At 68.4% G+C, this 444,265-nt stretch carries 452 protein-coding genes, 6 tRNA genes, 4 pseudogenes and 1 riboswitch (2 of these 463 running past the window's edge); of the genes and pseudogenes, 233 read left to right on the forward strand and 229 right to left on the reverse strand.

Annotated features, from left to right (window positions below; all coding sequences use genetic code 11):
• The 4 genes in view from CAP40_RS01250 to CAP40_RS01265 are tightly spaced (at most 6 nt apart) and all read left to right on the forward strand, a layout consistent with a single transcriptional unit that may run on beyond the window.
• A protein-coding gene (locus CAP40_RS01250; protein ID WP_256923959.1) for an efflux RND transporter periplasmic adaptor subunit crosses the window boundary here: on the forward strand, positions 1–1,160 show its 3' portion. The gene continues 91 nt to the left of window position 1, outside the view; 1,160 of the gene's 1,251 nt are visible here — the last part of the coding sequence; its start codon lies beyond the left edge, outside the window; it ends in the stop codon at positions 1,158–1,160.
• A 5-nt stretch (positions 1,161–1,165) separates the two neighbouring features.
• A complete protein-coding gene (locus CAP40_RS01255; RefSeq protein WP_086127546.1) occupies positions 1,166–4,306 on the forward strand; it encodes an efflux RND transporter permease subunit in 3,141 nt (1,046 codons plus the stop codon).
• The gene (locus tag CAP40_RS01260) at positions 4,303–5,751 is read left to right on the forward strand and encodes an efflux transporter outer membrane subunit (protein WP_256923960.1); all 1,449 of its coding nucleotides are present in this window, start codon (positions 4,303–4,305) and stop codon (positions 5,749–5,751) included. The genes CAP40_RS01255 and CAP40_RS01260 overlap by 4 nt, the downstream gene beginning before the upstream one ends.
• Positions 5,752–5,757: 6 nt before the next feature.
• Positions 5,758–6,504: a hypothetical protein gene (locus CAP40_RS01265; protein ID WP_086127548.1), complete on the forward strand. Its 747-nt coding sequence runs from the start codon at positions 5,758–5,760 to the stop codon at positions 6,502–6,504.
• Positions 6,505–6,518: 14 nt separating this feature from the next.
• On the opposite strand, the gene CAP40_RS01270 is transcribed toward CAP40_RS01265, so the two are convergent.
• The gene (locus CAP40_RS01270; protein WP_086127549.1) at positions 6,519–7,415 is read right to left on the reverse strand and encodes a LysR substrate-binding domain-containing protein; all 897 of its coding nucleotides are present in this window, start codon (positions 7,413–7,415) and stop codon (positions 6,519–6,521) included.
• A 104-nt stretch (positions 7,416–7,519) separates the two neighbouring features.
• On the opposite strand from CAP40_RS01270, the gene CAP40_RS01275 reads away from it, so the two are divergent.
• On the forward strand, positions 7,520–7,705 hold the full coding sequence (locus CAP40_RS01275) for a hypothetical protein (RefSeq protein ID WP_086127550.1): 186 nt from the start codon (positions 7,520–7,522) through the stop codon (positions 7,703–7,705).
• Positions 7,706–7,951: 246 nt separating this feature from the next.
• Here CAP40_RS01275 and CAP40_RS01280 read toward each other — a convergent pair.
• From CAP40_RS01280 to CAP40_RS01315, 8 genes are all read right to left on the reverse strand, one after another.
• Positions 7,952–8,027 (reverse strand) — tRNA-Val (locus tag CAP40_RS01280).
• 55 nt (positions 8,028–8,082) lie between these two features.
• A complete protein-coding gene (locus CAP40_RS01285) occupies positions 8,083–9,048 on the reverse strand; it encodes a hypothetical protein (RefSeq protein ID WP_086127551.1) in 966 nt (321 codons plus the stop codon).
• A gap of 127 nt (positions 9,049–9,175) precedes the next feature.
• Positions 9,176–10,108 carry a hypothetical protein gene (locus CAP40_RS01290; RefSeq protein ID WP_086127552.1) on the reverse strand — a complete coding sequence of 311 codons (933 nt, stop codon included), beginning with the start codon at positions 10,106–10,108 and terminating at the stop codon, positions 9,176–9,178.
• Between the two features lie 23 nt (positions 10,109–10,131).
• The gene (locus CAP40_RS01295; protein ID WP_086127553.1) at positions 10,132–11,544 is read right to left on the reverse strand and encodes an NAD(P)(+) transhydrogenase (Re/Si-specific) subunit beta; all 1,413 of its coding nucleotides are present in this window, start codon (positions 11,542–11,544) and stop codon (positions 10,132–10,134) included.
• A gap of 4 nt (positions 11,545–11,548) precedes the next feature.
• Entirely contained in the window at positions 11,549–11,827 is a 279-nt protein-coding gene (locus CAP40_RS01300) for an NAD(P) transhydrogenase subunit alpha (protein WP_086127554.1), read from the reverse strand.
• Positions 11,828–12,217, reverse strand: coding sequence for an endonuclease domain-containing protein (locus CAP40_RS01305; RefSeq protein ID WP_086127555.1), 390 nt, complete (start codon positions 12,215–12,217; stop codon positions 11,828–11,830).
• Positions 12,218–12,276: 59 nt separating this feature from the next.
• Complete coding sequence (locus tag CAP40_RS01310; protein ID WP_086127556.1) at positions 12,277–13,395, reverse strand: NAD(P) transhydrogenase subunit alpha; 1,119 nt, start codon at positions 13,393–13,395, stop codon at positions 12,277–12,279.
• The gene (locus CAP40_RS01315; protein ID WP_086127557.1) at positions 13,392–13,532 is read right to left on the reverse strand and encodes an aa3-type cytochrome c oxidase subunit IV; all 141 of its coding nucleotides are present in this window, start codon (positions 13,530–13,532) and stop codon (positions 13,392–13,394) included. Before CAP40_RS01315 ends, CAP40_RS01310 begins: the two co-directional genes overlap by 4 nt.
• A gap of 153 nt (positions 13,533–13,685) precedes the next feature.
• On the opposite strand from CAP40_RS01315, the gene CAP40_RS01320 reads away from it, so the two are divergent.
• Positions 13,686–15,113, forward strand: coding sequence for a sigma-54 dependent transcriptional regulator (locus tag CAP40_RS01320; RefSeq protein WP_086127558.1), 1,428 nt, complete (start codon positions 13,686–13,688; stop codon positions 15,111–15,113).
• A gap of 16 nt (positions 15,114–15,129) precedes the next feature.
• Positions 15,130–15,810: a DNA alkylation repair protein gene (locus tag CAP40_RS01325; RefSeq protein ID WP_086127559.1), complete on the forward strand. Its 681-nt coding sequence runs from the start codon at positions 15,130–15,132 to the stop codon at positions 15,808–15,810.
• Here CAP40_RS01325 and CAP40_RS01330 read toward each other — a convergent pair.
• Complete coding sequence (locus CAP40_RS01330) at positions 15,807–16,325, reverse strand: DUF2306 domain-containing protein (RefSeq protein ID WP_086127560.1); 519 nt, start codon at positions 16,323–16,325, stop codon at positions 15,807–15,809. The two genes, CAP40_RS01325 and CAP40_RS01330, sit on opposite strands and share 4 nt — an antisense overlap.
• A 156-nt stretch (positions 16,326–16,481) precedes the next feature.
• Here CAP40_RS01330 and CAP40_RS01335 point away from each other — a divergent pair, with 156 nt between their 5' ends.
• On the forward strand, positions 16,482–17,249 hold the full coding sequence (locus CAP40_RS01335; RefSeq protein WP_256923961.1) for a LytTR family DNA-binding domain-containing protein: 768 nt from the start codon (positions 16,482–16,484) through the stop codon (positions 17,247–17,249).
• Here CAP40_RS01335 and CAP40_RS01340 read toward each other — a convergent pair.
• The 9 genes from CAP40_RS01340 to glmM form a co-directional block, all read right to left on the reverse strand.
• Positions 17,246–17,698 (reverse strand): hypothetical protein, encoded by a 453-nt coding sequence (locus CAP40_RS01340; RefSeq protein WP_086127561.1) that lies wholly within the window; start codon positions 17,696–17,698, stop codon positions 17,246–17,248. The genes CAP40_RS01335 and CAP40_RS01340 overlap by 4 nt on opposite strands.
• A gap of 14 nt (positions 17,699–17,712) precedes the next feature.
• A complete protein-coding gene (gene folP, locus CAP40_RS01345; protein ID WP_086127562.1) occupies positions 17,713–18,801 on the reverse strand; it encodes a dihydropteroate synthase in 1,089 nt (362 codons plus the stop codon).
• A gap of 293 nt (positions 18,802–19,094) precedes the next feature.
• Complete coding sequence (locus CAP40_RS01350) at positions 19,095–20,222, reverse strand: site-specific DNA-methyltransferase (protein WP_086127563.1); 1,128 nt, start codon at positions 20,220–20,222, stop codon at positions 19,095–19,097.
• A gap of 187 nt (positions 20,223–20,409) precedes the next feature.
• Positions 20,410–20,811 carry a biopolymer transporter ExbD gene (locus CAP40_RS01355; RefSeq protein ID WP_086127564.1) on the reverse strand — a complete coding sequence of 134 codons (402 nt, stop codon included), beginning with the start codon at positions 20,809–20,811 and terminating at the stop codon, positions 20,410–20,412.
• Positions 20,808–21,449, reverse strand: coding sequence for a ribonuclease HII (locus CAP40_RS01360; protein WP_086127565.1), 642 nt, complete (start codon positions 21,447–21,449; stop codon positions 20,808–20,810). The genes CAP40_RS01355 and CAP40_RS01360 overlap by 4 nt, the downstream gene beginning before the upstream one ends.
• A complete protein-coding gene (thiD, locus tag CAP40_RS01365; RefSeq protein ID WP_086127566.1) occupies positions 21,442–22,599 on the reverse strand; it encodes a bifunctional hydroxymethylpyrimidine kinase/phosphomethylpyrimidine kinase in 1,158 nt (385 codons plus the stop codon). The genes CAP40_RS01360 and thiD overlap by 8 nt, the downstream gene beginning before the upstream one ends.
• 5 nt (positions 22,600–22,604) lie before the next feature.
• Entirely contained in the window at positions 22,605–22,829 is a 225-nt protein-coding gene (locus CAP40_RS01370) for a DUF1272 domain-containing protein (RefSeq protein WP_086127567.1), read from the reverse strand.
• Positions 22,822–23,016, reverse strand: a complete 195-nt coding sequence (locus tag CAP40_RS01375) for a hypothetical protein (protein WP_086127568.1) — start codon at positions 23,014–23,016, stop codon at positions 22,822–22,824. The genes CAP40_RS01370 and CAP40_RS01375 overlap by 8 nt, the downstream gene beginning before the upstream one ends.
• On the reverse strand, positions 23,013–24,353 hold the full coding sequence (gene glmM / locus CAP40_RS01380; RefSeq protein WP_086127569.1) for a phosphoglucosamine mutase: 1,341 nt from the start codon (positions 24,351–24,353) through the stop codon (positions 23,013–23,015). The genes CAP40_RS01375 and glmM overlap by 4 nt, the downstream gene beginning before the upstream one ends.
• 71 nt (positions 24,354–24,424) lie before the next feature.
• Here glmM and CAP40_RS01385 point away from each other — a divergent pair, with 71 nt between their 5' ends.
• Both CAP40_RS01385 and CAP40_RS01390 read left to right on the forward strand, forming a co-directional pair.
• A complete protein-coding gene (locus CAP40_RS01385; protein WP_086127570.1) occupies positions 24,425–25,693 on the forward strand; it encodes a dicarboxylate/amino acid:cation symporter in 1,269 nt (422 codons plus the stop codon).
• Positions 25,690–26,790 (forward strand): AbrB family transcriptional regulator, encoded by a 1,101-nt coding sequence (locus CAP40_RS01390; protein ID WP_086127571.1) that lies wholly within the window; start codon positions 25,690–25,692, stop codon positions 26,788–26,790. The genes CAP40_RS01385 and CAP40_RS01390 overlap by 4 nt, the downstream gene beginning before the upstream one ends.
• An 85-nt stretch (positions 26,791–26,875) precedes the next feature.
• Here the strand turns inward: CAP40_RS01390 and gorA are convergent, their stop codons facing one another.
• The 4 genes from gorA to pgi all read right to left on the reverse strand — a co-directional run bounded on the left by gorA (position 26,876) and on the right by pgi (position 30,859).
• Positions 26,876–28,222 (reverse strand): glutathione-disulfide reductase, encoded by a 1,347-nt coding sequence (gene gorA / locus CAP40_RS01395; protein ID WP_086128392.1) that lies wholly within the window; start codon positions 28,220–28,222, stop codon positions 26,876–26,878.
• 60 nt (positions 28,223–28,282) lie between these two features.
• On the reverse strand, positions 28,283–28,909 hold the full coding sequence (locus CAP40_RS01400) for a hypothetical protein (protein ID WP_144034191.1): 627 nt from the start codon (positions 28,907–28,909) through the stop codon (positions 28,283–28,285).
• A 154-nt stretch (positions 28,910–29,063) separates the two neighbouring features.
• The gene (locus tag CAP40_RS01405) at positions 29,064–29,369 is read right to left on the reverse strand and encodes an alkylphosphonate utilization protein (protein WP_086127573.1); all 306 of its coding nucleotides are present in this window, start codon (positions 29,367–29,369) and stop codon (positions 29,064–29,066) included.
• Positions 29,366–30,859 carry a glucose-6-phosphate isomerase gene (gene pgi / locus CAP40_RS01410; RefSeq protein WP_256923962.1) on the reverse strand — a complete coding sequence of 498 codons (1,494 nt, stop codon included), beginning with the start codon at positions 30,857–30,859 and terminating at the stop codon, positions 29,366–29,368. Before pgi ends, CAP40_RS01405 begins: the two co-directional genes overlap by 4 nt.
• A 105-nt stretch (positions 30,860–30,964) precedes the next feature.
• On the opposite strand from pgi, the gene lepB reads away from it, so the two are divergent.
• From lepB to CAP40_RS01435, 5 genes and pseudogenes are all read left to right on the forward strand, one after another.
• A complete protein-coding gene (gene lepB, locus CAP40_RS01415; RefSeq protein ID WP_086127575.1) occupies positions 30,965–31,822 on the forward strand; it encodes a signal peptidase I in 858 nt (285 codons plus the stop codon).
• Positions 31,819–32,490: a ribonuclease III gene (gene rnc, locus CAP40_RS01420; RefSeq protein WP_256923963.1), complete on the forward strand. Its 672-nt coding sequence runs from the start codon at positions 31,819–31,821 to the stop codon at positions 32,488–32,490. The genes lepB and rnc overlap by 4 nt, the downstream gene beginning before the upstream one ends.
• 85 nt (positions 32,491–32,575) lie before the next feature.
• Positions 32,576–32,892, forward strand: a pseudogene (locus CAP40_RS01425) (GIY-YIG nuclease family protein).
• Positions 32,889–33,806, forward strand: a complete 918-nt coding sequence (gene era / locus CAP40_RS01430; protein WP_086127576.1) for a GTPase Era — start codon at positions 32,889–32,891, stop codon at positions 33,804–33,806. Before CAP40_RS01425 ends, era begins: the two are co-directional and overlap by 4 nt.
• A complete protein-coding gene (locus CAP40_RS01435) occupies positions 33,803–34,762 on the forward strand; it encodes a nitrilase-related carbon-nitrogen hydrolase (protein ID WP_086127577.1) in 960 nt (319 codons plus the stop codon). Before era ends, CAP40_RS01435 begins: the two co-directional genes overlap by 4 nt.
• A 6-nt stretch (positions 34,763–34,768) precedes the next feature.
• On the opposite strand, the gene CAP40_RS01440 is transcribed toward CAP40_RS01435, so the two are convergent.
• Both CAP40_RS01440 and CAP40_RS01445 read right to left on the reverse strand, forming a co-directional pair.
• Positions 34,769–35,086, reverse strand: coding sequence for an antibiotic biosynthesis monooxygenase (locus CAP40_RS01440; RefSeq protein ID WP_086127578.1), 318 nt, complete (start codon positions 35,084–35,086; stop codon positions 34,769–34,771).
• 179 nt (positions 35,087–35,265) lie between these two features.
• Positions 35,266–35,982, reverse strand: coding sequence for an NAD-dependent deacylase (locus CAP40_RS01445; RefSeq protein WP_086127579.1), 717 nt, complete (start codon positions 35,980–35,982; stop codon positions 35,266–35,268).
• A 136-nt stretch (positions 35,983–36,118) separates the two neighbouring features.
• Here CAP40_RS01445 and dapB point away from each other — a divergent pair, with 136 nt between their 5' ends.
• The 4 genes from dapB to CAP40_RS01465 all read left to right on the forward strand — a co-directional run bounded on the left by dapB (position 36,119) and on the right by CAP40_RS01465 (position 38,911).
• Positions 36,119–36,847 carry a 4-hydroxy-tetrahydrodipicolinate reductase gene (gene dapB, locus CAP40_RS01450; RefSeq protein WP_086127580.1) on the forward strand — a complete coding sequence of 243 codons (729 nt, stop codon included), beginning with the start codon at positions 36,119–36,121 and terminating at the stop codon, positions 36,845–36,847.
• Positions 36,844–37,509, forward strand: coding sequence for an endonuclease III (nth, locus tag CAP40_RS01455; protein WP_086127581.1), 666 nt, complete (start codon positions 36,844–36,846; stop codon positions 37,507–37,509). Before dapB ends, nth (CAP40_RS01455) begins: the two co-directional genes overlap by 4 nt.
• A gap of 216 nt (positions 37,510–37,725) precedes the next feature.
• The gene (locus tag CAP40_RS01460; RefSeq protein ID WP_086127582.1) at positions 37,726–38,748 is read left to right on the forward strand and encodes a sensor histidine kinase; all 1,023 of its coding nucleotides are present in this window, start codon (positions 37,726–37,728) and stop codon (positions 38,746–38,748) included.
• 86 nt (positions 38,749–38,834) lie between these two features.
• Positions 38,835–38,911, forward strand: a tRNA-Arg gene (locus tag CAP40_RS01465).
• A gap of 490 nt (positions 38,912–39,401) precedes the next feature.
• Here the strand turns inward: CAP40_RS01465 and CAP40_RS01470 are convergent.
• Both CAP40_RS01470 and CAP40_RS01475 read right to left on the reverse strand, forming a co-directional pair.
• A pseudogene (locus CAP40_RS01470) lies at positions 39,402–40,478 on the reverse strand (recombinase family protein); the annotation flags it as partial.
• Complete coding sequence (locus CAP40_RS01475) at positions 40,475–40,744, reverse strand: hypothetical protein (RefSeq protein ID WP_086127583.1); 270 nt, start codon at positions 40,742–40,744, stop codon at positions 40,475–40,477. The gene CAP40_RS01475 and the pseudogene CAP40_RS01470, both read right to left, overlap by 4 nt.
• Positions 40,745–40,920: 176 nt before the next feature.
• On the opposite strand from CAP40_RS01475, the gene CAP40_RS01480 reads away from it, so the two are divergent.
• Positions 40,921–41,748 (forward strand): hypothetical protein, encoded by an 828-nt coding sequence (locus CAP40_RS01480; protein WP_218822098.1) that lies wholly within the window; start codon positions 40,921–40,923, stop codon positions 41,746–41,748.
• Here the strand turns inward: CAP40_RS01480 and CAP40_RS01485 are convergent.
• The gene (locus tag CAP40_RS01485; RefSeq protein ID WP_086127585.1) at positions 41,745–42,362 is read right to left on the reverse strand and encodes a hypothetical protein; all 618 of its coding nucleotides are present in this window, start codon (positions 42,360–42,362) and stop codon (positions 41,745–41,747) included. The genes CAP40_RS01480 and CAP40_RS01485 overlap by 4 nt on opposite strands.
• Positions 42,363–42,594: 232 nt before the next feature.
• Here CAP40_RS01485 and CAP40_RS01490 point away from each other — a divergent pair, with 232 nt between their 5' ends.
• The 4 genes from CAP40_RS01490 (at position 42,595) to CAP40_RS20090 (ending at position 44,198) form a co-directional block, all read left to right on the forward strand.
• Positions 42,595–43,146: a recombinase family protein gene (locus tag CAP40_RS01490; protein ID WP_086127586.1), complete on the forward strand. Its 552-nt coding sequence runs from the start codon at positions 42,595–42,597 to the stop codon at positions 43,144–43,146.
• 259 nt (positions 43,147–43,405) lie between these two features.
• Positions 43,406–43,606: a hypothetical protein gene (locus CAP40_RS01495; protein WP_086127587.1), complete on the forward strand. Its 201-nt coding sequence runs from the start codon at positions 43,406–43,408 to the stop codon at positions 43,604–43,606.
• Entirely contained in the window at positions 43,603–43,890 is a 288-nt protein-coding gene (locus CAP40_RS01500) for a hypothetical protein (protein ID WP_086127588.1), read from the forward strand. The genes CAP40_RS01495 and CAP40_RS01500 overlap by 4 nt, the downstream gene beginning before the upstream one ends.
• 83 nt (positions 43,891–43,973) lie before the next feature.
• Positions 43,974–44,198 carry a hypothetical protein gene (locus tag CAP40_RS20090; protein WP_144034193.1) on the forward strand — a complete coding sequence of 75 codons (225 nt, stop codon included), beginning with the start codon at positions 43,974–43,976 and terminating at the stop codon, positions 44,196–44,198.
• Positions 44,199–44,266: 68 nt separating this feature from the next.
• Here the strand turns inward: CAP40_RS20090 and CAP40_RS01505 are convergent, their stop codons facing one another.
• Complete coding sequence (locus CAP40_RS01505) at positions 44,267–44,635, reverse strand: hypothetical protein (RefSeq protein ID WP_086127589.1); 369 nt, start codon at positions 44,633–44,635, stop codon at positions 44,267–44,269.
• A gap of 227 nt (positions 44,636–44,862) precedes the next feature.
• On the opposite strand from CAP40_RS01505, the gene CAP40_RS20095 reads away from it, so the two are divergent.
• Together CAP40_RS20095 and CAP40_RS20100 are read left to right on the forward strand one after the other, a co-directional pair.
• Positions 44,863–45,186 (forward strand): hypothetical protein, encoded by a 324-nt coding sequence (locus CAP40_RS20095; RefSeq protein WP_144034194.1) that lies wholly within the window; start codon positions 44,863–44,865, stop codon positions 45,184–45,186.
• A gap of 46 nt (positions 45,187–45,232) precedes the next feature.
• Entirely contained in the window at positions 45,233–47,113 is a 1,881-nt protein-coding gene (locus tag CAP40_RS20100) for an ATP-binding protein (RefSeq protein WP_144034195.1), read from the forward strand.
• Here the strand turns inward: CAP40_RS20100 and CAP40_RS01520 are convergent.
• A complete protein-coding gene (locus CAP40_RS01520) occupies positions 47,087–48,826 on the reverse strand; it encodes a type IV secretory system conjugative DNA transfer family protein (RefSeq protein ID WP_086127592.1) in 1,740 nt (579 codons plus the stop codon). The two genes, CAP40_RS20100 and CAP40_RS01520, sit on opposite strands and share 27 nt — an antisense overlap.
• A gap of 78 nt (positions 48,827–48,904) precedes the next feature.
• Positions 48,905–49,663: a hypothetical protein gene (locus tag CAP40_RS01525; RefSeq protein WP_144034196.1), complete on the reverse strand. Its 759-nt coding sequence runs from the start codon at positions 49,661–49,663 to the stop codon at positions 48,905–48,907.
• Positions 49,664–49,875: 212 nt separating this feature from the next.
• On the opposite strand from CAP40_RS01525, the gene CAP40_RS01530 reads away from it, so the two are divergent.
• Positions 49,876–50,412: a hypothetical protein gene (locus CAP40_RS01530; protein ID WP_086127594.1), complete on the forward strand. Its 537-nt coding sequence runs from the start codon at positions 49,876–49,878 to the stop codon at positions 50,410–50,412.
• Positions 50,413–50,420: 8 nt separating this feature from the next.
• Positions 50,421–51,092 carry a hypothetical protein gene (locus CAP40_RS01535; RefSeq protein WP_144034197.1) on the forward strand — a complete coding sequence of 224 codons (672 nt, stop codon included), beginning with the start codon at positions 50,421–50,423 and terminating at the stop codon, positions 51,090–51,092.
• A gap of 368 nt (positions 51,093–51,460) precedes the next feature.
• Here the strand turns inward: CAP40_RS01535 and CAP40_RS01540 are convergent, their stop codons facing one another.
• The 12 genes and pseudogenes from CAP40_RS01540 to CAP40_RS01590 all read right to left on the reverse strand — a co-directional run bounded on the left by CAP40_RS01540 (position 51,461) and on the right by CAP40_RS01590 (position 67,891).
• Positions 51,461–52,435, reverse strand: a complete 975-nt coding sequence (locus CAP40_RS01540) for an O-methyltransferase (protein ID WP_144034198.1) — start codon at positions 52,433–52,435, stop codon at positions 51,461–51,463.
• Positions 52,435–53,820: an ATP-binding protein gene (locus tag CAP40_RS01545; protein ID WP_086127597.1), complete on the reverse strand. Its 1,386-nt coding sequence runs from the start codon at positions 53,818–53,820 to the stop codon at positions 52,435–52,437. The genes CAP40_RS01540 and CAP40_RS01545 overlap by 1 nt, the downstream gene beginning before the upstream one ends.
• Positions 53,821–53,867: 47 nt before the next feature.
• Complete coding sequence (locus tag CAP40_RS01550; protein WP_306298546.1) at positions 53,868–54,323, reverse strand: very short patch repair endonuclease; 456 nt, start codon at positions 54,321–54,323, stop codon at positions 53,868–53,870.
• Positions 54,289–55,413: a DNA cytosine methyltransferase gene (locus CAP40_RS01555; protein WP_256923964.1), complete on the reverse strand. Its 1,125-nt coding sequence runs from the start codon at positions 55,411–55,413 to the stop codon at positions 54,289–54,291. Before CAP40_RS01555 ends, CAP40_RS01550 begins: the two co-directional genes overlap by 35 nt.
• Before the next feature lie 251 nt (positions 55,414–55,664).
• Positions 55,665–56,771: pseudogene (locus CAP40_RS01560) on the reverse strand (relaxase/mobilization nuclease domain-containing protein); the annotation flags it as partial.
• Positions 56,772–56,804: 33 nt separating this feature from the next.
• Positions 56,805–56,945, reverse strand: coding sequence for a hypothetical protein (locus tag CAP40_RS20675; protein WP_256923966.1), 141 nt, complete (start codon positions 56,943–56,945; stop codon positions 56,805–56,807).
• Positions 56,942–57,346 (reverse strand): MobC family plasmid mobilization relaxosome protein, encoded by a 405-nt coding sequence (locus tag CAP40_RS01565; protein ID WP_256923967.1) that lies wholly within the window; start codon positions 57,344–57,346, stop codon positions 56,942–56,944. Before CAP40_RS01565 ends, CAP40_RS20675 begins: the two co-directional genes overlap by 4 nt.
• Before the next feature lie 410 nt (positions 57,347–57,756).
• Complete coding sequence (locus tag CAP40_RS01570) at positions 57,757–58,539, reverse strand: 2OG-Fe dioxygenase family protein (protein WP_256923968.1); 783 nt, start codon at positions 58,537–58,539, stop codon at positions 57,757–57,759.
• A 34-nt stretch (positions 58,540–58,573) separates the two neighbouring features.
• Positions 58,574–60,295, reverse strand: coding sequence for an N-acetylglucosamine-specific PTS transporter subunit IIBC (gene nagE / locus CAP40_RS01575; protein ID WP_086127599.1), 1,722 nt, complete (start codon positions 60,293–60,295; stop codon positions 58,574–58,576).
• Positions 60,292–62,751, reverse strand: a complete 2,460-nt coding sequence (ptsP, locus tag CAP40_RS01580) for a phosphoenolpyruvate--protein phosphotransferase (protein ID WP_256923969.1) — start codon at positions 62,749–62,751, stop codon at positions 60,292–60,294. Before ptsP (CAP40_RS01580) ends, nagE begins: the two co-directional genes overlap by 4 nt.
• Positions 62,748–65,015, reverse strand: coding sequence for a beta-N-acetylhexosaminidase (locus CAP40_RS01585; protein WP_086127600.1), 2,268 nt, complete (start codon positions 65,013–65,015; stop codon positions 62,748–62,750). Before CAP40_RS01585 ends, ptsP (CAP40_RS01580) begins: the two co-directional genes overlap by 4 nt.
• Before the next feature lie 161 nt (positions 65,016–65,176).
• Positions 65,177–67,891 carry a TonB-dependent receptor gene (locus CAP40_RS01590; protein WP_086127601.1) on the reverse strand — a complete coding sequence of 905 codons (2,715 nt, stop codon included), beginning with the start codon at positions 67,889–67,891 and terminating at the stop codon, positions 65,177–65,179.
• Positions 67,892–68,120: 229 nt separating this feature from the next.
• Between CAP40_RS01590 and CAP40_RS01595 the strand changes: the two genes are divergently transcribed.
• The 6 genes from CAP40_RS01595 to pdeM all read left to right on the forward strand — a co-directional run bounded on the left by CAP40_RS01595 (position 68,121) and on the right by pdeM (position 73,724).
• Positions 68,121–68,864 carry a GntR family transcriptional regulator gene (locus CAP40_RS01595; RefSeq protein ID WP_086127602.1) on the forward strand — a complete coding sequence of 248 codons (744 nt, stop codon included), beginning with the start codon at positions 68,121–68,123 and terminating at the stop codon, positions 68,862–68,864.
• A gap of 4 nt (positions 68,865–68,868) precedes the next feature.
• Complete coding sequence (locus CAP40_RS01600; RefSeq protein WP_086127603.1) at positions 68,869–69,900, forward strand: SIS domain-containing protein; 1,032 nt, start codon at positions 68,869–68,871, stop codon at positions 69,898–69,900.
• Positions 69,897–71,024, forward strand: coding sequence for an N-acetylglucosamine-6-phosphate deacetylase (gene nagA, locus CAP40_RS01605; protein WP_218822110.1), 1,128 nt, complete (start codon positions 69,897–69,899; stop codon positions 71,022–71,024). The genes CAP40_RS01600 and nagA overlap by 4 nt, the downstream gene beginning before the upstream one ends.
• 117 nt (positions 71,025–71,141) lie before the next feature.
• Positions 71,142–72,551 carry a M20/M25/M40 family metallo-hydrolase gene (locus CAP40_RS01610; protein ID WP_086127605.1) on the forward strand — a complete coding sequence of 470 codons (1,410 nt, stop codon included), beginning with the start codon at positions 71,142–71,144 and terminating at the stop codon, positions 72,549–72,551.
• A 41-nt stretch (positions 72,552–72,592) separates the two neighbouring features.
• Positions 72,593–73,030: a hypothetical protein gene (locus CAP40_RS01615; protein WP_144034199.1), complete on the forward strand. Its 438-nt coding sequence runs from the start codon at positions 72,593–72,595 to the stop codon at positions 73,028–73,030.
• Between the two features lie 31 nt (positions 73,031–73,061).
• Entirely contained in the window at positions 73,062–73,724 is a 663-nt protein-coding gene (gene pdeM, locus CAP40_RS01620; RefSeq protein WP_086127607.1) for a ligase-associated DNA damage response endonuclease PdeM, read from the forward strand.
• Positions 73,725–73,766: 42 nt separating this feature from the next.
• On the opposite strand, the gene CAP40_RS01625 is transcribed toward pdeM, so the two are convergent.
• The 3 genes from CAP40_RS01625 to CAP40_RS01635 all read right to left on the reverse strand — a co-directional run bounded on the left by CAP40_RS01625 (position 73,767) and on the right by CAP40_RS01635 (position 75,890).
• A complete protein-coding gene (locus CAP40_RS01625; RefSeq protein WP_086127608.1) occupies positions 73,767–74,471 on the reverse strand; it encodes a GIN domain-containing protein in 705 nt (234 codons plus the stop codon).
• Positions 74,472–74,508: 37 nt separating this feature from the next.
• The gene (locus tag CAP40_RS01630; protein ID WP_086127609.1) at positions 74,509–75,240 is read right to left on the reverse strand and encodes a head GIN domain-containing protein; all 732 of its coding nucleotides are present in this window, start codon (positions 75,238–75,240) and stop codon (positions 74,509–74,511) included.
• Between the two features lie 116 nt (positions 75,241–75,356).
• On the reverse strand, positions 75,357–75,890 hold the full coding sequence (locus CAP40_RS01635; protein WP_086127610.1) for a CarD family transcriptional regulator: 534 nt from the start codon (positions 75,888–75,890) through the stop codon (positions 75,357–75,359).
• 241 nt (positions 75,891–76,131) lie between these two features.
• Between CAP40_RS01635 and CAP40_RS01640 the strand changes: the two genes are divergently transcribed.
• Positions 76,132–77,001, forward strand: coding sequence for a tetratricopeptide repeat protein (locus CAP40_RS01640; RefSeq protein ID WP_086127611.1), 870 nt, complete (start codon positions 76,132–76,134; stop codon positions 76,999–77,001).
• A gap of 3 nt (positions 77,002–77,004) precedes the next feature.
• On the opposite strand, the gene fdxA is transcribed toward CAP40_RS01640, so the two are convergent.
• From fdxA to CAP40_RS01655, 3 genes are read right to left on the reverse strand one after another with little or no spacing between them, the layout of a single operon-like run.
• Positions 77,005–77,343 (reverse strand): ferredoxin FdxA, encoded by a 339-nt coding sequence (fdxA, locus tag CAP40_RS01645; protein ID WP_086127612.1) that lies wholly within the window; start codon positions 77,341–77,343, stop codon positions 77,005–77,007.
• A 60-nt stretch (positions 77,344–77,403) separates the two neighbouring features.
• Complete coding sequence (locus CAP40_RS01650; protein ID WP_086127613.1) at positions 77,404–77,706, reverse strand: RNA-binding S4 domain-containing protein; 303 nt, start codon at positions 77,704–77,706, stop codon at positions 77,404–77,406.
• Positions 77,699–80,176, reverse strand: a complete 2,478-nt coding sequence (locus CAP40_RS01655) for a helicase-related protein (protein WP_086127614.1) — start codon at positions 80,174–80,176, stop codon at positions 77,699–77,701. Before CAP40_RS01655 ends, CAP40_RS01650 begins: the two co-directional genes overlap by 8 nt.
• 252 nt (positions 80,177–80,428) lie before the next feature.
• Between CAP40_RS01655 and CAP40_RS01660 the strand changes: the two genes are divergently transcribed.
• From CAP40_RS01660 to CAP40_RS01680, 5 genes are all read left to right on the forward strand, one after another.
• Positions 80,429–81,910: a M23 family metallopeptidase gene (locus tag CAP40_RS01660; protein ID WP_086127615.1), complete on the forward strand. Its 1,482-nt coding sequence runs from the start codon at positions 80,429–80,431 to the stop codon at positions 81,908–81,910.
• A 128-nt stretch (positions 81,911–82,038) separates the two neighbouring features.
• A complete protein-coding gene (locus tag CAP40_RS01665) occupies positions 82,039–82,476 on the forward strand; it encodes a hypothetical protein (protein ID WP_086127616.1) in 438 nt (145 codons plus the stop codon).
• Between the two features lie 130 nt (positions 82,477–82,606).
• Positions 82,607–83,278: a glutathione S-transferase family protein gene (locus tag CAP40_RS01670; RefSeq protein ID WP_086127617.1), complete on the forward strand. Its 672-nt coding sequence runs from the start codon at positions 82,607–82,609 to the stop codon at positions 83,276–83,278.
• Entirely contained in the window at positions 83,278–83,697 is a 420-nt protein-coding gene (locus CAP40_RS01675) for a DUF4279 domain-containing protein (RefSeq protein WP_086127618.1), read from the forward strand. Before CAP40_RS01670 ends, CAP40_RS01675 begins: the two co-directional genes overlap by 1 nt.
• Before the next feature lie 72 nt (positions 83,698–83,769).
• Entirely contained in the window at positions 83,770–84,384 is a 615-nt protein-coding gene (locus CAP40_RS01680; protein ID WP_086127619.1) for a YbhB/YbcL family Raf kinase inhibitor-like protein, read from the forward strand.
• A gap of 685 nt (positions 84,385–85,069) precedes the next feature.
• Here the strand turns inward: CAP40_RS01680 and CAP40_RS01685 are convergent.
• From CAP40_RS01685 to CAP40_RS01695, 3 genes are all read right to left on the reverse strand, one after another.
• Positions 85,070–86,008: a GGDEF domain-containing protein gene (locus tag CAP40_RS01685; protein WP_306298538.1), complete on the reverse strand. Its 939-nt coding sequence runs from the start codon at positions 86,006–86,008 to the stop codon at positions 85,070–85,072.
• Positions 86,009–86,225: 217 nt separating this feature from the next.
• On the reverse strand, positions 86,226–86,771 hold the full coding sequence (locus tag CAP40_RS01690; RefSeq protein ID WP_086127621.1) for a peroxiredoxin: 546 nt from the start codon (positions 86,769–86,771) through the stop codon (positions 86,226–86,228).
• A gap of 30 nt (positions 86,772–86,801) precedes the next feature.
• A complete protein-coding gene (locus tag CAP40_RS01695; RefSeq protein WP_086127622.1) occupies positions 86,802–87,866 on the reverse strand; it encodes a phospholipase A in 1,065 nt (354 codons plus the stop codon).
• Between the two features lie 66 nt (positions 87,867–87,932).
• On the opposite strand from CAP40_RS01695, the gene hisN reads away from it, so the two are divergent.
• The 9 genes from hisN to CAP40_RS01740 all read left to right on the forward strand — a co-directional run bounded on the left by hisN (position 87,933) and on the right by CAP40_RS01740 (position 97,160).
• Complete coding sequence (gene hisN, locus CAP40_RS01700) at positions 87,933–88,727, forward strand: histidinol-phosphatase (RefSeq protein WP_086127623.1); 795 nt, start codon at positions 87,933–87,935, stop codon at positions 88,725–88,727.
• A gap of 191 nt (positions 88,728–88,918) precedes the next feature.
• Positions 88,919–89,122, forward strand: coding sequence for a 50S ribosomal protein L35 (gene rpmI / locus CAP40_RS01705; protein ID WP_078103280.1), 204 nt, complete (start codon positions 88,919–88,921; stop codon positions 89,120–89,122).
• Between the two features lie 14 nt (positions 89,123–89,136).
• Positions 89,137–89,502, forward strand: a complete 366-nt coding sequence (rplT, locus tag CAP40_RS01710; protein WP_086127624.1) for a 50S ribosomal protein L20 — start codon at positions 89,137–89,139, stop codon at positions 89,500–89,502.
• Between the two features lie 106 nt (positions 89,503–89,608).
• Positions 89,609–90,709 carry a phenylalanine--tRNA ligase subunit alpha gene (pheS, locus tag CAP40_RS01715; RefSeq protein WP_086127625.1) on the forward strand — a complete coding sequence of 367 codons (1,101 nt, stop codon included), beginning with the start codon at positions 89,609–89,611 and terminating at the stop codon, positions 90,707–90,709.
• On the forward strand, positions 90,706–93,129 hold the full coding sequence (pheT, locus tag CAP40_RS01720; protein WP_086127626.1) for a phenylalanine--tRNA ligase subunit beta: 2,424 nt from the start codon (positions 90,706–90,708) through the stop codon (positions 93,127–93,129). Before pheS ends, pheT begins: the two co-directional genes overlap by 4 nt.
• 71 nt (positions 93,130–93,200) lie before the next feature.
• Positions 93,201–93,824, forward strand: a complete 624-nt coding sequence (locus CAP40_RS01725; protein ID WP_086127627.1) for a M35 family metallo-endopeptidase — start codon at positions 93,201–93,203, stop codon at positions 93,822–93,824.
• 88 nt (positions 93,825–93,912) lie between these two features.
• Positions 93,913–94,647, forward strand: a complete 735-nt coding sequence (locus CAP40_RS01730; RefSeq protein WP_086127628.1) for an SDR family NAD(P)-dependent oxidoreductase — start codon at positions 93,913–93,915, stop codon at positions 94,645–94,647.
• Positions 94,644–95,510, forward strand: a complete 867-nt coding sequence (locus CAP40_RS01735) for an aldose 1-epimerase family protein (protein ID WP_086127629.1) — start codon at positions 94,644–94,646, stop codon at positions 95,508–95,510. Before CAP40_RS01730 ends, CAP40_RS01735 begins: the two co-directional genes overlap by 4 nt.
• 81 nt (positions 95,511–95,591) lie before the next feature.
• Positions 95,592–97,160, forward strand: coding sequence for a peptide chain release factor 3 (locus CAP40_RS01740; protein ID WP_086127630.1), 1,569 nt, complete (start codon positions 95,592–95,594; stop codon positions 97,158–97,160).
• A 391-nt stretch (positions 97,161–97,551) separates the two neighbouring features.
• On the opposite strand, the gene CAP40_RS01745 is transcribed toward CAP40_RS01740, so the two are convergent.
• Both CAP40_RS01745 and CAP40_RS01750 read right to left on the reverse strand, forming a co-directional pair.
• Positions 97,552–98,820, reverse strand: coding sequence for an MFS transporter (locus CAP40_RS01745; protein WP_086127631.1), 1,269 nt, complete (start codon positions 98,818–98,820; stop codon positions 97,552–97,554).
• Positions 98,821–98,895: 75 nt separating this feature from the next.
• The gene (locus CAP40_RS01750; protein ID WP_086127632.1) at positions 98,896–101,271 is read right to left on the reverse strand and encodes a TonB-dependent receptor; all 2,376 of its coding nucleotides are present in this window, start codon (positions 101,269–101,271) and stop codon (positions 98,896–98,898) included.
• Positions 101,272–101,407: 136 nt separating this feature from the next.
• Here CAP40_RS01750 and CAP40_RS01755 point away from each other — a divergent pair, with 136 nt between their 5' ends.
• Together CAP40_RS01755 and CAP40_RS01760 are read left to right on the forward strand one after the other, a co-directional pair.
• The gene (locus CAP40_RS01755) at positions 101,408–102,043 is read left to right on the forward strand and encodes a TetR/AcrR family transcriptional regulator (RefSeq protein ID WP_256923971.1); all 636 of its coding nucleotides are present in this window, start codon (positions 101,408–101,410) and stop codon (positions 102,041–102,043) included.
• Between the two features lie 44 nt (positions 102,044–102,087).
• Positions 102,088–102,567, forward strand: coding sequence for a hypothetical protein (locus CAP40_RS01760; protein WP_086127634.1), 480 nt, complete (start codon positions 102,088–102,090; stop codon positions 102,565–102,567).
• On the opposite strand, the gene CAP40_RS01765 is transcribed toward CAP40_RS01760, so the two are convergent.
• From CAP40_RS01765 to CAP40_RS01775, 3 genes are read right to left on the reverse strand one after another with little or no spacing between them, the layout of a single operon-like run.
• A complete protein-coding gene (locus CAP40_RS01765) occupies positions 102,564–103,082 on the reverse strand; it encodes an AAA family ATPase (RefSeq protein ID WP_086127635.1) in 519 nt (172 codons plus the stop codon). The genes CAP40_RS01760 and CAP40_RS01765 overlap by 4 nt on opposite strands.
• A 1-nt stretch (position 103,083) precedes the next feature.
• Positions 103,084–103,635 (reverse strand): DUF177 domain-containing protein, encoded by a 552-nt coding sequence (locus CAP40_RS01770; RefSeq protein ID WP_086127636.1) that lies wholly within the window; start codon positions 103,633–103,635, stop codon positions 103,084–103,086.
• A complete protein-coding gene (locus CAP40_RS01775; protein WP_086127637.1) occupies positions 103,632–104,141 on the reverse strand; it encodes a ubiquinol-cytochrome C chaperone family protein in 510 nt (169 codons plus the stop codon). Before CAP40_RS01775 ends, CAP40_RS01770 begins: the two co-directional genes overlap by 4 nt.
• Before the next feature lie 135 nt (positions 104,142–104,276).
• Here CAP40_RS01775 and CAP40_RS01780 point away from each other — a divergent pair, with 135 nt between their 5' ends.
• Entirely contained in the window at positions 104,277–104,762 is a 486-nt protein-coding gene (locus CAP40_RS01780; RefSeq protein WP_086127638.1) for an outer membrane protein assembly factor BamE, read from the forward strand.
• Positions 104,763–104,950: 188 nt separating this feature from the next.
• Here the strand turns inward: CAP40_RS01780 and pbpC are convergent, their stop codons facing one another.
• Both pbpC and CAP40_RS01790 read right to left on the reverse strand, forming a co-directional pair.
• Positions 104,951–107,032, reverse strand: coding sequence for a penicillin-binding protein 1C (gene pbpC, locus CAP40_RS01785; protein ID WP_086128397.1), 2,082 nt, complete (start codon positions 107,030–107,032; stop codon positions 104,951–104,953).
• A 167-nt stretch (positions 107,033–107,199) separates the two neighbouring features.
• On the reverse strand, positions 107,200–112,962 hold the full coding sequence (locus CAP40_RS01790) for an alpha-2-macroglobulin (RefSeq protein ID WP_086127639.1): 5,763 nt from the start codon (positions 112,960–112,962) through the stop codon (positions 107,200–107,202).
• Between the two features lie 155 nt (positions 112,963–113,117).
• Between CAP40_RS01790 and CAP40_RS01795 the strand changes: the two genes are divergently transcribed.
• A complete protein-coding gene (locus CAP40_RS01795) occupies positions 113,118–114,506 on the forward strand; it encodes a glycosyl transferase family protein (RefSeq protein ID WP_086127640.1) in 1,389 nt (462 codons plus the stop codon).
• Positions 114,506–115,510 (forward strand): hypothetical protein, encoded by a 1,005-nt coding sequence (locus tag CAP40_RS20680; RefSeq protein ID WP_256923972.1) that lies wholly within the window; start codon positions 114,506–114,508, stop codon positions 115,508–115,510. Before CAP40_RS01795 ends, CAP40_RS20680 begins: the two co-directional genes overlap by 1 nt.
• 24 nt (positions 115,511–115,534) lie before the next feature.
• On the opposite strand, the gene CAP40_RS01805 is transcribed toward CAP40_RS20680, so the two are convergent.
• The 11 genes from CAP40_RS01805 to putA all read right to left on the reverse strand — a co-directional run bounded on the left by CAP40_RS01805 (position 115,535) and on the right by putA (position 132,570).
• A complete protein-coding gene (locus CAP40_RS01805) occupies positions 115,535–117,202 on the reverse strand; it encodes an ATP-binding protein (protein ID WP_086127641.1) in 1,668 nt (555 codons plus the stop codon).
• Positions 117,203–117,270: 68 nt separating this feature from the next.
• Positions 117,271–117,993: a TIGR02186 family protein gene (locus tag CAP40_RS01810; RefSeq protein WP_086128399.1), complete on the reverse strand. Its 723-nt coding sequence runs from the start codon at positions 117,991–117,993 to the stop codon at positions 117,271–117,273.
• 35 nt (positions 117,994–118,028) lie between these two features.
• Complete coding sequence (locus CAP40_RS01815) at positions 118,029–118,943, reverse strand: sulfite exporter TauE/SafE family protein (RefSeq protein WP_086127642.1); 915 nt, start codon at positions 118,941–118,943, stop codon at positions 118,029–118,031.
• Between the two features lie 97 nt (positions 118,944–119,040).
• On the reverse strand, positions 119,041–119,496 hold the full coding sequence (locus tag CAP40_RS01820) for a hypothetical protein (RefSeq protein ID WP_086127643.1): 456 nt from the start codon (positions 119,494–119,496) through the stop codon (positions 119,041–119,043).
• A gap of 65 nt (positions 119,497–119,561) precedes the next feature.
• Positions 119,562–124,070: a glutamate synthase large subunit gene (gltB, locus tag CAP40_RS01825; protein ID WP_086127644.1), complete on the reverse strand. Its 4,509-nt coding sequence runs from the start codon at positions 124,068–124,070 to the stop codon at positions 119,562–119,564.
• Positions 124,071–124,075: 5 nt separating this feature from the next.
• A complete protein-coding gene (locus CAP40_RS01830) occupies positions 124,076–124,837 on the reverse strand; it encodes a hypothetical protein (RefSeq protein WP_086127645.1) in 762 nt (253 codons plus the stop codon).
• On the reverse strand, positions 124,837–125,529 hold the full coding sequence (locus tag CAP40_RS01835; RefSeq protein ID WP_179187847.1) for a DUF2059 domain-containing protein: 693 nt from the start codon (positions 125,527–125,529) through the stop codon (positions 124,837–124,839). Before CAP40_RS01835 ends, CAP40_RS01830 begins: the two co-directional genes overlap by 1 nt.
• Before the next feature lie 17 nt (positions 125,530–125,546).
• Positions 125,547–126,983 carry an NAD(P)-dependent oxidoreductase gene (locus CAP40_RS01840; protein WP_086127647.1) on the reverse strand — a complete coding sequence of 479 codons (1,437 nt, stop codon included), beginning with the start codon at positions 126,981–126,983 and terminating at the stop codon, positions 125,547–125,549.
• Between the two features lie 123 nt (positions 126,984–127,106).
• Positions 127,107–127,913 carry an undecaprenyl-diphosphate phosphatase gene (locus tag CAP40_RS01845; protein WP_086127648.1) on the reverse strand — a complete coding sequence of 269 codons (807 nt, stop codon included), beginning with the start codon at positions 127,911–127,913 and terminating at the stop codon, positions 127,107–127,109.
• Positions 127,914–127,954: 41 nt separating this feature from the next.
• Complete coding sequence (locus tag CAP40_RS01850; RefSeq protein ID WP_086127649.1) at positions 127,955–128,875, reverse strand: NAD-dependent epimerase/dehydratase family protein; 921 nt, start codon at positions 128,873–128,875, stop codon at positions 127,955–127,957.
• A gap of 107 nt (positions 128,876–128,982) precedes the next feature.
• Complete coding sequence (putA, locus tag CAP40_RS01855) at positions 128,983–132,570, reverse strand: trifunctional transcriptional regulator/proline dehydrogenase/L-glutamate gamma-semialdehyde dehydrogenase (protein WP_086127650.1); 3,588 nt, start codon at positions 132,568–132,570, stop codon at positions 128,983–128,985.
• Between the two features lie 98 nt (positions 132,571–132,668).
• On the opposite strand from putA, the gene CAP40_RS01860 reads away from it, so the two are divergent.
• Positions 132,669–133,130, forward strand: a complete 462-nt coding sequence (locus CAP40_RS01860) for an Lrp/AsnC family transcriptional regulator (RefSeq protein WP_086127651.1) — start codon at positions 132,669–132,671, stop codon at positions 133,128–133,130.
• A gap of 12 nt (positions 133,131–133,142) precedes the next feature.
• Here the strand turns inward: CAP40_RS01860 and CAP40_RS01865 are convergent, their stop codons facing one another.
• Entirely contained in the window at positions 133,143–134,312 is a 1,170-nt protein-coding gene (locus CAP40_RS01865; protein ID WP_086127652.1) for a phosphatidylserine/phosphatidylglycerophosphate/cardiolipin synthase family protein, read from the reverse strand.
• 208 nt (positions 134,313–134,520) lie between these two features.
• Here CAP40_RS01865 and rpoZ point away from each other — a divergent pair, with 208 nt between their 5' ends.
• Together rpoZ and CAP40_RS01875 are read left to right on the forward strand one after the other, a co-directional pair.
• The gene (rpoZ, locus tag CAP40_RS01870) at positions 134,521–134,865 is read left to right on the forward strand and encodes a DNA-directed RNA polymerase subunit omega (RefSeq protein ID WP_086127653.1); all 345 of its coding nucleotides are present in this window, start codon (positions 134,521–134,523) and stop codon (positions 134,863–134,865) included.
• A 143-nt stretch (positions 134,866–135,008) separates the two neighbouring features.
• A complete protein-coding gene (locus CAP40_RS01875; RefSeq protein WP_144034201.1) occupies positions 135,009–135,419 on the forward strand; it encodes a hypothetical protein in 411 nt (136 codons plus the stop codon).
• A 15-nt stretch (positions 135,420–135,434) separates the two neighbouring features.
• Here CAP40_RS01875 and CAP40_RS01880 read toward each other — a convergent pair whose 3' ends face one another.
• Together CAP40_RS01880 and CAP40_RS01885 are read right to left on the reverse strand one after the other, a co-directional pair.
• Positions 135,435–136,118, reverse strand: coding sequence for an RlmE family RNA methyltransferase (locus CAP40_RS01880; RefSeq protein ID WP_086127655.1), 684 nt, complete (start codon positions 136,116–136,118; stop codon positions 135,435–135,437).
• Entirely contained in the window at positions 136,115–137,146 is a 1,032-nt protein-coding gene (locus tag CAP40_RS01885) for a Ppx/GppA phosphatase family protein (RefSeq protein WP_373384846.1), read from the reverse strand. The genes CAP40_RS01880 and CAP40_RS01885 overlap by 4 nt, the downstream gene beginning before the upstream one ends.
• Positions 137,147–137,325: 179 nt before the next feature.
• Here CAP40_RS01885 and CAP40_RS01890 point away from each other — a divergent pair.
• A tRNA-Gln gene (locus tag CAP40_RS01890) sits at positions 137,326–137,399 on the forward strand.
• Between the two features lie 113 nt (positions 137,400–137,512).
• Here CAP40_RS01890 and CAP40_RS20865 read toward each other — a convergent pair.
• From CAP40_RS20865 to CAP40_RS01920, 6 genes are all read right to left on the reverse strand, one after another.
• Positions 137,513–138,112, reverse strand: coding sequence for an RcnB family protein (locus CAP40_RS20865; protein WP_086127657.1), 600 nt, complete (start codon positions 138,110–138,112; stop codon positions 137,513–137,515).
• An 87-nt stretch (positions 138,113–138,199) separates the two neighbouring features.
• Entirely contained in the window at positions 138,200–139,264 is a 1,065-nt protein-coding gene (gene rutA / locus CAP40_RS01900) for a pyrimidine utilization protein A (RefSeq protein WP_086127658.1), read from the reverse strand.
• Between the two features lie 3 nt (positions 139,265–139,267).
• Positions 139,268–140,050, reverse strand: a complete 783-nt coding sequence (gene rutD / locus CAP40_RS01905) for a pyrimidine utilization protein D (protein WP_086127659.1) — start codon at positions 140,048–140,050, stop codon at positions 139,268–139,270.
• Complete coding sequence (locus CAP40_RS01910) at positions 140,050–140,433, reverse strand: Rid family hydrolase (RefSeq protein WP_086127660.1); 384 nt, start codon at positions 140,431–140,433, stop codon at positions 140,050–140,052. Before CAP40_RS01910 ends, rutD begins: the two co-directional genes overlap by 1 nt.
• Before the next feature lie 4 nt (positions 140,434–140,437).
• The gene (gene rutB, locus CAP40_RS01915; protein WP_086127661.1) at positions 140,438–141,166 is read right to left on the reverse strand and encodes a pyrimidine utilization protein B; all 729 of its coding nucleotides are present in this window, start codon (positions 141,164–141,166) and stop codon (positions 140,438–140,440) included.
• Positions 141,163–141,636 (reverse strand): TlpA disulfide reductase family protein, encoded by a 474-nt coding sequence (locus CAP40_RS01920; RefSeq protein ID WP_275916530.1) that lies wholly within the window; start codon positions 141,634–141,636, stop codon positions 141,163–141,165. The genes rutB and CAP40_RS01920 overlap by 4 nt, the downstream gene beginning before the upstream one ends.
• A gap of 109 nt (positions 141,637–141,745) precedes the next feature.
• Here CAP40_RS01920 and argH point away from each other — a divergent pair, with 109 nt between their 5' ends.
• From argH to CAP40_RS01945, 5 genes are read left to right on the forward strand one after another with little or no spacing between them, the layout of a single operon-like run.
• Positions 141,746–143,125, forward strand: coding sequence for an argininosuccinate lyase (argH, locus tag CAP40_RS01925; protein ID WP_086127663.1), 1,380 nt, complete (start codon positions 141,746–141,748; stop codon positions 143,123–143,125).
• Complete coding sequence (locus CAP40_RS01930) at positions 143,122–143,370, forward strand: hypothetical protein (RefSeq protein WP_086127664.1); 249 nt, start codon at positions 143,122–143,124, stop codon at positions 143,368–143,370. Before argH ends, CAP40_RS01930 begins: the two co-directional genes overlap by 4 nt.
• Positions 143,371–143,389: 19 nt before the next feature.
• Entirely contained in the window at positions 143,390–144,652 is a 1,263-nt protein-coding gene (gene lysA, locus CAP40_RS01935) for a diaminopimelate decarboxylase (protein ID WP_086127665.1), read from the forward strand.
• Complete coding sequence (locus CAP40_RS01940) at positions 144,649–145,380, forward strand: bifunctional precorrin-2 dehydrogenase/sirohydrochlorin ferrochelatase (protein ID WP_179187849.1); 732 nt, start codon at positions 144,649–144,651, stop codon at positions 145,378–145,380. The genes lysA and CAP40_RS01940 overlap by 4 nt, the downstream gene beginning before the upstream one ends.
• Entirely contained in the window at positions 145,377–146,330 is a 954-nt protein-coding gene (locus tag CAP40_RS01945; RefSeq protein WP_086127666.1) for a CorA family divalent cation transporter, read from the forward strand. Before CAP40_RS01940 ends, CAP40_RS01945 begins: the two co-directional genes overlap by 4 nt.
• Positions 146,331–146,337: 7 nt before the next feature.
• On the opposite strand, the gene CAP40_RS01950 is transcribed toward CAP40_RS01945, so the two are convergent.
• Positions 146,338–146,886 carry a PleD family two-component system response regulator gene (locus tag CAP40_RS01950; RefSeq protein WP_086127667.1) on the reverse strand — a complete coding sequence of 183 codons (549 nt, stop codon included), beginning with the start codon at positions 146,884–146,886 and terminating at the stop codon, positions 146,338–146,340.
• A 139-nt stretch (positions 146,887–147,025) separates the two neighbouring features.
• Positions 147,026–147,571 (reverse strand): NADPH-dependent FMN reductase, encoded by a 546-nt coding sequence (locus CAP40_RS01955; RefSeq protein ID WP_086127668.1) that lies wholly within the window; start codon positions 147,569–147,571, stop codon positions 147,026–147,028.
• Positions 147,572–147,669: 98 nt separating this feature from the next.
• Between CAP40_RS01955 and CAP40_RS01960 the strand changes: the two genes are divergently transcribed.
• The 3 genes from CAP40_RS01960 (at position 147,670) to CAP40_RS01970 (ending at position 150,454) form a co-directional block, all read left to right on the forward strand.
• Complete coding sequence (locus CAP40_RS01960; RefSeq protein ID WP_086128401.1) at positions 147,670–148,749, forward strand: CaiB/BaiF CoA-transferase family protein; 1,080 nt, start codon at positions 147,670–147,672, stop codon at positions 148,747–148,749.
• Between the two features lie 194 nt (positions 148,750–148,943).
• Positions 148,944–149,480 carry a TetR/AcrR family transcriptional regulator gene (locus tag CAP40_RS01965; RefSeq protein ID WP_256923974.1) on the forward strand — a complete coding sequence of 179 codons (537 nt, stop codon included), beginning with the start codon at positions 148,944–148,946 and terminating at the stop codon, positions 149,478–149,480.
• A 53-nt stretch (positions 149,481–149,533) separates the two neighbouring features.
• A complete protein-coding gene (locus CAP40_RS01970; protein ID WP_086127670.1) occupies positions 149,534–150,454 on the forward strand; it encodes an oxidoreductase in 921 nt (306 codons plus the stop codon).
• A 48-nt stretch (positions 150,455–150,502) separates the two neighbouring features.
• Here the strand turns inward: CAP40_RS01970 and fliS are convergent, their stop codons facing one another.
• From fliS to CAP40_RS02060, 18 genes are all read right to left on the reverse strand, one after another.
• Positions 150,503–150,901: a flagellar export chaperone FliS gene (fliS, locus tag CAP40_RS01975; protein WP_086127671.1), complete on the reverse strand. Its 399-nt coding sequence runs from the start codon at positions 150,899–150,901 to the stop codon at positions 150,503–150,505.
• Positions 150,901–152,307, reverse strand: coding sequence for a flagellar filament capping protein FliD (fliD, locus tag CAP40_RS01980; RefSeq protein WP_086127672.1), 1,407 nt, complete (start codon positions 152,305–152,307; stop codon positions 150,901–150,903). The genes fliS and fliD overlap by 1 nt, the downstream gene beginning before the upstream one ends.
• A gap of 45 nt (positions 152,308–152,352) precedes the next feature.
• Positions 152,353–153,489, reverse strand: coding sequence for a flagellar biosynthesis protein FlhB (locus tag CAP40_RS01985; RefSeq protein WP_086127673.1), 1,137 nt, complete (start codon positions 153,487–153,489; stop codon positions 152,353–152,355).
• A complete protein-coding gene (gene fliR, locus CAP40_RS01990) occupies positions 153,489–154,262 on the reverse strand; it encodes a flagellar biosynthetic protein FliR (RefSeq protein WP_086127674.1) in 774 nt (257 codons plus the stop codon). Before fliR ends, CAP40_RS01985 begins: the two co-directional genes overlap by 1 nt.
• A gap of 103 nt (positions 154,263–154,365) precedes the next feature.
• The gene (gene fliQ / locus CAP40_RS01995; RefSeq protein WP_086127675.1) at positions 154,366–154,635 is read right to left on the reverse strand and encodes a flagellar biosynthesis protein FliQ; all 270 of its coding nucleotides are present in this window, start codon (positions 154,633–154,635) and stop codon (positions 154,366–154,368) included.
• Positions 154,636–154,640: 5 nt separating this feature from the next.
• Entirely contained in the window at positions 154,641–155,471 is an 831-nt protein-coding gene (fliP, locus tag CAP40_RS02000) for a flagellar type III secretion system pore protein FliP (protein WP_086127676.1), read from the reverse strand.
• The gene (locus CAP40_RS02005) at positions 155,468–155,716 is read right to left on the reverse strand and encodes a flagellar biosynthetic protein FliO (protein WP_086127677.1); all 249 of its coding nucleotides are present in this window, start codon (positions 155,714–155,716) and stop codon (positions 155,468–155,470) included. Before CAP40_RS02005 ends, fliP begins: the two co-directional genes overlap by 4 nt.
• Positions 155,717–155,720: 4 nt before the next feature.
• A complete protein-coding gene (gene fliN / locus CAP40_RS02010; protein WP_086127678.1) occupies positions 155,721–156,017 on the reverse strand; it encodes a flagellar motor switch protein FliN in 297 nt (98 codons plus the stop codon).
• A complete protein-coding gene (locus CAP40_RS02015) occupies positions 156,014–156,961 on the reverse strand; it encodes a flagellar motor switch protein FliM (RefSeq protein WP_086127679.1) in 948 nt (315 codons plus the stop codon). The genes fliN and CAP40_RS02015 overlap by 4 nt, the downstream gene beginning before the upstream one ends.
• 6 nt (positions 156,962–156,967) lie before the next feature.
• Complete coding sequence (gene fliL / locus CAP40_RS02020; RefSeq protein ID WP_086128402.1) at positions 156,968–157,591, reverse strand: flagellar basal body-associated protein FliL; 624 nt, start codon at positions 157,589–157,591, stop codon at positions 156,968–156,970.
• A gap of 18 nt (positions 157,592–157,609) precedes the next feature.
• Positions 157,610–159,115, reverse strand: a complete 1,506-nt coding sequence (locus CAP40_RS02025; RefSeq protein WP_086127680.1) for a flagellar hook-length control protein FliK — start codon at positions 159,113–159,115, stop codon at positions 157,610–157,612.
• A 35-nt stretch (positions 159,116–159,150) separates the two neighbouring features.
• Positions 159,151–159,576, reverse strand: a complete 426-nt coding sequence (locus CAP40_RS02030) for a hypothetical protein (protein ID WP_086127681.1) — start codon at positions 159,574–159,576, stop codon at positions 159,151–159,153.
• 23 nt (positions 159,577–159,599) lie between these two features.
• Positions 159,600–160,928: a FliI/YscN family ATPase gene (locus CAP40_RS02035; RefSeq protein WP_086127682.1), complete on the reverse strand. Its 1,329-nt coding sequence runs from the start codon at positions 160,926–160,928 to the stop codon at positions 159,600–159,602.
• Positions 160,922–161,653, reverse strand: coding sequence for a FliH/SctL family protein (locus CAP40_RS02040; RefSeq protein WP_086127683.1), 732 nt, complete (start codon positions 161,651–161,653; stop codon positions 160,922–160,924). The genes CAP40_RS02035 and CAP40_RS02040 overlap by 7 nt, the downstream gene beginning before the upstream one ends.
• Positions 161,646–162,662 (reverse strand): flagellar motor switch protein FliG, encoded by a 1,017-nt coding sequence (gene fliG, locus CAP40_RS02045; RefSeq protein WP_086127684.1) that lies wholly within the window; start codon positions 162,660–162,662, stop codon positions 161,646–161,648. Before fliG ends, CAP40_RS02040 begins: the two co-directional genes overlap by 8 nt.
• Entirely contained in the window at positions 162,659–164,341 is a 1,683-nt protein-coding gene (gene fliF, locus CAP40_RS02050) for a flagellar basal-body MS-ring/collar protein FliF (protein WP_086127685.1), read from the reverse strand. Before fliF ends, fliG begins: the two co-directional genes overlap by 4 nt.
• Positions 164,342–164,344: 3 nt before the next feature.
• Positions 164,345–164,713: a flagellar hook-basal body complex protein FliE gene (gene fliE / locus CAP40_RS02055; protein WP_086127686.1), complete on the reverse strand. Its 369-nt coding sequence runs from the start codon at positions 164,711–164,713 to the stop codon at positions 164,345–164,347.
• Positions 164,710–165,969: a sigma-54-dependent Fis family transcriptional regulator gene (locus tag CAP40_RS02060; RefSeq protein WP_086127687.1), complete on the reverse strand. Its 1,260-nt coding sequence runs from the start codon at positions 165,967–165,969 to the stop codon at positions 164,710–164,712. Before CAP40_RS02060 ends, fliE begins: the two co-directional genes overlap by 4 nt.
• A gap of 223 nt (positions 165,970–166,192) precedes the next feature.
• On the opposite strand from CAP40_RS02060, the gene CAP40_RS02065 reads away from it, so the two are divergent.
• Complete coding sequence (locus CAP40_RS02065) at positions 166,193–167,077, forward strand: flagellin (RefSeq protein WP_086127688.1); 885 nt, start codon at positions 166,193–166,195, stop codon at positions 167,075–167,077.
• A 153-nt stretch (positions 167,078–167,230) separates the two neighbouring features.
• Here the strand turns inward: CAP40_RS02065 and CAP40_RS02070 are convergent, their stop codons facing one another.
• From CAP40_RS02070 to CAP40_RS02110, 9 genes are all read right to left on the reverse strand, one after another.
• Positions 167,231–168,586, reverse strand: coding sequence for a M28 family metallopeptidase (locus CAP40_RS02070; RefSeq protein WP_086127689.1), 1,356 nt, complete (start codon positions 168,584–168,586; stop codon positions 167,231–167,233).
• Positions 168,587–168,656: 70 nt separating this feature from the next.
• Positions 168,657–169,421: a sigma-70 family RNA polymerase sigma factor gene (locus CAP40_RS02075; RefSeq protein WP_256923975.1), complete on the reverse strand. Its 765-nt coding sequence runs from the start codon at positions 169,419–169,421 to the stop codon at positions 168,657–168,659.
• Positions 169,418–171,499 (reverse strand): flagellar biosynthesis protein FlhA, encoded by a 2,082-nt coding sequence (gene flhA / locus CAP40_RS02080; RefSeq protein ID WP_086127691.1) that lies wholly within the window; start codon positions 171,497–171,499, stop codon positions 169,418–169,420. Before flhA ends, CAP40_RS02075 begins: the two co-directional genes overlap by 4 nt.
• A gap of 6 nt (positions 171,500–171,505) precedes the next feature.
• Entirely contained in the window at positions 171,506–172,390 is an 885-nt protein-coding gene (locus tag CAP40_RS02085; RefSeq protein ID WP_086127692.1) for a flagellar biosynthesis protein FlgJ, read from the reverse strand.
• 87 nt (positions 172,391–172,477) lie between these two features.
• A complete protein-coding gene (locus tag CAP40_RS02090; RefSeq protein ID WP_086127693.1) occupies positions 172,478–172,789 on the reverse strand; it encodes a flagellar protein FlgN in 312 nt (103 codons plus the stop codon).
• On the reverse strand, positions 172,776–173,069 hold the full coding sequence (locus CAP40_RS02095) for a flagellar biosynthesis anti-sigma factor FlgM (RefSeq protein ID WP_086127694.1): 294 nt from the start codon (positions 173,067–173,069) through the stop codon (positions 172,776–172,778). Before CAP40_RS02095 ends, CAP40_RS02090 begins: the two co-directional genes overlap by 14 nt.
• Positions 173,070–173,138: 69 nt before the next feature.
• Complete coding sequence (locus tag CAP40_RS02100; RefSeq protein WP_086127695.1) at positions 173,139–173,681, reverse strand: flagella basal body P-ring formation protein FlgA; 543 nt, start codon at positions 173,679–173,681, stop codon at positions 173,139–173,141.
• Positions 173,682–173,728: 47 nt separating this feature from the next.
• On the reverse strand, positions 173,729–174,226 hold the full coding sequence (locus CAP40_RS02105) for a flagellar motor protein MotB (protein ID WP_179187851.1): 498 nt from the start codon (positions 174,224–174,226) through the stop codon (positions 173,729–173,731).
• On the reverse strand, positions 174,223–174,885 hold the full coding sequence (locus CAP40_RS02110) for a motility protein A (protein ID WP_086128404.1): 663 nt from the start codon (positions 174,883–174,885) through the stop codon (positions 174,223–174,225). The genes CAP40_RS02105 and CAP40_RS02110 overlap by 4 nt, the downstream gene beginning before the upstream one ends.
• 216 nt (positions 174,886–175,101) lie before the next feature.
• Here CAP40_RS02110 and flgB point away from each other — a divergent pair, with 216 nt between their 5' ends.
• From flgB to CAP40_RS02175, 13 genes are all read left to right on the forward strand, one after another.
• On the forward strand, positions 175,102–175,455 hold the full coding sequence (flgB, locus tag CAP40_RS02115) for a flagellar basal body rod protein FlgB (protein WP_086127696.1): 354 nt from the start codon (positions 175,102–175,104) through the stop codon (positions 175,453–175,455).
• Between the two features lie 2 nt (positions 175,456–175,457).
• Positions 175,458–175,868, forward strand: a complete 411-nt coding sequence (gene flgC / locus CAP40_RS02120) for a flagellar basal body rod protein FlgC (protein ID WP_086127697.1) — start codon at positions 175,458–175,460, stop codon at positions 175,866–175,868.
• Positions 175,869–175,870: 2 nt separating this feature from the next.
• Positions 175,871–176,578 (forward strand): flagellar hook assembly protein FlgD, encoded by a 708-nt coding sequence (locus tag CAP40_RS02125; RefSeq protein WP_275916341.1) that lies wholly within the window; start codon positions 175,871–175,873, stop codon positions 176,576–176,578.
• Between the two features lie 28 nt (positions 176,579–176,606).
• Complete coding sequence (locus tag CAP40_RS02130) at positions 176,607–177,914, forward strand: flagellar hook protein FlgE (RefSeq protein ID WP_086127699.1); 1,308 nt, start codon at positions 176,607–176,609, stop codon at positions 177,912–177,914.
• Positions 177,915–177,940: 26 nt separating this feature from the next.
• Positions 177,941–178,684, forward strand: a complete 744-nt coding sequence (gene flgF / locus CAP40_RS02135) for a flagellar basal-body rod protein FlgF (protein ID WP_086127700.1) — start codon at positions 177,941–177,943, stop codon at positions 178,682–178,684.
• 15 nt (positions 178,685–178,699) lie between these two features.
• Positions 178,700–179,488 (forward strand): flagellar basal-body rod protein FlgG, encoded by a 789-nt coding sequence (gene flgG, locus CAP40_RS02140; protein WP_086127701.1) that lies wholly within the window; start codon positions 178,700–178,702, stop codon positions 179,486–179,488.
• A 10-nt stretch (positions 179,489–179,498) separates the two neighbouring features.
• Positions 179,499–180,194 (forward strand): flagellar basal body L-ring protein FlgH, encoded by a 696-nt coding sequence (locus tag CAP40_RS02145; protein WP_086127702.1) that lies wholly within the window; start codon positions 179,499–179,501, stop codon positions 180,192–180,194.
• 17 nt (positions 180,195–180,211) lie between these two features.
• A complete protein-coding gene (locus CAP40_RS02150) occupies positions 180,212–181,324 on the forward strand; it encodes a flagellar basal body P-ring protein FlgI (RefSeq protein ID WP_086127703.1) in 1,113 nt (370 codons plus the stop codon).
• Positions 181,321–181,677 (forward strand): rod-binding protein, encoded by a 357-nt coding sequence (locus tag CAP40_RS02155; protein ID WP_144034202.1) that lies wholly within the window; start codon positions 181,321–181,323, stop codon positions 181,675–181,677. Before CAP40_RS02150 ends, CAP40_RS02155 begins: the two co-directional genes overlap by 4 nt.
• Positions 181,674–183,017: a flagellar hook-associated protein FlgK gene (flgK, locus tag CAP40_RS02160; RefSeq protein ID WP_086127704.1), complete on the forward strand. Its 1,344-nt coding sequence runs from the start codon at positions 181,674–181,676 to the stop codon at positions 183,015–183,017. The genes CAP40_RS02155 and flgK overlap by 4 nt, the downstream gene beginning before the upstream one ends.
• A 6-nt stretch (positions 183,018–183,023) precedes the next feature.
• A complete protein-coding gene (locus CAP40_RS02165; protein WP_086127705.1) occupies positions 183,024–183,923 on the forward strand; it encodes a flagellin in 900 nt (299 codons plus the stop codon).
• 339 nt (positions 183,924–184,262) lie between these two features.
• Positions 184,263–185,126, forward strand: a complete 864-nt coding sequence (gene motA, locus CAP40_RS02170; RefSeq protein WP_086127706.1) for a flagellar motor stator protein MotA — start codon at positions 184,263–184,265, stop codon at positions 185,124–185,126.
• Between the two features lie 3 nt (positions 185,127–185,129).
• Complete coding sequence (locus CAP40_RS02175) at positions 185,130–186,101, forward strand: flagellar motor protein MotB (protein ID WP_086127707.1); 972 nt, start codon at positions 185,130–185,132, stop codon at positions 186,099–186,101.
• Positions 186,102–186,108: 7 nt separating this feature from the next.
• Here CAP40_RS02175 and CAP40_RS20325 read toward each other — a convergent pair whose 3' ends face one another.
• Positions 186,109–189,084: a hypothetical protein gene (locus CAP40_RS20325; RefSeq protein ID WP_086127708.1), complete on the reverse strand. Its 2,976-nt coding sequence runs from the start codon at positions 189,082–189,084 to the stop codon at positions 186,109–186,111.
• Positions 189,085–189,248: 164 nt separating this feature from the next.
• Positions 189,249–189,335: transfer RNA gene (locus CAP40_RS02185), tRNA-Leu, on the reverse strand.
• 129 nt (positions 189,336–189,464) lie between these two features.
• On the opposite strand from CAP40_RS02185, the gene CAP40_RS02190 reads away from it, so the two are divergent.
• Entirely contained in the window at positions 189,465–190,817 is a 1,353-nt protein-coding gene (locus CAP40_RS02190) for an MATE family efflux transporter (protein WP_086127709.1), read from the forward strand.
• Here CAP40_RS02190 and CAP40_RS02195 read toward each other — a convergent pair.
• Complete coding sequence (locus tag CAP40_RS02195) at positions 190,798–191,547, reverse strand: MJ0042-type zinc finger domain-containing protein (protein WP_086127710.1); 750 nt, start codon at positions 191,545–191,547, stop codon at positions 190,798–190,800. The two genes, CAP40_RS02190 and CAP40_RS02195, sit on opposite strands and share 20 nt — an antisense overlap.
• A 157-nt stretch (positions 191,548–191,704) precedes the next feature.
• Between CAP40_RS02195 and ftsE the strand changes: the two genes are divergently transcribed.
• Genes ftsE through CAP40_RS02215 form a run of 4 tightly spaced genes read left to right on the forward strand, consistent with a single transcriptional unit; the run spans position 191,705 to position 194,497 of the window.
• Positions 191,705–192,406: a cell division ATP-binding protein FtsE gene (gene ftsE, locus CAP40_RS02200; RefSeq protein ID WP_086128406.1), complete on the forward strand. Its 702-nt coding sequence runs from the start codon at positions 191,705–191,707 to the stop codon at positions 192,404–192,406.
• Complete coding sequence (locus tag CAP40_RS02205; RefSeq protein ID WP_086127711.1) at positions 192,403–193,287, forward strand: ABC transporter permease; 885 nt, start codon at positions 192,403–192,405, stop codon at positions 193,285–193,287. Before ftsE ends, CAP40_RS02205 begins: the two co-directional genes overlap by 4 nt.
• The gene (locus CAP40_RS02210; RefSeq protein ID WP_086127712.1) at positions 193,284–193,814 is read left to right on the forward strand and encodes a YdcF family protein; all 531 of its coding nucleotides are present in this window, start codon (positions 193,284–193,286) and stop codon (positions 193,812–193,814) included. The genes CAP40_RS02205 and CAP40_RS02210 overlap by 4 nt, the downstream gene beginning before the upstream one ends.
• Positions 193,814–194,497: a 1-acyl-sn-glycerol-3-phosphate acyltransferase gene (locus CAP40_RS02215; protein ID WP_086127713.1), complete on the forward strand. Its 684-nt coding sequence runs from the start codon at positions 193,814–193,816 to the stop codon at positions 194,495–194,497. Before CAP40_RS02210 ends, CAP40_RS02215 begins: the two co-directional genes overlap by 1 nt.
• A gap of 50 nt (positions 194,498–194,547) precedes the next feature.
• Here the strand turns inward: CAP40_RS02215 and CAP40_RS02220 are convergent, their stop codons facing one another.
• Both CAP40_RS02220 and hisC read right to left on the reverse strand, forming a co-directional pair.
• Positions 194,548–195,489, reverse strand: coding sequence for a prephenate/arogenate dehydrogenase family protein (locus tag CAP40_RS02220; protein ID WP_086127714.1), 942 nt, complete (start codon positions 195,487–195,489; stop codon positions 194,548–194,550).
• Positions 195,489–196,586: a histidinol-phosphate transaminase gene (gene hisC, locus CAP40_RS02225; RefSeq protein WP_086127715.1), complete on the reverse strand. Its 1,098-nt coding sequence runs from the start codon at positions 196,584–196,586 to the stop codon at positions 195,489–195,491. The genes CAP40_RS02220 and hisC overlap by 1 nt, the downstream gene beginning before the upstream one ends.
• 84 nt (positions 196,587–196,670) lie before the next feature.
• On the opposite strand from hisC, the gene CAP40_RS02230 reads away from it, so the two are divergent.
• Genes CAP40_RS02230 through CAP40_RS02250 form a run of 5 tightly spaced genes read left to right on the forward strand, consistent with a single transcriptional unit; the run spans position 196,671 to position 201,276 of the window.
• Positions 196,671–198,230: an NAD(P)/FAD-dependent oxidoreductase gene (locus CAP40_RS02230; RefSeq protein WP_086127716.1), complete on the forward strand. Its 1,560-nt coding sequence runs from the start codon at positions 196,671–196,673 to the stop codon at positions 198,228–198,230.
• Between the two features lie 32 nt (positions 198,231–198,262).
• The gene (locus tag CAP40_RS02235; protein ID WP_086127717.1) at positions 198,263–199,399 is read left to right on the forward strand and encodes a homoserine O-acetyltransferase; all 1,137 of its coding nucleotides are present in this window, start codon (positions 198,263–198,265) and stop codon (positions 199,397–199,399) included.
• The gene (locus CAP40_RS02240) at positions 199,396–199,833 is read left to right on the forward strand and encodes a GNAT family N-acetyltransferase (RefSeq protein WP_086127718.1); all 438 of its coding nucleotides are present in this window, start codon (positions 199,396–199,398) and stop codon (positions 199,831–199,833) included. The genes CAP40_RS02235 and CAP40_RS02240 overlap by 4 nt, the downstream gene beginning before the upstream one ends.
• Positions 199,830–200,417, forward strand: coding sequence for a methionine biosynthesis protein MetW (gene metW, locus CAP40_RS02245; protein WP_086127719.1), 588 nt, complete (start codon positions 199,830–199,832; stop codon positions 200,415–200,417). Before CAP40_RS02240 ends, metW begins: the two co-directional genes overlap by 4 nt.
• A gap of 4 nt (positions 200,418–200,421) precedes the next feature.
• Entirely contained in the window at positions 200,422–201,276 is an 855-nt protein-coding gene (locus CAP40_RS02250) for a pirin family protein (RefSeq protein ID WP_086127720.1), read from the forward strand.
• A gap of 10 nt (positions 201,277–201,286) precedes the next feature.
• Here CAP40_RS02250 and CAP40_RS02255 read toward each other — a convergent pair whose 3' ends face one another.
• Positions 201,287–201,721 carry a hypothetical protein gene (locus CAP40_RS02255; protein WP_144034203.1) on the reverse strand — a complete coding sequence of 145 codons (435 nt, stop codon included), beginning with the start codon at positions 201,719–201,721 and terminating at the stop codon, positions 201,287–201,289.
• A gap of 46 nt (positions 201,722–201,767) precedes the next feature.
• Positions 201,768–202,322: a single-stranded DNA-binding protein gene (gene ssb, locus CAP40_RS02260; protein ID WP_086127722.1), complete on the reverse strand. Its 555-nt coding sequence runs from the start codon at positions 202,320–202,322 to the stop codon at positions 201,768–201,770.
• Between the two features lie 41 nt (positions 202,323–202,363).
• Between ssb and CAP40_RS02265 the strand changes: the two genes are divergently transcribed.
• Positions 202,364–202,537 carry a DUF4169 family protein gene (locus CAP40_RS02265; protein WP_086127723.1) on the forward strand — a complete coding sequence of 58 codons (174 nt, stop codon included), beginning with the start codon at positions 202,364–202,366 and terminating at the stop codon, positions 202,535–202,537.
• On the opposite strand, the gene CAP40_RS02270 is transcribed toward CAP40_RS02265, so the two are convergent.
• The 4 genes from CAP40_RS02270 to CAP40_RS02285 form a co-directional block, all read right to left on the reverse strand.
• Positions 202,534–204,384: a ferrous iron transporter B gene (locus CAP40_RS02270; protein WP_086127724.1), complete on the reverse strand. Its 1,851-nt coding sequence runs from the start codon at positions 204,382–204,384 to the stop codon at positions 202,534–202,536. The genes CAP40_RS02265 and CAP40_RS02270 overlap by 4 nt on opposite strands.
• Positions 204,381–204,653 carry a FeoA family protein gene (locus tag CAP40_RS02275; protein WP_086127725.1) on the reverse strand — a complete coding sequence of 91 codons (273 nt, stop codon included), beginning with the start codon at positions 204,651–204,653 and terminating at the stop codon, positions 204,381–204,383. Before CAP40_RS02275 ends, CAP40_RS02270 begins: the two co-directional genes overlap by 4 nt.
• 63 nt (positions 204,654–204,716) lie before the next feature.
• Complete coding sequence (locus CAP40_RS02280) at positions 204,717–205,376, reverse strand: COQ9 family protein (RefSeq protein ID WP_275914635.1); 660 nt, start codon at positions 205,374–205,376, stop codon at positions 204,717–204,719.
• The gene (locus tag CAP40_RS02285) at positions 205,373–206,302 is read right to left on the reverse strand and encodes a DMT family transporter (protein ID WP_086127727.1); all 930 of its coding nucleotides are present in this window, start codon (positions 206,300–206,302) and stop codon (positions 205,373–205,375) included. Before CAP40_RS02285 ends, CAP40_RS02280 begins: the two co-directional genes overlap by 4 nt.
• A 56-nt stretch (positions 206,303–206,358) precedes the next feature.
• On the opposite strand from CAP40_RS02285, the gene CAP40_RS02290 reads away from it, so the two are divergent.
• Positions 206,359–207,453, forward strand: a complete 1,095-nt coding sequence (locus tag CAP40_RS02290; protein WP_086127728.1) for an alkene reductase — start codon at positions 206,359–206,361, stop codon at positions 207,451–207,453.
• Here the strand turns inward: CAP40_RS02290 and CAP40_RS02295 are convergent.
• The 9 genes from CAP40_RS02295 to CAP40_RS02335 all read right to left on the reverse strand — a co-directional run bounded on the left by CAP40_RS02295 (position 207,450) and on the right by CAP40_RS02335 (position 214,122).
• Entirely contained in the window at positions 207,450–207,893 is a 444-nt protein-coding gene (locus CAP40_RS02295; protein ID WP_144034204.1) for a hypothetical protein, read from the reverse strand. The genes CAP40_RS02290 and CAP40_RS02295 overlap by 4 nt on opposite strands.
• 5 nt (positions 207,894–207,898) lie before the next feature.
• Positions 207,899–208,318, reverse strand: a complete 420-nt coding sequence (gene ribH / locus CAP40_RS02300; RefSeq protein WP_086127730.1) for a 6,7-dimethyl-8-ribityllumazine synthase — start codon at positions 208,316–208,318, stop codon at positions 207,899–207,901.
• A gap of 1 nt (position 208,319) precedes the next feature.
• Positions 208,320–209,468: a 3,4-dihydroxy-2-butanone-4-phosphate synthase gene (ribB, locus tag CAP40_RS02305; protein WP_256923976.1), complete on the reverse strand. Its 1,149-nt coding sequence runs from the start codon at positions 209,466–209,468 to the stop codon at positions 208,320–208,322.
• Positions 209,455–210,078, reverse strand: coding sequence for a riboflavin synthase (locus tag CAP40_RS02310; RefSeq protein ID WP_086127731.1), 624 nt, complete (start codon positions 210,076–210,078; stop codon positions 209,455–209,457). The genes ribB and CAP40_RS02310 overlap by 14 nt, the downstream gene beginning before the upstream one ends.
• Complete coding sequence (gene ribD / locus CAP40_RS02315; protein ID WP_086127732.1) at positions 210,078–211,004, reverse strand: bifunctional diaminohydroxyphosphoribosylaminopyrimidine deaminase/5-amino-6-(5-phosphoribosylamino)uracil reductase RibD; 927 nt, start codon at positions 211,002–211,004, stop codon at positions 210,078–210,080. The genes CAP40_RS02310 and ribD overlap by 1 nt, the downstream gene beginning before the upstream one ends.
• A 14-nt stretch (positions 211,005–211,018) precedes the next feature.
• Positions 211,019–211,366: a hypothetical protein gene (locus tag CAP40_RS02320; RefSeq protein WP_086128408.1), complete on the reverse strand. Its 348-nt coding sequence runs from the start codon at positions 211,364–211,366 to the stop codon at positions 211,019–211,021.
• Between the two features lie 89 nt (positions 211,367–211,455).
• Positions 211,456–212,127 carry an energy transducer TonB gene (locus CAP40_RS02325; RefSeq protein ID WP_086128409.1) on the reverse strand — a complete coding sequence of 224 codons (672 nt, stop codon included), beginning with the start codon at positions 212,125–212,127 and terminating at the stop codon, positions 211,456–211,458.
• Between the two features lie 85 nt (positions 212,128–212,212).
• Complete coding sequence (gene gltX / locus CAP40_RS02330) at positions 212,213–213,538, reverse strand: glutamate--tRNA ligase (RefSeq protein WP_086127733.1); 1,326 nt, start codon at positions 213,536–213,538, stop codon at positions 212,213–212,215.
• A 41-nt stretch (positions 213,539–213,579) separates the two neighbouring features.
• A complete protein-coding gene (locus tag CAP40_RS02335; protein ID WP_086127734.1) occupies positions 213,580–214,122 on the reverse strand; it encodes a YcxB family protein in 543 nt (180 codons plus the stop codon).
• Positions 214,123–214,192: 70 nt separating this feature from the next.
• On the opposite strand from CAP40_RS02335, the gene CAP40_RS02340 reads away from it, so the two are divergent.
• Complete coding sequence (locus tag CAP40_RS02340) at positions 214,193–215,128, forward strand: ribose-phosphate pyrophosphokinase (RefSeq protein ID WP_086127735.1); 936 nt, start codon at positions 214,193–214,195, stop codon at positions 215,126–215,128.
• 1 nt (position 215,129) lies between these two features.
• Here the strand turns inward: CAP40_RS02340 and CAP40_RS02345 are convergent, their stop codons facing one another.
• The gene (locus tag CAP40_RS02345) at positions 215,130–215,879 is read right to left on the reverse strand and encodes a sulfite exporter TauE/SafE family protein (RefSeq protein WP_086127736.1); all 750 of its coding nucleotides are present in this window, start codon (positions 215,877–215,879) and stop codon (positions 215,130–215,132) included.
• A gap of 212 nt (positions 215,880–216,091) precedes the next feature.
• Here CAP40_RS02345 and CAP40_RS02350 point away from each other — a divergent pair, with 212 nt between their 5' ends.
• Genes CAP40_RS02350 through CAP40_RS02360 form a run of 3 tightly spaced genes read left to right on the forward strand, consistent with a single transcriptional unit; the run spans position 216,092 to position 218,045 of the window.
• Positions 216,092–216,415, forward strand: coding sequence for an antibiotic biosynthesis monooxygenase (locus tag CAP40_RS02350; protein WP_086127737.1), 324 nt, complete (start codon positions 216,092–216,094; stop codon positions 216,413–216,415).
• Positions 216,412–217,716 carry an MFS transporter gene (locus tag CAP40_RS02355; RefSeq protein WP_086127738.1) on the forward strand — a complete coding sequence of 435 codons (1,305 nt, stop codon included), beginning with the start codon at positions 216,412–216,414 and terminating at the stop codon, positions 217,714–217,716. The genes CAP40_RS02350 and CAP40_RS02355 overlap by 4 nt, the downstream gene beginning before the upstream one ends.
• Positions 217,713–218,045, forward strand: a complete 333-nt coding sequence (locus CAP40_RS02360) for a hypothetical protein (protein WP_086127739.1) — start codon at positions 217,713–217,715, stop codon at positions 218,043–218,045. The genes CAP40_RS02355 and CAP40_RS02360 overlap by 4 nt, the downstream gene beginning before the upstream one ends.
• Here the strand turns inward: CAP40_RS02360 and CAP40_RS02365 are convergent.
• The gene (locus CAP40_RS02365; protein WP_086127740.1) at positions 218,042–220,336 is read right to left on the reverse strand and encodes a CDC48 family AAA ATPase; all 2,295 of its coding nucleotides are present in this window, start codon (positions 220,334–220,336) and stop codon (positions 218,042–218,044) included. The genes CAP40_RS02360 and CAP40_RS02365 overlap by 4 nt on opposite strands.
• Positions 220,337–220,626: 290 nt before the next feature.
• Here CAP40_RS02365 and CAP40_RS02370 point away from each other — a divergent pair, with 290 nt between their 5' ends.
• Positions 220,627–221,526, forward strand: coding sequence for a LysR substrate-binding domain-containing protein (locus tag CAP40_RS02370; protein ID WP_086127741.1), 900 nt, complete (start codon positions 220,627–220,629; stop codon positions 221,524–221,526).
• Positions 221,527–221,571: 45 nt separating this feature from the next.
• Here the strand turns inward: CAP40_RS02370 and CAP40_RS02375 are convergent, their stop codons facing one another.
• Positions 221,572–222,003 (reverse strand): peptidylprolyl isomerase, encoded by a 432-nt coding sequence (locus CAP40_RS02375; RefSeq protein WP_373384847.1) that lies wholly within the window; start codon positions 222,001–222,003, stop codon positions 221,572–221,574.
• A 135-nt stretch (positions 222,004–222,138) separates the two neighbouring features.
• On the opposite strand from CAP40_RS02375, the gene mgtE reads away from it, so the two are divergent.
• Both mgtE and CAP40_RS02385 read left to right on the forward strand, forming a co-directional pair.
• Positions 222,139–223,542: a magnesium transporter gene (mgtE, locus tag CAP40_RS02380; RefSeq protein WP_086127743.1), complete on the forward strand. Its 1,404-nt coding sequence runs from the start codon at positions 222,139–222,141 to the stop codon at positions 223,540–223,542.
• A gap of 31 nt (positions 223,543–223,573) precedes the next feature.
• A complete protein-coding gene (locus CAP40_RS02385; protein WP_179187854.1) occupies positions 223,574–223,987 on the forward strand; it encodes a DUF1489 family protein in 414 nt (137 codons plus the stop codon).
• Between the two features lie 19 nt (positions 223,988–224,006).
• Here CAP40_RS02385 and msrA read toward each other — a convergent pair whose 3' ends face one another.
• Genes msrA through pabB form a run of 3 tightly spaced genes read right to left on the reverse strand, consistent with a single transcriptional unit; the run spans position 224,007 to position 227,694 of the window.
• Entirely contained in the window at positions 224,007–224,675 is a 669-nt protein-coding gene (gene msrA, locus CAP40_RS02390; RefSeq protein WP_086128411.1) for a peptide-methionine (S)-S-oxide reductase MsrA, read from the reverse strand.
• A 26-nt stretch (positions 224,676–224,701) separates the two neighbouring features.
• A complete protein-coding gene (locus tag CAP40_RS02395; protein WP_086127744.1) occupies positions 224,702–225,901 on the reverse strand; it encodes a pyridoxal phosphate-dependent aminotransferase in 1,200 nt (399 codons plus the stop codon).
• A 35-nt stretch (positions 225,902–225,936) separates the two neighbouring features.
• On the reverse strand, positions 225,937–227,694 hold the full coding sequence (gene pabB / locus CAP40_RS02400; protein WP_086127745.1) for an aminodeoxychorismate synthase component I: 1,758 nt from the start codon (positions 227,692–227,694) through the stop codon (positions 225,937–225,939).
• Between the two features lie 80 nt (positions 227,695–227,774).
• Between pabB and CAP40_RS02405 the strand changes: the two genes are divergently transcribed.
• Positions 227,775–228,437: an MBL fold metallo-hydrolase gene (locus tag CAP40_RS02405; RefSeq protein WP_086127746.1), complete on the forward strand. Its 663-nt coding sequence runs from the start codon at positions 227,775–227,777 to the stop codon at positions 228,435–228,437.
• Here the strand turns inward: CAP40_RS02405 and CAP40_RS02410 are convergent.
• Entirely contained in the window at positions 228,434–228,862 is a 429-nt protein-coding gene (locus CAP40_RS02410; protein ID WP_086127747.1) for an MAPEG family protein, read from the reverse strand. The two genes, CAP40_RS02405 and CAP40_RS02410, sit on opposite strands and share 4 nt — an antisense overlap.
• A 187-nt stretch (positions 228,863–229,049) precedes the next feature.
• Here CAP40_RS02410 and rpmF point away from each other — a divergent pair, with 187 nt between their 5' ends.
• The 5 genes from rpmF to CAP40_RS02435 all read left to right on the forward strand — a co-directional run bounded on the left by rpmF (position 229,050) and on the right by CAP40_RS02435 (position 232,074).
• The gene (gene rpmF, locus CAP40_RS02415; RefSeq protein WP_086127748.1) at positions 229,050–229,229 is read left to right on the forward strand and encodes a 50S ribosomal protein L32; all 180 of its coding nucleotides are present in this window, start codon (positions 229,050–229,052) and stop codon (positions 229,227–229,229) included.
• Between the two features lie 40 nt (positions 229,230–229,269).
• The gene (plsX, locus tag CAP40_RS02420; protein ID WP_086127749.1) at positions 229,270–230,301 is read left to right on the forward strand and encodes a phosphate acyltransferase PlsX; all 1,032 of its coding nucleotides are present in this window, start codon (positions 229,270–229,272) and stop codon (positions 230,299–230,301) included.
• Positions 230,302–230,311: 10 nt separating this feature from the next.
• Positions 230,312–231,283 carry a beta-ketoacyl-ACP synthase III gene (locus CAP40_RS02425; protein ID WP_086127750.1) on the forward strand — a complete coding sequence of 324 codons (972 nt, stop codon included), beginning with the start codon at positions 230,312–230,314 and terminating at the stop codon, positions 231,281–231,283.
• A 114-nt stretch (positions 231,284–231,397) separates the two neighbouring features.
• Entirely contained in the window at positions 231,398–231,697 is a 300-nt protein-coding gene (locus CAP40_RS02430) for an integration host factor subunit alpha (RefSeq protein ID WP_086127751.1), read from the forward strand.
• An 11-nt stretch (positions 231,698–231,708) separates the two neighbouring features.
• Positions 231,709–232,074: a MerR family transcriptional regulator gene (locus CAP40_RS02435; RefSeq protein ID WP_086127752.1), complete on the forward strand. Its 366-nt coding sequence runs from the start codon at positions 231,709–231,711 to the stop codon at positions 232,072–232,074.
• Between the two features lie 182 nt (positions 232,075–232,256).
• On the opposite strand, the gene CAP40_RS02440 is transcribed toward CAP40_RS02435, so the two are convergent.
• Together CAP40_RS02440 and CAP40_RS02445 are read right to left on the reverse strand one after the other, a co-directional pair.
• A complete protein-coding gene (locus CAP40_RS02440) occupies positions 232,257–232,790 on the reverse strand; it encodes a histidine phosphatase family protein (RefSeq protein WP_086127753.1) in 534 nt (177 codons plus the stop codon).
• 11 nt (positions 232,791–232,801) lie between these two features.
• A complete protein-coding gene (locus CAP40_RS02445; RefSeq protein ID WP_086127754.1) occupies positions 232,802–235,501 on the reverse strand; it encodes an ATP-dependent DNA helicase in 2,700 nt (899 codons plus the stop codon).
• 302 nt (positions 235,502–235,803) lie between these two features.
• Between CAP40_RS02445 and CAP40_RS02450 the strand changes: the two genes are divergently transcribed.
• On the forward strand, positions 235,804–236,484 hold the full coding sequence (locus CAP40_RS02450) for a hypothetical protein (protein WP_086127755.1): 681 nt from the start codon (positions 235,804–235,806) through the stop codon (positions 236,482–236,484).
• A gap of 89 nt (positions 236,485–236,573) precedes the next feature.
• Positions 236,574–238,151 (forward strand): lysine--tRNA ligase, encoded by a 1,578-nt coding sequence (locus tag CAP40_RS02455; RefSeq protein WP_086127756.1) that lies wholly within the window; start codon positions 236,574–236,576, stop codon positions 238,149–238,151.
• A 4-nt stretch (positions 238,152–238,155) separates the two neighbouring features.
• On the opposite strand, the gene CAP40_RS02460 is transcribed toward CAP40_RS02455, so the two are convergent.
• Positions 238,156–239,628 (reverse strand): DUF389 domain-containing protein, encoded by a 1,473-nt coding sequence (locus CAP40_RS02460; RefSeq protein WP_256923978.1) that lies wholly within the window; start codon positions 239,626–239,628, stop codon positions 238,156–238,158.
• 83 nt (positions 239,629–239,711) lie between these two features.
• Here CAP40_RS02460 and nhaA point away from each other — a divergent pair, with 83 nt between their 5' ends.
• Positions 239,712–240,998: a Na+/H+ antiporter NhaA gene (gene nhaA, locus CAP40_RS02465; protein ID WP_086127758.1), complete on the forward strand. Its 1,287-nt coding sequence runs from the start codon at positions 239,712–239,714 to the stop codon at positions 240,996–240,998.
• Here the strand turns inward: nhaA and CAP40_RS02470 are convergent.
• The gene (locus CAP40_RS02470; RefSeq protein ID WP_086127759.1) at positions 240,899–242,074 is read right to left on the reverse strand and encodes an MFS transporter; all 1,176 of its coding nucleotides are present in this window, start codon (positions 242,072–242,074) and stop codon (positions 240,899–240,901) included. The genes nhaA and CAP40_RS02470 overlap by 100 nt on opposite strands.
• A 70-nt stretch (positions 242,075–242,144) precedes the next feature.
• On the opposite strand from CAP40_RS02470, the gene CAP40_RS02475 reads away from it, so the two are divergent.
• Positions 242,145–242,726: a hypothetical protein gene (locus CAP40_RS02475; RefSeq protein ID WP_086127760.1), complete on the forward strand. Its 582-nt coding sequence runs from the start codon at positions 242,145–242,147 to the stop codon at positions 242,724–242,726.
• The gene (locus CAP40_RS02480) at positions 242,723–243,988 is read left to right on the forward strand and encodes an MFS transporter (protein WP_086127761.1); all 1,266 of its coding nucleotides are present in this window, start codon (positions 242,723–242,725) and stop codon (positions 243,986–243,988) included. The genes CAP40_RS02475 and CAP40_RS02480 overlap by 4 nt, the downstream gene beginning before the upstream one ends.
• Before the next feature lie 104 nt (positions 243,989–244,092).
• On the opposite strand, the gene CAP40_RS02485 is transcribed toward CAP40_RS02480, so the two are convergent.
• The 3 genes from CAP40_RS02485 to CAP40_RS02495 are packed head-to-tail and all read right to left on the reverse strand — an operon-like array spanning position 244,093 to position 246,421.
• Positions 244,093–244,740: a phytanoyl-CoA dioxygenase family protein gene (locus CAP40_RS02485; RefSeq protein ID WP_086127762.1), complete on the reverse strand. Its 648-nt coding sequence runs from the start codon at positions 244,738–244,740 to the stop codon at positions 244,093–244,095.
• 2 nt (positions 244,741–244,742) lie between these two features.
• The gene (locus tag CAP40_RS02490) at positions 244,743–245,672 is read right to left on the reverse strand and encodes an electron transfer flavoprotein subunit alpha/FixB family protein (protein ID WP_086127763.1); all 930 of its coding nucleotides are present in this window, start codon (positions 245,670–245,672) and stop codon (positions 244,743–244,745) included.
• The gene (locus tag CAP40_RS02495; RefSeq protein ID WP_086128412.1) at positions 245,669–246,421 is read right to left on the reverse strand and encodes an electron transfer flavoprotein subunit beta/FixA family protein; all 753 of its coding nucleotides are present in this window, start codon (positions 246,419–246,421) and stop codon (positions 245,669–245,671) included. Before CAP40_RS02495 ends, CAP40_RS02490 begins: the two co-directional genes overlap by 4 nt.
• Before the next feature lie 197 nt (positions 246,422–246,618).
• Here CAP40_RS02495 and CAP40_RS02500 point away from each other — a divergent pair, with 197 nt between their 5' ends.
• Entirely contained in the window at positions 246,619–246,999 is a 381-nt protein-coding gene (locus tag CAP40_RS02500; protein WP_086127764.1) for a hypothetical protein, read from the forward strand.
• A 43-nt stretch (positions 247,000–247,042) separates the two neighbouring features.
• Here CAP40_RS02500 and sucC read toward each other — a convergent pair whose 3' ends face one another.
• Complete coding sequence (sucC, locus tag CAP40_RS02505) at positions 247,043–248,245, reverse strand: ADP-forming succinate--CoA ligase subunit beta (RefSeq protein WP_086127765.1); 1,203 nt, start codon at positions 248,243–248,245, stop codon at positions 247,043–247,045.
• A 236-nt stretch (positions 248,246–248,481) separates the two neighbouring features.
• On the opposite strand from sucC, the gene CAP40_RS02510 reads away from it, so the two are divergent.
• From CAP40_RS02510 to CAP40_RS02520, 3 genes are read left to right on the forward strand one after another with little or no spacing between them, the layout of a single operon-like run.
• Entirely contained in the window at positions 248,482–248,982 is a 501-nt protein-coding gene (locus tag CAP40_RS02510; protein WP_086127766.1) for a sterol desaturase family protein, read from the forward strand.
• Positions 248,983–249,016: 34 nt separating this feature from the next.
• Entirely contained in the window at positions 249,017–249,451 is a 435-nt protein-coding gene (gene msrB, locus CAP40_RS02515) for a peptide-methionine (R)-S-oxide reductase MsrB (protein WP_086127767.1), read from the forward strand.
• 42 nt (positions 249,452–249,493) lie between these two features.
• Positions 249,494–251,638: a transglycosylase domain-containing protein gene (locus CAP40_RS02520; RefSeq protein ID WP_086127768.1), complete on the forward strand. Its 2,145-nt coding sequence runs from the start codon at positions 249,494–249,496 to the stop codon at positions 251,636–251,638.
• Positions 251,639–251,671: 33 nt separating this feature from the next.
• On the opposite strand, the gene CAP40_RS02525 is transcribed toward CAP40_RS02520, so the two are convergent.
• Genes CAP40_RS02525 through CAP40_RS02535 form a run of 3 tightly spaced genes read right to left on the reverse strand, consistent with a single transcriptional unit; the run spans position 251,672 to position 253,355 of the window.
• Positions 251,672–252,346: a M48 family metallopeptidase gene (locus CAP40_RS02525; RefSeq protein ID WP_256923979.1), complete on the reverse strand. Its 675-nt coding sequence runs from the start codon at positions 252,344–252,346 to the stop codon at positions 251,672–251,674.
• Positions 252,343–252,777, reverse strand: a complete 435-nt coding sequence (locus CAP40_RS02530) for a YcgN family cysteine cluster protein (RefSeq protein WP_179187856.1) — start codon at positions 252,775–252,777, stop codon at positions 252,343–252,345. The genes CAP40_RS02525 and CAP40_RS02530 overlap by 4 nt, the downstream gene beginning before the upstream one ends.
• On the reverse strand, positions 252,774–253,355 hold the full coding sequence (locus CAP40_RS02535; RefSeq protein ID WP_256923980.1) for an SCO family protein: 582 nt from the start codon (positions 253,353–253,355) through the stop codon (positions 252,774–252,776). The genes CAP40_RS02530 and CAP40_RS02535 overlap by 4 nt, the downstream gene beginning before the upstream one ends.
• A 68-nt stretch (positions 253,356–253,423) precedes the next feature.
• Between CAP40_RS02535 and CAP40_RS02540 the strand changes: the two genes are divergently transcribed.
• On the forward strand, positions 253,424–254,038 hold the full coding sequence (locus CAP40_RS02540) for an ankyrin repeat domain-containing protein (RefSeq protein ID WP_086127771.1): 615 nt from the start codon (positions 253,424–253,426) through the stop codon (positions 254,036–254,038).
• Here CAP40_RS02540 and CAP40_RS02545 read toward each other — a convergent pair.
• The 11 genes from CAP40_RS02545 to CAP40_RS02595 all read right to left on the reverse strand — a co-directional run bounded on the left by CAP40_RS02545 (position 254,035) and on the right by CAP40_RS02595 (position 260,880).
• Positions 254,035–254,532: an MmcB family DNA repair protein gene (locus CAP40_RS02545; protein ID WP_086127772.1), complete on the reverse strand. Its 498-nt coding sequence runs from the start codon at positions 254,530–254,532 to the stop codon at positions 254,035–254,037. The genes CAP40_RS02540 and CAP40_RS02545 overlap by 4 nt on opposite strands.
• 49 nt (positions 254,533–254,581) lie before the next feature.
• On the reverse strand, positions 254,582–255,193 hold the full coding sequence (locus CAP40_RS02550) for a cell wall hydrolase (protein WP_256923981.1): 612 nt from the start codon (positions 255,191–255,193) through the stop codon (positions 254,582–254,584).
• A 194-nt stretch (positions 255,194–255,387) separates the two neighbouring features.
• On the reverse strand, positions 255,388–255,726 hold the full coding sequence (locus tag CAP40_RS02555) for a DUF1491 family protein (protein WP_275914612.1): 339 nt from the start codon (positions 255,724–255,726) through the stop codon (positions 255,388–255,390).
• Positions 255,726–256,190 (reverse strand): PaaI family thioesterase, encoded by a 465-nt coding sequence (locus CAP40_RS02560; protein ID WP_256923982.1) that lies wholly within the window; start codon positions 256,188–256,190, stop codon positions 255,726–255,728. The genes CAP40_RS02555 and CAP40_RS02560 overlap by 1 nt, the downstream gene beginning before the upstream one ends.
• Positions 256,177–256,644 carry a PTS sugar transporter subunit IIA gene (locus CAP40_RS02565; RefSeq protein ID WP_086127776.1) on the reverse strand — a complete coding sequence of 156 codons (468 nt, stop codon included), beginning with the start codon at positions 256,642–256,644 and terminating at the stop codon, positions 256,177–256,179. The genes CAP40_RS02560 and CAP40_RS02565 overlap by 14 nt, the downstream gene beginning before the upstream one ends.
• Positions 256,645–256,689: 45 nt before the next feature.
• The gene (gene hpf / locus CAP40_RS02570) at positions 256,690–257,277 is read right to left on the reverse strand and encodes a ribosome hibernation-promoting factor, HPF/YfiA family (protein WP_086127777.1); all 588 of its coding nucleotides are present in this window, start codon (positions 257,275–257,277) and stop codon (positions 256,690–256,692) included.
• Positions 257,278–257,354: 77 nt separating this feature from the next.
• The gene (gene dnaQ / locus CAP40_RS02575; protein WP_086127778.1) at positions 257,355–258,047 is read right to left on the reverse strand and encodes a DNA polymerase III subunit epsilon; all 693 of its coding nucleotides are present in this window, start codon (positions 258,045–258,047) and stop codon (positions 257,355–257,357) included.
• 7 nt (positions 258,048–258,054) lie between these two features.
• Complete coding sequence (gene coaE, locus CAP40_RS02580) at positions 258,055–258,660, reverse strand: dephospho-CoA kinase (RefSeq protein WP_086127779.1); 606 nt, start codon at positions 258,658–258,660, stop codon at positions 258,055–258,057.
• Complete coding sequence (aroE, locus tag CAP40_RS02585; protein ID WP_086127780.1) at positions 258,657–259,469, reverse strand: shikimate dehydrogenase; 813 nt, start codon at positions 259,467–259,469, stop codon at positions 258,657–258,659. Before aroE ends, coaE begins: the two co-directional genes overlap by 4 nt.
• A complete protein-coding gene (locus CAP40_RS02590) occupies positions 259,466–260,062 on the reverse strand; it encodes a nucleoside triphosphate pyrophosphatase (RefSeq protein ID WP_086127781.1) in 597 nt (198 codons plus the stop codon). The genes aroE and CAP40_RS02590 overlap by 4 nt, the downstream gene beginning before the upstream one ends.
• Positions 260,059–260,880, reverse strand: coding sequence for a pyruvate, water dikinase regulatory protein (locus CAP40_RS02595; RefSeq protein ID WP_179187858.1), 822 nt, complete (start codon positions 260,878–260,880; stop codon positions 260,059–260,061). The genes CAP40_RS02590 and CAP40_RS02595 overlap by 4 nt, the downstream gene beginning before the upstream one ends.
• A gap of 265 nt (positions 260,881–261,145) precedes the next feature.
• Here CAP40_RS02595 and hemE point away from each other — a divergent pair, with 265 nt between their 5' ends.
• From hemE to CAP40_RS02615, 4 genes are all read left to right on the forward strand, one after another.
• On the forward strand, positions 261,146–262,210 hold the full coding sequence (gene hemE / locus CAP40_RS02600; RefSeq protein WP_373384848.1) for a uroporphyrinogen decarboxylase: 1,065 nt from the start codon (positions 261,146–261,148) through the stop codon (positions 262,208–262,210).
• Between the two features lie 25 nt (positions 262,211–262,235).
• Positions 262,236–262,688 (forward strand): CopD family protein, encoded by a 453-nt coding sequence (locus tag CAP40_RS02605; protein ID WP_086127783.1) that lies wholly within the window; start codon positions 262,236–262,238, stop codon positions 262,686–262,688.
• 228 nt (positions 262,689–262,916) lie between these two features.
• The gene (gene rho / locus CAP40_RS02610; protein ID WP_086127784.1) at positions 262,917–264,173 is read left to right on the forward strand and encodes a transcription termination factor Rho; all 1,257 of its coding nucleotides are present in this window, start codon (positions 262,917–262,919) and stop codon (positions 264,171–264,173) included.
• A 104-nt stretch (positions 264,174–264,277) separates the two neighbouring features.
• Positions 264,278–264,979: a TerC family protein gene (locus CAP40_RS02615; protein WP_086127785.1), complete on the forward strand. Its 702-nt coding sequence runs from the start codon at positions 264,278–264,280 to the stop codon at positions 264,977–264,979.
• Positions 264,980–265,183: 204 nt separating this feature from the next.
• Here CAP40_RS02615 and CAP40_RS02620 read toward each other — a convergent pair whose 3' ends face one another.
• Complete coding sequence (locus tag CAP40_RS02620; protein WP_086127786.1) at positions 265,184–265,885, reverse strand: dienelactone hydrolase family protein; 702 nt, start codon at positions 265,883–265,885, stop codon at positions 265,184–265,186.
• 192 nt (positions 265,886–266,077) lie between these two features.
• On the opposite strand from CAP40_RS02620, the gene CAP40_RS02625 reads away from it, so the two are divergent.
• The 6 genes from CAP40_RS02625 to CAP40_RS02650 are packed head-to-tail and all read left to right on the forward strand — an operon-like array spanning position 266,078 to position 271,761.
• Positions 266,078–266,311, forward strand: coding sequence for a DUF6489 family protein (locus CAP40_RS02625; protein ID WP_086127787.1), 234 nt, complete (start codon positions 266,078–266,080; stop codon positions 266,309–266,311).
• Positions 266,311–267,594, forward strand: coding sequence for a tRNA uridine-5-carboxymethylaminomethyl(34) synthesis GTPase MnmE (gene mnmE, locus CAP40_RS02630; RefSeq protein WP_086127788.1), 1,284 nt, complete (start codon positions 266,311–266,313; stop codon positions 267,592–267,594). The genes CAP40_RS02625 and mnmE overlap by 1 nt, the downstream gene beginning before the upstream one ends.
• Positions 267,595–267,651: 57 nt before the next feature.
• Positions 267,652–269,484, forward strand: a complete 1,833-nt coding sequence (gene mnmG, locus CAP40_RS02635; protein ID WP_086127789.1) for a tRNA uridine-5-carboxymethylaminomethyl(34) synthesis enzyme MnmG — start codon at positions 267,652–267,654, stop codon at positions 269,482–269,484.
• Positions 269,481–270,104, forward strand: a complete 624-nt coding sequence (gene rsmG, locus CAP40_RS02640; protein ID WP_086127790.1) for a 16S rRNA (guanine(527)-N(7))-methyltransferase RsmG — start codon at positions 269,481–269,483, stop codon at positions 270,102–270,104. The genes mnmG and rsmG overlap by 4 nt, the downstream gene beginning before the upstream one ends.
• Positions 270,101–270,883, forward strand: a complete 783-nt coding sequence (locus tag CAP40_RS02645; RefSeq protein WP_086127791.1) for a ParA family protein — start codon at positions 270,101–270,103, stop codon at positions 270,881–270,883. Before rsmG ends, CAP40_RS02645 begins: the two co-directional genes overlap by 4 nt.
• Positions 270,880–271,761, forward strand: a complete 882-nt coding sequence (locus CAP40_RS02650; RefSeq protein ID WP_086127792.1) for a ParB/RepB/Spo0J family partition protein — start codon at positions 270,880–270,882, stop codon at positions 271,759–271,761. Before CAP40_RS02645 ends, CAP40_RS02650 begins: the two co-directional genes overlap by 4 nt.
• A 39-nt stretch (positions 271,762–271,800) precedes the next feature.
• Here CAP40_RS02650 and CAP40_RS02655 read toward each other — a convergent pair whose 3' ends face one another.
• The 5 genes from CAP40_RS02655 to CAP40_RS02675 all read right to left on the reverse strand — a co-directional run bounded on the left by CAP40_RS02655 (position 271,801) and on the right by CAP40_RS02675 (position 276,892).
• Positions 271,801–272,322: a shikimate kinase gene (locus CAP40_RS02655; RefSeq protein WP_086127793.1), complete on the reverse strand. Its 522-nt coding sequence runs from the start codon at positions 272,320–272,322 to the stop codon at positions 271,801–271,803.
• Between the two features lie 4 nt (positions 272,323–272,326).
• Entirely contained in the window at positions 272,327–273,343 is a 1,017-nt protein-coding gene (gene holA, locus CAP40_RS02660) for a DNA polymerase III subunit delta (RefSeq protein WP_086127794.1), read from the reverse strand.
• Complete coding sequence (gene lptE / locus CAP40_RS02665; RefSeq protein WP_086127795.1) at positions 273,340–273,843, reverse strand: LPS assembly lipoprotein LptE; 504 nt, start codon at positions 273,841–273,843, stop codon at positions 273,340–273,342. The genes holA and lptE overlap by 4 nt, the downstream gene beginning before the upstream one ends.
• On the reverse strand, positions 273,840–276,377 hold the full coding sequence (gene leuS, locus CAP40_RS02670; protein ID WP_086127796.1) for a leucine--tRNA ligase: 2,538 nt from the start codon (positions 276,375–276,377) through the stop codon (positions 273,840–273,842). The genes lptE and leuS overlap by 4 nt, the downstream gene beginning before the upstream one ends.
• A gap of 77 nt (positions 276,378–276,454) precedes the next feature.
• Positions 276,455–276,892, reverse strand: a complete 438-nt coding sequence (locus CAP40_RS02675; protein WP_086127797.1) for a DUF3576 domain-containing protein — start codon at positions 276,890–276,892, stop codon at positions 276,455–276,457.
• A 227-nt stretch (positions 276,893–277,119) separates the two neighbouring features.
• On the opposite strand from CAP40_RS02675, the gene CAP40_RS02680 reads away from it, so the two are divergent.
• Complete coding sequence (locus CAP40_RS02680) at positions 277,120–277,854, forward strand: hypothetical protein (protein ID WP_086128415.1); 735 nt, start codon at positions 277,120–277,122, stop codon at positions 277,852–277,854.
• Between the two features lie 205 nt (positions 277,855–278,059).
• On the opposite strand, the gene CAP40_RS02685 is transcribed toward CAP40_RS02680, so the two are convergent.
• Entirely contained in the window at positions 278,060–278,551 is a 492-nt protein-coding gene (locus CAP40_RS02685; protein ID WP_256923983.1) for a thiamine phosphate synthase, read from the reverse strand.
• Positions 278,552–278,609: 58 nt separating this feature from the next.
• Here CAP40_RS02685 and CAP40_RS02690 point away from each other — a divergent pair, with 58 nt between their 5' ends.
• Complete coding sequence (locus tag CAP40_RS02690) at positions 278,610–279,278, forward strand: YggS family pyridoxal phosphate-dependent enzyme (RefSeq protein WP_086127799.1); 669 nt, start codon at positions 278,610–278,612, stop codon at positions 279,276–279,278.
• Positions 279,275–279,937, forward strand: coding sequence for an HAD family phosphatase (locus tag CAP40_RS02695; protein WP_086127800.1), 663 nt, complete (start codon positions 279,275–279,277; stop codon positions 279,935–279,937). The genes CAP40_RS02690 and CAP40_RS02695 overlap by 4 nt, the downstream gene beginning before the upstream one ends.
• Before the next feature lie 28 nt (positions 279,938–279,965).
• Here CAP40_RS02695 and CAP40_RS02700 read toward each other — a convergent pair whose 3' ends face one another.
• The 5 genes from CAP40_RS02700 to CAP40_RS02720 form a co-directional block, all read right to left on the reverse strand.
• Positions 279,966–280,280: a hypothetical protein gene (locus CAP40_RS02700; RefSeq protein ID WP_256923984.1), complete on the reverse strand. Its 315-nt coding sequence runs from the start codon at positions 280,278–280,280 to the stop codon at positions 279,966–279,968.
• A gap of 122 nt (positions 280,281–280,402) precedes the next feature.
• Positions 280,403–281,446 carry a GTP cyclohydrolase II gene (ribA, locus tag CAP40_RS02705; RefSeq protein WP_086127801.1) on the reverse strand — a complete coding sequence of 348 codons (1,044 nt, stop codon included), beginning with the start codon at positions 281,444–281,446 and terminating at the stop codon, positions 280,403–280,405.
• Positions 281,443–282,225: an exodeoxyribonuclease III gene (locus CAP40_RS02710; RefSeq protein WP_086127802.1), complete on the reverse strand. Its 783-nt coding sequence runs from the start codon at positions 282,223–282,225 to the stop codon at positions 281,443–281,445. Before CAP40_RS02710 ends, ribA begins: the two co-directional genes overlap by 4 nt.
• A gap of 224 nt (positions 282,226–282,449) precedes the next feature.
• Complete coding sequence (locus CAP40_RS02715; RefSeq protein WP_086127803.1) at positions 282,450–283,088, reverse strand: outer membrane lipoprotein carrier protein LolA; 639 nt, start codon at positions 283,086–283,088, stop codon at positions 282,450–282,452.
• An 88-nt stretch (positions 283,089–283,176) separates the two neighbouring features.
• Positions 283,177–285,498: a DNA translocase FtsK gene (locus CAP40_RS02720; protein WP_086127804.1), complete on the reverse strand. Its 2,322-nt coding sequence runs from the start codon at positions 285,496–285,498 to the stop codon at positions 283,177–283,179.
• A gap of 145 nt (positions 285,499–285,643) precedes the next feature.
• Between CAP40_RS02720 and CAP40_RS02725 the strand changes: the two genes are divergently transcribed.
• Both CAP40_RS02725 and CAP40_RS02730 read left to right on the forward strand, forming a co-directional pair.
• Complete coding sequence (locus tag CAP40_RS02725) at positions 285,644–286,861, forward strand: UbiH/UbiF/VisC/COQ6 family ubiquinone biosynthesis hydroxylase (protein ID WP_086127805.1); 1,218 nt, start codon at positions 285,644–285,646, stop codon at positions 286,859–286,861.
• 51 nt (positions 286,862–286,912) lie between these two features.
• Positions 286,913–287,209 (forward strand): GIY-YIG nuclease family protein, encoded by a 297-nt coding sequence (locus CAP40_RS02730; RefSeq protein WP_086127806.1) that lies wholly within the window; start codon positions 286,913–286,915, stop codon positions 287,207–287,209.
• 113 nt (positions 287,210–287,322) lie between these two features.
• Here the strand turns inward: CAP40_RS02730 and CAP40_RS02735 are convergent, their stop codons facing one another.
• Together CAP40_RS02735 and CAP40_RS02740 are read right to left on the reverse strand one after the other, a co-directional pair.
• Positions 287,323–287,943, reverse strand: coding sequence for an LON peptidase substrate-binding domain-containing protein (locus CAP40_RS02735; RefSeq protein ID WP_086127807.1), 621 nt, complete (start codon positions 287,941–287,943; stop codon positions 287,323–287,325).
• Positions 287,940–288,842, reverse strand: a complete 903-nt coding sequence (locus CAP40_RS02740; protein WP_086127808.1) for a tetratricopeptide repeat protein — start codon at positions 288,840–288,842, stop codon at positions 287,940–287,942. The genes CAP40_RS02735 and CAP40_RS02740 overlap by 4 nt, the downstream gene beginning before the upstream one ends.
• 175 nt (positions 288,843–289,017) lie before the next feature.
• Here CAP40_RS02740 and CAP40_RS02745 point away from each other — a divergent pair.
• The 4 genes from CAP40_RS02745 (at position 289,018) to CAP40_RS02760 (ending at position 293,811) form a co-directional block, all read left to right on the forward strand.
• Positions 289,018–289,092 (forward strand) — tRNA-Gly (locus tag CAP40_RS02745).
• 196 nt (positions 289,093–289,288) lie between these two features.
• Positions 289,289–289,714, forward strand: coding sequence for a DUF2147 domain-containing protein (locus tag CAP40_RS02750; RefSeq protein WP_086127809.1), 426 nt, complete (start codon positions 289,289–289,291; stop codon positions 289,712–289,714).
• Between the two features lie 60 nt (positions 289,715–289,774).
• Positions 289,775–290,581, forward strand: a complete 807-nt coding sequence (locus CAP40_RS02755; RefSeq protein WP_086127810.1) for a DUF72 domain-containing protein — start codon at positions 289,775–289,777, stop codon at positions 290,579–290,581.
• 275 nt (positions 290,582–290,856) lie between these two features.
• Positions 290,857–293,811 carry a TonB-dependent receptor domain-containing protein gene (locus CAP40_RS02760; protein ID WP_086127811.1) on the forward strand — a complete coding sequence of 985 codons (2,955 nt, stop codon included), beginning with the start codon at positions 290,857–290,859 and terminating at the stop codon, positions 293,809–293,811.
• Positions 293,812–293,886: 75 nt separating this feature from the next.
• Here the strand turns inward: CAP40_RS02760 and CAP40_RS02765 are convergent, their stop codons facing one another.
• The 6 genes from CAP40_RS02765 to hemC all read right to left on the reverse strand — a co-directional run bounded on the left by CAP40_RS02765 (position 293,887) and on the right by hemC (position 299,274).
• A complete protein-coding gene (locus CAP40_RS02765; RefSeq protein WP_086127812.1) occupies positions 293,887–294,993 on the reverse strand; it encodes a CaiB/BaiF CoA-transferase family protein in 1,107 nt (368 codons plus the stop codon).
• Positions 294,990–295,523 carry a GNAT family N-acetyltransferase gene (locus CAP40_RS02770; protein WP_086127813.1) on the reverse strand — a complete coding sequence of 178 codons (534 nt, stop codon included), beginning with the start codon at positions 295,521–295,523 and terminating at the stop codon, positions 294,990–294,992. The genes CAP40_RS02765 and CAP40_RS02770 overlap by 4 nt, the downstream gene beginning before the upstream one ends.
• Positions 295,523–296,707: an acyl-CoA dehydrogenase gene (locus tag CAP40_RS02775; protein WP_086127814.1), complete on the reverse strand. Its 1,185-nt coding sequence runs from the start codon at positions 296,705–296,707 to the stop codon at positions 295,523–295,525. The genes CAP40_RS02770 and CAP40_RS02775 overlap by 1 nt, the downstream gene beginning before the upstream one ends.
• Positions 296,708–296,826: 119 nt before the next feature.
• Positions 296,827–297,663: a hypothetical protein gene (locus CAP40_RS02780; protein ID WP_086127815.1), complete on the reverse strand. Its 837-nt coding sequence runs from the start codon at positions 297,661–297,663 to the stop codon at positions 296,827–296,829.
• A gap of 31 nt (positions 297,664–297,694) precedes the next feature.
• Positions 297,695–298,363, reverse strand: a complete 669-nt coding sequence (locus CAP40_RS02785) for a uroporphyrinogen-III synthase (RefSeq protein ID WP_086127816.1) — start codon at positions 298,361–298,363, stop codon at positions 297,695–297,697.
• Complete coding sequence (hemC, locus tag CAP40_RS02790) at positions 298,360–299,274, reverse strand: hydroxymethylbilane synthase (protein ID WP_086127817.1); 915 nt, start codon at positions 299,272–299,274, stop codon at positions 298,360–298,362. The genes CAP40_RS02785 and hemC overlap by 4 nt, the downstream gene beginning before the upstream one ends.
• Positions 299,275–299,478: 204 nt before the next feature.
• On the opposite strand from hemC, the gene tsaD reads away from it, so the two are divergent.
• The 3 genes from tsaD to CAP40_RS02805 are packed head-to-tail and all read left to right on the forward strand — an operon-like array spanning position 299,479 to position 302,011.
• Positions 299,479–300,504 (forward strand): tRNA (adenosine(37)-N6)-threonylcarbamoyltransferase complex transferase subunit TsaD, encoded by a 1,026-nt coding sequence (gene tsaD / locus CAP40_RS02795; RefSeq protein ID WP_086127818.1) that lies wholly within the window; start codon positions 299,479–299,481, stop codon positions 300,502–300,504.
• Positions 300,501–301,478: an NAD(P)H-dependent glycerol-3-phosphate dehydrogenase gene (locus CAP40_RS02800; RefSeq protein WP_086127819.1), complete on the forward strand. Its 978-nt coding sequence runs from the start codon at positions 300,501–300,503 to the stop codon at positions 301,476–301,478. The genes tsaD and CAP40_RS02800 overlap by 4 nt, the downstream gene beginning before the upstream one ends.
• Positions 301,475–302,011 (forward strand): DUF1697 domain-containing protein, encoded by a 537-nt coding sequence (locus tag CAP40_RS02805; protein WP_086127820.1) that lies wholly within the window; start codon positions 301,475–301,477, stop codon positions 302,009–302,011. The genes CAP40_RS02800 and CAP40_RS02805 overlap by 4 nt, the downstream gene beginning before the upstream one ends.
• Here the strand turns inward: CAP40_RS02805 and CAP40_RS02810 are convergent.
• Positions 302,008–302,166: a DUF1674 domain-containing protein gene (locus CAP40_RS02810; RefSeq protein ID WP_086127821.1), complete on the reverse strand. Its 159-nt coding sequence runs from the start codon at positions 302,164–302,166 to the stop codon at positions 302,008–302,010. The two genes, CAP40_RS02805 and CAP40_RS02810, sit on opposite strands and share 4 nt — an antisense overlap.
• 35 nt (positions 302,167–302,201) lie before the next feature.
• Here CAP40_RS02810 and CAP40_RS02815 point away from each other — a divergent pair, with 35 nt between their 5' ends.
• The 5 genes from CAP40_RS02815 (at position 302,202) to purH (ending at position 307,813) form a co-directional block, all read left to right on the forward strand.
• Positions 302,202–303,509 carry an RsmB/NOP family class I SAM-dependent RNA methyltransferase gene (locus CAP40_RS02815; RefSeq protein WP_086127822.1) on the forward strand — a complete coding sequence of 436 codons (1,308 nt, stop codon included), beginning with the start codon at positions 302,202–302,204 and terminating at the stop codon, positions 303,507–303,509.
• Between the two features lie 37 nt (positions 303,510–303,546).
• A complete protein-coding gene (rpe, locus tag CAP40_RS02820) occupies positions 303,547–304,203 on the forward strand; it encodes a ribulose-phosphate 3-epimerase (RefSeq protein WP_086127823.1) in 657 nt (218 codons plus the stop codon).
• On the forward strand, positions 304,200–305,933 hold the full coding sequence (locus tag CAP40_RS02825; RefSeq protein WP_086127824.1) for a heparinase II/III family protein: 1,734 nt from the start codon (positions 304,200–304,202) through the stop codon (positions 305,931–305,933). Before rpe ends, CAP40_RS02825 begins: the two co-directional genes overlap by 4 nt.
• 38 nt (positions 305,934–305,971) lie before the next feature.
• Positions 305,972–306,178 carry a hypothetical protein gene (locus CAP40_RS02830; RefSeq protein WP_086127825.1) on the forward strand — a complete coding sequence of 69 codons (207 nt, stop codon included), beginning with the start codon at positions 305,972–305,974 and terminating at the stop codon, positions 306,176–306,178.
• A 63-nt stretch (positions 306,179–306,241) separates the two neighbouring features.
• The gene (purH, locus tag CAP40_RS02835; protein ID WP_086127826.1) at positions 306,242–307,813 is read left to right on the forward strand and encodes a bifunctional phosphoribosylaminoimidazolecarboxamide formyltransferase/IMP cyclohydrolase; all 1,572 of its coding nucleotides are present in this window, start codon (positions 306,242–306,244) and stop codon (positions 307,811–307,813) included.
• 18 nt (positions 307,814–307,831) lie between these two features.
• On the opposite strand, the gene CAP40_RS02840 is transcribed toward purH, so the two are convergent.
• The 5 genes from CAP40_RS02840 to nadB all read right to left on the reverse strand — a co-directional run bounded on the left by CAP40_RS02840 (position 307,832) and on the right by nadB (position 316,626).
• Positions 307,832–309,358, reverse strand: a complete 1,527-nt coding sequence (locus tag CAP40_RS02840) for a lipopolysaccharide biosynthesis protein (RefSeq protein WP_086127827.1) — start codon at positions 309,356–309,358, stop codon at positions 307,832–307,834.
• The gene (gene polA, locus CAP40_RS02845) at positions 309,355–312,123 is read right to left on the reverse strand and encodes a DNA polymerase I (protein ID WP_086127828.1); all 2,769 of its coding nucleotides are present in this window, start codon (positions 312,121–312,123) and stop codon (positions 309,355–309,357) included. Before polA ends, CAP40_RS02840 begins: the two co-directional genes overlap by 4 nt.
• A gap of 183 nt (positions 312,124–312,306) precedes the next feature.
• A complete protein-coding gene (locus CAP40_RS02850) occupies positions 312,307–313,428 on the reverse strand; it encodes a serine hydrolase (RefSeq protein WP_256923985.1) in 1,122 nt (373 codons plus the stop codon).
• A gap of 163 nt (positions 313,429–313,591) precedes the next feature.
• Positions 313,592–315,025 carry a hypothetical protein gene (locus tag CAP40_RS02855; protein WP_256924035.1) on the reverse strand — a complete coding sequence of 478 codons (1,434 nt, stop codon included), beginning with the start codon at positions 315,023–315,025 and terminating at the stop codon, positions 313,592–313,594.
• Positions 315,022–316,626: an L-aspartate oxidase gene (nadB, locus tag CAP40_RS02860; RefSeq protein ID WP_086127830.1), complete on the reverse strand. Its 1,605-nt coding sequence runs from the start codon at positions 316,624–316,626 to the stop codon at positions 315,022–315,024. Before nadB ends, CAP40_RS02855 begins: the two co-directional genes overlap by 4 nt.
• A gap of 78 nt (positions 316,627–316,704) precedes the next feature.
• Between nadB and CAP40_RS02865 the strand changes: the two genes are divergently transcribed.
• Positions 316,705–317,610 carry a PHB depolymerase family esterase gene (locus CAP40_RS02865; protein ID WP_256923986.1) on the forward strand — a complete coding sequence of 302 codons (906 nt, stop codon included), beginning with the start codon at positions 316,705–316,707 and terminating at the stop codon, positions 317,608–317,610.
• Between the two features lie 12 nt (positions 317,611–317,622).
• Here CAP40_RS02865 and CAP40_RS02870 read toward each other — a convergent pair whose 3' ends face one another.
• Positions 317,623–318,546 (reverse strand): ABC transporter ATP-binding protein, encoded by a 924-nt coding sequence (locus CAP40_RS02870; RefSeq protein ID WP_086128418.1) that lies wholly within the window; start codon positions 318,544–318,546, stop codon positions 317,623–317,625.
• A 48-nt stretch (positions 318,547–318,594) separates the two neighbouring features.
• Complete coding sequence (locus CAP40_RS02875; RefSeq protein ID WP_086127832.1) at positions 318,595–319,689, reverse strand: sensor histidine kinase; 1,095 nt, start codon at positions 319,687–319,689, stop codon at positions 318,595–318,597.
• Between the two features lie 98 nt (positions 319,690–319,787).
• On the opposite strand from CAP40_RS02875, the gene CAP40_RS02880 reads away from it, so the two are divergent.
• Entirely contained in the window at positions 319,788–320,021 is a 234-nt protein-coding gene (locus CAP40_RS02880) for a zinc-finger domain-containing protein (RefSeq protein ID WP_086127833.1), read from the forward strand.
• On the opposite strand, the gene CAP40_RS02885 is transcribed toward CAP40_RS02880, so the two are convergent.
• A complete protein-coding gene (locus CAP40_RS02885; RefSeq protein ID WP_179187862.1) occupies positions 320,018–321,088 on the reverse strand; it encodes a sensor histidine kinase in 1,071 nt (356 codons plus the stop codon). The genes CAP40_RS02880 and CAP40_RS02885 overlap by 4 nt on opposite strands.
• An 80-nt stretch (positions 321,089–321,168) precedes the next feature.
• On the opposite strand from CAP40_RS02885, the gene tldD reads away from it, so the two are divergent.
• The 4 genes from tldD to CAP40_RS02900 all read left to right on the forward strand — a co-directional run bounded on the left by tldD (position 321,169) and on the right by CAP40_RS02900 (position 323,938).
• Positions 321,169–322,590, forward strand: coding sequence for a metalloprotease TldD (tldD, locus tag CAP40_RS02890; RefSeq protein ID WP_086127835.1), 1,422 nt, complete (start codon positions 321,169–321,171; stop codon positions 322,588–322,590).
• A gap of 63 nt (positions 322,591–322,653) precedes the next feature.
• Positions 322,654–323,586 (forward strand): DUF5996 family protein, encoded by a 933-nt coding sequence (locus tag CAP40_RS02895; RefSeq protein ID WP_086127836.1) that lies wholly within the window; start codon positions 322,654–322,656, stop codon positions 323,584–323,586.
• A gap of 8 nt (positions 323,587–323,594) precedes the next feature.
• A complete protein-coding gene (locus CAP40_RS20695; RefSeq protein ID WP_256923988.1) occupies positions 323,595–323,720 on the forward strand; it encodes a hypothetical protein in 126 nt (41 codons plus the stop codon).
• Complete coding sequence (locus tag CAP40_RS02900) at positions 323,720–323,938, forward strand: DUF2007 domain-containing protein (RefSeq protein WP_086127837.1); 219 nt, start codon at positions 323,720–323,722, stop codon at positions 323,936–323,938. The genes CAP40_RS20695 and CAP40_RS02900 overlap by 1 nt, the downstream gene beginning before the upstream one ends.
• Here the strand turns inward: CAP40_RS02900 and CAP40_RS02905 are convergent.
• Together CAP40_RS02905 and CAP40_RS02910 are read right to left on the reverse strand one after the other, a co-directional pair.
• A complete protein-coding gene (locus CAP40_RS02905) occupies positions 323,922–324,377 on the reverse strand; it encodes a hypothetical protein (protein ID WP_144034206.1) in 456 nt (151 codons plus the stop codon). The two genes, CAP40_RS02900 and CAP40_RS02905, sit on opposite strands and share 17 nt — an antisense overlap.
• A gap of 122 nt (positions 324,378–324,499) precedes the next feature.
• Complete coding sequence (locus CAP40_RS02910) at positions 324,500–325,138, reverse strand: TetR/AcrR family transcriptional regulator (RefSeq protein ID WP_179187864.1); 639 nt, start codon at positions 325,136–325,138, stop codon at positions 324,500–324,502.
• Positions 325,139–325,198: 60 nt separating this feature from the next.
• Here CAP40_RS02910 and CAP40_RS02915 point away from each other — a divergent pair, with 60 nt between their 5' ends.
• From CAP40_RS02915 to CAP40_RS02940, 7 genes are all read left to right on the forward strand, one after another.
• Positions 325,199–325,813, forward strand: coding sequence for a glutathione binding-like protein (locus CAP40_RS02915; protein WP_086127840.1), 615 nt, complete (start codon positions 325,199–325,201; stop codon positions 325,811–325,813).
• A 122-nt stretch (positions 325,814–325,935) separates the two neighbouring features.
• Positions 325,936–327,099: a lycopene beta-cyclase CrtY gene (crtY, locus tag CAP40_RS20110; RefSeq protein ID WP_144034207.1), complete on the forward strand. Its 1,164-nt coding sequence runs from the start codon at positions 325,936–325,938 to the stop codon at positions 327,097–327,099.
• Positions 327,096–328,574, forward strand: a complete 1,479-nt coding sequence (locus tag CAP40_RS02920) for a phytoene desaturase (RefSeq protein WP_179187866.1) — start codon at positions 327,096–327,098, stop codon at positions 328,572–328,574. The genes crtY and CAP40_RS02920 overlap by 4 nt, the downstream gene beginning before the upstream one ends.
• 64 nt (positions 328,575–328,638) lie before the next feature.
• Positions 328,639–329,220, forward strand: coding sequence for a TIGR00730 family Rossman fold protein (locus tag CAP40_RS02925; RefSeq protein WP_086127841.1), 582 nt, complete (start codon positions 328,639–328,641; stop codon positions 329,218–329,220).
• The gene (locus CAP40_RS02930; protein WP_086127842.1) at positions 329,217–330,161 is read left to right on the forward strand and encodes a phytoene/squalene synthase family protein; all 945 of its coding nucleotides are present in this window, start codon (positions 329,217–329,219) and stop codon (positions 330,159–330,161) included. The genes CAP40_RS02925 and CAP40_RS02930 overlap by 4 nt, the downstream gene beginning before the upstream one ends.
• A 123-nt stretch (positions 330,162–330,284) precedes the next feature.
• A complete protein-coding gene (locus tag CAP40_RS02935; protein WP_256923989.1) occupies positions 330,285–332,111 on the forward strand; it encodes an ABC transporter ATP-binding protein/permease in 1,827 nt (608 codons plus the stop codon).
• Positions 332,112–332,119: 8 nt separating this feature from the next.
• The gene (locus CAP40_RS02940) at positions 332,120–333,037 is read left to right on the forward strand and encodes an alpha/beta fold hydrolase (RefSeq protein WP_086127843.1); all 918 of its coding nucleotides are present in this window, start codon (positions 332,120–332,122) and stop codon (positions 333,035–333,037) included.
• Here the strand turns inward: CAP40_RS02940 and CAP40_RS02945 are convergent.
• Positions 333,034–334,494, reverse strand: coding sequence for an ATP-binding protein (locus tag CAP40_RS02945; protein WP_086127844.1), 1,461 nt, complete (start codon positions 334,492–334,494; stop codon positions 333,034–333,036). The genes CAP40_RS02940 and CAP40_RS02945 overlap by 4 nt on opposite strands.
• Positions 334,495–334,652: 158 nt before the next feature.
• Between CAP40_RS02945 and CAP40_RS02950 the strand changes: the two genes are divergently transcribed.
• From CAP40_RS02950 to CAP40_RS02980, 7 genes are all read left to right on the forward strand, one after another.
• Positions 334,653–335,192, forward strand: a complete 540-nt coding sequence (locus CAP40_RS02950; RefSeq protein WP_086127845.1) for a hypothetical protein — start codon at positions 334,653–334,655, stop codon at positions 335,190–335,192.
• A gap of 38 nt (positions 335,193–335,230) precedes the next feature.
• Positions 335,231–337,000, forward strand: coding sequence for a DNA helicase RecQ (gene recQ / locus CAP40_RS02955; protein WP_086127846.1), 1,770 nt, complete (start codon positions 335,231–335,233; stop codon positions 336,998–337,000).
• Positions 336,997–337,485, forward strand: coding sequence for a hypothetical protein (locus CAP40_RS02960; RefSeq protein WP_086127847.1), 489 nt, complete (start codon positions 336,997–336,999; stop codon positions 337,483–337,485). Before recQ ends, CAP40_RS02960 begins: the two co-directional genes overlap by 4 nt.
• A complete protein-coding gene (locus CAP40_RS02965) occupies positions 337,482–337,916 on the forward strand; it encodes a TIGR01244 family sulfur transferase (RefSeq protein WP_086127848.1) in 435 nt (144 codons plus the stop codon). The genes CAP40_RS02960 and CAP40_RS02965 overlap by 4 nt, the downstream gene beginning before the upstream one ends.
• On the forward strand, positions 337,913–338,272 hold the full coding sequence (locus tag CAP40_RS02970; RefSeq protein ID WP_256923990.1) for a hypothetical protein: 360 nt from the start codon (positions 337,913–337,915) through the stop codon (positions 338,270–338,272). Before CAP40_RS02965 ends, CAP40_RS02970 begins: the two co-directional genes overlap by 4 nt.
• A gap of 66 nt (positions 338,273–338,338) precedes the next feature.
• Entirely contained in the window at positions 338,339–339,310 is a 972-nt protein-coding gene (locus CAP40_RS02975) for a sterol desaturase family protein (RefSeq protein ID WP_086127849.1), read from the forward strand.
• Positions 339,244–340,824 (forward strand): GMC family oxidoreductase, encoded by a 1,581-nt coding sequence (locus CAP40_RS02980; protein ID WP_086127850.1) that lies wholly within the window; start codon positions 339,244–339,246, stop codon positions 340,822–340,824. Before CAP40_RS02975 ends, CAP40_RS02980 begins: the two co-directional genes overlap by 67 nt.
• A gap of 253 nt (positions 340,825–341,077) precedes the next feature.
• Here the strand turns inward: CAP40_RS02980 and CAP40_RS02985 are convergent, their stop codons facing one another.
• Positions 341,078–342,493 carry an ammonium transporter gene (locus CAP40_RS02985; protein WP_086128422.1) on the reverse strand — a complete coding sequence of 472 codons (1,416 nt, stop codon included), beginning with the start codon at positions 342,491–342,493 and terminating at the stop codon, positions 341,078–341,080.
• A gap of 14 nt (positions 342,494–342,507) precedes the next feature.
• Positions 342,508–342,846, reverse strand: coding sequence for a P-II family nitrogen regulator (locus CAP40_RS02990; RefSeq protein WP_086127851.1), 339 nt, complete (start codon positions 342,844–342,846; stop codon positions 342,508–342,510).
• Positions 342,847–343,069: 223 nt separating this feature from the next.
• On the opposite strand from CAP40_RS02990, the gene CAP40_RS02995 reads away from it, so the two are divergent.
• The 8 genes from CAP40_RS02995 (at position 343,070) to CAP40_RS03030 (ending at position 349,795) form a co-directional block, all read left to right on the forward strand.
• On the forward strand, positions 343,070–343,774 hold the full coding sequence (locus CAP40_RS02995) for a hypothetical protein (RefSeq protein ID WP_144034209.1): 705 nt from the start codon (positions 343,070–343,072) through the stop codon (positions 343,772–343,774).
• A 40-nt stretch (positions 343,775–343,814) separates the two neighbouring features.
• The gene (locus CAP40_RS03000; protein ID WP_086127853.1) at positions 343,815–344,552 is read left to right on the forward strand and encodes a sterol desaturase family protein; all 738 of its coding nucleotides are present in this window, start codon (positions 343,815–343,817) and stop codon (positions 344,550–344,552) included.
• Between the two features lie 73 nt (positions 344,553–344,625).
• Positions 344,626–345,492 carry a MipA/OmpV family protein gene (locus CAP40_RS03005; RefSeq protein WP_086127854.1) on the forward strand — a complete coding sequence of 289 codons (867 nt, stop codon included), beginning with the start codon at positions 344,626–344,628 and terminating at the stop codon, positions 345,490–345,492.
• A gap of 38 nt (positions 345,493–345,530) precedes the next feature.
• A riboswitch (TPP riboswitch) is annotated at positions 345,531–345,638 on the forward strand.
• Positions 345,639–345,671: 33 nt separating this feature from the next.
• Positions 345,672–347,531, forward strand: coding sequence for a phosphomethylpyrimidine synthase ThiC (thiC, locus tag CAP40_RS03010; protein ID WP_086127855.1), 1,860 nt, complete (start codon positions 345,672–345,674; stop codon positions 347,529–347,531).
• 10 nt (positions 347,532–347,541) lie between these two features.
• Positions 347,542–348,108, forward strand: coding sequence for a DUF2199 domain-containing protein (locus tag CAP40_RS03015; protein ID WP_086127856.1), 567 nt, complete (start codon positions 347,542–347,544; stop codon positions 348,106–348,108).
• 85 nt (positions 348,109–348,193) lie between these two features.
• Positions 348,194–348,673 (forward strand): DUF1579 domain-containing protein, encoded by a 480-nt coding sequence (locus tag CAP40_RS03020; RefSeq protein ID WP_086127857.1) that lies wholly within the window; start codon positions 348,194–348,196, stop codon positions 348,671–348,673.
• Positions 348,674–348,776: 103 nt separating this feature from the next.
• Positions 348,777–349,175, forward strand: coding sequence for a hypothetical protein (locus tag CAP40_RS03025; protein ID WP_086127858.1), 399 nt, complete (start codon positions 348,777–348,779; stop codon positions 349,173–349,175).
• Positions 349,176–349,285: 110 nt separating this feature from the next.
• Positions 349,286–349,795, forward strand: coding sequence for a Rid family hydrolase (locus tag CAP40_RS03030; protein WP_144034210.1), 510 nt, complete (start codon positions 349,286–349,288; stop codon positions 349,793–349,795).
• 20 nt (positions 349,796–349,815) lie between these two features.
• Here CAP40_RS03030 and CAP40_RS03035 read toward each other — a convergent pair whose 3' ends face one another.
• Together CAP40_RS03035 and CAP40_RS03040 are read right to left on the reverse strand one after the other, a co-directional pair.
• Positions 349,816–350,139 (reverse strand): hypothetical protein, encoded by a 324-nt coding sequence (locus tag CAP40_RS03035; RefSeq protein WP_086127860.1) that lies wholly within the window; start codon positions 350,137–350,139, stop codon positions 349,816–349,818.
• Positions 350,140–350,147: 8 nt separating this feature from the next.
• Positions 350,148–351,074 carry a hypothetical protein gene (locus tag CAP40_RS03040; RefSeq protein ID WP_144034211.1) on the reverse strand — a complete coding sequence of 309 codons (927 nt, stop codon included), beginning with the start codon at positions 351,072–351,074 and terminating at the stop codon, positions 350,148–350,150.
• A gap of 254 nt (positions 351,075–351,328) precedes the next feature.
• On the opposite strand from CAP40_RS03040, the gene CAP40_RS03045 reads away from it, so the two are divergent.
• Both CAP40_RS03045 and CAP40_RS03050 read left to right on the forward strand, forming a co-directional pair.
• A complete protein-coding gene (locus CAP40_RS03045) occupies positions 351,329–351,730 on the forward strand; it encodes a VOC family protein (RefSeq protein WP_086127862.1) in 402 nt (133 codons plus the stop codon).
• Between the two features lie 53 nt (positions 351,731–351,783).
• Positions 351,784–351,993: a hypothetical protein gene (locus tag CAP40_RS03050; RefSeq protein ID WP_086127863.1), complete on the forward strand. Its 210-nt coding sequence runs from the start codon at positions 351,784–351,786 to the stop codon at positions 351,991–351,993.
• A gap of 43 nt (positions 351,994–352,036) precedes the next feature.
• Here CAP40_RS03050 and CAP40_RS03055 read toward each other — a convergent pair whose 3' ends face one another.
• The 4 genes from CAP40_RS03055 to nth (CAP40_RS03070) form a co-directional block, all read right to left on the reverse strand.
• Positions 352,037–352,693 (reverse strand): hypothetical protein, encoded by a 657-nt coding sequence (locus CAP40_RS03055; RefSeq protein ID WP_086128423.1) that lies wholly within the window; start codon positions 352,691–352,693, stop codon positions 352,037–352,039.
• A gap of 75 nt (positions 352,694–352,768) precedes the next feature.
• Entirely contained in the window at positions 352,769–354,232 is a 1,464-nt protein-coding gene (locus CAP40_RS03060) for a S41 family peptidase (protein ID WP_086127864.1), read from the reverse strand.
• 68 nt (positions 354,233–354,300) lie between these two features.
• Entirely contained in the window at positions 354,301–355,002 is a 702-nt protein-coding gene (ung, locus tag CAP40_RS03065; RefSeq protein ID WP_086127865.1) for a uracil-DNA glycosylase, read from the reverse strand.
• A gap of 30 nt (positions 355,003–355,032) precedes the next feature.
• Positions 355,033–355,719 (reverse strand): endonuclease III, encoded by a 687-nt coding sequence (nth, locus tag CAP40_RS03070; RefSeq protein ID WP_179187868.1) that lies wholly within the window; start codon positions 355,717–355,719, stop codon positions 355,033–355,035.
• Between the two features lie 78 nt (positions 355,720–355,797).
• Between nth (CAP40_RS03070) and CAP40_RS03075 the strand changes: the two genes are divergently transcribed.
• The 4 genes from CAP40_RS03075 to CAP40_RS20700 all read left to right on the forward strand — a co-directional run bounded on the left by CAP40_RS03075 (position 355,798) and on the right by CAP40_RS20700 (position 357,522).
• Positions 355,798–356,145 (forward strand): GFA family protein, encoded by a 348-nt coding sequence (locus CAP40_RS03075; protein WP_086128424.1) that lies wholly within the window; start codon positions 355,798–355,800, stop codon positions 356,143–356,145.
• Positions 356,146–356,184: 39 nt separating this feature from the next.
• Positions 356,185–356,556 carry a tRNA-binding protein gene (locus tag CAP40_RS03080; RefSeq protein ID WP_086127867.1) on the forward strand — a complete coding sequence of 124 codons (372 nt, stop codon included), beginning with the start codon at positions 356,185–356,187 and terminating at the stop codon, positions 356,554–356,556.
• Positions 356,557–356,636: 80 nt separating this feature from the next.
• A complete protein-coding gene (locus CAP40_RS03085; RefSeq protein WP_144034213.1) occupies positions 356,637–357,221 on the forward strand; it encodes a hypothetical protein in 585 nt (194 codons plus the stop codon).
• Positions 357,222–357,309: 88 nt separating this feature from the next.
• Positions 357,310–357,522 (forward strand): DUF4287 domain-containing protein, encoded by a 213-nt coding sequence (locus CAP40_RS20700; protein WP_086127869.1) that lies wholly within the window; start codon positions 357,310–357,312, stop codon positions 357,520–357,522.
• Here the strand turns inward: CAP40_RS20700 and ubiG are convergent.
• Positions 357,519–358,250, reverse strand: a complete 732-nt coding sequence (ubiG, locus tag CAP40_RS03095; RefSeq protein ID WP_086127870.1) for a bifunctional 2-polyprenyl-6-hydroxyphenol methylase/3-demethylubiquinol 3-O-methyltransferase UbiG — start codon at positions 358,248–358,250, stop codon at positions 357,519–357,521. The two genes, CAP40_RS20700 and ubiG, sit on opposite strands and share 4 nt — an antisense overlap.
• An 85-nt stretch (positions 358,251–358,335) precedes the next feature.
• Here ubiG and CAP40_RS03100 point away from each other — a divergent pair, with 85 nt between their 5' ends.
• The 4 genes from CAP40_RS03100 (at position 358,336) to CAP40_RS03115 (ending at position 362,344) form a co-directional block, all read left to right on the forward strand.
• Positions 358,336–359,616: an aspartate kinase gene (locus tag CAP40_RS03100; protein WP_086127871.1), complete on the forward strand. Its 1,281-nt coding sequence runs from the start codon at positions 358,336–358,338 to the stop codon at positions 359,614–359,616.
• A gap of 103 nt (positions 359,617–359,719) precedes the next feature.
• Positions 359,720–360,499 carry a hypothetical protein gene (locus CAP40_RS03105; RefSeq protein ID WP_086127872.1) on the forward strand — a complete coding sequence of 260 codons (780 nt, stop codon included), beginning with the start codon at positions 359,720–359,722 and terminating at the stop codon, positions 360,497–360,499.
• Between the two features lie 78 nt (positions 360,500–360,577).
• Positions 360,578–361,564 carry a nitronate monooxygenase family protein gene (locus CAP40_RS03110; RefSeq protein WP_086127873.1) on the forward strand — a complete coding sequence of 329 codons (987 nt, stop codon included), beginning with the start codon at positions 360,578–360,580 and terminating at the stop codon, positions 361,562–361,564.
• A gap of 39 nt (positions 361,565–361,603) precedes the next feature.
• Positions 361,604–362,344, forward strand: a complete 741-nt coding sequence (locus CAP40_RS03115) for a TonB family protein (RefSeq protein ID WP_086127874.1) — start codon at positions 361,604–361,606, stop codon at positions 362,342–362,344.
• On the opposite strand, the gene CAP40_RS03120 is transcribed toward CAP40_RS03115, so the two are convergent.
• Both CAP40_RS03120 and CAP40_RS03125 read right to left on the reverse strand, forming a co-directional pair.
• Positions 362,341–363,300 (reverse strand): hypothetical protein, encoded by a 960-nt coding sequence (locus tag CAP40_RS03120; RefSeq protein WP_086127875.1) that lies wholly within the window; start codon positions 363,298–363,300, stop codon positions 362,341–362,343. The genes CAP40_RS03115 and CAP40_RS03120 overlap by 4 nt on opposite strands.
• Entirely contained in the window at positions 363,300–363,656 is a 357-nt protein-coding gene (locus tag CAP40_RS03125) for a PadR family transcriptional regulator (protein WP_218822100.1), read from the reverse strand. Before CAP40_RS03125 ends, CAP40_RS03120 begins: the two co-directional genes overlap by 1 nt.
• A 149-nt stretch (positions 363,657–363,805) precedes the next feature.
• On the opposite strand from CAP40_RS03125, the gene ptsP (CAP40_RS03130) reads away from it, so the two are divergent.
• The 5 genes from ptsP (CAP40_RS03130) to ftsH all read left to right on the forward strand — a co-directional run bounded on the left by ptsP (CAP40_RS03130) (position 363,806) and on the right by ftsH (position 371,176).
• Positions 363,806–366,085 (forward strand): phosphoenolpyruvate--protein phosphotransferase, encoded by a 2,280-nt coding sequence (gene ptsP / locus CAP40_RS03130; RefSeq protein ID WP_086127877.1) that lies wholly within the window; start codon positions 363,806–363,808, stop codon positions 366,083–366,085.
• A gap of 109 nt (positions 366,086–366,194) precedes the next feature.
• Entirely contained in the window at positions 366,195–367,121 is a 927-nt protein-coding gene (locus CAP40_RS03135; RefSeq protein ID WP_086127878.1) for a helix-turn-helix domain-containing protein, read from the forward strand.
• Between the two features lie 77 nt (positions 367,122–367,198).
• On the forward strand, positions 367,199–368,167 hold the full coding sequence (locus tag CAP40_RS03140; RefSeq protein ID WP_086127879.1) for a tol-pal system YbgF family protein: 969 nt from the start codon (positions 367,199–367,201) through the stop codon (positions 368,165–368,167).
• Entirely contained in the window at positions 368,145–369,146 is a 1,002-nt protein-coding gene (gene tilS, locus CAP40_RS03145; protein WP_086127880.1) for a tRNA lysidine(34) synthetase TilS, read from the forward strand. The genes CAP40_RS03140 and tilS overlap by 23 nt, the downstream gene beginning before the upstream one ends.
• A 68-nt stretch (positions 369,147–369,214) precedes the next feature.
• Entirely contained in the window at positions 369,215–371,176 is a 1,962-nt protein-coding gene (gene ftsH / locus CAP40_RS03150) for an ATP-dependent zinc metalloprotease FtsH (RefSeq protein WP_086127881.1), read from the forward strand.
• 70 nt (positions 371,177–371,246) lie between these two features.
• On the opposite strand, the gene CAP40_RS03155 is transcribed toward ftsH, so the two are convergent.
• Positions 371,247–371,471: a hypothetical protein gene (locus CAP40_RS03155; protein WP_086127882.1), complete on the reverse strand. Its 225-nt coding sequence runs from the start codon at positions 371,469–371,471 to the stop codon at positions 371,247–371,249.
• Positions 371,472–371,499: 28 nt separating this feature from the next.
• On the reverse strand, positions 371,500–372,576 hold the full coding sequence (locus CAP40_RS03160) for a DUF3667 domain-containing protein (protein WP_086127883.1): 1,077 nt from the start codon (positions 372,574–372,576) through the stop codon (positions 371,500–371,502).
• A gap of 50 nt (positions 372,577–372,626) precedes the next feature.
• Here CAP40_RS03160 and CAP40_RS03165 point away from each other — a divergent pair, with 50 nt between their 5' ends.
• The 11 genes from CAP40_RS03165 (at position 372,627) to CAP40_RS03215 (ending at position 380,030) form a co-directional block, all read left to right on the forward strand.
• Entirely contained in the window at positions 372,627–373,880 is a 1,254-nt protein-coding gene (locus CAP40_RS03165) for a glutamate-5-semialdehyde dehydrogenase (protein ID WP_086127884.1), read from the forward strand.
• Positions 373,881–373,911: 31 nt separating this feature from the next.
• Complete coding sequence (locus CAP40_RS03170) at positions 373,912–374,175, forward strand: CopG family ribbon-helix-helix protein (RefSeq protein WP_086127885.1); 264 nt, start codon at positions 373,912–373,914, stop codon at positions 374,173–374,175.
• Positions 374,163–374,450: a type II toxin-antitoxin system RelE/ParE family toxin gene (locus CAP40_RS03175; RefSeq protein ID WP_086127886.1), complete on the forward strand. Its 288-nt coding sequence runs from the start codon at positions 374,163–374,165 to the stop codon at positions 374,448–374,450. Before CAP40_RS03170 ends, CAP40_RS03175 begins: the two co-directional genes overlap by 13 nt.
• Positions 374,447–375,115, forward strand: a complete 669-nt coding sequence (locus CAP40_RS03180) for a nicotinate-nucleotide adenylyltransferase (protein WP_086127887.1) — start codon at positions 374,447–374,449, stop codon at positions 375,113–375,115. The genes CAP40_RS03175 and CAP40_RS03180 overlap by 4 nt, the downstream gene beginning before the upstream one ends.
• Positions 375,116–375,195: 80 nt before the next feature.
• Positions 375,196–375,504, forward strand: coding sequence for a ribosome silencing factor (rsfS, locus tag CAP40_RS03185; RefSeq protein ID WP_137861951.1), 309 nt, complete (start codon positions 375,196–375,198; stop codon positions 375,502–375,504).
• A 27-nt stretch (positions 375,505–375,531) separates the two neighbouring features.
• A complete protein-coding gene (locus CAP40_RS03190; RefSeq protein ID WP_086127888.1) occupies positions 375,532–375,954 on the forward strand; it encodes a 23S rRNA (pseudouridine(1915)-N(3))-methyltransferase RlmH in 423 nt (140 codons plus the stop codon).
• A gap of 4 nt (positions 375,955–375,958) precedes the next feature.
• Positions 375,959–377,131, forward strand: coding sequence for a murein hydrolase activator EnvC (locus tag CAP40_RS03195; protein WP_086127889.1), 1,173 nt, complete (start codon positions 375,959–375,961; stop codon positions 377,129–377,131).
• Positions 377,132–377,197: 66 nt separating this feature from the next.
• The gene (locus CAP40_RS03200; protein WP_086127890.1) at positions 377,198–378,550 is read left to right on the forward strand and encodes a S41 family peptidase; all 1,353 of its coding nucleotides are present in this window, start codon (positions 377,198–377,200) and stop codon (positions 378,548–378,550) included.
• Between the two features lie 3 nt (positions 378,551–378,553).
• The gene (locus CAP40_RS03205; RefSeq protein WP_086127891.1) at positions 378,554–379,039 is read left to right on the forward strand and encodes a disulfide bond formation protein B; all 486 of its coding nucleotides are present in this window, start codon (positions 378,554–378,556) and stop codon (positions 379,037–379,039) included.
• Complete coding sequence (locus CAP40_RS03210) at positions 379,036–379,569, forward strand: demethoxyubiquinone hydroxylase family protein (protein WP_086127892.1); 534 nt, start codon at positions 379,036–379,038, stop codon at positions 379,567–379,569. Before CAP40_RS03205 ends, CAP40_RS03210 begins: the two co-directional genes overlap by 4 nt.
• Positions 379,570–379,622: 53 nt before the next feature.
• Entirely contained in the window at positions 379,623–380,030 is a 408-nt protein-coding gene (locus CAP40_RS03215; protein WP_086127893.1) for a hypothetical protein, read from the forward strand.
• A 42-nt stretch (positions 380,031–380,072) separates the two neighbouring features.
• Here the strand turns inward: CAP40_RS03215 and CAP40_RS03220 are convergent, their stop codons facing one another.
• Complete coding sequence (locus CAP40_RS03220) at positions 380,073–381,284, reverse strand: DUF2029 domain-containing protein (protein ID WP_086127894.1); 1,212 nt, start codon at positions 381,282–381,284, stop codon at positions 380,073–380,075.
• 101 nt (positions 381,285–381,385) lie between these two features.
• On the opposite strand from CAP40_RS03220, the gene CAP40_RS03225 reads away from it, so the two are divergent.
• Positions 381,386–382,633, forward strand: a complete 1,248-nt coding sequence (locus tag CAP40_RS03225; protein WP_086127895.1) for a putative DNA modification/repair radical SAM protein — start codon at positions 381,386–381,388, stop codon at positions 382,631–382,633.
• 16 nt (positions 382,634–382,649) lie between these two features.
• Here the strand turns inward: CAP40_RS03225 and CAP40_RS03230 are convergent, their stop codons facing one another.
• Complete coding sequence (locus CAP40_RS03230; protein ID WP_086127896.1) at positions 382,650–383,123, reverse strand: Lrp/AsnC family transcriptional regulator; 474 nt, start codon at positions 383,121–383,123, stop codon at positions 382,650–382,652.
• A 108-nt stretch (positions 383,124–383,231) separates the two neighbouring features.
• Here CAP40_RS03230 and CAP40_RS03235 point away from each other — a divergent pair, with 108 nt between their 5' ends.
• The 11 genes from CAP40_RS03235 to CAP40_RS03280 all read left to right on the forward strand — a co-directional run bounded on the left by CAP40_RS03235 (position 383,232) and on the right by CAP40_RS03280 (position 394,685).
• Positions 383,232–383,591, forward strand: a complete 360-nt coding sequence (locus CAP40_RS03235) for a VOC family protein (protein WP_086127897.1) — start codon at positions 383,232–383,234, stop codon at positions 383,589–383,591.
• A 63-nt stretch (positions 383,592–383,654) separates the two neighbouring features.
• A complete protein-coding gene (locus CAP40_RS03240) occupies positions 383,655–384,845 on the forward strand; it encodes a parallel beta-helix domain-containing protein (RefSeq protein WP_086127898.1) in 1,191 nt (396 codons plus the stop codon).
• A complete protein-coding gene (locus CAP40_RS03245) occupies positions 384,842–385,861 on the forward strand; it encodes an SO2930 family diheme c-type cytochrome (RefSeq protein WP_086127899.1) in 1,020 nt (339 codons plus the stop codon). Before CAP40_RS03240 ends, CAP40_RS03245 begins: the two co-directional genes overlap by 4 nt.
• Before the next feature lie 22 nt (positions 385,862–385,883).
• Entirely contained in the window at positions 385,884–387,281 is a 1,398-nt protein-coding gene (locus CAP40_RS03250; protein ID WP_086127900.1) for a UdgX family uracil-DNA binding protein, read from the forward strand.
• A 66-nt stretch (positions 387,282–387,347) separates the two neighbouring features.
• Entirely contained in the window at positions 387,348–387,500 is a 153-nt protein-coding gene (locus tag CAP40_RS20330) for a hypothetical protein (RefSeq protein ID WP_179187870.1), read from the forward strand.
• A 108-nt stretch (positions 387,501–387,608) separates the two neighbouring features.
• On the forward strand, positions 387,609–388,232 hold the full coding sequence (locus CAP40_RS03255; protein ID WP_086127901.1) for a CerR family C-terminal domain-containing protein: 624 nt from the start codon (positions 387,609–387,611) through the stop codon (positions 388,230–388,232).
• The gene (locus CAP40_RS03260) at positions 388,229–389,236 is read left to right on the forward strand and encodes an HlyD family efflux transporter periplasmic adaptor subunit (RefSeq protein ID WP_086127902.1); all 1,008 of its coding nucleotides are present in this window, start codon (positions 388,229–388,231) and stop codon (positions 389,234–389,236) included. The genes CAP40_RS03255 and CAP40_RS03260 overlap by 4 nt, the downstream gene beginning before the upstream one ends.
• A 55-nt stretch (positions 389,237–389,291) precedes the next feature.
• The gene (locus CAP40_RS03265) at positions 389,292–391,019 is read left to right on the forward strand and encodes an ATP-binding cassette domain-containing protein (RefSeq protein WP_256923992.1); all 1,728 of its coding nucleotides are present in this window, start codon (positions 389,292–389,294) and stop codon (positions 391,017–391,019) included.
• Complete coding sequence (locus CAP40_RS03270) at positions 391,016–392,146, forward strand: ABC transporter permease (protein ID WP_086127904.1); 1,131 nt, start codon at positions 391,016–391,018, stop codon at positions 392,144–392,146. The genes CAP40_RS03265 and CAP40_RS03270 overlap by 4 nt, the downstream gene beginning before the upstream one ends.
• Positions 392,146–393,276, forward strand: a complete 1,131-nt coding sequence (locus CAP40_RS03275; protein WP_256923993.1) for an ABC transporter permease — start codon at positions 392,146–392,148, stop codon at positions 393,274–393,276. The genes CAP40_RS03270 and CAP40_RS03275 overlap by 1 nt, the downstream gene beginning before the upstream one ends.
• 5 nt (positions 393,277–393,281) lie before the next feature.
• The gene (locus tag CAP40_RS03280) at positions 393,282–394,685 is read left to right on the forward strand and encodes an efflux transporter outer membrane subunit (RefSeq protein ID WP_086128427.1); all 1,404 of its coding nucleotides are present in this window, start codon (positions 393,282–393,284) and stop codon (positions 394,683–394,685) included.
• Between the two features lie 7 nt (positions 394,686–394,692).
• Here CAP40_RS03280 and CAP40_RS03285 read toward each other — a convergent pair whose 3' ends face one another.
• From CAP40_RS03285 to CAP40_RS03295, 3 genes are read right to left on the reverse strand one after another with little or no spacing between them, the layout of a single operon-like run.
• A complete protein-coding gene (locus tag CAP40_RS03285) occupies positions 394,693–396,285 on the reverse strand; it encodes a HAMP domain-containing sensor histidine kinase (protein WP_256923994.1) in 1,593 nt (530 codons plus the stop codon).
• Complete coding sequence (locus CAP40_RS03290; protein ID WP_086127905.1) at positions 396,270–396,971, reverse strand: response regulator transcription factor; 702 nt, start codon at positions 396,969–396,971, stop codon at positions 396,270–396,272. The genes CAP40_RS03285 and CAP40_RS03290 overlap by 16 nt, the downstream gene beginning before the upstream one ends.
• An 11-nt stretch (positions 396,972–396,982) precedes the next feature.
• A complete protein-coding gene (locus CAP40_RS03295) occupies positions 396,983–398,590 on the reverse strand; it encodes a DUF4173 domain-containing protein (RefSeq protein WP_179187872.1) in 1,608 nt (535 codons plus the stop codon).
• Between the two features lie 112 nt (positions 398,591–398,702).
• On the opposite strand from CAP40_RS03295, the gene CAP40_RS03300 reads away from it, so the two are divergent.
• A complete protein-coding gene (locus CAP40_RS03300) occupies positions 398,703–399,992 on the forward strand; it encodes an Hsp70 family protein (protein ID WP_086127907.1) in 1,290 nt (429 codons plus the stop codon).
• A 7-nt stretch (positions 399,993–399,999) separates the two neighbouring features.
• Here CAP40_RS03300 and copD read toward each other — a convergent pair whose 3' ends face one another.
• Together copD and copC are read right to left on the reverse strand one after the other, a co-directional pair.
• The gene (copD, locus tag CAP40_RS03305) at positions 400,000–400,917 is read right to left on the reverse strand and encodes a copper homeostasis membrane protein CopD (RefSeq protein WP_086127908.1); all 918 of its coding nucleotides are present in this window, start codon (positions 400,915–400,917) and stop codon (positions 400,000–400,002) included.
• A 2-nt stretch (positions 400,918–400,919) separates the two neighbouring features.
• Positions 400,920–401,288, reverse strand: a complete 369-nt coding sequence (copC, locus tag CAP40_RS03310) for a copper homeostasis periplasmic binding protein CopC (protein WP_086127909.1) — start codon at positions 401,286–401,288, stop codon at positions 400,920–400,922.
• 177 nt (positions 401,289–401,465) lie between these two features.
• Here copC and CAP40_RS03315 point away from each other — a divergent pair, with 177 nt between their 5' ends.
• The 5 genes from CAP40_RS03315 to CAP40_RS03335 all read left to right on the forward strand — a co-directional run bounded on the left by CAP40_RS03315 (position 401,466) and on the right by CAP40_RS03335 (position 405,690).
• Positions 401,466–401,732, forward strand: a complete 267-nt coding sequence (locus CAP40_RS03315) for a hypothetical protein (protein ID WP_086127910.1) — start codon at positions 401,466–401,468, stop codon at positions 401,730–401,732.
• Positions 401,729–402,169, forward strand: a complete 441-nt coding sequence (locus CAP40_RS03320) for a periplasmic heavy metal sensor (RefSeq protein ID WP_086127911.1) — start codon at positions 401,729–401,731, stop codon at positions 402,167–402,169. The genes CAP40_RS03315 and CAP40_RS03320 overlap by 4 nt, the downstream gene beginning before the upstream one ends.
• Complete coding sequence (locus CAP40_RS03325) at positions 402,166–402,732, forward strand: RNA polymerase sigma factor (protein WP_086127912.1); 567 nt, start codon at positions 402,166–402,168, stop codon at positions 402,730–402,732. The genes CAP40_RS03320 and CAP40_RS03325 overlap by 4 nt, the downstream gene beginning before the upstream one ends.
• Before the next feature lie 76 nt (positions 402,733–402,808).
• Positions 402,809–404,707 (forward strand): copper resistance system multicopper oxidase, encoded by a 1,899-nt coding sequence (locus CAP40_RS03330; RefSeq protein ID WP_086128429.1) that lies wholly within the window; start codon positions 402,809–402,811, stop codon positions 404,705–404,707.
• Positions 404,704–405,690, forward strand: coding sequence for a copper resistance protein B (locus tag CAP40_RS03335; protein WP_086127913.1), 987 nt, complete (start codon positions 404,704–404,706; stop codon positions 405,688–405,690). Before CAP40_RS03330 ends, CAP40_RS03335 begins: the two co-directional genes overlap by 4 nt.
• Positions 405,691–405,732: 42 nt before the next feature.
• Here CAP40_RS03335 and CAP40_RS03340 read toward each other — a convergent pair whose 3' ends face one another.
• Positions 405,733–406,962, reverse strand: a complete 1,230-nt coding sequence (locus CAP40_RS03340; protein ID WP_086128430.1) for an MFS transporter — start codon at positions 406,960–406,962, stop codon at positions 405,733–405,735.
• A 77-nt stretch (positions 406,963–407,039) separates the two neighbouring features.
• Here CAP40_RS03340 and CAP40_RS03345 point away from each other — a divergent pair, with 77 nt between their 5' ends.
• The 3 genes from CAP40_RS03345 to CAP40_RS03355 all read left to right on the forward strand — a co-directional run bounded on the left by CAP40_RS03345 (position 407,040) and on the right by CAP40_RS03355 (position 409,350).
• A complete protein-coding gene (locus CAP40_RS03345) occupies positions 407,040–407,813 on the forward strand; it encodes a helix-turn-helix domain-containing protein (protein WP_086127914.1) in 774 nt (257 codons plus the stop codon).
• A gap of 91 nt (positions 407,814–407,904) precedes the next feature.
• A complete protein-coding gene (locus CAP40_RS03350; protein WP_179187874.1) occupies positions 407,905–408,999 on the forward strand; it encodes a membrane dipeptidase in 1,095 nt (364 codons plus the stop codon).
• Positions 409,000–409,086: 87 nt separating this feature from the next.
• Complete coding sequence (locus CAP40_RS03355) at positions 409,087–409,350, forward strand: hypothetical protein (RefSeq protein ID WP_086127916.1); 264 nt, start codon at positions 409,087–409,089, stop codon at positions 409,348–409,350.
• A gap of 100 nt (positions 409,351–409,450) precedes the next feature.
• On the opposite strand, the gene CAP40_RS03360 is transcribed toward CAP40_RS03355, so the two are convergent.
• Entirely contained in the window at positions 409,451–410,134 is a 684-nt protein-coding gene (locus tag CAP40_RS03360; RefSeq protein ID WP_218822101.1) for a class I SAM-dependent methyltransferase, read from the reverse strand.
• A 224-nt stretch (positions 410,135–410,358) separates the two neighbouring features.
• On the opposite strand from CAP40_RS03360, the gene CAP40_RS03365 reads away from it, so the two are divergent.
• The gene (locus tag CAP40_RS03365; RefSeq protein WP_086127918.1) at positions 410,359–411,543 is read left to right on the forward strand and encodes a sensor histidine kinase; all 1,185 of its coding nucleotides are present in this window, start codon (positions 410,359–410,361) and stop codon (positions 411,541–411,543) included.
• A complete protein-coding gene (locus CAP40_RS03370; RefSeq protein WP_086127919.1) occupies positions 411,533–412,273 on the forward strand; it encodes a LytTR family DNA-binding domain-containing protein in 741 nt (246 codons plus the stop codon). Before CAP40_RS03365 ends, CAP40_RS03370 begins: the two co-directional genes overlap by 11 nt.
• Before the next feature lie 43 nt (positions 412,274–412,316).
• Here CAP40_RS03370 and CAP40_RS20335 read toward each other — a convergent pair whose 3' ends face one another.
• Positions 412,317–412,667, reverse strand: coding sequence for a UrcA family protein (locus tag CAP40_RS20335; RefSeq protein ID WP_179187876.1), 351 nt, complete (start codon positions 412,665–412,667; stop codon positions 412,317–412,319).
• A gap of 312 nt (positions 412,668–412,979) precedes the next feature.
• Here CAP40_RS20335 and CAP40_RS03380 point away from each other — a divergent pair, with 312 nt between their 5' ends.
• Positions 412,980–414,854, forward strand: a complete 1,875-nt coding sequence (locus CAP40_RS03380) for a beta-propeller domain-containing protein (protein ID WP_179187878.1) — start codon at positions 412,980–412,982, stop codon at positions 414,852–414,854.
• Positions 414,855–415,004: 150 nt separating this feature from the next.
• On the opposite strand, the gene CAP40_RS03385 is transcribed toward CAP40_RS03380, so the two are convergent.
• Positions 415,005–415,095: transfer RNA gene (locus CAP40_RS03385), tRNA-Ser, on the reverse strand.
• A 78-nt stretch (positions 415,096–415,173) separates the two neighbouring features.
• Here CAP40_RS03385 and CAP40_RS03390 point away from each other — a divergent pair.
• Positions 415,174–416,049: a peptidylprolyl isomerase gene (locus tag CAP40_RS03390; RefSeq protein ID WP_086127922.1), complete on the forward strand. Its 876-nt coding sequence runs from the start codon at positions 415,174–415,176 to the stop codon at positions 416,047–416,049.
• 60 nt (positions 416,050–416,109) lie between these two features.
• Here the strand turns inward: CAP40_RS03390 and CAP40_RS03395 are convergent, their stop codons facing one another.
• Genes CAP40_RS03395 through CAP40_RS03410 form a run of 4 tightly spaced genes read right to left on the reverse strand, consistent with a single transcriptional unit; the run spans position 416,110 to position 419,613 of the window.
• Positions 416,110–416,709, reverse strand: coding sequence for an ABC-type transport auxiliary lipoprotein family protein (locus CAP40_RS03395; RefSeq protein ID WP_086127923.1), 600 nt, complete (start codon positions 416,707–416,709; stop codon positions 416,110–416,112).
• 8 nt (positions 416,710–416,717) lie between these two features.
• Positions 416,718–417,683, reverse strand: a complete 966-nt coding sequence (locus tag CAP40_RS03400; RefSeq protein ID WP_086127924.1) for an MlaD family protein — start codon at positions 417,681–417,683, stop codon at positions 416,718–416,720.
• Complete coding sequence (locus tag CAP40_RS03405; RefSeq protein WP_086127925.1) at positions 417,683–418,504, reverse strand: ABC transporter ATP-binding protein; 822 nt, start codon at positions 418,502–418,504, stop codon at positions 417,683–417,685. Before CAP40_RS03405 ends, CAP40_RS03400 begins: the two co-directional genes overlap by 1 nt.
• Positions 418,501–419,613, reverse strand: a complete 1,113-nt coding sequence (locus CAP40_RS03410) for an ABC transporter permease (RefSeq protein WP_086127926.1) — start codon at positions 419,611–419,613, stop codon at positions 418,501–418,503. Before CAP40_RS03410 ends, CAP40_RS03405 begins: the two co-directional genes overlap by 4 nt.
• 61 nt (positions 419,614–419,674) lie before the next feature.
• Here CAP40_RS03410 and CAP40_RS03415 point away from each other — a divergent pair, with 61 nt between their 5' ends.
• The gene (locus tag CAP40_RS03415; RefSeq protein WP_086127927.1) at positions 419,675–420,346 is read left to right on the forward strand and encodes an HAD family phosphatase; all 672 of its coding nucleotides are present in this window, start codon (positions 419,675–419,677) and stop codon (positions 420,344–420,346) included.
• A 59-nt stretch (positions 420,347–420,405) separates the two neighbouring features.
• On the opposite strand, the gene CAP40_RS03420 is transcribed toward CAP40_RS03415, so the two are convergent.
• From CAP40_RS03420 to CAP40_RS03430, 3 genes are all read right to left on the reverse strand, one after another.
• Complete coding sequence (locus tag CAP40_RS03420; protein ID WP_086127928.1) at positions 420,406–421,611, reverse strand: DUF445 domain-containing protein; 1,206 nt, start codon at positions 421,609–421,611, stop codon at positions 420,406–420,408.
• An 88-nt stretch (positions 421,612–421,699) separates the two neighbouring features.
• The gene (locus CAP40_RS03425) at positions 421,700–424,855 is read right to left on the reverse strand and encodes an efflux RND transporter permease subunit (protein WP_086127929.1); all 3,156 of its coding nucleotides are present in this window, start codon (positions 424,853–424,855) and stop codon (positions 421,700–421,702) included.
• Between the two features lie 12 nt (positions 424,856–424,867).
• On the reverse strand, positions 424,868–426,067 hold the full coding sequence (locus tag CAP40_RS03430; protein ID WP_086128431.1) for an efflux RND transporter periplasmic adaptor subunit: 1,200 nt from the start codon (positions 426,065–426,067) through the stop codon (positions 424,868–424,870).
• Positions 426,068–426,314: 247 nt separating this feature from the next.
• Here CAP40_RS03430 and CAP40_RS03435 point away from each other — a divergent pair, with 247 nt between their 5' ends.
• Together CAP40_RS03435 and CAP40_RS03440 are read left to right on the forward strand one after the other, a co-directional pair.
• Positions 426,315–426,575, forward strand: a complete 261-nt coding sequence (locus tag CAP40_RS03435; RefSeq protein ID WP_086127930.1) for a GlsB/YeaQ/YmgE family stress response membrane protein — start codon at positions 426,315–426,317, stop codon at positions 426,573–426,575.
• 80 nt (positions 426,576–426,655) lie between these two features.
• Positions 426,656–427,378, forward strand: a complete 723-nt coding sequence (locus CAP40_RS03440; protein WP_086127931.1) for an SIMPL domain-containing protein — start codon at positions 426,656–426,658, stop codon at positions 427,376–427,378.
• A gap of 61 nt (positions 427,379–427,439) precedes the next feature.
• Here the strand turns inward: CAP40_RS03440 and CAP40_RS03445 are convergent, their stop codons facing one another.
• The 3 genes from CAP40_RS03445 to CAP40_RS03455 form a co-directional block, all read right to left on the reverse strand.
• The gene (locus tag CAP40_RS03445) at positions 427,440–427,694 is read right to left on the reverse strand and encodes a GlsB/YeaQ/YmgE family stress response membrane protein (RefSeq protein ID WP_086128432.1); all 255 of its coding nucleotides are present in this window, start codon (positions 427,692–427,694) and stop codon (positions 427,440–427,442) included.
• A 181-nt stretch (positions 427,695–427,875) separates the two neighbouring features.
• Positions 427,876–428,175, reverse strand: a complete 300-nt coding sequence (locus CAP40_RS03450; protein WP_086127932.1) for a DUF1153 domain-containing protein — start codon at positions 428,173–428,175, stop codon at positions 427,876–427,878.
• Positions 428,176–428,278: 103 nt separating this feature from the next.
• Positions 428,279–428,473, reverse strand: a complete 195-nt coding sequence (locus CAP40_RS03455; RefSeq protein WP_306298540.1) for a hypothetical protein — start codon at positions 428,471–428,473, stop codon at positions 428,279–428,281.
• A gap of 190 nt (positions 428,474–428,663) precedes the next feature.
• On the opposite strand from CAP40_RS03455, the gene mnmA reads away from it, so the two are divergent.
• Entirely contained in the window at positions 428,664–429,773 is a 1,110-nt protein-coding gene (mnmA, locus tag CAP40_RS03460; RefSeq protein WP_086128434.1) for a tRNA 2-thiouridine(34) synthase MnmA, read from the forward strand.
• 57 nt (positions 429,774–429,830) lie between these two features.
• Here the strand turns inward: mnmA and CAP40_RS03465 are convergent, their stop codons facing one another.
• A complete protein-coding gene (locus CAP40_RS03465) occupies positions 429,831–430,721 on the reverse strand; it encodes an alpha/beta fold hydrolase (RefSeq protein ID WP_256923999.1) in 891 nt (296 codons plus the stop codon).
• A gap of 172 nt (positions 430,722–430,893) precedes the next feature.
• On the opposite strand from CAP40_RS03465, the gene CAP40_RS03470 reads away from it, so the two are divergent.
• Positions 430,894–431,376 (forward strand): nuclear transport factor 2 family protein, encoded by a 483-nt coding sequence (locus tag CAP40_RS03470; RefSeq protein ID WP_086127934.1) that lies wholly within the window; start codon positions 430,894–430,896, stop codon positions 431,374–431,376.
• 5 nt (positions 431,377–431,381) lie between these two features.
• On the opposite strand, the gene CAP40_RS03475 is transcribed toward CAP40_RS03470, so the two are convergent.
• The 4 genes from CAP40_RS03475 to pdxH are packed head-to-tail and all read right to left on the reverse strand — an operon-like array spanning position 431,382 to position 434,048.
• Positions 431,382–431,756 (reverse strand): hypothetical protein, encoded by a 375-nt coding sequence (locus CAP40_RS03475; RefSeq protein WP_086127935.1) that lies wholly within the window; start codon positions 431,754–431,756, stop codon positions 431,382–431,384.
• Entirely contained in the window at positions 431,753–432,550 is a 798-nt protein-coding gene (locus CAP40_RS03480) for a PhzF family phenazine biosynthesis protein (RefSeq protein WP_086127936.1), read from the reverse strand. The genes CAP40_RS03475 and CAP40_RS03480 overlap by 4 nt, the downstream gene beginning before the upstream one ends.
• Complete coding sequence (locus CAP40_RS03485) at positions 432,551–433,459, reverse strand: cation diffusion facilitator family transporter (protein ID WP_086127937.1); 909 nt, start codon at positions 433,457–433,459, stop codon at positions 432,551–432,553.
• Between the two features lie 10 nt (positions 433,460–433,469).
• On the reverse strand, positions 433,470–434,048 hold the full coding sequence (gene pdxH, locus CAP40_RS03490; RefSeq protein WP_373384814.1) for a pyridoxamine 5'-phosphate oxidase: 579 nt from the start codon (positions 434,046–434,048) through the stop codon (positions 433,470–433,472).
• Between the two features lie 143 nt (positions 434,049–434,191).
• Here pdxH and ligD point away from each other — a divergent pair.
• A pseudogene (gene ligD, locus CAP40_RS03495) lies at positions 434,192–435,046 on the forward strand (non-homologous end-joining DNA ligase); the annotation flags it as partial.
• An 80-nt stretch (positions 435,047–435,126) separates the two neighbouring features.
• Here ligD and CAP40_RS03500 read toward each other — a convergent pair.
• Positions 435,127–436,281, reverse strand: coding sequence for an acyltransferase (locus tag CAP40_RS03500; RefSeq protein WP_256924000.1), 1,155 nt, complete (start codon positions 436,279–436,281; stop codon positions 435,127–435,129).
• 180 nt (positions 436,282–436,461) lie between these two features.
• On the opposite strand from CAP40_RS03500, the gene CAP40_RS03505 reads away from it, so the two are divergent.
• From CAP40_RS03505 to CAP40_RS03530, 6 genes are all read left to right on the forward strand, one after another.
• Complete coding sequence (locus CAP40_RS03505; RefSeq protein WP_086127939.1) at positions 436,462–438,591, forward strand: TonB-dependent siderophore receptor; 2,130 nt, start codon at positions 436,462–436,464, stop codon at positions 438,589–438,591.
• 23 nt (positions 438,592–438,614) lie between these two features.
• Positions 438,615–439,241, forward strand: coding sequence for a hypothetical protein (locus CAP40_RS03510; protein ID WP_086127940.1), 627 nt, complete (start codon positions 438,615–438,617; stop codon positions 439,239–439,241).
• A gap of 106 nt (positions 439,242–439,347) precedes the next feature.
• Entirely contained in the window at positions 439,348–441,831 is a 2,484-nt protein-coding gene (locus CAP40_RS03515) for a circularly permuted type 2 ATP-grasp protein (RefSeq protein WP_086127941.1), read from the forward strand.
• A complete protein-coding gene (locus tag CAP40_RS03520; RefSeq protein WP_086127942.1) occupies positions 441,831–442,721 on the forward strand; it encodes a transglutaminase family protein in 891 nt (296 codons plus the stop codon). The genes CAP40_RS03515 and CAP40_RS03520 overlap by 1 nt, the downstream gene beginning before the upstream one ends.
• Before the next feature lie 75 nt (positions 442,722–442,796).
• Positions 442,797–443,750 (forward strand): DnaJ C-terminal domain-containing protein, encoded by a 954-nt coding sequence (locus CAP40_RS03525; protein ID WP_086127943.1) that lies wholly within the window; start codon positions 442,797–442,799, stop codon positions 443,748–443,750.
• 72 nt (positions 443,751–443,822) lie between these two features.
• Positions 443,823–444,265, forward strand: the 5' portion of a protein-coding gene (locus tag CAP40_RS03530) for a YihY/virulence factor BrkB family protein (RefSeq protein ID WP_256924001.1). 442 nt of this gene lie beyond the right edge of the window; only the first 443 of its 885 coding nucleotides appear in the window; it begins with the start codon at positions 443,823–443,825; its stop codon lies off the right edge, out of view.

Raw genomic sequence — 444,265 nt, forward strand, 5'->3', positions numbered from 1 at the left:
TGGCCGTGATCGTGCTGGCGTCGCTGCTGCACCGGCAGGATCCCGATCCGGCGGAGACACCGGGCGAACCCGGGATATTCCAGGCGACCCCGGATCAATATGCCGCCATGGAGATCCGCGCGGTGGGAACCGCGGCGGAGGGTTCGACTGTCCGCGCGACCGGCACCATCTCGGTCGACGAAGACCGTTCCACGCCGGTGCTGCCGCCGCTGACCGGGCAGGTGACGCGCGTGTTCGTCGAGGCCGGGCAACGCGTCGCGCGCGGCCAGCCCCTGTTCGAAATCCGCTCGACCGAGCGGGCGCAGGGCGCCAACAGTCTGGTCGCGGCGGCCGCCCAGCGCGACACTGCGCGCGCCCAGCTCGGCATCGCCCAGGGCAATGCCGCGCGCGCGGAACTGATCTACAAGAATGGCGGCGGCGCGCTGCGCGACTATCAGCAGGCCAAGGGCGAGCTGGTCGCCGCGCAGGCGGCGATGCGCACGGCCGATGCCGCCTATATCGTGGCGCGCAACCAGATCGCGATCCAGGGCGGCACATCGGGCGACATCGCGCGTATCGCCCGGGGCGGGCTGGCTGGAAATGCGATCGTGCGCGCGCCGATCGGCGGGATCGTCGCCAATCGCGCGATCAGCGCCGGCCAGTATCTCGGCGCCGCCACGGAAGGACCGGCGCTGGTGATCACCGATCCCGCCTCGGTATGGCTGGTGGCGCAGGTGGCCGAGAGCGATGCGAGCCGGGTCCGCGTCGGCGACCGAGTGACGGTGACCACCCCGGCCGCGCCGGGACGGAGCTTCACCGCGCAGGTGCGGATGGTGGGATCCGCGCTCGATCCGAATACCCATCGCCTGCCGGTGCGCGCTGTCATCGCCAATCCCGACGGCGTGCTCAAGCCCCAGATGTTCGCGAGCTTCGCGATCGCCGCGCCGGCAAAGGCCGCGCCCGGCACCGCGCTCGTCGTTCCCGCGGAAGCCGTCATCCGCGAAGGCGACAATGCCCGCGTCTGGGTCGCCCAGCCGGGCCGACGCCTCGTCGCCCGCAGCGTGGCCGTGGCGGAGGGCCCGGGCGACGGCACGATCCGGATCACCGCAGGGCTCCGCCCCGGCGAGCGGATCGTCACCAGGGGCGCCATCTTCGTCAACGAAGCCGGCATTCCGGGCTGATCGCGATGAACCGCCTGGTCGCCTTCGCGCTGCATCAGCGCGTGCTCATGGTCCTGCTGCTCGTCGCGATGATCGCCGCGGGCGGCTTCGCCTTCCTCAGGCTCAATATCGAAGCCTATCCCGATCCGGTGCCCCCGGCCGTGGAGATCGTCACGCAGAATCCCGGCATCTCGGGCGAGGAGATCGAGCGCAACATCACGATCCCGATCGAAGTGGCGATGGCGGGCATCCCGCACATCACTTCGGTCCGCACCATCTCGCTGTTCGGCCTGAGCGACGTGAAGATCCAGTTCAGCTACGACTATACGTTCGAGCAGGCGCAGCAGCAGGTGATCAACCGGCTGAACCAGATCGACGGGCTCCCGGCCGGGGTGCAGCCCGGCATCTCGCCGGTCAGCCCGATCGGCGAGATCTATCGATACCGCGTCGTCGGGCCGCCCGGCTATTCGGTGATGGACCTCAAGACGATCCAGGACTGGGTGGTCGAGCGCCGGATCAAGGCGGTGCCGGGCGTGATCGACGTGACCGGCTGGGGCGGCAAGACGCGCACCTATGAAGTCGTCATCGACAACGACCGGCTGGTCGCCGAGGGCGTCACCGCCGCCAACGTGATCGACGCGCTCGGCAAGAGCAATGCGAATGTCGGCGGGCAGACGGTCACCTTCGGGCCGCAGAACGCGATCGTGCGCGGCGTCGCGCTGATCCACTCGGTCGACGACATCAACCGGGTGCTGGTCGGCACGCATGGCAGCGCGCCGGTCAGGCTGGGCGACGTGGCGACCGTCAAGGTCGGCAACCAGCCACGGCTCGGGATCGCCGGGCAGGACCAGGACGACGACATCGTCCAGGGCACCGTGCTGATGTATCGCGGCGCCCAGTCGAGCCCGACGATCAAGGCTGTCGAGAACGCGGTCCAGGACATCAATGCGTCCAGGATCCTGCCGCCCGGCGTCAAGCTCGAGCGGATCTATGATCGTTCCGGCCTGATCGCGCTGACGACCAGCACCGTCATCCGCAACATGATCGAGGGCATCCTCCTCATCTTCTTCCTGCAATGGCTGTTCCTGGGGAATCTGCGCTCGGCGCTGATCGTGGCGACGACGATTCCCTTCGCGCTCTGCTTCGCGGTGCTGATCCTCACGATCCAGGGCGAGTCGGCGAACCTGTTGTCGGTCGGCGCGCTGGATTTCGGGCTGATCGTCGACGCGACCGTGATCATGGTCGAGAATATCTATCGCCACCTGGTCGAGCGGAGCCACGCCGTCGAGCGGGGCGCCGGGCATTATACGCCGGGCAACCGGCTCTCCGCGATCCTGAACGGCGCGGGCGAAGTCAATCGCGGCATCTTCTTCGCCGCCGCGATCATCATCGCCAGCTTCATCCCGCTGTTCACGCTTTCGGGGGTCGAGGGCCATATCTTCGGGCCGATGGCGAAGACCTATGCCTATGCCATCGCCGGCGGGCTTATCGCCACCTTCACCGTCTCGCCGGTGCTCGCCGCGCTGCTGCTCCCGGACCGGCTGAGCGAAGTCGAGACCTGGATCGTGCGCAAGCTGCGCGCCGTCTACGAGCCGGCGGTGCGCTTCGCGATCGCCAATCGGGTGCTGACGCTCGGCGGCGCGGGCGCACTGGTGCTCGCGGCGGGCGTCACCAGCTTCACGCTCGGCGTCGAGTTCCTCCCCAAGCTGGAGGAAGGCAATATGTGGATACGCGCCACCATGCCGGCCTCGGTCTCGCTCGAGGAAGGGCAGAAGGTGGTCAACGAGGCGCGCCGGATCATCCGCTCCTATCCGGAAGTGCAGACCGTGGTGTCCCAGCATGGCCGCCCCGACGACGGCACCGACGCGACCGGTTTCTTCAACGCCGAATTCTTCACGCCGCTGAAGCCGAGCGACCAATGGCCACGCGGGATGACCAAGGCGAAGCTGACCGCCGACATGCAGAAACGGCTGGCGGATCGCTTCCCCGGCGTCGAGTTCGCCTTCTCGCAATATATCCAGGACAATGTCGAGGAAGCCGCCTCGGGCGTGAAGGGCGCGAACTCGATCAAGCTGTTCGGCCCCGATCTGGCGACGCTGGAGAAGACCGGCAAGCAGATCGAGGCAGTGATGGCCAAGGTGCCCGGCATCGCCGATCTCGGCATGTTCGAGCTGCTCGGCCAGCCGACCGTCCAGGTGATCCCCGACCGCGACAGGGCGGCGCGCTACGGCCTCACGCCGGAGGATATCAACCAGGTGGTCCGCGCCGCGATCGGCGGCGAGGCGGCCGGCGACCTGTACGAGCGCGCCACCGACCGGCACTTCCCGATCGTCGTGCGCCTCCAGCCCGGGCAGCGCGACAGCCTGGAGAGCATCCGCCGGATCACCGTCGGCGCGCCGGGCGCCAATGGCGCGGTGGTGCAGGTGCCGCTCTCGGAAGTCGCCGAAGTGAAGCTGACCACCGGTCCCTCCTTCGTCTATCGCGAGCATCAGGAACGCTATGTCCCGATCAAGTTCGCGGTGCGCGGGCGCGATCTCGGCGGCGCGGTGAGCGAGGCGCAGCAGGCCGTGGCCCAGCAGGTCAAGCTCCCGCCCGGCTATCATCTCGAATGGGCCGGCGAGCTCGGCAATCTCGAGAATGCGGTGTCGCGGCTGAAGCTGGTGGTGCCGATCAGCCTCGGCCTCATCCTGCTGCTGCTCTTCCTGAACTTCGGCTCGGCGATCGACATGCTGCTCGCCGCCTCCGTGATGCCGATGGCGCTGATCGGCGGGGTGCTGGCCCTCGTGCTGACCGGCACCGCGTTCAGCATCTCTGCCGCGATCGGCTTCGTCGCGCTGCTCGGCGTCTCGGTGATGGACGGGATCATCGTCCTGACTGCCTTCAACCAGGCGATCGACGAAGGCATGGCCCGCGCCCAGGCGCTGGCGCGCGCATGCAGCCAGAGCCTGCGACCGGTGGTCATGACCTGCCTGGTCGCCGCGATCGGCCTGGTTCCGGCAGCGTTCTCCAGCGGCATCGGCAGCCAGGTGCAGAAGCCATTGGCAATCGTGGTGGTCGGCGGGATGATCCTCGCGCCGCTCCTGATCCTGCTGGTGCTGCCCGTGCTGGTCGACCTGTTCTCGCGGCACAAGCCCATCCTCGTCGCCGAAGGGGAGGCATCCGCGTGAAGCCGCATCCCGCAATGATGGCCGCCGCACTGCTGTCGGGCTGCACCGTCGGCCCGTCCTTCACGCCCCCCGCGGCGCCTTCCAGCTCGGCCTATACTCCCGTCGCGCCACCCGCGGAGATTCCCGCCACGGCAAGCACGCCCGGCGAGATGCTGGCGATGGGTGCGGAACTGCCGGCGCGCTGGTGGACGCAATTCGGCGATCCGGCGTTGAACCGCCTGGTCGACATCGCGCTCGCGGCGAACACCGATGTCGCGATCGCCGACGCCAACCTGCGCCAGGCGCGCGCGCAGGCGGCCGCGGCCGCGGGAAGCCGCTTGCCCGAGGCCGATATCGGCTATCAGGCGTCGCGTACCCGCGCGTCGGAATCGCTATCCGATCCGCTGTCGGAGCCCGGCGTCTTCCTCTACGGCCTCCACACCACGACGCTGAACATTTCCTATCCGCTCGACCTGTTCGGCGGAACCAGGCGGCGGATCGAATCCGCCCGCGCGACGGCGGACGCCACCGCCTTCCGGCTCGAAGCCGCCAGGGCGGCCGTGGCGGCCAACACCGTCCTCGCCGCGATCGAGGAAGCGGCGCTGCGCGAGAAGATCGCGGCCACCGAGGCGAGCATCAAGGCCAGTCGCGAAGTGCTGGCCCTGCTCCGCGTCCAGCAGGATGCCGGCGCCATCGGCAAGGCGGACGTCGCGGCCCAGGTCGCCGCGCTGGCCCAGGCCGAAGGGACCCTGCCTGCGCTGGTCAAGGCACTGGGCCATCAGCGCTCGGCGCTGTCGATCCTGCTTGGACGCGAGCCTGCCGAGCCGCTTCCGGCCACGCTCGATCTCGACACGCTGGCCCTGCCGGCGACGCTTCCCGTTTCCCTGCCTTCCACATTGGTTCGGCAGCGCCCCGATGTGCGCGCCGCCGAAGCGTCCCTGCACGCGGCAAGCGCCGATGTCGGCGTCGCCATCGCCGCGCGCCTGCCGTCGATCAGCCTGAGCGCGTCGGCGGGCGGCCAGGCGACGCGCTTCGGCGACATGTTCAAGGGCGGCAACCCGTTCTGGTCGCTGATCGGCGGCATCACCCAACCCCTCTTCCACGGCGGCGCGCTTCGGCAGCAGCAAAAGGCGGCCGAAGCCGCGCTCGACGGAGCAAAGGCGCAATATCGCGCCGCAGTGCTCGGCGCGTTCGGCGATGTCGCCGACGCCCTGACCGCGCTCCACGCCGACGCGGCTGCCCTGGCCGCGGCCGAGAAGGCGGACGGGGCAGCGGCGGAAAATCTGGGGTATCTCGAATATCAGCTCCGCCTTGGCCAGGTCGGCACGCTCGCTCTCCTCAACGCGACCGCGACCCGGAGCCAGACCGCCATCGCCCTTGTCGACGCCCGCGCCGCGCGGTTCAGCGACGTGGCGGCGCTATACCTCGCACTCGGTGGCAGCACGCAGGGCGCGCGACAGGAGTAGGATGCAATGGGCGGCGTGATCGGCGCAATAAGCGGAAAGTTCGTGATCGCGGCGACGGGATTGCTGGTCTCGGCCTCGATCGAGGGGCATCGGCTGCAAGCCAGGATCGACCCGCGTTCCGAAGCCTCGATCGTGAGCGAGCGCATCGCGGACCAGGTCGACAAGGGCAGCGCGCCCCATGATGCCGGCAGCCTGTTGCGGCGCGGCCGCCCGATGACGATCGCGATGTCGGGCGGGACCTTTCCCGTCGACGCCCTGGCCGTCGCGCCTTCGCGGGTGGAAGCGGGAAGCGATTTCCGCATCGGGCGGGACATTCTCGAAGGCCATGTCTTCGATCTGGATTTCCGTAGCCGCCAGATCAGGATGGTGCTGCCCTATGAATATGCGCGCGCGACCCGGCGCCTGATCGCGGTCGACTTGACGGCCGGCCCGGATGGAAGCTGGTCCTTCCCGGCCGGCGTCAACGGAAAGCCGGTTTCCGCGACGCTGCGACTGTCCGATCCGCGCGGGGCGACGATCGGGCTTCCATCGTTGGCGAACGGCGGCGCACCCCTTGCCATCGCCGTGGGGGCGGCGGCTCTCTCGGTCTCCGACGTGGTGCATGAGGCCTCGGCAGATGCGCGCGCGCCGCTCGCCCTTGGCCTCGGGGCCTTTGATGGCCGCCGCGTCATCCTCGATCTGCCCCATCGGCTATTGTGGATCGATCCGCGTGGCACCGGCAAACAGCGGGCGGTGCCGGCCGCCCGGGAATGACCGAACGGGCCGATCTAGAGCGAGTCGGCCGTAGCGCGAAACGCCGGAACGACCCAATCGCGGAAGCGAGCGACCTTGCGGGCATGCCGGCGGTTTTCCGCATAGGCGAGCCAATAGGCGGTGCCTTCTTCGGCCACATGGGTGAAGGGCCGCACGAGGCGGCCGCTCGCGAGCTCGGAACTCCACAGCATCGGGGTCATCAGCGCAAGTCCATGCCCGGCCATCGCCGCCTGGCCTTCGCTCGCCTGCGAGTCCATGCGGATCCCGCCGCGCCTGGAATCGCCCATGTCGTCCACCCCGGCGCTCCGGAACCATATCGGCCACCATCGATCCTGCGGGCTGATCCTCTGCATGTTGCGGGCCTCCCGGGCGTCCAGCGGCAAAGGGCGCCCCGCCACCAGAGCCGGACTGCACATCGGCGTGAAGAACACCGTGGCCAGATGCTCGGCCTTCAGGCCCGGCCAGTCCCCGCGGCCGGTGCGTATGGCGACATCGATGCGGGCTTCCGCAAGGTCGATCACCGCGCTGCCGACTTCGAGCTCGATCTCGATATCCGGATGCGCGGCTTGAAAGGAGCCGATGTTCCGCGCGAGCCAGTTGTTCGCGACACTCGCCGTCGTGGCGATGCGCAATACCGTCTCGCTCTCGCCGGTCAGCTCGTCGAACGCCATCTCGATCTCGTCGAAGGCGGTCGCCAGCCGCGCTGCGACGCGAGCGCCACCGGCGGTCAGCTCGGCGCGCCTTCCCCGCCGAAAGAAAAGCGGTTCGCCGACCCGCTCTTCGAGTATCTTGATCTGATAGCTGATGGCGGCCTGGGTCATCCCCAGCTCGGCCGCCGCCGCCGTGAAGGTGCCGTTACGCGCGGCCGCTTCAAACGCCCGGACTGCAGGAAGCGGTGGTAGCCGTCGCATGGCGCTTGATAAAGCCTCTTGATAAGGCGAGTCGATCCTTTTGTTGGAAGCAGCCGCCGAAGATCCGCATCTCCCTCCCAGTCGTTCGAAGCCAGGAGGCAGCAATGATCGATGAGATGTATGATCGCGCTTGGGTTGAGCATCGCGAACGCTTCAGCAAGGACGCGCGGGCCCTGCTTCGAAAGGCCGGGGGCGTGTTGAAGTTCATCCTCAAGCCCGGTCGGCCATCGGCGAGGCGGGATTTCGCTATCCCTGTCGATGGGCGGGAACGGGAAGAGGGGGCGCAATAGGCCGGCGGCTTTTGGGATCGCCGGTCAACGCCATTGCTGTAGCCCAAACCGGGGCTATGGCCATCGACGGGGTATCGAAGTCGATCTCGCCATTCGGAAGCCGCGCCCGTTCCTCCATGCGCCGCGACAAGGCGTGGCCGCCGCGCACGCCGCTTTCGAAGTTGGCGACTTTCACGAACCTCACCGAGGCAGCGTTATCGAGGGCCTTGAGGCACTTTTGCCCGTGCTCGACAATCCATCGGGAAATGGTGGGCGCTGACGGGCTCGAACCGCCGACCCTCTCGGTGTAAACGAGATGCTCTACCAACTGAGCTAAGCGCCCCGGACACGATGCCGGTCGCGATCCGATGCCAAAGCCGGAGCGCAGGAGCAAGCCCTCAAACGAGACTCAACCCCGCCCGGCGCACGGCGCCCACATAGCTGCGCATGCCTTGCTGCGCCTTCTCGCTCAGCACGATATAGGCGCGGCGCCGGTCGCCGGGATCGGCCTCGCGGCGAAACAGGCCGGCATCGTGCATCGTGCCGATCCAGCGCAATGCCGTGGTCGGCGGAACCGCCGCCGCGATGCACAGGCTGGATACCGATACGCGCCGCCGCTCGAGCCCGGCGGCGAACAGGTCCAGCAGCATGTCCCAGGCGGGATCGGCGAACAGGTCGGACGCGAAATACTGGGCGCGCAGCCGGCGCGCGCGGATGACCGCGCGAATCTCGGCGGCGGCGATCTCGGGCATGGGTTCGTCGGGCCCGCGATACTCCATGTCGGGCGCCCGGATGCCGGCACGGCGCTCGATCTCGTCTTCCTCCGCAAACTCGCCCCGGGTCAGGCGCGCGAGGATATCGGCGATGCGCGCGACTTCGTCGTTGAGCCGGCGCAGGCGAACGGCCTCGGAATCGCGGGTGACATCCGCCCAGGAAAGCCGCGCCGACGCCTCTCCCGCGGCGACGACACCCAACAGCGCGGCAAGCAGCTCGCCGGCTCCCGGATCACAGAGGAGTTGCGCGCGCGGCGTGCCGAGCAGCGCGCCGGCGAGATCGACCTGGTCGGCCGGGAAGATGGCGACCAGCGCCGGCCCGTCCGCCATGCCGCGCGCCGCAAGGCGATCGAACAGCGACGCCGGCACCGCCCCGTCGCCGGTACGGCCATCGAGCAGGACGAGATCGAGCCGCGCCGCGTCGAGCAACGGCGCCGCGGCCGCGAAACCGGCCTGATCACGCACCCGGATCCCGAGCGCGGCGAACGCCGCGACCACGTCCGCGCCCATCGCCTCCGCGATCAGCAACGCGTTGACGCCCAGGTCATAGGGCGCGCCGATCAGTTCGGGGGCCGCGGAAAGGTTCGTCATCGCCCTCTCGGAGTCGCTCCATGCGCCGGAGAGGCCCAACCTCCGAAACGGATGCTCTGTCCGCTCCATTCCGGTTCTGATGGCGCGGTGCGGACGGGCGCAGGATTCATTGCCCGTCCGTTCCGAATCAGTCCATGACTGATCCGTCGGATTCGGCTGCAAACACCGCGGCTTCGCTCTCGCCGCCAAGAAGCTCGCGGGTGGCGCTGGCGAGCAGACCCGGCCCCAGCGCCAGCCCCGCCGCGAAGAACACCGCCCCTGCCACGCCGAACAGGATCTTGGTGGCGAGCGGCATGGCGAATTGTCTGGCGGCGAACGCCGCCGCCGCCGCGCGCATCTCCTCCCGGTCGCCATTGGCCTGGATCAGCGCGGCGAAATAATCGCCCGCCACCGCCCACATCACGATGCCGGTGGCGACGGCGAAGATCAGCCCGATCAGGAAATAGCAGGCGAAGAGCAGCCAGAAACGGCCGCGCGTCAGCTCCCAGGCAGCGTCCAGGCTCATCCGGCGGCGATGGAAGCTCAGCGGGAAGACCAGCGAGATGCGGACCTCCACCCAGACCACGGCGCAGAGAAAAGCCAGGGCGAGCAGGGCCGAGATCGCGACGGCGACCGCCCCCGTTCCCAGCGCGAAGCCGATGATCGTGATCAGCAGCAGCAGCAGCAACTCGCCGACCAGCACTGCGGCGAAGACGCCGATGCAGACCAGGACCACCAGCCCGAGCATCCGGAACTCGTCCATGCCGAGCCGCATGAAGGCGAAGCCGCCCTCTTGCGGCCGCAGCATCGCGCGGAACACCGCGTTCATCAGCACCACGACGAGCAGCAGCAGGCAGAGATAGAGGAGCAGCACCAGGCTGAACATCGGGCCCGCCCAGACCGAGAGCGCCGCCCCGGCATCGGCGCCGGCCGGCATCGCCGCGCCGAACATCAGCAGGCCCATGACCAGCGAAATGATGAGCGAGCCGACACAATAAGTGACGGCCCAGATCGCCACCGCGCCCGGCCGCTCGCGCAACAGCCCGAACGCACCGCCCAGAATCGAACCCACGCTCGCCATCACGATCTCCCCGTTCGCCGCCGTCAGTCGAGGCTCTTCACGATCTCCTCGACCATCTTCTTCGCGTCCGCCAGCAGCATCATGGTGTTGTCGCGGTAGAACAGCTCGTTGTCGACACCCGCATAGCCCACGCCGCCCATCGAACGCTTGATGAAGAGCACCGTCTTGGCCTTTTCGACGTCGAGCACCGGCATGCCGTAGATCGGCGAGGACTTGTCGGTCTTCGCCGCCGGGTTGGTCACGTCGTTGGCGCCGATGACGAAGGCGACGTCGGTCTGGGCGAACTCCGAATTGATGTCCTCCAGCTCGAAGACTTCGTCATAGGGCACGTTCGCCTCGGCCAGCAGCACGTTCATATGGCCCGGCATGCGCCCCGCGACCGGATGGATCGCGTATTTCACGCGGACGCCATGCTCCTTGAGCTTGTCGGCCATCTCGCGCAGCGCGTGCTGCGCCTGGGCGACCGCCATGCCATAGCCGGGCACGATGATCACCTGCTCGGCCTGGCTCATCAGGAAGGCCGCGTCCTCCGCCGAGCCGCGCTTCCACGGCCGGTCGATCGCCTGGCCCGCCGCGCCGCCGCCATCGACCGCGCCGAAGCCGCCGGCGATCACGCTGATGAAGCTGCGGTTCATCGCGCGGCACATGATGTAGCTGAGGATCGCGCCCGAGCTGCCGACCAGCGCGCCGGTGATGATCATCGCGCTGTTGTGCAGCGTGAAGCCCATCGCCGCCGCCGCCCAGCCCGAATAGGAGTTGAGCATCGAGACGACCACCGGCATGTCCGCGCCGCCGATCGGCACGATCAGCAGGAAGCCGATGACGAAGCTGAGCGCGGTCACGGTCCAGAACACCCAGGGGCTCTGGTCGGTGACGAAATAGGCGATCAGGCCGAGGATGCCGGCGAGCACGCCCAGGTTGATGACGTGGCGGCCCGGCAGCAGGATCGGCTTGCCCGACATGTTGCCGTTGAGCTTGAGGAAGGCGATCACCGAGCCCGAAAAGGTGATCGCGCCGATCGCCACGCCCAGGCCCATCTCGATCCGGCTGACGCTGAGGATCTCGCCGTCCGCGCCCAGGATGCCGAAGGCGCCCGGATTGAGGAACGCCGCCGCGGCGACCAGCACCGCCGCCATGCCGACCAGCGAGTGGAAGGCGGCGACGAGCTGCGGCATCGCGGTCATCGCGATCCGCCGCGCGGTGACGAAGCCGATCACGCCGCCGATCGCGATCGCCGCGCCCAGTTCGATCGGGCTGGCGATCTCGTGCGTGATCAGCGTGGTGACGACGGCGATGGCCATGCCGAGCATGCCCAGCCGGTTGCCCCGCCGGCTGCTCGCCGGGCTGGAGAGCCCGCGCAGCGCCAGGATGAAGCAGATGCCCGCCACCAGATAGGCGAAGGCGACCCAGGGATTGATTGCTGCCCCCTCGTGCATCGGCTCAGCCCTTCTTCTTGTACATGGCGAGCATGCGCTCGGTGACGGCGAAGCCGCCGAAGATGTTCACGGATGCCAGCGCCACGGCGACGAGGCCGAGCCATTTGGCGATCTCCGCCCCCGATGCGGCCGAGGCGATCAGCGCGCCGACGATGATCACCGAGGAGATGGCGTTGGTCACCGCCATCAGCGGCGTGTGGAGCGCCGGCGTGACCGACCAGACCACATAATAGCCGACGAAGCACGCCAGCACGAAGATCGACAGGATCGAGATGAAGTCCAACTATTCCTCCCCGGAACGGGGAGGGGGACCATGCGAAGCATGGTGGAGGGGGAGTGCGGCAAGGGCGACGATCGAAGTAACGACCGCGTCCAGATCCCGCAGGACCTCTGCCGCATTCACCCGGGTCACCCTGTACCCGTTCTCTTCCAAAAACCGGTCCCGCAGCGAATCCCGCTGCGGCCGGTCGCCACGTTCATGCGCCTCGCCATCCACTTCAACGACGAGCGAGGCAGTTCGACAATAGAAATCCACCACATAGGGGCCCACCGGATGTTGCCGGCGAAACCTGACTCCTGTCTTCGCGCCACGAAGCGCCTGCCAAAGCAGGCCCTCCGGAAGCGACGTCTCCCGCCTCAACCTGCGAGCGGTGGAAACCTCGGGCCTCAGCATTTGCCGCACTCCCCCTCCACCGCCTTCGGCGGTCTCCCTACCCGTTCCGGGGAGGAATATTATAGCAGCCTCTCGTGCACCACCTTGCCGCCCTGGGTCAGGCGGATGGCGTTGCCGATCTCCTCGTCGAGGATCGGCTTGCCCTGCTCCTTGTCCCAGAAGGCGGAGAGGAAGTTGAACAGGTTGCGCGCGAACAGCGCCGAGGCATCGGCGGCGAGGCGCGAGGGCACGTTCCGGTGCCCGACGATCTTCACCCCGTGCCGCTCGACGATCTCGCCGGCGACCGCGCCCTCGACATTGCCGCCCGCCTCGACCGCGAGGTCGACGAGCACGCTGCCCGGCTTCATCGTCGCGATCTGCGCGTCGCTGATCAGCCGCGGCGCGGGGCGCCCCGGGATCAGCGCGGTGGTGATCACGATGTCCTGCTTGGCGATGTGCGACGAGACCAGCTCGGCCTGGGCGGCCTTGTATTCGTCGCTCATCTCGGTGGCATAGCCGCCGGTGCCTTCGCCCTCGATGCCCTGCACCGCTTCCACGAAGATCGGCTTGGCGCCGAGCGAGAGGATCTGCTCCTTGGTCGCCGCGCGCACGTCGGTCGCCGAGACCTGGGCGCCCAGGCGCCGCGCGGTCGCGATCGCCTGCAGCCCCGCCACGCCCACGCCCATCACGAAGACCTTGGCGGCCGAGACGGTGCCCGCCGCGGTCATCATCATCGGGAAGGCGCGGCCATATTCCGCCGCCGCGTCGAGCACCGCCTTGTAGCCCGACAGGTTCGACTGCGAGGACAATATGTCCATCGACTGGGCCCGGGTGATGCGCGGCATGAACTCCATCGCCAGCGCCTCGAACCCAGCGCTCGCATAGGCATCGACCCGCGCGCGCTCGCCAAAGGGATTGAGGCCGGCGACGATCCAGGCGCCCGGCTTCGCGCCCTTCAGGCTCGCCGGATCGGGACCTTGCACGCCGAGCACGATGTCGGCGTCCTTCAGCGTCGCCGCACGGTCGCCGATGGCGGCGGCCATATCGGCATAGGCCTGGTCGGCGATCGAGGCGGTGTCGCCGGCGCCCTGTTCCACCGCCACCTGCGCGCCCAGGGCGATGAATTTCTTCACCGTTTCCGGAGTCGCGGAGACGCGCCGCTCGCCGGCGGCGGCCTCCTTCAGGACCGCGATCTTCACTTGGCGGAGATCAGGAAGACGACGAGGGCAGCGATCAGGGCCACGCCGATCGTGCCCCAGAACATCATCGCCTTGAAACCATTCCAGGTCTGCTCGTGCGCCTTGAGCTGTTCGGCGCTGTCGATCGTATCGACCATTCGTCTCTCCCCTTGAAACGTGAATTGGCCTGACCTTAGCTCCGCCCCTCCACCCGCTCAACCCTCGTGCCGCTACGTCAGGCTTAAGCCCGCCTTTACCCATCCGTTCTATGAGTGACGCCCTGAAACGGGACATTGGGGACAGAAAGAGCGATGACGCGCAACGGCCAGCGCCTCCTGATGCTGATAGACGACGAGCCGGCGCAGCGCCGCCTCGTCGCGGCCATCGCCGCACGCCGCGGCTGGCGCACCATCTTCGCGAGCGAGGCCGAGACCGGCATCGCCACGCTGGGCACGCCCGACGGGATGGCGCTCGACGCGATCCTGCTCGACCATAGTTCGCCCGACGCCGATGCGGCGGGGCTGATCGGCGAACTGCGCACCCGCCGGCCGCAACTGCCCATCCTGATGCTCACCGCCAACGGATCGGTGGCCAATGCCGTGAACGCGATGCGCGCCGGCGCGACCGATTTCCTGGTAAAGCCGCTGGCCGCCGAGCGGCTGCTCGCCGCGCTCGAGGCCGCGGTGGGCGGCAAGACCGCGGGCGAACTGCGCCCGCTCACCGAGAAGCTCTCCGCGCCGCTCGCCTTTGACGAGATCGTGGGCAGCGCCCCGCTGTTCCGCGCCGCACTGGCGATCGCCGCCAAGGCCGCCCGCGCCCGGGTGCCCGTCCTGATCGAGGGCGAGAGCGGCGTCGGCAAGGAAGTGGTGGCCGAGGCGATCCACGCCGCTTCCCCGCGCAGCAAGAAGGACATGGTCTGCGTCAATTGCGGCGCGATCCCCGCCAACCTGGTGGAAAGCGAGCTGTTCGGGCACGAGAAGGGCGCGTTCACCGGCGCCTTCGAGCGCAAGATCGGCCGCTTCGCCGATGCCGATGGCGGCACGCTGTTCCTCGACGAAGTGGGCGAGATGCCGCTCGACGCGCAAGTGAAGCTGCTGCGCGTGCTGCAGTCGGGCGAGATCCAGCCGATCGGCGCGCGCCACGCCCGCGAAGTCGACGTCCGCGTGATCGCGGCTACCAACAAGACGCTGCAGGCCGAGGTGGAGGCCGGGCGTTTCCGCGAGGACCTTTATTACCGGCTGAACGTCGTCCAGGTGACGATCCCGCCCCTGCGCGAGCGCATCGGCGACATCCCGGCGCTCGCCCGCCACCTGCTCGCCCGCATCGCCGAGCAGCCGGGCCTGCGCCCGCTCGGCATCACCGACGACGCGCTGCAGCTGCTGGGCAGCTATGACTGGCCGGGCAATGTCCGCCAGCTCCAGAACGCGCTGTTCCGCGCCGCGGTGCTCTGCGACGGCGACGGGCTGGCCCGCGCCGATTTCCCGCAGATCGCCCAGCTCGCGGCCGGCCGGCCGGCGGCCAATGGCGCGCAGGTGCCGGGCACGGGCCATGCCGGCGTCACCCTGTTCCGCCCCGACGGCAATCTGCGCGCGCTCGACGAGATCGAGGCCGATGTGATCCGCCTCGCCATCGGCCACTACCGTGGCCGGATGACCGAGGTCGCCCGCCGCCTGGGGATCGGCCGCTCCACGCTCTACCGCAAGCTCGGCGAACTGGGGATCGACCAGAGCGCCGCCTGAGCCTAGGCTCGCCGCCATGCCGGCCGAAGCGCTCCGACTGCTCGAACAGGCCGCCGAACCCGGCGTGGCCGACGGGATGCCGCGCTTCGGCATCGCCACGGCGGACCGCGTCATCGGGATCAAGGTCGGCACCGTCCGCGGCATCGCCAAGAAGCTGGGCCGGGACCAGGCGCTTGCCGAGCGGCTATGGGATGCCGGCGTGTACGAGGCGCGGCTGCTCGCCTGTTTCGTCGGCGAGCCCAGGGCGCTGACGGCGGAGGGGATGGACCGCTGGGCCGCGGGGTTCGACAATTGGGCGACCTGCGACACGGCCTGTTTCGACCTGTTCGACAAGAGCCCGCTCGCCTGGGACGCCGTCCCCCGCTGGGCGGAGGACGAGCGCGAGTTCGTGCGCCGCGCCGCCTTCGCCCTGCTCGCCGGGCTGGCGCTGCACGCCAAGAAGCTGGGCGACGCCCCCTTCCTGGAGGCACTCCCGCTGATCGAGGCGCATGCCGGGGACCCCCGCAACTTCGTCAAGAAGGGCGTGAGCTGGGCATTGCGGGGGATCGGCATGCGCAACCCCGCCCTCCATGCCGCCGCCAGCGAGATGGCCGAGCGGCTTTCCGCCTCGCCCCTGCCCGCCGCGCGCTGGGTCGGGCGGGACGCAGCGCGCGACCTGGCACGACCGGCGGCGCGGCGGAAGGCCGGGCTCGGCTAGAGCATCAGCCAGTGCCAGAGCAGCCGGCCGGGCAGGAAGGCGAACATGCCCGGCAGCAGCAGCCCGGCCGAGTAGAGCGTCCACATCAGCCGCTTGTGCTGGGCGATCCGGCCCATGCGGGCAGCGCGGATGGCGCGGAACAGGGCGAGGAAGACCAGGGGCACGAACAGGTGGATCGGGCTGAACTGGCCATGGTTGATCGTGCGGATGAACACCGCCGAGCCCGCCGCCGTCAGCATCAGCACCGCCCAGATCCGGCCGAGCAGCCGGTGCGTCGCATCGCCCTTGCGGGCCAGCAGCACCCATAGCCCGAGCGGGATCGCCGGCAGCACCGTGGCGAGGTGGACGAGGATCGCCACCTGCTTCATCTCATAGGTCGACGGCGTCAGCCCGAGCAGCACCCGGCCGACCGCGATCGTGGTGGCGCCGGCCAGCGCGGCGGCGGCGACGAGCAGCGCACCCTTGGCGGCGCGCGGCAGATCGATCGCGGCTTCTTCCCGAACAATTGTGGCCATTGCCTGTCTCCCGACGCTATTGACCGGAACAGATTGCCGGCTGGCCGGCCGCCCGCAATCGCGGCTACGCAGGCAGGCAAGCTGCTTCGCCGACGGGTGGCGGCGCACGGGGCGCGGCCATTTGGCGAAGCGCGAACGGGACGGAGAAGGCACGGTTTGGGCGGCACGCGGCGGATCCTGATCGACTGCGCGATCATCTTCGGCGTGGGGCTGGTGCTGGCGCTGGTCGGGCCGTTCGGCAGCTTCGCGGCACCGTTCGGGCTGCGGCTGCTCTACTGGCTGGCGATGAGCTATGCCGGCTATTTCCTCTATTTTCCCGCCATGGCCGGAGCGACCGCGCTCGCCCCCCGGCTGGAGCTGCCCGAGCCCGCGCTCTGGGCCGCCGCCTGCCTGCTCGCCACGCTGCCGATGACGCTGGTCACCTGGCTCGCCAACTTCCTCTGGCACGCTCCCCGCTGGCCGACGATCGAGGAGGCGCTCGCCCATTATTTCAACGTGCTCGTGCTCGGCGCGCTCGTCTGCGCGCTCTTCTGGTTCGCCCGGCAGCGGCACCGCGTGGCGCCAGCGGCCGAAACCGGCGCCGGGCAGGCCGCCGAACCCGGCGCGGCGGCGCTGCCCCGGCTGGTCGACCGGCTGCCCCCGCACCTGCGCACCCTGCCGATCGCGCTGGAGATGGAGGACCATTATGTCCGCGTCCACACCCCCCAGGGCTCCACCCTGTTGCTGATGCGCCTGCGCGACGCGGTCGCCGAGCTGGACGACATCCCCGGCGCGCTGGTCCATCGCAGCTGGTGGGTGGCGCGCGGCGCCGTCCTGGGCGTGCGGCGCGAGGGGCGCAACATCCGTCTCCGGCTCGCCGGCGGGATCGAGGCGCCGGTCGCCCGCGCCCAGGCACCGGCGCTCGAAGCGCAGGGCTGGTTCTAGCGGATCGCCACCAGCTTCGCCTTCGACAGATGCCAGCGGCTGTCCGCGGGATTGTCGCTCACGCCAGCGACCACGCGGTGGAGCGTGTAGCTGCCGCGGAAATGCTGGCGCCGGCCGTTCTTGAGCGTGGCGCGGACATCGACCGGCACTTCGATCCAGCGCTGGCTCATCCCGGCATCGGCATTGCGCGGCGTGCCCGTCACCACCCGGCTGTGCGCCGTCGCGGCAAAGCCCTGGCGGAAGTCGGCGTAGCTCTTGCCGCTCGCCTTGCCGCCATCGTCCCAGGCCGCATAGGCGGCACGGAAATCGCCGCGCTCGATTGCGGCATAATAATTCTCGACCGTCCGGCGCGCGGCGGCAGGGGAGCCGGCATCCTGGGCATGCGCCGCCGCCGGAGCGGCGAGCGAGGTGACGGTGAGGGCTAGAACTAGGACCGGGGCAATCCGCATGGGCTTATCTCCTTCTAGCGCGCGATCAGCGCCGCATCGCGCAGGCCGCGCCACACCCGTAACGCCTGAACCGTCTCGACGACGTCATGCACCCGGATCAATTGCACGCCCGCCTCGGCTCCCTTCAGCGCCAGCGCCAGGCTGCCGCCGAGCCGCTGGTCGGCCGGCGCCTCGTTCGCCAGCGCGCCGATCATCCGCTTCCGGCTGGCCCCCAGGACGATGCCGCAGCCCAGGCCGTGGAACAGCGCGAGCCCGTTGATCAGCGCGAGATTGTCCTGGAGCGACTTGCCGAAGCCGATGCCGGGATCGACCAGGATCCGCGCGCGATCGACACCCGCGGCGGCGACATCCTCGACGCGCTTCTCCAGCCAGTCGTACACGTCGAGCAGCACGTCGCCATAGCCCTCGCCGCCATGCGGGCCCTTTTGCGGCTCGGGCGAGTGCATCAGCACCACCGGGCAGCCGGCCGCGACCACCACCTCGAGCGCGCCGGGATCATAGAGCAGCGCGGCGACGTCGTTGACGAGATGCGCGCCCGCCTGGAGCGCGGCCGCCATCACCGCGGCCCGGCGCGTGTCGACCGAGATCGCCGCGCCGCCGCGCGCAAGCTGGCGGATCACGGGAACGACGCGCTCGATCTCCTCGCCTTCCCACACTTCCGCCGCACCGGGCCGGGTCGATTCGCCGCCGATGTCGAGGATCGCCGCGCCGGCCGCCGCCATGTCGACGCCTGCGCTCGCGGCGGCATCGGCGTCCTGCATGTGCGTGCCGGCATCGGAGAAGCTGTCCGGCGTGCGGTTGAGGATCGCCATCACCTGGGGCTGGTCGAGCCGTACCACGCGCTCGCCCAGCATCAAGGGCGCGCGCGGCGCGGCGATGCGCCGGAGGATCGCGGCGATGCGCGGATCGTCGGGGAGGCTGGCGACGGGCACGATGCGCTGGAGGACGCGGTTGCCATTCTCGCGGGCGACCAGCTCGAAGGCCGAACACCAGCTGAGCCCCCCGGCGAGGCGGACGACCTCGCCATCGCGGTTCACCGGCGTGTCGGCAAGCTGGACCGGGCGCAGATAGAGCCGGGCGGAGGGAGGCAGATCGAGGGTCATGCGGCGCGGAAAGTCACGAGAGTCGCGACCTCTGCGCACGCGGCACTCCCGGCGTTGCCGCGACGCGCCGAGGCGCGCCCGACACGGCCGGGAATTCTGGGGGAAGGGGGTTGGCTGGCCATGCGCCGACCGTCCCAGACGAGATCCTATTTTGGAAGGGCAAAATATGCCCCGCCCCGCTCGTCACCCTGAACTTGTTGCAGGGTTCAGCCCTCTACGGGCGATGCCGTCCCTGGATGCCGAAACAAGTTCGGCATGACGGTCTGGGGAGGCACGCAGCCTCCCCTATCCAATTACGGCTGGGTTGCCAGCAGATAGGTCTGGCGCAGCGCGTCGATCGGCTTGAGGCCGTCGGCGGCTTCATAGTTCCAGAAGGTCCAGCCATTGCACGACGGCGCGTTCTGCAGCGTCGCGCCCAGCTTGTGGATCGAGCCGCTCTGGCCGTCGCAGCTCAGCGAGCCGTCGGCGCCGACCACCGCCCGCCAGCGACGCTTGCCGTCGGTGAGCACGGTGCCGGGGGCGAGATAGCCGTTCTCGACCAGCTGGCCGAAGGCGACGCGCGGCTGGCTCTTGGGCGCCTGCATCGTCTTCAGCGCCGATTCGTCGAGCGGCAGCGCCGCCTCGATGCGCTCCTGCGCGGCCTCGACATAGGCACTCTCGCGCTCGATGCCGATCCAGCGCCGGCCGAGCCGCTTGGCGACCGCGCCGGTGGTGCCGGTGCCGAAAAAGGGATCGAGCACCACGTCGCCCGGCTTGGTGCTGGCGAGCATGATCCGATAGAGCAGCGCCTCGGGCTTCTGCGTCGGGTGGACCTTGGTGCCGCCCTTCTTCAGGCGCTCCTGGCCGCCGCAGATCGGGAATTCCCAGTCCGAGCGCATCTGGATCTCGTCGTTGAGCGTCTTCATCGAGCGATAGTTGAAGGTGTATTTCGCCTTCTCGCCGGTGCTCGCCCAGATCAGCGTCTCGTGCGCGTTGGTGAAGCGCGTGCCCTTGAAATTGGGCATCGGGTTGGCCTTGCGCCAGATGATGTCGTTGAGGATCCAGAAGCCCAGGTCCTGGATCGCCGAGCCCACCTTGAAGATGTTGTGATAGCTGCCGATCACCCAGATCGTGCCGTCGTCCTTCAGGATGCGGCGCGCCTCGGCCAGCCATTCGCGGGTGAACGCGTCATAGGCGGCGAGGCTGTCGAACTTGTCCCACGCATCGGTGACCGCGTCGACATGGCTGCCGTCGGGCCGGTTGAGGTCGCCGCCGAGCTGGAGGTTATAGGGCGGATCGGCGAAGATGCAGTCGATCGACTTGGCCGGCAGCGCGCGCATGGCCTCGATACAGTCCTGCTGCAGGATCGTGTCATAGGGCAATACGTCGACCCAGCTACGCGCCGTCGCCGGCTTGAGCCTGCCCTTTTCGAGAACCCCCATTAACCTCTTTCCCTTTGTTGGAGAGGCGGTTTCTGTCGCGGAACGACCCCACGTCAAGCACAGATTGGTTAACGAAAAAGCCTGCGATTCCGTTAACTTGTGGAACGGTTCGGAAACTTATCCACATGCTGAGTCGGGGAGTTATCCACAGGCACAAGATATGGGGTGTGGCGGAAAAGACTCAGAATCAGAACACGATCTCGCCGCCCGGATAATATCGCCAGCCGGATCCTTCGCCGCAAAGCCCCGCCCTGCACGAAGGCGACGCACGCAGGACTCGGCGCGCATCCCGCACTGCCGGACACGCCGTGCCCGAATCAAAGGAGAAGAGAATCATCGGCCGCGGGTTCGCCGATGCGGACCGGTGGAGGAAATCCGCCAGCGCCGCCACGGAAACCGGCTCGCCATTCCATGCCACGACGCCGTCTCCGCGCACGCGCACCCTCTCGATCGGCATGAGTTCGCCGATGCCCTCGGCGGGCCGGTGCCAGCCCTTGGGCGGCCCGTCGCACCCTTGGCCTTCCCCGGTCGCGCTGTCCGTGCACGCCCCCAGCGCGGCGAGAAGCAGCGGCGCGAGGAGCCGCTTCATTCCCCCGCCCGGCTCCCGAAATCGAAATGCGCCTGCGCCACCGGCGCGAAGCTCCTGCGGTGGTGCGGCGTGGGGCCGAGCGACCGCAGCGCTTCCTGGTGGACCTTGGCCGCATAGCCCTTGTTGCTCGCCCAGCCATAGCCGGGATGGAGCGCGTCCAGTTCGATCATCATCGCGTCGCGCCGGTGCTTGGCGACGATCGAGGCGGCGGCGATCGACAGGCAGAGCGCATCGCCGCCGACCACCGCATGGCTCCGATGCGCCCAGTCGGGGCAGCGATTGCCGTCGACCAGCACGAAGGCGGGAGCCGGCCCGAGCGCCTCGACCGCGCGCGTCATCGCCAGCATCGTCGCCCAGAAGATGTTGAGGCCGTCGATCTCCTCGACCGTGGCGATGCCCAGGCCCACCCGGGCGCAGGCGAGGATCTCGGCGCAGAGCCGCTCGCGCTTGCCGGCCGTCAGCGCCTTGGAATCGTCGATGCCCTCGGGGATGCAGCGGGAATCGAGGACGACGGCGGCAGCGACCACCGGGCCGGCGAGCGGGCCGCGGCCCGCCTCGTCCACCCCGGCGACCGGGCCGCCATGCAGCGTGCCGAATTTCTCTTCGAACGCGAGATCGGGCCCGGAATTCCTAGGCATCGCCGACTCGCCATGGCGGATAGCGGCGCATCTCGCCGGCCTGGTAGAGCCGCACCGAATTGCCCGCCGGATCGCGCAGCCGCGCCTCGCGCCAGCCCCAGGTCTCGTCCTTGGGCTCCTGCTCGAACGCGATGCCCTGCTGCTGGAGATAGGCGACGGTGACGTCGAGGTCGCCGCATTCGAAATAGACGACCGGCGCGGTATATCCCGGATCGGTGGCGATGCTGAAGGTCGCGCCGCCCTCGGTCTCGAACCGGGCATAGCGCGGGCTGGCGCGGACGACCTGGGTGAGGCCGAGCAGCCGGTAGAAGCGCTCGCTGGCGGCGAGATCGGTGGCGGGGACGGTCACCTGGTTGAGCATCGGCTCGAAGAAACTCAGATTGAGGTCGAGCCGCACCGCCTGATGCCCCATCGGGCCATGGCCGCGGCCCAGCCCCGGCGCCTCACGCATCGCGATGCGCACGAAGCGGCGGGCGCGGCGAACGGCCTCGGGCAGGTCCCATTCCTCCGCCAGCCCGCAGGCGATCGCGGTGGAAAGCGTGCAACCGGTGCCATGGGTATTGTCGGTCTCGATGCGCGGATTGCTCCATTCGATCTCGGGCGGATCCTCGGGATCGGCGGAATAGAGCCGGTCGGTGATGATCGGGCCGTCGACATGGCCGCCCTTGACCAGCACCGCGCAGCGATGCGCCGCGACCAGCGCGCGGGCGTCGCCGCCCAGCGCCGCCAGCTCGGGGATGTTGGGGGTGACGACGCTGGCACGGTCCATCAGCCGCTCGAACGCGGCGATCGTCGCGTCATCGGCAAGCGTGGCACCGCTGGTCGCGACCATGACGGGATCGAACACCACCGGCACGCCGGGCAGCTCGGCGAGCTTCTCCGCCAGCGCCAGCGCGGTGCGGGCCGAGCCGATCATGCCGATCTTGATCGCGTCGACGCCGATATCGGTGACGCAGGCATCGATCTGGGCGAGCACCATCTCGGTGGGGACCGGGTGGACGCCCGTGACGCCCAGGGTGTTCTGCGCGGTGATCGCGGTGATCGCCGTCATCGCATGGCCGCCGAGCATGGTGACGGTCTTGATGTCGGCCTGGATGCCGGCGCCGCCGCCGGAGTCCGACCCGGCGATGATCAGGATGCGAGGCGTCATGGTCTTCAGCCCTTGAACCGGCGCTCCGTGCTGGCCGGATTGTTCGCCAGTGCCTTACCCACGCGCGCCGGCCGGTCCAACAGCTCGCCGCCGCAATTGGGGCAGCGTTCGTCGAGCGCATCGGTGCAGGCGGCGCAGAAGGTGCATTCGAACGAGCAGATGAAGGCGCCGCCCTCGTCGGCGGGCAGGTCGGCGCCGCAGCGCTCGCAATCGGGGCGCATCTCAAGCATCGGCGCGGCTCCGCATTCCGTCATAGAAAAACCAGAGGCCGCCGGCGATCACCAGCACCAGCGCCGAATGACCGATCCCGTCGATCGCGGACATGGCGCCGCCGGCCAGGCGGCCAAAATTCGCGAACCACGCGCCCAGCGCCCCGGCGGCGCCCACCGACAGCGCCGATTTCAGCCGGCCGCTCATGCCGCCGCCGCGCGCACGACGTCGCAGATCCGGTCCACCACCGCCTCGACCTGCGCCTTGTCGTCGCCCTCGGCCATCACCCGGATCACCGGCTCGGTGCCCGAGGCGCGGATGACGAGCCGCCCCTTGCCGTCGAGCTCGGTCTCGGCCGCCGCGATCGCATCCTGCACGCGCGGGTCCTCCAGCGGCTTGCCCCCCTTGAAGCGGACATTCTTGAGCAGCTGGGGCAAGGGGTCGAAGCGGTGGAGCACCTCGCTGGCGGGCGCGCCGGCGCGGACCAGTTCGGCGAGCACCTGGAGCGACGCGACCAGCCCGTCGCCGGTGGTCGCATAGTCGGACAGGATGATATGGCCCGATTGCTCGCCGCCGACATTATAGCCGGAGCCGCGCATCTTCTCGAGCACATAGCGGTCGCCCACCTTGGTGCGGATCAGGCCGAGGCCCTGGGCCGAGAGATGGCGCTCGAGCCCGAGGTTCGACATGACGGTGGCGACGAGGCCGCCGCCCGCGAGCCGCCCCTGGCGCGCCCAGCCGCCGGCGATCGTCGCCATCAGCTGGTCGCCGTCAACCACCTTGCCATGCTCGTCGACCACGATCAGCCGGTCGGCGTCGCCGTCGAGCGCGATGCCGATATGCGCGCCCGAACCGACCACTGTCTCGCACAGCGTATCGGGCGCGGTGGAGCCGACGCCGTCGTTGATGTTCTTGCCGTTGGGCGTGACGCCGATCGCGATCACGTCGGCGCCCAGCTCCCAGAGCGCCGAGGGCGCGACCTGATAGGCGGCGCCATTCGCGCAATCGACGACGATCCTGAGCCCGTCGAGCGTGAGATCGGAGGGGAAGGTCGACTTGGCGAAGTGGATGTAGCGGCCGCGCGCATCCTCGACCCGGCGGGCCCGGCCGATATCGGCCGAGGCGGCGAGCGGCACCTCGCCGTCGATCAGCGCCTCGATCGCCAGCTCGTCCGCGTCGGACAGCTTGTAGCCGTCGGGACCGAACAGCTTGATGCCGTTGTCGGCATAGGGATTGTGGCTGGCGGAAATCATCACGCCCATGTCCGCGCGCATCGAATGGGTGAGCATCGCCACCGCGGGCGTGGGCATCGGCCCGACCAGCACCACGTCCATGCCCACCGAAGTGAAGCCGGCGACCAGCGCGTTCTCGAGCATATAGCCCGAAAGCCGCGTGTCCTTGCCGATCACCACCCGGTGCCGGTGATCGCCGCGCCGGAAGTGCGCGCCGGCCGCCATGCCGACCTTCATCGCCATCGCCGCCGTCATCGGCGACAGGTTCGTCGCGCCCCGGATTCCGTCGGTACCGAAATATTTTCTTGCCATGTGCCGTTTTCTCGCGACCTTGCGGGTCCTCAACCGCCACCGGATAGCGCGGAATTTCTCAAAGGGCGAGCATGTCGCAACCAACCCGTATCCTGTTGTCCCTGATCGCGGGACTGATCCTCGGCGCCGTGCTCGCCGCCTGGGCGCCCGCCGCGGCGCTGACCGCCGCCGAATTCGCGCAGCCGATCGGCCAAGCTTGGCTCAACGGCCTGCAGATGACGATCGTGCCGCTGGTCGTCGCGCTGCTGATCACCGGTGTCGCCGCGACTGCCGAGGCCGCGCAGGCCGGCCGCCTGGCGGGCCGCGCGATCGCGCTCTACGTCGTCGTGCTGTTCCTCTCGGCCACGGCCGCGGCGATCCTCACGCCGCTGTTCCTCCACATCGCCCCGCTGCCGCACGAATCGGCCGAGGCCCTGCGCGGCGCGCTGGCCGGCGCCGAGAAGATCGGGCCGGTCCCGCCGATCGGCGAGTTCCTGGCCGCGATCGTTCCCGCCAACATCGTCAAGGCGGCGGCGGAAAACGCCTTCCTCTCGCTGATCATCTTCTCGCTGATCTTCGCCTTCGCGATGACCCGGGTGGGCGGCGAGGCTCAGGCGCTGCTGACCAACTTCTTCAAGGCGCTGCGCGACGTGATGCTGGTGGTGATCGACTGGGTGCTGTGGGTGGGGCCGCTCGGCGTGTTCGCGCTCGCCCTCGTCGTCGGCGCCAAGGCCGGCACCGGCGCGTTCGGCGCGCTGATCCATTATATCCTCACCATCGCCGGCGTCGGCCTGGCGGTGACGATCTTCGCCTATCCCGTGGCGGTGTTCGGCGGGCGCGTCCGCCTGGGCCGCTATGTCCGCGCCGCGCTGCCGAGCCAGGCGGTGGCGCTCAGCACGCAATCCTCGCTCGCCACCCTGCCGGTGATGATCGAGGGCTCGGGCAAGCTCGGCGTGCCGGTGGCCGTATCGGGCGTGACCCTGCCGCTGGCGGTGGCGATCTTCCGCGCGACCGGGCCGGCGATGAACTTCGCGGTGGCGATCTACGTCGCCGAATGGTTCGGCGTGCCGCTGAGCCCGGCGACGCTGGCGGTGGGCGTGGTGGTGGCGACGCTGACCTCGCTCGGCTCGGTGAGCCTGCCCGGCACGGTGAGCTATGTCAGCGCCATCGCCCCGGTCGCGGCGACGATCGGCGCGCCGGTGAGCCCGCTCGGCCTGCTCGTCGCGGTCGAGACCATCCCCGACATCATGCGCACCGTCGGCAACGTCACCTGGGACATCGCCGCGACCAGCTGGCTGTCGCGCCGCGCCGGCAAAGTGCCGCTCGACGAGGCCGACGCGATCCTCGCCCATGATACGTGAGCGCGCATAGGGCCGGACTGTGGTTGGCCCTGCTTGCCGCTTCGGCGGCGGGCACCGCGCTCCTCGAATGGATCGGGCTTTCGGCCGGGCTTCTGCTCGGCCCGATGCTGGCGGCGATCGCCTTTTCGGCGCGCGGCGCCGGGCTGACCTTGCCCCGTCCCCTGTTCACCGGCGCCCAGGCGGTGATCGGCTGCCTGATCGCCGGCACGCTCGACATTGGCGCCTTCTCGCGCGTCGTGGCGCAGTGGCCGCTGTTCCTGGGCGTAACCGCCGCTACCCTGGGTGCGAGCAGCCTGCTCGGCTATCTGCTCAGCCGCTGGCGGGTGCTCCCCGGCAGCACGGCGATCTGGGGATCAATGCCCGGCGCCGCTTCCGCCATGGTGGTGATGGCCGACGCATTCGGCGCCGACGCCCGGCTGGTGGCGTTCATGACCTATACCCGCGTCGTCTGCGTCGCGGCGGTCGCCTCTGTCCTCGCCGCGGCACTTGGCGCGCATCGCGGCGGCGACTGGCTGGCGACGATGCTCTCCCCCGCCCCGCTGCTCCCGTCGGTCGCCACGCTGGCGGTGGCCGGGATCGGCGCATTCGCCGGGCTCCGCCTGCGCATTCCCGCCGGCGCACTGCTGGTGCCGATGGCGGCGGGGATCATCCTCCATGCGCTCGGCATCCTGCGCATGACGCTGCCCGAGCCGGTGCTGGCGGCAAGCTATGCGCTGATCGGCTGGCGGATCGGCCTGGCCTTCACCCGCGAGACGCTGGCGCTCGCGGCCCGAGCGCTGCCGCGCGTGCTGCTCGCGATCTTCGCGCTGATCGGCTTCTCCGCCGCACTGGCCTTCGCGCTGGCCGAGGGGGCAGGGATCGACCCGGTAAGCGCGTATCTGGCGGTGAGCCCGGGCGGGCTCGATTCGGTGGCGATCATCGCGACTTCGGTGCCGGTGGACCAGCCCTTCGTGATGGCGATGCAGGCGCTGCGCTTCCTGGCGGTGCTGGCGCTGGGGCCGATGCTGGCACGGGCGGCGGCGAGGCGGTTCGCGAAATCGAATAATCCTCCCCCGGAGGGGGAGGGGGACGGGCCGCAGGCTGGTGGAGGCGGCTAGCCGCAAGCGGCACAGCCCATGGCATTCCCTATCCACCACCGGCTCCGCCGGCGATCCCCACTCCCTCCGGGAGAGGACTTCCCGATCACTTCATCAGCACCAGTTCCTCCGACATGGTCGGGTGCAGCGCCACCGTCTGGTCGAACGCGTCCTTGGTCAGCCCCGCCTTCACCGCCACCGCCGCAGCCTGGAGGATCTCCGGCGCGTCGGGGCCGATCATGTGGAGGCCGACCACGCGGCCGGTCGTGCCCTCGCAGATCATCTTGTAGAGCGCGCGCTCGTTGCGATCGGCGAGCACATTCTTCATCGCGCGGAAATCCGACTGGTAGACCGCGATCGAGCCCAACTTGTTGCGCGCCTCGCTCTCGGTCATGCCGACGCCGGCCATCGGCGGATGGCTGAACACGGCGCTGGGGATGCAGCCATAGTCCACCTGGTGCGGCTTGTTGCCGAAGATCGTGTCGGCGAACGCCTGGCCCTCGCGGATCGCCACGGGCGTCAGCTGCACCCGGTTGGTCACGTCGCCCACCGCATAGATCGAATCGACCGACGACTTGTTGTCCGCATCCACCTTCACCGCGCCCTTGTCGTCGAGCGCGACGCCGACATCCGCCAGGCCCAGCCCCTCGGTATTGGGCACGCGGCCGGTCGCGAACAGCACGCAGTCGACTTCGATCGGCTCGTGCTTGGTCAGCGTGACCTTGAGCGCGCCGCTCTCGAGCTTCTCGATGGACTTGAACTCGGTGTGGAAGCGGAAATCGATGCCCTTCATCAGCGAGATCTGGAGCAGCCGGTCGCGCATCGAATGGTCATAGCCGCGCAGGATCACGTCGGTGCGGTTGACCAAAGTGACGTGGCTGCCGAACTCGTTGAAGATGCCGGCGAACTCGTTGGCGATATAGCCGCCGCCCGCGATCAGCACCCGCCTGGGCAGCTTCTCCAGATGGAACACCTCGTTCGACGTGATGCCAAGGTCGCTGCCGGGGAAATCGGGCACGTGCGGGTGCGCGCCGGTGGCGATGAGAATATATTTCGCAGTGATCCTGCGGCCGCTCGCCAGCGTGACCTCGTGCGGGCCGGTGACGGTGGCGCGCTCGAGAAAGGTCTCGACCTGGTTGTTGTGCAGCGTCTGGGTGTAGAGACCGTTGAGCCGGTCGACATCCGCCAGCACATTGTCGCGCAGCACCGCCCAGTCGAAATCGCATTCGGGCACGTTCCAGCCGAAGCGGCGCGCATCCTTCAGGTCCTCGGCGAAATGCGCGCCATAGACGAGCAGCTTCTTGGGCACGCAGCCGCGGATCACGCAGGTGCCGCCGATGCGATATTCCTCGGCCACCGCGACCCGGGCGCCGTGCGCGGCCGATACGCGCGAGGCGCGGACGCCGCCGGAACCGGCACCGATGACGAAGAGGTCATAGTCATATTCGGCCACCGGCAATCCTCCGCTCGTTTCGAGGCCGGGAGATAGGGCGCATGCGGCCCGATGCCAATGTCAGCCCCGGCGCAGGTCGATCCGGCGCGACAGGAAATGGAGGATCCAGGCGATCGCCACCGCCGCCAGCGCGGCCGGGACGATGGCCGCCGGCACGTCCTGCGGCGCCACGAAATGCTGCGCGCCGATGCCGAGCGCGGCCAGGCCCCAGACCCAGGCATGGAGCGCGATCCGCCATGGATTGCGGCGACGGAAGCGCGTGGCCAGCGCGCGCGGGATCGGCACGCGCGTCACCAGCTCGCCGTGGATGCGCGCGCGCAATCGGCGCAGGTCGCAGCGGAAGCGGTAGAGCTGCCAGATCGGCCAGCCGTGCAGCAGCGCCCCGCCCGCCGCGCCGCCGATCACCAGGGTGCGCCCGATCGGCAGGCCCACCGTCATGGCGATGACGAGCAGGCCGGCGATGAACAGCCCGAACAGCCAGCCATGGACCTGGGCGGCGACATGCTCGTGCTCGACATAGTGATCGATCCGCGCGAACGCCTCGGCCTGCCAGCCGGGGATCGCCGCGGCGGGGGCCGGAAGCAGGTCTCCGGTACCGGGATCGAAGAGCGGGCCGAGCGGACTCGCCGGAAACCAGCGCTCGATCGCCGCCCGCTCGCTCTCCCGCACGATTCGCCTGCGATCCATCGGCCGCCCCCTTGCCGTGACGGGGCGAGTCTAGCGGGAGAGGGTAAAGGGGTTGCCTGCACAACCCGTCATCCCGGCGAAATTCGGGATCTCGTGCGGCGCCTTCCCCGCGCCTTCGCCCGAGACCCCGGCTTCCGCCGTGGCGACGGCAAAATCAGCGCTTCCGCACGAACTCCGCCCGCAACACCAGGCCCTTGATGCCGTCGAACTTGCAGTCGATCTCCTGGCTGTCGCCGGTGAGGCGGATCGACTTGATCAGCGTGCCGCGCTTCAGCGTCTGCCCGGCACCCTTCACGGTCAGGTCCTTGATCAGCGTGACCTGGTCGCCGTCCTGGAGGAGGTTGCCGACCGAGTCGCGCACCTCGACCACATCCGCCGCACCCATTTTCGCGGCGGCCTCGGCGGCGGGGATCCACTCCCCGCTCGCCTCGTCATAGACATAGTCGTCGTCGCCGCTCATCCGAACGCCCGGGCGATCAGGTCGTCGGTCGAGGGGTCGAAGCTCTGTTCGCCGGCGCCCGCCGCCTTGGCCATTTCCTTGCCGAGCTCGACGCCGAACTGGTCGAACGCGTTGATGCCGAGCAGCACCGCGTTCACGAAGGTGCGCTGCTCGTAGAACGCCAGGATGGCGCCCAGCGTGCGCGGATCGACGCGATCGAGCAGCAGGGTCGCCGAGGGCCGGTCGCCCGGATAGTCGCGCGCCAGATCGTCATTCTTGCGGCCAGCCATCAGCGCCGCGCCCTGGGCGAACATGTTGAGCAGCAGCTGGCGGTGATGCTCCTCGGCCAGCCCGTCGCCCGGCTCGATCGAGCCGACGAACTCGAGCGGCACCAGCCGGGTGCCCTGGTGGAGCAGCTGGAACACCGCATGCTGGGCATCGGTGCCGACCCCGCCCCAGGTGATCGGCGCGGTCGGCCAGGAAACCGGCTGGCCCTCGGCGGTGACGCGCTTGCCGTTCGATTCCATCTCGAGCTGCTGGAGATAGCTCGGCAGCAGGCGGAGCCGCTCGTCATAGGCGAAGGTGGCGCGCGTCTCGCAACCGCGGACCTGCGTGTAGTAAAGGTCGGCGAAGGCGGCGAGCACCGGCGCGTTCGCTTCGAACGAGGCGAGGCGGAAATGGCGGTCCATCTCGGCGGCGCCTTCGAGCAGTTCCTCGAACGCGTCCCAGCCCAGCGCCAGGGCGGCGGGAAAGCCGATCGACGACCAGAGCGAATAGCGGCCGCCCACCGATTCGGCGAAGGGCAGCACGCGGGTCTCGTCGATGCCGAACGCGATCGCCTTTTCCGGCGCGGCGGTGAGCGCGACGAGCTTGCCATAGGGATCGGCGACGCCGCCCTGCATCAGCCACGAGATCGCGCTCTCGGCATTGAGCATCGTCTCGGTGGTGGTGAAGGTCTTGGAGGCGATGGCGACCAGGGTGGTCTGCGGATCGAAGCGGTCGAGCGCGCTCTCCAGCGCGACGCCGTCGACGTTGGAGACCACGGCGACTTCATAGCGACCGGCATCGCGGCCCAGCGCGTCGACGAGCAGGTCCGGCCCCAGGGCCGAGCCGCCGATGCCGATATGAAGGATGCTGCGCACCGGCCCGAACGCCTCGGCCTCGATCGCGTCGATCAACGCGCGCATGCGGGCATGATAGGCCTGGGCGCGGGCCACGCTGTCGGGCGAGCCCTCGCCGCGCTCGGCCGTATGCTCGGCGGCGCGGCCTTCGGTGACGTTGATCTTCTCGCCGGCGAACAGCGCGTCGCGCTTGGCGACCAGGCCCATCTCCGCCGCGATCCGGGTGAAGGCGGCGATCAGATCGGGGGTCAGGTGCGTCTTCGACCAGTCGAAATGAATGCCCGCGACATCGGTGGAGAGCGTGGCGACCCGGCGCGAATCGCGTGCGAACAGTTCGGCGAGCGTCGGGACTTCGAGCGACTTGACGGCGGACCAGTCGGGCAATGCCATGTTCATCTCCTTTGGGACAAGTGCGCCCCTATCGTCCCCGGATCGCCACCGCCACTCCATTCATCGGCTTGACCTCACCGCGCGCCCCAAGCAGAGCAGGTACCCATGGAAAACACGCCCGCCGATTCCCTCGACGAGAAGCCCGCCACCCCCGCTGCGGCGGTCGCGGAGGAAAAGCCCAAGAACGAGTGGAAGGACCTTGGCGTCTTCCTCGTCAAGCTGGCGCTGATCGTCTTCGTGGTGCGCAGCTTCATCTTCTCGCCCTTCTCGATCCCCTCCGAATCGATGATGCCGCGGCTGCTGATCGGCGACTATCTGTTCATCACCAAATGGAATTACGGCTATTCCAGGCACTCGCTGCCCTGGAGCCTGCCGCTGATCCCGGGCCGCATCTTCCCCGGCACGCCGGCACGCGGCGACGTGGTGGTGTTCAAGGCCCCGGGCCATGACGGCGAGGACTGGATCAAGCGCGTGATCGGCCTGCCGGGCGACAGCGTCCAGGTGGTGAACGGCCAGGTGGTGCTGAACGGCAAGGCGATCCCCAAGCAGAAGGTCGCCGATCTGGAGCTGCCGATCACGCCGAACTTCACCAATTGCCCCGCCTTGTTCCAGGGCATCAGCGGCAAGGGCGATCCGGTGTGCAAGCTGCCGCGCTTCCGCGAGACGCTGCCGGGCGGCAAGACCTATGACGTGCTCGACCAGGGGCTGACGCCGCAGGACAATACCGAGGTGTTCCACGTGCCGGCCGGCCATGTCTTCCTGATGGGCGACAATCGCGACAATTCGACCGACAGCCGCTTCGCCCAGCCGCCCGAGGGCCAGGGCATCGCCTATGTCCCGCTGGAGAATCTCGAGGGCAAGGCGGTGCTGAGCTTCTGGTCGACCGACGGCAGCGCCAACTGGTTCCTGCCCTGGACCTGGTTCACTGCGGCACGCTGGGGCCGGATCGGGGAAGGCTTTTGAGCGCTCCCGATCTGGGGGAGTGGATCGTCAGGACCTTCGGCCAGCGCCCATCCGACCTGGCCCCGTATCAGCGCGCGCTGACGCATGGCAGCCAGGCGGCCGAGAATTACGAACGGCTCGAATTCCTGGGTGACCGGGTGCTCGGCCTCGCCATCGCCGAATGGCTGTACGAGCGCTTCTCCGGCGAGCCCGAGGGCGCGCTTTCCCGCCGCCTCAACGCGCTGGTCACGGGCGCGATGTGCGCCGATGTGGCGCGCGAGGTCGGCGTGCCGCCGCTGCTCCGCCTCGGCAAGCAGGCACGCGGCGACGGCGCGGCGGACAGCGACAATGTCCTGGGCGACGCGATGGAGGCGCTGATCGGCGCGCTCTATCTCGAGTTCGGCTTCGCCCCGGCGCGCGACTTCGTCCGCAAGGCCTGGGCGAAGCATATCGACGCGCATGCCAGCGCGCCCCGTCACCCCAAATCGGCGCTGCAGGAATGGGCGGCCGCGAACAATCGCCGCCCGCCCGAATATGTGGTGACCGACCGGTCCGGCCCCAACCATGCGCCGCGCTTCACCGTGAAAGTGTCGATCGGCAGCTTCGCCGAGGCCGAGGCGCAGGGCACCAGCAAGCAGGACGCCGAGACCGCGGCGGCGGCGGCGCTCCTGGCAAAGCTGAAGGCGTGAGGAAAGCCAACCCTCCCTCCGTTCGCCCTGAGCTTGTCGAAGGGCGCCGGGCAGCAAGCGAAACCAGATGAGCTTCTATGCCTACATGTTGCGCTGCCGGGATGGCAGCTACTACACGGGGCACACGGAAGACTTGGAAGTGCGACTGGCGCAGCACCAACGCGGCGCGCTTCCAGGCTACACGCACAAGCGTCGCCGGTTGAGCTGGTGTGGTGTGAAGCGTTCGATACACGGTACGAAGCCTTGGCCGCCGAACGGCAGATCAAGGGCTGGAGCCGGGCCAAGAAAGAGGCGCTGATAGCGGGCGATTGGGCACGGATTTCCGCACTCGCACGGAATCGCCAAGACGATAGCCGCCCCTCGACAAGCTCAGGGCGAACGGATTTAGCAGGAAACGAATGACCGAGAATACCACCACTTCCGAAACCCAACGCTGCGGCCTGATCGCGATCGTCGGCGCTCCCAATGCCGGCAAGTCGACGCTCGTCAACGCGCTGGTCGGCCAGAAGGTCGCCATCGTCAGCCCCAAGGCACAGACCACGCGCACCCGGGTGATGGGTATCGCGATCGACGGCGACGCGCAGCTGATCCTGGTCGACACGCCCGGAATCTTCACGCCCGAGCGCCGGCTGGACCGTGCGATGGTCGCCGCGGCCTGGGAAGGCGCGGAGGGGGCCGACCTGGTCGCCCTGGTGGTCGACGGCAAGGGCGGCATCGGCCCCAAGGTGCAGACCGTGATCGAGAGCCTGAAGGGCCGGCCCGAGCGCAAGATCCTGATCCTCAACAAGGTCGACGTGGCCGACAAGCCGCGGCTCCTCGGCCATGCGGCGAAGCTCAACGAGCTGCTGCCGTTCGACGAGACCTGGTTCGTCTCCGCCCAGACCGGCGACGGCGTGGCCGAGCTGAAGGCCGCGCTCGCCGGGGCGATGCCCGAGGGACCGTGGCACTTCCCCGAGGACCAGGTGAGCGACGCGACCGATCGCATGCTCGCCGCCGAAGTGACGCGCGAGCAGCTCTACCTCCAGCTCCACAAGGAACTGCCCTATTCGAGCGCGATCGAGACCGAGCAGTATAAGGAGCGCGAGGACGGGTCGGTCGAGATCCACCAGCAGATCCTGGTCGAGCGCGAGACGCAGCGCGCGATCGTGCTGGGCAAGGGCGGTACCCGCATCAAGGAAATCGGCGCCCGCGCCCGCGCCGAACTGTCTCGTCTCATGGGCGTAAAGGTCCATCTCTATCTTCACGTCAAAGTAAGGCCCGAATGGCAGGAAGACCGTTCGCTTTACCGTGAGATAGGGTTGGACTGGGTCGAGTGACGCACAAGCTCAAGGTCGCCATCGTACAGGATTCGCCGGTTCCCCTCGCGATTGCGCCGGGGCTGGACAAGGCCGTCGCCAAGGCGCGCGAGGCGATCGAGAAGGGCGCGCGCGTGGTCGCGTTCGGCGAAGGTTTCCTGGGCGGCTATCCGGCCTGGCTCGAGCATGTCGCCCCCGCCCGGCTATGGGACCATCCGGGCACGCGCGAACTGCACGCGCTGATGCTCGACCAGGCGCTCAGCGGCGAGGACCCGCGCTTCCAGCCGCTGCAATGGACGGTGGACATCGCCGATGTCGCCGTCTCCATCGGCGGGTATGAGCGGGTGCGCCAGAGCCTCTATGCGACGCAGTTCCTGTTCCGGCCCAAGGCGCCGGTGCTGCGCCACCGCAAGCTGATCCTCTCGCCCGCCGAGAAGCTGATGCTGGGCCAGGGCGACGGATCGACGCTGGGGCTGCACACCGCGCCCTGGGGCAGGATCGGCCAGCTCGCCTCGACCGAGCATTGGATGCCGCTCGCCCGCGCGGCGATGCATCACGAAGGCGAGACGGTGCACGTCGCCGCCTGGCCTTCGCTCACCGACATCGCGATGCTCGCCTCGGCGCATTATGCCTATGAGGGGCGCGCCTTCGTGCTCGCAGCAGGGACGGTGCAGCACAAGCAGGAGCTGATCGCCGGCTATGAGAAGGCCGGCGGCGACGGCTCGGCGCGCAAGCTGCTCGACCGGCTGCCCGAAGGCCAGATCCAGCACGGCCACAGCGCGATCCTGGCCCCGGACGGCGCAGTGATCGCCCAGGCCGGCGCCGCCCCCGAGATGCTGATGGCGGAGATCGATCTCGACGAAGTCGATCGCGGCCTCGCCACGATGGACGTGGACGGCGCCCAGGCGCGGCACGACGTGTTCGAGCTCTCGGTCGATCGGCGCGCGCGGGCAGGGATCGTCGAGAAAGCGGCCTGAGGCGCGCTAACGCTCCAGCGTGAAGGCGACGCGGTAGAGCCCGGGATGCGCCTCGCCGTAGCGCCGGTTGCCGTCGATCAGCCCCCTGGCCTTCAGGTGGGCGAACACCCGGCGCGCGGCATCGCCATCGGCACTCTGCGCGTAGTTGACCACGCGCGTGCCGTCGAGGCTCCGGTGCAGGCTGGCGGAAAGCCAGCCCTCCACTTCGCGCGCCGCCCGGGCGGCATCGGCAAGATAGGCGATCAGCGCCTCCTGCCCGCCCGCCGGCACGTCGAAGACATTGATCTGCGTAACGATGTCGGGATCGGCGGTGATGATCGGCATGGTCTTGCTCCTTTTCGGGCACGGCCATCGGGGATCGGTTCGGGCAGATCGCGCGCGCCAAGCCCCGGCGGCGCGCGCCGGTTGCTTGTCGCGGGTTCGCTCGGGGGAGCGACACGGAGCCTCGCCAGCGAGGGAGCGGGCTTACCGATGCCGCCCGGGTCCTTTTCGACGGCCCGAGCCTAGCAGATCGCGGGGCGCCGGCCCAGCATCCGCTCCACCCATTCCGGCACCAGCGTCCCCGCCGGGCCGAGCCGGCTCTCGCCGAACCAGTGGCTCCCCGCGCTGGGGTCGAGGTTCAGTTCCAGCGTCCGCGCGCCGTGATAGCGCGCCGTCTGGACGAAGCCGGCCGCCGGATAGACCGCACCCGAGGTGCCGATCGAGACGAACAGATCGGCATCGGCCAGCGCCCGCTCGATCGTTTCCATGTGATAGGGCATCTCGCCGAAGAACACGATGTCCGGGCGCAGCGCCGGGCTGCCGCAATCGGGACATTCGGTTTCGGGCGGCAGCGCGTCTTCCCATTCCACGCTGTCGCCGCACGCCGCGCACAGCGCCGATTTCAGCGCGCCATGCATGTGGAGCATCCGCCTGGCGCCGGCGCGCTCGTGCAGGTCGTCGACATTCTGGGTGACGATCAGCAGCCCGCCCCGCCATTCCGCATCGAGCCGGGCGAGCGCCCGGTGCGCGGCATTGGGCTCGACTTCGCCCAGCTTCGCCCGGCGCGCGTCATAGAAGCGGTGGACCAGCTCGGGATCGTGCGCGAGCGCCTGGGGCGTGCAGACATCCTCGACCCGGTGCCCCTCCCACAGCCCGCCGGGCCCGCGAAAGGTGGCGATGCCACTCTCCGCCGAAAGGCCGGCGCCGGTGAGGATGACGATGTTGTGGATGTCGCGCATGCGCCAAGGATAAAGGCCCTGCGCCGGGCCGAAAAGCCGCTCCAGCCCGATTTCCGCCTGCCCGGCGGCGACAGCCGGAAGACCAGGCGAAATAACCCTGTCGCGCTCGGCCCCGGCCTGTGCCAGAGGAGCGTGCATGACCAGCATCGGCATCTATGGCAGCCTGGGCCGTATGGGACAGGCGATCGCGGCGGCGGCGCCGGGGATGAGCGCGCAGGTCGCGGGCGGGGCGGACGTGCAGGACGACCCCCTGGCGATCGCGGCGGCGGCCGACGTGCTGATCGACTTCTCCGCCCCCCAGGCGCTCGAGGCGCATCTGGCGGCGGCGCGCGCGGCAAGGAAGCCGATCCTGGTCGGCACCACCGGCCTCTCGCCCCAGCATCATGCGCTGATCGATGCCGCCGCGCGCGAGATCGCGGTGCTGCAGACCGGCAATACCTCGCTCGGCATCGGCCTGCTCCAGCGGCTGGTGCGCGAGGCGGCGGCGCGGCTCGGCCCCGATTGGGACATCGAGATCGTCGAGATGCACCACCGCCACAAGGCGGATGCGCCGTCGGGCACCGCGCTGATGCTCGGCAATGCCGCGGCGGCGGGCATGGGCACCACCCTTGCGGAAGCGGAAGTGACCGACCGCGCCGGCACGGTCGGCCCGCGCTCCCCGGGCACGATCGGGCTGGCGAGCCTGCGCGGCGGTTCGGTGGTCGGCGATCACAGCGTGGTGTTCGCCGCCAATGGCGAGCGGATCGAGCTGATCCACCGCGCCGACGACCGCGCCATCTTCGCGCGCGGCGCGATGAAGGCGGCATTGTGGCTCGCGGGCAAGCCGGCCGGCCGCTACACGATGGACCAGGTGCTGGGCGAGTGAGGAAGGACGACGTCTTCGAGTTCTTTTCCAGGCTCGCAGCGGACAATCCCCATCCCGAGACCGAGCTGGAATATGTCAACGACTATACGCTGCTGGTGGCCGTGGTGCTCTCCGCCCAGGCCACCGATGCCGGCGTGAACAAGGCGACGCGGGCGCTGTTCCGCGACGTCGACACGCCAGCGAAGATGGTCGCGCTGGGCGAGGACGGCCTGAAGCGGCACATCAAGACGATCGGGCTGTTCAACACCAAGGCGAAGAACGTGATCGCGCTCTCCGAAGCGCTGATCCGCGACCATGGCGGCCAGGTTCCCGCGGATCGGGGCGCGCTCGAGCAGCTGCCGGGCGTCGGGCGCAAGACCGCCAATGTGGTGATGAACACGGCGTTCGGCGCGGAGACCTTTGCCGTGGACACCCATATCTTCCGCGTCGGCAACCGCACGAAGCTGGCACCGGGCAAGACGCCGCTGGCAGTGGAGAAGCAGCTGGAGAAGGCGGTGCCGCAGCCTTTCCGGCTGCACGCGCATCACTGGCTGATCCTGCACGGCCGCTACACCTGCAAGGCCCGCACGCCGGAATGCTGGCGCTGCGTCGTCGCGGATCTTTGCCCCTACAAGCCCAAGACGCCCGCGCCGAAACGCGCGAAGCCGGCCCCGGCGCATTGATTCCGCGGGCGGCGGCGAGGCTTTACCGGGCCCGCCGAAACCCGTAGCTGAGTGGGATGGAGCGCTGTCCGGCGACGGAGGGATGCCATCGGTTCGGACGGGACCGGCGGCGCCGCCTTCCCGGCATTCGCGCTTCTTTCGCTGGGTCCGGCTTTGGGGGAACGCGTGGATCGTAGGCAAATCTTCCTGATAACTTTGGGCCTCTGGCTCGGGACGATGGCGGCGTTCGCCTCGATCGGGGCGGCCTCCTCAAGCGGCCTGCCGCATCTCTGGTACCTGTGCTACGTAGCCGGGGTGCCGGTCAGCGGCGTCCTTCTTTCCCTGGTCCTGCAGGCGGGGATAAGGCGCCTGGAGATGCGGTCGCTGACCGGCCGCTGGGTCCGGCTGATCCCGCTGCTCCTCGTCATCGTCGTCATCCAGGCGGCCATCGACCAATGGTTCTACGAGCTGATGCGCGAGGTGTTCGGCCGCAAGCCCACCGGGGAGTATTTGCGGGCCCTGGCGCTCAACACCGCCGTCTATGTCTGGATATTCATCATCCAGGCGCTGATCTTCGAGCTGATCGCCGCGATGAACCGGGCAGCGCGCAATGCCCGCAATGCCGAGGAAGCCCGCGAGGCCGCGCGCGCAGCCCAGATCGAGGCCCTGCGCAACGAGCTCAATCCGCACATGCTGTTCAACACCTTCAACGGCCTGTCCTCGCTGGTGCTCTCCGGGCGCAACGCGGAGGCGGAAATGCTGCTGGAGCGCCTGTCGATCTATATGCGGGCCTGCCTGGACGGTGCGGATGCCGCCCTGGTCCCGCTCGCGGAGGAAATCGAACTCGTCGAAGCCTATCTGGCCATCGAATCGGTGCGTTTCGCCAGCACGCCGGACGTGCGCATCGATTGCCCGGACGATCTGGCGGAAGCGGCGGTGCCACGGCTCATCCTCCAGCCATTGGTCGAGAATGCGCTGAAATATGCAGTGCACCCGTCCCGCGGCGCGGCTTCGGTGACCGTGCGGGCGGCGCGCGATTCCGGCCGGCTGCGGCTGACGGTGGAGGACACGGGCACCGGCGCCGGCGCGGTCCCTCCCGGCGGCACGGGGCGCGGCCTCTCCATCGTGAGCCGGCGCCTGGAGACGCTGTTCGGCGCCGACGCATCGGTGAATGCCGGCCGGGACGAGTCCGGCTTCCGCGTCGACATGCTGTTGCCGCTGAGCGCCGTGGCGCTCGAATCCGGCGCCCGCCCGCGCTAGGATTCGGGCAATATGCAGCCATGCTTTCGGGATTGAGGCCCGCGCCATCCTGCTGTAGAGGCCTGTTCCCGGCGTTTCGCCATCATGCACCCGTAGCTCAGCTGGATAGAGCGCTGCCCTCCGAAGGCAGAGGCCACAGGTTCGAATCCTGTCGGGTGCGCCATTTCATCCTTCCCGCCCTTCCAGCCCTGAAAAATGCTGAAAGGTGAAGAGGTTAGGGGCGTTCTAAATCCGGTTTCACGGACGTATTCCAGATTGCCTCGGAAGCCGAGCTGAAGGGCCATGCGTCTGTGAGTAAATTCCTCAGAATCCCATAGTTTCCAAGGGCTTGAGAGGAAGGCCATCGCCGTTCTAAATAGATCGTCAAAGCTGCCGCGCGGCTTGCCGCAATTACCCAGCTTTTCGATGAGTTCCGCCTTGCGGGATTCGGTCTCCCCGATCCGCTTTTCATAGGCCGCGATCAAAGTCGGGCTGTCGGTTTCGATAACCCGGTCAACCAGCTTGCGGATTTCCTGATCGATCTCGCGAATTTCGACGGTGATCGCTTTCTGGCGTTCCCGCGCCTGACCTTCCTGACCGTTCCATAGTTGCCGGAGGCCCTGGCAGATCATCTCGAACCGCTCTTGCGTCGGTTGGAGCGAACGTAGCAGCTCCGCAAACTCCCCTTCGATTTTCGCGCGAGGGATGGACTTGGAATAGGCTTCGCAGGATTTCTCGCGGCAGTGATAATAGGCGAAACGGCTGTTGCTGCCCTTCGCCCAATAAGCGGTCAGCTTGGTGCCGCAGCAGCCGCATACGACATGACCCCTCAAGGGGAAGTCGCGGCTGTTGTCCTTGTAGACGAGGTTCTTCGCACTGCTCTGAAGGCGGCGTTGTATCCGCTGGAAAGTCTCGAATGAGATCAGCGCCGGGTGATGACCGGGGCGCATCGATACGTCCCAGCGCGGCACGTGAACATAGCCCGCATAGAGCGGATTCGTGAGAATGCGCTTCGCCATATCGTCGGACACGCGCCCGCGATGCTGCTTCGGGAAATGCGGATCGGCCGCGAGGTAACGGGCCACCTCGGCCTGCGTCGCAAGATGCCCGCAGGCGTAGCTTTCGAGCGCATTCTGAATGGTGGTGGCGACAGGTTCGTTGCGCTCGATGATAGCGCCTTGGCCTCTCGTCTTGTCCTTGTGGTAGCGGTAGCCCGTGGGCAGTTGCAGACACCAGTGCCCGCCAAGGCAGCGCGCGCGCATCCTCGACAAGGTCTGCTCGGCATTCTTTCTGCGATGCTCGCCCGCAAAGGCCACTTCGATCACTTCGAGAATATCGTCTTCGGGATCGTCGGCGAAAACACGCTTGGGGGATTCCAGTTTGCCGCCCGCCGCCGAGATCGCATCGCGGATCGCAAAATGCGTCCGCACCGATCGCGCAAGGCGATTCAAATCATCAATGATGACGATGGTCTGGCTGCGGCGCTTCTTCAGATAGGCGATCAGGTTCTTGAGGCCGTCGCGATTGGCGGTCTTGCCGGACAGGTCGTCGCTGAACACCGCGATAACATCGTAGCCCCGGCGCTGAGCATATTCGCGACAGGTCGTCTCCTGTGACTCAAGCCCGTTTCCGTTCTCGACCTGGCCCTTATCCGAGACGCGCAGATAGATGATCGCTTCGCTGATCGATGAGGTGTCGCGCTTTTCGAAGCGTGAGCGCGTCACGGTATTGCGGGCTTTCTTACGGGTCATGAATCGGTCTTTCCCGCCGCATCCTCATGTGCGGCGTCGTTGAATATGGCTTGGAGCGAAGGCTTCGAGTCTACATCCTCGATGAGCGCCATCGTATCGTTATCGAACCTTATCCCCAGCGAGTTGGGGATTGGATCGTGCCCCCAGAAATGCCGGACGAGGCATTCCATGAAACACGCATAGGCCTCGAAATCCTCGCGCTGCTGGTTCTCGGTCAAACCGGAGTCCGCGTAGAAATGCGCGAAATCGGCAAATTCGAGGGACATGGGCGCGGCTTTCCGACCGCACCGGAGGCTATCTGGTGCGTGTCATAATCAGGTTGTTGGGGATGCTTCTCCTAGGTGCGCGGGCTCCCCGGCTCGGGGGGATAGAAATGGCGAAAGCCCGCCGATGGGCTCGGCAGGCTTTCGAGAAGCGCAGCTTCTAGGAATTCGTTCCTATATTGTTCTTATTTCTCATGATAAGTCAAGCTCGGCGTTATCCAGAAATTAACCATAATCTGCCAAGCTATGCGGGCATGGGTGGGAATGATTCATTATCGTTAGATTCTGATGTCGAATTGCGGATTGAAGAGGAGCAATTCGACCGGGCGACATATGTCGCGGCCCTAGCTTTCAACAATGCGGCGTTGCCATCCAATATGCCTGAATGGTTGAAAGCCGCTATCGAGGCGAGGGCGGACGAACTTCGCTCCGACCCTGGCAACATCATGCTCATCGATGCGGCTGCTACGCGCGAATTCAAGCAGAAGCAGGCAGATGAGGCGAACGAGGAATTTGTCTCTCAGATCGTGCAGATCGCTCAACAGCAGGAGCGCGAGCGGGAAGAATGGGCGCATACGAAATCAACCGTTGCAGGCGTGACCATGACCGGGGCCGAGTGGGCTGAGCTGGCTCAGCGCCTCAAAAACGACGATAGCCTCAGACAAGAGGTCCTCGATCTTTTCATCCAGCGCGGCATGACGCGAGAGCAGGCGGAACGCCGCTATGATCGAATTCAAGCAGTCGCAGAGGCAGCGTCCGTTCCTCCCTCCCAGCGCTCGGAAGATCAGAAGCGCGTGATATCGGACGCGAATGCAGATCCCACTATCATGCGCGACTTGCAGGATGTCGCCGCGCTTGCCGAGAAGAACGAAATCGCTGCGAAGCCAGCGCTGCACGGAGCCTTTGAAAGCGCCGTCAACAATTCGGGCACAGGCATTTCTAACCCGCAAGCAGAAGCCCCCGCGCCGAAAGCCGCCGCCGTCGAACTAAGTGGTCCCGGCTTCTAATTGCCCATCAGGGCAGCGGCATTCTGGGTCGTGGCTCCCTTCGTATAAGCCGATAAGATGTAGCTTGCACCCTCAGCGGTGGACGCCTTGAGCAATCCGCTAGCCTCCGATCCATCGAGAGTCAGTAAGAGACGTTGGTCGCGCCGGATGCTCTTATCGCGCGGGTTTATGGCGGTGCCGATTGCCATGAACAGCACATGCTGCCCATTGCTGTTCAGGATCGCGAGGCTCCGATCATGCGCGCTGCACTTTTCTTGGTAGCCCAGATGGTCGCGTTTGCAGCCCGCCTCGGCCTTTGCCGGATCGTCTCCCATCAACGCCCATTCGGGAATGCCGGGTCTTGAGATGTCGCGCAGCTTCACACCGCGAAAAACACTATCCACACATGCGGTTTCCGCCTGTTCGCCAAGCGGCTTGTCGCCCCGGATCAGATAGCCGCGCGAGCCATCGGCGTTCGCGAAGAAGATCAGGGAAGTCGGATAGCCGTATCCTGTCCGGTTGCCGACAATGATCGGCTGCATACCTTCCGCCTTGAGCGCATCGCGGACCTGCTGAGCGGGCAGGCATTGCCCGGTGTCGAGAGCGAGGGCCGGCGATGCGCTGAGGATCGCCATGCCCGCGACTGCCAGCCTCAAGATTCCGCGCATGAAAACCTGCCCCGTTTACCGTCATATTCGGGACGGGCTCGGCATTGGGTGCTGAGGCCACCTGTGCTATATGGGTTTGGAGCAAATCGGCACCTTTCGGATGAGCGTCATAGCGATGCCAGGCCGATAGGGACTGATCCCATAAACGACGATTTTTGTTACAGCCGGGGACGCCGCCAGTTCCGGCGGAAAGGCCCCTGTGCGCTATGGCTACGCCCGCGTCTCAACCGACGACCAGTCGCTCAATCTCCAACTCGATGCGCTGAACGCTGCCGGGTGTGCGGATCGAATCTTTACCGACAAGCTCAGCGGCAAAAGCCGGAAGCGGCCCGGTCTCGAAGAACTGCTGTCGCAGATCGGCCGCCATGATACCCTGATCGTCTGGCGGCTCGACCGTATCGGGCGGAATTTCCGCGATCTCGTCGATATCGCGGATGAACTGCGCGAGCGCGGCGCTAATCTGGTATCGCTCACCGAGGGCATCGATACGTCATCGAGCATCGGCGAGGTGATCTACCGCCTCATGATCGTGTTCGCCGACTTCGAGCGAAAGGTCATCGTCGAACGCACCAATGCAGGCCTTGCGGCGGCGAAAGCGCGGGGCGTTCGCCTGGGCCGTCGCCCGAAACTCACCTCCCTGCAAATCCGTGATCTCCGGGCGCTCGTTGAAAGCGGTAAACCCAAGGCTGAGGTCGCGCGCGATTATCGCATAGGCCGCACGACGCTCTATCGCCATCTCTCCACTGGGTGAGGGACTGCGGCTCGCCCGCTGGCCTGTCGCATCCGTTTCTTCTCGTCGAAGCCTCGGGAATATTTCCGGTTCTGCATGGGATCATGGCCCGTCCGCGTCGGCATCAAAGCGACCGCTTCCGCGTCGCGTTGCTCCTTGTGCAGCTACGTCCCCTCCGGGTCGCGGATTCCCGCGAGCTTTGACACCGCCGCTGAGGGGCCGGGCCGAGAAGTCTCCCATGCCGGAAATCATTCCGGCTTCGAAAACGAAGGAGACTAAAATGACTGCCAGCTCCAGCAAACAGCCGAGCCACAGGCTCTTCACCGTCAAGGGAGAGGGCGACAACACAAGCTGGCTCCCAATTGGTGCCGCCTGGCCCAATCGCGACGGGCAAGGCTTCACCCTGATCCTCGACGCGCTGCCGATCGACGGTCGTGTCGTTATGCGTGAGATCGCTGAACGCGATGGAGGCTCCCAATGAGCCTCTCTTTTCGCACCATCACATCCGGCCTGCTCGAATGGCGCGGCATCCTGATATCGGTCACGCTGGAGCGGCAACGCTTTGTCGATCATCTCCAGGTCGAAACGGTCGAACCCGTCCGCGCTCCATTGCCGATCACAGAAACCGGCTATCGCTCGCACTTCGTCTCGAAGGATGTGATCGAAGACCCGGAAGCCTATGTCGAACAATGGCTGAACCACGCCGCGAAGGATCGTGGCTGGATCGAGCATGAAGCAGACATCCGCCAATACGTCTTGCTCTGAGCGATTGGATAGAGCGCCTTTGCGCTCTATCCCCCCGAACGCTCCCGAGCAGGCGCGCATGGAGATCCCGAAAGGATTTCGTCATGCGCAACTACAATGTCCCGCGAGTGCTCATCGAATATGCCCGCGCCAACGCGCCGGAGACCTACCGGATCGAAAGTGCCGCGCTGCGTGATCACTACCGTGGAAAATTGATCGGCATTTGTGATCCTCGAAAGCGCTACGCAATCGGTCAGGACTATCAGCAACACAGGGTTGCATTCCTGATCGATCTCGCCCGGGAAATCGCGCCAACGGGTTGGAGGTAAGCACGCAGGAGGGCGAACAAAAAGTGAGCCGCCGAGTTGCCTCGGCGGCTCTTTCTTTATTATCGGTATCACACGACGGCGAGCGGCCTTCCGGCCAAAATATAAGCCGCCTGCCAGAGCTGCATCCGAAGAAGATGCTTCCCCGGGGTTTTCCGATCCGGTGTCTTCGTGGCGAAGGCCTTGATATCCGTGGTCCACGAAAAGCTGAGTTCATAGCCATAGGCTTCCTCCACCACGTCCGGGTGGATGTAGATAGCCGCGCCGTGCCCGTTCAAAATCCGGCCACCTTCGTCGATAAAATCAAGAATATGGCTCATGAGGAATATGAACCCGCCCATTCGAGTCATTTTGTCCTCCACAAGTCGTTCTGCCAGTGCCCGCTTGAACGTCGGGCTCAGCAGCGCTTCGGCTGCAAGTAAACAAATAGTGCGGTCCATCGCTAGTCCTTGCGATGGAGGAAGCCACGTGGCGGACAGTCCTAAGGGCCCTTGGACCGGCTGAAGTCCTCCGCTTCAGCCCCTACGATTTGACAGGGGGTCAGGTGATGTTCTGCGTGGCGTAGCGGTGAGGACTTGGTGAGGTTCGCCGCGTTCCCAAAAAGTTTGCATAACTACATGATATAATGTATCATTATTTATAAAATTACATCATATCAAGGGTTTAAATGAGTGAAGAGTACCAAGTTATAGTGGAGATCGACAAAAGCCTGCCGTTTGAGGATCAATATGGGCATGGCTGTTATGTGCGGGAAACATGGAGGCAAAACTCCAAGATTGATCGTCGTTTTGGACCGGCGGTCACGATACGCCATCCGTCGACGTTTCGGCCTATCCGCGAAGAGTTCTACGATGCAGGGAAGCGAAGCCGATACGGCGGCCCCGCGGTCATCGTGTACGATCACGCCACTGGTAGAGTCGTAATGACTCAATATTTTCAGGAGGGCAAAGAAGTGCTGCCCGACTCTCCTCACCTGATCAAAGGACCATAATCCGCCAAGGATTGAACCTGCCTTCGCTCTGGGTATGCTCGCCTTCATGGCGAACGCAGACGACCGCGAAAACGATAAATTTGTGATCGACGCTGCCGATCTCATTCGTCTCAAACAACGTCCCGCTTTAGCGGAAAAGGTCGAGGCGTTGGTGGGAACCCATGATGAACGCGCCTTGGCGTACGGCCAGATATTGCCCTTCATGGAGGATTTTCAGAAAAGCTATAATGGCGAGAAGCTAAGCCCCAACGAGATTTTGGGTGATATCATAAAGGGGCTGAAGGCCGACAGGCTTCGCTATCCAATCGCCGCGCTCTTAGCCTGGATGTCATATCATCATCCGAAAGAAGCCAGAGAATTCTATCAAATATCAGGCTTATTCGACAAGCAAGGCACTTCCTATCGCCCATATTTGGGAGTGCCCGGCGATCGGGCTAAAATCCGAAAAGGGCTGAAGCCATCAGCACCAGCCACCGAATCGGCACAATTTGACGCCTCAGCAGTATCGTTCGTACCGATCTTTGAACTGCCCAAATGGGTTGAGCAGATCGACGAAGCGCTGAGGGTTCAGCAACGCAGCCTGACCAAGAATTTTGCCGGGCGTGGCGACTGCCTATCCGACATTGAGGCCTTCGTGTCCTCCCGCCAAACGGGTGAATTTGATGGGTACCTGCTGCTAACGTCTCTCGCCGGAATGGGGAAGTCCGCGCTCTTGGCGCAATGGGCGTCTGATCGTTCGCGGGATCGCGGCGATCATATTGTCTTTGCCCCCTTTGGGCGTGCCTCAGGTCGTTCCATACCTGCGGCCGACGCGCTCAGATACTTGAATTTCAAAATTGGATCGGCGCTGGGCTATGATCCCGTCGATGAAATGAACGCGACCCAGCTAATGGGCGCCCTCTCCCGGGACCGGAATGCTGACGGCGGTTTATTGATCGTGGTAGTCGATGGCCTCGACGACGTTGGCGACGAAATAGAATATTTTTTGCCAAGAAGGTTCGGCAAGGGGGTATGCTTGATCATATCCGCTCGGCTGGAATACGTCACAAACCCTCAAAGCGTTGCGCCATTGCTCGGGCGTGCCCACCATCGCGGCTTGGGACACAAAATACTTCATTTCGAGGGCCTCGATCGGGTGCACGCCCATGCTTACGCCCGAAAAATGGCCTCCGACCTGCTCTGTAAGCACATCATGTCTGACGAAGAGCTCGACCACCTCTACGAGTCGGCGGGCTCCGGTCATCCGTTTGCCTTGACATGCCTTATACGAGGTTTGGCGACTGATATGAACGCGCAGGACCGGGATGCAATGCTACAACGAGCATTCCTGGGAAATTTCATCAAGAAGGACAAACTTGTCAGCGATCTTCTCACTGATATTGAAGGACAGCTAACAGAAGTCTGGAAGCAATATTTCTATGTACTTTGCGCATTACGCGCACCCGTGCCTCAGTCCTTAATCTCAAGGGCTGTTGGGGGCGAGCTAGCGGCAGAAGCTTCTGATATTCCAGCCAGCTTGCGACGTTGGCTTTTGATCACGTGCTCTGAAGGTGAAATGGAGTCGGAGATCTCCATCGGCTGCGGCGTGATGAGAGAGATATTCGCGTCCGCCTTGCGTGAGAATCTGAAGGTTACTCACCTTGCCATCGCCGATGCGTTTAAGGATAGCGGTAAAGCGAGCTATCCATACTTCGTCCTCTCGTATCCTTTCCATTTGGCGATGGCTGGGGAGGTAGAGCGCTTTGAAGCGGCAATCGGAGATCCGCAGCTTATGAAGATACGGTCTGAGCTCTTAGGCAGCAAAGCGGCCTCGGATCTGTTCTTCCAGGATACGATGTGTGCCGTCACTATCGCGACCGTTATGGGCATTCGAGCTCCTGACGCGCAGCGGATCATCGCATCATTGATCGACGGCTCCTCGACCTGAATACGGAAGACGTAAGCCGCTCCAGTAGAGGCCTTCCATGAAGACCAACACTCTCCTGCTATTCCGGTCGAAGAGCCGCGCAATCTCGTCTGGCGTCATTAGAGGAGTGAGATGGATTCCCTCATTGCGGCTCGCGGTAGCGCTGCTCCCTGATGACGCACTGTCCCCGGTTTGAACGCTCTCGCCGCCCGACTGGCCGTCCGAGAATGATCTTCCCTCACTGTGCTGAATGCCGCTCGCGCCCGCACGAGCCAAGAACGGCACGAGGTCGCTGCCACCGTCCTGTGTCGCGATGCGTGAGAGATCGGGCATTCCCGACTGGCCTTCATTCGAACCAGTCTGGCGCGACCATCCCGATTGCTCCGTCCGCCCCTGGCTTTTGCTCACGCTGGTGGTCGTAGAGTCCGACACGCCAAACGTCTCGCGGATCACTTCGGTCTGCCCGAGGCGCTTCGAAATCCATTCCAGTGTCGTCATGTCGGAATTCGCGAAGAACTGGAGGACGCCGGCATTGCCGAGGAACGTTTCCCAGCTCTCCTTATAGTGCCGCTTGAGCTGGCCCAGGTCCTGCCAGATACTCCAAATCTTGACCCCATACCCGGCCATCAACCCGGCGGCTTTTTCGATGCTTTCAACCCTGCCAAGTGCCGCCGCCTCATCAAGAATCATCAATACAGAATGGCCGCAGGCGGGCTGCTGCAATCCCTGCGCCTCCATCCGGTAGAGCATGAGGTTGAGGATCAGCCGCATGAACCGTGCATGCGTTGGCAGGAAGCGGGCAGGCAGGCAGATATAGACCGAAAGCCCTTCCGGCGCGGTCTTGAGCTTATCGATATCGAGCATGCGCGCTGTGCCGCCTTGCAGGCATCGGCGCATCCATGGGCTATCGATGAAGCGTGAATTTCGCCGGGCGGTCGAAAGCACACTGCCGCGCTCGTTCTCGCCCATATCGCGGATCGTGTTCGCGACGCCGATAATGACATCGCCAACAGCTTCGTTCTTGGCCTCAATACGCGCCATCGAATCCCAGAGCGCATCGAACGCGGAATAGATTCTGGCATTGTCGCCGTGCCGGGCAATCTCGATGGCGTTGAGATATTCCGCCTGTTCCGGATCGCCCTTGGTCAGCAGTTGCCGGACACGCACCAGCGACCGGCGCGAATTCGTCTCAGTCAACGCGACATAGAGAAGCACACCCTCGAAGACCTGACGGGCGCTCTCATTCCAATGAACATCCTTGCCGTCGCCGCTGCCGATCGTCACCGCGTCGCCGATCGCGGCGGCAAGATCGATCGCTTCGTCATCCTCCGCATCGATCAGGTCGAGCGGGTTGAACGAAACGCGCAGCGCGTCCGGCACGTTCGCTGCGCCGTGCGGATCGACCACCGCCACTTCGTGGTCGGGGATCGCCGCACGTACTGCCGCCGTCTGCGTCGCATTCTCTCCCTTCGGGTCGAGAACGGCGCATGAGCCTGGCCAGCGCCGAAGGTTGGGCAGGATCATGCTGAAGCCCTTACCGCCGCGCGACCCGGCAACCGTCGCTATATGACGGTCGTCGATATAGCCGACTTCGTTTCCGTCATCATCGAGGCCGAGCAGGATCATGCCGGGCCGCCACATTGGCGCGGTCGCGGACCAGCTCGCGGTGCCGAGCAGCGCCCCCTTGTTGTCCTTGCCCGGCACGCCGCGTGGGAACCCATTAAACAGCGACATGAGATTTCTCCGGATGCGAAAAGCCCGGCGTAGCGTGTAGGGCGACGCCGGGCGAAGCCGAGGGGATAGGGTCCGGTATCAGTGCCGGATTTTCGGCGTCCCGTTACGCCGCCGGTCTTCGCGCGTGATGAAGGTTGCGGGATCGTCCACGCCCTGCATCAGCTCGCGCACGCGCTTGCCGACATCGCCGCGCGACAGCTCGTCCGATTCCGAGATCATGGTCGCGCGGTCCTGATGGGCGGACGCGCAGGCCTCCGGGCTTCCGAGCCCGCAGAACAGGTCCTTGATGCCGATCACCATCGAGCGACCGCCGTTGGACATGGCGAGAAGCTGCTGGCGGAACTGCTGCGCAATCGTCTCGAGCTGGATCGCGGCCTGCGCGATTGCGTTCGCCCGCTGATAAAGCGTCTGGTATGCGCCGACGACGCGCTCCTTGTCCGCCTGGACGGCGGCCAGCTCGCGCTGAAAGCCGATTTCGGCTTTCGCCGCGCCCTCGCGCTGGGCCTGCGCGATGATCTCCTGGTACTGCGCCTCGGTCAGGACATGCTCGCCAGGCGCGTGGCCCATTTTCTGGTTCATCACGCCGAGTTCGACGCGGGCCTCGACCATCGCCGCCAGATCCGACGGGCGAAGGCCGGGCTTCGCCACAAGCTCGAAGAACACCACGCCGCCGACGATCACGAGGCTCCCACCGGTCAGGTAGCCAACGATTTGCCGGAACCGGCGTGTGCCGCCGGATACCGCGCGCGGCGGGGCGGAAACGGGCGGCGGCGAAGGTGTCGCGGTGGTTGCCGCCTTCATCGGCGGCAGTTCTGGAAGGGAGGGTTGATTGCTCATGGCATTGCCTTTCGTCGTCGCCGCAGAATTGCGGCGCGACAGCGGGCTAGGCGTCAGCGTGGTCCGATCCGGGGGGATAAGCATGATTTAATCTCGCCCATCCCAAGAACAGCGCTGATTTTTCCTCGCTAATTTTCTTGGACGATACTTTTCTTCTCGCTTGAAACCGCCGCCTTCCGTGCCATCCTTTCTGCATCGAAGGAGTTCAGAACATGAGCAAGACCAAGGGTCGCCCCAAGGGCAGTGAGAGGAATGGCAGCAAGGCGCTGAACGCCGTGGCCGACATGATCCATGCCGATCCGGCCTTGAAGCCGACGACTGCCATGCGCCGGCACAATCCCAAGATCGGCGAAGCCGAGATCAGGCGCTTGCAGGTGAAGTGGAAGGAGCGGAACGACATGCTGCTCGCCGCCGCCTGGGTCCGCGCCGAAGCTCGGCAGAGGCAGGTAGCCTCGACCGGCGCTCCGGTTGCTAAGACCGAATTGGGAGCGGTCGCGGGGTCTGTCCGTATGGCGAGTGCAATCTATAATTCGCCCGAGATACGCATCGCCCGCGAATTGCAGAGGGAGGGCCTACCCACTGCCATCTTGGAAGGGCTCACCGGCGCCGCGTCACAAACCATCCGCGAAGCGCTGAACAGCCCGGCGATGGAAATCATGCGACAGGTTCAGAATGACCCGACCCTGCGGATCATGCGCGAGATCGCCGAAGAGCGGGCGCGGATCAACCGCGCGCTCGGCGGCTGGTAGGAGGCGTCATGCCGGTTGCGACGCTGACGACATTCAATGTGATAGCACTGGCGGCGGGGTCTTCGGTCCTTGCCGCCTTTGTCACGCAAGGCCTGACCGAACTTCGTGAGCGTTGGAAGGCAAGTCGTGATGCAGCATTTTCGGCCTTGGACATAGCGCTCGCGCTCGAAGCGTATGCGAACGAATGCGCCTCGCTGCTTGGCGATTCCGAAAACTATGAGCGCTCGGGCGGCAATGCGGGCTCTCCGCATGGCAATGTCGCGGATTTGCCCGATTATCCTACCGCTGTCGAATGGAAGGCGTTTGGCATCAAGCCGACGACGGAGGTTCGCTCGTTCCGTGTCGAGGTGGAATCCGCCAAGGCGATGATCCGAGGGCATTGGGAATTCGGTGACGAGGACGACGTAGTTCCGCTGGTGCGCGAGGAGGCAGCCAGACTTGGTAAGCGTGCCCTGGATATGGCAATTCAATTCCGCTCTGCCTGGGGGATTGCCCCGGTTGATTATAGCGGTGAGTGGAACGTGAAGTCCTATCTCGAAGAGAAGGTCCAGGACTACGCCAAAGAACGAAAGCAACGGGAGGAACTGAATCGTCAGCTCGGTCAGGAGTTCATTCGCGAGATTGAATCCACTGAGGCTAAAATGAAAGCCGCTGACGGTTTGCCCGAACCGAACTCTTGAGGCCGGAAAATTGAGCTAACGCAGAGCGCAAGATGTGCGTGGTAGTACCACGCCTATCTTGCCAGGGAGGCGCTACGCCCTCCCGTGGACCCTCCAGTGGTGGCGCTTCACCGGCATTGAGCCAGTTCAGCGTCAACGGGGCGACTTCCGCTCTCCCCGAACCCCATCGGCCAAAGGGCGTGCCTGCCCCTCTGGAACCCAGCCGCCTCCGGCGCGGCAAGGAAGCGTTCCTGCTCCCATTGACCCATGACCGAAGGAGGAATCGGCGCAACCATCCGGACGCCCCTCGACCAGCTTACGTTGATGGAATGCTGTTTGGTCGATGCATTAAACAGGCGGACCAATCGGTCAAATCCAGCCCATCCCAATCAGCTTTCGATCACAGCGAAGTTAGGGAGATAACGATACATAGACGAAAAGCCCTTAGCTTCGCCCTCGGGTATGTAACCTATGTCTAGGGCGGCGCCATTGGGAAGGGGAAGCTGGCTTTCCAGATGCCTGAACTCTTTTATCGTAAGCTTGGGGGTAGGAATGCGGACGGGATCATTGTCCGGTCGCAGGAATTCCAAGCCATCGAACATGCAGGAGTCCACGCTGGTCTCCTCGTCCTCGCTGTAGAAAACGACAGCAAAAGTTGTCATCTTTGCCCCGTCTTCGTATTCGAAATCGCAAATGCGACGGTATGAAACCGCCGTCTCCGGATGTGCCAGCCGCCGGGTCTCCAGCGCACGATTGATCTCCTCGCGAAAAATTGAGCGGCTCAAGTCCCCGAAAGGCCAGCCTCCCAGATCTACCCGGTCAATGTCAGCCGCCACCCGATCGGCGCCGATCCTCTGTCGGAAGCGCTCGACCTCGTTGAGGGCTTGGGGGTCTTGCTCCCGGTCACGATCAGCTTCCACGACGTCGGGGGCGACTTTGCACTGCACTGAAACGACTAGAACAGTTCCTGACCGAGCCCGCGAGGCCACTGTTGTTACATCTTGAAGCATGCTCGGCGTGATCGTCTCGTCATAGTCGAGCCAGATGAATTGCCGGCGGGAATAGTCGAGGTCCGGCAACGCCTCGCTAGAAGGCCGGAAATCCATCTCAATATGAAATGGCTTGTTGGCTTCAAAACGGTCCTTCGATGCAACTGACTTTTCGATTGAGAGCATGTCGCGCACACCGAGCGCGCGATGGAACAGGATGAAATCTGAAAACCAGACCGAGCCGAAACCTACGTAACGGTAATTTTCTACGGGCTCGAAATGCGCGAGTCTCCGGAAAATATCAGATAGCATACGGCGTTCGGCATGCTTTGCTGGCCGAATCGAATAATCGATCCTTCGGAAACTGTCAGCCATTAGCGCTTCTGCCGCCTAAGAGCTGCATCGAACGTGGTCTCTCCGACAGCTTTCGCCGAGCTGACGCCCAACGCATCCTGAAGCAGCTCAACATCAGCCACGGGACGCGAATACTGGATTTTGACGGTCTTCGGGCCTTTGACAAAGCTGGTTCGCGCGGGTGCTTTGAACGCAGCCTTCTTTTGAAGGGTTTCGGGCCTAACTGTTGGCGTCTTAGAGACGAATTGGTTGAGGGGGCTCTCTTCCCGCGAATACTCGTCGATATCAGCATCCAATTCGTTCAGGAAGTTGATTACCGGGCGCATCATTTCCAACATACGAGCAAACGCGGCCTGCCAGTACTTGTTGTCTTGGTCGACGCTGGTTTTCGTCGTGTTCCAAGGCACTTGCGATGAATCCGCCGAATCGAAGAAGGCGATCCCACGAAAACGCGCAAACTGGTTGTGGAAACTTGGCATCAGTATTCGGCCAGCTTCCTCTTCAACCGCGCCCCAACCGGTGATGGGGGACCGGTCAGCTTCTAGAATGACCCGGCCGTTGCAGACTACGTACCAGCCAGCCTGCCTTGGAGAGGATGGCCCAATGCCGACGATGATCCGAACAGAGATCGGAGCCTTGCCCTTGTCTTGGAACTCTAGCGTGTCGGTACCCGGAGTGAGCCCGTCGCCCATCAACAAGAAAAGATTGGTCGCGTCCACGTGCTTGCCGTTGACCGTGATGGACAGCCCCTCGGAAATGAACTGCCTGTGCTTCGATTTGATGAGATCGAAGATTAGGTTTTGAAAACTCGAAAGGGCAAAGCGCGACGAAACCTCGGGCCGAAGCTCCGATACGACGATTTCCGTACCCGGGTTTTTGCTCGATATCTCACCCTTGCCCTTGAACGTCGAGAATGGGAAATGCCAGCCTTGCTGAGTTTCCCATGTGCTTACAGGAACCTCGACTTCCCAACTTTCTTTCGTCGTTGCTGACCGAACGATGAAGTGCTTTCCGAACTTGAATAGCGCTCGCTTCATCCCAACGCCGAATTGACCGATCGAATGCGGCGTTCTCTCGGCTCCTGCGGGGCGTCCAAATTTGAACGCATATGTGCGCGCGGCTTCTTTTCCAAAGCCGCCGCAGTTGTCGATTATCCGGAAGCTATCTTTACCGAATTCAAGCGCTACCTTGCGGTTTTCGAAGCTATCTCCGCCACCGGCACTCATCGCCTTGGCGCCATCCACCGAATTGTCCACGAGGTCGAGGATGGCCTGGTCGAGGGGAATGTCCCTCGTGAGCATGTCGATGAAGAAGGCTTTTGTCGGTTCCGCGTCAACTTCGTCAACGTTTGTTGGCGTCTTAGCCATTTTGTCCCCCCGCAGATGCAATTCGTTGACCGACCACATCTTCGCGGAGAAACTGTCTCCCGTTTCCGAAAATGGCAAGAGTCATGTCAGGCTTCTTCAAGAACGAGCGATCTAATCAAATCGGATAGCTCTGAATTATTCCGAGACTCACATTCCCAAATCGTTATCACTCTCCAACCGAGAGCCTCCAATTCGGATGTAACTCGCTTGTCGCGAGAGGTGTTGGCGTCGAATTTCTCAGCCCAATAATCTTCTCGGGATTTCGGGTTCGATGCTTTGGGGCAGCCCTGATGCCGGTGCCAAAAGCAACCATGCACGAACATCGCTACGCGGTGTTTGGGGAAGACCAGATCGGGCTTGCCAGGCAAATCCTTTCGGTGGAGTCGGAATCGTAAGCCAAGAGCATGAGCGGCTCGCCTCACGCGAAGCTCAGGGGCTGTGTTCTTTCCCCGTACTCGCGACATCAACCAAGAGCGCCGCTCGGGAGTGAGGCGATCAGCCAGCGCGCTACTCCGCAGCTTGCAAAAAGAACCCCCCGCAATCGGTAGAGGGCAGCGTCAGGCCCAAACGATCTCGTATCGCAGCGAATACTGCGCCGGACATTATGGGAGACACGCTGTTCCCGATCATGCGGAAGCTATGCCACACCGTCGGGTGAAAAACATGCCAGTCAGGAAAGCCTTGCAATCGAGCCGCCTCGCGCACCGTTATGACGCGATGGAAATCAGGATGGATCGGACGGACGGACTGATATGAGCCTCGTTCCGCTCCAGTACCGGCTCGGAGCGTTGGGCAGAGTCCGCCTTTTGCGAGCCTTGGGTGACGGCCAATTTTGTCCATTCCACCCGGAAGAACCTTCGAAAAACGCTGTATGACAGCGGCGGTATGTTCTGTGATCCGATGCCCGGTGAACTCTCGCGTCTCAGAACGAAGGGATCGCGCGTAGTCGGTTGGCGCACCACGGCGAACAATTTTCCAGCGGTCGAAGCCAGGAAGGTCGCCGCTTTCAACCAGCTCGACCGCACCTGATAAGTCGGCGATCGCTGCCTGCACGGTAGCGGCTGGTCGTTTATACTTCTCGATATCCGCATCCGTCAGGGGCGCCTGCAAATCTTTGCGAACACCAATGACGAACATCCGATTTCGTGTGGTTGCCGCCCCGAAATCCGCTGCGTTCCATATCCTGGGGCCGAAGACGTCATAGCTATGCCGCACGAGGTCTAAACCGGCGTCGAGAACGGGTTTCGCATCCGCGTATGCTAGGCCGCGCACGTTCTCCATAACGAAGAACGCGGGCTCCAATTCCGCTACCAGACGGAAAAAGTGAACGAGCAAGCCTCGGCGTGGATCGGCCTTGTCGCGCCTGCCAATATCGCTGAATCCTTGGCACGGAGGGCCGCCGAACAAGCCGAAAACCTCTCCGCCCACATGCTCGCGCACTTCCGCTCCGGTCAGAAGAGAAACATCGCGATGATGCAACTTCGTGTTCGGGAAATTGTGCGGATAGGACGAAGAGAGGATTGTATCGATGTCGTAAGCAGCTGCGACTTCAAAACCCGCAGCATGTGCTCCGCGCGAGAAACCGCCAGTCCCGCAAAATAGCTCGACTAGCTTCATCGCATCGACGTCCACTCCATCGTTGCGAGCGGCTACTAGCACAGAAGCCCCATGCCGATGCAATCCGAAAAGTCGGGCGGCTGTGTGAATTTTGGTCCACAATGCCACTTTGGGTTGGTGCGCTCGCGGTCTTTGGCAAAACTGTTGCTCCGCTTGGCGTCCTCCTCGTCGAAGGCAGACGTCCGCAGCCACCACGGGCGCGTTGATTCTCAGGCGGTCGAGCGAAGCAGAATAGGGCCGGTCTACGGGGATTGACCCCCTCAGGCCTACAGAGTCAGGCTTGGCCCATCGCGCCGATGGCTCGGGTTTCGGCCTGTAGCTTGCGACAGCCCAGCCTCTGCACCGGGATTCCGCTGATAGGCAATGTCACGATGCAGAGCGCGGGTACGCGTTTCATGCCGGTGGCGCACGGCAATGATTTCTCGCTGGAGAGAACGCCGCTCTTTAAGCTGCTCGGCGACTAGACCGTCCCGCTGGGCACGGTCGCGCCGCATCGCGTTGAACGCGTCCTGCTCGTTCTCACGGCGCAGAGCTGCGTGTTTTCCGGTGAACCGGTCCCATAGCCCAGCGATGCCGGAGCGGAATTTTGCGGCCCGCTGCCGCGCTTCCGCTTCGGATCTGGTTTGCTGGCCAGCGGACATCGCCTGCCGTTCGGTGGCGTGCCGCTCTTTCATATCGATCCGGCGCTGTTCGATGGGCTGCATCTCACGGGTTCGCGCCTCTCTTGCGATCCTAAGCAGGGCCTCCAGACGCGGCGCGACGGTTTCCGCGATGCGGTGCTTCGCATCTTCCACATCCGGCAGATGTTCGGGGCTGCCGAGCTTGGCGGCAACATCCTTGGCTTTGACGCCTGCCATACGGGCAACCGAGATTACTTCGCCTTCATAGGTGACGGCGACATGTCCGCGCTGATCGCCCCTCGCGAGATATAGTCCGCGTGCTTGCAGGGCTTTTTCAAAAGCGGGCCGGCCATCGGAACTGGCCCAACACTCCTGCACGAGCGCTTTCAACTGCTTGGGATCGCGGCCCATGCGCTTCGCCTGCTGCCACTCGGCCAGCGTGAAATTGCGCGGGTCATGCTCGCGGCTGTCGAGCAGCCCGCGCGGCATCTGCCATCCGTGTTCGAGATACAGGCCCTTCGATATCTCCCGTAGCTTCTGCTTGAAGAACGGCAGGGGCCGGGCCGTCATTGTCCCGGTGTCGATCCGGCTCCATACCGCATGCGCATGGCGGCGGCCTTCCTTCTCGTGGAAGACGATCATACGCGGCTGGCCGTCGAGGCCATTGGCCTTTTCGACACGCTCGATCGCCGCTTCAAACTTCGCGACCGAAACCGATTCCGTCTCTGGCGGATTGAGCGATACCGAAAAGAGATACTGGCGGCAGCGCGTGCCTTTGGCGACGGCCTACGCTTCCTTCATCGCGCCCTTGAGATCGTCAGAGACGAAGCCGCGTATCTCGTGAATCTCGACGTGTTCGTTCTCGGCCTTCAGCAGATGCGCGGCGAGGGCCATGCCGCCGCCGCGTTGGGATGCTTTCAGGATCACGGAGCGACCTCCAAGCCGAGCGCTTCGAGAAGCAGGCGGCGCATATCGGCGATATCCGAAAGCGCTTGGCGCAACTCCGCCTCGATATCGGGATCAAGAACCAGCGAACCGCTATTCGCAGCCTTGGCGAGCTGGTTCAGATTGGAAGCTGCAAGGGATGCGCCGAGCTTGCCCAGCAACGCAGATAGCGCGGCGTGATCCTTCACCGGGAATTTCCCGCGATGGCGCGGAGGTGGCGAAGCCGGATCGAAAACGCGCCAGCGGATATAGGACCCAAGCGACATCCCGGCAGCGGCGTTTTCCAAACGCTCGCGGTCCTCCGGCGTCAGGCGCAGCGATAGCGGCGCGGGACGCTTTGGACGGTCGGGCATGTCGGTCACGAAAGGGGCAATAAGCAGCAAGCCCCGCATCCTCGGGGGGATACAGGGCAGCCGCCGAGTTGAAGGTGTTTAGAAGGGCGGGTGCAGGCGTAGCTAGGGCACGGGCGGCTTAGGCTGCTCCGGCGAGAATATGTTCGGTGCGGTGCGCGTTAGCACCTCATTCCATTCGGCAAGGGTTGAGAATAGTTCGTTCAAACTCTCTCCGTCCGGGCGCGCCACTCTTGTTTCGGGGCCTCGCATAGGCTCGGGCGCGCGTTCGCGCTTGCGAACCCTGGCGGGTTCGGGGTCGCTCCCTTCGGGTGCGCCATTCTTGTTTCGGGGCCTCGCATAGGCTCGGGCGCGCGTTCGCGCTTGCGAACCCTGGCGGGTTCGATGTCGCTCCCGCCATGTCCGTCCCGCGATCAGGGCGAACCGGCGCCGGCTGGACCTCCCTATCCGGATGCCGGTCCAACGCGGCGCCAGGTCATCACCAGCACGTCGCGATAGGCGGCCCTGGACGAGTCGAGCGCATGAATCGCGGTAACGCCGTGCCGGATGCGCCGGTCATCCAGCAGAACGGCCTCGCCGGGCTCGGACAGGACGAAGCTGTCGCGACGGCCGGCCTCGTCGAGGATCTCGGTCATTCCCGCTTCGACATTGGCGCGGGCGACCAGCATGACCAGCACCCAGTCGACGCCGTCGCGATGCATGCCTTCCGGCGTCGGCAATCCGGCCTGGCTCCCCAATGCCTCGATCCGGAACTGATGCAGCTCGCCATCCCATCGCAGATCGGCGCCACCGCCCTCGAGCGCGGAGAAGAGCGGCGTGCAAAGCGCGAACAGGTTCCGCAGGATCGGATGGTGGACAAGGCCCTCGGTCGCGGGGGCAAACCATCGCTCCACATCTCCGTTCAGCGGGTTGTAGGCGCTGCTCTGGAAATGCGGCTGGTGGGGCTTGCGCAGCGCGGCCGTGTCGCGGAGCGCGAACGCCGCGTGCCTGCGGCGGCGATAGCGCCCGCCATCGGCCATGAACCTGTCGGGTTCGAGATCGTCCCAAAGGTCGGCAAAGCTCGCGAACGCGCCGGCATCGGCGGCTCCCGCCATTTCCCGAAAGCCGGCGGCATCGACATGCACATATCCCGCCCCGGCCAGAGCCGAGCGCAGTTCCGCAATTCGCTGGGTGAGATCGACGATGTCACGGCCCTCGATGTTCGAACCGTGCCTCCTTCGCGCCAAAGGCCGCCCGCGGCAAGTGCGTCCGATCCCGGCGTCACGCCGGCAGTTCGCGCCTGAGCTGCGCGGCCAGCGCCTCGGCGCCGGGGCCGATGATCAGATGTAGGCGATCGCCCGAGGCCAGCACCGCGCGCACGCCCGCGCCCGCCAGCCTGCCCATGTCGATCGCGGCCGGATCCGCGACGTCGATCAGCACGCGCGTCGCATTGGCGGCGACGGCACGGATCTTCGTGCCGGCAAGCGCGGCACGGATGCCGCTGGTATCGGCATGCGCAGCCGCGATCGCCGGCGCGGCGGGCGCGGGAGCCGCCGCCACGGCACCGCCGCCGATCACGGCGCGCACCTCGGCGGCAACCTGGTCGGCGATCGGCCCGAGCACCACCTGCAGCCCGCCGTCGCGCAGCTTGACCACCCCGCGCGCGCCCAGCGCCTTGAGACGCGGCTCGTCGGCAATGCCGTTGTCGGCAAGAACGAGACGCAGCCGCGTCGTGCAGGCGTCGACCGAGCGGATATTGCCCGCCCCGCCCAGCGCCGCGGCGATCGCGGCACCGCGATCGGCGACGGCCGCATCCGGATCCCCCGCCGCCGCCTCGATCGGCTCGCGGCCGGGCGTCTTGAGATCGAACTTCCGGATGCACCAGCTGAAGGCGAAATAATAGATCGCGGCATAGGCGATCCCCACCGGGATCAGCAGCAGCGGCCGCGTGGAGAGGCCGTAGTTCAGCACATAGTCGAACAGGCCGGCCGAGAAGCCGAAGCCCAGCTTCACCCCGAGCAGGTCCATCACCACCATCGCGATGCCGGTGAGCACCGCATGGATCAGGTAGAGCACCGGCGCCAGGAAGATGAAGCTGAACTCGATCGGCTCGGTCACGCCGGTGAGCAGCGAGGTGAGCGCGAGGCTGAGCAGCAGGCCGCCGACCGCCTTGCGCCGCTCGGGCAGCGCATTGCGGTACATGGCGAGGCAGGCGGCGGGCAGGCCGAACATCATCACCGGGAAGAAGCCGGCCATGAACGATCCCGCCGTCGGATCGCCCGCGAAGAAGCGCTTGATGTCGCCGGTCGCGCCGTGGAAGTCGCCCAGCAGGAACCAGGCGATGTTGTTGATGATGTGGTGCAGGCCGGTGATCAGCAGCAACCGGTTGAGCAGCCCGTAGAGGAACAGCCCGAGCGAGCCGGCGCCGAGCACCCAGTGGCTGAGCGCATCGATCCCCGCCTCGAACCAGGGGAAGCCGAGCCCGAAGGCGGCGGCGAAGACCAGCCCGGCCAGGCCCGACACGATCGGCACGAAGCGGCGGCCGCCGAAGAAGGACAGATAGTCGGGCAGCCGGATCGCGTGGAAGCGATTGTAGAGCAGCCCGGCAACGATGCCCGAACAGATGCCCACGGGCACGCTGAGCTTGGAAATCTCCTTGGCGCGCCACGCCGCCTGCTCCAGCGCGCCGGCGCCGGCAAGATCGCTCGGCAGATGGAGCAGCACCTTCGCCCCCTCGGTCGCGACCAGATAGGTGACCACGCCGGCCAGCGAGGCCGCGCCGTGATTCTCCCGCGCGAGGCCGACCGCCACGCCCGCCGCGAAGAGCAGGCCGAGGTTCGAGAAGATCGCGTCGCCCGCCGCGGCGATGAAGGGGACGTTCAGCATGTCCGCCTGGCCGAGCCGCAGCAGCAGCGCCGCGATCGGCAGCACCGCGATCGGCAGCATCAGCGCCCGGCCGAGCGGCTGGGCCTTGGCGAGCAGGGTCGAGGGGCTGAAGCTCATGCGGAGGCTTCCATGGCTAGGGCGCGGACCTCGTCCGCGGATTGGGCGTCGCAGGCACGCGCGGCGAGCGCAGCACAGGCGGCGCTGTCGAACCGGGCGACCGCGGCCTTGACCGCGGGCACCTGGGCGGGCGTCGCCGAAAGCTCGGTGATGCCGAGCCCGATCAGGATCGGCGCGGCGAACGGATCGGAGGCGAGGCCGCCGCACATGCCGGCCCAGCGGCCCGCTTCCGCGGCGCCCCTGCCCACTTCGCGAACCAGGCGCAGCACCGCCGGGTGCATCGCGTCGATCCGCTGCGAGACCGCCGCGTTCCCGCGATCGGCGGCGAGCGTATATTGGGTGAGGTCGTTGGTGCCGATCGAGAGGAAATCGGCCTCCCGGGCGATCTGCCCGGCGAGCAGGGCCGCGGCGGGCGTCTCGATCATCACGCCGAGCGGCACCGCTTCCGCCACGCCAAGCTCGGCGCGTACTTCGTCGAGCAGCGCGCGGACCGGGCGATAGTCCCCCAGATCCGCGACCATCGGCAGCATGATCCGGCATTGGGCGGCCGGCACCGCGCGCAGGATGGCGCGCAGCTGGACGCGCATCAGGTCCGGCCGGGCGAGCGTCAGCCGCACGCCGCGCAGGCCGAGCGCCGGATTCTCCTCGCCGTCCATCGGCAAATAGGGCACCGGCTTGTCGCCGCCGATATCGAGGGTGCGGACGATCAGCGGGCGCTCGCCGAGCGTGGCGGCGATGGCGGAATAGGTCTCGCGCTGCTCTTCCTCGCTCGGCGCGGTCTCGCGGTCGAGGAACAGGAATTCGGTGCGCAACAGGCCGCACCCCTCCGCCCCCGCACCAACCGCCGCCGCGGCATCGGCGACCGAGCCGAGATTGGCGAATACTTCGATGCGCATGCCGTCGGCGGTATGCGCGGGCGCATGTGCCGCGGCGAGCTCGCGGGCGCGGCGCTCGCGCAGGGCCGCGAGGCGCACGCTCGCCGCCGCCAGCGCATCGGCGTCGGGAGCGATGGCGAGCGTGCCGGCATCGGCATCGAGGATCACCGGCGTGCCGTCGGCGATCGCCAGCACGCCCTCGCCCGCCGCGACCAGCATCGGCACACCCGCCGACGCCGCCAGGATCGCGACATGCGAAGTCGGCCCGCCCTGCGCGGTGCAGATGCCGACGAGGCGCGTCACGTCGAGGCCCAGGAACTGCGAGGGCAGAAGGTCCTCGCCGAACAGGATCGCGCCCTTGGGCAATATGGGCGCGGCCGGCGCGGTGACGCCGAGCAGGCGAGCGATCACCTGGCGCTCGAGATCGGTGAGGTCGGCGACGCGCTCGATCAGCAGCGGATCCCCCGTGGCGCGGAGCGCGGCGGCGGCTTCGGCCGTGGCGGCACGCCAGGCAAAGGCGGCGCTGCGCCCCTCCGCGACATGGCGGGCGGCGATGGCGGCCAGTTCGGGATCGGCGAGCAGCGCGCGATGCGCCTCGGCAATCTCGGCGGCGGGGCCATGCGCACCGTCCAGGCCGGCGGCGATGGCGGCGAGCGCGCCGGACAGCGCAGCCTGCTCGGCGGCGGCGCCCTTGCCGTCGGCCGGCACCTCGAGATCGACGCCGCGCAGCTGGAAAGCCTGGCCGATGGCGAGGCCGGGCGCGGCGCGGACCGGACCGGTGGCGGGCGCCGGCGGCCTGGGCGGAGATGCGTGCGCGGTCTCGTGGAAGTTGGCGAGGACCAGCTCGGCCACGGCATCGACCGCGGCCTGGGCGTCGTTCCCCCGCGCGACGATCCGCACCGCGTCATCCTTGCCTGCGCCCAGCCCGAGCATCGCGACGGTGCTGCGGGCATTGGCGCTGCGATCGCCGACATGGAGCGCGACATCGGCGACAAAGGGCTTCAGCGCCGCGACGATGCGCGCGGCCGGGCGGGCATGGATGCCGTTGGCGGCCATGATCCGCACGTTGCGCTCGGCGGTGGCGCCGGACGATGGTTCGCGCGCGGTGGCGCCTTCATGCTCGTTGCGCACGACCCGCCCGATCGGTGCACCGGCTTCCACCATGCGGCCCAGCGGCTCCAGCGCCAGCGCATAGCCTTGATTCGCCACCACCACCGGCGTGATCAACGCCCGGGCGGCGAGGGCGACTTCATCCAGGTCGAACGCGATCAGCGCATCGCCGGCCGCCACGCGCGCACCGGGAGCGACCCTGGCCGCAAAGCCCTGGCCGTTCAGCGCGACCGTCTCCAGCCCGATATGGAGCAGCAGCTCGGCACCATTGTCGAGCCGCAGCGTCACCGCGTGCGCGCTCGCCGGGATCGAGATCACTTCGCCCGTAGCAGGCGCGCGCAGCACGCCCTCGACCGGATCTACCGCGAAGCCGTCGCCCATCATCCGTTCGGCGAAGACCGCGTCGGGCACTTCGTCGAGCGGGGCGAGCCAGCCGGCAAAGGGAGAAACCAGCGTGACCGTGTCGCTCACTGCACCAGCTCCACCGATTCCAGCGCCCACATCGGATTGAGGCCCCTGGCCGTGGTGCGAATGCACAGCGTCTCGTTCCCGGCGCGCACCGGGAAGGGCGCGACCAGCCGGGTCAGCCCGGGATTGCCGGCCGCGGCGGCCAGCGGCAGCGTCGCCAGCAGCGGGCCTTCGCAAGTGCCGGCACGGACCTCGAACTCGCCTTCGGGCGTCGCCGAGGGCGGGATCTTCACATGCGCGAGGTCGGCACCGAGCTGGAAATTGAACGGGATCTGCCCGACGGTGAGTGCGATTCCCTTTGCCCCGCCCACCGGCGCGGCTTCCCATTGCCAGCAGGGCGCGAAGATGTCGGTGAGGAATACCGCGCGCTTGCCGGCGGCGGGATAGTCGTCCTCCAGCGCGAGCACGACCTTGCGCGAGCAGGTCTTCAGGTCCTCGTCGCCGCGGAACCGCACGCTGCGCGCGTCGAGCGGCTGGTCGATGGCGCCGCCGACGGTGGCGGTGCCATGGAAGCTCGCGGCGCGCAGCCGGGTCGGCAGCGGCAGCGCGAGCGGGCCGGCATAGAGCGGCGCGCGCGCGGTGACCGGCGTGCCGTCGGTCGTGTAGCGGATCGGCAGGCCCGACTGGTTCGCCAGCGTGACCGACACGGTCTTCTCGCCCGCCTTGTAGTCGAGCGCCGGGCGCACCGCGAAGGCGCTGGTGGCCGGAGTCATGCCGAGCGGCTTCATCCGGTCCATCTGGGGCACCAGCCGGTCGACGAAATCGGCATAGTCGCGCCCATCCGCCTTCGACCAGCCGATCTCGGCCACCGCGCTGGCGCGCGGGAAGAATTGCCAGGTGGCACGCGCCTCGGTGCGGGCATGCTCGGTCCACAGATTCGCCTGCAGGCCGAGGATATGGTGCTGCTGCTCGGCCGGAATCTCCCGGGGCGCCGGATCGAAGGCATAGACGGTCCTGAGGTCCATCACGTCGCCGCGGCCCGGCGGCTCGTCGGGGCCCTGGCCCTGGCGATGGTTGACGTAGAGCGTCGGCGAGGGGCTCAGCACGGCGTCGTGCCCGGCCTTGGCCGCGGTGATCGCGCCTTCGATGCCCCGCCACGAGGTGATCGTCGCGTCGGCGGGCACATCGCCCTCGAGGATCTCGTCCCAGCCGATCAGCTTGCGGTGATGCGCCTGGAGGAAACCGGCGATGCGGTGGACGAACCAGGCCTGGAGCGCGGTCTCGTCCCTGATGCCCAGCGCCTTGATCTTCGCCTGGATGGCGGGCGAGCCCTTCCACTGGTCCTTCACCGCCTCGTCGCCGCCGACATGGATATATTGCGACGGAAACAGCTCCATCACTTCGGTCAGCACGTCCTCGAGGAACGCGAAGGTCTTGTCGTCGACATTGTAGAGCCAGGGGAAGACGCCCCAGTCGCTCTCGGTGCCCGGCGGGATCGGCACGCCCATGCCGAGCTCGGGATAGGCGCGGATCGCGGCGAGCGCGTGGCCGGGCATCTCGATCTCGGGCACGATGGTGATGCCCCGCTTCGCGGCATGGGCAACGATCGCGCGGATCTCGGCCTGGGTGTAGAAGCCGCCGGTCCTCGGCAGCCGCGGCGCGCCCGGCGCACTGGCCGGGTAGCGCCAGCCGGAAATGCCGGTGAGCTTCGGATATTTGCGGATCTCGATACGCCAGCCCTGGTCGTCGACCAGGTGCCAGTGGAGCGTGTTGAGCTTGTTGACCGCCATCCAGTCGATCAGCTGGCGGACATAGGTGGGCGACTGGAAGTGGCGGGCGCTGTCGAGCATCAGCCCGCGCCAGGCGAAGCGGGGGGCATCCTGGATGCGGAGGCCGCCGACGGTGACCGGGCCCTTGCCGCCGTCCTGGGTCAGCACCTGCCACAGCGTCACGGCGCCGTAGAGCAGGCCGGCATCGTCGCCGGCGGTGATGACGGCGCCGTCCGCGCCGATCTCGAGCCGATAGCTCTCCGCCTTGCCGGTGGCGGCGCGCACGAAGCGGATCGCGGGGCGGGGTGATGCGGCAGCGGAGCGCAGCGCCAGGCCGCGCGAGAGGTGCAGCAGCTCCGCCAGCCGATCGGCGGCGGCGCGCGCGCCGGCATCGTCCGCCGGCACGACGATCGCCGTGGCTGCGGCGAGCGCGAAACGGCCGGCGGCGGGCGCCATCTCGGCGGGCACCGGAAGCAGGCGCGGCAGCTGCTGGGCGGCGGCGGGCGTGGCGGCGCAAAGCGCGGCGGCGAGGGCAAGGGCGAGGCGGCAGGAAATCACGCGGACGGCTCCCGGCTTGGATCGAGCGAGCTTAGGCGGTTTCGCCCCGCGCTCAATCGCGGCGTGCTCGAAGAAGGCCCCGCCGCGGATAAGAAAAAGGGGCGGCGGTGGTGCGATCGCTCGTCCATCCGCCGCCCCAGTGCACTACACCAGGTTGGAGATCAGAAGTTCACATTGACGGTCGCGAGCAGCTTGCGGCCGTTCTTGTACACGCCGCGCGGCAGCGCCTGCGTGTTGGCATAGGCATAATATTGGCTGTCGGTCAGGTTCATGCCCGAAACGGTCAGCCCGACTTCCTTGGTGAAGTTGTACGTCGCCGACACGTCCACATTGGCGGAGGCGCGGACATACATGTTGTCGCCGCGATCGATGCCGGTGAAGTATTTCGAGCGCCAGGTATAGGTCGCCCGCAGCGCCACCGGACCGCTCTCGAAGAACGGGCTCAGGCTGGCCTGGTGCCGCGAGTTGTAGGGCAGGTCGGCGCCATTGTTCGCCGAACCGTCCGAATAGGTATAGTTGGCGAGAATGCCCAGGCCGAAGGGCAGGCTCTGCTGATAGGCGATGGCGAAGCCCTTCACCTCGGCCGAACCCGCATTGAACGGACGGGCGATCTGATAGGTCGTCACCATGTTCCGCGTGACGTTGAAATGCTGCTCCGGCGCGGTCTGCGTCAGGATGTAGTTGCTGATGTCCTTGTAGAACACTTCGCCCGACAGGATCGCGCGCGGCGCCAGATACCATTCGAGCGACGCGTTGAAGTTGTTCGACTTGTAGGGCTTGAGGTCCGGATTGCCGCCGCCGCCGGTGCCGATCTGGTCGGAAAGCCAGAAATAGTTGGTCTCGTCGGCATAGTTCGGGCGGGCGATCACCTGCGCCGCGGCGAAGCGGAACACCAGATCCTTCTTCACGTCGGCGATGATGTTCACGCTCGGCAGCACATTGTCGTAGCTGGTCTTGGTCGTCTGCCAGACCCAGTCGGCCTGGGCGTTACAGGCCGCGCCCGGCTTGCAGACATAGCCCGCGCTGTTGGTCGCGGTGTGGACGTAGCGCACGCCGAAATTGCCGCGGAAGCCGCCGGCATCGAAGTTCGCCTGGGCATAGACTGCGTGGATCTGCTCCTGGATGTCCCAGTTGCCGGCGGTGAACTCGGTCGCGGCGAACTTGGACGGCGTCGGCAGGTTCGGACGCCCCTGGACATAGTTCACCATCGAATTGCCGTCGATGATGAAGCGGCGGGCCATCTCGTCGTTGATGCCGTTGAAGCCGGAAAGATAGTTGTCCTTCACGATGCGGGTGTTGAACTGCGAGGCCGGCACGGCAAAGGCGTTGGCACCCGCGAGCCCGACGCCCTCATAGGCCTGGGCGGTCTCGTGCTTGCGATATTTGTAGCCGATCTGGATGCGCTTCAGCACCCCGTCGAACTTCAGGCCGAAATCGGCCTGGGCATAGCGCTCCTTGTCCGTGGTCGGCTTGTTGACCAGGTTGCCGCTCCAGTCCGTCGCCGTGACGAAGGCGGCCGGATTGCCCAGCACGTTGGCGCCATAGGTGATCGTGCCCGGCTTGTCGGGCGCGCCGCTGATGTCGACGGTATAGTTGGTCCGGTTGAGGAACTCGAGGAACACCTGCTTCTTGGTGCCGCCGTCCGCGTCGGAAATGCCGCCCTCGACGTTCAGGTCCCAGTGCACATCGTCCCAGCCGATCTGCCCGTGGAAAGTCTGCGAATGCATCTCGGCGATGCGATACTGGGCGTCGAGCACCGAGAGCGCGTTGGTGAAGCTCGCCTTCTTCACGATGCCGTCCTGGACGGTCAGGCCGTTCAGCGTGCCCGCGCTGTTCCAGGTATTGCCCGGGAAGGCGAACAGCGACTGGTTGAGATTGTCATAGGTCGCGTCGATGCGCAGCCAGTCGGCCGTGATCGTCAGCTGGTCGACCGGCTTCCACTGCGCGGTCGCCGAATAGGTCAGGCGCTCGCGGCCCTGCTCGAAATAGGAAGTGCCGAACGCATTCGGGAACTTGGCGTTGGGATTGGCGAGCAGCGTGGTGGCGCAGGCGCCGGTGCAGGTGCCCGTGCCGGTGATCTGGTCGGCCGGATTCGGCGCGACCGGGATCATGCTCTGCGGCAGCGAGCTCGTCTTGGCGTCGTTCACGCCGTTCCAGAAATTGGCGCTGATCGTGCCATAGCTCTCCAGGCCGTCGCGACGCAGCCGGTCCTTGGCCCGCTGGAACGAGGCAAGGATGCCGAAGGTCTTGCTATCGTTGCGCCAGCTGACCAGCGCCGAGCCCTGGACGTCGCCCTTGCGCGAGCGATCATTGTAGAGATAGCTGAGCGAGCCGGCGACCACGAAGGGCTTCAGCTCGAGCGGCTTGCGCGTGAGCACGTTGACGGTGCCGCCGAGCGAGCCTTCGTCGATCCGCGGCTCGGGCGACTTGTAGACGTCGACCCGGTTGACGAGCTGCGGCGCGAGCAGCGCGTAGTTGAAGGTGCGGCCCGGATTGTCGAGGATGAACCAGTCGGCCGAAGCGACCGTCTGGCCGTTCAGCAGCGTGCGGTTCAGCGCCGGATCGGTGCCGAGGATCGAGACCTTCTCGCCCTGGCCGAACGCGCGGTCGACGGTGACGCCCGGAACCAGCGTCAGCGCTTCCGCGACATTGGTGTTCGGGAACTTGCCCACATCTTCCGACGAGACCGAGTCGATGATCGCATCGGCCTTGCGCTTGGCCTCGATCGACTGGGCGAGCGAAGCGCGGAAGCCGGTGACGACGATCTCGTTATCGTCGGCAGGCTGGGCGGCGGCGCCGCTGGTCTGTGCATGCGCGGCACCGTTGAGCAGCGCCATCGCGCTGGCCGTGCCGATAAGAAATCCCCGGATCCCCATCTCTCATCCCCTTGGTCAGATGATTCTGAACTTGCTTATGATTCGTTGTGGTACGGCACCGGTAGACCAGTCGCATACCAATATCAGTACCATTCCTCACTGTTGAGGAGCCGTCAAGACAGATTTTTACAGTGCGGTTACAGACCAGCGCAATTTTTTTGCTGACATGTGGTATGTTATTGGTACTAGTGTTGCATCCGGCACACAGCCGACCGATGATGGGGAACCGATGCCGCTGCTGGCGCAAAAGATCAGGCCGCTCGACGGAGCAGGCAGGGGGCCGCTCTACCGGCAGCTCGAGACCGCGTTGCGCGAGGCGCTGCGCGACAATCTGCTCAAGCCCAACGAAGCCCTCCCCGCCGAACGCGACCTGGCCGCCGATCTCTCGGTCTCGCGGATCACTCTGCGCAAGGCGATCGACAAGCTGGTCGACGAGGGGCTGCTGGTCCGCCGCCACGGCGCCGGCACCTTCGTCGCGGGCCGGGTCGAGAAGCAGTTCGCCAAGCTCTCGTCCTTCTCGGAGGACATGGCCTCCCGCGGGCGCAGCGTCCGCAGCGAATGGCTGATCCGCGAATCGGGCGTTGTGACGGGCGAGGAATCGCTCACCTTCGGGCTCAGCCCCGGCACCGCCGTCTATCGCTTCCATCGCATCCGCTATGCCGACGACGTGCCGATGGCGCTCGAATTCGCAATCATTCCGGGTTTCGGCTTGTCGGGGCTCGATGCGGTCGATTCGTCGCTCTATGCCGCGCTCGAGGCGACCGGCAACCGCCCGGTGCGCGCGCTCCAGCGGCTGCGCGCGGCGCTGTGCGATGCCGAGCGCGCCGCCCTGCTCGGCGTGGAAGTGGGCGCGCCGGTGCTCTATATCGAGCGCCGCGGCTTCCTGGCCGATGGCCGGGTGATCGAGGCGACGACCAGCTGGTATCGCGGCGACGCCTATGACTTCGTCGCCGAACTCGACATGCGGGGCTGAGCGGATGACCAACCCCGAATCGACCAGGATGTTCGCCGAGGCCGCGGAGGCCGGCGCCACCGTTCGCCGCCAGCTCGACCATAATGTGGAAGTGGTGCGCGAACTCGGCGCCCGATTGCGCGCCACCCGCCCGCGCGGCGTGCTCACCTGCGCGCGCGGCAGCTCGGATCACGCCGCCACCTTCGGCCGCTATCTGATCGAGACCCGGCTGGGACTGCTGACCACCTCGGTCTCGCCGTCGATCGCCTCGGTCTATGGCGTCGAGACCGATTATTCCGACATGCTGGCGCTCGGCATCTCGCAATCGGGCAAGAGCCCCGACATCCTGGCCGCGATGCGCGCCGCCAAGGAGAGCGGCGCACGCACCGTGGCGATGGTCAACGTCGCCGATTCGCCGCTCGCGACCGAATCGGACACGCTGGTGCCGCTCCGCGCCGGGCCCGAGATCAGCGTCGCCGCGACCAAGTCGTACATCGCCGCGCTCACCGCCCAGCTCCATCTGGTGCGCGAATGGGCCGGGGACGAATCGCTCGCGGCCGGCCTCGCCGCGCTGCCCGACCTGCTCGAACGGGCCTGGACCGCCGACTGGTCGCCGCTCGTCGAGCGGCTGCACGATGCGCGCGGCCTCTATGTGATCGGCCGGGGCCTGGGCTTCGGCGTGGCGCAGGAAGCGGCGCTCAAGTTCAAGGAGACCTGCGGGCTCCATGCCGAGGCGTTCAGCGCCGCCGAGGTCCGCCACGGGCCGATGGCGCTGGTCGGCCCGGGCTTCCCGCTGCTCGTCTTCCGCCAGGACGATGCCACCGCCGACGGCGTCGACGACCTGGTTTCGGACGTGCTGGCGCGCGGCGGCGAAGTGCTGGTGAGCGGCGGCGAGGTGCCGGGCGCGATCCACCTCCCCCATCCCGCCGCCGGCCCGGCGATCGAGCCGATCCTGCAGATCCAGGCATTTTACCGCGCCGCCAACGCGCTCTCGATCGCGCGCGGCTTCGATCCCGATCGGCCGCCGTCGCTCGCCAAGGTGACCGAGACCATCTGATGCACGCGCTGATCCCGACTCGCGCGCTGGTCGACGGCGCGCTCCGCGAAGATGTCGCCGTCCTGATCGACGGCGCGCGCATCGCCGGCGTGGTTCCGGCCGATGCGATTTCCGCCGGTGTCGAATCGCGGCACCTGGACGGCATGCTCGTCCCCGGCTTCATCGATACCCAGGTCAATGGCGGCGGCGGCGTGCTGTTCAACGACGCGCCGACCGTGGAGGGTATCGCCGCGATCGGCGCGGCGCATCGCCGCTTCGGCACCACCGGCTTCCTCCCCACCTTGATCAGCGACGATCTCGACGTCATCCGCCGCGCCGTGGCGGCCGTGGACGCGGCGATCGCGGCCGGCATACCCGGCGTGCTCGGCATCCATATCGAGGGACCGTTCCTCAACGCGGATCGCAAGGGCATCCATTCGGCCGAGAAGATCCGTCTCCTCGACGCGGAAGGGATCACGGCGCTGACGGGCCTGACGCGTGGCCGCACGCTGGTGACGCTCGCGCCCGAGCGGGTGGCGGTTTCGGATATCGAGCAGCTCGTCGCCGCCGGCGTGGTGGTCGCGGCAGGGCATACCAATGCCCGCTACGACCAGGCCAAGGCGGCGGTGGCCGCGGGGATGCGCGGCGTCACCCATTTGTTCAACGCGATGTCGCCGCTCGGCTCGCGCGAGCCGGGCATGGTCGGCGCGGCACTCGATTCGGGCGAACTGGTCTGCGGGCTGATCGTCGACGGGCATCATGTGAACCCGGCCACGCTCCGCCTGGCGCTGCGCTGCAAGCCGGCCAGCGGCTTCATGCTGGTGACCGATGCGATGCCTTCGGTCGGATCCGACGCGAGCGAGTTCGTGCTGCAGGGCCGCCATATCACCGTGAAGGACGGCGCCTGCCGCAGCGACGACGGCACGCTGGCCGGATCGCATCTCGACATGGCGGCGGCGGTGCGCAACGCGGTTTCGATGCTCGGCGTCGATCTCGCCACCGCGGTGACGATGGCGAGCGCCAGCCCGGCCGCGCTGATGGGCCTGGGCGATACGCATGGCCGGATCGCGACCGGCCAGGCCGCCGACGTGGTGCTGCTCGACGATGCAGGGCAGGTCCGCGAGACCTGGATCGGCGGGGCTTAGGGTCCGTACTCGATACCGGCAATGGCCGTGGGCAAGCAAGGCCAGAGGCTTCGCCTGCCCCATGCCGCCGGCGCGCGCCGGCTTGCCCCGCCCCGTCCACAGGCGTAGCGCTCCCGCATGACCGACTCCACCAAGGCGCTCGACTATGTCGAGGCGCATCTCGACGACAGCCTGGACCGACTCTTCGCGCTGATGCGCGTCCCCTCGGTCTCGACCGATCCCGCCTATGCCGAACAGTGCCAGCGCGCCGCCAGGCTGCTGTCCGACGAGTTGAACGGCCTGGGCTTCGCCGCCCGTGTCGCGCAGACGCCGGGCCATCCGATGGTGGTGGCGCATCACGACGGCCCGGCGGGCGAGAACGCGCCGCACATCCTGTTCTATGGCCATTACGACGTGCAGCCGGTCGATCCGATCGAGCTGTGGAAGCGCGACCCGTTCGATCCGGTGATCGAGACGCGCGGCGACGGCGCGAAGCAGATCGTCGGCCGCGGCGCGTCGGACGACAAGGGCCAGCTGCGCACCTTTGTCGAGGCCTGCCGCGCCTGGAAGGAAACCGCGGGCGAGCTGCCGTGCAAGGTGACGATCCTGTTCGAGGGCGAGGAAGAATCGGGCTCGAAGAGCCTGGAGCCGTTCCTTCATGCCAATACCGAGGAGCTGAAGGCCGATTTCGCCCTGATCTGCGACACGCTGATGTGGGATACCGAGACGCCGGGCCTCACCATCGGCCTGCGCGGCATGGCGGCAGGCCAGGTGACGATCCGCGCGGCCTCGCGCGACCTTCATTCCGGCCTCTATGGCGGCGCGGCGCGCAACCCGATCCAGCTGCTCTGCGCGATCCTGGGCGAGATGAAGGACGCCGACGGCCGAGTGACGCTCGCCGGCTTCTATGACGGCGTGCCCGAGCTCGACCCCGCCGTGCGCGGGAGCTGGGACAGGCTCGGCTTCGACGCCGGTGCGTTCCTCGGCGAGATCGGCCTGAGCGTGCCGGCCGGCGAGAAGGGCCATGACGTGCTCGAGCAGATCTGGTCGCGGCCGACCGCCGAGGTCAACGGCATCTGGGGCGGCTATACCGGCGAGGGTTTCAAGACGGTGATCCCGGCCGAAGCCCATGCCAAGGTGAGCTTCCGCCTGACCGGAAACCAGGACCCGGAGAAGGTCTGGGCCTCGTTCGAGGAGCATGTCCGCGCGCGCCTGCCCGCCGACTGCTCGGTCGCGTTCACCGGGCGCGGCCCCGGCAGCCCTGCGGTCTCGGTATCGAGCAACAGCCCCCCGCTCGAGGCCACCCGGGCGGCGCTGGATGCCGAATGGGGCAAGGCGGCGCTGATCGGCTGCGGCGGCGGCATTCCGGTCGTCACTTCCATCTCGAAGATCCTGGGGATGGACACGGTGCTGGTCGGCTTCGCGCTGACCGACGACAATATCCATTCGCCCAACGAGAAATATGATCTGAAGAGCTTCCACAAGGGCATCCGCTCCTGGGTGCGGATCCTGGCCAGGATCGGCGCAATGGCGAAGGTGCCGGCCTGATCGTGCTGGCCCGAATCGACCATCTGGGCTAGATTCGGGCCATGCATGAGGGGGCTCGATTCATCGCTTTGATGCTCGGCGGCGCGGCGCTGGCGGCCTGCCAGCCCGATGCGGCCAAGCCGGTACAAAAGGCCGAGGCGCATGACGCCGCGCCCACGCCCGCAGCGGCTGCCGCCGCCAGCGCGCCGCTGCGCGACTGGCTGGTCGGCAGCTGGTCGTTCGAAGCCAGTTGCGCGAGCGACTTCATCGCCCATTTCGCAGCCGATGGCAGCCTCGACAATAGCGGCGAGATGGGCGGCTGGGCGCTGGCCGGAAACACCGTGACCGAGACGATCCGCGAACGCTATGACGCCGCTGCGAGCGACGGCGCCGAAAAGGTGAACCCGCCCGAGACACGCAGCTACACGATCGAGCGCGCCGATCAGGACCATGGCACGATCACCTATCAGGGCCGCAAGGTGCCGATGCTGCGCTGTTGACGGCACGGCCGCGAGGATCGATAGCGGCAGGATGGTTCCCCTTTCGTTCGCCGGCCACGACCTGATGGCGCTGCCCGAAGGCGGGCTCTACTGGCCGGCGCGCAAGGCCCTGCTCGTCGCCGACCTGCATTTCGAGAAGGGCAGCTGGTTCGCCGCGCGCGGGCAGATGCTGCCGCCCTATGATTCGATCGCGACCCTGCATGCCGTCGAGGCGCTGGCGGAGCGGACCCAGGCGCGCGAGCTCTGGTGCCTGGGGGACAGTTTCCATGATTCGCAAGGCTGCGAGCGGCTGCCCGGGGATGCGCGGGCGCTGCTCGCCCGCCTCACCGCCCGGCTCGACTGGCGCTGGATCACCGGCAATCACGACAGCCTGCTGATCGATCCCTTTGGCGGCACGATCCTGGAGGAGGCCGAAGTCGACGGACTGGTCCTGCGCCACGAGGCCGAGCCGAACGATCCGCGCCCCGAGCTTTCGGGCCATTTCCACCCCAAGCTGCGCCTGCGCATCCGGGGGCGGCAAGTGGCGCGGCGCTGCTTCGTCGCCTCGCCGACCAAGCTGATCCTGCCGGCCTTCGGCGCGCTCACCGGCGGGCTGGATGCGCATCATCCGGAGATCGCCCGCGCGGTGGGGCACAGCGCGCAGGCGCTGGTCGCGCTCGAGGACCGGCTGCTGCGCTTCCCGCTCGCGGCCTAGGGTTCGCTCCGTCCCGGCCGTTGCCGGCGTCGGGTGCAGACCCTAGTCTGCCCGGCGCGGCTCGAGATCGGCGCACACCACCGGGCCCTGCCCGATCACCCGGCACTTGGCCGGGCCGAGCACATGGACCACGCCGCTCGACGTCGCGCTGATCTGGGCGTTGTAGCGCACGTTCATCACCAGCGCCCCGCCGCTTCCCGAGACGAGCAGCGCGTCGGCGGTGGTCAGCGCGGCGGCATCGAGGTTGCTGGTGCCATAAAGCCGCACGCGCGTGTGCAGCGCATTGCCCGCCAGCGCCACCGTGCCCGCGCCGGCCAGAGTGATGCCCAGGTCCTGCGCATCGACCTTGGCGATATCGATCCGCCCCGCGCCGTTGAGCGAGACGTCGAGCCGGTTGCCGCGCATCTCGGCGATCTTCAGCAATGCGCCGCCATTGGCCTGCACCACGCGCAGCCCCGGCACCGCGACCCGGATGCGCGCGCCGCTCGCGGTCTTGCCGGCGGCCGATTCCCAGCTCTGCGTGCCGGCATTGATGACCAGCGTGCCCGCCTCGACCCGCACCCCGACCCGGTCGAGCGCGGCGCGATCGCCGGTGAGCGTCACGCCCGGCGATCCGGGCACGACGTCCACCGTGAACGGCCCGTCGATGCGCAGCCGGTCGAAACCGGTGACCATCACGACGCGCTCGTCTCCCGGCACGGCGGCACCGACGAGCAGCGGCAGGAGAGCGAGGGCGAGCCGATCCATGGGCCCACCCTCGCGCGGCTTCAGCCCCGAGGCAAGCTCAGGAGCAGTGCGCCTCGCCCGAGCCCACTGCGCTCACCGAGCATTTCGCGCCGCCGGTGAGATTGACGTCGCCCGAGCCCGCGATCGATACCGAGGCACCGCCCCTGACCACGCCGCGCAGACTGCCCGAGCCGATGACGGAGATGCTGGCGCCCGTGGCCGTGAGCTTGCTGGCATCGATGTCGCCCGAGCCGGCGATCGAGGCGTTGAGCCGGCTGACCGTGCCCGCGACGGTAAGGTCCCCGGAGCCCGCGATCGAGAGATCGGCGTCGGTCGCGGCGAGCGTGGCGATGCCGAGATTGCCCGAGCCGGCGATCGCGCCGCGGAAGGCGCCTTCGGCCTTGTCGACGCTCATGTTGCCGGAGCCGCTGACGCTCGCACCGTCGAGCTTCGGCAGGACGACATGGACCTTCACCCCGCGATCGTTGCTGAACGAGAAGCCGTTGCGGTCCTTGCGGCCAACGCGCAGCGTGCCGTCGACCACCCGGACCTCGAGCTGGTCGAGGATCGCCGTATCGCCCTCGGCGGTGACCGCGAACTGCGCGCCGTTCCGCACATCGATGTCATCGGGCCCGCGCAGATCGACCTTGGTGAAGCCGCTCGCATCGTAGCTGCGCTTGGCGCCGATCCCACTCGGCTTGACCTTGTGGCCTTCCTTTTCCCAGCTGGCATGGCAGGCGCCGGTGGCCGAGAGCGGCAACAGGGCCAGGGCGATCAGGGCAGCGCGCATCGAAACTTCCTCCCGAAGCAATATGTGTGTTGGATATATAATACACTATCGATTGGGCAAGGAAAAGGGGCGGTTTTCAAGGCCGCCCCTTCGTTCGGGTTCACCGCCGATCGCGATCAGGCCGGAACCTTGTCCTTGTTGTGGATCGCCGCCGCCTTGCGCAGGATCTCGAGGATCTTCTCGAGCGCGGCCGGCTCGTCCACCTCTTCCATCGCCGCGAGTTCGCGGGCGAGGCGGCTGGCGGCCGCTTCGAAGATCTGGCGCTCCGAATAGCTCTGCTCGGGCTGGTCGTCGGCGCGGAACAGGTCGCGGACCACTTCGGCGATCGACACCAGGTCGCCCGAGTTGATCTTCGCCTCATATTCCTGGGCGCGGCGCGACCACATGGTGCGCTTGACCTTCGGCTTCCCCTTCAGCGTATCGAGCGCTTCCTTGAGCGTCTTGTCGCTCGAAAGCTTGCGCATGCCTACGCTCTCGGCCTTGTTGGTCGGAACGCGCAGCGTCATTTTTTCCTTTTCGAAGCGCAGCACGTAGAGTTCGAGCTGCATCCCCGCAATTTCGGACTTCTGCAACTCAATCACACGGCCCACGCCGTGCTTGGGGTAAACGACATAATCGCCGACATCGAAGGACAGCGCCTTGGCAGCCATGTGCGAGGAACCTTTCGTGATAACCGGCCCCGACGGGCTCGGCGTCCGCCCCGGCGAATGCGGGGCGGGCTGATCGGGGCGACTTCTCTTTGCTTCTCCGGGCGGAGGCGAGTTTTCCTCCGTCTTGGGCCATTTAACACGTTTGCAATAAAATTACCAGACCGCCTGTGCCGCCTTGCAGCGAAAATATGCAATTAATCGCAGGATTGTGGCCATCTCTCGACTCGGGCATTGCTGAGGCATGTTCGCGCTACTTCTGCTCCTCCAGGCTCAGGACACCGGCTCCATCTTCTCGCCGGCGGTCAAGGCGTTGCTCGACACGCGTGAGACGCTGGCACCGGAGGAGTTCGTCCGCCGGATCGAAACCCTGGCGCTGCAGGGCGACGCCTCCGCTTCCGAGCTGGCGGGCGAGGCCAGCAATTTCGGCGGGATCGGCTGGCCCCGCGATCCGGAAAAGGCCTGTGGCTGGTTCGAACGTGCTGCGCCGCAGCGTGGCGATTCGGCCCACAATCTCGCGCTCTGCTTCGAGAACGGCCAAGGCAGGCCGCAGGACCTGGCCAAGGCGCGCACCCTCTATGCCAGCGCGGCCCGGCTCGGCTGGGTGCAGGCGAAATGCGCGCTCGGCACGCTGCTGGCCTCGGGCCGGGGCGGGCCGAAGGATACGCCGCGCGGCGTGGCGCTGTGCCGCGAGGCCGCGGAAGCGGGCAATGCCAATGCGCAGACCGACTATGCCGGCTGGCTGCTGACCGGCGCGAATCTGCCGCAGGACATGGTCGCGGCCCGGCGATGGCTGACCGACGCCGCCGCGCAAGGCCAGCACAATGCCGAATTCCTGCTCGGCCAGATGTTGTGGAACGGCGATGGCGGCCCGGCCGATCCGGATGCCGCGGTCGCATGGTGGAAGAAAGCCTATGCCGGCGGCCGCACCGATGCCGCCGCGCTCATCTCACGGGCCGCATTCCGGCGTGCGGCGCCAGATGGAAAGACGGTGACCGACCGGGAAGCGGCGGCCGAGATGATGCACTGGCTGCGCATCGCGGCAGCGGAGGAGCCGGACCCCAAGCGCCGCAAGGAGATGGCCGACATCCTTGCGGACATCGGCAAGAACTAGAGACTAGCTGCCCGAACCGGGCTCGGGCGAGAAGAACTGCTCGAACTTGCCCTCGACGCCCTTCATCGCATCGGCATCGGCGGGCACGTCGCCCTTCTGCGTGATGTTGGGCCAGGACTCCGAATAGGTGCGATTGAGCTCCAGCCATTTTTCGAGGCCGTTCTCGGTATCGGGCAGGATCGCCTCGGCCGGGCATTCGGGCTCGCAGACGCCGCAGTCGATGCACTCGTTCGGATTGATGACGAGCATGTTCTCGCCTTCATAGAAGCAGTCGACCGGACAGACCTCGACACAATCCATGTACTTGCACCGGATGCAGGCGTCGGTGACGACATAGGTCATGGAAACTGGCCCCTTGGATCGAAGACGTGGGGGTCCTGCTATGCCTGTGGATTCGCTGCGTCAATCAGTTGGCGCTTCCTGCGAGACGTTCTCAGTGACCACCAGGTCCTGATAACAGGCGCGCCCTTCCCCCGGCGGGCCGCGCCTTGCGGGCAGCAGCTCGACTCGGATCACCCGCACCTTGCCATAGAGCGGGAAGGCCACGACGCACCCCACGCGCACCGGGGCCGAGCTGCGTTCGACGCGGCGGCCGTCGATGCGCAGCATGCCCTTCTCGGCGATCGCCTGCGCCGCCGAGCGCGTCTTGGCGAGGCGCGACCACCAGAGGAACCGGTCGATCCGCATCGCCGCGCCGTCAGCCATGTTTCAGCGCCTCGAGCGCCGCGAAGGCATTGTCGCGCGGCGGCGCCTTGGGCGCGGCCGGCGCGACCAGCCCTTGCCAGATCCAGCGCTGCGGCTCGCCCTCGATGGAGCGGGCGGTGCGGAAGCCGAGCTGCGCCATCAGCCGGGCCAGCGTCTCGGCGGTGAGCCCCATCGACGTGGCGAGCGCGGGATCGGGAGCGAAGGGCTTGCGCCCCTGGCGCGCGTCGTGCGCGGCACGGGCAATGCGCTCGACCAGGTCGACGCGCACCGCCTGGGCACCCAGCGGGCGATAGCCATGGACGAGATCGGCCCCCGCCGCGGCGCGCGGCAATACGGTGGCGCCGTCGCGCGGCGCTTCGGCCAGCCCCATCAGTTCGCGCCGCCAGCGCGCCGCGCCGGGCTTGAGCAGCGCCGGCGCGAAGATGTCGAGCGTGCCGATGGTGACGCCGATCCTGCGCAGCCGCTGGCGCGCCTGCGGGTCGAGCGCTTCCACCAGCGTGGCGGCGGCGCGACGCGGGAGCAGCCCGCCGGCTTCGAGCAGCGCATTGGCGAGTGCGCGTAGCGGCGAGCCGGCGGCCGGATCGCGCGTCGCGGCATCGAGCTTGCCGAGCACGGTCAGGCGCTTGCCGACCTGATCGGCGAACCAGCGTTCCAGCCGGACCTGCACCGCGTTCCTGGCCGCCGGGTCGAGCACGTCGAGCGCGCGATCCAGCCGGATGCGCGGCCGGGCGATGTTGGGCCCGGGCTCCAGCGCCGCCACCGCCACCCCGTTCCAGGCGAGCACCGGTCCGGCCAGCACGATCGCCTCGTCCCCCGCCTCGGCCAGCGCGGCGCCGCGCTTGCGATACTCGCCGCCCAGCCGCTTCTCCGCCGCCGCGAGCAGCATGCGCTTGTCCGCGGCGCGCGCCTCGGGCGCGACGGTGAAGCGGAAGCCGGTGAGCGTGCCCAGGGCATGTTCCTCGACGGTCACTTCGCCTTCGGGCCCGATCGTCACCGGCAGGTTCGACGCGTCGACGCCGATCTGGCGGAGCAGCACGGTGGTGCGCTTGTCGACGAAGCGCTGGGTCAGGCTGGCGTGCAGCGCGTCCGAGAGCTTCTCCTCCACCGCGCGCGTGCGCTCGGCCCAGTGGACCGGGTCCTCGAGCCAGTCGGCCCGGTGCGCGATATAGGCCCAGCTGCGCGCCGCGGCGATGCGCCCGGCCAGCGTCTCGACATCGCCGCCCATATTGTCGAGCCGCTGGATCTCGTCGGCGAACCACTGGTGCGGCACATGCCCGAATCCTTCGGAGAGATGGCCGAACAGCCGGCCGACGAAGCGGCTGTGCGGCTCGGGCCCGAGCTTGCGGAAATCGGGCAGGCCGCACGCCGCCCAGAGCCGCTTGACCATCGCCGGCGCGCGCACGCGCTGGCGCACCCAATCCTCTTCCGAAAGCCGCTTGAGCACCGCAAGGTCCACCGCCTCGGGCGCCGCGCGCAGCACGGCGTTCTGCGGCTTGGCCTCGAGGCTGGCGATCAGCGCATCGATGCTGGCGAAATCGGGCTCACCCTCGCGCCAATAGAGCTTCTCCAGCGGCGGCACCCGGTGCGCCTCGATCGCCAGCACTTCCTCCGGCGTGAAGGCATTGGGGCCTTCCTCGTGCAGCGCGCCGAAGGTCCCGTCCCTTTGATGCCGCCCCGCGCGCCCGGCGATCTGCGCCATCTCCGCCACGGTCAGCCGGCGCTGGCGGCGCCCGTCGAACTTGGAGAGCGAGGCGAAGGCGACATGGTGCACGTCCATGTTGAGACCCATGCCGATCGCATCGGTGGCGACGAGATAATCGACCTCGCCCGCCTGGAACATCGCCACCTGGGCGTTGCGGGTGCGGGGACTGAGCGCGCCCATCACCACCGCCGCGCCGCCGCGGAGCCTTCGAAGCGCTTCGGCGACGGCATAGACTTCCTCGGCGCTGAACGCGACGATCGCCGAACGGCGCGGCAGGCGGGACAGCTTCTTCGCGCCGGCATAGCTGAGCGTCGAGAAGCGCGGCCGGCCGATCACCTCGGCCTCGGGCACCAGCGCCTTCAGCATGGGCTTCAAGCTGTCCGAGCCGAGGATCATCGTCTCCTCGCGGCCGCGGGCGCGCAGCAGGCGATCGGTGAAGACATGGCCGCGCTCGGGGTCGGCGCCCAGCTGCGCCTCGTCCAGGCCGACGAATGCGACGTCGCGTTCCAACGGCATCGATTCGGCGGTGCACAGGAACCAGCGCGCCTTGGGCGGCAGGATCTTCTCCTCGCCGGTGATCAGCGCGACTTCGGCGGCGCTGCCCTTCATCCTGACGACGCGATCATAGACCTCGCGCGCCAGCAGGCGCAGCGGGAAGCCGATCATGCCGCTGGCATGGCCGGCCATCCGCTCCACTGCGAGATGCGTCTTGCCGGTGTTGGTGGGCCCCAGCACGGCAGTGATCGGAGAACGCGCGAAACGACTCATTGCGACTCCAAGATCGTTCCGAGTCGCCCCTTAAGCAACTCCCCCGGATTGGCGATTCGCCTTAACCATGTTGGAAATACTGACGAATATACCGCACGCTTCGCTTCATCCGCGAGGTGGCACAACTCGCCGCACGCGGCGGTCCCGAACAGGGTGCTTAATTTGACTTTAAGTCCTGCCTTCCACAGTGATCTTGTCGGTAGCCGGGGGTTTACGGCACGACATCGACGACCTTTTGGGGGGCGTTGCGCCTTGTATCTGCGTAGTGACCATGGAGAGGGGCTGACCGGCGGCGGCGCATCGGCGCGCGCCACGGCCTCGGCGCGCGGCCTTGCCGCACGCCTGAACGAGCGCTTGGCCGACTTCGAATTCGCGCCGGACTTGGGCTCGCGCATCGGCTCGCTGACCTGGTATCGCGGCGCCGCCACCTGCGTCGCCCTGATCACCGCCACGCTGCTGCTCGCCCCTGGCTTCGAGAATCCGATCTACGGCACCGTTCCCGCGCCGCTTTCGGGCGCCGAGTTCGACGCGACCCAGGCCCAGGCGATCAAGCCGCTCGGCATGGGTTCGCGCACCGGCGCCCGCGTCGCCGCGACCGGGCTGGTCGCGCCGCTTTCGGACACGCCGGAACGGCCGATCCTCGAAGGCACCACCAAGCTGGCCTCGGGCGGCGCGCTGTTCGCGACGCTGCTGCGCTCCGGCATCGGCAAGACCGATGCCACGACGGTCAGCAGCATGATCACCAAGGCCGTGGCCCTGGACGAGATCCAGTCCAACACCATGGCCGACTACACGCTGGGCCGCCGCGTCGACAAGTCGCAGCCGCGCCCCCTCGAGAAGCTCGACATCCGCACCCGGTTCGATCAGCGCGTCGAGTTCGTCCGGGCCGGCAACGCGCTTTCGATGCGCGCGATCCCGATCGCGATCGACCGGACGCCGCTGCGCATCCAGGGCACGATCGGCAGGTCGCTCTATCGCTCGGCCCGCGCGGCCGGCGCGCCTGCCAAGGCAGTGGAGAGCTACATCAAGACGCTCGCCACCCGCACGCCGGTCTCCCGGCTGGGCTCGGACTGCAAGTTCGACATCATCGTCGGCCAGGCGCGCGCCGAGACCGGCGAGGTGCAACTCGGCACCCTGATGTACGCCGGCGTCAGCGGCTGCTCGAACAAGGTGCAGCTCGCCCCGTTCGAGCAGGGCGGCAAGACCAGCTGGTTCGACGGCTCGGGCCGGGGCAACAGCACCGGCGCGATGGCGATGCCGGCGAACGGCCGCTTCTCCTCGGGCTTCGGCATGCGCCGTCACCCGATCCTCGGCTATACCCGCATGCACCGGGGCGTCGACATCGCCGCGCCCTGGGGCTCGCCGGTCTTCGCCGCGAGCGACGGCGTCGTCCAGTTCGCCGGCCGCAGCAGCGGCTATGGCAACTTCATCAAGGTGACCCATGGCGGCGGCTATGGCACCGGCTATGGCCATTTGAGCCGCATCTATGTCCGCAACGGCGAGCATGTGCGCCGCGGGCAGCGGATCGGCGCGGTGGGCAATACCGGCCTCTCGACCGGGCCGCACCTCCATTACGAGCTGTATCGCAACGGCATGGCGGTGAACCCGCGTTCGGTTTCGTTCACCAGCACGCAGCAGCTTACCGGCGGCGATCTCGGCGAGTTCAGGGCCCAGCTTAACCGCCTGCTCTCGGTGCCGATCGGGCATGGCGCGGTGAAGGACGCCGAGGACTAGGAGCCCGCGCAAGGCCCCCAGCCTTCCCTTCCGGCGAGGGGCGCCACGGCTCGTCGCAACCCGTTCCCCGCGCGCCGGCCATTTGTGCTATAGGCACGGGATATCCGAGTCAGACTCCGGAGCGTATCATGCGTCTCGTCCTCACTGCCGCCCTGTTCTGCACCGTCGCGATGCCGGCGCTCGCCCAGCAGTCGCAGCCCGCGCCCACGCGCGATGCCTCCACGCGCGACAGGGCAGAGGCGCTCGCCCGTGCGCTGAACAATCCGATGGTGCAGGAAGGCGCGGCGGCCATGCTCACCAACCTTGCCGGCATCGTGCTCGATACCCGGGTCGGCCCCATCGCGCGCTATGCCGATCCCAGGATCGGCGAACAGGATACGCTGCGCGACATCCAGCGCCGCAACGATCCCGATTTCGAGAAGCACTTCCACCAGGACGCGCGCGCGGCCGTCGCCGTCGCGGGCAAGCTCACCGACGGCGCGCTGCAGATGCAGGAATCGCTCGACCAGACCGCCGCCCGGCTCCGCGCGGCGCTCGCCCCGCTGCGCGCCGCGCTCAAGAACTGATCCGCCCGCGCAACGATCGCACCCCTTTCCGGCCGGCCGGCAACCATATGGCGCGCTGCCGTGCGTCCCGGACGCAAGCCGCGCCCGCAAGCGCTTTACGCGGGCGCATCCCGAGTCCTAAAGCGAGCCGATGTGGCAGCTTTACCAATTCCCGCTCTGTCCCTTCTCGCGCAAGGTCCGGCTGTTGCTGGGCGAAAAAGGCGTGGGCTACGAGCCGGTGCGCGAATCGCCCTGGCTGCGGCGTGACGAGTTCCTCGACCTGAATCCCACCGGCCAGGTGCCGGTGATGGTCGATGACGAGCGCGGCGTCACGCTGATCGATTCGCAGGTGATCTGCGAGTTCTTCGAGGAAACGGTGAACAAGGCGCCGATGCTCAACGGCACCGCCACCGATCGCGCCGAGATCCGGCGCCTCGCCATCTGGTTCGACACCAATTTCTATGCGGAGATCACGGCGCCCCTGCTCCACGAGCGGATGCTGAAGCGCATCGTCTACAAGCAGTCGCCCGATGGCCAGGCCCTGCGCAATGCGATGAAGGCGGCGGTCAATCATCTCGACTATATCGACTATCTGCTCGATCACCGTACCTGGCTGGCAGGCCCGACGATGAGCCTCGCCGACCTTGCCGCCGCGGCGCAGATCTCGATCGCCGACTATCTGGGCGGGATCGACTGGAAGAGCCATGAACAGGCCAAGGGCTGGTACATCCGGATGAAGAGCCGCCCGAGCTTCCGCCCGCTGCTGAGCGAGCGGATGGAAGGGATCCCGCCGCCCGCCGATTACGAGAAGCTCGACCTTTAATGGCGGCGCTGCGCCGGACCGCCGCGCTGCTGGGCTTCTACGGGGATGATCTCGATCCGGAGGAACTGACCGCCGGACTGGCAAGCCCGCCGACTGTCGGCGTCCGCAAGGGCGGCATATGGCACACCTCGCTCGGCGCCGCGAAAATCGCGCCTACGGGTTCGTGGCGCATCGAGGCCGATCGTTGCTCCCCCGGCAATCTCGATGGGCAGATCCGCGCGCTGCTGGCACCGCTGACCGGTAATCTTGATATCTGGCGCGATTTCTCGACGCGGTTCGGCGGCCGGATCTTCGCGGGCCTTTTCCTCGCCGAATGGAATGAGGGGATGCGGCTGGAAGCGGGCACGCTGGCCCTGCTCGCCGAACGCGGGCTGTATCTCGATCTCGACATCTACGGCGCGGAGACCGCGGCGGAATGAAACTCCCGCCGCCGCCATGCGCTTTTCCCGCAAGGTCCTGATCGCTCCGATCGGGCAATCCTCGGGGTGCTTATGCTCGAACATCTTCCCCGCTGGCTCGGCAAGGCGCTGAGCCCGTTTCGCGCCGGAGCCGACAAGCTGGCGATCGTCCGGCCCGAACTGGCCGGCGAAGGCGTGATCCACCTCGCCAGCCCGGCCTTCGCCAATGGCGCGCGGCTGCCCGATCGCTTCACCGCCGACGGCGAGGGCAGTTCGCCGCCGCTCTTCTGGACCGGCGTGCCCGAAGGCACGGCGCGGCTGGTGCTGATCGTCGAGGATCCCGACGCGCCGACGCCGCAGCCGGTGGTGCATGCGATCGTCTGGGGCCTGCCGCTCGACGGCGACCTCAAGCAAGGCGAGATCGCGCCCGATGGCGAGGGCAATCCGGAAGGAGAGGATGTCGGCCGCAACAGCCGCTTCGTCGAGGGCTGGCTGCCGCCCGATCCGCCCAACGGGCATGGCGAGCATAGCTATGCCTTCCAGCTCTTCGCGCTGAGCGAAGGGGAGGATCCAGGCGAGAATCCGGGCCGCAGTGCCATCCTGCGCGCGATGGAAGGCCGGGTGATCGCCGCCGGGCTGCTTACCGGCACCTATTCGCGCGGCGAGGAGGCCCCGATCGGGCCGGTGGGAGCCGGTGCCGCCGCCTGATCCGGATCGGCATGGCGAGATGCGCCCGGCGAGAAGGATGGCCGGACCATGGGCCCGCGCACGGGCTGCGCGGCGCGGATGCGGCCGCCATTCGGGGTTGAACTTGGATTCTCGCGCTCATGTCCGGAGCGCGTCACGGATCTCTCGGCGGTTTCGGGTATCGCGGCATCCTCATGGAATGCCGGGGAAGCCGAGGGGGCGGGTCGAGGTTCCGCCGTGCGGGCCGCCGCCGGGCGGTCCGGCAGGGTTCAGCCGATGTGGCTGAAACCCTGCAGGCCGACCGTGGCGATCGTCATTGCGGTGATGGCGAAAGAGGCCAAACCGATCATCAGGCTACGCGTCATACTTATCCTCTCCATTCCGTGCTGGCCGCTGCGGGTCATGCGATCGGAACCACGGGCGAGGAGAAGAGCACGATGGCATAGGTGAGGACGACGGCGCCGATGACGGCAACGCTGTGCTGGAACGAGCTGATACGAACGGCCATGATAGTTACTCCCTGTATTTCCGGCTGCCGGACCATCCGGTGTTGCCGATGCCAGATGAATTGCAGGGAGCGTGCCAGTTTTCTAAGTGATTGATTTCATTGGGCACGAGTAAGAAAGTTACGCGTGGTTGGGAAATTTCACACCAAGCTATGGCGTAATTTCCCAATCAAAGGCGGACAGTCTCTGTCCGATTCCGGTCAATCGATGCGGATGCAGTTCCGGCCGCTATTCTTGGCGGCGTAGCAGAGCTGGTCGGCGCGGTGGAACACGGTGCCGAACACTTCGCCCGGGGCCGCCGGGCTGAGTCCCGCGGAGAAGGTGATCTCGCCCAGGGGAGCGTCGGTCTCGCGCAGGCGGTAGCGCTTGGCGGAAACGGCGATGCGGGCGCGATCGAGCACCTCGCGGGCGGCCCGGAGATCGAGTCCGGCGAACAGGACGACGAACTCCTCGCCGCCATAGCGCGCGACAAGGTGGCCCTTGCAGGTGTCGGACAGCGCTTCGCCGAGCGCCTTCAGCACCCGGTCGCCCACGACATGGCCGAACCGGTCGTTGACCGACTTGAAATGATCGACGTCGCACACGGCCATGGAGATCCGCGCGCCGGTCGAGGCCTGGGCGGCATAGGCTTCCTCGAAGGCGCGGCGATTGGGCAGGCCGGTCAGCGGGTCGCGACGGGCGTTGTCGCGCGCTTCCTCGAGCTTGGTGCGCAGCTCGCTGGCTTCGCGATTGGCGGTCTCGAGCCGCTCCTCGGCATTGCGGACCCGCTCGAGCATCGTCGCGGTGATGCGGGCGACCTCGATATCGTCGCCGCCCGAGCTGCGCATCGCCTGCGCGCTGGCGGCGAGGTCGCGGCCGAAATCCTTGGTCTCGGCGCGCATCGCGGTGACCATGTCCTGGAAGCCCTCGACCTGCATCTGGGTCTGGGCGACCAGCCCCTGGGCTTTCTCGAGCGTGGCGGTGGGCGTGCCGGCCACGGGCTGCACGTCGCAACCCAGCGTCTCGATGTCGCGCCGGGTGAGGCGGACACCGCCATCGGTCAACGCATGCACCGCCCGGGCGAGCGGGCCATCGGGATTGGCGAGGAGCTGATAGGCGAAGGCATAGTTGGCCGGATCGGGATCCAGCCGCTGGTCCACCAGAAACTCCCCGATGCGGTCGTACAGGCTACGTGCGGCCTGGGAACCGCTTGCCACCCGAACGGCCTTGGCCGCGACCATCTGCCTCAATTCCTCACCAGAAAATTGGTCCAGACGGTGCCGCCCCGCAGCACCGCCACGCCCTGCAGACTAGGGCCCAACTGCTAATATCCGGTGAGCAAAGCTTGCGGACTCGTGAAAATATCGGCGCCGGAGATCAGTGCTTGTGCGCTGCCCGATATTTCTGGACCGCTTCGAGCGAGAGCCGGATATGCCCCGCCGGGCTCATGTCCGAATGGACGAAGAGAACCTTGCCGTCGGGCGCGATCACATAGGAGGTGCGGCTGGTGATCTTGGTGGCGGTGCCGTCGGGCCTGGTCAGCTGGACGTCATAGGCCTTGACGATCTCGGGGCTCGCGGCGGCGACGGCGAATTTGCCGGCGCACTTCTCCGCCGAAAAGGCCTCGAGCTTGTCGATGTTGCCCGCGGTCATCCCGATCACGCTGGCGCCGGCCTTCTGGAAATCGGGCAGCGCCTCGGCAAAGGCATGCGCCTCGGCATTGCAACCCTCGGTGAAGGCGGCAGGGAAGAAATAGAGGACGACGGGCCCCTTTTTCAGCGCCGCCTTGAGGTTCACCGTGAAAGGCTTGCCCGCCATCGCGCCGGGCGCAGTGAAATCGGGGGCGCGCTGGCCGGCCTTGAGCGCGGCGGCGGCCGGCACGGCGAGCGACAGGGCGGCGGCGGCGATCAGCAATTTGCGCATGGCGATCCTCCTGAATGTGCTTGCCGGCGGCTAGCGCGTCAGCGCGATGCCGATCCGGGCATGGGTGTCGTTCCGGCGATAGTCGTCCAGTGCCTCGCCATAGCCGGTAAAGGCCTGACCGAAGATATAGAAGCCGACCCCCTTGGCAATCCGCGCCAGGGGGTAGGAGACGAACAATTCGGCCGCGCCCTTGCCCGTCTCGAAATTGCCGCGGCCGGTGAGCGAAAGCTTCAACCCGTCCTGCTGGCCGATCGCGGCGGTGAGGCTGGTATAGCCGAAATAATCCTTCACGTCCGGCGCGGTTCCGAGCCGGCCGAGATAGAACCAGGCCTGGGGCGCGACATCGAGATGCCAGTCGCCGCCCAGGTCGAAGCGCTTCTCGGCGCGCAGGAACACCCGGTTGAGATCGACCGAGTCGGCCACGCCGCGCCCGTTCGAATCGTGGCGATAGCCGAACGCGACCCTGGTGGTCTCGCCGACGGGAATGTCGGCATAGACTTCGGGGCTGTAATTGGTCGAGCGGAACGGACCCGAAGGCCGGTTCAGCGCCCAGAACATCGTCTGGGTATAGGCGAAGCGCAGATTGCCAAGCTTGAGCGGCGCCTTCTCGCCGAACGGGCGGAACGCGAAGCTCACCTGCAGCTTGCCGCCTGCATCCTTCAATCCGAAAGCGCCATAGATGGGCTCATGCGGCTCGAACCGGTCGACGAACGCCGCCGAGCTGCCGGTCGCGCTCTGCACCGCCGTCTCGCCCTCGGGGATCTCGGCAGCGGCATGCTGCTCGGTGGGCGGCACTGCGCGGCCGGCCAGGCCCACCGGCACGTAGCGCGCCTTGGCGAAACCGTGCGGCGCCACGGTCGGCAGCGGCCCGGGCGCGCGCTCGAGCACGAGCCTGGTTCCGTCCACCGCAGTGATCTCGATCTGGCGCGGACCGGCATCGGAGACGGGCAGATCGCCTTCGTTGATCAGGAACACTTCGACGCCGCGCAGCGCCTCGGCCTCCGAAGCCGGCTGGGCGGGTACGGCGCGCAGGCCCTGCGCCGCGGCGGGCGTGGCGGCGAGAAACGCGATCGGAATCAGCAGGCGGCGGCGCATCGGCGGGTGGAGTGGCAGGGCTTTGTGACCTTGGCGAGTCAAAATCTCGGGGCTAGGGCGTGTCGAATGCCCGTGACCACAGCCGATATCGCCCTCGCCGAACGCCTTGCCGATGCGGCGGGCGCGGCGATCCTCCCCTATTTCCGCGGCGCCCACGGCCTGGAGGCCAAGGACGACCAGTCCCCGGTCACGCTCGCCGATCGCGCCGCCGAGGAAGCGATGCGCAAGCTGATCATCGCGGAGCGCCCGATGGACGGCATCCAGGGCGAGGAGTTCGGCAGGCGCGAAGGGACGAGCGGGCGCCTGTGGGTGCTCGACCCGATCGACGGCACGCGCGCCTTCATCGCCGGCCGCCCGATCTTCGGCACGCTGATCGCCCTCGTCGAGGAAGGCTGGCCGCTGCTCGGCATCCTCGACCAGCCGGTGACGAAGGAGCGCTGGCTGGGCGTCATGGGGCGGCCGACCCTGTTCAACGGCAAGCCGGCCGCGACGCGACGCTGCCGCGACCTCGACCAGGCGATCCTCGCCACCACTTCGCCGGCGCTGTTCGGCGACGACCAACTCCATGCGTTCGAGCATCTCGACGGCGCGGTGATGAGCACGGTGCTGGGCGGCGACTGCTATAATTATGGCTGCGTCGCGAGCGGCTGGATGGACATCGTCGTCGAGGCGGGGCTCAAGCTGCACGACTTCGCCGCGCTGGTGCCGATCGTCGAGGGCGCGGGCGGGCGGATGTGCGACTGGCAGGGCGACCCCCTGCATGCCGGGAGCAACGGCGAAGTGATCGCCGCCGGCGACCCGGCGCGGATCGACGACATCCTCGAGGCGCTGGCCTGCCGGGGGCATGATCACGGCCATTGATCGGCGACTCGAAAGCTTGCGCCGCGGGACCCCGATTCTTCCCTCCCGTCCTTCGCCGATGGCCGATCTCCGACTCGGCTTGCACCGGCCGGGGCTTTGCGCTAGGGGGCCCGCTTTCCGCGATCGTAGGGATGCGCCGGCTGTATGGGCTGCCGCGCGTGTCCGCAATCGTCGAACTCAAGGAGACGAAAATGCCCAAGCTCAAGACGAAGAGCGGCGTGAAGAAGCGCTTCAAGCTCACCGCCACCGGCAAGGTGAAGCACGGTGTGGCCGGCAAGCGCCACCGGCTGATCAGCCACAACGCCAAGTATATCCGCCAGAACCGCGGCACCTCCGTGCTCGCCGATGCCGATGTCGCGCACATCAAGGCATGGGCGCCCTACGGTCTGAAGTAAGGAGGGCCTGACAAATGGCACGAGTTAAGCGTGGTGTTACCACCAAGGCCAAGCACAAGAACATTCTTGAGCAGGCAAAGGGCTATCGCGGTCGTCGCAAGAACACGATCCGCATCGCCCGTCAGGCCGTCGAAAAGGCCGGCCAGTACGCGTATCGCGACCGCAAGGTTAAGAAGCGGACCTTCCGTGGTCTGTGGATCCAGCGCATCAACGCCGGCGTCCGCGCCGAGGGCCTGACCTATTCGCAGTTCATGCACGGGCTCAAGCTCGCCGGCATCGAGCTGGACCGCAAGGTCCTGGCCGATATCGCGATGCATGAAGGCGAAGCCTTTACCGCCATCGTCGCGCAGGCGAAGGCGGCTCTGCCCCAGGCCGCCTGAACGGCCTGACGCGCGCACGAGAAAATGGGGCGCCGGTGGCAACACCGGCGCCCTTTTTCTTTGCCCCCGCCCCCGCTAGAGGCTCCCTCGACCAAATGAGGATTTGATGACGACCGATCTGGACCAGCTCCGCACCGACCTGCTCGGCGCGATCGACGCCGCGGCGGGGCTCGAACCGCTTGAGGCCGTGCGCGTGCATGCGCTCGGCAAGCAGGGGACGATCACCGGCCTGCTCAAGACCCTGGGCGGGATGAGCCCCGAGGCGCGCCAGGTCGAAGGGCCGCGCATCCATTCGCTGCGCGAAGCGGTGACCGAGGCGCTCGCCAGCCGCAAGGCCGGGCTGGAGAAGGCGGCGCTCGATGCGCGCCTCGCCAGCGAGACGATCGACATGACACTGCCGGTCGACAGCGTGCCCGCGGGCAGCGTGCACCCGGTCAGCCAGGTGATGGACGAGCTGGCCGAGATCTTCGCCGATCTGGGCTTCGCGGTCGCCACCGGTCCCGAGATCGAGGACGACTGGCACAATTTCACCGCGCTCAACATCCCCGAGACGCATCCGGCGCGGGCGATGCACGACACCTTCTATTTCCCGCGCGAGGCGGACGGCAGCCAGAAATACCTGCTGCGCACCCATACTTCGCCGGTGCAGATCCGCACCATGGTGGCGAACAAGCCGCCGATCCGGATCATCGCGCCGGGCCGCGTCTATCGCTCGGACAGCGACGCGACGCACACGCCGATGTTCCACCAGATCGAGGGCCTGGTGATCGACAAGGGGATCACGCTCGGCCACCTCAAATGGACGCTCGAGACCTTCCTCAAGGCATTCTTCGAGCGCGACGACATCGTGCTGCGGCTGCGCCCGAGCTATTTCCCGTTCACCGAGCCGAGCGCCGAGGTGGACGTCGGCTTCACCTGGCAGAACGGCAAGCGCGTGATCGGCGGCGATCCGCGCAAGTCGGACAATGGCGGCTGGATGGAAGTGCTCGGCTCCGGGATGGTCCACCGCAAGGTGATCGAGAGCTGCGGCCTCGATCCGGAGGAATGGCAGGGCTTCGCCTTCGGCACCGGCGTCGACCGGCTGGCGATGCTCAAATATGGGATGGACGATTTGCGCGCCTTCTTCGACGGCGATCTGCGCTGGCTCAAGCATTATGGCTTCTCGGCACTCGACGTGCCCACGCTGAGCGGGGGAGTGGGCGCATGAAGTTCACCCTGAGCTGGCTCAAGGAGCACCTGGATACCGAGGCTTCGCTGAACGACATCGAGGAGGCGCTGACTCGCGTCGGCCTCGAAGTGGAAGGCGTGGAGAATCCCGGCGAGAAGCTGAACGGCTTCCGCGTCGCCAAGGTGCTGACCGCCGAGCGGCATCCCCAGGCCGACAAGCTGCAGGTGCTGACCGTCGATACCGGCGAGCAGGTGCTGCAGGTCGTCTGCGGCGCGCCCAATGCGCGCGCGGGCCTGGTCGGCGTGCTCGGCACCCCGGGCGCGGTGGTGCCCGCGAACGGCATGGCGCTCAAGGTCGCCGCGGTGCGCGGGGTCGAATCGAACGGCATGATGTGCTCGACGCGCGAGCTCGAGCTGGGCGATGACCATGACGGCATCATCGAGCTGCCGGCCGATGCGCCGGTCGGCACGGCGTTCGCCGACTATGCCGATCTGAACGACCCGGTGTTCGACATCTCGATCACCCCGAACCGCCAGGACTGCATGGGCGTGCGCGGCATTGCGCGCGATCTCGCCGCGGCGGGCCTCGGCACGCTCAAGCCGCTCGACGCCGAGCCGGTGGCGGGCGAGGGGGCAGGCCCCGAAGTGAAGATCGAGGCGCCCGAGGGCTGCCCGGCCTATTATGGCCAGACCGTTTCGGGGGTCGCCAACGGCGCGTCGCCCGACTGGATGCAGCGCCGGCTGAAGGCGATCGGCCAGCGCCCGATCTCGGCGCTGGTCGATATCACCAACTATGTGATGATCGACCTGGGCCGCCCGCTGCACGTCTATGACAAGGCGAAGCTGTCGGGCGCGCTGACGGTGCGCAAGGCCAGGGCCGGCGAGCAGGTGCTGGCGCTCAACGAGAAGACCTATACGCTCGACGAGACCATCACCGTGATCGCCGACGCGAACGGCGTGCACGATATCGGCGGCATCATGGGCGGCGAGGACACCGGCGTGTCCGAGGCCACTACCGACGTCGTGATCGAATGCGCGTTCTTCGACCCGGACCATATCGCCCGCGCCGGCCAGAAGCTGAACCTGACCAGCGATGCCCGCTCACGCTTCGAGCGCGGCGTCGATCCGCAGTTCCTCGAGGACGGCATCGCGATCGCGACGCGGCTGGTGATCCAGCTGTGCGGCGGCAAGGCGAGCACCGTGACGCGCGCCGGCACGCTGCCCAAGGTGGGCGTGACCACCGGCTATGATCCCAGGCTCGCCGAGACGCTGGGCGGCCTTGCGGTGCCGGCCGCGCGGCAGGTCGAGATCCTCGAAAGCCTGGGCTTCACCGTCCAGCCGCTCGACGGCAATGGCGATCCTGTCGACCTCGATCGCGGCTTCGACATGCTGCGCGTCACCGCGCCGAGCTGGCGCCGCGACGTGGACGGTCCGGCCGACCTGGTCGAGGAAGTGATCCGCATCGAAGGCATCGACAATGTCCCCTCGACGCCGCTTTCGCGCGTGCCGGGCGTGGCCCGGCCGACCGCGACTCCCGAGCAGAAGCTCGAGCGCAAGCTGCGCCGCACCGCGGCGGCGCGCGGTCTCAACGAGGCGGTGACCTGGAGCTTCGTCTCCGAAGCCGAGGCGGCGCCGTTCGGCGGCGGCGCCTGGACGCTGGCCAATCCGATCAGCGAGGACATGAAGGTCATGCGCCCGTCGCTGCTGCCGGGCCTGCTGGGGGCTGCCGAGCGCAACCTCAAGCGCGGCGCGACTTCCGTGCGCCTGTTCGAGCTGGGCCGGCGCTATCTGGCGGACGGTGCCAAGAATCTCGATGAACGCGTGACGCTCGGCGTGCTGCTCGCGGGCGCCAGGACGCCGCGCGGCTGGCAGGGGGGCAAGGCCCAGCCCTTCACGGCGTTCGACGCCAAGGCCGAGGCGCTGGCGCTGCTCGAGGCCGCCGGCGCACCGGTGGCGAACCTGCAGGTGATGGGTGAGGCCGGCGACGTCTGGCACCCGGGCCAGTCGGCAACGCTGCGCCTGGGGCCGAAGACGGTGCTCGCGGCCTTCGGCATGGTCCACCCGAGCGTGCTCAAGGCGTTCGACCTCGACGGCGATGTCGCCGCGATCGAGCTCTATCTCGATGCGCTGCCCGCCAAGCGGGGCGGGGCCGGCTTCATGCGCACGGCCTATACGCCGCCCGCGCTCCAGGCCGTGACGCGCGACTTCGCCTTCCTGGTGCCGGACAGCCTCGCGGCGGGCGACCTCGTCCGCGCCGCGAAGAGCGCGGACAAGGCGGCGATCGTCGATGCCCGGCTGTTCGACGTCTTCACCGGCACCGGCGTGCCGGAGGGGCAGAAGAGCCTGGCCATCGAAGTCACGCTCCAGCCAGGCGAGAAAAGCTTCACCGATGAGGAACTGAAGGCGATCGCCGACAAGGTCGTCGCAGCGGCAGCAAAGTTGGGCGCGCACTTAAGGTAGTTCTCAGCATCATATGGCAGCAGATCAATAGCTATGCTATATTTTGTCTTCCGATAGCGTCGGGGGGCATCATGAAATCCTATCATTTCAAGAATGTTGGGCGGCAAGTATTTATATGCATTGCATCGGGGTGGATCTTGCTATCCGCCTCTGGAGGGAGTGCTCAGGCGCAGATCTTCGACTCCCCGCCCTGCGCCGGCGATGAGCTGGCGGCGGCCAATGCGGCCCTCAGCCAGGTCGGGCCCGTCCTGGACAAAGCGATAGCCGCCCTGAAGAATCCGAACGTGAGCGATGCTGCTTACATGGATGTATGGTTGGGGATAAAATCGCACCCCTCGCCAGCCGCAGACAATGTGATATCCATTCTGGAGCGATCCCGAGCTTTCGTTTCGGGAGTCAACTTTCGATGCGCGGTTAAGAGTACGACGCTTTATGCCCGTGTTCGTTCAACCGTTCCTTTTACGATAGATTTACATCGCGGATTCTTTATTGCGCTTCCGCATGGATATTCTTCCAGGCCGGGAATATTAATCCATGAAATGAGTCACTTTCTTTTGACGGGAGGCACTGCCGATCCTTCTACACGTTCGCTCTATGGTACAGAGCCTGCACGCGAACGGGCTTCGAAAGACCCCGCCGCGGCGCAGAGAAATGCCGAGAACATCGAGTATTTTGTCGAGTCGATTGCGCTCTAGCCGGTAAACTCGTTGCTGGAATTACTGGGGAGGCTACAGGAGGCAGACCAAGCCACATGGCGCCCAACCCGGACACGCAGAGACCCACATGCCCATCGCACTCATCACCGGCGCCACCGCAGGAATCGGCGAGGCATGCGTACATGCCTTTGCCGATGCGGGGTGGAATGTCGTCGCCACCGGCCGGCGCGAGGATCGGCTGGAAAAGCTCGCGCGCGACAATGTCCGCACGCTCGCCTTCGACATCCGCGACGAGGCGGCACGCGATGCAGCGCTGGATGGGCTGCCCGAGGGCTTTCGCGACATCGACCTGCTGGTGAACAATGCCGGGCTGGCGCTGGGCCTGGAGCCTGCGCAGCAGGCATCGCTCGCCAACTGGAGGACGATGATCGACACGAACGTCACCGCGCTCGTCTCGATCACGCACAAGCTGCTGCCCGGGCTGATCGCGCGCAAGGGAGCGATCATCAACCTCTCCTCGGTGGCGGCGACCTATCCCTATCCCGGCGGCAACGTCTATGCGGCGACCAAGGCGTTCGTCCGCCAGCTGAGCCTGGACCTGCGCGCGGACCTGCACGGCACCGGGGTGCGCGTCACTTCGATCGAGCCGGGCATGGTCGAGACCGAGTTCACGCTGGTGCGCACCGGCAGCCAGGACGTATCGGACAAGCTCTATGCCGGGGTCAACCCGATGACCGCCGAGGACATCGCCGAGACCATCCTGTGGGTCGCAACGCTGCCGCCGCACCTCAACGTCAATGCGCTCGAGCTGATGCCGGTCAACCAGAGCTGGCAGGGCTTTGCCGTGCACCGCGAGTCATGATCGAGATCGGCTCCGAGGCGCTCAACGCCGTCATCAACCCGCTGGGCGCGGAGCTCTGGTCGCTGCGCGACGCGGGCGGCCGCGCGCTGATGACCGATGCCGACCCCGCCTTCTGGTCCGGGCGGGCGCCGCTGCTCTTCCCGATCATCGGGCGGCTGATGGACGACAGATACCGGCTGGACGGCAAGGAATATGCACTGCCCCAGCACGGCTTCGCCCGGCGCCAGACCTTCGCGCTGATCGACCAGGCGCCGGACCGGGCGGTGCTGCGGCTGATCGACAATGCCGAGACGCGCGCCGTCTATCCCTTCGCCTTCGCGCTCGATGCCGCATTCTCGCTGCGGGGCGCCACGCTCGCGATGGACGTCACCGTCACCAATACCGGCGATGTCGCCATGCCGGCGAGCTTCGGCTTCCACCCCGCCTTTGCCTGGCCGCTCCCCTATGGCGCGGCAAAGGCGGCGCACCGGATCACCTTCGCCGAGGACGAGCCGGGCCAGCTGGCGGCGATCGTCAAGGGCGGCTGGATGGATGCCGATGGCTGGGAAAGCCCGGTCGAGGGGCGCGTGCTCGCGCTGCACGACGCATTGTTCGAGCGCGATGCGCTGGTATGGAATCCGGTACGCAGCCAGTCGCTCGCCTATGGCGCCGAGGGCGGGCCGCAGCTGGTCTGCGATTTCCCCGATACGCCGGCGCTGGGCCTGTGGATGAAGCCGGGCGCGCGCTATCTGTGCATCGAGCCCTGGCACGGCATCGCCGACCCCTATGGTTTCGACGGCGAGATCTGGGACAAGCCGCTGATGCAGCGCTATGCGCCGGGTGAATCGAAGACCTTCACGATGCGGGTGACGCTAGCCCGTTGACTCGCTTCTTCCCGCCGGCGCATCGCGGGCGCGAAAACCGGTTCCCACTTTTCGCTGCGATGCTCTAAAGCGCCCGCCACCATGCCAGTTTCCGACCGCCGTACCTTCGCCATCATCTCGCACCCCGACGCGGGCAAGACCACGCTCACCGAAAAGCTGCTGCTGTTCGGCGGCGCGATCCATCTTGCCGGCGAAGTGAAGGCACGCGGCGCCGCCCGGCGCGCACGGTCGGACTGGATGAAGATCGAGCAGCAGCGCGGCATCTCGGTCACCAGCTCGGTGATGACCTTCGAGCGGGGTGGCATCACCTTCAACCTGCTCGACACGCCGGGCCACGAGGATTTCTCGGAAGATACCTATCGCACGCTCACCGCGGTCGATTCGGCGGTGATGGTGATCGACGTGGCCAAGGGCATCGAGAGCCAGACCCGGAAGCTGTTCGAGGTCTGCCGCCTGCGCAACGTGCCGATCATCACCTTCGTCAACAAGGTGGACCGCGAAGGCCGCCATGTGTTCGAGACGCTCGACGAGATCGCCGACCTGCTCGCGCTCGACGTGTGCCCGATGACCTGGCCGGTGGGCATGGGCGGCACCTTCGAGGGCATTTTCGACCTGGCCACCAACCGCCTGTTGCTGCCCGAGGGCGACAGCCGCGAATTCCACGGCAAGGTGGTCCAGACCAGCGGCCTCGACGATCCGCAGCTCGACGCGATCCTCTCGGCCGAGAACCTCGCCAGGCTGCGCGAGGATGTCGAGCTGGCCCAGGCCGGCTATCCGGCGTTCGATGCCGAGGCCTATCGGCACGGCGACCTGACCCCGGTCTATTTCGGCTCGGCGCTGAAGGAATTCGGCGTCGATTCGCTGATCGACGCGATCGCCACCCATGCGCCGCCGCCGCACGCGCTGCCCGCCGAGCCGGCGCCGGTCTCGCCCGATGCGGGGCAGGTCACGGGCTTCGTGTTCAAGGTCCAGGCCAATATGGACCCCAATCACCGCGACCGCATCGCGTTCATGCGGCTCGTCTCGGGCACCTTCAAGCGCGGCATGAAGCTGACGCCGACCGGGCACGGCAAGGCGATCGCGATCCACTCGCCGATCCTGTTCTTCGCCCGCGAGCGCGAGCTGGCCGACGAGGCCTTCCCCGGCGACATCATCGGCATCCCCAATCACGGCGTGCTGCGCGTCGGCGACACGCTGTCCGAGAAGGCGGACGTGCGCTTCACCGGCCTGCCCAATTTCGCGCCGGAGATCCTGCGCCGGGTGGTGCTCAAGGATCCGACCAAGACCAAGCAGCTGCGCAAGGCGCTGGACGACATGGCCGAGGAAGGGGTGACCCAGGTCTTCTATCCCGAGATCGGCTCGAACTGGGTGATCGGCGTGGTGGGGCAGCTGCAGCTGGACGTGCTGATCAGCCGGCTCGAGGCCGAGTACAAGGTGGCAGCCGGACTGGAAGTCGCGCCGTTCGAGACCGCGCGCTGGATCTCGGCCGAGGATCCCAAGGACCTGGCCGACTTCGTCGCGCTCAACCGCGGCGCCATGGCCAAGGATCGCGACGACAACCCGGTGTTCATGGCCAAGTCGAGCTGGGAAGTCGGCTATGTCGCCGATCGCTATCCCAAGGTGAAGTTCGCCGCGACGCGCGAGCGCTGATCGCGGGCATCCGCGGGTGGCCGGGCGGTCCCATCCCCGCCCGGCCGTCCCGGAAAGGCATCCTTTCGGAACGCATTTGCAGAATCGTGCAAATCCGTAATTTGCGCGATTCCGGAATCCGCCGAGTCGGGAAACTACCTAGGTGGCGGCGCTTCCAGGGCCAATCGGCATGCAGGCCAAGGGTGTGGCTTGGCGGGCCGGAACAGTTCGAGCCAACCTCCTTCGTCACCCTGAACTTGTTTCAGGGTCCAACGTGCCACCGGCGATATCGCTGGTGGAGAATTGGATGCTGAAACAAGTTCAGCATGACGGAAGAGGGAGAGGCTTCGACATACAACTTCCTTCCCTCGCCACCAGGCGCGGAAGGGACGGAGCTGAATGTCGATCCGTCCTAGTCGACCCAGCCCTTGCGCACGTGCCGGGCCGCGAGCAGCGCGAGGATGCCGGCCAGCACATAGAAGCCGAGGCAGAACACCGCGCCATAGCGCAGCGCGTCGGCCCCGTAGCTCGCCTTCAGCTCCTCGGACAGGAAGCCCATCAACAGCGGGCCCAGGCCCATGCCGATCAGGTTGTTGATCAGCAGGAAGCTGCCCGAGGCGGTGGCACGCATATGCTGGGGCACGAGGTGCTGGACGGCGGTGGTCACCGGGCCGAGCCACAGGATGTTGAGCCCGTTGGGGATCAGCAGCAGCGGCCAGGCGATCCAGGGGTTGGACGTGAGGAAGCCGACCGCGAAGAGCGGCGCGGTGAGCAGCCAGGCGATGGCCGGCAGCCAGGCGTACCAGGCGCGGTCGCCCTTGCCGAGCCGGTCGGCGAACCAGCCGCCGGCGAACACGCCCGCGGTGCCGCCGATCAGCAGCAGCGAGGCCATGAACTGGCCGGTCGCCACCAGGTCGAAGCCGAAATTGCCCATCAGCACCAGCGGCGTCCACAGCGCCAGGCCATAGCCGCACAGCGAGCTGCACGAGGCGCCGAAGGCAAGCAGCCAGAAGGCGGGCTTGCCGGCCAGGATGCCGAACACCGCGCTCACGGGCGCACCGGCCGCGGCGCCTTGCCCGGCGGGCGCGCGCGGAACGTCGCGGACCACCCAGCGGAAGATCGGGGCGATCACCAGGCCGATCGCGCCCATGGTGATGAACGCCGCGCGCCAGTTCACCAGCGCGGCGATATAAGCGCCGAGCAACGTACCGAGCGCCAGCCCGATCGGGATGCCGAGCGAATAGATGGCCAGCGCGCGGGCGCGCCGCTCGGGCGGGAAATAGTCGGAGATCACCGCATAGGATGGCGCTACGCCCCCCGCCTCGCCGACGCCGACACCCAGGCGGAACAGGAAGAGCTGCCAATAGCCGGTGGCGATGCCGCACAGCCCGGTGAACGCACTCCACACCGCCAGCGCGCCGGCGATCACGCCCGACCGGCTGGTCCGGTCGGCGAGATAGGCGAGCGGCACGCCGAGCACCGAATAGAGGATCGCGAAGGCCAGCCCCCCGATCGCGCCGAACTCGGTCTTGGTGAGGTGGAGGTCCTCCATGATCGGCTTGGCAAGGATGCCCAGTATCTGCCGGTCGAGGAAGTTGAAGGTGTAGACGAGCAGGAGCATCGCCAGCACGACGCCGCGATAGCCGGGACGGCTCGCGGGGTTTGAAGCGGAAGCGTTCATGGCAGCATCTCGGCAAGAAAAGAGCCGGACGTCAATGGGACGCCCGGCTCCTTGGGTTCACGGATCGCGCGGCGCTCAGAACTTGACGCTGAACGAGCCGAAGATCTGGCGCGGATTGCCGTAAAAGGCCGTCGCCACGCCTTCCTTGCCCAGCGTCGGCACATAGCCGGTGCCGTTGGTGATGACGTTGCCCGGGATGGTCCCGTCGAGCGGCTGCCCGGCGAGGTTGGCCTTGATATACTGATAGCCGGCGGTCTTGTAGTGTACGTTGGTCAGGTTCTTGCCGTGGATGCCGATCGAATAGCGCCCGCCGCCGAAATTATAGACCAGGTGCGCGTCGAGCAGCGTGTAGCCCGGCTGGTCGAGGAACGGGCTGGCCGTCTCGAACTGATGGGTCAGGCTGCGATACGACACGGTGGTGGTGGCGTTGAGGTCGCCGCTGCCGATCGGCAGCGCCGCGCCGAGCGTGCCGGCCAGCGTCCAGTTCGGCGTGTTCTGGAACACGCGGACATTGGCGACATCGGTGCCGGTCGGCCCGATGAAGCGCTTGTACTTGGCGTCGATATAGCCGAGCGCGCCGTTGAAGAAGACGCTCGAGCCCGGGCCAGCAAAGCCGCGCGCCAGCACGGCGTTGGTCTCGAGCTCCACGCCCTTGATGTCGGCCTTGGCGGCATTGGTGGTGATGCCGCAGAAGCTCTGGACATTGTTGATCAGGCAGCCGACCGAGCCCGGGATCTGGACGTTCGAATAGTCCGAATAGAAGCCGGCGAGCGACCAGTTCAGGCGGCGATCGAACGCGGCGCCCTTCCAGCCCACCTCATAGCTCTTCACCGTCTCCGGATCGAAGGAGAGGTAGTTGTAGATGTCCTGATAGGTGCGGCCGGCCGCCGGATTGCTGATCGGCGCCGACGTGCCCGAGCCGCGCGGATCGAAGCCGCCGCCCTTGAAGCCTTCGGAATAGGACGCATAGACCATGTGGTCGGCGCTCGGCTTGAAGCTGAGCGTGGCGCGCGGGGTGAAGCGCTTGAAATTGGCGGTGCCGCGGAAATCGGTGGACGGCGCGCCGACCGGGATCGGCGTGCCGCCAAAGTCCGGGGTCAGGCCGAAATAGCTCGCCTTGAAGACATAGCTCCGGCGCTGGTCCCAGGTGTAGCGGCCGCCGAGCGTGAGGCTCAGCTGCGGCGTGAAATCAAAGGTGAAATCGCCATAGATCGAGCTGGTCTCGGTGCGCACATCGCCGGCGGTATAGGCGTTGAACCCGGGCAGGGTGGTCGACAGCAGCACGCCGAAGCCGGTCGTCGCCTTGGCGCCCAGATAATAGAAGCCCACGATGCCGTTGAGCTTGCCACCATGGATCAGCGCCTGGAATTCCTGGCTGGTCTGGTTGTTCTTGTAATAGGCCGGCACGTCGACATCGACCGAGGGCGTCGAATCGAAGTCGATCGGCGTGTACGACGTGTCCTCGCGATAGGCGCTGATGCTGCGCAGCGTGATCAGCTCGCTGACTTCGGCGTTGACCGTCATCGAGATGCCGCCCGCCTGGACGTCGTTCTTCGGGCTGTTGAGCCCGGCATTGGTGTCGAACACGTTGCTCAGCACCGGCGAGCCGGTGAGCAGGCCCGGGATCAGGCGATGGCCGTTGCGGGGGTTCGACTTGTCATGGGTATAGTCGCCGGTGATCCGCACCGACATCTTCTCGTCGGGCGTCTCGAACTCCAGCGTGGCGCGGCCGGCCCAGACGTTCTTGTTGTAATTGTCGATCCCGAGATTGCGGTTCCTGCCGAAGCCGTCACGGGTGAGGCGGGCGCCCGAGATGCCGAGCTTGAACATCGAGCCGATCGGCGTGGAGGCGCTGACGATCACATCGGCCTGGTTGTACGAGCCGTAATTGCCCTTGACCGTCATCGTCGGACGATCCGCGAGCTTCTTGGTGACGTATTTCACCGCGCCGCCGATCGTGTTGCGGCCGTAGAGCGTGCCCTGCGGGCCGCGCAGCACTTCGATCCGCTCGACGTCGTAGATGTCGAGCACCGCCGCCTGGGGGCGGTTCAGATAGACGTCGTCGAGATAGATGCCGATGCCCGCCTCGAAGCCCGGCACCGGATCCTGCTGGCCGACGCCGCGGATGAAGGCGGCGAGCGTCGAGTTGGTGCCGCGCGCATCCTTGAGCGTGGTGTTGGGCGAGGCGATCTGCAGATCGGTAAGGTCGATCGCGCCGGCCTGTTCGAGCTGGGCCGAAGTGAGCGCGGTCACCGCGGTCGGCACGTCGAGCAGCTTCTCCTCGCGGCGGCGGGCGGTGACGACGATTTCGCCCGTGTTGTCGAGTGCGCTATCCTGCGCTTCGGGCGCGGCCGGCGCAGCGGCTTCCTGCGCGAATGCGGGCGTGGTGGCGATTGCCGCGAGGGCAGCGCCCGCGAACAGAATCGAACGGGCACTATTCAGGCGTGACATCCAGATTTCCTCCCCATCGGTCGAACCCGTTCTTGAACGCGGGTTGTAAGTGTTCGCTCGACGCTATACTGAAACCTGAACCGGGTTTCAACTTGGATAAACGGGAAGAGGGACCAGAATGGCAAGGGGGCGTGGCATGAGCGCCACAGCACCGGATCTGGGCGGCGGCGAAGCGAGTGCGGGCAAGGAGCCGCGCACGGCACGCGGGCGGCGAACGCTGCGCCTGATCCTGGACGCGGCGGCGGAGGAATTCGGCGCCAAGGGATTCCACGAAGGATCGATCAGCGGCATCACGCGCCGCGCCGGCGTCGCGCTGGGCAGCTTCTACACCTATTTCGATTCGAAGGACGACGTGTTCCGCGCGCTGGTGCGCGACATGAGCGAGCAGGTGCGCGAGCATGTGGCCCCGGCGATCAAAGGGGCGACCGGCGGCCAGATCGCGGCCGAGCAGGCGGCACTGCTCGCCTTCATCCGCTTCGCCCGCGCGCACAAGGAGATCTACCGGATCATCGACGAGGCCGAGTTCGTCGATCCCGAGAGCTTCCGCATGCATTATGCGACCACCGCCGAGCGCATCGCCAAGCGCCTTCAGGCGGCGGCGGCGCGCGGCGAGGTGCGCGAGGACGTGAACGAGATCCATGCCTGGGCGATCATGGGCATGAACGTGTTCCTGGGCCTGCGCTACAGCGTCTGGCAGGAGGACGTCGATCCCGAGGCGATCGCGCAGACCGTCGCGGCGATGCTGACGCGCGGAATCGGGACGGAGCGATAGCCCGCGCCATTGCGGCCCGCGCCGCGCTGCCGCATCTTGGGGCCATGGATTTCAGCGACTGGCATGTGGCGCGGGCAAGGGCGCTGTTCTCGGTGCTGGCGGAACGGCACGGCCTGCGCATGCGCGGCGCCGATGCCGGCCCTGACTATCTCGAGCTCGAGCTGCCGGTGCAATATGGGCTGCGCATCGCGCTGAAGCTGGTCTGGGCGCGCGACATGCTGATGATCCGCAGCGACCTGTTCACTGCCCAGTTCCACCTCGATGCCGATCCCGAGGCGGAGACCAGCTTCGTCGAAACGCTGGACGGGCTGGTGACCGGCGCCGTCCGCCTCCACCTCTTCTACTGGCCCCGCGCCACCCGCCCGTACAAGACGCTGCTCCAGCGCGCCGAGGGTCAGGGCGAGGATGCCGCATGGCGGACCGTCTATACCTGGTTCCGCTGGCTGCCCTGGTCTCCCATCGCGCGCGAGGAAGTGTTCGTGAACAGCCGCGCGCCGCATCTCCACGTGGTCGGGCACGCCTAGAGGCCCTGGCCCTCCAGCCGCGCGAGCACGAAATCGGCACGCGCCTCGACGGCGATCTTCGGCAGCCGCTCGACCGCATAGCCGAAGCCGGGCCAGGCGGCCTCGAGCCGCGCATATTCCGCCAGCGCTTCGTCCATGCCGTGGCGGCGGGCCTCGTCGACGACATGGATCTCGGGCCAGGGCGGGGCGAGGAAGACCCGGTCGTAGCGATTCGCGGGGTCGACGGGCGCCGCCTCGCCGGTCGCATGTCCGAAGGCGACCACCGCGTCGATCAGCCCGCGATCGAAGAACACCGGCCCGGGCAGCCGCGCGGACGCGTCCAGATCGGCGAGCGCCAGCGCGATCGCGCGGCGCGCGAAACCCGCGGGATCGTCCCATGGCATCGGGCCGCCCGCCGCGACGATCCGCCGCCCGGGCTCGGCGATGGTGGCGAAGCCGCGCCGGGCGAGCGCGTCGAGCAGGGTGGACTTGCCGCCGCCCGAGCAGCCCGAGATGGCGATGCGGCGGGCCCGCACGTCAGCCCTTGCCGAGCTGGTCCCTGAGGCCGGCAAGCCCGCCGAACGGGCCGCTCTCCTCGGCGAGGCGCTTCGCTTCCTCCTCGCTGATCACGCCGGCGTCGCGCAGCGCCGCTTCCGCGGCCGGGCTGCGCGGATACGGATCGAGGGCCAGCGCCAGCGTCTCCGCGGCGGCCTCGCCCAGGTCGATCGCGCCCCCCGAATAGAAGACGATGTCGCACGCATCCTCGCTGAGCTCGATCTCCTCGTCGCCGCCCTCGCCTTCGGTCTCGGGCAGGAAGCGGATCGCGAAATCCTCCTCGATCGCCGCGGGTACCGGATCGTCGGTGATTACGCAGGCCTGGACGACGCGCGCGGAGAGATGGCCGGTGGCGACGATCCCCTGCACGTCGCGGCGGATGCGATAATCGGCGGCCAGGCTGTCGATCGCCTTGAGGCCGAAGCGCGCGGCCAGGGCGGCGCGCTCGCCCGGCTCGGCAGCGACATGGACCTGGCTCTCGCCGGCGCCGATCGTGTCGAGCCGCTGCGGCCGGTTGAATTCGTTCTGGATCATGCGAGCTCTCCCGCAAGCAGTGCGGCCGCCGGTTCCCCGGCCAGCCTGGCATGGAAGGCCCGGAGCGCGGTCTCGACATGGGCGAGCGCTTCCGGCGCCGGCACCTCGCCGCGATAGAGGTTGCGCACCAGCGCCTCGCCGAACGTGCCGGCCGCCAGCGCATCGCGATAGGCGCCGAGCCGGCCGCCCAGCATCCCCATCATCTTGCCGACATGCTTGCCGACGACGATGTCGCCGATGCCGATCTGGCGCAGCTGCCCGTCCATGTCGTCGATGAACACTTCGGTGAGCTGGGTGCTGAACGGAATCGCCTGCGGATCCTGTTCCAGCCGGAGCAGGACGAGGCTCATCACCGCGGCGATCATGTCGAAGCGGCCGTCGATCGTGTCGGGCACTCCGCCCGCTTCGTACCAATGGGCCTCGCGGCCGCGCGCGACGATCGCGGCGTAGAGAATCGGGGCGGCGCCGCGATCGGGAGCCTGGAAGAGCCGCTTGAGCAAGCGCATGTGCCGGTTCGGTTCCTGCAATATGGGGGCGCGACCTTGTTTGGCCGCATTTTGCCGCATATTGAGGCGAACGGCCCGCGATGCAATGCAACCGAATGCATCGGGACGCCGGTATGCGTTTGCCTGGAGACCATAATGCCGATTCCCGCCCGCGCGCTTGGCGCCGCCCTGCTGGCAGCCGCGCTTGGCACCACCGCCTGCGTGCCGGTCCGCACGCACCAGGGCTATATCATCGACAAGGAACTGGTCGATTCGGTGCAGCCCGGCATCGACACGCGCGAATCGGTGCTCCAGACGCTGGGCCGCCCGACCTTCACCAGCCAGTTCAACGAAGGCGAGTGGTATTACATCTCCCGCCAGAGCGCGAACCTCGGCTATCAGAGCCTCAAGGCCAAGGACCAGACGACGCTGCGGGTCAGCTTCGACGCCAAGGGCAATGTCGTCGCGGTCGACCGGATGGGCAAGGACCTGATCGCCTCGGTCGATCCCTATGGCAAGACCACGCCGACGCTGGGCCACAAGCGCGGCTTCTTCGAGGATCTGTTCGGCAATATCGGCACGGTCGGTGCGCCGGGCACCGGCGGCCCGGGCGGCGGTGGCGGCGGCGGCAACGGCCCCTAGTCGCGGCCCGGCTTCGGCCCGGACGGGCTGAACAATAGCCAAGTCATTGATCGGAAAGCGGCTTCGGCCGCGCCGCCTTTCGGGCCGCGCGGCCGGTGCCGGTGGGCACGGTCCCGAAAGGGGGAGGGACCGTCCGCTGAAACGCGCGAGATAGCGTTTCGCTCCCTCAACATTCAGCCATTTCCGCACTATCGGATGGTGAACAGCACCTGGTCGACGACCTTGCCGTCGAGATCGACCAGCGCGAGCCGATGCTTGCCCGGCGGGGCCAGGATCAGCGGGCGCGAATCGGCGGTGCCGAGGTCGCGCCGGTCGAGGACCAGCCGGTGGCCGAGCGCCTGGCCCGACACCGAGATGGCGAGGCGCTGATTGTCCCGCGGAATGTCGGGATCGAGCGCATAGACGCTGCCACCCACCGGATTGACGATGCGCGGCCGGCGCGCTTCGGCCGGCGCGAAGGCGACGCGATCCAGGCCGGTGCCCTTGAGGAAATATTCCCGGCGCGGCTGCTCCATGCCGGCGGCGAAGCGGACCTGGCGTTCCTCGATCGCCTCCGGGCGCGGCGGGGCCCTGCCGGGGCTGCCCTGGTTGAGCGCCAGCATCACGTCGCGCCACACCGGCGCCGCGCCGCTGGTGCCCGAGACCGCGCGCATCGGATCGCCTTCGAGATTGCCGACCCACACGCCCACGGTGAACCGATCGGTGAAGCCGATGCACCAATTATCGCGCATCGCCTTGGAGGTGCCGGTCTTCACCGCCGCCCAGAAGGGCAGGCGCAGCGCCGAATCGATGCCGAAGGTGCCGGCGCGGGCATTGGGATCGGCGAGCATGTCGGCAACGATCCAGGCTGCCTGGGGCGTGGTGGTGCGCCGCGGCGCATCCGTCTTCGCACCCATCCGCAGGCGCAGCGGCGACCAGCGGCCCGCGAGCGCCAGGCTGCGATAGGCGGCGACCTGTTCCATCAGCGTCACTTCGGCCGAACCGAGCGCGAGCGAATAGCCATAATATTGCCCGTCCTCGACCAGGCCGCGATAACCGGTATCCCATAGCCGGTCGCGGAAGGCATCGACGCCGGTGAGCAGCAGGGTGCGCACCGCCGGCACGTTGAGCGAGCCGGCCAGCGCGATGCGGGCGGAGACGGGACCCTTGAACGCCTTGTCGTAGTTCTGGGGAACGTAGAGCCCCGAGGCGGTATCGAGCTGGACGGGCGAATCGTCGAGGATCGAAGCGGCGGTGAGATAGCCCTTCTCGATGCCCATGGCGTAGAGGAAGGGCTTCAGCGTCGATCCCGCCTGGCGATAGGCCGAAGCGCCGTCCACCGCCGGTGCCGTACTCTCGCCGCCGATCCCGCCGACATAGGCGAGCACGTCGCCCGATTCATTGTCCACCACTACCACCGCGCCGTCCCGGGCGCGGCTGCCGCCCAGCCCCTGGAGCTGGCGCCTGAGCGCAGTGATCGCGGCGCGCTGGATGCCCGCGTCCAGCGTGGTGGTGATCTTCGCGCCCGGCCTGGTCAGCAGCGCGGCGGAGAGATGGGGCGCCAGGCCCGGATCGAGCGCCAGGCTGCGCGCGGGGCCGAGCATCGAGGCGGCGGCGCCGGGGAAGCGCGTGCAATCGGCCTCGCGGCTCAGCGCGCAGGCGCGGCGCGCGACTTCGAAGGCATTGGCCCGGGGGTTGGGCAGCAGGGCGGCGAGCAGCAGCGCATCGTCGCGGGTGAGCGTGGCCGGGGTCTTGCCGAACAGGCCCAGCGCCGCCGCACCGATGCCCTGGGCCTCGCCGCGAAAGCCGGCCAGGTTGAGATAGGCCTCGAGGATCTGGTCCTTGGACCAGCGCGCCTCCAGCGACCAGGCCGCGCGCATCTGGCGCAGCTTCTCGCGCATGCCCCGGCTGCCGGGCACGGAGAGATCGGGCGCGAGATAGGCGGCAACCTGCATCGACAGCGTCGAGGCGCCGCGCCCGCGCTTGCCTTCGATGCGGTCCCGGACGGCGCCGGTCAGCGCCATCCAGTCGATACCGCCATGGTCGCGGAAGCGGCGATCCTCGGCGGCGACCAATATCTCGCGTGCGGCCGGCGATACGTCCTCGAGCCTGGTCCAGGCGAGGCGCCGGGCCTGATAATCGACGCGGCTGGAATCGATCAGCACGCCATGCCGGTCGTAGAGCCAGGCCTCGGACGGATGCCAGCCGGCCCGGACCGCGGCATAGTCGGGCAAGGCCGGCGGGCGCGTCACCCACCAGAAGCTGGCGGAGAGGGCGAAGAAGAGCGTCAGGACCGTGCCGACGGTGCGCGGCGGGGTGACGACGCCGCGCCACCCCCTTTCCCGCCATGCCGCCCGCTCGCGCCCGAGCCACGCATGCAGCGCCTCGGGCGCGTCGTCGATGCGCTTCGTCCAGCGGCGGGCGAAGGCGAGGAAGCGGTCGAATGCCTCCTTCGCCGTCACCGCTGCGCCACGGTCATCACGGCATTGGGCAGCTGCGCACGGATCTCGGGCGCGTACATCGCCTCGACGCGCGTCGCGGGCAGGTTGAACTTGCCCGCGGCATCGAGCCGCATGACGTACGAGACCGTGAAGCTGCCGCGCGGCACCCAGCCGTAAAAGGCGCGCCAGCTGTCATTGCCGCGCTCGACATAGCTGGGCGAGACGCCTTCGCTGGTGCCGCTGTCCTTGGCGAGCAGCTCGGACTGGCCGCCCAGATTGCCGACGATCGTCGCGCCCGCGGGCACCGGATCGTTGATCACCACCCAGTTGCGCTCGGCCGACGCCTCGACGCTGATCGTCACCTTGACCACGTCGCCGCGCGACCAGCTGCCGGCGACGGCCTGTTTCACCGCCTCGACCTTCTTGGTCATCTTGTACCCGGCCATCAGCGGCTGGGTGAGCGGCACCGCCGCCTTAACGCGCACGAACGCCCAGGGACCGGCGCCGCCCGACTGGTTCATCACCAGCGGGGTTGCCTGCGCCGGCAGCGGGAAGCCGAAGCTGCGCTGCGGCTCGGCGAGCGGCCAGTTCAGGCTCAGCGGGCTGTTGCCGCCGAAGCTTGCCGTGGTGACGCCGGCGATCGCCTCGGCCGGATAGAGCCCCATGAAGCGCCGCGCGAGGATCGTGCCCCAGGCGTTGGCGGTGGTGGTGTCCCAATGGCCGCGCTGCTGGCGCGAGGCGATGCCGACCATCAGCTTGGCCGCGTCATTCTCCCAGCCGGGGCGGCCGAGCGTGGCGAGCAGCGCCTTGATCGCCGCCTCGTCGTCCGACGACATCAGCCACCAGGCCATGCGGCCCTTGTCGGAAAGGTCGACGCGGGTGCCTTCATAGACCAGCCGGGTACGCAGCACCTTTTCGGCATCGATGCGCAACTGCGCACCATTGGCCAGGCCCTGCACCTTGCCCAGCGCCATCGCATAGTCGGAAAGCGTGGCCGTGGGCATTTCGGCCGGCGCCATGCCGACCTGGCCGAGCATGGCCGAGGTCGCCGCTCCCTGCCGCGCCAGCGCCGTGAAGGCGGCGACGCGCTGCAGGCGGACATCGCCATAATCCTCGTGGCGGAGACGCCCGTCGAGCACCGCCTTCATCGCATCGAGCATCTTGGCCCTGGGACCATCCGGCAGCGGCAGCCCGGCTTCGGCGCTGGCCGAGAGGATATAGGCGGTCAGCGCTTCCGATCCGGGCCAGTCGCCCGGCCAGTAGCGCAACAGCCCGTCGCCGTCCTGATAGGCGGGCATGTCGCTGGCGATCAGGTTCCACATGCCCGTGTCGCCCAGCGCGATCGCCCGCGAGGTGCGCTGCTCGAGGCAGTTATAGGGATAGGCGCGCATATAGTCGCGCACGCCCGAAAGCGGCGGCGCGAGGCTGTCGGTAAGGCTCACCTCGACCGTGCCGAAGCCGGGCAGCGCGCCCGCGGGCGGCGCGATGGCGAACTGGGTGCCGGTGCCGACCCGGCCGAGCGTCGCCGCCCAGGTCTCGACCGGCACGGCCGGCGCCACTGCCTGGGCGATCGTCACCTTGTCGCTCGACTTGCCGTCGGCGGTCTTGGCGCTCACCGTCCAGCTGAGCTTGCCGTCGCGCGGCGGCGCGGTGAGGTTCCACACCACCGGCGCGGCGCCGCCCGCCGGGATCTCCACGGTCAGCGGCTTGCCGGTCGCATAGGCCGGGTTCAGCGCCACGGTCGCGGTCACCTTCATCGGCTTGTTCGAGCCGTTGCGCAGCGTGAACATGGCCCCGAACTGGTCGCCCGTGCGCACCAGCTGCGGCAGGCCCGGATAGATGGTCAGGTCCTGCGAGGCGCGGATGCTCGCCGTGCCGGTGCCGAAGAGCTGCGGCCCGGAGGTCGCCACCGCGACGAGCTTGAACGAAGTCAGCGCGTCGTTGAGCGGCACCGCGACCCTCGCATGGCCATTGGCATCGAGCGCGACCTTGCCCTTCCAGAGCAGCACCGGCTGGAAATTCTCGCGGTTGAGGCCCGAGAGATCGCCGCCGCCGCCACCGCCGCCGGCTTCCACCGCCTTCTTGCCATAATGCCGCTTGCCGACCACCTGGGTCTGCGCGGTCGAGGTGAGCACCGAGATCGGGCGATCGCCCATCATCGCATCGAGCAGGTTCCAGCTGTCGTTCGGAGCCAGCTGGAGCAGCGCCTCGTCCACCGCGACAAAGGCCACGTCCGCCGAAGCGGCAGGCTTGCCGTCGGGGCTCTTCACCGTCACGTCGACATTGGCGATGTCGCGCGCGGCATAGCTCGCCTTGTCGGCCTTCACCGCGACATCGAGCTTATGGCCTTCCCAGCCGACCTTCACCTTGGCGATGCCGAGGCGATAGGCGGGCTTGGCGAGGTCGACGGTCGCGGTCGGCTCGCCGCCGTCCTTCGACCAGGGCGCGCCCCAGTCGCGCGCCATGCTGGAGCGCCAGTTCTGCCAGCCGGACACGCGCCCGCGCACCGCCATGACCGATACGAACACGTCCGGCGCATAGTCGCCCGGCATCGGCACCTCGATCACCGGATCCTTGCCGGCGAGGCCGACGACGAAGCTGGAGAGCACGCCCTCGCGCTCGACCGTGACCAGCGCGGTCGCGTCGCGGAAGGGCATGCGGACCTGGAACTTCGCGGTCTCGCCCGCCTTGTACTCCAGCTTCTCGGGAATGACGTCCATGCGGTCGCCATTGTCGCCGCCGAACCACCAGTCGTCGTCGCCGACCAGCCAGACCGACTTGGTCGCGCGGGCGACATTGCCATTGGCGTCCTTGGTGGTCGCCACCGCATAGACTTCGCCCGATATGCCCGGGTTGAGCTGGCAGCTCGCCAGCCCCTGCGCATCGGTGGTCGCCGAGCAGGTGGCCGACAGCTTGGTCGTCTTCATCTGGTTGTCATAGGCATAGAAGCCGCCGATCAGCCGGCGCCGCGCCGTCAGGATCTGGCGGCTGTAGAGCTCGACCGAGACCGCCTGGTTGGCGAGCGGCTTGCCCGCGGTGTCGAGCGCGACGAAGCGCAGGCGCAGATCGTCCTGCTTCATCAGCCAGCCGTCGCTCTTGACGCCGAGCTGGACCGCGGAGGTGAAGATCGGGATGCGGCGCGACGAGGTCAGGATCTGGCCGTTGGCGTCCTGATAATCCATCTCGACCAGCATCGTGGTGTTCTGGTCGAGCGTCTGCGGCACTTCGGCATTGATCCGGGTGGTGCCGTCGGCGCCCAACGTGGCGGGCAGCGTCTGGGTCGGCGGCAGCTGGACCTGCTCGTCCTCGCCCTCGCCGTTCATCGGCTTGGTGCCCTCGGCCATGGCGCGGCCGCCGAAGCTGTAGCCGTCATAGCCGTCCGGGGTCTTGAAGTCGGCGAAATAGCCGATGCGCGTCTCGACCGGCAGGTTCGCCGCGCCGCCGCCCGAGAGATAGCCGACGAACAGGTCGAGCGGCAGCGCGCCCGGCCGCACCGCCGCATCCTTGGGCCCGGCGACCGAGGCCTTCATCGTCGGCAGCTTATATTCGTCGACCTTGAACGACTGGCCGGTCCAGAGCGTCTTCTCCTTGCCCTCCGCGTCCTTGACCAGAACGGTGAGGTCGTAATCGCCCATCTTGGCGCCCTGGGGGGCGGTCCATTCGGTCTCGCCGGCACCGTTCGCGTCGATGGCGAGCGGCAGGTCATATTGCGTGTCCGAGCCGCGATGGCTGAGGCGCAGCGTGCCGTTGAAGGCCGGCGAAGGCGCGAAGCCCGTGGCGATCGGCTGGCGGACGATGTGCTTCATGTGGATCGTCTCGCCCTGGCGGACGAGCGCGCGGTCGAACACGGTGTGGAACTTCTGCTCGGGAGCCGACCAGCCATAGTTCAGGTCGAAATCGAACGGACGAATGCCGTCGCCCCACTGGGTGAGCGTGAAGCTGAAGTCATCGGCCTTGCGCGCCGAGATCATCAGCACGTCGTTGCTGCCATGGTCGCAGCTCGTATAGGTCTGCGGCTCGGGCAAGCCGGCGGGAACGCCGAGGCGGCCCGAGGCATCGGTCTTGCCCTTGGCGAGCAGCTGGCCGGTGCAGGCATCGGTGATCCGCACTTCGGCGTCGCCCACGCCCTGGCCGCTGTCGAGCGCCGTCACCCAGGCCAGCGACTGGTCGCGCCCCCATTTGAAATGGACGCTCATATTGGTGACGAGCGCACCGGTCGCGACATAGCGCGGCGCCTTGCGGCCGAGCAGCGCCTCGCCGAGCCGCGGGCTGGCGAGCTCGACGATGTAGAAGCCGGGCTGGCCGAGCGGGATGCCGACCACTTCGAAATCCTTGCCCTTGCCCGGCAAGCCGATCTTCAGCGGCTTGCCCGTGGCAGAGGTGAGCAGGGGCTTGGCGCCGGTCTGGTTGATCCGCACGGTCTCGGTGCCGCGCTTCACTTCGTCCGACTTGTCCTCGGCCGCATCGGCCAGCGCGCGGAACCATTTGGCGATCTCGCCGTCGCCGCCCTCGACCTTCAGGCTCTGGCCGGTCACGGTCATCTGGCTGCCCTGCAGCTCCGGCTCGACGTTGCGGACCGAGACCGGGAGGACGCCCCCTTCCCTTGCTTCGAGGATGCCGAAATTGCCGGCGAACTTCACCAGCGGCGGCGGCGCGTCGAACTTGACGTCGAGCGGGAAGCGTTCCGCATTGGCGAGCTTGCGGCCGCTCTCGTCCTTCACATCAGCGGGAAGGATCAGCCTGGCAGTGGTCTCGGCGGGGAGCGGCGCCTTGAACTTCAGGTCGGCGACCGTCGCCTTGTTCTTGTCGTCGTCGCCGAATATCGGGGCCAGCTCCTTGCCGTCGGCCGTGCGGATGCGCACCGCCTCGGCCTGGGCCTTGGGGATCGGCGCGGAGAAGCGCACCCAGGCGTCCTGCACGGGGCTGCACCCGGCCTGCGGATTGACGCGCGAGCATTCGAAGCGGGCGCTGAATTCCTTGCGCACGGTGAAGTCGAAACGCTGGTCGGTGCCGGCGGCGCGGCCCGAGGCGCTCTTGATGTCCTTGCCCCAGACCAGCGCCATGTCGCGGCCGGCGGGCAGCGGACGGCGGCACTTCACCGCGACGACGCTGGCAAGCGACTTGGCGCGGTCCTCCGCCTTTTCGGGCAGCGCCTGGGGCAGGCCGGCCTCGCCCAGGAAGCTGCGCACTTCCCAGCGATCGGTGCCGAGATCGGCGAGCAGCTTGGGCGCGACGTCGGGCGGGAGCACGTCGACCGGGATCTTCTCGCCCAGCCCGTCCACCGCGCAATAGGCATTGGCGCCGACCGAGGCGGGATCGGGCGCCAGGTTCGCCGCGACGACGAAGACCTGGTCCTCCTCGATCTCGCTGCCATAGCGATTGGGCAGCACGGCGCGGGCGATCGGCCCGCCCGAATCGACGGTGAACTCCTTCTGGCCCTGCAGCGCATAGCCCGACAGGCTCTTGAGCCCGTCGCGCAGCGTGAACTTGCAGGTGACGCCGCCGGGAAGCGGGCCGGCGAATTCATGGACGAAGGTCTGCTGGTCGACCCAGCGGCCCTGCCCGCCGACCGGACAGTCGACCTTGAAGGGCGATTCGGCGCGCGGGTCGCCAAGCGGGACCATCGCCACGTTGAAGCGGGCGGTGAAGCGCTCGATCGCGCCGTCGCCGACGCCCGGCGTCGCCATCTCCACCTGCGGGCTGTTGTCGCCGAACGCAGTGACGGCCCCGATGGGCGCCAGGACCAGAGCCAATACGCCAAGCCGGGCAACGAGCTTCATCGACAACCTCCCCCAAGGGCAGCGATGGGCACGATAGCCGGGCACCACTGCGAGTCCAGCGACGAAATAACCGTCTCCGTTTCGGAGGGAAATGCACCAATCGGCTTGATCGTTCCGAGAGCGGCACGGTTTAGTTCCATCTCCGAATCGGGGGAATGGGGGCAGCGTTGGGGGAAGGAGCGATCCTCTGGGTCGACGCGATCGCGCGCGAGATGACCCTGTTCGCCGCCTTGTGGTTCGTCATCGGCGGAATCGACGACCTGTTCGTCGACCTGATCTACCTGGCGCGGCGCCTGCGCGGCCGGCAGCCGGCGCGGTTCGCGCTGGCGGGGCCGGTGCCGGCAGGGCGCATCGTCGTGTTCGTGCCCGCCTGGGACGAGTCCGCGGTGATCGGCAGCATGCTGCGCGCCGCGCTCGCGCGCTTCGATCATCCGGACTACCGGATCTATGTCGGCACCTATCCCAACGATCCCGCGACGATCGCGGCCGTGGCGGAGGTGGCGCTGGCGGACGCGCGGGTGCGGCTGGTGATCGGCGAGGCTCCCGGCCCTTCGACCAAGGCGGCCTGCCTCAACACGCTGTGGCGCGCGCTGCTGCGCGACGAGGCGGCGGAAGGCTTCGTCGCCAGCGCCGTGGCACTGCACGATGCCGAGGACGTGGTGCATCCGCTCGAGCTGCGCGTCTATGCGCACGGCCTGATCGATCATGCCGCGGTCCAGCTGCCGGTGCTGCCGCTCGCGCACCGGCACTCGCGCTTCTTCGCCGGCCATTATCTCGACGAGTTCGCCGAGGCCCATGGCCGGGCGCTGGTGGTGCGCCAGGCAGTGGGGGCGGGCCTGCCCTTTGCCGGGGTAGGCTGCGCGATGCGGCGAGCGGTGCTGGCACGGCTGGCGGCAGCGCGAGAGGGCGCGCCGTTCGATGCCGACAGCCTGGTCGAGGATTATGAGCTCGGCCTCGCCATCGCGACCATGGGCATGCCGGCGCGGCTGATCCGCGTCGCCGAGGCGCCGGGTGGGCCGCCGGTGGCGGTGCGCGCCTATTTCCCCGACAGGCTCGACGCCGCCGTGCGGCAAAAGGCGCGCTGGATGATCGGCATCGCGCTCGCCGGCTGGGACCGGACCGGCTGGGGCGGGTGGCGGCGGATCGGGGACAATTGGATGCGGATGCGCGACCGGCGCGCGACGCTGGAGATCCCGGTGCTCGCCCTGGCCTATCTCTCGATCCTGGCCTGGGCGCTTTCCTTCGGCGCGCACCTGCTGGCGGGCACCGCCCCGGCGATGCCGCCCGCGCTGATGCGCTGGCTGCTCCTGGCGAATTTCGGGCTGCTCGTCTGGCGGCTCGCGGTACGCGCGGCGTTCGTCGGCCATGCCTATGGCTGGCGGGAGGCGCTGTGGTCCGTGCCCCGCATATTCTCGAGCAACGCCGTCGCGCTGCTGGCCGCGCGGCGTGCGCTGTTCGCCTATGTCGACATGCTTCGGGGGATGCCCCCGCGCTGGGACAAGACCGCGCACCGTTTCCCCGATCTCCGGCCGGCCGGCACCTGATGCACGGGCGCGGACGGCCGCTCCGCTTCCTCGCGATGGTGGCGATCGCCTGGATCGGCGTGCGCATGGCGCTGCTCTGGCCCCGCGCCGGATCGCTCCCCGCGGCGATCGAAGCGGCGCTGCCGCGCCCCCGCGCCGTGCCGCATCCCGTGCCATCGGCCGGCATGCCGCCACGAATGCCGGCGCCGATACCGCGAAGACCCTTGCCGCCGCAAAGGATGCGATCGCCGCAGCCCGGCTATCGGGCGCCGCTGGGCGAGGACCATCCCAGGGTGCAGCTCGCGCTGATGGCGCTCGCCCAATATGGCGCGGTTTCCCTGCCGTCCCTCCTCCCGCGGCCGGCGCGCGCAGCGCCAGCGCTCGCGAGCGCGCCCGAGCGGCTCGATCCCCTGCCCGATCGCTGGTCGCTGAGCATGTGGATGGTCGCCCGCGGCGAAGGGAGCATGGGTGCCGCCCCCGAGGGGCAGATCGGCGGAGGACAGGCAGGTGCGCGGGCCGCATGGCTGGTCTCGCCGCGGGAGCGCGTCGCCGCCTTTGGCCGATTCACTGCGCCGCTGCGGGGCAAGGGCCGCGAGGCGGCGCTGGGGCTGGAATGGCAGCCGACCCGAGCACCCGTCCGCCTGGTCGTCGAGCGCCGTTTCGGGCTCGACGGCAATCCCGGGGGCACCGGGCTGGGAGCGATCGCGGGAATCGATGCGGAATGGAAGGGCTTCCGGCTGGAAGCCTATGGTCAGGCCGGCGCGGTGCTGCGCCGGCGCCCCGATCCCTATGCCGATGGCGCGGTGCGCGGCACCCGCATGGTCGGTGCCGACGGGCCGGTGCGCTTCGCGCTCGGCGCAGGCGCCTGGGGAGCGGCGCAACGCGATGCGCAGCGGCTCGATATCGGTCCCTCGGCCACGCTCGCCGTGCGCAACCTGCGCCTCGCGCTCGACTGGCGCCAGCGCGTGGCGGGCGAGGCGCGGCCCGGCTCGGGCCTCGCGCTCACGCTGGGTGCCGATTTCTGACGACGTGCCCCGCGCGGGCGCCGGTCACTTGCCCTGCGCGCGCCAGCGGCGGATCGTGCGCTCGAGGATCTGTTCCTCGCCGCCGGTGTCGCGCCACAGTTCGGAGAAGAGCGGATCGTCCGACGCCGGTCGCTTGGCATCCTCGAGCGAATCGAAGAGCAGGCGGATCGGCGTCGCCACGCCTTCGCCCACCGCGATGCACTCGCGGTTCCGCAGCGCGGGAATCGAATCGAGAAAGCCGCGGGCGCCTTCGGGCATCGCCGCCCTGACAAAGGCCTGGTCGCGCTCGTTGTTGAGGCGCATCGAGAGGATCGTGCCGCACTGGGAGAGCACGCCTTCCGCCAGATCGGAGGGGCGCTGGGTGATCAGGCCCAGCGACACGCCATATTTGCGGCCCTCCTTGGCGATCCGGCTGAGGATCCGGCCGACCGAGGAGCCATCGGCATTGCGCTCGTTCGGGACGTAGCGGTGCGCCTCCTCGCAGACGAGCAGGATCGGCCGCTTGCTCTCCCCGCGCGACCAGATCGCGAAGTCGAACACCATGCGGCTGAGCACGGCGACCACGACCGAGGTGATTTCCGAAGGCACGCCCGATACGTCGATGATCGAGATCGGCTTGCCGTCGCCCGGCAGGCGGAAGACCCGGGCGAGGAAGCTCGCCATCGTGTCCGCCACCAGCATGCCCGAGAACATGAAGGCATAGCGCGGATCGCCCTTGATCTCGTCGATCTTGGAGCGGATGCGCAGATAGGGCGCCGTGTCGGTCGCCTTGTCCATCTTGCCCATTTCGAGCTGCAGGATCTGGGTGAGGTCCGACAGGAGATAGGGGATCGGCGCATCGACGGTGAGCTTGCCGATCTCCGCCGCCAGCCGGTTCTTCTGCTTGGCGGCGAGCACGCATTTGGCGAGGATGTCCGCATCCACCTGCCGGTCCGAGCCCGAGGTGGTGAGGAACACTTCGCAATGCTCCTCGAAATTCATCAGCCAGTACGGCATCTGCAGGTTGCCGACGTCGTACAGCGCGCCCGTGGTCTTGAACGCGCTGGCATATTCGCCGTGCGGATCGATCATCACCACATGGCTTTGCGGCGCCATCTCGCAGATGCGGTGCAGGATCAGCGCCGTGGCGGTCGACTTGCCGGTGCCGGTCGAGCCGAGCAGCGCGAAATGCTTGCCGAGCATCGAATCGACGTACAGGGCCGCGCGGATGTCGCGCGTGGGATAGACGGTGCCGATCTCGATATGGGCGCGGTCCTCGGCGGCGTAGATCTGCTTCAGGTCCGCGGTCGACACCGGGAAGACCGGTGCGCCGGGCGTCGGATAGCGAGTCACGCCGCGGCGGAACTTGTAGAGCTTGCCGGTCAGCCGCTCCTCGTCGCCCTCGCCGAGAAAGTCGATATAGGCGGCGATATGCTCGCCCTGGAGCTTGAGCGAGCGGACATTGGCGATCAGCCAGGTCGCGCCGACGCGCACCTTCACCTGGCTGCCGACCTGGCCGGCATTGGCGATGGTGGGATCGGGATTGCCGCCGAGCGCGTTCAGCGCCTCCGGATCGAGCAGCACCTGGCTCGACGAGCCGGCAATCTCCAGCACCGCGCCGATCGGCTCGACCGGCGCATGCGAGGGCAAGCCCCCGGAAGTCGGAACCGGCGCCGCGCCTTCGAACCCGCGCGCGCCAAACTGGCCGTCCATCGGCTACTCCCCGTTAACGTTCCCAATATGCGCGCGGGGAGGTAAATATTGGGTGAGTTTCGAAGCTTTCAGAAGCGTTTCCACACCGCGCCCGCTCCCCACCCGAAGAGGATGGAGAGGCCGACGGCAACGATGCCGTAGAGTATCGAATAATGTTCGGCCGAATGCGCGACGAAGCGTTCGAAGCCCGATTTGCGGATCTCGATGCCCCGAACGGCGGCAGCGAGGACGCGGCCGTCGCGTATCAGGAAGGTCTCGGCGGTGAACTTGCCGACCGGCACGCGCGCCGGAATGGCCAACCGGGCGCGATAGAGCACGCCGTCGGCGATCTCCACCGCCCCGGGCGCTTCGTAATAGAGGCCGGCACGGGTGCGCAGATCTTCCAGCCCCTTGTCGAAACGCGCCTGCACTTCCGGCGCCGCGCCCGATGCGGGCGACAGCTGCAGGCTCTCGACGCCGAGTTCGTAGATGGCGCGGGTGCGCTCATCGACGATCTTCTCGATCGGCTTGGACGAAGCGATGGCATAGAAGCTGGGCGCCGAGCGATAGCGCATCCGCTGGGCGTTGATCCAGATGCCCGCCACCTGCTCCTTCTCGCGCACCTGCACCGATTGGGTGGGGCCCTTCACCACCACGACGATGTCGGCGGGCTTCTCGCCCTGTTCGGGCGCGCGGCCGCCGGGATAGAGGATCGCACCGAACAGCAGCAGTTCGGCGCCGGTGAAGGAATAGGCGATCTCGATGTCGCGCTGCGAGACGTCGGGGACGAGCACGGGCTTGGCCTGCCCCATCAGCAGCGGCGCGAGGAGCAGGAGCAGCGCCCGTCTCACAGGAGCTCCACCGAATAGATCTCGTCGGGTTGCCAGGCGAGGCCGAGCAGCATGCGCACCGCGACGAGCAGCACGATCACCGCCAGGATGAGGCGCAGATATTCGGGCTTCACTTGCATCGCGAAACGCGCGCCCATCTGCGCGCCGATCACCGAGCCGAGCAGGAGCAGCGCGGCGAGGACGATATCCACCGCCTTGGTGGTGGTGGCGTGGACCATGGTGGCGGCAGCGGTGACGAACAGGATCTGGAACAGCGAGGTGCCGACCACCACCTGCGTGCCCATGCCGAGCAGGTAGAGCATCGCCGGCACCAGGATGAAGCCGCCGCCGACGCCGAGCAGCACGGTGAGGATGCCGGTGAAGAAGCCGAGCAGCAACGGCGCGAGCGGCGAGATGTAGAGGCCGGACGCATAGAAGCGCCAGCGCAAGGGCAGCATCGCGACGAGCGGATGGTGGCGGCGCTTGCGTGGGAGGGGCGGGCGGGCGCCGCGGGTCACGCGGATCGCCTGCACCGATTCGTGCAGCATCAGCCCGCCGATCGAACCGAGCATCAGCACATAGAGCATGCCGATCACCACATCGATCTGGCCGCTCTTCTGCAGCAGCGTAAACAAGGCGGCCCCGGCGATGCTGCCGATCACGCCGCCCACCACCAGCACCACACCCATATGGATGTCCACGCCGCCGCGGCGGAAATGCGCCAGCACGCCCGAGACGCTGGCACCGGTCACCTGGCTCGCGGCGGATGCGGCGGCCACCGTCGGCGGGATGCCGTAGAAGATCAGCAGCGGCGTGGTGAGGAACCCGCCGCCCACGCCGAACATGCCCGAGAGCAGGCCCACGCCGAACCCGAGCGCCACGATGACGAGCGCGTTGACCGACAGGTTGGCGATCGGGAGGTAGAGATCCATCTTGCCCCTGCGATACCCCGTTTGCGCGACAGTGCAAAAGCCTGTCTGCCCTCGGCCTGTCGATAGGTCTCCGGGCGGCGCGGAGGCTGTCGGTGCCTCAGCCCACGGCCAGGCGCAGAGTCAGGACCGCCAGGGCGTTCCACACGCCATGCGCGCCCATCGTCATTCCGAAAGCCCGGCGGAAGCCGTGATCCGGGCGGATGCGCATATAGAGGTGCGCCAGTATCGCGAACCCGATTCCCGTGGCGATCGACGGGACGTTCGCGCCATGCGCGAGCCATCCGGCAAGGAAGGCAAGCGCGAGCGCGAGCCAATGCCATGGGCCGCGCCACCTGCCCACCAGCGCCCATAGCAGCGCGAACAGGATGGTCTCCAGGAAGGGGGACAGGAATATGTCCACGAGCGCGGACGCCAGGGTCGTTTCCGCAGGACGCGGCTCGAAATTCCCGTTTCCGCCGGAAAGGCCCGCCCACGCAAAGACGAACGAAGCAACGACAAGATAGATGCCGATGCCATAGGCAAGCGCAAGACAGGCCGCGCGCCCGAATTTCATTGGCGTCAATGCGATCTGGCGCGAACCTTCCTGTGTATCGCTACGAATGGAAGACATGCACCGGATTATTCCGCCGCCACCGCTTCCACTGCGTCGTCATTGAGCGGCTGGGGCAGGCGCGACAGCATCTCCCTGGGCACCACCTGCCAGAACGAGCCGAGCGCGCGGTCCCAATCCTCGAGCAGGCCGGCGGCCCATTTGCTGTCGGTCGCGGCGACATGCGCCTCGACCAGCTCGCGCAGCCGGGCTTCCCAATGCGCCGAGGCAAGGCGCTGCCAGACGATGCTCTCCGGATTGGCGCGCTGGGCGAAGCTGTCGTCCGCGTCATAGACGAAGGCCATGCCGCCGGTCATGCCCGCACCGAAGTTCATTCCGACCTCGCCGAGCAGCACCGCGATGCCGCCGGTCATATATTCGCAGCCATTCGCGCCGCAGCCTTCGACCACCACTTCGGCACCCGAATTGCGCACCGCGAAGCGCTCGCCCGCCTGGCCGGCGGCGAACAGCCGGCCCGAAGTGGCGCCGTAGAGCACGGTGTTGCCGATGATCGTGTTCTTCCACGATTCGATCGGTGAGCTGACCAGCGGACGCACCACGATGGTGCCGCCCGACAGGCCCTTGCCGACATAGTCGTTGCTGTCGCCGAACACTTCGAGCGTCACGCCCTTGCACAGGAAGGCACCGAGCGACTGGCCGGCCGAACCGCGCAGGCGGACATGGACATGGCCGTCGGCAAGCGCCGACATGCCGAACCGGCGAGTGATCTCGGACGAGAGCCGCGTGCCCACCGCGCGATGGGTGTTGCGCACATTATAGGTGAGCTGCATCTTCTCGCGCCGCGCGAAGACAGGGGCGGCATCCTTGATCATCTGCGCATCGAGGCTGTCGGGCACTTCGTTGCGGAAGGTCGACAGGCTGAAGCGGCGCTCGGCATCGTCGGCATCGACCTTGGCGAGGATCGGGTTCAGGTCGAGATCGTCCAGATGCTCGGCGCCGCGGCTGACCTGGCGGAGCAGCTCGGTGCGCCCGATCACTTCGTCCAGGCTCTTGAACCCCAGCCGCGCCAGGATCTCGCGGACCTCCTCGGCGATGAAGGTCATCAGGTTGATGACCTTCTCCGGCGTGCCGACGAACTTCTGGCGCAGCTTCTCGTCCTGGGTGCAGACGCCGACCGGGCAGGTGTTCGAATGGCACTGGCGAACCATGATGCAGCCCATGGCGACCAGGCTCAGCGTGCCGATGCCGAACTCCTCGGCACCCAGGATCGCGGCGATGACGATGTCGCGCCCGGTCTTGAGCCCGCCATCGGTGCGCAGCTTCACGCGGCCGCGCAGGCCGTTTAGCGTCAGCGTCTGGTTCACTTCGGTCAGGCCCATTTCCCAGGGCGTGCCGGCATATTTCACCGAGGTCTGGGGCGAGGCGCCGGTGCCGCCGACATGGCCGGCGACCAGGATCACATCGGCATGCGCCTTGGCCACGCCCGCCGCCACCGTGCCGATGCCGGCCGAGCTGACCAGCTTCACGCACACCCGGGCGCGCGGGTTGATCATCTTCAGGTCGTAGATGAGCTGCGCCAGGTCCTCGATCGAATAGATGTCGTGGTGCGGCGGCGGGCTGATGAGCGTCACCCCCGGCGTCGCGTGCCTGAGCTTCGCGATGAACTCGGTCACCTTGAAGCCGGGCAGCTGGCCGCCCTCGCCGGGCTTGGCGCCCTGCGCCACCTTGATCTCGATCTCGTCGCAGGCGTTCAGATATTCGGCAGTGACGCCGAACCGGCCCGAGGCGATCTGCTTGATCGTGGAATTGGCATTGTCGCCATTCTCGTACGGCGTGTAGCGAGCCTTGTCCTCGCCGCCTTCGCCCGACACGGCCTTGGCGCCGATGCGGTTCATCGCGATCGCCAGCGTCTCGTGCGCTTCGGGGGAGAGCGCGCCGAGCGACATGCCCGGCGTGACGAAGCGCTTGCGGATCTCGGTGATCGCCTCGACCTGGTCGATCTGCACGCCTTCGTTCGGGAAGTTGAATTCGAGCAGGTCGCGCAGATAGACTGGCGGCAAGTCACGCACGCCGCGCGAGAAAGCCAGGTAGGACGAATAGCTGTCGGTCGAGACCGCCGTCTGCAGCAGGTGCATGAGCTGGGCCGAATAGGCATGGGTCTCGCCGCCGTGGCGCTGGCGGTAGAAGCCGCCGATCGGCAGCGTCGCGACGCCGCGGTCATAGCCCGCCTGGTGACGAAGCATCGCCGAGAGATGGAGCGAGGCATAGCCCTCGCCCGAGATCTTGGCGGGCATGCCGGGGAACAGGTCGTTCACCAGCGCCCGGCTGAGGCCCACCGCCTCGAAATTATAGCCGCCACGATAGGAGGAGATCACCGCGATCCCCATCTTCGACATGATCTTGAGCAGCCCCTCGTCGATCGCCTTGCGGTGGCGCTTGAGGCATTCTTCCAGCGCGATGTCGCCGAACAGGCCGCGGCCGTGCCGATCGGCGATCGAGGCCTCGGTCAGATAGGCGTTCACCGTGGTCGCGCCCACGCCGATCAGCACCGCATAATAATGCGTGTCGAGGCACTCGGCGGTGCGGACGTTGACCGACGCGTAGCTGCGCAGGCCCCGGCGGACCAGGTGCGTATGCACCGCCGCCGCGGCGAGCACGCCGGCAATCGCGGCGCGGCTTTCCGAGACATGCTCGTCCGTCAGGAACAATTCGGTGCAGCCGGCGCGAACCGCCTGCTCCGCCTCGTAGCGGATGCGGCGGATCGCCTCGCGCAGATCGTCCGGGTCGTCGCCGGTGGGGAAAGTGCAGTCGATCTCGGCGCACTGGTCGCCGAAATGCGCGCGCAGCCGCTCCCAATCGCCGTTCGTCAGCACCGGGCTGTCGAGCACCAGCACCTTCGAGCCACCGCCCTCGACATCCAGGATGTTGGCGAGGTTCCCGAAGCGCGTCTTGAGCGTCATCACCTGGCGCTCCCGAAGCGAATCGATCGGCGGGTTGGTGACCTGGCTGAAATTCTGGCGGAAGAACTGGCTGATCAGGCGCGGCTTGTCCGAGATCACCGCCAGCGGCGTGTCGTCGCCCATCGAGCCGATCGCTTCCTTGGCGGTCTCGACCATCGGGGCGAGGATCAGCTCCATGTCCTCGAGCGTCTGCCCCGCCGCCACCTGGCGGCGAGTGAGCTCGGCGCGATCGAAGCGCAGCGGCGCGGCATCGGGCTCGGGCAGGTCGGCAACGGTGATGAACTCGCCGATCATGGCGGCATAGTCATGCTCGCCGGCGATCCTGTCCTTGATCTCGCCGTCGCAGAGCAGCACGCCCTGGTCGAGGTCGACCGCGATCATCTGGCCCGGGCCCATCCGGCCCTTGGCGATCACGGTCGATTCGGGGATCTGGACCATGCCGGTCTCGGAACCCACGATCAGCAGCCCGTCCGACGTCTGGGTATAACGCAGCGGGCGCAGCGCGTTGCGGTCGACGCCGGCCACCGCCCAGCGCCCATCGGTCATCGCCAGGGCGGCGGGACCGTCCCAGGGCTCCATCACCGAGGCGAGATATTTGTACATCTCGAGATGCTTCCCGGGCGTGTGCTCGTCCCATGCCTCGGGCACCAGCATCAGCTTGGCGGTCGGCGCGTCGCGGCCCGAGCGGCAGATCGCCTCGAACACCGCATCCAGCGCGGCGGTATCCGACGCGCCGGCCGGGATCACCGGCTTGATGTCCTCGGAGCGCTCCCCGAACGCAATGCTCGCCATCTTGATCTCGTGGCTGAGCATCCAGTTCTTGTTGCCGCGGATCGTGTTGATCTCGCCGTTATGGGCCAGGCAGCGGAACGGCTGGGCCAGCCACCATTGCGGGAAGGTGTTGGTCGAATAGCGCTGGTGGAAGATCGCCACCCGGCTGGTGAAGCGCTCGTCGCGAAGGTCCGGATAGAAGTCCGACAGGCTCTCGGCGAGGAACAGCCCCTTGTAGATGATCGAGCGCGTGGAGAGCGAGCAGATGTAGAAGCCGCTGATCTGCGCGGCGATCACCCGCTTCTCGATCCGGCGGCGGACGAGATAGAGTTCCTTCTCGAACTCGGCGGCGTCCATCGCGCCAGGAAGCGGCCCCGCGATCATGATCTGCTCGATCTCGGGGCGCGTCGCCTGCGCCTTCATGCCGATGACGGAGACGTCGACCGGCACCTGGCGCCAGCCATAGATGGTGTAGCCCGCCTCGATGATTTCGCTCTCGACGATCGTGCGGCAGGCTTCCTGCGCGCCCAGATCGGTGCGCGGCAGGAAGACCATGCCCACCGCCAGCCGGTTCGGCAGCACGCGGTGGCCGCCCGCGGCGATCGCGTCGTCGAAGAAGCGCACGGGCAGGTCGACATGGATGCCGGCGCCGTCGCCGGTCTTGCCGTCGGCATCCACCGCGCCGCGGTGCCACACCGCCTTCAGCGCATCGATCGCCGACTGGACGACGCGGCGCGAGGGCTGGCCGTCCGTCGCGGCGACCAGGCCGACGCCGCAGGCGTCTCCCTCGAACTCGGGACGGTACATGCCCTCGCGGGCGAGCCGTTCGCGTTCGTCCAGCTTCATCTCAACTACTCCGTGCCGGTCGACGAAGACGCATGGTCTTCGAGCGTTTCGGGATCGACGCCGAACAGTTCGGCGAGCTTCTTGCGTTCTGCCGGCGACAGGTCGCCTTTGGTGCGCACCGCCGGCAGGTCGGCGGTCGCCGCCTTTGTCTTCTGGACCAGGCCGGGCATCGCGTCCGTCAACTCGGGCACGATCGCGTTCATCGCCTCCATCATGTCCGGCCCCATGGCGATGAGGAGCGCGCGCGACGCATAATGGGCGCCCGCCGGCGTGGCGAAATAGCGATCGAGATCCTCGAGCTCGGCACCGCTGAACTCGCGGGCATAGGCCCTGGCCAACGCGACCCGTGCCTTCGGTTCCACCCTGGTCATGATGTCGCCCATGCCGGCGGTGATGACCTGCATCGTGCGGCGCTGGCGCTCCTGCCAGGCCGGATCGTAGATCTCCATGATCTCGCGCATCTTGACGGTGCCCAGCGCCTGGGCCTGCGCCTCGGTGACGCCGCCCATCTGCGCCAGCTTGGCGATCGGCATCTCGCCCATCTGGCCGACGATCTTGTCCATCATCGCGCTGAAGCTCTTGTCGAACAGCTGCTTGTAGATGCCGGCCGGCAGCAGCTTGGCGACGAGACGATCGGCCACGGCCAGGCGCGCGGGATCGACCGGGCGGAGCGCCGGTGCGGCCGGCGCGGGTTGCGGCACCGTCTGCGCCTGCACGGCACCGCCGCCGGCGAACAGCAGAAAAGCGGCAGCCAGGGACGGGCGCATCACTTGCCACCCTTCCGTGCGCGATAATCCGCCGCCAGCCTGTCCTCCAGCGCCTTCAATTTCGGGAGATTGGCCGCGATCAGCCTGTCCGCCCAGGCCTGGCTCGCCGCCGAGATCCTGGGATTGACCGTGCCCATCTTCTGCGACGCCGTGCTGCCGGCGAACGCCATCAGCGCGGGATAATCCTCCGCAGTCATCTTCGCCATCACCGCGGCGATCGCCGCCTGCTGCATCTCCTGTGGAGACTGGCCCGGTGCGCTGCCCATCCTCTCATAGGCTTCGGCGCGCACCTTCTGGCCGGTGGGGCTGCCGAAAAAGGCGATCATGTCGGTCACTTCGGCTGGGGTCAGCGCGGTCCTGAGGATCCCCTCGATCTCCGCGCGCAGCGAGGGCAGTGCGGCAACCAGCGCCGACGTGAACTGCGTGCGCAGCTGGCCGCCCACCGCCTGGCGCATCGCGGGATCGGCGGCATAGGCCGCCTTGCGCTCGGGATTGGCGGCGATCTGCTGATCCATGCCGGTGTCGAAGGCCTTGCCGGCCAGCCGGGTGATCGCCTCGTCCGGCGCCAGCAATGCGACGAGCCTCTGGACATCGGTGTCCGCCGCCGGCGCAACGGCCCGCGCGGCGGCGAGCGCCGAAGCCGGGGTCAGCGCGGCGGCACTCAGGGCAAGGGCAAGGAGGAACGGCTTCATGGGCATCGACAACCTTATCAAGCAGCCCGTGCCGCATCGGCGCGGGCGCGCATCCAGGCATGCATGTGCGCCGCAACGTCACGGCCGTCGCGAATCGCCCAGACGACCAGACTCGCGCCACGGACAATATCGCCGGCCGCGAAAACGCCGTCGAGGCTGGTCATCATGGTCCGTCCGTCCGTGCGCAGCGTGCCCCAGCGCGTGACGCCCAGCCCCTCGGCACCGAACAGGCGCGGCAGGTCCTCGGGCTCGAAGCCCAGCGCCTTGATCACCAGATCCGCCTGGAGCTGGAAGGCACCGCCCGGATCGAGCTCGGGCGCGCGACGGCCCGAGGCATCGGGGGCGCCCAGCCGCATGCGGGTGGCGCGCACGCCGCTGACCCGGTCGCCGCCGTCAAAGGCCTCGGGCGCCGAGAGCCAGACGAACTCGACGCCTTCCTCCTCGGCATTGGCAGTCTCGCGCTGCGAGCCGGGCATGTTCGCCCGGTCGCGGCGATAGAGGCACTTCACCGACACCGCGCCCTGGCGAACGGCAGTGCGGACGCAGTCCATCGCGGTGTCGCCGCCGCCGATCACCACCACATGCTTGCCCCTGGCATCGAGGCTGCCGTCGTCAAAGGCTGGAACCGCGTCGCCAAACCCCTTGCGGTTGGAAGCCGTCAGGTACTCGAGCGCCTCGACGATCCCCGCGGCGCCGACGCCCGGCGCCTGGATGCCGCGCGCCTTGTAGACGCCGGTGGCGATCAGCAGCGAATCGTGCCGCTCGCGCAGCGCGTCGAGGCTCGCCTCGCGCCCGACTTCGAAGCCCAGGTGGAAGGTGATGCCGCCCTGAACCAGCCGCTCGATGCGGCGCATGACGACGTGCTTCTCGAGCTTGAAGCCGGGAATGCCATAAGTGAGCAGTCCGCCGGCGCGATCGTGCCGGTCATAGACATGCACTTCATAGCCATATTCGCGGAGATACTCGGCCGCCGCCAGGCCCGCCGGCCCGGCGCCGACGATGCCGACCGACTGGCCGCGCGCCGGCCCCACCGCGACCGGCTCGACCCAGCCCTCTTCCCAGGCGGTGTCGGTGATGAACTTCTCGACCGAGCCGATGGTGACCGCGCCGTGCCCGGAGAATTCGATGACGCAATTGCCCTCGCAAAGCCGGTCCTGCGGGCAGATGCGGCCGCAGATCTCGGGCATGGTCGACGTGCTGTTCGACAGCGCATAGGCTTCGCGCAGCCGCCCCTCCGCCGTGAGGCGCAGCCAGTCCGGGATGTGATTGTGCAGCGGGCAATGCACCGAGCAATAGGGCACGCCGCATTGCGAGCAGCGGCTGGACTGTTCCTCGGCCGTTGGCACCGCGTAGCGATCCGCGATCTCGCGGAAATCCTCCGCGCGCAGTTCCGCCCCGCGCTTGCCCGGATAAGCCTGCGCCGTTCCAACGAATTTGAGCATCGTTTCCGCCATGCGGCCGCGCTAACGCCGCAAGCGAGTCGATAAAAGTCAGCAAAGCTGACCTATATTGGGTTTTTCTGCCTCGGTGGCGCGAATTTGAAATATTCTTACGCCATTTTATGGCCGATCCGGACCTTATCGCATCGAGAGCCAGACGATCGCCCCGATGCCGGCGACGATTCGGTACCAGGCAAAGGGCGCGAAGCCATGTTTCGAGACGATGCCGACGAACCATTTGATGACGACGATCGCGACGATGAAGGCCGTGACGAAGCCGATGGCGATCTCGTCCCATCCCACCCGGGCCGAGGCGATCGCGTCGTGATTCTTGAGCAGCTCGAGCGTGGTGGCGCCCAGCATCGTGGGGATGGCGAGGAAGAAGCTGAACTCGGCGGCGGTGCGCCGCTCCACGCCCAGGGTGAGCGCGCCCATGATCGTCGCCCCCGAACGGCTGACGCCCGGGATCATCGCGAGGCACTGGATGAAACCGATGCCGATCACGCGGACCAGCGGGATCTCCGCGATGCCGTGGATCGTCGCGGACTTCACCAGCCGCTCGATCACCAGGATCGCGATGCCGCCGATCACCAGCGCCCAGGCGACCACCATCGGCTCGCCGAGCAGCACTTCGATCTTCGAATGGAGCGCGAGGCCGATCACCGCGGCGGGGACGAAGGCGACGAGCAGGTTGCGGGTGAAGCGCCATGAGACCGGGTTCATCCGGAGGAGGCCGGAGGCCACCGCCCAGAAGGTCCGCCAGTAGAGCACCACCACCGCCAGGATGGCGCCGAGCTGGATGACGACATTGAACATCGCCCAGGTGGCGGCGTCATAGCCGAGCAGCTCGGAAGCGAGGATCAGATGGCCGGTCGAGGAGACCGGCAGGAATTCGGTGATCCCCTCGACAATGCCGAGGAGGATCGCAACCAGGGTTTCGCTCATGCTTGGCTATGCTCCGATGCGCCGGCGGCGCGGAAAGGCGTTCAGGCGGCCAGCCTGGCGAAGCGGCCGTTGCGGCGATAGCGGACCAGCCAGGTCGATGCGACGCTGGCCAGCGGCGTCGGCACGATGCCGAGCGCCGCGAGGCCCGGCGCATCGCCTGCGACATTGTCCGCCAGCAGCATGCGCCACTGGTCGCGCGTGATCGGCGTGCCGGGCAACATTGCGAGCAGCGCGCCGAGCGGATCGGGCAGCTCGGCAAAGGCCGGCTTGTGGCCGGTCGCGCCGGCGAGCCAGTGGAGCAGCTCGGCCATGGTCAGCGTATCGGGCCCGCCCAGCGCATAGGTTCCGCCCGCGGACTGTTCCGGCGCGGCGAGCACCGCGGCCACCGCCCGGGCGACGTCAACGACATAGACCGGCTGGAAACGCACGCCGGCACGCAGCACCGGCACCACCGGCCCCATGCCGAGCATCGCGGCGAACCGGTTGGTGAACTGGTCCTCGCGCCCGAAGACGAAGGAAGGTCGCAGGATCACGGCTTCGGGGAAGGCCTGCCGCACCGCGGCCTCGCCCGCCGCCTTGGAGCGGCCATAGGCGGACGCCGAATCCCCCTCGGCGCCGAGCGCGGAGAAATGGACGAGCGAGCCGACGCCGGCCGCCTTGGCCGCGGCGGCGACGGTGCGCGCACCGGCAGCGTTGACGCCGTCGAAATCGCCCTTGAGCACGCCCGCAAGGTTCACCACCGCATCGGCGCCGGCGACCGCGGCGGCGATCGTCTCGGGCCGCGTCACGTCGGCGGCGACGAACTGGGTCTGGCCCAGGCCGCCCAGCGGCTTGAGGAACCAGGCATCGCGCGGCCGGCGCTGGGCGATTCGCAGGCGCGCGCCGGCGGCGAGCAGTTCCTGCGCGACATAGCGGCCGACGAAACCGCCGCCGCCGATCAGCACTATGAGTTTGTCCTTCATGCCCTTGGTCCTGGAACTGAAACCTGCCTGCCGGCCGAGCCTCACCCCATGCCGCGCGGCGGACGGAGAGGCAAGCGCCGGATGGCCCGGCCCCGGGCGCGACCGGATCAGCCGATGGTCATCAGGCTGGCATTGCCCCCGGCGGCGGTGGTGTTGATCGAGATCGACACTTCCTCGAGCAGCAGTTCGATCGGATAGCCGGATTCGCCCGTGGCGAGCAGCGGGACGATCGGGCCGTCCAGCGCCGCCAGTTCCCGGGCCACCGGCAGGACGTCCCCTTCGACCAGCGCCGCGGCAAGGGGCTCCGCCGCATCCGGCGCGAAGGCCGCGGCGACTCGGGGCGGCAGGCCATGGGGCAGCGCCATCCCGTCGAGCCTGCCCTTGTTGCCCGTCGCCAGCACCGCGGCCATCTGGTCGTACAGGCCGGCCGCCGTCACGGGGCGCATCAGGATGCGGCCGCGCGGATGGAGTGCATAGAGGTTGCGCTCGCCCACCGGCCCCGGCAGCTCGCGCTCGAAGCCCAGCGCCGAGGCCGCGCCATAGCGCCGCGCCGCATCGGCGGCCCGCACTTCGCCCTGGGCGTCGAGCCAGGTGGCGAACTCGGCCAGCGGGGTCCCGGCCGATCCCATGGGCGCGATCGCAGCCGGCGCCGCGCCCACCAGCCGCCCGAGATAGAGCGGCCCGCCCGCCTTGGGGCCGGTGCCCGAAAGCCCACACCCGCCAAAGGGCTGCACCCCGACGATCGCACCGATCACGTTGCGGTTCACATAGAGATTGCCCGCCTTCACGCGCGCGGTCACTTCAGCGACCGTTTCGTCGAGCCGGGTGTGCAGGCCGAAGGTGAGGCCATAGCCGGTGGCGTTGATCGCATCGATCAGCGCCGGGAGATCGTCGCGGCGATAGCGCAGCACATGGAGCACCGGGCCGAACACCTCGCGCTCGACATCGGCGATCGCGTCGATCTCGATGATCGTCGGCGGCACGAAGGTGCCATGCCCGGTCGCGGCCGGCAGGTCCTGCTGCTCGATGCGGTGGCCGCGCGCGCGCATCGTCGCGACATGGCGCTCGATGATGTCGCGCGCCTCGGCGGTGATCACCGGGCCGGTATCGACGTTGAGCGCGTCGGTGCGGCCGATGCGCAGCTCCCTGAGCGCGCCCTTGAGCATCGCCAGCGTGCGGTCGGCGACTTCCTCCTGCAGGCACAGGATCCGGAGCGCCGAACAGCGCTGGCCCGCGCTGTCGAACGCCGAGGCGATGACGTCGGCGACGACCTGCTCGGCAAGCGCGGAGGAATCGACGATCATCGCATTCTGCCCGCCCGTCTCGGCGACCAAAGGGATCGGCCGGCCGGACGGGGACAGGCGCGTGGCCAGCTGGCGCTGGATCAGGCGGGCCACTTCGGTGGAGCCGGTGAACATCACCCCCGCGGTCTCGCCCGCGCCGACCAGCGCCGCGCCGATCGCGCCGTCGCCGGGAACGAGCTGGAGCGCGTCGGCGGGGACGCCCGCCGCATGGAGCAGCGCCACCGCCTGCGCGGCGATCAGCGGGGTTTCCTCCGCCGGCTTGGCGAGCACCGGATTGCCCGCCACCAGCGCCGCCGCCACCTGGCCCGTGAAGATCGCCAGCGGGAAATTCCACGGGCTGATGCAGACGATCGCACCGAGCGGCAGCTGGGCGGCGCCGAAGGTCGCACGCGCGTGCGCCGCATAATAGCGAAGAAAATCAATCGCTTCGCGCACCTCCGCAATGGCATTGGGCAGCGACTTGCCCGCCTCGCGCACGATCAGGCCGAGCAGCACCGGCATCCGTGCCTGCATCGCGTCGGCGGCGCGCTCGAGCATCGCCGCGCGCTCGGCGACCGGCACGGTGCTCCAGCCGGAAGCCGCGGCGCGCGCGACGGCGGCGGCCGCCGCCCCAGGCGCGCTCTCGACGACCTCGCCGACCTCGTCACGATTATCCGCGGGATTCAATATCTTGCGTAGCACTCCCTGCCCATCGGCCGGGGCCGCCCGCCACGCGATCGTCGCGCTGTCCTGGAGCGCCTGGCTCAGCTCCGCGAGCGCGGTTTCGTCGCTCAGATCGATGCCGTTCGAATTGCGGCGGTCCGGATAGAGCGTCGCGGGGAGCGCGATCCTGTCGTGATGCGCGCCCGGATCGGGCATCGCGCGCACCGTCTCGACGGGGTCCGCGACCAGCTCCGAAACGGGAATTTCGGAATCCGCGATGCGATTCACGAAGGAGGAGTTGGCGCCATTCTCCAGCAAACGGCGCACGAGATAGGCCAGAAGCGTCTCGTGCGTGCCGACCGGCGCATAGATGCGGCACGGGCGGTCCAGCTTCGCCGCGCCCACCACCTGCTCGTAGAGCGGCTCGCCCATGCCGTGCAGGCACTGGAACTCATATTGGCCCAGCTCGAAGTCCGGCCCGGCGAGCCGGTAGATCGTCGCCAGCGTCTGGGCATTGTGGGTGGCGAATTGCGGGAAGACCCGGTCGCCCGCCGCGAGCAGCTTCCGAGCGCAGGCGATGTACGCCACATCGGTATGCGGCTTGCGGGTATAGACCGGGAAATCGCGCAGCCCGTCGACCTGGGCGCGCTTGATCTCCGCGTCCCAATAGGCGCCCTTGACCAGCCGGACCATGATCCGCCGCGCGGCCCGCCCGGCAAGGTCGATGATCCAGTCGATCACGAAGGGGCAGCGCTTGCCATAGGCCTGGACGACGAAGCCCAGCCCGTCCCAGCCGGCCAGATCGGGATCCAGCGCCAGGCTCTCCAGCAGGTCGAGCGAGATCTCCAGCCGGTCGGCTTCCTCGGCATCGATGTTGAGTCCGATGTCATAGCGCCGCGCCAGCACCGCCAGCGTCTTCACCCGGGGAAGCAGCTCGCCCATCACCCGGTCGGCCTGGGCGCGGCCGTAGCGCGGATGGAGCGCCGAAAGCTTGATCGAGATGCCCGGTCCCGCATAGACGCCGCGCCCGTTCGAGGCCGCGCCGATCGCATGGATCGCATTCTCGTAATCGCGATAATAGCGCTCGGCATCCGCCGCGGTCGTCGCCGCCTCGCCGAGCATGTCGTAGCTGTAGCGGAAGCCCTTGGCCTCTTCGTGGCGCGCGCGCTTGAGCGCCTCGGCGATCGTCTCGCCGGTGACGAACTGCTCGCCCATCATCCGCATCGCCAGATCGATCGCGCGGCGGATCACCGGCTCGCCGGCACGCGCGACGAGGCGCATCAGCGCGGCGCCCAGCCCGCGATCGTCGACGCTGTCGACCAGCTTGCCCGTCACCACCAGCGCCCAGGTCGCCGCATTGACGAACAGCGACTTGCCGCCGAGATGCGCCCGCCAGTCGCCATCGGCGATCTTGTCGCGGATCAGCGCGTCGCGCGTGGCATCGTCGGGGATGCGGAGCAGCGCCTCGGCCAGGCACATCAGCGCCACGCCCTCCTCGCTCGACAGCGCATATTCCTGCACCAGCGATTCGACCGCGCCGCCGCGGCGCCGCGCGCGCAGGCCGGTGACCAGCCCGGTCGCCGTCTCGCGGATCGCGGCACGGGTGGTGGCGTCGAGCGTCGCCGCCTCCAGCAGCGGCGCCACCGCCGCGCGCTCGTCCAGGCGATAGGCGGCGGTGATCGCCCGGCGGAGCGGAGTCGGCTCGCGGACGGGTGGAGCGAAGGCGGCGAAGGGCGCTGGCTGGGTCATCCCGCCATGATACGCCGCTTGCGCAGGTCGATCAGACTTTTGAGAGACGAATCACAGGCGGAATCGCCATTTTTATGGCCGTCTGCTAGGCCGGATGCATGAAGAAGCCCCCCATGACAGTCGAATTGGACGAGTTCGACCGCAAGATCGTCGCCGCGCTGGCCGCGGACGGCCGGATGACGGTGACCGAACTGGCCAGGCAGGTGGGGCTTTCCAAGACCCCGGCCCAGGTGCGGCTCAAGCGGCTGACCGAAGCCGGCGTGATCCGCGGCTTTCGCGCGATCGTCGATCCCGCACGGCTGGGCCTCGACCATATCGCCTTCACCGAAGTGAAGCTGGCCGACACGCGCGAGAAGGCGCTGCAGGAGTTCAACGCGGCGGTGCGGCGCATCCCCGAGGTGGAGGAATGCCATATGCTCGCGAGCAATTTCGACTATCTGCTGAAGGTGCGCACCGCCGACATCCGCCGCTACCGGATCGTGCTGGGCGAGAAGATATCGAGCCTGCCCCATGTCGCCAGCACCTCGACCTATGTCGCGATGGAGACGATCAAGGATTGACCTTGGCAAGGACTAGCCCTGCGGCCGCGTCCCGCGCGGGCCGAAGTTGAGCCGGCGGGTGACGTTGTAGTCGAGCACCGCCATCACGAAATAGGCCGCCGCCTGCTTGATCCGCGTCCAGGGGCCCGTGCGCGCCTTGTAGAGTTCGGGCGTGATCCGCTCCGAACAGGCCACTTCGCCGTCGACAAAGGCGCGGACATAGGCGGCGAAGGCGGGATCCTCGACGCGGAACATCAGCTCGAGATTGAGGAACATCGAGCGGATGTCGAAATTGGCCGAGCCGATGTTCACCACGTCGTCGAGCAGGAACAGCTTCGCGTGGAGCTTGGTCGGCTGATATTCGTAGATCTGCACCCGCTTGCGGAGCAGCCCGGCATAGGTGAAGCGCGCCGCCCAGATCGCGGCGCCATGATCGAGCCTGGACGGCAATATCAGCCGCACCCGCCCACGCAGGCCGGCCCGGTCGAGCCGGCGGAGCATCGCCGGATTGGGCGCGAAATAGGCGGCCATGATGTCGATCGACTGCGCCCGCTCCATGTCGCGCTTCACTTCGCGCGCCCAGGGGGAGAGCCGGCGCATCGGGCCGCCGAGCAGCCAGCGCGTGGCGCCCTCGGGCTCGCTCCACGCGCGCAGCGTCTTCGCCAGCCTGCGCAGGCTGCCGCGCGGCCGCCGGGCCCAGTTCGACAGCGCATCATAATAGCCGACCAGGCGGCCCGCCGCCGGACCTTCGATCAGCAGTCCCAGATCCCGCCAGGCAGCCTGTTCGATCGTGCCGAAATAACTGTCCTCTATGTTGAATCCACCGATGATCACCCGCGCCTCGTCGGCGAGCGCGAGCTTCTGATGGTTCCGCAGCAGATAGCGCCGGCCCCAGCGCGGCACGAAGCGGCAGACGTCGACGCCGGCGGCATGGAGCGGATCGAAGAAGCCATGGCTCTGGGCATGCTCGCTGCCCAGCCCGTCCACGATCAGGCTGACCTTCACGCCGCGCGCCGCCGCGTCGAGCAGCGCCTGGCGCACCGCGGCGCCGGCCGCATCGTCGACATAGATATAGTAGAGCACCCGGAGCGTCCGCTCGGCGCGGCGCATCAGGTCGAGCAGTGCCTCCAGCCGCTCGGGCCCGTCGGGCAGCAGCGTCAGCCGGTTGCCGTCGACGGTGTAGCTCGGCTGGGTCAAGCGCATCGCCGGGTGATGCGGGACCATGGGCACGGGGGCAAGGGGGGCGAGCGCTTCCAAGGGGACTCCGCGGGCATCGTTGCGATGGCGTTCCCAACGCGCCGCGCGCGATTCGGTTCGCCGCGCGGGCGCAAGGCCCATTTTCTTGACTTTTCCACAGCCGGACCCTAAGTCGCCGCCTTTCCCGGACACTCCGTTTTTCAAGGAAGCGTAGATGGCGCGCGTCACTGTCGAAGATTGCGTCGACAAGGTTCCCAACCGTTTCGATCTCGTGCTGTTCGCGGCGCAGCGCGCCCGCCAGATCTCGGGCGGCGCCGATCTGACTCTCGATCGCGACCGCGACAAGAACCCGGTCGTCGCGCTGCGCGAGATCGCGGAAGAGACGATTCGCCCGACTCACCTCGAGGAAGCGGTGGTCTCGAGCCTGCAGCGCGTGCAGATCGACGACGAGGAAGCGCCGGACGAAGTCGGCTCGATCGCGGCTTCGGCCGAGGCGCTGCGCCTCACCGCCGCCGCCCCGCCGCGCAACCAGAATCTGGGCGGCGACTACGACGGCTGAGCCGGCGATCCGCTGAACAAGCAAAAGGGCTCCGGAAGCGATTCCGGGGCCCTTTTGCTTTGGCCGAATGCCATCGGATCGGTGCCGACCCCTAGCGGCCGCCCGGGATACGGCTAAACTGGGCGCGTATCGGGGAGGCTCGCATGCTATTTGCCCTGTCGCTCCTGCTCGTCGCGACGATATCGCCACAAACCCGTGCCCCTGTTCTTGCAGTGCAGGATGTGCCTGCACGCGATCCGCTACTCGACCTCTATGCCGAAACCTATGCCAGGGGCCTCCTTGCCTTCAGCGCCGTTCCCGCCGCCTATCGCGGCGGCCCCGCGGCGCCCGAATATGTGCAGATGGAAAAGCGCCTCAACGCGCGACGCGATCGGGCGCGGTCGATACTCGTCACCCGATTCGGCGCTGCAGCGATAGAGCAGATCGAAGCGGATGCAGAAGAAGAGATCGGCAATGTCTACTTCACTGACCAGGCAGCCGCCTCTGAACAGGCCCGCGATCGATACCCGGCCATTCTGAGGAAGCTCGAGCGCAGCGTCGCCAGGCTGCGATAAGCTGCTGGCCCGGGCCTATTCCCTCTCGTCCACCTTCGCCCGCCCCTTGAAGCCCTGCGCTACGACGAACCATTCCACCGAGCCCTTGCGGCTCGACGGCGGCTTGGCGTGCTTCACCGTGGCGAAGTTGCGCTTCATCTCCGCCACCAGCGTCGAATCGGCACCGCCGGCGAACACCTTGGCGACGAAATCGCCGCCGGGCTCGAGCACCTGGATCGCGAAGTCGAGCGCGGTCTCGACCAGGCCCATGGTGCGCAGCGCATCGGTCTGCGGATGGCCGACGGTGTTGGCCGCCATGTCCGACACGATCAGATCGGGCGCGCCGCCCAGTTCCTCGATCAGCCGGTCGGGGGCGGCATCGTCCATGAAGTCCATCTGCAGGATCACCGCGCCCTCGATCGGATCGACGGGCAGCAGGTCGATGCCGACAACCGGCGCCTTGGGCAGCCGGCGGCGGACCACCTGGGTCCAGCCGCCCGGCGCGATGCCGAGGTCGACCACGCGCTTCTTGCCCTTCAGAAAGCCGAATTTCTCGTCGAGCTCGATCAGCTTATAGGCCGCGCGGCTGCGATAGCCCTCGGCCTTGGCGCGCTTGACGTACGGATCGTTGAGCTGGCGTTCGAGCCAGCGCGTCGACTGGGCCGTGCGCTTTCGCGCCGTCAGCACGCGGGTATGGCCGCGTCCGCCGCCTCTGCTCACAAGATTCTCCCGTTGATCAGGCGGCGCAATATGCCCTCGCGGATGCCGCGATCGGCGATGCCCAGCCGTTCGGCCGGCCATAGATCGAGAATCGTCTCGAGGATAGCGCAGCCGGCGACGACGAGATCGGCCCGCTCCGAGCCGATGCACGGCACCTGGCTGCGCTCGGCCATGCTCATCCCTGCGATCCGCTGGCTCACTTCGCGCATCGCCGGGGCGGGGACGATCAGCCCGTCGACCACCGACCGGTCATAGGCCGCCAGGCCCAGATGCACGCTGGCGAGCGTGGTGACCGTGCCCGAGGTGCCGAGCAGCCGCCGTGTGCCGCGCGGGGTGCGCAGGCGCGTGGCGAAGGGAGCGAAGCTCTCGGCCACGCGGGCGCGCATGTTCGCATAGAGCGCGGCGCGTTCCTCGGCCGTGGCGGCAACGCCAGACGCCTCGGTGAGCGAGACCACGCCCCAGCGCGCACTGTGCCAGTCGAGGATACGGGGCACTTCGCCGCGCGAATCGACCAGCACCAGCTCGGTCGAGCCGCCGCCGATGTCGAACACCAGCGCCGGGCCGTCGCCGGGCTCGAGCAGCGCGTGGCAGCCCAGCACGGCGAGCCGGGCCTCTTCCTCGGCAGTGATGATGTCGAGCGCGATGCCGGTCTCGCGATAGACCCGCTCGATGAACTCGGCCCCGTTCGAGGCCTGGCGGCACGCCTCGGTCGCCACCGAGCGGGCGAGGATCACGTGGCGGCGCTTCAGCTTGTCGGCGCAGATCCGCAGTGCCGCGATGGTGCGCTCGATCGCGGCGTCCGAGAGCCGGCCGCTGCCGGCCAGGCCCTCGCCGAGGCGAACGATGCGCGAGAACGCGTCGACCACCGCGAAGCCCGAACCCTGTGGGCGCGCGATCAACAGCCGGCAGTTGTTGGTGCCGAGGTCCAGTGCCGCATAGTGGCGCGCGTCGCCCGGCCGGCCGCGCATCGGCCGCTCCATGGGCGGCGGGGCTCTCCGGATTTTTCCGGAACCACGGCCGCGGGGCATATTGGCGGTGCCATCCCCCATCGTATCACTCGCTTATGTTCTGTTCCGTCACGGCTTTTCGCCGCCGGTGCTTGAAAGCGAGGCTAGCGGAGACCGGGGTCGGGGGCAAGGCAGGGCCCGTTGACAGCGTCGCGCGGCCGCCCTATTGCGCCCCGCCTGCCGGCCGTGATGCCGCGTGATGCCCCGTCGTCTAAAGGTAAGACCACGGACTCTGACTCCGTTAATTGAGGTTCGAATCCTCACGGGGCATCCACTTCTCCCTCGGATCGACAACCCCGCCACGGGTGCGCGCGTCGACGCGCGCGGCCCTGGTTCCCGGGAAAAGCGGAAAGGACGCGATCCGGGTGCGGACCGCGCCCTCCGCGATCAGTAGAAGGCGCCGTAGATCACGTCGACCACGCGGCGGGTCCGCACGTTCACCAGCAGCAGGTCCGGCCCGTAGCGCACCCAGCGATAGCCCGGAGGCGGCGCACCCAGGCCGAGATCGTACCAGCCGTCATAATAATAATTGTTCGACAGGAAGAGCAGCGGCAGCAGCCCGCCGATCGACCAGCGCTGATAATGATATCCGCGCGGATAGACGAAGGGCGGCCGGTGGATCGGGCGGAAATTGGGCGGACGGCCGATGCCGGGGCGATGCGGCGGGCGCGCGACCGGGGGCCGCGGCACGGGCGGGCGGGCGATCGGCGGACGCGGTGCCGGCGGGCGCGTGCCCGGGCGTCCGGGCTGCGACGGACCGGGCCCGGGCGGACGGATGCCGGGCTGGCCCGGATTGGGGCGCCCCGGACCGCCGGGGCCGCCCGAAGGCGGGCGCATGCCCGGCTGGCCCGGGCGCTCGCCCGGACGACCGCCCTGGCGATCGCCATGGCGGTCACCCTGCCGATCATCGGGGCGTTGCTGCTGCGCTTCGGCGAGCGGCGGTGCGAGGAGAATCGCCAGTGCGGCGAGGGAAGTCAGCTTCTTCATGCTTTCTCTCCGGCTTTGAGGGAAGTCAGATCCCCGTTGGCCCGACACCGAAACGATCGAGCATCGGAAAGGCTGCGCCCTTCCGGCTCAGCGCCCGGCGCGGCTCCGCATCAGCGGCTGGATGCGCGTGCCGAAATTCTCGACGCCCTCCAGGAAATCGTCGAACGTCAGCAATACGCCGCCGGTGTTCGGCACTTCCGCCATCTCGTCGAGCATGCGTGCGACGCTCGCATAGCTGCCCACCAGCGTGCCCATGTTGATGTTGACCGCCCCCTCGGGCGCGGCGAGCTGGCGGACATTGGTGGTGGGGTTGTTCTTGTCGGCCGCGCCCTGGTCCATCAGCCAGCGGATCGCGTCGATGTCGACGCCGTCATTATACGCCTTCCACTTGGCCATGGCCGCTTCGTCGGTCTCGTCGGCGATGACCATGACGAGCACGAACACCTTCACGTCGCGCCCGGTCTTCGCGGTGGCGGCGGCGAGCCGCTCGTTGTTGAAGGCGAAGGCGGTGGGCGTGTTGACCCCCTTGCCGAGGCAGAAGGCATAGTCCGCCCACCTGGCCGAGAAGGCGAGCCCCTCGTCCGACGAGCCCGCGCAGATGATCTTCATCTCGCCCTGGGGCGTGGGGCGGACGAGGCAGTCGTCCATCTGGTAATAGGTGCCCTTCAGGTCGCTGCGGCCGGTCTCCCACAGCTCGCGCAGGATCTGGGCGTATTCGCCCAGCATCTGGTAGCGGTTGCGGAAATGCTCGTCGCCCGGCCACAGCCCCATCTGGCTGTATTCGGGGCGCTGCCAGCCGGTGATCAGGTTGAGCCCGAAGCGGCCATGGCTGATCGAATCGATCGTGTTGCACATGCGCGCGGCAAAGGCCGGCGGGATGACCAGCGTGGGGCAAGTGGCGTAGATCTTGATCTTCTCGGTGACGGCGGCGAGGCCGGCCATCAGCGTGAAGCTCTCCAGCCCATATTCCCAGAACTCGGTCTTGCCGCCAAAGCCGCGCAGCTTGATCATCGAGAGCAGGAAATCGAGGCCATGCTTCTCGGCCCGCAGCGCGATCTCCTTGTTGAGATCGAACGACGGCATGTACTGGGGCGCGTTCTCGCTGATCAGCCAGCCATTGTTGTTGATGGGAACGAAGACGCCGACTTCCATGATTTAGCTCCCCAGAAATGCGAGCACCCGGGCCTCGAAGCCCGGAGGATCGGTCACGTTGCAGGCGTGTCCTCCCCAAGGCATCCGGACAAGTTGCGCCCGTGGAATGACTTGCGCAAGCGCCTGCGAACAGCCGGGCGGGACGAGCGCGTCGTCGTCGCTGGCGAGCAGCAGCACGGGCATGTCGAGCCGCGCCGACTCCAGCCGGTCGACCAGGTCGAAGCGCAGCGCCGCGAGGATGCGCGCCTCCACCATCTCGGCGGGGAAGCCGGCGACGTGATGGACCGCCTCTTCCTCCAGCCGCGCGTGATTGTCCGAGATCCACCCCGGCGGGAACAGGAAGATCGGCTGGGCATCGACATATTTGCCCGGGCCATAGGCGCGCAGCAGCGCCAGCCGGGCGTCGAAGCAGCGCGCGGTATAGCGATCGAGCCGGCCCCAGCCATTGACCACCACCAGCCTGTCGACCCGCTCCGGCGTGTCGATCGCCATGCTCAGGCCGCCCATGCCCCCGATCGCATGGCCGAGGATCGCGGCCCGCTCGATACCGAGTGCATCCATCAGCAGGCGGATATCGTCGCCGATGCTCTCGATGCGCGGCGTCACCGTGCGGTCCGAGCGGCCGGTGCCGCGATGATCGTAGAGGATGAGGCGGAAGCGCTCGGCGAGCGCGGGCAGGTTGGGCAGCCAGTATCTGCCCGATCCGCCCATGCCGGCCGACAGGATCAGCGGCGGCGCGCCTGCCGGGCCATGTTCCTCGTAATAAAGGCCCCCCGCCTCCGCCATCAGCCGATATGCGCCACCGAGGCGATCTCGACCAGGCAATCGGGCTTCACCAGATCGGCCCGGATGCAGTAGCGCGCCGGCTTGGCCCCCGGGAAATATTCGGCATAGATCTGGTTGAAGACGGGATAGTCGGCAAAGTCCTTCAGGAAGATATGGTTCATCGCCACGTCCTCCAGCCTTGCCCCCGCCGCTTCCAGCGTGGTCCGGATCACGTCCAGCACGTGCCGCGTCTGGCCCGCCACGTCGCCGACATGGAGCACCACGCCGCCTTCGCCCAGCGCCAGCACGCCCGAGACATAGACCGTGTCGCCCGCCTTCGCGCCGGCCGAATAGGGCGCGATCGGCGTGGGGAATTGCGGCGGATTGATCGGCTCGAACGACATTGGCTCACTCCCTGGGCAATTGGCCGAAGCTGCCGCAGAAGTCGGCGGTGGTCGAGACCCAGCCGAAGAACTTCTCGACATTGTAGACCGTGGCTTCCTGCATCATCGGCGGCCCCAGATGATGGGTCGCATCCTCGAGCATCACCCCGAAATATTCGAGATGGAAGCCGTCGCGCAGCGTGCTCTCGACGCAGACATTGGTGGCGATGCCGACGAAGACGATGTTGCGGATGCCCCGCGCGCGCAGCGTCGAATCGAGCTGCGAGTTGAAGAAGGCGCTGTAGCGCGTCTTGTGGAGGCGGATGTCGCCGGGCCTCGGGGCGAGCGCATCGACCAGTTCGTAATCCCAGCCACCGCGCGCCAGCAGCTTGCCCTGGAGCTCGGGCCGCGCGCGCATCGTCTTCAGCGCGTTGGACTTGTGCCAGTTGGGCGAGCCGGGGCCGCCGGCCTCGACATAATCGGCGTCCCAGCCATTCTGCAGATAGATCACCGGCATGCCGGCGGCGCGCGCCGTATCGAGCACTGCGGCGATCTTGCCGATCGTCCCGGCCGAACCCGAAATGTCGAACCCCGCCTGGTCGACATAGCCGCCGGGCGAGGCATAGGCGTTCTGCATGTCGATCACGACGATCGCGGTCTCGTCGGCGCTGACCCGGATCGGCTCGGGCCGGGCGGGAAGCGTGACGATGCGCGGGCCGGAAAGGTCGCGGCCGACGCTGACCTCGCCGCTCATCGCGCTTCCGCCAGCAGCGCGGCGGCCCTGGCGCCGCCCCAGTCCATCTCGCCCGCCACGCGCCACACCTCCTTGCCGGCCGAATCATAGAGGATCGTGGTCGGCAGGTTCGCCCCCATCCCCAGGCTGAAGGCGGCGTCGGTATCGGTCCAGGGCTTCAGATGCCTGAACCCGGCCTTGGCGAAATAGGGATCGACCGCTTCGCGGCCCTTGAAGTCCTGGCTCAGCGTGATCACCGCCAGCGCATCGCCTCTTTGCCCGGCCAGCGCATCCAGCGTCGGCATCTCGGCACGGCAGGGGATGCACCATGTCGCCCAGAGGTTGAGCAGCACCGGCTTGCCCCTGAAGGCGGCGAGACTGGTCTTCTTGCCCGCCGGATCGGCGAAGGCCGTGCCCGGCGCGGCCTCGCCCTTGTGGCTGCGGTCGACCTTGCCCTTGTCCGCCGCAGCAGCGCCATTGGCCGCCGGCATAGTTTCGTTTGCTTGCTGCGCGGGGCCGGAGCGCTTATCGCACCCCGCGATCGCCAGCGTGGCCAGAAGGAGAAGAGAGATCGCCGAGCGCAAGGACAGCTCCAATGCCATGTGGGGCGGGCGCTTCGCCGAAGGCCCGTCCGCGGTGATGCGCGAGATTAACGCATCCATCCCCTTCGACAAGCGGATGTGGCGCCAGGACCTGCGCGGCAGCCAGGCGCATGTGGCGATGCTGGGCGCGCAGGGCATCGTCGCGGCGGAGGACGCAGCGGCGATCCATGCCGGCCTGGGCGAAGTCGCCGCCGATTTCGAGGCCGAGGGCGTGCCCGAGGACCTGGCGCTCGAAGACATTCACATGCTCGCCGAATCGCGGCTGGCGGCGAAGATCGGCCCGACCGCCGGGCGCCTCCACACCGCCCGCTCGCGCAACGACCAGGTGGCGACCGATTTCCGCCTCTGGGTGCGCGACGCGGTCGACCAGGCCGAAGCGGCACTGGGCGCGCTCCAGGACGCGCTGCTCGCCCGTGCCGAGGAACATGCCGACAGCGTGATGCCCGGCTTCACCCATCTCCAGGTCGCCCAGCCGGTGACGCTCGGTCATCACCTGATGGCCTATTTCGAGATGTTCGCGCGCGACCGCGGCCGCCTGAGGGATGCCCGCGCGCGCCTGAACCTCTGCCCGCTCGGCTCGGCGGCGCTGGCCGGCACCGGCTTCAATCTCGACCGCGAGGCGACGGCGAAGGCGCTGGGCTTTGACGGGCCGACGCGCAACTCGCTCGATTCGGTATCGGACCGCGACTTCGCGATCGAATATCTCACCGCCGCCGCGCAGACCGCGCTCCACCTCAGCCGCCTGGCCGAGGAATTCGTGATCTGGGCGAGCCAGCCCTTCGGCTTCGTCTCGCTGTCCGACCAATGGTCGACCGGCAGCTCGATCATGCCGCAAAAGCGCAACCCCGACGCGGCCGAGCTGGTGCGCGGGCATTCGGGCCGGATCACCGGCGCGCTGGTGTCCCTCATGATCACGATGAAGGGCCTGCCGCTCGCCTATTCCAAGGACATGCAGGACGACAAGCCGCCGGTGTTCGAGGCGCACGACCTATTGGGGCTCAGCATCGCGGCGATGACCGGCATGGTGGAGAGCGCGACCTTCCGGCTCGACCGGATGCGCGCCGCCGCCGAGGCCGGCTTCTCCACCGCCACCGACCTGGCCGACTGGCTGGTGCGCGAGGGCGGCATCCCGTTCCGCGAGGCGCACCACATCACCGGGCGGGCCGTGGCCAGGGCGGAAGGCGAGGGCATACGTCTCGATCAGCTATCGATCACCCAACTCAAGGAAATCGACACGCGCATCGATGAACGCGTATATGGCGTTCTCAGCGTCGATGCTTCGGTGTCGAGCCGGACGAGCTTTGGCGGCACTTCGCCCGGGCGCGTGCGGGAAGCGATCGCAGCGGCGAGGAAGCGCCGCCAGGAGGAAGAGCGATGAAGCGACTGGTGGTGCTGACGATCGCGTGCACGGGCGGGCTCGCCCTGGCGAGCTGCGGCGCGCGCGAAGCGCTCAAACCCGTGGCGGCGGCCTCGCTCCCTCCCGCGCCTTATGGCGCGCGAGCGACGCCGTCGCCGGGCGATCTCCTCAATCCGCCGACGCAGACGCGCCCCGCGCGTAGCGACGATCTCATCCAAAGCTCGGACCAGCGGCGCAGCGACACCTTCGATCTGCCGCCGCGCTAAGCCCACAGAAAGTCTTTCAGTGTCCCATTTCGAAGTGATCGGCGGTGCGCTGCACGCCGAGAATGTCCCGCTCGCGCGCATCGCCGAGCAGGTCGGCACCCCCGTCTATGTCTATTCGACCGAGGCGTTCCGCGAAGCCGCCCGCGCCTTCCGCAAGGGGCTGGAGCCGGTCGGCCGGCATCATGTCGCCTTCGCGGTGAAGGCCAATCCGAACCTCGCCGTGCTCCGCCTGCTCGCCAATGAGGGCTTCGGCGCCGATGTCGTCTCGGGCGGCGAGCTGTCGCGCGCGCTGGCCGCCGGCATCCCGGCGCACGACGTGGTGTTCTCCGGCGTCGGCAAGACTCGCAAGGAACTGCACCAGGCGCTCGACGCCGGGATCGGCCAGTTCAACCTCGAGCTGGAGGAAGAAGGCGTCGTCCTGGCCGAGATCGCGCGCGCCAAGGGGATGACCGCCCCGGCCGCCCTGCGCGTCAATCCGGACGTGGATGCCGGCACGCACGAGAAGATCTCCACCGGCAAGGCGGAGAACAAGTTCGGCCTGCCGATCGACCAGGCGCCGGCGATCTTCGACCGGCTGGCGAAGCTGGAGGGCATCGACCTGCGCGGCGTGGCGGTGCACATCGGCAGCCAGCTGCTCAGCCTCGACCCGCTCGAGGCCGCATTCGAGCGGGTCGGCCGGCTCGTCGCCGAGCTGCGCGCCGCGGGGCACAGGATCACCCATGTCGACCTGGGCGGCGGGCTGGGCGTCGCCTACAAGCCCGGCGACGTGCCGCCGACTTCGGCCGCGTTCGGCGAGATGGTCGCGCGCGTGACCAGGGACTGGGACGTCGAGCTGATGTTCGAGCCGGGCCGCCACATCTCGGCCAATGCCGGCGTACTGCTCACCGAAGTGCTGTGGGTGAAGCCGGGCGTGACCAATCCCTGGGTGGTGGTCGACGCCGCGATGAACGACCTGGCGCGCGTCGCGCTCTACGATGCCTGGCACGGCTTCGCCTCGGTCACGCCGAACGGCGAGACGATGGTGGCGAACGTCGCCGGCCCGGTGTGCGAGAGCAGCGACGTGTTTCTCAAGAATCGCGAGATCGACCGGGTCGGGAACGGCGACCTGGCGGTGCTGCAGAGCGCCGGCGCCTATGGCGCGACCATGGCCAGCACCTATAACAGCCGGGCACTGGTGCCCGAAGTGCTCGTCTCGGGCGATCGCTTCGAGGTGGTCGCGGGCCGGATCACGGCCGAGACGATCATGGGCGCGGAACAGATACCGGACTGGCTGGAACAATGACGCTGAGCGCCCTGCCGATCTTCGTGAAGCTGGCGGGGCGGCCAGTCATGCTGATCGGCACGGGCGAGGCGGCGGAAGCCAAGCGCCGGCTGCTCGCGCGCGCCGGCGCGGCGATCGTCGGCGAGGAAGCTCCCGCCGCGCTCGCCATCGTCGCCACGGACGATCCCGAACCCGTCGTCGCCCGCCTGCGCGCGCGCGGCGTGCTGGTGAACACCGTCGACCGCCCGGACCTGTGCGACTTCACCCTGCCCGCGATCGTGGAACGCGATCCGGTGCTGGTGGCGATAGGCACGGGCGGGGTGTCGGCCGGGCTGGCGGCGGCGCTGCGCCAGAAGCTCGAGACCGAGCTGCCCGCCGATCTGGGCGATACCGCGCGGGCGCTCCACGCTGCCCGGCCCGAACTGCGCGCGCGCTTCCCCGACATGGCCGATCGCCGCCGCGCCATCGCCGCCGCGCTGGCGGAAGGGCTTGGCGGCGACGTGGTGGCGCGGCTGCGCGCACCGGAAGCCGCGCGGCTGCTGCGCTTCACGCTGCACAGCGCCGATCCGGACGATCTGACGCTCCGGCAGGCGCGCGCGCTTGCACAGGCCGAGCGCGTGTACCACCTTCCCGCCGTGCCGACCGCCATTCTCGACCGCGCCCGCGCCGATGCCCCGCGCATCGCCCTCACGGCACCGCCCGAAGCGCCGGGACCCGGCCTGTCGATATGGCTGGAGATCACCGGATGAGCGGCTTCGCCTATATCGTCCGCGACGGGAAGGTGGCGCAGCCGATCCTCAAGGACGCGCTCGGCCGGGATGCCAGCCTCAGCTGGATCCACCTCAACACCAATGACGAGCGCGCCCAGCTCTGGCTGGGCGGCGAGGCCAAGCTGGCCCAGCCGGTGATCGACGCGCTGACCGCGATGGAGACGCGGCCGCGCTGCGACCTGTTCGGCCCGGCGGCGCTGGTCAATCTGCGCGGCATGTCGTCCGAGGCGCTCGGCGACTCCGATCCGCTCGCCTCGATCCGCATGTACGCGCATGGCGGCTGCGTCTTCTCGGTCTCGCGCAAGCAGCTCAATGCGATCCAGCCGGTGCGCAAGCAGGTGGAGGACGGCAAGATCCTCGACCCCGGCGACCTGATCGCCGCGATCGCCCAGGCGATCACCGAGGAGCTCGACCCGATGGTCGCCGAGCTGGGCGATTCGCTGGACGATTGCGAGGAGCATATCTCGCAGCACCGCGCCTTCGACCTGCGCCGGCTGGTCAACGAGACGCGGGTGAAGGCGATCGGGCTGCGCCGCTTCCTCTATCCGCAGCGCGCGGCGCTGGAGAAGCTCGCCGGGCTGCCGGTCGAATGGCTGGCCGATGACGACCGGCTCCACCTCGCCGCCGCCGCCGATCGCGCCGCGCGCATGGCCGAGGAGCTGGAGAGCATCCGCGAGCGCGCCGCGCTCACCCACGAGACGCTTACCGACCTGCGCGCCGAGCTGATCGACCAGCGCTCGCTGGTGATCGCGGTGGCGGCGATGGTGTTCCTGCCGCTGACCTTCATCACCGGGCTCTATGGCATGAACGTCGAGGGACTGTGGTTCGCGCGGGAGCCCTGGGCGTTCGATGCGATCGCGATCCTCTGCCTGGCGGTCGCCTTCGTGATCACCGCCTATTTCGTCGGGCGGCACTGGTTCGAGCGCTGAGCCGCGCTCAGGCGCGCTGGCGGCGCTCCAGCTCGACCCGGGCCATGGCGAGCTCGCCGCGCACTTCGCCCAGCTCGATCGCCCGCGCGGCGATGCGCGCGTCGAGCGCGAGGTTGGAGCGCTTCAGCTCCTCCATCCGGTCGGAGCGCGACAGGGTGCGCTCGATCCGCGCGGCCAGCTCCTCGAACGGATAGGGGCCCGCCAGATAGTCGTCGGCGCCGGCCTGCAGCGCCTCCACGGCGGCGCCCGGCTCGTCATGGCTGGTGAGCATGATCACCGGCAGGTCGGCCGTGTCGCGCGTGCCGCGGATCTCGTGCAGCACGTGGAGCCCGGGCACTTCCGGCATCACCCGGTCGAGCAGCACCAGATCGAAACCGCGTGCCGAGATCAGCTCGAGCGCCTGCGATCCGCGATCGGCGAGCACGACGAGATAGCCGAGCTGGCCCAGGCGATGCGCGAGGACATGGAGATTGGTCCGGCTGTCGTCGACCGCCAGGATGGTGCGCGTGGCGCGTCGGCGGTTGCCGATGCCGTCCTGTGCCGAAGCCTCGTCCATGCCTCCATTCTAGAAAGCAAGCCTCACGAAAGCGTTAAATGCCGGGCAACCCAAGGCCCGGACCGGACCAAGGTCTTGATTTCGCTCGCCGTCCTCGTCTTGGTGGCGCGGGAGCCGCCCCGTCGGACCAGCCGCGGGCCTAGCCGGCGCGGCGCTCCAGGAAGGTGAAGATCTGGCCCACCATCACTTCCATCGGACCGTTGCACTTGTCCACCGCGTCGCCCGGCTCGGCGGTGTTGATCGCCAGGCCCATCGGCGTCGGCCAGCCGCGCAGCGCATGGGTGATGGTGCGCAGCGCCTGCAGCGTCGAGACCGCCGCCTGCCAGCCCGCGGCGGTGGCGATCAGCCCCACCGGCAAGCCGTCGAGATAGGGGCGCGCGTCCTTGCTCAGCGCCTCGACATAGTCGAGCGCGGTCTTGACCAGCCCGGAGAGCGTGCCGTGATAGCCGGGCGAGCCGACGATCACCGCATCGGCGGTGCGCAGCGCCTCCAGATAGCGGCCCACCGCCTCGTTCCCCGCGACATTGCCCGGCTCGTAATGCGGGAAGGCGATCGCCTCGCCGGTGAGCAAGGTGGTGCGGGCGCCGCGCGCCGCGGCCATTTCGAGCGTTGCCGCGAGCAGCCGCCCGGTGGCGGATTCGGGCCGCAGGGTGCCGCCGAGCGCGACGATGTGAGGTGCCGACATGGCCTTCCCGCTAACCTAAAGCCGGGGCGAGCGCCAGTGCGTGGACCTGAGGTGCGGGCAAGGGCTATGGATCGGCGGAATCACCTGTGGGGGACATGATGGTTGCAGCTACGCACGGGCCCCTGGCGGGCGTGCGCATCGTCGAGCTCGACATGCCGGGCGCCGTGCTGTTCGCGGGCATGCTGCTCGCCGACCTGGGCTGCGACGTGGTGCGGATCCGCCGGCCGGGAAGCGAGGCGGGCACGGTGGCGGCGAACCTCTATCGCGGTCGCTCGCAGATATCGCTCGACCTGAGCCAGGCGGCCGGGCGCGAACAGGCGCTGGCGCTGATCGCGCAGGCGGACGGCGTAATCGAAGGCTATCGCCCCGGCGTCGCCGAGCAGGTGGGGCTCGATCCGGCCCGCTGCCTCGCGCTCAATCCGCGCCTCGTCTATGCCCGCGCCAGCGGCTGGGGGCGCGAAGGACCGCTCGCCGGCACGCCGGGCAACGACATCAACCATCTGGCGCTGTCGGGCGCGCTGCACGCCATCGGCCCCGCCGCCGCGCCGGTGCCTCCGCTCAACCTGATCGGCGAATATGCCGGCGGATCGCTGTTCCTCGCGCTCGGCCTGGTCTCCGCCATCCTCGCCGCCCAGGCGACCGGCCGCGGCCAGGTGATCGAAGCGGCGCAGGTGGACGGCGCCGCTTCGATGATGTCGCTCTATTATGCGCTCCACGCCTCGGGCCGCTGGGCCGATGCCCGGGCGGCGAACATGGTCGACGGGGGCGCGCCCTATTATCGCTGCTATGCCTGTGCCGATGGGCGGCACGTGGCGGTGGGCGCGCTCGAGCCGCATGGCTTTCGCGCGCTTTGCGAGGGGCTCGGCATCGCGCCGGACGGGTTCGACCAATATGACCGCGCCTGCTGGCCGGCGCTCACCGAGGCGCTCGCCGCCGCCTTCGCCTCGCGCGGGCGCGACGAATGGGCGGCGCTGTTCGAAGCGGGAGATGGCTGCGTGACGCCCGTGCTCTCGCTCACCGAGGCCCCGCTCCATCCGCACAATCGCGCGCGCGGAACCTTCGCCGTGCGGGACGGGGCGATGCAGCCGATGCCGGCGCCGCGCTTCTCGGCCACGCCGGCCGAAGCCGCGCCGCCGGTGGACGAAACCGTGGCCGACATCCTTGCCCGCTGGTCCTGAGCGCGGGGCGCGGATGCCAGTTCCTGCGCGAGCGAGGAAGCCTTCCCGCTGCCGGTCTGCCGCGCCGGTGGACGGATGTCCTGACCGACATATTGACAAAACATGCCTTCGCCCCTTATAAATGAGTGATTGCACGCTCATTTGATGACCCGAAGATGGCCCGACCCCTTAGCGAAGAGAAACGCGACGCCCTGTTGACCGCCGCCGCCGAACTGGTTGCGGCACTGGGTACGGCTGCATCGACGGCCAAGATCGCCAAGGCCGCCGGGGTCTCGGAAGGGACGCTGTTCACCTATTTCCCGACGAAGGACGACCTGCTGAACGCGTTGTTCGTCGAGATCGAAACCAATCTCGCCGAAACGGTGCTCGCGCCCTATCCGGCCAGCGTCGATGCACGCGAACGCCTGCGGCTCATCTGGTGCCGGGTGGTGGAATGGGGGCTTGCCAAGCCAACCTGGCGCAAGGCGATGCGCCAGCTCAAGGTCTCCGAGCACGTGACGGATGCGAGCCGCCGACGCTGCGAGGCAAGATTCCGCGAACTCCGGGAAATGGTCGAGGAAATCCTCTCCGGGCACGCCGACCCCGGTTTTGCGGCTTTCTACATCGACACCGCGCTGATTGGCCTTGCCGACATGGTAATCGACGCGATCGCCGCGAGCCCGAAGGACCATGAGATCATCAGCGAGGCTGGTTTCACGCTGTTCTGGAACGGAACGGCCGGGACCGCCTGATTTTTTTGCAGCAATAATGAGTATGTACATACTCAATTCAGAAGGATCGCATCATGACGAAATCCAGAGGCTTCACCGAAGCCGATGTTCCCGACCAGTCGGGCAAATGCTTCATCGTCACCGGAGCCAATACCGGAATCGGCTTTGAAGCCGCGCATGTGCTTGCCGCACGCGGCGCGCGCGTGCTGCTCGCCTGCCGCGACCGGGACAAGGCCAAGGCCGCCATGGCCCGGATCAGGACGGCGATACCGCGGGCCGATCTCGTCTTCCTGCCGCTCGATCTCGGCGATCTTGACAGCATCCGTCACGCGGCCGGCCTGGCCACCGCCGAGCCGCGTATCGACGCCCTGGTAAACAATGCCGGGGTGATGAACCCGCCGCTGATGCGGACGAAGCAGGGCTTCGAGCTTCAGTTCGGTGTGAACCATCTCGGCACGTTCGCGCTCACCTCGCTGCTTCTGCCCAAGCTCGCCGAGACGCAGGGCGCGCGCATAGTGACCACCTCCAGCCTTGCGCACAGGGGAGCGCAAATCGACTGGGACGACCTCAACGCCGAGCGCAGCTACTCCCGGGTGGGCCGCTACGGCGCCAGCAAGCTCGCGAACGCGCTCTTCTTCTACGAGCTGGATCGCCGCCTGCGCGCGTCCGGTTCGACCATCCTTTCCGTCGGCTGCCATCCCGGCATAGCTTCGACCGATCTCGCTCGTCACCTGTGGCCGGTGCAGGTCCTGATCCGCGTCACGGGCATGGTTCTCAACAATGCCGCCATGGGTGCATGGCCGACATTGCAGGCGGCGACGGGGCCGGTCCAACCCGGCGGCTATTATGGGCCGATCGGCTTTCGGGGCACCAGAGGCGTCTCGGGCGAAGCAGCCCGATCGGACGAAGCGCAAGACCCGGTTCTTGCGAAGCGTCTCTGGGATGCGTCCGTCGCGATGACCGGCATCGATCCCGGGCTTGTGCCGGCATCGTAGCAGCAGGCGGACGACGGACAGACCGCGCCGAGCGTTCGCGACAGGTGCCTAGGACGCCTTCAGGCTGCTCCAGGCGCGGGCGATCTCGTCCAGGCTGTTCGCCGCCTCGCGGAAGGGCGCCGGATCGGTGCCGGTGGCGGCCTGCAATATCTCGCCGCACAGGCCGTGGTAGAAAGTGGCGAGCGTCCGGGCGACTTCGCCGCCACGGTCGAAGTCCAGCCCCGCTTCCAGCGCGAAGAGGATCGCGGTGGCCCGCGCCACGCGCTCGCCCCGCACCGAATAGTTGCTGCGCTCCACCGCCCAGGCCGCCGTGCGCAGCGCCGCGATGCCTTCTTCGTAGAGCAGGCCGACCAGCGCATGCGGATCGCCGCCGGCAGTGCGACCGACGATATCGATCTGGCGATAGGTATCGGCAGGGTTGGCGGCGAGCGCCGAGGCGTACCGCATCAGCTCTTCGCGTTCCAGGAATCGATCTGCTGCTTGAGGAAGGTCTGGGTCGACTTGTAGGCCGCCACCTTCGCATCCATCGCCGCGAACTGCTGGGTCATGCGGTCGCGCATCTTCTGGGTATCCGCCGCGACCTTCGCCTTCTCGTCCGCGAGACCGTCCTGCGCCTTGGCGTATTTGTCGGCGCTCGCGCCCAGGCCGGTCTTGGAGTTGGTGGCGATCGCCGCGACGTCGGAAAGCGCCTTGGTGAGGCCGGCATTCTCCGTGAACATCTTCTCGACGTCGTTGGGATAGGTGGTCAGCACCTTGGACAGGCGCGCGGTATCGAGGCTGAGCGTGCCGTCGCGATTGGTCTTCACGCCGATATCGGCGAGCGCGGAGGGCACGTTCTTGCCCGCGCCGGGAACGAGCGTGCCGAGCGTCAGCCGCTTGAGCTGCTGGAGCAGCTGCTTCGCCGCCGGATCGGACTTGAGCGGGCCGTTGATCGGATCGGTCGCCTCCTGCACCGCCTTGAACACCTGGTTGTAGGTCTCGACGAAATTGGCCACCGCCTGGCTGATCGCGGCGGTCGGCGAACTGGCGCCGATCATCACCTTGGTGCCGACCGAGGCGGAGACCAGGTCGATCCGCGCGCCGGGAATCATCGTGGTGATGCTGTTCGTCGGATACTTCGCCTCGACGCCGTCGAGCGCGACCCGGGCATCCTGCGCGGCCGCGTTGATCGTCGATCCGCCGGCACCGGGGCCGACCGCGAGCTGGGCAAGGCCGTCGGTGCCGCTCAGCGTGAAGGCCTGGGACGAGCCGGTCCCGCTCTTGAGCACCAGCCGGGCGCCGTTCGAATCGCTCAGGATCGTCGCGGTGACGCCGGCCTTCTTCGCGTTGATCGCGGCGGCGACATCCGAAAGCGTCGCGTTGGGCGAATCGATGGTGATGTCGATCGGCGCGGCCGTGCCGGCGGTGAAGCCGGTCATCGCGCCATCTGCCACCGTCGCAGTGCCGAAAGTGAGGGTGAGCGTGCCCGGCCCCACCACCGAGCCGCTGCCGCCGCCAAAGGACGGCGAGCTGGAGACCTGGCCCTGGGCGAGCTGGCGCACCTCCATGGTCGCGCTCAGCCCGGCGAGGTCGGCGCCCGACAGGCGCGTGATGCCGAGGATGCCGGTGTTCGAGCTGGTCGGCTGGGTCGCGAGCGAACCCGAGCTGGTGAGCGACGCGAGCGCCGAGGCGAAATCGGTGATGTTGCTCTTGATCGTCCCCACGGTGGAAATCTGCGTGGTGAGCGCGGTGCCCTTGTTGGTGAGCGCCTGGTTCTTGTTGGCGAAGCTGTTGTCGACGAGCGACTGGACCAGCGCGGTGATGTCGATCCCCGATCCGGTGCCCAGCGTCTTTGCGATCGATTCGACGGCCATCTCGTCCCCCTGCTCTCCCGGTAAACGGCCATTGCGGCCGCGCCTTTAGTGCGTGCGCGCCTGTTTCAGGCCGTTCTCGTCGAAAAGTGCCGTCTCGGGCACCGTGATCGCCGGCTGGACCGCACCGGCGCGGCGGCTGACCTGGAAGACGAAGGCGAGCACCGTCGCCACCGCCATGTAGAGATCGTCGCGGATCTCCTGATTCTCGCGGCTGGTATAATAGACCGCGCGGGCGAGCTGCGGATATTCGAGGACCGGCACGTCGAGCTCGCCGGCCAGCTCGCGGATCGCCAGCGCAGTGGCGCCGCGCCCCTTGGCCACCACCACCGGCACCTGGTCCCTGCCCTGTTCGTAGCGCAGCGCCACGGCGAAGTGGGTCGGGTTGGTGATCACCACATGCGCGGTCTCCACCGCCTTGCGGAAGCCGCCCTTCAGGATCTGGCGCTGGCGCTGGCGCTGCGCCGCCTTGGCCTCGGGCGAACCTTCGCTTTCCTTGTGCTCGTCCTTCACTTCCTGCTTGGTCATGCGCAGCCGGTTCATGTGCCGGAGGATCTGGATCGGCAGGTCGATGCCGGCGATCAGCATCAGCCCGCCGGCCATGACGAAGAGCAGCATCAGGAATTCGCCGCCCATCGCCCCGATCGCACCGTGCAGATCGGCCTCGACCAGCCCGAGCGAGCGGCGCGTGAGCGACCAGAGCAGCCAGGTGCCGATGCTGCCGAGCAGCACCACCTTGAGCAATGCCTTGCCCATCTCGATCCAGCCGGTGGGGCCGAAGATGCGCTTGAGGCCCGAGCCCGGATTGATGCGCGACGCCTTGGGCGCGAACAGCTTGGAATTCCAGCGCAGCCCGGCGAGCCCGGCATGGCTGAGCACCGCGCCCGCCACCGCGACGAGCAGCAGCCCGCCGATCGGCAGTGCGAGCTTCCAGCCCGCCTCGGCCAGCGGGCGCCAGGGCTCGAAATCCTCGATATCGGCGCGCCCGAAGCTGAAGCTGCCGACCATCACTTCCTTGCAGGCGCGGATGAGCGCCGGCCCCAGCATCGCCATCCAGGCGCAGCCGAGCAGCACGATCAGCGCGGTGCCGAAATCCTTCGAACTGAGGATCTGGCCTTCGTCCGCGGCCTTGCGCTTGCGCTTGGGTGTCGGGGCTTCCGTCTTTTCGCCGCCGGACTCGGACATCAGCCGAGCACCAGCTGCGGCATCATCGCGAGCGCCTCGCGGATGATGACGACGAGATAATCCCCCATGGCGGGCAGCGCGAGCAGCAGCGCGACCACGCCGAACAACAGGCTGGCGGGCAAGCCCACCGCGAACAGGTTGAGCGCGGGCGCCGCGCGGCTCAGCATGCCGACGATCAGGTTGAGGCAGAGCAGCAGGAAGCCGATCGGCAGCGAGAGCAGCAGCCCGGCCAGGAAGGTGTAGCCGCCGAACATCGCGATGCCGAGCAGCCGCTCGGGCGCGATCCAGGCGCCGGGCGGCATCACCTGATAGCTGCGCACGACCAGGTCGACGAGGACGAGATGCCCGTCGAGCGAGAGGAAGATCAGGGTCAGCATCAGCGACAGGAAGGTGCCGATCGCCGGCGTCGCATGGCCGCTAGCCGGGTCCACCGCATTGGCGAAGCCCAGGCCCATCGACATCGAGATCACTTCGCTCGCCACCATCGGCGCGGCAAAGGCGACCTGGAGCACGAAGCCCATCGCAAGGCCGATCAGCGCTTCCGCCGCGATGGCGAGGAAGGTGGCGAGCGAGAAGATCTCGGCGGGCGGCGCGATGTGCGCGACGTTCATCACGAGCACGCCGATCGCGCCGGTGAGCGCGATGCGCGCGGGCAGCGGGATCGCCACCGCGCTGAACACCGGCGCGGCGACGAAGGCCGCGCCGATCCGCACCATGGCGAACAGCAGCGCCCAGAGCTGCGGCTCGATCGAGAGGCCGAAGCCCATCAGCATCCGTTCCCCTTCCGCTTGCGGGAGGGGCTAGGGGAGGGGATGAATGAAAGCCGGAAGAGTAACAGCCCCTCCCCCGCCCCCTCCCACAAGCGGAAGGGGAGTTTCACTTCACCAGGTCCGGGATGCGCTCGAAGATGCTCGTGGTGAAATCGCCGAGCAGCCCCATGATCATCGAACCGAAGATGATCAGGCTGAGGGCGACCACGATCAGCTTGGGCACGAAGGTGAGCGTCTGCTCCTGGATCGACGTGGCCGCCTGGACCATGCCGAGCACCAGGCCCGCGAGCAGCGCCGGCACCAGGATCGGCGTGGCGGCAAGCGCCAGCACCCACATCGCCTCGCGGCCGACGGTGAGGAAATAATCGGCGTCCATGGCGGCTAACTCACGAAGCTGGAGGCGAGCGAGCCCATCGTCAGCGCCCATCCGTCGACCAGGACGAAGAGCAGCAGCTTGAAGGGCAGCGAAATGATCGTCGGCGACATCATCATCATGCCCAGCGCCATCAGCACGGTGGCGACGACGAGATCGATGACGATGAAGGGCAGGAAGATGAGGAAGCCGATCTGGAAGGCGGTCTTGAGTTCGCTCGTCACGAAGGCGGGCAGCAGCACCGAGAAGGGCACGTCCTGCGGCTTGGCATAGGGGCCGCTCTTCGCGAGCCCGGCGAACAGGGTGACGTCCTTGGTGCGGGTCTGCTTGATCATGAAGCCGTGCAGCGCCTCGCCCGACTTGGCGATCATCTCGCTCGCGCCGATCTTGCCGGCCGAATAGGGCTGGATCGCGTTGGCGTTCATGGTGGTGAGCGTCGGCGCCATCACGAAGAAGCTAAGGAACATCGCCAGGCCGATCAGCACCTGGTTGGGCGGCGTCTGCTGGAGGCCGAGCGCCTGGCGCAGCAGCGCCAGCACGATGATGATCCGGGTGAAGCTGGTCATCATCAGCAGGATGCCCGGCAGCACCGTGAGCAGGCCCATGATGATGAGGACCTGGAGCGACAGGCTGAGCGGCGCGTTGCCGCCGCCCAGATCGCCGAGCGCGCGGTCGACCGCGTCGCCCACGCCCGGCGTGGCGACCGGGGCGGGCGCGACCGGCGCCGCGCCCTGCGCGAAGGCCGGGAAGGCGAAGAGCACCAGGAAGGCGAGCAGCCCGATGAACAGGGCCGCCCGCCCGCCGACCGTGCGCGGCGCCGGGATCAGCGCCCGCGTCATTGCTGCTTGTCCACCAGGGTGACGCCGCTGCGGCTCACCGAGACGAGCAGCTTCTGCCCCTCGAACTCGATGACGGCGAGGCGCAGGCCGGGGGAGAGCAGCATCGTCTCCTTGAGCTGCACCATGCGGGTCTGCTGGTTCCTGGGCAGCCGCGATTCGAGCTTGCGCCAGGCATAGAGGCAGCCGACCAGCAGGCCGCAGACGAGCGGCAGCAGCACGATCAGCTTGAGGATGTACCAGGTCATGGGATCAGCGGCCCGCGCGCTTGTCCGGGCTGACCAGCTCGGTCATCCGCACGCCGAACTTCTCGCCGACCGTGACCACTTCGCCGCGCCCGATCAGCGTGCCGTTGACGAACACGTCGAGCAGCTCGTTGGCCTCGCGATCGAGCTCGATCACGCTGCTCTCGCCCAGCGCGAGCAGCTCGCGCAGCGTCAGCCGGGTCGAGCCGATCTCGACGGTCAGCTTGACGTCGACGTCCTGCAGCAGCCGGAAATTGGCGGCGACGGCAGTGTCGACCTGGAATGCGGCCGTCATGTCGTTCATTGGAAGTCCTCTGCGTTGATCGGTTCGAGCGAAGTGAGGCGGACGGCCGCGCGGCCGTTGGCGGTGCCGACAAGGCCGGTGCCCAGGCGGCGCTTCGCCACCATCACCGGAACCTCGGGACCGAAATCGATCGGGATGACATCGCCTTCCTTGAGCTCGAGCAGGCGGCCGAGCGGCATGGTCGGTTCGGCGAGCACCGAGCGGACGGGCAGCGTGACCGCCATCACCGCACGGGTGAGGCCCGAGCGCCATTCGGGCTCCACCTCGTCCTTGTTGCCATGGACCTTGACCATCAGCGCGGCGCCGTGCGGCTTCAGCGCGGCGACGGGATAGAGGATGTCGACGAAATGCGGCCGGCCCTCGCCCTCGGCCAGGCCGAAGCGCGTGACGACGACCGGATCGTCCGCGCCGAAATCGGGCGCGGCGGCGAGATTGGGCGCGGCTTCGGCGCGGAAGGCGATGCGCGAGAGCGGCTCCCAGGCCCGGTCAAGCAGCAGCGTGGCCGACTGGGCAAGCCGGCCGACCAGGGCCTCGGCGGACGGCGTGAACTCGCCGGGCAGCGGATGCGGCGCTTCGCCGTCTCCGCCGAAAAAGGCATCCAGCATCTCGAAGACCAGCCCCGCCTCGAGCACGAACTGCGCGCGGGCGCGGGCATTGCCCATCGCCAGCGGCTGCCAGGCCGAAAGCGTGGCCCCGCGCTCCGCCTTGTAGTCGGCGAAACGCTGGACCGAGAGCGGCTCGGCCCAGACGCGCAGATCCTTGCGCAGCAGCCCCTCAAAGGCACCCTTGAGCGACTTGGCCAGCCGCGCGCTCAGATGCTGCAGCGTGACGAGGTCGCCGAACGGATTCAGGTTGGCCGTCCCCAGCGCCGGCGCGTGCTCCGCGCTGGCTCGGGGGCGTTCCCGCCGTTCGGCCGTGCCGTCTGATGAAGGGCTGTTAACCATGCCCGTTCACTGAACAATGAAATTGGTAAAGTAGACGTTACTAACCCCGCCAAAGCCTTCCTTTTCCTTCAGGACGCCGTTGATCGCCTTGGCCAGGCGGTCCTGGATGTGGCGCTTTCCCTCGGCGGTGAACACTTCGTCCTCGGTCGTCTCGCCGAGCGCCATCAGCACGGCCGAGCGAATCGCGATCTCGTGCGTCTTGATGTTCTCGAGCACGCGCTCGTCATAGGGAGTCGACACCGCGATGCCGACCTGGACGAAATGGACGCTGTCCTGGAGGTTGGACGTGAATTCCTTCTCCATCGGATAATAGCTCGACGCATATTTGTCGCCGCCCTCGCCCTTGGGCGTGGGCTTGCCGCCATGGCCGGGGGCCTCGCCGCCTTCGCCGCCATGGCCGCCCTCGCCCCCTTCCTTCGCCGAGGCGCGCTTCTCCTCACTCTTGGGCACCAGCCGGGGCTCGTCATTCTGCTCGGCATGCGCAGTCGCGCTGAACCAGCCGGCCTGCATGCCGTAAAAGGCCGCCCCGCCGCCCCCGCCGAGCAGCAGCACCGGCAGGCCGACAAGCAGCAGCAGGTTCTTTTTCTTCTTCTTCGGCGCATCGGCGCTTTCGGTCTTGGCGTCGGACATCATCTATCTCCGGGGGTCTCAGGCGACCCGTTCGTCGTCATGGGTGGAAGCCTGTGCCTCGCGGCGCGCGGCAGGTGCCGCCAGAGGCTGGTGGCGGTTGGGAGCGGCGTCGTGGCGCTGGCCCTGCCCCGTCTGCGGATTGCCGGCGCCGGCGCCCATGCCGGTCGCGTTCGATTCGACGCTGGTCGAGCCGAGGCGGATGCCGCGCTGCTCCGCGATCTCCGCCAGCCTGGGCTGGGCGTCGGCGATCAGCTGGCGCGCGGCCTGGCTCTCGGTGTGGAACTGGACGTGGATGCCGGCATCGTCCTGGCGAATCGCGATATCGACCTTGCCCAGCGCCTCGGGCATCAGGCTGAGCCGGGTCTCGCGGGCCGGCGCGGCATCGCGCAGCGTCTCGATCCGGTCCATCATCTTCGCCGTCCATTGCTGGTGGCGCATGTCGAGCGCGGTATCCTGGTTCGCGCCGGCGGCGGAAACCGCCGCCGCGGTCTGGGTGCCGGTGGCCGGCGCGGCGAGCGTCGAGAGATCGGGCTGCGAATCCGCCGGCGTCCTGGCCGAAGCGCCGGGGCGGGCCGGTTCGAGCGCGGCGCCCGGCTGCAGCGTGGCGCCCTGTGGCGGAGCGGCAGGCGCTTCGCGCCGCCCCTGAGTCACATCGGCGATCGACACTTTCTGCGGCGGTGCCGGCCGGTCGAGCGTGATGCGCACCACCGGTGCCTCGGCAGCGGCGCGGCGGAGTTCGCGCGGTGCCGTGGCGAGCACGGGCTGCGGCGACACGGATCCCGGCGCATCGGCAGCTTTTGCCGGCTCTGCCTGCGCGACGGCGGCAGCGGCGATGTCGGCCGTGGCCGGATCGATGGGCGGATTACCGCGTGCGGCCCCGGGCGCCGGCACCGGGCGCGACGGGGCGGGCGCGATGGGCGGGGTTATCTCGGCACCGGGCCGACGCTGCACCGGAGCTTGCGCCGCCGCCTCGGGCTGCGACCTGGCATCCGGAGCGACCGGTGCGGCCGGCTTGGCGGCGACACGGGCATCGGCGCGATCGGTTTTCGCCTTGCCGTCCGGCGCCACGCCAGCCTCGGGGAGCGCGATCTCGCGAGGCGCCGGGGCCTTGCCGCCGGCATCTCCCGCCACCATCGGCAAGGGAGCATCGGCTTCGCGGCCTGGCTCGGGAGCAGGGGCCGGCGCCGGCGTGGTCGCGAACCAGGCAAAGGGCGGGGGCGGCGCATCCTCGGCAGTCGACGCGTCTTCCTGCTCGGCGTCCGAACCGGCACGCTCCCCGGCATCGCCATCCAGGCCGGGCACGGCATCCGGCAATTCCTTGCCGCCTTCGGCAGATTCCTGCCCCATCGGCAGCGGGATCGCCGCTTCGCCCGGTTTCCCCCGAACACCGATGGCGGGTGCCGCGATCTCCGGCATCAACGCATCCAGCGCCAGCGCGAAGCCGCCCGCATCCGCGGAAATCGCGGCGTTCGGCTTGACGGGCCCCACGGTGATGGCGGGAAGCGCGGTAGCGAGCTGGATCAAGTTCAGGTCCCCGTGACACTAGGTTCACGAGGTACTCAGCAAATATCGTGCCGGTTTCTGCCGAGGGGCGGCAGCTGCTCGAGCTCGCGCAGCGCCTTGAGCGCGGCATCGGCTTCGGCGCGCGTGATCAGCTTCTCGATCGCATTCTGGTCGCGGCGTGCCTCGCGCGTGGCGGCGCGCGCCATCTCCAGGCTCTGCTCGGCCACTTCGACGCGCTTCTCGGCGGCGAAGGCGGACTGGTGGAGCCGTTCGCGGAAATGCGCGGCGGCGGCCAGGCTCGAAGCCGATTCGGAAACGCTGGGCGCCGGCGCCACGTTCGCCGCCAGGTTGGCGATGCGATCGCGCAGCCGGGCTTCCTGGTCGACCTTGGCGAGCGCCCGCACTTCGTCGGCACGGACCAGGTCGAGCTGGAGCGTGCGGACGCGAAGCAGGCGGCCGAGCTTCTTCGCCGACCTAGGCATGCCGGATCCCCGCCGTCGTCAGATCAGCCATGGCCGAACACGCCGACCAGCTCGGCCACCGCATCGGGCAGGGTCACGATCTCATCGGCGCCCTGGCGGATATATTCCATCACCGCCGGATGGCAGGCGATCGCCGCGTCGATCTCCGGATCGGCACCGGCGCGATAGGCACCCATCAGCACCAGGTCGCGATTCTCCTCATAGGTGGCGAGGTGCCGGCGCAGCACGCGCGCGGCCGCCACATGATCCTTGGGCGCGATGTCGGTCATCACGCGGCTGACCGAGGGGCCCAGGTCGATCGCCGGATAGACGCCGCGCTCGGCGAGCGCGCGGCTCAGCACGATATGGCCGTCGAGGATCGAGCGGGCGCTGTCCACCACCGGATCATTGCCGTCGTCGCCATCGGCGAGCACGGTGTAGATCGCGGTGATCGAGCCGCCGCTGTGCACATCGGTGCCGGCGCGCTCGATCAGGCTGGGCAGCATGGCGATCGCCGAGGGCGGATAGCCGCGGGCCGAAGCCGGCTCGCCCAGCGCCAGGCCGATCTCGCGCCCGGCATGGGCGACGCGGGTGAGCGAATCCATGATCAGCAGCACCTTCTTGCCCTCGGCGCGGAACGCCTCGGCAATGGCGGTGGCGCGCAGCGCGCCGCGGATGCGGAGCACCGGGGAATGATTGGCCGGGACGGCGACGACGACCGAGCGCGCCCGCGCCTCGCCCGCCACCTTGGTCTCGAGGAAATCGGCGACTTCGCGGCTGCGCTCGCCGATCAGGCCGATGACGATCACGTCCGCCTGGGCCGCGCGGACCATCATGCCGAGCAGCACCGACTTGCCGACGCCCGAACCGGCCATGATGCCGACGCGCTGGCCCTGGCCGATCGTGAGCAGCCCGTTGATCGCGCGCACGCCGACATCGAGCGGCTCGAGCACCCGGCCGCGATCGAGCGGCGACTGGAGCTTGCCGGCGAGCGGCCATTTCCCCGCACCCCGGATCGGGCCGAGGCCGTCGATCGGCTTGCCCGAACCGTCGACCACCCGGCCCAGCATCGCGGCACCCACTTCGGCCCCGCCCGGCGCGCCGATCGGGCGGACGGGGGCGTTGGGCAGCAGCGCGGCGGGGCCGCCGAGATTCATCAGCAGCGTCTTGCCCGAACGGAAGCCGATCACTTCGGCCTCGACCCGGCTGGCGCCGTCGCCGATCGCGCAGACCGTGCCGACCGGCAATTGCAGCCCCACGGCCTCCATCAGCAGCCCGTCATAGGAAGCGAGCCGGCCGGAGATCCGCGGCCGGGCGACGAAGTCGCTGCGGCCAAGGCCTTCCAGATAGTCTTCGGTGAAGAGGTTCAGCATGCGGGCGGGATCGGCACGCGGTCGATCGCCTGGGCGAGCTGCTCGAGCCACAGGTCGGGGCCGTCCTCGACGATGGTCGAGGCGCTCTCGATCACGAAGCCGCCGCGCTGGACATGCGGATCGCCGACGGGGAAGACCGTGGCCGGCAGCTTGCCCTGGACGAAGGGGACGTCGTCGGGATGGAGGCGCAGCAGCGCGGATTCAGCGCTGTCGGCCAGCATGTCGACCGCGGCATGGATCCGCTGGGCGAGCACGTCCGGCGCGACGCCGACTTCGCCGACCAGCCTGGTGACGAGGTGGAGCACGGTCTGCCGCAATTGCCCGGCCATGCGCTCGCGATCGAAATGGGCGCCGCTGGCGAGCGCGGCCGAGATCTGGTCGAGCAGCGCGGTCTCGCGCGCCTTGGCGGCCTCGGCCTCGACGAGCGCCGCCGCATGTCCCTCGGCGAAGCCCGCCTCGTGCGCGGCCGCGATCGGATCGATGAACGCGCCATGCTCGGCGGGATGCTGGGCATCGGCAGTGAACGGATCCCAGCCCTCGGTGGGATTGGCTTCCGGATTGGCCGGCGCGAAGTGGCGCGGCTGGGCCGGCACTTCCTCGAACACGCGGCGGCCGATCCGGTCGACATCCGACGGCGCGAAGCCGGCACCGTCGCCAAAGGCGCGGGCCAGCACATGCCCGGCCGCACTGATCCGTCCGGCAAAGCCCGGCGAGAAATCAGACATAGTCGTCGTCCCCGCCCTTCGACGGCATCTGGATCGTGCCGTCCTTCACCAGGCCGCGCGCGATCGCGATCATCGCCTTCTGGGCATCGAGCACATCGGCCATCTTCATTGGCCCCAGCGATTCGATCTCGTCGCGGATGCCGTCGGCCGCGCGGCTCGACATGCAGCCGAGGAACCGGCCGCGAACCTCTTCCTCGACGCCCTTGAGCGACTTGACCAGGATCGTGGTGTCGATGTTGCGAATGAGCGTCGACAGGTTCTTGTCGTCGAGTTCGAGCAGGTTGTCGAAGACGAACATCGCTTCCTCGATCGCGCGGGCAACCTCGCGATCGATCTTGGCCAGCTTGGGCATGACGCGCTGCTCGGTGATCTTGCGCGCGCCGGAGAGTATCTTCGCCGCCTCGCGCGTGCCGCCGAGCTGGAGCCCGCCGCCGGACTTGCGCCCGCCCATGCCGGCGCGGCCCTGGAGCATCGTCTTCAGCGTCTCGATCGCCTCGGGCGGGATCGGCCCCAGCTTGGCGATGCGGCGCAGGATCTGCGGCTGCGCCGCTTCGGGCAGGTGCTCGAACACCTTGGCGGCGATATCGGGGTCGAGATTGGCGAGCAGCACCGCCGCGATCTGCGGATGCTCCGCCTCGATCATCCCGGCGATCTCCTCGGGCTCGAACCAGTCGAGCCATTCGATCGCGGCGACCTGGCTGGCCGGCATCACCCGGGCAAGGACGCCCGAGGCGCGCTCGGGGCCCAGCGCCCTGGTCATGATGCTTTCGATCTTCGGCGCCGGATCGAACGTGACGCCGGTGCGCTCGCGCGCCTTGAAGACGAAATCGTCCAGGACGATCTCGACCTCGGCTTCGCTGACGTCCGCCACGTTGAACATCGCCTTGCCGAGCTGGCGCACTTCCTCCGGATCGAGCTTCTGGAGGATCGCCGCGGCTTCCTCCTCGCCCACCAGCATCATCAGGACCGCGGCGCGCTCGACACCGTTGAAGCTGCGGATGGCGTTCATTGCGCGTCCGCCTTGATCATGTCGCGGACCGCCAGGGCGGCGCGCGCGGGATTGTCGCGGGTGAAGCCGCGGACCAGGCCAACCCGCTCGTCATAGCTGTTATGGGCGCCTTCGAGCATGTCGATCGAGACGGGCGGCGCGCCGCGGCCGCCTTCCTCGCCGGCGGCACCGCCCATCGACAGCGCCGGGCGATTGCCCGCGGCCGGCTCCTCGCGCTTCTTGAGCAGCGCCTTGGTGAGCGGACGGACGCCCAGGAACAGGACGAGCAGCGCGATGACCAGCGCCGTCGCGTTGCGCGCGGCGAGCGGCACCCAATTTGCCTCGTACCAGGCCGGGCCCTTGTCGGCCGCATCGGCGGCGGTGGTGAATTTGCGGCTGATCACCGTCACCTGGTCGGCACGGCCCGGATTATAGCCCATCGCGGCCTGGACCAGCTGGGTGATCTGCTGGATCTCCACCGTCGAGCGCGGCTTGCCCGGCTCCTCGCGCAGCAGCACCGCGACCGACAGGCGCTTGATGCCGCCCGGCGCCTGGCGCGTCACGGAAACCTGCTTGCCGGTCTGATAGGCGCGGGAGAAGCTGTCGCTCTGCTTCTGCGGCGTGGCCTGGCTCGCGCCGGCGGCGGCAGCGGTGCCGGCAGCGGGCGCCGCGCCGGGCGTCGGCTGCGCATTGGGCGCGGCGACGGTGCTGGCGGGCGGCGGGGTGTTGGAGAGCGCGCCGGGAATGCCGCCGGGCGCGTTGCCGTCCTTGCTGCCGGTCCAGGCGCCCTGCTCGGCCGCGAGCACCGCGCCTTCCTTGTCATAGCTCTCGCGCGTCGCCTGGTTCTCGTCCAGGTCGACATCGGCCTGCACTTCGGCAGTGAAGTTGCCGGCGCCGACCAGCGGCGTCAGCAGCTGGACGAGCTGCTCGCGATATTTGTCCTCGATGCGGCGCTGATAGTCGATGCGGGCGTCGCCGGCAGAATTGGCCTCGTTGCCCTTCTTGGAGAGCAGGGCGCCCATCTGGTCGACGATGGTGACGCTTTCCGGCGTCATGCCGGGCACCGACGAGGCGACGAGATTGACGATCGCACGGGTCTGCGCATCGCCCAGCGCACGGCCGGGCTGGAGCTTGACGATCACCGAGGCGGTGGGCACCGCCTTGTCGCGGACGAAGACGCTGGCCTCGGGCGTGGCGAGATGGACGCGCGCCTCGGCGACCGAATCGATCTCCTCGATCGAGCGGGCCAGCTCGGTCTCGCGCGCCTGGCGCAGGCGCTCGCCCTCGACGGCGCGGGACACGCCCATCGGCAGCTGGTCGAGGATCTGGTAGCCGCCCGGCGCCGCCTTGGGCAGGTTCTGGCTGGCGAGCAGCATCCGCGCCTTGTGGAAATCATCCTCGGCGACGGTGATCGAGCCCGAGCCGTCGATGCTCGAGCGGATGCTCGCGCCCTGCAGCGCCGAAGTGATCGCCGCCTTGTCGGCATCGCTCACATTGGCGAACAGGATCCGCTGCGGCGGCGTCGAGACCAGCGACCAGGCCAGGAAGCCGGCGGCGACCAGGCCGATCAGGAAGAGGAGCGGCATCGCCCGTCGGACCGCGGGCTGCGCGAGCAGGCCCCGCATCTGGGCGAGCGGGGCGCCGAGCCGGCCGGCGGCGGGCGGGATGGGCGCATCGGTGGAGGTGAGGGCGTTGCTCATGGATTACACCGGCATGCTCATGATGTCCTTGTATGCGGACAGGAGTTTGTTGCGGACCTGCAGCGTCGCCTCGAAACCGACCGAGGCCTGCTGGCGGGCGAGCATCACCTTGGCGATGTCGACCGTCTCGCCGCGCTCATAGGCTTCGGAGAGCGCGCCGGCCTGGCTCTGGGCCTGGTTGACCTGCTTGAAGGCGTCTTCCATCGACGCAGCGAACGTCGCGGACTTGCTCCCCGACGCGCCCGTGACGGCACCGGCGGGCGTCTCGTTGGCCTTGGCGAGCGCGGCGTTGCGCTCGAGGATCTGGGCACGGAGCGCCAGGACCCGGTCGACGCTCATCGCGCCGCCGCCGATACCGTCGATACCGCTCATGCCGTGGCCCTCGCCTTACCCGCGTCGATGCTCTCGCCCTGCTCGCGCGCCTTGGCGAGGCGGTAGCGCAGCGTGCGCTCCGAGATGCCCAGCCGCTTCGCCGTCTCGATCCGGCTGCCGCCGCATTCGGCGAGCATTTCGCGGATCGCGGCGAATTCGTGGATCTGGACGATGTTGGAGAGCGTGCCCGCCGCCTCGATCTCGACGCGGCGCGTGGCGGGCCTGTCGAAGATCAGATGCTCGGGATCGATGGTGCGGCCGCCGCAGAGCAGCAGCGCGCGCTGGATGACGTTCTCGAGCTCGCGGACATTGCCCGGCCAGTCATGGCTGGCGAGCGCGTCGAGCGCCTCGTTCGAGATCCACGGCATCGCGCCGCGGCCGCCGGCATGGCGGACGACCATCGCGGCCGAAAGCGCGGCGATGTCGCCGGGGCGCTCGGCCAGCGCCTTGGTCGTCAGCGGGAAGACCGAAAGGCGGTAGTAGAGATCGGCGCGGAAGCGGCCGGCAGTGACTTCGCCCTGCAGGTCGCGATTGGCGCAGGCGATGACGCGGACGTCCACCTTCTCCGGCATGGTGCCCCCGATCGGCACCACTTCGCGCTCCTGCAGCACGCGCAGCAGCTTGGCCTGGAGGTTGAGCGGCATCTCGGCGATCTCGTCGAGCAGCAGCGTGCCGCCATGCGCGGCGCGGAAAAAGCCCTGGCCGCCCGACGAGGCGCCGGTAAAGGCCCCCTTCTGGTGGCCGAACAGCATCGCCTCGAGCATCGTCTCCGGCAGCGCGGCGCAGTTGAGGGCGACGAACGCGCCCTCGCGGCGCGTGGAGCCGTTGTGGATGGCGCGGGCAAGGACTTCCTTGCCGGTCCCGGTGGGGCCGTTGATCAGCACGGTGATGTCCGACGCGGCGACGCGCTCGGCCAGCGCCAGCAGCGCCAGGCTCTCGGGATCGGCGGCAACCGGCTCATGGGGGCCGCGCAGCAGCGCCGTGGCGAAGCCCGCGCCGACCGCGGCATCGTCCGCCGTGTAGGAGAGCCGGGCCGGATTGCCGTCGCCGAACGCGATCGCCTGGCGGCCTTCGTCGCCCAGGATCAGCGTGCGCGCCGCGGCCGGGGGCACCTCACCCTCGGCGACCAGGAACAGGTCATGGGCGGCGGGGCGCCCGTCCTCGCAGGTGCCGATCGCGAAACCCTGGGCGCGCAGCGACGAGACGAGAGCATATTTCTGGCGCAGCACTGCGGCGGACGGGACGATGGATCGCATTGGTTACCCCCTGAGACACCATCCTTTTGCCGCCGACTTGGTTAACGCCGCGTAAAATTGCGTGTCCCGCAGCAACCTTGGTCCGGGCGCGTCTACGCGTGCGTGCGTAGCGCCGAAATTTTTTGCTTAAGCCCGGCAGCGCGCGGCCGTTCCTTGGCTTGGCGGCTCCGGGCTCCCGTTCAGGGGGGACATGCGGGAAGCCGACGAGCATGGAGTAACGAACATGACTGTTATCTCGACCAACACCGCGGCGCTGCGCGCCGCCAATGCTTCGACCGGCGCCAACAAGGCGCTGAGCACGGCCATGGAGCGCCTGTCGACCGGCAAGCGCATCAACAGCGCGAAGGACGACGCCGCCGGCCTGGCGATCGCCTCGACCATGACCGCCTCGATCCGCGGCATGACCCAGGCGGTCCGCAACGCCAATGACGGCATCTCGCTGGCGCAGACCGCGGAAGGCGCGCTCAACGAAGTGACCAACATGCTGCAGCGCATCCGCGAGCTGGCGGTCCAGTCGTCGAGCGGCACCTATTCGGACGACGACCGCAAGAACCTGCAGGCCGAAGTCACGCAGCTGACCTCGCAGATCAAGGACGTGCTGACCAACACCAAGTTCAACGGCAACACGCTGTTCCAGATCGGCAAGCCGCCGGCGGATCCCGCGGCCCCGGCCGCCGGCGAAGTCGCCGCGAAGACCTTCTCGATCCAGACCGGCGCGGAATCGACCGACAAGATCACGATCAGCATCAACGCGCTCGACGTGGGCAGCATCGTGGGTGACGCCGCTGCCAATCCGGTCGTCCCGGCCCTTTCGGTCGGCACCTCGGGCAGCGCCGACACCGCCCAGGGCACCGTGGATACCGCGCTGAAGTCGGTCGCCACGCTCCGCGCCTCGCTCGGCGCCGCGCAGAGCCGCCTGGACTCGGTGGTCAACAACCTGACGACCAACGTCGCGAACCTGAGCGACGCCCGCAGCCGCATCGAGGACACCGATTATTCGGCGGAGACGACGGCGCTGGCCAAGGCCCAGATCCTCTCGCAGGCGTCGACGGCGATGCTCGCCCAGGCGAACCAGAGCCAGCAGTCGGTGCTCAAGCTGCTTCAGTAAGCGCGTGCCGGTCGGGGTGTCACCCCCCTGACAGGCACCAAGGCCGGTCACCCCTTCTTGCCGGAGGGGGCGCATGGGGAACCCCGGTGGTATCGACCGCCGGGGTTTTTCCCTGTCCGCCGTGGAGCCCGCCGCAGACCGCGCCGATGCTCCCTATTTCCCCTCGGGCTTGCCGCCGGGCTTCCATTGCGGCCTGGCATCGCTGTTGGCCAGCGCGCGCAGCGGCTCGACCAGCGACTGGATCGCCCGCGTCATGAACGCGATGTCGAGATTGGCCAGCGTGTCGTCGGGCGTGTGATAGGTCGGCGTGACCGCCCAGCCCGAGATGGTGTGCGCCACCACCCCGCGCACGGCCAGCGAGTAATTGTCCGAACGCTCGAAGAAACGCTGCTCGGGATAGGGATCGGCGGTGACCAGCGCGCCATGCGCCTTCAGCGTCTCGCCCAGAGTCGAGCGCTCGAACCCGGTCATCATCATCGTGCCGGCGGGCAGCTTGGGATCCTGCGCGCCGATCATCTCGATCTCGATATTGGCGACGATCTGGTCGAGCGGCACCGGCGGGTGATCGCCGAACCAGCTGGAGCCATAGCCGCCGATCTCCTCGCTGCCATAGGCGACGAACAGCAGCCCGCGCCGGGCCTGCTTCGCCGCCGCCATCGCCCGCGCCAGCTCGAGCACCGCCGTGGTGCCCGAGGCGTCGTCGTTCGCGCCGTGCATGATCGTGCCGTCGGGCTTGCGGCCCAGATGATCGAGATGCGCGGTGACCAGGATCACCCCCGCCTTGGGATCGCTGCCCGGCAGCCAGCCGATCGCATTGGTGGTGATCGCCTCCTCGCGCACCACCGGCAGGGCGAGCGCGACCGGGGCGCCGGCCTGAGCCACCGCCTTGTCGAAATCGGCCGAGGGCAATGTCGCGAAGGCGGCGTAGCTCGGCGGCGCCTTGCCCTCGAGCCCGGCGGGCATGCGCGGCTTGCCGCCCAGCGCCTTGGCCAGGCTGCGCGTCGCATCGTCCTCGCGCACGATCACCAGCTTCGCCCCTGCCGCGCTCGCGGCGCGGACCAGCGCCATGGGCGAGGCCTTGCCGCCGGTCACGAACAGCACCTGGGCATGCGGGATCTTCGCGAGATCGGCACCGTCGAACACCGCCGAGGTGCCGGAAATGCTCTCGGCCGCGCCGACCAGCACGGTGGGCGCGGCGGCCGGCCTGCCCGCGATCGTCAGCGTCGCCGGGCCGTTCAGCGCATAGCGGATCACCTTGGCGGGCTGGAGATAGCCGGCCATGCCCGGCGCCGGCCTGAGCCCATAGCCTTCGAACTGCGAGCCGACATAGGTGGCGGCGATCGCTTCGTCGCGGGTCGCGCTGCCGCGCCCCTGCAGCGCCTCGCTGGCGAGGAAGGATTCGTGCGCGCGCACCCATTCGGAGCGGACGGTCCATGCATCCTGGGCGAAGGCCGGCGACGCCAGCAGGCCGACGGTCATCGCGCCGGCCAGGAACAAATGCTTGGTCATGAAATCCCCCGAATGGTCCGAAGCGGGGATTTCTGCGGCAAGCGTCGAGGCGGCGCAAGCCGCGCGGCGATTAGCCGAGCCGGCGCGCCAGCCCCTTTTTCAGCCGCGCATGCGCCGATGCCTTGATCTGGCAGATGCGCGCCGCGCCCACGCCCAGGACCTGGCCGATCTCCTCGAGGTTCAGTTCCTCGACATAATAGAGCTGGATCACCTGCTGCTCCCGCTCGGGCAGTTCGGCGATCGCGGCGATCAGCGCCTCGCGCTGGTCGCTCTCCGCCAGCTGGTCGAAGGCGCTGGGTTCGTCGGACATGAACCAGGGGCTCTCGTCCGAATAGGTGTCGTCGATCGAATCGAAGCGCACCGCCTCGGCATTGGCATAGTCGGCGCGCAGCTTCTCCGGCGTCACGCCGAGCCGGGCCGCGAGCTGTTCGTCGTCGGGCGCGCGGCCCAGTTCATTGGTCAGCACCGATATCGCTTCCTGATAGGCCTTGCGCCGGCGCATCGCCCCGCGCGTGGTGGTCGCCTGGCGGCGCAGCTCGTCGATCATCGCGCCGCGCAGCCGGGTGGCGAGATATTGCTCGAAGGTCACCTGCCCGCGGTCCTCGAACCCCGCCGCCGCCTCGATCAGCGCGACCAGCCCGACCTGGATCAGGTCCTCCACCTCGACGAGCGAACTCATCGAGCCATGGATGTGCCAGGCGATGCGCCGGACCAGCGGCAGGTGCCTGCGCACCAGCGCTTCGGGATCGCGCCGCGGCGGCGTGGGCGTGTAGGTCAGGGGCGAAAGCGCCAGTGACGCCATGGCGTCGAGTTTCCCTGGAGTGAAAGCGTTCATGCGGGCAGCGCCTCCGGCGCGCCGATCACCGCGACGACTTCGACGGCCTTGTCCTCGGGCACTTCGAAGAAGCTCATCACCGGCGTGTCGGGCAGGACCGTCTTGATCAGCTTGCGGATCGCGACCCGGATCGAGGGCTGGACGACGAGCGCGAAGGGCTTGGCCTCGGCGATCAGCGGCTGGGCGGCGCGCTGCAGCGCCTCGGCGATGCGGCGGCCCAGATCGGGCTCGATCGTGTGCCGCTTCGACGGATCCGAGCGGACCGCCTGGCCGAGCAGCGCCTCCAGCTGCCCCTCGAGCGTCATCACCCGCAGCGGCTCGCGCACGCCGCACAGGCGCTGGATGATCAGCGGGCCGAGCTCGGGGCGGATCAGCTCCATCAGCTCGTCGGCATCCAGGGTCCGCTGCGCGGCGACGGCGATGGCGGCGGCGATGCGGCGGAACTCCTTGAGCGGAATGCTCTCGGCGAGCAGGCCGCGCAGCACCTGGGTGAGCGTGGTGAGCGGCACCGGCGCCGGGCAGAGCGCGGCGACGAGCTGGGCCGAACGCTCCTTGAGCCCGTCGAGCAGCGCCTGGACCTCGTCCGGGCCGAGCAGGTCCGACGCGTTCTGGATCAGGCACTGGTTGAGATGGGTGGCGACCACGGTGCCCGGATCGACGACGAGATAGCCAAGGCCGGTGGCGGCATCGGAATCGCCCTGGGCGATCCACAGCGCATCGAGCCCGAAGGTCGGATCCTTGACCGGCTTGCCGTCGAGGCGGCCCGAGGCCTGGCCGGTGTCGATCGCCAGCACCTCATCGGGCGAGACATTGTCCTCGGCGACGACGACGCCGCCGATGACGATGCGATAGGTGAAGGGCGCTAGGTTGATGTCGTCGCGCACGCGCACCTGGGGCACGACGAAGCCGAGCTCCTTGGAGAGCTGGCGGCGCACGCCGGTGATGCGGCCCATCAGCGGGCCGCCCCGCCGCTCGTCGACCAGCGGCACCAGGCCATAGCCGATGTCGAGCATCACCTGCATGTTGTCGGTCACTTCGTCCCAGCCGATCCGGGAAAGGTCGGCCGGCTCGGCCGGCGGCGCGGCGACGGGCTTGGGGCGGTTGGCGGCCCTGCGCAGGCGCCAGGCCGCAAAGCCGGCGGCGGCGGCGGCCGGCAGCATCAGGAAATGCGGCATGCCCGGGAAGACGCCGAGCAGGCCCAGGATGACGGCGACCGGCATCCAGGTCTTGTGGCTGGCGAACTGGGTGCCGATCTGGCCGGCCAGGTCGTGGCTCGACGCGACGCGGGTGACGATCGCCGCGGCGGCGATCGAGAGCAGCAGCGCCGGCACCTGCGCGACCAGCGCGTCGCCGATGGCGAGCAGCACATAGGTGGAGGCCGCCTCGCCCACCGCCATGTGATGGCTGGCGACGCCGAGGATCAGGCCGCCGATCACGTTGATCGCCAGGATCAGCAGGCCGGCGATCGCGTCGCCCTTCACGAACTTGGACGAACCGTCCATCGCGCCGTAGAAATCGGCCTCGGTCGACACTTCCTCGCGGCGCTTCCTGGCGTCGTCGGGCGTGATCAGGCCGGCATTGAGATCGGCGTCGATCGCCATCTGCTTGCCGGGCAGGGCATCGAGGGTGAAGCGCGCCGAGACTTCGGAGACGCGGCCCGCGCCCTTGGTGACCACGATCATGTTGATGATCACGATGACGGCGAACACCACCAGGCCGACGACATAGTCGCCGCCGATCATGAAGGTGCCGAACGCCTCGATCACATGGCCGGCGGCGCTTTCCCCTTCATGCCCGTGCACCAGCACCACGCGCGTCGAGGCGACGTTGAGGCCGAGGCGGAACAGCGTGGCGAACAGCAGCACGGTGGGGAAGGCTGAGAAGTCCAGCGGCTTCTGCGCGTTCAGCGCCACCATCAGCACCGCGAGGCTGATCATGATGTTGAGGATGAAGAAGGCGTCGAGCAGGAAGGCCGGGATCGGCACCACCATCAGCGCGACGAGCAGCAGGATCGCGCCGGGCAGCGCGAAGCTCTTCAGGGCAGGGCCGGTCCCTGCGGGAAGCGAGAGTGCGGACATGGGGGGTTACGCTCCCAGATTCGCGAGCATGAGATAGGCGAGCCTGGCATTCTCCGGCGTCGGCCGGAGCGGATCGATGCGGCGGCCGAGCGGGTCGCCGGGCGAACCCTGCGAGACGTTGAGCTGCGCGAGCGTGTTCTGCACCCAGTGGCGATCGCTATCGACCGCGCCGTTGCCGAGCACGACTTCGTTGTCGCCGTCGCTCCAGGCACGGGCGGCGGCGTTGAAACCGTCGTCGAGGCCGGCCGAAGCGAGCCCGGTGGCCCCGCCGGCGGCGGCGCCCTGGTCGAGCTTGCCGGCGAAACGGCCATAGATCTCCGAAAGCGTGCGCGGCTGGCCGTTCGACGCGTAGAACACGCTGCGATTGGCGCGCGCGGCGGCGGGGAACATGCTGGCACCGGTGCGGCCGGGGCTCTCGGCCATCGCGCTCAGGAACTTGTCCGCGCCGCCCAGGCCCAGGAAATGGGCCATGTAGAGATCGGTGCCGGTGGCCGGGCGACCCAGGCGGTCCTCCAGCGAAGCCTTGTTGTCCGCGGCATGCTCGGCGGCCATCAGCGAGGCGGTCTGCGGATCGCTGCGCAGGCCCAGGATCGCGCTGCGCGCGGCGGGATCGCTGACGACATAGCGGCCGGTGCCGGTCTGCCTGATGCTGTCGGCGGCCCAGCCGAGGCCGTGCTCGGCGCCGTGCTGCTTCACCACGCCCAGCCAGCTCTGCTCGATGAACTGATAGAGGCCGGTGGCCGAGGAAGTGCCGGCGCGCGCATCGGCGCGCAGCCCGCTTTCCACCTGCGCCTGGCCGAGCAGATAGTTGAAGTCGATGCCGGTCTTGCGGCTCGCCGCGGCGATCGCCGTCTGGACGCTTGCCCTGGTGTTGACCGAAGTAACGCTCATCGATCCTGGAATCCGAATAGCCTAATCCGGGGCTATCCAGAGCAAGGACCGTGCCAGTTACGGTTAACGGATGTGGGAAACGCCCGCTCAGCCGAGGGCGTAGCCGCCCGGCTTGTAGGCCGGCGCCTGCTGGCCGGAAAGGATTTGCAGGCGGCGGCGAACATTTGCCGCCATCAGGTTCACATAGATGCGGCAGGTCTCGTTGAGCTTGTGCGCCTCGGCGGCGAGCTCGCGGATCTCGGGGCCGGGGGCCTCGCCGTCCTGCAGCGCGACCGTGTCGATCGCGGCGAGCTTGGTGCGGGTGGCCGCCTCCAGCGCGGCGACGTCGTTCGCCTTGAGCGCCGCGATCTCGGCGTGAAGGCATTCGATCACCTGGATGAGCGCGTCACGACGGTTCACGGGACTTCCAATCGAGCTTGAAGGCGAGCAGCCGGTCGGCGATCGTCGAGGGAGAAAGCGGGAATTTATTGTCGTGGATCGCCTTGCGGATGCGCGAGACCCGGTCGGTATCGACCGGCGGCCGGGCCCCCTGCTCCGCCGCGATCTCGGCCGCGGCGCTCCGCACCGCCGGCGCGTCGGCCGCGACCGGGCGCACCGCCGCCACGCGGCTGGCGGGATCAACGGGCACGGTGCGACGGTCGGTGACCGCGCCTGCCTTCGTGCCGATTGAGTCCACCATTGCCTGCAATCCTCGCTGTGCCTGCAGCCCTTCAAACGGCCAGGGCGGACGAAGCTTTACCGAAAAATTTCAGCTGCCCTCGGCGAAGCCGGGCAGGCGGGCGCGGCCGGGCTCGATCGCGATCGCCTGGACCGGCGGCTGCCGGTCGTCCACCTTGATGCCGATCCGCCCGCCCGGAGGCGCATCGTTCATGGCGATGCCCTGGCGCGAGATCGAGAAGCCCTCGGCCCCCGCCTCGACCGTGACCGCGTCGCCGCGCTTGATCACCGGCTCGGCCTTCACCGGAACCGCGGGGCGGACCAGGGTGGTGGCGGGCATCGGCGCGGGCGGCGCGGCCCGGGGCCTGGGCACGGCGACGACGGGCACGAAGATCTTCCAGGCCGGCGCCATGCAGCGCACCACCACCGCGTCGTGATTCTCGCCGCGCCATTCGAGCTGGGGCGCGATGCAGGCCGCCAGCTTCAGCCGCCGGTCGATCGGCGCGATCGCCCCGCCCTGCTCGCCCATCGGCTTGCCGGCGAACTGGGCGACGATCGCATCGAGCGCCTGGGTCGACTGGAAATCCTGCGCGCCCGCGGGGGCGGCGGCGGCGAGTGCAATGGCGAGGAACATGGTCTTCTCCAGGAAAAGGGGGGAGGCAATTGCCGGGTACCGGATCATTACCGGTCTCCCTCGAAGCCGAGGGCGAGGACGGCGCGGCGCTGGCCCCGGCCGGTGGAAATCACGATGCGCGCGGGATCGACGGCGCGCTGGGCGACGAGCAGGGCGGCGACCGCGCGGGCGCGATCGGCGGCGAGGATCGGGCCGCTGCCGGTCGCCGGATCGACGTCCGCCACGGATCCGTCGACTTCGCCGGTGATCCGCAACAGGGTGCGCGGGTCCCGTGCGGCGCCGCGCGCCCATTCCAGCGCCGAGCCGGTATCGACGGGCGCGGCGGAGCCCGGCGCGAAGCCGGTGGCGGTGGCGATGTCGACCGGCATGGCGGCGGGCGCCGCTTCGCGCACGCCGAAGCCGGCGCGGATACCCGCCGCGAGCTTGGCGGGATCGACCTGGCTCGCCTGGAGGAAGACGAAGAAGCCGACGAGCAGCAGCGACAGATCGGCCAGCGTGACCAGCCAGGGCGCGCGCGCGGGCTCGTCCTCGTCGAACACGGTCACGCCGCGATCTCCTTTATCCGGCCGGTGCCCGGCTCGATCGCGGCCAGGGCGGCGAGCGCCGGCTGGAGGCGAAGCCGCTCCTGCGCCTCGTGCCGGGCGCGGCGCTTCAGGCGAACGGCGACCGGCAGCAGCATGAGATTGGCGAGCAGCGCGCCATAAAGCGTGGCCAGCAGGGCGACGGCCATGGCACCGCCGATCGCCTGCGGGTCCTTCATTGCGGCGAACATGCCGACCAGGCCGAGCAGCGTGCCGACCATGCCCATCGCCGGCGCCAGCTCCGCCGCGCCGGACCAGACTTCCCACGCGCCGCGCTGGCGCTCGAAGCGCGCGCAGCGGCGCTGCTCGAGCAGCGTCTCGACGTCCCGCGGCCCTGCGCCGTCGACGATCGCGGCAACGGCCGCGGCGATGTCCGGATCCTCGATCTTCGAGCGGTCGAGCGCGATCACGCCGTGGCGCCGCGCGATCCGGCCGAGCGCCGAGACCTGGGCCAGCAGGGGCTCCACATCGAAGCGCCGGCGCGGCAGCACGCCGAGCGCGGCGACCCCATGGGCCAGATCGCCCCCGGCATTGCGCAGCACGGTGCCGGCCAGCGTCCCCCCGCCGACGATGGCGAGCGCGAGCGGATCGAGGAAAGTCCCCAGGGCTGGAAGTACATTCATGTCCATGCCTGCGTGGGTGCAAGACACGGGCCAACTGGCCGGCGCGGCCTGGAACGCCTGCCGGGCCGCACGGAGCGGCAACCCCCTGCCGCCGCACCGGCAAAACCTTGCCGCCGCCTGCCGGCTCCCAGGGGAAACCGGGTTTTTTCGTCCCTCCAGGCAAATTGGCACGGCGGTTGCAAAGAACCCGGCGAACTTTTGTGCGGGAGACGTGCAATGCCCGATGACAAGCTATTCGGCGTACACGGTGCGGCGCTTGCCGTGCGCTCGCAGCGCATGGGCATGCTGGCGTCGAACATCGCCAACGCCGCGACCCCCGGCTACAAGGCGCGGGACGTGGATTTCCGCGCCGCGCTGAACAGCGCCACCACGCCGGGCGGCTCGCTCGATTCCGCGATCGACGCTAACACGCTCTACCGCGTGCCGCTCCAGCCCTCGGCCGACGGCAACACCGTCGAGCTCACCACCGAGCAGACCGCCTTCGCGGAGAATGCCGTCGCGTATCAGACGACGCTGTCGTTCCTCAACGGCCGCATCAACCAGATCACGCGCGCGCTGAAGGGAGAATGAGCATGGGCGACCAGCCGCTTTCGATCTTCCAGGTATCCGGCCGCGCGATGAGCGCGCAGCTGGTGCGGATGAACACCACGGCGTCGAACCTGGCCAATGTCGGCACGGTCGCGTCGAGCGCCGACGCCGCCTATCGCACGATCAAGCCGGTGTTCCGCACCGCCTTCGACGAGGCGAGCGGCATGTCGACCGTCGATGTCGAGCAGGTCGTCACCGCGGGCTCCGATCCCACCAAGCGCTACGATCCCGGCAACCCCATGGCCGACAAGGACGGCAATGTCTGGGAAGCCGCCGTGGACGAGACCCGGGAGCTGGTCGACATGATGGAGACCGCCCGGAACTACCAGAACAACGTCGAAGTGATGCAGACTGCCAAGCAGCTCATCGTCGACACCCTCAAGCTGGGCCGCTGATCATGAGTGATTTCGACAATACCCTCGCCGGACTGGGCATCTCCCGGTACAACAAGACGAGCACGACGAGCGGCACCACGCTCGACACGAAGGACACTTCGCGGCTCGGCAAGACCGACATGAACGTCTCCGACTTCCTGGCGCTGATGACGGCCCAGCTGAAGAACCAGGACCCGTTCCAGCCGGTCGACAACACCCAGATGGTCGCCCAGATGGCACAGTTCTCGTCGCTCTCGGGCATCACCGAGATGAGCTCGACGCTGAAGTCGATCGCCAGCAAGCTGAACGGCGGCACCCTCAACGACGCGCTCGGCTATGTCGGCAAGAACGTGCTCGTCCAGGGTTCCACCGCCTATCCGCGCACCGGCGGCGGCCTGGCGGGCGCCGTGGCGCTCGACAAGGATGCGACCAACGTCTCCGTCACCATCAAGGATCAGAACGGCAACACGCTGAAGACGATCGAGATGGGCAAGGAAGGCAAGGGCGCCGTGGCCTGGGAATGGGACGGCAAGACCGATGCCGGCGAGAATGCCGGCGCGGGGCCCTTCACGGTCAGCGTCACCGCCTCCAACGGCACCGGCAGCGTCAAGGCCTATCCGCTGGTCTGGGCGCCGGTCACCGCCGTCTCGATGGGATCCGACGGCAAGCCGGTCCTCACCCTTCCGGGCATCGGCAACGTGTCCACCGACGCCGTCTGGCAGGTCGGCTGAATCCATTTTTTCCACGGAGTAACGGAAAATGTCCTTCTTCACTTCGCTCTCGGGCCTGCAGGCAGCGCAGACCGACATGTCGACGATCTCGCACAATCTCGCGAACGTGCAGACCAACGGCTTCAAGAAGAGCTCGACCCAGTTCGCCGACGTCATCGCGTCGACCGCCAACATGAACCCGACCCAGATGGTCGGCTCGGGCGTGGTCGTGAAGGCGGTGCGCCAGCAATTCGGCCAGGGCGGCTTCACCCAGTCGTCGTCCTCGCTCGACGTGGCGATCTCGGGCGACGGCTTCTTCATCGTCAAGGGCGACGAGAAGAGCGGCAACGGCGTGGCCTATACCCGCAACGGCAGCTTCCAGGTCGATGCCGACCGCTATGTGGTCGACGCGCAGGGCAACAAGCTGCAGGTCTATCCGGTCGACGGCTCGGGCGCGGTGGTCGCGACCGGCCTTTCCTCGACGGTGAGCCTGCGCCTGCCCCAGACCAGCGGCACGCCGCAGGCGACCGAGAACGTCAAGCTCGGCCTCAACCTCAATGCCGGCTCGGCGATCCCCTCGACCAACCCCAAGTTCGAGAGCGCCGGCTACAAGTTCGACCGTTTCGACCCGACCACCTACAACCAGTCGGTGCAGACGACGGTCTATGACGCGAACGGCAACGCGCTGACGCTGACCAATTATTTCGTCCGCGAGACCAAGCCGACCGACAGCGACGCGACCAGCACCTGGAAAGTCTATTCCTTCGTCGGCGACCAGCAGCTCAATGCCGGCGACGACCCCGCCACGATGAAGCAGTTCGAGCTGAAGTTCGACAGCACCGGCAAGCTTTCCGAGCCGACCACGCCGATCACCTTCATGGGCTTCCTGGCGCCGGGCGCGACTTCGGAACAGGTGCTCAAGCTCGACCTGACCCAGGGCACCACCCAGGTGAGCTCGCCGTTCAGCCTCAACTCGACCAAGCAGGACGGCTCGCCCGTCGGCCAGATCGAAGGTGTGACGATCGCCGACGACGGCACGGTGACCGCGAGCTTCTCGAACGGCGACACCCAGGCGCTGGGCAAGGTCGTCCTCGCCAGCTTCACCAACAATGCGGGCCTGCGCCAGCTGGGCAACTCGACCTGGGCCGCCACCGGCTTCTCGGGCGATGCGCGCCTGGGCGAGCCGGGCACCAACGGGTTCGGCGGCCTGATGTCGGGCGCGATCGAGCGCTCGAACGTCGACATCACCGAGGAACTGGTCAATCTGATCGCGGCACAGCGCAACTTCCAGGCGAATGCCAAGGCGCTCGATACCGCCAGCCAGATGTCCCAGACGATCTTCAACATCCGCAGCTGATCCGATCGGCTGAGGAGGAGTAAGCAATGGACCGGCTTGTCTATACCGCGATGTCGGGGCTCAGGAGCCAGATGCAGTCGCAGGCGACGATCGCGAACAACATCGCGAACGCCTCGACCATCGGCTTCCGCGCCGAACGCGTCAGCTTCGACCGGCTGGTCCTGCAGGGCACCGGAATGGACTCGCGCCAGCTTGCCGCGGAGGAAGTCAGCGACTTCGACCGCTCGAAGGGCACGATGGTCCAGACCGGCAACCCGCTCGACGTCGCGGTGAACGGCGACGCCTGGATCGCGGTCCAGGCGACCGACGGCACCGAAGCCTATACGAGGCGCGGCGATCTCCGGATCGCGCCCTCGGGCGTGCTGGAAACCGGCGACGGTTTCCCGGTGATGGGGTCGGGGGGCCCCATCACCGTGCCGCCCGCCGACAAGATCAGCATCGCCGAGGACGGCACCATTTCCATCGTGCCGCGCGGCGGCGACCCGACCCAGCCCCAGGAAGTCGGCAAGATCAAGCTGGCGAGCACCGGCGGCAGCCAGACCGCCAAGGGGCTCGACAATCTTCTCCATGTGAAGGGCGGCGGCGTGCTGCCCGAGGACATGGACGCCAAGGTGACTTCCGGTTCGCTCGAGCAATCGAACGTGAACCTGACGCAGGCGCTGGTCGACATGATCGAGAACCAGCGCGCTTACGAAGTGCAGGCCAGCCTGCTCAAGGAAGCCAAGAACATGGACGAGAGCACCGCATCGCTGATGCGGATGCCGTCCTGATTGAGGAGTTAGAACATGGGATCGGCAGCACTGCACATCGCGCGCACGGGCCTCGATGCTCAGGACACGCGCATGCGGGTCATCTCGAACAACCTGGCGAACGTGAACACCACGGCGTTCAAGAAGGACCGCGCCAGCTTCGAGACGCTCGCCTATCAGGTCGTCACCGCGCCCGGCGCCGCCTCGACCGCGGAGACCAAATACGCGACCGGCCTGAACCTGGGCACCGGCGTGCGCATCCAGGGCACGCAGCGGCTCGAGACGCAGGGCTCGCTCCAGACCACGGGCAACGGCCTCGACATGGCGATCGATGGCAATGGCTATTTCCAGATCCAGCTGCCCGGCGGCGGCCTGGGCTATACCCGGGCGGGCAATTTCTCGCGCTCGGCCGAGGGCCAGCTGGTCACCGCCGAAGGCTATCAGGTGATGCCCGGCGTCACCATTCCCGAAGGCGCCATCTCGGTCACCGTCGGCAGTGACGGCACCGTTTCGGCGCAGATGCCGAACCAGACCGACCTCACCCAGATCGGCCAGATCCAGGTGGCGAGCTTCCCCAATCCGGCGGGGCTCCAGGCGGTGGGCGACAATTACCTGATCGAGACGCCGGCGAGCGGCACGGTCGCGCTCGGCAATGCCGGCATCGAAGGCCGCGGCACGATCCGCCAGGGCATGCTCGAGGGCTCGAACGTCAACGTCGTCGAGGAGCTGGTCGACATGATCGAGACCCAGCGCGCCTATGAGGTGAACTCGAAGATGATCTCGGCGACCGACGAGATGCTCAAATATGTCAACCAGAACATCTGAGGGGCGGATCATGAAGCATCTTCACGCCCTCGCCACCGCCGCACTGCTCGCCGCCGGGCTCGCCTTCGCCGCGACGCCCGCCCAGGCGCAGTTCCTGGGCATCGGCAAGAAGAAGCAGACGGAGGATTTTTCCGCGACGCTTCCCGCGCCGATCGCCGCCCAGCCGCCGGCCAATGGCGGCATCTTCCAGGCGGGCGACGGCTATGCCGCGCTCTACGAGGGCATGCGCGCGCGCCGCGTGGGCGATCCGCTGACCATCCTGCTGGTCGAGAAGACCGCCGCGTCCAAGTCGGCGGGCAGCAAGCTCGACAGCGGCGGCGGCTTCGGCCTGACGCCGCCCACCACCGGCGCGCTCTCGCTGTTCAAGGAAAGCGACGCCAGCGTGAGCGGCAAGCGCAACTTTGGCGGCACCGGCACGGCCGACCAGGCCAATGCGCTGTCGGGCGAGATCAGCGTCACCGTCGCCGCCGTCTATCCCAACGGCACGATGCTGGTGCAGGGCCAGAAGCGCGTGACCCTCAACCGGGGCGACGAGTTCGTCCAGATCAAGGGGCTGGTGCGCACCGCCGACATCGACGCGAACAACCGCGTGCTCTCGACCCGCGTCGCCGATGCCCGCATCGCCTATACCGGCAAGGGCGACGTCGCCCGCGCCAGCCGCCAGGGCTGGCTGAGCCGGTTCTTCTCCGTGATCAGCCCCTTCTAAGAGCCGGAGCCAGCCAGATGATCCGCCGCTTCCTCGCCCTCGCCGCCCTCGCGGCAATTGCTCTTGGCGCTGCCGCCACTCCCGCAGCGCATGCCCAGCGCGTAAAGGACCTGGGCGGGTTCCAGGGCATCCGTACCAACCAGCTCACGGGCTATGGCATCGTCGTCGGCCTGCCGGGCACGGGCGACGACAATCTGGAATATACCGTCCAGTCGATGAAGGGCGTCGCCTCGCGCTTCGGCCTGCAGCTGCCCCAGGGCGTGGCGCCGGGGCTGAAGAACGCCGCGGTGGTGATGATCACCGCCGAGCTGCCCCCCTTCGCCAAGCCGGGCCAGAAGCTCGACATCACCGTATCGTCGATGGGCAAGGCCAAGTCGCTGCGCGGCGGCACGCTGATCCTCACCCCGCTCCAGGGCGCCGACGGCCAGATCTATGCGATGGCACAGGGCAATCTCGCGGTCGGCGGCCTCGGCGCCGAAGGGGCCGACGGCTCGAAGATCGTCGTCAACACGCCGTCGTCGGGCCGCATCCCGGAAGGGGCCACGGTCGAGCGCACGGTCGATACCGGCTTCGACAAGTCGCCCTTCCTCACCTTCAACCTCGCCCGGGCCGACTTCACCACGGCGCAGCGCGTGCAGGACGCGATCAACCTCCGCTTCGGCACCGGGCGCGCCCGCGCCATCGACGGCGTCTCGATCGCCATCCAGGCTCCCGCGGGCCGGGACGTCCGCGCCGAGCTGATGAGCGAAGTCGAGAACCTCACCGTCGAGGCCGCGGAAGCGCCCGCCAAGGTGATCGTCAACGCGCGCACCGGCACGGTGGTGATCAACTCGGCCGTCCGCGTCAGCCCGGCGGCGGTAACGCATGGTAAACTGACCGTTCGTATTGATGAGAATCAGCGCGTCAGCCAGCCCGCACCGTTCAGCAAGGGCGAGACCCGCACCGAGCAGCACAGCACGCTGGGCGTGGAAGAGGAGAAGCGACCCATGTTCCTGATGGCACCGGGCCCCAAGCTTTCCGACGTCGTCAAGGCGGTGAACGCGATCGGCGCGTCGCCGGCGGACCTCGTCGCCATCCTCGAGGCGCTCAAGGAAGCCGGCGCGCTCAAGGCCGAGCTGATCGTCCTGTGAGCAAGCTGCTCGGCCCCATCGGCAGCCCGTCGGGCGGCGTGTCGACCGATACGTCGCGCCTGGCGTCCAAGGAGAATCTCGAAGCCGCCGGCCAGCGCTTCGAGGCCGTCTTCACGGGCATGATGCTGAAATCGATGCGCCAGGCGAAACTGGGCGACGGGCTGTTCGACAGCAAGGGCGAGGACCAGTTCCGCGACATGCAGGACCAGCAGCTGGCCCAGAGCATGGCCGTGCACGCCCCGATCGGCATCGGCAAGGCGATGACCGCCTTCCTGGCCAAGAGCATGAAGACCGAGGCGGCCGCGGAACCCGGCGCCGCATCGGCAGCCGCGCAAGGAGGCACCGTCAAATGACCGACCTGCTTTCGATCGGCGCCAGCGGCGCGCGCGCCTATCAATCGGCGCTCGCCACCACCTCGGACAATATCGCCAATGGCGCGACCGCGGGCTATTCGCGCCGCGTCGCCACGGTCCGCGAAGTCGTCGCCACCGGCGGCAACACCAGCGCGATCAATTCGGGCCTGGGCGCCAATGTCGGCGGCGTCACCCGCGCGGCCGATGCCTTCAAGGCGACCGAGGTGCGCAGCGCGAGCTCCGACCTTGCCCGCACGCTCGCCGGCGCCACCTGGCTGGGGCGGATCGACAGCAGCCTGACCCAGAACAAGCTGGGCGACCAGCTGACCGCCTTCTTCACTTCGGCCAAGGCCGTGGCGGCAGACCCGACCGCGCTGCCCGCGCGCGCGACGATGCTCGAGAATGCCGCGGGCGTCGCCGCCGCCTTCGGCGCGACGGGCAAGGCGCTCGACGGCGCGATGTCCGATCTCAAGGCCTCGGCCGAAACCGCGGTGACGCAGCTCAACAATCTCTCGGCCAGCCTCGCCAAGGTCAATGCCGGCCTGGCCCGCGCCAATGAAGGCACCGCCGGCCAGGCGGCCCTGCTCGACCAGCGCGACCAGATGCTCGAGCAGATGAGCGCGCTGACCGACGTGACGGTGAGCTTCGACAATTACGGCCGGGCCACCGTGCATGCCGGCGGCAATACCGGCCCGCTGCTGGTCGAGGGCGCGCAGGCGGCCCAGGTCTCGCAGGTGAGCAACGACGAGGGCGCTTTCTCCTTCGCAGTCAAGCAGAGCAGCGGCCAGGTCCAGCCGATGTCGCCGGGCGGCGGCGCCCTCGCCGGCATCGCCGAGAGCGGCGGACGCATCGCGGCGGCCCGCGACCAGATCAGCCAGATGGCCAGGGATTTCGCCGAGGGCGCCAATGCCGTCCAGGCGGCGGGCAGCAACCTGCAGGGCAGTGCCGGCCAGCCGATCTTCACGGTGGGCGACCCCGCCTATCAGCTCGCCACGGTCATGACCGATCCGCGCGGGATCGCCGCCGCCGCCGCGGGCGCGGGCCCGCGCGACAATGCGAACCTCGCCGGCTTCGAGACGCTGCGCACCAGCGGCAAGTTCGAGCAGGGCGTGACCGATCTCACCGCGGCCAATGGCGCGGCGCTTTCGGGCCGCAACAGCGTGGCCGACGCGCAGACCGCGATCCGCGACGCCGCCGTCTCGGCGCGCGATTCGGTGAGCGGCGTGAACATCGACGAGGAAGCGGTCGACCTGATGCGCTTCCAGCAAGCCTATCAGGCGTCCACTCGCGTGATCCAGATCGCGCGCGAGACGCTGCAATCCATCCTCGATATCAGGTAGACGATCATGCGCATCTCCACTTCGCAGATGTACGGCCGGCCGGTGTCGCTGATGACCCAGCTCACCGCCGAGGCCGACAAGACCCAGACCCAGATCGCCACGACCAAGCTGGGCGTGACCGCGGTCTCGGACGCGGCGGCCTATATCAAGCTGCAGCAGATCAAGCGCGCCACCACCGCGGACGCGACCTACAAGGCCAACATCACCGTCGCCCAGGGCGTGGTCTCGCAGACCGACCAGACGCTGGAGGGCGTCGAGACGCAGCTCCAGCGCGCCCTCGAACTCGCGACGCGCGCCAAGAACGACACGCTTTCGGATTCGGATCGCGCGTCGATCGGCGAGGAGTTGAGTTCGATCCGCGACACGCTGTTCGCCCTCGCCAACACCAAGGACGACATTCGCGGCCAGCCGCTGTTCGGCGGCGCGACCGGCGATGCCGCCTATGTGAAGAACGCCGACGGCTCGATCAGCTTCGCCGGCACCGGCGAGCCCTCGGCCATCCCGATCGGCGACGGCGAGAACATCCAGCCGACGATCAGCGGCCAGCGGGTGTTCAGCCCCGCCGGCGCCGACATTTTCGCGACCCTGGGCAACCTTGCCGATGCGCTCAAGACCGGCGGCAACGTGCAGGCGGCCGGCGCCACGGCGCTGAACGGAATCAATGCCTCGCTCGACACGGTGGCGTTGGCGCGCGCCTCGGTCGGCGCCCGCGGCGCGCGGCTCGATCTCCAGGCGGACCGGCTGACCGACGTGGCGGAGACCCGCGAGGCCACGCGCTCGGGCATCGAGGATACCGACATCCCCACCGCGGTGGCGAACCTGCAGAAGACGCTGACCGTGCTTCAGGCCACCCAGGCCAGCTTCTCCAAGCTGAACAGCGTGTCGCTGTTCGACTATATCAAGTAACCATCTCAAATAGGCACAGGCAGGCGCCCAACTTCCGTCGTCACCCTGAACTTGTTTCAGGGTCCAGCGTGCCACCAGCGATATCGCGGGTGGAGAATTGAATGCCGAAACGCGTTCGGCATGACGGAAGGGGGAGGCCGCGACATTCAACTTCCTCCCTTGCCGCCGGGAGCGGAAGGGACAGGGCGGAACGTCGATCCCGACTAGGCGGTCCCCCGGAAAATCCAAGCGAAACGGCGAAATAATTCGCCCCGGTAACGAATTAACCACGTTTTTCCGCTGAAGATAACGGCGAAACGGTCGTTAACCGAGACGTCAAAATAGGGGTTCTTCGCGCACATGTTTCCGGCAATCGGCCTCGTCATCCTGCTCGCGATGGTCTTTGGTGGTTTCGCGATCACCGGCGGCGCGCTCGGCCCCGTGCTCGAGGCCATTCCGCACGAGATGCTGATCATCGGCGGTGCCGCGATGGGCGCGCTCGTCATCGGCAATTCGATGAAGGAGCTGAAGGCGCTCGGCGGCGGCCTGGTCAAGGTGCTGAAGGGCCCCAAGTACAAGAAGCAGGACTATCTCGACACGATCTTCCTGGTCTCCAAGCTGATGAAGATGCTGCGGACCGAAGGGCCGATCGCGCTCGAGCCGCATGTCGAGGATCCCAAGTCGAGCGCGATCTTCGCCGAATATCCGCGCCTGCTCGCCGACCACACGCTGATCAACCTGATCACCGACACGCTCCGCCTCGTCGTCGTCTCGTCGGGCACGCTCGACGTGCACGCGGTCGAGGAGGTGATGGACAATTCGATCAAGACCCACCACCACGAGGTGCAGGGTCCGCAGACCACGCTCCAGTCGCTGGGCGACGCGCTGCCGGCGCTCGGCATCGTCGCCGCCGTGCTCGGCGTGGTGAAGACGATGGGCTCGATCGACAAGCCGCCGAGCATCCTGGGCGCGATGATCGGCTCGGCGCTTGTCGGCACCTTCATGGGCGTGCTGCTGGCCTATGGCATCGTCGCGCCGCTGGCGGGCCGCCTGCAGCAGGTGATCGACGCCGATTCGGCGATCTATCACGTGGTGAAGCAGATCATCATCGCCTCGCTCCACGGCCATCCGCAGCCGCTGGTGATCGAGGCCGCCCGCTCCAGCATCGCGTACGCCAACCAGCCGGGCTTCGGCGAGGTGTTCGACGGGCTGCGGGGGCGCTAGGCCATGGCGACCGCGCGCGCTCCCCACGGCATCAACGCGCCGCCCAAGATCATCGTCAAGAAGATCTATGTCGAGGGGCATGGCGGCCATCACGGCGGCGCCTGGAAAGTGGCCTATGCCGACTTCGTGACCGCGATGATGGCGTTCTTCCTGCTGCTCTGGATCCTGGGCGCCACCACCGAGAAGCAGCGCAAGGCGCTCGCCGACTATTTCGCGCCGACGCTGGTCGAGCTGAAGCAGAACAGCGCCGGCTCGAACGGCCTGTTCGGCGGCGAGGCGATCAACCAGCGCGACAATTATCCGGGCAAGGCCTCGCAGACCGGCACGCGGGCGCTCACCGTGCCGGTGGGCGGCAGCGGCGGCAACAATGTCGGCACCGGCGCCAAGGGCACGCTGAAGGATCAGCGCGCGCTGACCCAGCAGGACCAGAAGAATTTCGACGAGACCGCCAAGCGGATCCGCGAGCGGATGCGGACGACGCCGGCGCTTTCGAAGCTCGCCAATCACGTCCGCTTCGTGCCGACGCGCGACGGGATGCGGATCGACCTGCTCGACGATGCCAATTATTCGATGTTCAACCTGGGCACCACGGCGCTGGTGCCCGAGGCGAGCGCGCTGATCGGCACGATCGCGGACTCGATCAAGGGCATGGAAAACCCGATCATGATCCGCGGCCATACCGACAGCCTGGGCTATGGCGACCCGCTGGCGATGAACAACTGGATGTTGTCGAGCGGCCGCGCCGAAGCCACGCGCCGGCGGCTGCTCTCCGGCGGCGTGACCGAGATGCGCTTCGAGCGGATCGAGGGCGTGGCCGACCGCGAGCCGCTGATCGTCGACAACCCCGCCGATCCGCGCAACCGCCGCGTCTCGATCACCCTGCTCTATCGCCGGATCATGGACCAGGACCAGCAGGGCCGTTTCCGCCCCGGCCTGCGCGCCAGCCGCGAGGCCGGGACGCCATTGCCGCGCTGATCGCCGATCAGAAGAACTGCTTGCGGAAGGTGAGCTTGATCGTGCGGCCGATCGGATCGCGCAGATTGGGCGCATAGGCCGAAGGCGTCACGCCGTTCTGGTCGGTCACCCGCTGCCGGGCATCGAACAGGTTGTCGACCCGGAACTGCACCCGCGAGCCGCGGAACCAGGGGTGCTTGAGCAGGAAGTCGATATCCTGGCCCGGATTGAACTCGGCCAGCAGGTTCAGCTTGGCTAGGCTGCCGAAGTTGAGCTCGGTGGCGCTGCCCGGAATCGCCGCGGTGCCGCTGGTGGTGCGGGTGCCGCTCTGCCAGTTGCCGTTGAGCTGGAGCAGCAGCGCGTCGCGCTTGATGCCGGCGGTGAAATCCACCCGGTGCGCCGCGATCGACTGCGAGCCCTCGCCGTCCAGCCGGTCGATCACGGGCAGGCCCGGCCGGATCTGGATCTCGTCCTTGAGCACCCAGGTGTGATAGGCGCTGAGCAGGATGCGGTTGCCGCCGCCCCCGCCGCCAAAACCGCCGCGGCCACCGCCGCCACCGCCGCCGGGCCCACCGAAGCGGCGCGGGCCGCCATCGCCGCCCGGGCCGCCGCCGGGGCCCTGGCCCGGCCCGTCGGTCTGCACGCGTCCCTGGCCCTGGTCCGGCTGCGGTCCCTGGCCCTGCTGCCCCTCGGGGCGCGGACCGCGGAACTGCTGGCTCAGCGTGCCGCCGAACAGGCTCGATTGCTGGCCGAGGCGGCGGAACTGGTCGAACATCGCCGTCATCTCGGCCGGCATGGGCTGGCCGGTGCGGCGCGATTCCTCGCGCGCCTTCATGAACGCCTCGCGGCGCTCGCGCATGCGCTTCTGCTGGGGCGAGGCGATGGGAATGAACAGGTTGAAGCCCCAGCGCAGTTCGGAATGCGCGGTCCGGTCATAGTTCACCGGGCGCGTATCGAGGCTGAGCAGCCGTCCGCTGCCGTCCCGCACGAAACGATCGGGGAAGGCGGCCTCGAGTTCCTCCGAAGCGCCCGGGAAATTCTGGATCGCGTTGCGGAAGCGCACATTGGTGTAGTTCACCACGATGCCGAGATTGGTCTCGGTGAACGGCCGGATGTTGAGGCCGAGGCGGAATACGTGCCGGCTGTCGGCGCCGAGCTGCGGGTTGCCGCCGGTGATCTGGGTGATGTTGACGCTCTCGCCGCGCACGAAATCATAGATGGGCACGTTGGGCGTGGTGACCACGGGATTGCCGAGCTGGCCCGGCGTCGGCGCGTTGCTGTCGTTGATGAAGCTGACGATCGCCTGGACCTGGGTGATGGGCGACCAGTTGAAGCCATAGCCGGTGGTGGTCAGCCGGCCGAAGTCCGAGAGCTGCTCGATCTCGAAATTGGCATTGACCGAGAAGTCGCCGATCGCGTCGAGCACCGCCCGGCGGCGGCTGGTGATCGGGATGGTGATGTTGCCGCGCACCGCGCCGATGTCGCGCGAGATGTCGCTGGCGCTGGACTGGCCCGCGCGGAAGGACTTGCCCGAAAGATCGTTGGTGCGGCCCGCCACGCGGATGCTGGTGGTCACGTCGCCCGCGGGCAGCTTGAACAGCGGGCCGTTGGTGAGGAACTCGACATTGCCGACCTTGGTGGTCGATTCCGTCCAGTCGTCCGGCCGGCTCCCGACCAGGCCATAGGGGATCGCCGCGAACGGATTGAAACCGGCGTCATTGGCATTGAGCAGCGCCTGCATCGCGACGGGATCGACGCCGCGCGTCGTCGTGGTGTCGCTACCGGTCTGCTGGTAATTGGCGTTGACCGACCAGCGCCAGCTGTTGATCCAGGGCGAACTGTCGCCGTTGATCGTCACTTCGCCGCGCAGCGACTGGCTGCCGCTCGAGCGGGTGAGCGGATTGAGATTGTCGTAGTAGCGCCGCAGCTCGACATTCTGGCCGAAGGGCGAGAACGGGTTGCCGGCAGGCAGGAGCAAGGTCGCACTCGGCAGGCCCAGCCAGGATTCGCTCTCGTTGACGTCCAGATTGACGGTGGCGGTGGCACTCACCTTGGGCGAGAGCGCGCGGTTGTAGATGCCGCTGATCGTCAGGTTCTTCGCCGGCCCCACCAGCGTGCGATAGGGCGTGAGATCGGTGACGTTGGGATCATTGGCATTGGCGGCATAGGCGGCGAGCGATTGCAGGCTGCCGGCCGCCCCCGCCGGCACGCCGGCGATCGTCACCGGCATGCCGGCGAGCGCGCTCAGCGCGGGATCGATCTCCGCGCCGCCGATGCCGGTGATGTTGCCGCGCGTATCGAACAGCGAATTTCCGACGCGGCTGACCCCGCGCTCGCTCTCTAGGATCGCGGAATTCTGATTATATTTGACGTCCAGCGTCACCCGCCCGTCGCGGTTGAGCTTCAGGATGTTGAGGTTGGCGCTCTCGGTCGCATTGCCGCCGGCGGTGGGCATCTGCCCTTCCAGCACGGTGGTGAGCGCGCGGAAGCGGTTGCGCAGCACGACGTTGATCACCTTCTGCGTGGCGCCATAGCCATATTGCAGCGCGACTTCCTCGGGCAGGATGTCGATCCGCTCGATCGCCTCGGTCGGCAGGTCGCGGACTTCGTTCATGCTCGAGCGGCGGCCGCTGATCAGGATCACCGGCTGCTCGTCGCCGCGCCCCGAGCTGCTGCCGAGCTGCGCCTGCAGCGCCGTGATCAGTTCCGAGACGTTCGAGGCGCCATAGGCGCGGATATCGGCCGGATTGAGCTGGACCTCGGGCTTGACGTCGGTCTTGACCGCGCCGGGCAGCACGCCGTTGACGACGATCGTGCCCTCGTCGCCCAGCTCGTCCGAGCCTTGCTCCTGCGCGGCGGCCGGCTGCGAGGGGTGTTGCCGTGCGGGGCGATCCTGGGCCGGCGAAGGCGCGGGCTGCTGCTGCGCCTGGGCCCATGCCCCACCGGGCATCGCACCGACGAGCAGACCGGCAACCGCGCAACCCAGCTTCAACGTCGAACGCATCAATCCCCCACCCTCGTCGAAAACCCCGCGGCGCACCTGACACCGCTTGCATGAATGGGGCGTGGCTAATCGCCACTTGTCGCAGAAGTTTGCCCGGTCCTGGAAAAAATCGCGGCACCGCGGGGAGGGCTGCGCCCGGCTCCGCCGGGCGCTGCATCTTTCACTGGTGCGGTCGAGAAGACTCGAACTTCCACGGCCTTTCGGCCACAACGACCTCAACGTTGCGCGTCTACCAGTTCCGCCACGACCGCACGTGAAACTCCGCCGGATGAATACCGACGGCTGGTAAGGCAGCGGCCCCTAGCAATGCGTTTCGGACAATGCAAGCCATTGCCGTACGCTTTTCCAAACGGCGCGAAATCCGCTAGGCGCGCCCTCCCATGCGCCTGTCCCCCGCCCTTTCCGCCGAGATGCGCCGAATCCTGTCGCTTGCATGGCCGGTGGCGCTGACCAGCCTGAACTGGACGATCCTGCACGTCACCGACGTGATCGTCGTCGGCTTCACCGGCACCGAGGAAGTGGCCGCGCTGGGGGCGAGCCGCGCGCTCACCTTCCCGGGCATCGTGATGGGGCTGGGTGCGCTTTCGGGCGTGCTCGTCCATGTCTCGCGGGCCGATGGCGCGAAGGACCTGCCCGGCACCGGCCGCGCGTTCCACCAGGGGCTGTTGCTCGCCACCGTGCTGGGCATGATCAGCGCGCTGACGCTCTTCGCCCTTGCCGAACCGATGCTGCGCGGCATCGGCGTGGCGGGCGAGATCGCGCCGATGGCAGGGGACGTGGTGCGGGTGATGGCGCTCGCCTATCCCTTCCAGCTGCTGATCGTCACCGCGAGCTTCTTCCTGGAAGGGGTGAGCCGGCCGCAGCGCGTGACGGTCGTCAACCTTGCGATCCTGCCGGTCAACGCATTGCTCGCCTGGGCCCTGTCCGCCGGCCATCTCGGCTTGCCCGCCATGGGCGCCGTCGGCGCGGCGCTGGCCACCACCATCGCCTCGGCGCTGGGCGCGGCGGGGATGATCGGCGCGGCCTGGACCCTGCCCCGGGCAAGGCAGCGCGGCGTGCACGATCTGGCCGGCATCTTCAGCCGCGCTTCGCTGAAGGGCGCGCTGGGGCTGGCGCTGTTCGGCCTGGTCCCCGCCATCGCCTCGGGCCTGGAGCTGGTCGGCTTCTCGATCCTGATCGCCCTCTCGACCGAGCTGGGGGAAGTCACCACCCACGCCTTCCAGATCGTCTTCTCGATCCACAACGTGACCTTCTCGGTGGCGCTGGGGCTCGGATCGGCGGCGGGCGTGCGCGCGGGCAATGCGGTGGGCGAAGGCGTCCCCCGGGAAGCGGCGCGCCGCGCCGCCATCGCCGCCGCGCTGGCGGCGCTGGCGACGGGCCTGCTCGCGGCCTTGCTGATCCTGATACCGCATCCCTTCGTCGCGCTGTTCCCCGCGATACCCCAGGTGCACGGCCTGGCGCTCGCCATGCTGCCCGTCTGGGCCCCCTTCATCCTGTTCGACGGGATCCAGGTGGTATGCGTCTATGCGCTGCGCTCGCTGGGCGACCAGGTGGTGGCCGGCATCAACTCGGTGATCGCCTTCTTCCTCGTCACCGGCGGGGCGGGGCTGGCCTTTGTCCACCTCGCAGGCTGGGGCGCAACCGGCCTCGTCCTCGCTTCGGGATTCGGGATGGTCGTCGCCGCCGCGCTCCATGGCGCGCGGCTCTGGTGGGTCAGCCGCCGATTTCGGTAGCGAAGCTCAGCCGCGCCGTGCTTGCGTTGCGCGGCGGGTCGAGCTGGGCCGAATTGAAGTCGATCGTCTGCTTGGGGCCGATCTCGCGGACCTGCGGCGTCACCCGCCAGCTATAGACCAGCTGGTTCTGCTTGTCCCGGAGCTCGATGCGGATGTCGGGCACGCGCTGCTTGTCCGCGGTGGGATTGGCGACCTTGCCCGAGATCATGAACAATTCGCTGCCATTGGTCTGGGTACGCAGCTCGGCATTCTTGTCGGCGAAGACCAGCGGCGTCTCGACTTCGCGGCCCATGCCGAGGCCCAGCCCCATCTGTGCCGCCAGCCCGGGCGCGCCCGAATAGAGGATCGCCCCGGTGCCGAGCAGCATCGAGAAGCCGGCCACGAACGCGGCCGCGGTCCAGCGCCGGGCGGGGTTGCGCCGCGGCTTGAACGGCGGCTGGGGCGCGAAGGGATCATAGTCCGGCGCCGGCCCGCCGGCCGCGGCGGTGATCGAGGCATCGTCGAACACCCGCGGCGCCGGCGCTTCACGCCTCGGCGGCTCGGCCACGCGATCGGAGGCCTGGGTGACCGGGCCGTCGGCAGCCGTGGCCCGCGTCGTCAGGTCGAGCGCGGCCGGCGCCTGGAACCAGCTATGCTTGCAGCTCGCGCAGCGCACGGTGCGGCCATCGGCGCCGATGGCGCTGTCGGGCACCAGGTAGCGAGTACGGCACTGGCTGCATTCGAGGATCATTACGCGCGGCTCACAAGACGGGCCCCGTCGCCCGATTGTCACGATTCTAGACCCATCGATTCGCGCCCACAAGAGTCCCGTGCCCGAGTATCCCCAGCTTCTTGTGAGCCGCCAGCGGCTGTGCGATGGCAGGGGCGAGGGAAGCGCCGGGAGCCAGATGGCCAGCATCGTCCAATTCGAGAATGTCGGCCTGCGCTATGGTTCGGGCGACGAGACTCTCTCGGACGTCAGCTTCACGCTGAACACGGGCGCCTTCTATTTCCTCACTGGCCCCTCCGGCGCGGGCAAGACCTCGCTGCTCAAGCTCCTCTATCTGGCCCAGCGGCCGAGCCGCGGCACGGTGCGCCTGTTCGGCGAGGATGCCGGCGCCCTGCCCCGCGCGCGCCTGCCCGGCTTTCGCCGGCGGATCGGCGTGGTGTTCCAGGACTTCCGCCTCGTTCCCCATCTTTCCGCCTATGACAATATCGCGCTCCCCCTGCGGGTGGCGGGCGTGTCGGAAGGCGATATCGAGGCGCCGGTGCGCGAGATGCTCGCCTGGGTGGGGCTGACCGATCGCGGCCGGGCCCGGCCGCCGACGCTCTCCGGCGGCGAGCAGCAGCGCATCGCCATCGCCCGCGCGGTGATCGGCCGCCCCGAACTGCTGGTCGCCGACGAGCCGACCGGCAATGTCGATCCCGACATGGCCGAGCGGCTGCTGCACTTGTTCGACAGCCTCAATCGCCTGGGCACCACCGTCGTGGTCGCCACGCACGACTTCCACCTGCTCAACCGCATTCCCAACGCGCACATGATGCGGCTCGAAAAGGGCCGGCTCAACGATCCGACCGGCGCCTTGCGCAATCCGCCGGGGCGCGCATGAAGCTGAGCCTCAACCCCAATGCGCCCGACCGCCGCCTGCTCGACGAGAGCCGGCGCACGCGCGCCATGACCTGGATCATGGCGATCATGCTGTTCCTCACCGTGCTCGCCGGCGCGCTGGGGCTGGGCATGTTCGCCGCCACCGCGCAGCTCGATCGCCAGCTGGCGGGGCGGCTGACCATCCAGATCGTCGAACCCGATGCCGCGACGCGCGACGGCGAGGCGGCGGCGATCCGCGCGGCGGTGGCGAGGATCCCCGGCGTGGCGCGCGCCGCCGAAGTCGATCGCCAGCGGCTGGCCGAGCTGCTCAAGCCCTGGCTGGGCGACACCGGGCTCGATCCCGACCTGCCGATGCCGGCGATGATCGACGTCGAAGTGCATGGCAGCAGCCTGGCCATGGTCGAGCGCACCGCCCGCGCCATCGCCCCGGGCGCCCGGATCGACCGGCATGCGCAATGGCTCTCGCCGGTGCGCAGCTTCATGACCACGATGAGCTGGCTCGCGGTGGGGCTGATGCTGCTGATCGCCACCGCCACCGCTGCCGTGGTGCTGCTCGCCGCGCGTTCGGGGCTGGACACGCACCGCGACACCATCGATGTGCTGCACATGCTCGGCTCCACCGATGTCCAGATTGCCCGCCTGTTCCAGCGGCGGATCGCGTTCGACACGCTGTTCGGCGGCCTGCTCGGCTCCGCGGCGGCGCTGGGGCTCGTCTGGTTCCTCCAGTCGCGCATGGCGCTGGTGGGCTCGGAGATGCTGAGCGGCGTGGCGCTGCAGCAGCGCGACTGGTTCCTGCTCCTGCTGCTGCCGCTGGGCTTCGCACTGCTCGCCACCTTCGCGGCGCGGAGCACCGTGCTGCGTGCGCTGGGCCGCACGCTGTGATCCTGCGCCTCATCGCCCTGGTGGTGATCGCCTGGCTGCTCGGCTTCGCGGCGTTCATGCTCTCGCTCGGCCACCCGCTGGAGAACCGCAAGACCGACGCGATCGTGGTGCTGACCGGCGGATCGAAGCGAATCGACCGCGGGCTTGAGGTGCTGCGCGCGGGCGATGCCCAGCGGATGCTGGTCAGCGGCGTCGATCCCGATGTGCGCCCCGGCGAGTTCGCCGCGGAATACAAGATCGACCGGAAGCTGATGCGCTGCTGCGTGGACCTGGGCTGGCAGGCGGTCGACACCCGCTCCAACGCGGAGGAAACCGCGGAATGGGTGAAGGAGCACCGGTACAGGACGGTGCGGCTGGTGACGTCCGACTGGCACATGCCGCGCGCCCGGCTCGAGCTGGCCCACGCCCTGCGGGGCGTCGAGGTGATCGGCGATCCGGTGCGCAGCCAGCCGGGCTTCGCGATGCTGTTCCGCGAATATCACAAATATCTCGTGCGGCGGATCGCGCTGCTGCTGGGCGGCAGCTGATGAACCTGCTCCGCACGCTCGCCTTCTCGATCTTCTTCTACGGCCTCTCGGTGCCGATGGTGCTGCTCGTGCCCTTCGTCGCGCTGCTGGGCGGCGACGCGCTGCGCAGCTATGCGATGGGCTGGGTGGCGCTGATGCGCTGGTCGGCGCGCTGGATCCTGGGGATCCGGGTGAAGATCGAGGGCGAGATTCCCAAGGGCCCGGTGCTGTTCGCGGGCAAGCACGAATCGCTGTTCGAGGCCTTGGAGCTGAGCCGGCTGCTGGGCTCGCCCGCCACGGTGATGAAGCGCGAGCTGGCGCGGATCCCGCTCTGGGGCTGGGCGGCGCGGCGCTACGGCGTCATCATCGTCAACCGCACCGCCAATGCCTCGGCGCTCCGCGCGATGATGAAGGATGCGCAGGCCGCATTGAAGCAGGGCCGGTCGGTGATGATCTTCCCCGAAGGAACGCGCGTGAAGCCGGGCGAGAAGCCGGAGCTCCGTTCGGGCTTTGCCGGGCTGTATCGGATGCTCGACCTGCCCGTGGTGCCGATCGCAGTGAAGAGCGGCCATGTCTGGCCCAAGCACGGCATCAAGAGACCGGGCGTCGTCACCTTCCGGTTCGAGCCGATGATCCCGCCCGGCCTGCCGCGCGCAGAGGCCGAGGCGCGGGTGCATGCCGGGATCAACGCACTGAACGGGTGAATCGCGGGCCGGTGCCGGTCGCGAAGCGTCGGCGTCGTTCCCGCCGGCAGCTAGTCGTGCGTGCGGCCGAAATCGGGCGCCGCGTCGTCCTGGCCCTGCTCGATGATCGAGCGGCGGATCGCGCGGGTCCGGCTGAACAGTTCGAACAGCTCGTCGCCCTTGCCCCAGCGGATCGCGCGCTGGAGCGCGGTCAGGTCCTCGGAAAAGCGCTGGAGCATGTCGAGCACCGCTTCCTTGTTCGCCAGGAACACGTCGCGCCACATCGTCGGGTCCGAGGCGGCGATGCGCGTGAAGTCGCGGAAGCCGCCGGCCGAATATTTGATGACCTCGGACTGGGTGACTTCCTCCATGTCCGACGCGGTGCCGACGATCGTATAGGCGATCAGGTGGGGCAGGTGGCTGGTCACCGCCAGCACGCGATCGTGATGATCGGGCGCCATCGTCTCGACCTCGGCGCCCAGCCGCTTCCAGAATTCGCGCACCCGCTCCACGGCCGGCACGTCGGTGCCCTCCGCCGGCGTGACGATGCACCAGCGGCCATGGAACAGCGAGGCGAAGCCGGCCTCGGGGCCGCTATTCTCGGTGCCCGCCACCGGATGCGCGGGAACGAAGGTCGCATCCGGCAGCGCGGCACGCACCGCCTCGACCACGCTTTCCTTGCACGAGCCGACATCGCTGACGATCGCATCGGCGGGCAGGTCTGCGGCGATGCCCGCCGCCGCCGCGCCCATCGCGCCGACGGGGACGCAGAGGATGACGAGATCGGCGTCGATCACCGAGGTGCCGGCGGTGTCGGCGACGTCGTCGCACAGCGCGATGCGCACCGCGGTCCCGCGCACCGCCGGATCGGCGTCGAAGCCGGTCACGCGCACGCTCGGCATGTGCTGCTTCACCGCCCGCGCGATCGAAGAGCCGATCAGGCCCAGGCCGATGATCGTCACCCGGGCAAAGGGCGGCTGCTGCCGCCCGTCTTCCGCAGGCGCGGGCAGCATCAGTCCTCGCCCGCCAGGCTGCGAAGCGCCGCGATCACGCCGCGCGTCTCGTCCTCGGTGCCGATGGTGATGCGCAGGCCGTGCGGCAGCCCCTGTCCGGGCAGCCAGCGGACGATATAGCCGGCGTCCATCAGCCCCTTGTAGGCTGCCTCGGCGGTGAGATGGCCCTCGAACAGCACGAGGACGAAATTCGCCTGGCTCGGCACGGCGCGCAGGCCCTTGTTGCCCAGCTTGGCGATCTCGTCCGCGAACCAGCGGCGCCACTGCGCATTGTGCGCCTTGGTGTGGGCGACGAAATCGGCATCGCCCAGCGCCGCGACCGCCGCCGCGGTGCCGGCGATGGTGATAGAGAAGGGCAGGCGGATACGGTGCATCGCCTCGATGATCGGGGCCGAGGCATAGCCCCAGCCGATCCGTTCGGCGGCGAGGCCGTACATCTTGGAGAAGGTGCGTGTCACCAGCACGTTGGGCGCGGTGCGGGCCAGCTCCATGCCGCCATCGTCGTCGTCGCCTTCGATATATTCGGCATAGGCATGGTCGAGCACGAGCAGCACATGGCCGGGCAGGCCGGCATGGAGGCGCAGGATCTCGCTGCGCGGCGCATAAGTGCCGGTCGGGTTGTTGGGGTTGGCGACGAAGACGATCCTCGTGCGCTCGGTCACCGAGGCGAGGATGGCGTCGACATCGGTCGCATAGTCCCTGTCCGGCGCCACCACCGGCGTCGCGCCGACGCGGCGGGTGGCGATCGGATACACGGTGAAGCCGTAATGGACGTAGATGATCTCGTCGCCCGGGCCGGCAAAGGCGCCCGCAGCGAGATGCAGCACTTCGTCCGAACCATTGCCATAGATGATCCGCGCGGGATCGAGGCCGTATTTCGCCGCGATCGTCTCGCGCAGCTCGACGGCGCTGGCATCGGGATAGCGCTCGAGGCTGGTCGCGGCGGTCAGGAACGCCGCGCGCGCCTTGGGCGAGGTGCCGAGCGGGTTCTCGTTGGACGAGAGCTTCGAGACCTTGCGGCCGTCGTCGGTGGTGGAGCGCCCCGGCACATAGGGGGCGATTTCCATGATCCAGGGCTTGGGAACAGGTGCGGTCATGGTCGCGCGGCTTGGCGGAATGGTTACCGGATGGCAAGGGTCAGGCTCTAGGGCTTCATGGTTAAAGGGAGCCGGGGAGGGGCAATGCGGGGGAACGGCATCGTCTGGCGCGCGCTGGAAGCGGCGCGGCGACGCAATCTGGAAGCGGCCGGCGAGGCGATGCCGGTCAGGGGCGCGAGCGGCGCGACACGGCGCGCGGTGCTGCGGGCGATGGCCGCGACCGGTATGGCGGGCGCCTTCCCTCGCCCCGCCGCGGCGCGCGCGCCCGGGCGGGTGGCGATCGTCGGCGGCGGCATCGCGGGCCTCAGCGCGCTCCATCATCTGCGCAAGGCCGGCATGGATGCCTTTCTGTACGAAGGCCGTGGCCGCACCGGCGGGCGCATGTACACGCACAGATCGGGCGACTGGACGTTCGAGGCGGGCGGCCAGCTGGTCAACACCGACCATTATGACATGCACGCGCTGCTCGCGCGCTTCGGCGTGGCGCTGCGCGATCGCAAGCACGAGCCGCACGACACGCTGATCCTCGCGAACGGCCGGCTGGTGAGCGACGCGGAGCTGGCCGCGGCGCTGCGTCCGATCGCCGCGCAGATCGGGAAGGACGCCGACCGGCTGGACGCGGACCATGCCCGCGTCGCGCCCCGCCTCGATCGCCTGTCGATCCACGACTATCTCGAACGGCACGCCGCGCGGATCCGCGAGCCCTGGGTCCGCCAGCTGCTCGAGGCGACCAGCCGCACCGAATATGGCGTCGAGCCCAATCGCGCCTCGGCGATCGAGCTGATCTTCAACCTGCCGACGGTGGACGGCCGGCGCGCCGAAGTGCTGGGCGGCGCCGACGAGCGCTATGTGATCGAGGGCGGCAGCTCGGCGCTGATCGAGGCGATGAGCGCGTTCCATGCCGATCGGATCGCCACCGGCAAGCGCCTGCACCGCGTCGAGCCGGGGCTGAAGCTCCATTTCCTCGACGGCTCGACCGCGGATGCCGACACGCTGATCGTCGCGGTGCCCGGGCCGCTCACCCGCCAGATCGATTTCCGCGTACCGCTTCCCGCCGCCTGGCGCGCGTTCATCGGCGAGATGGAGCTGGGCTTCAACGAGAAGGTCCAGTCGGGCACCAATGCCATGCCGTGGCGCCGGCCGATGGGGGTGGGCGGCGAGCTGTGGCAGACCGATCCGCGGGCCGGCTGGGCATTGGGCTGGGACGGCAGCGTGCATCGCAAGGACGGGCTCTCGCCGGTCTGGACCTGGTTCCTGGGCGGCGACGAAGTGCTGCGCGCGCAGAGCGAGGCGCCGTCCGCGCTCGCCGCCCGCTTCGCCGCCAGCGCCGCGGCCGCGATCCCCGGGCTGGTCGAGGCCGCCACCGGCCCCTTCACCCGCACCAACTGGCACGCCCAGCCACTCACGCTCGGCGCCTATTGCAACTATGCCCCCGGCCAGCTCACCCGCTTCTCGAAGCTGCTGTACGTCGAGGGTGAAGGCGGGGGCGGGGGCGGCGACCAGGTGCCCCATGCGGGACGGATCTGGTTCGCGGGCGAGCATCTCTCCGATGCCTTTCCGGGCTATATGAACGGCGCCGCGCAGACCGGGCGGATGGCCGCCGCCGCCGTGCTGGGCACGCGGATCGATGCCAAGGCCGCTTGAACCGAGACGCACAGCCTCCTAACGACCGCGGAATGTCCGACGATCCGCGTTATGGCACTGGCCGTTCGGTGACGCTGCCGGGGCCGTTGCGCCTCGACGGCGGCGGGCTGCTGTCGCCGCTCGACATCGGCTACGAGACTTATGGCACGCTCGCCGCCGATGGCGGCAACGCGATCCTGGTGTGCCACGCCCTGACCGGCGACCAGCATGTCGCCTCCACCCATCCGCGCACCGGCAAGCCCGGCTGGTGGGCGCGCATGGTGGGGCCGGGCAAGCCGATCGACACCGATCGCTATTTCATCGTCTGCTCGAACGTGCTGGGCAGCTGCCTCGGCAGCTCCGGGCCGGCGACGGTCAATCCCGCCACGGGCAAGCCCTGGGGGATGGGCTTCCCGGTCATCACCATCCGCGACATGGTCCGCGCCCAGGCGATGCTGCTCGATCATCTCGGCGTAGGGAAGCTGTTCGCCGTGGTCGGCGGCTCGATGGGCGGCATGCAGGCGCTGAGCTGGGCGGCGACCTTCCCCGAGCGCGTCGCCTCGGCCGTGGTCATCGCCAGCGCCGCGCGGCATTCCGCGCAGAACATCGCCTTCCACGAAGTCGGCCGCCAGGCCGTGATGGCCGATCCCAAATGGCGCGGCGGCGACTATTATGCCGACAATGATCCCCCCGCCGCCGGGCTGGCGGTGGCACGGATGGCGGCGCACATCACCTATCTCTCCGAAGCGGGGCTCACCGCCAAGTTCGGCCGCAAGCTGCAGAGCCGGCCGGAGAAGCCGGACGGCGCCAAGACCTTCGGCTTCGACGCGGACTTCCAGGTGGAGAGCTATCTGCGCCACCAGGGCCTGGCGTTCGTCGACCGGTTCGACGCCAATTCCTATCTCTACATCACCCGGGCGCTCGACTATTTCGACCTGGCCGAGGAGCATGGCGGGCTGCTCGCCAGCGCCTTCCGGGGCAGCGGCGCGCGCTTCTGCGTGGTCAGCTTCGACACCGACTGGCTCTATCCGACGAGCGAATCGCGCACGATCGTCCATGCGCTCAACGCGGCGGGCGCGCGGGCCAGCTTCGTCGAGCTGCGATCGCCCTTCGGCCATGACGCCTTCCTGCTCGAGAGCCCCGAGCTCGACCGGGTGGTGCGCGGCTTCCTGGAAGCGGGGACGGCATGAGCGACTATCGCATCTCGTTCGACAAGGCCGAGCTGGATCTCGACCTGATCCATGCGTTCCTGAGCGGATCCTATTGGGCCAGGGGCATCCCGCGGCACATCGTCGAGAACTCGATCGGTAATTCCTTCTGCGCCGGCGCCTTCGCCAGGGACGAGGCAGGCCAGGACGAGCAGGTGGGCTTCGCCCGGGTGATCACCGATCGCGCGACCTTCGCCTATCTGGCGGACGTGTTCGTGCTGCCGGCGCACCGGGGCCGGGGCGTGGCGACCCGGATGCTCGAAGCGGTGCAGGCGCATCCCGAGCTGGCCGGCCTGCGCCGCTGGCTGCTCTTCACCCGCGACATGCAGCCGCTCTATGCCAAGCTCGGCTGGACGCAGATCCCGCATCCCGAGCGCTGCATGGAGCGGCACGACGTGGATCTCTACACGCGATGACCCTGCGTCCCGACCTGGCGATCATCGCGGCGAACGTGGCGGCGGGCAGCCGCGTGCTCGACGTGGGCTGCGGCGACGGCGCGCTGATGGCGGCGCTGCGCGACACCCGCCAGGTCGATGCGCGCGGGCTGGAGCTCGACGCGGGCGACGTGGCGGCGGCGGTGGGCCGGGGGCTCTCGGTGGTACAGGGCGATGCCGACACCGACCTGGCCGACTATCCCGACAACAGCTTCGACTATGCCATTCTCAGCCAGACGCTGCAGACCACCCGCCACCCGGACAGGGTGCTGGAGAATCTGCTGCGCATCGGCAAGCACGCCTTCGTCTCCTTCCCCAATTTCGCCCATTGGCGGGTGCGCGCCTCGCTGCTGTTCGGCGGCCGGATGCCGGTGACGCGGCTGCTGCCGGTCGAATGGTATGCCACGCCCAACATCCACCATGTGACCGTCGACGACTTCCGCGCGTTCGTGCAGGGCCGGGGGATCGCGCTGGAGGGCAGCTGGTTCCTCTCGGGCGACCAGAGCTGCGGATCGGCAATGGCCAATCTGTTCGCCGAACATGCGGTGTTCCTGCTGAGGAGGTGATGCGATGCGGACGGTGAAGCGGGTGCACCCGGCCTTTCGCGACGACATCGGCGATCTCGTCACGCGGCGGCCGGTGCCGGGCCCGGCGATCGGGCATGTCGGCACCTTCCTGTTCCTCAACCATCACGGCCCGCAGACCTATCCGGCGAACAATCGCGGCCTGCCCTTCGGCCCACATCCGCATCGCGGCTTCGAGACGGTGACGTTCATCCTGGCGGGCGAACTGGCGCATACCGACAGCGCCGGCCATGCGAGCGTCATTCGCGCCGGGGGCATCCAGTGGATGACTGCGGGCAGCGGCATCGTCCATGCCGAAGTCTCCCCCGCCGGGTTCAAGCGCGACGGCGGCCCGATGGAGATCCTCCAGCTCTGGGTGAACCTGCCCGCCAGGCTCAAGATGACCGCGCCGCGCTACATCGGCGCGCAGGCCGGGGCGATTCCGTCGGTCACCGCCGATGGTGCCACCGTTCATCTGGTCTCCGGCGAGCTCGGCGGCGCGAAGGGCGTGGTCGATTCGCTGACCGGCGTCTTCCTGAGCTGGGTGGAGATCGCGGCCGGCGGCAGCGTGACCTTTTCCGGGCTCGAGGGGCGTGACGTGTTCCTCTACGCCGTGCGGGGCGTGTTCCACGTGGAAGGCACGGCGGTCGCGCATTTCCATCTCGCCGAGCTGGCCCCTGGCGACACGGTGACGATCACCGCCGACGCCCCCGCGCTGTTCCTGTTCGGCCACGCCGCGCCGATCGACGAGCCGATCGTGGCGCACGGGCCCTTCGTGATGAACAGCGAGGCCGAGATCCGCCAAGCTTATCAGGACTATCAGGCGGGCAAGTTCGGCGTCGCCGAGATCGTCGAGGCCTGAATTTGCGGGCCTAGCGCCTCACGCCCCAGTTCACGATGACGTTGGTGGTCGCCGTGCCCGATTCGGCCATCACCCGCAGCGTGCGCCGGTCGCCCTCCGTCGCGCTGAACGACTTGCCGTCCTCGATACCGAGCGACAGGCCCGAGGCGATGGCCTGCTGCTTCGACCAGGCGAGAATCGCCGCGGGCGTGGCGAAATCGGTGTAGATCACCGTGCCGCTGCGCCTGCCCGTCACCGCCACGTCCCCGCTGGTGCAGCTGATGATCTTGGCTTCCTTGTAGACCGGCACGAAATCGGGCTTGTCGTTGCAGGTGCCGGCGGCGACCTTGGCGGGCACGCCCTTCGAGGTCGCCTCGATCACGTTCTGCGCGGCCGGGTCGTTGGTCGTCTTGGGGCCGCCACAGGCCGCCGCCAGCAGGGCCAATCCAGTCACTGCGCCACGCATGGAGATCCCTCCTGGTTCAGTGCGGCCAGGCTCGGAACGGCCAGGCTCAGAACGGAACGTCGTCGTCCAGATCGTCGGGGAAGCCGCCGCCGAAGCTGCCGCCGCCGCCACCGCCCGAACGCTGGCCGCCGCTGTTGAAATTGCCGCCGCCCCGGCTGGACGACTGACCGGCAAACTCATCGCCGCCGCCCGGGTTCCAATCGTCGCCGCCCGAGGAGCGGCCACCGCCACTACCGCCACCGCCGCCGGGCGCGCCGTCGAGCATGGTGAGCACCGAGTTGAAGCCCTGGAGCACGATCTCGGTCGAATAGCGGTCCTGGCCGTTCTGGTCCTGCCATTTGCGGGTGGTCAGCGCGCCTTCGATATAGACCTTGCTGCCCTTGCGCAGATAGCGCTCGGCGACATTCGCCAGGCCTTCGTTGAAGACCTTGACCGTGTGCCACTCGGTCTTTTCCTTGCGCTCGCCCGAGTTGCGATCCTTCCAGCTTTCCGAGGTGGCGATGCGCAGCTCGACCACCTTGCCGCCATTCTGGAAGCTGCGGCTCTCGGGATCGCGCCCGAGATTGCCCACCAGGATCACTTTGTTGACGCTGCCCGCCATGGAAACTCCGCTTCGAAATCTGTAGATGCTTTGGTGAGGATATGGCCGAGATCATCAACTTCAACAAGGCGCGCAAGGCCAGGGCAAAGGCCGAGAAGCCGATCCGTGCACAGGAAAATCGCGCGCGCTTCGGCCGAACCAAGGCCGAGAAGCAGGCCGAGGCCGCCGAAAAGGCGCGCATCGCGAAGGCGCTGGACGATGCCAGGCGCGACTAGAGCCCCAGCGCCACCGCGCTCCAATAGGTGAGCCCCGCCGCCGCATAGGCGAGCGTGAAGAGATAGCCGATCATGAACATCGGCCATTTCCAGCCATTGGTCTCACGCCGCGTCACCGCGATCGTCGAAATGCACTGTGGGGCGAAGACGAACCACATCAGGAAGGCGAGCGCGGTCGGCAGGCTCCAGCGCTTGCGCAGATTCTCGGTGATCGTCGCCTCGCCCTTGGCATCCTCGGGATTGTCGACGGCATAGACGGTGCCGATCGCCGCGACCGCCGCCTCGCGCGCCGCCATTGCGGGAAGCAGCGCCAGCGAGATGTCGTGATTGAACCCGATCGGCTTCACCACGACTTCGATCCCGCTCGCGATGCGCCCGGCGATCGAATATTCGCTCTGCTTCATGCCCGCCGGCGCCTGGGGGAAGGTGGCGAGCAGCCACAGGATGGCGACGGTGGCGGCGATGGTGGTGCCGGCGCGCTTCAGGAAGATCTCGGCGCGCTGCCACAGGCCGAGCACGATGTCGCGCAGGCGCGGCAGCTGGTATTTGGGCATCTCCATCATGAAGCCCGACGTCGCACCCTTCGTCACCGTGCGGCGGAGCAGCAGCGCCGCGCAGAAGGCGCCGGCGATGCCGAGGATATAGAGCCCGAACAGCACCAGCCCCTGCAGTCCGATGCCGGGCAGCACCGCGCGATCGGGAATCAGCGCGCCGATGATGATCGCATAGACCGGAAGGCGCGCCGAGCAGGTCATCAGCGGCGCGATCAGGATGGTGGTGAGCCGGTCCTTCTCGTCGGCGATGGTGCGCGTCGCCATGATGCCGGGCACCGCGCAGGCGAAGCTGGAGAGCAGGGGAATGAACGCGCGGCCGGACAGGCCGACACCGGCCATCACCCGGTCCATCAGCATCGCGGCGCGGACCATGTAGCCGGTCGCCTCGAGCACCAGGATGAAGGCGAACAGGATCAGGATCTGCGGCAGGAAGACGACGACGGCACCGACACCCGCGATCAGGCCCTGGACGAGGAAGTCGCGGAGGAACCCGTCGGGCAGCGCGCCGGCGACGGCGCCCTCGAGCCAGGCCATGCCCGCCTCGATCCAGCCCATCGGCGCTTCGGCCCAGGCGAAGACCGACTGGAACATGACGAACATCAGCGCGAGCAGGATGATCGGCCCGGCGACCGGATGGAGCACCACCGCGTCGATCCGGTGGGTCCAGCGGCGCGCGGCCGTCTCCGAGACGGTGACCGCGGCGGCGATCTGGCGGGCGCGGCGCTGGAGGACGACGATGTCGTGCTGGACGCCCGCGCCCTCGCGCAGCTTGTGATTGCCCCTGACCGCGTCGCCCAGCCGCTCCTTGAGCGCGTCGATCCCGCGCTTGCGCACCGCAACGGTGGCGACCACCGGCACGCCGAGCTCGCGCTCCAGCGCCTCGGCATCGAGGATCAGGCCGTCGCGCTCGGCCATGTCGACCATGTTGAGCGCAACCACCATGGGCAGGCCCAGGGCGATCAACTGGAGCGTGAAGCGCAGGTGATTGTCGAGATTGGTGGCGTCGACCACCACGATGATCGCATCGGGCAGCTTCTCGCCCTGCTGCTTGCCGAACAGCACGTCGCGCGTCACAGCCTCGTCGGGCGAGGACGGATCGAGGCTGTAGGTGCCGGGCAGGTCGAGCAGCTCGACCGGCCGGCCGTCGGGCAGCGACAGGCGGCCGGCATGGCGCTCCACGGTGACGCCCGGATAATTGCCGACCTTCTGCCGCGCGCCGGTCATCGCGTTGAACAGGGCGCTCTTGCCGGCATTGGGATTGCCGACCAGCGCAACCAGCGGCGCGGCGTTCATGCGCCGGGACTGACGTGGATCGCCGAGGCGACGTGGCGGCGCAGCGCGACGATCATCCGGCCGATCCGGCAGGCGATCGGCCCGCCGCCGAGCAGGCCCGACTTGTGGAGCAGCTCGACCTCGACGCCCTCGTCCAGCCCCAGCTCGCGCAGGCGCCGGCCTTCGGGCTCGCTAAGCTTGCTCCAGTCGATCGTGGCGACGGCCGCGGGCTTGTGGCGGGGCAGGCTGGCAAGCGGTACGGGCACGGGAATCGCAGCGGGGGCATTCATGCTGCGAGTCATTATCAATTGCGAGTGCCCTGCGCCAGTGGGATTGTCCTGCGCCGCCCCCGATCAAACCGCCGGGTAGCGCAGCCTGCCGATGAAGCGGGAAAGGCTGAAGCGATGCTCGGGCGGTGTCAGCCATTTCGCCTTGGCCCGCTCGAACTGCATGATGTTCTCGATCCGGCGGGCGAGGAAGGCACGCGTATCGGCCTGGCCCTCGCTCTCGTCGTCGAGGAACACCGCGATCGTCGCGGCATAGACGGCGCCCAGCGTCACGCGCTTGGAATAATGGTTGTAGTCGGTCGTGGTGTCGCCGGCGGCGCGCCACATCGCATCGGCGGCGCGCCAGCCGAGCCGCGCCCCGCGCGCGGCGTTCTGCGGCATGGCGAGGATGGCGAGCGCGCGTCGCAACGCCTCGCGGTGCGGGGCGGCGAGATCGAGCCGGGCCTCGACCAGCGAAGTGATACGGGCGCGAATCTTCATGTCGCCAAGCTGCTCCGGCGTGAAGCGGGCGAGCATCGCGGCGTCGATCGCGGCGAACCAGGCGTCGATCATCGCCACCGGCCCGTCGGTGAAGGCGAGCCGGGCGACGTCGCGATCGACGCCCAGGCCGTCCGCCGCGGCGTCGAGCGCGCGGTTGTTCCAGCCGTCGAACGCCGCATTGGCCGCCACTTCCGGCGCCAGCGCGGTGCGAAGTTCGTCGAGAGTCGCGTCCTTCAGGTCCATCATGCCGGTTTAGCCTCCCCGGCTTCCGGCGCAACCCGTGCGCCGCCGCTGCGCACCAGCACCAGCGCGATCGCCACCAGCACCGCGCCGATACAATCGGCGACGCCCAGCCGCTCTCCATAGGCGATCCAGCCGACGGTGCCCGCGACGATCGGCTGGGTGAGCAGCGCGATGCCGACGACGAGGGGCGGGAGAAGGCCGATCGCATAGATCATCAGCCCCTGCCCCACCACCTGGCTCGCCAGCGCCAAGCCGATCAGCACGCCCCAATGCCCCGGCCAGAATTTCTCGCCGAAGAACAGGGCGGCGAGCAGCAGCGGAAACAGGCTGGCGAGCGTGGAGAGGGCGAGCGCCGGAAGCGGCGCCATCGCTTCGCGCGCCTTGCCCATCAGCACGAAATAGACGGTGTAGAGCGTGCCCGCGAGCAGGCAGAGCAGGTCGCCGACCAGATGATCGGGCGAGAGCTGATAGGAACGGCCGAGCAGCAGCCCCGCCCCCGCCGCGGCCAGCGCCAGCGCGATCCCCTGGGTCCGCGTCGGCCACATGCGCGCGACGAGGAAGCCGTAGATCGGGTACATCAGCGTCGCCGAATTGCCGAACAGAGTCGCATTGGCGAGCGTGGTCTGCAGGATGCCGACATGCCAGCTCGCCAGGTCCGCCGCGAAGGCGATGCCGCCAAGGGCGATCGGCAGCCACAGCCCGCGCGCCGGGGCGAAGGGGCGCTTCTGGCCGGCAAAGGAAAGCACGACCAGGATCGGTGCGGCGAGCGCGATGCGCCAGAAACCGGCCGCCACCGGCCCGACATCGGCCAGCCGCACGAACCACGGCCCGAAGGCGAGCGCGACGTTGCCGGCAAGCAATGCCGCGATCGGCAACGCAGAGGCGGTTTGCGGTGCGGTAGCTTTTCTTGGGGGTCCGGGCCGATGCATGCGCCCCCTTAGCCACCTATTTGGCCGCCGTCACAGTCGTTAGGGAAACTGCCTCGATGCCGAGCCTGTTCGATCCGATCCAACTGGGCGCGATCCATGCGCCGAACCGCATGCTGATGGCGCCGCTGACCCGCGGGCGCGCGACCCGCGCACATGTGCCGACGCCGATCATGGCCGATTATTACGCCCAGCGGGCAAGCGCCGGGCTGATCATCTCCGAGGCGACCGGCATCAGCCAGCAGGGCCTGGGCTGGGCCTATGCCCCCGGCCTGTGGAACGACGCGCAGACCGATGCCTGGAAGCCGATCGTGGAAGCGGTGCACCAGGCCGGCGGACGCATCGTCGCGCAGCTCTGGCACATGGGCCGGCTGGTCCATTCCGACTTCCTGGACGGCGCCCCGCCCGTCTCGGCCTCCGCCACCACCGCGCCGGGCACCGTCCGCACCTATCCGGCGGAGGACAGCGGCGAGATCCGGCGCCCCTATGGCGAAGCGCGGCCGCTGCGCACCGACGAGATCCCCGGCATCCTCGACGATTATGCCAATGCCGCCCGCAATGCGATCCGCGCCGGCTTCGACGGCGTGCAGATCCACGCCGCGAACGGCTATCTGATCGACCAGTTCCTGCGCGACAATTCCAACTTCCGCGACGACGGCTATGGCGGGTCGATCCCCAACCGGGTGCGGCTGCTGCGCGAAGTGACGCAGCGGGTGGTCGACACGATCGGCGGCGAGCGTACCGGCGTGCGGCTCTCCCCCAATGGCGAAGTGCAGGGCGTCAACGACAGCAGCCCGCACGCGCTGTTCGAAGCGGCGGCGGCGGCGCTCGACGCGATCGGCATCGCCTTTCTCGAGATGCGCGAGCCGCGGGCCGGCGGCACGCGCGGGCTGCCCGATCATCCGCCGGTGCACCCGGTGATGCGCAAGGTGTTCAAGGGCCCGCTGGCGCTCAACGCCGACTATCATTTCGACGACGCCCAGGCTGCGCTCGATGCGGGCGAGGCCGATGCGATCGCCTTTGGCCGCACCTTCCTCGCCAATCCGGACCTGCCGCGGCGGCTGCGCGAAGGCCTGCCGCTCAATCCGCAGCGCGAGGACCTGTTCTATATCGGCGGGACCGAGGGCTATACCGACTATCCGGTGGCGGTTTAGCCGCCCTTCGCGTCGAGCGCGGTGAGCCAGCTGGTGGCGGCGGTGCGGAGGCCGCCACGCGCCTTGGGATTGAACAGCAGGAAGCCCAGCACGATCAAGGCCGGCCAGCCGATGACGGCAAGAAAGAAGCCGCCGACGACGATCAGCACGAGCAGCGCCACGCCGAGCTGGGTCTGGCCGTCCCGGTCGATCCGGATCGTGCGCGGCGCTTCATTGTCATACCAGCGCGCGGTGACCAGGCCGAACCCCTCCCCGCCCGCATCGCGGCCGCGCGGCGGGGACGGGCTGGCCGGCCGCGGCGCCTCCATCCGGCGGCGTTTCTCGCCCGGCATCTCGGGCGCGGCGGGAACCGGGCGGACCGGCTCCCCCGCCAGCGTATCGATCACGACCAGCCGGCGCCCCTGCTCCACTACGCGGTAGCGGGAGGGGGGCATGTCCATGGCCGTCAGCCCAGCCGGCTCTTGAGCGCCAGCATCGCCAGCGCGGCCTTGGCGGCTTCCCCGCCCTTGTCCTTCTCGTCGGGCTTCGCGCGCGTGAGCGCCTGGGCCTCGTTCTCGACGGTGAGGATGCCGTTGCCGATCGGGATCCCGTCCATCGCCAGCGCCATCAGGCCATGCGCGCTTTCGTTCGAGACGATCTCGAAATGATAGGTCTCGCCGCGGATCACCACGCCGAGCGCGACGAACGCATCGTAGCGGCCGGTCTCGGCGGCCATCGCCACCGCACCCGGAATCTCCAGCGCGCCCGGCACCGTAATGGTCTCGTGCTGATGCCCGGCCGCCTCGATCGCGCCGCGCGCGCCTTCGAGCAGCAGGTCATTCAGATGCGCGTAGAAGCGCGCTTCGACGATCAGGACACGTGCCAAGTCATTCTCCGGTATCGATGGGATGCTCGCCGACGATCGACAGGCCGTAGCCGTCGAGCCCGACCAGCGTGTGATGGGTGTTGGTGAGCAGGATCATGTCCTGCACGCCGAGTTCGGTGAGGATCGTCGCGCCGACGCCGTAATCGCGCAGCTCGTCCATGTCCTTGGCCTCGAGCGTGCCGGCGCGTGCCTGGAGCGCGACGGTGAACTGGTCCGGGCGCGGCTTGTTGATCACGACCACGACGCCCGCGCCTTCCCGGGCGATGATCTCCATCGAACGGCGCAGCAGCCCGCCGCGCTCGCCGCCCTCGCCGAAGATGTCGGAGAAGGGCGAAAGCGCATGCATGCGGACGAGCGTCGGCCGGGCCGGGTCGATCCTGCCCTTGACCAGCGCGACCTGCTCGCTCTCCGTCGCCTTGTTCCAGAAGGTCATCGCGGTCCATTCGCCGCCCCATTCGCTCTCGAAACGCGTCTCGGCGCGCTTCTCGACGAGATGGTCGTGGCGGCGGCGATAGGCGATCAGGTCGCGGATCGTGCCGAGCTTGAGGTTGTGGAACTGGGCGAAGGCGATGAGATCGTCGAGACGGGCCATGGTGCCGTCGTCCTTCATGATCTCGCAGATCACACCCGACGGGTTGAGCCCGGCGAGCCGCGCCAGATCGACCGCCGCCTCGGTATGGCCGGTGCGGACGAGGACGCCGCCGTCGCGGGCGATCAGCGGGAAGACATGGCCAGGCGAAGTGATCGCATCCGGCCCGTTGGCCGCATCGATCGCCACCGCGACCGTGCGCGCGCGATCGGCGGCCGAGATGCCGGTCGAAATGCCTTCCTTCGCCTCGATCGAAACGGTGAACGCCGTGCCCAGCGGCGTGCCGTTGATGCGCGCCATCGGCTCGAGCTGGAGCTGGCGGCCCCGCTCCGAAGTGAGCGCGAGACAGATCAGCCCGCGGCCGAAGCGCGCCATGAAATTGACTGCGTCGGGCGTCGCCATCTGGGCGGGGATGACGAGATCGCCTTCGTTCTCGCGGTCCTCGTCATCCACCAGGATGACCATCCGGCCGTTGCGGGCCTCGTCGATCAGCTCCTCGGGCGAGGAGAGGAAGGCGTGCTTCAGGCGCCCCAGTTCATTGGCTCGTTCAGGCTTTGCCACGGAGCGCCTCCATGCGCTGCAGATAACGGGCGAGCACGTCGATCTCCAGATTGACGGCCTGCCCTGCTTCGAGTGCGCCGAATGTAGTGACTGCGGCGGTGTGGGGAATGATGTTGAGGTCGAATTCCACCCCTTCGGCCGTATCGCGCACCGCATTGACCGTGAGCGAGACGCCGTCGACGGTGATCGAGCCCTTGGGTGCGACATAGGGCGCCAGCTCGGGGCCGGCGAGGAGGACGACATGGTGCGAGCCGCCGATCTCCTCGATCGCCTTCACCGTGCCGATCCCGTCGACATGGCCGGTGACGATATGCCCGCCCAGCTCGTCGCCCAGGCGCAGCGCCCGCTCGAGGTTGAGCTTGCGGCCCGAGGCCCACATGCCCGGCGCGGTGCGGCCGATCGTCTCGCCCGAGACGTCGAACGCGACCCAGCCGCCGCCCCCCGCGCCCACACCTTTATCGACCACCGTCAGGCACACGCCCGAGCAGGAGATCGAGGCGCCGAGGTCGATGCCCGCGGTTTCATAGGCGGTGGAGACGCGGACATGCAGGTCGCCCTGCCTGTCGGCCGCCTCGACCGTGCCGATATCGGTGACGATTCCAGTAAACATTATGCGCGCTCGTAGACCTCCAGCCTGTCACTGCCAAGCATGCGGCTGTCGACCAGCCGCCAGCGGCCATGGGCGTCGCCCAGCCGGGCGAGCCCGATATCGCCGAGCGCCGCCCTGCCCTCCCCGATCAGGATCGGCGCGCGATAGAGCAGCATCCGGTCGACCAGGTCGGCGCGGAGAAAGGCCGAGGCGGTCTCGGCCCCACCCTCGACGAAGAGATGGTCGACGCCCTCGATCGCCGCAATGTCCTCCGGGCGCTTCAGATCGCCGGTGGCGGAAAGCACCAGCCGGCGCGGCGAGCGATCCTCAAGGCCGGGCAGGCGGACATCGAGTCGCGGCTTGTCGAACTCCATCGTGCGGCGACCGACGAGGATCGCTTCGTGCCGGGCGCGCTCCAGATGGGTATGCGCGCGGGCCTGTGCGCCCGTGATCCAGCGGCTCTCGCCCGAAGGAAGCGCGATGCGGCCATCGAGCGAAGTCGCCAGCTTGAGCGTGACGAACGGACGCCCCCTTTCCAGCCGCGTCAGGAAACCGGCCATGGAACGGCGTGCGTCGGCGGCGCGGACGCCCTCCACCACCTCGATCCCGGCGGCGCGCAGGCGGGCGGCGCCCGCCCCGTCGGTGCGCGGATCGGGATCGCCGAGCGCGATCACCACCCGGGCGACGCCGGCCGCGACGAGCAGGTGCGAACAGGCCGGGCCGCGCGCCGATTCATGCGCGCAGGGCTCGAGCGTGACATAGCAAGTCGCGCCGCGCGACTTCTCCCCCGCCTGGGCCAGCGCCATCGCCTCGGCATGGGGGCGGCCGCCCGGCTGGGTCCAGCCGCGGCCGACCACGATTCCGTCCCGCTCGATCACGCAGCCGACATTGGGATTGGGCGCGGTGCGCCCCCGCCCGCGCTCGGCCAGCGCGAGCGCGGCGCCCATCCGGCGCGCATCGCTCAGAAGCCGTGGCTGGTCAGCCAATCGTCATATTTCTTGAATTCGGCCTGGCGCTTCTTCTGCGCCGCCTCGATCGCCGCCTTGCGCTTCAGCTCCTCGGGCAGGTCCTTGGCCTGTTGCGCCTTGATGTCGGCGTCGCTGCGGTCGAGCCGCCATTGCTGCACATAGATGATGTCGCGCTTGTAGGGCGTGGCGACGTTCGAATCCTTCACGAACATCCACAGGATCACGAGCGTGACCACCATGGCCAGCATCATGAACCACAGCTCATAGGGCTTGCGGGTGGCAAGCCAGCGCCGCAGGTCGCCGAATGCGCGCAGGGGGTTGAATCTCTGAAGGTAACTCATCTCGCCACCGAAGATAGGAGCGCGGAGGCCCGAGAGCCAGCCCCCGCGCTCCATCAAGGACGTTGCGTTACCGGTCCTTGATCTGGCCGCTACTGGTCCTTGATCTGGAACGTGACGCTGAGCGTCATCCAGCTCTCCTCGGCCACGCCGCCGCGCGTCGCCGGCTTGAACCGCCATTTGGACAGCGCCTGCTGTTTCGTCGCCTCGAAGAAGGCGGCGCTGGTGGCGCTGACCTGCTCGACCGCCTTCACCCGGCCATCCGGCCCGACCAGCACCCGGACCGAGACGCGTCCGTCGCGCTGGGCGCGCAGTTCCGAGGCGGGATAGCTGGGCTGGAAGGCATCGGCATAGCGCGGGTCGCGCTTCGCGCCGATAAGGGCGGGGGCCGGCTTGGGCGGATCGACCACGACCGGCGGGCCGACCTCGACCGGCTTGGCGATATCCGGCTGCACCGGCGGGATGTCCGGCGTGGTCCGCATCACCGGATTGCTGTCCGTCTTCACGATCGGATCCGGCACGGTCGGCAGGGGCTGGGTCGGCGTCTCCGCCTTGATCTTCGGCTGTTCCTTGGGCGGGTCGAGCGGCGGCGGCGGGACCGTCTCGCGGACATTGTAGGTTTCCATGGCCGGATCCTTGAAGATCCGGACGACGTTCGGCGCCGAATAGATCATCCCGGTGATGATCGCCCCGCTGATGAGCAGCGACGCCCCGATGCTGACGGCGCGCGATTGCTGGGGCTGGTAGCGATGTTCGGCATACATGGCGTTGCACTCCATCTCCAACGCCGGTCCAGGCCGGCATAAGCGATGATACAACATTACATATCCGGCGCAAATGCTTTCTCGATCATTCCTTCCCGAGGCGCGCCAGGGCATTTTCCTTGCCGATCAGCGGGAGCAGGGCGGCCATGTCCGGCCCATGCTCGCGGCCGGTAAGGGCGAGTCGCAGGGGCAGGAACAGGGCGCGGCCCTTGCGGCCGGTGGCCTGTTTCAGCGCGCCGGTGAGCGCCGGCCAGGGATCGGACCAGTCGATCCCCTCGGCGAGCCCCGCGGCAAGGGCGAGGAAGGCGCGGTCCTCCTCGGGGATCGTCGCGGCGACCGGGCCCTCGACCACGCGCCACCAGTCCGCCGCCTCGGCGACGGTCGACAGATTGGGGCGGATCGCTTCCCAGCCGGCCGCGCCCATCCCCGCCGGCAGCCGGTCCTGCACCGCGTCGAAGCCGAGCTGGTGGACGATGCGGGCATTGAGCTGGGCCAGTTCCTCCTCGTCGAAACGCGCGGGCGCGCGGCCGAAGCGCGCGAAGTCGAAGCTGGCGACCAGGGGCGCGACGTCGACGAGCGGCTCGACGGGGTCGCTGGTGCCGAGCCGCGCGAGCAGGGCGATCAGCGCCTGGGGCTCGATGCCCAGTTCGCGGAAATGGGCGATGCCGAGCGAGCCCAGGCGCTTGGAGAGCTTGCCTTCGGCGCCGGTGAGCAGCGCCTCGTGCGCGAACCGCGGCGCGGCGGCGCCGAGCGCCGCGAACATCTGGAGCTGGGTCGCGGTATTCGAGACATGGTCCTCGCCGCGCACGACATGGGAGATACTCATGTCGACATCGTCGATCACCGAGGGGAGGAGATAGAGCCAGGAGCCGTCGGCGCGGCGCACCACCGGGTCGCTCATCGTCTTCGGATCGAAGCGCTGGGGCCCGCGGACCAGATCGTCCCATTCGATCATGGCGTCATGATCGAGCCGGAAGCGCCAGTGCGGGCGGATGCCCTGCGCCTCGAACTTCGCCTTGTCCGCGTCGGCCAGCGCCAGCGCGGCCCGGTCATAGACCGGGGGCAGGCCGCGGCCGAGCAGCACCTTGCGCTTGAGGTCGAGCTCCTGTGCGGTCTCGTACGCCGGATAGACCCGGCCGGCGGCCTTCAGCTCCGCGAAGCGCGCCTCGTAGCGGTCGAAGCGGGCGGACTGGCGCTCTTCCCCGTCCGGCACCAGCCCCAGCCAGGCGAGATCGGCGCGGATCGCCTCGACGAAGCGCTCCTCCGAGCGCTCGCCATCGGTGTCGTCGATACGCAGCAGGAAGCGGCCGCCATGGCCGCGCGCGAACATCCAGTTGTGCAGCGCGGTTCGGATATTGCCGACATGGAGCGTGCCCGTGGGGCTCGGCGCGAAACGAGTGATGACGGTCATTGCGGCGCTCTACCGGGCGGGCGCGGCGCGCGCAAACCGGCTCAGAGGCGGCGCAGGCCCGATGCTTCCAGGATCGCGCGCAGCGCCTCCGCCTGTCCCGCAGCCAGCGCGGAGGACGGGATCACCTGATATTGCTGGTCGTTGAAATAGAGGCAGAAGCCCGAACGCGCGGCGTGCCAGCCATGATAGTCGCTCCAGGCGAGCTCGGTCTCGCCGTGCGCCGAGCGCGCCGACATGCCGGCGGCGGACCAGGTGGCCTCGACCGGGCGCTGCCAGATCGCGCTCTGGGACACCAGCCGCCGGATCCGGCGCGGCAGGAACAGGTAGAGGAGCCCGTAGATCAGCAGGAGCAGCACGACCAGCTCGGCCGCGAAGACCAGCATCCACCACAGCGGATCGTCGCCAAGCGCCAAGCCGAGCACCGCGCCGATGGCGAGCATGAGGAGCAGGCCGACCCCCATCCGGATCCAGGCGCGGCGCGAACGGAGATAGCGCCGGAGATTGGCGCGCGCCGCCGCTATCTGGGCATCGGCGTCGAGCACATAAGTCACAGTCGTCGCGGGTTCTGCATGCACAAGTGCCATCTGCTCTTTTCAACCCCGCCCTTTGGCCTCTAATGCGCCTGCAGCGTAGCAAGCCTGGGGAGTGGCGCACATGAAATTGATGGCCGGCAATTCGAACCTGCCGCTCGCCAAGGCGATCGCCGAGTATCTCGAGATCCCGCTGACCCAGGCGAACGTCCGCCGCTTCGCCGACGAGGAGATCTTCGTCGAGATCCTCGAGAATGTCCGCGGCGAGGACGTGTTCGTGATGCAGTCCACTTCGTTCCCGGCGAACGACAATCTGATGGAGATGCTGATCATGATCGATGCGCTGAAGCGCGCATCGGCCCGGCGCATCACCGCGGTGCTCCCCTATTTCGGCTATGCCCGCCAGGACCGGAAGCCCGGCCCCCGCACCCCGATCTCCGCCAAGCTGGTCGCCAACCTGGTCACCACCGCGGGCGCCGACCGCGTGCTCTCGGTCGACCTGCACGCCGGGCAGATCCAGGGCTTTTTCGACATCCCGACCGACAATCTCTTCGCCGCCCCGGTGATGAGCGCCGACATCCACAGCCGCTTCCCGGGCAAGCAGTGGATGGTCGTCTCGCCCGACGTGGGCGGCGTGGTCCGCGCCCGCGCGCTGGCCAAGCGGCTCGACAACGCCCCGCTCGCCATCGTCGACAAGCGCCGCGAGCGCCCGGGCGAATCGGAAGTGATGAACATCATCGGCAATGTCGAAGGGCGCTTCTGCATCCTGATCGACGACATCGTCGATTCTGCGGGCACGCTGTGCAACGCCGCCGCCGCGCTCAAGGCCTCGGGCGCCGAAGACGTGGTCGCCTATTGCACGCACGGCGTGCTCTCGGGCGGCGCCGTGGCTCGCGTCGACGGATCGGCGCTGGCCGAGCTCGTGATCACCGATTCGATCGGCAACCATGCCGTGATCGCCGAGAGCAGCAAGATCCGCCACCTGACGATCGCGCCCCTGCTCGCCGAGGCGATCAAGCGCATCGCGGACGAGAGCTCGGTCTCCTCGCTGTTCGACTGAGCTAGCGGATCGCCTCGGCGACGAGGGCGAGGCCGACCAGGATCATCAGCACATGGATCGCGGTGTAGAATCGCGCCGCATCGACTCTGCGCACCAGCCGGACGCCGGCGATGGTGGAGATCAGCGCGAGCGGCAGCAGCGCGGCCGACGTCATGACGTTCGCCGCGGTGAACTGGCCGAGCGCCCAATAGGCGGGCACCTTGATCCAGTTGGTCGCCGCGAAGAAGAGCGCGGTGGTGCCGACCAGCACGTCGCGCGGCAGGTTGCGGGGCAGCACCCAGAGCTGGAAGGGCGGCTGGCCGGCATGGGCGATCTGGCTGGTGAAGCCCGAGGCCATGCCGAACAGCGATCCGATCCAGTCCGGCCAGCGCGCAGTGTCGCGCGGCGCGGCATGGCGGGCGGCCCGGAGGCGATAGGCGCCGAACAGGATCGAGATCGCCCCGACCATCGCCATCACCGCCGCGGAGGAGACGCTCGCCGCGAACCCATAGCCGAGCGCGATGCCGAGCATCGAGCCGGGCAGCATCCAGCCGAGCAGCCGCCAGTCGACCGTGCGGCGAAACGCCCAGACGCCGACCACGTCCTGCGCGATCAGGATCGGCAGGGTGATCGCGGCGGCCCGCACCGGGTCGACCGCAAAGGCGAGGAGCGGCAGCGACAGCGCGCCCATGCCGGCGAACCCGCCCTTGCTGAGGCCGAGCAGGATTACCGCGGGCACGGCAAGCGCGTAGAATTGCCAATCGGTGATCATCGGGCGGGGCTAGGGACAAATGCACGGGAGGGGAAGCAGGCAGCCGATTCCCACATCGTCATGCTGAACTTGTTTCAGCATCCAAGGTGCCGCGACGGATATCGCTGGGGGGAGAGTTGGACCCTGAAGCAAGTTCAGGGTGACGGTGGGTTGGGCCCCGAAACGTCGTTGCGGGTTTGCCTGCGCGCGCAAACTGCCTAATCCAATCCGCCATGGCAGAGGATCGTACCGGGCAGACCGCCGTCCTGTTCATCTCCGCGCGCACGGGGGAAGACGCCGAGGGCTATGCGATAGCCGCCGCGGCGATGGACGCGCTCGCCGCCGAGCAGCCCGGCTATCGCGGCGTCGACCATGTCGGCGACGCGGACGGCCAGGCGATCACCATCAGCTACTGGGCCGACGAGGCCAGCGCGATCGCATGGCGCAAGCATCCCGAACATGCCGAGACGCGCGAGGCGGGGCGCGGGCGCTGGTATGGCTGGTACATGCTCCACGTCGCCACGATCGGGCGGAGCTACAGCTGGGAGCGGAAATGAAGTTCCGGCGCTTCGACCGGACCTTCGCGCTGCTCTTCACCGTGATGCTGGCGATAGCGGCCGGCAATACCGCGCTGCAATCGGTGCTGCCCGCGCTCGGCCGCTCGCTGCACGCGCCGGACAGCGCCGTCGCCGCCGTCTTCTCGGTCTCCGCGCTGCTCTGGGTGATCGCCGCGCCCTTCTGGGCCAACCGGTCCGACCGGCATGGCCGGCGCGCGATGGTATTGGTGGGCGTCGGCGGCTTCACCGTGTCGCTGGGGCTGTGCGGGCTGTGCCTGGCCATGGGGATCAACGGCCTGCTCGGCCCGGTGGCCACCTTCATCGCCTTTGTCGCGGGGCGGGTGATCTACGGCACCTTCGGATCGGCGGCGCCGCCGGCGGTGCAGGCGATCGTCGCCGGCCGCACCAGCCGCGAGGAGCGGACCGGCGCGCTCACCCTGCTCGCCTCGGCCTTTGGGCTGGGCACGATCCTGGGCCCGGCGATCGCGCCCTATCTGGTGATGGGGCGGCTCTGGCCGGAGGGGCCGATGATCGGGCTGGCCGGACCGGCCTTCGCCGCCAGCGCGGTGGGCGTGGTGATCTGGATCGCCGCCGCGCGCGGCCTGCCCAAGGATGAGGGCAACGCCCATGGCGCCGCCACTTCCTATCCCTCGATCGGCGGACAGGGCACCGGCGCCACGGTGACCGCCGCCACCGCCGCCGAGACCAGCGAGAACATCCGCTATTTCGACCCGCGCATTCGGCCCTGGATCGTCGCGGGGCTGATCATCGGCCACGCCCAGGCGATGACCGGCCAGGCGATCGGCTTCCTGATCATCGACCGGATGCACCTGCCCCCGGCCGAGGCGCTGCAGCCCACCGGGCTGGTGCTGATGCTGGGCGCGGGCGCGTCGCTGCTCGCGCAATGGGGGCTGATCCCGATGCTCGACCTGCGCCCGCGCGCGCTGGTGCTGACGGGGGCGACGCTGGGCGCCTTTGGCTGCGTCGCGACGGGCACGGCGACGACGCTCTACGGCATCGCGCTCGGCTATGCGCTGATCGCGCTCGGCATGGGCTTTGCGCGGCCGGGCTTCACTGCCGGCGCCTCGCTTGGCGTGGGCCCCGAATCGCAGGGATCGGTGGCGGGCAAGGTAACCTCCGTGAACGGCGCGGCATTCGTGCTCGGGCCGTCGATCGGGGTGGGCCTGTACGAACTGTGGCGGCCGCTGCCCTATCTGACCGCGGCGGGATGGCTGGCATGCCTGCTGGTCTATGCCTGGGTGGCGACGCGAGCATCCCAGCCGAAGGGGGACGGCCGATGATCGCGGATGACAATGAAACCTGGCTGCTGGAAGCCGGGCACGCGGTCATCGAGAAGAGGGTTGCCGCCGGTGGGTTGCCGCACGCGCCGCGCGAACGCTTGATCCACTGCCTGTGGGTTGCCGACTACGGCATGCGCAATGCCGGCGATTTGGCCACGGCTGCCGACCTGCATCCCCTGTTCCGGGAAGACGGGCTGGCGGCGGCGCGGGAGCTTGCGCTTCCCTGCGCCACCGCGGCCTTTGGCCTTTCCATCGACGAACTCGAACGAAACTATTTCGAGCTCTTCGACGGCATCATCGCCGAGATCAAGGGCAGGGCTTCCGCCTAGTCCGCGCCCTTCGGCCCGTGCCCGCGCAGCATGCCGGGCGCGATGAAGCCGATCGGCTGGATCGCCAGGGCCTGCTGCTTCAGCCGGCCCGACATCGCCTGATACTCCTCCTCCATCTCCGGCGTGACCGTGGCGCGCGAATCGGCGAGCGCCTCGTCGAAATGCGCCATCGTCACTTCGCGCGTGTCGAGCGACTGGCGAAGCGCGATCAGGCCGGCCCGGCGGACCACGTCCTCCAGATCGGCGCCGGTATAGCGCTCGGTCCGCCCCGCGATCGAACGCAAGTCGACATCCGCGGCGAGCGGCATCTTCTCGGTCTGGATCTCCAGGATCCGCTCGCGCCCGGCGGCATCGGGCACGCCGACATAGACCAGCTCGTCGAACCGCCCCGGGCGCAGCAGCGCGGGATCGATCAAGTTCGGCCGGTTGGTCGCGCCGATCACCACCACCGACTGCAGCTCCTCGAGCCCGTCCATCTCGGAGAGGATCGTGTTGACCACGCGCTCGGTCGCCTGGGGCTCGCCCAGGCCGCCGCCGCGCGCGGGAACGAGCGAATCGAGCTCGTCGATGAAGACCACGCAGGGCGCGACCTGGCGGGCGCGGGCGAACAGCCGGGCGATCTGCTGCTCGCTCTCGCCATACCATTTCGACAGCAGGTCGCTCGACTTGGTGGCGATGAAATTCGCCTCCGCCTCACGCGCCACCGCCTTGGCGAGCAAGGTCTTGCCGGTGCCGGGCGGGCCATAGAGCAGGAACCCCTTGGCCGGGCGGATGCCGAGGCGGCGAAAGGCGTCGGGATCCTTGAGCGGCAGCTCCACGCCTTCCCTCAACCGCATCTGCGCATCGTCGAGCCCGCCGACATCCTCCCAGCGGACGCGCGGCGCCTCGACCATCACTTCGCGCATCGCCGAGGGCTGGACGCGCTTCAGCGCCTCGAGGAAATCCTCGCGGGTGACCGACAGCGTATCGAGCACCTCGTGTGGAATCGTGCCTTCCGCCAGGTTGAGCCTGGGCATGATCCGGCGCACCGCCTCGATCGCCGCCTCGCGGGCGAGCGCGGACAGGTCGGCGCCGACGAAACCATAGGTGGTACGCGCCAGCTCGCCGAGATCGACCTTGTCGCCCAGCGGCATGCCGCGCGTGTGGATGCCCAGGATCTCGCGGCGGCCGCGCTCGTCGGGCACGCCGACGATGATCTCGCGGTCGAACCGGCCCGGCCTGCGCAGGGCTTCGTCGATCGCGTCGGGCCGGTTGGTCGCGGCGATGACCACGATGTTGGCGCGCGATTCGAGCCCGTCCATCAACGTGAGCAGCTGGGCGACCAGGCGCTTCTCCGCCTCGCCCGACACCTGGCCGCGCTTGGGGGCGATCGAATCGATCTCGTCGATGAAGACGATCGACGGGGCCGCCTTGGCTGCGTCCTCGAAGACCTGGCGCAGCCGGCTCTCGGATTCGCCATAGGCCGAACCCATGATCTCCGGGCCGTTGATCAGGAAGAATTGCGCGTCCGATTCATTCGCGACGGCACGGGCGAGGCGCGTCTTGCCGGTGCCGGGCGGGCCGTGCAGCAGCACGCCCTTGGGCGGATCGACGCCCAGACGCTGGAACAGCTCGGGATAGCGCAGCGGCAGCTCGACCATCTCGCGCAGCTGGTCGATCGTGCCGGCCATGCCGCCGATATCGTCATAGGTGACGTCGGCGCGCCGGCCGTCGCCCGCGGCCTCCTCATATTCGGGGCGCAGCTCCACCTCGGTATTCTCGTCGATATGGACGATGCCCTTGGGGCTCGCGGCGACCACGGTGAGCCGGATCTCCTGCAGCGCATAGGCCGGGGCGCGGAGGAACTGGGCGACCTGGGGCGGGATGTCGGCACGCTGCTGGCCGGCGGTGGCGACGACGTCGCCCTGGGCCAGCGGGCGCTGGAAGAAGACGCGCTTCAGCGCCTCGCCGCTGCCCTGGAGACGCAGATTCTGCTGCGCGGGCGCGAACACCACCCGCGTCGCCGGCTTGGACACGGCCTTGCGCACTTCGACGAAATCGCCCGAGCTGGCGCCGGCATTGGCACGCTGGAGCCCGTCGATGCGCAGGATCTCGAGGCCCTCGTCCTCGGCATAGGGCAGCACGGCGAGCGCGGGGGTGGCGCGCTTGCCGACGATCTCGATCACATCGCCTTCGGCAAGGCCGAGCCGCGCCATCAGCGCGCGCGGCAGATGCGCGAGGCCCCGGCCACTGTCCTCGGGCCGGGCATTGGCAACCTGCAGCCTGGCGGGCTGCCCTTCTTCGTCCGCCATCCTATCGTTCTCCCCAGGCGTGTGAGACGCGGAACGTGGGGGATCGATTGCACAAAAAAAAGGCCGATCACGAGGACCGGCCGGGAAAGTTTTAGGAGAGGATGCCTGAAAGGCAGGTGCTTTGTGCAGTGCGGTCGGTTTTTGTGCAAGTGCGAAAAGAAACATTAACGCGTGCATGGCTTGCAATCGCGCGTGTGTACAACGATAGTCGCGTTCGAGTGACGGAAGCCATTGGCGGCGCGCGAATCGCACGCCAAGGATCGTGACGCAGCGCAACAAAAGAGAGCGAGATGCGACGACTACCCCCGCTTACGGCGATCGAAGCTTTCGTGCAGGTGGCGCGGCTCGGCTCGATCAAGGCCGCCGCGGAGGAGCTGGCGCTCTCCTCCCCGGCGCTGAGCCGTCGCGTCCAGGCGCTCGAGCGCTTCATCGGCAAGCCGCTGTTCGAGCGCCGCCATCAGGCGCTGCGCCTCAACGACGATGGCGAACGGCTGCTCGGCATGATCGCGCCGGCGCTCGACACCATGGCCGACGCGGTGGAGACGATGACCAGCGGCACCGAGCTGCTGCGCCTGCGCCTGGGCATCCTGCCGCTGTTCGCGACGCAGCGGCTGATGCCGCACATGGGCGACCTGAAGCGCGAGCATCCCGAACTGCATCTCGACGTCGATACCGGCGCGCACGCCGTGGCACGGCTCGGCGACGGGCTCGACGCGGCGATCGTGGTGGCGCGCGACATCGATCCGACGCTCTACGCCAAGCGGCTCGACCGGAACCGCGTCTATGTGATCGGCGCGCGCGCGCTGGTGGAGGGCCCCGATCCGATCACCCGGCCCGAGCAGCTTTCGAAGCTCACCGCGCTGGTGCACCGCGACATGGCGGACACGTTCACCGCCTGGCGCGCCGCGGCGGGGCTCTCGCACCTGGAGATCGAACCCGCGGCGATCGACCATTTCGATTCGGGCACGTTGATGCTCGAAGCGGCGGCGCAGGGGCTGGGCGTCGCCTTCATGCTCGAATCGCATTTCGAGGCGGCGCGCGACGACCGGCTCGTCCAGCTCTTCGACCTGACCGTGGACAGCGACTACAGCTACTGGTTCGTTTGCCGGCCGCGCGCGCTGACCACGCGGCCGGTCAAGCTGTTCCACGACTGGCTGATCGAAGTGCTCCACGCCGACCGGGTCGAGTAGGGCATCGCAATTCCCCTCCCTGGAAGGGAGGGGGATCGGAAGGCCTTACGCCTCGGTCCGCGCCTTGACGATCTTGCCCGGATTGCGCGGCGGCTCGCCCTTGGGAAGCGCGTCGACATGCTCCATGCCTTCGGTCACCACGCCCCAGACGGTGTACTGGCCGTCGAGGAAAGTGGCATCGTCGAGGCAAATGAAGAACTGCGAGTTGGCGCTGTTCGGGTCCATGGTGCGCGCCATCGAGCAGACGCCGCGGACATGCGGCTCGCGGCTGAACTCGGCCGGCAGGTTGGGCAGCTTCGAGCCGCTGGTGCCGGTGCCGGTGGGGTCGCCGCCCTGGGCCATGAAGCCGTCGATCACGCGGTGGAAGATCACCCCGTCATAGAAACCCTCATCGGCGAGAGTGGCGATGCGCTCGACATGCTGGGGGGCGAGATCGGGGCGCAGCTGGATGTGCACATCGCCGGTATCGAGGGTCATGACGAGCTTGGTGGGTTCGGACACGAATTGACTCCTGAGAAGGATTTGCGCCCTGCCTAGGCGGGCTTCCGGCGACTTGCAAATCGCGCCCGGCAATGGCAGCGGCGGATGGGGGCCGACAAGGGAGGTCGAACCTTGAGCGAGACCGAACTTCAAATGGATAGCAGCGCCCCCGAGCCCCAGCTCGACGAGGACGACCGGCTGCGCCCCGAGTTCGTCCATGCGGTGCTCGATGCCGTCCATGCCGGCGATTCCGCCCGTGCGCACGCGCTCGCCGAACCGCTCCATCCCGCCGACATCGCCGACCTGGTCGAGCTCGCCCCCACCGAGGAACGCGCGGCGCTCGTCGCCGCGATCGCCGACCTGATCGACGGCGACGTGCTCGCCGAGATGAACGACTGGGTGCGCGAGGCCCTGGTCGAATCGCTCACCGCCACCCAGGTGGCGGACATCGCCGCCGAACTCGATACCGACGACGCCGTCGCGATCATCGAGGACATGGATGTCGAGGACCAGCGCGAAGTGCTGCGCGCGCTCGACCCGGACGACCGCGCCGCGATCGAGGAAGCGCTCTCCTATCCCGAGGAGTCCGCCGGCCGCCTGATGCAGCGCGAGCTGATCGCGGTGCCCGAGCATTGGACCGTCGGCGACGTGCTCGACTATCTGCGCAAGAACGAGGACCTCACTACCGATTTCTGGGAGATCTTCGTGGTCGATCCGGCGCACAAGCCGGTCGGCACCTGCCAGCTCTCCTGGGTGCTGCGCACGCCGCGCGTCGTCTCGATGGGCGATGTGATGAAACGCGAGCAGACGCTGATCCCGGTCGACATGGACCAGGAGGAAGTGGCGCTGCGCTTCCAGAAATACGCGCTGATCTCGGCCGCGGTCACCGATCCCAGCGGGCGCCTGGTCGGCATGATCACGGTGGACGACGTGGTCCACATCATCTCCGAAGAGGCGGGCGAGGACATTCTCCGACTGTCGGGCGCCGGCGAAGGCGACATCAACGAACCGGTGGTCGACAGCTACAAGGGCCGGGTACGCTGGCTGCTCACCAACCTGCTGACCGCGCTGGTGGCGGCGACGATCATCAGCCTGTTCGAAGGCACGATCCAGAAGATGGTCGCGCTGGCCGCGCTGATGCCGATCGTCGCCGGCGTGGGCGGCAATGCCGGCACCCAGACCATGGCGGTGACGGTGCGCGCGCTGGCGACCAACCAGCTGACTCAGTCGAATACCCTGCGCGCGATCCGGCGCGAGATCTCGATCGCGGTCCTCAACGGCCTGACCGTCGCCTGCGTGATCGGCGCCGCGGTGGGGCTGTTCTTCCACCATGCTGCGCTGGGCGGCGTGATCGCGGCCGCCATGCTCACCAATATCGTGATCGCGGGACTGGCCGGCGTGATCGTGCCGCTCACGCTCGACCGGCTGAAGGCCGACCCCGCCGTCGCCAGCTCGATCTTCGTGACCATGACGACCGATTCGATGGGCTTCCTGGCCTTTCTGGGCCTCGCCACCGCCAGCGGCCTGGTCGGTTGATTGCGGCGCCCGCGCGCACCAGATTGATCGCGTGCCACTCCATCCGACCCCGCTCCATCTGACCAAGGTCGCCTTTGGCTGCGACTCCGTAGACTATCTCGCCCAGCGCCTCGCCGCGCGCGGCGGCACCTGGGGCCTCGCCACCCGCTATCTCCCCAAGCGCCACGAGGAGATCGGCGGGGAAGGCTCGCTTTTCTGGATCCTCAAGCACCAATTGGTCGGGCGCACGCCGATCGTCGGATTCGGCGAGGCCGAGGGCGGGCGCACCGCGATCCTGATGGAGCCGCGCCTGATCCTGGTCGCCGCCCGCCCCAAGCGCGCGCATCAGGGCTGGCGGTATCTCGAAGCGAAGGACGCGCCGCCCGATCTAGGCGAAGCGGGTGCGGGGCTCGACGCACTGCCGCCCGCGCTGATGGGCGAACTGGCCGGGCTGGGGCTGATCTGAGGCGAGCGCGGGACGGCGGCTAGTTCACCAGCAGCGGATAGGCGTTGCGGAACGCCGCGACCTTGGGCTTGTCCCAGCGCACGATATAGGGATGGGTGGGGTTCCGCCAGAAGAAGTCCTGGTGATAGGCCTCGGCCGGATAGAAGCTGCCGCTCTCCAGTCTGGTCACGATCGGACGGGGAAAGGCCTTTGCCCTGGTCAGCTGCTCGATATAGGCGGCCGCCACCCGGCGCTGCTCCTCGTCCTGCGGAAAGATCGCGGAGCGATAGGAGGGGCCGCGATCCGGGCCCTGGCGGTTCAACTGCGTCGGATCGTGCGCGACCGAGAAATAGATGCGCAGCAGCGTGCCGTAGCTGACCTTCCGCGGATCATAGGCGATCCGCACCGCTTCGGCATGGCCGGTCTTCTCGGTCGAGACCTGGGCATAGGTGGCGGTGCCGGCGGTGCCGCCCGCATAGCCCGACGTCACCGAATGCACGCCCTTCACCGACTGGAAGACGGCTTCCATCCCCCAGAAGCACCCGCCGGCGAGCACCGCGACCTGCTCGCCCTTGCTCGGCTTCACGTCGAGCGCGGGGACGGGCACCGGCACCGCGCGCTCGACCACCCCGGCGCCCGAAAGCGCGCCGGGCGCAAGGAACAGCGCGGCTCCGAGAAGCGCGGCAACGGAGAGCGACCATTTGAGCATGGCCGCAATGTCGGGCTTGTTCGCCCTCAGCGCAAGGCCGCGCAGGCTTCCTGGATTCGGCCGCACGCTTCGGTGAGCAAGGCCTCCGAAGTCGCATAGCTGATCCGCAGCGCCGGCGAGAAGCCGAACGCCCCGCCATGCACCGCGGCCACCCGCGCCTCGTCGAGCAGATAGCCGACCATTTCCTCGTCGGTGGCGATCACCTGGCCCTTGGGCGTGGTCTTGCCGATCAGCTGGCTGAACTCGGGATAGACGTAGAAGGCGCCTTCCGGACGCGGGCAATGCATGCCGTTGATCTGGTTGAGCATCGACACGACCAGATCGCGGCGGCCCTGGAAGGCGGCGACGCGATCCTTGAGGAAGCCCTGGTCGCCGTTCAGCGCCGCGACCGAAGCCGCCTGGCTGATGCTCGACGGGTTCGAGGTCGATTGCGACTGGAGCTTGCCCATCGCCTTGATCAGCCAGGCGGGCCCGCCCGCATAGCCGATGCGCCAGCCGGTCATCGCATAGGCCTTGGACACGCCATTGGCCGTCAGGGTGCGATCGTAGAGCGCCGGGCAAACCTGCGCGATCGTCGCGAATTCGAAGCCGTCGTACAGGATGTGCTCGTACATGTCGTCGGCATAGATCAGCACATGCGGGTGCCGCTCGAGCACTTCGCCCAGCGCCTTCAACTCGGCAGCGTTATAGGCGGCGCCGGTCGGGTTCGACGGCGAGTTGAGCACGACCCACTTGGTCTTCGCGGTGATCGCCGCCTCGAGCTGCGCGGGTTTGATCTTGTAGCCCTCGGCGGCCCCGGCGGCGATGAACACCGGCTTGCCGCCGGCGAACTCGACCACGTCGGGATAGCTGACCCAATAGGGCGCCGGGATCACGACCTCGTCGCCCGGGTCGATCGTCGCGCAAAAGGCGTTGAACAAGGTGTGCTTGCCGCCCGAATTCACGCTGATCTGGTTCTCGGCATAGGCGAGGCCGTTGTCGCGCGCATATTTGGCCGCGATCGCCTGCTTCAGCTCGGGCGTGCCGTCGACATTGGTGTATTTGGTCTTGCCGGCGCGGATCGCCTCGATCGCCGCTTCCTTGACGAAATCGGGCGTATCGAAATCGGGCTCGCCGGCGCCGAGGCCGATCACGTCGATTCCCTGGCGCTTCAGCTCGAACACCCGGCTCGTCATCGCGAGCGTGGCGGAGGGCTGGATGCGATTGAGCGCGGCCGAGGTCTGCATGAAAGGCGCCTTTTCCGATATGGGAGACGGCGCGCCTATAGGACCGGGCTCGCGGCCTCCGCAACCGTTACCGCTGAAACCAGTCCCCGCAGCGCATTGCCGACATAGAAGCCACCCGCCAGATCGGCCGGCGTGAGATCGCCTTCCACCGCGCGGCCGGTCTCGATAAGCTCGGCGCGCAGCACGCCGGGGAGCAGGCCGCGTGCGGCGGGCGGGGTGACGAGCATGCCGCCCCGCTCGACGAAGATCGACGTGAAACTGCCCTCGGTCAGATAGCCTTCCGCATCGGTGAACAGCACTTCCCAGGTGCCCGAATCGCGGCGTGCTTCGTCATGGAAAGCCCGGCGGCTGGTCTTGTGCGCCAGGCGGAAGTCGTCCGGCGCGACTTTCCGCGGGGCGATCGCGACCGGCACCGGGCCGGCCGGTGCCTCGGGCAGCGGCGCGATGCCGATGGCGATGGCGCCCGAGGGCGCGAGCAGCAGCCGCACGCGCGCGGGCGCGCGCAGACGGAAAGTGGCGGCCTGCAGTTCGTTGCGCGCCGCATGGCGATCGAACTCGAAGCCGAACGTCCTGGCGCTCGCCTTCATCCGCGCGAGATGCCGCTCGAGCAGCGGCAGGCCGGCCAGCGGATCGAAGCGCATCGTCTCGATCAGGTCGAACGGCACCTCGCCGGACGTGACGAACGCGCCCTTGGCCAGGCACTCGTCCCATTCCTCGGCAGCGTTCGAATCGGCAACCACGCCCGATCCTAACCCGAGCAGCGCGCGATCCGCACCCGTTTCGATCGTCAGCGTGCGGATCGCGACGTTGAACAGGGCGGAGCCGTCCGGCTCGATCGCGCCGATCGCGCCGGTATAGACGCCGCGGGCGTCCCGCTCGACCTCGGCGATCACTTCCATCGCGCGTAGCTTGGGCGCACCGGTGACGGAGCCGCAGGGGAAAAGGGCGGCAAGCGCGTCCACCGCGGTGACGCCCCGTGCCGGCTCGGCGGTGACGGTGGAGACCAGCTGGTGGACGGTCGGATAGCGCTCGATTGCGAACAATGCCGGCACGCGCACTGTCCCAGGCCGCGCGATGCGGGCGAGATCGTTGCGCATGAGGTCGACGATCATCAGATTCTCGGCGCGTTGCTTGGGATCTGCGGCGAGGTGCGCGGCGAGGGCATCGTCCTCGGCCGGCGTGGCGCCGCGGCGCGCGGTGCCCTTCATCGGCTTCACGGCGAGGCCGGTCCGGTCGAACGTGAAGAAAAGCTCGGGCGAGAAGGAGAGGATCCAGCGCGCGCCGGTGAAGATCAGCGCACCATAGCCCGCGCGCGCGCGCGACCGCAGCAGCGCGTAGAGCGCCGCGGGGTGCCCGGCAAAGGGCACCTGCGCGCGAAAGGTGAGGTTCGCCTGATAGATGTCGCCGGCTCTTATATAGTCGGCGACGCGGGCAAACTGCCCTTGATAGTCGGCGCGGGTGATGCCCGGGACCGGCGTGCCGGCCCAGGCGCCCGCCGGATCCGGGAGCAGCGCAGCAGGATCCACCTGCGCCCGCTCGGCGAATCTGCCGAACCACAGGCAGGGGGGCGGCATCTCTCGCGTCGCTGCCCGCGGCTCGAGGCCGGAGGCGGCTTCATAGCTCAGCACCCCGGCGACATGGCCCGCGCCATCGCGCAGCCCGTCCAGCGCATCCGCCACGTCGCCGGGCGCATCTGCACGGACGATTTCCCGCACGCCATGATAGAGGCGCGCGCCCGCGCCACCCGGGCGGGCATCGTCGAGCAGCACGAAGGGAGTATCGGGCAGGGTCATGCCGGCTCCCGCATGCAGCCCCGCGGCTGCCACGGCAAGCCCGTGTTGCCGCGGCAGGCGGCCGCGCCTATCTCCGCGCCATGTCGAATCCCCCGATGCGCGCCGCGGTGATCCCGGTCACTCCGCTTCAGCAGAACTGCACGCTCCTGTGGTGTACCGAAACGATGCGCGGCGCCTTTGTCGATCCGGGCGGCGACCTGGAGAAGCTGCGCGCCGCCGCGAAGCAACAGGCCGTGACCATCGAGAAGATCCTCGTGACGCATGGCCATATCGATCATTGCGGCGCCGCGGGCGAGTTCGCCAAGGAACTGGGCGTGCCGCTGGAGGGACCGCACGAAGCGGACCGGTTCTGGATCGCCCGGCTCGACGAGGACGGGCGCACCTACGGCATCCGCGGCACCGTGTTCGAGCCGGATCGCTGGTTGGCCAATGGCGACCAGGTGACCGTGGGGAAGCTGACCCTCGATGTCTATCACTGCCCCGGCCACACGCCGGGCCATGTCGTGTTCCACCATCCCGAATCGCAGTTCGCCTGTGTCGGCGACGTCCTGTTCCAGGGTTCGATCGGCCGCACCGACTTCCCGATGGGCAACCACCAGGACCTGATCGACGCGATCACCGGCCGGCTCTGGCCGCTCGGCGACGCGACGGTGTTCGTGCCGGGGCACGGGCCGCTCAGCAATTTCGGCCACGAACGGAAGACCAATCCGTTCGTCGCCAATTCGGTGCTGGCGAAGGCCTAGCCCTTCGGTCCGATCTTGAAGACCGTGGCGGGCGCCGCACGGTACTGGCTGCCGAGATAGATGCCATAGGCGGCGAGGCCGAGCATCGTCAGCATGGTGAGCGCGATGCCGATGCGGCGGCCCAGGCCCCAGCCGTCCATGCCGAAGGCGTGGAGGACGCGGCCGAGGATCAGCGCCGCGCCGACGCCCCACAGCCAGATGCTGGTCCCCGCCGCCAGTTCGACCAGCGCGAGCAGGACGAGGATCAGCGGCACATATTCGGCGAAGTTCAGTTGCGCGCGCATGCGGCGGACCAGCCGATCGTCGCCGCCATCGCCGATGAAGATTTTCTCGGACATGCGGAGCCTGCCGATTCGCAGGCCCAGCCAGAAATTGACCACGGCGGCGGCGCCGGCGGTGCAGAGCGTCACGGGAAGAATGAGCATATAGAAGAGTCCCCTCCAGAGGCTTCCTCCTACACTCCCTTGCTTCCCCTGCAAGAATCGCTATACGCGCGCACTCGCTTTCGTGACCGTCCGCTGGTCCGGCGAGCGCCGGATCTTCCGTCGCTTGCCCGCTGGGCCATGCGGGCGTATCGCGATTTTGACTTTGGTTTCGTTAGAAGGTGCCGAAATGGCCGTTCCCAAGAGAAAGACTACGCCGTCGCGGCGTGGCATGCGTCGCGCTCACGACGCTCTGACGCCCCAGGCGTTCCAGGAGTGCCCGAACTGTGGCGAGCTGAAGCGTCCGCACGTGCTGTGCGGTTCGTGCGGCCACTATAACGGCCGCGAGATCGTTTCGGCCGAAGACTGATCGGCAACGATTGGGCCGAATCGCGCGGGGGCATGCGGGTATGACGAATTCCTCTCGAATCGCCGTCGATGCGATGGGCGGTGACGAGGGAATTGCGGTCATGCTCGCCGGTGTCGCCCGCGCGCGCCGCCGGTTCGAAGGCATGGAGTTCATCCTCGTCGGAGACGAGGCGCAGATCCGCGAGGGTCTGAAGAACCACCCGAACCTGACGGCCGCCTCCGAAATCGTCCATGCACCGGACGTCGTCGCCTCGGAAGAGAAGCCGAGCGCGGCGATTCGGCGTGCCAAGACCACGTCGATGGGGATCGCCATCGACCTGGTGAAGAAGGGGCAGGCCGGCGCGGCCGTCTCCTCGGGCAATACCGGCGCGCTGATGGCGATGGCCAAGCTGTCGCTGCGGACCATGCCCGGAATCGATCGCCCCGCGCTCGCGGCGCTGATGCCGACGCTGGGCGAGAACGACACGGTGATGCTCGATCTCGGCGCCAACACCGAGGTCGATGCGCGCAACCTCGTCCAGTTCGCGGTGATGGGCGCCGCTTATGCGCGCACCGCGCTCGACCTGGAGAATCCCCGCGTCGCGCTGCTCAACATCGGCACCGAAGAAATGAAGGGCACCGACTCGATCCGCGAAGCCGCGGCCGAGCTGCGCGCCGCCGAGCATCTGCGCCTCGATTTCCGCGGCTTCATCGAGGGCAACAAGCTCTCGCGCGGCGATGTCGACGTGATCGTGTGCGACGGCTTCTCGGGCAATATCGCGTTGAAGACGGTGGAGGGTACCGCACGGTTCGTGGCGGACCTGCTCAAGCGCGCCTTCTCCAGCTCGACTCGCTCGAAGATCGGCTTCCTGATCTCCAGGCCGGCGACCGAGCTGCTGCGCACGCATCTCGATCCCAACAACCATAATGGCGCCGTCTTCCTCGGCCTCAACGGCATCGTCGTGAAGAGCCATGGCAGCGCCAACGAACTCGGCGTCGACACCGCGATCGGCTTCGCGGCCAAGATGCTGCGCGACGATCTCAATCGCCGCATCGCCGAGGACCTCGGGAACTTCGAAGCAAAGGCGGCGTAGACACCTCAAGATGACCCTGCGTTCCGTCATCATCGGCACTGGTTCCGCCCTGCCGCCCCGCCGCGTTTCCAACGCCGAACTCGCCCAGGAAGTGGACACGAGCGACGAGTGGATCGTCGAGCGCACGGGCATCCGCTTCCGGCACATCGCGGGGCCCGACGAGACCACCGGCACGCTGGCGGCCGAGGCGAGCAAGGCCGCGCTGGCCAATGCCGGCATCGCCGCCGCGGATATCGACCTGATCGTGCTCGCCACCGCGACGCCCGACCAGACCTTCCCGGCGACCGCCACCAAGGTGCAGGCCGCGCTCGGCATCCAGGACTGCGTGGCGTTCGACGTCGCCGCGGTCTGCTCGGGCTTCCTCTACGCCGTGCAGGTCGCCGATTCGATGCTGCGCGCGGGCGTCCACAAGCGGGCGCTGGTGATCGGCGCCGAAACGTTCAGCCGTATCCTCGACTGGGAGGACCGCGCGACCTGCGTGCTGTTCGGCGACGGTGCCGGCGCGATCGTGCTCGAGGCACAGGATCCGGCCGATGCCGGCGAGCGCGGGATCCTCTCGACCAGATTGCACGCGGACGGCCGCTACAACGAGCTGCTCTATGTCGATGGCGGCCCCTCCACCACCCAGACCGTCGGCAAGCTGCGCATGAAGGGCCGCGAGGTGTTCCGCCACGCCGTGGTCAACCTCGCCTCGGTGATGCAGGAATCGCTCGCCGCCGCCGGGCTCCAGCCCGGCGACGTCGACTGGGTGGTGCCGCACCAGGCCAATGCCCGCATCCTCGACGCGACGGCCCGCAAGCTCGACCTTCCGGCCGAGAAGGTGATCGTCACCGTCGACCAGCATGCCAACACCTCCGCCGCTTCGGTGCCGCTCGCGCTGGACACCGCGGTGCGCGACGGCCGCATCCGCCGGGGAGACCTGCTGGTGCTGGAGGCGATGGGCGGCGGCTTCACCTGGGGCGCCGCAGTGGTGCGTTTCTGATAGCTGCGAAAAAACGAAGATAATCGTTCCGGAGCCTCAATGTTCCCGTTTGCTGTGTCGAAACAATCTGATACGACCGACTCGACACAGTAGAACGCAAGGGGGAGTTGCCGCATGATGGCTGCGGGCACGCTGACCAGGGCCGATCTTGCCGAATCGCTGCATCGCGAGGTGGGTCTTTCGCGCGCCGACGCCGCGCGGCTGGTCGAGCAGATCCTGAGCCATATGTGCGAGGCGCTGGCCAAGGGCGAGAACGTGAAGATCTCCGGCTTCGGCAGCTTCATCCTGCGCGACAAGGGCGAGCGCGTGGGCCGCAATCCCAAGACCGGCGTCGAGGTGCCGATCGCGCCCCGCCGGGTGCTGACTTTCCGAGCAAGCCAGATGATGCGCGACCGCATCGTCTCGGCCGGCTGAGGGAAGCCGGAATGCCGGGGGCCGAGAAGGCTGCTGGCGCGCTGAGGACGATAGGGGAGCTTGCCCAGGAGATCGGGCGCCCCCAGCACATCCTGAGATATTGGGAAACCCGCTTCCCCCAGCTGCGCCCCCTCACCCGGGCGGGCAATCGGCGCTATTATCGCGCCGAGGACGTGGCGCTGGTGCGGCGGATCCACGACCTGCTCTCCAACCATGGCTACACCATCCGCGGCGTGCAGAAGCTGCTCGCGGCCGAGAAGGGCAGCCGCGCCGCGCGCGCGGCGGCGGGAACCAGCCCGGGCGTGGGCGGCGGAGACAAGCGGGGCCTGAAGACCGTCCGCGATTCGCTCGCCCGGGCGCTGGACGAGGACAGCTGAGCGCTGCACCCGGCGCCCCCAAGCTTCAGCTGAATCCCCCGGAGCGAAGGAGCCGTGCCGGTTCCATCCGCACCGATCTATTTGCGGAGGGCAGGCGAAACGGGTCCGCACTTTCGCGGGGATGATGGTTCAGAATATGGGGCCCCACCCGGAAGCCTCCGAACCACCATGCCGATGGCGGCCTATTTGTAGTCCGGCCCCAGCGTGGGATCGAGGTCACGGGGACGCGTGAAGCGTACCAGTTCGCCCTTGCCCGGCTTCACATCGGCCCAATGCGCCACATCGAAGCGCATCTCCGCCAGGCTCGCCGTGGGAAACTTCATCGCAACCGAAGCGCGCAGCGCATTCGCGCCCGCCAGCAGCAGCACCAGCTCTTCCAGTCCGGGATTATGCCCCGAGAACAGCACCCGGCCGGCCCCATCGGGCAGCTCGTGCACCAGATCGAGCAGCGTGGCGGCCGAAGCAAGGTAGAGCCGCTGGTCCCAATGCGGCGCCAGCTCGCAACCATAGCCGGTGGCGACCTGGGCCAGCGTCTCGACCACGCGCACAGCGGGCGAAGCGAGGACGTGATCGAACTCCAGCCCCTCGGCCTTGAGGTGCCGCCCCATCATCGCGGCGGCGCGCTGTCCCTTGGGATTGAGCGGCCGATCGAAATCGCGCGCGACCGGATCGTCCCATCCCGACTTGGCGTGGCGCAGCAGCGTGAGCGTCTTCATGGAATCCCCGGTCAGGCGTTCGCGGGGGCCTCTTGCCCCAGCTTGGCGGCCAAGGAAAGCCGCACGCGTTCGACTGCCTGATCAAGCGTGACGCGCGTCACCCGCGTGCCTGCCGGAAAGGCGTCGAGCAGGCGCGAGGGGCTGGCGGCGGAGAGCAGCACGAAGGTGCCGCGATCGTCGGCGCGGCGAATCAGCCGACCGAATGCCTGGGCGAGTCGCGCCCGGACGAGCCGGTCGTCATAGGCGGTGCCGCCCCCGGCCAGCCGCCGCGCGGCATGGAGCACGGTCGGCTTGGGCCAGGGAATGCCCTCCATCACCACCAGCCGCAGCGAATCGCCCGGCACGTCCACCCCGTCCCGCAGCGCATCGGTGCCGAGCAGCGAGGCGCGCGGATCGTCGCGGAAGATGTCGACGAGCGTACCGGTGTCGATCGGATCGACATGCTGGGCAAGCAGCGGCAGCCCCTCGCGCGCCAGCCGGTCGGCGATTCGCGCATGGACGGCACGCAGCCGCCGGATCGCCGTGAACAGCCCCAGCGTGCCACCCTCGGCCGCGAGTGCCAGCCGGGCATAGGCATTGGCCAGCGCGGGCATGTCGCCGCGCTTCACGTCGGTGACGATCAGCACCTCGGCCTGCTCGGCATAGTTGAACGGGCTCGCCGCCTCGAAACGCTGGGCGGGGCGCATGAGATGGACGGCGCCCGACCGTGCCTCCGCCACCTCCCAGTCGCCGCCGGCACGCAGGGTCGCCGACGTGACCAGCGCGCCATGCGCCTGCTTGAGCACCGTCTCGGCAAAGGGCTTGGAAGGATCGAGCCAATGGCGATGGAGCCCGACATCATATTCGCGCCCCTCGACTCGATCGACCGCGAGCCAATCGACGAAGGCCGGATCGGCCGGGCCGCCGATCCGCGCGATCAGCGCTAGCCAGGCGCCCACCGTATCGGCGCGCCAGCCGAGCGAGGCGACGGCGCCTTCGATCCGGGCACGGGCCGGGCCGTCCATCCAGTCGGGCGCCTCGGTCAGCACCGCTTCGAGCCGGCGGCCGAGATGGACGAGCGGGCGGAGCAGCGCGTCGAGCGCCTCGCCGGCGGGGCCGGCCGCCTCGACCAGGGCGGCATCGGGCTCGGCCAGCTCGGTCTCCAGCCCATAGCCGGCTTCGGCGGCGCCATTGACGTCGCGGGCATAGACCAGCCCGCGCACCGCGGCGAGGAGATGCTCGACCGGGCCGAAGGGCTCGCCTTCGTTCAGGCGCTGGAGCCAGCCGTCGCTCGGCAGCGCACGGGCGGCATCCACGGCTTCGGCGATCGCCCGGCCGCCCTCCTCGTCATAGCTGGCGACGTCCGAGAGGCGCGCCGCCAAGCCCCGGCGGCGGCCCCTCGAACCCGATTCGGGACCCGTCACCCAGCGACGGATCTCGATCGCTTCCTGCCCGGTGAGCGCGGCGGCGAACATCGCATCGGCCGCATCGAACAGGTGATGCCCCTCGTCGAACACATAGCGGGTGGGGCGATTCGCCGTCTCTCGGCCGCGCGCCGCATTGACCATCACCAGCGCATGGTTGGCGATGACGATATCCGCATCCGCCGAGGCGCGGGCGGCACGTTCGATGAAGCATTTCCGATAATGCGGGCAGCCGGCATAGATGCACTCGCCGCGCCGATCGGTGAGCGCCGTCGAGCCGTTGCGGCGGAACAGGGTGGGGAGCCAGCCGGGCAGGTCGCCGCCGATCATGTCGCCATCCGCGGTATAGGCGGCCCAGCGCGCCACCAGCTGCGCCAGGATCGCCGCCCGGCCAGCAAATCCGCCTTGCAGCGCGTCCTCCAGGTTGAGCAGGCAGGCATAGTTCTCGCGCCCCTTGCGCGTGACGATCTTCCTCCTGCGCAGCTCGGGATCGGGGACGAGCCGCTCGCCCTCATGGCCGAGCTGGCGTTGCAGCGCCTTGGTGAAGGTCGACACCCACACTGCGCCCCCCGCCTGCTCGGCCCAGAGCGAGGCGGGCGCGAGATAGCCAAGCGTCTTGCCGATGCCGGTGCCCGCCTCGGCCAGGACCAGATTGGGCGATTCGCGCATGTCGCGCGGGGCGAAGGCACCCGCCGCGGCGGCGGCATAGTCGCGCTGGCCCTGGCGGCGCTCGGCGGCGCTGCCGGTGAGGCGGGCAAGGCGCTCGGCGACATCCGCATCGCTCAGCGTCACGATGCGCGGCGGCACGCGCGGAGGCTGCTCGTTCCATTCGGGCAGCCTCGAGAAGAGCCAGCGCTCGGCACGCTCGGGCTTGGCGATCGCCTGGGAGACGATGGGCGCCCAGGGCCAGCGCAGGCGGAACAGCGACTGCGCCGCATGCCATGCGCCCTCGCGCTCGGGCCAGTCCCCCTCGGCGATCGCGAGCAGGGCCTGGGCCGCCCGGCGCAGGAACGGCGCGACCTCCGCATCGCTCGCAGGCGCTTCGAGCCCGGTGGCGCGGGCGAGCCCCTTGGGCGTCGGCACCATGAAGCGGGCGGGACGGAGAAAGGCGAACAGCTCGAGCAGGTCGAGGCCGGAAAGCTCCGCATAGCCGAGCCGCTGCCCGACCAGCGGCGCATTGAGCAGGACCACCGGCGTGTCCGCCGCGAGCCGGATCGCCTCGCCCCGGCTCATGGCACGGCATTCGCCCTCGGGCGTGGCGAGCCAGACGCCGCCATGGCTGGCGTGGAGGGCGGGATAGGGCAGCATGTACGCCTTTCGTTCCCTTCCTCCTAGCGCCAGCCGGGGCGCAAAGTGAAGGGCCTTGCCCGGAAACATTTCACCTTGCGGTGCCGTCCCGGCCGGCAGCGCCCCGGCGGCATGTCTTCGGAGCTTCTCGGCCGGGCGCATCGATCGGCTGCGAATTATCGCGCGATCAGTTCCATATGGGACTGAGTCCGGCCGCCGACGTTCGCCTAATGCTCCGGCGAGTCGCACCCGCCCAAGGCCCCGCGCCGGGCGGCCCCAGAAAAGAAAAGATCCGTACATCCTTTCCCACGGGGAGAATTCTCATGTCCGATACCCTTCCGCCCTTTCCCGGCATCGACAGCACCGACTGGTCGCCGCCGGCCCAGACCGATCCGATCGAGATGGTGCGCATCACCAAGCCACTCGTCATCTATGCCGATGCCGACAACGCCAACTACCAGGACAATGTGTGGGACGAGCCGCGCGATTCGGGCTGGCCGCGCCTGAACAACTGGTGGGACAACAGCGCCCCGCAGCCGCACCAGCTGGTGCTGCGCAAATTCTGGAAGCTGGTGCCCGGCACCTTCACCCATCTCTATCCGGGCACGCACCTGCAGAAGAGCTGGGCCTATGAGCATGGCATCTCGACCACCGACAGCGAATCGCTCACCGTGCAGATGGGCTTCTCCGGCGGCGGCGTCAGCGCGGGGGTGAGCGCCACGCTCTCGCATTCGGTGACGATCAACGACAAGCAGACCTCCACCATCCAGTTCAACGTCGATCCGCCCGCCTCGGGCACGCGCGTCTGGCTGCTCTGGGACCTGATGTACGAATTCATGATCGTGAAGTCGGGCACCAACGAGGTCATCCCGACGGGCCGCTATCATGGCGACGTCGATTTCAACAATGACGACCATTATTCGGGCGCCTATCTCGACTATCGCTGGACCCACCTCACCGTGTCGTCGGGCATATTGTGCCCGCAGGACAAGGTGTTCCCCTGATCCCGGCGCCGGCCTCCCGCGCGGTGCGGGAGGCCGGATTCGCCGCGGCGCTGGCCCCGCGCGCCCGTCTCCGCTAGAGGCGCGCGGTTATGACCGATACGAACGCACTGCGCGCCGCCGCGCTCGACTCCAAGGCCTGGCCCTATGAAGAGGCGCGCAAGCTGGTGAAACGCTATCCGGAGGGCAAGCCCGACGGATCGCCGATGCTGTTCGAGACCGGCTACGGCCCGTCGGGCCTGCCGCATATCGGCACCTTCCAGGAAGTGCTGCGCACCACCATGGTGCGCCACGCCTATGAAGAAATGACCGGGCTGGCGACGCGGCTCGTCACGTTCAGCGACGACATGGACGGCCTCCGCAAGGTGCCGGACAATGTGCCGAACCAGGCGCTGCTTGCCGCCAATCTCGGCAAGCCGCTGTCGCGCGTCCCCGATCCCTTCGAGAAATATGAAAGCTTCGCCGCGCACAACAATGCGATGCTGCGCGAGTTCCTCGATCGCTTCGGCTTCGAATATGAGTTCGCCTCCTCGACCGACTATTACGCGAGCGGTCGCTTCGACGAGAAGCTGCGCGCGGTGCTGCGCAACTATTCCGCGATCATGGACGTGATGCTGCCGACGCTGCGCGCCGAGCGCCAGGCGACCTATTCGCCCGTGCTGCCGGTGAGCCCGAAGTCGGGCGTGGTGCTGCAGGTGCCGGTCGAGGTGGTGGATGCCGAGGCGGGCCTCATCCGCTTCACCGACGAAGGCGAGACGATCGAGCAGTCGATCTTCGGCGGCCAGGCCAAGCTCCAGTGGAAGCCCGACTGGGGCATGCGCTGGGCGGCGCTCGGCGTCGATTACGAGATGTACGGCAAGGACCTGATCGACAGCGGCGTGCAGAGCGGCAGGATCGCCCAGGTGCTGGGCGGCAAGCGGCCCGAGGGGTTGATCTACGAGCTGTTCCTCGACGCCAAGGGCGAGAAGATCTCCAAGACCAAGGGCAACGGCCTGTCGATCGAGGAATGGCTGACCTATGGCCCGGACGAGAGCCTAGCCTTCTACATCTATCGCGAGCCGAAAAAGGCCAAGTCGCTGCATCTGGGGCTGATCCCGCGCGCGATCGAGGAATATTGGCAGTTCCGCGCCAATTATCCGGCGCAGGAGATCGCTCAGCAGCTCGGTAACCCGGTGCACCACATCCACAATGGCCAGGTGCCGGCCGAGACGCTGCCGGTGACCTTCGGGCTGCTGCTCAACCTGGTCAGCCTGCCGGGCGTGGGCAATCGCGAGACGATCTGGGGATTCCTGCGCCGCTATTCGCCCGATCTCTCGCCCGAGAGCCATCCCGAACTCGACCGGATGGTGGGCTATGCCATCCGCTATGCCCGCGACTTCGTCGAGCCGACGCTGCGGCGCCGCGCGCCGACCGCGGCGGAGGCGCAGGCCCTGCGCCAGCTCGACGCACAGCTCGCGGCGCTGCCGGAGGATGCCTCGGCCGAGGATATCCAGAACATCGTCTACGAGATCGGCAAGACCGATGCGTTCGCCAGCCTGCGCGACTGGTTCAAGGCGCTCTACGAGACCTTGCTGGGCAGCGAGCAGGGGCCGCGCATGGGCAGCTTCATCGCGCTCTACGGGATCGAGAACAGCCGCACGCTGATCGCCGAGGCACTGGCTCGGCCCTGAGCGCTCAGGGTGCCGGCGCCTGCCAGGTAAGCGCCGGCTGCGCGCCGTTGCCCGGCAGGCGGGCGGCGGCGACTCCGGCGGCCTCCAGCCGCGCGACCACCAGGTCGGCCTGCCGGCCCGACACGCCGATCGGCAGATGCAGGCGCCGCGCGGCCCAGATCGCGGTGTCGAGCGCGGCAAGACCTTCCGCATCGGGCGCCTCGCCCTCGAAGCTGACCGGGGGCAGCGGCGCGGCGGGCGGCAGCAGCGTCACCTGCCAGTCCGGCACCGTCGCCGCGACACGCTGCTCGAGCGCGCGATAGCTGGCGAGCGACGCGCCGGGCAGCGGGGCGGCGCGAACCTCGGCGCGGCGGGCGGCACCGTCGAGCAGGACGGCATTCCCGTCGCCCGCCACCAGCGCCAGCCGGTCGCGCAGCAGATCCGCCTCGGACCGCTCGCGCTCGCGCGACTGGGCTGCCGCGATCTGCGCCGATTCGCTCGCGCCGCTCTCGCCGCCGACGCGGACCTGGTCGACATGCACGTCCACCGCATGGCCGAGCGCCGCCCGGATCGCCGCACCGGCCCGGGCATCGCCATCGGCGTGCAGCACCGGGGTGAAGACCACCGCGCGGATCCGCTCGGGCCGCCCCTCGAAATCGATGTCGAGCTGGCTGATCCGCGCCTCGCGCGGGAAGCTGGCGCGGATCGCCTCGCGCACCTGGCGCTGGGCCACCGATTCCCAGGCGATCTGCCGCAGCGCGATGGCCAGCGGCACCGCCAGCGCCACCAGCCCGGCGATGATCAGCAAGCCCTGCAGCCGGGTCTGGGAGGGCGAGAGATGCCCGCCGAACCCGTAGAGCCGGGCCATGACCGCCGCAGTGAGCGCGATGGTGACGAGGTTGGTCAGGAACAGCAGCAGCGCACCGCTGGCCACGGTGCCGTTCAGCGTCGCGACGCCGAAGCCCACCACCGCGAGCGGCGGCATCAGCGCAATGGCGATCGCCACGCCCACCACCGTCTCGCCGCGCCCGCGGATCAGCGCATAGCCGCCCGCCACCGCCGAGAGCAGGGCGACGAGCAGGTCGAACAGATTGGGCTTGGTCCGCGCCGCGATCTCGCTCGTCACCGTCTGGACCGGCGAGAGCGCGACGAAGCCGGCGCACAGCACCACCGCGATCGCCGCGCCGGCCGCCAGGGCGAAGGCGGCGCGGCGGATCTCGGCCAGATCGAAAGTGGCGATGCCGAAGCCGAGGCCGATGATCGGCATCATCAGCGGCGAGATCAGCATCGCGCCGATCAGCACGGCGGAGGACGGCAGCAACAGCCCGAGGATCGCGATCAGCCCCGAAACGACGACGAGAAAGGCATAGCGCCCGCTGAATCCGGAATCGGCATGCACCCGCGCGAGCACCGCGCCATGCTCGACCGAGCCGACCACCACGCGGCGCCACCAGCGCCAGGGCATGACGTGCGCATGCGAAGGGGAGGGCCGGTCCATCCCCAGAGGCTACGGGCTTTGCAGCGCGACATCCACCCCATAGAAAGGCCGCGCCAGGCAGACAGGGAGGCGGCGGGCCGCGCATGACCAGGATCGAGGAAACCGCCAAGACGCTCGCCAAAGCTCCAACGCGGGCCGAATCGGCACTGCGCGACTTCCTCAGGAGCGAGGCCGCGGGCGGCATCATCCTGATCGCCGCCGCCATCCTCGCGATGATCGCCGCCAATGTTCCCGGCATCTCGGAAACCTATTTCCACACGCTCCATCGGGAGATCGGACCCACGCTCTCCACCGTGCACGGGCCGATGACCGTGCATCTGTGGATCAATGACGGCCTGATGGCGGTGTTCTTCCTGCTCGTCGGGCTGGAGATCAAGCGCGAGTTCGTCGACGGCCGGCTCGCCAGCTGGGAGCGCCGCCGCCTGCCGGTGGTGGCCGCGGCCGCCGGCATGATCGGCCCGGCGATCGTCTATCTTGCCATTGCCGGAGGCACTCCCGGACTTGCCAATGGCTGGGCGATTCCGGCCGCGACCGACATCGCCTTCGCGATCGGCGTGCTCGCGATCCTGGGCAGCCGCGCGCCGGCATCGCTCAAGCTGTTCCTCACCACCGTGGCCATCGTCGACGACATGGGCGCAGTGGCGATCATCGCGCTCGCCTATACCGCGCATATCAGCACGCTGGCGCTGGCCGGCGCGGCGATCGTGCTCGCCACCATGTACGTGCTCAACCGCAGCGGCGTGCGGCGGCTGTGGATCTACCTGCTGCTCGCCCTGCTGCTCTGGTACCTGGTCTTCCTCTCCGGCATCCATGCGACCGTCGCCGGCGTGGCGGCCGCGATGACGATCCCGATCGTCAAGTCGCCCGGCCATCCCGACGATGCCGCCTCGCCGCTCCACCGGCTCGAGCATGCGCTGCATCCCTGGTCGGCCTATCTGATCGTGCCGCTGTTCGGCTTCGCCAATAGCGGCGTCTCCCTGGCCGGCGTTTCGCCCGCGGTGCTGCTCGCCCCGCTGCCGCTGGGCATCGCACTCGGCCTGTTCCTCGGCAAGCAGCTGGGCATCTTCGGCAGCATCTGGATCGCGGTGCGGACCGGCTTCGCGACGCGCCCGGGCGGCTGGCGCCAGATCTATGGCGTATCGCTGCTCGCCGGCATCGGCTTCACCATGAGCCTGTTCATCGGCGGCCTGGCCTTTCCCGACCGCCCCGAGCTGGTCGACCAGGTGAAGATCGGCGTGCTCGCCGGCTCGCTCCTGTCGGCGATCGCCGGTTATCTCGTCCTGCGCTCGGCGAGCACCGCCACCACCAGCACCGCGAACCCGCCGAGCGACAGCAGCGCCCCCACCCAGCCGGTCGACGTCCAGCCATAGCCGGCCGCGATGGCCAGCCCGCCCAGCCAGGGGCCGAGCGCGTTGGCGAAGTTGAACGCCGAATGGTTGAGCGAGGCGGCGAGCCCCTGCGCCTCGCCCGCCACGTCCATCAGACGGGTCTGCAGCACGGCGCCGAGCGCCCCCAGGAACCCGATCGCGGCGATGTCGAGCGCCAGGCTCCACAGCTGGCCGGCGGCGAGGGGATAGAGCGCGAGCGCCACTGCGCTGCCCAGCAACAGCGCCGCCGCCGTCCGCATCAGCGCGCGATCGGCGAACTTCGGCACGACGATGCTGCCCGCGGTCGCGCCGACGCCGAATATGGCGAGGACCATCGGGATCATCCCCGGCGAAGCGCCCGTCACTTCCAGCATGGTCGAGGCGACATAGGTGTAGACGCAGAACATCCCGCCAAAGCCGATCGCGCTGATGCCGAGCGTGAGCCACACCTGGCCATTGGCGAGCGCGCCCAGCTCCTTGAGCGGGCTCGCGCCCTTTTGCGGGGGATCGCGGGGGGCAAGGGCCGCGACCAGCGCCACCGTCGCCAGCGCCAGCGCGCCGACCACCACGAAGCCCCAGCGCCAGCCCAGCGCCTGGCCCAGCCAATTGGCGAGCGGCACGCCCAGGATCGTCGCCACGGTGAGCCCCAGCATCATCCGCCCCACCGCCTGGGAGCGCTTGTTGACCGGCACCAGCGAAGCGGCGACCAGGGCGGCGATGCCGAAATAGGCGCCGTGCGGCAGCCCAGACAGGAAGCGGAACAGCAGCAGCCAGTGATAGTCGGGCGCGAGCGCGCTCAGCGTGTTGAACAGCGCGAAACCGGCCATCAGCAGGAGCAAGGTCAGCCGGCGCGACAGCTTCGCCGCCGCCACCGCGATCAGCGGCGCCCCCACCACCACCCCGAGCGCATAGGCGCTGATGACATGGCCGGCACTGGGCACGTCGATCTTCAGCCCCTCCGCCATGTACGGCACCAGGCTCATCGTCGCGAACTCGGTGGTGCCGATCGCGAAGCCGCCCATCGCCAGCGCGAAATGGACCAGGCCGACATTGTGGACGCGGGGAGCGGGGGCGTGCATGCGCCTCAAGTGCGTATGCTGCACTGCAGCGTCAACCCCCGGTGCGCGCATCCCGGGTTGCGCGCGCTGCATGGCCGGCGCCCTTTGCGGCGCCTCGGCGATCGCCTATCCTGGCGCCATGCTCGCCGCCGCCCTCCTCTCGCTCGCCGCGCCGGATGCCTGCACTTCGGACTGGCGCCTGCTCTTCGCCAACGGACCCCAGGGCGAGGAGGTCGCGGGAAGCCGGGCGGCGCTGATCGCGGCGGTGCGCCGCGGCAGTCCGCTGCGCGTCGGCTGGGGCGAGGCGGCCAAGGACGGTAGCTGGTCGGTGGAGGAATTCTCCAATGTCGGCTTCACCAACATCATGGGCGGCCGCGATCTGGTGGTGCAGCTGGAACCGGCGATGATCCAGAACGACTATCTCGATGCAAGGAAAGCCACGCTGCGCGCCGAGCCGCTGGAATGGCGGGCGATCATGTCCACGGACGGGCGCTTCGACGCGCAGATGACCGTTCCCGCCACCGGCAAGCTGTTCCGCACGCTGCGCCAGCGCACGCGAATCCATTGGTACGCCTTCGCGCCCGATCCGAAATGCGACGCGCGCGAAGCGGTGAACTCGGCCCCGCCTGGGCGCACCAACGTCCTGGTCGAGAGCGTCAAGCCGGTCGAATGACCGGGCCGGATCCCGCCGATCCGGACAGGGCGCCGCATGACGGATATGCGCGCGGCACGCCGGGCTATCGGCGGCTGACCCTCGCGATGCTGTTTGCCGGCTTCTCGACCTTCTCGCTGCTCTATTCCGCCCAGCCGCTGCTGCCGCTGTTCGCACGCGAATTCCAGCTGAGCGCGGAGGCGGCCAGCCTGGCCATCTCGCTTGCCACCGGTCCGCTTGCAGTGGCGATCGTCGTCGCCGGCATGCTCTCCGACAAGCTTGGCCGGCGGCCGCTGATGGTGTTCGCGATGTTCGGCGCGGGATTGCTCACCACCCTGACCGGACTGGCGCCGGGCTGGAACGCGCTGCTGGCATTGCGCCTGCTCACGGGGATCGCGCTCGCCGGCATGCCGGCCGTGGCGATGGCCTATGTCAGCGAGGAGATCGAGCCCCATTCGGTGGGACCGGCGATGGGATTGTACATCGCCGGAAGCGCGATCGGCGGCATGGCCGGGCGGCTGGGGGTGAGCCTGCTCACCGAGCTGATCGACTGGCGCTGGGGCCTGATCGGCGTCGGGCTGATCGGGCTGGCCATGGCCGAGGGCTTTCGCCGCCTCGCGCCGCCCTCGCGGCGTTTCGTGCCCCAGCCCGTCCATCCGGGCGCGGTGCTGGCGGCGGGGCGCGACCTGTTCAGGGACCGGGCGATGCCGTTGCTCTATGCCGAGGCGTTCCTGCTGATGGGGGTGTTCGTCACCATCTACAATTATGTCGGCTTCCGCCTGGTCGCGCCGCCTTTCGCCCTGGGCCATGCCGCGATCGGCGCGATCTTCCTGCTCTATCTGCTCGGCTCGGGAAGCTCGACCTGGTTCGGGCATCTGGCCGAGCGGCGCGGGCGGCGGCTGATCTTCTGGATCCCCACCGCGATGCTGCTGGTCGGCACGGCGCTGACCGCATCCGCGTCGCTCGCTTTGGTGGTGGCCGGGATCGGCATCGTCACCATCGGCTTTTTCGGCGCGCACTCGATCGCCTCGAGCTGGGTGGGCCGGCGGGCGCGGGCGAGCCGGGGGCAGGCGGCCGCCTTCTACCTGTTCTTCTACTATATGGGATCGAGCCTGCTCGGCTCGGCGGGCGGCGTCGCCTGGACCGGCTGGGGCTGGACCGGGGTGACGCTCTATTGCGGGGCGCTGACGCTGATCGCGCTGGCGATCGCGGCGAAGCTGGCCACGGTACCGCCGCTGCCGCTGCCGGAGGCCACGCCGCCGCGGGCGATGGGGACGGATTGAGCGATCCGCTCAACCAAAACGGGCCCCGACCAGCCCGGTCGCGATCGCCAACGAGGCCGGTTCGGTTGGATGGAAGGGCGGCAGATCGGACCAGTTGCCGGATGTCACACTCCCAGCCAGTCCAGCCCCTGCGGCAGCGCTTCCGGCGAATAGTCCACCTGCAGCACCCGGCGATGCCGAGCGCCGCTGCTCGCGGCGGAGGCATGGACGACCGGCGTGGCGTAAAGCCACACGTCACCGGCCTCGGCCAGGCAGGCGGCGGTACCGCAACGCTCGACCACGCCGGCAAGATCACTCTCGGCGATGCGGCCCAGCCGGTGCGAGCCCGGCGCGATCAGCAGCGGCGCATTGTCTTGCGGCACGGGGTCGAGATGGACGCGCATCGTCCGCATCGCTTCGAGCAGCGCGAAGGGGGGTTCCACGTGGAGCAGCCCCTGCTTGCGCGACCAGGGGCCGAAGCCCGGCACTTCGCGCCGCTCGCGCACCGCGATCGTCCGGTCCTGATGCCAGCCGAGCGACCAGTTGGCGCCCGGGCCCTTGTCGAACAGGATCGCGCGGACCGGCCGCATGCCAGGCAGCAGCGCGCCAAGTGCCTCGGGCGCAAGCAACCCGGCCAGACCCGGCAGGCCATGCAGCCGAATGCCGGCGCGGCCTGCCGGCTGGCGCGCGGCAAGTGCCAGCAGCGCACCCAGAAAAGGGGCGGCCGCACCGGCAAGGTGCGCCGCCCCATCTTCGTTCAGCGAAAGCGCCAAGCTCAGAGCTTCTCGGTAAGCTCCGGCACGATCTTGAACAGGTCGCCGACCAGGCCGATGTCCGCCACCTGGAAGATCGGGGCGTCCTCGTCCTTGTTGATCGCGATGATCGTCTTGGAGTCCTTCATGCCCGCCAGGTGCTGGATCGCGCCCGAGATGCCGATCGCGACATAGACTTCCGGCGCGACGATCTTGCCGGTCTGGCCGACCTGATAGTCGTTCGGGGCATAGCCCGCGTCCACGGCGGCGCGCGAGGCGCCGACGGCGGCACCGAGCTTGTCCGCCAGCGGATCGATCTGCGCGTGGAACTGCTCCGACGAGCCGAGCGCGCGGCCGCCCGAGACGATCACCTTGGCGCTGGTCAGCTCCGGACGCTCGGACTTGGCGATCTCGGCACCCGCGAAGCTCGACAGACCCTTGTCGCCTTCGCCCGACACCGCTTCGATCGTGCCGTTGCCGCCGGTGGCCGCGGCCTTGGGGAAGGCCGTGCCGCGCACGGTGATCACCAGCTTCTCGTCGCTGGTCTGCACGGTGGCGATCGCGTTGCCGGCATAGATCGGGCGGGTGAAGGTGTCCGCACCCTCGACCGAGAGGATGTCCGAGATCTGCATCACGTCGAGCGCGGCGGCCACGCGCGGCGCGATGTTCTTGCCGGTGGTGGTCGCCGGGAACAGCACCGCGTCGTGCGAGCCCATCAGCGACACGATCAGCGGCGCGACATTCTCGGCGAGGAAATGCTCGTACGCGGCGTCATCGGCGACATGGACCTTGCCCACGCCTTCGATCGCGGCTGCCTGCTTCGCCACGCCGTCGACGCCCTTGCCGGCGACGAGGAGATGGACTTCGCCCAGCTTCGCCGCGGCGGTCACCACGGCAAGGGTGGCGTCCTTGAGGTTCTGATTGTCGTGCTCGACCCAAACCAGCGTCTTCATTTCGCCACTCCCAGCGCCTTGAGCTTCTCGACCAGCTCGTCGACCGAGCCCACCTTGACGCCGGCCGAGCGCTTGGCCGGCTCGACAACCTTGAGCGTCTTGAGGCGCGGCGCCACGTCGACGCCGTAGTCCGCGACGGTCTTCTTCGCGACCGGCTTGGACTTGGCCTTCATGATGTTCGGCAGCGTGGCGTAGCGCGGCTCGTTGAGGCGCAGATCGGTGGTGACGATCGCCGGCAGCTTGAGGTCGACCGTCTCGAGGCCGCCATCGACTTCGCGGGTGACCTGCACGCCCTGGCCGCCCAGCTCGACCTTCGAGGCGAAGGTGCCCTGCGGCCAGCCGAGCAGCGCGCCCAGCATCTGGCCGGTCTGGTTCGAATCGTCGTCGATCGCCTGCTTGCCCAGGATGATCAGCCCGGGCTGCTCCTCTTCCGCGACCTTGGCGAGCAGCTTGGCCACCGCCAACGGCTCGACCTCGTCATCGGTCTGGATCAGGATCGCACGGTCGGCACCCATGGCGCGCGCGGTGAGCAGCACGTCCGACTCCGCCTTGGCGACGCCGATGGTGACCACCACCACTTCGGTCGCCGCGCCCTTTTCCTTCAGGCGCACGGCTTCCTCGATCGCGATCTCGTCGAACGGGTTCATGCTCATCTTGACGTTGGCGAGGTCGACCCCCGTCCCGTCCGCCTTCACCCGCGGCTTCACGTTGTAGTCAAGCACCCGCTTGACCGGCACCAGCACTTTCATCGAAATCCTCTCCATCGCTGGAAGATCGGCAACACCAATCGCTAATGCCCGAGAATCGATTCAAGTCCAGCCCCAAAGCGCCCCCGGCATACCCGATCATCGAAAATGCCGCCCATATCGCCTTGTTACGGTGGCGCGACGAGTTCACCGCGAATTCAGGATGCAACCTGCAATTTCGTGAAGGAAGGAGAGGAGATATGGGGAAATATCATGTGGCGCTCTGGGCGATGCTGGCGGTGACCGCCGCTACGGCACCCGCCTTCGCGCAGGAAGCGCCGGTTGCCGCGGCAAAGGAGCAGGCCAAGCCCAAGGCCGAGACACTTACCGGGCGGCCGGGCGCCGCGTCGTCCAGCTACGCGCGCTGCGCGCCGGGCACGCCGATCGGCGGGATCGTGGTGAAGGGCGGGGTCAATCCGACCAAGCGGAGCGCCGAGCCCGAAGGCGCCTGCACGTCCGAAGAAGCAGCGACGCCGGCCATGCCTTCGCGCCTGTCGATGACGCCGACCACGACCAAGGCGGTCGCGCCTGCGGCGACCCAGCTGCTCAAGAGGAGCATCAGCGAGAAGGGCGTAAAATAGGCTGACGAGCGGGCCGCATCCGCGGCCCGCTTGCCGATCGGTGTCAGGCGGCGACCTTCTGGACTTCGGCGACGATCTTCTTCGCCGCGTCGCCCAGGTCGTTCGCGGGAACGATGGCCAAGCCCGAATTGGCGAGGATGTCCTTGCCCTGCTGCACGTTGGTGCCCTCGAGGCGGACGACCAGCGGCACCGAGAGGTTCACTTCCTTCGCCGCGGCGACGATGCCCTCGGCGATGATGTCGCAGCGCATGATGCCGCCGAAGATGTTGACCAGGATGCCCTTCACCGCCGGATCGCTCAGGATGATCTTGAACGCCGCCGTCACCTTCTCCTTGTTGGCGCCGCCGCCGACGTCGAGGAAGTTGGCCGGGAACATGCCGTTGAGCTTGATGATGTCCATCGTCGCCATCGCCAGGCCGGCGCCGTTGACCATGCAGCCGATATCGCCGTCGAGCTTGATATAGGCCAGGTCGTACTTCGAGGCCTCGAGCTCCATCGGATCCTCTTCGCTCTCGTCGCGCAGCTCGGCTAGGTCCTTGTGGCGGAACATCGCGTTCGAATCGAAGCCGACCTTGGCGTCGAGGACGAGGAGGTTGCCCTGCTCGGTCAGCGCCAGCGGATTGACTTCGATCTGCGCGGCATCGGTGCCCTGGAACGCGGCGAAGAGCGAAGCGGCGACCTTGGCCGCCTGCTTGCCCTGGTCGCCGGTCAGCCCCAGCGCCGCAGCGACGGCGCGGCCGTGATGCGGCATGAAGCCGGTCGCCGGATCGACGTCGAAGGTGTGGATCTTCTCGGGCGTCGAATGGGCGACTTCCTCGATGTCCATGCCGCCCTCGGTCGAGACGACGAAGGCGATGCGGCCGGTGACGCGATCGACGAGCAGCGCCAGGTAGAATTCCTTGGCGATGTCGGCGCCGTCGGTGATGTAGAGGCGGTTGACCTGCTTGCCGTGCTCGCCGGTCTGGATCGTCACCAGCGTGTTGCCGAGCATCTCGTGCGCGGCTTCGCGGACCTCGGCCTCGCTGCGGGCGAGGCGGACGCCGCCCTTGGCCTCGGGCGGAAGCTCCTTGAACTTGCCCTTGCCGCGGCCGCCGGCATGGATCTGCGCCTTCACCACATAGAGCGGCCCGGGCAGCTTGTTCATCGCCTCGACCGCCTGCTCGACGGTGAACGCGGCATAGCCGGCGGCGATCGGCGCACCGAACTTCGCGAGCAGTTCCTTGGCCTGATATTCGTGGATGTTCATGGGGAGCGCGCCCTCGTCATTTGTGGCGGGAAGGGGTTTGCGCGAGCCTTAAGCACGGCGCGCGCGCGAATCCAAATCTTTTCGGCGTAAATGCGATTGCGACGTAATTGCAATATGGGTGCCGAGGCTCCAACCACGGCCGCCTCGGACGTGTTCCCCGGGGTGGCGGGAGAGAACCGGCCGGGCGACTCGCATCCCCGGCTGACGTATCGCCCCGGAACGCCTATCTACCCGCCATGCCCCCCTGGCTCGGCCTTGCCCTGTTCCTCGCCACCATCGCCGCGATGGAGGGCTTTGCCTGGGCGATGCACCGCTGGGTGATGCACGGGCCGGGCTGGTTCCTCCACGCCAGCCACCACCGGCCCCGCACCGGCCGGTTCGAGTGGAACGACCTCTATGCCGTGATCTTCGCCATGCCCTCGATCCTGCTCCTGTACGGCGGGGTGCAGGCGGGCTGGTGGCCGGGCTCTGCCTGGATCGGGGCGGGAATCGCCGGCTATGGCGCGATCTATTTCGGCTTCCACGACGTGATCGTCCACCAGCGGGTCCGCCATCGCTACGTCCCGCGATCGCGCTACATGAAGCGAATCGTCCAGGCGCACCGGCTGCACCATGCGGTAGAATCCAAGCATGGCGCGGTCAGCTTCGGCTTTCTGTGGGCGCCGCCCGCGGAGGCGTTGAAGCGCCAGCTCAGAGCCAAGGCCGGTTTGGCCCGCTTCCGCGCCAACCCGGATTGACGCGGCCCCCGGCGCCGGACACATGCTTTGCGCCATGGAGCATCTGAACCTCTCCGAGTCCGAGTGGCGCAAACGCCTCACTCCGGAACAGTTTCACGTGCTGCGCGAGGCGGGCACCGAGCGGGCCTTTTCCGGCCACTACACCGACAACAAGGCCGATGGCCTCTATCTGTGCGCCGGCTGCAAGCTCGAACTGTTCGACAGCGCCGACAAGTTCGATTCGGGCTCGGGCTGGCCCAGCTTCACCCGGCCGATCGATTCGGAGAACGTCACCGAACATGCCGACACCAGCCATGGCATGCGCCGCGTCGAGCTGCGCTGCGCGCGCTGCGACGGGCATCAGGGCCATGTCTTCCCCGACGGACCGCCGCCGACGGGCCTGCGCTACTGCATAAACTCGGTCAGCCTCGATTTCCGTTCACGTGGCGGCAACCAGAATGTCGCTACCAGCGAACCGAGCGGCGCCTGATCCTTGTGAGCGGGCCGAATAGGGCTTAATCGCACTCCCCCGATGCCATCGAAGAATTTGCCCACCGTGATCCGCACGCCCAAATGGCGTGACCTCTCCTTTTGGAAGCGAATCGCTTTCTGGACGCTGGTGAGCGGGGGCAGCCTGGCGCTGCTCGGCTTCATCGCGCTGCTGATCGCAGTCTATTCGACCAAGTCGACGCTGCCGAGCTTCGACGAACTCAAATCCTCGCCCAACGGCCAGATGATCCGCGTCCATGCCGCGGACGGCACCGTGCTGGTGTCGCTCGGGCCGAGCTATGGCGAATGGATCAAGTCCGACAAGATCCCGCAGGTGATGAAGGACGCGATCATCGCCACCGAGGATCGCCGCTTCGAATCGCACTGGGGCGTCGATCCCGTCGGCGTCGCGCGCATCTTCTGGCGGGCCAAGCAGCTGCACGACGAGGGCCGGCGCCTGCAGGGCGGCTCGACGATCACCCAGCAGGTGGCGCGCACCATCTTCCTGTCGAACAAGTACGATCTCGGCCGCAAGGTGCGCGAAGGCGTGATCGCGCTGGCGATGGAGCGGAAGTTCACGAAGGACGAGATCCTCGAACTCTATCTCAACAAGGTCTATTTCGGCGGCGGCGCCTATGGCATCGACGCGGCGAGCCGGAAATTCTTCGGCCACCCCGCCACAAATCTCAGCCTGGCCGAGGCGGCGGTGATCGCCGGCCTGGTCAAGGCGCCTTCGCATTATTCGCCCACCGCCGATGCCGAGGCGGCGATCGGCCGCGCCAGCGTGGTGCTCGACCTGATGGCCGAGACCGGCAAGATCACGCAGGGCCAGGCCAGGGCCACCGATCCGCGCACCGTGGCGCTCGCCCCCGAGCCCCAGCAGAACAGCGTGCGCTATTTCACCGACTGGGCGCTGCCCCAGCTGGAAGTGCTGATCGACGAGACCGAGGCGCCGCTGGAGGTCTGGACCACGCTCGACCTGTCGATGCAGCGCGCCGCCGACGACGCGGTCCGCGCCAATGCACCCAAGAACGCGCAGGGCGCGCTGGTCAGCCTCGATCGCGACGGCGCGGTGCGCGCGATGGTGGGCGGCAAGGACTATGTCGCCTCCATCTACAATCGCGCGACCCAGGCGACCCGGCAGCCGGGCTCGGCGTTCAAGCTGTTCGTCTATCTCACCGCGCTCGAGGCCGGCCACAAGCCCGACGACATGGTGGTCGACGAGCCGGTGACGATCAACGGCTGGAGCCCCCGCAACAGCTCGGGCGCATTCCGCGGCGAGATGAACATCCGCACCGCCTTCGCCTATTCGGTCAACACGATCGCGGCGAAGCTCGGCCAGGAAGTGGGCTTCGGCGCGATCGCCGACATGGCGCGCCGCTTCGGCATCACCACGCCGGTGGATACCCATCCGGCAATGGTGCTCGGCACCTCCGACGTCCGCCTGATCGACATGACCCGCGCCTTCGCCTCGGTGGCGAACAAGGGCGTGGCGGTGACGCCCTATGGCATCACCCGGGTGACCGCGAACGGCGCGGTGATCTACCAGCACGAGGTGGACACCAGCCATGTCCTGGTCGCGCCCTATGTCGCCGCGCAGATGACCGACCTGATGCAGACCGCGGTCGCCACCGGCACCGGCCGCGCCGCGCAGATCGGCCGCCCGGTCGCGGGCAAGACCGGCACGACCACGTCGAACAAGGACGGCTGGTTCGTCGGCTTCTCCTCGGGCCTCACCACCGGCGTGTGGATGGGCCGCGACGACGCCAAGGTGGTCCCCGGCCTGCAGGGCGGCACCGCGCCGGCCCGCGCCTTCCACGACTTCATGGTCAAGGCAGTGGCGCGCCGCCCGGTCGAGCAGTTCGACACGCAGGTGACGTTGCCCGAATATCAGCTCGACGAAGAGAATGCGGCCTATGCCGAACCGGACAACGGCCTGTTCGTCGACCCGGACGGCAACCCGCTGCCCGAGGACCAGCAGCCACGCGGGGACGGCACCGAGCAGGCCCAGCCCCAGCACGGCCAGGACGAGCAGCTCGATCAGGACTGGATCGACCGGATGACCGGCCGCAAGGCCCCCGCCCCGGCCCAGCGCGACCAGCGCGACCAGCGCGATGCGCCGCGCGACCTGCCGCGCCAGCCGGCCCCGGCCCCGCGGGGCGACACGCCACGGGGCGAGCAGCAGTAAGTCCATGCTCGCTCCCCTTACGGGGAGGGGAAGCTACCGTCCGTACCAGTGCAGTCCGGCACCATTGCGCTTCAGCCAGGCGCGCGCGCGCTCCGGATCGCCTTCGAACAGCTCGGCCACCACCCGGTGGAAGGCCGGCGAATGATTCATGTGGATCCGGTGCGCGACTTCGTGCGCCACCGTCGCGCGGCGGACATGGCAGGGCGCCAGCAACAGCCGCCAGCTATACCGGATCTGGCCCGACGACGCGCAGCTCCCCCAGCGCCCGCGCGGATCGCCGATCGAGACTTTGGTGACCGTCACGCCCGCGCGCTCGGCATATTCCGCCGTCTCCTCGCTCAACAGGTCGAGCGCCGCCTGGCGGAGCCAGCGCTCGATGCGCCGCTCCAGGCCCTCGCGCGGGCCGCCGCAGAGCAGCCGGTCGCCGGCCAGCCGCGGCGTGCGCCCGGCGCCCGGCGCGGGCCAGACGATCTCCACCTCGGCATCGCCGATCGGGATTCGCGCGCCCGGCGCGAACGGCCGCGCCTCGGGCATCTTCGCCTGTTGCGCCGCGATCCAGCCCTGCTGCTCGCGCGCCCAATCCATGCCCTTCTTGAGCGAGGCGCGTGGCGGCAGGGTCAGCTTCACGCGGCCGGACCGCGGATCGACCGAGAGCCGCATCCGCCGCGCCCGGGCGTGGCGGACCACCTCGATCTCCGGTGGGCTCAAAGCTCGCGATCCACCAGATGATGCTCGAAATCGACCACATCGTCCTCGCTCACCGTCCAGCCGCGCGTCGACTGGCCGGCCGCATGGACCGATTCGGGATCGCCGCTCACCAGATAATGCCAATCGGGCAGGGACTTGCCTTCACCGCGCAGGCGATAGGCGCAGGTGGAGGGGAGCCATTCGATGTCGCGGACGTTGCGCGCGGTCAGCCGCACGCATTCGGGGACATAGGCGTGGCGGTGCTTATAGTCCGAGCAACGCCCCATCCGCCGATCGAGCAGCCGGCAGGCGACGTTGGTCGCCATCAGCTCGCCGGTATCCTCGTCCTCCAGCTTGTGGATGCAACATTTGCCGCATCCGTCGCAAAGGGCTTCCCATTGCGCCCGGTCGAGCTTCTCCAGCGGCAGGTCTTCCCAGAATTTCCCGGTCATTTCACCCAATGGTCGAGCTGCGCCACCACGGCCGCAGCGTCCTTCTCGATCGGCAGCGACGTGATCGGCTTGCCGTCCTTGTCCATCAGATAGGCAATCTGGCTGTGTCCTACCAGATAGGCGCCGTTCGGGCCGGCCGGTTCCTTCTTCGCATAGACCGCATATTGCTTCTCCACCGCCGCGATCGCCGCAGGGCTGCCGGTGAGGCCGATAATACGGTCGTCGAAATTGCGGACGAACGCGCCGACGACCTTGGGCGTGTCGCGCTCGGGATCGACGGTGATGAAGATCGGCACGATCGCCCTGGCCTTGGCCGGCGCCTGCTTGTCGAGCGTCTTCATCGCCTGGCCGATCTTGAGCATGTCGTTCGGGCAGATGTCGGGACACCAGGTGTAGCCGAAATAGACGATGCGATACTTGCCGGCGAAATCGCTGTCGCGCACCGGCTTGCCGTCCGGATCGGTCAGCGTGAAGGGGCCGCCGATGCGGGCGCCGGCGAGCGGCGGTTCATCCGCGGCGCCGCTGCAGCCCGAGACGATCAGTAGCAAAGGCGCAAGGGCCTGAATTATCCTGCTCATGGTATCCTCAGCCATGATCTGATAGTTCGGGGCTTGCAAGCACTGCCGCTATGGGGTTTGGGCAAGACATGATCGTTCGCGTATTGGGCGCCGCCGGCGCCGCCCTGCTGATGCTCGCCGCCGCGCCCGCATCGGCCCAGCAATTCTCCGACAGCTATAATTTCCTCAATGCCATCCGCGAGACGGACGGCACGAAGGTGAACAAGTATCTGGAGAACAAGTCGCTCCGCATCGTCAACGCCAAGGATCGCTCGACCGGCGAGGGCGCGCTCCACATCGTGGTGCGGCGCAGCGATTCCACCTATCTGCGCGTGCTGCTCCAGCAGGACGACATCAATCCGAACCTGCAGGACAATCGCGGCAACACCCCGCTGATCATCGCCGCCGAGCGTGGCTGGGGCGACGGCGTGCAGATCCTGCTCAGGTACGGCGCCAATGTGAACACGGCCAACACCAGCGGCGAGACGCCGCTGATCCGCGCCGTCCAGGTCCATGACATCGACGTCGCCCGCCAGCTCCTCGCCGCCGGCGCCAATCCGGACCGGACCGACAATGTCACCGGCAAGTCGGCCCGCGATTATGCCCGCGACGAGACCCGTTATCCGCAGATCGCCAAGCTGCTCGCCGAGGCGCCCAAGGGCGGCAAGTCGGGTAGCGCGGCTCCGGCGGGCCCGAAGCTCTAGAACGCCGCTTCCGCGTCGGGATCGAGGATCTGGATGACCCGGCGCGCGGCGCGCCGGGCAAAGGCCAGCGTGCATTTCCGCCGTGTCGGCGCGGGCAGGGGGAATGTCGCCGCCTCGCGCATCACCGCCGCATCGTAGCGATCGGCGACGATCAGCCCCGCGCGCGCGGGCAGGAAACCCTCCTGCTCGAAGGGCCTGAGGTCGAACCCCTCGGGCACCGCCCAGAAGAAGCGATCGCAATGCGCGAGATAATCGGTCCATTTGCCGTCGCCGAGCAGGTCTGCACGCGACACCTTGATCTCGACGATGACGATGTTGCCGCGCGAATCGATCGCCATCAGATCGGCGCGGCGGCCCCCCTCCAGCGGCACCTCGGCAAGTGCGACGCAATCGTGGCGAAGGAGCAGCCGGGTGACGCCGCGCGCGACATCGGCGGCGATCAAAGGCCCATCTGGCTGCGGGTCTTCCTGAATCGAAACGGCCGGGGAAGTCATCCCCGGCCGTCTAGAACATTACGCGAACGCAGGGAACCCCGCGACTCGCTCAACGATAGAAAACATGGTTGCCGACAGAGCCCACGCGCGCGCGCTTCCAGCTCGGCTTCACATAGCGGGCATGGAAATAGAGCGCTTCGGGCACGGGCGAGTCCCACTGGTCCTTCATCGCGACCTGGGCCACGGCGAGGGCCTTTCTCCACTGGCCGTTGGCCGGCGGAGTGGGCAGCTTGCCGCCGCGCACGAAGGAGAACTGGCCGCGCTGGGTCACCACGCCGCAGACCGAGCGCGGGAAGCGGCCCGATTCGGTGCGGTTGAGGATCACGTCCGCCACGGCGAGCTGGCCGGCCAGCGGCTCGCTCTTTGCCTCGTAATAGACGCTCACGGCAAGGCAGTTGAGCTCGCTGTCGAGCGACGCGGGCGCATCCTGCGCGGCCACGGCTTCGGTGAGCGAGGCGAAGTCATCGTCGTCCGCATCCGCATTGGGGATCGGCTGGACGATCTCGGTCTTTTCCTGGATCGGAGTCGGCGCGGCCTGCGGGGCCGGCGCGGGAACCTGCTGGAGGTTCTGGACGTTGACCTGCTGAACCGGCGCATCCTGCAGGTTCGCGGTCATGTCGAGCGTGGCGGCATTCGCAAGTGCGCCAGCGCAAAAAGTCACGGCCGCGAAACCCGCGGCGCGATGGATGAACTTCATTAGGCTTCGTTGCTGTGCGGTTGGTGCGCGGCCGGCCCTTTTTCTCTAATTGGGCCGCCGGGCTTCCCCCCCGACTGCGTAACCGACCGACTTCACACCCCGGCAGGCACAACGCGATTGATAGTAGGCGCCGCCTTTCGCCGGACACGTCCTACATGTCAATTCGTCACGATCGTTTCAGCGGCGAAGCGTTCCCCATCCACGATATCCAGTTCGACCACCCACAGATCGGAATCACGCTCCCGGCGACGGCGCCAATAGGCCGTAACCTCGCCGTCGTCGGCGAATTCGCGTGGGCCCGAGGCGATCAGCGCGGGGTTTCCGTCCGGCCCCAGCCCGCGCTCGACGAAGCGCGGATTGGCGCCGCGTTCGACCAGCAGGAGCAATATAGCGCCGGCGGTCGCATCGCCCCTGGCAAGCACCATCGCGCCGCCGCCGGCCCCTTCGGCACGGCGGATCAGCGCGTTGACCAGCATGCCGGTGGCGATCCGCGCCATCAGCCCTGGCGATATCCGGGCAGCGAGGCGAGCGGGATTCGCGAGCGCATGAACGTGCCCGTGCCGCGCGCCGCTTCCTCGCCGGTCGCGTCGATCAATCGCGCCTCGCCGACGAAAACGCGCCGCTGCCCGCTCACCCAGCGCCCCTCCGCCACCACCGGCCCCGGGCCGAGCGGCTTGGTGAGCAACAGGTTGAACTGCGTGGTCAGCACGAAGCGATCGGTGACCAGGCTGTTCACCGCGTAGAAGGCGGCATCGTCGAGCATCTTGAAATAGCTCGTGCCATGCGCCGCGCCGGCCGCATGGAAATAGCGCTCGTCGATGGTGAAGCGAATGCGCGCGACACCGCTTTCCGGGATTTCGAGCACGGACTCGAACAGCCGGTTGATCGGTGCCGCTGCATAGAGCGATTCGAGCGCGCGGAAATGCGCCGTCGCCCCGATGGGCTCCTCAGGCTGCGTCACGCGCCTCCACGCCCGCGAGCAGCGCATAGAGCGCATCGCGCGATCCGGCGCCGCGCAACTTGGCGGCGATCGCCTTGTCGCGCAGGCAGCGCGAGACGCAGGCCAGGGCCTTCAGATGGTCCGCGCCCGCGCCCACGGGCGAGAGCAGCATGAAGACGAGGTCGACGGGCAGTTCGTCCACCGCGCCGAAATCGACCGGCTTGTCCAGCCGCACGAACACGCCGCAGACGCGGCGGATCGCATCGAGCTTGCCGTGCGGAATGGCGATGCCGGCGCCGAAGCCGGTCGAGCCCAGCTTCTCGCGCTCGGAAAGGGTTTCGGAAACGGCACGCGCGTCGAGGCCATAGGCCTCGGCCGCGGTGGCCCCCAGCGCCGCGAACAGCGCCTTCTTGCTGGCAACACTCACGCCGGAGAGCACCGCCTCCGGCACGAGCAATTCAGTGATGGTCGTCATCGATATTCCAGTTGAGGTCCGCCCCCCGGGGCCTGCCTTTAATACTCAGGCGGCGCGATTGGGTTCCACCCATCCGATCGTCCCGTCGCCGCGCCGATAGACCATGTTATGGGCACCTGTCGCGCTATTTCGGAAAAGCAGCGCATTGGTGTTCCGCAGATCGAGCATCATCACCGCATCCGAGACCGTGGCATCGGGCACATCGACTCGGGTCTCCGCGATGATCAGCGGCGCATCGACGGGCTCGTCCTCGTCCACCGTCTCCTGGAAAAGGGTGTAGCCGGCGTTGTTGTCATAGGCGCCGTTCTCGGCGAACGCATTGACCACGCCGTTCTGGCGGTCCTTCAGCCGGCGCGTGTAGCGGCGCAGCTGCTTGTCGATCCGGTCGGCTGCGCCGTCGAATGCGCCATGGGCCTCCATGCCCTTGTTGGTCGCCTTGAGGACAAGGCCCTGGGTGACGTGCATCACGATGTCGCAGGTGAATCCGTTGTCGTGCGGCCCCTTGCCGAAGGTCGCCTGGGACGAGATCGCGCGCGAGAAATACTTGCCCGCAATCCCCTGGAGCCGTTCGTTGACCTGCGCCTTGAGCGCGGCGCCGGTCTCGACCTGATGCCCAGAAACCCGGATGTCCATTATTCACCTCCACTTTTTACCGAGGACCCTGGCTGGGGCGGGGTCCGAGCCGATTGACCGCAGGCAATTGCCTGGAGTCAACTGGCCGGGGCGGCGCCCCAGAGCGGATCCTCCATCTTAGAGAGAAAGGCCGCGTGGCGTTCGAGTTCCGCCGCGCTGGCGCTAAATTGGCGTGCCGGGCGTGCATGCACGCGCGACGGCGCCTCGACCATCGTCTCGCGCACCACCGGCGCGTCGACCGCCAGGCCCAGGGTGATCTGCCGCCCGCCGGTAAGCTCGACATAGACCTGGGCGAGCAGCGAAGCGTCGATCAGCGCGCCGTGCAGCGTGCGCTGGGTGAGGTCGATGCCGTAGCGGGTGCACAGCGCATCGAGCGTGTGCTTGGCGCCCGGATGCTTGACCCGCGCGATCGCCAGCGTGTCGACCATGCGGCCCAGATCGACGATCGGCCGGCCGCTGCGGGTCAGCTCGCCATTGATGAAGCCGAAGTCGAAATTGGCGTTGTGCGCGATCATCGGGCTGTCGCCGATGAACTCGAGCATGTCCTCGACCACATCCTCGAACAGGGGCTTGTCGGAGAGGAACACGTCCGACAGGCCGTGGACGTTGAACGCCTCGATCGGCATCGGGCGCTGGGGATTGATATAGGCGTGGAAGGTGCGGCCGGTCATCACGCGGTTGAGCAGCTCGACGCATCCGATCTCGACCAGCCGGTCGCCACCCGAGAAGCTGAGCCCGGTGGTTTCGGTGTCGAACACGATTTCACGCATGGGAACCTTATCCTCCCACGCGGCCCGCTAGGCAAGCGATGACATCACGGACCACCGCGCGCGTCTCCCCGGTCGGCACGCCGGTGGGGATGACGAAATCGGCGCGCGCGCGCTTTTCCGAGTCGGGCAGCTGGCGGGCGAGGATCGCCTCGAATCGCGCCAGGGTCATGCCCGGGCGGGCGAGCACGCGTTCGCGCTGCACTTCGGCCGGCGCCGAAACCACCGCGATCCTGTCGACATGCTCCCATCCGCCGGCTTCGAACAACAGGGGCACGTCGAGCACGACCAGCGGCGCATCGCGATTCGCCCGGAGAAAGGCCTCGCGCATCTCCGCCACGGCGGGATGGAGGATCGCCTCGAGCCGGGCAAAGGCGCCGGAATCGGCAGTCACCGCTTCGCGCAGCAACGCGCGGTCCACTCCGCGATCGCCGGTGGTGCCGGGGAACGCCGCCTCGATCGCGGCGAGCGCGGCGCCGCCCGGCCCCTGGAGCCGATGGACCGCGGCATCGGCATCGAACACCGGCACCCCGTCTTCCGCGAACATCGCCGCCACGGTCGACTTGCCCATCCCGATCGACCCGGTAAGGCCCAGCGTGATCGGGCGGATGGTCATGACGTCAGCAGCATCTCGCGAAGTTCGTCGTCGCGGTCGCGCGGGGGCTCGGCGCCGAAGAACAGCTCGAAGGCGAGCGCGGCCTGGCCGACCAGCATCTCCAGCCCGTCCACGGTATCGAGTTCGCGGTCGCGCGCCTGGGCAAGCAGGCCGGTCTCGAGCGGAGCATAGACCGCGTCATAGACCACTGCGTCCGCAGGCAGCGGCGCCAGGTCGATCTCGAGCGGCGGCTGGCCGATCATGCCGAGCGCGCTCGCGTTCACCAGCAGCGCGGCGGGGGGCAGCTTGGCGGTGAGCGGCAGCGCCTCCCCCTTGATTCCGAACCCGGAGAGCAGGGCCGCCCCCTTGAGCACATTGCGGTTGAGCAGAGTCACCCGGCCGATGCCGACCTTGGACAGTGCGAACAGGATCGCCCGCGCCGCGCCGCCCGCGCCGATCACCACCGCATGCTTGCCCTCGAGATCGAGGCCCGCGATCGGCGCATAGAAGCCGCCGGCATCGGTGTTGGTGCCCACCAGGGCGCCATCCTCGGCGCGTACCACCGTGTTGATCGCGCCGATCGACTGGCGGATGCCGCCGCGATCCTCGACGAATTCGAGTGCGGCCTGCTTGTGGGGCAGGGTGATGTTGCAGCCGCGCCAGTCGGGATCGGCCCTGCGCGCCTCGAAATAGCCGGCCAGCTCCTCGGGCTTCACATGCGCGCGGCGATAGTCGGCGGCGATGCCGAGCTGCGCCAGCCAGAAGCCATGGATCAGCGGCGACTTGGACTGGGCGATGGGGTCGCCGATCACTTCGGCATAGGCTGTCATGACGTCATGATTCCCCGGGTGCGCAGATAGTCGAGGATCGGCAGCAGCGGCATGCCGAGGATGGTGAACTGGCTGCCCTCGGTCCGGCTGAACAGCTGGACGCCGGGACCCTCGATCCGGAAGCAGCCGACGCAGCCGGCGATCGCCGGCCATTCCAGGTCGAGATACTCCTGGATGAACCGCTCCGAGAGCGGACGGACATGCAGCCTGGCCCGGTCGACATGGCGCCACACCGCGCGGCCGCCCTCCGCGATCACCGCGGCGCTGTGGATATCATGCGTCTTGCCCGACATGCGGCGCAGGTGATCCGCCGCCTGCTCCCGGCTTTCGGGCTTGTCGAGCAGCGCGCCGTCGTCGAGCGCGACCAGCGAATCGCCGCCCAGCACGAGCGCGCCCGGCACGAGGCCGGAGACCTTGAGTGCCTTCAGCTCGGCCAGCGCATCGGCCAGGTCACGCGGGGAAATGCCGCCGGCGACCAGCGATTCCTTGGCCGAAGCTTCGTCCACCTGTGCCGTCACGGCTTCATGCGGCACGCCGGCATCGTTGAGCATGGCGCGGCGCGAGGCGCTTTGCGAGGCGAGCACCAGCTTCATGATCTTCCCTTCTCGAGCGTCCGTTCGTTGCACAGCTGGATGATCGCCGCGGCGGTCTCCTCGATCGAGCGGCGCGTCACGTCGATCACCGGCCAGCCATTGTCGGCGAACATCCGCCGGGCATAAGCGACTTCGCGCGATACCGAGTCCTGGTCGACATAGCTCGTCTCGGGCGCCTGGTTCAGCGAGAGCAGCCGGTTGCGGCGGATCTGGATCAGCCGGTCGGCACTGGTGGTGAGGCCGACGATCAGCGGATGCTTGAGGTCGAACAGCTCCGGCGGCGGCGGCGATTCGACCACGATCGGGATATTGGCGGTCTTGTACCCCCGGTTCGCCAGATAGATCGACGTCGGCGTCTTGGACGAACGGGAGACGCCGGCCAGCAGGATGTCGGCTTCCTCCCAATCCTCGGCGAGCAGCCCGTCATCGTGCGCAATGGTGAACTGGATCGCGTCGACGCGCGCGAAATAGGCGGCATCCAGGGTGTGTTGCCGCCCCGGCCGCGCCTTGGCTTCCTGGCCGAGCAAGTTGGAGAGCGCATGGTTGACCGGATCGAGCGGCGCGATCGCCGGCAATCCCATCGCCCGGCAGCGGCTCTCCAGCGTGCGGCGGATCTCGGGATTCACCAGCGTGTAGAGCACCAGCCCCGGGTTCTGCGCGATCTCCTGCAGGATCCGCTCGAGATGCGCTTCGCTGCGCACCATCGGCCAGAAATGCCGCAGCGTCTCCACGTCGTCATATTGGGCCAGCGCCGCCTTGGCGATGTTCTCCAGCGTCTCGCCGGTGGAATCGGAAAGGAGGTGGAGGTGGAGACGCATCAGGCCGTGAGTGAATCTGTGGAGAACATGCCTCACAGCCACTAGCGCAACCGGGCGCACGAACCAATCGGCTCCGTTCGACGACTCCCGCTGGTGATTCGTCCACATGCCCGTCCCCAGCTTGTGATTCCGATCCACAGCCTGTTGAAAACGGGGACGGCGCCGGCGAATCCGGAGACTCCCGAGGGGCCGCCGGAGTCAATCTGTTGGCAAGTCGCGGACGAATGCATAAGCCCCGGTTTCCACGCGCCAACAGACTCCAACAATTCCTAGATTCTCTTTTAATAGTTTTAGGACCGAGGCCCTGATCGTCCCCCGAACCAAGCCGTTGCTCGAGACGCTGAAGGGCGTTCGACAGGAAGTGCCGCCCGTGTGGCTGATGCGCCAGGCCGGCCGCTATCTGCCCGAATATCGCGCGCTGCGGGCCGAGAAGGGCGGGTTCCTCGAACTGGCGCTCGACCCACAGGCCGCCGCCGAGATCACGCTCCAGCCGATCCGCCGCTTCGGCATGGACGGCGCGATCCTGTTCTCCGACATATTGATGGTGCCGATGGCGCTGGGCCAGAAACTCTGGTTCGAAACCGGCGAGGGACCCCGGCTGGCACCGACCGTGACGTCGCGCGGTATCCTGGATGCCCTTGAATCGCGTCCTGAAGCCCTGCAGCCGGTGTACGAGACCGTCCGGCAGGTACGGACCACCCTCGACCCCCGAGTGACCTTCCTGGGCTTCGCAGGCAGCCCCTGGACCGTCGCCACCTATATGATCGCCGGGCAGGGAAGCCGCGAGCAGGCGGAGGCACGCCGGCTGGCCTATGCGGATCCCGGACTCATGCAGGCGCTGGTCGATCGCATCGCGGACTGCACGATCGACTATCTGAACGCCCAGATCGATGCCGGCGTGGAAGCGGTGCAGCTGTTCGACAGCTGGGCCGGCAGCCTCTCGCCCGAGCAGTTCGAACGCTGGGTGATCGCCCCCACTGCCCGCATTGCCGCCGCGGTGAAGGGCCGGGCGCCGGTGATCGGCTTCCCCAAGGGCGCCGGCGGCAAGCTTCCCGCCTATGCCCGCGAGGCCGGCGTCGATGCGATCGGACTCGACGAGACGGTCGACCCCGCCTGGGCGGACCGGGTGCTGCCCGAGAATCTCCCGGTGCAGGGCAATCTCGATCCGCTGGCGCTGATCGCCGGCGGCGAGACGCTCGATCGCGCGGTCGAGCGGATCCTTTCGGCCTTTCCAAGCCGTCCGCATGTGTTCAATCTCGGGCACGGCATCCAGCAGGACACGCCGATCGCGCATGTCGAGCGGCTGCTGGCACGGATCAGGAGGGGTTGATGGCAGCCCGCGAGCGGAGGCGCGCATGACTGGATTCCTGGGCGGGGCCTATCTCTGGGTCAAGGCGTTCCACATCATCTTCGTGATCTTCTGGATGGCCGGCCTGTTCCTGCTGCCGCGCTATCTCGTCCATCACCAGGAAGCGCTGGGCACGCCGGAAGCCGCCGCCTGGGCGAAGCGCGAGGCGCTGCTCCGCCGCATGATCCTTACGCCGTCGATCCTGGTCGTATGGCTGCTCGGCCTGGCCCTTGCCGCCAATCTCGGGCTGTTCGAAGGGGGTGCTGGGCTCGGCTGGCTGCATGCCAAGCTGTTGATCGTGTTGCTGCTTTCCGGATTCCACGGCTGGGCCGTCAGCTATTCCCGCAAGCTCGCCGGCGGCCATGGGTCGATCCCGGCGCGGCGGCTGCGCATGCTGGGCGAATTGCCCGCCCTGGCGGTGATCCTGATCGTCGTCCTGGCGGTGGTGAAGCCTTTCTGACCGCTAACGTAACATAATTGCGCCAGGCTTCCGTCTCTCGCAAGATGAGGCTTGCCGCAAAAGCGTGATGCAGACCGCCGAGACCGGTTGACTTGGCCTTGGGCCATACCTAATTCGGCGTTGTGGTCCGGGTCACCGGGTCATCCCTCCTCCAAGCATCGTTATTCGCGCGCGACCGTACCGCCGACCGACGCTCCCTCCCAAGCAATCCAGGCATCCGGACTCCCAATGCATCTCAAGGACCTCAAGAAGAAAGCCCCCGCCGAACTGGTCTCGATGGCCGAGGAGCTCGGCGTCGAGGGCGCTTCGACTTTGCGCAAGCAGGATCTGCTCTTCGCGATCCTCAAGGCACAGGCCGAGCAAGGCGACCAGATCATGGGCGAGGGCACGATCGAAGTGCTGCCCGACGGTTTCGGCTTCCTGCGCAGCCCCGAGGCGAATTACCTCGCCGGCCCCGACGACATCTATGTCTCGCCCAACCAGGTCCGCAAGTTCGGCCTGCGCACCGGCGATACGGTGGAAGGCGAAATCCGCGCGCCCAAGGACGGTGAACGCTATTTCGCGCTGACTCGCCTGGTCTCGGTCAATTTCGACGATCCCGATGCCGTCCGCCACCGCGTCAATTTCGACAATCTCACGCCGCTCTATCCCGAGCAGAAGCTGACGCTCGACAGCCTCGATCCGACGATCAAGGACAAGTCCGCGCGCGTGATCGACATCGTCGCGCCGCAGGGCAAGGGCCAGCGCGCGCTGATCGTGGCGCCGCCGCGCGTCGGCAAGACCGTGCTGCTCCAGAACATCGCCAAGGCGATCACCGACAATCACCCCGAGGTCTTCCTCATCGTGCTGCTCATCGACGAGCGCCCCGAGGAAGTGACCGACATGCAGCGCAGCGTGAAGGGCGAGGTGATCTCCTCGACCTTCGACGAGCCGGCGCAGCGCCACGTCCAGGTCTCCGAGATGGTGATCGAGAAGGCCAAGCGCCTGGTCGAGCACAAGAAGGACGTGGTGATCCTGCTCGATTCGATCACGCGCCTCGGCCGCGCCTACAACACCGTGGTGCCGTCTTCGGGCAAGGTGCTCACCGGCGGCGTCGACGCGAATGCGCTGCAGCGCCCGAAGCGTTTCTTCGGTGCAGCGCGCAACATCGAGGAAGGTGGCTCGCTCTCGATCATCGCCACGGCGCTGATCGACACCGGCAGCCGCATGGACGAAGTGATCTTCGAAGAGTTCAAGGGCACCGGCAACTCGGAAATCGTCCTCGACCGCAAGGTGGCCGACAAGCGCATCTTCCCGGCGCTGGACGTCGGCAAGTCGGGCACCCGCAAGGAGGAGCTGCTGGTCGACAAGTCCAAGCTCACCAAGATGTGGGTGCTGCGCCGTATCCTCATGCAGATGGGCACCGTCGATGCGATGGAATTCCTGCTCGACAAGATGAAGGATTCGAAGACCAACGAGGACTTCTTCGACAGCATGAACCAGTGATCGTCCGAACCCCTCCTTTCCAGGGAGGGGCCATGGCGGGAAAGCGAAAGGCCGGGCACGATGCCCGGCCTTTTCTTTTGCCCGCGTCACGCTAGGGCTTAGCGATGCTCGACTTGCTTCTCAGCGCCGCCACGGCCGGTATGGGTTCTCCGCTCGATATCTGGAACCATATCGTCGCCGACTTCTCGAATCTCGGCGATCCGTCGGCGCTCGCCGCCTTCGGTTCGGTGCTGATGATCGACCTGGTGCTGGCCGGCGACAATGCGATCGTTGTCGGCGCGCTCGCCGCGGGGCTGCCGGCGGACCAGCGCAAGAAGGTGATCCTGATCGGCATCGGTGCCGCGCTCCTGCTGCGTATCCTCTTCGCGCTGATCGTCAGCTGGCTGATGGGGATCGTCGGGCTGATCTTCGCGGGCGGCCTGTTGCTGCTCTGGGTAAGCTGGAAGTTCTGGCGTGAGATCCGCGAGGGCGGGCCGCATGCCGACGAGGTCGAATCCGGCCTGAAGCCGGCCAGGAGCTTCGCCGCCGCCGCCTGGGCGGTCGCCGTGGCCGATGTCTCGATGAGCCTCGACAACGTCCTCGCCGTGGCCGGTGCCGCGCGCGAGCATCCCGGCATCCTGGTCGTCGGCCTGCTGCTCTCGGTAGCGCTGATGGGGATCGCCGCGAACCTGATCGCCAAGCTGATCAACCGCTATCCGTGGATCGCCTATCTCGGCCTTGTCGTGATCGTCTTCGTCGCCTTCCGGATGATCTACGAAGGCTGGGTGGGCACGCACGGCACGCCGGGGATCGCCAGCTTCTTCTGAGGAACGGGCCGGATGCCCTTGCAATGGCGCTGGGCATTGCTGCTGGTGGTCGTGGCCATGGCGATGGTGTCGCGTGTCGCTGCATTCCCGATCGGAAAGGGGAGGGCCGGCCAGGCGCGCATTGCCGAAGCGGCCTCCTGCATTCGAAGCCGATGTGCCGAGGCAATCGCCAATGGCGCGCCTCGGCACATGCATTTCAGTTTCCTAGGATAGATTCCTCGCAAAGAACTCCGCGGTCCGCCCATCGGCCAGCTTCGCGGATTCATCCGAGCGGCGCTTGCTGAACGTGTCGGCGAAGCCATGGTCCTCGCCGGGATAGTCGAACAGGGTGACCTTGGGGTGGTCGTCCAGCCCCGCATGCATCGCTGCCTGAGTCTCGGGATCGACGAAATGATCCGCCTGCGGGATATGGAGCAGCACCGGATGGGCGATGCCGTGCTTCTCGCCGAGCAGATTGTCGATCCCCACGCCATAATAGCCGACGCTCGCATCGCTGTCCGTCCGGGTCGCGGTCATGAACGCCAGGCGGCCGCCCAGGCAGAAGCCCACCACGCCGACCTTGCCGCCGTCGCCGAGCAGCGCCCGGGCGCGCCTGATCGTCGCCTCGATGTCGCGGATGCCGGCATCCTGGTTGAACTTGCCCATCAGCCCCAGCGCCTGCTGGAACTGTTCCGGCACGTCGGGATCGAGCTGGATGCCGGGCTCCAATCGCCAGAACAGGTCCGGGGCGAGGCTCAAATAGCCTTTGGCCGCCCAGTCGTCGCACTTCCGGCGAATGCCCGGGTTCACGCCGAAAATCTCCTGGATCACGATGATCGCGGCGCGCGGCCTGCCCTCCGGATGCGCGACATAGGCCTGGAAGCTGCCGCTCCCGTCGATCGTATCGATGCTGATCATCTCGCTCATGGCAATGTCCTTCCGGTGTGGTGCCGCCCGTGATCGAGTGGCCAGGATCTGGTCTTCGGTTCGCAACCGTCGGGCCGCTTGCCTCTGCCTGCCCGGTCCCGGGCCCGATGGGCGTTGCGGTGACGGCATGGTCGCGCGCATAGATGGGTTCGAACTAGCAGCCGCGGTGCTGCCCGCGCAACGGAGACGGCCATGAAGATCAATGTCGAGGTGGATTGCACCCCCGAAGAGGCGCGTCGCGCGATGGGGCTGCCAGACCTCGCCCCGGTGCACGAACGCTATGTGGCGATGATGGTGGATGCGATCGACAAGCAGGGCAGCCCCGAAGCGTTTCGGGCGATGCTGCAGAGCTGGGCGCCGATGAGCGAGGCCGGCATGGGCTTCTGGCGTGCGATGTTCGATGCCGGGAGCAAGACCGAGAAATAATGGACACGATCTACGCGGTCTCGAGCGGCGCGCTCCCCGCCGCGATCGCCGTGCTGCGCGTGAGCGGGCCGCGCGCTTTCGACATGGTGCGCGATTTCGCCGGCGATCTGCCCGCGCCGCGCCGCGCCGCGGTGCGGGCGCTGTGCGATCCCGTCGATGGCAGCTTGCTCGATCGCGCGATCATCCTCTGCTTCCCGGGCCCGCGCAGCGCGACGGGGGAGGATCTTGCCGAATTCCATCTCCATGGCGGTCGCGCCGTGGTCCGCGCGGTCGAGGCGGCGCTGGCTGGCCGATCGGGGCTCCGACCGGCCGAGCCGGGCGAGTTCACGCGCCGGGCATTGCTGCACGGCCGGATCGACCTGAGCGAAGCCGAGGGGCTGGGTGACCTGCTCATGGCCGAGACCGAAGCGCAGCGCCGGTCCGCGATCCGATCCGCGGAAGGGGCGGTGCGCCGGGCAGTTGAAGGCTGGACCGACCGGCTGTTGATGCTTGCCGCGCGAGTCGAGGCCGAGCTCGATCACAGCGATGAGGAGGATGTCGCCGATGCCGCGCTGCTGCCGGCGCTCCGATCCGGTGCGGCTGCGTTGGCGGAGGATATCGAGGCAGTGGCGGATCGCCCGCCGGTCGAGCGATTGCGCGACGGGATCCGGGTCGTGCTCGCGGGGCCGCCCAATGCCGGCAAGTCCTCGCTGCTCAACGCGATGATCGGGCGCGATGCTGCGATCGTCTCGCCGATCTCGGGCACGACCCGGGATCGGATCGAAGCGCCGGTGGTGCGCGGCGGGATCGCCTGGCTGCTTGTCGACACGGCGGGATTGGCCGCACTGCCCGGCGACGAGATCGAGGCGATCGGCATTGCGCGGGCCCAGGCGGCGCAAGCCGAGGCGGATATCCTGCTCTGGCTGGGAGACGCGCCGCCGCCGGAACATGCGCACCGCCTCTGGCTCAATCCGCGCGCGGACCTGCCGGGGCGCAGGGCGGCGGCGGATCGATTGTCGCTATCATCGCTTACAGGCGAGGGGTTGGACGCGCTGTGGAGCGCGATGGCGCGGCTTGCCGCCGACATGCTCCCGCCGCCCGACCAGATGACGCTCAACGCTCGCCAGCGCGCGCTTTCCCGGAATGCCGCCGGCGCGTTGCGGGCAGCCTTGCGGGAGGAGGACTTGCTCCTGATCGCGGAGCAGTTGCGCAGCGCAATGCGTGCGTTCGACGCGATCACCGGGCGGGCAGGGGTGGAGGCGATGCTGGACGCGCTGTTCGCTCGATTCTGCATCGGCAAATAGACTGTTCCACGTGGAACGCTTTTGACGCGGCCGTGCGCTTTCTGTAGCGCGCGGCCAATGGATTTCGATGTCATCGTCATTGGCGGCGGGCACGCCGGCACCGAAGCGGCCGCCGCTTCGGCCCGCCGGGGTGCGCGCACGGCACTGCTCAGCTTCGACCTGACGAAGCTGGGAGCGATGTCGTGCAATCCGGCGATTGGCGGGTTGGGCAAGGGGCATCTGGTTCGCGAAGTCGATGCGTTCGACGGGCTGATGGCCCGCGCCACCGATGCCGCGGGCATCCATTATCGCATGCTCAACCGATCCAAGGGCACTGCCGTACAGGGTCCACGCGCCCAGGCGGACCGGCGGCGCTATGCCGCAGCGATCCAGAAGATGCTCGCCGAACAGCCCGATCTCATGCTCGTCGCGGGGGAAGCGGAGGCGCTCGAGCTGGCGGGGGGCACGGTTGCCGGCATCCGCCTGGCCGATGGTAGTTCGCTTTCCTGTCGCGCCGTGGTGCTCGCCACGGGCACCTTCCTTGGCGGGCGTATCTTCCGCGGCGAGGAGCGCGAGACCGGCGGCCGGGTGGGTGAGGGTTCCGCGATCCGGCTCGCCGAGCAGCTGCGCGGGCTCGACCTACCCATGGCCCGGCTCAAGACCGGTACGCCTCCGCGCCTTGATGGTCGCACCGTGGACTGGGCGCGGATCGAGGAGCAGCCCTCGGATGCCGATCCCTGGACCATGTCGCCGCTCACGTCGCGCCGCATGCTGCCCCAGCTTCATTGCGGTGTCACGCGCACCACCCACGCCACGCATGACGCGATCCGTGCCGGGCTCGATCGTTCGCCGCTGTTCACCGGCGCGATCGATGCACAGGGTCCGCGCTATTGTCCTTCGATCGAGGACAAGATCCATCGCTTCGGCGACCGTGACGGCCACCAGATCTTCCTCGAGCCCGAGGGCCTGGATACCCATCTGATCTATCCGAACGGCATGTCGACTTCGCTGCCGGCCGATGTGCAGAGGGCGATGGTCAATTCGATCCCGGGGTTGGAGCACACCGTGATCGTGACTCCCGGCTATGCCGTCGAGTACGACCATATCGACCCGCGCGCGCTCGACGCGACCCTGGCTTTGCCGGCGATCCCCGGCTTGTGGTGCGCCGGCCAGATCAACGGCACCACCGGCTATGAGGAAGCGGCGGGGCAGGGCCTGGTCGCGGGCCTCAACGCCGCCGCCCATGCCCGCGGGCTGGCGCCGCTGATCCTCGATCGCGCGACTTCCTATCTCGGGGTCATGGTGGACGACCTTGTGCTGCAGGGTGTTACCGAGCCTTATCGCATGCTCACCGCGCGGGCCGAGTTCCGCCTGCGCTTGCGTGCCGACAATGCCGGGTCGCGCCTCGGGCCGGTTGCCGCCGGACTGGGCTGCCTTGGTGCCGAGCGGCTCGCCTGGCTCCAGGCCCGCGAGCAGGGCAGGGCCGTGCTGGAGGCAGCCTTCGCCGTGGAGCGCACCGCCAGCGCGCTGGCGGCCCGTGGCGCTGCCGTCGCGCAGGACGGCGCGCGTCGCCCGGCGCGCGAATGGCTGCGCTTCCCCGGCATCGAACTCCAGCATCTCGACATCCACCCGGAAGCCGATCCCGACCTGCTCGCCGAATATGTCGAGGATGCCCGCTATGCCCCTTATCTCGAGCGGCAGGAGGCCGAAGTGGCCCAGCTGCGCGCCAATGACGCCGTGAAGCTGCCCGCGACCATGGATTTCGCCGCGATTGCCGGCCTGTCCAACGAGATGGTCGAGAAGCTCAGCGCCTCGCGGCCCGAGACGATCGGCGCCGCCGCCCGCATTCGCGGCATCACGCCGGCGGCGCTTTCCGCCATCCTCCTCCACGCGAAGCGGCGCGCTGCATGACCGAGAACGAGGCCCGGGACTGGATCCTGGATCGCTTCGGTGTTCCACGTGGAACGCTGCTGGAGCGTTTCGCGGCGATTCTGCGTGAAGAATCGACTCGGCAGAACCTGATCTCCGCAGCGTCCTTCGAGACGCTCTGGGCGCGGCACTTCGTCGATTCGGCGCAGCTCATCCCACTCGCGGCGGAAGCGGAAGAGGGGGTCTGGCTCGATATCGGCACCGGCGCCGGCATGCCCGGCCTGATCGTCGCGCTGCTGGTCGATCGACCGGTAGTGATGGTGGAACCGCGGATCCGCCGCGTCGAGTTCCTCCGCGCCGCCGTGCAGGCGCTCGGCATTGCCGACCGGGCCGATGTCGCCCATTGCAAGGTCGAAGCCTATGTGCCCGAGCGGAAGGCAGCGATCGTTTCGGCGCGCGCCGTCGCCGCACTGCCCGATCTGTTCCGTACCGCGGCCCATATTACGGACTCATCCACAATCTGGTTGCTGCCAAAAGGGCGAAGCGCGCAATCGGAGGTGGAAGCGGCGCGCGCGAAATGGCAGGGTGCGTTTCACGTGGAACCCAGCATCACGCAGCCGGAATCGGGTATCGTGGTCGCGCGAAAGGTACGCCCCAGATGATCTGCATCGCAATCGCCAACCAGAAGGGCGGGGTGGGAAAAACCACTACGGCGATCAATGTCGGCACCGCGCTCGCCGCGACCGGGCAGCGCGTGCTGCTGATCGATTTCGATCCGCAGGGCAATGCCTCGACCGGCCTGGGCATCACCCGCGCCGAGCGCGAGCATTCGAGCTATGACCTGCTCGTCAGCGAGGTGAATCTCGAAGATGTCGCCACGCCCACCAAGGTGCCGGGGCTCGACATCGTCCCGGCGACGCAGGACCTGTCGGGCGCCGAGATCGAGCTGATCGAGTTCGAGGCGCGCACGCATCGGCTCGACGCGGCGATCGCGCGGCACCATGCCAATCGCTGGGACGTGATCCTGATCGATTGCCCGCCTTCGCTCGGCTTGTTGACGATCAATGCGATGGTCGCCGCGCATGCCTTGCTGGTGCCGCTCCAGTGCGAGTTCTTCGCGCTCGAGGGACTCAGCCAGCTGCTCACCACGGTCGAGCGCATTCGCAGCCGCTTCAATCCCGGCCTGTCGATCCTGGGCGTGGTGCTGACCATGTATGATCGCCGCAACCGCCTGACCGATCAGGTTTCGGACGATGTCCGTGCGGTGCTCGGCCGGGTGGTGTTCGACACGGTGATCCCGCGCAATGTGCGCCTGTCCGAAGCGCCCAGCCATGGCCTGCCGGCGCTGATCTACGATCATCGCTGCCCCGGCTCGGAAGCCTATATCGCGCTCGCCCGCGAAGTGATCGACCGCCTGCCCAAGCTCAAGAAAGCCGCATGACCGACGCCAACCGCAAGCCTCGCCCCGGCCTTGGCCGCGGGCTCTCGTCCCTGCTGGGGGATGCCGTTCCCGAAGCGCCGGTCTCGGGCACGCCCGACGCTGCTTCGGGCCTGCGGATGCTGCCGGTCAGCTCGCTGGTGCCGCACCCGGACCAGCCGCGCCGCCATTTCGACGAAGACGCGCTGGAGGAGCTGGCCCAATCGCTCAAGCAGCGCGGGCTGATCCAGCCGATCGTCGTCCGCCCCACCGGGCATAATTACCAGATCGTCGCCGGCGAACGGCGCTGGCGCGCGGCGCAGCGCGCCCGGCTGCACGAAGTCCCCGTCATCGTCCGCGATTTCGACGATGCGGAGACGATGGAAATCGCGCTGGTCGAGAATATCCAGCGCCAGGATCTCAATGCGATCGAAGAGGCGGAGGCCTATGCCCGGCTGATCCGCGAGTTCGGGCACAGCCAGGAAGCGCTCGGCAAGCTCGTCCACAAGTCGCGCAGCCATATCGCCAACTTGCTCCGCCTGCTCGACCTGCCCGAGGGGGTGCGCCAGATGGTGGTGGTCGGCGATATCGACATGGGCCATGCCCGCGCCCTGATCGGCGCGCCCGAGGCGGAGCGGCTTGCCCGCGAAGTCGCGACCAAGGGCCTGTCGGTGCGCGAGACGGAGAAGCTGGCGCGTCAGGCCAAGCCGGGATCGCGGCGCAAGGCCGATCCCAAGATCCGCGACGCCGACATCACTGCGCTCGAGCATCAGCTGGGCGATGTGCTCGGCCTCAACGTCCGCATCGCCCATGGCCCGAAGGGCGGCACGCTGACGCTCTCCTATTCGACGCTCGATCAGCTCGACATGGTCTGCCAGCGGCTGAGCGGCGAACGGATCTGAAACCTGGCCGGTCTCCCGGCGGCGAACCGGGACGAGGCATTACAGCAGGCGCGCGATGTGCTCGGCTGCCTGCTCGGGCGAAGTCCTGCCCGTATCGATCGCAAGGGCAGGGGCGGGCATCGCCGCCATGCAGCGTTCGAACTCCCCACGCAGGGCCCGCAGCAGTTCCAGCGAGCGCAGCTTGCCGAATGCGGCCCGGTCTTCGGCCACCAGCCGGCGCTCCTGCTCCGCGCGATCGAGCGTCAGCGCGACGAACAGGGCCCGGCCGCCATGGCTCTCGACAAGTAACTGGACTCGTTCGGGAAAATCATCCGCCACGCTCGGTTCGGGCGCAAAGGTAAAGATCAGCGACTGGCCCTGGCGCGCGGCTTCCGTGATCACTTCCAGCCAGAACTGCTCGCGCAGACGCACAAAGGCGTCGCTGCCGAACGGAAAGACCGAAGCGACGGCATCGACGACGAGATGGTTGTGGAACAGCGCCAGCCCCGTGCGTGCCGCCAGCGCCCGGCCGATCGTCAGCTTGCCGGCCGCCGCCTGTCCATAAAGGAAGACGAGTCGCAAATCCTCAGCCCTTGGCGCGCGCCGCCTGGCGCGCGATCGTCACGGCCTCGGCATCCGCCAGCACTTCGCCGGCGCTGCCCGAATGCATCATCGCCCGTTCGGCCTCGCGCACCCGATCGATCGCGCGCGCGAGCTGCACGCCGTTCCAGCGGCGCAGCGCGCGGCCGGTCGCTGCTTTCTCGCGGAAGAAAACACGATGTTTCTCAAGCACTTCATCCATGTCGCCGCCGCGATCCAGATCGATCCGCATCTCGGCCATGGATTGCAGCCGGCGGGCGAGCTGGCGCATCAGCGGCACGCCGACACCTTCGCCCAGCCGGGCGAGCTCGGTGCCGATATCGCCCAGGCGCCCGTCCACCACGGCCGTGATCGCATCGCTCAGGTCCGAATCGCCCAGATCGGCGCCGATCGCATCGAGCGCCGCGCCATCGGCGTCCCTGGGCCGGTCGGGCGCCGCGTCGAGATAGAGCGCCAGCTTCTCGATCTCGCGCGCCAGAATCGCCCGGTCGCCGGCGGTGGCGGTTGCGAGCCGCTGCGGCACGTCGCCGGTAAGCCGAAGGCCATGTTCGCGCGCGACATTGGCCGCGAGGCGCGTGGCGTCGATGCCCTCGGGCACATAGCAGGCATGGGCATAGGCGTTCTGCGCGGCGATCACCGCTTTCACCAGCTTGCCGCTTGCCTTCAGCCCCGGGGCGATCGCCACCACCGGATTGCCGGCGCGCTCGGCGTTCAGCAGCAGCCCGATCGCTTCCGCCGCGCCTTCCTCGACGCCCAGCACGCGGACATAGCGGGTGCCGCCGAACAGCGAGAGCGATGCCGCCTCGTCGGCGAGCCGGCCGGGCTGTTCGCGCAGCGCCTTCATGTCCAGGTCGATGCGTTCGGCTTCCGGTCCCAGCACCTTGCCGAGCTTCGCGGCAAGATCGGCGGCGCCGGCCTCGTCGGGGCCGTGGAACAGATAGAGCCGCGTGTCGGGGTTGAGCTTCTCGATCGCGGCGCGGATCTGCGTCGCGTTGGCCTTCACTGGCTGCCCGTCCCGGGCGCGTTCTGCGCAAAGCGGGCGACGCGTGCGACGATCTGGTCGGCGACGATGCCCGAAAGCCGTTCGAGCGCGCTCTTCTCGGCTGCGATCGTGGCATATTCGCTGCCCACCACGTCGATGCCGGCGTCGGAGCCGGCAGTGGCGTCGAGCACGACATTGCCGTTCGAGAGGTCGATCAGCTGGTAGCGCGCCCGCAGCGTCCGCCGCTCGCGCGCCACCGAATCGTCGCGCCGCACGCCCAGGCCGGCGATCTGGTCGTCGAGCGTCACTTCCAACCGGTAGCGCGCCGCGCCGTCATTATGGTCCAGCCGGTCCTTGAGCGCATTGGCGACCAGCCAGCCCGACTGGCCCTTGATCGGCGCGACTTCCACCGCGGAGAGCGTGGAGCGCACCGCGCCGTCGGGCCCGCCGCCATAGAGCGGGCGGAGGCCGCAGCCGGACAGGGCGAGCGCTGCGGCGGCGAGCAGGGCTAGCCGTTTCATGCGACGATGTTCACCAGACGATCGGGCACGACGATCACCTTCCTGGGTTGCTTGCCTTCGAGCGATCGAACGATCTTGTCGCTGGCAAGTGCCGCGGCTTCGACCACATCCTTGGCCGCGCCCTTCGGCATTAGCAGCGTATCGCGCAGCTTGCCATTCACCTGCACGGCGATCGTCACTTCGTCGTCGACGAGCAGGGCGGGATCCGCGGCGGGCCATTCGGCATCGGCGATCAGCCCCGGATTGCCCATGGCGGCCCAGGCTTCCTCGGCGATATGCGGCACCATCGGCGCGACGATGCGGGCCAGGGTGCGGATCGCCTCCGTCCGCGATGCCGAAGGCTGTGCCTTCTCGATCGCGCCGACCAGCTCGTAGAGCTTGGCGACCGATTTGTTGAAGGCCAGCGCCTCCACATCCTCGGCCACGCCGGCGATGGTGCGGTGCAGGCGCTTGTCGAGATCGACATCGCGGCCGGTGCCGGTTTCGGCTTCCGAAAGGCTCTCGAACAGGCGCCACAGGCGATTGACGAAGCGCCAGGCCCCTTCGATGCCGCTCTCGCTCCATTCGAGGTCGCGCTCGGGCGGGCTGTCGGAAAGCATGAACCAGCGCGTGGCGTCGGCGCCATATTGGTCGACGATCTCGGTCGGGTCGACGGTGTTCTTCTTCGACTTCGACATCTTCTCGATGCGGCCGACGATCACGTCCTCGCCGGTTTCGGTCAGGAAGGCAGTGCCGTCGCCGCGCCGCGAGATCTGGGAGGGCTCGAAATAGGCCTTCCGCTCCAGCCCGTCATGCTCTTCCATCTGATAATAGCTGGCGTGCGTCACCATGCCCTGGGTGAACAGGCCGGCGAACGGCTCGGTCACGTCGAGCTTGCCGATATGGCGCAGCGCCCGGGTGAAGAAGCGGGCATAGAGCAGGTGCAGGATCGCATGCTCGACGCCGCCGATATACTGGCCGACCGGCAGCCATTGCTCGGCCACGGCCTTGTCGAACGGCCTGTCCGCGGGCTGGCTGGCGAAGCGGATGAAATACCAGGAGGAATCGACGAAGGTATCGAGCGTGTCGGTCTCGCGCCGCGCGGGGGCGCCGCATTTCGGGCAGTCGACATGCTTCCAGGTCGGGTGCCGGTCGAGCGGGTTGCCGGGGATGTCGAAGCTGACGTCCTCGGGCAGGGCGATCGGCAGCGATTCGCGCGGGGCGGGGACGACGCCACAGCTCTCGCAATGGATGATCGGGATCGGCGTGCCCCAATAACGCTGCCGGCTGACGCCCCAGTCGCGCAGGCGCCACACCGTCTGGCCCTTGCCCCAGCCGCCTTCCTCGGCGCGCCGGATCACCGTGCGCTTGGCGTCGGCCACGTCCATGCCGTCGAGGAAGTGCGAGTTCACCAGCGTGCCGGGGCCGGTATAGGCCTCGGCATCGCGGAATTCCGGATCGGCCTTGTCGCCCTGCGCGACGACGCGGCGGATCGGAAGCCGGTATTTGGTGGCGAACTCAAAGTCGCGCTGGTCGTGCGCGGGCACGCCGAACACCGCGCCGGTGCCATAGTCCATCAGCACGAAATTGGCGATATAGACCGGAACTTGCCAAGCCGGATCAAAGGGATGCGTGGCGGTGAGGCCGGTATCGAAGCCCAGCTTCTCCTGCGTCTCCAGCTCGGCCGCGGTAGTGCCGCCCTGCTTGCACAGCTCGACAAAGGCGCGAACTTCCGGGTTCGAAGCGGCCAGTTTCTGCGCGATCGGATGATCGGCCGCCACGGCAATGAAGCTCGCCCCGAAGATCGTGTCGGGGCGGGTCGTGTAGACCTGGAGCTTCTCGCCGTCGGAAAGCGTCCAGTCGAACTGCAGGCCCTCGGACTTGCCGATCCAGTTTTCCTGCATCAGCTTGACCTTGTCGGGCCAATGCTCGAGCCCCTGCACGCCCTCCAGCAGATCCTCGGCGAACTGGGTGATCTTGAGGAACCACTGGCTGAGCTTCCTGCGCTCGACCAGCGCGCCCGAGCGCCAGCCGCGCCCGTCGATCACCTGCTCGTTGGCGAGCACGGTCATGTCGACCGGGTCCCAGTTGACCGCCGATTCCTTGCGATAGACCAGGCCGTTCTCGAAGAAATCGAGGAAGATGGCCTGCTCATGGCCATAATAATCGGGCTCGCAGGTGGCGAGCTCGCGGGTCCAGTCGAGCGCGAAGCCGAGGCGCTTCAGCTGCGCCTTCATTGTCGCGATATTGGCGCGGGTCCAGTTGCCGGGATGGACCTTCTTCTCCATCGCCGCATTCTCGGCCGGCATGCCGAATGCGTCCCAGCCCATCGGGTGGAGCACTTCCATGCCCTGCATCCGCCGGAAGCGCGCGAGCACGTCGCCCATCGTATAGTTGCGGACATGGCCCATATGGATGCGCCCCGAGGGATAGGGGAACATCTCGAGGACGAAGCTCTTGGGCTTGGGCGAATCGTCGCGCGCGGCGAAGGTGCGGTTCTCTTCCCACACCTTCTGCCATGCGGCGTCCGCCTTCAACGGGTTGAAGCGAGACAAATCAGTTCCTGCTGTCTTCTCGCGGTGCCGGCCTGCTTCGCCGGGCGGGAGAGCAGGCCGGAACCGTCACTAGGGGATCAGTTGGTGGCCACGGCGGCGCGGCGCAGGTCGCGGGCGCGGGTGAGGATGATGTCCTCGAGCTTCTGCACCGTCGCGGCCTGGACCGGCGCGGCGACCCAGGCGCCGCCCCGGTTCACTTCGCGCAGCGCGGCGACGCGCAGCGCATCGGCGCGCAGATCCTGGTCGAGGATCGTCACCGTCACCTTCATCCGCTCGGTCTGCACGTTCGGGTTCACATACCAGTCGGTCACGATCACGCCGCCGTTCGAATCCGTCTGGAGCAGCGGCATGAAGCTCAGCGTGTCGAGGCTGGCGCGCCACAGATAGGAGTTGACGCCGATCGTCGTCACCTTCGAGGCAGCGAGATCCGCCTCGGGGCGCTTGGTGTGACCGCCGCACGCGGTGATCGAGAGAGCGAGCGACCCCAGGATCGCGGTGCGCAACAGGCGGTTCATCGTCACATTCCTAGCAGGCGAGAAAAGTCGGTGAGCATCTATAGTGGCGCATGTGGCGGGAGCAAGGCGGGAAGCCATGCTCCGATTCGCACGTTTGAAACACTGCTGGTTAAAGGGATCGCAAGCAGATTCTGTGGGTCTGGTGCAACACCGTCACGAAATTTGTGCCACCGGTGGAACCATGGTTCCGAATCATGGTAGGCGACATCATCTAGGGATTCATGACGATGCGAGTCGGAAGGACGAGGACGGGAATTGCACTGGGAGCGCTCTGCGCTGCCGGGCTCCTGCTCGCGCCGGCGATTCAGGCGCAGACCAGCAGGGTCGATCGCGTCGTCCCCGCCAAGCGCGCCGCCGTGCCGGCGCGGGGCGGCATCGGCATTTTCACCCCCGCGGCCGCCGATCCCAAGCTTGCGGCGGTGCTCGCGCGTTCGGGCCTGCCCGAGGGCAGCTTCCGCTTCACCCCGGCCGAAGCGCGCGGCAGCAGCCGCGGCGTCACGGTCGCGGTTCGCGCCAGCTCGAGCCGCGCGATGCGCAGCCGCGACGTGGCGCATGATGTTGCCGTCGCGGCAGCGGCTCCGGTCAATCTGGCGCCGATCTCGTACAATCTCGGCGTCTCGGTCGGCTGGAAGCGTCTGGCCGTCTCGGGCGATGTCACGCGCGTCGAGCTGGTCGACCAGCCCGGCAGCCGCGAGCGCGCCGATATCGGCGTCAGCTACACCGGCAAGCGCCTGAGCGGCCGCCTGAGCGCCTCGGCGGATCGTCCGCTGGCCAACACGCCGGTGCTGATCGGCGACAAGCCGAGCTATTCCATCGATCTCGGCGGCAGCTATTCGCTGACACGCAACCTGGCTGTGACCGCGGGCGTGCGCTATCGCAGCGAGGAAGACCGCCTGCCCAAGCTCAACGAGAGCCGGCGCGAGAGCCAGGCCGTCTATGTGGGCACTGCCTTCCGCTTCTGACGGCGCGTCCGTTTTTCCCGGCATCTGACCTGGCACCGCGCGAGTCCGGCTTTCCGCCATTCGGGGGACGCTGCATGGTTCTGGGCATGGTTCTGGCCGTGGCCGAGGCCCGGGATGGCGCCGGGCCGGGACTACCGGCAGCGACAAGGCGCGCGCCGCGACCAATGCTCCCGGCCCTTGGATCCCGCCTGCGCGGGTCGCCGGCCTAGCTTTTCGCCCCGGTCCAGGCGTCGATCGCCGCCCATCCATATATCCCCAACGGCTCGAGGCTGGCCGCCCTGCGCGCGTCCATTCCGCCCAGAGCGATCACTGGCACGCCGAGCCCCCGCGCCAACAGGCCGAAGCGCGCCCGCCCGAGCGCCCGGGCGCCCGGATGCGAGCGGGTGGGGAAGGCCGGCGAGACGAACAGCGCGTCCACGCCCGCCCGCCGCGCGGCGATCGCCTCGCGCCGGTCATGCGCGGGCGCCGTGCGCAGGCCCCGGCCGCGCCCGCCATGCGCGCCCGATTCGCCGCGCATCGGCTGCGCACCGGCGCGGATCAGCACCAATCGCCGCCGGCGCGCCACCTTCAGGACCTTCGCGAACAGCGCCCTGCGCTCGGCCGGCGCCAGCCCATAGTGCCGGAACACCACGCCGCCGCCGCGCGGCAGCCGCTCCAGCGCACCCCACAGGGCATCGCCCATGCGTTCGTCGGTCATCAGCCAGAGGCGCGGGAGGGGGTGGCGGCGGCGCATCGCCCTGCCTATAGCGCGGGCCATGCCGATAGACGAAGCCAGCCAGCGCCTTGCCGATGTGCGCGCCCGAATCGCGCGCGCGGCCAGGATCGCCGGGCGTGAAGCCGACGCGGTCACGCTGATCGCCATCTCCAAGACGCACGATGCCGAAGCGATCGGTCCGCTCATCCGCGCGGGCCAGCGCGTGTTCGGCGAGAATCGCGTGCAGGAGGCCGAGGGCAAATGGCCGGCACTGCGCGAGGCGGCGCCGGACGTGGCGCTCCACCTAGTCGGCCAGCTCCAGTCGAACAAGGCCGAGGACGCCGTCGCCCTGTTCGATGCGATCCACTCTGTCGACCGCCCGTCGCTGGTGCATGCGCTCGCCAGGGCGATGGACAGGGCCGGCAAGCGCCCCGCCTGCTTCCTGCAGGTCAATATCGGCGACGAGGCGCAGAAGGGCGGCTGTGCCACGGTCGATCTGCCGGCCCTGCTCGGCGAGGCGCGCGCCGCCGATCTGCCCGTCCAGGGCCTGATGTGCGTGCCGCCCTTCGATCTCGAACCCGCCCCCTATTTCGCCCTGCTCGCCAGCATCGCTCGCGACCACGGGCTTGGCGGGCTCTCCATGGGCATGTCGGGCGATTTCGAGACGGCGGTGACGATCGGCGCGACGCATGTCCGCGTCGGCACTGCCCTGTTCGGAGCGCGCGCATGAAATATGATGCCATATTGTTCGATTTCGACGGCGTGCTGCTCGAGAGCGAAGCGGCCGGCAACCGGCAGATCGCGGCCTATCTGACCAGCATCGGCCATCCGACCACGCCCGAGGATTCGATGGCCAATTTCATGGGGCTGTCGGGCACGGATTTCCTCGGCGCGATCGAGCGCTGGATCGGCCGCGCGATTCCCGAGGATTTCCATACGGCGCGTTCCGAAGAGGATGCGCGCGTGCTGGCGGAGGGCCTGCCCGCCGTCGCGGGGGCGATTCGTTTCGTCGAGGAGCTGCCCGCCGGGCTGCCCCGCGCGATCGCATCGTCGAGCTCCACCCGGTGGATCAGCCGGCACCTCGCGCATCTCGGCATCCGCGCCGCGTTCGGCGAGCATATCTATAGCGGCCATGAGCATGTCGCCCGCGGCAAGCCGGCGCCCGACCTGTATCTTCACGCCGCCGCCGCGCTCGGCGTGCCGATCCAGCGCTGCGTGATCCTGGAGGACTCGCCGGTCGGCGTCACCGGCGCGGTCGCCTCGGGTGCCGACGTCATCGGCCTGTGCGCCGGCTCGCACTGCGCGCCCGACCATGCCGAGCGGCTCCGCGCGCTGGGCGTGCAGCTGATCGCGCATGATTTCGACGAAGTGGCGCGGCTCCTGGCCTGAGCGCCGAAGGCGCGGGGAAGACGCCGCGCTAGAAGCCGCGGGCCTCCCGCGCGAGCAGATGTTCCCGCAATGCCATGGCATCCGCCAGCGCATTGTGCGGTCGCTTGCTCATCGCCGCGCTGTCGAAGCCGAAGGCGTCGCACAGCTCGAAGCGGATCCGGTCGATCGGATGGCGGCGGCCCGGCGCCGCGATCAGCAACTGCGCGGCATGGGCGATGTCCTCCGGCCAGTCGGCGACGAGCAGCGGATCGGGATCGTCGCCCAGATAGGCGGCGAAGGCCCGCCCCATCGCGGCCCGCGATATCGGCGCGGTATCCAGCACCGGCAGGATATGCTCCGCCACCCAGGGCGTGGGATCGGGGCAGGGCAGCGCTTCGTAGAAAGGGGCGCCGCCATCCTCGGGCGCCAGCGCCAGCGCGATCAGCGGCCCGCCAAAGCCGTTGAACTCGGTATCGAGGAAATACCTCAGAACTGGTGCCCCGTCCGGTCGCGCTTGGTGGCGAGATAGCGCTCGTTGTGCGGATTGGGCGGCAGGAAGTGCGGCACGCGCTCGGCCACCCGGATTCCCGCCGCTTCCAGCGCCGCCACCTTGTCGGGATTGTTGGTCAGCAGCCGGACCTGGTGCTGGCCGAGCAGCGACAGCATCTTCGCCGCGGTGGCGAAGTTGCGCGCGTCGATCGCGAAGCCCAGCCGCGTATTGGCATCGACCGTGTCGAAGCCCTGGTCCTGCAGCGCATAGGCGCGCAACTTGTTGATCAGCCCGATCCCGCGCCCCTCCTGGCGCAGATAGAGCAATATGCCCCAGCCGCTCTGCCGGATCTCGCGAATCGCCGCCTGGAGCTGCGGCCCGCAATCGCATTTCAGGCTGCCCAGCACGTCGCCGGTCAGGCACTCGCTGTGCAGGCGCACCAGAGGCGGCTTGCCGTTCGGTTCGCCGATCAGCAGCGCGACATGCTCGCCGGGCATCTCATCGGTGCGAAAGGCGACGATCTCGCTATCCTCGGCATCGGCGACCGGCAGCCGCGCACGGGCGACGATGCGGAGGCGATCGGCATCTTCATGCGCATCGATGTCCGCCGGAGTGATCGCTTCCTCGCCGGCTGCCGGGCGCACGAAAAAGGCCGGCAGCAGCCCCGCGACGCGCGCCAGTCGCAGCGCGGCGGCCGCCAATTCGGGCGCCGCCAGCGGAATCGCACGGAAGGGGCCCTTCAGGGGTGTGGCGAGATCGAACTGCGGATCGGCGAGCGCGGTCGCCATGTCGAAGTCGAGCCAGGGCGCGCGTTCGACCAGCACCGGCGCATCGGGGGTCGCCGCGTCGCGCTGGTTGGCGAGCTTCAGCGTTGCCGCTCGCCCTGCGGAGAGCAGCAGGTCGGCCTGGCCGGCCTCGTCGAATGCCGCGAGGCGGCGCGCATCGGCGGTCTCCACCGCGAGCAATGCGAGGCCGCCGATCGCCACGGGCCAGCCGCGGCGCAGCGCGTCGACGGCGCGGGCGGCTTCATGCGCGCTCAAAAGTCGAACTCGGTCACGATGGGCACATGGTCGGAGGGCTTGAGCCAGGAGCGGCAGGGCTCGCACACCTTGTGCGACACGGCCTTCGCGGCGACGTCGCGGCTCGCCCACATGTGATCGAGGCGGCGGCCGCGATCCGATGCCGCCCAGTCCTTCGCCCGGTAGCTCCACCAGCTGTAATAGCGCGCCGGCGCGGGGATGAAGTGGCGGCCGAGATCGACCCAGTCGTTCGCGGCCTGCAGCCGGCCAAGGGTCTCGACTTCGATCGGGGTGTGGCTGACCACGTCGAGGAGCTGCTTGTGGCTCCACACATCGCTTTCCAGCGGCGCGACGTTGAAGTCGCCGGTCAGGATCGAGGGCACGTCCAGCCCCTCGGACCAGGCGATCATGCGCTCGAGGAAATCGAGCTTCTGGCCGAATTTGGGGTTCACTTCGCGATCGGGCACGTCGCCGCCGGCGGGGACATAGACATTCTCGAGCCGCACCCCGTTCGGCAGGCGCACGCCGACATGGCGCGCCTCGCCATTGGCCTGCCAGTCGAACCGGTCGTCCTCCACCACCGGCACGCGGGCGATGATCGCCACGCCGTGATGCATGCGCTGGCCGTGCTTGATGACATGATCATAGCCCAGGGCACGGAACGGCGCCTCGGGGAAGTCCCCGTCGATCACCTTGGTTTCCTGGAGGCAGAGTATGTCGGGCGCCTCCTCGCGCAGGAACTGCTCGACGATCTCGATGCGGAAGCGGACGGAGTTGATGTTCCAGGAAGCGATCTTCATCGGGCGGGATTTAGGCGGTGTTTCGCCTCCGCACCAGTGGGGAGCCCCGGACAAGGAAAGGCCCCCGCTCCGGGGGCAATGGAGCGAGGGCCGACCTAGCGTTCGTCACGCAGGCGGGAAGTGAAGATCCCGAGCAACAGGGGGAAAATCCCGGGTACGCCCTCACATCCGCAAGACAGGTTCTAGGCTTGGCAACCTGTCGCCAGCATGAACGATGTTCAGCTTCAGCGCGGGCCCTGGCGGCGGGGATCGTTCCAGCGGAACGCTCCGTCGCTCACGTTCGCGTTGAAGACCTGGTCCGACAGGCGGATCGTCGTGCGGTTGTTCTGCGAATCGAGCGCCACCCAGCCCTGGAGCATCAGCCCGGCCGGCGCGGAGGCGTTCTTCTGGAAGATCAGGGTGATACGGCCATATTCGGGATGATCCGAATCATGCACTTCCACCGAGACGAGCTGGTCGCTGGCGGTGGGGATCACCTTGGCGAACCTGGCGATGTCCTTCTTGGGGTTGAGCAGCACGGCGAGCGGTGAGTTGCCGATCGGCCAGCGCTCGACCTGGCGCACCTGATAATCGATGAAATAGAGACTGCGCCCGTCGGCGACGATCAGCTGGGGCACGCCCTTCTGATACTGGAAGCGGATCTTGCCGGGGCGCTTCAGCGTCATCGTGCCGGTGAGCGTGCGGCCGTTGCGGTCGGTCTGGGCGAAGCCGGCGGTCATCGAGCTCACGGCTTCGAGGTGCTGCTGCACCTGGGCCAGCTGGTCGGCGGGCTCCGGGGCCGCGATCGGCGCCGGCGCGGGCGCCGCCGAGATCAGCGCAGGCGCTGAAAGGGCGAGGCTGAGGGCGAGGGGCCGTGCAAACACGTGTCGATTCTCCGAAATTGCGGCGGATGCCCTGAAGGCATGGGCTTGAATATCCCCTGAACCCGCCGGGCGCGATGTTCGATCCCGTCTAGAGCTGCCGGCCGTCGGTATCCATCAGCACCTCCCGGCGGCCGACATGGTCGGGGCGCGAGACGAGCTCGTCCTTCTCCATGCGCTCGATCAGGCGCGCGGCGCTGTTGTAGCCTACGCGGAGCTGGCGTTGCAGCCAGGAGGTCGAGGCCTTCTGGCTCTCCGCCACCAGCTGGATCGCGCGGCGATAGAGCTGGTCCTCGGGCGAATCGTCGCCCTCCGGCGCGCCGTCGAGGCTGAATCCGCCATCCTCGGGCTCTTCGGTGACTGCGGAGATATATTCGGGCGTGCCCTGGGTGCGCCAGTGATCGGCCACTGCCTGCACTTCGTCGTCGCTGACGAACGGGCCATGGACGCGGACGATCTGCTTGCCGCCGGGCATGTAGAGCATGTCGCCCTTGCCCAGCAGCTGCTCGGCGCCCTGCTCGCCCAGGATGGTGCGCGAATCGATCTTGCTGGCGACGTAGAAGGAAAGGCGGGTGGGCAGGTTCGCCTTGATCACGCCGGTGATGACGTCGACCGAGGGGCGCTGCGTCGCCATGATCAGATGGATGCCCGCCGCGCGCGCCTTCTGCGCCAGCCGCTGGATCAGGAACTCCACTTCCTTGCCCGCGGTCATCATCAGGTCGGCCAGCTCGTCGACGATCACCACGATCTGCGGCAGCGGCTGGAGGTCGAGCGCCTCCTCCTCGTAGATCGGCTTGCCGCTGTCGGGGTCGTAGCCCACCTGCACCTTGCGGCCGAGCTTCTGGCCCTTCGCCTTCGCCTGGCGGACCTTGTCGTTGAACGAGGCGAGGCTGCGGACATTGGCATGCGCCATCATCCGGTAGCGATCCTCCATCTGCTCGACCGCCCATTTGAGCGCGCGCACCGCCTTGGCCGGCTCGGTCACCACGTCGGCGAGCAAATGCGGGATGTCCTTGTACATGCTCAGCTCGAGCATCTTGGGATCGATCATGATCATCCGGCACTGCTCGGGCGTGAGCCGGTAGAGCAGCGAGAGGATCATGCAGTTGAGCCCCACCGACTTGCCCGAGCCGGTGGTGCCGGCAACGAGCAGGTGGGGCATCGGCGCGAGGTCGGCGATCACCGGATCGCCCGCGATGTTCTTGCCGAGCACCAGCGGCAGCGTCGCTCCCTGGTCCTCAAAGGCCTGGCTGGCGACCAGCTCGTGCAGATTGACCGATTCGCGGGCGGCATTGGGCAGCTCGATGCCGATCACGCTGCGCCCGGGGATGGTGGCGATGCGCGCCGAGGTGGCGGACATGTTGCGCGCCACGTCGTCGGCGAGCTGGATCACGCGGCTGGCCTTGATGCCTGCCGCCGGCTCGAGCTCGTACATGGTGACGACCGGGCCGGGCCGCACCTCGACGATCTGGCCCTTCACGTTGAAATCGTCGAGCACGCTTTCGAGCAGCCGGGCGTTGCGCTCGAGCGCAGCCTTGTCGATCCCGGCATTCTTGTTGGCCGGCGGCGCCTTGAGCAGGTCGATCGAGGGCAGCTGATAGCTGTCCTTGAAGTCGAGGCTGGTCTGGGTCGGCGGCTTGGTCCGCGCGGGCGAGGGGGTGAGGTTGCGGTCGGCGATCACCGGGCCGGGGCGATTGTCGGGCACCACCGTCTTGCGCGGCTCGCGGCCCTCGCGGATCTTCGGCTCGGGCGCGGCGTGCAGTTCCTTTTCCGGCGCGCCGAGAAGGGGGGTCTTGCCCGGCCCCTTGAGGTTCGGGATGCTCGGCAGGGTCACGCGTTCGGGCAGCGAGAAATCGAGGCTGCGCCACCAGATGAACAGGCCGATCAGCCCGCAGACCAGGCCAAGGCCGCGCCCCGCCCACCAGCCGATCGTCGGATCGCCGGCGAAGCCGATCAGCCAGTTGAACAGGCCGGCGATGGCGAGGCCGACCACGCCGCCCCAGCCGCCGGTCAGCGACAGCACCGCGTCGCTGGAGAAGAAGGCGAGCGCGGTCGCCACGAATATCACGCCGATGGCGACGCCGCGCGACATCGGCCCCCAATTGCCGACGGGGCGATCCTTGAGCAGGCGATAGGCGACGATCAGTCCGATCGGCAGGAACAGCCATATCGCGGGGCCGAGCAATGCATAGAGCAGGTCGGCGATCCAGGCGCCGGGTTCGCCCATCCAGTTGCGCGCGGGGCCCGCCGCCGCGGTGTTCATCGACGGATCGGTCGGCTGATAGCTGCCCAGCGCCACGCCGAGCGCGAGCACGCCCAGGAACAGGACGGCTCCGCCGATCACCGCGCCGCTGCGACGCGCGCCGGCCTTCATGGTTTCGCGCCAAAGCGGCGCTTGTGCCCGGGACGCCATGCCCAGCCTCCGGATTTTCAGGGGGTGCGAAGCGGTTAATCGCCCGAGCGGACTCCGGCGTCAAGCGTTCCCCGCACGTTCCGCCGTTTCCGCCTGTCGCATCGGCGGGGATGACGGGGGCGCCATCCCGCGCTACGGCACGCCCATGGATCGCGCAGATGTCCTCATCCTCGGCGGCGGGCTGGTCGGCTCGGCGCTGGCCACCGCGCTCGATGCGCACGGCATTTCCTCGATCGTGGTCGATCCCGCCGATCCGGCGCAGATCCTCGCCGCGAAGCATGACGGCCGCGCCTCGGCGATCGCCAGCGCGCCGATGCGCATGTTCGAAGCGATCGGCGTGGCGGCCCGGCTGGCCGGCAAGGGCTGTCCGATCGCGGGCATCCGCGTCTCGGACGGGCTCGATCCCGGCAAGCTCGATTTCGCGCCCGGCGAAGGCGAGGGAGCGCTCGGCCACATGTTCGAGAACCGGATCCTGCGCACCGCCTTGTACGAAGCCGCGGTCGCCGCGCCGCTGGCGGACGTGCGGATGCAGACGCGCGCGCTCCACGTGGAACGCGGCGAGTTCGGCGTCTCCGCCCGGCTGAGCGACGGCACCACCGTCCATGCCCAGCTGCTGGTGGGGGCAGAGGGGCGCAACTCGCCGACGCGCGAGGCCGCCGGGCTCAACACCGCGCGGTGGAGCTACGACCATGCCGCGATGGTCGCGACGCTCGGCCACGAACATAGCCACGAGAACATCGCCTTCGAGATCTTCTATCCGACCGGCCCGTTCGCGATCCTGCCGCTGCTCGACGATGCGCATGGCCATCGCTCGGCCGTGGTGTGGACGGTCAATGCCCGCGATGCCGCCGGCATGATGAAGATCTCCGAGCGTGCCTATCTGGCCGAGGCGGAGAAGCGCATGGGCGGGTTCCTGGGCAAGCTCGGGCCGCTCACCGCGCGCTTCAGCCACCCGCTCGGCTTCCACCATGCCGCCTGGATCACCAGCGACCGGCTCGCGCTGGTCGGCGACGCCGCGCACGGCATCCATCCGATCGCGGGGCAGGGCGTGAACGTGGGCTTCCGCGACGTCGCCACGCTGGTCGAGGTGCTGGTCGACGGCAAAAGGCTGGGCCTCGACATGGGCGACCCCCAGCTGCTCGCGCGCTATCAGCGCTGGCGCGGGCTCGACACCTTCATGGTCGCCGCCGCGACCGACGGGCTCACCCGCCTGTTCGGCATCCCGGGCAAGACCGCCAGCGCGGTCCGCCGCTTCGGCCTTTCGGCGGTCGACCGGCTGCCGCCGCTCAAGCACTGGTTCATGGCCGAGGCACGGGGCGAGAGCGGCGACGTGCCGAAGCTGCTGCAGGGGCTGACGGCTTGATAACTCCGGTACCCCGGCGAAGGCCGGGGCCCAGTTGCGACGGAGCCTGAAGTGGAGAAACCCGGCTTCCTCTACATCATGGCGAATCGCCGCAATGGCACGCTTTATCTCGGGGTCACGTCCGATCTGCCCAAGCGTGTCTGGGAACACCGTGTCGGCGCAGTTGCCGGTTTCACGCGCGAACATGGGTGCAAGCTGCTGGTCTGGTATCAGGCTTTTGAGAGTCTGGACGCCGCACGACTGCGCGAACTCCAGATGAAGAAGTGGAAGCGCGCCTGGAAGCTTCGGGAGATCGAAGGTCTCAATCCCGAATGGGAGGATCTATTCGACCGGCTCACGCCACTTTGAGCGAGCCGCAACTGGGCCCCGGCCTTCGCCGGGGAACGGATAGTACAATGCCAACGTGACAAAGGCCGGGCCCCGGCATCGAAGCGCTCGACAAGAAAGCGAGTGCTCTATTCCTATTGCAGCGTCCCCTCGTCGCCGTCGTGGCGGCCGAAGAACTGCATCAGCTGGACGATCAGCTCCGATCGCTCGGCCAGCGTATCCGCCTCCAGCAGCGCCTGTTTCGAAGCCGTGTCGAACGGCGCGATCTGGGCGATGCCGTTGACCAGCGATTCGTCGTCCAGCCGGCTCACCGCCTCCCAGTCGACCGCATAGCCGAGCCCGTCGGCGAATCGCCGCGACTCGATCTCGAGGGCGGCGCGCTCCGCCATGGCGAGCACTTCGATGTCGCCCGCCTGCTCCAGCGCGGCCTCGACCTGGCGGAACGGCGTCGTGACGTCGAGCTCGCGCACCACGGTGAAGCGGGCCAGCCCCTCGAGCACGATATCGAAGCGCCCGTCGTCGAGCGCCTCCACTTCGGCGATGCGGCCGACACAGCCGATCTCGAACAGGGACGGCGAGTCGCCCGGGCCACGCGGCTGGATCATGCCGATCCGCCGGTCGCGTGCCAGCGCGTCCGAGACCATCGCCCGGTAGCGCGGCTCGAAGATGTGGAGCGGCAAGTGCATGCGCGGGAAGAGCAGCGCGCCGCCCAGCGGGAATATCGAGAGGCGCGAGAGCGTCCCGCCGGGAATCATCCGAACAGGATCGCCGACAGCTTGCGGCGCTGCGCCGCGACCCAGGGATCCTCCAGCCCCGCCGCCTCGAACAGCTTCAGCAGCCGCTGGCGCGCCGCGCCTTCGTTCCATTCGCGATCGTCGCGGATCATGCCGAGCAGCGTCGCGGCCGCCGCCTCGCGGTCGCCCGCCGCCATCTGGCCGCCGGCGAGCTCGTAGCGCGCTTCCATGTCGCCGGTCGCCGCCTGCGCGGCCAGGCCGCTCAGGTCCTCGACCGGCCGGGCTTCCTTCGCCAGGGCGATCGCGGCGCGCGCCTGCTCGATCTCGGCGCCCCTGGCATCTTCGGGCAGGGCGGCGAGCACGGCCTCGGCCTCGTCGGCCCGGCCGAGCGCCAGCAGCGCGCGGGCACGGCCGGCGGCGACCGCGCCATGTTCGGGCGCCATTTCGGCGATCTGCTCGAAGATCGCGAGCGCGCGCTCGGCATCGCCCTCGGCCAGCACCTGCTCGCCCATCGCGATCAGCGGCTCCAGCTCGGCTTCCGCCTGCGCGTCGGCGCTCTGCACCGGAAGCTGGCGCAGGATCTGGTCGAGCATCGTGCGTAGCTGCGATTCGGTGCGTGCCGAGCTGAGATCGGCGACCAGCTGGCCCTGGAACATCGCATAGACGGTCGGGATCGAGCGGACCTGGAACTGGTTGGCGATGAACTGATTCGCGTCGACATCGACCTTGGCGAGGACGACGCCCTTGCCGGCATAGTCGGCGGCGACCTTTTCCAGGACCGGCGCCAGCGCCTTGCAGGGGCCGCACCATTCCGCCCAGAAATCGATGATGACGAGGCTGGTCATCGAGGGCTCGACGACGTCGCGGCGGAACGCGTCGACGGCATCCTTTTCCGCGGGGGTGAGTCCAAGCGTGGCCAAGGCAGGTGCTCCTGAAAAGTGCTTCGTGGTTTCGCGGCGATATGTGGGCTTTCGCGCGTCATGCGCCAAGCCTCTAAAAAAGTTGCGTGCATGGGGTTGCCGACCCCCAAAGCCGGTGCTAGTGGCCGCGCCTCACCCGCCCGGTGCGCTCAATCGCCCGGGCCAAAACGCCAGAGCGGGCGTAGCTCAGGGGTAGAGCACGACCTTGCCAAGGTCGGGGTCGAGGGTTCGAATCCCTTCGCCCGCTCCAGCGTTTCCTGCCGGATCCCCGGCATTTTCAGGAAACCGTCGAATCGCCCGGCCCCTGCCGGTGGCGCCTGCGCGGCCCGCATGGCCGGCGTGCCCGCCGATTCGCCCATACCGGGTCTCCGCGGGCCGGCTCGTCTGCGGGCGGCCCGGATTCGGTTTCAGCCTGGGTACAGGTTCCAGCCGCGAGAAGTGCCGCCATGTTCGGCAAGTTCTTCCGGGCGATTCTGCCCGCGCTCGCGCTTTCGGCGGTGCCGATGGCTCCCGCCCTGGCCGGTTCCGCGTCCGATGCGCCGATCGCCAGCGAGTGGCGCAATCCAGGCGACAGCGTCCATGTCCGCATCGATCAATGCGGCGCGGCGTTGTGCGGCACCATCACCTGGGCGAGCGACAAGGCGATCGCCGATGCCCGGCGCGGCGGCACCGAGCAGCTGGTCGGCACGCATCTGTTCCGCGATCTCAAGCCTGCCGGCCCCGGCAAGTGGAGCGGCAAGGTGTTCGTGCCCGACATCCGCCAGACCTTCTCGGGGACGATCCATTTCCAGGACGGCGACAAGATGGTCGGCAAGGGCTGCGTGCTGTTCGGGGTCGTCTGCAAGGCGCAGACCTGGTCGCGGGTGCGCTGACCGGGTTTGGCCGCAGCCTTCGGGCTGGCGGCGCGGCGCGGAGCGGCTAGGGTCGGGCGCATGAGCAACGCACCCATTCGAGTCGGCATCGGCGGCTGGACCTTCGAGCCCTGGCGCGGGACCTTCTACCCCGCGGGGCTCAGCCAGAAGAAGGAGCTGGAATATGCCGCGCGCCAGCTGACCGCGATCGAGATCAACGGCACCTATTATTCCAGCTTCAAGCCCGCGACGTTCGAGGGCTGGGCGAAGACGGTGCCCGACGGCTTCGTCTTCGCGGTGAAGGGCTCGCGCTTCTGCACCAATCGCAAGGTGCTGGCCGATGCCGGCGAATCGGTGGCGAAGTTCGTCGGCCAGGGCGTGGTGGCGCTGGGGGACCGGCTGGGGCCGCTGATGTGGCAGTTCATGGCGACCAAGAAATTCGACGCCGTCGATTTCGGCGCCTTTCTCGATCTGCTGCCGCGTGTCCATGAAGGCGTGCCGCTCCGCCACGCCGTGCAGGTCCGCCACGAGAGCTTCGCCGTTCCCGAATTCGTCGCGCTGTGCCGCAAGGCCGGCGTCGCGATCGTCTATGCCGATTCGCCGCAATATCCCGCCATTGCCGACGTCACCAGCGACTTCGTCTATGCCCGGCTCGAGGCGGGAGAGGACGACAATCCCTTCTGCTATCCCGAAGCCGATCTGCCGCGCTGGACCGCGGCGGCCAGGACCTGGGCGTCGGGCGGCCGCCCCGAAGGCCTGCCCTATGTCGAGGACCGGGACCCGCCCGCGGCGCCACGCGAGACCTTCCTGTTCTTCATCCATGGCGGCAAGGTGCGGGCGCCCGCCGCGGCGCAGGAATTGATCCGCCGACTCGACCAGTCAACCTGACCGGAACGCCTCCGAAATGGTTTAAACAATTGCCAAATCGGTAGTAACCTGAGAGGTTTCGACACAAGTTTGCAGTCCTGCAACTTGGTAGAAACATTACAGCCAAGATGCGTGCCTTTCGGGATACAGCAGAAAGGCAAAACGCGAGCCGGCATCTTCGGCGCTTTACGCGCGAATCCGCGACTCTCATCCCGAAGCCAGTCCATGCCGTTCCGGCGGCACGGCCGGCTCACACCCCGCGCGACGCTAGCGCTGGGCAGTAGGGAAAGGGTACCATGTTCACGCGTAATATCGCTCGCACGCTCCGTGCGGGGACCGCGCTCTCGGCGCTGTCTCTGGCCACGAGCCTCCTCGCCGTCCCCGCCTTTGCGCAGGACACCGCCCCCGCCTCCACTCCCACCCAGACCCAGCCCGCGCCGGCGGCCGACGACGCCGAAATCGTCGTCACCGGCTCGCTGTTCGCGACCCGGGTCACGACGTCGCCGGTGACCACCGTCACGGCCGAATCGCTCGATCAGCGCGGCATCAGCACCGTCCAGGACGGCCTGCAGCGCCTTGCCGCCAACAACGGCCCCACGCTCACCAACAGCTTCTCGGCCAATGGCGCGTTCGCCGGCGGCGCGTCGGGCATCTCGCTGCGCGGGCTGACGACGAACTCGACGCTGGTGCTGTTCGACGGCCTGCGCGCGGCCTATTATCCGCTCGCGGACGATGCGACCCGCAACTTCGTCGATCTCAACACCATCCCGGACGACATCGTCGACCGCGTCGAAGTGCTGAAGGACGGCGCTTCGTCGAGCTACGGCGCCGATGCGATCGCGGGCGTGGTGAACATCATCACCAAGCGCAGCTTCACCGGCCTCTCGGCCCGGGCCGAGGCCGGCGTCTCGCAGGACGGCATCGCGGCGACCCAGCGTTTCTCGCTGACCGCCGGCACCGGCGACCTCGATCGCGACGGGTTCAACGCCTATATCAGCGGCTTCTACTATCATGCCGATGCGGTCAGCACCCGCGACCTGCCCTATCCGTTCAACTCGGACGACCAGACCCGGATCGGCGGGCCGAACAACCTGATCAACGGCGACAATTTCGGGACCACCGCCGCCGGCTCGAACCTCTATGTCGCGCCGGGCTCAGGCGGCCGCTACCAGCTGCTCGGGAATGGCTGCGCCAATGGCACGCTGATCCAGACCACGGCGGCCCAGCAGGCTGCCAGCGGCCTGGTGCCCACCTCGATGTGCCAGCAGGACATGACCAACCGCTACGGTGTGGTCGCGCCGCAGATCGATCGCTTCGGCGTCACCGCGCACGTCGCCAAGACGTTCGGCGATTCCACCGAGGCCTATCTGGAGCTGAACTTCCAGCAGTCGCGCAGCCAATATTCGGGCCTGCCGTCGTCGATCTACGCCAATGCGCCGGCGGGCATCTATTATCCGCCCTATTCGACGCGCGGCAGCGGCCCGAGCTTCGCGCCGGGTTCGGGCCCGCTGACGCTGCCGGTCTATGTCTGCGCCGCCCGCGTGAACTGCACCGCGGCCAATGGCACGCTCAACCCGAACAATCCCTTCGCGGCTTCGGGCCAGACGGCGCTGCTGATCGGCGGCATGCCCAACATCACGCGCTATGACGAGACGCGCAGCCGCGTGTATCGCGCCGCCGCGGGCATCAAGGGCAGCTTCGGCGACGACTGGAACTACAAGATCGACGCGACGGCGATGCACACCGATCTGCGCCGCACGTCCAACGGCTATATCTATATCCAGCACCTGCTCGACTTGATCGCCGACGGCACGTACAATTTCGTCAATCCCTCGGCCAACAGCGCTGCGATACAGAGCTATCTGGCGCCGGAACTCAACGTCGATGCCTCGTCGGATCTCTACCAGCTCCAGGCGAGCGTGAGCAAGGCGCTGTTCCAGCTCCCGGGCGGCCCGGTCCAGCTCGCCCTCGGCGGCTCGGTCTTCTACGAGGCGGTCGATTCGCCCTCGGCGAACAGCGACATCAACGGGCCGACCCAGCGCTACTTCACGATCAACGCGTTCGGCACCGAGGGGCACCGCACGGTCACCTCGGCGTTCGGCGAGCTGAGCGTGCCGGTGTTCCAGTTCCTCGAGCTCAACGCGTCGGGCCGCTACGACCATTATTCGACCGGCCAGAGCAATTTCTCGCCGAAGGTCGGCGCGAAGATCACGCCCTTCGAGATGCTGACGCTGCGCGGCAACTGGTCGCGCGGTTTCCGCATCCCCAGCTTCGGCGAGGCGAACGCGCTGCCGACCACGGGATATGTCACCAACTCGGCCGGCCTGTTCAACGATGCGTATCTGGCGCAATATGGCTGCTCGGTCGCGACTTTCAGCACCGCCTGCCCGCAATATCTGCGGACGGCGAGCTATGGCCAGACCACGCTCGCCTCGCCGGACCTGAAGCCGGAGAAATCGCGCAGCATCACGCTGGGCGCCGTCTTCCAGCCGATCCGCAGCGTCTCGATCAGCGTCGATTACTTCAACATCAAGAAGACCGACGCGATCACGTCGCTCTCCTCGGGCGTGGCGCTCCAGGCCTATTATGCCGGCAATCCGATCCCGGCAGGCTACACGATCATCCCCGACGCGGCCGATCCGGCCCATCCGGGTGCGCTGCCGCGCGTGGCCTATGTCCAGTCGCACTATGTCAACGCCAACACCCAGAAGGCGGAAGGCATCGACTTCGCCGCGAACGGGCGCTTCCGCTTCGGCGACGTGACCTGGACGAGCAATCTCGACGCGACGCTCATGCTCGAGCTCAGCACCACGCTGCCCGACGGCACGCGCCAGACCTATGTCGATACGCTGGGCAACTTCAACCTGACGGCCGGCACGGGCACGTTCCGCTGGCGGGGCAGCTGGATGAACAGCTTCGCGATCGGCAACTACTCGCTCACCGGCACGGCCAACTACACGTCGGGCTACAACCTGTCGGCGATGGACCAGGGCAATGCGTATGAGGATTGCGGCCTGGCGCCGTCGCCCGCCTATACCGGCTGCCGAGTGAAGAGCTACATCACGTTCGACCTGAACGCGACGGCCAAGATCGCGGACAAGTTCACCATCTATGCGAACGTGCTCAACCTGTTCGATCGCCTGCCGGGCGTCGATCCGGTGACCTATGGCGCGTATCTCTACAATCCGGTCCAGGCCGGCGACGGCATCTATGGCCGCCGCTTCACGGTGGGCGCGAAGCTCAATTTCTGAGCTTCGCCCAGGGCTGAAACGAAAAAGGGCGGTCCCGAAAGGGGCCGCCCTTCTTCCTTGCCGCGCCTGCCGGCGTCAGGGCCGCCTGGGGCTGGCCCGGTCGGCGGCCATGCGCTCGCCGTCGATCATGATCGGCGTGGCGATGCCGGGCAGGCCCTCGCGCGCGATCTTCATGCCGCGCGCCACCACCTGCGGATCGGCGAACACTTCGTCGACGCGGTTGATCGGCCCGGCCGGCACGCCCTCTGCCTCCAGCGCCTCGTAGAGATCGGCCTTGGCCCATTGCCGGATCGCCGCTTCCAGCAGCGGGACCAGCGCCGCGCGGTTGACCACCCGCTGGGGATTGGTCGCGAAGCGCGGATCGGCGCCATAGTCGAGCCCGAGCACGCCGCACAGCTTGCGGAACTGCGAATCATTGCCCACCGCGATGATCAGTTCGCCGTCCCGCGCCTGGAACGCCTGATAGGGCACCAGGTTGGCGTGTCCGTTCCCCATCCGGTGCGGCACCTTGCCCGACGCCATCCAGCCCAGCGCCTGGTTGGCGAGCACGCCCACCTGGGTGTCGAGCAGCGCCATGTCGATATGCGCGCCAGCGCCGGTGATGTCGCGCTTCCTGAGCGCCGCCAGTATCGCCACTGCCGAATAGACGCCGGTGAAGATGTCGGCATAGGCGATGCCCGCCTTTTCCGGCGGACCGTCGGGCTCGCCGGTCAGCGACATGAAGCCGCCCATGCCCTGGATGATGAAATCATAGCCTGCGCGCGGCGCATAGGGGCCGGTCTGGCCGAAGCCGGTGATCGAGCAGACGATCAGCCGGGGATGGCGTGCCCGCAGCGAAGCCGCGTCGAGCCCGTATTTCACCAGCCCGCCGACCTTGTAGTTCTCGATCACCACGTCCGCGTCCGCGATCAGCGCGTGCACCGCCGCCTGGCCCTCGGGCGTGGCGATGTCGATCGCCCGGGCGGTCTTGCCGCGGTTGCAGGCGTGGAAATAGGCCGCGTCGCGATTCTCGCCCTCGGCATCGTGGAGGAAGGGCGGCCCCCAATGGCGGGTGTCGTCGCCTTCGCCCGGCCGCTCGACCTTCACCACCTCGGCGCCCAGGTCGGCGAGCAGCTGCCCGCACCAGGGCCCGGCGAGGATCCGCGCCAGCTCGACGACTCTGATTCCCTCCAGCGGCTTCATATGCCCGGTCGCTCCTGCCGCACGATCTCGTAGATCAGGTGCGGCTTCATCTCGCCCGCCATCATCCGGTCGACCGTGCCCGGCCGCGCCACGCCGCCGATCTTCTCCATCGCCCGGCGGGAGCGCACATTCCCCGCGCCCACGGTGAACACCGCGGTGCGCACGAACCGGTGGATGTGATCGAGCATCAGCCGCTTGATCTCGCGATTGTAGACGCCGCCCCAATAGGCGCGCGCCAGATAGGTCCAGCCGATCTCGATCTCGTCGACCTCGGGCACCCAATTGTCGAAGCGCGACGCGCCGATCACCGTGCCGGTCGCCTTGTCGATGATGGTCAGCGCCCCGCCGCTGGCCAGCCCCGCGTCGAAATAGGCGCGGAACACCGGCTCCTGCCAGCGGTCGTGCGCCGGATGCACTTCCCAGACGAGCGGATCGGAAGCGACCGCGAACAGCGCGTCCCAGTCCGCCGGCGTGCTGGGGCGCAGCACCACCAGCGTGCCCTCCAGTATCGGCTGCCGCTCCGGCGGCATCAGAACGCCGCGATCCCGGTGATCGCGCGGCCCAGGATCAGCCCGTGCACGTCATGGGTGCCCTCATAGGTGTTGACGGTCTCCAGGTTGATCGCATGGCGCATGACATGGAATTCGGCCGAGATGCCGTTGCCGCCATGCATGTCGCGGGCGATGCGGGCGATGTCGAGCGCCTTGCCGCAATTGTTGCGCTTGATGATCGAGATCGTCTCGGGCGCGAGCGTCCCCTCGTCGAACATCCGGCCGGCCCGCAGCGCCGCCTGCAGCCCGAGCGCGATCTCGGTCTCCATGTTGGCGAGCTTGAGCTGCACCAGCTGGTTCGCCGCCAGCGGCTTGCCGAACTGGGCGCGGTCGAGCGTATATTGCCGGGCGGCGTGCATGCAGGCCTCGGCTGCGCCCATGCTCCCCCAGGCGATGCCGTAGCGCGCGCGGTTCAGGCAGCCGAACGGCCCCTTCAGCCCCTGGACCTCGGGCAGCAGCGCGTCCTCGCCCACTTCCACTCCGTCCATCACGATCTCGCCGGTGATGCTGGCGCGCAGGCTCAGCTTGCCTTCGATCTTGGGCGCCGAAAGGCCCTTCATGCCCTTTTCCAGCACGAAGCCCTTGATGCCGCCGCCATGCGCCTCGCTCTTCGCCCAGACGACGAACACGTCGGCGATGGGCGAGTTGGTGATCCACATCTTGCTGCCGGTCAGCCGGTAGCCGCCGTCGATCTTCGCCGCGCGGGTGCGCATGCCGCCGGGATCGGAGCCGGCATCGGGTTCGGTCAGGCCGAAGCAGCCCACCCATTCGCCGGTGGCGAGCCTGGGGAGATATTTCCGCTTCTGCGCCTCGGTGCCATAGGCGTTGATCGGGTGCATCACCAGCGAGCTCTGCACCGACATCGCCGAGCGATAGCCCGAATCGACGCGCTCCACTTCGCGCGCGACCAGCCCATAGGAGACATAGCCCAGCCCGGCGCCGCCATAGGCTTCGGGGATGGTCGCACCCAGCAGGCCCAGCGCGCCCATCTCGGCCATGATCTCGCGGTCGAACCGCTCCTCCAGATAGGCGCTGGTCACCCGCGGCAGCAGCTCGCCCTGCGCATAGTCGCGCGCGGCATCGCGGACCATCCGCTCCTCGTCGGTCAGCTGCGCATCGAGCCCGAAGGGGTCCGACCAGTCGAACCGGCCCATCTCTGCCATTTCCTCGTCCTTCTCTCGTCGGCCCGGCAAAGGAGAAGCCGGGTGTTGCTCCGCCGTCCCGCTTAATGGCTCCGGATCCCGGCGCGCGTCGGGATGACGGCATGGGGTATGCGGTGCGGCTATCCCGCCTGCCTGGCGGCGCTTGCCGGCGGCGGGTCCATCGCGGCGCGTTCGATCTCGGCGAGCCCGGTGCGGGCGGCGACATAGCGCCGGGCGGCGCTCGTCCAGCTCTCGGCAACCGCCACGCCGGGCATGTGGGCGACTTCGGCCAGCGCCGCCTCGACGTCGCCGCGATCGAGCGCGCGGCGGGCGCGGCGCAGCCGCTCGGCGGGCAGCGGGCTCGGCGTGTCGGCCTGGCGCAGCACCACCAAATTGCCGAGCATCCGGCGCACCCGGTTCCAGAGGCTGTCGCCCGGATCGTTGGCGAGGCGCGGCCCCAGCGTGTCGAGCGCCAGCCGCAGGTCCTCGAGCGTCACCGGCTGGGCGGCGGCGCGCAGGATCGCGGCGACCGCGTCGCCGTCACGCTCGCCGAAGCGCTGCTTGAGCTGGGCTTCGAGCGGCCCCAGCGGTTGGCCGCGCTCGAGTGCGCGGCGTGTCGCGAGGACGATCATCATCCGCTCGGCACGCGTCGCGTAGGAAGCGGCGTTGCGGGCGCTGCCGTCGGCGTCGCGCAGGCGCAGCTCGATCTGGTCGAGCTTGCTCGCCAGTTGCGTCTCGCGGGCGCTGAGCGTGGCAAGGTCGGTGCCCGGCGGCAGCGCCGGGATCGCCGGCTGCGCGCCGACGGTCGGCGAAGGCAGGGGCGCCGGTGCGGGCGCGCGCGGCGACAGGCCGCCGGCCAGTCCCACGGCACCGATGGTCACGCCGATTCCGCCGGCGAAGGCGATCGTGCCGATCAGGCTGGCGCTGCGCCACCAGGGCACGCGCGGCGCCGCGGGCGCGAAGGTCTCGTCGCTCATGGGCCCTTATTCGCCGTGTGGCCCTGCCCGGTCAATCGGCGAGCTGCAGGGCGAGTGCGATCAGCGTGGCCGCCTGCATGTCGGCGGCGATGGCGACGCTGCCCCAGCCAGGACCCGCCGCCCCGGCCGCGCGCGGGCTGATCGCGGCGATGCCGATGGTGGCGCGGTGCCCGGGCGCCACCAGCTCGGCGAGCCGGGCTCCGGCCCTGGCGGACTGGACGAGCGCGATCGCCCCGTGCAGCCGCGCCGCCCGTTCGGGCGCGATCGCCAGCGGCTCGCTGGCATAGACGGTGATCGCCCGGGCGACGATGCCGCCGGCGTCGAGCATCCGCGTGCGTCCGCCCAGCAGCAGCGCGCGGCGGACCCCGGCGGCTTCGGCTGCGGCGATCAGCGCGGCGCCGTCCCCGGTGCCGGCAAAGGCGATGGCGAAGCCCGCGTGCCGCGCCGCCGCGGCGGTCGCGCTGCCCACCGCATGCACGGGCAGGCTCCGCAGCGCGCCCAGCTGCGGCCCGCCATGGCGCAGGGCATTGGCGCTGGTCAGCAGCAGTGCGTCGAACGCCGCGGGATCGGGCGCATGCCAGGCGACCGGCCCGGCGGCGAACAGCGGCATGCGGATCGCCGTCCGCCCCGCCGCCTCGATTGCCGCGGCGGTCGCGCGGTTGCCGGGCTCGGGCCGGAGCACGGCGATCGGGCGGCTCATCCCTCGAACAATCGTCGTACCGCCGCCGGCGCCCGCGCCAGCAAGTCGCGCGCGAGCGCGGCGGGGAGCGCCGGATCGAGCGGTGCCCCCTCGATCGCGCCATGGACATGCGCGGCGCCGTCCTCGGACAGCAGCTCGGCCTCGAGCGTCAGGATGCCGCCCTCGATCGTGGCCAGCGCGGCGACGGGCGAGTGGCAGCCGGCCTTGAGGGCGGCGAGCAGCGCGCGCTCGGCGGCGATGCAGGCATGGGTCTCCACATGATCTATCGCCCGCAGCATCTCGCGGGCATGGGCGTCGTCGGCGCGAATCTCGACACCCACCGCACCCTGGGCCGGTGCGGGGAGGAGGATGTTGGTGGGGATCGGCGCGCCGACGTCATGGCGCCGGAGGCGGTCCAGCCCGGCGGCGGCGAGCAGCGTAGCATCGGCCTCGCCCCGCGCCAGCCGGGCCAGCCGCGTGTCGACATTGCCGCGGAACAGCGTGACCGAGAGATCGGGCCGCAGCCTGCGGATCTGCGCGGCCCGGCGCGGCGAACTGGTGCCCAGCACGCCCGCCTGCGGGATCGCCGCGATCGAAGCGGCGCCGACCAGCCGGTCGCGCACATCGGCGCGGGGCAGCATCGCGACGATCGCGATCATGTCGGGGCGCAAGGTCTCGACATCCTTCATCGAATGGACCGAAGCGTCGATCTCGCCGGCGAGCAGCGCCCGGTCGAGCTCCTTGGTCCACAGCGCCTTGCCGCCGATCTCGGCGAGCGGCCGGTCCTGCACCCTGTCGCCGGTGGTGCGGATCACGACGATCTCGAAGTCGGTCGCGGGGCGTCCGTGCGCGGCGGCGAGCGCGTCGCGCACCATCTCCGCCTGTGTCAGCGCGAGCGGCGAGCCCCGGGTACCCAGTTTGAAAACGGCCATGGCGGTCCCTTATCGGCTCGTGTGCCGCTTGTCGAAGCGGACGCTCTTGTTCGCGCGGAGGCGCAGAGGGTTTTGAGGCCGCTACGCGGCGGTTCTACTTCTCTGCGTCCTCTGCGCCTTTGCGCGAACCAAAAGAATCCCGAACTTCGACAATCGCCTCCCGACACCCTAGATGCGCAAGCAACGGAGTAAGAACGAACCATCATGGCCCTGATCCTCGGCCTCGAATCGAGTTGCGACGAAACCGCCGCCGCGCTGGTCACCACCGACCGGCGGGTGCTGGCGCACAAGCTGGCGCGGCAGGAGGCGGCGCATCGGCCCTATGGCGGCGTGGTGCCCGAGATCGCGGCGCGCGCGCATGTCGAGGCGCTGGGCCCGTTGATCGAGGGCGCCTTCGCGGAAGCGGGCGTCACGCTCGCCGATGTCGATGCGGTTGCCGCCACTGCCGGCCCGGGGCTGATCGGCGGAGTCATGGTCGGCCTCGTCGCCGGCAAGGCGCTGGCGCTGGCGGGCGGCAAGCCGCTGATCGCGGTCAACCATCTCGAAGGGCACGGCCTGTCGCCGCGCTTGACCGATCCCGATCTCGAATTCCCCTATCTGCTGCTGCTCGTCTCGGGCGGCCATTGCCAGCTGCTGCTGGTCGAGGGCGTGGGTCTCTATCGGCGCCTCGCCACCACGATCGACGACGCGGCGGGCGAGGCGTTCGACAAGACCGCCAAGATGCTGGGACTCGGCTTTCCCGGCGGCCCGGCGGTGGAGGAAGCGGCGGCGCGCGGCGACCCCGGGGCAGTGCCGTTGCCGCGCCCGTTGCTCGGCTCGGCGGAACCGCATTTCTCCTTCGCCGGCCTCAAGAGCGACGTGGCGCGCAAGGTCGGCCGCTACGACGTCGCGGATATCGCGGCGTCCTTCCAGCAGGCGGTGGTCGATTGCCTGGTCGATCGCACGCGCCGGGCGCTGGCCAAGGTGGAGGCGACGGCGCTGGTGGTGGCGGGCGGCGTCGCGGCGAACAAGGCGGTGCGCGGTGCCCTGGAACGATTGGCCGCGGAAGCCGGCATGCGCTTCGTCGCGCCGCCGCTCTGGCTCTGCACCGACAATGCGGCGATGATCGGCTGGGCAGGGGCCGAGCGGTTCCTGGCGGGGTTCAGCGATCCGCTCGACACGCCGGCGCGGGCGCGCTGGCCGCTCGATCCGGATGCGGAGAAGGTTCGCGGCGCGGGAGTGAAGGCATGAGGATAGGCGTGATCGGTGGCGGCGCCTGGGGCACCGCCCTGGCCCAGGTCGCGGCGCGCGGCGGCGAGGACGTGCTGCTCTGGGCGCGCGAAGGCGAAGTCGTCGAGGGCGTGAATCTCCACCACCGGAACGACCTGTTCCTCCCGGGCGTGTCGCTCAGCCCCTCGATCCGTGCCACGCACGACCTGTCACAGCTTTCGGACAGGGACGCCCTGCTGGTGGTCGCCCCCGCCCAGCATGTCCGCGCCGTTCTTTCCCAGCTCCCCGTCGGCACCACGCCCCTGGTCCTCTGTGCCAAGGGGATCGAGGCCGGCACCAAGCTGCTGGTGGGCGAAGTGGCCCATCAGGTCGCCCCGCAGGCGCCGCTCGCGGTGCTCTCCGGCCCCACCTTCGCCCATGAGGTGGCGGCCGGCAAACCCACTGCCGTCACCCTGGCCTGCGAGGACGAGGGGCTGCGCACCCGTCTCGCCGAGCGGCTGGCCGGCCCTGCCTTCCGCACCTATGGCTCGGGAGATCTGGTGGGCGCGGAGATCGGCGGGGCGGTCAAGAACGTCCTCGCCATCGCCTGCGGCGTGGTGGAGGGTGCCGGCCTCGGCCTCAATGCCCGCGCCGCGCTCATCGCCCGCGGCTTTGCCGAGATGACGCGCTTCGGCCTTGCCCGCGGCGCCCAGGCGGAGACGCTTACCGGCCTGTCGGGCCTCGGCGATCTCGTCCTCACCTGCTCCTCCACCAATTCGCGCAATTTCTCCCTCGGCCTCGGTCTCGGCCAGGGGAAGCAGGCCGCCGCGCTGATGGCCGACCGCAAGACCGTGGCCGAAGGCGCCTTCACCGCGCCCGTCCTGCGCGAAGCCGCGCGGGACGCGGGGATCGACATGCCCGTGACGCGCGCGGTCAACGACCTGCTGGAAGGCGCGCCGGTCGCCCGGGTGATCGAGGAACTGCTCAGCCGGCCCTTGCGGGAGGAGCTGCAGTGAAATGGGCGGCGATGCTCCGGGGCATCAACCTGGGCAAGCGCCAGCTCAAGTCGGCGGAGCTCAAGGCCGTGGTCGAGGGGATGGGCTTCACCCAGGTGAAGACGATCCTCGCGTCGGGCAATGTCGTGTTCGAGGCCGGCGACGCGGCGCCCGAGGCGCTGGAGCGCGATCTCCACGCCGCGCTGGACAAGGCCACCGGCCTCAAGTCCGAAGTGTTCGTGCGCAACCGGGCCGATCTCGAGAAGCTGGTCGAGGCCAATCCCTTTCCCGAGGAAGCCGGGGGGCGGCCGAGCTATCTCGTCGTCAGCTTCCACCGCACGCCGCCGGACCGGGCGGCGATCGACCGGCTGGCGGAAAGCTATGACGGCCCCGAGCGCATGGTGGTGGTGGGCCGCGAGCTGTTCACCGATTTCCCCGAGGGCCAGGGCCGTTCGAACCTGATTCCCGCCCTGCAGAAGGCCAGGCTGGCGCAGGGCAATACCGGGCGCAACTGGAACACCGTGCTCAAGCTGCTCGCCGCGCTGGGCGACTAGAAATCGACGGCGATGCCCTTCAGCTCCCAGTCGCCATAGCGGGTGGGATCCTGGCCGAGCGGGTCCTTCGTCTCCTTCGCCGGCGCGGGCTTCGGCACCGGCGGACTCGGCGTCAGATATGCGGGCGGTTTCACATTTGCGGGGCGCTGGGCCATAGGCGGCAGATCGTCCTTCCCAACGCCGAGGTCAAGTGAAGCCGCCGCGCCGCCATTCTCCCCGCCCTTCTTCCCGCCAGGCGCCCGATGCTCCCGGCGTTCCCACGCGCCGTGCCGCGCTCAGGCTGCTCGATGCCGTGCTCCGGCGCGGGCTGGCGCTGGAGCAGGCGCTCGACTCGGCGGCACAGGGCCTTGCGCCGAACGATCGCGGCCTTGCCCATGCCATCGCCGCCGAGGTGCTGCGCCGGCTCCCCGATCTCGACGCGCTGATCGATTCGGCGACGAAGCAGCGCCTTCCCGACGACGCCAAGGCGCGTTTCGCGCTGCGCATCGCGCTCGTCCAGGCGCTGGCGCTCGGCACGCCGGGCCATGCCGCGATCGCCACCGTGCTGCCGCTCGTCGATGGCGGGCCGCGCAAGCTGGTGCACGGCGTGTTCGGTGCGCTGGTCCGCCAGGGCGCGACTCTGCCCGAGCCGCCGACCCTGCCCGATGCGGTGGCGCTGCGCTGGCACGCCGCCTGGGGCGACCAGGCGATCGAGGATGCCGAGCGCGCCATCGCCGTCCCGCCGCCGCTCGACCTGACCCTGCGCGACCCCGCGGTCGTGCCCGACCTGCCCGGCGCCAGCCTGATCGCCGGCCATCTCCGCCTCGACGAGAAGGGCGCGGTGGCGATGCTCCCCGGCTATGCCGAGGGCGCATGGTGGGTACAGGATCTTGCCGCCTCGCTTCCCGCCCGGCTGATCGGCAAAGCCGAACCCGGGGGCAACGGCACTGCGCTCGACCTCTGCGCCGCGCCGGGGGGCAAGACGCTCCAGCTCGCCGCCGCCGGCTGGCGCGTGACCGCGGTCGACATTTCCGAAAGTCGTCTGGCGCGACTTCACGAGAATCTGGAGCGCACCGGCCTCAGCGCCGAAGTGATCGCCGCAGACCTGCTCGGCTGGGCGCCGGGGGCGCCCGCCGATGCGGTCCTGCTCGATGCGCCGTGCAGCGCCACCGGCATCTTCCGCCGTCATCCCGACGTGCTCCACCGCGTCCGCCCGAGCCTGATCCGGGAGATGGCCGAGTTGCAGGGCAGGCTGCTCGCCCGCGCCGCGGACTGGGTGAGGCCCGGCGGCGTGCTCGTCTTCTCGACCTGCTCGCTCGAGCCCGAGGAGGGCGAGGCGCAGCTCGCCGCGTTCCTCGGCGCGCGTTCCGACTATGCGATCCTGCCGGTCCGGGCCGAGGAGCTTCCCGATGGCGTCGTGCCTCGCGAGGACGGGAGTTTGCGCCTGCTCCCCGGAACGCTTGCCGATGCCGGCGGGTTGGACGGTTTCTTCATCGCGAGGCTCGTCCGCAACGGCTGAGGTTGCGCGCGAATCGCGGGGTGCCTAAGGATTCGTCATGGCCGTCCGCATCGCACCTTCGATCCTCTCCGCCGATTTCGCCAAGCTGGGCGAGGAAATCCGCGCCATCGACGCGGCGGGAGCCGACTGGATCCATGTCGACGTGATGGACGGGCATTTCGTGCCCAACATCACGATCGGCCCGGGCGTGATCAAGGCATTGCGCCCGCACACGGCCAAGCCGTTCGACGTGCACCTGATGATCGCCCCGGTGGATCCGCTGCTCCAGGCTTTCGCCGATGCCGGTGCCGACTGCATCTCGGTGCACCCGGAATCGGGCCCGCATCTTCATCGCACGCTCCAGACGATCAAGGGCCTGGGCAAGCGCGCCGGCGTGGTGCTCAATCCTTCCACGCCGGTGGACGCCGTGGACTATGTCATGGACATGATCGATCTCATCCTGGTGATGAGCGTGAACCCGGGTTTCGGCGGGCAGAAGTTCATCGAGAGCCAGCTCGGCAAGATCGCCGAGCTGCGCAGGCGGATCGATGCCAGCGGCCGCGCGATCGACCTGGAGGTGGACGGCGGGATCGACCGCGAGACCGCGCCGCGCGCCATCGCCGCGGGTGCCGATGCGCTGGTCGCCGGCACCGCCACCTTCACCGGCGGCCCCAGCCGATACGCGGCGAACATCGCCGCCCTGCGAGGCGGGTGAGCGATGGCGGCATCGACTCCGGAGCCGACGGAGTCGAGCAGGGCAAGCGGCTCATCCGCACCGGCGGGGAACGCGGGCTCAGCCTTGCCGAGCGCATCTCCGAGCGCTTCCAGCGCCTCGCCTGGCGCACGCCGCTCCACAATATGCGCCTGAAGGGCCGGCATCCGCTGAAGCTGATCGCGGTCGGCGAGGACCCGTTCTTCGGCGACGTCGAACGGGGCAATGCGTTGCTCGACGGCATGGTGCGCTTCCGGGGGGAAGAGCGTTCGATCGCCGGGCTCGACTTCACCCGGCCCGACTGGTCGGTGGCGATGGGCGCGTATCTCCACGGCTTTGGCTGGCTGCGCGATCTCTCCAGCGTCACCACCCGCGTCACCGCGGCGCCGATCGCCGAGGCGCTGACGCAGCGCTGGCTCGCCGTGCATGGCGACAAGGTCTCGGATCCCGCCTGGCGCGCCGATCTGGTCGGCCGGCGCATCCTCGCCTGGACCGCCCATGCGCCGTTGATCCTCTCGGCCAACGACCTGGTCTATCGCTCTTCGGTGCTCCACGCGCTGGCCAAGGGCGCCCGCCATCTCGATCGCGCCGCCGATCGCGTTCCGCTGGGCACGCCGCGCATCGCCGCCTGGTGCGGCGTGCTGGCCGCCGGGCTGATGATCCCGGGCGGCGATCCGCGCCGCTCCTTCGGCGAGACCGGGCTGCGCCGCGCGCTCGAACAGTCGATGTTCGACGATGGCGGCACCGTCGGCCGCTCGCCCTGGGGCCAGCTCGACGCGGTGCAGCTGCTTTCGATCCTGGCCAATGCCTATGCGGCGCGCCGGCTCGAGCCGCCCGCCTTCGTCGCCTCGGCGCAGGCCCGGATGGTCACCGCGCTGCTCGGCGTCTGCCATGGCGACAAGGGGCTGGGCAGCTGGCAGGGCAGCGCCCCCGTGCCCGGCGCGCTGATCGAGCAGGCGGTGGAGGCGACCGGCGTGCGCACCCGCCCGCTCAAGCAGGCGCGCGAATGGGGCTATCAGCGCCTGGGTGCCGGCGGGACCGTGCTGATCGTCGATGCGGCGCCGCCGCCGCTCGCCCGCCTGGCCGCGGGCGGCTGCGCCTCGACGCTGGCCTTCGAGCTTTCGGACGGGCCGCACCGGATCGTCGTCAATTGCGGCGGTTCGAACATGGCCAATGCCGCGATCCCCGCCGCGCTGAGCGAGGGCCTGCGCACCACCGCGGCGCATTCCACCCTGGTGCTGGCCGACAGCAATTCGACGGCGATCCACCCGGACGGCTCGCTCGGCCGCGGCGTGGTGGAAGTCGAGCTGGCGCGCACCGAGAGCGAGAATGGCAGCCGGATCGAGGCGAGCCATGACGGCTATGTCCGCCGCCTGGGCTTCGTCCATCGCCGGCTGATCGCACTGGGCGGCGACGGGCGCGACGTGCGCGGCGAGGACATGCTGCTTCCCGCCGACAAGCGAAAGCGCAAGGCGAACACGCCGTTCGCGATTCGCTTCCACCTGGCGCCCCAGGTCGAGATCTCCCCTACTGCGGACGGCCAGGCGGCGATCCTGCGCCTGCCGAGCGGGCATCTGTGGCAATTCCGCTGCAAGGGCGGCGTGCTCGCCTTCGAAGATTCGCTCTGGATCGACGGCACGGGCAGGCCGGTGCCGACGAAGCAGCTGGTGATCACCGGCGAATCGCTGGCGGGTGGTGCAAACGTCAGCTGGCTGTTCCACCGCGCGAAGTGATATGGGCTCCCCCGCGCGGATTCGGGGGGGGAAGCGGGATGGCACAGGTCGAGGTGTTCGATGAGGAGGAAGCGCGCGAGCCGCTCTTCGTCGGCGAGTTCGGGTTTCTGCCGCGTGCCGGCGAATATCTGTCGATCGAAGTCGACGGCGCCTTCAGCTATTACCGGGTGACGGAAGTATGGTTCCGGCACGACGAGGAGAGCGAGGCGTTCCAGCCCTGCCTGCGCGTGGAGCTCGAAGACTAGGAATAGGGGCAATGGCCGTTAGGGGTTGCGCCCGGCGCCCCGATCCGTAGAGGGGCTTGCCGCATGGATCAGGTGAAAATCAGGCGCGCACTCCTTTCGGTCTCCGACAAGACCGGGATCGTCGAACTCGCACAGGCGCTGGCGGCGCAGGGAGTCGAGCTCGTCTCGACCGGGGGCACGGCCACCGCGCTCCGCAATGCCGGGCTCGCGGTCCGCGACATCTCCGATCTCACGGGCTTTCCCGAGATGATGGACGGCCGGGTGAAGACGCTCCACCCCAAGGTGCATGGCGGCCTGCTCGCGATCCGCGGCAACGACGATCATGAAAGCTCGATGGCCGAGCACGAGATCGCTCCGATCGATCTCGTCGTGGTCAATCTCTATCCCTTCGCCGAGACGGTGGCGCGTGGTGCGAACCGCGATACGATCATCGAGAATATCGACATTGGCGGCCCCTCGATGGTGCGTTCCGCCGCGAAGAACCACGAGAGCGTCGCGATCCTCACCGATCCCGCCGACTATGCGCTGGTCGCGGACGGCACGACCACGCTGGCCCAGCGCCGCAAGTTCGCCGCCAAGGCCTATGCCGCCACCGCCGCGTATGACGCGATGATCGCCAGCTGGTTCGGCGTGGTCGACCAGGGCGAGGAATTCCCCGACACGATGCACCTTGCCCTCAAGCGCGGCCAGGCGCTGCGCTATGGCGAGAATCCGCACCAGAAGGCGGCCTTCTACATCCATGGCGGCCCGCATGTGCAGGGCATCGGCCAGGCGCGCCAGGTCCAGGGCAAAGAGCTGAGCTACAACAATTACAACGATGCCGATGCCGCCCTCGAGCTGGTCAGCGAGTTTCGCGACGGCCCGCCGACCGTGGTGATCGTCAAGCACGCCAATCCCTGCGGCGTGGCGAGCGCGGCGACGCTTGCGGACGCCTATGCCGCGGCCTTTGCCTGCGACACCGTCTCGGCGTTCGGCGGCATCATCGCGGTGAATCGCCCGCTCGACCGCGCCACCGCCGAGCAGATCACGTCGATCTTCACCGAGGTCGTCGTCGCTCCGGGTGCCGATGCGGAAGCGCTCGCGCTGTTCGAGGCGAAGAAGAATCTGCGCCTGCTGCTGACCGAGGGCCTGCCCGATCCGGCGCGCGGTGGCCTCACGGCCAAGTCCTTCGCGGGCGGCTGGCTGGTCCAGAGCCGCGACAACGGCATCGCCGCGCGCGAGGACCTGAAACTGGTCACCAGGCGCGCGCCGACCGAGCAGGAGCTGGCGGACTGCCTGTTCGCCTGGACGGTGGCGAAGCACGTCAAGTCGAACGCGATCGTCTATGCCAGGGACGGCTCGACCGCCGGCATCGGCGCCGGCCAGATGAACCGGCTGGAGAGCGCGCGCATCGCCGCGTGGAAGGCGAAGGACGCCGCCGACAAGGCCGGCTGGACGCAGCCGCGCACGATCGGTTCCGCGGTCGCCTCCGATGCCTTCTTCCCCTTTGCCGACGGCCTGCTCGCCGCGGTGGAGGCCGGGGCGACAGCGGTGATCCAGCCCGGCGGCTCGATCCGCGACGACGAAGTGATCGCGGCCGCCGATGCGGCCGGCCTGGCGATGGTCTTCACCGGCATGCGGCATTTCCGGCACTAGGCGGGGAAGGGAGGGGCGCTAGAGATTCCCTTCCGTCGGCAGCGTCGCCTCGCCGGCCGCCGGCATCTTGCGGAACAGCGCCCGATCCTCCGGGCCGAAGCCGAACTTGATGATCACGAACAGATAGGTGACCAGGATCGCCGGCATGCCGATGCTGAGCTCGGCCCATTCATAGTGTTTGGGCAGGCTGGCGAAGGCGCCGCCGACCAGGCTGGCGATCGCGATCGCGGCGAAGAAGCTGGGACGGATCGAGACGACCGGCGCGCCGGTGAGGCGATAGAGCAGGGCGGCCTTCACTGCCGATCCGATGGTCAGCGACAGGGCGAGCGCTAGCGCCGGCCCGGCCGCCTGGACCGGCTCGGGCCAACCCTGTGCCCGCGCGACGAAGACGAACACGAAGCTCAGCACGATCTGCAGCAGCAGCACGCATACCGAGACCGCCAGGTTCTTGTGGCGGGCGATATAGACCAGGCCGGTCTCGCAGACCGCGCCGGTCGAGGCGAGCACTTCGGCGACGAGCAGGATGCACAGCGCACCGGCGCCGATCACGAATTCCTTGCCGATCAGGCCCATCACGCCCTCGGCGGGGAGCGAGAACATCACCGCCAGCGCCGCCTGCGCGCTCGTCACCCAGAAGCCGACCTGGCGCACCTGCTTGGCGACCGCGGCCCGGTCGTCCTCGGCCAGCGCCTTGGTGACGACCGGCCCAAGGATCGGATCGAAGCTGGACTTGAGCCGCTGCGGCACCGACGCCACCTGCTGCGCCATGTAATAGATGCCCACCACGGCCGGGCTGAACAGCAGCGCGAGAATGAAGCGGTCGACATTGCGCGTCGCCCATTCGATCGCATCGGCGCCGGCGAGCGGCGCGTTGGCGCGCGCGAGCCACCAGATCGAGCTGGGCCGCGGCCGCCAGCCATGCGGCAGGCCATATTCCTTGACGAAAGGCACGATCGAGGCAGCGAGCGCCGCGACCATCGACAGCGCATAGGCGAAGATCAGCCCGTCGCGCGCCGAGACATAGGAAAAGGCCCAGGCGGCGATGCTGATCGTCCAGGGCTCGATGATCGCCCGCGCGGTCACCGCCGCGCCGATATTGTGGCGATAGGCGCAGGCCGAGAGCGCGACGTCGGAAAGCGCCGGGCACAGCACCACCAGCGCGATCAACGGCTCGAGCCCGGTCACCTGGCTGTTGGGGAACATCGCCTGGGGGAAGAGGATCAGCACGCCGCTGGCGATCAGCGAGGCGATCAGCGCCACCACCATCGCATCCCACACGACATGGGCATGCGGCCGATCGGTGCCGGCCAGCGCCTGGGCCAGCCCGCGCTTGAGGCCGAGCGTGGCGAGCAGCGCCGCGACTTCGATCACCAGCACCGCGATCGCATAGCGGCCGACGATGTCCGGCCCATAGGCGCGGCCGGCGATGAACAGGAACGGCAGCCGCGCGGCGAGGCGCAGGACGAAGCCGAGGATGTTGGTCCGCCCGCCCCGGGCGAGCGCGTTGATGTCCTCGCCCCCCGGCGCGGTCAGTGTCTCGCTCAATGCGCGGCGCCCCAGCTCGGGCCCACACCGATCTCGACGCCGAGCGGGACGCTGAGCTTCACCGCCGGCTCGGCGGCAGTCGCCATCACGCGCTGGATGACCGGCCTGGCCGCCTCCACATCGCCTTCCGGCAGTTCGAACACCAGTTCGTCATGCACTTGGAGCAGCATCCGGACGTTCGGCAGGCCCGCTTCGAGCAACGCCGGGCCCATCCGCGCCATCGCCCGCTTGATGATGTCGGCGCTGGTGCCCTGGATCGGCGCGTTGATCGCCGCGCGCTCGCTGCCGGCGCGCTCGTTCGGATTGGACGACTTGAGGCGGGGGAAATGCGTCTTCCGGCCGAACAGGGTCGTGGTGTAGCCGCGCTCCTTGGCCAGGTTCAGCGTATCGGCGATATAGCGGTTGATGCCCGGGAAGCGCTCGAAATAGCGGTTGATCATCGCCTGTGCCTCTTCGGGCGTCACGTCGAGGCGGCCGGCCAGCCCCCAGCGCGAGATGCCGTAGAGGATCGCGAAGTTGATCGTCTTGGCGCGTCCGCGCGTATCGCGGTTCACTTCGCCGAACAGCTCCATCGCGGTGCGGTTGTGGATGTCCTCGCCCTGCTCGAACGCCTCGCGCAGGGCAGGCACGTCGGCGATGTGCGCGGCCAGGCGCAGTTCGATCTGCGAATAGTCGGCAGAGAGAATCACATTGCCGGGTTCCGCCACGAACGCGTCCCGGATTTGTCTGCCGGTCTCGGTGCGGATCGGGATGTTCTGGAGGTTGGGGTCGGTCGAGGAGAGCCGCCCGGTCTGCGCGCCGGTCAGGCTGTAGCTGGTGTGGACGCGCCCCGTCGCCGGGTTGATCTGGGCCTGGAGCGCATCGGTATAGGTGGACTTGAGCTTGGTCAGCTGGCGCCAGTCGAGCACTTTCAGCACCATCTCGCGGCCCCGCTCGCTCTCGGGCGAATTCTTGTCGGCCGCGATGCGCTCCAGCTCGTTCACGTCGGTGGAATAGACGCCGGACTTGCCCTTGCGGCCGCCTTTGATCCCCATCTTGTCGAACAGCACGTCGCCCAGCTGCTTGGGGCTGCCGATGGTGAACTTGAAGCCGGCCAGCCCGTGGATCTCCTCCTCCAGCGCGGCGATCTGGTGCGAGAAGTCGGTCGAGAGCCGGTGGAGCACCTGCGCGTCCACCTTGATGCCCGCACGCTCCATGCCCGCGATCACGCCGACCAGCGGCCGGTCGACCATCTCATAGACCCGGGTCGAGCCCTCATAGGCGAGCCGCGGCTTGAAGCGGCGCCACAGCCGCAGCGTCACGTCCGCATCCTCGGCGGCGTAGCGCGTGGCGGCCTTGAGATCGACCTGGCCGAAGCCGAGCTGGTTCTTCCCCGTGCCGACCACGTCCTTATAGGCGATGCAGCTGTGCGAGAGGTGGGTGGCGGCCAGCTCGTCCATGCCGTGCCCGTGCAGGCCGGCATCGAGATCGAAGCTCATCACGATCGTGTCGTCATAAGGGGCGACTTCGATGCCGTAGCCGCCGAGCACGATCAGGTCGTATTTGAGGTTGTGGCCGATCTTGAGGACGGCGGGATCCTCGAGCAGCGGCTTCAGCTTCGCGATCGCCACGGCGCGATCGATCTGCACCGGCTTTTCGGCGAACATGTCGGTGCCGCCATGGGCGACGGGAATGTAGCAGGCCTTGTTCGGCGCCAGCGCCATCGAGACGCCGACCAGCTCGGCGCGGGTGGCGTCCACCCCGGTGGTCTCGGTGTCGACCGCCACCCAGCCCTGGTGCCGCGCCCGGGCGATCCACTGGTCGAGCACGGCTTCGTCCACCACGGTCTCATAGCCGTCGTGATCGCAGGGCGGATCTTCCTCCAGCCCCGGCGTCTCGTGCGTCTCGACCGGCGCATCCGCCACTGCCGACAGCCGGTTGAGCAGCGTGCGGAAGCCGTGATGCTCGAGGAACGCGCGCAGCGGCGCGTCCGGAATGCCCTGCAGCGCAAAGGCCTCGAGCGGCTCGGGCAGCGGCACGTCGCTGGCCAGCTCGACCAGCTGGCGCGAGAGCCGGGCCATGTCGGCATGCGCGATCAGATTGTCGCGCAGCTTGCCGGCCTTCATCGCCGGCGCGGCGGCGAGCACCGCCTCGACATCGCCATGCTCGAGGATCAGCTTTGCGGCCGTCTTGGGGCCCACGCCCGGCACGCCGGGGACATTGTCGACGCTGTCGCCCATCAGCGCCAGCACCTCGCCCAGCTTGTCGGGCCCCACGCCGAACTTCTCGATCGTGTTCTCCGGCCCCAGCCGCCGGTTGTTCATGGTGTCGAGCATGTCGACGGACGGGTCCGTCATCAGCTGCATCAGGTCCTTGTCGGAGCTGACGATGGTCACGCTCCAGCCCTGGGCCAGCGCCGCCTTGGTATAGCTGGCGATCAGGTCGTCGGCTTCCCAGCCCGCTTCCTCGATACAGGGCAGCGAGAAGGCGCGAGTCGCGTCGCGGATCATCGGGAACTGGGGCACCAGGTCCTCGGGCGCGGGCGGGCGGTGCGCCTTGTACTGGTCGTACAGCTCGTTGCGGAAGGTGTGCTCGCTCTTGTCGAGCACCACCGCCATATGGGTGGGGCCGTCGGCCTTGTTCAGCTCGTCGACCAGCTTCCACAACATGGTCGTATAGCCATAGACGGCGCCCACCGGCTCGCCATGCTTGTTGGTGAGCGGTGGCAGCCGATGATAGGCGCGGAAGATATAGCCGGAGCCGTCGACGAGATAGAGATGGGGCATCGCCGCGCCGGGATAGCCGAGCCGGTGCGCCGAACAAAGCCCGCTTTGCGCCAGTTTGCGCCATGGCAGAGGATTTCGGGCCTGTCCTCCTGTCCCGGAGCGATTTCGCGGGTGCCGCGGGGCAGGGCCGGGCGGCGGCCGCCGTGCATCGGGCGACCGCGCATTCCGCCCCTTGCGCGCGGACTAGTCGCGATAGGTCACGATCGCCTGCGCCACCTGCTGCATCAGCATCTGGCGCTCGCGCACCGGGCGGTGCGTGTCGCCGATCATGATCGCCAGCGCATAGGATTTGCCGTCGGGCGCGGTGAGGATGCCGACATCGTTGAAGCCGGCGGTGCGCGCGCCCAGGTCCTGGCCGGTTCCGGTCTTGTGGCCATAGGTCCAGCCCGGCGGCACTGCGCCGTGCACGCGGGCGCGGCCGGTCCTGGCCCCGTCCATGGTCTGGAGCAGCCAGGCGGTCGCGGTCGGCGACAGCAGCTCGCCGCGCTTCAGCCGGGCGAGCGCCACCGAGATGCCCGCGGCGGCGGCGCCGTCGGGCGGATCCTTCACATAGGATTCGAATGCCGCGAGGCGCACGGCGGGCGAGAGGCGCGAGCGGGCGACGGCGAAGCTGTTGCCCATCGAATATTCGGGCTTCCACGCCAGGCCCGCGGTGCCGGCCTGGAGCAGCTTCTCGCCGGGGCCGAAACGCACGCCGGTGATGCCCTTGCGCGCGAGGAAGGTGCGGACGGCGTCGGGCCCGCCGACCAGCCGCAGCAGCTTGTCGTTGCAGGTGTTGTCGCTCATCTGCATCGCCCGGCGGATGATCTCGCCGACGCTGGCGGTATAGCCGGCATCGCCCTTCACCAGCGCGGCGACCGGCTGGTGGAACAGCGTGAAATCGGCCCGGGTGATCGTGATCGGGTCCTCGAGGCGGATCCTGCCCTGGTCGACCTGGTCGAGCACCGTCATCGCCACCCAGAGCTTGGACACGCTCTGCTGCGGCATCGGCCGCTCGCCGTTGGAGGCGACGATCCAGCCATCGTCGATGCTGGTCACCGCGACGCCGACAAGGCCTTCGAAATTGTTGGTGATGCCGCGGATCGCCTGGTCGAGCGCGCGCGGCGCCGGGGCGGTCGGCCGCCATGCCGAAGCCTTCGCCTTGGCATCGCCCCAGGGAAAGGCGAGGCTCACGCCATAGGCGGCGGGCAGATAGGTGGCGAGCGACGGATCGCCGTGCACGGTGCAACCCACCAGCATCGCCGGGCCGAGGCCCGCGATCGTCACTGCACGCTGAAACGTCGAGAAGTCCTCGAACTTAAACACTTAACACGACCCCTTGCCCGTCTCCGACCATGCGGCGGATGTGTTGCGCGGGAAAGTCCGCGCCATGCCGGGTTGCGACGAATACCAGTCTTGTAGCGGTGAAGCGTGAACGCAGCGGAAACGCGCCGCGATTTTTCGGCCAAACCCGGAGGAAAACCGGAGCTCAGTTGCCGCTCGCGCGGAGCCAGGCGTTGATCTCGGGCGCGGCGGGATCGGGGGTGCAGCCGCCGGCGCGGCGCAGGACGCAGCCCGGCGCTTCGGTGAGGCCGGGCGTGGCGCAGGCCTCGAGCCGATAGTGTTTCGGCAGCTCCGCGACATGGGCGCGCGGCGCCACTACCACGTCAAAGGCTTGCAGGTGGCGCGCGGCTTCCGCCGGCGTCCGCACCACATAGATCGGCGTGTCGCGGCGATAGAGCGCATAGGCGCCCGCCACGGTGTCGCGCGGGCGATAGAGCGCGAGGCCGCAGGTTCCGGGCGGCCGGCCCGCCCGTTCGAGCGCGGCGGCGAGATCGGCCTCCAGCGACCAGTTGGGGCGGAAATGCCCCGCCGCCAGCGCCGCCGAAGCCGCGCCCCACAGGGCGAGCGTTCCCGCGGTCGCCAGCGCCAGCCGGCGGCGCGGCAGGCGGCGGAGCAGTTCGGCGCTGCCGATCGCGGCCAGGATCACCAGCAGCGCGGTGCTCGCCAGCACGAAGCGATATTCCTTGTGCCCGATCAGCGAGTGGAAACCGAGATGCACCAGCGCCACCCAGAGCAGCACCGGGTAGCGCTTCGCCCCGATCCAGGCGAGCAGCAGGATCGGGGCGGTTGCGAGATACCAATACCAGGCGATCAGCGAGAAATAGCCGGTGAGGGGCAGCTCGCCATAAGCGCGGGCGCGCCCTTCCAGCAGGTTGATCCGCGCCGCCTCGATCATCCAGCGGAAGGGCGTGGCGCCCATGGCGAGGTTGGCTGCCGCATCGATCGCCAGCGCCGCGCAGCCGCCCGCGATCATGGGCAGCCAGGCGCTGCGCCAGTCCCGCCGCGCGGTGAGGATCGCCAGGGTGAGCAGGGCGGGGGCGTATTGGATGCGCGCGACGAAGCAGAGCCCCATCAGCAGCCCGGCGACCGCGAACTGGCGCGGCCCCGGCCGCTCGCGCGCGACCAGCAGCCAGATCGCGCCCATCAGCAGGGCGAGCCCGATCGGCTCGGAAAGCGCGCGCGGGGCGAAATAGACCAGCTCGAACCAGGTCGCCGCGACGAACCCCGCCACGAGCCCGTGCAGCCGCGAGAGCCGCAGCCCCAGCGCCACGGCGCTTCCCACGATCGCCAGCGAAAGCGCCGCGAGCGCCAGCCGCACCAGCAGCAGGTGGAGCATGGTGTCGGGCGAAAGCGCGCGTCCCAGCCCCATGGGCAGGGCGAGCAGCTCGGGGATCAGCCAGCTGCGCAGGCCTTCGCGATAGTCCCAGGTCTGCACCCAGGGGCCGGCGACCAGGTGCCAGGCCGGCTCCAGATACTGCCAGATCTCGTCGAACCAGCCGACCGCGAAGGGAATCGAAGCGACGATGCGCAGCGCCGCCGCCAGGGCGATCGCGCCCCAGAAGATCCGTCGGCCGCTCAGGGCACCAGCACCGTGTCGACCGCCACCGGCAGCGTCTCGGGATAGTCGAGCGTGTAATGGAGGCCGCGGCTCTCCTTGCGGTGGAGCGCGGAGCGGACGATCAGGTCGGCGCTCTCGAGCAGGTTCCTGAGCTCGATCAGGTCGGGCGTCACGCGGAAATGGCCGTAATAGTCCGCCACTTCCTCGCGCAGCATCTTGATCCGGTGCGCCGCGCGCTCGAGCCGCTTGGTGGTGCGCACGATGCCGACATAGTTCCACATGAAGCGGCGGATCTCGGTCCAGTTCTGCTTGATCACCACTTCCTCGTCGGAATCGGTGACGCGGCTCTCGTCCCAGGGGCGGATGGCGGGGGGCGGGGCAAGCGCGCCCCAATGCGCGGTGATGTGGCTGGCCACCGCCTCGCCGAACACGAAGCATTCGAGCAGCGAATTGGACGCCAGGCGATTGGCGCCGTGCAGCCCCGACTGGCTGACCTCGCCGGCGGCATAGAGATTGGGCAGGTCGGTGCGCCCGTCGCGATCGATCACCACGCCGCCACAGGTATAATGCTGGGCGGGGACGACGGGGATCGGCTCCCGCGTCATGTCGATGTCGAGGTCGAGCAGCCGGGCATGGATGGTCGGGAAGTGATGCTTCACGAACTCGGGGCCCATGTGACTTATGTCGAGATGGACATAGTCGAGGCCGAGCCGCTTGATCTCATGGTCGATCGCGCGCGCCACGATGTCGCGCGGGGCCAGCTCGGCGCGGGGATCGAGATCGGGCATGAAGCGGCGGCCCGCCTCCTCGCCGGCATCCGGCGGCAGGAGCAGCCGCCCGCCTTCGCCGCGCACCGCCTCGGTGATCAGGAAGTTCTTGACCTCGAGATTGTAGAGGCAGGTCGGGTGGAACTGCATCATCTCCATGTTCGAGATGCGGCAGCCCGCGCGCCAGGCCATGGCGATGCCGTCGCCGGTGGCGCCGCGCGGCGCGGTGGAGAAGAGATAGGTGCGCCCCGCGCCGCCGGTCGCCAGCACGGTGGCGCGCGCGGTGAACAGTTCCACCCGGTTGGTCCGCCGGTTGAAGGCATAGACGCCCCAGACGTTGCCCGCCCCCGAATAGCGTTCCTCGTGCCGGCTGGTGGCGAGGTCGATCACCACCATGTCGGGCACCAGGGTGATGTTGGGATTGGCCTGGGCCGCCTTGAGCAGCGCGGTCTGCACCGCCAGGCCGGTCGCGTCGTCGACATGGACGATGCGGCGATGGCTGTGCCCACCCTCGCGCGTGAGGTGGAGCGTGCCGCCCTCGGTGTTGAAGGGCACGCCGATCTCCGCCAGCCGGGCGATCGCGGCGGGGGCGTTCTCCACCACCATCTCTACCGTCGCGCGGTCGTTGAGGCCGGCGCCGGCGATCATCGTGTCCTCGATATGGCTCTCGAACGTGTCGCCCGGTTCGAGCACCGCGGCGATGCCGCCCTGCGCCCAGGCGGTCGACCCTTCCGCGAAGCCGCCCTTGGCGAGCACCGTCACCTTGAAGCGCTGGGCGAGGTTGAGCGCCGCGGTGAGCCCCGCCGCGCCCGATCCGATGACGAGGATGTCGCTGCTATGGGGATCGTTCGCCATGTCTTCGCTGGATGTCTCTTCCGCTGGTTCCCGTCCGGACTAGGCGCTAGGCAGGGGTGCTGGCAACGGGAGAGAGATATGCGCCGCCAAAGCCTGGGTTTCGCGATGGCCGCGCTGGCGGCACTCTGGGCTGCGCCGGCCGCCGCCGGGTGCACCCTGGGCGCGCCCGGCGAGACGGTGCGCGTGGCGGTGGGCGGGACGGGGCGTTCGGCGATGCTGCATCTGCCCGCCGGCTTTTCGCGCGCGCGCCCGGCGCCCCTGGTCCTGCTGCTCCATGGCAGCAACGGCACCGGGGAGAGGATATTGGAGAATTCGAAGCTCGCCGCCGCCGCCGATCGTCACGGCTTCATCGTCGTCGCGCCCGATGCCGGCATCCCGGTGCAGCCGGGTTTCGTCTGGAACATCCCGGGCGTTCCCACCGTCACCGGCAGGATTCCCGGTCCGGGGGATGCCGACGACGTCGCGTTCCTGAAGGGCGTGATCGACTGGCTGGCGGCCAATCGCTGCGCCGACCGGACGCGCGTATACGCCACCGGCCTTTCGGGCGGGGGGCGGATGAGCAGCTGGCTCGGCTGCGTCGCCGCCGATCGCTTCGCGGCGATCGCGCCGGTGGTGGGCCTGCGCGCCGGCAACCCGCTGGCGAGCGACCGGCGCGTCCCCGATCCCGCCACCTGCCGGCCCGCCCGGCCGATGCCGGTGATCGCCTTCGCCGGAGATGCGGACAGGACCAACCCGATCCAGGGCGGCGGCGCCGGTTACTGGCAATATACGATGGCGATGGCCCTTGCCCGCTGGTCGGACCTGGACGGCTGCCGCGCCGGCCCGGCGCAGCGCGATCTGGATCCGCAGCTATATGAGGTGCGCTATTCGGATTGCCGCGCCGGCGCCGAGGTGGCCGGCCGGATCACGCGCGGCGCGGGCCATGTCTGGGCGGCGGACAATGACGCGATGTGGGCTTTCTTCGCCAGGCACCGCCTGCGCTGAGCCGGGTCCGCCCTAGCCGTTCGCCGCCCGGGTGAGGTTGAGGAACACGTCCTCCAAGTCCGCCTCGCGCGTCGAGACGTCGACGATGCCCAGGCCGGCGCCCTGCACCGCGCCCAGCACTTCGCCGGCATTCGCCTGATCCTTGCGATAGGTGATGACTAGCGTCCGCGCGCCCTTCATCTCCACCTTCTGGAAGCACGCATTGGCCGGCGGCGTCGCCACGTCGCGGTCGACGGTAACCTCCACTATCTTTTCCTGCGCCATCCCCACCAGTTCGCGCGTCGGCTTGTTGGCGATCAGCTTGCCGTGGTTGATGATCGCGATCCGGTCGCACAGCTGCTCGGCTTCCTCGAGATAATGGGTGGTCAGCACCACCGTGACCCCGCGCTGGTTGAGCTGGCGGACATAGGCCCAGAGCTGCTGGCGAAGCTCGACGTCCACGCCCGCGGTCGGCTCGTCGAGCACCAGCACCGGCGGCGAATGCACCATCGCCTTGGCCACCATCAGCCGGCGCTTCATGCCCCCCGACAGCGTGCGCGAATAGGCATCGGCCTTGTCCTCCAGATGGACCGCGCGCAGCAGCTCCATCGCATCGAACCGGTCCCTGGCCACGCCGTAGAGCCCGGCCTGGATCTCCAGCGTCTCCTTGGGCGTGAAGAAGGGATCGAAGATGATCTCCTGGTTGACGATGCCGATGCTGGCCTTGGCGTTGCGCGGATGCGCGTCGATGTCGAAACCCCAGATCGAGACCTTGCCGCCGGTCTTGTTGACCAGCCCCGCCAGGATGTTGATCAGCGTCGACTTGCCGGCGCCGTTCGGGCCGAGCAGCCCGAATATCTGCCCGCGCGGCACGTCGAAGGTCACCCCGTCGAGCGCGCGCTTGCCGCCCTGATAGGTCTTGGAGAGATCCTGGATCGCGATCGCAGCCTGAGTCATGCGCCCGCGCATATCGCGTTGCGGCGGCCGGGCAAAGGCCCGGCGGCGTCAGGCGGCGTCGCGCAGCCCGTCGGTAGCGGGGATGGGCAGCCGGATCGTCGCCCGATAACCCTGGTCGATCGGCCCGCCTTCGAGCGAGGCGGTGTCGGCATAGACCATCTCGAGCCGCGAGCGCGTGTTGGCCAGGCCGATGCCATGGCCGTCGCGCCGGCCCTGGGGGGCATTCTCCCCCTCCCAGCGATTCTCCACCGTCAGCACGAGCATGTCGTCCTCGCGGCGGGCGCGTATCGCGATCTCGCTCCTGCCCGCCACCGTCTCGACGCCGTGCTTGACGGCATTCTCCACCAGGGGCTGGAGCAGGAAGCTCGGCACCGGCGCGCCACCGAGCCCGGCGGCGATGTCGACGATGATTTCCAGCCGCTCGCCGAAGCGCGCGCCCTCGATCTCGAGATAGCGCTCCACCGTTTCCAGTTCCTCGGCAAGCGGCAGGCTCTGGGTCTCGATGTCCATCGACGCCTGGAGGAAATTGGCGAGGCCCTCGGTCATCTGGTTCGCCTCGCTGGTGCGCCCGGTCACGATCAGGCTGGAGACGACGTTGAGCGAATTGCACAGGAAGTGCGGATTGAGTTGCAGGCGCAGCATCGTGAGCTCGGTCTCGAGCTGCGCCACCCTGGCCTCGGCCAGTTCGCGCTCGCGCAGCCGGATCTCGCGGATCGTCCCGGTGATGACGAACAGCGACAGGTTGCAGGCGTCGATCATCATGTAGATCATGTTGACGACGAGCAGCGCCTGGCTGGAATGATCGGGGATGCGCGTCGGCAGGAATTCGTGAATCACGAACTGCCCGCCATAATCCGCCGCGGTCTGGAGCATGGCGGTAAGGAACAGCCCCGCTACCCCCAGGGGGATTACGAGCACCAGCCGCTTGCCGACCGCCCATCGCAGCATCGCGTAAAGCAGCACGGTCAGCAGGATCGCGCTGGTCGTTCCCCAGATCAGCGCCATCAGCTCGCCCAGGCCCGCCACCTGACCCGCGAGAAGCTGGCCCGGCACGATCACCGAACATACCGCGCCCCACATCACGGCCGTGAGCTGGGCCGCCTGTTTCGGAGTGGGCGGCACGATGTCGAACCGGTTCGTCATGGCGTGACAGGATACTAACACACGGCGCCGATAGGCAAGCGGCACGGAATCGCGCGCACGCGTTGCGGGACGCGACCGCGCTTGCTATCGGCGGACTCATGACTGCGCCCCTGCCCGAGACCATCCGCACCGCTTCCGCCCGCGTCGCCTGTGACGGCACCGGCCCCGGCTTGCCCGCTGCCCTGGGCCATCCGCGTGTGTTCCTGCAGATCGACGAGCATGGCTATGTCGATTGCGGTTATTGCGATCGCCGCTTCGTGCTGATCGGCGGCCCGGCCGACGGCGCCGACCAGAGCCGGCTGCCCGATCATCCGGCCGGCGCGAGCATCTAGCTTCCCGCCAGCTTCAGCGGCAGCCGCACCGCCGCCCGGAACCCGCCGGTGACGGCACCGGTTTCCAGCGACGCTTCGCCGGCGAACAGCATCTCCAGCCGCGCCCGCGTATTGGCCAGGCCGATGCCCCGGCCAGGCCGGGACGGCGCCGTGGCCGGTGCCGCCGACCGGTTCTCCACCGTCAGCACCAATTGCGCGCCTGCCCTGGCCGCCGCGATGCGAAGGCTCGCCGCGCCGGGGCTCGCCTCGACGCCGTGCTTGATCGCATTCTCCACCAGGGGCTGGAGCAGGAAGCCCGGAACCAGCGCGGCACCCAGCGCGCCCGGCGCATCGGTCGCCACCGTCAGCCGTTCGCCGAAGCGCGCCCGTTCCAGATCGAGATAGCATTCGATCAGCTCCAGTTCGCGCGCCAGCGGCACTTCGGAGCCGTCCAGGTCCATCGCCGCGTGGAGGAACTCGGCCAGGCCTTCCGCCAGCCGATTGGCCTCGTCCGCCCGGCCGAGCGCGATCAGCCCCGAAAAGGCGTTCAGCGAATTGTACAGGAAATGCGGGTTGAGCTGGAGCCGCAACAGCATGAGCTCGGCGCGGAGCCGGGCGATCTCGGCGCGGGCCAGCTCGCGCTCGCGGCTGCGGATCCGCTGGAGCACGCCGGTCACCACGAAGACGGCGCCGGCACAGGCATAGATCAGGAAATAGATGATCCGGACGATCAGCGTCTCTTCGGGCGAATGGGTGGAAAGGCGCGTGGGGAGCAGGCCGTGGACGAACGCCTGGATGCCGAAATCGCTCGCAGCCTGGATCACCGCCGCGCCCGCCAGCGCGGTCAGGCCGATCGCGGCACCCAGCCAGAGCGGCTTTCCGTTGCTGGCGGAGAGGCCGAGATAGACGGTCACGGTCAGCGCCGCGCCGGAGAGCATCACGCCGGTCTGCGCCACCCATTCGGCGCCGCGGAGCTGGTCGGCGGCGGCCAGGCTCGGCAGCAAGATCGCCGCGATGCCGATCCACAGGATCGCGCCGAGCTGGACGGCCTGGCGTGGCGGGGGAATCTGGAAGTCGAGCCTGGGCATGCGCATCCGGAACTGGGGTCGTGGCAGATACCGGCGCAAAGCCATATGGCGTCCGTCGGCGGTGCGCCTATATCTGGGGCATGTACAGCGATCCACGCAACTTCCTCTATCGCGACGGCTTCGATCCCGAGGCCGCGGCGAAGCTCACTGCCGAGGCGCTTCGCAGCGCGGAGGATGGCGAGCTTTATCTCCAGTATCGCAAGACCGAGGCGTTCGGCTTCGACGACGGCCGGCTGAAGACCGCTTCGTTCGACACGCAATCGGGCTTCGGCCTGCGCGCCGTGTCGGGCGAGACGACGGCGTTCGCCCATGCCAACGAGATCTCGCCCGCGGCGATTCGCCGCGCCGCCGAGACGATGGCGCTGATCGATCCGTCGCAACGGGGCAAGGCGCCGCCGCCCCAGGGCAACAACCGCCATCTCTATACCCATGCCGATCCGCTCGACCTGGTGCCTTTCGCCGACAAGGTGAATCTGTGCCAGTCGATCGACGCCGCCGCGCGCGCCCGCGATCCGCGGGTGGCGCAGGTGTCGGTCGGGCTCACCGGCTCGTGGAGCGTGGTCGAGATCGTCCGGCCCGACGGCTTCGTCGCCACCGACGTCCGCCCGCTGGTCCGCCTCAACGTGTCGATCGTGGTCGAGCAGAACGGCCGCCGCGAGACCGGCAGCTTCGGGCTGGGCGGCCGTACCCTCTACGACAATCTCTTCCGGCCGGAGACCTGGAACCGCGCGATCAACGAGGCGCTGGCCCAGGCGCTGGTCAATCTCGATGCGGTGGATGCACCGGCGGGCGACATGACCGTGCTGTGCGGCCCGGGCTGGCCCGGCGTGCTGCTCCACGAGGCGGTGGGCCATGGGCTCGAGGGCGATTTCAACCGCAAGGGCACTTCGGCCTTTTCGGGCCGGATCGGCGAGCGGGTCGCGGCGCCGGGCGTCACCGTGGTCGATGACGGTTCGATCATGGACCGCCGCGGATCGCTGTCGATCGACGACGAAGGCACGCCCACGCGCGAGACCGTCCTGATCGAGGACGGCATCCTCAAGGGCTATATGCAGGACCGGCTCAATGCCCGGCTGATGGGCGTCGATCCCACCGGAAACGGCCGCCGCGAATCCTTCCAGCATGCCCCGATGCCGCGCATGACCAATACCTTCATGAAGGGTGGCCAGGACGATCCCGCCGAGCTGCTGAGCCGTGTGAAGAAGGGCATCTACGCCAAGTCGTTCGGCGGCGGGCAGGTCGACATCGTCTCGGGCAAGTTCGTCTTCTCCTGCACCGAGGCGTACAAGATCGAGGACGGCAAGCTGGGTGCCCCGATCAAGGGCGCGACGCTGATCGGCGACGGCCCCTCGGTGCTCACCCGCGTCACCGGCATCGGCAACGACTTCGCGCTCGACGAAGGCGTCGGCATGTGCGGCAAGGGCGGGCAGAGCGTGCCGGCCGGCGTCGGCCAGCCGACCCTGCTGGTCGAGGGGCTGACGGTGGGCGGCACCGCGGCGTGAGATCGGCCGGCTTCCATGGGCTGAAGCTGTTGTTCGCCGGGCCGATCGGATAGGGTCGGGGGCATGACCCAGGCGTTGCCCCCACTCGACTGGTCCGGCTGGCGCGAGACCGCGCAGCATCTGCACCTGATCACCCAGATGGTCGGCAAGATCCGCCTCGCGCGGACGCCCTGGCTCAACCATGGCTGGCACGTGGCGCTCTATCCGACGGCGCGCGGCCTCACCACCGGCCCGATCCCCTGTGCGGAGGCGACGCTCCAGCTCGATCTCGATCTGCAGGCCGGTGCGCTTCTTCTCGCCACCGATGGCGGGAGCGAGGCCAGCCTGCCGCTCGGCCCGGGCAGCATCGCCGATTTCCACGCGGCGCTGGCCGGCGCGCTCGCCGCGCTCGGCACGCCGGTGACGTTCAACGGGGTGCCGAGCGAGATCCCGGGCGCCGTCCCCTTCGCGCGGGACGTCGAATCCCGGCCCTGGCACGGCGAGGCGGTGCGCGATTTCCACCGCGCGCTGCTCTGGATCGATCGTGGCTTCCAGCAGTTCCGCACCGGCTTTCTCGGCAAGGCGAGCCCGGTGCATTTCTTCTGGGGCAGCTTCGATCTGGCGGTGACTCGCTTTTCCGGGCGGACGGCGCCGTTGCATCCGGGGGGCATTGCCGGCCTGCCCGACGCGGTGACCTGCGAAGCCTATAGCCATGAAGAGGCGAGCGCCGGCTTCTGGCCCGGGAACGATGCGTTCCCGAAAGCCGCCTTCTACGCCTATGGCTATCCGGCACCCGCCGGCTATGCCGAGGCGAGGATTCCGGCGCCCGCCTATTACGACGCCGGTCTCGGCGAGTGGCTGCTCGACTATGATGCGGTGCGTTCCGCGGAGGACCCGCAGGCATTGCTGCGCGATTTCCTCCAGGCGAGCTATGATGCCGTTGCCGATCTCGGCCATTGGGATCGCGCCGGCCTCGAATGCGTGCCGGGCGTCCCCCGCCGCCCGCGCCAGGTATAGAAGGCGGCATGGCCCGGTCGCTCTTCGACGATCAGCGGGTCGTCATCGCGCGCGAGGCGCCCGCCGGGTATGCGGTGCGCGCGCATAGCATCGACGGGCTGCCCGTCCGCAATCCCACCCAGGAGCCCGGTTGATGCCGCTCGTCGAATTGGGCCGGTACGACCGGCAGGAGGCCTTCATCGTCCAGGGCCGGCTGGAGGACGAGGACATCCCCAGCTTCGTGTTCGACGCCGGGACCAGCATCGCCGATGGCTCCTACCTGCTGATCCCGGTGCGCGTGATGGTGGACGAGGAGGATCTGGCGCGGGCGCGCGCGATCCTCGACGCCGCTCGGCTCAGGTCACGATCTTGACGGGCATCGTCGCGATTTCCTTGCCGTCGCAGAAGATCGTGACGGCCCGGTATTTCGGCAGCGCGTGCTTGATCTCGGCCTTCACCTCCTGCGTCGTCACGACTTGCGGCACCGGGCCGGTCGGCGCGGTCGCGACGAAATCGAAGCGCTGGGTGGGCGGCAGGGCCTTGTCGAGGATGCCGCGGTTGAGCGCCAGCTTCCAGCCGGCCGTGGGCGTGGTCGCCTTTCCGACCACATGAAGCGTCGGGGTGGAACCGGGCCCCGGCATCTTGTCGAGCCATGCCTTCCAGCCCGTCGTCTTGACTCGCACACAGGCATTGGCCGGCACGGCCGAAGCGTCCGCGGCGGCGGGAAGCGATGCCTCCCTGGCATCATATGCCGTATAGCCGGCGGCGAGCATCGCAACGAGGGCCAGTGACGGCCAAGATAAAGGCTGCATGTCCATTTCTCCCCATGAGTCGTGGTGTGGAGATGCTGCGCCGCTTCTACTGGAAGTCAAACAGGTTCGCCGCCGAAATGGACATGCAATGCAGCCCGTTCGATTGCGGATTGATAATAAAGCTATTTAGTTTCGCTGGCGGGATCCCGAAGAGTATTTGATTCGGCCAGCAGCAAGGCCGTTGCTTTCTTCGCGATCGCGATCAGATCGGCGCGCGGGGTGCCGGCCCGGGCGCGGGTGCTCAGCGAATGGATCACCGAAGAGGCGATCTGCGCGTCGCCGCGCGGGTCGGCACTTCCCGCCTGCGCCATCAGCCGCTCGATCCATCCGTCCTGCAGCGTCACGAATGCGGCCAGCGCCGCGCGAATATCCGGATCGGTAACCGCCTCGGCTGCCGCGGTATTGACCGCGATACAGCCCGAGGGGCCATATTCGCCGGTCAGGAAGCCCTCGATCGCGCCGAGGAACAGGGCCTTGAGCATCTTCTCCGGCGGATAATGCACCGCATGAAGCGCGGCGAAGGTCGAATCGACCACGGCATGGGTGCGGGCCAGGCCGGCAAGGTACAGCGCCTTCTTGTCGCCGAACGTCGCATAGAGGCTCGGCCGGTTCACGCCCGTCGCCGCCGCCAGCTCGTCGAGCGAGGTGTTGGAATAGCCGAGCGTGCGAAAGCGCTGGAGCGCGGCGCGCAGCGCCGCTTCCTCGTCGAACTTGCGCGGCCGTCCCCGCCCGCGCGGCGCCATTTTTGTATCGTTTCGCATTAAATTCCTTGACGCCCCCATTTTTGTGCGGGATTGTACAAAAATCAAGGGAGACTCGCGATGAAGCTCTATTTCACCCCTTTCGCCTGTTCGCTCGCCGCGCGCATCGCGCTCGAGGAAGCCGGGCTCGATGCGGAATATGTCCAGGTGCCCAGGGACCTGCGCCTGCCCGACGGACGCGATTTCACCGAGATATCGCCGATGGGCTATGTTCCCGCGATCGAGACCGGCACCGGCTTCGTCCTCACCGAGGGGCCGGCGGTGCTCACCTATATCGCCGAGCTGGCACCGGAGGGTTCGCTCAGCTTCACCGGCTTTTCCGACGCGCATTATCGGATGCTCGCCTGGCTGAACTTCGTCAGCACCGAACTGCACAAGGCGGTGTTCATGCCGATCCTCGGCAAGGGCTATGGCGTGGCCGAGCAGGATGCCGCCCGGGCCCGCCATGCCCGGCCCTTCGCCGTGCTGTCGAAGCATCTCGAGGGCCGGGAGTATCTCGACGATCGCTTCACCGTCGCCGACGCCTATCTGCTCGCGGTGCTCAACTGGTGCGAATATTCGAAGGTGCCGATCGCCGAATGGCCGGTGCTGGCGGCCTATCGCGAGCGCATCCGCGCCCGCCCGGCGGTGGCGCGGGCGATGGCTGCCGAATGGCCCCTGCTCCAGGCCGCCTGACCCTTCTCCCGAGCTCCGGGCGTGGCCGCATCGCGGTCGCTCCCGCCACACCTGCCCCTTCCGCCTGCGCGGGAGGGGCATTTTTATTGGAATCGCGCGAATCGCTGGGTTAGGCCTGTGCCATGCCCGCAACGATCAACTGCGACGTGGCGATTGTCGGCGGGGGTCTTGCCGGCGGGCTGATCGCGCTCGCGCTGCGCCGGAAGCGCCCGGATTGCGATGTGCGCATCGTCGAGGGCGGGAGCCGGATCGGCGGCAATCATCTCTGGTCCTTCTTCGCCACCGATGTCGCGCCGGCCGATCGCTGGCTCACCGCGCCGCTGATCGGCCATGGCTGGACGAGCTACGACGTCGCCTTTCCGGCGGTCTCGCGGACCCTGCGCACCGGCTATTATTCGATCGAGTCGCGCCGGCTCGACCAGGTCGTCCGTGCCGAGCTGCCCGCGCATGCGGTGATGACCCGGCGCAAGGTGCTCGCCGCCAGTCCCACCGCGGTCGTCCTTTCCGATGGCGACCGGATCGAGGCGAAGGGCGTGATCGATTGCCGCGGCCCCGCCGACCTCGCGGCGCTGCACTGCGGCTGGCAGAAATTCCACGGCCGCGAGCTGGCGCTGGCCGAGGCGCACGGCCTGGCGCGGCCGAAGCTGATGGATGCGACCGTCGAGCAGCTCGACGGCTATCGCTTCGTCTATGCGCTGCCGTTCAGCCCCACCTGTGCGTTCGTCGAGGACACTTATTACAGCGACACGCCGGACCTCGACCCCGCGCTGCTCGGCATGCGGATCGCCGCCTATGCCGATGCGCAGGGCTGGCAGGTCGATCATGTGGTGCGCGAGGAGAGCGGGGCGCTGCCCGTGGTGATGGGGGGCGACTTCGAAGCCTATTGGCAGGCGGGCGGCAACAAGGTCGCCAAGGCGGGCGGGCGGGCCGGCCTGTTCCATCCGCTCACCAGCTATGCGCTGCCGGATGCGGTGCGGACCGCCACGCTCGTCGCCGCGGCAAGCGATCTGGGCGGTGCGGCGCTGCATCGCCTGCTGCACGATTTCGCCCGATCGACATGGCGCCGCCGCCATTTCTACCGCATGCTCGCCGCCATGTTGTTCAAGGCCGCCGAACCCACGGAGCGCTACCGCATCCTCCAGCGCTTCTACCGGCTCGATCCGCAGCTGATCGGGCGTTTCTATGCGGGGCATTCCACCCTGTTCGATCGCCTGCGCCTGGTGTCCGGCAAGCCGCCGGTGCCGGTCGGCCGCGCGGTCTCGGCGATCCGGGAGTCGTTCCGGTGAAGCGGGCCGTGGTGGTCGGCGCGGGGATCGGCGGGCTGGCGCTCGCGATCCGGCTGCAGTCGGCGGGCGTCGAGACCATGGTGCTGGAGGCGCGCGACAAGCCGGGCGGGCGCGCCTATTTCTGGGAAAGGGACGGCTTCACCTTCGACGCCGGGCCCACCGTGATCACCGCTCCCGAGGCGCTGCGCGAGCTCTGGCAGCTTTCCGGGCACGACATGGCGGCCGATGTGAAGCTGAAGCCGGTCACGCCCTTCTATCGCCTGTCCTGGCCCGACGGCACGCGCTTCGACTATTCCAATGACGATCACCAGCTCGCCGCCGAGATCGCGCGGCTGGAGCCGCAGGACGTCGCCGGATATGGCCGCTTCCTCGAATATGCCGCCGGCGTGTACGAGGAAGGCTATGTGAGGCTCGGCCATGTCGCGTTCCAGGACGTCATGGCGATGGTCCGCGCCGCGCCCGCGCTCGCCAAGTACGGCGCCTGGCGCTCGGTCTATGCCAAGGTGGCGAGCTTCATCCGCAACGAGAAGCTGCGCCAGGCCTTTTCCTTCCACACGCTGCTGGTCGGCGGAAATCCGATGACCGCGAGCGCGATCTACGCGCTGATCCACCAGCTCGAGCGCCAGAGCGGGGTCTGGTGGGCGGAGGGTGGCACCAACCGGCTCGTCGCCGGGATGGTCCGCCATTTCGAGCGGCTGGGCGGCGTGCTGCGGCTCGGCGATCCGGTGACCGGGATCGACACGCTGGGCGACCTCGTCACCGGGGTGCGCACGGCGAGCGGCCGGGAGCTGCAGGTCGATGCGCTCGCCTGCAATGCGGACGTGGTCCACGGCTATCGCGACCTGCTGAAGGGCTCGCGCTCCAGCCAGCGCGCGGCGCAGGCGCTGGTGCGCAAGCGCTTCTCGCCGTCGCTGTTCCTCGTTCATTTCGGCGTGCGGGGGACCTTTCCCGACATCGCCCACCATTCGGTGCTGTTCGGGCCCCGCTATCAGGGCCTGCTCGCCGACATCTTCGATCACGGCGTGCTGAGCGAGGATTTCTCGCTCTATCTCCATCATCCGAGCGCGAGCGATCCCACCATGGCGCCCGCCGGCCATGCGACCTTCTACGCGCTCGTCCCGGTGCCGCATCTCGGCAAGTTCCCGGCGGACTGGCGCGAGATCGCCCCGATCCTGGAGGAACGTATCCTCGCCGAGATCCAGCGCCGGCTGATTCCCGACCTCAAGGACCGGATCGTCACGAAGTTCAGCTATGCGCCGCCCGACTTCCGCGACGATCTCGGCGCGCATCTGGGCTCGGCCTTCAGCCTCGAGCCGATCCTCACCCAGAGCGCCTGGTTCCGCACCCATAATCGCGACGATGCGATCCACAACCTGTTCTTCGTCGGCGCCGGCACGCATCCCGGTGCCGGCATTCCCGGCGTGGTCGGCAGCGCGAAGGCGACCGCGGCACTGATGCTGGGCGACGGCAAGTGAGCGGCTTGCCCCGGCGCGCATTCTGGCCGAAGGCGAGGCGGATCATGGCTATCGGGAAGATCAAATGAAGCGTGTCGCAGTGTATTGCGGTTCGGCCACGCCGGCCGACCCCGTCTATATCGAGGCCGCGCGCCATGTCGGCCGCACGCTGGCGCAGCGCGATATCGGCATCGTCTATGGCGGCGGCCGGCTCGGCCTGATGGGCGCGGTCGCCGATGCGGCGCTGGAAGCCGGCGGCGAAGTGATCGGCGTGATCCCCGAGCTGCTGGTCAATGCCGAAGTCGCGCATCGCGGTTGCACCGAGCTCCACGTCGTCGCCACCATGCACGAGCGCAAGGCGCGCTTCACCGACATCGCGGACGGCTTCATCAACCTGCCGGGCGGCACCGGCACGATGGACGAGCTGTGGGAAGCGCTCAGCTGGGCCCAGCTCGGCTATCACACCGATCCGGTCGGCCTGCTCAACATCGCCGGCTATTACGACAAGCTCGTGGAGTTCTGGCAGCATATGGGCCAGGTCGGCTTCGTCCGGCCGCAGCACCAGAACATGCTGATCGTCGACGGCACGCTCGAGGGGCTGCTCGACAAGATGGTCGGGGCCAAGCCAGTCGAGACGATCGTCCAGATGCGGCGCGGCGATCTGTGAGTTCCCTGCTTCCTGCGCGCGCCGCGATCGTCGCGACCGCGCAGGAAGCGATCGCGCGGGGCTCGAGAAGCTTTGCGGCCGCCAGCCGGCTGTTCGAGCGCGGGACGCGCGAGCGGGCCTGGCTGCTCTATGCCTGGTGCCGCGCCTGCGACGACCTTGCCGACGGGCAGGATCATGGCGGCGAAGCGCGCGCGGCGGATGCCCGGGCCGGCCTGGCGCGCATCCGGCTGCTGACCGAGGCGGCGCTCGCCGGGGAGCGGGTGGGCGATCCCGCCTTCGATGCGTTGCGCATCGTCGCCGCCGAGGCGAAGCTGCCGCACCGATTCGTCCGGGACGTGGTCGAGGGCTTCGCGCTCGATGCGGCGGAGTGGATGCCGCGGCACGAGGACGACCTGTATCGCTATGCCTATCATGTCGCCGGTGCCGTTGGCTGCCTGATGGCGGTGATCATGGGCGTCTCGCCCGAGGATGAGGCGACGCTTGACCGCGCCTGCGACCTCGGCATCGCTTTCCAGCTCGCCAATATCGCGCGCGATATCAAGGCCGACGACCGGATGGGGCGCTGCTACCTGCCCCAGGACTGGCTGGCCGAGATGGACATCCCGCCCGGGCAGCACATGAAGCCGCCCTTTCGCCCGCGCCTCGCCATTCTCGCCGGCCGGCTCACGAAGCGCGCGGCGGATCATGCCGAGAGTGCCCGGGGCGGCACGCCGGCGCTCGGCTTTCGCTCCGCCTGGGCGGTGCTCGCCGCCGCCGGCATCTATGGCGATATCGCGAAGAAGGTCGCCGAGCGCGGCGAGCAGGCCTGGGATCGCCGCGCCGCCACTTCCGGCGTCGAGAAGATCGGCTGGATCGCCCGCGCCGGGTGGCAGGCGCTGCGCCGCCGGGATCTCTATCCCGCCGTGCAGCGCGATCCCGCGCTCTGGACGCGCCCTCGCTAGGGTCCGTACTCGATCACGACCCTTGCCGTCCGCTCCCCGGAGCCCCGGTCGATCGCGCTCCCCTTTCCGGGGCCGATAGCCAAAAGTTGCATCCCGGCGCCGAGCGCCCCAGATTTGGCGGCGATGGCTTCCAATCCCGATGCACCCGCCGGCGAGCGCCCGATGCTGGCCACGCTGCGGCGTTTCCTCCCCTATCTGTGGCCCAGGGATGCGCCGGGCCTGCGCGTGCGCATCGTCGTCGCGCTCGGCCTGGTGGTCGTGTCCAAGCTGGTCCAGGTCTATGGCGCGCCCTTCGCGCTGCAGGGTGCGATCGATCGGATGGCGGGCGGCTCGCGCGATGCGGTGTGGCTCGTCGTGGCGCTGGTCGCCGGCTATGCCGCCGCGCGCTTCGGCACCGTCCTCTTCGACAATCTGCGCAACGCCGTGTTCGAGAAGGTGGGGCAGGACGCAACGCGCCGCCTGGCGGCCGATGTGTTCCGCCACCTGCATCAGCTGAGCCTGCGCTTCCATCTCGAGCGCCGAACCGGCGCGATCACCAAGGTGGTGGAACGCGGCACCAAGAGCATCGACACGATGCTCTATTTCCTGCTGTTCAACATCGCGCCCACGATCCTCGAGCTCGCGCTGGTCGTGGGCATTTTCTGGACGCGCTACGGGGTGTGGCTGGTCGCCGGCACCATGGCGATGGTGGTGCTCTACATCGCCTTCACGCGCTGGGTGACCGACTGGCGCTCCAAGCTGCGCGAGAAGATGAACGACCTCGATACCGGCGCCGTCGCGCACGCGGTCGATTCGCTGCTCAATTTCGAGACGGTGAAATATTTCAATGCCGAGGCCCGCGAGGCGCGGCGCTACGAGAATGCCGTCACAGCCTATGCCCGCGCCGCGACCACCAGCGAGAACAGCCTTGCCTGGCTCAACATCGGCCAGGCGCTGATCACCAACTTCATGCTCGGCGCGGGCATGGCGCTGGTGGTGTTCGGCTGGAGCAGCGGCAAGTTCACCGCGGGCGACGTGGTGCTGGTCTCGACGCTGCTGTCGCAGCTGTTCCGCCCGCTCGACATGCTCGGCTGGGTCTATCGCACCATAAGGCAAGGCGTGATCGACATGGGCAGCATGTTCGACCTGCTCGACGCGCATGCCGAGGTGCGCGATGCGCCGAACGCCGCGACGCTCGTCGTCACGCGCGGCCATGTCCGGTTCGAGGACGTGCATTTCGGCTATGACCCGGACCGCGAGATATTGAAGGGCATCGATCTCGACATTCCGGCCGGCGCCACCGTCGCGGTGGTCGGCCCCTCGGGCGCGGGCAAGTCGACGCTGGCGCGGCTGATGTACCGTTTCTACGACGTCACCGGCGGTCGCATCACCATCGACGATTGGGACATACGCGACGTGACCCAGGCGTCGCTGCGCGGGAGCATCGGCATCGTCCCGCAGGACACGGTGCTGTTCAACGACACGATCGGCTACAATATCGCCTATGGCCGCGAAGGCGCGAGCGACGACGAGATCGCGGCGGCGGCGCGGGGGGCCGCGATCGCCGGCTTCATCCAGTCGCTGCCCGCCGGTTTCGATACCCGGGTCGGCGAGCGCGGGCTCAAGCTCTCGGGCGGCGAGAAGCAGCGCGTCGCCATCGCGCGCACGCTGGTCAAGAACCCGCCGATCCTGATCCTCGACGAAGCGACCAGCGCGCTCGACAGCCGGACCGAGGCGGACATCCAGGCGACGCTGGAGGCGATCGAGCACGGCCGCACGACCATCGTCATCGCCCATCGGCTCTCGACGGTGGTTCATGCCGACCGGATCATCGTGCTGGAGTCCGGCCGCGTCGCCGAGCAGGGCACGCACGCCTGGCTCTTGCGCAAGAACGGTCTCTATGCCGAGATGTGGGCGCGGCAGGCGCAGGAGCGCGCGGCCGAAGGCGGAGAGGAAGTCCCCGCCGAATAGGAGGGGCGATGATTGGGTTCCTGGTTGCGCTGGCGGTGGCGATCGGCGCGCTCGTGCTCTGGTCGGCATATGTATCGCGCGGCGTCGAGCGCTGGGTGCCGATGGACGGCAAGCAGATCGACGTGCCGGGCGTGCGGATCCATTATGTGGAGGCCGGGCCCGCCGATGCACCCGCCATCGTGATGATCCACGGCATCATGAGCCAGCTGCGCGTCTTCACCTATGCGCTGGCCGGCCGGCTGGCCACGGACCGCCGCGTGATCGTGATGGACCGCCCCGGCTGGGGCTATTCCACGCTCACCGGGCCGCGGCTCGACATTCCGGGCCAGGCCGATGCCGTCGCCGCCGCGATCCGGGCGCTGGGGCTGGAGAAGCCCCTCCTCGTCGGCCATTCGATGGGCGGCGCGGTGAGCCTGGCGCTGGCGCTGCGCCATCCCGATGCGGTTCGCGGCCTGGGGCTGATCGCGCCCTACACCCAGCCGATCGATGCGCCGCCGGCGCCGCTCGCCGGGCTGCAGGTGCCGGCCTTGCTTCGCCCGCTGATCGCCTGGACGATCGCGGTGCCGCTCTCGATGCGTACCGGCAAGGCGAAGACGGCGGCGGTCTTCGCGCCCGATCCGGTCCCCGAGGATTTCGCGATTCGGGCGGGCGGCGCGCTGGCCATCCGGCCGCGCAGCTTCCAGATGGGCTGCTACGAGATCGAGATGGGTCCCGGCGCGATGCAGGCCCAGTCGCCGCGCTATGGCGAGATCGCGATGCCGGTCTCGATCCTCTACGGCCGGCAGGACGCGCTGCTCGATCCCGAGCTGCATGGCGGCAGGACGGCCGGCGCGGTGCGGAACGGCAAGGTCGAGTATCTCGATGGCGGCCATATGCTGCCGGTGACGCATGTCGACGCCACCGAGGCCTGGCTGCGCGGGCTCTAGCCGCCGATCTCCGCCGGCTGGGTCGTCCAGCCGAGCCGCGGAATCGTGATCGAGCGCTTGCCCGAAAGGTCCGTGCGGGTGACGAACAACTCGCGGCTCTCGATATATTGCAGCAGCCGGCGCACGCGGCCGAGCGAGCTGGTGCCATAGGTGGCGGCGATCTCGGCGTCGCTCGGGCAGGGCGCCCCTTCGCGTGCCGCGCGGGCGACGAGCAGGAACGGGCCCAGCATATCGTCGGGCAAGGCGCGTGCCGCGTCCAGCGCCTGGGCCCAATCCGCGTCCGGATCGCCATGGATGCCGGCGCGCGCAGCCGAGAGCCGGCGGACGAAGGCGGAAAGATCGAGCGGCGGCCGGGCGAGGCCGACCATCCGGCAGCGCACCAGGAAATCCTGATAGAGCACGGAAGGCGAGCGATAGGCGCTTTCCGTATCGGTGACGATGTCGCGCAGCACATCGGCGATCTTGGCGGCGGCTTCCTCGGGATCGACGTCGGGGATTTCCTCGCGTGCCGGCGTCGAACGGGCAAGCGCTTCGAGCAGCCGGTCCGAGGCGAGCTGCGGTGCCTGCACCGGCGCCGGCGGGGCGGGGGGCGTCCATTCGGGCTCGGCGGGGGCGAGCAGCAGGTCCTTCAGCTCCGCCGAGGGCGCCTCGGGCAGCGGAGTCAGCTTGGGGCTGCCGCTGCGCGCACTGGTCTCCACCGCGCCGATCTGCACCGAGATCGGCCGGCGCGACACGGCGGGGCCGAGCGCGAGGAAATGGCCGCGCGCGAGATCGCGGATCGCCTCGGCCTGGCGGCGCTCCATGCCGAGCAGATCGGCGGCGCGTGCCATGTCGATGTCGAGGAACGTGCGCCCCATCAGGAAGTTCGAGGCTTCGGCCGCCACGTTCTTGGCCAGCTTGGCGAGGCGCTGGGTGGCGATCACGCCCGCCAGGCCGCGCTTGCGCCCGCGGCACATCAGGTTGGTCATCGCCGAGAGCGAGGCGCGGCGCACGTCTTCCGCCACTTCGCCGCCTCCCGAAGGCGCGAACAGCTGCGCCTCGTCCACCACCACCAGCGCCGGATACCAATGGTCGCGCGGCGCATCGAACAGCGCATTGAGGAAGGCGGCGGCGCACTTCATCTGCCCCTCGGCCTCCAGCCCCTCCAGGCTGAGCACCACCGAAGCCCGGTGCTCGCGAATCCGGGTGGCGAAGCGCGCGATCTCGCGCTCCGAATAATCGGCCGCCTCGATGGCGATATGGCCATATTTGTCGCCGAGCGTGACGAAGTCGCCCTCGGGATCGATCACCACTTGCTGGACATGGCCGGCGCTCCGCTCGAGCAGCCGGCGCAGCAGGTGCGACTTGCCCGACCCCGAATTGCCCTGGACGAGCAATCGCGTCGCCAGCAGCTCTTCGAGATCCATGGCGACGGCATCACCCTTGCCGTCCAACCCCATGTCCACGCGCACCGTCATCGCCGGACGCTTTGGCCGATGGCGGTGGCGGGGGGAAGCGCATTCCGGCGAAAATCTGTGGGCGGTACGCTTGCGAACCGCCCCGCCCGGCCGGCGGCGGGGCGCGACCCCCTTGCGGGATCCCGGCGCGGCGCGGATATTCGCCGGAGGAACAGGGGATGATCGACATGCGGGCATGGGTTCCGGCGGCCGTCGGTGCCGCGCTGCTTCTGCCGGCCGGCGCGTGGGCGCAGGCGGTGAGGATCGCGCCCGGCGAGGAAGCGGCCTTCTCCTTCGATGGGCGAACGGCCGGCGAAGTGCGGCGGGCCGCCGCCGCGCCCACGCCGTTCGAGGCCGCGGTCGGCCGCGAATATTCGGACATGACGCCACCGGAGGCTCCCGTGCCCGAGGCGGCGCCGCTGCCGAACGAGAACAGGCTGCCGCCGCTGCCGATACCCGATCCGGGGAAGCTGCGCTTCCGCTTCCTGCTGGTGCCGGGCACCAGCCATTCGCTGCTGATCGTCCTCAACGGCTATCCGAAAGCGCTTCTCTATCGCGCGCGGATCTGGGCGCATGGCGGCAACGGGCCGACCGATGTCTGCCTGGTGATGCCCGGCAAGCCCGGGGTCGAACATTGGCCCTATGCGATCAGCGCGATCGAGGTCAGCGCCTTCGAACTGGTCGATTGGAAGCCCGAGGACGGCGTTCCCTGCAAATAGCCTCGACTTCGCCGGCCGTCCCCCGCTAACCGGGCGCGATGGCTCCCGCGATCGAAACCCTCCGCCGCGTCTTCGGCTTCGACAGTTTTCGCGGCGTCCAGGCGGATGTGGTCGATCGCGTCCTGGCCGGCCGGCGTACCCTGGCGGTGATGCCCACCGGGGCGGGCAAGTCGCTCACCTATCAGCTGCCAGCGGTGATGCTCGAGGGCACCTGCGTCGTCGTATCGCCGCTGATCGCGCTGATGCACGACCAGCTGCGCGCCGCCGAAGCGGTCGGCATCCGCGCCGCCACGCTCACTTCGGTGGACGAGAATCGCGCCGAGACGATCGAGCGCTTCCGCTCGGGCCAGCTCGACCTCTTGTATGTCGCCCCCGAGCGCGCCTCGGGCGAAGGCTTTCGCAACTTGCTGGGGCAGGCGAAGCTGTCGCTGTTCGCGATCGACGAGGCGCATTGCGTCTCCGAATGGGGGCATGATTTCCGGCCCGATTATCGCCTGCTCCGCCCGCTGCTCGATCGCTTTCCCGACGTGCCGCGCCTCGCGCTCACCGCCACCGCGGACGCGCATACCCGCGCCGACATCCTCGAGCAGCTCGGGCTGCCGCAGGAGGGGCTGATCGTCGCCGGCTTCGACCGGCCCAATATCCGCTATGCGATCACGCCGCGCGAGAACACGACCCGCCAGGTGATCGACCTGATCGCCGAGACGCCCGGCCCCGGCATCGTCTATGCCCAGACCCGCGCGGGCGTGGAGAAGCTGGCCGAGAAGCTGGCGGCGGAGACCGGCCGGCCGGTGCTGCCCTATCATGCCGGCCTCGATCCCGCGGTCCGCCGCCGCAACCAGGCGGCGTTCGTGGCCTCGGAAGAGATGGTGATCGTCGCCACCGTCGCCTTCGGCATGGGGATCGACAAGCCGGACGTGCGCTTCGTCGCGCATGCCGGCCTGCCCAAGTCGATCGAGGCCTATTATCAGGAGACGGGCCGCGCGGGCCGCGACGGCGATCCGGCAGTGGCGCATCTCTTCTGGGGGGCGGACGATTTCGCTCGCGCCCGCCAGCGGATCGGCGAAGTCGAGCCCCAGCGCCAGCCCGGCGAGCGCGCCCGGCTGACGGCGCTCGGCGCGCTGGTCGAGACCGCGACTTGCCGGCGCCGCATCCTGCTGCGCCATTTCGGCGAGGAACCGGCGGAGCAGTGCGGCAATTGCGACAATTGCCTGAGCCCGCCCGCCGCGATCGACGCCACGGTGACGGCGCAGAAGTTCCTTTCCGCGGTGTTCCGCACCGGCATGATGTTCGGCACCGGCTATATCGAGAGCATCCTGCTGGGCCAGTCGAGCGAGCGCAGCCTGACGAACGGGCACGAGAATCTCTCCGTCTTCGGCATCGTCGACGGCGAGGAAGCGGCGCTGATCAAGCCCGTCGCCCGCGCATTGCTGCTGCGCGACGCGCTGCGCGCCAACGATCATGGCGGGCTGGAGTTCGGGCCCGAGGCGCGTTCGATCCTCAAGGGCGGCGCCACGGTGGCGCTGGTGCTGCCGCCCAAGCGCGAGCGCCGGCGGCGCGGCGGCAAGTCGGGTGCGCCCAACCCCGTCGGCAATCCGCTGTTCGAGGCGCTGCGCGCCAAGCGCCGCGAGATCGCCCAGGAGACCGGCCTGCCGCCCTATGTGATCTTCCACGATTCGGTGCTGCGCGACATGGCCATGCTCAAGCCCGACAGTATCGCCGCGATGGGCAACATATCGGGCGTTGGCGCGCGCAAGCTCGACGCTTATGGTGACGCCTTTCTGCAAGTGATCCGCGAGGCTGCATGAGGACGATCCTGCTCGCCACCCTGGTCCTGCTCGCCGCTTGCGCGCCGCAGCGCGCGCGGGTCCCGGCGATGCCCGTGCCTTCGACCATCGCGATGGACCGCAACAGCTGGGGCCACCTGGTCTCGCGCTGGACGATCGACGGGGCGGGCAGGGGCAGCTACACCGTGGCCGAGCCCGATGCGTACAAGCCCCAGCGGCTGGTGACGCGCCGCTTCTCCGCCGGCAGCGCCGGCTTCGCCGAGATCCGCGGGCTGCTCGCCCTGGGCGAGGCGCAGGCGGAGAGCGAGCTCGACTGCGGCGACCGCATCACCGATCAATTTTACGGAACGGTCCGCTGGGACGATGCCAGCCTGACCTATGACATGGGCTGCCAGGCCCCCGCCACCGAGGAAGTGCTCAAGGGCATCACCGCGGCCGAGCGCAGGGTTGCCGCCTGGGCCGCCAACCAGCCGATCACGGAAACCCAGAAGGTGGAGAATCAATGACCAGCCTGCGCCGCGTCGACGACAGCATCTCGGTCGCCCCCCAGATCGCGGCCGAGGACATGGGCTTCCTTGCCGCACAGGGCTTCACCTATGTGATCAACAACCGCCCCGACGAAGAGGAGATCGGCCAGCCCGAGGGCGAGGCGATCCGCGCCGCCGCCGAGGCCGCCGGGCTCGGCTATGCCGCGATCCCGGTCACCCATGCCGGCTTCTCCTCCGCCCAGGTCGAGGCGATGGCCGCGGCGCTGGCGGAGGCGAAGGGGCCGGTGCTCGCCTATTGCCGCTCGGGCACGCGCTCGTGCAACCTCTGGGCGCTGGCCGAGGCGGCGCGCGGCGGCGATCCGGCCGAGATCACCGCCAAGGCCGCCCAGGCCGGCTACGACATATCGGGCATCCGCCCGCTGCTGGACCAGCTTTCCGGCCGGGCGTGAGCAAGCTCGCCATCTTCGGCGGCTCGATCGTCGCGGTGCTCGTGCTCGCGCTGCTTGCCCGGCTGCTCGGGCTCGGCGGCGCGCGCATCGGCAGCGCCGAGGAAGCGCGCGCGGCCGCCGAGGCGATGATCTCCGGTTTCGAGGGCGGCGCGGTGGCGCTCGGCAGCGACGGCAAGGCAGCGCTGGTGCACGGCGGCGCGGGCGACGCGGCGCTGCTCAAGGTCCATGGCGCGCGCATCGCGGCGCGGCACCTGCGGGCGCCGCTCGTCAGCGCGGCGGCATCCGAGGGTCTCGCGATCGAGAGCGGCGATGCGCGCTTCGGCACGGTGGTGCTCAAGGGCGTGACGGCGCTATGATCCGATGCGCGCCCCGATGCCGCAGCGCGGCGTGACTCGCTACTGACATTGCGGTAAGCAAGGCCGATGCCCGAGATGCCCCTGCTCTTCGATCCGGTGAACTATGCCATCCCCGGTTTCGTGGCGCTGATCGTCGTCGAGATGCTGATCGCCCGGACGCGCGACCGGCAGCGCTATTGCCCCAGCGACACGCTCACTTCGCTGTTGCTCGGCTTCGGCAGCACCGTATCCAGCGCGCTCACCGCGGGGCTGGTCTTCGCCATTTCGATGTGGGTCTACCAGTTCCGCTTCTTCACCATCGGCTTTGCCTGGTACTGGTTCGCCATCGCCTTCGTGCTCGACGATCTCGCTTATTATTTCGCGCACCGCACCGGGCACCGCGTCCGTTGGTTCTGGGCGAGCCACGTCATCCACCATTCCAGCCAGCACTATAACCTGTCGACCGCGCTGCGGCAGACCTGGACCGGCTTTGTCAGCCTGAGCTTCCTGTTCCGCCTGCCGCTGTTCCTGATCGGCTTCCATCCGCTGATGATCTTCTTCTGCGCCGGGCTGAACCTGATCTACCAGTTCTGGATCCATACCGAGGCGATCGGCCGGATGCCGCGCTGGTTCGAGGCGGTGATGAACACCCCGTCGCACCACCGCGTCCATCACGCCACCAATCCGCGCTATCTCGACAAGAACTATGTCGGCGTCTTCATCGTCTGGGACCGGCTGCTCGGCACGTTCGAGGCGGAGCGCGAGGACGAGAAGCCGCGCTACGGCATCGTCAAGGACCTGGGCAGCTTCAACCTGCTCTGGGCGGCGTTCCACGAATGGGTGGGCATCGCGAGGGACGTATGGGCCGCGCCGGACCTCAAGTCCCGAATCCTGTACATGATCGCGCCGCCGGGCTGGAGCCATGACGGCAGCCGCGATACATCCGAGACCATCAAGGCGCGCTGGGAGGCGCGAGAGCAGCGGGGGATCGCGTGGAAGCAGCCGACATCGTCGTCATCGGCGGAGGATCCGGCGGGAGCGCCGTCGCGGGCCGCCTGAGCGAAGGCGGCAAGTACAGCGTCGCGGTGCTCGAGGCCGGTGGCCGCAACACCGGCATCAAGACGCGCATGCCCGGCATGCTCCCGTTCCAGGGCCCGGCGACCAACTGGGCCTTCGAGACGGTGCCGCAGCGCGGGCTGAACGGCCGGCGCGGCTATCAGCCCCGGGGCAAGGGGCTGGGCGGGTCGAGCGCGATCAACGCGATGCTCTATGTCCGCGGCCACGCCAGGGATTATGACGAGTGGCGCGATCTCGGTTGCCCCGGCTGGGGCTGGGACGAGATGCTCCCCTGGTTCCGCCGCGCCGAGCACAACGTCCGCGGGGCCGACGCATTCCATGGCGACAGTGGCCCGCTCTGGGTGAGCGACCAGCTCTACGCGCATGGCGGCAGCGAGGCATTCATCGAAGCCGCCGGGGCGCTGCAGATCCCGCGCAACGACGATTTCAACGGCGCGCACCAGTCGGGAGCCGGCCTCTATCAGGTGACGCAGCGCAAGGGCGAGCGCTGGACCGCCGCGCGCGCCTATCTCGAGCGTCGCGAGACTCTCGAGATCATCACCGAGGCCAGCGTGGAGCGCGTGCTGTTCGAGGACGGCCGGGTCTGGGGCGTCGCCTATCAGCGCGACGGCGTGGCGCGCGAGATCCGGGCGCGCCGGGCGGTGGTGCTCGCGGCCGGTGCCTTCCAGACGCCGCAGCTGCTGATGCTCTCCGGCATCGGCCCCGGCGAGCATCTGCGCGAGATGGGCCTGTCGGTGCGGATCGACCGGCCGGCGGTGGGCGGCAATCTCCAGGACCATCTCGACTATGTCGCCGCGTTCGAGACGCCGGGCAGCTATTTCCTCGGCCGTTCGGGCATGGGCACGCTGAAATCGCTGGGATCGATGGCGCGCTGGATGCTCACCCGCAAGGGCGGCATGACCAGCCCCTATGCCGAGGCCGGCGCGTTCCTCCGCAGCGATCCCGCGCTGGAGCGGCCGGATCTCCAGCTCCATTTCCTGATCGCCATCGTCGAGGATCATGGCCGCACGCCGGTGCAGGGGCACGGCTTCAGCTGCCATGCCTGCGTGCTGCGGCCCGAGAGCCGCGGCACGGTTCGCCTCCAGTCGCTCGATCCGCGCGTGGCGCCGCTGATCGACCCCGATTTCCTCGGCGATCCGCGCGACCTGGTATTGCTCAAACAGGGCGTGCGGACCATGTATCGCATCCTGGAAGCGCCGCAGCTGGCGCAGTACAAGGGGCGCGACCGCTATCCGATCGACCTGGCCGACGACGCCGCGCTCGAGCGGCTGATCCGCGCCCGGGCGGACACGATCTACCACCCCGTCGGCACCGCGCGCATGGGCTCGGACGAAGGCGCGGTGGTGACGCCGCGGCTCAAGCTGCGCGGGGTGGAGGGGCTCTACATCGCCGATGCCTCGATCATGCCGCGCCTGATCGGCGGCAACACCAACGCGCCGACCATCGTGATCGGCGAGCGCTGCGCCCGGTTCATCGAGGAAGACCTGGCGATCTAATTCCTCCCCCAGCTCGCTGGGGGAGGGGGACCGCGACGCATCGCGTCGTGGTGGAGGGGCGCGCCGGGCAGCGGCGTTCCCGCGCTAGCCCCTCCACCATCGCTTTGCGATGGTCCCCCTCCCCGAGACGAGCTCGGGGAGGAATGAAGAAAGAAAAAAGGGCCGGCGCTTTCGCACCGGCCCAAGTCGTCCGCAGGAGGAACCTCGGTTGGGCGCCGCGCGCGCAGGAGAGGCTGCGCGGCGCCCGATCTCGTCAGTAGTTGTAGGCGCGCTCGCCATGGGCATTGATGTCCAGGCCCTCGACCTCGACTTCCTTGCTCGGGCGGATGCCGATCGTGAACTTGAGCAGCAGGAACAGGACCAGCGACACGCCGCCCGACAGGGCCAGCGTGGTCAGCACGCCCTGGGTCTGCACCCAGAGCTGGCTGGCCATGTCGTACTTGCCGGCCACTGCCGGGATCACGGTGAAGTCCATGAAGCCCTGGCCGCCCAGCGCCGGATCGGCGACGATGCCGGTGCCGATCGCGCCGATGATGCCGCCGATGCAGTGCACCCCGAACACGTCGAGCGTATCGTCATATTTCAGTGCGTTCTTCACCGTGGTGACGAAGAAGAAGCAGCCGATCGAGGCGACGGCGCCGAGCACCACCGAAGTCATCGGGGCGGCGAAGCCGGCGGCCGGGGTGATCGCGACCAGGCCGGCGACCACGCCCGATGCGGCGCCGAGCAGCGACGGCTTGCCGTGCACCACCTGCTCGATGATCGCCCACATCGCGCCCGCCGCGGCAGTGGCGACCATGGTGTTGATGAAGGCGAGCGAGGCGAACTTGTTGGCTTCCAGGTTGGAGCCGGCGTTGAAGCCGAACCAGCCGACCCAGAGCAGCGAGGCGCCGATCATCGTCATCGTCAGCGAGTGCGGCGGCATCGGCTCGCTCTTGTAGCCCACGCGCTTGCCGATCACGAGGCAGCCGACCAGGCCGGCGATGCCCGCATTGATGTGCACCACGGTGCCGCCCGCGAAGTCGAGCGCGCCCTTGCCCCACAGGAAGCCATGGTCGTCGGGCAGGCCGGCGGTGAAGTCCGGGCCCGGCCAGTACCAGACCATGTGCGCCATCGGATAATAGACGAGGATCGACCAGGCGACGACGAAGAGGATCAGCGGCGTGAACTTCACCCGCTCGGCAAAGGCGCCGACGATCAGCGCCGGGGTGATCATCGCGAAGGTCATCTGGAAGACGACGAAGGTCGTCTCGGGCAGATAGACGCCGTTCGAGAAGGTCGCGGCGAAGGTGTTGGCGTCCACGCCCTTCATCAGCGCCTTGGAGAAGCCGCCGACGAACAGGTTGAGCGCGCCGCCATTGGTGAAGGCCATGGAATAGCCGATGGTCACCCAGAGCAGGCCGGCGACGCAGACGATGGTGAGCACCTGCATCAGCACCGAGAGCATGTTCTTGGTGCGCACCAGGCCGCCATAGAAAAGCGCCAGGCCCGGCACCGACATCATCAGCACCAGCGCGGCCGAGACCAGCATCCAGCTGACGTCGCCCTTGTTGACCATCGCGTCGGTCGGCACCACCGGCGCCGCGGCGGGCGCCTGCGCGAGCGCGGGTACGGCGGCGAACAGGGCGCCGAGCCCCGCTCCCGCGGCAATCTTCATCGCTAGTTTCATCTGGACCCCCATCTTCACAACGCCGTCTCGTCGGTCTCGCCGGTGCGGATGCGCACGGCCTGGCCGACATCGAGGACGAAAATCTTGCCATCGCCGATCGCGCCGGTGCTGGCGGCGGCCTGGATCGCTTCGACGGCGCGGTCGGCCAGATCGGCGCCCACCACGACCTCGATCTTGATCTTGGGCACCATGTTGGTGCTGTATTCCGCGCCGCGGTAGATTTCGGTCTGGCCCTTCTGGCGGCCGAACCCCTTGACCTCCGACACGGTCATGCCCGCGACGCCCACACCCGTGAGCGCCTCGCGGACTTCGTCCAGCTTGAACGGTTTTATGATGGCGATGATGAGTTTCATGTCGCCCCCTCGTTGGCGGTTATCCCGAGAGGTGCAGGAGCAAGGGGCGTGCCAAGCGCAAGAAACACGCGATTCCATGGGGTTTCCGCGCAATCAAATGTTACGCTGCGGTAAATTTTTGTGCAGTTGCGAAGGTGTGCCTAAAAACCGGGCAGCCATCCCGGGCAAGCTTGTGCCCGGATCGGCAGCAGGGCAGGGTCCGCAGGCAAAGCGGGAGGGGCCGATGACCGGCAGGTTCTGGCGGGCAGCGTGGGCGACGATCGCGATGTTCGGCGCGGCGCCGGAAGCGCGGGCCCAGACGGGGGATTTCGTCCCGCCCGCCGGCTATTCGGGCGGCGGCCCGCTGCCGGCGCTCGCTACCCCGATCGAGCCGGGGACGCCGGCACTTGCGCACCTCCCCGAGGGCAGGTTCGCCGGCCTGTTCGCGCTCGATCCCGATTACAGGAGCAACAGCGGAGTCCAGGCCAAGGTCATCGGCGCCTATGCGGTGGACGAGCCCAAGGGGACGAAGTTCGTCGAGGCCTGGGCGATCGGCTTCCTGCCCGTGAACCTGAAGTTCAGCGATGGCAGCTGCTTCCGCTTTCGCGCCGAATATACGGACGGCATGCTGGCGAATGCGCGGCTCAACCGGAGCGACTGCGATGCCCGGCGCCCGCCGGCGGCGGAGACCGGCCCTCCGCCGCCTGCCGATCGCGGCCTCCGTCCGGTTGCCACTTCCTGGGGCTATGGCGCCTGGGCCGATGACCGCACCGGCACGACGCTCGTCACTGCGCCCTTTCGCAAGGACTTCGCGCCCTTCCTCTCGGCGAAGATCAAGCTGCTCGCCTTCATGGCGATGAACAGCGTCGATGCGCCGCTCGGCAATGTGACGATGGTTGCCCGGATCGGCGGCAAGCTGACCAACATGACGCTGCTGGTCGCCTACTGAGCATGACGTGCGGCGTGGCGGGCGCTAGAAGGTGCCGGCCATGGCCCCAGCCATCTTCCTCTCCGCGCTGGCGATGACGCTGATCGTCGGCGTCCGCTACCTGCTTGCGAGCGGGGGTTTCGCGCTGGCGACCCGGCTGAGGCATCCCGGCCTGTACCGCGGCCTCGACCGCCAGATCCGCCGTGAGATCGGCTGGAGCCTGGCAAGCGCCGCCATCTATGGCGTGCCGGCCGGTGTCGTCGCCTGGGGCTGGGCCAATCGCGGCTGGACGCGGATCTATACCGATGTCCATGCCTTCCCGCTCTGGTATCTCCCCGTCTCGGTGCTGCTGTATCTGCTCGCGCACGATGCCTGGTTCTACTGGACGCATCGCTGGATGCACCGGCCGGCGCTCTTCCGCCGTATGCATGCCGTCCATCACGCCAGCCGCCCGCCCACTGCCTGGGCGGCGATGAGTTTCCATCCGTTCGAGGCGATCACCGGCGCGGTGGTCATTCCCGGCCTCGTCTTCCTCATCCCCATCCATGTCGGCGCACTGGGGCTGGTGCTGGCGATCATGACGGTGATGGGCGTCACCAACCATATGGGCTGGGAGGTCTGGCCGCGCTGGGTCTGGCGCGGGCCGCTCGGCGCCTGGTTGATCACCGCCGGCCATCACCAGCGCCATCACGAGTGCTACAACCGCAATTTCGGCCTCTATTTCCGCCATTGGGACCGGCTGTGCGGCACCGATGCCGGTCTGGGCGGCTTCGCGCCCAAAGGCCCCGACCGGTCCTGATCCGCTGCCGATCGCAGGAACCGGGTTCGCGCAGGCTGCGTTTCGCAGCTGCAACATTCGGGAAACCCAGTTCATGCGTATCCACTCTGTCGCGCTCTTCGCGGCGCTCTGTCTCATCGCCGTCCCCGCCTTCGCGCAGGACGCTGCCCCGGAGGCTCCGGAGGCCCCACCTGCCGGGCGCGCGAAGGGCGATTTCGCGATGATCGGCGTCGGCGCGGCGGTGCTGCCCGATTATGAAGGCTCGAACGACTATCGCTTTGCGCCCGTGCCGCTCGCGATCGGCAAGCTTTCGGGATTCGGCTTCGAGTTCGCCGGCACCCGGCTGAGCGTCGACCTGATTCCCGATCGCTCGGCCAGCGGCCTCGACTTCCAGGCCGGGCCCACGGTCAACGTCAATTTCAACCGCACCAGCATCGGCGCCATCGCGGATCGGCGGATCAAGGCGCTGGGCGCGCTCGACGCGGCGATCGAGGTCGGCGGTTTCGTCGGCGTCGCCAAGACCGGGGTGTTCACCAGCGACTATGACCGGATCGCCTTTCGCGCCTCCTATCGCCACGACGTGGCCGGGGTCTCCAAGGCGGGCGTGTTCAATCCCTCGATCACGTACATGACGCCGCTCAGCCGCAAGGCGATGGTCGGGCTGTTCCTTTCCGCGACCCGGGTGGAGAAGGGCTATGCCACCACCTATTTCGGCGTGACTCCCGCCGGCGCGGCCGCCAGCGGCCTGGCCGTGTGGAACCCCAAGGGCGGCTGGAAGGACTGGACCGCGGGCCTGGGTGGCGCGGTGTCGCTCAGCGGCGACCTCACCCATGGCGTGCAGCTCTTCGCCGGCGGCACCTATCGCAGGCTGATCGGCGATTTCGGCGATTCGCCGATCGTCCGCACCGCCGGCGCGCGCGGCCAGTGGCTGGGCAGCATCGGCCTTGCCTACAGCTTCTGAAGCATCGCTGGACCTGGCCGGCCCGAACGCCTAAGACTCGGCCATCCCCGGGGGACCGCGCCTGAGCGGTTGAGAGTTGGCTGAAGCCAAGACCCGCTGAACCTGATCCGGTTGAGACCGGCGTAGGGAGGGAGCGGCCTTTACCCGAAGACCGTCCTCTCCCGCCATGGAGAAGACGAATGGCCGACATCCCCGCCAAGACCGAGCTCGCCGTCACCACCGGCGCGATCCGCGGCTCTAAGAAGATCCATGTCGGCCCGCTGAAGGTCGCGATGCGCGAGATTCATCTCGAGCCGAGCGCGGGCGAGCCGCCGGTCCGGGTCTATGACACGTCGGGGCCGTATACCGATCCCGACGCTCGTATCGACATCATGGCCGGCCTGCCCGAGCTGCGCCGCGACTGGATCCGCGCGCGCGGCGACGTGGAAGAGGTCGCCCAGCGCGAAGTCCGCCCCGAGGACAATGGCCAGCTCGGCCCGGACCGTTCGGGCGGCGTCCAGCCCTTCCCGAACGTCCGCAAGAAGGTGCTGCGCGCCAGGCCGGGCATGAACGTCTCGCAGATGCACTATGCCCGGCGCGGCATCGTCACGCCCGAGATGGAATATGTCGCCGAGCGCGAGAATCTCGGCCGCGAGCGCCTGAAGGAATATGCCCGGGACGGCCAGAGCTGGGGCGCCGCCATCCCCGATTACGTGACCCCTGAGTTCGTCCGCGACGAGGTCGCCCGCGGCCGCGCGATCATCCCGAACAACATCAACCATCCGGAATCGGAGCCGATGGCGATCGGCCGCAATTTCCTGGTCAAGATCAACGCCAATATCGGCAACTCCGCCGTGGCTTCGAACGTGGCGCAGGAAGTCGACAAGATGGTGTGGGCGATCCGCTGGGGCGCCGACACGATCATGGACCTGTCGACCGGGCGCAACATCCACGACACCCGCGAATGGATCCTGCGCAATTCGCCCGTCCCCGTCGGCACCGTGCCGATCTACCAGGCGCTGGAGAAGGTCGGCGGCATCGCCGAGGACCTCACCTGGGAGATCTTCCGCGACACGCTGATCGAGCAGGCCGAGCAGGGCGTCGACTATTTCACCATCCATGCCGGCGTTCGCCTGCCCTATGTGCCGCTCACCGCGAAGCGCGTCACCGGCATCGTCAGCCGCGGCGGCTCGATCATGGCGAAATGGTGCCTGGCGCACCACAAGGAGAGCTTCCTCTACGAGAAGTTCGACGAGATCACCGAGATCATGAAGGCGTATGACATCGCCTATTCGCTTGGCGACGGCCTGCGCCCCGGCAGCATCGCCGACGCCAATGACGAGGCCCAGTTCGCCGAGCTCTATACGCTGGGCGAGCTGACCAAGCGCGCCTGGGCACAGGACGTCCAGGTGATGATCGAGGGCCCCGGCCATGTGCCGATGCACAAGATCAAGGAGAATATGGACAAGCAGCTGGAGAGCTGCGGCGAGGCGCCCTTCTACACGCTCGGGCCGCTCACCACCGATATCGCGCCGGGCTATGACCATATCACCAGCGGCATCGGCGCCGCGATGATCGGCTGGTACGGCACTGCGATGCTCTGCTACGTCACGCCCAAGGAGCATCTGGGCCTGCCGGATCGCGACGACGTCAAGGTCGGCGTCGTCACCTACAAGCTCGCCGCCCATGCCGCCGATCTCGCCAAGGGCCATCCGGCCGCCAAGGTCCGCGACGATGCGCTGAGCCGCGCCCGCTTCGAGTTCCGCTGGCGCGACCAGTTCAACCTGTCGCTCGATCCCGACACGGCGGAGCGGTATCACGACCAGACGCTGCCGGCCGAAGGCGCCAAGACCGCCCATTTCTGCTCGATGTGCGGCCCCAAATTCTGCTCGATGAAGATCACCCAGGAGGTGCGCGACTTCGCCGCGAAGCAGAATGCCCCGGTCCAGGGCTTCCTCGCCGCCGAGGACGCCGAAGCGGGCATGGCCGCGATGTCGCAGCTCTATCACGAGACCGGCCGCGAGCTCTACATGGGCCAGGGCGACCGCGAGCACGATTGAGGCGGCGCAAATGGGCTGGTTCGGCCGGCGCGGGCAGCCCCCTGTCGAGCAGCTGCTCGGCAAGTGGCGCTGCGCCACGTGCGACGATCTCCATGTCGGGCTGATGGCGCTCGCCGCCTTCGCGCCCGATCCGTGGCGGCACGGCGAGAAGCGCGAGCCCAATCATGCCCTGCGCCTGGACGGGGATTTCCTGTCCGAGGATTTCTGCGTGATCGAGGGAAGGCATTTCCTCGTCCGCGCCGTGCTGGAGATCCCCGTGCACGGGCTTGCCGAGAAATTCAGCTTCGGCTGCTGGTCGACGCTCTCGCGCGAGAATTTCGACAAATATCTCGAAGGGTTCGACGACGGTGCCTATCCCGATCGGGGCCCCTGGACCGGCTGGCTCTGCAACAGGCTGGAGACCTATCTCGGGGATGCGCCGCAGAGCGTGCATGTCTATCCGCAGCGCGATCGCCAGCGTCCGACGCTGCGGATCATGGACGACTCGCATCCCCTCGCGATCGACCAGGAACAGGGCATATCGGGCGCGCGGCTGGTCGAGATCCTGCGCTTCTACGGGCATGCACCCGCATTTTGAGCGCGCGGCATGGCCAACGCTGCGGGGTCTTGACTAGATGGGAACATATTGAGAACTTCTTGGCTCTTCCAAGCTGGAGCCTCCCATGTCCGATCCCGTCGAGCCCTGCCGCGATTTCGATTTCCAGCAGGGCCGCTGGAACGTCCGGCATCGCCGGCTCACGGCGCGGCTGGCGGGCTGCACCAGCTGGGAGGAATTCCCCGGCACCAGCGAACAGCGCCCGCTGCTCGGCGGCAACGGCAATATCGAGGACAATCTGCTCCATCTGCCCGGCGGGACCTATCGTGCCGTGGCGCTGCGCTCCCATGATCCGGCAAGCGGCAGCTGGGCGATCTGGTGGCTCGACGGCCGTGCGCCCCACAGGCTGGACGTGCCGGTGATCGGCCGCTTCGAGAATGGCGTGGGGCGCTTCCATGCCGACGACGTGCTGGATGGGCGCCCCGTCCGCCTGCGTTTCCTGTGGCTGGGGACCGACGGCGATACGCCGCGCTGGGAGCAGGCCCTCTCGCCGGACGGCGGCGCGAGCTGGGAGACCAACTGGACGATGGAATTCACGCGCGCCTGATCCGGTCTCCGTCCCGGCGGAATCATCTCCGGAACGGATGAGCCTGCGTCCATTCCCGATGCATTGGGCGCTATTCCCCCGGCATTCGCATCGGGGAGAGGGCATGGCGCGCGGTGGGAAACGATGGGCTGGAGCGCTGCTCCTCTTCGGCGGGCTCGCCCCCGCCGCCGTGGCGCAGGAACGGATCGTGCGCACCCCGGATTTCTCCGCGGTGACCACCGATGCGGTGGCGCGCCGGCTCGTACGCGAGGGGCGACTGGTCGCGATCCGCCCCTTCCCGGGTGGCCCGGACGATATCGGCTATCTTTCGCCCGCGGCGGAGGCGGCGCGCCGGCACGTCATCGGCATGCTTGGCCGCTTCGCCGAACAGGACCTGATCGACAGTCTGGAGGTCCTGCCCGAATATCGCGGCGAGAGCATCGTTCCCGTGCGTCTGCGTTTCCGCGCCGACCATAGCCGCGGCGGCGGCGCGCCGTTCGAGGCCGTGGTCGAGATCTGGTGATCGCCCGCCCCGGCAACGGCGCGCTGGCGTCGGAGCGGGCACCGGTGCAGGCTGTCGCCCGGCCGCGCCGCGAGCGCGAGGCGGCGGGCGATACAGGGTGGAGGCAGGCTATGGCACGAGGCACGAATCGAAGCATCGGCGACGCGGCGAACGCGGGGGGAGGGCGCCGCGCCATCGGGCTGGTCGCGACGATGCTGGCCTGCCTGCCCGTCGCCGCGCAGGCCCAGCGCAGCGCGATGACGGTGATCATGCCGGAGAATTCCGGCGCCAGGGCCGCGCAGGAGGATTGGGGCTATGCCGAGGCCGTGGTGGCCGGCAACACCATCTATCTTTCGGGCGTGGTCGTGGGGCTCGCGCCGGGCGAGACCGATCTCGATGCCGCGTTCGACCGCACGTTCCGCCGGATCGAGGCAAGTTTGAAGCGTGCCGGAGCGAGTTGGGACGATGTGGTGGACATCACCAGCTTCCACACCGACATCCTGCCCCAGATCGCGGCGATGAAGCGCGTCAAGCATCGCTATGTCCATGCGCCCTATCCCGCCTGGACCGCGATCGACGTCGACCGTCTGCTGCCCGACAAGGGGCTGACGGAGATCAAGATCGTTGCGGTGAAGCGCTAGATCGAGGGCTCATATTTCCGTCATTCCCGCGGGCGCAGCGCGCTTTCGATCATCGGCACCAGGCCGATCCAGTCATGCGGCAGCCGGGCGATGAGGAAGTGCTCGATGCCGTAGCCGGGATCGGCAAGGATCGTCCGGGCCGCCCGCACTGCGCCATGATAGGCACGGCAGCCATCCGACCGGATCGTATAGAGGAATCCGCGATAGCCCAGCGCCGGGGGCTCCTCCCAGACCGTACCCGTCGCAAGGGCGTCGTGCAGCGCGCTCAGCGCCGCGGCGGTTTGCGCGTCGAGCTGCCAGACCGGATTGGGCCTGCCACTGAAGACATCGAGCTCGACGCGCATCCCCTGGCTCAGTTGATCACCACCGATTTGCCCGCATAGAAGAAGTCGCAGAAATTGGTGTACGGCCCCCGCGCGCAGGTCTGCGGATCGGTGATCAGCACGCCGTTGCTGTCATAATTGCGTGCTGCCGTGCTGCCTGGCTTGTGACCCCAGAAGCCGCCGCGCTGGTGGCGATACCAGTGATAATCATAACCCGGCGCGATCACCAGCGCCATCAGGCGGCGGGGATACTCGCTTTGCGGCAGGCAGTTGCACCGCTTCTTGAGGCCATCCGCCATCGCTGCCGCCGTCACCGTGTTGCATGCCATGATGGACGTTCCGGCGCCATGCGCCCGGCCCGGCTGGGCAAAGGTGTTGGTGCGCCAGTTCCGCGCGTAATTGTAGCAGTTATTGTAGGGCTGGGTCGCCGGGTTGTTCCAGAAGGCCGGATTATACTGGCTGACCTCATATTGGCACTGGCTGCACTTGCTGTCCGGAATGGTGGTGATGAGCGGGTTGCTCGGCGCCGGGGGCGGGGGCGGCGGCCCCGGGGGCTTCCGCATCAGGCGTGCGGTCACCTGCATCCATTCCAGCGCGGTCTCGCGCAGCTTCTCGTCGAGCGGCGTCACGGCGTGCTCGACCAGCCGGACCTCGGAGCGGAGCGGCATGGTCTCGATGAGCAGGCGCGCAAGCTCGCCCGAAGCATCGAGATTCTCCTTTCCCGTCGGCCCGACCGCGAATTTCTGCGGGAGCCCACGCGGCGCCCGGACGTCGTCGAGGATATTCTCGACACGAACCTCGCGGAAGCCGAGCCCGTTATATCCCGCGCCGGACTTGGTCACCGCCGCGCGCATTTCACGGGCGGCACCGAGCAGCTTCCTGGCTGCCTCTTCCTCCGTGATCATCCAGACCGGATTGGGCCTGCCCGAGAACATATCCACTTCAATGCGTAGCATGATCGATTCTCCCCAGTAGAAGAATTTGCGTCATGCGACCCGCGAACTGTCGAAGAATATTATTGGCGGACCCGAATTATCACGCGGAGTTTCGTTGCAATTCGTCAACGACTCGACGCATGGAGGCGATAGATAATCACCGTATTCGGATTCAGGCAATCAAATACACTGGAAGAATAGTCCATTTTGGGTAACCGCCTTCTCGGCGGGCGCGCCCGTTCGGCCGCCGCTGCCTGACAGGATCCGGAGACCAGATGCCGCAACTCGCCCATATCGCCCTCATCGTCCGCGACTATGACGAGGCCCTTGCCTTCTATGTCGGCAAGCTGGGCTTCACGCTGGTCGAGGACAGCTACCAGCCCGATCAGGACAAGCGCTGGGTCACGATCCGCCCGCCCGGCGCGCCGGAAGGGGCGACCACCATCCTGCTCGCCCGCGCCGCCTCGCCGGAACAGGAAGCCGCGATCGGCAACCAGGCGGCGGGCCGCGTCTTCCTGTTCCTCGCCACTGACGATTTCGAGCGCGACCATGCCGCCTTCACCGGGGCCGGGGTTCGCTTCGTCCGCCCGCCGGCCGAGCAGCCCTATGGCAAGGTCGCGGTGTTCGAGGATCTCTACGGCAATCGCTGGGACCTGATCGCATTTGCTCCGCGCTGAAGACGGCGGCGGTCCATCGATGCTAGCGTGCCCGTCCGAAGGGAGCCCCGCGCATGGACACCGAACCGCACCCGTTGCTCGCGCCGCAGACCGCCCGCGCCACGCTCCGCGCGGGCGATCGCTTCGTGATGGAGGCGGAGGCGCGCGCCACGCCGCTCGGCCTGCTCGCGGCCGGGGGAATAGTCGCGGCGATCCTGCTCGCGATTCCGCCGATCGTGCGCGCCAGGCGCACCCCAAAAGCGCTTCCGCCACCCCAGCCCTGACAGTCCCCGCGATCCGGAGGGGTGCGCGCGGCGCCCCGGCCGCTCAGATGCCCCGGCGGCGCTTCCAGTCGAGCGCCACGCCGATGCGCTGGTCCCAGCTGCCGTCCCAGCGAGTCTCCAGCCCATGCGCCTCGAGCTCGGCGACGATCTCGCGCGCCACCGCCAGCGCCGCGTCCTCGCCTTCGTCGCAGGCGCCATAGTTGAGGTACAGTCCGCCGCCGTCCACGGCGCTTTCGGTGTCCTGCATATGGTAGAAGGCATAGCCGCGCGCCGCGCCTCCCGCATCCTCCGCCGCACGCACCTCGTCCCAGATCTCGGTCGCGCCGCAATTGCCGCAGCAGCTGAAGTTCTGGCGGGCGATCACGCCGCTCTCCTCCAGCGCGGCGAAAGCGGCGTCGAGCCGGTCGCAATCGGTCTCGCCGGGCCAGAGGCGCTCGGCGGCGCGCTGTTCGGCCAGCGCCTGGCGGAGCAGCTTCTGCGCGAGCGGGCGCAGCTCGTCGGGAGACAGGTCGTCGGCAAAGGCGTCGGACGCGTTGGTCAGAATCGCGTCCTCGTCATAGAAGCCGCTCGCCACGTCGCGGCGGATCTGGTCGCGCACCCATTCGGTCTTCTCGGCCAGCGGCGTTGCCGGGGGCGCCAGCGCGGCCTCCGGCTGCGGCGCGGCGCGCTTGCCGAACAGGCGGCCGAACAGCGACTTCATTGCTTCCTCCATCGTCGGGAGGGGAAGATAGCAACCCCGGCGGCCCGCGCCTATGCCGCGCGCCGCAAAAACGGATCAGAACATGCCGGGCACGTCGCGCTGCGGCACGCTCGGCCGGGCGGGCGCGAGCAATTCATGGGCCGCCGCGCTGCCGGTTTCGGTGGCGCTCCTCGCGGCGGCGGTGGCGGTGACGGCGCTGATCGCGGTGCAGCTCTTGCCCTGGATGAAGTCGAGCGCGGCGCGCGTCGACGCCTCGCGCGCATCGCCCATGGGATAGGCGATGTCGTCCGACGCGCGGCAGCTTGCCCGCACCGTGCCGGCGAGCCCGGTGAAATAGGCGCCCTGGTGATCGCGATTCTGCAGGGCGAAGGCGATGATGCGGAAACGGTCGTCGCAGGCGGTCTTGTCGATGGCGATCTGGCCCACCGGCTTGCCATAGGTGTTGGTGCCGACCAGCGCGAGGTTGGTGCCGAGATAGGGCAGCATGCCGGCGACGACGAGCTCGCTGGCCGATGCGGTGCTGGACGTGCCGATGACGGCGACCCGGGTCGGTGCGATCGATTGGGCCTGGGGCGCGAAATAGGCGGTGCTGTTCTCCGCCGACTTGCTCGGGCGGAAGGTCATATAGTCGAACACGTCCGAAGTCGCCCGGTTCGCGCCCATCAGGTTGCCCATCAGCTCGGCGATCGAGACGAGCCCGCCGCCATTGTAGCGCAGGTCGATGATCACTTCGGTCACGCCGGCGGCGCGGAACTGGGCGAAGGCGGCGCGCAGGGGCGAATCGGCGGTGTTGATGAAGGTGCGCAGGTTGACATAGCCGACGCGGTGGCCGCCATCGTCGATGATCTTGGCGCCGTAGCGCGCGGAGACCGGGGTGAGCGCATAGTCGGTCTTGGCGATGGTCACCACGCGGGTGCCGGCGGCGGCGTCGTTCACGCGCATGGTGCGGCTGGTGCCGGCGGTGTTGGGCCCGAGCGCGTCGGTCAGCGCGGCGGTGCCGCCGCCGGCGAGGATGTCGCTCACGTTGCGCAGGTTGGCGGCGCTGGTGCCGATCGCCTGGATCTCGGTGCCGCGGTCGATCCCGGCGGTGAGCGCGCTGGTGCCCTCGAACGTCTCGGCGGAGTAGAGCCGGTTGCCGTCGAGATAGAGGCGGAAGCCGAAGCCCGCGCTCGAGCCCGAATTATAATAGGCATTCTCCTCGGCGATCGAGGTGACGTAGGTGAAATAGCGGTCGCGCCCCTGGGCCCGCGCGGTGGCGGTGAGCGCGTCGACATAGGCGCCGACACTGGCATAGGGCGTGGGATCGAGGCTTGCGGGCAGCGTCTCGGGGAAGAGATACCATTCGTTGAGCTGCGCGGCGGCCCAGTCCTGGCGCTCGCGCAGGGTGCAGCCCGCGGCCGTGGGGGTTGGCGTGACGGTCGGCGTCGGCGTTACGCTGCCGGTCGATCCGCCGCCGCCCGAGACGGACCCGCTGCCGCCTCCGCCGCCGCTGCAGGCGGAAAGGGAAAGCGCGATCAGGGCAGTCAGGGTACGACGCATGCAAAGTCTCCTCGCCGGCCAGCCTAAGTCAAGCGCGGGACCAAGTCATCCTGTCGTATATGTGTAATCTAGTCCTGTAGTGGCGGCAGCGCCCAGTCGATCGGTTTCATGCCCCGGCTCTTCAGGAATTCGTTGGCCTTGGAGAAATGACGGCTGCCGAAAAAGCCCGAATGGGCGGAAAGGGGGGAGGGATGCGGCGCCTTGAGCACCAGATGGCGGCCGCCGCGATCGATCGAATCGACGAACGCCGCCTTCTTCTGGGCATGGCTGCCCCAGAGCAGGAAGACCACCGGTTCGGTGCGGGCGTTGACGAGGCGGATCACCGCATCGGTGAACCGCTCCCAGCCGCGCCCCTGGTGCGATGCGGCCATGCCCATCTGCACGGTGAGCACCGCGTTGAGAAGGAGGACGCCCTGCCCGGCCCAATGTTCGAGAAAGCCGTGCCGCGCCGGCGGGATGCCGAGATCGGCCTCCATCTCCTTGTAGATGTTGACCAGGCTGGGCGGGGTGCGCACGCCGGGCCGCACCGAGAAGCACAGCCCGTGCGCCTGGCCCTCGCCATGATAGGGATCCTGGCCGAGGATGACGACGCGGACGCCCTCGAGCGGCGTCAGGTCGAGCGCGCGGAACCATTCGCTGCCCGCCGGGAAGATGCGCTTGCCCGCCGCCTTCTCGGCGACGAGGAACTGGCGGAGGGCCGCCATGTACGGATCGGCGAACTCGCCCTGCAGCGGTTCGAGCCAGCTCGGATGGAGTTTCACCTCGGCCATGGCCTCCTGTCCGAAAGCGGCGCCGCCCTGTCAATTGCCTCGCGCGCGGCAATCGCGCCGCAAGGGGCAGCGCGCGCAGTCGGTGGCATCGAACCGGCACAGCGTCTGGCCGAGTTTCTTGGTGCCGATATGGAAGTCGAGAAAGTCGCGGCCCCGCCATTCGGGCATCGCCCGGGTCACGGCCTCGCTCGCCGCGCGGCCCTCGGCGCCGCGGCGGACGAAGCCGGTGCGCTGGAGCACGCGCAGCACATGGCTGTCGACGATCAGCACCGGGCGGTCGAGCGTACTGGCATTGAGCGTGGCGGCGGCGACCTTGCGGCCGACCCCCGGCAACCGCTCGAGCCAGGCCAGCGCGTCGTCGAGCGGCAGGTCGCCGAGAAAGCCGAGATCGAACCCCCGGCGTTCCGCCGCGATCCGCCCGAGCGCGTGGGTGACGTAACGCGCCTTGTCCTCGGCATGGGTGACCGCGCCGATGCAGCGCAGCACTTCCGCCGGGCCCGCGGCGAGCACCCGGGCCGGCGTTCCGAACGCGGCGACGAGCCGGTCATAGGCGGCCAGCGACACCGCGTCCCGGGTCCGCCCGCTGATCATCGACTTGACCAGCGCCCCGATCGGCGAGCGGCGGGGTAGCGGCCCGGCCAAAGCGCGGATAGGCTCCAGCGCGCGCTGCCAGCGCTGGATGTCGTCGTGCCCGCAGAATCCGAAGCCCGATTGCATGGCGGCAGATTGGAACAAAATAAGAACGATGGCAATGGGCGGGCCTGCACATTGTCCGTGGCAACAGGAGGAGAGCCGATGCCGTTCACTGGAAGCTGCCATTGCGGCGCGATCGCCTACACGGTCGCGGAGGACCCGCCCGGCCAGGCGATGCAATGCAATTGCTCGATCTGCCGCCGCAAGGCGCCGCTCCATCATTTCACCACGCCGGAGCGGTTCACCCTTCACACCCCGCGCGATGCGGTGGCGACCTATCGCTTCAACCATCACGTCATCGATCATCACTTCTGCAGGAACTGCGGCGTCGCGCCCTTTGCCGAGGGGCAGGGGCCGAGCGGACCGATGGTGGAGATCAACCTGCGCTGCGCCGACGGGATCGACCTCGATGCCCTCAACGTGCAGCTTTATGACGGGGCGAGCCGCTGAGCGCTGGCCCTGGCGGCGCGGCGGTGGCAGAGGATCGGCATGCACCTTTCCCATGATCCCGCCGCCCCGGCCGCCGAGACGATCGGCTTCGACCAGTTCCTGTCCGTCGACATCCGGGTCGGCACGATCGTCGAGGCGCAGCCTTTCCCCGAGGCGCGCAAGCCGGCCTACAAGCTGCTGATCGATTTCGGCCCCACCATCGGCCGCAAGCGCTCCTCGGCGCAGATCACCGAGCATTACACGCTGGAGGAACTGCCGGGGCTCCAGGTCGCCGCGGTCGTCAATTTCCCGCCGCGCCAGATCGGCAAGTTCATGTCCGAAGTGCTGACCCTTGGCTTTCCCGATGAGACCGGCAAGGTGGTGTTGTTCCATCCCTCCAGGCCGGTGCCCGATGGCGGCCGGCTCTTCTGACCGGTAGCGTTAACATTTTTCGTTGAAACGTTCCGGACACAGGCATAGCCTCGCCGCAAAATAATGTGGGGGAGGCAAATATGACCAAGCGACTGGCGCTCGCCGCCATGGCCCTGTCGGTTCCGGCAATATCGATTCCGGCAATGGGGTCCGCCCCGCTCGCCGCGCAGGACGCGGCGCCGGCGGCGGAGCCCGGGATACTCAACAACGCCGATCCGGACAGCTTCCAGGTCTATGGCCTGCCGGGCGGGGCCAAGCCGGCGTCGATCAGGGATGCCAAGGTCCAGTTCGGCAAGGCGATCCGGGTCGAGACGCCGGGGGGCGGCAATGCCTGGAGCGTCGGGGTCAACACGCCGCTCCAGGCGGGAGTGAAAAGGGGCGACAAGCTGCTCATCGCCTTCTACGCCCGGGTGGAAAAGCCGGCCGAAGGCGCCGCCACCGCGACGATCGCCTCGGCCCAGCTCCAGCTAGCCGCGGCACCCTATACCAAATTGTTCGGCGAGGGCGTCACGGTCGGGCCCGAGTGGAAGCTCTACAAGGTCGCCGGCCATGCCGATCGCGACTATGCCAAGGGCGAGCTTGCCGCGGCGCTGCACCTCAACACCGCCAGGCAGACGCTCGACATCGGCGCGATGGCGGTGCTGGACTTCGGCCAGAAGCCCTGAGCCGCGCGTGGAAGGGAAAGTCGCGGTTGCGTCGCGGCCATGCGTGGGCCAGTTCGTCCCGACGATAAACATCCGGAGAGCGAACCGCGTGGCTGACGAACCCATCAAAGGACCGGCTTACTATTTCCCGTCCATCGAGAAGAAATATGGGCGGCCCATCGGCGAATGGCAGGAACTGGTGCGCAAGGCGCTGCCGGCCAAGCACATGGAACTGGTCGCCCTGCTGAAGGACGAGCACGGCATGGGCCATGGGCATGCCAATGCCGTGGTCGCCCATGTGCTGGCGGCGGACAAGGGCTAGGCCCGCACCACCGTGACCAGATAGTTCAGCGCCTCGCCGGTGCCGGTCACGAAGCCGCGCGCCGGCGAGAAGCCCAGGCCGGTGCGGTCGATCACCTTCAGTCCGGCGGCGACCAGCAGGTCCTCCAGCTCCTCGGGGCGGAGGAACTTGCGCCAGTCGTGCGTCCCCGGCGGGATCGCGCCCGCGCCCTCGGCCAGGGTGATCATCGCCAGGTGCGAGACGAGCGTGCGGTTGGGGGTGGAGAGGATCATCAGCCCGCCCTCGGCCAGCGCGCCCGCCAGCGCGGCGACGAACGCCGCCGGGTCGGTGACGTGCTCGATCACTTCCATCGAGGTGACGAGGTCGAAGGTGCGTCCCGGCAGGCCCTCGATCCCGCCGGCGACATATTCGATGGCGAGCCCCGTGGTGGCGGCATGCGCGCGGGCGGCGCCGATATTCTCCGGCGCGGCGTCGATGCCGGTCACCGTCGCCCCCAGCCGGGCGAGCGGTTCGGCGAGCAGGCCGGCGCCGCAGCCGACATCGATCGCGGTCTTGCCGGCCAGCGGCGTGAAGCGCGTGGAATCGCCGCCCCAATGCGCATCGACCGCGGCGCGGACATAGCCCAGCCGCGCCGGATTGAGCCGGTGCAGCATCGCCGAGGAGCCCTTCGGATTCCACCAGTCCGCCGCCAGCTTGCCGAAATGCGCAGCTTCACGCGGGTCAATCGTAGCTTTGGTTGCGCTTGCCATGCGCCGCTCCTATCAGGGCGCCCCATCATCGTCATCCCCGCGAGCGCGGGGACCCAGGCCCGCAAAGCAGACAGGCTCTTTATCCATGGCGCGTATCGTGATGAAGTTCGGCGGCACCTCGATGGCTGGCATCGAGCGCATCCGGAGCGTCGCGGCGCGGGTCAAACGCGAATGGGAAGCCGGCAACCAGGTGGCGGTGGTCGTCTCGGCCATGGCCGGCGAGACCGATCGGCTGGTCAATTTCTGCCGTGAGGCGAGCTCGCTCTACGATCCGCGCGAATATGACGTGGTCGTGTCGAGCGGCGAGCAGATCACTTCCGGGCTGCTCGCGGTCGCGCTCCAGGCGATCGGCGTGCCCGCGCGTTCCTGGCTCGGCTCGCAAGTGGCGATCCACACCGATGCCGCGCATGCCAAGGCGCGCATCCGCTCGATCGATTCCGCCGGGCTCGAAGCCGGCTGGTCGCGCGGCGAGGTCGCGGTGATCCCCGGCTTCCAGGGCATCGCCAATGACGGCAGCAACCGGGTCACCACGCTCGGGCGCGGCGGGTCGGACACGTCGGCGGTGGCGGTGGCGGCGGCGGTGAAGGCCGATCGCTGCGACATCTATACCGATGTGGACGGAGTCTACACCACCGATCCGCGCATCGTCCCCCGGGCCCGCAAGCTCAAGAAGGTGACGTACGAGGAGATGCTGGAGCTTGCCAGCGTCGGGGCCAAGGTGCTCCAGACGCGCTCGGTGGGCCTGGCGATGAAGGAACAGGTCCGCGTCCAGGTGCTGTCGTCGTTCACCGGCGACGATGCCCCGATGGCGGACACGCTGCCCGGAACGATGATCGTGGGCGAAGAGGAGATTCAGGACGTGGAAAGCCAGCTCATCACCGGCATCGCGCACGACAAGAACGAAGCGAAGATCACCCTCACCGCAGTGCCCGACAAGCCCGGCGCGGTGGCGACGATCTTCAATCCGCTGGCCGAGGCCAACATCAACGTCGACATGATCATCCAGAACATCGCGCACCAGAGCACGGGCTCGGCAAGCGCGACCGACGTGACCTTCACCGTGCCGGCGGCCGATCTGGCGCGCTCGATCGAGGCGCTCAACCAGGCCAAGGGCTCGATCGGTTTCACCGATCTGCTGCAGGACACGCGCGTCGCCAAGATCTCGGTGGTGGGCGTGGGCATGCGCAGCCATGCGGGCGTGGCGGCGACCATGTTCAAGACGCTCGGCGAGCGCGGAATCAACATCCAGGCGATCACCACTTCGGAGATCAAGGTCAGCGTCCTGATCAACGAGGACGAGACCGAGCTGGCGGTGCGCATCCTCCACACCGCCTATGGCCTCGACGCGACCGACGAAGCGGCCTGATCCGCTTTTCCGCCGCGGCGGCAACATGTCGTAACATGCGGCGCGATGCTGCCATGTTTCGGTCGCGCCGCCGCCGCGCGGCAATGGTTGGGGCGAAGCCGTGATGCGGTGGCCTTCCCGTCCCTTCGCCGATTCGGGACTGCTCCGCAGGCGGGGCGCCGCATTGCTGCTCGCGCTCGCCATCGAGCTGCTGCTCGTGCTGCTCCTGCTCTTCTTCGTGCCGCCGGTGCCGGGCCGCAAGGATGGCGGGCGCACCACCGTATTCGGGATCGAGGCGTCGAAGGGCGAGGACAGCCCCGACAAGAAGCCGGCCGAGAAGCAGCAGCAGAAGAAGGCGGCGAAGGCGCAGCGCGCCCCGGCCCAGACCCAGCCGCCGCCGCCGGTGCCCGTGCCGGTCGAGACGCCGGTGCCGGTGGGGCCGCCGACTTTCCTCAAGCTGAGCCGCAACGATTATCGGCAGGGCGACATCGCCAAGGTGCCGTCGCGCGCGAGCGATGCCGATGCGTCCGACAATGCGAACGCCAACACGGGCGGCGGCGGGCATGCGGACGATAGTCCGGTCGTGGGCAAGGCGCCCAATGGCGAGCCGCTCTATGGCGTGGAATGGTATCGAAAGCCGACCAATGCGGAGCTCGAATTCTATCGGCCGCGCAACGGGATCAAGACCGGCATCGGCAAGCTCGCCTGCAGGACGGCGCCGCGCTACCGGGTGGTCGATTGCCAGATCATCGGCCAGTCGCCGGCCGGGTCCGGCTTCGGCAATGCAGCGCTGCAGGCGTCCTGGCAGTTCCTCCTGCGACCGCCCCGGCTGGGAGGCAAGAGCCTGATAGGCGTCTGGGTATTCGTCGATATCGAATATTATACCGTCGAGGTCAGGAAGTAACGCCGGGCTTGCCCCGAGGCGCCCGGCACGGCTAGGCCGCTATCCATGACGATCGGACAAGAAAGATTGAAGCGCCGGATGGCGCGTGGATGCGAATTTTTAGGTAGTGAGGTCGCCATCCTGGGCGGCGCCATGTCCTGGGTGTCCGAGCGCAACCTGGTTGCCGCCATCTCCAATGCCGGCGGCTTCGGCCTGATCGCCTGCGGCGCGATGACGCCCGAGCTGCTTGACGCGGAGATCGCCGGCACCAAGGCGCTCACCGCGAGGCCCTTCGGCGTCAATCTGATCACCATGCACCCGCAGCTGTTCGAGCTGATCGAGGTCTGCAACCGGCATGCCGTCGGCCATGTCGTCCTCGCGGGCGGGCTGCCGCCGGCGGGCTCGCTCGACGCGATCAAGGCCAATGGCGCGAAGCTGATCTGCTTCGCCCCCGCGCTCAGCCTGGCCAAGAAGCTGATCCGCTCGGGGGTCGACGCGCTGGTGGTCGAGGGCATGGAGGCCGGCGGCCATATCGGTCCGGTCTCGACCAGCGTGCTCGCCCAGGAGATCCTGCCCGAAGTGGCCGAGCAGGTGCCCGTGTTCGTCGCGGGCGGCATCGGCCGGGGCGAGGCGATCGCCGGCTATCTCGACATGGGCGCGGCCGGCGTCCAGCTGGGCACGCGCTTCGTCTGCGCGACCGAGAGCATCGCGCATGCGAACTTCAAGAAGGCTTTCATCCGCGCCTCGGCGCGCGATGCCACCGCCAGCGTGCAGATCGATCCGCGCCTGCCGGTGATCCCGGTGCGGGCGCTCAAGAATGCCGGCGGCGAGCTGTTCACCGCCAAGCAGCGCGAAGTCGCGCAGCTGCTCGACGAGGGCAAGGTCGAGATGGCGGAGGCGCAGCTCCAGATCGAGCATTACTGGGCCGGGGCGCTGCGCCGCGCGGTGATCGACGGCGATGTCGAGCATGGCAGCGTGATGGCAGGTCAGTCGGTCGGCATGGTGACGAAGGAAGAGCCGGTCGCGGACATCATCGCGACGCTGATGGCCGAAGCCGCCCATGCGCTGGAGAAGCGCGCGGCCTGAGGCTTGCCGCGCGGGCGGGGGCATGGGAGGCTGGCGGCCATGGCCAGCTCTCCTGCTCCGCACGCCCGGCTGAGCGCGTCCCATCGGGCGCTGGCGATGGTGCTGGCGCTCGCCTTCGCTGCGCTGCCGCTGGCCGTCCTGCTGCAGGGAATCAGGGTGCGGATCCTGCGCGATCCGCCCGCGCCGGCGACGCAGGTGGCTTTCGTGCCGCTGCCGCCGCCCGATGCCGATGCGCCGCCGGCGGAGCCGTTGCGCCCGGCGGGATCCGGGCCCGCGGCGGCGCCGGTCGCGGTGATCCCGGTCGTGGCGGCGCCGGCCAGCGGGCCCGTATCGCCGATATCTATGGGATCGGCCACCGGTGCCCTCGCGGGCGATGGCGCGGGCCCGGCGGAGGGCGCGCGGCCGCCCGTTGCCCCACCGGCCGTCCTTCCGCCTTTGCCGGCGCCCATGCCCGCGAGCGCGAACGGCGAGGGCAGGCTGTTTCCGGCAAGCTGGGCCGAGGTGCCCAGCCAGCGGCTGCTGGGCAAGCACAATCCGCCGCGCGCGCGGTATGAAGGCGTCAGCGGTGGCGCGCTCCTCGCCTGCCGCGTCCTGCCCTCGCGCCGGCTCGCCGACTGCGCGGTGCTGCGTGAGACGCCGGAAGGCTATGGCTTCGGCAAGGCGGCGCTGGAGGCCGCGGCGGATTTCCGCGTGAACCCGCCGATGCTCGACGGCCAGGCCGTTGCCGGTGGCCGGGTGGCGGTCCCCGTCGCCTTCCGCAACCGCGAGCCCCGGCCCTAGCGGCGTTCCTTGTAGAGCTGGTACAGCTCCTTCACGCATTGCCAGGCGGAGATCGCCGCGACCACGACCACCGCGATCTCCAGGCTCTTGTCGAGGCTCTGCTGGATCTTCGCGACCTTGTCCGCATCGGTGCCGGCAACGATCACGATCCGCTCCGCCGCGTGCAGCACCGCGGCGATGGCGAGCATGCCGGCGGTGCTGCCGAGGATCAGCACGGCGCGCAGCGGCTTCCAGGCCGGCCGGAGGAACCCGACCAGGCTCAGCAGGATCCGCACCCAGACCAGGGCGACCACCGGCCAGTAGAGCGTCGTCCAGACCGGGGCGGCGGTGATCGCCGTCCCGCCGTCGTGCGGGAAGAAGGGGATGGTGAAGGCGCCCGCCCACCAGGCGAGGAAGCCGATGCCGAAGGCGATCTCGAACACCGGCTCCCAGCGCTTGCGCGGCGGCAGGTCGAGGCGGAGCTTGCCGAGATCGGGCAGTTCCTCGGGTTTCCAGCGGGCGAGATAGGCGTCGAGCCAGCCGGCCTGCTCGATCGCCGCGAAGGCCAGCGTGATCAGTGCGCCGATGGTCAGCAGCGTATTCGCGGCATCGCCCAGCCCTTGCGACAGGGCGTGGAAGAAGGGCTCGCTGCCCACCGCGATCCGCCCGGCGATCTTCACCGCTTCGATCACCGCGAAGACCGCCAGCAGGATCCGCAGCACGAACCAGTAGAAGGGGAACAGTTCCGCGCCGATCAGCACCTGCCGGTCGTGATACCGGCCGGCGACGGTGAGCGGATGGCCGAATTCCCTGAGGAGCCGGCTGACTTCGTCCTTGTCGAGCGAGCGGCCCAGCGCTTCCTCGCGATCCTCGATGCGGGCGGCGATCAGGTCGGCCAGCTCGGCGACGATGTCGTCGGCCTTGGCCGAGGGCAGGTTCCAGCGCACCGCGCCGAGATAGCGTTCGATGAGGTCCATCACTTTTCTCCCTCGGTGAGGCGCAGGATCGATTCCGAGATCGCATTCCATTCGGCGAGAAGCTGGCCGAGCACGTGCAGGCCGTCGGGCGTGAGGCGGTAGAAGCGCTTGTTGCGCTTGGCTTCCTCGCGCCATTCGCTGATGAGCAGCCCCTGCGCCTCCAGCCGGCGGAGCAACGGGTAGAGCGCACCTTCGTCGATCGGCAGCCCCGCTTCCTCCAGGCTGGTGCGCAGCGTGTAGCCGTAGCGCTCCTCGCGCAGTGCCCCGAGCACCGCCAGCACCAGCGATCCGCGCCGCAGCTCGACGCGCAGTTTCTCGAACAGGTCTTCCTCGACCGGCATCGTCCTGTGCCTCATATCGTGTATGACACATACTATGTAGCACACAGTATATGAGGCCGCAAGCGCTCTCGAGGATCGTTTCGCAGAGGTTCGCGATCCGGGGCGGCCCGCACTTGTTTCGCCGGTGCATGGCGCATGCGAACACAATCTGTTAGCGCGCATCCATGCCCGTTTCCGCAGCCGCCTCGGCCCGTGAGATACTGACGCGCCTCCACGACGTGATGGCGTCGCGCAACCCGGCGCAATCGAAGCTCAATTCGGTGGTCAACATCATCGGCGAGGCGCTGTCGAGCGAGGTCTGCTCGATCTATCTGTTGCGCGAGGGGCTGCTCGAGCTGTTCGCGACGCGCGGCCTCGCGCAGGAGGCGGTCCACGTCACCAAGCTCGCGCTGGGCGAGGGTCTGGTCGGCACCATCGCCCAGAATGTGGAGACACTGAACCTCGACGAGGCCGAGCTGCATCCCGCCTTCGCCTATCGCCCCGAGACGGGCGAGGAGGCGTTCCACAGCTTTGCCGGCGTGCCGATCATCCGGCGCGAGCGGGCCGTGGGAGTGCTCGCCGTGCAGCATGCCGAATCGCGCCGCTACGAGAGCGAGGAGATCGAGGCGTTGCAGACCGTGGCGATGGTGCTTTCCGAATTGATCGCCAATGCCGATCTGATCGATCCGGCGAGTGGAGGCGGCTCCACCCGGCTCCAGTCGACCGCCCCCGAGCTGGGCCATGGCTTCAAGCTGGTCGACGGCATGGCCGCCGGCGTCGCGGTGTTCCACCAGCCGCGCATCGTGATCGAGCATACCGTCGCCGAGGATACCGAAGCGGAGCGCCACCGCGTCTATGCCGCGTTCGACAAGATGCGCGAGCAGATCGACCGGATGGCGAGCCAGGCCGAGTTCGGCGGCGGCGGCGAGCAGGACGAGATTCTCGCGACCTACAAGATGTTCGCCTATGACGAAGGCTGGTCGCGCCGGATCAACGAGGCGATCGATTCGGGCCTCACCGCCGAGGCGGCGATCGAGCGCGTCCAGCAGCGCACCCGCCAGCGCATGCGCGAGATCGACGATCCGCTGCTGCGCGATCGGATGCACGATCTGGAGGATCTCTCCAACCGGCTGCTCCGCATCGTCTCGGGCCAGCTCGGCACCGCGGCGCAGATGGGGCTGCGGCAGGATTCGATCCTGATCGCGCGCAACCTCGGCCCGGCGGAACTGCTCGAATATGATCGCCGGCGCCTGAAGGGCGTGGTGCTGGAGGAAGGCTCGCTCACCGCGCACGTCACCATCGTCGCACGCGCCATGGGCGTGCCGGTGCTGGGGCGGGTCCGCAACATCCGCCAGATGATCGCCGAGGGCGACATGCTGCTGCTCGACACGAGCGAGGAGAGCCTGTTCGTCCGCCCCACCCAGGCGATGCAGGAGGCGTTCGAGGCCAAGCTCGAGCTCAGCCAGAAGCGCCGCGCCGCCTTCGCCCAGATGCGCGGCGTCGCTCCGGTGACGACCGATGGCCACCGCGTGACGGTGATGGTCAATGCCGGCCTGCGCGACGACATGGCCGCGCTCGACCTTACCGGCGCCGACGGCATCGGCCTGTTCCGCACCGAATTCCAGTTCCTGGTCTCGGCCACCCTGCCCCAGCGCGAGATGCAGCGCCGCCTCTACAAGGATGTGCTGGATGCGGCGGGGGACCGCCCCGTCACCTTCCGCACCGTCGATATCGGCGGCGACAAGGCGCTGCCCTATCTCAACCATGACGAGGATGGCGAGGAAGAGAATCCCGCGATGGGCTGGCGGGCGCTGCGCCTCGCGCTCGATCGCGACGGCCTGATGAAGGCGCAGGCGCGCGCGCTGATCGAGGCCGGCGCCGGCCGCGCGCTCAACATCATGTTCCCGATGGTCTCGGAGCCCTGGGAGTTCGATGCGGCGCGCGAGCTGTTCGAGGCACAGCGCAGCTGGCTGGCCGCGCGCGGCCGCAAGATGCCGACCGAGATCCGTTATGGCGCGATGCTCGAAGTGCCGGCGCTGGCGGAGGTGCTCGACCTGCTCCTGCCGCGGCTCGACTTCCTGTCGATCGGCACCAACGACCTCACCCAGTTCCTGTTCGCCGCCGATCGCGCGCACCCCAAGCTGGCGCTGCGCTATGATTGGCTGAGCCCGTCGATCCTGCGCTTCCTAAAGCGCGTGGCGGACCAGTGCCGGGCGGGCGGCGTGCCGGTGGGCGTGTGCGGCGAGATGGGCGGGCGGCCCCTGGAAGCGCTGGCGCTGCTCGGGCTCGGCATCGATCGCCTGTCGATCACGCCCGCCGCGGTGGGGCCGATCAAGGCGATGGTCCGCTCGGTCGATCGGGGCGCGCTGATGACGGCGATGGCCGGGATGCTGGCCGATCCGGGCAGCTCGCTGCGCGACCAGCTGGAGGCATGGGCGAGCGAACATTCCGTCGAACTGGCCTGATCTGCCGGCAAAATCACCCTGGCCGGCGTTGACAGGCGGGGCTTGGTGAACGACAGCTTCAGCCGTCGGCGGGAGCAACGGGCGCAACCCTTCCGCCCGGAGAGTATGGATGGAAGGCGAAGCCGCCGAAGACCCGACCCTGTTTCCCGCCAGCGTGGGCGAGAAGCTGCGTGCCGCGCGCGAGGCCCAGGGCCTCGACCTTCCCGAGATCGCCGCGCGCACCCGCATTCCGCAGCGCCATCTCGAGGCGATCGAGAAGGGCAATTATGCCGGGCTTCCATCGATCACCTATGCGCTGGGCTTCGCCAAGGCCTATGCCCGCGCGGTCGGCGCCGACGAAGTGATGATCGCGCGCGAACTGCGCACCGAGCTCCACCGCAATCCCGAGCGCGCCGCGCCGGTGCCTGCCTATGAGACCAGCGATCCGGCGCGGGTGCCGCCGCGCGGGATCGTCATCTTCGGCGTCGTCCTGGCGCTGCTGCTGGTGGTGGGCGGGGTGCTCTATTACGGCACCGACCTGTTCCGCGGCAGCGCGCCCGCGCCCGAGACGCTGGCGACCGAGGAGCCGGTGGCGAACGCGGCCGACAATGCCAGCATCGCCAATGCCGCCGCACCCGTGGCGGCCGCCGGCGGCCAGGTCTCGCTGATCGCGCTCGATACCGTCTGGATCCGCGTCACCGATGCCAAGGGCACCAAGCTCGTCGAGAAGGAACTCGCGCCCGGCGAGCGCTACGACGTGCCGGCCGATGCCGATCATCCGCGCATCCGCACCGGCGGTCCCGAGAAGATCCAGGTGACGCTCAACGGCTCGAACGTGGATCCGCTCGGTCGCGCCGGCACGACGGTGGATGTCGAGGTGAGCGCCGATGCGCTGCGCACCCGCGGCCAGCCGGGTGCCTCGCCGACGCCGGCCGCACCGGCCGCCGTGGGGCCGACCGCGCGCCGCGAGCGTCCGGCCGCGCGCCTCTCGGTCGCGACGCCGGCGCCGACGCCCGTCGAACCGGCTGCGACGAGCACTGGCAACAGCGCGCCGTAAGGACTGGCGAGGCGTGCGGCCTCCCGGCTATAGCGGACGAATTCTCCATGTCTGACCTGCACCGGGGGGTGTGATCGATGCGTTTTCTTCTTGCCGCCACTGCAATGGCCATCGTCTTCGGCGCCGGCACCGCCCAGGCCCAGGATTCCGCGCTCTCCGGGCGCGTCGACCGGCTCGAGCGCGAGATGCGCGCCGTGCAGCGCAAGGTGTTCCCGGGCGGCGCCGGCCAGACGGTGGAGCCGCAGATCACGCCCGAGACCAGCACCAGCGTGCCCGGCACGCCGTCGGGCACGCCGCTGATCGACCTGACCCAGCGCGTCACCGCGATCGAGGAGCAGCTGCGCACGCTCACCGGCCAGGTCGAGCAGGGCCAGTATCGCCTGCGCCAGCTCGAGGATGCCTTCGCCGCCTATAAGCGCGGCACCGATGCGCGCATCAAGGGGATCGAGGACCGGGCGACCGCCAATGCCGCGCTGGGCGGCGAGGACACGACGGTGCCGGGCGATACCGCCGGCGCGGCGATCCGCCCGCCCGCGACCGGCACGCGCCCGGCCACGCCGCCTCCGGCCGCGGGCACCACGACGCCCGCCACGCCCAAGCCCACCGGCACGCGCGCCCAGCAGGTGGCGGCGATCGAGAAGCCCAATACGGGCGATCCCGCCGAGGACGGCTATACCTATGGCTTCCGCCTGTGGCAGGCGAAGCTCTATCCGGAGGCGCGCCGCGAGCTCGAGGCGGTGGCGACCAAATATCCGACGCATCGCCGCGCCAGCTATTCGCAGAACCTGCTCGGCCGCGCCTATCTCGATAGCGGCGCGCCCAGCCTGGCGGCGGTGGCCTTTTACGAGAATTACAAGAAGAACCCCAAGGGCGAGCGGGCGCCCGACAGCCTCTATTATCTAGCCCAGGCGCTCATCAAGCTGAAGAAGCCCGCCACCGAGGTCTGCAAGGTCTATACCGAGCTCGACCAGCTATATGGCGACAAGCTTTCGATCGAGATGAAGACCGGCGTGGCGGAGGGCCGTGCAAGCCAGAAGTGCAAGTGACCGGCCGGCGCCCGACCGGGAGAAGGTCGAGCGCTTCCGCCGGGATTGCGAGGCGCTGACCGGCGGCGCCCTCGGCGAGGGGCGCCCTCTGGCCCTGGCCGTCTCGGGCGGGGCGGACAGCCTGGCGCTGCTCCTGCTCGCCCATGCGGCCTTTCCCGGTGCGGTGGTCGCGGCGACCGTCGATCATGGCCTGCGCCCGGAAGCGGCGCAGGAAGCGATGCTCGTCCGGCAGCTATGTGATCGGATCGAGGTCCCGCACGAGACGCTTGCCGGGGAAATGCCCGTTGCCGGCAATCTCCAGCAGGGCGCGCGGGCGCTGCGCTATGCGCTGCTCGCCGATTGGGCGGCGGGCCGGGCCGCCTGGCTCGCGACGGCGCACCAGCAGGACGATGTCGCCGAGACCTTCCTGATGCGGGCCCGGCGCGGTGCGGGCGTGGGCGGGCTGGCCGCGATGGCGGCGGCGCGGCCGCTCGGCGGCGTCACGCTGATCCGCCCGCTGCTCCACTGGACGCGGGCGGAACTGGAGGCGCTCGTCGCGGATGCGGGGATCGTGCCGGTGCGCGATCCCTCCAACGCCGATCCGCGCTTCGATCGCGCCCGCATCCGCGCCTTGCTGGCACGGGCGGGGGAATTGCCCGCCGATCGGCTTGCCGCCGCCGCGCGCAACCTGCGCGATGCCGAGGACGCGCTGGCCTGGATCGCCGATCGCGAATGGCGCGCGCGCGCGGTGGCCGAGGGCGGTGCGGTTGCGCTCGATCCCGGCGGCCTGCCCCGCGAACTCCGCCGCCGCCTCGTCGAGCGGGCGGTGGCGACCGTCCGCGCCGCGCACGGCCTCGGCCCCGATTGGCGGGAGACCGGGCTCGACCCGCTGCTCGCCGCGCTCGATGCCGGAGGCACCGGTACGATTGCGGAAGTGATCGGGAAGGCGAAGGCTGCTATCTGGCATTTCGCGCTGGCGCCACCGCGTCGATCACACTGATCGACGCTGTTCCATTGCCATTAACTTGGCCGTGCCTATCTTGGGCAGCGGAAAGGTACCGAATCCGCATGAGCGACAACGACAAGCAGCAGGGCCCCGACAATGGGGGCAGCAACCCCTGGATGAAGAGCCTGTTGATCTGGGTGGGCATCCTGGCGGCGCTGGCCCTGTTCGTGACGATCTTCGACAATCGCAACGCCACCGCGCCGGGCGATGCCGTGGCCTATTCCGACTTCATGGCCAAGGTGAACAATGGCGAAGTGAAGTCGGTGAACATCTCGCGTGCCACCGGCGTGGTCAGCGGCGAACTGTCGAACGGCGGCAAGTTCCGCACGAACGCGCCCGAGGATCCCTCGATGATCGGGACGCTGCTCGCGAAGAACGTCAGGGTCTCGGCCCGCGCCGAGGAAGGTCCGAACATCTGGATCTACCTTCTCTACCAGTCGCTGCCGTTCCTGCTGATGCTCGGCATTGCCTTCTTCGTGATCCGCCAGATGCAGAAGGGCTCGGGCTCGGGCGCGATGGGCTTCGGCAAGTCGCGCGCGCGCCTGCTGACGCAGAAGGAAGGCAAGGTCACCTTCGACGACGTCGCCGGCATCGACGAGGCGCGCGAGGAGCTGCAGGAGATCGTCGAGTTCCTCAAGGACCCGACCAAGTTCGCCCGTCTGGGCGGCAAGATCCCCAAGGGCGCGCTGCTGGTCGGTTCGCCCGGCACCGGCAAGACGCTGCTCGCCCGCGCCATCGCCGGCGAGGCGGGCGTGCCGTTCTTCACCATTTCGGGTTCGGACTTCGTCGAGATGTTCGTCGGCGTCGGCGCGTCCCGTGTCAGGGACATGTTCGAGCAGGCCAAGAAGTCGGCCCCGTGCATCGTCTTCATCGACGAGATCGACGCCGTCGGCCGCTCGCGTGGCGCCGGCCTCGGCAACCAGAATGACGAGCGCGAGCAGACGCTCAACCAGCTGCTCGTCGAAATGGACGGCTTCGAGGCGAACGAAGGCATCATCATCATCGCGGCGACCAACCGCCCCGATGTGCTCGATCCCGCGCTGCTGCGCCCGGGCCGCTTCGACCGCCAGGTCCAGGTGCCGCGTCCGGACATCGAAGGCCGGGTGAAGATCCTCCAGGTCCATATGAAGAAGGTGCCGCTGGCGCCCGACGTCGAGCCGCGGGTGATCGCACGCGGCACGCCGGGCTTTTCGGGCGCGGACCTCGCCAATCTCGTCAACGAGGCCGCCCTGCTCGCTGCCCGCCGCGGCAAGCGGCTGGTCGCGGCGCAGGAGTTCGACGATGCGCGCGACAAGGTGCTGATGGGCGCCGAACGCCGCTCGATGGTGATGACCGACGACGAGAAGCGGATGACCGCCTATCACGAAGCCGGCCACGCCCTGGTGTTCGCGCACGAGCCGACCGCCGATCCGATCCACAAGGCGACGATCATTCCGCGCGGCTTCGCGCTCGGCATGGTCCAGCCGCTGCCGGAGCGGGATTCGTACAGCTATCACCGCGACAAGATGCATGCCGATATCGCCGTCGCATTCGGTGGCCGTATCGCCGAGGAGCTGATCTTCGGCTATGACAAGGTCTCGTCGGGCGCCTCGAACGATATCATGCAGGCGACGCGTCTCGCCCGCGCGATGGTGACGAAATGGGGCCTGTCGGACGAAGTCGGGCCGCTCGACTTCTCCGAAAGCGACGAAAGCTATGGCTATGCGATCTCTCGCGCCAAGCCGATGTCGGACGAGACGGCGCGGCTGATCGACATGGAAGTGAAGCGCTTCGTCGAGCGCGGCCTCGGCCGTGCCCGCCAGCTGCTGACCGACCATATCGACCAGCTCCACACCATCGCCCAGGCGCTGCTCGAATATGAGACGCTGACCGGCGAGGAGATCAAGCGGCTGATCGCCGGCGAGGATCTCGGCCGCGAGGATCCGGGTGCCGCCGCGCGGCCGGTCTCGGTGGCGGGAACCTCGATCCCCAAGATCCGCAAGCCCAAGGGGCCGTTCGGCCAGCCGGCGCCGCAGGGCGCCTGAGCCGGACGATCGGCCGGAACGAAAACCCTCTCCCGAGCGATCGGGGGAGGGTTTTTCTTTGGAGGGAATGTCAGGCGTTGGGGCGTTTCGTCTGTCCGTCCGCTTCCCGGAAACCTTCCCGTATCTCATGCTCGATCTGGAGTGTGGACAGCCGATCCTCGAAATCCCGAAGCGCGGCCATCTCATATTCGATGAAGCCGACGCAGCCCCAGCAATCACCGCCGCAATCGGCGGACAGGAGATCGTCCTGCACGTCGAGCGGGCGCTTGCAGATATGGCAGGCCCCCGCTGCCATCCTCAGCGATCCCTTCGCGGCGCCTGGCTCACCCGAACAGCCCCAGCGCCACCAGGATCAGCACGAAGATCGCCAGGATCCAGGTGATGAAGAAGGTCAGCACCCAGGCGCGCATGAACGCCGAGAACCAGCCCAGCTGATAGGCCTGTTGGAGCTGGCGCGTCACATGGACGAAAGGAAGCGCGAGCGCCGCCACCGCCAGCCAGCCGCCGCCCAGCCCGGCCGCGGCGACGATCGCCACCACGATGTAGAAGAGCGACATGAACGTGATCGAATAGGTGACGAACACCGCATGATCGTAGAGCTTGTATTGCCGCTTCCAGAAGAACAGCGCCCATAGGAACGGCACCGAGAGCGGGATCAGCAGCCAGGAGAATTTGTAGCTGGCCGACTGGAGCTTGTACATCATCAGCGCCGGGTTCTTCTGCCACTTCTCGATGCCGTGATCGAGCGCGTGCCAGCCGGTATGGGCTTGCGCGGCCGACGCGTCGAGATGGCCGCCGCCCAGCGACTTCGCCGCCTTGTCGAGCCCGGCCAGCCCCTGCTGGGCATCGGCAATGCGCTCGCGATACTCGGCCTTGTCCTCCTCGTCGGTGGCCGCGGCGAGCTTTCGCTGCGCCTTGTCGAGCTTGGCCTGCGTATCCTTGCGGGCATAGTCGATCGCGGCGAAGGGCTTCATGTTGCCGGCATTGAGCTCGGTCGGCGCCGAAATCCCCACCCAGGAAAAGACCGCGAACATCGCGAAGACCGAAAAGAGGAAGATCGCCATCGGCGATACGAAGCGCGCGCGCTCGCCGGCGATGTAGCGCCGCGTCAGCTCGCCGGGCCGCCAGGCGAGCATCGGCAGAGTGCGCCACAGCTTGCCCTCGAAATGGAAGACGCCGTGCAGGATGTCGTGCCCGATCGCCGAAAGCGAGCGATGGACATGCCCCGCCTGGCCGCAATTATGACAATGCGATCCGATCAGCGCCGTGCCGCAATTGAGGCACAGGCCGTGCCCGTCATCGCCCGCCGCGCCATGCCCTTCGCCCGCCCGCGGCTCGACCGCGCGGCCGAGCAACGCCCCCGTCGCCAGTTCCCCGGCTGCTTCGATTCCCCCCGACATGGCGCCGGACCTATCAGCTTGATCTTGCACGTGCTAGGCGCAAGCGCAGCATGACCGACACCGCAGCCCTGATCGCCCGGATGGCCCAACGCGCCCGTCGCGCCGCGGTGCAGCTCGCCGCCATGCCGACCCCGGCCAAGGCCGCCGCGCTGCGCGCCGCCGCCGCCGCGATCCGGGCCGATACCCAGGCTATCCAGGCTGCCAATGCCGAGGATATGGCCGCTGCCGAAGCCGATGGCCTGTCGGGCGCGCTGCTCGATCGCCTGAAGCTCGATGCCGGGCGGATCGAGGCCATGGCCGCCGGCGTCGAGGCGGTGGCCGCGCTCGCCGATCCGGTCGGCGACGTGATCGACCGGGTCGAGCGGCCCAATGGCCTGGTGCTCACCCGCGTTCGCGTGCCGATCGGCGTGATCGGCATCATCTATGAGAGCCGGCCCAACGTCACCGCCGATGCCGGCGCGCTCTGCGCCATGGCGGGCAATGCCGCGATCCTGCGCGGCGGCTCGGAAGCGATCCGCTCGAACCGCGCGATCCATGCGGCGCTCGCGCGTGGCCTGGCCGAGGGCGGCATGCCCGAGGATGCGGTGCAGCTCGTCCCCGTCACCGATCGCGCCGCGGTCGGCGCGATGCTCGTCGCCGAGGGGGCGATCGACATGATCGTGCCGCGTGGCGGCAAGAGCCTGGTCGCCCGCGTCCAGGCGGAGGCGCGCGTCCCCGTGCTCGCCCATCTCGACGGGCTCAACCACACCTATATCGACGGTGCCGCCGATCCCGCCATGGCGCGGGATCTCGCGCGCAATGCCAAGATGCGCCGCACCGGCATTTGCGGCGCCACCGAGACGCTGCTGATCGACCGTGGCTTCGCCGATCCGCGGCCCGTGCTGGCCGCGCTGGCCGATGCCGGCTGCGAACTGCGCGGCGATGCGGAGATCCGGGCGATCGAGCCGCGCGCGGTCGCCGCCAATGCCGAGGATTGGGACACCGAATATCTCGATTCGATCCTGTCGGTTAAGCTGGTCGACGGGGTGGATGCGGCGATGGCGCACATCGCCGCGCACGGCTCGCATCACACCGACGCGATCGTCACCGCCGACGCTGCCGTTGCCGAGCGCTTCCTGGCGCAGGTCGACAGCGCGATCGTGATGTGGAACGCCTCCACCCAGTTCGCGGATGGCGGCGAGTTCGGCTTGGGCGCCGAGATCGGCATCTCCACCGGCCGCCTCCACGCGCGCGGACCCGTGGCGCTCGAAGGGCTGACGACCTATAAATGGGTGGTGCGCGGCACGGGCCAGGCGCGGCCTTGAACTCTTGAATACGAATGTATACAATAGTGGCATGAGCAAATCCGCCGTCGTTACCGCGCGTCTCGATCACGAGACGCTGGACCTTGTCGACAAGGTTGCGGCCGCGCAGGGTCGAACCCGTGCCGATTTCGCTGCCGAGGCGATCCGGCGCGTTGCGGAGAGTGAAGCCGACTTCATGGCCTTTGTGCAGGTGGGGATCGATGCCGCCGAGCGCGATGAAGTCGTGCCGCATGCCGAAGTCATGGCGGAACTCGAGCAGATGATCGAAAAGCACCGGGCTCGATGCCGGCCCTGATCTGGACGGTACCTGCACGGGATGACATTCGCAGGATTGAAGCCTGGCTCGATGAGAATGCGACGCCTGGTTCCGCCGTCGCGACGCTGACGGCGATCTATCGTCGCGCCGCATTTCTCGCGAATTTTCCCCGGTCGGGACGCCCGTTGAAGAATGGTCTGCGGGTTCTGCGCGTCCTCGATACGCCGCACGTGATCCTGTACCGCGCGACGGAAGCGGCAGTGCAGGTTCTGCGCGTGCATCATGAGCGCGAAGACTGGCTGGTCGAGCCATGAAGCGCATCGGCCTGCTCGGCGGCTCGTTCAATCCGGCGCACCTGGGACATCGCAAGCTCTCGCTCCACGCCGTCCGCGCGCTGGGGCTCGACGAGGTGTGGTGGCTCGTCTCGCCGGGCAATCCGCTGAAGGACAAGGCCGGCATGGCGCCGTTCAAGGCGCGCATGGCCTCGGCCCAGCGCATGGCGCGGCATGCGCCGATCCGCGTGTCGGACATCGAGAAGCGGATCAAGACCCGCTACACCGCCGACACGATCCGCAAATTGCCGCGGCTCTTCCCGCGCCATCGCTTCATCTGGCTGATGGGGGCGGACAATCTGGCCCAGTTCCACAAATGGGAGCGCTGGCGCGATATTGCCGAGCAGGTTCCGATTGCGGTGATCGCGCGTCCGGGGTATGATCGCGAGGCCCATGCAAGTCCTGCAATGGGTTGGCTGCGGCGCGCTGTGCGGCCCGCAGGCCAGGCGAAGAACTGGACGCGTTGGAGATTGCCGGCCCTCGTGCTGTTGCGCTTCCGCCCCGATCCGACTTCGGCGACGAGCCTTCGGGCCGCCGATCCCGCCTGGCACCGGCGTTATGCGGGTGCCCGTCAAAGTGTAACTTTGATGGGAGAAGCTACCGCGTCGTCTCCACAACAAATTCGCACAGACAAGTTGCAACCCTAGGAGGCCCCTTGGCCACATCGTCCAATGTTCTGCGTTCGTCCGATGCCGCTGGTGGCACCGAGGCGCTGCGCCAGCTCGTGATGGCGTCGCTCGACGACGATCAGGCGGTCGAGACGGTCTCGATCCCGCTCGCCGGCAAGAGCAGCATCGCCGATTATATGGTCGTGGCATCCGGCCGTTCGACGCGCCAGGTCGCGTCGATGGCGGTGAAGCTCGCCGACAAGATCAAGGCCGAGTTCGGCCGCACCCCGCGCGTGGAGGGCCTGCCCACCGCCGATTGGGTGCTGATCGACGCGGGCGACGTGATCGTCCACCTGTTCCGCCCCGAGGTGCGCAGCTTCTATAATCTCGAGCGGATGTGGTCGTTCGGCGAAGCCGGCCAGGCGTGATCCGCTAGCAAGGGGGCGGCACGGGCGATGCAGCTCCATATCGTCGCGCGCGGGAAGATCGGCCGCAGCCCGGAGGCGGAGCTGGTCGATCGCTATCTCCGGCGCATCCAATGGCCGACCAGGATGACCGAGCTGCCCGATACGGGCGGCAAGGTTCCCGAGCTTTCGGGCAGCACCCGGATCGTCCTGCTCGACGAGACCGGCGAGAACCTGCCCTCGCGCGTGCTCGCCGAGCGGCTGGGTGCGTGGCGCGACGACGGGGTACGCGAGGCGCGCTTCCTGATCGGCGCGGCGGACGGGTTCGAGGATGCCGATCGCGCCCAGGCCGATCTCCTGCTCAGCTTCGGCCGAGCCACCTGGCCGCACATGCTGGCGCGGGCGATGCTCGCCGAGCAGCTGTGGCGCGCCACTTCCATCCTTGCCAACCACCCCTATCATCGCGAAGGCTGAGCCCGTGCTCCGCCCGCTGATCCTCGGCGCCAGCCTGCTGGCGATCCTCGCCACCGGCAGCTTCGCCGCGGCGCAGGCGCCGAGCCTTGGCGAGCAGCAGGGGCGCCTGCGCGAGGCCAATGCCCAGAGCCGGGCCGCGCAGGCGCGCAGCGCGCAGCTCGAGCGCCAGGCTGCCTCGGAGCGCGACCAGGCCGCCCGCGCACGGGCGCAGGAAGCCGCCGCCGCCGAGCGGATCAAGATGGCCGAGGCCGATATCGCGGCCGCCCGCGCGCGCATCGGCATCGTCGATCGCCAGCTCGCCGCGCAGCGCACGCGCGTCGCGGAGCGCCAGGGGCCGATCCTGCGCCTGATCGCCGCGCTCCAGTCGATGGCCCGCCGCCCGGCGGTGCTCGGCCTGGTCCAGCCCGGGTCGACCAGCGACATGGTCCATGTCCGCGCCGTGCTCGGCACGGTGATGCCCGTGGTCGAGGCCCGCACTCGCGACGTGCGCGCGGAGCTTGGCCGCGTCCGGGCGCTGCGGGCCGACGCGCTCGCCGCGGTCGCGAGCTTCCGCGATGCGCGGCGCCGGATCGAGGACGAGCGGGTCGCCCTGGTCCGGCTCGAGGCGGACCACCGCGCCCGCTCCGCCCAGCTCGCCTCGAGCGCGCTGGTCGAATCGGACCGCGCCATCGCGCTGGGCGAGCGCGCCCGCGAGATCGCCGACCAGATGGAGACGGCGGGCCAGGCCGCGGGGATCCAGGCCGATCTCGCCATGCTTCCCGGCCCGCTGCCGCGCCCCGGCAGTGCCGTCGCCGCGCCCGCGCGCAAGGCCGGCCCGCCCTATATCCTGCCGGTCGCCGGCGCGGTCGTCACCGGCATGGGCGAGCTGTCCCCCACCGGCGTGCGTGCGCGCGGAGTCACGCTCGCCTGCGCGGCCGGCAGCGACGCCGTCGCCCCCGCGGCCGGGCGCATCCTCTTCGCCGGCCCGTTCCGCGACTATGGCGGGGTGGTGATCATCGACCATGGCAATGGCTGGACCAGCTCGGTCACCGGGCTGGGCGGCACCGGCGTCCGCGTCGGCGAGCATGTGGCACAGGGCGCGCGCATCGGCCGCGTCCCGGGCGGTGACGCGCCGCGCATCACCGTCGAGCTCCGTCGTCGCGGCGAGCCCATGGACCTGGCGCGTCTGCTCGGCTGATTGTGCCGTGCATTTGCCGCGATCCCGTCCTAGATTGATCCTCGAACGCGTTTCCGGAAAGTAACTATGCTTCGTTCGTTCCTTCAGGTCACCGCGGCGGTCGGCGCGCTGGCGCTCGTTCCCGTTGCTTCCGGCGCCATGGCCGGCGTGGATACTTCGAGCTTCAAGGAGCTCGATACCTTCATGGAAGTCTACAGCCAGGTGAAGGCGAATTATGTCGAGAAGGTCGACGACGCCACGCTGATGAAGGGTGCGATCCAGGGCATGCTCGCCGCGCTCGATCCGCACAGCAGCTATGCCGACGGGCTCGATTTCGACAATCTGAAGATCCAGACCGACGGCAATTATGGCGGCCTCGGCCTCACCGTCACCCAGGAGGACGGGGCGGTGAAGGTGGTGGCCCCGACCGAGGACACGCCGGCCGCGCGCGCCGGCATGAAATCGGGCGACTTCATCACCCATATCGACGGCAAGTTCATCGTCGGCGGCAGCCTGGACGAGGCGATCGAGAAGATGCGCGGCAAGCCGGGCACCAGCGTCACGCTCACGGTGATCCGCCCGGGCGCCGACAAGCCGCTCACCTTCACCATGAAGCGCGAGATCATCGTGCAGAAGCCGGTGAAGTGGGACGTCAAGGACGGCGTCGGCATCCTGAACATCAACACCTTCACGGCGCAGACCGGGGCGGACACGATCAAGGCGATCCAGGAGATCGACAAGAAGCTGGGCCACAAGCCGCTCGGCTATATCGTCGATCTGCGCGAGAATGGCGGCGGGCTGCTCAGCCAGGCGATCGAAGTGTCCGACATATTCCTGTCGCATGGCGAGATCGTCTCGCAGCGCGGCCGCGAGAAGACCGATATCGAGCGCTGGTATGCCGATGTGAGCGAGCCGGGCATCGTCTCGGTTCCGGGCGACCTCGCCAAGGGCCTGCCGGTGGTCGTGCTGATCGACGCGGGCACCGCCTCCGCCTCCGAAATCGTCGCGGGCGCGCTGCAGGACCATCACCGCGCGCTCGTGATGGGCGTGCGCAGCTTCGGCAAGGGCTCGGTCCAGTCGATCCTGCCGATGGGCCCGCGCGCGGCGCTGCGCCTCACCACCGCGCGCTACTATACGCCGTCGGGGCGCTCGGTGCAGGAAGGCGGCATCAAGCCCGACCTGCTGGTGCCGCAGCTCACCGATCCCGACTACAAGACCCGGCCCTCGATCCGCGAGGCGGACCTGCGCGCGCATCTGATCAACAACGACAAGGTCGACGATTCGGTGCTCGAGGACGATCAGCGCACCGATCCGCGCTTCGCCAAGACGGCGGACCAGCTGAAGAAGGAAGGGATCGACGACTTCCAGCTGCACTATGCGCTGCAGACCATTTCCCGCCTCGGTCCCAAGACCCAGGTTGCCGCGACCCGGAGCAAATAAGCCATGCGCAACGACGGCCTCCGCATCGCGCGCTGGATCGCGCTCCTCCTTCCGCTCGCGCTGGTCGGCGGCGCGCACCTCTCCGAATTGTTCGGGCTGGTGCCGTGCGAGATGTGCTGGTGGCAGCGCTGGCCGCATTATGCCGCGGTGCTGATCGCGCTGTCTTCCTTCCTGGTGAAGGATCGCCGTGCCCAGCTCGGGCTGGTCCTGCTCGCCGGCACGGCCGTGGCGATCAGCGGCGGCATCGGCGTCTTCCATGCCGGCGTCGAGTATAAGTGGTGGCAGGGCATCACCGCCTGCACCGCCCAGGTGCATGGCGGCAGTCCGATGGACATGCTGAACGACGCGCTGCGCCGGCCGCTGATCCGCTGCGACGTGCCGCAATGGACCTTGTTCGGGATCAGCCTTGCCGGCTTCAACGCGATCCTCTCGCTCGGCGGGGCGATCCTGATCTTCCTGCTTGCCACCCGCAGGGGCACCCGCGCATGAGCTGGAAGCCCGGCGATCGGCGCGAGGGGATGCCCTCGATGGTTCGCGTCGACCAGGCGGGCGAATATGGCGCGACGCGCATCTATGCCGGCCAGCTCGCCGTGATGGGCGATCGCACGCCGATGGCGCGGATGATCGCCGGCATGGCCAGCCAGGAAGAGCGCCACCGTGCCTTTTTCGATGCGATGATCGCGCACCGCGGGGTGCGGCCGACTGCGCTCCAGCCCTTCTGGAACATCGCCGGCTTCGCGCTGGGTGCGGCCACGGCGGCGATGGGGCCCGAGGCGGCGATGGCCTGCACCGCCGCGATCGAGACCGAGATCGACCTGCATTATCAGCAACAGCTCGAAGAGATCGGCACGGGCGATCCCGAACTCGCCGAAGCCGTGGCGAAGTTCCGCGACGAGGAGCTCGAGCATCGCGATACCGCGCTCGCGCACGGCGCGGAGCACGCCCCGGCCTATCCGCTGCTGTCCGGATTGATCCGTGCCGGCTGCCGCGCTGCCATTGCGATATCGAAACGGATATAAAGGCCCCATTCAGCCGTTTTGGACCAGGCACGGCACACAGCAGGAGTAAGCCGATGTTGAACAGGATCATGATCATGGGCGCCCTTGCCGCCGTTCCGGTGCTGCTGCCCGCTGCCGCGCAGGCCCAGAACGCGCCGCAGAACGGCGTGCTGGTGATCTATGGCAAGGACAAGTGCCCGACCAACTCGAACGGCGAGGAGATCGTGGTCTGCAAGCGCCTCGACGAGCGCGAGCGCTATCGTATCCCGTCGAACCTGCGCGAGCAGGCCGGTCCGCCGCAGAAGACCGAGAGCTGGGCGGTGCGTTCGCAGGACGCGCTCACTTCGGGCGATTTCGGCACCGGCAGCTGTTCGACCACCGGCGCCGGCGGCGGCACCGGCTGCTTCGTCCGCCAGGCGACCATCGCCCGCGCCGATGTCCGGGCCCGCAAGAAGGCCGAAGAGAATCTGCCGCTGCCCTGAGGCATGCCCGCTTGCGCGGGGGCGACGCGGCTGGCGGGGGTTTCAGGCCCTGACTGGCCAGCGCCCCACCCATTCCGGCGGTTCGCGGCGCAGGCAATCGGCGATGATCCACAGCATCACCATGGCGCGTGCCGCCGCGGCGCAGGCGATATCGATCGTGCTCGCCGCCGGCCAGGCGCCATCCATCCCGGCGAAGAACCAGAATTCGGCGAAATAGGCGAAGATCCCGGTCACCGCGAACAGCGCGACCGGCCATAGCCGCGGCGCGGTCATCACCAGCATCGGCCACAGCCACAAGTCGAACTGCGGCGAATAGACCTTGTTGGTCAGCATGAACCAGGCGAGCAGCGGCGTGGACAGCAGCCAGAGCCGCGCATGGTGGCGCCGCCAGCCCAGGCCGATAATGGCCGCGCCGCCGATCGCGAAAGCGAGCGCGGCGCAGAGATTCTTGTCCGCTATGTCGAGCCGCAGGATGCCGAGATTGCCCAGCACGTCCCAGGTCGCGGCCATGGTGCCGCCGCGCGCTTGCGAGAAACGATAGAACTCGCTCCAGTTCGCCGGCGCGAGCAATGCGACCGGCAGGTTCACCGCCAGCCAGGCGCCGATCGCGGCGAGCTTCACCCAACCGGTGCGCACGATGCGGTGGAACCAGCCGCGGCCCTGCTCGAGGAATGCCGATAGGGCGAACAGGGGCAGCATCACGACTGGGAACAGCTTGGCGGCCACGCCCAGCCCCGCCGCGGCGCCCGCGCCGACCAGCCGGTTCTCGCGCGCCAGCAGCATTGCCCATACCGCCAGCGCGACGGCGATCATGTCCCAGTTATGCCCGACATAGAGGATGAGCGGCGGCGCCGCCGCCCACCACCAGAGCCGCCGCCGGTCCATCCCGGCGCGCCGGAACATCCAGAGGATCAGGAAGGCGAGGGCGATGTTCACCGCCGTCACCACGCCCAGGAACTTGGCGTCGTTGGCGTGGCGCCCGAAGATCAGATGCGTCGCGGCGCCTTCGATCCCGATCGCCGCCCCGGTCAGCACCGGATATTCGATCGGGGTCTGGAGATAGGGGATCTTGCCCTTGTCCACGCCGCGCGCCGTCCAGAAGGGCACCGCATCATTGTAGCAGCCGGTGAGATACTGTTCCGAATCGGTCCAGCCGCCCGGCATGCAATGCTGCTTGAAGCCGAAGCCGAGCAGGCAGGTGATCGCCAGCGCGATCAGCAGCGCGCGAAAATGCCGGTCGATCCTCAATCGCATCGCTGTCCCTTCAAATGCCTTTCCCGTTCGTGCCGGACGACCCGATCGCCTCCTCCCACAACCTACTGGACACCGCAACATCAAGAACATAAGACGAACATATGTCGCAGCTCGATCTCCGCGCGAAGCTCGCCATCCTGGCGGACGCCGCCAAATACGACGCCAGCTGCGCCTCTTCGGGCACGACCCGGCGCAACTCGGCTGGGGGCAAGGGGCTCGGCTCGACCGAGGGCATGGGCATCTGCCATGCCTATGCGCCGGACGGGCGCTGCATCTCGCTGCTCAAGATCCTGCTGACCAACAGCTGCATCTTCGACTGCCATTATTGCATCAACCGCAAGAGCTCGAACGTTCGCCGCGCGCGCTTCACGCCCGAGGAAGTCGTCGACCTCACGCTCGGCTTCTACCGGCGCAACTATATCGAGGGGCTGTTCCTCTCCTCGGGCATTATCCGTTCGAGCGACTATACGATGGAGCAGATCGTCCGCGTCGCGCGGCTCCTGCGCGAGGTCCATGACTTTCGCGGCTATATCCATCTGAAGACGATTCCCGATGCCGATCCCGAGCTCGTCCGCCAGGCCGGGCGTCATGCCGATCGCGTCTCGATCAATGTCGAGCTGCCGACGGTGGCGGGGCTTGCCCGGCTGGCGCCCGAGAAATCGGCGCCCCGGATCGAAGGCGCGATGCGGGACGTCCGCGCCGCGATCGACGACGGCGCCGATGCGGGCAGGCGTTACAAGGCCGCGCCGAAATTCGCGCCCGCCGGCCAGTCGACCCAGATGATCGTCGGCGCCGATGCCGCCACCGATGGCGACATCATCGCGCGTGCCGCCGGGCTCTACGACCGGTTCCGGCTGCGCCGCGTCTATTACTCGGCGTTCAGCCCGATTCCCGATGCCAGCGCCGTGCTGCCGCTCCGGCGCCCGCCGCTGATGCGCGAGCACCGGCTCTACCAGTCCGACTGGCTGATGCGATTCTACGGCTATGCGCCGCGCGAAGTGGCCGAGGCGGCCGATCCCGTCACCGGCATGCTCCCGCTCGACATCGATCCCAAGCTCGCCTGGGCCCTGCGGTTCCGCGCGCATTTCCCCGTCGACGTCAACCGCGCCCCGCGCGAGGCGCTGCTCCGCGTGCCGGGGCTCGGCGTCAAGGCGATCGACGCGATCCTCGCGGCGCGCCGCTGGCGCCGGCTGCGCCTGGCCGATATCGCCCGGCTGACGGCGTCGATCGCCAGGGTCCGCCCTTTCCTGGTCGCCGAGGACTGGCGCCCGGTCGCGCTGGCCGATCGGGCCGACCTGCATGCGCTGGTCGCGCCGAAGCGGGAACAGCTCGAGCTGTTCGCGGCATGAGGATGCTGTCGGCCCCCTAGTCGGCGATCGGCACGAACAGCCCGCGCTTGCCCACGCCCAGCGCGACATTGGTGGTGAAGCGGCGCACATTGGGATTGTCCGCCATCAGCCGGCTCATCAGCGCGTCATAGGCGCCGACATCGGGCGCGACGACGACCAGCACGAAATCGGCGGTGCCGGTGACGTAATAGACCTGCTGGATCTGCTCCTCCGCGCTCAGCCATTGGCGCAGCCGGGCGATCAGTTCGGGCCGTTCGCGCTCGATCTCGAGTGCCGCCAGAAAGAAATTGGGCTTCCCCACCCTGAGCGGATCGACCACGGCGATCTCGCTCAGGATCACGCCGGTTTCGCGCAGCCGCTTGAGGCGCCGCTGCACCGCCGATGGCGAAAGCCCGACCTGTCCGGCCAGCACATCCGCGGTCTGCGCCGCGTCGCGCTGGACCAGGGCGAGGAGCCTGCGGTCGAAGCGGTCGAGATCGGATCGGGCCATTGGCCGCACCCTAGCGCGCAAATGCGCCGAAATCCCCCGATTTGGTGCCCCTCTTCGCGGAAAAGCCGCGCAGGCGCGCCCCTATCTCCCGGTGCGAAGGAGAGTTTCATGATCGACCATATCGAGATCCGCACCACCCGCCTGGCCGAGAGCCTGGCCTTTTATGCCGATGCCCTGGCGCCGCTCGGCTATACCCAGAAGGTCGATGGCCCGGCCAAGGGCTTCGGCAACGACACCGCTCTCGACCTGTTCCTGATCGAGGGCGAAGTGGCGTCCGATCTCCACTTCGCCTTCACGGCGCCCGATCGCGCCACCGTCGACCAAATCTATGCCGCCGGCCGCGACGCCGGCCATGTCCTCGATCGCGCGCCCGCGCTCGCTCCGCATATCCATCCCAATTATTACGCCGGATATCTTCGCGACCCCGATGGGCGGCTGATCGAGTTCGTCTGCCACGGCCCTAACTGACAGGCCTGTCAATTTCTCCCGATCGGCGTATCATCTTCAAAAATACGCAAGAGGGAGAGAGGGATGCTTCGATTCTGCGCGCTCGCCGCGGTGCTGCTCGCCGCAACTCCGGCCCTGGCCCGCGACCTCGTCGTCGAGGCCGGGCCCAATGCCCAGGAGCGGCTCCAGTCCGCGCTGCTCGACGCCAGGCCGGGCGACACCGTCCGCATCGGCGCCGGCCGCTTCGAGCTGACCGACGGGCTCAGCCTCGACGTGAACGGCGTCACGGTGCGCGGTGCGGGCGCCGAGCGGACGGTGCTCAGCTTCAAGGGCCAGCTGGGCGCGGGCGAGGGGCTGCTCGTCACGTCGGACGATGTGGTGCTGCGCGACTTCGCGGTGGAGGATTCGAAGGGCGACGGCATCAAGTCGAAGGGGGCCGACCGGATCGTCTACAAGAATGTCCGCGTCGAATGGACCGGCGGGCCCAAGGCGACCAACGGCGCCTACGGCGTCTATCCCGTCGAAAGCGAGGACGTGCTGATCGACGGCGTCACCGTGAAGGGCGCTTCGGATGCGGGCATCTATGTCGGCCAGTCCAACCGGATCGTCGTGCGCAATTCCACGGCGATGTACAATGTCGCCGGGATCGAGATCGAGAATAGCGGCTATGCCGAGGTGACCAACAATCTCGCCACGCACAATACCGGCGGCATCCTGGTGTTCGACCTGCCCGCGCTGCCGCGGCGCGGGGCGGGCTATGTCCTGGTCAGGGGCAACAGGGTGGTCGACAACGATACGCCCAATTTCGCTCCCCCGGGGAACACCGTCGCCACCGTTCCCACCGGTACCGGCGTGCTGGTGATGGCCGAGAACGATGTCGGCGTCACCGGCAACGAACTCAGCGGCAACGGCACCGCCAACATCATGGTCGTCGCCTATCGCCAGCCTTTCGAGGACAAGGGCTATGATCCCTATCCCCGCAACATCCGCCTTGCCGGCAACAAACATGGCCGCGCCGGCTTCGCGCCCGCCATGCCCGGCGGCAAGGAGCTTGCCGCGGCACTGGGCGGCACGCTTCCGCCGGTCTTCTGGGACGGCACCGGCGGCGACAAGGTGCGCCTCGTCGGCGATGACGGACCGGTGCTGGCCCTCGGCCTTGCGCTCGGCGCCGGGATCGAGACCGCCAAGCCGCAGATGATCAAGCTCGACAACGCGGCCCCGCCGCCCTGGCGGACGTTCAAGCTGCCGGCCGCGATGGAGGTGGCCGCCAAATGAAGGCACTGCTCGGCGCGGTCGCCCTGTTCGCCGCCGCGCTGATCGGCCGGCCGGGCGGCGTGAACGATGCGGCGATCACCGGCGAAGGCTATCCCGCGCGTCTCTCCGAATTCGGCTTCTTCAACGATCTCGCGGCGCGCGTGCCTGCGCAGGGCCTGTTCCGCTACGACCTCGAGACTCCGCTCTTCTCCGACTATGCGGCCAAGGAGCGCTATCTCTACCTGCCCGCCGGCGCCCGGGCGAAATATGATCCCGACGGGCCCCTCGACCTTCCCGTCGGCGCGGCGCTGGTCAAGACCTTCGGCTATCCGGTCGATGGCCGGTTCAAGCCGCTGGAGACGCGCGTGCTGCTCCACCGGGTCGGTGGCTGGGTGCCGATCCCCTATGTCTGGAACGCCGAGGGCACCGATGCGGAGGTGAAGCGCGCCGGCACGCGCATCCCCGTCGCCTTCGCCGATCCTTCCGGCGCGCGCCACGCCATCTCCTATGCCGTGCCCAACCAGAACCAGTGCAAGGATTGCCACGGCCTTGCCGGCCAGGTCACGCCGATCGGCATCAAGGCGCGTTATCTCAACCATGGCGGGCAGCTGGAGAAGATGCTGGCCGCCGGCATGCTCGACCGGCTTCCGCCTGACGCGCCCCGCGTCGCCCGCTGGGACGACCAGGCCGCGCCGCTCGATGCGCGTGCCCGCGCCTGGCTCGAGATCAACTGCGCACATTGCCACAATCCGCGAGGGGCCGCCTCCAATTCGGGCCTGTTCCTCGATCTCGCCCGTGCCGATCCCGAGCAGCGCGGGCTGTTCAAGCGCCCCACTGCCGCCGGTCGCGGGGCGGGCACGCGCGACTTCGACATCGTTCCCGGCATGCCCGATGCCTCGATCCTGCTCTACCGGATGGAATCGACCGATCCCGGCATCGCCATGCCCGAACTCGGCCGCGCCACCGTCCACAAGGAAGGCGTCGCGCTGGTTCGCCAGTGGATCGAATCGATGCCGAAATCCGCGCCGGGGCGTTAGAGCCCTCCGACCGGAGGGCAAAGTGCGCGTCGTTACCTTGGCGAGCGAAGACGATTTCGAAGGCTGGCGCGATGCCGCGCGCGGGCTTGCCCAGGCCGGCGTCCCCGCGTCGGAAATCCTCTGGCAGGTCGGCGAGACCCCGACGGACCTGTTCGCCGGCCAGGCCGCGATGCCGCCGGCCGCGTCCCGCGCCCTCAAGGTCCCGCGCGCGTTCGTCGATCTCGCCCGGTCGGCGATCCTGCACCGCGACTGCGAGCGCTTCGCCCTGCTCTATGCGCTGCTCGCCGACGATCCCCGCCGCATCGCCGACCCGGCCGATCCGCGCTTCCGCCGGATCGAGGCGATGGCCCGCGAGGTCCGCCGCGACATCCACAAGATGCGCGCCTTTGTCCGCTTCCGCGAAGTGCGGGATGCCCTGCCTTTCCCCGGCACCGGCGCGCCCGACGCCCGCTATGTCGCCTGGTTCGAGCCGAGCCATCACATCGTCCGCGCCAATGCCCGTTTCTTCGTCGAGCGCTTCGCGAACATGCGCTGGTCGATCCTCACGCCCGCGCTCTCGCTCCATTGGGACGGCGAGACGCTCTGCGAAGGCCCCGGCGCCACCAGGGCGGACGCGCCCGGCGAAGATCCGGTCGAGGACAGCTGGAAGACCTATTACGCCGCGATCTTCAATCCGGCCCGGCTGAAGACCGGTGCGATGCTCCGGGAGATGCCGCGCAAATATTGGAAAAACATGCCCGAGACCGCGCTGGTGCGGGAACTGGTCGCAACCGCGCGCCAGCGGGAGACGGCGATGGTGGCGACGGCACATGCCCGGTCGGGCGGCAATGCCGGGGCGGCGTGGCAGGCGCTGCGCGACGAGGCTGCGCACTGCACCCGCTGCGACCTTCACCGGCATGCCACGCGGACCGTGTTCGGCGAAGGCCCCGCCGATGCCCGGATGATGCTGGTCGGGGAGCAGCCCGGCGATCGGGAGGATCTGGCCGGCCGCCCGTTCGTCGGCCCCGCCGGGGAGATGCTCGATCGCGCCATGGCTGCGGCAGGGATCGATCGCGACACGGTGTACCTCACCAATGCGGTCAAGCACTTCAAGTTCGAGCGCCGCGGCAAGCGCCGTATCCATGCGAGGCCCGATGCCGGCGAGATCCAGGCCTGTCGCTGGTGGTACGAGCAGGAACGATCGCTGGTGAAGCCCGAGATGACCGTCGCGCTGGGTGCGACCGCCGCGCGCCAGCTGCTCGGCAGGGTCTTGACGATCGCGGCGACGCGCGGCCGGGTGCTGGAACTGCCCGAAGGCGGGCTCGGCTGGGTGACGATCCACCCCAGCTACCTCCTCCGCCTGCCCGACCGGGCGAAGGCGGAAGACGAATTCGCGGCGTTCGTGGAGGATCTGGCGGGCGCGGCGAGGGCGATGGCCTGACCAGGCTTTCGCCCGCAGGGGAATTTCCCGCAGTCGTGCGTTGTGACGGCCAAGAGGAGAAAGCACATGCGAAGCTTACGCATCGCCGGCGCGCTGGCGCTGGCTGCCATGGTCCTGACCGGCTGCCATCGCGATGGCCGCCCCGGCTATGACGGCGACCATCATCGCGATCACCATCACCGGGGCGATCACGATCGCGGCGACCGCGATCGTTCCTGATCGGACCCCACGCCGCTGAACCCCTGGCCCCGCTGCGCGCCATGCGCGGCGGGGCTTGTTCTTTGCATCATCGTGCAGTATTGTTCGTTCGAACGAACAGGGTGCACGATGACCAGCCAGACGCTGATCGAAACGGCGATCGACCAGTTCGGCCGCCACGGCTTCGAAGGGGCGAGCACGCGGGAGATCGCGCGCGCCTCGGGCACGGCGATGTCGTCGATCACCTATCATTTCGGCGGCAAGCAGGGGCTGTACCTCGCCGCCGCCGATCACATCGCCGCCTGTGTCCGCGAGATCCAGGGCCCCGCGCTCGAAGGCGCCCGCGAAACCGCCCGGGCGGGTACGCGCGAACAGGCGATCGAGGCGCTGCTGGCCTTGCTCGACGGCTTCGCGCTGATGATGCTGCGCCCCGAATCCGAAGCCTGGTCGCTGTTCATCACGCGCGAGCAACAGGCCCCTACCGAGGCATTCGACCGCATCTATACCGGCGTGATGCAGGAGATCGTGGGGGTCTTCGTCGCGCTTCTTGGACGTATCCGCACCGATCTTGGCGAGCGCGAGGTGCTGGCCATGGGGATCATGTTGTTCGGCCAGACGCTGGTGCTGCGCGTCTGCCGCGCCGCCGTCACCCGCATCCTCTCGGTCGAGACGATCGACGAGCGCACCCGGACGCTCCTTCGCGCGCGGCTGCGCGCCAATGCCCTCTGCATCCTGTCGGAGAATGCCGCATGAACCGCCGCCGCATCGCGATCCTCGTCGTCATCGTCGGGCTGGTGATCGCCGCGATCGCCACCAGCGGCTTCGGCCTGCTCAAGGCGCGGGACGACGGCGCGCTCCGGCTGAACGGCAATGTCGACATTCGCGAAGTCGATCTCGGCTTTCGGGTGAGCGGCCGGATCGCCGCGATCGGCGTGGAGGAAGGCGCGCATGTGAAGCAGGGTCAGCTGCTCGCCACGCTCGATGCCGCCACGCTCGACAGCCGCATCGCCCAGGCGGACGCGCAGGTGTCGCAGGCCGAGGCGCAGCTCGCCAAGCTCCGCAACGGCAATCGCGCGCAGGACATCGCCCAGGCCCGTGCCCGTGTCGATGCCGCCGCCGCGATCGCCCAGGATGCCGAGCGCGACTATGCCCGGCGCCAGCCGCTGGTCGAGCCCGGGGCGATCAGCCGGGACGTCTGGGAGCAGACGGTGGCGGCGCGCGACAAGGCGCGCGCCGACCTCTCCCAGGCCCGCCAGGCGCTTTCGCTGATGCATGCCGGCAGCCGCAAGGAAGACGTCGCCGCGGCGGCCGCCGATGTCCGTTCCGCCATCGCCGCGCGCCAGGGCGCCGCCACCGATCTCGGCGATGCCCGGCTGCTCGCCTCGACGGACGGCACGGTCGTGACGCGCGCGCGCGAGCCGGGTGCGATCGTCCAGCCCGGCGAGACGGTGCTGACGCTGGCGATCCTGCGGCCGCTTCGCGTGCGGGCCTATGTCGCGGAGAGCGATCTCAGCCGGATCGGCCCGGGGATGAAAGTGGTGGTCACCGCCGACGGCAATCCGAAAGACTATCGTGGCACGATCGGCTATATCTCGCCGCGCGCCGAGTTCACCCCCAAGACGGTCGAGACCGAGAATCTGCGCACCGATCTCGTCTATCAGCTGCGGATCATCGTCGACGATCCCGATGACGCGCTGCGCCAGGGCCAGCCGGTCAGCGTCTCGGTCCCGGGCGCGCGTCCGAAGCACAAGGGTTGAGGGCGGTGGCGCGCGCTTCCCTGTGCATTCCCCTCCCTTCCAGGGAGGGGAGAAGATGACCCAGCCTCTCGCCCAGACCTCCGATCTCGTGAAATGCTTCGGCGACAACCGCGCGCTCGACGGGGTGGCGATGGCGATCGCGCCGGGACGGATCACCGGGCTGGTCGGGCCGGACGGGGCGGGCAAGACCACGCTGATCCGCATCCTGGCCGGCCTGATGGCGCCGACCTCCGGGAGCGTCACGATGCTCGGCGGCCCGCCGGGCGAACGGCTCGACGACCTGGGCTACATGCCCCAGCGCTTCGGTCTCTACGAAGACCTGTCCGTCATCGAGAACCTCAAACTATATGCCGAGGTGCGCGGCCTGCCGAAGGACGAGCAGCAGGCGAGTTTCGACAAGCTCATGGAATTCACCGATCTGGCCCGCTTCCAGGACCGGCTGGCGGGCAAGCTCTCGGGCGGCATGAAGCAGAAGCTGGGCCTTGCCTGCGCGCTGGTGAAGACGCCCAGGGTGCTGCTGCTCGACGAGCCCGGCGTCGGCGTCGATCCGATCAGCCGCCGCGAGCTCTGGAGCATGGTGGGGGATCTGACGGGGCAGGGCATCGGCGTGCTCTGGTCCACCGCCTATCTCGACGAGGCGGAGAAGTGCGACACCGTCTATCTGCTCAACGAGGGGCAGCTGCTGTTCGACGGGCCGCCGGCGGAGCTGACCGGCCGGGTGCGGGACCGGGTGATCCGCGTCACCGGCTTCAAGGAGCGCCGCCGCGCCTTCCTCACCCATGCGCTCGACCGCGCCGACGTGATCGACGGCACGATCCAGGGCCGCTCGGTGCGCCTGCTGCTCCGCGACGGCAGGCCGGTGCCCGATGCCGGCGCCTTTGCGGCCGGTCCGGACACCAGGGTCGACACCGCCGATCCACGCTTCGAGGACGGCTTCATCGAGCGGCTGGGCGGCGGCCCCAAGGGCACGTCCGCGCTGGCGGAACGCTATCGCACCATCCCCGAAACCGATGTCGATGCGATCGCGGCGAATGGCCTCACCAAGGTCTTCGGCGAATTCACCGCGGCCAGGGACATGAACTTCCGCATCCCGCGAGGCCAGATATTCGGGCTTCTCGGCCCGAACGGGGCGGGCAAGTCGACCACCTTCAAGATGCTGTGCGGGCTGCTTTCGCCGACATCGGGGACCGGCGCGGTCGCGGGCAGGTCGTTGCGCCACAGCCGCGCCGATGCCCGTGCCCAGCTGGGCTATATGGCCCAGAAATTCTCCCTCTACGGCGATCTCTCGGTTCGCCAGAATCTCGATTTCTTTGCCGGCGCCTATGACCTGCCGCGCGACCAGGCGCGCCGGGCGATCGCGGCGATGATCGAGATCTTCGAGCTGCAGGACAAGCTCGACGTCAATGCCGGCACCTTGCCCCTGGGCTTCAAGCAGCGCCTCGCCTTGGCCTGCGCGGTGATGCACGAGCCGCCGGTGCTGTTCCTCGACGAGCCGACTTCGGGCGTCGATCCGGTCACGCGCCGCGAATTCTGGATGCACATCAACGGCTTGGTCGAGAAGGGCGTGACCGTGCTGGTCACCACCCACTTCATGGACGAAGCCGAATATTGCGACCGCGCGACGCTGATCTACCGCGCCGAGCAGATCGCCACCGGCACGCCCGACGAGCTGAAGGCCGAGGCGGCCCGCCTCACCGGTGCGGAGGACCCGACGATGGAGGACGCCTTCATCGCTCTGATCGAAGCGTTCGACCGCAAGCGCGAAGCGAGGGAGGCGGCGTGAGCTTCCGCTTCGATCCCGGGCGCCTGGCCGCCCTGGTCCGCAAGGAGGGCGCGCAGATCCTGCGCGATCCCTCCACCTTCCTCATCGCGTTCGTGCTGCCGATGATCCTGCTCTTCCTGTTCGGCTATGCGGTCTCGCTCGACAGCACACGCACCCGGGTGGGGCTGGTGATCCAGGACGGCAGCGCCCCGGCCCTGCGCCTGGCCCAGGCCTATCGCAGCTCGCGCTATTTCCAGGTGACCGAGGCGCGCAGCGTGGCCGAGGTGCGCGACAAGCTGATCGATGGCGAGCTGCGCGCACTGATCGTCATCCCCCAGGATTTCGGCCAGGGCGTGAAGCGTGGCAAGATGCCGCCGATCCAGATCGTAACCGACGGCTCCCAGCCCAATACCGCCAATTTCGCCGCGGCCTATGGCGAGGGAGTCCGCGCGACCTGGGCCGCCGCCGAGGGGCTGGAGCGCGATCCCCGTGCCCGCGAAGCGCCGGTCACCATCTCGGCGCGCTACTGGTACAATCCCGAGCTCAAGAGCAAATTCTTCCTCGTCCCCGGATCGATCGCCAATGTGATGACGATGGTCGGCACCCTGCTCACCGCGCTCGTCGTCGCGCGCGAATGGGAGCGGGGGACGATGGAGGCGATGATGGCCACGCCGATCTCGATGGCCGAGTTCATCGCCAGCAAGGTCATCCCCTATTTCTTCCTGGCCCAGGCCTCGATGACGCTCTGCGCGGTGATCGGGATATGGATATTCGGCGTGCCGTTCCGGGGTTCGATCTTCGCGCTCTACGCCATCTCCTCGGCCTTTCTGATGCCGGCGCTGGGGCTGGGCCTGTTCATCTCGGCGGCGACCAAGAACCAGTTCGTGGCGAGCCAGGTGGCGCTGCTCTCGGCCTTCCTGCCGACCTTCCTGCTCTCGGGCTTCATCTTCGAGATCGGCTCGATGCCCTGGCCGATCCAGGCGCTGACCTATATCGTCCCGGCGCGCTACCTGATCCCCAGCCTCGAGACGGTGTTCCTTGCCGGCGACCAATGGGGGCTGCTGCTGCCGAACATCGGCATCATGCTCGCCTTCGGCATGGTCTTCTTCACATTGTCCTTCCGCGTCACGCGCCGGAGCCTCGACTGATGCGCCGGCTCCTCCAGATGTCCGGCCTGCGCCGGCTAGCCGCCATGATCGTCAAGGAGATGTGGGCGGTGCTGCGCGATCCGCAGGCACGGCTGGTGCTGTTCGTGCCGCCGCTGATGCAGCTCTTCATCTTCACCTATGCCACCACGCTCGACGTGAAGAATGTCGATATCGGCATCCTGGACCGCAGTTCGGGCGCCCACTCCGTCGAGCTGGTGCAGCGCATCGCCGGCAGTCCCAATTTCCGCCGGATCGAGCGGCTGGCGACCCCGGCCGCGCTCAAGGCCGCGATCGACAACCAGAAGGTGATCGCCGCCCTGGTGATCGACGAGGATTTCGACCGCAATCTCGCGCGCGGCAAGACTGCCACGATCGGCCTGGTGCTCGACGGCCGCCGCTCCAACGCGGCGCAGATCGTGGCGGGGTATGTCACCAACATCGCGGGCGGCATGGGTGCCGAGCTCGCGCCCGCGCAGGTCCGCGGCGCGGCGGGCGGCAGCGTGGTGACCAACTGGTACAACCCCGCGCTCGACTATATCTGGTTCACCCTCCCTTCGCTGGTCGCGATCATCACGTCGGTCGCCGGCCTCGCCATCACCTCGCAATCGGTGGCGCGCGAGCGCGAGCTGGGGACGTTCGACCAGCTGATGGTCTCGCCGCTCCGGGTCCATGAGATACTGATCGGCAAGATGGTGCCGCCCTTCGTGATCGGCATGATCAACGGCAGCGTCTATCTGGTGGTGGCGCCGCTGGTCTTCGGCGTGCCCTTCACCGGATCGCTGCTGCTCTTCTGGCTGTCGCTCGGCATGTACCTGCTCGCGCTGATCGGCATGGGCATGCTCGTCTCCGCCGCTTCGCAGACGCAACAACAGGCCTTTCTCGGTGTTTTCCTCGTCACCACGCCGCTGATCCTGCTCTCGGGCTATGCCAGCCCGATCGACAACATGCCCGACTGGCTGCAGACGATCACCTATCTCGACCCCGCCCGCTATTTCCTCGTCATCGTCCAGGGGCTGTTCCTCAAGGCGATGCCGGCGGCGGCCGTGTTCCACCAGCTCTGGCCGCTCGCGCTGATCGCCTGCGTCACGCTCTCCGCCTCGGCCTGGCTCTTCCGCGCGCGCATGGAGTGATCCCGATGATCCGCCCGCTTCCCCTGTTCCTGCCGCCCCTGCTGCTGGCGTCCGCCTGCACGGTCGGGCCGGACTATCATGCGCCCGAAACCAGGGCGGCGCCGGAATGGCTGGAGGCCGGTGCGCCGGGCCAGGTCGACCTGGCCTGGTGGGACCGGTTCGGCGATCCGCAACTCTCCGCGCTGGTGCGGCGGGCGGTGGCTTCCGGCCCCGATCTCAAGGAAGCCCGGGGCCGGCTCGCCGAGGCGCGGGCCAATCGCGAGGCGATCGCGGGCGGGCGGCTGCCCAGCGTGACCGCCACGGGCTCCGGGACCGAGAATGTGCTGAGCAACAACGGCCAGCTGCCGATCGGCAACATCCCCTTTCCCGGCTTCTCGCGCGATTTCCCGCTCTTCGACCTGGGCTTCGACGCGAGCTGGGAAATCGACCTGTGGGGGCGCCGCACCCGCCAGATGCAGGGTGCCGCGGCACGCGAACAGAGCGCGGAATTCGCCCGGCGCGACGTGATGCTGACGCTGATCGCCGAAGTGGTGCGCAGCTATATGGACCTGCGCGCCGCCCAGGCCGATACCGCCACCGCCGAGCAGCAGGCGCTTTCCAATGCCGAGCTGGCCCGCCTCACCCGCCTGCGCTTCGATGCGGGCGAGGCGTCGCGCCTCGATCTCGATCGTGCCGACGCCGCCGCCAGGGCAAGCGCGGCGGCGGTGCCCAATGCCAGGGCCCAGGCCAGTGCCGCCGCCTATCGCATCGCCACGCTGGCGGGCGCGGCGCCGGAGCAGCTGGTGCCCGAGCTGCAAACGCCCGCCGCGCTGCCGGCGAGCCCCGATGCGATCCTGGTCGGCCTGCGCTCCGAGCTGCTCGAGCGCCGCCCCGATGTGCGCCGCGCCGAGCGCGACCTGGCGGCGGCCACGGCCGATATCGGCGTCGCCACCGCCGATCTCTTCCCGCGCTTCAGCCTGCTCGGCAGCATCGGCCAGCAGGCGCGCAAGCCCGGCGATCTCTTCTCGACCGATTCCACGCGCCTCCAGATCGGGCCCAGCTTCTCCTGGCCGATCTTCCAGGGCGGCACGATCCGCGCCCAGATCCGTGCCGCCGATGCCCGCGCCGACCAGGCGGCGGCCCGCTATGAGAAAGCAGTGCTCGGTGCGCTTTCGGACAGCGAGGCGGCGATCAACCGTTTCCTCAACGCCCGCACCGCCGCGGACGAGGCCGCCGCATCGCTCGAACGCGAGCAGGGCGCCTTCGCGCTTGCCCGCAAGCGTGCGGATCGCGGCGAGGACGATCGCCTGACGTTCGAGCGCGCGCGCCAGTCGCTCCTCTCCGCCCAGCAGCGCGACCAGCAGGCGCGCGCGGCCAAGGCGCAGGCGGCGACGGCGCTCTACAAGGCGCTTGGCGGGGGCTGGAGCTAGCGAGCCGTCAGGCCGCGGGCACGCGGATCTCGAAGCGGGTCCCGCGCTCCGCCGCCGCCAGCGCGATCGTGCCGCCATGCGAGGCGAGCAGCGAACGGGCGATCGGCAGGCCCAGCCCCGTGCCGCCCGCGGCCCGGCGGCTGGTGAAGAAGGGCTCGAAGATGCGGGCGCGATCGGCCTCCGGGATGCCGGGGCCGTTGTCGGCGACGGCCAGCAGGATCTCGCTTCCCGTCTCCGACACGGCGATCCGCACCCGATCGGCGCCGGCCTGGCGGCTGTTCTCGACCAGGCTGCCGACGATCGCTTCCAGCATCGGCCCGGGCATGGCGGCGCCGGGCAGCGTGTCCGGCAGGTCGATGGTGACGATCGGCCCGCGATCCGCCCAGGCATCGGCGATCCGGTGCAGCGCCAGCGCGATGTCGGCCGAGGCGCCGGTCTCGGCCTCGGCCATGTCGGCGCGCGCCAGCTCGAGCAGCCGGGTGACGAGCTGGGCGAGCCGGTCGGCATCGGCACCGGCATTGGCGAGGAAGCGGCGGCGGTCGGCCTCGTGCATTTCCGCGTGGTGATCCTCGAGGATCTCGATCACGCCGCGGATGCCGGCCAGGGGCGTCTTGAACTCGTGGCTCACCGCATGGGCGAAGTCGCGCAGATAGCGCGAGCGCCGGTCGATCGCGCCGGCCATGGTGGCGAAGTCGGAATAGAGCGCCTGGATCTCGATCGCGGCGGTGCGCGGCACTTCTGGCACGGTGCCGCCGCCGCGCGCCACGTCGCGCGTCGCCTGGCTCAGCATCTCGATCGGCCGGGCGATGCCGCGCGAGAGTAGGCCGCTCAGCACGACGAGCGTGGCGAAGATCGCGCCGATGCCGAACAGGATCTTGCCGCGATCCTCATAGAGCCCGCGGAACAGCGCGCGCGGCGAGCGCGAGAGCAGCAGCACCGCAACGACCTTGCCATTCGCCAGCACCGGACGGGCATGATGGATGCGCAGGCCCGATGCGCGGCTCAGCCATTCAAAGGCATATTCGGGATGATAGTCGCCGCGGCGGCGCAGCACGGTCTCGGGCCGCCCGCGGGCCGCCATGGCGAGTTCGGACAGGCCGGCCAGGCTCTTGCCGGCGTTCTTGCCGATCAGGATGCGGCCGTCGGGGGCGAGCAGCAGGATCGAGGCGAGCGTCGCGTCTCCGGTGGCGTTGACCAGCGGGGCGAGCCGGCCGGCGGCGGCCAGGGCGTCGGGCGCCGCGCTTCCCGGCAGCGCGACCGGCTCCGGGCGTTCCGGCAGCGGCCTGGTGCCGAGGTCGATGGTCGAGAGCGGCCCGCCCGCGATCCCGCTCGACGCGCGGGGCGGCTCGCGCACCAGCTCGGGCCCGGGCGAGCCCGGCCATTCGGCACTGGCGACGGCGGCGAGCGCGGTGCCCTGGGCGATCAGCTCCGCCTCGGTCTGGCGCACCAGCGTGTTCTCATAGACGCGCAGGAACAGCGCGCCCGCGCCGGGCAGGGCGGCGACGAATATCAAAGTGGCGAGCAGGATCGTCCGCAGCCGCAGCCGCGGCCAGTGGCGCCGCACCGGCGCCTTGAGCGTTTCGATCAGGCCCCGGAGCACGGGCCGATGCGATATCCGATGCCGGGGCGCGTCTCGATCAGGTCCTGCGCGCCGGCCTGGGCGAACTTCGCGCGCAGGTTGCGGACATGGCTGTCGATCGTCCGGTCGGTGAGCGCGAAGCCGGGGCCGCGCAGCCGGTCGATCAGCGCGTCGCGGCTGAACACCTTGGAGGGCATGGCCGCCAGCGTGCGCAATATGCCGAACTCGGTGACGGTGAGCGGCACCGGCGCGCCCGCCCAGCTGGCGTCCCAGCTCTCGGGATCGAGGGCGAGCCGGCCGTGACGGATCGCTCCGGCGGCGCGATCGACGGCGGGCGGATGCGCGGCGGTGCGGCGGAGCACCGCCATCACCCGCGCCACCACTTCGCGCGGCGAGAAGGGCTTGGTGACATAATCGTCCGCGCCCAGCTCGATGCCGAGGATCCGGTCGATCTCGTCGTCGCGCGAGGATAGGAACAGGATGGGCAGCCCGCCCTCGGCGCGCAGCCTGCGGCAGACTTCCAGCCCGTCCATGCGCGGCATGTTGATGTCCAGTACGATCAGGTCGGGCTGGCCGCTCGCCGCGATCCGCAGCGTTTCCTCGCCGTCCGCCGCCTCGATCGTCTCCAGGCCCGCCTTGGCGAGCGCGAAGACGAGCAATTGCCGGATGTGCGGATCGTCATCGGCGACGAGGATGGTGCGGGGCATGGGGCATTGGATCATCGCGAGGGTGCTCCGGTCAACGGCGGAGTGGTATTGGCGACGGCATTGGCGATGGCGTCGCCCGCTGGTGCCGTGGCCGAGCCTGCCGCGGGGGCGGGCTGCTCGGCTGCGATGGGCCGGAGCGTCCCGCCGCAATCCCGCTCCATGCCCGGCGGCGCCGGAGCCGCGGCGGGTGGATTGGGCCCGAGCAGACGCCGCGCCGTCTCCAGCCGATATCGTCCGCGCCAGGTCCAGCTCCGCCAGTCGGATTGGTGCCGCGCGAGATCGGCCATGACCTGTCCGCGGACATGGCGCACCCGGTCGCGGAATGCGGGCGGCAGCGGCCGGCGCTCGAGCGCGACCAGGGCGAGCAGCGACGAGGAGCCGGTCTGCGCGAGATAGCAAAGGTCCAGCGCCACCCCGCGCCCGCCCGTTTCGCGGGCATGGCGCACATTCCAGGCGGCGGCGCTCGCCTCGAGATCGACGATGCTCGCCGTGCTCAGCACCAGGGCCGCCATCAGCGCATTGGCGTTGATCAGCCAGGCGGCGCTCCTGCCCATGAGCATCCGCCAGCAGATCAATGCGAGCCCGATCGCCACCAGCCCCATCCAGGCGAGCGCGGCGATGCGGAAGCCGGTGAGCGAATAGGCGGCGACATAGTCGAGCGTGCGCAGGATCGAGGAGGCGACGAGGAGCAGGTTCTGCGCCACCCACAGCACCACCAGCCGGCGGATCGCCGGATCGGCGGCGCTGGCCGAGCCGGGCTTCAGCGCCGCCAGCACGAACAGCCCGGCGAGCAGGGCGGTGGCGATCAGCGGATAGGCGCCGCGATGGGCATAGTCGGCTAGCGTCACGCCCTGGGGCAGGGGGGCGCCGCTCCACAGAAAGGCGAGGTCGAGCCCGTTCTGGATCGCGAACACGAAGTTGAACAGCAGGAGCGAAAGCAGCAGCGAGGCGGCCGGGATGCCGGGCAGGGCGATCTCCGTGCGCGGCAGCAGGGTCGCGGCGCACGTGGCCCAGCGGGTGGGGCGCAGGCTCGGCCAGACCAGCATCAGCAGCAGGGCCCAGAACAGCAGCTCGGCGAAACCGGGCAGGCGGACCCGGGTGAGCGCTTGGGCGATGATCGGGTTGGCGCTGGCGAACAGCGCGACGAACAAAGCAGTCATCGCCAGCGGCAAGGCGAGCAGGACGGCGAGCCCCGCCGGGCCATGCCCGCCGCGGCGCGGGCGCAGGCGGGCGAGGCGGATCAGGTCGAGCACCGGGGCGAGCGGCCCGCTCAGCCCGTGCGCGGCCAGGCGCAGGCTCCAGCGCCAGGCATCGTCGAACCTGCCGATGCGCGGCATCAGCGCCGCGATCGAGAGCGCGCTCCAGAACAGCACCCATCCGAGGCCGGCGGGATCATGCGCCAGCACGATCGCGAAGCCTGCCGCGATCGCCAGCGCCACCAGGCTCGGCCGCCGCCGGAGCGCCGGGCGGGCGGCGAGCAGCGCGCCGATCCAGGCAAGGGCGAAGCCGCCGATCCACGATCCCGCCGCGCTGCCGAGGAACAGCCGGTCCATCGCGGCGATGATCGCGATCGCGGCGGCGATCTTGCGCAGGAAGGTGAAGCGTGCGGTGCGGGCCATGCGGGTCTCCCAGGTTCGGGAGCGTCGATGCGCCCGCGCCGTCCAGCCGGAGCGCCGAGGGCCAAGGAGAGGTTGTGCAGGATCGATGCAGGACGATAGAGGCGCCCGGACCATGACTGCGCTTCCCGCCCTCGGCTTCGATTTCGGCACCACCAATTCCGTCGCGGCGCTGGCGGGCGATACGGGATCCGAGCTGGTGCGGCTGGAAGGGCCCGAACGGGGCGATCCCGTTTTCCGCTCGGCGCTTTGCTTCTGGCAGGACGAGGCGGAGCGCGGCGGCCTGGGCGTCGCGGCCGGCCCCTGGGCGATCGCCGAATATCTCGACTTTCCCGAGGGCAGCCGTTTCCTCCAATCGTTCAAGTCGGTCGCGGCGAGTGCGAGCTTCGAGCATGCCATCGTCTTCGAACGGCGGCTGCGCTTCGAGGAACTGGGCCGCACCTTCCTGGCGCTGATGGCGGCGCGGGCCGAGGGGGCGCTGACCGGCGGCGCGCGGCGCGTGGTGGTGGGCCGCCCGGTCGAATATGCCGGCAGCCGGCCGGACGCGGCGCTTGCCCGGCAGCGCTACGACGCGATGTTCGCCGGCTTCGGCGCCGAGGTCCATTATGTCTATGAGCCGCTGGGCGCGGCGTTCAGCTACGCCACCCGGATCGCCGAACCGGCGACCGTGCTGGTGGCGGATTTCGGCGGCGGCACCAGCGATTTCTCGGTGGTGCGGATCGAGGCGCCGGGGGCGGCGCGGCGCTGTTCCCCGCTCGCCCATGCCGGTGTCGGCATTGCCGGAGACCGGTTCGACCAGCGCATCGTCGAGCATCTGATCCTGCCGCTGCTCGGCAAGGGCGGGCGCTATCGCTCGTTCGACAAGGTGCTGGACATTCCCGCGGGCTGGTTCGCCGATTTCTCGGACTGGTCGCGCCTGGCGCTGATGCGCAACCGCAAGACGCTAGCCGAGCTGGAGAAGCTCCGGCGCGCGGCGCTCGATCCGCAGGCGATCGGGCGGATGATCGCCGTGGTCGAGGGCGAGCTGGGCTATCAGCTCTATCATGCGGTCGGCGCGCTCAAGCGGGCGCTCTCCGCCGAGGAAGCCGCGCACTTCCATTTCGAGGGTGGCGATCTGGCGATCGAAGCCGATGTCACCCGCAGCGAATTCGAGGCCTGGATCGCACCCGACATGGCGCGGATCGAGGCGGCGGTGGACCGGGCGCTGGCGCTTGCCGGCATGGATGCCCGGGCGATCGACCGCGTGTTCCTGACGGGCGGTACCTCGCTCACGCCGCGCGTCCGCCGGCTGTTCGAGGAGCGCTTCGGCGGGGAAAGGATCGCGGCCGGCGGCGAGCTCACGTCGATCGCGCATGGGCTCGCGCTGATCGGCTGCCAGGAAGATATGTCCGCCTGGACGGCCTGAGGCGCTCTCACCCCGTCGTGGCGATCGGCGCCAGCGTGCCGAGCCATGCGACGAGCACCAGCACGATCACCGCGCAGGCGGCCTCCAGGGCCAGGCTGATCCGCAGCGCGGCGACAGCGCCGCGATGGTCGCCCGCCTCGATGCGGGTGAGCAGCGCCGGCGCGAGCCGATACCGGTTCGCCGCCGCCAGGCCGAGCATCGCTGCGAACAGCGCCAGCTTGAAGAGAAGCAACTGCCCGTAGAGCGTGCCGGGCAGCGCCGCCATGCTGGAGGGGCCGACGAGCAGCCACATGTTCACCAGCCCGCTGGCGACGATGACCGCCACCACGATGGTGCCGATATGCGAGAAGCCGTCGAGCGCGCGGTGGGTGGCGCGGAGATGGCCGGCATCGGCACGCGCCGCAGGTCGCGCGACCAGCAGCAAGAGGGTGAGGAGCGCGCCGATCCATGCGCCGGCGGCAGCGAGGTGCGCGATGTCGGCGCCCAGGTGGAGCCAGCCGATCGCGCCTTCGTCCATGGCGCCGTGCCCCGCCCAGGCCAGGGTGCCGAGCGCGGTGCCGCCGCCGATGGATGCCGTCGCGAGCGCGGCGCCTGGCCTTCCCGCGGCCGGGAATGCCGAAAGGACGAGGAGCACCAGCCCGGCGATGCGCGCCGCCCAGGCCTTGCCCAACGGCATCTCGGTCAGGATCGTCGATATCGTTCCGGCATCCACTTGCCCGACCGGCATGCCCGCCATGGCCGCCGCGGTCACCACCAGGCCGAATGCCGACAATCCGATTCCGATGAGCCCGGTCGCGATCAGGATGCCGCGCAGGGGCAATGCCGCGCGCACCCCGGGGAGGCACAAGGCGAAGAAGGGCACGCCGAACGCCGCCGCCAGGTCGAGATAGAGCGCGAACCGGACGGCGACGCCGAGCGTGTCCATGCTCACTTCACCTTGAACGTGTAGCTGCCCTGCACCCGGTGCGTGTCGTTGGAGACCGCATGCCAGTCGAGCTTGTAGGCGCCGCGGGGCAGCGGCTTCGCCAGGGACACGATCATGGTCTTGCCGTCCGGCGAAAGGGCGGTGGTGAGCTGCATCTTCATCGGCGCGGACATCTTCATGCCGGGCATGTCCGTCATCACGAGGTCGACGCCCGAGAACTTGTCGACGAGCGCTTCCGAGAAGACCAGCTGCAGCCTGGCCGGTGCCGCGGCGACCGAGTCGGGCGCGGGGGTGGCGGACATCAGCTTCGGATGGGCCAGCGCGGGCGTCGCCATCAGGAACGCGGCGGCAGTGAGGATTCCAAGGCGCATTGTCGAGACTCCATGAGCCGGCCAGCTGCCGGCACGATCGATACGCGGGGCGGGGATCGATCCCTCATCCGGGGCGATCGCGCGTCGCCCCCTGTGCCGGCACCGGCAACGGCTCTAGAAGGGGCGAGGGCGCATGCGCCCGACTGCGTATTGGAACGAAGGGAAGTGGAGCGGACAATGGAAACCGAGATCGACGCAGCGCTGCGCAGGCTGGTGGCCACGGATCATCCCGCGCTCGACGGCATGGAGGATGCGGTGCTGGCGGGCCTGAGGGCAAGGCGCGAAGCGCGCACGGGCATCCGCATGGCCGCAATCGCCGGCATCGGTGCCGTTGTGCTGGGTGCGGTGGCTGCCGGTCCCGGCACGTCGCCCGCTTCCGCGGCGGCGCCCTTTGGCGGGGCCGCGTCGCTGGCGCCGTCGACGCTGCTGCTGGCCGAGCGATGAGGCAGGCCAGGCTTGCGACCATCGTCGCCGCCATCGCGTTTCTGGCTGCCGTCGCCGGTGTCTGGGTCGGCCGTGCGCTGATCCCGGTACAGGGGCATCAGGGCTCGGAACTCCATGAGGTCCTGCACCACCAGCTGAAGCTCGACGACGGGCAGAAGGCACGGATCGAAGCGCTCGAGCAGGGCTTCGCGGTCCGCCGCCAGGCGCTGGAGCTGGAGATGAAGTCGGACAATGCCCGGCTGGCCGAAGCGATCCAGGCCGAGCACGGCATCGGCCCGCGCGTGACCGCGGCCGTCGACGCCTCGCATCGCGCGATGGGTGCGCTGCAGAAGGAAACGCTGGCGCACATCTTCGCGATGCGGGAAATCCTGCGGCCCGACCAGCAGGCCGTGTTCGATCGTGCGGTGGTTCATGCGCTCACCGCCGACGCGCGGTGAGCTCCGGCTATGGTTCCCTGTCCGATGGCGACCTCGCCACGCTGGCCGTGGCGGGAACCGACGCTGCCTATGCCGAGATCGTGCGCCGCCATCGCAGCCATGTCTATCGGCTGATCCTCGGCAATGTCGCCGATGCCGACGAGGCGCTGGATCTGACCCAGGAGACATTCCTCTCGGCGCATCGGGCGCTGCGCCGCTATGATCCGGCACGGCCGATGCGCGGCTGGCTGGCGGCGATCGCGCTCAACAAATGCCGCGACTGGGGACGGCGCCGGACGGTCCGCCGGTTCTTCACCTTCGCCCGCGACATCGACGAGGTGGCCGCGGCGGTGCCGGACGATCGGCCCGATCAGGAAAGGGTGGCGGGCGACCGCCAGGCGCTCGCCCGGCTCCGCCGCGCGATCGCCGACCTTCCCGCCTCGCTCCGCGAGCCGCTTGTCCTGCATGCGATCGAGGGCATGAGCCAGGCCGAAACCGCCTCGGTGCTGCAGATTACCGCAAAGGCGGTCGAGACGCGTCTCCGCCGTGCCCGCATCAAGCTGGGCGATGCGCTGGGGCGCTGATCCAGCGGATCCATGAGGGGTGGCCGCCGCTGTCGCGTATCCGATGGAAAGCACAACTCCCAGTACAGGGGCGATGATGACGAAGACGATCGACCGGCGGACGCTGTTGCGCGGAGCCGGGCTTGGTGCCGGCGGGCTGGCGCTCGCCGCATGGATGCCGGCCTGGGCCCAGAGCGTCTCCCCCGGCCTGGTGCCCGACCTGCCGACCGTTTCGGGCGAGGACGTCAGGCTCAGGATCGCCCGGCAGCGCATGGCGATCGATGGCCGGCACTATCGGGCGATCGGCGTCAACGGCACCGTGCCGGCGCCGCTCATCCGCCTGCGCGAGGGGCAGAATGTCCGCCTGCACGTCGAGAACGCGCTCGACGAGGACAGCTCGATCCACTGGCACGGCCTGATCGTGCCGGCCCAGTTCGACGGCGTGCCCGGCGTTTCCTTCCCCGGCATCGCGCCGCGCTCGACCTTCCTCTACGAGTTTCCGATCCGCCAGAACGGCACCTATTGGTATCACAGCCATTCCGGCGGGCAGGAGCAGCTGGGCCTTTACGGCCCGATGATCATCGATCCCGCCGGCCCCGATCCCGTTCGCTACGATCGCGAGCATGTGATCCTGCTGTCCGACCACAGCCCATCCAGCCCCGAGGCGATCTTCCGCAACCTGAAGGCGATGCCGGGCTATTACAATTATCAGCGCCAGACGCTGGCGGGACTGCTGGCCGGGCGTGACCAGAAGGGCAAGGACCGCGCCGAATGGGGCAAGATGCGGATGGACCCGGCGGACATCGCCGACGTGACCGGCGCCGCCTATACCTATCTCGTCAACGGGCATGGGCCGTTCGACAACTGGACCGCGCTGTTCAAGCCGGGCGAGCGCGTGCGGCTGCGCTTCGTCAACGCCGCGGCGATGACCAATTTCAACGTGCGCATTCCGGGGCTGCGGCTCACCATCGTCCAGGCCGACGGCCAGCATGTCGTGCCGGTGGAGGTCGACGAGTTCCAGATCGGCGTCGCCGAGACCTATGACGCTATCGTCACGCCGATGGAGGACAAGGCGTTCACGCTGGTCGGCGAGGCCATCGACCGCTCGGGCATGGCGCGCGCCACGCTGGCGCCCCGGCCCGGCATGGCGGCCATGGTGCCGCCGCTGCGCCCGCGCCCGCTGGCGACGATGAAGGACATGGGCATGGACATGTCGTCGATGGACCATGGCGGCGGCGCCGATGCCTCCGGCGGCATGCAGGGGATGTCGCACGGCGCGATGTCCGCCCCGCGCGGCGTCGACCCCAGCGCCGAGCGGAATGCCTCGGCCAGGCTCGGTGGGGCCGCTCCTGCGTCGCCGGGAATGGACCATTCGCGGATGGATCATTCGGCGATGGGCGGCACGGCGGGCGGCGACATGGCCGGCATGGACATGGGCGCCATGCGGATGCGCGACTTCTCCTATGCGCCCGAGGTGCGCAAGACGCCCGGCGTCCAGACCATCTCGCCGATGCCGATGGATCGCACCGGAGAGCCCGGCCAGGGGCTGGAGGATGTCGGCCACCGCGTGCTGGTCTACAAGGATCTGATGGCGCTCGATCGGAACCCCGATGTCCGCGCGCCGTCGCGCAGCCTGGACATCCATCTCACCGGCAACATGGAGCGCTTCATGTGGGCGTTCGACGGCGTGAAGATGTCGGACACGATGGAGCCTTTCCCGTTCGTCGAGGGTGAGCGGGTGCGGGTCAACCTGATCAACGACACGATGATGGGCCACCCCATCCACCTCCACGGGCATTTCTTCGAGCTGGTCACCGGCCATGGCGACCATGCGCCGCGCAAGCATACGGTGATCGTGCAGCCCGGCGGCAAGGTGACCTGGGACTTCACCGCCGACGCCGTGGGCGACTGGGCGTTCCACTGCCACCTGCTCTACCACATGATGGCGGGGATGATGCGGACCGTGAGCGTACGGCCGAAGGGAGGCCCGGCATGATCCGGCGCGCCGCGATCCTCGCCGCCGGCACCGTGCTCGCGATGGGCTCGCCGGTGGCCGCGCAGGACCATTCCATGCATGGCATGCCGATGCCCAAGGCTCCCGCGAAGCCGAAGCCCGCCGCGCCGCAACAGGAGACGAAGCCCGACGCGGACAAGCCGGCGGACGCCGCGCCGATGGACCATGGCGGAATGGATCACGGGGCGATGCCCGCGATGCAGGCGGCCGGCACGGCGCTCGAGGCCGGCGATGCCCCGGCCCCGGCTCCGCCGACCGACCATTATGCCGACCGGTTCTTCCCGGCGGCCGAGATGGAACGGTCGCGCAAGATCTCGATGCGCGAGATGGGTGGGCGGCCGCTCGGCTCGGTCCTGTTCAACCTTGCCGAGTTCCAGCCGCGCAAGGGGCGCGACGCCTATCGCTGGGAAGGCGAGGGCTGGTTCGGCGGCGACGTCAATCGCCTGACGGTGAAGAGCGAGGGCGAGGGCCTGGTTCGCGGCGGCATCGAAAGCGCCGAGGTCCAGCTGCTCTACAGCCGTGCCATCGATCCCTATTTCAACCTGCAGGCCGGCGTGCGGCACGATTTCCGGCCGGGCCCGGCGCGGACCTATGCCACGCTCGGGTTCGAGGGGCTGGCGCCCTATATGTTCGAAGTCGAGGGTGCGGCGTTCCTGTCGACCCGGGGCGAGCTGCTCGGCCGGCTGGGCGGCTATTACGACCAGCGCATCAATCAGCGGCTGATCCTCCAGCCGCGCGCCGAGTTCAACCTCTCGGCCCAGGACATGCCGGCGCAGCGCATCGGCGCCGGGCTGACCAGCGCGGAGATCGGCCTGCGGCTGCGCTACGAGATCGCACGGCGCTTCGCCCCCTATGTCGGGCTTTCCTGGGAGGCGAAGGCGGGGCGCACCGCCGACTATGCCCGGGCGGATGGCGAGAAGCCGTCCGCGCTCGGCCTGGTGGCGGGCGTCCGCTTCTGGTTCTGAAGCCGGCAGCGCCTTCGGGTCCCCCGGGGGCGCCGGGTGCGATCAGCGCGGCGCCCGATCGCCCTCCCGCTCGATGTTCGGCAGCAGCGCGGTGAGGAGGCCGATCGCCGGCAGGAAGGCGCAGATCTGGTACACCGTCTCGATGCTGGTCGTGTCGGCGAGCCATCCCAGCGCCGCGGCGCCGAGGCCGCCCATGCCGAAGGAAAAGCCGAAGAACAGGCCCGAGATCATGCCGACCTTGCCCGGCACCAGCTCCTGCGCGAAGACCACGATCGCCGGGAAGGCGGAGGCCAGGATCAGGCCGATCGGCAGCACCAGCACGCCGGTCCAGAACAGGCTGACATAGGGCAGCAGCAGCGTGAAGGGCAGGGCGCCGAGGATCGAGAACCAGATCACATATTTGCGCCCGAACCGATCCCCCAGCGGCCCGCCCGCGATCGTGCCGACCGCCACTGCCGCCAGGAAGGCGAACAGATAGAGCTGGGCGCTCTGCACCGACACCTGGAAGCGATGGATCAGGTAGAAGGTGAAATAGCTCGTGAGGCTGGCGAGATAGACATATTTGGAGAAGATCAGCGCGAGCAGGATCAGGATGCCGCGCGCCGCATGCCCCTTGGGAAGCAGGTCGGCCGTGGATGCGCGGCGCCCCGCCTGCAGCCGCGCTAGCCCGTGATGGCGATACCAGGCGGCGACGTTCCACAGGACGGCGCCCGAAAGCAGTGCCAGCAGCGCGAAGAAGGCGAGGCTCGACTGGCCCCAGCGCACCACCACCAGCGCGGCGGCGAGCGGGCCCAGCGCCTGGCCGGCATTGCCGCCGACCTGGAACAGGGACTGGGAAAGGCCGTGGCGCTGGCCGGCCGCCATGCGCGCCACGCGGGAAGATTCGGGATGGAAGACCGAGGAGCCGATGCCGAGCAGCGCCGCGCCCGCCAGCACCATGCCATAGCTGTGCGCGACCGACAGGATCGCCAGCCCCGCCAGCGAGAAGAGCGTGCCGCCCGGAAGCGCCAGCGGCGTGGGCCGCTTGTCCGCGTACAACCCGATCAGCGGCTGCAGGATCGAGGCGGTGATCTGATAGGCGAGCGTCACCAGGCCGATCTGGCCGAAGCTCAGCCCCAGATCGGTCTTGAGATTGGGATAGATCGCCGGAAGCAGCGACTGCATCATGTCGTTCAGCAAGTGGCAGAAGCTGATCGCGACGATCACGCCGAACACCGTGCCGTTCATCTCTGCCTGCGGGGCGTCCATCGTCGCTGCACGGGTGTCGCTCATCATTCGCTCCTTGTCGGCGCGGCACTAGCCGTCCAGAAAGCGTCCCGCTTCGCCAGATGGGATAAATTATTTTGATAATGGGACAGTCGCATCATCGTGCGCCCGACGATTATGAGGACGTGCCGCGCCCCGTGGTCGGCATCGGCAACGATTATCCGCCTTCGTTCGAACTGGCCGAGCACCGGCATCGCCGGGCCCAGTTCCTCTACGCGGCGAGCGGCGTGGTCGCGGTCAGCACGCCCGAAGGCGCATGGGTGGCGCCGCCCGAGCGCGCGGTATGGATACCGGCCGGAACGCCCCATGCGGTGCGCATGGTCGGCGCCGTCCAGACCCGCAGCGTGCTGATCGAGGCAGGCGCCTGCCCGGCGCTGGGCGGAGCGTGCCGGGTCGTGGCGGTCTCGCCGCTGCTGCGCCAGCTGCTGGTCTGCGCGGCGGAAGTGCCGGTCGAATATGACGAAGCCGGGCGCGACGGGCTGGTGATGCAATTGCTCGTGGCGGAGATCGATCGGGCGCCGATCATCCCCATCCTCGTGCCGTTCCCGCGCCAGGTCGCACTGGCGGCGCGATGCCATGCCTTTCTCGAGGCGCCGCGCGCGCGCGCCACGATCGACGAATGGGCGGATGCGCTGGCGATGAACCGTCGCCGCTTCACGCGGCTCTTTCGCCGCGAGACGGGCATGAGCTTCACCGAATGGCGCCAGCAGGCTTGTCTCTCGGTCGCATTGCCCCGGCTCGCTGCCGGAGAACCGGTCACCGCGGTCGCGCTGGATCTCGGCTATGAAAGCCCCGCCAATTTCTCGACCATGTTCAAGCGCGTGCTGGGGGCGCCGCCGAGCCGCTATCGACAGTGAGGTGCCCGCCGTCGTGGCGCGTCCGCGCAAGGGACTGGCGCGCCGGGCGCGCGCGGCTATGAAATTGACGAGGAGCCTGGGAGGAAGCGCGATGTGGACGAGACGATCGGTTGCGGGCGCGCTGGCCGCCACGCTGGGGGCGCCCGCGCTGGCGCGCGGGGCGGGGCGGAACAGGCTGTTCTTCGACTCGCTCAGCTTCCTTCCCGCGGATCTGGGCCAGATCGCCGCCGCCGGACTGGGCGGGATGATCGCCGATGTCTCCGATCTGATCGCCACCCGCGATGCGGACGGCGTTCCGCGCTACAGCCGCAACTTCGCGGCCAATGATCCCGCGATCGACAAGGCCGTCGAGCGGTTGCGGAGCACGCCGTTCGCCTATCTCGCCCGGAAGGGCAGCGAGATCGGGACGCGGCCCGGCTGCGCGGTGTTCCTGCAGTTCCAGTCGACCGAGATGATCGATCGCGATCTCTCGCGGATCGCCCATTTCCACGAAAAGGGCCTGCGGGTCCTGCAATTCACCCATCACAACAATACCCTGTTCGCCGGGGGCGCGCTGGAGACACAGCAGACCGGCCTGACGCCGCTCGGCATCGAAGGACTGGCCGAGATGAACCGGCTGCGGATAGTGCCGGACGTGTCGCACGGCTCGGTCGCGACCATGATCGAGGCGGCGACGCGGTCGAAGACGCCGATAGCGCTGAGCCATGGTGCCGCGCGGGCGATCGTCGATCATCCGCGTTGCGCCCCGGACGAAGCGATCCGTGCGATCGCCGAGCGCGGCGGCGTGATGGGGATCTTCATGATGAGCTTCTGGCTCACGCGCCGGAATCCGCCCACGGTCGCCGACTATGTGGCCCAGATCCGCCACGTCGTGAAAGTGGGCGGCCTGGAAGCGGTCGGCATCGCCAATGACTTTCCGATGGCCGGCCAACCCAATCTGATCAAGCTCGGGAACGACAATGGCAAGGGCGTGCAGGAATATCTCGACTGGTGGATCGCCCTGCGGCGCCAGGGCGTGCCGGGATTCGAATGGACGCCCGAGCACGTCGTCATTCCGGAGCTGAACCGGATCGACCGCATGGCTCGGATTTCGCAGGCACTCGACCAGGCCGGCTTTCGCCCGCGCGAGGTCGACAAGATCATGGGCGCGAACTGGAAACGGCTTCTGACCGACGTGCTCGGATAGATGCATGGCCCCGACTGGCTGCTTCTGCCCGGAATTCCGCCTTCGCCTTTCATTGCGGACCTTCGATAGCGCTGGCATCAAGCTGGCATGCGTCGCTCCTTCCTCATTCTCGCCGGCCTGTTCTGGACGCTGCTGCTCGCCATGGCCCTCTTCGCCTGGTGGCGGAACGGCGCGTTCCATCCCGACCTATATTATCTTCTCGGCATTCCGGTCGGCATGGCTGCGATCACCATGTTCGTCGGCCGGTTCGCGACGAGATCCCATGCCGGCACCGGGCTTCTGGTCGCGGCTACCGGGCTGGCGGTTTTCGCCACGCTCCTGTGGGGCGGTGTCTGGGGCGCCGATGTCTAGGTAGCGAATTGCGCGGTCGCCCGCATATCGCCATGCGACGCCGGCCGCACCGCGCGGACTTCCCGGCGGCGGTGACGGTCCGGCGCGCGGAGGCATCCTGTCATCCCGGTTTGCGGAAACGCAGGACGAACTGATCGGTCTTGCCGCGTATCGAAGGATCGAAGACGTTCGCCGAATGGGGATCCGCCGGATTCCGCAGGGCCTTGGATTCGCCGTCGAGGACGAACCCCGCCTTGGTCACTTCGCTCTTGACCAGCGCCTCGTCGATCCGATGCATCTTGGCCATCCCGGCGTCATCCAGGCCAGGCGCGCCGGCGTGATCGAGGATGACGTAGAGGCCGCCGGGCTTGAGTGCGTCGAAGACCTGCTTGTTCAGCATCGATGTGCCCGCGGCGCCCAGCCAGATATGGACATCGTGATAATTCTGCGACGTCCATACCAGATCGGCCTTTTGGGGTAGATCGAACGGCCGGTCGCTGGCGACGATTTCATGGACATTGCCGCGGCCGGGCTCGCCCGACACGGGTGGCGGGAGCGGGCGGCCCTTGGCCCTGTCGAGCAGTATCTGGGGGGTTACGGCATAGACCGTCCCACCCGCGCCGGCAGCGAGGCTGAACAGCCTGGTGAAATACCCCTTGCCCGGCAGGAAATCGACGATCGTCTCGCCTCCGCGCACCTTGGCGAAGGCGAGCATCTCGGCCGGCCTGCGGTCCGGATCGCGCGCCTTGTCGGTATCGGGTCGGCCCGCATCCGCAAGGATGGCCTGCCATGAAATCTGCGCCACGACGGCACAGGGAGCGAATAGGGCCATGAGCGCTGCAGTTGCCAGCAGGGCATGCGGCCGTCGGCCGACGGGAAGAATCACGGCGAGTCCTTTCATCTGGTTCCATCCCGAAGAGAGCCTGACGGAGCGCCTGGCGCCCCTGGGTTTCGATGAACGCCCGACAGGCTTCGATCAGCGACACGGCACCCGCTTCTACGGTTGCCGCCCCGGCGCTATGATCCATCATGCCCGAGGAACCTGCAGCGGACCCGTACGACGAACCAGATCTCTCGCCACGGGTCGCCTTGTTGTCGATTGCCGGTTTCTGGTTGTTCTATTGCGCCATCGTCACGGCGCGTTCGGCGGTCATCGGGCAGGCCGGCCAGCTCGATATACTGGCCAGGCGCCTGGCGATCATGCTCTTCAGCATGGGGCTCACCTGCCTGCTCTATCTGATATTGCGCAGGATTCCGACGAGTTCCCTGCGGCGCGGCATGATCGCGGCGGGATTGCTGGCGGCACCTGCGGCGCTCGCCTTTTCTTCCGTCAGCTGGCTGGTGTTCGACGTCCTGAAATCCCCCTGGGCAACGACCGCGGCCGCTACGGGCAACCCGCCCTCCGGCGCGCAGCGATCGGGGCGGATGATGGTGCAGGTGGGGGGGACGAACGCCGACGACGCCGATATGGCCGTGATCAAGATGATCGCGGACAGCGCGGTCAACAGCTATTTCTTCTTCGTCGGCTGGGCGGCGCTGTATTTTGCGCTTCGCTATGCCGCGGAAGTCGGCGCGTTGGAGCGAAAGAACGCCGCGTTCCGCGCCGCGGCGCAAGCCGCCGAGCTGCGGGCGCTGCGATATCAGGTCAACCCGCACTTCCTGTTCAACACGCTCAATTCGCTGTCCACCCTGGTCATGGCCGGGAGGCGCCCGGCCGCCGAACGGATGATCATCAATCTCTCGAGCTTCTTCCGGGCCAGTCTGGTCGGAGACCCGAGCGAGGATATGCTGCTGACCGAAGAGATCCGGCTGCAGCGCCTGTATCTCGAGATCGAGCAGGTCCGATTCCCCGACCGGCTGCGTCTCGCCATCGAGCTGCCGGACGATCTGCGCGATGCCCTCGTCCCCGGACTGATCCTGCAGCCGCTGATCGAGAATGCGGTGAAATACGGCGTGTCGCGATCGCGCCGCCCGGTTACGATCGGCATCCGTGCGAGCGCGCAGCAGGGCCTCCTGCTCCTGACGGTGCAGGACGATGGCGAGCCGGGAGCCGCCGGCAAGGCGGCCGAGGGAGGGACTGGACTGGGCTTGCGCAACGTCGCCGATCGCATCGCCGCGCGGTTCGGCGACAGGGGCCATTGCCGCGTGCGCCCGTTCGACCCCGATGGCTTCCGTGTCGATCTCGCAATGCCGCTGACCTTCGATGAACCTTGAGCCGACCCTGCGAACGCTGATCGTGGACGACGAGCCGCTCGCGATCGAGCGACTGGTCATGCTTTGCGCGCACATTCCCAATCTCTCGCTGGCCGGGACCGCATCCGATGGGGAGGTCGCGCTGCGGCTGGCAAAGTCGCTGTCGCCCGACCTCGTGCTTCTCGACATCGCCATGCCGGAAGTGGACGGCATGGATGTGGCGAAGGCGCTCTGCGCCGCAGAGCGGCCGCCCGTCATCGTCTTCTGCACGGCCTTTGACGGCTTTGCCCTGGCGGCATTCGATGTTGCCGCAGTCGACTATCTGCTGAAGCCGGTAACCTCCGAGGGGCTGGTGCGGGCAGTTGCGCGCGCGCGCCGGCGGATCGCCGGCCCGGAGCGCCAGTCCATCGCCCAGTCCGATCGGATCGAGGAATTCTGGGTTCCCCATCGCTCGGAAATGGTGCGCATCGCGGCCATGGACGTCGAGCGGATCGATGCGATGCGCGACTATATGTCCCTGCAGGTCGGGTCGCGCAGCTTCCTGCTGCACCGGACCCTCGGCGACCTCGAGCGCCGACTCGACCCGGCCAGGTTCATTCGGGTGCACCGCTCGACGATCGTCCGGCGGGATTTCATCGCCAGGCTGCGCCATGACGGGCTCGGTATCTGGTACGCGATGCTGGCCGATGGCGCCGAGGTCCGGGTCGGCCGCTCCTATCTGGCAGCGGTGAAGGCCCTGGCCGGCCGGTGAGCCCGCCAGAGCCTTCGACGGCGCCGGAGTCCGTGTGGAGCCGTCATCGCGTGCGGCTGTCCATGCCGGCCGATGCGAGGCGATCTTCATGCGCGCGGGAAGCCAATGCCACGATCCTGACGTCCGCTTCGTGCACCGCGGCGGCGCGGCAGCGCGCGCTTTCGGCCGATGGCAATATGCCGATGCGCGGATAGTCGCTGCAAACACGCTCCGCTGCCCGGCGCACCCGCGCGCGCGCCGTCCTGACGCCGGTATCGGTCGCAAGGTCGAGATCGCGCGTGGAGACCAGGACCTTGCCGGTTCCGCGCATGCCGGTGCCGGCCGTGGTCGCATGGGCGAAACTGGACGAGCCCAGAAGGGCGAGAGACAACAGTCCCAAATGTACGATACGCATCAGACTATTCCCATGTTGTTCCGTTCGATCGCGCACTCCGGAGGAGGGCGATGGCCGAGGGATATTCGATGGGGCCGGTGAAGCGTCGCGCTGTTCGATCAACCGGGGGGCTGCTTCTATCAATCGCCGCCGCGGGCGATGAACGACAGACGGGGTTCGACGAGCGGCCCGGTGCGTCCGCCTGGCGAAGCTTCGGCGGTGAAGGACCCAGGCCGTTTCGCAAGCAGTTGATTGCCGCGGAATATGTGACATAATAACATTACATACTCGTCAGGGAGAGTCTGTATGCGGGGATTTGCGTTGGCACTTGCCATGTCGGCCTTGTTCGGCGGCTGCGCCGCTCCTGCCGCACCCGCCAGACAGGATACCACCACCACGATGCGGGCCTTTGCGGACGACAAGGAGCTGGCCGCGTTCATGCGCCGGGTAGCCGCCAGGCAACGTGTCGTCCGGCCCCGCTCGCCGGTGCTGTATGACATGCCGGTGCCCGCGCCGCCGCCAGCGGCGGTGGCGGCGCCTTCCGAGGCAGCCGATGCGGTGACGGTGACCGGCACGAAGGCGCCCGGCATCACCAACACCCAGGAAGCCGATGTCGACGAGGGAGGTATCGTCAAGGTCGCGGGCGATCACCTCGTCATCCTGCGGCGCGGGCGGTTGTTCACGGTCTCGCTTGCCGGGAACGACATGACTCCTGTCGACCATGTCGATGCCTTTCCGCCGGGCACTTCCGGCGATGCCTGGTATGACGAGATGCTGGTGCATGGCGACCGGGTGATCGTGGTGGGCTACAGCTATGAACGCGGCGGCACCGAGATCAATCGCTTCCGGATCTCGCCGACGGGCAAGCTGCGCTACGAGGACAGCTATCACCTGCGCTCGAACGACTATTATTCGGCGAGCAACTATGCCTCGCGTCTCATCGGCTCGAAGCTGATCTTCTACACGCCGCTCGATATCGATGCGAGCAAGCCGTTCGACGCATTGCCGGGTCTGCAGCGCTGGTCCGGAAAGCAGGGCGCGCCATTCAGCCGTACCATGCCCGCGACCCGGCTTTACGTGCCCGAGCCGCTGCGCCGCGCGCCGAATGCCGACATGTCGACGCTGCACAGCGTCACCCAGTGCGACCTCGCGGCGCCGCGCATGACCTGTAGCGCCACTGCGGTGCTGGGTTCTTCCTCGCGGACTTTCTATGTCTCCGGGGAAGCGGTCTATGTCTGGACCGATAGCGTTCGTGCCAGGAGCGCCCGGTCCGGCGCGTTTGTCTATCGCCTGCCGCTCGATGGCTCGGCGCCGGGCGCGGCCCAGGCCTGGGGCGGGCCGGTCGACCAATTCTCTTTCTCCGAGGACCGCGCGGCGAAGCGCCTCAATGTCGTCGTACGCGCGGACAGCGCCGGCGACGCGATGTGGCGGTCCGAGCGGACCGAAGGCGCCACGGCGCTGCTGACGCTCCCGATCGCGAGCTTCGGCGACGGCTCGCATGTCGTTCCTGCCGCCGCCTATCGCGCGCTGCCCGTCGAGAAGGACGGCTGGAACTTCCACAATCGCTTCGTCGGCAAGCACCTCCTCTACAGCGCGGGCGGCTTCAACGAGCATAGCGGCGCGAAGCCCGTCTATGCGGTGCCATTGAACGGCGGGCCGATCGTGCGGATCCCCTTGCCGCATGGCGTCGACCGGATCGACATCATCGGGGCCGACGCCATCGCCATCGGCAATGACATGAAGGAACGGCTCGGCTTCAGCGCGATCGAGCTGGCCGGCCCGGTGCGGCTTGGAGACACGTATTTCCTGCCGGCGGCCCATGAGGGCGAACGCCGCAGCCAGGCCTTCTTCTTCCGGCCGGATGACGATAGCCGCGATGGCGCATCGGGAATGCTGGGCCTACCGGTTACCCGCGATCTCCGCAATTCCCCGGCCGCGCGCTTCCTGGGGTCGGGGTCGGCGGTCGCCTTTCTCCGGCGTGATGCACGTCGGTTCTCCCCGGCGGGAGAGTTGGTCGCCAATGCCGAGCGCGCGCGCGACGATGCATGCAAGGCGTCCTGCGTCGACTGGTACGGCAATGCCCGGCCGATCTTCCTGGGCGGCCGCGTATTCGCGCTGATGGGCTACGAACTGGTCGAGGGGCGCGTCACGGGCGGGCGCATCGGCGAGCGGGCGCGGATCGACTTCGCGCCGCATGTGGGACGATGAGTGGAGTCGCCCGGAGCCGAGCGGCGCCTTGGTGGATTCCGGAGGAACGGAATGGGCCACGGTTGACTGCTGCAAAGGGGTGCCGGGAGCAGCTGCGAACCAGGTCGTGGGAGCGACCCTTGGAAATTCATTCAATACGATAGAAGTAATTGGCGGAGCGGGAGGGATTCGAACCCTCGATACGGTTTTGCCGTATACTCACTTTCCAGGCGAGCGCCTTCGACCACTCGGCCACCGCTCCGCATGTCCCGGAAGTTGCGTGCCCTAGCGATTGGCGGGCCCCTAGGCAAGCAGGTGGTGCCGTGGCACTCTTCGCGCCATGCTGAAGCCGATCCTAGCGCTCGCCGCGTTCGCCGCCCTTCCCGCCATCGCCCAGACCGTCGCCGCCCCTTCGCCGGCCGACCCCGCGCCCGCGGACTGGAAGGCGATTCCCGACGACGAGATGTTGGTGATGACGCTGCAGGGCGGCCACCAGGTCTTCATCCGCCTCGCCCCGCGCTACGCGCCCGCGCACGTCGCCAACATCCGCAAGCTCGCCGAGGCGCATTGGTGGGACGGCACCAGCGTCTATCGCGTGCAGGACAATTACGTGACGCAATGGGGCGGCGGCGACGACAAGACCGCGCTCCCGCCCGGCGTGATCGAGAACCCGCCCGCCGAATATGAATGGCCCGGATTCGATGCCGTGCGGAGCTTCGCTTTCGCCAAGCGCGACAGCTATGCCGCGAAGACCGGCCTCAGCGCCGATGGCTGGCCGCTCGCCAATTATGGCGCGACCAGTTCGCTCACCCATTGCTATTCGATGGTCGGCGTCGCGCGCGACCTGGCGCCGTCCACCGGCAGCGGCGCCGAGCTCTACACGGTGATCGGTCATGCTCCGCGCCCGCTCGACCGCAACATCGCGATCGTCGGGCGGATCGTGGAAGGGATGCAATGGCTCTCCAGCCTGCCGCGCGGCACCGCCCAGCTCGGCGTCTATGCCAAGGACCAGGCGCCGACGCCGATCCTCTCGGTGCGCCTCGCCAGCCAGCTTCCCGCGGACGAGCGCCCGCACTTCCAGTATCGCGCGACCGACAATCCCCGCTTTGCCGCCTGGATCAAGGCGCGCGAGAATCGCGACGGCGCCTTCTTCACCGTGCCGATGGGCGGCGTCGACCTGTGCAACGCGCTGCCGGCGGTGCGCCGGGCGCCATAGACCCGCAAGGTCGTCATCCCGGCGAAGGCCGGATGACGAATTGGTCTTGCGGGCCGGAAGCTACTTCCCCACCCAGTCCGCGACCTGGGTGGCGACTTGGTTCGCCGCCTGGTTGAGGGCCTTGGCGACCAGATCGGGCTTCACCTCGGCGAGCGGCGCGCGCGCTTCGAAGCGGCGCTTCTGGAACTTGGTGGCGTCGTCGCCCTGCACCAGCAGCGCATCGAACTGGACGACCGCCTCGTTGCTGTCGGCATCCACGCCGAACTGGCGCAGCTCGCCCGAAAGCACGGCGCCGGGATCGATCTGCGACTGGCGATAGCTCAGCACCGGCCGCCCGGTGCGCGCCGAGATGGTGTCGCCCACGAGCCGCGCGAACAGGCGCGGCGGCGCTTCCACCCATTGCGCGTCCTTCACATAGGCGACGGCATTCTCGCCCGAATGGACCGGCACGCGCGTCGTCGCCAGTTCGTGCGGCACCGTGGGGAACAGCACGGTCACCGTGGTGCCCGAGGCCGGCGTCTGCACGTCGCCGGGCTTGATCTGCTCGGCGGCCTCGAGCGTGAGGAACGGCACCTTGGGCGGCTTGCCGCCAAAGGAGACGCAGCCGGAGAGCGTGGCGGCGAACGGGGCGGCCAGCAGGAGCAGGGCGAGCTTCTTCATCGCGGGCCTCACTTGTTGGGCTTGTAGTCAGGGAGCTTCGGGCTGCCGACCAGGCTGCTCGCGCCGCCCTGGTCGATCTTGTCGGCGACCGAGGACAGCGACTGCGCCATCTGGCGCAGATCCTGGATCAGTTGGCCGATCTCGGGCACCGTCTTCTTCGAGAAGGCCTGCACGCCCGGCCGGGCATCGCCTAGCATCGCCTCGAGCGTATCCATGCTCTTCTTGGCCGAGGCGATCGTCTGGTTGAGATTGGCGATGGTCGGCTTGACGTCGTCGGCCACCACGCCGTTGGTCGTCTTGGCCAGCTCGCCGATCTGCTCGGTGGCGGTGCCGAACTTCTGGATCGCGACCCGCGTCTCGGCAAGCGTGGCGGCAATTTCGGGCCCGCGATCGGCGAGCGCATCGGTCAGCCGGTTGGTGTTCGCCAGGATGCCGGCGATCGAGGCCTGGTTCTTGTCGCTCATCAGCTCGGTCAGCCGCTCGGTCAGCGTGGTCAGCCGCTCCAGCAGCTTGGGCGCCGAGGAGAAGATCGCGCCGAGGCCGCCGGGCTTGGTCGGGATCACGGGCACGCCGAGCGGGCATGCCGCCTCGGGGCGCTCGTGGGGGCATTTGATCGGCGGCGCGCCCTTCACGGCGCCTTCGAGCTGCACGGTGCTGGGGCCGGTGAAGCTGCTCTGGATCGTCGCGGTGGTGCCTTCGAGGATCGGCACCTCGTTGCGCACCGCGACGCGCACGCGCACCAGCTGGGGATCGGGCTTCCAGAACTCGATCGACTTCACCTGGCCCGAAGGCACGCCCGAGAACGACACCGCCGAGCCCGGATTGAGCCCGTCGACCGACTGGCGGAAGAAGATGTCGTACTCGCGCTCGTTGCCGCCGCTCAGCCGGGCGAGCCAGACGATGAACAAGGCGAGCACCGCGAGCAGGATCAGCACGACGGCGCCGACGAGCACGTGATTCGATCGAGTTTCCATCAGCCCCTGTCCTCAGCCCGATGCGCCTTGCTGCCGGCGACTGCCGCGCGCCCGCGCGGTCCGTTGAAATATTCCTGGATCCATGGGTGATCCAAGGCGAGCAGTTCGGGAATCGTTCCGACTGCGATCACTTTCTTGTCCGCGAGCACCGCGACCCGGTCGCAGATGGCGTAGAGCGTGTCGAGATCGTGCGTGATCAGGAACACGGTGAGCCCCAGCGTCTTCTGGAGCGAGGCGGTGAGCTCGTCGAACGCCGCCGCGCCGATCGGGTCGAGCCCGGCGGTGGGCTCGTCGAGGAACAGCAGCTCGGGGTCGAGCGCGAGCGCGCGGGCCAGGCCGGCACGCTTCTTCATGCCGCCCGAAAGCTCGGCGGGATATTTGGGCGCGGCTTCGGGCGGCAGGCCGGTCATCACCACCTTGTAGGCGCCGATCTCCTCGAGCAGCGCCTGATCGAGCTGCGGATAATATTCCTTGAGCGGGACCTGGACATTCTCCGACACGGTGAGCGTGGAGAACAGCGCGCCGCCCTGGAAGAGGATGCCCCAGCGCCTGCGGATCGCAGTCGCCTCGGTCTCCTCGCGGCCGATGGTGTTCTCGCCGAACACTTCGATCTCGCCCTCGATCGGCGTCTGCAACCCGATGATCGAGCGCATCAGCACCGACTTGCCGGTACCCGAACCGCCGACCACGCCCAGTATCTCGCCGCGCCGCACGTCGAGATCGAGCCCGTCATGGACGATCTGATCGCCGAAGCCGGTCTTCAGGTCGCGGACACGGATGACGATGTCGTCCCGCGAGGGGGAAGGGGCGGGGTCGCTCATATCCACCCGATCTGGCTGAAGAACACGGCGAAGAAGGCGTCGAGCACGATGACCAGGAAGATCGCCTGGACCACGGCGGTGGTGGTGCGCCGGCCGACCTGCTCGGCATCGCCCTCCACCTGCATGCCCTGGAAGCAGCCGGCGATGGCGATGATCGCGCCGAACACCGGCGCCTTGATCAGCCCGACCCACAGATCGTCGAGCGGCACGACTTCGCGGATGCGCTGGACGAAGGTGATCGGCGGAATGCCGAGCTGCACCCAGCAGAGCAATCCGCCGCCGATGATTCCGATCAATGCCGAATAGAAGCCGAGCAGCGGCAGCATCGTCACCACCGCGATCGTGCGCGGCACCACCAGCGCCTCCATCGGCGAGACGCCGATGGTACGCATCGCGTCGATCTCCTCGGTCAGCTTCATCGTGCCGATCTGGGCGGCGAAGGCCGAGCCCGAACGCCCGGCGACCATGATCGCGGTCATCAGCACGCCGAGCTCGCGCAAGGTGATGCGGCCGACCAGGTTGATCGTATAGACCTCGGCGCCGAACTGGCGGAGCTGCACCGCGCCCTGCTGTGCGATCACCACGCCGATCAGGAAGCTCATCAGCCCGATGATGCCGAGCGCCGAGACGCCGACCACTTCGAAGCGATGGACCGTCGCATGGAAGCGGAAGCGGCGCGGATGCGTCGCAACGTTCCAGAAGGCGATCACCGTGGCGCCCATGAAGCCGAGCAGGCCATAGAGCGTGTGCATCGCGGTGAACACCGCATCGCCGATCTCGGCAAGCAGATGGACGAAGGGGCTCTCCGGCTTGGGCGGCAGCTCGATCGGATGCTCGGCGGCGACGACCTGGTCGAACAGATGCTGGCTGGCCGGCTGGAGCCCTTCGACCGCCGCTTCCCTGTCGCGCGCGAAGCGATGGATGACCCAGGCGCCGACCGTGTCGATCCGCGCGACCTGCGACAGGTCGAGCCGCGCGACCTGGCCGTCGACGCGGTCGAGCCGGTCGGGAAGGTCGCCCAGGCTGGCGAGCGACAAATTGCCGGTGAAGCGGAGCACCGCCCCGCCGCTGTCGGAATCAACCCGTTCGAAGTCGGCCAGGACGCTCATCGCCGGCACCTTTCCGCGATTCGGACTGGATCGGCAAGCGTTGCCGCTCGTAGATGCTTCAATGCAGTTTCTCGCAATCTACGACATGGACAAGACCATCACCGCGGCGCCGACCTGGACGCGCTTCCTGGCCATGGCGGCCCGGTCTCGCGCACCCTGGCGGCTGGCGCTGTTTCCGGCGGTGGGCGTGGCCGGGGTCGCCTATCTGCTCAAGCTGACCGACCGCGCCGGCCTCAAGCAATTCTCGCAGCGGCTGCTGCTCGGCGGCGCATTGTCTCCCGACGAGATGGCCCGGCTGGCCCAGGCGTTCGCGGCGCGCGAAGCGGCGCACGGCGTGTTGCCGGGCGCGCGTGCCCAGATCGCGGCGGATCGCGCGGCGGGCTATCGCCTCGTCATGGCGACTGCCTCGCACGGCTATTATGCCGCGGCGATCGGGCGCCTGCTGGGCTTTGACGACGTGATCGCAACCGAGGCGAAGCGCGATGGGCAAGGCCGGATTCTCTCCCTGATCGAAGGGGACAACTGTTACGGGCCCGCAAAGCTCCGCCGGGTCGAAGGCTGGATGGCGGCACAGGGGATCGCGCGGGACGGCGCCCATGTCCGCGCCTATTCGGACCATGTCTCGGATGCGCCCCTGCTCGGCTGGGCGGACGAGGGATACGCGGTCAATGCGCATGGGCCGCTGCGCGCGCTCGCCGCGGAAAAGGGCTGGCCGCTGCTCGACTGGCGATAGTCCGGCGGCGGCGCTCCGGGCGAACCGGGTCCGCGGCACGCCGGGCAAGGGCGCGGCATTCATAGAAGCGCGTCGATCGTGTGGATGAGGACGCCGACCAGCCCGCCCACCAGAGTGCCGTTGATCCGGATATATTGGAGGTCGCGGCCGACGGCATTCTCCAGCCGGCCGGTGATCGTCCGCGCGTCCCAGCCCTTGATCGTGTCGGAGACGAGGCGGACGATGCCGTCGCCATAATCGGCCGCCGCGCCGACCGCGCTGCGCCGGGCGAAGCGGTTGATCGTCTCGGCGAGCTTGCGGTCCTGCTGCAGGGTGACGCCGAACTGGCGCAGCGTCTCGCCCATCCGGCCGCCCAGCGCCCTGCCGGGATCGCGGGCGAGGCGGAGCAGGGCGGCGCGGCTCGTCTCCCACAGCCCGTCGATCCAGCGCTGGAAGGCCTGGTTCTCGAGCATCTCGAGCTTGAACGCCTCCACCTTGTCGCGCAGCTCGGGCTTGTGCTGCAGATCGTCTGCGAGCCGTTCCAGCCCCTCCTCGGCCTTGGCGCGGAGCGGATGGCCGGGGTCTTCGGCCATTTCACCGAGCAGCCTGTCGAGCCCCTCGATGATCTTGTTGGCCAGCGTCTCGTCCAGCCCGGTCCAGCGCATCAGCCCGCCGGCGCGGTTGTGGACCATCTCGCGGATCATGTGCTCGTTGGCGTCGAGCACCTTGGCCGCCCAGCGGATCATGCCGTCCAGCAGCGGCAGGTGCCGGCCATTGGCGATGGCGGCGCCCAGCGCCTGGCCGAACAGGGGCGCCACGTCGATCGCGCGCAGCCGGGCGGCGATCGCGCCCTTGGCCATGCCGCCCAGCCGCTCCTGGTCGAGCGATTCGAGGAAATCGGCGGCCAGGCGCCCGGCGCTGCGCCCGATCCGGCCGTCGGCGTGCACCGGATTGGCGAGCCAGCGCCCCGCCGCGCCCGCCACGTCGAGCCGCTGCATCCGCCGGGCGACCACCTTGGGCGTAAGGAAATTGTCGCGCAGGAACTGGGCGAGGGTGCTCGCGATCCGGTCCTTGTTGCGCGGGATGATCGCGGTGTGGGGGATGGGCAGGCGGAGCGGGTGGCGGAACAGCGCCGTCACCGCGAACCAGTCGGCCAGCCCGCCCACCATCGCCGCTTCGGCAAAGGCGCGGACATAGCCGATCGCCGGATGGGCATGGTCGAAGGCGCGGGTGAGGAGGAACAGGGCGGCCATCGCCACCAGCAGGCCCGTCGCGACCAGCCGCATCCGGCGCAGGCCGGCGGGGACCGGCTCGGACGAAAGGGGAGTGCGCAACATGGTCACGCACTCCCCAATACATCAGACGGGATCAAGTTCACTCCGCGGGTTGCGGCGAATCGTCCCCGGGCTTGTGCTCGATCGTCCCGCCGCCATGGCCATGGCCGATCACGCGGCTGCCATCGTCGCCCGGCCGGAAGGTGAGCAGCCGGCGCGACAGCCGCGGCCCCAGCCATTGCTCGAGGCCGACCGCCAGGCTGAACAGCGCGGGCACCATCACCAGCGTGAGCAGCGTCGACAGGATCAGGCCGCCGATCACGGTGATGCCCATCGGCGCGCGCCACGAACCGTCGCCGTTCAGCGAAAGCGCGGTCGGGATCATGCCGGCGACCATCGCCACCGTGGTCATCAGGATCGGCTGGGCGCGCTTGTGCCCGGCATCGACGATCGCGGTGAACTTGTCGACGCCCTTGGCCATCTCCTCCAGCGCGAAGTCGATCAGCAGGATCGAGTTCTTCGCGACGATGCCGAACAGCATCAGCGCGCCGATCAGCACCGGCATCGAGATCGGCTGGCCGGCGATCCACAGCGCGATCAGTCCGCCCAGCGGCGCGTTGAGCAGCGAGCCCATGTTCACCAGCGGCGACATGAAGCGGCGATAGAGCAGCACCAGCACCGCGAAGACCAGGAACACGCCCGACATCAGCGCGATGACGAAGTTCTTCACCATCTCCGCCTGCCACTTGGCGTTGCCGACGGTCATTTCCGCCACGCCGATCGGCAGGTTCTTCATGATCGGCAGCTCGTGGATCTTCTGGAGCGCGACGCCCGAGACCACGGCCTTGCCCGTCTTGGGATCGGTCGCCAGGTCGGCGCCGACGACGACGCGCCGCTGCAGGTTCAGGCGCTCGATCTTGGTCGGACCGGTGCCGAAGGCGATGTCCGCCACGGTGCCGAGCTGGACCGAACCGCCATTCTGCGTCTGCACCGGCAGGTTCTTGATCGTGTCGAGTTTGGCGCGGGCATTCTCCTGCAGCGCCACCCGGATCGGGATCTGGCGATCCGTCAGCGAGAATTTCGCGCTGTTCTGGTCGATATCGCCCAGCGTCGCGATGCGGATCGCGCTGGAGAGCGCCGCCGTGGTGACGCCGAGATTCGCCGCCAGGTCGAGCCGCGGCTTGATCACGATCTCCGGCCGGTTGAGGTCGCCCGCGATGCGCGGCGCCACGAGCTCGGGCATCTTCGACATCTGCTCGACCAGCGTGAGCGCGGTCTTGGTGAGCAGCGCCGGATCCTCGCCGCCGAGCGTGATGGTCAGCGCGCGGCCGCTCGAGCCCCAGCCGCCCTGGGCGCGGAAGCCCACCCGCGCATCGGGGATCTTGAGCAGGTCGGGTGCCAGGCGGCGGGTGAACGCGTCGCTCGTCTCGGTGCGCTTGTCCTTGAAGATGACCAGCACGCGGCCGTTGCCGACGCCGGCGCGCTCGTAGAGATTCTCCACGTTCGGCTCGGCGCGCAGCCGGTCGGCGACCTGGCGGACGACGCGATCGGTCTGTTCCAGCGTGGTGCCCGGCACCATCTCGACATTGACGCTCACCTGGTCCTCGTCCTGCGTCGGCTGGAAGGTCATCGGCAGGATGAAGAAGAAGCCGACGGTCATCACCAGCGACAGGAAGAAGCCGAGGATCGCCGACCAGCGATGGTGCAGCGTCCAGCGCAGCAGCTTCACATAGGCGTCCATGATCGGGCCTTCGCCGTGCGACGCATGGCCCTTGGCCTTGAGGAAATAGGCGGCGATCATCGGCGTGACGAGGCGAGCCACCGCAAGGCTCATCAGCACCGAGGCGACGACCGTCAGGCCGAAATTCTTGAAGAACTGCCCCGAGATGCCGGGCATCAGGCCCACGGGCAGGAACACCGCGACGATCGACATGGTGGTGGCGAGCACCGCGATGCCGATCTCGTCGGCCGCGTCGATCGACGCCTGATAGGCCGATTTGCCCATGCGCATGTGCCGGACGATGTTCTCGATCTCCACGATCGCGTCGTCCACCAGCACGCCTGCCACCAGCGAAAGCGCCAGCAGCGTCATCTGGTTCAGCGTGAAGCCCAGCAGGTCCATGAACCAGAAGGCCGGGATCGAGGAGAGCGGAATGGCGAGCGCCGAGATCACCGTCGCGCGCCAGTCGCGCAGGAAGATCAGCACCACGATGACGGCGAGCACGGCGCCCTCGATCATCGCTTCCATCGCCGAATCATATTGCTGCTCGGCGTATTTGCTCCAATTGGCCAGCAGTTCGAAATGAACCTTGTCGTTGTTCTTCTCGAGCTGCTTCAGCTTCTTCTGGGCCTCGTGATAGATCGTCACGTCCGACGCGCCCTTGGCGCGCTGGATGTCGAACGAGATCACGGCATGGCCGTTGAACCGCGCCGCGCTGCGCAGCTCGGCATAGCTGTCGGTCACGCTGGCGATGTCGGCCAGGCGGACGGTACGGCCGCCGCCGAGCGCGATCTGGGTCTGGCCGAGCGAATAGGCGTCCTTGGCGTTGCCGAGCACGCGGACCGACTGCTCATAGCCGGAGATCTCGGCGCGCCCGCCCGCCGCGTTCATGTTCACCTGGCGCAGCTGCTGGTTCACCTGGCTGGCGGTGAGACCATAGGACTGGAGCCTGGCCGGATCGAGCTGGACGCGGATCTCGCGGTTGACGCCGCCGTTGCGGTTCACCGCCGACATGCCCTCGATCGAGAGCAGGCTCTTGGCGACCGTGTTGTCGATATACCAGCTCAGCTGCTCGACCGTCATGTCGGGCGCGATCGCGGTGAAGCTGGCGATGTCGTTGTCGCTGGCCGAATCGACGCGGCCGATCTGCGGCTCCAGGATGCCGTCGGGCAAGTTGCCGCGGACCTGCTGGATCGCGCTGCGCACATCCTCCACCGCGCGGTCGATCGGCGTGCCGATCGCCAGCTGCACGACGGTCTGCGAATTGCCCTCGGTCACCGTCGAGTTGATCTCGTCGATGCCCTGCAGGCTGCGTACGGCGCTTTCCACCTGCTGGGTGATCTGCGTCTCGAGCTCGCTCGGCGCGGCGCCCGGCTGGCTGATCGAGATCCAGACGATCGGGAAGTCGATGTCCGGATTGTTGTTCACGTCCATCCGGTTGAAGCTGACGAGGCCAGCCACCGTGAGGAACAGGAAGAGGACGATCGGCGGAACCGGGTTCCGGATCGCCCAGGCGGAGATGTTCCGGAAGCTCATGACCTGCGACCCTTACTGCTTCTTGAGGAGCTGGGGGATGACCTTCTGCCCCGGATTCAGGAACGCGCCCGCAGTGAGCACCACGCGCTCGCTGCCGGCCAGGCCCTGGGCGATCGAGACGCCCGCATCGGTCACCTCGCCGGTGACGACCGGCGTGCGGACGGCCTGATTCTTGGCATCGAGCGTATAGACGTAATTGCCCTGCGCGTCGGTCTGGATCGCGGACTGGGGCAGGATCACCGCATCCTTCGCGCCGGTGACGATCTGCGTGCTGGCGAAGCCGCCCGGGCGCAGTGCCGGATCATAGCTGAGCTGGATGCGGGCGATGCCCTGGCGGGTGCTCGGATCGATCACCGGCGAGACCTGCCACACCGTGCCGCTGAACACCTGGGTGCTGCCGGTCGGCGTGACCTGGGCGGTCGAGCCGACATGGGTGCGCAGGAGATCCGCCTCGGCAAGCTGCGCGCGCAGCTCCATCTGGCCGCCCATCGCCATGCGGAAGAGCACGCCCGAGCCGCCGCTGACGATCTGGCCCGGCTCGACCTGGCGCGTGAGCACCAGGCCGGCTTCCGGCGCGCGGATGTCGAGCCGGTGGTTGCGCGCCTGGGTCTCGGCCAGCTGGGCGCGGGAGACGCGGACGCGGGCGGAGGCCTGGTCGCGCGCGGCGGTCAGCCGGTCGATATCGGCCTTGGAGACGAAGCCGTTCGAGACCAGGCCCTTGGCGCGATCGAGGTTGGCCTGGGCGAGCTTGGCATCGGCTTCCGAGACGCGCACGGAGGCGGCGAGCGAATCGGCGGTCTGCACCTGGACCGAGCGATCGACGGTGGCGAGGACCTGGCCCTTGGCGACCCAGGTGCCCGGCTCGACGAGCACGCGCGTGACGAGGCCGCCCTCGCCGACCACGCCCACCGGCATCTCGCGCTTGGCGGCGAGGCTGCCGGTGCCGCTGATCACCGTCTGGACCGACTGGCGGCCGGGAATGGCGATGGTGACGGTGGGGATCTGGGACTGGTTGGCCTGCTGGGAGCCGCCCTTGCCCGCGGCCGCCTTGGTGGCGGCGCCGTCCTGCCTGCCCATCATGAAATAGGCGGCGATGCCGATCAGCACCACCACGGCCAGCGTGATCCACAGCCAGCGCCGCGACTTCGGCGCTTCCTCACCACTATATTCCAGCCGCTCCTGTCGTCCGAACATCCCTGCCTCGTAATTCATGTGCGACATTCCGATCCGGCCGAATGGCCGCTGCCCCCAATGAGATCGCACTGTATTAGATGAATAAGGCACCGGCCACAAGAGCCGTTTCGCTTGGGGCGGGCAAATGCCCGTTTCGGTCTTATTTCGCAAGTATCCGGAATGTTTCCCGAACCATTTCCGACAAGAAACGGTTGCATTGGCGGCGTTACGGCGCGACGTTCGCGCGCGGTCCGGGGGAGACGGACCTAGATCGAGGAGGGATTCAATGCCTCATGGGATTATTGGGTGGCTGCTCATCGGCCTCGTCGCCGGAGCGCTTGGCAAGCTGATCATGCCGGGCAAGGACCCCGGCGGCGTGATCGTCACGATCCTGATCGGCATCGCCGGCGCGCTGCTGGCTTTTTATCTGACGCCGATGCTCGGCCTCGACGTGCGCGACAGCACCTGGCAGGCCTATGCCGCGGCGACTGCCGGCTCGGTGGTGCTGCTGGCGCTGTACCGGCTGGTGATGGTCCGCCGGGTCTGAGGGCCTTTTTCCGTTCAGCTTCCATTTGTCCCGCGTGCGGCAAGCCGGGCGCGGGACAAATCGTTTTTGGAGCGTATCGAATGATTCGGACTGTTCTTGCCACTTCCGCCGCGCTGCTCACGGCTGCGGCGCTGCCGGCCGCCGCGCAGCAGGAAATGCGCCCCGTGCTGCTCGACGGCACGGTGCTCGACGTGAGCGCCACCGGGATCAGCACCAGGGTGCCCGATCTGGCGGTGATCCAGGCGGGTGTCGTCACCCAGGCGGCGACCGCTGCCGAGGCGATGCAGCAGAACAGCGCGCAGATGACCAGGGTGCTGGCCGCGCTGCGCAAGGCCGGCGTCGCCGAGCGCGACATCCAGACCGCGACGATCGGCCTCGCGCCGCAATATCGCTATGCGCAGAACGAGCCGCCGGTGATCACCGGCTACCAGGCTACGAACCAGGTCTCGGTCCGCTTCCGCGACGTGGCGAAGAGCGGCACGATCCTCGACACGCTGGTGCGCGAGGGCGCCAACAACATCTCGGGGCCCGAGCTGACGGTCGACAAGCCCGAGGGCGCGCTCGACGAGGCGCGGGTGGACGCCGTGACGAAGGCGCGGGCGCGGGCCGAGCTCTATGCCCGGGCGGCGGGGCTCAAGGTCGATCGCATCCTGGCGATCTCGGAGAGCGGGGCGCTGCCCAATCCGCCGATGCCGGTGATGATGATGCGCGTCGCCGCGGCGCCGATGGCGGACAAGACCGAAGTGGCGGCGGGCGAGCGCGAGCTCAACGTGACCGTCACCGTGCGCTTCCTGCTCAAGTAGCCGGACGTGAAAAGGGGCCGTCCCTCGCGGGGCGGCCCCTTTTGCGTGCGGGCGTCGTGGTTCAGCGCAGCGAGCCGCGGCGGACCAGGTTGACCAGCGCGAGCAGGACGATCGCGCCGACCAGCGACACCAGGAACGTCGTCGGCGTGATGGCGCCGTTGATGCCGCCGCCGCCGAACAGCCAGCCGCCGATAAAGGCGCCGACGATCCCGACGATCACGTTCAGGAAGATGCCCTGCTGGGCATCGGTACGCATCACGATGCTGGCGAGCCAGCCGACGACGCCGCCGATGACCAGCCAAACGATAAGACCCACCATAAGTCCCTCCGTTGTTTCGGCCCGTTGATCGGGCGACGAAACAAAAATGAGTGGACGGTCATGTTGGTTCCGTACCGAAATTTTCGGCCGGCCCGGAACTTTTCCGCGAAGCCCCGAAAGAAAACGGCCCGTTCCGGCAAGCCGGGAACGGGCCGATATTGCGCCTTTAGGGAGATGCTCAGTATTTCTGCTGGCGCTCGTAGAGCGAGCGATAATGCTGGATGCGGGTCACCCGCAGGCCGGGCATGCCCGAGCGGTCGATCGCGCGCTGCCAGCCCGCGAATTCCTCGACGGTGAGGCCATAGCGTTCGCAAACCTCGTCGACGCTGAGCAGGCCGCCGTTCACGGCCGCCACCACCTCTGCCTTGCGGCGCACGACCCAGCGGGTCGTCTCGGGCGGGGGAAGCGTCTCGAGCGTAAGCGGCTCGCCGAGCGGGCCAATCACTTTCGCCGGACGGATCTTTTGATTCTCAATCATCTACTCGCCTTTCGGGGCGGGGGCCCCCGCTACGCAAACTCTACGAACGACCGATATTCGCTGCTCTTGAACATCGGCTAAATCGCCTCGGTAAATTCGATCTTCATTCTTCCTGCCGCCTGGCGAGCGCACGCGCCGCGAGGCGGTGAAACGCCCCGTGCGCGGGAGCGAGCAGCTGCTCGACCGGCGCGATCAGCGCCAGCCGGGCCTGCGCGCGCGCCGTGGGGCTCGCCGCCTGGCGCGCCGCCACGCCGACCAGCAATACCGCCAGTTCGGTCGGCATGGCCGTGATGGCCACATCGCGTTCCAGTCTGGCGAAACTCAGGTCCACGCTCTCTTACCCATCCGACAGGTCGATTTCGGATGAGGCGTTCTAGCCCAAAGTCTTGAAGGGTCCGTAAAGCAGGTGAAAACGCGCGCTTAACCAGCGTTACCGGAATCCCACCGGGGTGGCGCGCCGGCCCGCGAACGCCTAAATGCGCGCGATCATGATCGCAGGAGACTTCCAGCTCGAAGCGCCGCTGAAGGCCAGGCGCATCGTCGTCGCCATGTCGGGCGGCGTCGATTCCTCCGTCGTCGCGGCGCTCGCCGCGGCCACCGGCGCCGAGACGATCGGGGTGACGCTCCAGCTCTACGACCATGGCGAGGCAGTGGGCCGCGCCGGTTCCTGCTGCGCCGGCCGCGACATCCGCGACGCGCGGGCGGTGTGCGACCGGCTGGGGATCGCGCACTATGTCTTCGACCATGCCTCGCGCTTCAAGACCGAGGTGATCGACGATTTCGCCGACGAATATCTCGCCGGCCGCACCCCGATTCCCTGCGTGAAGTGCAATATGGGGCCCAAGTTCACCGATCTGTTCGCGCTCGCCCGCGACCTGGGCGCCGATTGCCTCGCCACCGGCCATTATGTCCGCCGAGTCGCCGGCGCGCAGGGTGCCGAGTTGCACCGCGCGCACGATCCGGCGCGCGACCAGAGCTATTTCCTGTTCGCCACCACGGCCGCGCAGCTCGACTTCCTGCGCTTTCCGCTGGGCGGCATGCCCAAGCCGCGCGTGCGCGAACTCGCCGCCGAGCTGGGCCTGGGCGTCGCCGCCAAGCCCGACAGCCAGGACATCTGCTTCGTTCCCGACGGCGACTATGCCAGCCTGGTGAAGAAGCTGCGCCCGGAGGCGGAGACGGGCGGCGATATCGTCGACGAAGCCGGCGCGCTGCTGGGACGGCACCGCGGGCTGATCCATTTCACCGTCGGCCAGCGCCGCGGGCTCGAGATCGGCGGCGCGCCCGAACCCTATTATGTCCTGCGCCTCGATCCCGAGACCCGGCAGGTCGTCGTCGGCCCCAAGCGGGCGCTGGCGGTGCGTGCGGCGCGGATCGAGGGGATCAACTGGCTGGGCGGCGATCATGCCGGGCCGCTCACCGCCAAGGTGCGCAGCCTCGCCAAGCCGGTGCCGGCCCGGCTGGAGGGCGACCGCGTGGTGTTCGAAGTTCCCGAATATGGCGTCGCGCCCGGCCAGGCCGCCGTGCTCTACGCGGGCGATCGCGTGCTGGGCGGGGGCTGGATCGCCGAGACCGAGCGGGCCGAGCTGCTCCTGGCCTGAGCCGCGCGCGCATCGCCGGAGTTTGCAATCGGCAGGATCGCCCCCAGGGCATCCGGCCTATTTCAGGAACGCCACGATCGCATCGGAAGTGGCTTCGGGCTGTTCTTCCATCAGCCAATGGCCGGATGCCGGGATCACCACCTGGGTCACGTTGGTCGCCGCGGCCCGCGCCACCGTCGCCATGGTCGGCCCGAACGACTTCTCCCCGCCGATCGCCAGCACCGGCATGGTCAGCTTGCCCCGGGCGAGCAGCGCCCGATCGTCGATCGCGTCCTGGTCGAACGCGGCGAACTGGCTGAACCCGGCATGCATTGCACCCGGCAGCGCATAGAGCGCCGCATAATGGACGCGCGAGGCCTCGTCGAACTTCGCCGGGTCGGCCGAGAACTCGTTCCAGAAACGATCGAGATAGATGCGCTCGCGCCCGGCGACGAGGCGCTCCATGTCGGGCCCGCCGAAACGGAAATGCCAGAGCAGCGGGTTCTCGAGGATCTCCTTCCAGGGGCCGATGCCCGGGATCGGCGCGTCCATCAGCACGAAATGCGGGACGCGCGCCGGATAGCGGGCGACGAACGCATAGCCGACCATGTTGCCGATATCGTGCGCCACCACGTCCACCCGGTCGACGCCGAGCGCGGCGAGCACGCCCGCCACATCCTCCGCCTGGTTCTTCTTGTCATAGCCGCCCGCGGGCTTGGCCGAGAGGCCCAGCCCGCGCAGATCGGGCACGATCACCCGGTGGTTGCGCACCAGCCGCGCGGCCAGCGGCTCCCACATGTCGCCGGTCTCGCCATAGCCGTGCAGCAGCAGCACCGCCGGACCGCTGCCGCCGATGCGGACATGGAGGGTGGTGCCGTTGGTCGCGATTTCCCGCGTGGTGAAATCGGCGGGATAGGGCGCCACCTGCGCTGCCGCCGGTGGGGCGCATGCGAGCGCCAGAGCTGCCAAGCCAGATTTCCACATCGCATTTCTCCTCCACAGAGGGATGATGATTCGCCCGGGCCGCGATGATGACTCCGAAACGATCCCCACGCCAATCCCGCCGGCCGTGGCCCGGCGGCGGCGCTTTGCGCAGACGGGATGTCGTGTGTTATATGAGTGGTACACAAGGGAGAAATGCATGTTCCTGGCCGCCGCACTTGCGCTGCTCGTCCCCCAGTCCGCGCCCGCTTCCCCGGATTCCGCGCTGCTCGCCGAAGTGAAGGTCGCCGATGCCGCGTTGTTCGACACCTTCTTCGAGCGCTGCGATCCCGCTCGGCTGGCATCGCTGGTGACGCCCGATTTCGAGATGTATCACGACAAGGACGGTGTGGTGGCGACCAGCGGCTCGGCGTTCGTGGCGCTCTACACCAAGCAGTGCGAGGCCCGGAAGGCGCCCGGCGCCTGGCGCAGCCGCCGCGCATTGCTGCCCGCGTCGCTGCGCGTCGATCCGGTGCCCGGCTATGGCGCGATCGAGGAAGGCGACCATTTCTTCTACGAGCGGCACGGCGACGGGCCGGAGAAGCTGGTGGGCCGCGCGCATTTCGTCCAGCTGTGGAAGAAGGCGCCGGACGGCTGGCGGGTCGCGCGGATCTTCAGCTACGCGCATCGGGCGGTGGACTGACGCGCTCAGCCCAGGGTGCGCAATCGCTCCACTTCCGCGACCACGGCGCGCCATGCCCGGTCGGGCATGAAACGTCGGCGCCCCACGACCAGGCGGTGTTCCCAGCCTCTTGCAGCGACTTCGATTATGCGCTCGCGGACGAAGTCCGGATGCCAGCCGGCCCATTCGCCGGCGATATCGAGCAAGTTGAAATAGAAAGCCGGGCGCACCTCCCAGCGCAGCGCGGCTTCGGCGTCCGCGAGGTCATATCCGCCTTCGACGATCCTATGCGCGACATGCGGCACCTGAAGCATCGCGTCGGTGTCGAGGAACAGGTCCGCCAGGGCGATCCAGAGCGGCAGGCGCCGCGCGATCCGGGCCTCGTCCCAGCGGGACGTCAAAGCACGAATTCTCCCATGATCACCGTCGCGCATTTGCCGCCTAGGATCACACGGTCCCCGGCCAGACCGCAGGCGAGGCGGCCGCCGCGCTTCGAGGCCTGGAAGGCGCTGAACGTGTCGCGGCCCAGGCGCTTCGCCCAATAGGGTGCGAGCACCGAATGCGCCGATCCGGTGACCGGATCCTCGTCGATGCCCGCGGCGGGTGCGAAGACGCGGCTGATCACGTCGGTGTCGGTGCCCGGTGCCGTCACGATGTTGAGCGTATCACCGATCGCGGCGAGCGCGGCGAAATCGGGGCGCAGCGCCAGTACCGCCTCGGCGCTTTCCAGCACGGTCAGGTCATAGCCATTGGGATGGCGCAGCGTCTCGCCCAGCCCGACGCCGAGCGCGGCGAGCAGGCCGGGCACCTCGGCGGGCGCGGGCGGATAGGCGGGCAGGGCCATCGCATAGCCGCCGGCGGCCGCGTCGCGGCGCACTTCGAGGATGCCGGCCCTGCGGGTGCGGAAGGTGACGCGATCGCGCGCCGGCTCGGCGGAAAGGACGAAATGCCCGCTCGCCAGCGTCGCATGGCCGCATAGCGCGACTTCGACGGCGGGCGTGAACCAGCGCAGCTCGAAATCGGCCGCGCCGCTGGCATCGGGCAGGAGGAAGGCCGTCTCGGAGAGGTTGTTCTCCTCCGCGATCTGCTGGAGCACCGCGTCCGCCAGCCATTCGCGCAGCGGCATGACCGCGGCGGGATTGCCGGTGAAGGGGCGGTCGGCAAAGGCGTCGATCTGGGCGAAAGGCAGGTTCACTCAGTTGTCCTTCAGCAGATTGGCTTCGATCATCGGGTTCTCGGGGGCGTCGCAATGGCCTTCGGGGTCGACATGGATCAGGATCTCGGTGCCCGGAAAGGCCGCGCCCAGTTCCTTCTCCAGCGCTTCGACCACGTTATGCGCCTGCTGGATCGTCATCGCCGGGTTCATCGATATGTGGAACTGGACGAAGTCGGCGGCGCCGCTGCTGCGGGTGCGCAGGTCGTGCAGGCTCTTGAGCGCCGGATTGCGCGCGGCGACTTCGACAAAGGCGCGGCGCTTCTCCTCCGGCCATTCCTTGTCCATCAGCTGGTTGATCGCCGCCTCGCTGGCGCGCCAGGCGCCGAACAGCAGCCAGAAGGCGATGGCGATGCCGAACAGCGGATCGGCGCCGACCATGCCCCAGGCATCGAGCACCAGCGCGACGATCACCGCGCCGTTGAGCAGCAGGTCGGACGTATAGTGGATTCGGTCAGCGCCGATGGCGACCGATCCGGTCCGGTCGATGACATGCTGCTGGTAGCGCGTGAGCGCGAGCGTGACGACGATCGCGATCATGCTCACGGCGATGCCCGATTCGGGCGAGGCGGAAACGTCGCCGCCCTGCAGCCGCGTGATCGCGCGCATCAGGATGGCGAGCGCGGAGATGGCGATCACCACCACCTGGAAGAGCGCGGCCAGCGCCTCGGCCTTGCCGTGTCCGAAGCGGTGCTCCGCGTCGGCGGGCTGCGAGGCCCAGTGCACGCCGGCCAGCGTGACCAGCGAGGCGAACAGGTCGAGCACCGAATCGGCAAGGCTGGCAAGGACGGCCACCGAGCCCGTCTCGACCGCGGCCCAGGCCTTGAGCGCGCCGAGCAGGATCGCGCTGCACACGCTGGCGATCGCAGCGCGGCGGGCGAGGTTGGTCATGGCCGGCCGCTCACGGGTAGAGCAGGCCTTCGGACCAGCCCTGGCCGGCGCGGGCGAACAGCCGGCGCTCGTGCAGGCGATGGGCGCGGTCCTGCCAGAATTCGATCCGGTGCGGCGTGACGCGGTAGCCGCCCCAGTGCGGCGGGCGCGGCACGTCCCGTCCCTCGAAGCGGGCCTTCATTTCCTCGAAGCGGGCCTCGAAGGTCTCGCGCACATCGAGCGGGCGCGACTGGTCCGAGGCCCAGGCGCCGAGCTGCGAATCGCGGCCGCGAGTGGCGAAATAGGCATCGCTCTCGGCATCGGTGGCGAAGCGCACATCGCCCTCGATGCGAACCTGGCGGCGCAGCGACTTCCAGTGGAAGAGCAGCGCGACTTTCGCGCCCTCGTGCAGGTCCTGCGCCTTGCGGCTCTCGCGGTTGGTGTAGAAGACGAAGCCTTCGGGGCCATGCCCCTTGAGCAGCACCATCCGGGCCGAAGGCTGGCCTTCCGCGTTCACCGTCGCCAGCACCATCGCGTTCGAGTCGTTGGGTTCGCTCTCGCGCGCTTCGCGGTACCAGCTGTCGAACAGTTCGAACGGATCGGTGCTCATGCAGGGGGCTCTAATCGTCCCCCGGCCGAGTGTCGAGGAACGACTCCCTTGCTGGCACATTGAATCTGCTTCGGAACGAGGAGGCGAGGATGGCGGCGCGTGCCTATCGGCAGGGACAGTTGCCTGGGCCGTCCGGCCCGGCAATCGAGATAAGCAGCCGCGAGCGGGTGATCTTCCCCGGCGACGGCCTGACCAAGGGCGACCTCGCCGACTATTATCGCGCCGTCGCTCCGATCCTGCTGCCCTGGCTCGCCGGCCGCCCGGTCAGCCTGGTTCGCTGCCCCCAGGGCTTGGGGCAGGCCTGTTTCTTCCAGAAGCACGACGCCGGCAGCTTCGGCGAGCATGTCCATCACGTCGATGTGCGCGAGAAGGACGGCTCGATCGAGCCCTATCTCCATGTCGACGATGCCGATGGGATCATGGCCTGTGTCCAGATGGGGACGATCGAATTCCATGGCTGGGGCAGCCTGGCCACCGATATCGAGAAGCCGGACCGGCTGGTGTTCGATCTCGATCCCGACGAAGGGCTCGACTGGGCCGATGTCAGGAAGGCCGCGGCCGATCTGAAGGAGCATCTCGCCGAACTGGGGCTGACCAGCTGGCCGATGCTGTCGGGCGGCAAAGGCGTGCATGTGGTGGCGCCGCTGGTGCCCAAGGCGGAATGGCCCGAGGCGAAGGGCTTCTGCGAGCGCTTTGCCCAGGCGCTCGCGGAAGCCGAGCCGGATCGCTTCACCGCCAACCTCAAGAAGGTGCACCGCAAGGGCAGGATCTTCATCGACTATCTGCGCAACCAGCGCGGCAGCACGGCGGTGCTGCCCTATGTGGTCCGTGCCCGCAAAGGCGCGCCGGTGGCCGCGCCGCTCAGCTGGAGCGAGCTGCGCGACATCGACGGCCCCGGACATTTCACGCTTCGCGACCGTGCCGAGCTGATCGAGCGCGCGACCGGACGGGCGCTCGCGGGATGGGGCCTGGCCGACCAGGTGCTGCCGGAGGTCTAGGCTGGATCGGCGTTCAGCGACACGAGGATGCCATCCGTTTCGCTCCCCTCAGGGAGAGGAATTCCGAATGCCGACACGGCCTAGCCCCTCCGTCGCAGCCGGGTTCCCAGCCATGCCCGGATCGGCAGGTCCCACCAGGCCTGGGCCGCCCAGGCGACCAGCAGGAGGAACGGTACCAGCGCGACGCCGATCGCCACGAGCTCGGCCTGCGAGGCGCGGCCGGTCGCGACGAAATTCATCCAGACATAGAGGAAGGGGAAGTGCGTGATGTAGATCGGATAGGAGATGCGGCCGCTCGCCTTGCACAGCCACAGCATGCCGCGCCCGGGCTCGGAATGGCGGCCGGCAACGAGGATCGCGGGGAACAGCAGCACCACGCACGCCGCTTCGTAGAGCCCGTTGAGCTTCACCCCGCCCACCGCCGGCAGTGTCGGGAAGGCCGTGGCGGCCAGCATGACCAGCGACAGCGGCAGCCAGCCGATACGCAAGTTCGGCAGGCGCTCACGTACCCGATAGAGCCACAGGCCGGTGACGAACGGGAAGCACAGGCGCACCGGTGCCATCCAGAAGGTCTCCCAATAGGAGCCCTGGTCGAGCGAGCCCAGCATGCCGGCGCTGACCACCAGCACCGCGCCGCTCAGCACCGCCAGCACGGCCAGCGCCGTCGCCGACAGGCGGCGCAGTACCAGGGCATAGGCGAGGTTGCCGATATATTCCTGGAACAGCGTCCAGATGGGCCCGTTCAGGGGATGGGTGTCGGTCCAGCGATTGGGCAGCGACCAGCTGGGCAGCGCGAGCAGGCACAGGGCGAAGGCACCGAGCACCGCGCGCAGCGGCACCGCCTGGGCCTGGCCGGCAAAGGGATCGAGCAGATAGCTGGCCAGCCCGAGCAGCGCGCCCAGGATGACGAGCGGGTGCAGCCGGACCAGGCGCAGCACGAGGAACCCCCTGGTGCGCATTTTCCCCCAGCGATCGTCATAGGCATAGCCGATCACGAATCCCGACAGCGCGAAGAAGAAGTCCACGGCGAGCGGCGCATGGTGCAGCACTACCCGGGCGCCGTCCCATTTCACCGTGATGCCCTGGATGTGGAACAGCACCACGATCAGCGCAGCGGTTCCGCGCAGGCCGTCCAGCACCTCGAAATGCGCCTTGCCGGTGGCCGTCCTGTCGGGCGCGTCCGGTTGTCCCGTCGCGATCGCTTCGCCTGCCATCCTGTCAACGCTGTCGGCCACCCGGTCCCTCTCCTTGGTGCTTTGCCCGGATTGGTGTCTGCTCGCCGGACAAACTGCAAGGCCGATCGCGATCTAAGAGAGGGTGGCCATCACTAGTTGCAAACGATTCTTAATATCACTAATGGCCCTGGCAAGGCGTGCGGGACGGCACGCGCGTTGATTTGAAAAGGGGTCGCCGACTTGAACGTGAAGCTTTCCCTCTGCCTGGGCGTGGCGCTGGCCGTGCTGGCCAATCCTGCCTTCGCCCAGACGGAAGACGCCGCGAAACCGGCCGAGGATGGCGAGATCGTCGTCAGCGGCCGCTACACGCTGCCCGACAAGATCGACACCGCGACCGGCCTGGGCCTGACCGTGCGCGAGACGCCGCAATCGGTGAGTATCGTCACCGCCCAGCGCATCCTCGACCAGAATCTGATCAGCATCGCCGACGTGATCCAGAACGGCGTGGGCGTAACGGTCAACGAAGTCGACGACGTGCGGAACAGCTTCTACGCGCGCGGCTTCGAAATCCGGAACACGCAGCTGGACGGCGTGCCGACCAACTGGACGCTGGCCGGCGGCGCGGGCGAGACCAATATCGACGTGTCGATCTTCGAGCGGGTCGAGATCGTGCGCGGCGCGACCGGCCTGCTGAGCGGCGCGGGCGACCCCTCCGCCTCGGTCAACCTGGTCCGCAAGCATGCCGATGCGCGCGACTGGGGCGGCTATGTCAACGCCAGCTATGGCAGCTGGAACACCTGGCGGATCTCGGGCGATGTCGGCGGGGCGATCACCGCCGACGGGCGGGTCCGCGTTCGCGCGGTCGGCCGCTACGAGCAGGGCGATTCCTATATCGACCTCTACAGCAACAAGAAATTCGTACTCTACGGCGTGATCGACGCCGATCTGACCGACGATACGCTGCTGCGCGTCGGCATCAGCCATCAGGAGGCCAGGCCCGACGGCGCGACCTGGGGAGCGCTGCCCACCTTCTACAGCGACGGCAGCCTGACCCGCTGGCCGCGCGACAAGACGCCGGCGGCGCCCTGGACGCGCTGGGACACCACCAACCAGAACATCTTCGCCACGATCCGCCACGAATTCAGCGATCGCTGGAGCATCGTCGCCAACTACAACCGCGTGAAGAACGCGCAGCAGACCGAGCTGCTCTATCTGTCGGGCCTGGTCGACAAGGCGACCGGCCGGATCCAGTTCGCCTTCCCCTACAAGGACCGGGGCAACAACATCCAGAACAGCTTCGACGGGCAGATCAAGGGCCTGGTCAATCTGTTCGGGCGCGACCATGAGGTGGTGCTGGGCGCGCTCCACAGCACGCAGGACCGCGACACCGCGACCTTCGCCGCGCTCACCTTCCCGCCCGGCACCGATTTCGAGCGGTTCGGCGGCAGCGCCTATCCCTATCCCGGCTTCTCGACCACGCCGGCGGTGGGCGAAAAGACCAAGATAACGCAGGAAGGCTATTATGGCGCGGTGCGCCTGAACGTCTCGGACCAGTTGAAGATCATCGGCGGCGGGCGCCTGGCGAGCTGGAACATCACCGGAGTCCAGTTCGGCGTGGCCACCGACTATGGCAACAGCAACGAATTCATCCCCTATGTCGGCGCGCTGTACGACATCGCGCCCAACCACCGGCTCTATGCGAGCTACACCCGCATCTTCCAGCCGCAGAACGCCCGCGACCGGAATTTCAACCTGCTCGCGCCGCTGGACGGCAAGGCCTATGAGATCGGCCTGAAGAGCGCCTTTTTCGGCGAGGCGCTGCAGACCTCGCTCGCGCTGTTCCGTATCGAGCAGGACAATGTCGCGCAGAACGACATCGTCGTCACGCCGCCGAACGGCGGGCTGCCGCAGCAGACCTATGTCGCGGCGCAGGGCGTCACCAGCCGGGGCTTCGAAGTGGAGATCACCGGCCGGCCGCTGCCCGGCTGGAACGTCAATTTCGGCTATAGCCAGTTTAAGGCCGAAGATCGGGGCGGCGTACCGGCCAACACCGACCAGCCGCGGCGGCTGCTCAAGCTGTTCACCACCTACACGGTCGATCGCCTGACCTTCGGCGGCGGCGTCAACTATCGCAGCCAGGCCTATACGCCGAGCACCAACCCGGTGACGCTGGCGCCGTTCGATTTCCGGCAGGACGGCTATGCGCTGGTCAACCTGATGGCGCGTTTCGCAGTGACCGAGCGGCTCCAGCTGCAGGCCAATGTCGAGAACCTGCTCGACAAGACCTATTACAGCCAGGTCGGCTTCTTCAGCCAGTATCGCTACGGCGCGCCGCGCAATTTCACCGTGAGCGCCAATTACCGCTTCTAGGCAATCCGGACGGGAGAGACGAGATGAAGACGCTGTTCCTTGCTGCCATCGCCATGCTGGCGGCCATCCCCGCGGCGGCGCACGAAGTCTGGATCGAGCAGGACGGCAAGGGGCCGGCGCGCATCTATCTGGGCGAGCCGGCCGAGGCGGTGCCCGCCGAGGGGGATCCCGAATGGCACCACCTCCAGAATCCGCGGCTGATCGGCGCCACCGGCACGCTGACGCGCCGGGCCAACCATATCGAGGCGGCGGTTTCCGGCGGCGGCGACCTGCGGGTGCGCGACGATGCGGTGTTCGCGCCCTGGCAGGCGGGCGACGCGAAGCAGGGCGCGATCTTCTATGCCCGGGCCGGCCGCACGGAGACGGGGCACAAGCTCGATCTCGAACTGGTGCCGGTGGCGGCGAACGGCGACACGTTCACGCTGTTCTTCCGCGGCACGCCGCTCGCCCATGCCAAGCTCTCGATCGTCACGCCCGATCGCTGGCAGAAGCATTTCGCCACCGATGCCGCCGGGCGGATCACCGTGCCCCGGCTCGGCAAGGGCCGCTATCTGGTCGGCGCCTCGCACGTCGAGCATGCGCCGGCGAAGCTGGGCGGCCAGGACGTGGCGAGCGTGATGCACGTCTCGACGCTCACTTTCTTGCGCTGAACCGAACCGGGGCGCCGCATCGGGGCGGGCCCCGGCGCGGCGCATCCCATGTTGCCATGCAGCAGGGATTCCCGCACTAGGTCTCCGGGATAGCTGGGGACGAAGCTTGGCGAGCAGCGCCGCATCTCTGTTCGACGCGCGAACGATCGCCGATCGATGGATCGCGGATTATTGCGGGTCCGCCGTCGCGGACGACGTGCTCTGCGCCCGGGCCGGAGGCGACCTCGCCTGGCAGGCGGTGTTCGAGGAGCTGGCCGGGCTTTCGGGCGACAATCTGGAAGGTGCGCGCGAGCGGGCGCATCGCCATGCCGAGGACATCGGCACGGGCTTCCGCGTCGCCGGCGAAGGCGAGGAGCGTCGCTGGCCGCTCTCTCCCGTCCCGCTGCTGATCCCCGAGGCCGAATGGCGAGGCATCGCCGCGGGCGTCGTCCAGCGCGCGCAAGTGATGGAGCGCGTGCTCGCCGATCTCTATGGCGAGGCGAGGCTGGTCGCCGACGGGCATCTGCCCGCCGCGCTCGTCACCGGCAGCCCGTTCTTCCTGCGCCCGCTCGGCAGGCTGGTGCCTCCGGGCGGCTGCCATCTCCAGGCGGTGGCGATCGACCTGGGCCGCGGTCCGGACGGCACATGGCGCGTGCTCGCCGACCATCTGCGCGCTCCGGCCGGCGCCGGCTATGCGCTCGAGAACCGGCTGGCGATGGCACAGGTGCTGGACGGGCTCCAGCTCCGGCTGAACATTGCCCGGCACGCACCCTTCTTCGCTGCCTTCCGCGAAGGCCTGGCCGCGCGCTGCCGGCGTGCGGAGCCCCGCATCGCGCTGCTCACCCCCGGCCGGCTCGATCCGAGCTATGCCGAGCAGGCGCATCTCGCCCGCTATCTCGGCTGGCTGCTGGTCGAGGGCGGCGATCTCGCGGTGCTCGACGACCGGCTCTATGTCCGCACCATCGCCGGGCTGAAGCGCGTCGATGCGCTGTGGCGCCGGCTCGATCCGCGGCTGCTCGACCCGCTGGCGCTCGACAGCCATTCGACCGTCGGCGTGCCGGGACTGATCGACGCGATGGCCGCGGGCAATGTCGTGATCGCCAATGCACCGGGCGCGGGCCTGCTCGAGGCGCCGGCCTTTGCCGCCTTCCTCCCGCAGCTCGCCGAGCTGCTTACCGGCGAGGCGCTGAAACTGCCCGGCATCGCCAGCTGGTGGTGCGGCCAGGATGCGGCGCGCGACCATGTCGAGGCGGCGCTCGACACGCTGCTCGTCGCGCCCGCCTTCGGCATCGCGCCCCTCGGCCTGCCCGAGGGCAAGTCGGTGCTCGGCGCGGCGCTCCAGGGCGAGGCGCGCGCCGCGCTGCGCGCCGACATGGCGCGCCGGCCGCAGGACTATGTCGGCCAGGAAGTCGTCCACCTCTCGACCATGCCGGTGGTGGCCGAGGGCCGGCTTGCCGCGCGCCCGTTCACGCTGCGGGTGTTCGCGGCGCGCGGGGCGGACGGCGCCTGGACGGTGCTCCCCGGCGGATTCGCGCGGATCGGGGAACATGCCGATGCCCGTGCCGCGGTGATGGGCGAGGGCATGTGGTCGGCCGATGTCTGCGTGCATGGTGCCGACCCGGTCGAGCCCGTCTCGCTGCTGCCCGCGGGCGATTCCACCCGGCTGCGGCGCAACCCGGGCACGCTTCCCAGCCGCGTCGCCGACAACATGTTCTGGCTCGGCCGCTATCTGGAGCGGGGCGAGGCGCAGCTGGGGGTCATCCGGGTGCTGCTCGGCAATTCGATCAGCGCGGACACCGGCGCCGCCCTTGCGGCGGACACGGTGCGCCGGCTCGCCGACATCCTGGTCGCCGGCAACGCCGCGCCGGCGCCCCAGGCGCTCCGCCGCGCCGATCTGACCGAGCTTGCCCGTGCGGCGCTGGAGGATGGTGCGGGATGGTATAGCGTTGCCGCGATCAACGCCCAGGCGCGCATGATCGGCGCCGTCTCGCGCGACCGGCTGGCGGCGGACATGGCGCGGCTGCTCGACGCACCCTTCCCGGCGCGCGGGGGCCTGCTGGACAAGGCCGGCTCGCTCCAGCGGCGCTATTCGGCGCTGGCCGGGCTCGCCGCCGAGCATATGGGGCGCACCGATGCCTGGCGGTTCCACGACATGGGCCGGCGGATCGAGCGTGCGCTGGCGACCCTCCGCTTCCTGCGCGCCTTCGGCCGCGTGGGCGCGACCGGCGACGATCTCGGCACGCTGCTCGACCTGGCGGACAGCCAGATCAGCTATCGCCAGCGCTATCTGACCGGCATCGCCCGCGTGCCGGTGCTCGACCTGGTCGCGCTCGATCCGGGCAACCCGCGCGGCATCGCCCATCAGGTGGCGGCGATCTCGGGCCATCTGGACGCGCTGCCGGTGCTCTCCGACGACGGGCTGGCCGAGCCGCAGCAGGAGCAGGCACGCGAACTGGCGGCGATCCTGGTGACTGCGCACGCGACGCGGATAGAGGATGCGACGCTCGCGGGGCTGGAGCAGCGTCTCGGCCGGCTCTCCGATGCCGTCGCGCGGCGCTATTTCCTGCAGGGGGCGGAGCCGCTGCGCGCCGCCGGGCTCGTCCTCGCCTGATGCTCTATCGCATCCGCCACGTCACCCGGTTCGACTATGCCCAGCCGGCGGCGTTCGCGCGCTGCAACCTGCGGCTGAAGCCGATACCATGGTCCGGCCAGCAGGTGCTCGACCATGCCCTGTCGGTCGAGCCCGGCGGGCGCATCTTCCCGGCGCGGGCGGAGGCGGGGCTCGCCAATGTCGTGCGGCTGGTGCTCGAGGCGCCGACCAGCACGCTGACGATCGAGAGCAGCGCGCGCATCCGGGTCGACCGGCCGATCCCGGTCCCGTCGCCGGGCGACCGCACGCTCGCCGATATCGCCCGGCTGGCGCGGGCGAGCCGCGACGCTTCGCCGGCGGGCCCGGCCGCCTATCTCTTCCCCTCGCCGCAGATTCCGCTCGACGCGGCGATCGCCGAATGGTGCGCGCCCGATCTGGCGCCCGATCGCGGGGTGCTCGATGCCGCCCATGCGCTTGCCATGCGGATCCAGCGCAGCTTCGATTTCGATCCCAGCGCCACGCTGGTCGACACGCCGCCGCGTGCCGCCTTCGACAAGCGGCGGGGCGTCTGCCAGGATTTCGCGCAGATCATGATCTCGGGCCTGCGCGCCGCCGGCCTGCCCGCCGCCTATGTCTCCGGATATCTCCGCACGCTGCCGCCGCCGGGACGGCCGCGGCTGGTGGGCGCGGATGCGACGCATGCCTGGGTGCTGGTCTGGGCCGGGCCCGAGCTCGGCTGGGTCGGGGTCGACCCCACCAACGGTATCTGGATGGCGGAGGACCATGTCGTAGTCGCGATCGGCCGCGACTATGCCGAGATCGCGCCGATCGACGGCATCGTCCTGGGATCGGGCGCGCAGGACATGCACGTCTCGGTCGATGTCGAGCCGCTGGACGAGGCGCCGGCATAGCCTTCGTTGTTTGCTTCCCGGGCCTTGCGTTAGCGGGCGGACACGCCGAAATACGGCGCGTTCGAAGGGGTTTTGATGGCAGCTGATCCGTATTCCGTCCTGAACGTTGCGCGTGGCGCGAGCGAGGCCGATATCAAAAAGGCCTATCGCAAGCTCGCCAAGGAGCTGCATCCGGACCGCAACAAGGACAATCCCAAGGCGGCGGAGAAGTTCAGCCAGGTCACCCAGGCCTATGACCTGCTGACCGACAAGGACAAGCGCGCCCGCTTCGATCGCGGCGAGATCGACGGCGACGGCAATCCCGTGAATCCGTTCGGCGGCTTCGGCTCGGGCATGGGCAGTGGCGGGCAGGGCGGCTTCCGCGCCGATTTCGGCGGCGGCGGCGAGGCCGGCGGATTCGGCGACATCTTCGAGGGGCTGTTCGGCGGCATGGGCGCGCGCCGCGGTGGCGGCGGCTTCTCCGGGGGCTTCGGCGATTTCGGCCGCCGCGCCGCGCCAAAGGGCGCGAACATCGCCTATCGCCTGGCGGTGAGCTTCGAGGATGCGGCCAGGCTGGCGGCACAGCGCATCACGCTGCGCGACGGCAAGACGATCGACCTCAAGCTTCCCGCCGGGCTCGAATCCGGCACCCAGATGCGCCTTGCCGGCAAGGGCGAGGAAGGGCCCGGCGGCGCGGGCGACGCGATCGTGACGATCGAGATCCAGCCGCATCGCTTCTTCCAGCGCGAGGGCGACGATATCCGGCTCGACCTGCCGGTGACTCTGTCCGAGGCCGTGCTCGGCGCCGAAGTGCGCGTGCCGACGCCCGATGGCGCGGTGATGCTCAAGGTGCCCAAGGGCTCCTCCTCGGGCAAGACGCTGCGCCTCAAGGGCCGCGGCTTCCACAAAAGGGGCGCGGGGTCCGCGGGCGGGCGCGGCGACCTGCTCGTCACGCTGATGGTCGAGCTGCCGGTGGACGACGATGCGCTGATCGAGTTCGCCAGGGGCTGGAACGACAAGGGGAACCCGCGTGGCCGCATGGGCGTCTAACACCTTGTGACAACAGGGGAAGATTCGGGCGACGCGAAAGCGGGGCCGGGGCTTGGATCCCGCGTCCTCGCCTTGCTCGCCCGCATCGGACTGGGGCCCCGATTCTGGCATGTGGTCAAGCGGGTGCTGGTCGGCACCTTCACCGACGGATTCACCTATGCCGGCAATCTTGCCTATCTCAGCCTGGTCACGCTCTTCCCCTTCTTCATCGTCGCCGCCGCGATCGCCCAGCTGATCGGCCGCAGCTCCGAGGGCATCCACACGCTCGAGGCGTTCCTGCGCACCGTGCCGCCCGACGTGGCCGAGCTGCTGCGCAAGCCGGTGTCGGACGTGCTGATGGCGCGGACCGGCAACCTGTTGTGGTTCGGCGCGATCGTCGGCCTGTGGACGGTGGCCGGCTTCATCGAGACGATCCGCGGCATATTGCGCCAGGCGTACGGCGTCCGCTCGGGCACGCCCTTCTGGCAATATCGGCTGGGGGCGATCGGGATGATCATCGCCTCGGTGATCATCAC

Source organism: Sphingomonas sp. IBVSS2 (assembly GCF_002127225.1).
Lineage (GTDB): Bacteria > Pseudomonadota > Alphaproteobacteria > Sphingomonadales > Sphingomonadaceae > Sphingomonas.

Coding starts and splice junctions, on each gene's coding strand:
- tsaD (WP_086127818.1), top strand. CDS start 299,479: ATGGCCCTGATCCTCGGCCTCGAATCGAGTTGCGACGAAACCGCCGCC.
- CAP40_RS02240 (WP_086127718.1), top strand. CDS start 199,396: ATGAGCGACTATCGCATCTCGTTCGACAAGGCCGAGCTGGATCTCGAC.
- CAP40_RS02595 (WP_179187858.1), bottom strand. CDS start 260,880: ATGCGTCTCCACCTCCACCTCCTTTCCGATTCCACCGGCGAGACGCTG.
- CAP40_RS01500 (WP_086127588.1), top strand. CDS start 43,603: ATGAGCCTCTCTTTTCGCACCATCACATCCGGCCTGCTCGAATGGCGC.
- thiC (WP_086127855.1), top strand. CDS start 345,672: ATGGCCGACATCCCCGCCAAGACCGAGCTCGCCGTCACCACCGGCGCG.
- CAP40_RS02520 (WP_086127768.1), top strand. CDS start 249,494: ATGCCATCGAAGAATTTGCCCACCGTGATCCGCACGCCCAAATGGCGT.
- CAP40_RS01845 (WP_086127648.1), bottom strand. CDS start 127,913: ATGAGCGAAACCCTGGTTGCGATCCTCCTCGGCATTGTCGAGGGGATC.
- CAP40_RS02325 (WP_086128409.1), bottom strand. CDS start 212,127: ATGTATGCCGAACATCGCTACCAGCCCCAGCAATCGCGCGCCGTCAGC.
- fdxA (WP_086127612.1), bottom strand. CDS start 77,343: ATGACCTATGTCGTCACCGACGCCTGCATCCGGTGCAAGTACATGGAT.
- CAP40_RS01755 (WP_256923971.1), top strand. CDS start 101,408: ATGAGCGCCACAGCACCGGATCTGGGCGGCGGCGAAGCGAGTGCGGGC.
- CAP40_RS01865 (WP_086127652.1), bottom strand. CDS start 134,312: ATGCGCTTGACCCAGCCGAGCTACACCGTCGACGGCAACCGGCTGACG.
- thiD (WP_086127566.1), bottom strand. CDS start 22,599: ATGACGCCTCGCATCCTGATCATCGCCGGGTCGGACTCCGGCGGCGGC.
- CAP40_RS02965 (WP_086127848.1), top strand. CDS start 337,482: ATGACCAGCCTGCGCCGCGTCGACGACAGCATCTCGGTCGCCCCCCAG.
- CAP40_RS03075 (WP_086128424.1), top strand. CDS start 355,798: ATGCCGTTCACTGGAAGCTGCCATTGCGGCGCGATCGCCTACACGGTC.
- CAP40_RS02785 (WP_086127816.1), bottom strand. CDS start 298,363: ATGAGCCGCCCGATCGCCGTGCTCCGGCCCGAGCCCGGCAACCGCGCG.
- CAP40_RS01445 (WP_086127579.1), bottom strand. CDS start 35,982: ATGCGCGACATCCACAACATCGTCATCCTCACCGGCGCCGGCCTTTCG.
- CAP40_RS20100 (WP_144034195.1), top strand. CDS start 45,233: ATGGCGAACGCAGACGACCGCGAAAACGATAAATTTGTGATCGACGCT.
- CAP40_RS20330 (WP_179187870.1), top strand. CDS start 387,348: ATGCGAAGCTTACGCATCGCCGGCGCGCTGGCGCTGGCTGCCATGGTC.
- CAP40_RS02940 (WP_086127843.1), top strand. CDS start 332,120: ATGATTGGGTTCCTGGTTGCGCTGGCGGTGGCGATCGGCGCGCTCGTG.
- CAP40_RS02005 (WP_086127677.1), bottom strand. CDS start 155,716: ATGACCTGGTACATCCTCAAGCTGATCGTGCTGCTGCCGCTCGTCTGC.
- CAP40_RS01945 (WP_086127666.1), top strand. CDS start 145,377: ATGAGCGGCTTCGCCTATATCGTCCGCGACGGGAAGGTGGCGCAGCCG.
- copC (WP_086127909.1), bottom strand. CDS start 401,288: ATGCGCCTTGGAATCCTCACTGCCGCCGCGTTCCTGATGGCGACGCCC.
- CAP40_RS01695 (WP_086127622.1), bottom strand. CDS start 87,866: ATGCGCCGCCGCCTGCTGATTCCGATCGCGTTTCTCGCCGCCACGCCC.
- fliS (WP_086127671.1), bottom strand. CDS start 150,901: ATGCGGTACGCCTCGGCGCTCGCCGCCAACCCTGCCGATACCTATCGC.
- CAP40_RS01320 (WP_086127558.1), top strand. CDS start 13,686: ATGACGCGCAACGGCCAGCGCCTCCTGATGCTGATAGACGACGAGCCG.
- pheS (WP_086127625.1), top strand. CDS start 89,609: ATGACGACCGATCTGGACCAGCTCCGCACCGACCTGCTCGGCGCGATC.
- CAP40_RS02030 (WP_086127681.1), bottom strand. CDS start 159,576: ATGCCTAGGTCGGCGAAGAAGCTCGGCCGCCTGCTTCGCGTCCGCACG.
- CAP40_RS02800 (WP_086127819.1), top strand. CDS start 300,501: ATGAGGATAGGCGTGATCGGTGGCGGCGCCTGGGGCACCGCCCTGGCC.
- CAP40_RS01595 (WP_086127602.1), top strand. CDS start 68,121: ATGCCGCTGCTGGCGCAAAAGATCAGGCCGCTCGACGGAGCAGGCAGG.
- CAP40_RS01780 (WP_086127638.1), top strand. CDS start 104,277: ATGCCGATTCCCGCCCGCGCGCTTGGCGCCGCCCTGCTGGCAGCCGCG.
- CAP40_RS03400 (WP_086127924.1), bottom strand. CDS start 417,683: ATGGAAACTCGATCGAATCACGTGCTCGTCGGCGCCGTCGTGCTGATC.
- CAP40_RS02205 (WP_086127711.1), top strand. CDS start 192,403: ATGAAGCTGAGCCTCAACCCCAATGCGCCCGACCGCCGCCTGCTCGAC.
- CAP40_RS02620 (WP_086127786.1), bottom strand. CDS start 265,885: ATGAGCGAGATGATCAGCATCGATACGATCGACGGGAGCGGCAGCTTC.
- CAP40_RS02870 (WP_086128418.1), bottom strand. CDS start 318,546: ATGACTCAGGCTGCGATCGCGATCCAGGATCTCTCCAAGACCTATCAG.
- CAP40_RS01835 (WP_179187847.1), bottom strand. CDS start 125,529: ATGAAGCCGTTCCTCCTTGCCCTTGCCCTGAGTGCCGCCGCGCTGACC.
- CAP40_RS03390 (WP_086127922.1), top strand. CDS start 415,174: ATGCTGAAGCCGATCCTAGCGCTCGCCGCGTTCGCCGCCCTTCCCGCC.
- nth (WP_179187868.1), bottom strand. CDS start 355,719: ATGCAATCGGGCTTCGGATTCTGCGGGCACGACGACATCCAGCGCTGG.
- CAP40_RS01615 (WP_144034199.1), top strand. CDS start 72,593: ATGCATGAGGGGGCTCGATTCATCGCTTTGATGCTCGGCGGCGCGGCG.
- CAP40_RS02650 (WP_086127792.1), top strand. CDS start 270,880: ATGACCGACGCCAACCGCAAGCCTCGCCCCGGCCTTGGCCGCGGGCTC.
- CAP40_RS01340 (WP_086127561.1), bottom strand. CDS start 17,698: ATGCGGATTGCCCCGGTCCTAGTTCTAGCCCTCACCGTCACCTCGCTC.
- ftsE (WP_086128406.1), top strand. CDS start 191,705: ATGGCCAGCATCGTCCAATTCGAGAATGTCGGCCTGCGCTATGGTTCG.
- CAP40_RS03300 (WP_086127907.1), top strand. CDS start 398,703: ATGACTGCGCTTCCCGCCCTCGGCTTCGATTTCGGCACCACCAATTCC.
- CAP40_RS02100 (WP_086127695.1), bottom strand. CDS start 173,681: ATGTTCCTCGCCATTGCACTCGCCGCCGCCGCCCCCGCGGGCGCGCAG.
- pgi (WP_256923962.1), bottom strand. CDS start 30,859: ATGGCATTGCCCGACTGGTCCGCCGTCAAGTCGCTCGAAGTCCCGACG.
- CAP40_RS02995 (WP_144034209.1), top strand. CDS start 343,070: ATGACCGGCAGGTTCTGGCGGGCAGCGTGGGCGACGATCGCGATGTTC.
- CAP40_RS03105 (WP_086127872.1), top strand. CDS start 359,720: ATGCGGTGGCCTTCCCGTCCCTTCGCCGATTCGGGACTGCTCCGCAGG.
- CAP40_RS01625 (WP_086127608.1), bottom strand. CDS start 74,471: ATGGATCGGCTCGCCCTCGCTCTCCTGCCGCTGCTCGTCGGTGCCGCC.
- CAP40_RS02830 (WP_086127825.1), top strand. CDS start 305,972: ATGGCACAGGTCGAGGTGTTCGATGAGGAGGAAGCGCGCGAGCCGCTC.
- CAP40_RS03235 (WP_086127897.1), top strand. CDS start 383,232: ATGATCGACCATATCGAGATCCGCACCACCCGCCTGGCCGAGAGCCTG.
- CAP40_RS02295 (WP_144034204.1), bottom strand. CDS start 207,893: ATGGACATGCCCCCCTCCCGCTACCGCGTAGTGGAGCAGGGGCGCCGG.
- CAP40_RS02625 (WP_086127787.1), top strand. CDS start 266,078: ATGAAGATCAATGTCGAGGTGGATTGCACCCCCGAAGAGGCGCGTCGC.
- CAP40_RS03435 (WP_086127930.1), top strand. CDS start 426,315: ATGCCTCATGGGATTATTGGGTGGCTGCTCATCGGCCTCGTCGCCGGA.
- CAP40_RS02975 (WP_086127849.1), top strand. CDS start 338,339: ATGCCCGAGATGCCCCTGCTCTTCGATCCGGTGAACTATGCCATCCCC.
- CAP40_RS02175 (WP_086127707.1), top strand. CDS start 185,130: ATGGCGACCGCGCGCGCTCCCCACGGCATCAACGCGCCGCCCAAGATC.
- CAP40_RS02195 (WP_086127710.1), bottom strand. CDS start 191,547: ATGATCCTCGAATGCAGCCAGTGCCGTACTCGCTACCTGGTGCCCGAC.
- ftsH (WP_086127881.1), top strand. CDS start 369,215: ATGAGCGACAACGACAAGCAGCAGGGCCCCGACAATGGGGGCAGCAAC.
- CAP40_RS02130 (WP_086127699.1), top strand. CDS start 176,607: ATGTCCTTCTTCACTTCGCTCTCGGGCCTGCAGGCAGCGCAGACCGAC.
- CAP40_RS03380 (WP_179187878.1), top strand. CDS start 412,980: ATGTCGGCCTTGTTCGGCGGCTGCGCCGCTCCTGCCGCACCCGCCAGA.
- CAP40_RS02345 (WP_086127736.1), bottom strand. CDS start 215,879: ATGATCACCGATTGGCAATTCTACGCGCTTGCCGTGCCCGCGGTAATC.
- CAP40_RS01405 (WP_086127573.1), bottom strand. CDS start 29,369: ATGAGCGGCGACGACGACTATGTCTATGACGAGGCGAGCGGGGAGTGG.
- lptE (WP_086127795.1), bottom strand. CDS start 273,843: ATGAAACGGCTAGCCCTGCTCGCCGCCGCAGCGCTCGCCCTGTCCGGC.
- rpoZ (WP_086127653.1), top strand. CDS start 134,521: ATGGCGCGCGTCACTGTCGAAGATTGCGTCGACAAGGTTCCCAACCGT.
- CAP40_RS02685 (WP_256923983.1), bottom strand. CDS start 278,551: ATGACCGACGAACGCATGGGCGATGCCCTGTGGGGTGCGCTGGAGCGG.
- sucC (WP_086127765.1), bottom strand. CDS start 248,245: ATGAACATCCACGAATATCAGGCCAAGGAACTGCTCGCGAAGTTCGGT.
- CAP40_RS02545 (WP_086127772.1), bottom strand. CDS start 254,532: ATGACTTCCCCGGCCGTTTCGATTCAGGAAGACCCGCAGCCAGATGGG.
- CAP40_RS03110 (WP_086127873.1), top strand. CDS start 360,578: ATGGCGCGTGGATGCGAATTTTTAGGTAGTGAGGTCGCCATCCTGGGC.
- CAP40_RS20680 (WP_256923972.1), top strand. CDS start 114,506: ATGCACGGGCGCGGACGGCCGCTCCGCTTCCTCGCGATGGTGGCGATC.
- CAP40_RS01805 (WP_086127641.1), bottom strand. CDS start 117,202: ATGGACGGCCAGTTTGGCGCGCGCGGGTTCGAAGGCGCGGCGCCGGTT.
- CAP40_RS02275 (WP_086127725.1), bottom strand. CDS start 204,653: ATGAATGCCCCCGCTGCGATTCCCGTGCCCGTACCGCTTGCCAGCCTG.
- CAP40_RS02950 (WP_086127845.1), top strand. CDS start 334,653: ATGATCGACATGCGGGCATGGGTTCCGGCGGCCGTCGGTGCCGCGCTG.
- CAP40_RS02065 (WP_086127688.1), top strand. CDS start 166,193: ATGACTGTTATCTCGACCAACACCGCGGCGCTGCGCGCCGCCAATGCT.
- CAP40_RS01830 (WP_086127645.1), bottom strand. CDS start 124,837: ATGCGCCCGTCCCTGGCTGCCGCTTTTCTGCTGTTCGCCGGCGGCGGT.
- recQ (WP_086127846.1), top strand. CDS start 335,231: ATGGCTCCCGCGATCGAAACCCTCCGCCGCGTCTTCGGCTTCGACAGT.
- rsfS (WP_137861951.1), top strand. CDS start 375,196: ATGGCGTCGCTCGACGACGATCAGGCGGTCGAGACGGTCTCGATCCCG.
- hisC (WP_086127715.1), bottom strand. CDS start 196,586: ATGACCGCACCTGTTCCCAAGCCCTGGATCATGGAAATCGCCCCCTAT.
- fliE (WP_086127686.1), bottom strand. CDS start 164,713: ATGAGCGGTATCGACGGTATCGGCGGCGGCGCGATGAGCGTCGACCGG.
- flgC (WP_086127697.1), top strand. CDS start 175,458: ATGGGCGACCAGCCGCTTTCGATCTTCCAGGTATCCGGCCGCGCGATG.
- CAP40_RS02235 (WP_086127717.1), top strand. CDS start 198,263: ATGTCCGACGATCCGCGTTATGGCACTGGCCGTTCGGTGACGCTGCCG.
- CAP40_RS01950 (WP_086127667.1), bottom strand. CDS start 146,886: ATGGACGAGGCTTCGGCACAGGACGGCATCGGCAACCGCCGACGCGCC.
- CAP40_RS03230 (WP_086127896.1), bottom strand. CDS start 383,123: ATGGCCCGATCCGATCTCGACCGCTTCGACCGCAGGCTCCTCGCCCTG.
- CAP40_RS01375 (WP_086127568.1), bottom strand. CDS start 23,016: ATGAGCGGCCGGCTGAAATCGGCGCTGTCGGTGGGCGCCGCCGGGGCG.
- CAP40_RS03265 (WP_256923992.1), top strand. CDS start 389,292: ATGACCCAGCCTCTCGCCCAGACCTCCGATCTCGTGAAATGCTTCGGC.
- CAP40_RS02765 (WP_086127812.1), bottom strand. CDS start 294,993: ATGAAGCCGCTGGAGGGAATCAGAGTCGTCGAGCTGGCGCGGATCCTC.
- CAP40_RS03320 (WP_086127911.1), top strand. CDS start 401,729: ATGAGGCAGGCCAGGCTTGCGACCATCGTCGCCGCCATCGCGTTTCTG.
- CAP40_RS02280 (WP_275914635.1), bottom strand. CDS start 205,376: ATGATGGACCTGAAGGACGCGACTCTCGACGAACTTCGCACCGCGCTG.
- CAP40_RS20325 (WP_086127708.1), bottom strand. CDS start 189,084: ATGCGTTCGACGTTGAAGCTGGGTTGCGCGGTTGCCGGTCTGCTCGTC.
- CAP40_RS02695 (WP_086127800.1), top strand. CDS start 279,275: ATGAAATATGATGCCATATTGTTCGATTTCGACGGCGTGCTGCTCGAG.
- CAP40_RS01360 (WP_086127565.1), bottom strand. CDS start 21,449: ATGCCTAGGAATTCCGGGCCCGATCTCGCGTTCGAAGAGAAATTCGGC.
- CAP40_RS02405 (WP_086127746.1), top strand. CDS start 227,775: ATGTCGAATCCCCCGATGCGCGCCGCGGTGATCCCGGTCACTCCGCTT.
- CAP40_RS02720 (WP_086127804.1), bottom strand. CDS start 285,498: ATGGCGTCCCGGGCACAAGCGCCGCTTTGGCGCGAAACCATGAAGGCC.
- dnaQ (WP_086127778.1), bottom strand. CDS start 258,047: ATGCGTGAAATCGTGTTCGACACCGAAACCACCGGGCTCAGCTTCTCG.
- CAP40_RS03280 (WP_086128427.1), top strand. CDS start 393,282: ATGATCCGCCCGCTTCCCCTGTTCCTGCCGCCCCTGCTGCTGGCGTCC.
- flgF (WP_086127700.1), top strand. CDS start 177,941: ATGGACCGGCTTGTCTATACCGCGATGTCGGGGCTCAGGAGCCAGATG.
- CAP40_RS03050 (WP_086127863.1), top strand. CDS start 351,784: ATGGACACCGAACCGCACCCGTTGCTCGCGCCGCAGACCGCCCGCGCC.
- CAP40_RS02215 (WP_086127713.1), top strand. CDS start 193,814: ATGAACCTGCTCCGCACGCTCGCCTTCTCGATCTTCTTCTACGGCCTC.
- CAP40_RS02145 (WP_086127702.1), top strand. CDS start 179,499: ATGAAGCATCTTCACGCCCTCGCCACCGCCGCACTGCTCGCCGCCGGG.
- CAP40_RS01600 (WP_086127603.1), top strand. CDS start 68,869: ATGACCAACCCCGAATCGACCAGGATGTTCGCCGAGGCCGCGGAGGCC.
- CAP40_RS02410 (WP_086127747.1), bottom strand. CDS start 228,862: ATGCTCATTCTTCCCGTGACGCTCTGCACCGCCGGCGCCGCCGCCGTG.
- argH (WP_086127663.1), top strand. CDS start 141,746: ATGTGGGGCGGGCGCTTCGCCGAAGGCCCGTCCGCGGTGATGCGCGAG.
- CAP40_RS01930 (WP_086127664.1), top strand. CDS start 143,122: ATGAAGCGACTGGTGGTGCTGACGATCGCGTGCACGGGCGGGCTCGCC.
- CAP40_RS02360 (WP_086127739.1), top strand. CDS start 217,713: ATGATCGCGGATGACAATGAAACCTGGCTGCTGGAAGCCGGGCACGCG.
- CAP40_RS02540 (WP_086127771.1), top strand. CDS start 253,424: ATGATCGTTCGCGTATTGGGCGCCGCCGGCGCCGCCCTGCTGATGCTC.
- CAP40_RS02040 (WP_086127683.1), bottom strand. CDS start 161,653: ATGTCTGATTTCTCGCCGGGCTTTGCCGGACGGATCAGTGCGGCCGGG.
- hisN (WP_086127623.1), top strand. CDS start 87,933: ATGCCCGTGACCACAGCCGATATCGCCCTCGCCGAACGCCTTGCCGAT.
- CAP40_RS03005 (WP_086127854.1), top strand. CDS start 344,626: ATGCGTATCCACTCTGTCGCGCTCTTCGCGGCGCTCTGTCTCATCGCC.
- CAP40_RS01680 (WP_086127619.1), top strand. CDS start 83,770: ATGCTCGAACATCTTCCCCGCTGGCTCGGCAAGGCGCTGAGCCCGTTT.
- CAP40_RS03160 (WP_086127883.1), bottom strand. CDS start 372,576: ATGTCGGGGGGAATCGAAGCAGCCGGGGAACTGGCGACGGGGGCGTTG.
- CAP40_RS03365 (WP_086127918.1), top strand. CDS start 410,359: ATGCCCGAGGAACCTGCAGCGGACCCGTACGACGAACCAGATCTCTCG.
- CAP40_RS02760 (WP_086127811.1), top strand. CDS start 290,857: ATGTTCACGCGTAATATCGCTCGCACGCTCCGTGCGGGGACCGCGCTC.
- CAP40_RS02365 (WP_086127740.1), bottom strand. CDS start 220,336: ATGGCGGACGAAGAAGGGCAGCCCGCCAGGCTGCAGGTTGCCAATGCC.
- gltB (WP_086127644.1), bottom strand. CDS start 124,070: ATGAAGCTGGACGAACGCGAACGGCTCGCCCGCGAGGGCATGTACCGT.
- tldD (WP_086127835.1), top strand. CDS start 321,169: ATGTACAGCGATCCACGCAACTTCCTCTATCGCGACGGCTTCGATCCC.
- CAP40_RS03040 (WP_144034211.1), bottom strand. CDS start 351,074: ATGCTACGCATTGAAGTGGATATGTTCTCGGGCAGGCCCAATCCGGTC.
- CAP40_RS02675 (WP_086127797.1), bottom strand. CDS start 276,892: ATGAACCGCCTGTTGCGCACCGCGATCCTGGGGTCGCTCGCTCTCTCG.
- nagE (WP_086127599.1), bottom strand. CDS start 60,295: ATGAGCTTCAGCCCCTCGACCCTGCTCGCCAAGGCCCAGCCGCTCGGC.
- CAP40_RS02270 (WP_086127724.1), bottom strand. CDS start 204,384: ATGAACGCCGCGCCGCTGGTTGCGCTGGTCGGCAATCCCAATGCCGGC.
- fliF (WP_086127685.1), bottom strand. CDS start 164,341: ATGAGCAACGCCCTCACCTCCACCGATGCGCCCATCCCGCCCGCCGCC.
- CAP40_RS01760 (WP_086127634.1), top strand. CDS start 102,088: ATGGATTTCAGCGACTGGCATGTGGCGCGGGCAAGGGCGCTGTTCTCG.
- purH (WP_086127826.1), top strand. CDS start 306,242: ATGGATCAGGTGAAAATCAGGCGCGCACTCCTTTCGGTCTCCGACAAG.
- CAP40_RS03315 (WP_086127910.1), top strand. CDS start 401,466: ATGGAAACCGAGATCGACGCAGCGCTGCGCAGGCTGGTGGCCACGGAT.
- CAP40_RS01385 (WP_086127570.1), top strand. CDS start 24,425: ATGTCGCAACCAACCCGTATCCTGTTGTCCCTGATCGCGGGACTGATC.
- CAP40_RS03240 (WP_086127898.1), top strand. CDS start 383,655: ATGCTTCGATTCTGCGCGCTCGCCGCGGTGCTGCTCGCCGCAACTCCG.
- mnmA (WP_086128434.1), top strand. CDS start 428,664: ATGATCGCAGGAGACTTCCAGCTCGAAGCGCCGCTGAAGGCCAGGCGC.
- CAP40_RS03170 (WP_086127885.1), top strand. CDS start 373,912: ATGAGCAAATCCGCCGTCGTTACCGCGCGTCTCGATCACGAGACGCTG.
- CAP40_RS03125 (WP_218822100.1), bottom strand. CDS start 363,656: ATGAGGCACAGGACGATGCCGGTCGAGGAAGACCTGTTCGAGAAACTG.
- pdeM (WP_086127607.1), top strand. CDS start 73,062: ATGGTTCCCCTTTCGTTCGCCGGCCACGACCTGATGGCGCTGCCCGAA.
- CAP40_RS02925 (WP_086127841.1), top strand. CDS start 328,639: ATGAAGCGTGTCGCAGTGTATTGCGGTTCGGCCACGCCGGCCGACCCC.
- era (WP_086127576.1), top strand. CDS start 32,889: ATGACCGAGAATACCACCACTTCCGAAACCCAACGCTGCGGCCTGATC.
- pabB (WP_086127745.1), bottom strand. CDS start 227,694: ATGACCCTGCCCGATACTCCCTTCGTGCTGCTCGACGATGCCCGCCCG.
- CAP40_RS03355 (WP_086127916.1), top strand. CDS start 409,087: ATGCGTCGCTCCTTCCTCATTCTCGCCGGCCTGTTCTGGACGCTGCTG.
- CAP40_RS03020 (WP_086127857.1), top strand. CDS start 348,194: ATGTCCGATCCCGTCGAGCCCTGCCGCGATTTCGATTTCCAGCAGGGC.
- CAP40_RS03215 (WP_086127893.1), top strand. CDS start 379,623: ATGTTGAACAGGATCATGATCATGGGCGCCCTTGCCGCCGTTCCGGTG.
- ptsP (WP_086127877.1), top strand. CDS start 363,806: ATGCCCGTTTCCGCAGCCGCCTCGGCCCGTGAGATACTGACGCGCCTC.
- CAP40_RS03420 (WP_086127928.1), bottom strand. CDS start 421,611: ATGCGGCTGGTCGCGACGGGCCTGCTGGTGGCGATGGCCGCCCTGTTC.
- CAP40_RS02725 (WP_086127805.1), top strand. CDS start 285,644: ATGGATCGCGCAGATGTCCTCATCCTCGGCGGCGGGCTGGTCGGCTCG.
- CAP40_RS03335 (WP_086127913.1), top strand. CDS start 404,704: ATGATCCGGCGCGCCGCGATCCTCGCCGCCGGCACCGTGCTCGCGATG.
- rutB (WP_086127661.1), bottom strand. CDS start 141,166: ATGAGCGGCGAGGTCAGCGTCGGCCGCGACCTTTCCGGCCCGCGCATC.
- CAP40_RS02435 (WP_086127752.1), top strand. CDS start 231,709: ATGCCGGGGGCCGAGAAGGCTGCTGGCGCGCTGAGGACGATAGGGGAG.
- copD (WP_086127908.1), bottom strand. CDS start 400,917: ATGGACACGCTCGGCGTCGCCGTCCGGTTCGCGCTCTATCTCGACCTG.
- CAP40_RS02470 (WP_086127759.1), bottom strand. CDS start 242,074: ATGCACGCCCCCGCTCCCCGCGTCCACAATGTCGGCCTGGTCCATTTC.
- CAP40_RS01730 (WP_086127628.1), top strand. CDS start 93,913: ATGCCCATCGCACTCATCACCGGCGCCACCGCAGGAATCGGCGAGGCA.
- CAP40_RS03395 (WP_086127923.1), bottom strand. CDS start 416,709: ATGAAGAAGCTCGCCCTGCTCCTGCTGGCCGCCCCGTTCGCCGCCACG.
- CAP40_RS02500 (WP_086127764.1), top strand. CDS start 246,619: ATGGGGAAATATCATGTGGCGCTCTGGGCGATGCTGGCGGTGACCGCC.
- mnmE (WP_086127788.1), top strand. CDS start 266,311: ATGGACACGATCTACGCGGTCTCGAGCGGCGCGCTCCCCGCCGCGATC.
- CAP40_RS01725 (WP_086127627.1), top strand. CDS start 93,201: ATGAAATCCTATCATTTCAAGAATGTTGGGCGGCAAGTATTTATATGC.
- nhaA (WP_086127758.1), top strand. CDS start 239,712: ATGACCAGGATCGAGGAAACCGCCAAGACGCTCGCCAAAGCTCCAACG.
- ung (WP_086127865.1), bottom strand. CDS start 355,002: ATGGCCGAGGTGAAACTCCATCCGAGCTGGCTCGAACCGCTGCAGGGC.
- CAP40_RS02770 (WP_086127813.1), bottom strand. CDS start 295,523: ATGCCGCCGGAGCGGCAGCCGATACTGGAGGGCACGCTGGTGGTGCTG.
- CAP40_RS02340 (WP_086127735.1), top strand. CDS start 214,193: ATGAAATTGATGGCCGGCAATTCGAACCTGCCGCTCGCCAAGGCGATC.
- CAP40_RS01960 (WP_086128401.1), top strand. CDS start 147,670: ATGGTTGCAGCTACGCACGGGCCCCTGGCGGGCGTGCGCATCGTCGAG.
- rplT (WP_086127624.1), top strand. CDS start 89,137: ATGGCACGAGTTAAGCGTGGTGTTACCACCAAGGCCAAGCACAAGAAC.
- CAP40_RS01315 (WP_086127557.1), bottom strand. CDS start 13,532: ATGGTCGATACGATCGACAGCGCCGAACAGCTCAAGGCGCACGAGCAG.
- flgK (WP_086127704.1), top strand. CDS start 181,674: ATGACCGACCTGCTTTCGATCGGCGCCAGCGGCGCGCGCGCCTATCAA.
- CAP40_RS03030 (WP_144034210.1), top strand. CDS start 349,286: ATGGCACGAGGCACGAATCGAAGCATCGGCGACGCGGCGAACGCGGGG.
- CAP40_RS01740 (WP_086127630.1), top strand. CDS start 95,592: ATGCCAGTTTCCGACCGCCGTACCTTCGCCATCATCTCGCACCCCGAC.
- CAP40_RS01295 (WP_086127553.1), bottom strand. CDS start 11,544: ATGCACGAGGGGGCAGCAATCAATCCCTGGGTCGCCTTCGCCTATCTG.
- CAP40_RS03260 (WP_086127902.1), top strand. CDS start 388,229: ATGAACCGCCGCCGCATCGCGATCCTCGTCGTCATCGTCGGGCTGGTG.
- CAP40_RS02125 (WP_275916341.1), top strand. CDS start 175,871: ATGAGTGATTTCGACAATACCCTCGCCGGACTGGGCATCTCCCGGTAC.
- CAP40_RS01745 (WP_086127631.1), bottom strand. CDS start 98,820: ATGAACGCTTCCGCTTCAAACCCCGCGAGCCGTCCCGGCTATCGCGGC.
- CAP40_RS02885 (WP_179187862.1), bottom strand. CDS start 321,088: ATGCCCAGGCTCGACTTCCAGATTCCCCCGCCACGCCAGGCCGTCCAG.
- CAP40_RS02495 (WP_086128412.1), bottom strand. CDS start 246,421: ATGAAAGTGCTGGTGCCGGTCAAGCGGGTGCTTGACTACAACGTGAAG.
- flhA (WP_086127691.1), bottom strand. CDS start 171,499: ATGTCCGCACTCTCGCTTCCCGCAGGGACCGGCCCTGCCCTGAAGAGC.
- CAP40_RS01850 (WP_086127649.1), bottom strand. CDS start 128,875: ATGAAGGACAAACTCATAGTGCTGATCGGCGGCGGCGGTTTCGTCGGC.
- CAP40_RS03205 (WP_086127891.1), top strand. CDS start 378,554: ATGCGCAACGACGGCCTCCGCATCGCGCGCTGGATCGCGCTCCTCCTT.
- CAP40_RS02905 (WP_144034206.1), bottom strand. CDS start 324,377: ATGCAGCCTTTATCTTGGCCGTCACTGGCCCTCGTTGCGATGCTCGCC.
- CAP40_RS01955 (WP_086127668.1), bottom strand. CDS start 147,571: ATGTCGGCACCTCACATCGTCGCGCTCGGCGGCACCCTGCGGCCCGAA.
- CAP40_RS01630 (WP_086127609.1), bottom strand. CDS start 75,240: ATGCGCGCTGCCCTGATCGCCCTGGCCCTGTTGCCGCTCTCGGCCACC.
- CAP40_RS01670 (WP_086127617.1), top strand. CDS start 82,607: ATGTGGCAGCTTTACCAATTCCCGCTCTGTCCCTTCTCGCGCAAGGTC.
- CAP40_RS02060 (WP_086127687.1), bottom strand. CDS start 165,969: ATGCGATCCATCGTCCCGTCCGCCGCAGTGCTGCGCCAGAAATATGCT.
- CAP40_RS02690 (WP_086127799.1), top strand. CDS start 278,610: ATGCCGATAGACGAAGCCAGCCAGCGCCTTGCCGATGTGCGCGCCCGA.
- fliQ (WP_086127675.1), bottom strand. CDS start 154,635: ATGGACGCCGATTATTTCCTCACCGTCGGCCGCGAGGCGATGTGGGTG.
- CAP40_RS02915 (WP_086127840.1), top strand. CDS start 325,199: ATGAAGCTCTATTTCACCCCTTTCGCCTGTTCGCTCGCCGCGCGCATC.
- CAP40_RS02375 (WP_373384847.1), bottom strand. CDS start 222,003: ATGACCCTCGATACCGGCGATGTGCACATCCAGCTGCGCCCCGATCTC.
- CAP40_RS03120 (WP_086127875.1), bottom strand. CDS start 363,300: ATGGACCTCATCGAACGCTATCTCGGCGCGGTGCGCTGGAACCTGCCC.
- CAP40_RS01665 (WP_086127616.1), top strand. CDS start 82,039: ATGCGTCTCGTCCTCACTGCCGCCCTGTTCTGCACCGTCGCGATGCCG.
- CAP40_RS02530 (WP_179187856.1), bottom strand. CDS start 252,777: ATGACCGGGAAATTCTGGGAAGACCTGCCGCTGGAGAAGCTCGACCGG.
- CAP40_RS01735 (WP_086127629.1), top strand. CDS start 94,644: ATGATCGAGATCGGCTCCGAGGCGCTCAACGCCGTCATCAACCCGCTG.
- CAP40_RS02480 (WP_086127761.1), top strand. CDS start 242,723: ATGACCGGGCCGGATCCCGCCGATCCGGACAGGGCGCCGCATGACGGA.
- CAP40_RS01330 (WP_086127560.1), bottom strand. CDS start 16,325: ATGGCCACAATTGTTCGGGAAGAAGCCGCGATCGATCTGCCGCGCGCC.
- CAP40_RS02475 (WP_086127760.1), top strand. CDS start 242,145: ATGGCCGGCGCCCTTTGCGGCGCCTCGGCGATCGCCTATCCTGGCGCC.
- CAP40_RS01290 (WP_086127552.1), bottom strand. CDS start 10,108: ATGGCGAGCGTGGGTTCGATTCTGGGCGGTGCGTTCGGGCTGTTGCGC.
- CAP40_RS02015 (WP_086127679.1), bottom strand. CDS start 156,961: ATGGTTAACAGCCCTTCATCAGACGGCACGGCCGAACGGCGGGAACGC.
- CAP40_RS03525 (WP_086127943.1), top strand. CDS start 442,797: ATGGCAGCTGATCCGTATTCCGTCCTGAACGTTGCGCGTGGCGCGAGC.
- CAP40_RS01690 (WP_086127621.1), bottom strand. CDS start 86,771: ATGCGCAAATTGCTGATCGCCGCCGCCGCCCTGTCGCTCGCCGTGCCG.
- hpf (WP_086127777.1), bottom strand. CDS start 257,277: ATGGACATCCGGGTTTCTGGGCATCAGGTCGAGACCGGCGCCGCGCTC.
- fliG (WP_086127684.1), bottom strand. CDS start 162,662: ATGAACGCCATCCGCAGCTTCAACGGTGTCGAGCGCGCCGCGGTCCTG.
- CAP40_RS02395 (WP_086127744.1), bottom strand. CDS start 225,901: ATGCAGACCTCGGCCGCGCTCAATCGCATCCAGCCCTCCGCCACGCTC.
- CAP40_RS02320 (WP_086128408.1), bottom strand. CDS start 211,366: ATGAGTTACCTTCAGAGATTCAACCCCCTGCGCGCATTCGGCGACCTG.
- CAP40_RS03520 (WP_086127942.1), top strand. CDS start 441,831: ATGCTCTATCGCATCCGCCACGTCACCCGGTTCGACTATGCCCAGCCG.
- fliN (WP_086127678.1), bottom strand. CDS start 156,017: ATGAACGACATGACGGCCGCATTCCAGGTCGACACTGCCGTCGCCGCC.
- CAP40_RS02880 (WP_086127833.1), top strand. CDS start 319,788: ATGACTGCGCCCCTGCCCGAGACCATCCGCACCGCTTCCGCCCGCGTC.
- CAP40_RS01530 (WP_086127594.1), top strand. CDS start 49,876: ATGAGCAAGACCAAGGGTCGCCCCAAGGGCAGTGAGAGGAATGGCAGC.
- CAP40_RS03440 (WP_086127931.1), top strand. CDS start 426,656: ATGATTCGGACTGTTCTTGCCACTTCCGCCGCGCTGCTCACGGCTGCG.
- CAP40_RS02590 (WP_086127781.1), bottom strand. CDS start 260,062: ATGAAGCTGGTGCTCGCCTCGCAAAGCGCCTCGCGCCGCGCCATGCTC.
- CAP40_RS02900 (WP_086127837.1), top strand. CDS start 323,720: ATGCCGCTCGTCGAATTGGGCCGGTACGACCGGCAGGAGGCCTTCATC.
- CAP40_RS02165 (WP_086127705.1), top strand. CDS start 183,024: ATGCGCATCTCCACTTCGCAGATGTACGGCCGGCCGGTGTCGCTGATG.
- polA (WP_086127828.1), bottom strand. CDS start 312,123: ATGCCCCATCTCTATCTCGTCGACGGCTCCGGCTATATCTTCCGCGCC.
- metW (WP_086127719.1), top strand. CDS start 199,830: ATGACCCTGCGTCCCGACCTGGCGATCATCGCGGCGAACGTGGCGGCG.
- CAP40_RS02985 (WP_086128422.1), bottom strand. CDS start 342,493: ATGAAACTAGCGATGAAGATTGCCGCGGGAGCGGGGCTCGGCGCCCTG.
- CAP40_RS02440 (WP_086127753.1), bottom strand. CDS start 232,790: ATGAAGACGCTCACGCTGCTGCGCCACGCCAAGTCGGGATGGGACGAT.
- CAP40_RS01485 (WP_086127585.1), bottom strand. CDS start 42,362: ATGGCGATCCTCAGCGCATCGCCGGCCCTCGCTCTCGACACCGGGCAA.
- CAP40_RS01840 (WP_086127647.1), bottom strand. CDS start 126,983: ATGGCGGAAACGATGCTCAAATTCGTTGGAACGGCGCAGGCTTATCCG.
- CAP40_RS01475 (WP_086127583.1), bottom strand. CDS start 40,744: ATGTCCCTCGAATTTGCCGATTTCGCGCATTTCTACGCGGACTCCGGT.
- CAP40_RS20095 (WP_144034194.1), top strand. CDS start 44,863: ATGAGTGAAGAGTACCAAGTTATAGTGGAGATCGACAAAAGCCTGCCG.
- CAP40_RS03290 (WP_086127905.1), bottom strand. CDS start 396,971: ATGCCCCGCACCATCCTCGTCGCCGATGACGATCCGCACATCCGGCAA.
- CAP40_RS03225 (WP_086127895.1), top strand. CDS start 381,386: ATGTCGCAGCTCGATCTCCGCGCGAAGCTCGCCATCCTGGCGGACGCC.
- CAP40_RS03470 (WP_086127934.1), top strand. CDS start 430,894: ATGTTCCTGGCCGCCGCACTTGCGCTGCTCGTCCCCCAGTCCGCGCCC.
- motA (WP_086127706.1), top strand. CDS start 184,263: ATGTTTCCGGCAATCGGCCTCGTCATCCTGCTCGCGATGGTCTTTGGT.
- CAP40_RS03255 (WP_086127901.1), top strand. CDS start 387,609: ATGACCAGCCAGACGCTGATCGAAACGGCGATCGACCAGTTCGGCCGC.
- rho (WP_086127784.1), top strand. CDS start 262,917: ATGCATCTCAAGGACCTCAAGAAGAAAGCCCCCGCCGAACTGGTCTCG.
- CAP40_RS01305 (WP_086127555.1), bottom strand. CDS start 12,217: ATGCTGAGGCCCGAGGTTTCCACCGCTCGCAGGTTGAGGCGGGAGACG.
- rutA (WP_086127658.1), bottom strand. CDS start 139,264: ATGGAAGTCGGCGTCTTCGTTCCCATCAACAACAATGGCTGGCTGATC.
- CAP40_RS02035 (WP_086127682.1), bottom strand. CDS start 160,928: ATGCTGAACCTCTTCACCGAAGACTATCTGGAAGGCCTTGGCCGCAGC.
- plsX (WP_086127749.1), top strand. CDS start 229,270: ATGACGAATTCCTCTCGAATCGCCGTCGATGCGATGGGCGGTGACGAG.
- CAP40_RS02755 (WP_086127810.1), top strand. CDS start 289,775: ATGAGCAACGCACCCATTCGAGTCGGCATCGGCGGCTGGACCTTCGAG.
- rpmI (WP_078103280.1), top strand. CDS start 88,919: ATGCCCAAGCTCAAGACGAAGAGCGGCGTGAAGAAGCGCTTCAAGCTC.
- CAP40_RS03190 (WP_086127888.1), top strand. CDS start 375,532: ATGCAGCTCCATATCGTCGCGCGCGGGAAGATCGGCCGCAGCCCGGAG.
- mnmG (WP_086127789.1), top strand. CDS start 267,652: ATGGATTTCGATGTCATCGTCATTGGCGGCGGGCACGCCGGCACCGAA.
- CAP40_RS02335 (WP_086127734.1), bottom strand. CDS start 214,122: ATGGCACTTGTGCATGCAGAACCCGCGACGACTGTGACTTATGTGCTC.
- folP (WP_086127562.1), bottom strand. CDS start 18,801: ATGACCCTCGATCTGCCTCCCTCCGCCCGGCTCTATCTGCGCCCGGTC.
- CAP40_RS01885 (WP_373384846.1), bottom strand. CDS start 137,146: ATGCCCCGCGGCCGTGGTTCCGGAAAAATCCGGAGAGCCCCGCCGCCC.
- CAP40_RS01545 (WP_086127597.1), bottom strand. CDS start 53,820: ATGTGGTCGGTCAACGAATTGCATCTGCGGGGGGACAAAATGGCTAAG.
- rutD (WP_086127659.1), bottom strand. CDS start 140,050: ATGGCGGAGGCGGGGGGCCTTTATTACGAGGAACATGGCCCGGCAGGC.
- CAP40_RS03405 (WP_086127925.1), bottom strand. CDS start 418,504: ATGAGCGACCCCGCCCCTTCCCCCTCGCGGGACGACATCGTCATCCGT.
- fliL (WP_086128402.1), bottom strand. CDS start 157,591: ATGTCCGACGCCAAGACCGAAAGCGCCGATGCGCCGAAGAAGAAGAAA.
- fliP (WP_086127676.1), bottom strand. CDS start 155,471: ATGACGCGGGCGCTGATCCCGGCGCCGCGCACGGTCGGCGGGCGGGCG.
- ubiG (WP_086127870.1), bottom strand. CDS start 358,250: ATGGCAAGCGCAACCAAAGCTACGATTGACCCGCGTGAAGCTGCGCAT.
- CAP40_RS03055 (WP_086128423.1), bottom strand. CDS start 352,693: ATGAAGTCGCTGTTCGGCCGCCTGTTCGGCAAGCGCGCCGCGCCGCAG.
- flgG (WP_086127701.1), top strand. CDS start 178,700: ATGGGATCGGCAGCACTGCACATCGCGCGCACGGGCCTCGATGCTCAG.
- CAP40_RS03100 (WP_086127871.1), top strand. CDS start 358,336: ATGGCGCGTATCGTGATGAAGTTCGGCGGCACCTCGATGGCTGGCATC.
- CAP40_RS03370 (WP_086127919.1), top strand. CDS start 411,533: ATGAACCTTGAGCCGACCCTGCGAACGCTGATCGTGGACGACGAGCCG.
- CAP40_RS02220 (WP_086127714.1), bottom strand. CDS start 195,489: ATGCTGCCCGCGCCTGCGGAAGACGGGCGGCAGCAGCCGCCCTTTGCC.
- CAP40_RS02445 (WP_086127754.1), bottom strand. CDS start 235,501: ATGCTGCCCTATCCCGCCCTCCACGCCAGCCATGGCGGCGTCTGGCTC.
- CAP40_RS01875 (WP_144034201.1), top strand. CDS start 135,009: ATGCTATTTGCCCTGTCGCTCCTGCTCGTCGCGACGATATCGCCACAA.
- hemC (WP_086127817.1), bottom strand. CDS start 299,274: ATGGCCGTTTTCAAACTGGGTACCCGGGGCTCGCCGCTCGCGCTGACA.
- CAP40_RS03175 (WP_086127886.1), top strand. CDS start 374,163: ATGCCGGCCCTGATCTGGACGGTACCTGCACGGGATGACATTCGCAGG.
- CAP40_RS03180 (WP_086127887.1), top strand. CDS start 374,447: ATGAAGCGCATCGGCCTGCTCGGCGGCTCGTTCAATCCGGCGCACCTG.
- CAP40_RS03085 (WP_144034213.1), top strand. CDS start 356,637: ATGACCAAGCGACTGGCGCTCGCCGCCATGGCCCTGTCGGTTCCGGCA.
- pheT (WP_086127626.1), top strand. CDS start 90,706: ATGAAGTTCACCCTGAGCTGGCTCAAGGAGCACCTGGATACCGAGGCT.
- CAP40_RS01650 (WP_086127613.1), bottom strand. CDS start 77,706: ATGGCTGACGGCGCGGCGATGCGGATCGACCGGTTCCTCTGGTGGTCG.
- CAP40_RS02605 (WP_086127783.1), top strand. CDS start 262,236: ATGACTGGATTCCTGGGCGGGGCCTATCTCTGGGTCAAGGCGTTCCAC.
- CAP40_RS03340 (WP_086128430.1), bottom strand. CDS start 406,962: ATGAGCGACACCCGTGCAGCGACGATGGACGCCCCGCAGGCAGAGATG.
- CAP40_RS01495 (WP_086127587.1), top strand. CDS start 43,406: ATGACTGCCAGCTCCAGCAAACAGCCGAGCCACAGGCTCTTCACCGTC.
- CAP40_RS02565 (WP_086127776.1), bottom strand. CDS start 256,644: ATGACGACCATCACTGAATTGCTCGTGCCGGAGGCGGTGCTCTCCGGC.
- CAP40_RS01675 (WP_086127618.1), top strand. CDS start 83,278: ATGGCGGCGCTGCGCCGGACCGCCGCGCTGCTGGGCTTCTACGGGGAT.
- CAP40_RS02450 (WP_086127755.1), top strand. CDS start 235,804: ATGTCCGATACCCTTCCGCCCTTTCCCGGCATCGACAGCACCGACTGG.
- CAP40_RS01610 (WP_086127605.1), top strand. CDS start 71,142: ATGACCGACTCCACCAAGGCGCTCGACTATGTCGAGGCGCATCTCGAC.
- CAP40_RS02555 (WP_275914612.1), bottom strand. CDS start 255,726: ATGGCGCGGATCGCCACCGGCATGCTGGTCAACGCGCTGATCCGCCGT.
- CAP40_RS01355 (WP_086127564.1), bottom strand. CDS start 20,811: ATGAAGCGGCTCCTCGCGCCGCTGCTTCTCGCCGCGCTGGGGGCGTGC.
- putA (WP_086127650.1), bottom strand. CDS start 132,570: ATGACCCAGCCAGCGCCCTTCGCCGCCTTCGCTCCACCCGTCCGCGAG.
- CAP40_RS01770 (WP_086127636.1), bottom strand. CDS start 103,635: ATGATCCAGAACGAATTCAACCGGCCGCAGCGGCTCGACACGATCGGC.
- CAP40_RS02070 (WP_086127689.1), bottom strand. CDS start 168,586: ATGACCAAGCATTTGTTCCTGGCCGGCGCGATGACCGTCGGCCTGCTG.
- ssb (WP_086127722.1), bottom strand. CDS start 202,322: ATGGCGGGCAGCGTCAACAAAGTGATCCTGGTGGGCAATCTCGGGCGC.
- CAP40_RS03415 (WP_086127927.1), top strand. CDS start 419,675: ATGCAGTTTCTCGCAATCTACGACATGGACAAGACCATCACCGCGGCG.
- CAP40_RS02960 (WP_086127847.1), top strand. CDS start 336,997: ATGAGGACGATCCTGCTCGCCACCCTGGTCCTGCTCGCCGCTTGCGCG.
- fliD (WP_086127672.1), bottom strand. CDS start 152,307: ATGGCCGTCGAATCGATCGCAAAGACGCTGGGCACCGGATCGGGGATC.
- CAP40_RS02680 (WP_086128415.1), top strand. CDS start 277,120: ATGCGAGTCGGAAGGACGAGGACGGGAATTGCACTGGGAGCGCTCTGC.
- CAP40_RS02095 (WP_086127694.1), bottom strand. CDS start 173,069: ATGGTGGACTCAATCGGCACGAAGGCAGGCGCGGTCACCGACCGTCGC.
- CAP40_RS02460 (WP_256923978.1), bottom strand. CDS start 239,628: ATGGACCGGCCCTCCCCTTCGCATGCGCACGTCATGCCCTGGCGCTGG.
- CAP40_RS02945 (WP_086127844.1), bottom strand. CDS start 334,494: ATGACGGTGCGCGTGGACATGGGGTTGGACGGCAAGGGTGATGCCGTC.
- CAP40_RS02455 (WP_086127756.1), top strand. CDS start 236,574: ATGACCGATACGAACGCACTGCGCGCCGCCGCGCTCGACTCCAAGGCC.
- CAP40_RS01540 (WP_144034198.1), bottom strand. CDS start 52,435: ATGGCTGACAGTTTCCGAAGGATCGATTATTCGATTCGGCCAGCAAAG.
- CAP40_RS01325 (WP_086127559.1), top strand. CDS start 15,130: ATGCCGGCCGAAGCGCTCCGACTGCTCGAACAGGCCGCCGAACCCGGC.
- CAP40_RS03330 (WP_086128429.1), top strand. CDS start 402,809: ATGACGAAGACGATCGACCGGCGGACGCTGTTGCGCGGAGCCGGGCTT.
- CAP40_RS01535 (WP_144034197.1), top strand. CDS start 50,421: ATGCCGGTTGCGACGCTGACGACATTCAATGTGATAGCACTGGCGGCG.
- CAP40_RS20335 (WP_179187876.1), bottom strand. CDS start 412,667: ATGCGTATCGTACATTTGGGACTGTTGTCTCTCGCCCTTCTGGGCTCG.
- CAP40_RS01985 (WP_086127673.1), bottom strand. CDS start 153,489: ATGTCCGAGTCCGGCGGCGAAAAGACGGAAGCCCCGACACCCAAGCGC.
- CAP40_RS01860 (WP_086127651.1), top strand. CDS start 132,669: ATGAAGAAGCCCCCCATGACAGTCGAATTGGACGAGTTCGACCGCAAG.
- CAP40_RS02735 (WP_086127807.1), bottom strand. CDS start 287,943: ATGATTCCCGGCGGGACGCTCTCGCGCCTCTCGATATTCCCGCTGGGC.
- CAP40_RS02710 (WP_086127802.1), bottom strand. CDS start 282,225: ATGAAGATCGCTTCCTGGAACATCAACTCCGTCCGCTTCCGCATCGAG.
- nadB (WP_086127830.1), bottom strand. CDS start 316,626: ATGGCGAACGATCCCCATAGCAGCGACATCCTCGTCATCGGATCGGGC.
- CAP40_RS03450 (WP_086127932.1), bottom strand. CDS start 428,175: ATGATTGAGAATCAAAAGATCCGTCCGGCGAAAGTGATTGGCCCGCTC.
- CAP40_RS01635 (WP_086127610.1), bottom strand. CDS start 75,890: ATGGCTGCCAAGGCGCTGTCCTTCGATGTCGGCGATTATGTCGTTTAC.
- pdxH (WP_373384814.1), bottom strand. CDS start 434,048: ATGAGCACCGATCCGTTCGAACTGTTCGACAGCTGGTACCGCGAAGCG.
- CAP40_RS03220 (WP_086127894.1), bottom strand. CDS start 381,284: ATGCGATTGAGGATCGACCGGCATTTTCGCGCGCTGCTGATCGCGCTG.
- CAP40_RS01275 (WP_086127550.1), top strand. CDS start 7,520: ATGATCGATGAGATGTATGATCGCGCTTGGGTTGAGCATCGCGAACGC.
- CAP40_RS01820 (WP_086127643.1), bottom strand. CDS start 119,496: ATGAAATTCGGGCGCGCGGCCTGTCTTGCGCTTGCCTATGGCATCGGC.
- CAP40_RS01775 (WP_086127637.1), bottom strand. CDS start 104,141: ATGCGCTTGCTCAAGCGGCTCTTCCAGGCTCCCGATCGCGGCGCCGCC.
- CAP40_RS02895 (WP_086127836.1), top strand. CDS start 322,654: ATGACCCAGGCGTTGCCCCCACTCGACTGGTCCGGCTGGCGCGAGACC.
- CAP40_RS01655 (WP_086127614.1), bottom strand. CDS start 80,176: ATGAGTCGTTTCGCGCGTTCTCCGATCACTGCCGTGCTGGGGCCCACC.
- CAP40_RS02935 (WP_256923989.1), top strand. CDS start 330,285: ATGGCTTCCAATCCCGATGCACCCGCCGGCGAGCGCCCGATGCTGGCC.
- lepB (WP_086127575.1), top strand. CDS start 30,965: ATGGAAAACACGCCCGCCGATTCCCTCGACGAGAAGCCCGCCACCCCC.
- CAP40_RS03425 (WP_086127929.1), bottom strand. CDS start 424,855: ATGAGCTTCCGGAACATCTCCGCCTGGGCGATCCGGAACCCGGTTCCG.
- CAP40_RS02990 (WP_086127851.1), bottom strand. CDS start 342,846: ATGAAACTCATCATCGCCATCATAAAACCGTTCAAGCTGGACGAAGTC.
- CAP40_RS02910 (WP_179187864.1), bottom strand. CDS start 325,138: ATGCGAAACGATACAAAAATGGCGCCGCGCGGGCGGGGACGGCCGCGC.
- CAP40_RS03015 (WP_086127856.1), top strand. CDS start 347,542: ATGGGCTGGTTCGGCCGGCGCGGGCAGCCCCCTGTCGAGCAGCTGCTC.
- CAP40_RS02230 (WP_086127716.1), top strand. CDS start 196,671: ATGCGGGGGAACGGCATCGTCTGGCGCGCGCTGGAAGCGGCGCGGCGA.
- CAP40_RS02265 (WP_086127723.1), top strand. CDS start 202,364: ATGGCCGAGATCATCAACTTCAACAAGGCGCGCAAGGCCAGGGCAAAG.
- CAP40_RS02875 (WP_086127832.1), bottom strand. CDS start 319,689: ATGACGAACCGGTTCGACATCGTGCCGCCCACTCCGAAACAGGCGGCC.
- CAP40_RS03045 (WP_086127862.1), top strand. CDS start 351,329: ATGCCGCAACTCGCCCATATCGCCCTCATCGTCCGCGACTATGACGAG.
- CAP40_RS03510 (WP_086127940.1), top strand. CDS start 438,615: ATGAAGACGCTGTTCCTTGCTGCCATCGCCATGCTGGCGGCCATCCCC.
- CAP40_RS02615 (WP_086127785.1), top strand. CDS start 264,278: ATGCTCGACTTGCTTCTCAGCGCCGCCACGGCCGGTATGGGTTCTCCG.
- msrB (WP_086127767.1), top strand. CDS start 249,017: ATGGAGCATCTGAACCTCTCCGAGTCCGAGTGGCGCAAACGCCTCACT.
- CAP40_RS02285 (WP_086127727.1), bottom strand. CDS start 206,302: ATGCATCGGCCCGGACCCCCAAGAAAAGCTACCGCACCGCAAACCGCC.
- CAP40_RS01910 (WP_086127660.1), bottom strand. CDS start 140,433: ATGTCGTTCGAGCCGATCAATCCGCCGCAATTCCCCACGCCGATCGCG.
- CAP40_RS01270 (WP_086127549.1), bottom strand. CDS start 7,415: ATGCGACGGCTACCACCGCTTCCTGCAGTCCGGGCGTTTGAAGCGGCC.
- CAP40_RS01505 (WP_086127589.1), bottom strand. CDS start 44,635: ATGGACCGCACTATTTGTTTACTTGCAGCCGAAGCGCTGCTGAGCCCG.
- CAP40_RS03430 (WP_086128431.1), bottom strand. CDS start 426,067: ATGAATTACGAGGCAGGGATGTTCGGACGACAGGAGCGGCTGGAATAT.
- CAP40_RS20695 (WP_256923988.1), top strand. CDS start 323,595: ATGGCCCGGTCGCTCTTCGACGATCAGCGGGTCGTCATCGCGCGCGAG.
- CAP40_RS01795 (WP_086127640.1), top strand. CDS start 113,118: ATGGGGGCAGCGTTGGGGGAAGGAGCGATCCTCTGGGTCGACGCGATC.
- CAP40_RS01370 (WP_086127567.1), bottom strand. CDS start 22,829: ATGCTTGAGATGCGCCCCGATTGCGAGCGCTGCGGCGCCGACCTGCCC.
- CAP40_RS01940 (WP_179187849.1), top strand. CDS start 144,649: ATGACGCTGAGCGCCCTGCCGATCTTCGTGAAGCTGGCGGGGCGGCCA.
- CAP40_RS02775 (WP_086127814.1), bottom strand. CDS start 296,707: ATGGCAGAGATGGGCCGGTTCGACTGGTCGGACCCCTTCGGGCTCGAT.
- CAP40_RS01520 (WP_086127592.1), bottom strand. CDS start 48,826: ATGTCGCTGTTTAATGGGTTCCCACGCGGCGTGCCGGGCAAGGACAAC.
- CAP40_RS02370 (WP_086127741.1), top strand. CDS start 220,627: ATGCGACGACTACCCCCGCTTACGGCGATCGAAGCTTTCGTGCAGGTG.
- glmM (WP_086127569.1), bottom strand. CDS start 24,353: ATGGCAAGAAAATATTTCGGTACCGACGGAATCCGGGGCGCGACGAAC.
- CAP40_RS03485 (WP_086127937.1), bottom strand. CDS start 433,459: ATGACCAACCTCGCCCGCCGCGCTGCGATCGCCAGCGTGTGCAGCGCG.
- rpe (WP_086127823.1), top strand. CDS start 303,547: ATGGCCGTCCGCATCGCACCTTCGATCCTCTCCGCCGATTTCGCCAAG.
- CAP40_RS02780 (WP_086127815.1), bottom strand. CDS start 297,663: ATGAGCGACGAGACCTTCGCGCCCGCGGCGCCGCGCGTGCCCTGGTGG.
- CAP40_RS01255 (WP_086127546.1), top strand. CDS start 1,166: ATGAACCGCCTGGTCGCCTTCGCGCTGCATCAGCGCGTGCTCATGGTC.
- CAP40_RS01750 (WP_086127632.1), bottom strand. CDS start 101,271: ATGTCACGCCTGAATAGTGCCCGTTCGATTCTGTTCGCGGGCGCTGCC.
- CAP40_RS03155 (WP_086127882.1), bottom strand. CDS start 371,471: ATGGCAGCGGGGGCCTGCCATATCTGCAAGCGCCCGCTCGACGTGCAG.
- CAP40_RS02750 (WP_086127809.1), top strand. CDS start 289,289: ATGTTCGGCAAGTTCTTCCGGGCGATTCTGCCCGCGCTCGCGCTTTCG.
- CAP40_RS20865 (WP_086127657.1), bottom strand. CDS start 138,112: ATGAAGAAGCTGACTTCCCTCGCCGCACTGGCGATTCTCCTCGCACCG.
- CAP40_RS02535 (WP_256923980.1), bottom strand. CDS start 253,355: ATGAGCAGGATAATTCAGGCCCTTGCGCCTTTGCTACTGATCGTCTCG.
- CAP40_RS03350 (WP_179187874.1), top strand. CDS start 407,905: ATGTGGACGAGACGATCGGTTGCGGGCGCGCTGGCCGCCACGCTGGGG.
- CAP40_RS01790 (WP_086127639.1), bottom strand. CDS start 112,962: ATGAAGCTCGTTGCCCGGCTTGGCGTATTGGCTCTGGTCCTGGCGCCC.
- CAP40_RS02425 (WP_086127750.1), top strand. CDS start 230,312: ATGACCCTGCGTTCCGTCATCATCGGCACTGGTTCCGCCCTGCCGCCC.
- CAP40_RS02865 (WP_256923986.1), top strand. CDS start 316,705: ATGCGCCGCCAAAGCCTGGGTTTCGCGATGGCCGCGCTGGCGGCACTC.
- CAP40_RS03245 (WP_086127899.1), top strand. CDS start 384,842: ATGAAGGCACTGCTCGGCGCGGTCGCCCTGTTCGCCGCCGCGCTGATC.
- aroE (WP_086127780.1), bottom strand. CDS start 259,469: ATGACAGCCTATGCCGAAGTGATCGGCGACCCCATCGCCCAGTCCAAG.
- CAP40_RS01970 (WP_086127670.1), top strand. CDS start 149,534: ATGACGAAATCCAGAGGCTTCACCGAAGCCGATGTTCCCGACCAGTCG.
- gltX (WP_086127733.1), bottom strand. CDS start 213,538: ATGACCGTCATCACTCGTTTCGCGCCGAGCCCCACGGGCACGCTCCAT.
- dapB (WP_086127580.1), top strand. CDS start 36,119: ATGACCAGCATCGGCATCTATGGCAGCCTGGGCCGTATGGGACAGGCG.
- CAP40_RS03275 (WP_256923993.1), top strand. CDS start 392,146: ATGCGCCGGCTCCTCCAGATGTCCGGCCTGCGCCGGCTAGCCGCCATG.
- CAP40_RS01810 (WP_086128399.1), bottom strand. CDS start 117,993: ATGGGGCAGGCCAAGCCCGTGCTCGTCCCCGACGTCTCGCAGCGCGAC.
- CAP40_RS01590 (WP_086127601.1), bottom strand. CDS start 67,891: ATGGGGATCCGGGGATTTCTTATCGGCACGGCCAGCGCGATGGCGCTG.
- CAP40_RS03060 (WP_086127864.1), bottom strand. CDS start 354,232: ATGCGTCGTACCCTGACTGCCCTGATCGCGCTTTCCCTTTCCGCCTGC.
- CAP40_RS01815 (WP_086127642.1), bottom strand. CDS start 118,943: ATGGATCTCTACCTCCCGATCGCCAACCTGTCGGTCAACGCGCTCGTC.
- fliR (WP_086127674.1), bottom strand. CDS start 154,262: ATGCTGATGGGCTTCGGCCTCTCGATCGAGCCGCAGCTCTGGGCGCTG.
- CAP40_RS03080 (WP_086127867.1), top strand. CDS start 356,185: ATGCACCTTTCCCATGATCCCGCCGCCCCGGCCGCCGAGACGATCGGC.
- CAP40_RS02350 (WP_086127737.1), top strand. CDS start 216,092: ATGGCAGAGGATCGTACCGGGCAGACCGCCGTCCTGTTCATCTCCGCG.
- CAP40_RS03025 (WP_086127858.1), top strand. CDS start 348,777: ATGGCGCGCGGTGGGAAACGATGGGCTGGAGCGCTGCTCCTCTTCGGC.
- rsmG (WP_086127790.1), top strand. CDS start 269,481: ATGACCGAGAACGAGGCCCGGGACTGGATCCTGGATCGCTTCGGTGTT.
- CAP40_RS01265 (WP_086127548.1), top strand. CDS start 5,758: ATGGGCGGCGTGATCGGCGCAATAAGCGGAAAGTTCGTGATCGCGGCG.
- CAP40_RS02150 (WP_086127703.1), top strand. CDS start 180,212: ATGATCCGCCGCTTCCTCGCCCTCGCCGCCCTCGCGGCAATTGCTCTT.
- rpmF (WP_086127748.1), top strand. CDS start 229,050: ATGGCCGTTCCCAAGAGAAAGACTACGCCGTCGCGGCGTGGCATGCGT.
- msrA (WP_086128411.1), bottom strand. CDS start 224,675: ATGCTCAAATGGTCGCTCTCCGTTGCCGCGCTTCTCGGAGCCGCGCTG.
- CAP40_RS02190 (WP_086127709.1), top strand. CDS start 189,465: ATGCGCCTGTCCCCCGCCCTTTCCGCCGAGATGCGCCGAATCCTGTCG.
- CAP40_RS03035 (WP_086127860.1), bottom strand. CDS start 350,139: ATGCGCGTCGAGCTCGATGTCTTCAGTGGCAGGCCCAATCCGGTCTGG.
- CAP40_RS02085 (WP_086127692.1), bottom strand. CDS start 172,390: ATGAGCGTTACTTCGGTCAACACCAGGGCAAGCGTCCAGACGGCGATC.
- CAP40_RS02110 (WP_086128404.1), bottom strand. CDS start 174,885: ATGAATGTACTTCCAGCCCTGGGGACTTTCCTCGATCCGCTCGCGCTC.
- flgB (WP_086127696.1), top strand. CDS start 175,102: ATGCCCGATGACAAGCTATTCGGCGTACACGGTGCGGCGCTTGCCGTG.
- CAP40_RS01350 (WP_086127563.1), bottom strand. CDS start 20,222: ATGGGGGTTCTCGAAAAGGGCAGGCTCAAGCCGGCGACGGCGCGTAGC.
- CAP40_RS01525 (WP_144034196.1), bottom strand. CDS start 49,663: ATGAGCAATCAACCCTCCCTTCCAGAACTGCCGCCGATGAAGGCGGCA.
- CAP40_RS03165 (WP_086127884.1), top strand. CDS start 372,627: ATGACCGACACCGCAGCCCTGATCGCCCGGATGGCCCAACGCGCCCGT.
- crtY (WP_144034207.1), top strand. CDS start 325,936: ATGCCCGCAACGATCAACTGCGACGTGGCGATTGTCGGCGGGGGTCTT.
- CAP40_RS03345 (WP_086127914.1), top strand. CDS start 407,040: ATGGGACAGTCGCATCATCGTGCGCCCGACGATTATGAGGACGTGCCG.
- CAP40_RS02310 (WP_086127731.1), bottom strand. CDS start 210,078: ATGTTTACTGGAATCGTCACCGATATCGGCACGGTCGAGGCGGCCGAC.
- CAP40_RS01400 (WP_144034191.1), bottom strand. CDS start 28,909: ATGGATCGCAGGCGAATCGTGCGGGAGAGCGAGCGGGCGGCGATCGAG.
- CAP40_RS02075 (WP_256923975.1), bottom strand. CDS start 169,421: ATGAACGCTTTCACTCCAGGGAAACTCGACGCCATGGCGTCACTGGCG.
- CAP40_RS03115 (WP_086127874.1), top strand. CDS start 361,604: ATGGCCAGCTCTCCTGCTCCGCACGCCCGGCTGAGCGCGTCCCATCGG.
- CAP40_RS01640 (WP_086127611.1), top strand. CDS start 76,132: ATGTTCGCGCTACTTCTGCTCCTCCAGGCTCAGGACACCGGCTCCATC.
- CAP40_RS02810 (WP_086127821.1), bottom strand. CDS start 302,166: ATGGCCCAGCGCCCCGCAAATGTGAAACCGCCCGCATATCTGACGCCG.
- CAP40_RS01440 (WP_086127578.1), bottom strand. CDS start 35,086: ATGCCGATCATCACCGCCGATCCCGACATCGTTACGCAGATCAATGTC.
- CAP40_RS03210 (WP_086127892.1), top strand. CDS start 379,036: ATGAGCTGGAAGCCCGGCGATCGGCGCGAGGGGATGCCCTCGATGGTT.
- CAP40_RS01920 (WP_275916530.1), bottom strand. CDS start 141,636: ATGCCGGCGGCCAATGGCGCTGCTGCGGCGGACAAGGGCAAGGTCGAC.
- CAP40_RS02490 (WP_086127763.1), bottom strand. CDS start 245,672: ATGAAGACGCTGGTTTGGGTCGAGCACGACAATCAGAACCTCAAGGAC.
- CAP40_RS03000 (WP_086127853.1), top strand. CDS start 343,815: ATGGCCCCAGCCATCTTCCTCTCCGCGCTGGCGATGACGCTGATCGTC.
- CAP40_RS03410 (WP_086127926.1), bottom strand. CDS start 419,613: ATGAGCGTCCTGGCCGACTTCGAACGGGTTGATTCCGACAGCGGCGGG.
- CAP40_RS01285 (WP_086127551.1), bottom strand. CDS start 9,048: ATGACGAACCTTTCCGCGGCCCCCGAACTGATCGGCGCGCCCTATGAC.
- CAP40_RS02355 (WP_086127738.1), top strand. CDS start 216,412: ATGAAGTTCCGGCGCTTCGACCGGACCTTCGCGCTGCTCTTCACCGTG.
- CAP40_RS20090 (WP_144034193.1), top strand. CDS start 43,974: ATGCGCAACTACAATGTCCCGCGAGTGCTCATCGAATATGCCCGCGCC.
- CAP40_RS03295 (WP_179187872.1), bottom strand. CDS start 398,590: ATGGCCCGCACCGCACGCTTCACCTTCCTGCGCAAGATCGCCGCCGCG.
- CAP40_RS03200 (WP_086127890.1), top strand. CDS start 377,198: ATGCTTCGTTCGTTCCTTCAGGTCACCGCGGCGGTCGGCGCGCTGGCG.
- CAP40_RS01460 (WP_086127582.1), top strand. CDS start 37,726: ATGGCGGCGTTCGCCTCGATCGGGGCGGCCTCCTCAAGCGGCCTGCCG.
- CAP40_RS02290 (WP_086127728.1), top strand. CDS start 206,359: ATGCCGAGCCTGTTCGATCCGATCCAACTGGGCGCGATCCATGCGCCG.
- CAP40_RS02255 (WP_144034203.1), bottom strand. CDS start 201,721: ATGCGTGGCGCAGTGACTGGATTGGCCCTGCTGGCGGCGGCCTGTGGC.
- CAP40_RS02645 (WP_086127791.1), top strand. CDS start 270,101: ATGATCTGCATCGCAATCGCCAACCAGAAGGGCGGGGTGGGAAAAACC.
- ribD (WP_086127732.1), bottom strand. CDS start 211,004: ATGGGCGCCGCGCTCGCGCTGGCCGAGCGCGGGCGGGGGCGCACCGCG.
- CAP40_RS02250 (WP_086127720.1), top strand. CDS start 200,422: ATGCGGACGGTGAAGCGGGTGCACCCGGCCTTTCGCGACGACATCGGC.
- CAP40_RS02430 (WP_086127751.1), top strand. CDS start 231,398: ATGATGGCTGCGGGCACGCTGACCAGGGCCGATCTTGCCGAATCGCTG.
- CAP40_RS02510 (WP_086127766.1), top strand. CDS start 248,482: ATGCCCCCCTGGCTCGGCCTTGCCCTGTTCCTCGCCACCATCGCCGCG.
- CAP40_RS03140 (WP_086127879.1), top strand. CDS start 367,199: ATGCGTTTTCTTCTTGCCGCCACTGCAATGGCCATCGTCTTCGGCGCC.
- coaE (WP_086127779.1), bottom strand. CDS start 258,660: ATGACCATCCGCCCGATCACGCTGGGCCTTACCGGGTCGATCGGGATG.
- CAP40_RS03135 (WP_086127878.1), top strand. CDS start 366,195: ATGGAAGGCGAAGCCGCCGAAGACCCGACCCTGTTTCCCGCCAGCGTG.